This window comes from Sphingomonas sp. S1-29 (genome assembly GCF_026167545.1).
Taxonomy (GTDB): Bacteria; Pseudomonadota; Alphaproteobacteria; order Sphingomonadales; family Sphingomonadaceae; genus Sphingomonas.
This window is the reverse complement of sequence record NZ_CP110678.1, coordinates 1839097-2292286: the sequence shown is the minus strand read 5'-3', so window position 1 is coordinate 2292286 and position 453190 is coordinate 1839097. Positions and strand designations below refer to the sequence as shown.

At 67.1% G+C, this 453190-nt stretch carries 452 protein-coding genes, 3 tRNA genes, 1 pseudogene, 1 riboswitch and 1 other annotated feature (1 of these 458 cut by a window edge); of the genes and pseudogenes, 247 read left to right on the top strand and 209 right to left on the bottom strand.

Translation table 11 applies throughout. From position 1 onward, the window contains the following. Nucleotides 1-985, bottom strand: partial view of a metalloprotease TldD gene (gene tldD / locus OKW76_RS10905; RefSeq protein WP_265548919.1) — the 5' portion only. The gene continues 443 nt to the left of window position 1, outside the view; 985 of the gene's 1428 nt are visible here — the first part of the coding sequence; the start codon lies at nucleotides 983-985; its stop codon lies beyond the left edge, outside the window. An 18-nt stretch (nucleotides 986-1003) separates the two neighbouring features. After that, entirely contained in the window at nucleotides 1004-1231 is a 228-nt protein-coding gene (locus tag OKW76_RS10900; RefSeq protein ID WP_265548918.1) for a zinc-finger domain-containing protein, read from the bottom strand. Between the two features lie 176 nt (nucleotides 1232-1407). Between OKW76_RS10900 and OKW76_RS10895 the strand changes: the two genes are divergently transcribed. The 6 genes from OKW76_RS10895 (at nucleotide 1408) to OKW76_RS10870 (ending at nucleotide 11361) form a co-directional block, all read left to right on the top strand. After that, nucleotides 1408-2331 carry an ABC transporter ATP-binding protein gene (locus OKW76_RS10895; RefSeq protein WP_265548917.1) on the top strand — a complete coding sequence of 308 codons (924 nt, stop codon included), beginning with the start codon at nucleotides 1408-1410 and terminating at the stop codon, nucleotides 2329-2331. 152 nt (nucleotides 2332-2483) lie between these two features. Further along, nucleotides 2484-4079, top strand: coding sequence for an L-aspartate oxidase (gene nadB / locus OKW76_RS10890; RefSeq protein WP_265548915.1), 1596 nt, complete (start codon nucleotides 2484-2486; stop codon nucleotides 4077-4079). 159 nt (nucleotides 4080-4238) lie between these two features. Beyond that, nucleotides 4239-5342 carry a serine hydrolase gene (locus tag OKW76_RS10885; protein ID WP_265548914.1) on the top strand — a complete coding sequence of 368 codons (1104 nt, stop codon included), beginning with the start codon at nucleotides 4239-4241 and terminating at the stop codon, nucleotides 5340-5342. A gap of 193 nt (nucleotides 5343-5535) precedes the next feature. Next, a complete protein-coding gene (gene polA, locus OKW76_RS10880; protein ID WP_265548913.1) occupies nucleotides 5536-8292 on the top strand; it encodes a DNA polymerase I in 2757 nt (918 codons plus the stop codon). A gap of 284 nt (nucleotides 8293-8576) precedes the next feature. Further along, entirely contained in the window at nucleotides 8577-9842 is a 1266-nt protein-coding gene (locus OKW76_RS10875; protein ID WP_265548912.1) for a cation:proton antiporter, read from the top strand. Nucleotides 9843-9849: 7 nt separating this feature from the next. After that, nucleotides 9850-11361 (top strand): lipopolysaccharide biosynthesis protein, encoded by a 1512-nt coding sequence (locus tag OKW76_RS10870; RefSeq protein ID WP_265548911.1) that lies wholly within the window; start codon nucleotides 9850-9852, stop codon nucleotides 11359-11361. Nucleotides 11362-11535: 174 nt separating this feature from the next. Here the strand turns inward: OKW76_RS10870 and purH are convergent, their stop codons facing one another. The 5 genes and pseudogenes from purH to htpX all read right to left on the bottom strand — a co-directional run bounded on the left by purH (nucleotide 11536) and on the right by htpX (nucleotide 17906). Continuing rightward, nucleotides 11536-13101, bottom strand: coding sequence for a bifunctional phosphoribosylaminoimidazolecarboxamide formyltransferase/IMP cyclohydrolase (gene purH, locus OKW76_RS10865; protein ID WP_265548910.1), 1566 nt, complete (start codon nucleotides 13099-13101; stop codon nucleotides 11536-11538). A gap of 69 nt (nucleotides 13102-13170) precedes the next feature. After that, nucleotides 13171-14907, bottom strand: a complete 1737-nt coding sequence (locus OKW76_RS10860) for a heparinase II/III family protein (protein WP_265548909.1) — start codon at nucleotides 14905-14907, stop codon at nucleotides 13171-13173. Beyond that, nucleotides 14904-15566, bottom strand: coding sequence for a ribulose-phosphate 3-epimerase (rpe, locus tag OKW76_RS10855; RefSeq protein ID WP_265548908.1), 663 nt, complete (start codon nucleotides 15564-15566; stop codon nucleotides 14904-14906). The genes OKW76_RS10860 and rpe overlap by 4 nt, the downstream gene beginning before the upstream one ends. 46 nt (nucleotides 15567-15612) lie before the next feature. Further along, a complete protein-coding gene (locus tag OKW76_RS10850; RefSeq protein WP_265548907.1) occupies nucleotides 15613-16899 on the bottom strand; it encodes an RsmB/NOP family class I SAM-dependent RNA methyltransferase in 1287 nt (428 codons plus the stop codon). Nucleotides 16900-16980: 81 nt separating this feature from the next. Next, nucleotides 16981-17906 (bottom strand): annotated as a pseudogene (gene htpX, locus OKW76_RS10845) (zinc metalloprotease HtpX). 68 nt (nucleotides 17907-17974) lie between these two features. On the opposite strand from htpX, the gene OKW76_RS10840 reads away from it, so the two are divergent. Beyond that, nucleotides 17975-18136, top strand: a complete 162-nt coding sequence (locus OKW76_RS10840; protein WP_265548906.1) for a DUF1674 domain-containing protein — start codon at nucleotides 17975-17977, stop codon at nucleotides 18134-18136. Nucleotides 18137-18305: 169 nt separating this feature from the next. Here the strand turns inward: OKW76_RS10840 and OKW76_RS10835 are convergent, their stop codons facing one another. Next, nucleotides 18306-19280: an NAD(P)H-dependent glycerol-3-phosphate dehydrogenase gene (locus tag OKW76_RS10835; protein ID WP_265548905.1), complete on the bottom strand. Its 975-nt coding sequence runs from the start codon at nucleotides 19278-19280 to the stop codon at nucleotides 18306-18308. Next, a complete protein-coding gene (tsaD, locus tag OKW76_RS10830; protein ID WP_265548904.1) occupies nucleotides 19277-20344 on the bottom strand; it encodes a tRNA (adenosine(37)-N6)-threonylcarbamoyltransferase complex transferase subunit TsaD in 1068 nt (355 codons plus the stop codon). The genes OKW76_RS10835 and tsaD overlap by 4 nt, the downstream gene beginning before the upstream one ends. A gap of 40 nt (nucleotides 20345-20384) precedes the next feature. On the opposite strand from tsaD, the gene hemC reads away from it, so the two are divergent. From hemC to OKW76_RS10795, 7 genes are all read left to right on the top strand, one after another. Continuing rightward, a complete protein-coding gene (gene hemC / locus OKW76_RS10825; protein ID WP_265548903.1) occupies nucleotides 20385-21296 on the top strand; it encodes a hydroxymethylbilane synthase in 912 nt (303 codons plus the stop codon). Nucleotides 21297-21309: 13 nt separating this feature from the next. Continuing rightward, on the top strand, nucleotides 21310-21954 hold the full coding sequence (locus tag OKW76_RS10820) for a uroporphyrinogen-III synthase (RefSeq protein WP_265548902.1): 645 nt from the start codon (nucleotides 21310-21312) through the stop codon (nucleotides 21952-21954). Between the two features lie 32 nt (nucleotides 21955-21986). Further along, entirely contained in the window at nucleotides 21987-22895 is a 909-nt protein-coding gene (locus OKW76_RS10815) for a hypothetical protein (RefSeq protein ID WP_265548901.1), read from the top strand. A 13-nt stretch (nucleotides 22896-22908) separates the two neighbouring features. Further along, entirely contained in the window at nucleotides 22909-24096 is a 1188-nt protein-coding gene (locus OKW76_RS10810) for an acyl-CoA dehydrogenase (RefSeq protein ID WP_265548900.1), read from the top strand. A 109-nt stretch (nucleotides 24097-24205) separates the two neighbouring features. After that, on the top strand, nucleotides 24206-24715 hold the full coding sequence (locus OKW76_RS10805; RefSeq protein WP_265548899.1) for a GNAT family N-acetyltransferase: 510 nt from the start codon (nucleotides 24206-24208) through the stop codon (nucleotides 24713-24715). Continuing rightward, entirely contained in the window at nucleotides 24712-25830 is a 1119-nt protein-coding gene (locus tag OKW76_RS10800) for a CaiB/BaiF CoA transferase family protein (protein ID WP_265548898.1), read from the top strand. Before OKW76_RS10805 ends, OKW76_RS10800 begins: the two co-directional genes overlap by 4 nt. 128 nt (nucleotides 25831-25958) lie before the next feature. Further along, nucleotides 25959-26885: a hypothetical protein gene (locus OKW76_RS10795; protein WP_265548897.1), complete on the top strand. Its 927-nt coding sequence runs from the start codon at nucleotides 25959-25961 to the stop codon at nucleotides 26883-26885. Between the two features lie 58 nt (nucleotides 26886-26943). Here OKW76_RS10795 and glsA read toward each other — a convergent pair whose 3' ends face one another. From glsA to OKW76_RS10775, 4 genes are all read right to left on the bottom strand, one after another. Next, nucleotides 26944-27885, bottom strand: coding sequence for a glutaminase A (gene glsA / locus OKW76_RS10790; RefSeq protein ID WP_265548896.1), 942 nt, complete (start codon nucleotides 27883-27885; stop codon nucleotides 26944-26946). Between the two features lie 53 nt (nucleotides 27886-27938). Continuing rightward, nucleotides 27939-28742: a DUF72 domain-containing protein gene (locus OKW76_RS10785; protein ID WP_265548895.1), complete on the bottom strand. Its 804-nt coding sequence runs from the start codon at nucleotides 28740-28742 to the stop codon at nucleotides 27939-27941. Between the two features lie 55 nt (nucleotides 28743-28797). Then, a complete protein-coding gene (locus OKW76_RS10780) occupies nucleotides 28798-30030 on the bottom strand; it encodes an NAD(P)/FAD-dependent oxidoreductase (protein ID WP_265548894.1) in 1233 nt (410 codons plus the stop codon). A gap of 188 nt (nucleotides 30031-30218) precedes the next feature. Beyond that, a tRNA-Gly gene (locus OKW76_RS10775) sits at nucleotides 30219-30293 on the bottom strand. A 190-nt stretch (nucleotides 30294-30483) separates the two neighbouring features. On the opposite strand from OKW76_RS10775, the gene OKW76_RS10770 reads away from it, so the two are divergent. The 9 genes from OKW76_RS10770 to OKW76_RS10730 all read left to right on the top strand — a co-directional run bounded on the left by OKW76_RS10770 (nucleotide 30484) and on the right by OKW76_RS10730 (nucleotide 39944). After that, nucleotides 30484-31380 (top strand): tetratricopeptide repeat protein, encoded by an 897-nt coding sequence (locus tag OKW76_RS10770; protein WP_265552920.1) that lies wholly within the window; start codon nucleotides 30484-30486, stop codon nucleotides 31378-31380. Beyond that, entirely contained in the window at nucleotides 31377-31985 is a 609-nt protein-coding gene (locus OKW76_RS10765; RefSeq protein ID WP_265548893.1) for an LON peptidase substrate-binding domain-containing protein, read from the top strand. Before OKW76_RS10770 ends, OKW76_RS10765 begins: the two co-directional genes overlap by 4 nt. Continuing rightward, nucleotides 31960-32178, top strand: coding sequence for a Trm112 family protein (locus OKW76_RS10760; protein ID WP_265548892.1), 219 nt, complete (start codon nucleotides 31960-31962; stop codon nucleotides 32176-32178). The genes OKW76_RS10765 and OKW76_RS10760 overlap by 26 nt, the downstream gene beginning before the upstream one ends. Nucleotides 32179-32330: 152 nt before the next feature. Then, a complete protein-coding gene (locus OKW76_RS10755) occupies nucleotides 32331-33503 on the top strand; it encodes an NAD(P)/FAD-dependent oxidoreductase (RefSeq protein WP_265548891.1) in 1173 nt (390 codons plus the stop codon). A 55-nt stretch (nucleotides 33504-33558) separates the two neighbouring features. Continuing rightward, nucleotides 33559-35292 carry a DEAD/DEAH box helicase gene (locus OKW76_RS10750; protein WP_265548890.1) on the top strand — a complete coding sequence of 578 codons (1734 nt, stop codon included), beginning with the start codon at nucleotides 33559-33561 and terminating at the stop codon, nucleotides 35290-35292. A gap of 234 nt (nucleotides 35293-35526) precedes the next feature. Next, on the top strand, nucleotides 35527-36687 hold the full coding sequence (gene crtY / locus OKW76_RS10745) for a lycopene beta-cyclase CrtY (protein ID WP_265548889.1): 1161 nt from the start codon (nucleotides 35527-35529) through the stop codon (nucleotides 36685-36687). Further along, nucleotides 36687-38165, top strand: coding sequence for a phytoene desaturase (locus tag OKW76_RS10740; RefSeq protein ID WP_265548888.1), 1479 nt, complete (start codon nucleotides 36687-36689; stop codon nucleotides 38163-38165). The genes crtY and OKW76_RS10740 overlap by 1 nt, the downstream gene beginning before the upstream one ends. 130 nt (nucleotides 38166-38295) lie before the next feature. After that, complete coding sequence (locus OKW76_RS10735) at nucleotides 38296-38877, top strand: TIGR00730 family Rossman fold protein (protein ID WP_265548887.1); 582 nt, start codon at nucleotides 38296-38298, stop codon at nucleotides 38875-38877. A 122-nt stretch (nucleotides 38878-38999) separates the two neighbouring features. Then, nucleotides 39000-39944, top strand: a complete 945-nt coding sequence (locus OKW76_RS10730) for a phytoene/squalene synthase family protein (RefSeq protein ID WP_265548886.1) — start codon at nucleotides 39000-39002, stop codon at nucleotides 39942-39944. A 96-nt stretch (nucleotides 39945-40040) separates the two neighbouring features. Here OKW76_RS10730 and OKW76_RS10725 read toward each other — a convergent pair whose 3' ends face one another. The 3 genes from OKW76_RS10725 to OKW76_RS10715 all read right to left on the bottom strand — a co-directional run bounded on the left by OKW76_RS10725 (nucleotide 40041) and on the right by OKW76_RS10715 (nucleotide 44208). After that, nucleotides 40041-41531, bottom strand: a complete 1491-nt coding sequence (locus OKW76_RS10725) for a PH domain-containing protein (protein ID WP_265548885.1) — start codon at nucleotides 41529-41531, stop codon at nucleotides 40041-40043. 5 nt (nucleotides 41532-41536) lie between these two features. Continuing rightward, nucleotides 41537-42019: a PH domain-containing protein gene (locus OKW76_RS10720; protein ID WP_265548884.1), complete on the bottom strand. Its 483-nt coding sequence runs from the start codon at nucleotides 42017-42019 to the stop codon at nucleotides 41537-41539. Between the two features lie 611 nt (nucleotides 42020-42630). Next, nucleotides 42631-44208, bottom strand: a complete 1578-nt coding sequence (locus tag OKW76_RS10715; RefSeq protein ID WP_265548883.1) for a lysine--tRNA ligase — start codon at nucleotides 44206-44208, stop codon at nucleotides 42631-42633. Nucleotides 44209-44317: 109 nt separating this feature from the next. Between OKW76_RS10715 and OKW76_RS10710 the strand changes: the two genes are divergently transcribed. The 4 genes from OKW76_RS10710 to OKW76_RS10695 all read left to right on the top strand — a co-directional run bounded on the left by OKW76_RS10710 (nucleotide 44318) and on the right by OKW76_RS10695 (nucleotide 50064). Continuing rightward, nucleotides 44318-45208 carry a bestrophin family protein gene (locus OKW76_RS10710; protein ID WP_265548882.1) on the top strand — a complete coding sequence of 297 codons (891 nt, stop codon included), beginning with the start codon at nucleotides 44318-44320 and terminating at the stop codon, nucleotides 45206-45208. Nucleotides 45209-45368: 160 nt separating this feature from the next. Next, nucleotides 45369-48071: an ATP-dependent DNA helicase gene (locus OKW76_RS10705; RefSeq protein WP_265548881.1), complete on the top strand. Its 2703-nt coding sequence runs from the start codon at nucleotides 45369-45371 to the stop codon at nucleotides 48069-48071. Between the two features lie 11 nt (nucleotides 48072-48082). Then, nucleotides 48083-48622, top strand: a complete 540-nt coding sequence (locus OKW76_RS10700; protein WP_265548880.1) for a SixA phosphatase family protein — start codon at nucleotides 48083-48085, stop codon at nucleotides 48620-48622. A gap of 83 nt (nucleotides 48623-48705) precedes the next feature. Beyond that, nucleotides 48706-50064: an ABC1 kinase family protein gene (locus OKW76_RS10695; protein ID WP_265548879.1), complete on the top strand. Its 1359-nt coding sequence runs from the start codon at nucleotides 48706-48708 to the stop codon at nucleotides 50062-50064. On the opposite strand, the gene OKW76_RS10690 is transcribed toward OKW76_RS10695, so the two are convergent. From OKW76_RS10690 to rpmF, 5 genes are all read right to left on the bottom strand, one after another. Beyond that, on the bottom strand, nucleotides 50033-50383 hold the full coding sequence (locus OKW76_RS10690) for a MerR family transcriptional regulator (protein WP_265548878.1): 351 nt from the start codon (nucleotides 50381-50383) through the stop codon (nucleotides 50033-50035). The two genes, OKW76_RS10695 and OKW76_RS10690, sit on opposite strands and share 32 nt — an antisense overlap. 11 nt (nucleotides 50384-50394) lie before the next feature. Then, entirely contained in the window at nucleotides 50395-50694 is a 300-nt protein-coding gene (locus OKW76_RS10685) for an integration host factor subunit alpha (protein WP_265548877.1), read from the bottom strand. A 95-nt stretch (nucleotides 50695-50789) separates the two neighbouring features. Then, on the bottom strand, nucleotides 50790-51761 hold the full coding sequence (locus OKW76_RS10680; RefSeq protein ID WP_322740083.1) for a beta-ketoacyl-ACP synthase III: 972 nt from the start codon (nucleotides 51759-51761) through the stop codon (nucleotides 50790-50792). Continuing rightward, nucleotides 51758-52789, bottom strand: coding sequence for a phosphate acyltransferase PlsX (plsX, locus tag OKW76_RS10675; RefSeq protein ID WP_265548876.1), 1032 nt, complete (start codon nucleotides 52787-52789; stop codon nucleotides 51758-51760). The genes OKW76_RS10680 and plsX overlap by 4 nt, the downstream gene beginning before the upstream one ends. A 28-nt stretch (nucleotides 52790-52817) precedes the next feature. Continuing rightward, the gene (gene rpmF, locus OKW76_RS10670; protein ID WP_256508120.1) at nucleotides 52818-52997 is read right to left on the bottom strand and encodes a 50S ribosomal protein L32; all 180 of its coding nucleotides are present in this window, start codon (nucleotides 52995-52997) and stop codon (nucleotides 52818-52820) included. A gap of 214 nt (nucleotides 52998-53211) precedes the next feature. On the opposite strand from rpmF, the gene OKW76_RS10665 reads away from it, so the two are divergent. Then, entirely contained in the window at nucleotides 53212-53649 is a 438-nt protein-coding gene (locus tag OKW76_RS10665; protein WP_265548875.1) for an MAPEG family protein, read from the top strand. A 21-nt stretch (nucleotides 53650-53670) separates the two neighbouring features. Here OKW76_RS10665 and OKW76_RS10660 read toward each other — a convergent pair whose 3' ends face one another. Continuing rightward, nucleotides 53671-54333, bottom strand: a complete 663-nt coding sequence (locus OKW76_RS10660; RefSeq protein WP_265548874.1) for an MBL fold metallo-hydrolase — start codon at nucleotides 54331-54333, stop codon at nucleotides 53671-53673. A gap of 111 nt (nucleotides 54334-54444) precedes the next feature. Between OKW76_RS10660 and pabB the strand changes: the two genes are divergently transcribed. From pabB to OKW76_RS10635, 5 genes are all read left to right on the top strand, one after another. Further along, nucleotides 54445-56193: an aminodeoxychorismate synthase component I gene (pabB, locus tag OKW76_RS10655; RefSeq protein ID WP_265552916.1), complete on the top strand. Its 1749-nt coding sequence runs from the start codon at nucleotides 54445-54447 to the stop codon at nucleotides 56191-56193. A 35-nt stretch (nucleotides 56194-56228) separates the two neighbouring features. Continuing rightward, entirely contained in the window at nucleotides 56229-57431 is a 1203-nt protein-coding gene (locus tag OKW76_RS10650) for a pyridoxal phosphate-dependent aminotransferase (RefSeq protein WP_265548873.1), read from the top strand. Nucleotides 57432-57605: 174 nt separating this feature from the next. Further along, nucleotides 57606-57752, top strand: coding sequence for a hypothetical protein (locus OKW76_RS10645; protein ID WP_256505714.1), 147 nt, complete (start codon nucleotides 57606-57608; stop codon nucleotides 57750-57752). Between the two features lie 49 nt (nucleotides 57753-57801). Continuing rightward, nucleotides 57802-58461: a peptide-methionine (S)-S-oxide reductase MsrA gene (gene msrA / locus OKW76_RS10640; RefSeq protein ID WP_265548872.1), complete on the top strand. Its 660-nt coding sequence runs from the start codon at nucleotides 57802-57804 to the stop codon at nucleotides 58459-58461. A gap of 55 nt (nucleotides 58462-58516) precedes the next feature. Further along, nucleotides 58517-58789 carry a CsbD family protein gene (locus tag OKW76_RS10635; protein WP_265548871.1) on the top strand — a complete coding sequence of 91 codons (273 nt, stop codon included), beginning with the start codon at nucleotides 58517-58519 and terminating at the stop codon, nucleotides 58787-58789. 150 nt (nucleotides 58790-58939) lie between these two features. Here the strand turns inward: OKW76_RS10635 and dinB are convergent, their stop codons facing one another. From dinB to mgtE, 3 genes are read right to left on the bottom strand one after another with little or no spacing between them, the layout of a single operon-like run. After that, nucleotides 58940-60025 (bottom strand): DNA polymerase IV, encoded by a 1086-nt coding sequence (gene dinB, locus OKW76_RS10630; protein WP_265548870.1) that lies wholly within the window; start codon nucleotides 60023-60025, stop codon nucleotides 58940-58942. Next, on the bottom strand, nucleotides 60022-60426 hold the full coding sequence (locus OKW76_RS10625) for a DUF1489 family protein (RefSeq protein ID WP_256505711.1): 405 nt from the start codon (nucleotides 60424-60426) through the stop codon (nucleotides 60022-60024). Before OKW76_RS10625 ends, dinB begins: the two co-directional genes overlap by 4 nt. A gap of 31 nt (nucleotides 60427-60457) precedes the next feature. Beyond that, on the bottom strand, nucleotides 60458-61867 hold the full coding sequence (gene mgtE, locus OKW76_RS10620; RefSeq protein WP_265548869.1) for a magnesium transporter: 1410 nt from the start codon (nucleotides 61865-61867) through the stop codon (nucleotides 60458-60460). Nucleotides 61868-62000: 133 nt separating this feature from the next. Here mgtE and OKW76_RS10615 point away from each other — a divergent pair, with 133 nt between their 5' ends. Beyond that, nucleotides 62001-62456, top strand: a complete 456-nt coding sequence (locus OKW76_RS10615) for a peptidylprolyl isomerase (protein ID WP_256505709.1) — start codon at nucleotides 62001-62003, stop codon at nucleotides 62454-62456. A 55-nt stretch (nucleotides 62457-62511) separates the two neighbouring features. On the opposite strand, the gene OKW76_RS10610 is transcribed toward OKW76_RS10615, so the two are convergent. Beyond that, nucleotides 62512-63402, bottom strand: coding sequence for a LysR substrate-binding domain-containing protein (locus tag OKW76_RS10610; RefSeq protein WP_265548868.1), 891 nt, complete (start codon nucleotides 63400-63402; stop codon nucleotides 62512-62514). A 304-nt stretch (nucleotides 63403-63706) separates the two neighbouring features. Between OKW76_RS10610 and OKW76_RS10605 the strand changes: the two genes are divergently transcribed. After that, the gene (locus OKW76_RS10605) at nucleotides 63707-65998 is read left to right on the top strand and encodes a CDC48 family AAA ATPase (protein ID WP_265548867.1); all 2292 of its coding nucleotides are present in this window, start codon (nucleotides 63707-63709) and stop codon (nucleotides 65996-65998) included. A gap of 149 nt (nucleotides 65999-66147) precedes the next feature. Here the strand turns inward: OKW76_RS10605 and OKW76_RS10600 are convergent, their stop codons facing one another. Beyond that, a complete protein-coding gene (locus OKW76_RS10600; RefSeq protein WP_265552914.1) occupies nucleotides 66148-67386 on the bottom strand; it encodes an MFS transporter in 1239 nt (412 codons plus the stop codon). A gap of 172 nt (nucleotides 67387-67558) precedes the next feature. On the opposite strand from OKW76_RS10600, the gene OKW76_RS10595 reads away from it, so the two are divergent. The 6 genes from OKW76_RS10595 (at nucleotide 67559) to OKW76_RS10570 (ending at nucleotide 73795) form a co-directional block, all read left to right on the top strand. Further along, on the top strand, nucleotides 67559-68206 hold the full coding sequence (locus OKW76_RS10595; protein WP_265548866.1) for a class I SAM-dependent methyltransferase: 648 nt from the start codon (nucleotides 67559-67561) through the stop codon (nucleotides 68204-68206). Between the two features lie 74 nt (nucleotides 68207-68280). Beyond that, the gene (locus tag OKW76_RS10590; RefSeq protein ID WP_265548865.1) at nucleotides 68281-69354 is read left to right on the top strand and encodes a type III polyketide synthase; all 1074 of its coding nucleotides are present in this window, start codon (nucleotides 68281-68283) and stop codon (nucleotides 69352-69354) included. Then, entirely contained in the window at nucleotides 69351-70040 is a 690-nt protein-coding gene (locus tag OKW76_RS10585; protein ID WP_265548864.1) for a methyltransferase domain-containing protein, read from the top strand. Before OKW76_RS10590 ends, OKW76_RS10585 begins: the two co-directional genes overlap by 4 nt. After that, nucleotides 70025-71134 carry an NAD(P)/FAD-dependent oxidoreductase gene (locus OKW76_RS10580; protein WP_265548863.1) on the top strand — a complete coding sequence of 370 codons (1110 nt, stop codon included), beginning with the start codon at nucleotides 70025-70027 and terminating at the stop codon, nucleotides 71132-71134. The genes OKW76_RS10585 and OKW76_RS10580 overlap by 16 nt, the downstream gene beginning before the upstream one ends. Nucleotides 71135-71138: 4 nt before the next feature. Further along, entirely contained in the window at nucleotides 71139-71546 is a 408-nt protein-coding gene (gene msrB, locus OKW76_RS10575) for a peptide-methionine (R)-S-oxide reductase MsrB (protein ID WP_265548862.1), read from the top strand. A 59-nt stretch (nucleotides 71547-71605) separates the two neighbouring features. Next, nucleotides 71606-73795, top strand: a complete 2190-nt coding sequence (locus OKW76_RS10570) for a transglycosylase domain-containing protein (RefSeq protein WP_265548861.1) — start codon at nucleotides 71606-71608, stop codon at nucleotides 73793-73795. Here the strand turns inward: OKW76_RS10570 and OKW76_RS10565 are convergent. Genes OKW76_RS10565 through OKW76_RS10555 form a run of 3 tightly spaced genes read right to left on the bottom strand, consistent with a single transcriptional unit; the run spans nucleotide 73768 to nucleotide 75490 of the window. After that, the gene (locus tag OKW76_RS10565; RefSeq protein ID WP_265552912.1) at nucleotides 73768-74400 is read right to left on the bottom strand and encodes a M48 family metallopeptidase; all 633 of its coding nucleotides are present in this window, start codon (nucleotides 74398-74400) and stop codon (nucleotides 73768-73770) included. The genes OKW76_RS10570 and OKW76_RS10565 overlap by 28 nt on opposite strands. Nucleotides 74401-74447: 47 nt before the next feature. Beyond that, a complete protein-coding gene (locus OKW76_RS10560; protein WP_406697730.1) occupies nucleotides 74448-74897 on the bottom strand; it encodes a YcgN family cysteine cluster protein in 450 nt (149 codons plus the stop codon). Beyond that, nucleotides 74894-75490, bottom strand: a complete 597-nt coding sequence (locus tag OKW76_RS10555; protein WP_265548860.1) for an SCO family protein — start codon at nucleotides 75488-75490, stop codon at nucleotides 74894-74896. The genes OKW76_RS10560 and OKW76_RS10555 overlap by 4 nt, the downstream gene beginning before the upstream one ends. A gap of 84 nt (nucleotides 75491-75574) precedes the next feature. On the opposite strand from OKW76_RS10555, the gene OKW76_RS10550 reads away from it, so the two are divergent. Next, nucleotides 75575-76201, top strand: coding sequence for an ankyrin repeat domain-containing protein (locus tag OKW76_RS10550; protein WP_265548859.1), 627 nt, complete (start codon nucleotides 75575-75577; stop codon nucleotides 76199-76201). 147 nt (nucleotides 76202-76348) lie between these two features. Here the strand turns inward: OKW76_RS10550 and OKW76_RS10545 are convergent, their stop codons facing one another. The 11 genes from OKW76_RS10545 to OKW76_RS10495 all read right to left on the bottom strand — a co-directional run bounded on the left by OKW76_RS10545 (nucleotide 76349) and on the right by OKW76_RS10495 (nucleotide 83413). After that, entirely contained in the window at nucleotides 76349-76834 is a 486-nt protein-coding gene (locus OKW76_RS10545) for an MmcB family DNA repair protein (RefSeq protein ID WP_265548858.1), read from the bottom strand. 68 nt (nucleotides 76835-76902) lie between these two features. Next, the gene (locus OKW76_RS10540; protein ID WP_265548857.1) at nucleotides 76903-77592 is read right to left on the bottom strand and encodes a cell wall hydrolase; all 690 of its coding nucleotides are present in this window, start codon (nucleotides 77590-77592) and stop codon (nucleotides 76903-76905) included. Nucleotides 77593-77747: 155 nt separating this feature from the next. After that, nucleotides 77748-78083 carry a DUF1491 family protein gene (locus OKW76_RS10535; protein WP_265548856.1) on the bottom strand — a complete coding sequence of 112 codons (336 nt, stop codon included), beginning with the start codon at nucleotides 78081-78083 and terminating at the stop codon, nucleotides 77748-77750. After that, on the bottom strand, nucleotides 78080-78538 hold the full coding sequence (locus tag OKW76_RS10530; RefSeq protein WP_265548855.1) for a PaaI family thioesterase: 459 nt from the start codon (nucleotides 78536-78538) through the stop codon (nucleotides 78080-78082). Before OKW76_RS10530 ends, OKW76_RS10535 begins: the two co-directional genes overlap by 4 nt. Then, on the bottom strand, nucleotides 78528-79022 hold the full coding sequence (locus OKW76_RS10525) for a PTS sugar transporter subunit IIA (protein ID WP_265548854.1): 495 nt from the start codon (nucleotides 79020-79022) through the stop codon (nucleotides 78528-78530). The genes OKW76_RS10530 and OKW76_RS10525 overlap by 11 nt, the downstream gene beginning before the upstream one ends. Then, entirely contained in the window at nucleotides 79019-79621 is a 603-nt protein-coding gene (hpf, locus tag OKW76_RS10520; RefSeq protein WP_265548852.1) for a ribosome hibernation-promoting factor, HPF/YfiA family, read from the bottom strand. Before hpf ends, OKW76_RS10525 begins: the two co-directional genes overlap by 4 nt. A 51-nt stretch (nucleotides 79622-79672) precedes the next feature. Further along, on the bottom strand, nucleotides 79673-80353 hold the full coding sequence (gene dnaQ, locus OKW76_RS10515) for a DNA polymerase III subunit epsilon (protein WP_265548850.1): 681 nt from the start codon (nucleotides 80351-80353) through the stop codon (nucleotides 79673-79675). 6 nt (nucleotides 80354-80359) lie between these two features. Continuing rightward, entirely contained in the window at nucleotides 80360-80962 is a 603-nt protein-coding gene (gene coaE, locus OKW76_RS10510; protein WP_265548848.1) for a dephospho-CoA kinase, read from the bottom strand. A gap of 230 nt (nucleotides 80963-81192) precedes the next feature. Then, a complete protein-coding gene (locus tag OKW76_RS10505) occupies nucleotides 81193-82002 on the bottom strand; it encodes a shikimate dehydrogenase family protein (protein ID WP_265548847.1) in 810 nt (269 codons plus the stop codon). Continuing rightward, nucleotides 81999-82595: a Maf family protein gene (locus tag OKW76_RS10500; protein ID WP_265548845.1), complete on the bottom strand. Its 597-nt coding sequence runs from the start codon at nucleotides 82593-82595 to the stop codon at nucleotides 81999-82001. The genes OKW76_RS10505 and OKW76_RS10500 overlap by 4 nt, the downstream gene beginning before the upstream one ends. Further along, nucleotides 82592-83413 carry a pyruvate, water dikinase regulatory protein gene (locus OKW76_RS10495; RefSeq protein WP_416221860.1) on the bottom strand — a complete coding sequence of 274 codons (822 nt, stop codon included), beginning with the start codon at nucleotides 83411-83413 and terminating at the stop codon, nucleotides 82592-82594. Before OKW76_RS10495 ends, OKW76_RS10500 begins: the two co-directional genes overlap by 4 nt. Before the next feature lie 330 nt (nucleotides 83414-83743). On the opposite strand from OKW76_RS10495, the gene hemE reads away from it, so the two are divergent. The 4 genes from hemE to rho all read left to right on the top strand — a co-directional run bounded on the left by hemE (nucleotide 83744) and on the right by rho (nucleotide 87072). Further along, nucleotides 83744-84778 carry a uroporphyrinogen decarboxylase gene (gene hemE, locus OKW76_RS10490; RefSeq protein WP_265552909.1) on the top strand — a complete coding sequence of 345 codons (1035 nt, stop codon included), beginning with the start codon at nucleotides 83744-83746 and terminating at the stop codon, nucleotides 84776-84778. Next, entirely contained in the window at nucleotides 84775-85230 is a 456-nt protein-coding gene (locus tag OKW76_RS10485) for a CopD family protein (protein ID WP_265548843.1), read from the top strand. Before hemE ends, OKW76_RS10485 begins: the two co-directional genes overlap by 4 nt. A 12-nt stretch (nucleotides 85231-85242) precedes the next feature. Next, nucleotides 85243-85620: a hypothetical protein gene (locus OKW76_RS10480; protein WP_265548842.1), complete on the top strand. Its 378-nt coding sequence runs from the start codon at nucleotides 85243-85245 to the stop codon at nucleotides 85618-85620. 195 nt (nucleotides 85621-85815) lie between these two features. Continuing rightward, complete coding sequence (gene rho, locus OKW76_RS10475; RefSeq protein ID WP_256505681.1) at nucleotides 85816-87072, top strand: transcription termination factor Rho; 1257 nt, start codon at nucleotides 85816-85818, stop codon at nucleotides 87070-87072. A gap of 265 nt (nucleotides 87073-87337) precedes the next feature. Here rho and OKW76_RS10470 read toward each other — a convergent pair whose 3' ends face one another. Next, nucleotides 87338-88036 (bottom strand): dienelactone hydrolase family protein, encoded by a 699-nt coding sequence (locus OKW76_RS10470; RefSeq protein WP_265548841.1) that lies wholly within the window; start codon nucleotides 88034-88036, stop codon nucleotides 87338-87340. Between the two features lie 105 nt (nucleotides 88037-88141). Here OKW76_RS10470 and OKW76_RS10465 point away from each other — a divergent pair, with 105 nt between their 5' ends. From OKW76_RS10465 to OKW76_RS10440, 6 genes are read left to right on the top strand one after another with little or no spacing between them, the layout of a single operon-like run. Further along, nucleotides 88142-88375, top strand: coding sequence for a DUF6489 family protein (locus OKW76_RS10465; RefSeq protein WP_256505679.1), 234 nt, complete (start codon nucleotides 88142-88144; stop codon nucleotides 88373-88375). A 1-nt stretch (nucleotide 88376) separates the two neighbouring features. After that, nucleotides 88377-89672 carry a tRNA uridine-5-carboxymethylaminomethyl(34) synthesis GTPase MnmE gene (gene mnmE / locus OKW76_RS10460; RefSeq protein WP_265548840.1) on the top strand — a complete coding sequence of 432 codons (1296 nt, stop codon included), beginning with the start codon at nucleotides 88377-88379 and terminating at the stop codon, nucleotides 89670-89672. 54 nt (nucleotides 89673-89726) lie between these two features. Beyond that, nucleotides 89727-91565, top strand: a complete 1839-nt coding sequence (gene mnmG, locus OKW76_RS10455; RefSeq protein ID WP_265548839.1) for a tRNA uridine-5-carboxymethylaminomethyl(34) synthesis enzyme MnmG — start codon at nucleotides 89727-89729, stop codon at nucleotides 91563-91565. Further along, complete coding sequence (gene rsmG, locus OKW76_RS10450) at nucleotides 91562-92182, top strand: 16S rRNA (guanine(527)-N(7))-methyltransferase RsmG (RefSeq protein ID WP_265548837.1); 621 nt, start codon at nucleotides 91562-91564, stop codon at nucleotides 92180-92182. Before mnmG ends, rsmG begins: the two co-directional genes overlap by 4 nt. After that, the gene (locus OKW76_RS10445; protein WP_256505675.1) at nucleotides 92179-92961 is read left to right on the top strand and encodes a ParA family protein; all 783 of its coding nucleotides are present in this window, start codon (nucleotides 92179-92181) and stop codon (nucleotides 92959-92961) included. Before rsmG ends, OKW76_RS10445 begins: the two co-directional genes overlap by 4 nt. Further along, nucleotides 92958-93881, top strand: coding sequence for a ParB/RepB/Spo0J family partition protein (locus OKW76_RS10440; protein ID WP_265548836.1), 924 nt, complete (start codon nucleotides 92958-92960; stop codon nucleotides 93879-93881). The genes OKW76_RS10445 and OKW76_RS10440 overlap by 4 nt, the downstream gene beginning before the upstream one ends. Nucleotides 93882-94008: 127 nt before the next feature. Here OKW76_RS10440 and holA read toward each other — a convergent pair whose 3' ends face one another. The 4 genes from holA to OKW76_RS10420 form a co-directional block, all read right to left on the bottom strand. Then, nucleotides 94009-95025 (bottom strand): DNA polymerase III subunit delta, encoded by a 1017-nt coding sequence (holA, locus tag OKW76_RS10435; RefSeq protein WP_322740082.1) that lies wholly within the window; start codon nucleotides 95023-95025, stop codon nucleotides 94009-94011. Beyond that, nucleotides 95022-95522 carry an LPS assembly lipoprotein LptE gene (gene lptE / locus OKW76_RS10430; protein WP_265548835.1) on the bottom strand — a complete coding sequence of 167 codons (501 nt, stop codon included), beginning with the start codon at nucleotides 95520-95522 and terminating at the stop codon, nucleotides 95022-95024. The genes holA and lptE overlap by 4 nt, the downstream gene beginning before the upstream one ends. Continuing rightward, entirely contained in the window at nucleotides 95519-98122 is a 2604-nt protein-coding gene (gene leuS, locus OKW76_RS10425) for a leucine--tRNA ligase (protein ID WP_265548833.1), read from the bottom strand. The genes lptE and leuS overlap by 4 nt, the downstream gene beginning before the upstream one ends. A gap of 96 nt (nucleotides 98123-98218) precedes the next feature. Beyond that, a complete protein-coding gene (locus OKW76_RS10420) occupies nucleotides 98219-98656 on the bottom strand; it encodes a DUF3576 domain-containing protein (RefSeq protein ID WP_256505669.1) in 438 nt (145 codons plus the stop codon). A 187-nt stretch (nucleotides 98657-98843) separates the two neighbouring features. Between OKW76_RS10420 and OKW76_RS10415 the strand changes: the two genes are divergently transcribed. Together OKW76_RS10415 and OKW76_RS10410 are read left to right on the top strand one after the other, a co-directional pair. Further along, a complete protein-coding gene (locus OKW76_RS10415) occupies nucleotides 98844-99572 on the top strand; it encodes a hypothetical protein (protein WP_265548832.1) in 729 nt (242 codons plus the stop codon). A gap of 72 nt (nucleotides 99573-99644) precedes the next feature. Further along, nucleotides 99645-100475: a serine aminopeptidase domain-containing protein gene (locus OKW76_RS10410; RefSeq protein WP_265548831.1), complete on the top strand. Its 831-nt coding sequence runs from the start codon at nucleotides 99645-99647 to the stop codon at nucleotides 100473-100475. On the opposite strand, the gene OKW76_RS10405 is transcribed toward OKW76_RS10410, so the two are convergent. Further along, the gene (locus OKW76_RS10405; RefSeq protein WP_322740081.1) at nucleotides 100465-101070 is read right to left on the bottom strand and encodes a thiamine phosphate synthase; all 606 of its coding nucleotides are present in this window, start codon (nucleotides 101068-101070) and stop codon (nucleotides 100465-100467) included. The two genes, OKW76_RS10410 and OKW76_RS10405, sit on opposite strands and share 11 nt — an antisense overlap. Before the next feature lie 22 nt (nucleotides 101071-101092). Between OKW76_RS10405 and OKW76_RS10400 the strand changes: the two genes are divergently transcribed. Continuing rightward, the gene (locus tag OKW76_RS10400; RefSeq protein WP_265548830.1) at nucleotides 101093-101761 is read left to right on the top strand and encodes a YggS family pyridoxal phosphate-dependent enzyme; all 669 of its coding nucleotides are present in this window, start codon (nucleotides 101093-101095) and stop codon (nucleotides 101759-101761) included. Between the two features lie 70 nt (nucleotides 101762-101831). Next, nucleotides 101832-102494, top strand: coding sequence for an HAD family hydrolase (locus OKW76_RS10395; RefSeq protein ID WP_265548829.1), 663 nt, complete (start codon nucleotides 101832-101834; stop codon nucleotides 102492-102494). Between the two features lie 171 nt (nucleotides 102495-102665). Here the strand turns inward: OKW76_RS10395 and ribA are convergent, their stop codons facing one another. From ribA to OKW76_RS10365, 6 genes are all read right to left on the bottom strand, one after another. Continuing rightward, the gene (gene ribA / locus OKW76_RS10390) at nucleotides 102666-103682 is read right to left on the bottom strand and encodes a GTP cyclohydrolase II (protein ID WP_265552903.1); all 1017 of its coding nucleotides are present in this window, start codon (nucleotides 103680-103682) and stop codon (nucleotides 102666-102668) included. 35 nt (nucleotides 103683-103717) lie between these two features. Continuing rightward, the gene (locus tag OKW76_RS10385) at nucleotides 103718-104515 is read right to left on the bottom strand and encodes an exodeoxyribonuclease III (protein WP_265548828.1); all 798 of its coding nucleotides are present in this window, start codon (nucleotides 104513-104515) and stop codon (nucleotides 103718-103720) included. A 207-nt stretch (nucleotides 104516-104722) separates the two neighbouring features. Continuing rightward, complete coding sequence (locus OKW76_RS10380; protein WP_265548827.1) at nucleotides 104723-105346, bottom strand: LolA family protein; 624 nt, start codon at nucleotides 105344-105346, stop codon at nucleotides 104723-104725. A 60-nt stretch (nucleotides 105347-105406) separates the two neighbouring features. Next, nucleotides 105407-105841 carry an aspartyl protease family protein gene (locus OKW76_RS10375; protein WP_265548826.1) on the bottom strand — a complete coding sequence of 145 codons (435 nt, stop codon included), beginning with the start codon at nucleotides 105839-105841 and terminating at the stop codon, nucleotides 105407-105409. Then, entirely contained in the window at nucleotides 105813-106061 is a 249-nt protein-coding gene (locus OKW76_RS10370) for a hypothetical protein (RefSeq protein ID WP_265548825.1), read from the bottom strand. Before OKW76_RS10370 ends, OKW76_RS10375 begins: the two co-directional genes overlap by 29 nt. A gap of 55 nt (nucleotides 106062-106116) precedes the next feature. Continuing rightward, nucleotides 106117-108453, bottom strand: coding sequence for a DNA translocase FtsK (locus OKW76_RS10365; protein ID WP_265548824.1), 2337 nt, complete (start codon nucleotides 108451-108453; stop codon nucleotides 106117-106119). 187 nt (nucleotides 108454-108640) lie between these two features. Between OKW76_RS10365 and OKW76_RS10360 the strand changes: the two genes are divergently transcribed. The 3 genes from OKW76_RS10360 to OKW76_RS10350 all read left to right on the top strand — a co-directional run bounded on the left by OKW76_RS10360 (nucleotide 108641) and on the right by OKW76_RS10350 (nucleotide 111854). Beyond that, nucleotides 108641-109924, top strand: coding sequence for an Hsp70 family protein (locus OKW76_RS10360; protein WP_265548823.1), 1284 nt, complete (start codon nucleotides 108641-108643; stop codon nucleotides 109922-109924). 241 nt (nucleotides 109925-110165) lie between these two features. Further along, nucleotides 110166-111377, top strand: a complete 1212-nt coding sequence (locus OKW76_RS10355) for a UbiH/UbiF/VisC/COQ6 family ubiquinone biosynthesis hydroxylase (protein ID WP_265548822.1) — start codon at nucleotides 110166-110168, stop codon at nucleotides 111375-111377. A gap of 96 nt (nucleotides 111378-111473) precedes the next feature. Beyond that, nucleotides 111474-111854 (top strand): endonuclease domain-containing protein, encoded by a 381-nt coding sequence (locus OKW76_RS10350; RefSeq protein WP_265548820.1) that lies wholly within the window; start codon nucleotides 111474-111476, stop codon nucleotides 111852-111854. Here the strand turns inward: OKW76_RS10350 and OKW76_RS10345 are convergent, their stop codons facing one another. Together OKW76_RS10345 and OKW76_RS10340 are read right to left on the bottom strand one after the other, a co-directional pair. Continuing rightward, nucleotides 111855-112055 (bottom strand): YbdD/YjiX family protein, encoded by a 201-nt coding sequence (locus OKW76_RS10345; protein WP_265548819.1) that lies wholly within the window; start codon nucleotides 112053-112055, stop codon nucleotides 111855-111857. It abuts the gene before it with no gap. After that, nucleotides 112039-114120 (bottom strand): carbon starvation CstA family protein, encoded by a 2082-nt coding sequence (locus tag OKW76_RS10340; protein WP_265552901.1) that lies wholly within the window; start codon nucleotides 114118-114120, stop codon nucleotides 112039-112041. Before OKW76_RS10340 ends, OKW76_RS10345 begins: the two co-directional genes overlap by 17 nt. A 639-nt stretch (nucleotides 114121-114759) precedes the next feature. Then, nucleotides 114760-114814 (top strand) — a sequence feature (sul1 is cis-regulatory element that is thought to sense ions involved in sulfur or methionine metabolism; They are found in Alphaproteobacteria). A gap of 95 nt (nucleotides 114815-114909) precedes the next feature. Between OKW76_RS10340 and OKW76_RS10335 the strand changes: the two genes are divergently transcribed. The 7 genes from OKW76_RS10335 (at nucleotide 114910) to thiC (ending at nucleotide 122103) form a co-directional block, all read left to right on the top strand. After that, on the top strand, nucleotides 114910-116394 hold the full coding sequence (locus OKW76_RS10335) for a SulP family inorganic anion transporter (protein ID WP_265548818.1): 1485 nt from the start codon (nucleotides 114910-114912) through the stop codon (nucleotides 116392-116394). Between the two features lie 13 nt (nucleotides 116395-116407). Continuing rightward, entirely contained in the window at nucleotides 116408-117259 is an 852-nt protein-coding gene (locus tag OKW76_RS10330) for a universal stress protein (protein WP_265548817.1), read from the top strand. Nucleotides 117260-117575: 316 nt separating this feature from the next. Further along, nucleotides 117576-118379, top strand: coding sequence for a sterol desaturase family protein (locus OKW76_RS10325; RefSeq protein WP_265548816.1), 804 nt, complete (start codon nucleotides 117576-117578; stop codon nucleotides 118377-118379). Next, nucleotides 118282-118728: a DUF2141 domain-containing protein gene (locus tag OKW76_RS10320; RefSeq protein WP_322740080.1), complete on the top strand. Its 447-nt coding sequence runs from the start codon at nucleotides 118282-118284 to the stop codon at nucleotides 118726-118728. Before OKW76_RS10325 ends, OKW76_RS10320 begins: the two co-directional genes overlap by 98 nt. 78 nt (nucleotides 118729-118806) lie before the next feature. After that, entirely contained in the window at nucleotides 118807-119682 is an 876-nt protein-coding gene (locus OKW76_RS10315) for a MipA/OmpV family protein (protein ID WP_265548815.1), read from the top strand. Then, nucleotides 119666-120010 (top strand): hypothetical protein, encoded by a 345-nt coding sequence (locus tag OKW76_RS10310; RefSeq protein WP_265548814.1) that lies wholly within the window; start codon nucleotides 119666-119668, stop codon nucleotides 120008-120010. Before OKW76_RS10315 ends, OKW76_RS10310 begins: the two co-directional genes overlap by 17 nt. Nucleotides 120011-120016: 6 nt before the next feature. Next, nucleotides 120017-120126, top strand: a riboswitch (TPP riboswitch). A 36-nt stretch (nucleotides 120127-120162) separates the two neighbouring features. Then, complete coding sequence (gene thiC / locus OKW76_RS10305) at nucleotides 120163-122103, top strand: phosphomethylpyrimidine synthase ThiC (RefSeq protein ID WP_265548813.1); 1941 nt, start codon at nucleotides 120163-120165, stop codon at nucleotides 122101-122103. A 146-nt stretch (nucleotides 122104-122249) separates the two neighbouring features. Here the strand turns inward: thiC and OKW76_RS10300 are convergent, their stop codons facing one another. From OKW76_RS10300 to OKW76_RS10270, 7 genes are all read right to left on the bottom strand, one after another. Beyond that, nucleotides 122250-123179 carry a 5'-nucleotidase gene (locus OKW76_RS10300; RefSeq protein ID WP_265548812.1) on the bottom strand — a complete coding sequence of 310 codons (930 nt, stop codon included), beginning with the start codon at nucleotides 123177-123179 and terminating at the stop codon, nucleotides 122250-122252. A 75-nt stretch (nucleotides 123180-123254) separates the two neighbouring features. After that, nucleotides 123255-123521 (bottom strand): Txe/YoeB family addiction module toxin, encoded by a 267-nt coding sequence (locus OKW76_RS10295; RefSeq protein WP_265548811.1) that lies wholly within the window; start codon nucleotides 123519-123521, stop codon nucleotides 123255-123257. Next, nucleotides 123518-123790 carry a type II toxin-antitoxin system Phd/YefM family antitoxin gene (locus tag OKW76_RS10290; protein WP_265548810.1) on the bottom strand — a complete coding sequence of 91 codons (273 nt, stop codon included), beginning with the start codon at nucleotides 123788-123790 and terminating at the stop codon, nucleotides 123518-123520. Before OKW76_RS10290 ends, OKW76_RS10295 begins: the two co-directional genes overlap by 4 nt. A 72-nt stretch (nucleotides 123791-123862) precedes the next feature. Continuing rightward, a complete protein-coding gene (locus OKW76_RS10285; RefSeq protein WP_265548809.1) occupies nucleotides 123863-124129 on the bottom strand; it encodes a type II toxin-antitoxin system RelE family toxin in 267 nt (88 codons plus the stop codon). Next, the gene (locus OKW76_RS10280) at nucleotides 124113-124331 is read right to left on the bottom strand and encodes a TraY domain-containing protein (protein WP_256505633.1); all 219 of its coding nucleotides are present in this window, start codon (nucleotides 124329-124331) and stop codon (nucleotides 124113-124115) included. Before OKW76_RS10280 ends, OKW76_RS10285 begins: the two co-directional genes overlap by 17 nt. A gap of 56 nt (nucleotides 124332-124387) precedes the next feature. Beyond that, nucleotides 124388-124816, bottom strand: a complete 429-nt coding sequence (locus OKW76_RS10275; RefSeq protein WP_265548808.1) for a cupin domain-containing protein — start codon at nucleotides 124814-124816, stop codon at nucleotides 124388-124390. A gap of 249 nt (nucleotides 124817-125065) precedes the next feature. After that, nucleotides 125066-125614: a hypothetical protein gene (locus tag OKW76_RS10270; RefSeq protein WP_265548807.1), complete on the bottom strand. Its 549-nt coding sequence runs from the start codon at nucleotides 125612-125614 to the stop codon at nucleotides 125066-125068. A gap of 56 nt (nucleotides 125615-125670) precedes the next feature. Between OKW76_RS10270 and OKW76_RS10265 the strand changes: the two genes are divergently transcribed. Then, complete coding sequence (locus OKW76_RS10265) at nucleotides 125671-125877, top strand: hypothetical protein (RefSeq protein WP_265548806.1); 207 nt, start codon at nucleotides 125671-125673, stop codon at nucleotides 125875-125877. Between the two features lie 47 nt (nucleotides 125878-125924). Here the strand turns inward: OKW76_RS10265 and OKW76_RS10260 are convergent, their stop codons facing one another. The 4 genes from OKW76_RS10260 to OKW76_RS10245 form a co-directional block, all read right to left on the bottom strand. Then, complete coding sequence (locus tag OKW76_RS10260) at nucleotides 125925-126050, bottom strand: hypothetical protein (protein ID WP_265548805.1); 126 nt, start codon at nucleotides 126048-126050, stop codon at nucleotides 125925-125927. Nucleotides 126051-126115: 65 nt separating this feature from the next. Continuing rightward, nucleotides 126116-126415, bottom strand: a complete 300-nt coding sequence (locus tag OKW76_RS10255) for an alkylphosphonate utilization protein (protein ID WP_265548804.1) — start codon at nucleotides 126413-126415, stop codon at nucleotides 126116-126118. Beyond that, complete coding sequence (locus tag OKW76_RS10250; RefSeq protein ID WP_256508112.1) at nucleotides 126412-126696, bottom strand: DUF427 domain-containing protein; 285 nt, start codon at nucleotides 126694-126696, stop codon at nucleotides 126412-126414. Before OKW76_RS10250 ends, OKW76_RS10255 begins: the two co-directional genes overlap by 4 nt. Nucleotides 126697-126698: 2 nt before the next feature. Then, nucleotides 126699-127283: a hypothetical protein gene (locus tag OKW76_RS10245; RefSeq protein ID WP_265548803.1), complete on the bottom strand. Its 585-nt coding sequence runs from the start codon at nucleotides 127281-127283 to the stop codon at nucleotides 126699-126701. 48 nt (nucleotides 127284-127331) lie between these two features. On the opposite strand from OKW76_RS10245, the gene OKW76_RS10240 reads away from it, so the two are divergent. After that, nucleotides 127332-127703 (top strand): tRNA-binding protein, encoded by a 372-nt coding sequence (locus OKW76_RS10240; protein ID WP_265548802.1) that lies wholly within the window; start codon nucleotides 127332-127334, stop codon nucleotides 127701-127703. Here the strand turns inward: OKW76_RS10240 and ubiG are convergent, their stop codons facing one another. Then, entirely contained in the window at nucleotides 127704-128429 is a 726-nt protein-coding gene (ubiG, locus tag OKW76_RS10235; protein WP_265548801.1) for a bifunctional 2-polyprenyl-6-hydroxyphenol methylase/3-demethylubiquinol 3-O-methyltransferase UbiG, read from the bottom strand. A gap of 52 nt (nucleotides 128430-128481) precedes the next feature. Here ubiG and OKW76_RS10230 point away from each other — a divergent pair, with 52 nt between their 5' ends. The 9 genes from OKW76_RS10230 to OKW76_RS10190 all read left to right on the top strand — a co-directional run bounded on the left by OKW76_RS10230 (nucleotide 128482) and on the right by OKW76_RS10190 (nucleotide 139625). Then, entirely contained in the window at nucleotides 128482-129738 is a 1257-nt protein-coding gene (locus tag OKW76_RS10230) for an aspartate kinase (RefSeq protein WP_265548800.1), read from the top strand. A gap of 181 nt (nucleotides 129739-129919) precedes the next feature. Further along, the gene (locus OKW76_RS10225; protein WP_265548799.1) at nucleotides 129920-130915 is read left to right on the top strand and encodes an NAD(P)H-dependent flavin oxidoreductase; all 996 of its coding nucleotides are present in this window, start codon (nucleotides 129920-129922) and stop codon (nucleotides 130913-130915) included. A 269-nt stretch (nucleotides 130916-131184) separates the two neighbouring features. Continuing rightward, on the top strand, nucleotides 131185-131913 hold the full coding sequence (locus OKW76_RS10220; protein WP_265548798.1) for a hypothetical protein: 729 nt from the start codon (nucleotides 131185-131187) through the stop codon (nucleotides 131911-131913). Between the two features lie 65 nt (nucleotides 131914-131978). Continuing rightward, nucleotides 131979-134255, top strand: coding sequence for a phosphoenolpyruvate--protein phosphotransferase (gene ptsP / locus OKW76_RS10215; RefSeq protein WP_265548797.1), 2277 nt, complete (start codon nucleotides 131979-131981; stop codon nucleotides 134253-134255). Between the two features lie 108 nt (nucleotides 134256-134363). Continuing rightward, nucleotides 134364-135155: a helix-turn-helix domain-containing protein gene (locus OKW76_RS10210; RefSeq protein ID WP_265548796.1), complete on the top strand. Its 792-nt coding sequence runs from the start codon at nucleotides 134364-134366 to the stop codon at nucleotides 135153-135155. 63 nt (nucleotides 135156-135218) lie between these two features. After that, the gene (locus OKW76_RS10205; protein ID WP_265548795.1) at nucleotides 135219-136151 is read left to right on the top strand and encodes a tetratricopeptide repeat protein; all 933 of its coding nucleotides are present in this window, start codon (nucleotides 135219-135221) and stop codon (nucleotides 136149-136151) included. Continuing rightward, entirely contained in the window at nucleotides 136081-137127 is a 1047-nt protein-coding gene (gene tilS, locus OKW76_RS10200) for a tRNA lysidine(34) synthetase TilS (RefSeq protein ID WP_265548794.1), read from the top strand. Before OKW76_RS10205 ends, tilS begins: the two co-directional genes overlap by 71 nt. A 100-nt stretch (nucleotides 137128-137227) precedes the next feature. Further along, nucleotides 137228-139186, top strand: coding sequence for an ATP-dependent zinc metalloprotease FtsH (ftsH, locus tag OKW76_RS10195; protein ID WP_319937592.1), 1959 nt, complete (start codon nucleotides 137228-137230; stop codon nucleotides 139184-139186). Nucleotides 139187-139247: 61 nt separating this feature from the next. Further along, a complete protein-coding gene (locus OKW76_RS10190; protein ID WP_265548793.1) occupies nucleotides 139248-139625 on the top strand; it encodes a hypothetical protein in 378 nt (125 codons plus the stop codon). 1 nt (nucleotide 139626) lies between these two features. On the opposite strand, the gene OKW76_RS10185 is transcribed toward OKW76_RS10190, so the two are convergent. Then, entirely contained in the window at nucleotides 139627-140700 is a 1074-nt protein-coding gene (locus OKW76_RS10185) for a DUF3667 domain-containing protein (protein ID WP_265548792.1), read from the bottom strand. Between OKW76_RS10185 and OKW76_RS10180 the strand changes: the two genes are divergently transcribed. The 14 genes from OKW76_RS10180 (at nucleotide 140614) to OKW76_RS10115 (ending at nucleotide 151467) form a co-directional block, all read left to right on the top strand. After that, entirely contained in the window at nucleotides 140614-142035 is a 1422-nt protein-coding gene (locus OKW76_RS10180) for a glutamate-5-semialdehyde dehydrogenase (RefSeq protein WP_265548791.1), read from the top strand. The two genes, OKW76_RS10185 and OKW76_RS10180, sit on opposite strands and share 87 nt — an antisense overlap. A gap of 31 nt (nucleotides 142036-142066) precedes the next feature. Continuing rightward, complete coding sequence (locus tag OKW76_RS10175) at nucleotides 142067-142336, top strand: CopG family ribbon-helix-helix protein (protein ID WP_265548790.1); 270 nt, start codon at nucleotides 142067-142069, stop codon at nucleotides 142334-142336. Next, nucleotides 142324-142611, top strand: a complete 288-nt coding sequence (locus tag OKW76_RS10170; protein ID WP_265548789.1) for a type II toxin-antitoxin system RelE/ParE family toxin — start codon at nucleotides 142324-142326, stop codon at nucleotides 142609-142611. Before OKW76_RS10175 ends, OKW76_RS10170 begins: the two co-directional genes overlap by 13 nt. 14 nt (nucleotides 142612-142625) lie before the next feature. After that, nucleotides 142626-143234, top strand: coding sequence for a nicotinate-nucleotide adenylyltransferase (locus tag OKW76_RS10165; protein ID WP_265548788.1), 609 nt, complete (start codon nucleotides 142626-142628; stop codon nucleotides 143232-143234). 71 nt (nucleotides 143235-143305) lie between these two features. Next, a complete protein-coding gene (rsfS, locus tag OKW76_RS10160) occupies nucleotides 143306-143641 on the top strand; it encodes a ribosome silencing factor (protein WP_052134362.1) in 336 nt (111 codons plus the stop codon). 19 nt (nucleotides 143642-143660) lie between these two features. Then, nucleotides 143661-144083 carry a 23S rRNA (pseudouridine(1915)-N(3))-methyltransferase RlmH gene (locus OKW76_RS10155; RefSeq protein WP_265548787.1) on the top strand — a complete coding sequence of 141 codons (423 nt, stop codon included), beginning with the start codon at nucleotides 143661-143663 and terminating at the stop codon, nucleotides 144081-144083. Nucleotides 144084-144087: 4 nt separating this feature from the next. Next, complete coding sequence (locus tag OKW76_RS10150) at nucleotides 144088-145254, top strand: murein hydrolase activator EnvC family protein (RefSeq protein ID WP_265548786.1); 1167 nt, start codon at nucleotides 144088-144090, stop codon at nucleotides 145252-145254. A 121-nt stretch (nucleotides 145255-145375) separates the two neighbouring features. Further along, the gene (locus OKW76_RS10145; protein WP_265548785.1) at nucleotides 145376-146710 is read left to right on the top strand and encodes a S41 family peptidase; all 1335 of its coding nucleotides are present in this window, start codon (nucleotides 145376-145378) and stop codon (nucleotides 146708-146710) included. Between the two features lie 43 nt (nucleotides 146711-146753). Then, a complete protein-coding gene (locus tag OKW76_RS10140; protein ID WP_265548784.1) occupies nucleotides 146754-147224 on the top strand; it encodes a disulfide bond formation protein B in 471 nt (156 codons plus the stop codon). Next, nucleotides 147221-147766, top strand: a complete 546-nt coding sequence (locus OKW76_RS10135; RefSeq protein WP_265548783.1) for a demethoxyubiquinone hydroxylase family protein — start codon at nucleotides 147221-147223, stop codon at nucleotides 147764-147766. Before OKW76_RS10140 ends, OKW76_RS10135 begins: the two co-directional genes overlap by 4 nt. A gap of 49 nt (nucleotides 147767-147815) precedes the next feature. Then, the gene (locus OKW76_RS10130; RefSeq protein WP_265548782.1) at nucleotides 147816-148208 is read left to right on the top strand and encodes a hypothetical protein; all 393 of its coding nucleotides are present in this window, start codon (nucleotides 147816-147818) and stop codon (nucleotides 148206-148208) included. Between the two features lie 58 nt (nucleotides 148209-148266). Continuing rightward, nucleotides 148267-149517, top strand: coding sequence for a putative DNA modification/repair radical SAM protein (locus OKW76_RS10125; RefSeq protein ID WP_265548781.1), 1251 nt, complete (start codon nucleotides 148267-148269; stop codon nucleotides 149515-149517). A gap of 72 nt (nucleotides 149518-149589) precedes the next feature. After that, a complete protein-coding gene (locus OKW76_RS10120; RefSeq protein ID WP_265548780.1) occupies nucleotides 149590-150066 on the top strand; it encodes a hemerythrin domain-containing protein in 477 nt (158 codons plus the stop codon). Between the two features lie 9 nt (nucleotides 150067-150075). Next, the gene (locus OKW76_RS10115) at nucleotides 150076-151467 is read left to right on the top strand and encodes a UdgX family uracil-DNA binding protein (RefSeq protein WP_265548779.1); all 1392 of its coding nucleotides are present in this window, start codon (nucleotides 150076-150078) and stop codon (nucleotides 151465-151467) included. Between the two features lie 4 nt (nucleotides 151468-151471). Here the strand turns inward: OKW76_RS10115 and OKW76_RS10110 are convergent, their stop codons facing one another. Together OKW76_RS10110 and OKW76_RS10105 are read right to left on the bottom strand one after the other, a co-directional pair. After that, nucleotides 151472-152266: an aldo/keto reductase gene (locus tag OKW76_RS10110; protein ID WP_265548778.1), complete on the bottom strand. Its 795-nt coding sequence runs from the start codon at nucleotides 152264-152266 to the stop codon at nucleotides 151472-151474. A gap of 29 nt (nucleotides 152267-152295) precedes the next feature. Beyond that, nucleotides 152296-153003 carry a DJ-1/PfpI family protein gene (locus OKW76_RS10105; protein WP_265548777.1) on the bottom strand — a complete coding sequence of 236 codons (708 nt, stop codon included), beginning with the start codon at nucleotides 153001-153003 and terminating at the stop codon, nucleotides 152296-152298. 78 nt (nucleotides 153004-153081) lie between these two features. Between OKW76_RS10105 and OKW76_RS10100 the strand changes: the two genes are divergently transcribed. The 8 genes from OKW76_RS10100 (at nucleotide 153082) to speD (ending at nucleotide 160223) form a co-directional block, all read left to right on the top strand. After that, nucleotides 153082-154083: an SPFH domain-containing protein gene (locus OKW76_RS10100; protein WP_265548776.1), complete on the top strand. Its 1002-nt coding sequence runs from the start codon at nucleotides 153082-153084 to the stop codon at nucleotides 154081-154083. Nucleotides 154084-154297: 214 nt separating this feature from the next. Continuing rightward, entirely contained in the window at nucleotides 154298-154966 is a 669-nt protein-coding gene (locus OKW76_RS10095) for a DUF4178 domain-containing protein (RefSeq protein ID WP_265548775.1), read from the top strand. Next, nucleotides 154959-156332, top strand: a complete 1374-nt coding sequence (locus tag OKW76_RS10090; protein ID WP_265548774.1) for a DUF4178 domain-containing protein — start codon at nucleotides 154959-154961, stop codon at nucleotides 156330-156332. The genes OKW76_RS10095 and OKW76_RS10090 overlap by 8 nt, the downstream gene beginning before the upstream one ends. Continuing rightward, entirely contained in the window at nucleotides 156332-156499 is a 168-nt protein-coding gene (locus tag OKW76_RS10085; protein ID WP_265548773.1) for a hypothetical protein, read from the top strand. Before OKW76_RS10090 ends, OKW76_RS10085 begins: the two co-directional genes overlap by 1 nt. A 12-nt stretch (nucleotides 156500-156511) precedes the next feature. After that, nucleotides 156512-156724: a DUF350 domain-containing protein gene (locus OKW76_RS10080; protein ID WP_265548772.1), complete on the top strand. Its 213-nt coding sequence runs from the start codon at nucleotides 156512-156514 to the stop codon at nucleotides 156722-156724. After that, a complete protein-coding gene (locus OKW76_RS10075) occupies nucleotides 156717-158249 on the top strand; it encodes a polyamine aminopropyltransferase (RefSeq protein WP_265548771.1) in 1533 nt (510 codons plus the stop codon). Before OKW76_RS10080 ends, OKW76_RS10075 begins: the two co-directional genes overlap by 8 nt. Continuing rightward, nucleotides 158239-159849, top strand: a complete 1611-nt coding sequence (locus OKW76_RS10070) for an FAD-dependent oxidoreductase (protein WP_265548770.1) — start codon at nucleotides 158239-158241, stop codon at nucleotides 159847-159849. The genes OKW76_RS10075 and OKW76_RS10070 overlap by 11 nt, the downstream gene beginning before the upstream one ends. Next, on the top strand, nucleotides 159846-160223 hold the full coding sequence (gene speD / locus OKW76_RS10065; RefSeq protein WP_265548769.1) for an adenosylmethionine decarboxylase: 378 nt from the start codon (nucleotides 159846-159848) through the stop codon (nucleotides 160221-160223). Before OKW76_RS10070 ends, speD begins: the two co-directional genes overlap by 4 nt. Nucleotides 160224-160346: 123 nt before the next feature. On the opposite strand, the gene OKW76_RS10060 is transcribed toward speD, so the two are convergent. Next, complete coding sequence (locus OKW76_RS10060; RefSeq protein WP_416221807.1) at nucleotides 160347-162899, bottom strand: ATP-binding protein; 2553 nt, start codon at nucleotides 162897-162899, stop codon at nucleotides 160347-160349. A 51-nt stretch (nucleotides 162900-162950) separates the two neighbouring features. After that, a tRNA-Ser gene (locus OKW76_RS10055) sits at nucleotides 162951-163041 on the bottom strand. 112 nt (nucleotides 163042-163153) lie between these two features. On the opposite strand from OKW76_RS10055, the gene OKW76_RS10050 reads away from it, so the two are divergent. Then, complete coding sequence (locus OKW76_RS10050; RefSeq protein ID WP_265548768.1) at nucleotides 163154-163999, top strand: peptidylprolyl isomerase; 846 nt, start codon at nucleotides 163154-163156, stop codon at nucleotides 163997-163999. Nucleotides 164000-164115: 116 nt separating this feature from the next. On the opposite strand, the gene OKW76_RS10045 is transcribed toward OKW76_RS10050, so the two are convergent. Genes OKW76_RS10045 through OKW76_RS10030 form a run of 4 tightly spaced genes read right to left on the bottom strand, consistent with a single transcriptional unit; the run spans nucleotide 164116 to nucleotide 167637 of the window. Further along, a complete protein-coding gene (locus OKW76_RS10045; RefSeq protein WP_265548767.1) occupies nucleotides 164116-164697 on the bottom strand; it encodes an ABC-type transport auxiliary lipoprotein family protein in 582 nt (193 codons plus the stop codon). Between the two features lie 22 nt (nucleotides 164698-164719). Next, nucleotides 164720-165685, bottom strand: coding sequence for an MlaD family protein (locus OKW76_RS10040; RefSeq protein WP_265548766.1), 966 nt, complete (start codon nucleotides 165683-165685; stop codon nucleotides 164720-164722). A 3-nt stretch (nucleotides 165686-165688) separates the two neighbouring features. Continuing rightward, entirely contained in the window at nucleotides 165689-166534 is an 846-nt protein-coding gene (locus tag OKW76_RS10035) for an ABC transporter ATP-binding protein (protein WP_265548765.1), read from the bottom strand. Next, nucleotides 166531-167637, bottom strand: coding sequence for an ABC transporter permease (locus OKW76_RS10030; protein ID WP_265548764.1), 1107 nt, complete (start codon nucleotides 167635-167637; stop codon nucleotides 166531-166533). The genes OKW76_RS10035 and OKW76_RS10030 overlap by 4 nt, the downstream gene beginning before the upstream one ends. Before the next feature lie 50 nt (nucleotides 167638-167687). Between OKW76_RS10030 and OKW76_RS10025 the strand changes: the two genes are divergently transcribed. Next, entirely contained in the window at nucleotides 167688-168371 is a 684-nt protein-coding gene (locus OKW76_RS10025) for an HAD family hydrolase (protein ID WP_265548763.1), read from the top strand. Between the two features lie 26 nt (nucleotides 168372-168397). Here the strand turns inward: OKW76_RS10025 and OKW76_RS10020 are convergent, their stop codons facing one another. The 3 genes from OKW76_RS10020 to OKW76_RS10010 are packed head-to-tail and all read right to left on the bottom strand — an operon-like array spanning nucleotide 168398 to nucleotide 174117. Further along, nucleotides 168398-169669 carry a DUF445 domain-containing protein gene (locus OKW76_RS10020; protein ID WP_265548762.1) on the bottom strand — a complete coding sequence of 424 codons (1272 nt, stop codon included), beginning with the start codon at nucleotides 169667-169669 and terminating at the stop codon, nucleotides 168398-168400. 31 nt (nucleotides 169670-169700) lie between these two features. Further along, nucleotides 169701-172907, bottom strand: a complete 3207-nt coding sequence (locus OKW76_RS10015) for an efflux RND transporter permease subunit (RefSeq protein WP_265548761.1) — start codon at nucleotides 172905-172907, stop codon at nucleotides 169701-169703. A 13-nt stretch (nucleotides 172908-172920) separates the two neighbouring features. After that, nucleotides 172921-174117, bottom strand: a complete 1197-nt coding sequence (locus OKW76_RS10010; RefSeq protein ID WP_265548760.1) for an efflux RND transporter periplasmic adaptor subunit — start codon at nucleotides 174115-174117, stop codon at nucleotides 172921-172923. A gap of 280 nt (nucleotides 174118-174397) precedes the next feature. Between OKW76_RS10010 and OKW76_RS10005 the strand changes: the two genes are divergently transcribed. Then, nucleotides 174398-175111 carry an SIMPL domain-containing protein gene (locus tag OKW76_RS10005; protein WP_265548759.1) on the top strand — a complete coding sequence of 238 codons (714 nt, stop codon included), beginning with the start codon at nucleotides 174398-174400 and terminating at the stop codon, nucleotides 175109-175111. Nucleotides 175112-175210: 99 nt separating this feature from the next. Here the strand turns inward: OKW76_RS10005 and OKW76_RS10000 are convergent, their stop codons facing one another. The 3 genes from OKW76_RS10000 to OKW76_RS09990 form a co-directional block, all read right to left on the bottom strand. Next, nucleotides 175211-175465, bottom strand: coding sequence for a GlsB/YeaQ/YmgE family stress response membrane protein (locus OKW76_RS10000; RefSeq protein WP_265552890.1), 255 nt, complete (start codon nucleotides 175463-175465; stop codon nucleotides 175211-175213). A 121-nt stretch (nucleotides 175466-175586) separates the two neighbouring features. Continuing rightward, entirely contained in the window at nucleotides 175587-175886 is a 300-nt protein-coding gene (locus OKW76_RS09995; RefSeq protein WP_033920667.1) for a DUF1153 domain-containing protein, read from the bottom strand. Nucleotides 175887-175982: 96 nt separating this feature from the next. Beyond that, on the bottom strand, nucleotides 175983-176210 hold the full coding sequence (locus OKW76_RS09990) for a hypothetical protein (RefSeq protein WP_265548758.1): 228 nt from the start codon (nucleotides 176208-176210) through the stop codon (nucleotides 175983-175985). A gap of 100 nt (nucleotides 176211-176310) precedes the next feature. Between OKW76_RS09990 and mnmA the strand changes: the two genes are divergently transcribed. Beyond that, nucleotides 176311-177420, top strand: coding sequence for a tRNA 2-thiouridine(34) synthase MnmA (gene mnmA, locus OKW76_RS09985; protein WP_265548757.1), 1110 nt, complete (start codon nucleotides 176311-176313; stop codon nucleotides 177418-177420). A 67-nt stretch (nucleotides 177421-177487) separates the two neighbouring features. Here the strand turns inward: mnmA and OKW76_RS09980 are convergent, their stop codons facing one another. The 3 genes from OKW76_RS09980 to pdxH are packed head-to-tail and all read right to left on the bottom strand — an operon-like array spanning nucleotide 177488 to nucleotide 179804. Continuing rightward, nucleotides 177488-178285 (bottom strand): PhzF family phenazine biosynthesis protein, encoded by a 798-nt coding sequence (locus tag OKW76_RS09980; protein ID WP_265548756.1) that lies wholly within the window; start codon nucleotides 178283-178285, stop codon nucleotides 177488-177490. Then, nucleotides 178282-179229, bottom strand: coding sequence for a cation diffusion facilitator family transporter (locus OKW76_RS09975; RefSeq protein WP_265548755.1), 948 nt, complete (start codon nucleotides 179227-179229; stop codon nucleotides 178282-178284). The genes OKW76_RS09980 and OKW76_RS09975 overlap by 4 nt, the downstream gene beginning before the upstream one ends. Next, nucleotides 179226-179804, bottom strand: coding sequence for a pyridoxamine 5'-phosphate oxidase (gene pdxH, locus OKW76_RS09970; RefSeq protein ID WP_265548754.1), 579 nt, complete (start codon nucleotides 179802-179804; stop codon nucleotides 179226-179228). The genes OKW76_RS09975 and pdxH overlap by 4 nt, the downstream gene beginning before the upstream one ends. Before the next feature lie 264 nt (nucleotides 179805-180068). Here pdxH and OKW76_RS09965 point away from each other — a divergent pair, with 264 nt between their 5' ends. The 11 genes from OKW76_RS09965 (at nucleotide 180069) to OKW76_RS09915 (ending at nucleotide 192510) form a co-directional block, all read left to right on the top strand. Beyond that, nucleotides 180069-180986, top strand: a complete 918-nt coding sequence (locus OKW76_RS09965; RefSeq protein WP_265548753.1) for a Ku protein — start codon at nucleotides 180069-180071, stop codon at nucleotides 180984-180986. 102 nt (nucleotides 180987-181088) lie between these two features. Beyond that, nucleotides 181089-183566, top strand: coding sequence for a DNA ligase D (gene ligD, locus OKW76_RS09960; protein WP_265548752.1), 2478 nt, complete (start codon nucleotides 181089-181091; stop codon nucleotides 183564-183566). 204 nt (nucleotides 183567-183770) lie between these two features. Then, a complete protein-coding gene (locus OKW76_RS09955; RefSeq protein ID WP_265548751.1) occupies nucleotides 183771-186263 on the top strand; it encodes a circularly permuted type 2 ATP-grasp protein in 2493 nt (830 codons plus the stop codon). 316 nt (nucleotides 186264-186579) lie between these two features. Next, nucleotides 186580-187458, top strand: a complete 879-nt coding sequence (locus tag OKW76_RS09950) for a transglutaminase family protein (protein WP_265552888.1) — start codon at nucleotides 186580-186582, stop codon at nucleotides 187456-187458. A gap of 200 nt (nucleotides 187459-187658) precedes the next feature. Continuing rightward, nucleotides 187659-188588 (top strand): DnaJ C-terminal domain-containing protein, encoded by a 930-nt coding sequence (locus OKW76_RS09945; RefSeq protein WP_265548750.1) that lies wholly within the window; start codon nucleotides 187659-187661, stop codon nucleotides 188586-188588. 163 nt (nucleotides 188589-188751) lie between these two features. Beyond that, a complete protein-coding gene (locus OKW76_RS09940; RefSeq protein WP_265552887.1) occupies nucleotides 188752-189648 on the top strand; it encodes a YihY/virulence factor BrkB family protein in 897 nt (298 codons plus the stop codon). Beyond that, complete coding sequence (gene fabI / locus OKW76_RS09935) at nucleotides 189645-190448, top strand: enoyl-ACP reductase FabI (RefSeq protein ID WP_322740079.1); 804 nt, start codon at nucleotides 189645-189647, stop codon at nucleotides 190446-190448. Before OKW76_RS09940 ends, fabI begins: the two co-directional genes overlap by 4 nt. Nucleotides 190449-190451: 3 nt before the next feature. After that, nucleotides 190452-190691, top strand: a complete 240-nt coding sequence (locus tag OKW76_RS09930; protein WP_265548749.1) for a DUF4160 domain-containing protein — start codon at nucleotides 190452-190454, stop codon at nucleotides 190689-190691. Beyond that, complete coding sequence (locus tag OKW76_RS09925) at nucleotides 190684-191037, top strand: DUF2442 domain-containing protein (RefSeq protein ID WP_265548748.1); 354 nt, start codon at nucleotides 190684-190686, stop codon at nucleotides 191035-191037. Before OKW76_RS09930 ends, OKW76_RS09925 begins: the two co-directional genes overlap by 8 nt. After that, entirely contained in the window at nucleotides 191034-192101 is a 1068-nt protein-coding gene (aroC, locus tag OKW76_RS09920) for a chorismate synthase (RefSeq protein WP_265548747.1), read from the top strand. Before OKW76_RS09925 ends, aroC begins: the two co-directional genes overlap by 4 nt. Before the next feature lie 118 nt (nucleotides 192102-192219). Next, nucleotides 192220-192510: a hypothetical protein gene (locus OKW76_RS09915; RefSeq protein ID WP_265548746.1), complete on the top strand. Its 291-nt coding sequence runs from the start codon at nucleotides 192220-192222 to the stop codon at nucleotides 192508-192510. A gap of 67 nt (nucleotides 192511-192577) precedes the next feature. Here the strand turns inward: OKW76_RS09915 and OKW76_RS09910 are convergent, their stop codons facing one another. Together OKW76_RS09910 and OKW76_RS09905 are read right to left on the bottom strand one after the other, a co-directional pair. Next, nucleotides 192578-193867: an adenylosuccinate synthase gene (locus OKW76_RS09910; RefSeq protein WP_265548745.1), complete on the bottom strand. Its 1290-nt coding sequence runs from the start codon at nucleotides 193865-193867 to the stop codon at nucleotides 192578-192580. Nucleotides 193868-193958: 91 nt separating this feature from the next. Continuing rightward, nucleotides 193959-197330, bottom strand: coding sequence for a PAS domain-containing protein (locus OKW76_RS09905; RefSeq protein WP_265548744.1), 3372 nt, complete (start codon nucleotides 197328-197330; stop codon nucleotides 193959-193961). A 116-nt stretch (nucleotides 197331-197446) separates the two neighbouring features. Here OKW76_RS09905 and OKW76_RS09900 point away from each other — a divergent pair, with 116 nt between their 5' ends. From OKW76_RS09900 to OKW76_RS09890, 3 genes are all read left to right on the top strand, one after another. Next, entirely contained in the window at nucleotides 197447-198454 is a 1008-nt protein-coding gene (locus tag OKW76_RS09900) for a fumarylacetoacetate hydrolase family protein (protein ID WP_265548743.1), read from the top strand. Nucleotides 198455-198630: 176 nt separating this feature from the next. After that, nucleotides 198631-199419 (top strand): helix-turn-helix domain-containing protein, encoded by a 789-nt coding sequence (locus OKW76_RS09895; RefSeq protein ID WP_265548742.1) that lies wholly within the window; start codon nucleotides 198631-198633, stop codon nucleotides 199417-199419. Nucleotides 199420-199600: 181 nt separating this feature from the next. Then, nucleotides 199601-200029 (top strand): NIPSNAP family protein, encoded by a 429-nt coding sequence (locus OKW76_RS09890; RefSeq protein WP_265548741.1) that lies wholly within the window; start codon nucleotides 199601-199603, stop codon nucleotides 200027-200029. Nucleotides 200030-200077: 48 nt separating this feature from the next. Here the strand turns inward: OKW76_RS09890 and OKW76_RS09885 are convergent, their stop codons facing one another. From OKW76_RS09885 to OKW76_RS09870, 4 genes are all read right to left on the bottom strand, one after another. Continuing rightward, the gene (locus OKW76_RS09885; protein ID WP_265548740.1) at nucleotides 200078-201061 is read right to left on the bottom strand and encodes a sensor domain-containing diguanylate cyclase; all 984 of its coding nucleotides are present in this window, start codon (nucleotides 201059-201061) and stop codon (nucleotides 200078-200080) included. Beyond that, nucleotides 201058-201294, bottom strand: a complete 237-nt coding sequence (locus tag OKW76_RS09880) for a hypothetical protein (RefSeq protein WP_265548739.1) — start codon at nucleotides 201292-201294, stop codon at nucleotides 201058-201060. Before OKW76_RS09880 ends, OKW76_RS09885 begins: the two co-directional genes overlap by 4 nt. 69 nt (nucleotides 201295-201363) lie before the next feature. Next, nucleotides 201364-202137: a type I methionyl aminopeptidase gene (gene map / locus OKW76_RS09875; protein ID WP_265548738.1), complete on the bottom strand. Its 774-nt coding sequence runs from the start codon at nucleotides 202135-202137 to the stop codon at nucleotides 201364-201366. Nucleotide 202138: 1 nt separating this feature from the next. Further along, on the bottom strand, nucleotides 202139-202345 hold the full coding sequence (locus OKW76_RS09870; RefSeq protein WP_265548737.1) for a ParD-like family protein: 207 nt from the start codon (nucleotides 202343-202345) through the stop codon (nucleotides 202139-202141). Between the two features lie 178 nt (nucleotides 202346-202523). Here OKW76_RS09870 and OKW76_RS09865 point away from each other — a divergent pair, with 178 nt between their 5' ends. The 4 genes from OKW76_RS09865 (at nucleotide 202524) to OKW76_RS09850 (ending at nucleotide 207446) form a co-directional block, all read left to right on the top strand. Further along, nucleotides 202524-203807, top strand: a complete 1284-nt coding sequence (locus OKW76_RS09865) for a thiamine pyrophosphate-dependent enzyme (protein ID WP_265548736.1) — start codon at nucleotides 202524-202526, stop codon at nucleotides 203805-203807. 166 nt (nucleotides 203808-203973) lie between these two features. Next, nucleotides 203974-204978, top strand: a complete 1005-nt coding sequence (locus OKW76_RS09860; RefSeq protein WP_265552884.1) for an alpha-ketoacid dehydrogenase subunit beta — start codon at nucleotides 203974-203976, stop codon at nucleotides 204976-204978. A 105-nt stretch (nucleotides 204979-205083) separates the two neighbouring features. Beyond that, entirely contained in the window at nucleotides 205084-206451 is a 1368-nt protein-coding gene (locus tag OKW76_RS09855) for a dihydrolipoamide acetyltransferase family protein (protein WP_265548735.1), read from the top strand. Nucleotides 206452-206624: 173 nt separating this feature from the next. Next, entirely contained in the window at nucleotides 206625-207446 is an 822-nt protein-coding gene (locus OKW76_RS09850; protein ID WP_265548734.1) for a protein phosphatase 2C domain-containing protein, read from the top strand. Nucleotides 207447-207449: 3 nt separating this feature from the next. On the opposite strand, the gene smc is transcribed toward OKW76_RS09850, so the two are convergent. The 4 genes from smc to OKW76_RS09830 form a co-directional block, all read right to left on the bottom strand. Continuing rightward, on the bottom strand, nucleotides 207450-210857 hold the full coding sequence (smc, locus tag OKW76_RS09845) for a chromosome segregation protein SMC (protein WP_265548733.1): 3408 nt from the start codon (nucleotides 210855-210857) through the stop codon (nucleotides 207450-207452). A 130-nt stretch (nucleotides 210858-210987) separates the two neighbouring features. Continuing rightward, complete coding sequence (locus OKW76_RS09840; protein ID WP_265548732.1) at nucleotides 210988-211713, bottom strand: thioredoxin domain-containing protein; 726 nt, start codon at nucleotides 211711-211713, stop codon at nucleotides 210988-210990. Nucleotides 211714-211737: 24 nt separating this feature from the next. Further along, the gene (locus OKW76_RS09835) at nucleotides 211738-212415 is read right to left on the bottom strand and encodes a DsbA family protein (RefSeq protein ID WP_265548731.1); all 678 of its coding nucleotides are present in this window, start codon (nucleotides 212413-212415) and stop codon (nucleotides 211738-211740) included. Next, entirely contained in the window at nucleotides 212415-212954 is a 540-nt protein-coding gene (locus OKW76_RS09830) for a DUF721 domain-containing protein (RefSeq protein WP_265548730.1), read from the bottom strand. The genes OKW76_RS09835 and OKW76_RS09830 overlap by 1 nt, the downstream gene beginning before the upstream one ends. Nucleotides 212955-212981: 27 nt before the next feature. Between OKW76_RS09830 and mutY the strand changes: the two genes are divergently transcribed. Genes mutY through nudC form a run of 3 tightly spaced genes read left to right on the top strand, consistent with a single transcriptional unit; the run spans nucleotide 212982 to nucleotide 216303 of the window. Then, nucleotides 212982-214058: an A/G-specific adenine glycosylase gene (gene mutY, locus OKW76_RS09825; protein WP_265548729.1), complete on the top strand. Its 1077-nt coding sequence runs from the start codon at nucleotides 212982-212984 to the stop codon at nucleotides 214056-214058. Beyond that, nucleotides 214049-215398, top strand: a complete 1350-nt coding sequence (locus OKW76_RS09820; RefSeq protein ID WP_265548728.1) for a serine hydrolase domain-containing protein — start codon at nucleotides 214049-214051, stop codon at nucleotides 215396-215398. Before mutY ends, OKW76_RS09820 begins: the two co-directional genes overlap by 10 nt. Further along, on the top strand, nucleotides 215395-216303 hold the full coding sequence (gene nudC, locus OKW76_RS09815; protein ID WP_265548727.1) for an NAD(+) diphosphatase: 909 nt from the start codon (nucleotides 215395-215397) through the stop codon (nucleotides 216301-216303). Before OKW76_RS09820 ends, nudC begins: the two co-directional genes overlap by 4 nt. Before the next feature lie 169 nt (nucleotides 216304-216472). On the opposite strand, the gene OKW76_RS09810 is transcribed toward nudC, so the two are convergent. Beyond that, nucleotides 216473-217363, bottom strand: coding sequence for a prephenate dehydratase (locus OKW76_RS09810; protein WP_265548726.1), 891 nt, complete (start codon nucleotides 217361-217363; stop codon nucleotides 216473-216475). A 116-nt stretch (nucleotides 217364-217479) separates the two neighbouring features. Here OKW76_RS09810 and OKW76_RS09805 point away from each other — a divergent pair, with 116 nt between their 5' ends. Next, nucleotides 217480-218181 carry a c-type cytochrome gene (locus OKW76_RS09805; protein WP_265548725.1) on the top strand — a complete coding sequence of 234 codons (702 nt, stop codon included), beginning with the start codon at nucleotides 217480-217482 and terminating at the stop codon, nucleotides 218179-218181. Nucleotides 218182-218328: 147 nt separating this feature from the next. Here OKW76_RS09805 and OKW76_RS09800 read toward each other — a convergent pair whose 3' ends face one another. From OKW76_RS09800 to queF, 4 genes are all read right to left on the bottom strand, one after another. Next, nucleotides 218329-219201, bottom strand: coding sequence for an LOG family protein (locus tag OKW76_RS09800; protein ID WP_265548724.1), 873 nt, complete (start codon nucleotides 219199-219201; stop codon nucleotides 218329-218331). Between the two features lie 54 nt (nucleotides 219202-219255). After that, a complete protein-coding gene (locus OKW76_RS09795; protein WP_265548723.1) occupies nucleotides 219256-220536 on the bottom strand; it encodes a glycoside hydrolase family 130 protein in 1281 nt (426 codons plus the stop codon). A gap of 34 nt (nucleotides 220537-220570) precedes the next feature. Continuing rightward, nucleotides 220571-222847 carry a glycosyltransferase family 4 protein gene (locus OKW76_RS09790; protein WP_265548722.1) on the bottom strand — a complete coding sequence of 759 codons (2277 nt, stop codon included), beginning with the start codon at nucleotides 222845-222847 and terminating at the stop codon, nucleotides 220571-220573. Between the two features lie 132 nt (nucleotides 222848-222979). Continuing rightward, nucleotides 222980-223426, bottom strand: a complete 447-nt coding sequence (queF, locus tag OKW76_RS09785) for a preQ(1) synthase (protein ID WP_265548721.1) — start codon at nucleotides 223424-223426, stop codon at nucleotides 222980-222982. A 44-nt stretch (nucleotides 223427-223470) separates the two neighbouring features. Here queF and OKW76_RS09780 point away from each other — a divergent pair, with 44 nt between their 5' ends. The 5 genes from OKW76_RS09780 (at nucleotide 223471) to OKW76_RS09760 (ending at nucleotide 229733) form a co-directional block, all read left to right on the top strand. Continuing rightward, nucleotides 223471-224994, top strand: coding sequence for a cryptochrome/photolyase family protein (locus tag OKW76_RS09780; RefSeq protein ID WP_265548720.1), 1524 nt, complete (start codon nucleotides 223471-223473; stop codon nucleotides 224992-224994). 200 nt (nucleotides 224995-225194) lie between these two features. After that, nucleotides 225195-226037, top strand: a complete 843-nt coding sequence (gene sseA / locus OKW76_RS09775; protein WP_265548719.1) for a 3-mercaptopyruvate sulfurtransferase — start codon at nucleotides 225195-225197, stop codon at nucleotides 226035-226037. Beyond that, nucleotides 225992-227230: a cystathionine beta-lyase gene (metC, locus tag OKW76_RS09770; protein ID WP_265548717.1), complete on the top strand. Its 1239-nt coding sequence runs from the start codon at nucleotides 225992-225994 to the stop codon at nucleotides 227228-227230. The genes sseA and metC overlap by 46 nt, the downstream gene beginning before the upstream one ends. Beyond that, the gene (locus tag OKW76_RS09765; RefSeq protein WP_265548716.1) at nucleotides 227227-228519 is read left to right on the top strand and encodes a mechanosensitive ion channel family protein; all 1293 of its coding nucleotides are present in this window, start codon (nucleotides 227227-227229) and stop codon (nucleotides 228517-228519) included. The genes metC and OKW76_RS09765 overlap by 4 nt, the downstream gene beginning before the upstream one ends. 68 nt (nucleotides 228520-228587) lie before the next feature. Next, nucleotides 228588-229733 (top strand): GNAT family N-acetyltransferase, encoded by a 1146-nt coding sequence (locus tag OKW76_RS09760; protein WP_265548715.1) that lies wholly within the window; start codon nucleotides 228588-228590, stop codon nucleotides 229731-229733. Here the strand turns inward: OKW76_RS09760 and OKW76_RS09755 are convergent. Continuing rightward, a complete protein-coding gene (locus tag OKW76_RS09755) occupies nucleotides 229627-231330 on the bottom strand; it encodes a hypothetical protein (protein ID WP_265548714.1) in 1704 nt (567 codons plus the stop codon). The genes OKW76_RS09760 and OKW76_RS09755 overlap by 107 nt on opposite strands. Before the next feature lie 114 nt (nucleotides 231331-231444). On the opposite strand from OKW76_RS09755, the gene OKW76_RS09750 reads away from it, so the two are divergent. Then, nucleotides 231445-232638, top strand: a complete 1194-nt coding sequence (locus tag OKW76_RS09750) for a glycosyltransferase family 87 protein (RefSeq protein ID WP_265548713.1) — start codon at nucleotides 231445-231447, stop codon at nucleotides 232636-232638. Nucleotides 232639-232644: 6 nt separating this feature from the next. Here OKW76_RS09750 and OKW76_RS09745 read toward each other — a convergent pair whose 3' ends face one another. The 6 genes from OKW76_RS09745 to OKW76_RS09720 form a co-directional block, all read right to left on the bottom strand. Beyond that, nucleotides 232645-233862 carry an argininosuccinate synthase gene (locus tag OKW76_RS09745; RefSeq protein WP_265548712.1) on the bottom strand — a complete coding sequence of 406 codons (1218 nt, stop codon included), beginning with the start codon at nucleotides 233860-233862 and terminating at the stop codon, nucleotides 232645-232647. 217 nt (nucleotides 233863-234079) lie between these two features. Next, nucleotides 234080-234766: a 2,3-diphosphoglycerate-dependent phosphoglycerate mutase gene (gpmA, locus tag OKW76_RS09740; RefSeq protein ID WP_265548711.1), complete on the bottom strand. Its 687-nt coding sequence runs from the start codon at nucleotides 234764-234766 to the stop codon at nucleotides 234080-234082. A gap of 134 nt (nucleotides 234767-234900) precedes the next feature. Further along, nucleotides 234901-236061, bottom strand: coding sequence for an IS30 family transposase (locus OKW76_RS09735; RefSeq protein ID WP_265548710.1), 1161 nt, complete (start codon nucleotides 236059-236061; stop codon nucleotides 234901-234903). Nucleotides 236062-236201: 140 nt separating this feature from the next. Further along, the gene (locus OKW76_RS09730) at nucleotides 236202-236657 is read right to left on the bottom strand and encodes a GNAT family N-acetyltransferase (protein ID WP_265548709.1); all 456 of its coding nucleotides are present in this window, start codon (nucleotides 236655-236657) and stop codon (nucleotides 236202-236204) included. Beyond that, a complete protein-coding gene (locus OKW76_RS09725) occupies nucleotides 236657-237775 on the bottom strand; it encodes a M14-type cytosolic carboxypeptidase (protein ID WP_265548708.1) in 1119 nt (372 codons plus the stop codon). The genes OKW76_RS09730 and OKW76_RS09725 overlap by 1 nt, the downstream gene beginning before the upstream one ends. Further along, nucleotides 237772-238374 (bottom strand): hypothetical protein, encoded by a 603-nt coding sequence (locus OKW76_RS09720; protein ID WP_265548707.1) that lies wholly within the window; start codon nucleotides 238372-238374, stop codon nucleotides 237772-237774. Before OKW76_RS09720 ends, OKW76_RS09725 begins: the two co-directional genes overlap by 4 nt. 207 nt (nucleotides 238375-238581) lie before the next feature. Between OKW76_RS09720 and ykgO the strand changes: the two genes are divergently transcribed. Beyond that, on the top strand, nucleotides 238582-238707 hold the full coding sequence (gene ykgO, locus OKW76_RS09715; protein WP_033920696.1) for a type B 50S ribosomal protein L36: 126 nt from the start codon (nucleotides 238582-238584) through the stop codon (nucleotides 238705-238707). Nucleotides 238708-238746: 39 nt separating this feature from the next. Next, on the top strand, nucleotides 238747-239364 hold the full coding sequence (locus tag OKW76_RS09710) for an HAD family hydrolase (RefSeq protein WP_265548706.1): 618 nt from the start codon (nucleotides 238747-238749) through the stop codon (nucleotides 239362-239364). 136 nt (nucleotides 239365-239500) lie between these two features. On the opposite strand, the gene pyk is transcribed toward OKW76_RS09710, so the two are convergent. Beyond that, a complete protein-coding gene (pyk, locus tag OKW76_RS09705; protein WP_256505526.1) occupies nucleotides 239501-240964 on the bottom strand; it encodes a pyruvate kinase in 1464 nt (487 codons plus the stop codon). A 71-nt stretch (nucleotides 240965-241035) separates the two neighbouring features. On the opposite strand from pyk, the gene OKW76_RS09700 reads away from it, so the two are divergent. The 15 genes from OKW76_RS09700 (at nucleotide 241036) to pal (ending at nucleotide 253912) form a co-directional block, all read left to right on the top strand. Continuing rightward, entirely contained in the window at nucleotides 241036-241413 is a 378-nt protein-coding gene (locus OKW76_RS09700; protein WP_265548705.1) for a DUF1244 domain-containing protein, read from the top strand. A 93-nt stretch (nucleotides 241414-241506) separates the two neighbouring features. After that, nucleotides 241507-242859, top strand: a complete 1353-nt coding sequence (locus tag OKW76_RS09695; RefSeq protein WP_265548704.1) for a metal-dependent hydrolase family protein — start codon at nucleotides 241507-241509, stop codon at nucleotides 242857-242859. A gap of 100 nt (nucleotides 242860-242959) precedes the next feature. Beyond that, nucleotides 242960-243199, top strand: coding sequence for a DUF2312 domain-containing protein (locus tag OKW76_RS09690; RefSeq protein ID WP_256505522.1), 240 nt, complete (start codon nucleotides 242960-242962; stop codon nucleotides 243197-243199). Nucleotides 243200-243314: 115 nt separating this feature from the next. Next, a complete protein-coding gene (locus OKW76_RS09685) occupies nucleotides 243315-244058 on the top strand; it encodes a YebC/PmpR family DNA-binding transcriptional regulator (protein WP_033922253.1) in 744 nt (247 codons plus the stop codon). A gap of 199 nt (nucleotides 244059-244257) precedes the next feature. Beyond that, a complete protein-coding gene (gene ruvC, locus OKW76_RS09680; protein ID WP_265548703.1) occupies nucleotides 244258-244743 on the top strand; it encodes a crossover junction endodeoxyribonuclease RuvC in 486 nt (161 codons plus the stop codon). A 41-nt stretch (nucleotides 244744-244784) separates the two neighbouring features. Continuing rightward, nucleotides 244785-245582, top strand: coding sequence for a MipA/OmpV family protein (locus tag OKW76_RS09675; RefSeq protein WP_265548702.1), 798 nt, complete (start codon nucleotides 244785-244787; stop codon nucleotides 245580-245582). Nucleotides 245583-245683: 101 nt separating this feature from the next. Continuing rightward, nucleotides 245684-246286, top strand: coding sequence for a Holliday junction branch migration protein RuvA (gene ruvA / locus OKW76_RS09670; RefSeq protein ID WP_265548701.1), 603 nt, complete (start codon nucleotides 245684-245686; stop codon nucleotides 246284-246286). A gap of 133 nt (nucleotides 246287-246419) precedes the next feature. After that, complete coding sequence (locus tag OKW76_RS09665) at nucleotides 246420-247652, top strand: endo-1,4-beta-xylanase (RefSeq protein WP_265548700.1); 1233 nt, start codon at nucleotides 246420-246422, stop codon at nucleotides 247650-247652. A 79-nt stretch (nucleotides 247653-247731) separates the two neighbouring features. Further along, on the top strand, nucleotides 247732-248754 hold the full coding sequence (gene ruvB, locus OKW76_RS09660; RefSeq protein ID WP_265548699.1) for a Holliday junction branch migration DNA helicase RuvB: 1023 nt from the start codon (nucleotides 247732-247734) through the stop codon (nucleotides 248752-248754). A 312-nt stretch (nucleotides 248755-249066) separates the two neighbouring features. After that, nucleotides 249067-249522, top strand: coding sequence for a tol-pal system-associated acyl-CoA thioesterase (ybgC, locus tag OKW76_RS09655; RefSeq protein WP_265548698.1), 456 nt, complete (start codon nucleotides 249067-249069; stop codon nucleotides 249520-249522). Next, nucleotides 249523-250215 carry a protein TolQ gene (gene tolQ / locus OKW76_RS09650; protein WP_256505513.1) on the top strand — a complete coding sequence of 231 codons (693 nt, stop codon included), beginning with the start codon at nucleotides 249523-249525 and terminating at the stop codon, nucleotides 250213-250215. 155 nt (nucleotides 250216-250370) lie between these two features. Then, on the top strand, nucleotides 250371-250808 hold the full coding sequence (gene tolR / locus OKW76_RS09645; RefSeq protein ID WP_265548697.1) for a protein TolR: 438 nt from the start codon (nucleotides 250371-250373) through the stop codon (nucleotides 250806-250808). Nucleotides 250809-250824: 16 nt separating this feature from the next. Further along, nucleotides 250825-251811 (top strand): cell envelope biogenesis protein TolA, encoded by a 987-nt coding sequence (locus OKW76_RS09640; protein WP_265548695.1) that lies wholly within the window; start codon nucleotides 250825-250827, stop codon nucleotides 251809-251811. A 176-nt stretch (nucleotides 251812-251987) separates the two neighbouring features. Further along, nucleotides 251988-253334: a Tol-Pal system beta propeller repeat protein TolB gene (gene tolB / locus OKW76_RS09635; RefSeq protein ID WP_416221806.1), complete on the top strand. Its 1347-nt coding sequence runs from the start codon at nucleotides 251988-251990 to the stop codon at nucleotides 253332-253334. 53 nt (nucleotides 253335-253387) lie between these two features. Then, the gene (gene pal / locus OKW76_RS09630) at nucleotides 253388-253912 is read left to right on the top strand and encodes a peptidoglycan-associated lipoprotein Pal (RefSeq protein WP_265548694.1); all 525 of its coding nucleotides are present in this window, start codon (nucleotides 253388-253390) and stop codon (nucleotides 253910-253912) included. 97 nt (nucleotides 253913-254009) lie between these two features. On the opposite strand, the gene OKW76_RS09625 is transcribed toward pal, so the two are convergent. The 5 genes from OKW76_RS09625 to OKW76_RS09605 form a co-directional block, all read right to left on the bottom strand. Beyond that, nucleotides 254010-254891 (bottom strand): S1/P1 nuclease, encoded by an 882-nt coding sequence (locus OKW76_RS09625; RefSeq protein ID WP_265548693.1) that lies wholly within the window; start codon nucleotides 254889-254891, stop codon nucleotides 254010-254012. Between the two features lie 173 nt (nucleotides 254892-255064). After that, on the bottom strand, nucleotides 255065-256015 hold the full coding sequence (locus OKW76_RS09620) for an isoaspartyl peptidase/L-asparaginase family protein (RefSeq protein ID WP_265548692.1): 951 nt from the start codon (nucleotides 256013-256015) through the stop codon (nucleotides 255065-255067). 178 nt (nucleotides 256016-256193) lie between these two features. After that, complete coding sequence (locus tag OKW76_RS09615; RefSeq protein ID WP_265548691.1) at nucleotides 256194-257459, bottom strand: NupC/NupG family nucleoside CNT transporter; 1266 nt, start codon at nucleotides 257457-257459, stop codon at nucleotides 256194-256196. A 203-nt stretch (nucleotides 257460-257662) separates the two neighbouring features. Then, nucleotides 257663-258613, bottom strand: coding sequence for a phasin family protein (gene phaP, locus OKW76_RS09610; protein ID WP_265548690.1), 951 nt, complete (start codon nucleotides 258611-258613; stop codon nucleotides 257663-257665). Between the two features lie 116 nt (nucleotides 258614-258729). Then, a complete protein-coding gene (locus tag OKW76_RS09605; protein WP_265548689.1) occupies nucleotides 258730-260478 on the bottom strand; it encodes a PHA/PHB synthase family protein in 1749 nt (582 codons plus the stop codon). A 124-nt stretch (nucleotides 260479-260602) separates the two neighbouring features. On the opposite strand from OKW76_RS09605, the gene OKW76_RS09600 reads away from it, so the two are divergent. Further along, nucleotides 260603-261811, top strand: coding sequence for an LL-diaminopimelate aminotransferase (locus OKW76_RS09600; protein WP_265548688.1), 1209 nt, complete (start codon nucleotides 260603-260605; stop codon nucleotides 261809-261811). A 62-nt stretch (nucleotides 261812-261873) separates the two neighbouring features. Here OKW76_RS09600 and OKW76_RS09595 read toward each other — a convergent pair whose 3' ends face one another. Continuing rightward, nucleotides 261874-262371, bottom strand: coding sequence for a winged helix-turn-helix transcriptional regulator (locus OKW76_RS09595; RefSeq protein ID WP_265548687.1), 498 nt, complete (start codon nucleotides 262369-262371; stop codon nucleotides 261874-261876). A 135-nt stretch (nucleotides 262372-262506) separates the two neighbouring features. On the opposite strand from OKW76_RS09595, the gene OKW76_RS09590 reads away from it, so the two are divergent. The 5 genes from OKW76_RS09590 (at nucleotide 262507) to OKW76_RS09570 (ending at nucleotide 268811) form a co-directional block, all read left to right on the top strand. Next, the gene (locus tag OKW76_RS09590) at nucleotides 262507-262809 is read left to right on the top strand and encodes a CC_3452 family protein (protein WP_265548686.1); all 303 of its coding nucleotides are present in this window, start codon (nucleotides 262507-262509) and stop codon (nucleotides 262807-262809) included. 122 nt (nucleotides 262810-262931) lie between these two features. Beyond that, nucleotides 262932-265016, top strand: coding sequence for a RelA/SpoT family protein (locus OKW76_RS09585; RefSeq protein ID WP_265548685.1), 2085 nt, complete (start codon nucleotides 262932-262934; stop codon nucleotides 265014-265016). Between the two features lie 191 nt (nucleotides 265017-265207). Beyond that, nucleotides 265208-265588, top strand: a complete 381-nt coding sequence (locus OKW76_RS09580; RefSeq protein WP_416221805.1) for an acyl-CoA thioesterase — start codon at nucleotides 265208-265210, stop codon at nucleotides 265586-265588. A 189-nt stretch (nucleotides 265589-265777) separates the two neighbouring features. Continuing rightward, a complete protein-coding gene (locus OKW76_RS09575) occupies nucleotides 265778-267589 on the top strand; it encodes a DUF885 domain-containing protein (RefSeq protein ID WP_265548684.1) in 1812 nt (603 codons plus the stop codon). Between the two features lie 172 nt (nucleotides 267590-267761). After that, entirely contained in the window at nucleotides 267762-268811 is a 1050-nt protein-coding gene (locus tag OKW76_RS09570) for a glycosyltransferase family 2 protein (protein ID WP_265548683.1), read from the top strand. A gap of 90 nt (nucleotides 268812-268901) precedes the next feature. On the opposite strand, the gene OKW76_RS09565 is transcribed toward OKW76_RS09570, so the two are convergent. Together OKW76_RS09565 and OKW76_RS09560 are read right to left on the bottom strand one after the other, a co-directional pair. Then, complete coding sequence (locus OKW76_RS09565) at nucleotides 268902-269630, bottom strand: class I SAM-dependent methyltransferase (protein ID WP_265548682.1); 729 nt, start codon at nucleotides 269628-269630, stop codon at nucleotides 268902-268904. Between the two features lie 13 nt (nucleotides 269631-269643). Continuing rightward, nucleotides 269644-270039, bottom strand: coding sequence for a GtrA family protein (locus OKW76_RS09560; protein WP_265548681.1), 396 nt, complete (start codon nucleotides 270037-270039; stop codon nucleotides 269644-269646). A gap of 205 nt (nucleotides 270040-270244) precedes the next feature. On the opposite strand from OKW76_RS09560, the gene OKW76_RS09555 reads away from it, so the two are divergent. Beyond that, nucleotides 270245-272020 (top strand): AcrB/AcrD/AcrF family protein, encoded by a 1776-nt coding sequence (locus tag OKW76_RS09555; protein ID WP_265552878.1) that lies wholly within the window; start codon nucleotides 270245-270247, stop codon nucleotides 272018-272020. A 132-nt stretch (nucleotides 272021-272152) separates the two neighbouring features. Here the strand turns inward: OKW76_RS09555 and OKW76_RS09550 are convergent, their stop codons facing one another. The 7 genes from OKW76_RS09550 to OKW76_RS09520 all read right to left on the bottom strand — a co-directional run bounded on the left by OKW76_RS09550 (nucleotide 272153) and on the right by OKW76_RS09520 (nucleotide 277173). Beyond that, nucleotides 272153-272773, bottom strand: a complete 621-nt coding sequence (locus tag OKW76_RS09550) for a MarC family protein (protein ID WP_256505502.1) — start codon at nucleotides 272771-272773, stop codon at nucleotides 272153-272155. 1 nt (nucleotide 272774) lies between these two features. Then, nucleotides 272775-273650, bottom strand: a complete 876-nt coding sequence (gene folD, locus OKW76_RS09545; RefSeq protein ID WP_265548680.1) for a bifunctional methylenetetrahydrofolate dehydrogenase/methenyltetrahydrofolate cyclohydrolase FolD — start codon at nucleotides 273648-273650, stop codon at nucleotides 272775-272777. Between the two features lie 49 nt (nucleotides 273651-273699). After that, nucleotides 273700-274008 (bottom strand): YggT family protein, encoded by a 309-nt coding sequence (locus tag OKW76_RS09540; protein WP_265548679.1) that lies wholly within the window; start codon nucleotides 274006-274008, stop codon nucleotides 273700-273702. A gap of 209 nt (nucleotides 274009-274217) precedes the next feature. Beyond that, on the bottom strand, nucleotides 274218-275117 hold the full coding sequence (argB, locus tag OKW76_RS09535; RefSeq protein ID WP_265548677.1) for an acetylglutamate kinase: 900 nt from the start codon (nucleotides 275115-275117) through the stop codon (nucleotides 274218-274220). 96 nt (nucleotides 275118-275213) lie between these two features. Then, nucleotides 275214-275879, bottom strand: a complete 666-nt coding sequence (locus OKW76_RS09530; protein WP_265548676.1) for a queuosine precursor transporter — start codon at nucleotides 275877-275879, stop codon at nucleotides 275214-275216. A gap of 92 nt (nucleotides 275880-275971) precedes the next feature. Continuing rightward, nucleotides 275972-276715: a 16S rRNA (uracil(1498)-N(3))-methyltransferase gene (locus tag OKW76_RS09525; RefSeq protein WP_265548675.1), complete on the bottom strand. Its 744-nt coding sequence runs from the start codon at nucleotides 276713-276715 to the stop codon at nucleotides 275972-275974. A gap of 56 nt (nucleotides 276716-276771) precedes the next feature. Next, entirely contained in the window at nucleotides 276772-277173 is a 402-nt protein-coding gene (locus OKW76_RS09520) for a DUF2147 domain-containing protein (RefSeq protein WP_265548674.1), read from the bottom strand. 272 nt (nucleotides 277174-277445) lie between these two features. Here OKW76_RS09520 and ubiA point away from each other — a divergent pair, with 272 nt between their 5' ends. The 3 genes from ubiA to OKW76_RS09505 are packed head-to-tail and all read left to right on the top strand — an operon-like array spanning nucleotide 277446 to nucleotide 280492. Further along, on the top strand, nucleotides 277446-278360 hold the full coding sequence (gene ubiA / locus OKW76_RS09515) for a 4-hydroxybenzoate octaprenyltransferase (RefSeq protein ID WP_265548673.1): 915 nt from the start codon (nucleotides 277446-277448) through the stop codon (nucleotides 278358-278360). A 31-nt stretch (nucleotides 278361-278391) separates the two neighbouring features. Next, a complete protein-coding gene (locus tag OKW76_RS09510) occupies nucleotides 278392-279726 on the top strand; it encodes a TldD/PmbA family protein (RefSeq protein WP_265548672.1) in 1335 nt (444 codons plus the stop codon). Next, nucleotides 279719-280492: a 3'(2'),5'-bisphosphate nucleotidase CysQ gene (locus OKW76_RS09505; protein ID WP_416221804.1), complete on the top strand. Its 774-nt coding sequence runs from the start codon at nucleotides 279719-279721 to the stop codon at nucleotides 280490-280492. Before OKW76_RS09510 ends, OKW76_RS09505 begins: the two co-directional genes overlap by 8 nt. Before the next feature lie 152 nt (nucleotides 280493-280644). Here OKW76_RS09505 and OKW76_RS09500 read toward each other — a convergent pair whose 3' ends face one another. Further along, the gene (locus tag OKW76_RS09500; protein ID WP_265548671.1) at nucleotides 280645-281349 is read right to left on the bottom strand and encodes a hypothetical protein; all 705 of its coding nucleotides are present in this window, start codon (nucleotides 281347-281349) and stop codon (nucleotides 280645-280647) included. Nucleotides 281350-281461: 112 nt separating this feature from the next. Next, nucleotides 281462-282661, bottom strand: coding sequence for a toxic anion resistance protein (locus OKW76_RS09495; protein WP_265548670.1), 1200 nt, complete (start codon nucleotides 282659-282661; stop codon nucleotides 281462-281464). Nucleotides 282662-282860: 199 nt separating this feature from the next. On the opposite strand from OKW76_RS09495, the gene typA reads away from it, so the two are divergent. Beyond that, a complete protein-coding gene (gene typA, locus OKW76_RS09490; protein WP_265548669.1) occupies nucleotides 282861-284675 on the top strand; it encodes a translational GTPase TypA in 1815 nt (604 codons plus the stop codon). A 192-nt stretch (nucleotides 284676-284867) separates the two neighbouring features. Here the strand turns inward: typA and OKW76_RS09485 are convergent, their stop codons facing one another. Next, nucleotides 284868-285269, bottom strand: a complete 402-nt coding sequence (locus OKW76_RS09485; protein ID WP_265548668.1) for an EVE domain-containing protein — start codon at nucleotides 285267-285269, stop codon at nucleotides 284868-284870. 156 nt (nucleotides 285270-285425) lie between these two features. Between OKW76_RS09485 and OKW76_RS09480 the strand changes: the two genes are divergently transcribed. Next, the gene (locus OKW76_RS09480) at nucleotides 285426-285794 is read left to right on the top strand and encodes a hypothetical protein (protein ID WP_256505474.1); all 369 of its coding nucleotides are present in this window, start codon (nucleotides 285426-285428) and stop codon (nucleotides 285792-285794) included. A gap of 85 nt (nucleotides 285795-285879) precedes the next feature. Further along, a complete protein-coding gene (locus OKW76_RS09475) occupies nucleotides 285880-286206 on the top strand; it encodes a DUF3297 family protein (RefSeq protein WP_265548667.1) in 327 nt (108 codons plus the stop codon). Between the two features lie 4 nt (nucleotides 286207-286210). Here OKW76_RS09475 and OKW76_RS09470 read toward each other — a convergent pair whose 3' ends face one another. The 12 genes from OKW76_RS09470 to cobS form a co-directional block, all read right to left on the bottom strand. Next, on the bottom strand, nucleotides 286211-286516 hold the full coding sequence (locus OKW76_RS09470; protein WP_265548666.1) for a transcriptional regulator: 306 nt from the start codon (nucleotides 286514-286516) through the stop codon (nucleotides 286211-286213). Further along, nucleotides 286513-286956, bottom strand: a complete 444-nt coding sequence (locus OKW76_RS09465) for a hypothetical protein (protein ID WP_265548665.1) — start codon at nucleotides 286954-286956, stop codon at nucleotides 286513-286515. The genes OKW76_RS09470 and OKW76_RS09465 overlap by 4 nt, the downstream gene beginning before the upstream one ends. Nucleotides 286957-287031: 75 nt before the next feature. Beyond that, a complete protein-coding gene (gene aac(3) / locus OKW76_RS09460; RefSeq protein ID WP_265548664.1) occupies nucleotides 287032-287901 on the bottom strand; it encodes an aminoglycoside 3-N-acetyltransferase in 870 nt (289 codons plus the stop codon). Between the two features lie 55 nt (nucleotides 287902-287956). Then, a complete protein-coding gene (locus OKW76_RS09455) occupies nucleotides 287957-288763 on the bottom strand; it encodes a LytR/AlgR family response regulator transcription factor (protein WP_265548663.1) in 807 nt (268 codons plus the stop codon). After that, the gene (locus tag OKW76_RS09450) at nucleotides 288760-289857 is read right to left on the bottom strand and encodes a sensor histidine kinase (protein ID WP_265548662.1); all 1098 of its coding nucleotides are present in this window, start codon (nucleotides 289855-289857) and stop codon (nucleotides 288760-288762) included. Before OKW76_RS09450 ends, OKW76_RS09455 begins: the two co-directional genes overlap by 4 nt. A 164-nt stretch (nucleotides 289858-290021) precedes the next feature. Continuing rightward, on the bottom strand, nucleotides 290022-292610 hold the full coding sequence (locus OKW76_RS09445) for a TonB-dependent receptor (RefSeq protein ID WP_265548661.1): 2589 nt from the start codon (nucleotides 292608-292610) through the stop codon (nucleotides 290022-290024). Between the two features lie 161 nt (nucleotides 292611-292771). Beyond that, entirely contained in the window at nucleotides 292772-294856 is a 2085-nt protein-coding gene (ligA, locus tag OKW76_RS09440) for an NAD-dependent DNA ligase LigA (protein ID WP_265548660.1), read from the bottom strand. A gap of 175 nt (nucleotides 294857-295031) precedes the next feature. Further along, nucleotides 295032-295922, bottom strand: coding sequence for a glutathione-dependent disulfide-bond oxidoreductase (gene yghU / locus OKW76_RS09435; RefSeq protein WP_265548659.1), 891 nt, complete (start codon nucleotides 295920-295922; stop codon nucleotides 295032-295034). A gap of 90 nt (nucleotides 295923-296012) precedes the next feature. Then, nucleotides 296013-296774: a hypothetical protein gene (locus OKW76_RS09430; protein WP_265548658.1), complete on the bottom strand. Its 762-nt coding sequence runs from the start codon at nucleotides 296772-296774 to the stop codon at nucleotides 296013-296015. A 109-nt stretch (nucleotides 296775-296883) separates the two neighbouring features. Further along, on the bottom strand, nucleotides 296884-297165 hold the full coding sequence (locus OKW76_RS09425) for a ribbon-helix-helix domain-containing protein (RefSeq protein WP_265548657.1): 282 nt from the start codon (nucleotides 297163-297165) through the stop codon (nucleotides 296884-296886). Continuing rightward, nucleotides 297162-298991 carry a cobaltochelatase subunit CobT gene (gene cobT / locus OKW76_RS09420; protein WP_265548656.1) on the bottom strand — a complete coding sequence of 610 codons (1830 nt, stop codon included), beginning with the start codon at nucleotides 298989-298991 and terminating at the stop codon, nucleotides 297162-297164. Before cobT ends, OKW76_RS09425 begins: the two co-directional genes overlap by 4 nt. Before the next feature lie 251 nt (nucleotides 298992-299242). After that, entirely contained in the window at nucleotides 299243-300247 is a 1005-nt protein-coding gene (gene cobS / locus OKW76_RS09415; protein WP_265548655.1) for a cobaltochelatase subunit CobS, read from the bottom strand. Nucleotides 300248-300347: 100 nt separating this feature from the next. Between cobS and OKW76_RS09410 the strand changes: the two genes are divergently transcribed. Continuing rightward, nucleotides 300348-301121 (top strand): VOC family protein, encoded by a 774-nt coding sequence (locus tag OKW76_RS09410; RefSeq protein WP_265548654.1) that lies wholly within the window; start codon nucleotides 300348-300350, stop codon nucleotides 301119-301121. Between the two features lie 113 nt (nucleotides 301122-301234). On the opposite strand, the gene OKW76_RS09405 is transcribed toward OKW76_RS09410, so the two are convergent. Continuing rightward, complete coding sequence (locus OKW76_RS09405; RefSeq protein WP_265548653.1) at nucleotides 301235-301858, bottom strand: J domain-containing protein; 624 nt, start codon at nucleotides 301856-301858, stop codon at nucleotides 301235-301237. A 29-nt stretch (nucleotides 301859-301887) separates the two neighbouring features. On the opposite strand from OKW76_RS09405, the gene OKW76_RS09400 reads away from it, so the two are divergent. The 25 genes from OKW76_RS09400 (at nucleotide 301888) to OKW76_RS09280 (ending at nucleotide 326473) form a co-directional block, all read left to right on the top strand. Further along, a complete protein-coding gene (locus tag OKW76_RS09400) occupies nucleotides 301888-302175 on the top strand; it encodes a BolA family protein (protein ID WP_265548652.1) in 288 nt (95 codons plus the stop codon). Continuing rightward, on the top strand, nucleotides 302176-302883 hold the full coding sequence (locus OKW76_RS09395) for a glutathione S-transferase (RefSeq protein ID WP_265548651.1): 708 nt from the start codon (nucleotides 302176-302178) through the stop codon (nucleotides 302881-302883). It abuts the gene before it with no gap. After that, nucleotides 302880-303782: a pirin family protein gene (locus tag OKW76_RS09390; protein ID WP_265548650.1), complete on the top strand. Its 903-nt coding sequence runs from the start codon at nucleotides 302880-302882 to the stop codon at nucleotides 303780-303782. The genes OKW76_RS09395 and OKW76_RS09390 overlap by 4 nt, the downstream gene beginning before the upstream one ends. Before the next feature lie 271 nt (nucleotides 303783-304053). After that, nucleotides 304054-304932, top strand: coding sequence for an alpha/beta fold hydrolase (locus OKW76_RS09385; RefSeq protein ID WP_265548649.1), 879 nt, complete (start codon nucleotides 304054-304056; stop codon nucleotides 304930-304932). Nucleotides 304933-305010: 78 nt separating this feature from the next. After that, on the top strand, nucleotides 305011-305673 hold the full coding sequence (gene hisG / locus OKW76_RS09380; protein WP_265548647.1) for an ATP phosphoribosyltransferase: 663 nt from the start codon (nucleotides 305011-305013) through the stop codon (nucleotides 305671-305673). 133 nt (nucleotides 305674-305806) lie between these two features. Then, nucleotides 305807-307102, top strand: coding sequence for a histidinol dehydrogenase (gene hisD / locus OKW76_RS09375; RefSeq protein WP_265548646.1), 1296 nt, complete (start codon nucleotides 305807-305809; stop codon nucleotides 307100-307102). Nucleotides 307103-307199: 97 nt separating this feature from the next. After that, the gene (gene nusB, locus OKW76_RS09370) at nucleotides 307200-307661 is read left to right on the top strand and encodes a transcription antitermination factor NusB (RefSeq protein ID WP_265548645.1); all 462 of its coding nucleotides are present in this window, start codon (nucleotides 307200-307202) and stop codon (nucleotides 307659-307661) included. A 205-nt stretch (nucleotides 307662-307866) separates the two neighbouring features. Beyond that, nucleotides 307867-308760 carry a thiamine-phosphate kinase gene (gene thiL, locus OKW76_RS09365; protein WP_265548644.1) on the top strand — a complete coding sequence of 298 codons (894 nt, stop codon included), beginning with the start codon at nucleotides 307867-307869 and terminating at the stop codon, nucleotides 308758-308760. A gap of 122 nt (nucleotides 308761-308882) precedes the next feature. Continuing rightward, nucleotides 308883-311042, top strand: coding sequence for a sodium-translocating pyrophosphatase (locus OKW76_RS09360; protein WP_265548643.1), 2160 nt, complete (start codon nucleotides 308883-308885; stop codon nucleotides 311040-311042). A 352-nt stretch (nucleotides 311043-311394) separates the two neighbouring features. After that, nucleotides 311395-312600: a site-specific DNA-methyltransferase gene (locus OKW76_RS09355; protein ID WP_265548642.1), complete on the top strand. Its 1206-nt coding sequence runs from the start codon at nucleotides 311395-311397 to the stop codon at nucleotides 312598-312600. Beyond that, on the top strand, nucleotides 312597-312908 hold the full coding sequence (locus OKW76_RS09350; RefSeq protein WP_265548641.1) for a hypothetical protein: 312 nt from the start codon (nucleotides 312597-312599) through the stop codon (nucleotides 312906-312908). The genes OKW76_RS09355 and OKW76_RS09350 overlap by 4 nt, the downstream gene beginning before the upstream one ends. 248 nt (nucleotides 312909-313156) lie before the next feature. Beyond that, nucleotides 313157-313375 carry a translation initiation factor IF-1 gene (infA, locus tag OKW76_RS09345; RefSeq protein WP_033923152.1) on the top strand — a complete coding sequence of 73 codons (219 nt, stop codon included), beginning with the start codon at nucleotides 313157-313159 and terminating at the stop codon, nucleotides 313373-313375. A 170-nt stretch (nucleotides 313376-313545) separates the two neighbouring features. Beyond that, a complete protein-coding gene (locus OKW76_RS09340) occupies nucleotides 313546-314115 on the top strand; it encodes a Maf family protein (RefSeq protein WP_265548640.1) in 570 nt (189 codons plus the stop codon). Further along, on the top strand, nucleotides 314108-315067 hold the full coding sequence (locus OKW76_RS09335) for a ribonuclease (protein ID WP_265548639.1): 960 nt from the start codon (nucleotides 314108-314110) through the stop codon (nucleotides 315065-315067). The genes OKW76_RS09340 and OKW76_RS09335 overlap by 8 nt, the downstream gene beginning before the upstream one ends. Beyond that, nucleotides 315064-315264: a DNA gyrase inhibitor YacG gene (locus OKW76_RS09330; RefSeq protein WP_256505436.1), complete on the top strand. Its 201-nt coding sequence runs from the start codon at nucleotides 315064-315066 to the stop codon at nucleotides 315262-315264. The genes OKW76_RS09335 and OKW76_RS09330 overlap by 4 nt, the downstream gene beginning before the upstream one ends. A 31-nt stretch (nucleotides 315265-315295) precedes the next feature. Continuing rightward, a tRNA-Phe gene (locus tag OKW76_RS09325) sits at nucleotides 315296-315371 on the top strand. A 61-nt stretch (nucleotides 315372-315432) separates the two neighbouring features. Then, a complete protein-coding gene (locus OKW76_RS09320; protein WP_265548638.1) occupies nucleotides 315433-316605 on the top strand; it encodes a serine hydrolase domain-containing protein in 1173 nt (390 codons plus the stop codon). Continuing rightward, entirely contained in the window at nucleotides 316602-317483 is an 882-nt protein-coding gene (locus OKW76_RS09315) for a LysR family transcriptional regulator (RefSeq protein WP_265548637.1), read from the top strand. Before OKW76_RS09320 ends, OKW76_RS09315 begins: the two co-directional genes overlap by 4 nt. 68 nt (nucleotides 317484-317551) lie before the next feature. Next, nucleotides 317552-318589 (top strand): N-acetyltransferase DgcN, encoded by a 1038-nt coding sequence (gene dgcN, locus OKW76_RS09310; protein ID WP_265548636.1) that lies wholly within the window; start codon nucleotides 317552-317554, stop codon nucleotides 318587-318589. Beyond that, nucleotides 318547-319536: an N-acetyl-D-Glu racemase DgcA gene (dgcA, locus tag OKW76_RS09305; RefSeq protein WP_265548635.1), complete on the top strand. Its 990-nt coding sequence runs from the start codon at nucleotides 318547-318549 to the stop codon at nucleotides 319534-319536. The genes dgcN and dgcA overlap by 43 nt, the downstream gene beginning before the upstream one ends. A gap of 124 nt (nucleotides 319537-319660) precedes the next feature. Beyond that, nucleotides 319661-320917, top strand: a complete 1257-nt coding sequence (locus OKW76_RS09300; RefSeq protein ID WP_265548634.1) for a dicarboxylate/amino acid:cation symporter — start codon at nucleotides 319661-319663, stop codon at nucleotides 320915-320917. A gap of 9 nt (nucleotides 320918-320926) precedes the next feature. After that, complete coding sequence (dacB, locus tag OKW76_RS09295; RefSeq protein ID WP_265548633.1) at nucleotides 320927-322354, top strand: D-alanyl-D-alanine carboxypeptidase/D-alanyl-D-alanine-endopeptidase; 1428 nt, start codon at nucleotides 320927-320929, stop codon at nucleotides 322352-322354. 183 nt (nucleotides 322355-322537) lie between these two features. Then, nucleotides 322538-323968, top strand: coding sequence for a mannitol dehydrogenase family protein (locus OKW76_RS09290; protein ID WP_265548632.1), 1431 nt, complete (start codon nucleotides 322538-322540; stop codon nucleotides 323966-323968). A 58-nt stretch (nucleotides 323969-324026) separates the two neighbouring features. Then, nucleotides 324027-325475: a glucuronate isomerase gene (uxaC, locus tag OKW76_RS09285; RefSeq protein WP_265548631.1), complete on the top strand. Its 1449-nt coding sequence runs from the start codon at nucleotides 324027-324029 to the stop codon at nucleotides 325473-325475. Continuing rightward, nucleotides 325472-326473 carry a sugar kinase gene (locus OKW76_RS09280; RefSeq protein WP_265548630.1) on the top strand — a complete coding sequence of 334 codons (1002 nt, stop codon included), beginning with the start codon at nucleotides 325472-325474 and terminating at the stop codon, nucleotides 326471-326473. The genes uxaC and OKW76_RS09280 overlap by 4 nt, the downstream gene beginning before the upstream one ends. A 7-nt stretch (nucleotides 326474-326480) precedes the next feature. Here the strand turns inward: OKW76_RS09280 and OKW76_RS09275 are convergent, their stop codons facing one another. The 4 genes from OKW76_RS09275 to OKW76_RS09260 form a co-directional block, all read right to left on the bottom strand. Next, nucleotides 326481-327512, bottom strand: coding sequence for a LacI family DNA-binding transcriptional regulator (locus OKW76_RS09275; RefSeq protein ID WP_265548629.1), 1032 nt, complete (start codon nucleotides 327510-327512; stop codon nucleotides 326481-326483). A 65-nt stretch (nucleotides 327513-327577) separates the two neighbouring features. Further along, complete coding sequence (gene mobA / locus OKW76_RS09270) at nucleotides 327578-328093, bottom strand: molybdenum cofactor guanylyltransferase (RefSeq protein ID WP_265548628.1); 516 nt, start codon at nucleotides 328091-328093, stop codon at nucleotides 327578-327580. Then, entirely contained in the window at nucleotides 328090-328866 is a 777-nt protein-coding gene (fdhD, locus tag OKW76_RS09265) for a formate dehydrogenase accessory sulfurtransferase FdhD (RefSeq protein WP_416221803.1), read from the bottom strand. The genes mobA and fdhD overlap by 4 nt, the downstream gene beginning before the upstream one ends. Before the next feature lie 112 nt (nucleotides 328867-328978). Beyond that, nucleotides 328979-331267, bottom strand: coding sequence for an FdhF/YdeP family oxidoreductase (locus tag OKW76_RS09260; RefSeq protein WP_265548626.1), 2289 nt, complete (start codon nucleotides 331265-331267; stop codon nucleotides 328979-328981). Between the two features lie 122 nt (nucleotides 331268-331389). Here OKW76_RS09260 and OKW76_RS09255 point away from each other — a divergent pair, with 122 nt between their 5' ends. Next, nucleotides 331390-332343: a rhodanese-related sulfurtransferase gene (locus OKW76_RS09255; RefSeq protein WP_265548625.1), complete on the top strand. Its 954-nt coding sequence runs from the start codon at nucleotides 331390-331392 to the stop codon at nucleotides 332341-332343. A 168-nt stretch (nucleotides 332344-332511) separates the two neighbouring features. Here the strand turns inward: OKW76_RS09255 and OKW76_RS09250 are convergent, their stop codons facing one another. Beyond that, complete coding sequence (locus OKW76_RS09250; protein WP_265548624.1) at nucleotides 332512-332907, bottom strand: cupin domain-containing protein; 396 nt, start codon at nucleotides 332905-332907, stop codon at nucleotides 332512-332514. A 12-nt stretch (nucleotides 332908-332919) separates the two neighbouring features. Next, a complete protein-coding gene (locus OKW76_RS09245) occupies nucleotides 332920-333336 on the bottom strand; it encodes a hypothetical protein (protein WP_265548623.1) in 417 nt (138 codons plus the stop codon). Nucleotides 333337-333352: 16 nt separating this feature from the next. Here OKW76_RS09245 and OKW76_RS09240 point away from each other — a divergent pair, with 16 nt between their 5' ends. After that, nucleotides 333353-333628, top strand: a complete 276-nt coding sequence (locus OKW76_RS09240) for a BrnA antitoxin family protein (RefSeq protein WP_265548622.1) — start codon at nucleotides 333353-333355, stop codon at nucleotides 333626-333628. A 63-nt stretch (nucleotides 333629-333691) separates the two neighbouring features. Here the strand turns inward: OKW76_RS09240 and OKW76_RS09235 are convergent, their stop codons facing one another. Then, a complete protein-coding gene (locus OKW76_RS09235) occupies nucleotides 333692-335584 on the bottom strand; it encodes an AAA family ATPase (RefSeq protein WP_265548621.1) in 1893 nt (630 codons plus the stop codon). A gap of 154 nt (nucleotides 335585-335738) precedes the next feature. Beyond that, complete coding sequence (gene uvrA, locus OKW76_RS09230; protein WP_265548620.1) at nucleotides 335739-338750, bottom strand: excinuclease ABC subunit UvrA; 3012 nt, start codon at nucleotides 338748-338750, stop codon at nucleotides 335739-335741. A 212-nt stretch (nucleotides 338751-338962) separates the two neighbouring features. Between uvrA and OKW76_RS09225 the strand changes: the two genes are divergently transcribed. After that, nucleotides 338963-340522 carry an MFS transporter gene (locus OKW76_RS09225; RefSeq protein ID WP_265548619.1) on the top strand — a complete coding sequence of 520 codons (1560 nt, stop codon included), beginning with the start codon at nucleotides 338963-338965 and terminating at the stop codon, nucleotides 340520-340522. A gap of 76 nt (nucleotides 340523-340598) precedes the next feature. Here the strand turns inward: OKW76_RS09225 and purB are convergent, their stop codons facing one another. Then, entirely contained in the window at nucleotides 340599-341942 is a 1344-nt protein-coding gene (purB, locus tag OKW76_RS09220; protein WP_265548618.1) for an adenylosuccinate lyase, read from the bottom strand. 148 nt (nucleotides 341943-342090) lie between these two features. Here purB and OKW76_RS09215 point away from each other — a divergent pair, with 148 nt between their 5' ends. The 14 genes from OKW76_RS09215 to OKW76_RS09150 all read left to right on the top strand — a co-directional run bounded on the left by OKW76_RS09215 (nucleotide 342091) and on the right by OKW76_RS09150 (nucleotide 352706). Next, nucleotides 342091-342666: a NifU family protein gene (locus OKW76_RS09215; protein ID WP_265548617.1), complete on the top strand. Its 576-nt coding sequence runs from the start codon at nucleotides 342091-342093 to the stop codon at nucleotides 342664-342666. 31 nt (nucleotides 342667-342697) lie between these two features. Further along, complete coding sequence (locus OKW76_RS09210; protein WP_265548616.1) at nucleotides 342698-343291, top strand: malonic semialdehyde reductase; 594 nt, start codon at nucleotides 342698-342700, stop codon at nucleotides 343289-343291. Between the two features lie 19 nt (nucleotides 343292-343310). After that, nucleotides 343311-343949 carry a tRNA (adenosine(37)-N6)-threonylcarbamoyltransferase complex dimerization subunit type 1 TsaB gene (gene tsaB, locus OKW76_RS09205; protein ID WP_265548615.1) on the top strand — a complete coding sequence of 213 codons (639 nt, stop codon included), beginning with the start codon at nucleotides 343311-343313 and terminating at the stop codon, nucleotides 343947-343949. Continuing rightward, nucleotides 343946-344434 carry a GNAT family N-acetyltransferase gene (locus OKW76_RS09200; protein WP_265548614.1) on the top strand — a complete coding sequence of 163 codons (489 nt, stop codon included), beginning with the start codon at nucleotides 343946-343948 and terminating at the stop codon, nucleotides 344432-344434. The genes tsaB and OKW76_RS09200 overlap by 4 nt, the downstream gene beginning before the upstream one ends. A gap of 99 nt (nucleotides 344435-344533) precedes the next feature. Further along, the gene (locus OKW76_RS09195) at nucleotides 344534-344950 is read left to right on the top strand and encodes a MucR family transcriptional regulator (protein WP_256505403.1); all 417 of its coding nucleotides are present in this window, start codon (nucleotides 344534-344536) and stop codon (nucleotides 344948-344950) included. Nucleotides 344951-345074: 124 nt separating this feature from the next. Further along, nucleotides 345075-345497 carry a Fur family transcriptional regulator gene (locus tag OKW76_RS09190; RefSeq protein ID WP_256505402.1) on the top strand — a complete coding sequence of 141 codons (423 nt, stop codon included), beginning with the start codon at nucleotides 345075-345077 and terminating at the stop codon, nucleotides 345495-345497. A 2-nt stretch (nucleotides 345498-345499) separates the two neighbouring features. Further along, entirely contained in the window at nucleotides 345500-346339 is an 840-nt protein-coding gene (locus tag OKW76_RS09185) for a lysophospholipid acyltransferase family protein (RefSeq protein ID WP_265548613.1), read from the top strand. Between the two features lie 176 nt (nucleotides 346340-346515). After that, entirely contained in the window at nucleotides 346516-347835 is a 1320-nt protein-coding gene (gene miaB / locus OKW76_RS09180; protein ID WP_265548612.1) for a tRNA (N6-isopentenyl adenosine(37)-C2)-methylthiotransferase MiaB, read from the top strand. A 332-nt stretch (nucleotides 347836-348167) separates the two neighbouring features. Further along, nucleotides 348168-349166 (top strand): PhoH family protein, encoded by a 999-nt coding sequence (locus OKW76_RS09175; protein ID WP_265548611.1) that lies wholly within the window; start codon nucleotides 348168-348170, stop codon nucleotides 349164-349166. Nucleotides 349167-349216: 50 nt separating this feature from the next. Then, on the top strand, nucleotides 349217-349492 hold the full coding sequence (locus tag OKW76_RS09170; protein WP_265548610.1) for a type II toxin-antitoxin system VapB family antitoxin: 276 nt from the start codon (nucleotides 349217-349219) through the stop codon (nucleotides 349490-349492). Further along, the gene (locus OKW76_RS09165) at nucleotides 349476-349871 is read left to right on the top strand and encodes a type II toxin-antitoxin system VapC family toxin (RefSeq protein WP_265548609.1); all 396 of its coding nucleotides are present in this window, start codon (nucleotides 349476-349478) and stop codon (nucleotides 349869-349871) included. Before OKW76_RS09170 ends, OKW76_RS09165 begins: the two co-directional genes overlap by 17 nt. Continuing rightward, nucleotides 349871-350383 (top strand): rRNA maturation RNase YbeY, encoded by a 513-nt coding sequence (gene ybeY, locus OKW76_RS09160; RefSeq protein ID WP_265548608.1) that lies wholly within the window; start codon nucleotides 349871-349873, stop codon nucleotides 350381-350383. Before OKW76_RS09165 ends, ybeY begins: the two co-directional genes overlap by 1 nt. 9 nt (nucleotides 350384-350392) lie before the next feature. Continuing rightward, nucleotides 350393-351313 carry a hemolysin family protein gene (locus OKW76_RS09155; protein ID WP_265548607.1) on the top strand — a complete coding sequence of 307 codons (921 nt, stop codon included), beginning with the start codon at nucleotides 350393-350395 and terminating at the stop codon, nucleotides 351311-351313. Between the two features lie 52 nt (nucleotides 351314-351365). Then, the gene (locus tag OKW76_RS09150; protein WP_265548606.1) at nucleotides 351366-352706 is read left to right on the top strand and encodes a PQQ-dependent sugar dehydrogenase; all 1341 of its coding nucleotides are present in this window, start codon (nucleotides 351366-351368) and stop codon (nucleotides 352704-352706) included. On the opposite strand, the gene OKW76_RS09145 is transcribed toward OKW76_RS09150, so the two are convergent. From OKW76_RS09145 to OKW76_RS09125, 5 genes are all read right to left on the bottom strand, one after another. Next, complete coding sequence (locus OKW76_RS09145; protein WP_265548605.1) at nucleotides 352688-352936, bottom strand: hypothetical protein; 249 nt, start codon at nucleotides 352934-352936, stop codon at nucleotides 352688-352690. The genes OKW76_RS09150 and OKW76_RS09145 overlap by 19 nt on opposite strands. A 71-nt stretch (nucleotides 352937-353007) precedes the next feature. Next, nucleotides 353008-353313, bottom strand: a complete 306-nt coding sequence (locus OKW76_RS09140; RefSeq protein ID WP_265548604.1) for a polyhydroxyalkanoic acid system family protein — start codon at nucleotides 353311-353313, stop codon at nucleotides 353008-353010. Nucleotides 353314-353326: 13 nt separating this feature from the next. After that, on the bottom strand, nucleotides 353327-353749 hold the full coding sequence (locus OKW76_RS09135; protein ID WP_265548603.1) for a VOC family protein: 423 nt from the start codon (nucleotides 353747-353749) through the stop codon (nucleotides 353327-353329). Between the two features lie 235 nt (nucleotides 353750-353984). Next, entirely contained in the window at nucleotides 353985-355037 is a 1053-nt protein-coding gene (locus OKW76_RS09130) for a ribonucleotide-diphosphate reductase subunit beta (RefSeq protein ID WP_265548602.1), read from the bottom strand. A gap of 38 nt (nucleotides 355038-355075) precedes the next feature. Continuing rightward, complete coding sequence (locus OKW76_RS09125) at nucleotides 355076-355276, bottom strand: hypothetical protein (RefSeq protein WP_265548601.1); 201 nt, start codon at nucleotides 355274-355276, stop codon at nucleotides 355076-355078. 53 nt (nucleotides 355277-355329) lie between these two features. On the opposite strand from OKW76_RS09125, the gene OKW76_RS09120 reads away from it, so the two are divergent. After that, nucleotides 355330-355593 carry a DUF2171 domain-containing protein gene (locus OKW76_RS09120; protein ID WP_265548600.1) on the top strand — a complete coding sequence of 88 codons (264 nt, stop codon included), beginning with the start codon at nucleotides 355330-355332 and terminating at the stop codon, nucleotides 355591-355593. A 345-nt stretch (nucleotides 355594-355938) separates the two neighbouring features. On the opposite strand, the gene chrA is transcribed toward OKW76_RS09120, so the two are convergent. After that, nucleotides 355939-357132, bottom strand: coding sequence for a chromate efflux transporter (chrA, locus tag OKW76_RS09115; protein WP_265548599.1), 1194 nt, complete (start codon nucleotides 357130-357132; stop codon nucleotides 355939-355941). A 259-nt stretch (nucleotides 357133-357391) separates the two neighbouring features. On the opposite strand from chrA, the gene paoA reads away from it, so the two are divergent. From paoA to OKW76_RS09090, 5 genes are all read left to right on the top strand, one after another. Beyond that, nucleotides 357392-358030, top strand: a complete 639-nt coding sequence (gene paoA, locus OKW76_RS09110) for an aldehyde dehydrogenase iron-sulfur subunit PaoA (RefSeq protein ID WP_256505381.1) — start codon at nucleotides 357392-357394, stop codon at nucleotides 358028-358030. Continuing rightward, nucleotides 358027-358980 (top strand): FAD binding domain-containing protein, encoded by a 954-nt coding sequence (locus OKW76_RS09105; RefSeq protein WP_265548598.1) that lies wholly within the window; start codon nucleotides 358027-358029, stop codon nucleotides 358978-358980. The genes paoA and OKW76_RS09105 overlap by 4 nt, the downstream gene beginning before the upstream one ends. Then, the gene (locus OKW76_RS09100) at nucleotides 358977-361178 is read left to right on the top strand and encodes a xanthine dehydrogenase family protein molybdopterin-binding subunit (protein ID WP_265548597.1); all 2202 of its coding nucleotides are present in this window, start codon (nucleotides 358977-358979) and stop codon (nucleotides 361176-361178) included. The genes OKW76_RS09105 and OKW76_RS09100 overlap by 4 nt, the downstream gene beginning before the upstream one ends. A gap of 76 nt (nucleotides 361179-361254) precedes the next feature. After that, nucleotides 361255-361785, top strand: coding sequence for a superoxide dismutase family protein (locus tag OKW76_RS09095; RefSeq protein WP_265548596.1), 531 nt, complete (start codon nucleotides 361255-361257; stop codon nucleotides 361783-361785). Beyond that, on the top strand, nucleotides 361782-362282 hold the full coding sequence (locus OKW76_RS09090; protein ID WP_416221802.1) for a low molecular weight protein-tyrosine-phosphatase: 501 nt from the start codon (nucleotides 361782-361784) through the stop codon (nucleotides 362280-362282). Before OKW76_RS09095 ends, OKW76_RS09090 begins: the two co-directional genes overlap by 4 nt. A 43-nt stretch (nucleotides 362283-362325) precedes the next feature. Here OKW76_RS09090 and OKW76_RS09085 read toward each other — a convergent pair whose 3' ends face one another. From OKW76_RS09085 to OKW76_RS09040, 10 genes are all read right to left on the bottom strand, one after another. Beyond that, nucleotides 362326-362754, bottom strand: coding sequence for a hypothetical protein (locus OKW76_RS09085; RefSeq protein ID WP_265552872.1), 429 nt, complete (start codon nucleotides 362752-362754; stop codon nucleotides 362326-362328). 201 nt (nucleotides 362755-362955) lie between these two features. Beyond that, on the bottom strand, nucleotides 362956-363195 hold the full coding sequence (locus OKW76_RS09080; RefSeq protein ID WP_256505376.1) for a hypothetical protein: 240 nt from the start codon (nucleotides 363193-363195) through the stop codon (nucleotides 362956-362958). Nucleotides 363196-363284: 89 nt separating this feature from the next. After that, nucleotides 363285-363497 carry a cold-shock protein gene (locus tag OKW76_RS09075; protein WP_033922120.1) on the bottom strand — a complete coding sequence of 71 codons (213 nt, stop codon included), beginning with the start codon at nucleotides 363495-363497 and terminating at the stop codon, nucleotides 363285-363287. 387 nt (nucleotides 363498-363884) lie between these two features. Further along, nucleotides 363885-365420, bottom strand: a complete 1536-nt coding sequence (locus tag OKW76_RS09070; protein WP_265548595.1) for a CpaF family protein — start codon at nucleotides 365418-365420, stop codon at nucleotides 363885-363887. A gap of 215 nt (nucleotides 365421-365635) precedes the next feature. Beyond that, complete coding sequence (locus OKW76_RS09065) at nucleotides 365636-365890, bottom strand: ATP synthase F1 subunit epsilon (protein ID WP_256505372.1); 255 nt, start codon at nucleotides 365888-365890, stop codon at nucleotides 365636-365638. A 114-nt stretch (nucleotides 365891-366004) separates the two neighbouring features. Next, on the bottom strand, nucleotides 366005-367441 hold the full coding sequence (atpD, locus tag OKW76_RS09060) for a F0F1 ATP synthase subunit beta (RefSeq protein ID WP_322740125.1): 1437 nt from the start codon (nucleotides 367439-367441) through the stop codon (nucleotides 366005-366007). A 25-nt stretch (nucleotides 367442-367466) separates the two neighbouring features. Continuing rightward, nucleotides 367467-368081: a hypothetical protein gene (locus OKW76_RS09055; RefSeq protein ID WP_265548593.1), complete on the bottom strand. Its 615-nt coding sequence runs from the start codon at nucleotides 368079-368081 to the stop codon at nucleotides 367467-367469. Beyond that, nucleotides 368081-368965 (bottom strand): F0F1 ATP synthase subunit gamma, encoded by an 885-nt coding sequence (locus OKW76_RS09050; protein WP_265548592.1) that lies wholly within the window; start codon nucleotides 368963-368965, stop codon nucleotides 368081-368083. Before OKW76_RS09050 ends, OKW76_RS09055 begins: the two co-directional genes overlap by 1 nt. A gap of 121 nt (nucleotides 368966-369086) precedes the next feature. Then, nucleotides 369087-370616 carry a F0F1 ATP synthase subunit alpha gene (gene atpA, locus OKW76_RS09045; RefSeq protein WP_265548591.1) on the bottom strand — a complete coding sequence of 510 codons (1530 nt, stop codon included), beginning with the start codon at nucleotides 370614-370616 and terminating at the stop codon, nucleotides 369087-369089. A gap of 11 nt (nucleotides 370617-370627) precedes the next feature. Continuing rightward, on the bottom strand, nucleotides 370628-371194 hold the full coding sequence (locus OKW76_RS09040; RefSeq protein WP_265548590.1) for a F0F1 ATP synthase subunit delta: 567 nt from the start codon (nucleotides 371192-371194) through the stop codon (nucleotides 370628-370630). A gap of 244 nt (nucleotides 371195-371438) precedes the next feature. On the opposite strand from OKW76_RS09040, the gene OKW76_RS09035 reads away from it, so the two are divergent. Further along, on the top strand, nucleotides 371439-372401 hold the full coding sequence (locus OKW76_RS09035) for a hypothetical protein (RefSeq protein ID WP_265548589.1): 963 nt from the start codon (nucleotides 371439-371441) through the stop codon (nucleotides 372399-372401). Nucleotides 372402-372460: 59 nt separating this feature from the next. Further along, a complete protein-coding gene (ada, locus tag OKW76_RS09030; RefSeq protein WP_265548588.1) occupies nucleotides 372461-373519 on the top strand; it encodes a bifunctional DNA-binding transcriptional regulator/O6-methylguanine-DNA methyltransferase Ada in 1059 nt (352 codons plus the stop codon). A 317-nt stretch (nucleotides 373520-373836) separates the two neighbouring features. Here the strand turns inward: ada and OKW76_RS09025 are convergent, their stop codons facing one another. The 5 genes from OKW76_RS09025 to OKW76_RS09005 all read right to left on the bottom strand — a co-directional run bounded on the left by OKW76_RS09025 (nucleotide 373837) and on the right by OKW76_RS09005 (nucleotide 381621). Continuing rightward, on the bottom strand, nucleotides 373837-374700 hold the full coding sequence (locus OKW76_RS09025; RefSeq protein ID WP_265548587.1) for a hypothetical protein: 864 nt from the start codon (nucleotides 374698-374700) through the stop codon (nucleotides 373837-373839). A gap of 469 nt (nucleotides 374701-375169) precedes the next feature. Continuing rightward, nucleotides 375170-376702: a hypothetical protein gene (locus OKW76_RS09020; RefSeq protein ID WP_265548586.1), complete on the bottom strand. Its 1533-nt coding sequence runs from the start codon at nucleotides 376700-376702 to the stop codon at nucleotides 375170-375172. A gap of 59 nt (nucleotides 376703-376761) precedes the next feature. Continuing rightward, on the bottom strand, nucleotides 376762-378252 hold the full coding sequence (locus OKW76_RS09015; RefSeq protein ID WP_416221801.1) for a S1C family serine protease: 1491 nt from the start codon (nucleotides 378250-378252) through the stop codon (nucleotides 376762-376764). Nucleotides 378253-378562: 310 nt separating this feature from the next. After that, a complete protein-coding gene (locus tag OKW76_RS09010) occupies nucleotides 378563-380734 on the bottom strand; it encodes a primosomal protein N' (RefSeq protein WP_265548584.1) in 2172 nt (723 codons plus the stop codon). 221 nt (nucleotides 380735-380955) lie between these two features. Continuing rightward, nucleotides 380956-381621 carry a DUF2490 domain-containing protein gene (locus tag OKW76_RS09005; protein WP_265548583.1) on the bottom strand — a complete coding sequence of 222 codons (666 nt, stop codon included), beginning with the start codon at nucleotides 381619-381621 and terminating at the stop codon, nucleotides 380956-380958. Between the two features lie 111 nt (nucleotides 381622-381732). Between OKW76_RS09005 and fsa the strand changes: the two genes are divergently transcribed. Together fsa and OKW76_RS08995 are read left to right on the top strand one after the other, a co-directional pair. Continuing rightward, nucleotides 381733-382386 (top strand): fructose-6-phosphate aldolase, encoded by a 654-nt coding sequence (gene fsa / locus OKW76_RS09000; RefSeq protein WP_265548582.1) that lies wholly within the window; start codon nucleotides 381733-381735, stop codon nucleotides 382384-382386. A gap of 178 nt (nucleotides 382387-382564) precedes the next feature. Next, on the top strand, nucleotides 382565-383446 hold the full coding sequence (locus tag OKW76_RS08995) for a tyrosine recombinase XerC (RefSeq protein ID WP_265548581.1): 882 nt from the start codon (nucleotides 382565-382567) through the stop codon (nucleotides 383444-383446). A gap of 18 nt (nucleotides 383447-383464) precedes the next feature. On the opposite strand, the gene OKW76_RS08990 is transcribed toward OKW76_RS08995, so the two are convergent. The 4 genes from OKW76_RS08990 to rsmI form a co-directional block, all read right to left on the bottom strand. Continuing rightward, a complete protein-coding gene (locus OKW76_RS08990) occupies nucleotides 383465-384067 on the bottom strand; it encodes a DedA family protein (protein WP_265548580.1) in 603 nt (200 codons plus the stop codon). Next, nucleotides 384060-385016, bottom strand: a complete 957-nt coding sequence (gene gshB, locus OKW76_RS08985) for a glutathione synthase (protein ID WP_265548579.1) — start codon at nucleotides 385014-385016, stop codon at nucleotides 384060-384062. Before gshB ends, OKW76_RS08990 begins: the two co-directional genes overlap by 8 nt. 122 nt (nucleotides 385017-385138) lie before the next feature. Further along, nucleotides 385139-385489, bottom strand: a complete 351-nt coding sequence (locus OKW76_RS08980) for a YraN family protein (protein ID WP_265548578.1) — start codon at nucleotides 385487-385489, stop codon at nucleotides 385139-385141. A 40-nt stretch (nucleotides 385490-385529) separates the two neighbouring features. Beyond that, nucleotides 385530-386423 (bottom strand): 16S rRNA (cytidine(1402)-2'-O)-methyltransferase, encoded by an 894-nt coding sequence (gene rsmI, locus OKW76_RS08975; protein WP_265548577.1) that lies wholly within the window; start codon nucleotides 386421-386423, stop codon nucleotides 385530-385532. A 12-nt stretch (nucleotides 386424-386435) separates the two neighbouring features. Between rsmI and OKW76_RS08970 the strand changes: the two genes are divergently transcribed. Next, nucleotides 386436-387641 carry a penicillin-binding protein activator gene (locus OKW76_RS08970; protein ID WP_265548576.1) on the top strand — a complete coding sequence of 402 codons (1206 nt, stop codon included), beginning with the start codon at nucleotides 386436-386438 and terminating at the stop codon, nucleotides 387639-387641. A 137-nt stretch (nucleotides 387642-387778) separates the two neighbouring features. On the opposite strand, the gene hemW is transcribed toward OKW76_RS08970, so the two are convergent. The 3 genes from hemW to rph form a co-directional block, all read right to left on the bottom strand. Next, nucleotides 387779-388939: a radical SAM family heme chaperone HemW gene (gene hemW / locus OKW76_RS08965; protein WP_265548575.1), complete on the bottom strand. Its 1161-nt coding sequence runs from the start codon at nucleotides 388937-388939 to the stop codon at nucleotides 387779-387781. An 86-nt stretch (nucleotides 388940-389025) separates the two neighbouring features. Continuing rightward, complete coding sequence (rdgB, locus tag OKW76_RS08960) at nucleotides 389026-389655, bottom strand: RdgB/HAM1 family non-canonical purine NTP pyrophosphatase (protein ID WP_265548574.1); 630 nt, start codon at nucleotides 389653-389655, stop codon at nucleotides 389026-389028. Continuing rightward, a complete protein-coding gene (gene rph, locus OKW76_RS08955) occupies nucleotides 389652-390368 on the bottom strand; it encodes a ribonuclease PH (RefSeq protein WP_265548573.1) in 717 nt (238 codons plus the stop codon). The genes rdgB and rph overlap by 4 nt, the downstream gene beginning before the upstream one ends. A 247-nt stretch (nucleotides 390369-390615) precedes the next feature. On the opposite strand from rph, the gene hrcA reads away from it, so the two are divergent. From hrcA to OKW76_RS08930, 5 genes are all read left to right on the top strand, one after another. Then, nucleotides 390616-391653, top strand: coding sequence for a heat-inducible transcriptional repressor HrcA (gene hrcA, locus OKW76_RS08950; RefSeq protein WP_265548572.1), 1038 nt, complete (start codon nucleotides 390616-390618; stop codon nucleotides 391651-391653). Nucleotides 391654-391675: 22 nt separating this feature from the next. Continuing rightward, the gene (gene grpE, locus OKW76_RS08945; protein WP_265548571.1) at nucleotides 391676-392233 is read left to right on the top strand and encodes a nucleotide exchange factor GrpE; all 558 of its coding nucleotides are present in this window, start codon (nucleotides 391676-391678) and stop codon (nucleotides 392231-392233) included. Nucleotides 392234-392637: 404 nt separating this feature from the next. Beyond that, complete coding sequence (locus OKW76_RS08940; protein WP_265548570.1) at nucleotides 392638-395385, top strand: [protein-PII] uridylyltransferase; 2748 nt, start codon at nucleotides 392638-392640, stop codon at nucleotides 395383-395385. A 52-nt stretch (nucleotides 395386-395437) separates the two neighbouring features. Next, the gene (locus OKW76_RS08935; protein ID WP_265548569.1) at nucleotides 395438-395821 is read left to right on the top strand and encodes a VOC family protein; all 384 of its coding nucleotides are present in this window, start codon (nucleotides 395438-395440) and stop codon (nucleotides 395819-395821) included. After that, nucleotides 395818-396099, top strand: coding sequence for a hypothetical protein (locus OKW76_RS08930; protein WP_265548568.1), 282 nt, complete (start codon nucleotides 395818-395820; stop codon nucleotides 396097-396099). The genes OKW76_RS08935 and OKW76_RS08930 overlap by 4 nt, the downstream gene beginning before the upstream one ends. Before the next feature lie 154 nt (nucleotides 396100-396253). On the opposite strand, the gene OKW76_RS08925 is transcribed toward OKW76_RS08930, so the two are convergent. The 4 genes from OKW76_RS08925 to thrS form a co-directional block, all read right to left on the bottom strand. Continuing rightward, nucleotides 396254-396679, bottom strand: coding sequence for a DUF305 domain-containing protein (locus OKW76_RS08925; RefSeq protein WP_265552868.1), 426 nt, complete (start codon nucleotides 396677-396679; stop codon nucleotides 396254-396256). A gap of 2 nt (nucleotides 396680-396681) precedes the next feature. Further along, nucleotides 396682-397212, bottom strand: a complete 531-nt coding sequence (infC, locus tag OKW76_RS08920; protein ID WP_033920447.1) for a translation initiation factor IF-3 — start codon at nucleotides 397210-397212, stop codon at nucleotides 396682-396684. A gap of 101 nt (nucleotides 397213-397313) precedes the next feature. Next, complete coding sequence (locus OKW76_RS08915) at nucleotides 397314-397883, bottom strand: Uma2 family endonuclease (RefSeq protein ID WP_265548567.1); 570 nt, start codon at nucleotides 397881-397883, stop codon at nucleotides 397314-397316. A gap of 43 nt (nucleotides 397884-397926) precedes the next feature. Continuing rightward, complete coding sequence (gene thrS, locus OKW76_RS08910; RefSeq protein WP_265548566.1) at nucleotides 397927-399921, bottom strand: threonine--tRNA ligase; 1995 nt, start codon at nucleotides 399919-399921, stop codon at nucleotides 397927-397929. A gap of 140 nt (nucleotides 399922-400061) precedes the next feature. On the opposite strand from thrS, the gene OKW76_RS08905 reads away from it, so the two are divergent. After that, nucleotides 400062-401231, top strand: a complete 1170-nt coding sequence (locus tag OKW76_RS08905; protein ID WP_265548565.1) for an FAD-binding domain-containing protein — start codon at nucleotides 400062-400064, stop codon at nucleotides 401229-401231. A 139-nt stretch (nucleotides 401232-401370) separates the two neighbouring features. Here the strand turns inward: OKW76_RS08905 and OKW76_RS08900 are convergent, their stop codons facing one another. Next, nucleotides 401371-402192 carry an LD-carboxypeptidase gene (locus OKW76_RS08900; protein ID WP_265548564.1) on the bottom strand — a complete coding sequence of 274 codons (822 nt, stop codon included), beginning with the start codon at nucleotides 402190-402192 and terminating at the stop codon, nucleotides 401371-401373. A 204-nt stretch (nucleotides 402193-402396) separates the two neighbouring features. On the opposite strand from OKW76_RS08900, the gene OKW76_RS08895 reads away from it, so the two are divergent. Both OKW76_RS08895 and OKW76_RS08890 read left to right on the top strand, forming a co-directional pair. Continuing rightward, on the top strand, nucleotides 402397-403794 hold the full coding sequence (locus OKW76_RS08895; protein WP_265548563.1) for a glutamate ligase domain-containing protein: 1398 nt from the start codon (nucleotides 402397-402399) through the stop codon (nucleotides 403792-403794). Then, entirely contained in the window at nucleotides 403791-404495 is a 705-nt protein-coding gene (locus OKW76_RS08890; protein ID WP_265548562.1) for an alpha/beta fold hydrolase, read from the top strand. Before OKW76_RS08895 ends, OKW76_RS08890 begins: the two co-directional genes overlap by 4 nt. Nucleotides 404496-404645: 150 nt before the next feature. Here the strand turns inward: OKW76_RS08890 and OKW76_RS08885 are convergent, their stop codons facing one another. Beyond that, nucleotides 404646-405356: an SIMPL domain-containing protein gene (locus OKW76_RS08885; RefSeq protein ID WP_265548561.1), complete on the bottom strand. Its 711-nt coding sequence runs from the start codon at nucleotides 405354-405356 to the stop codon at nucleotides 404646-404648. Between the two features lie 63 nt (nucleotides 405357-405419). Here OKW76_RS08885 and OKW76_RS08880 point away from each other — a divergent pair, with 63 nt between their 5' ends. From OKW76_RS08880 to OKW76_RS08865, 4 genes are read left to right on the top strand one after another with little or no spacing between them, the layout of a single operon-like run. Then, entirely contained in the window at nucleotides 405420-405878 is a 459-nt protein-coding gene (locus tag OKW76_RS08880; protein ID WP_265552865.1) for a VOC family protein, read from the top strand. Beyond that, complete coding sequence (gene gloB / locus OKW76_RS08875) at nucleotides 405878-406612, top strand: hydroxyacylglutathione hydrolase (protein WP_265548560.1); 735 nt, start codon at nucleotides 405878-405880, stop codon at nucleotides 406610-406612. Before OKW76_RS08880 ends, gloB begins: the two co-directional genes overlap by 1 nt. Nucleotides 406613-406665: 53 nt before the next feature. After that, on the top strand, nucleotides 406666-407091 hold the full coding sequence (locus OKW76_RS08870) for a hypothetical protein (protein ID WP_265548559.1): 426 nt from the start codon (nucleotides 406666-406668) through the stop codon (nucleotides 407089-407091). Next, nucleotides 407091-407495, top strand: a complete 405-nt coding sequence (locus OKW76_RS08865) for a hypothetical protein (RefSeq protein WP_265548558.1) — start codon at nucleotides 407091-407093, stop codon at nucleotides 407493-407495. The genes OKW76_RS08870 and OKW76_RS08865 overlap by 1 nt, the downstream gene beginning before the upstream one ends. Here OKW76_RS08865 and hslU read toward each other — a convergent pair whose 3' ends face one another. The 12 genes from hslU to OKW76_RS08805 form a co-directional block, all read right to left on the bottom strand. Then, nucleotides 407496-408788: an ATP-dependent protease ATPase subunit HslU gene (gene hslU / locus OKW76_RS08860; RefSeq protein WP_265548557.1), complete on the bottom strand. Its 1293-nt coding sequence runs from the start codon at nucleotides 408786-408788 to the stop codon at nucleotides 407496-407498. 59 nt (nucleotides 408789-408847) lie between these two features. Further along, on the bottom strand, nucleotides 408848-409939 hold the full coding sequence (locus OKW76_RS08855; RefSeq protein WP_265548556.1) for an FAD-dependent oxidoreductase: 1092 nt from the start codon (nucleotides 409937-409939) through the stop codon (nucleotides 408848-408850). Between the two features lie 183 nt (nucleotides 409940-410122). Then, nucleotides 410123-410674, bottom strand: a complete 552-nt coding sequence (gene hslV, locus OKW76_RS08850) for an ATP-dependent protease subunit HslV (RefSeq protein WP_265548555.1) — start codon at nucleotides 410672-410674, stop codon at nucleotides 410123-410125. A gap of 194 nt (nucleotides 410675-410868) precedes the next feature. Beyond that, nucleotides 410869-411282 (bottom strand): holin family protein, encoded by a 414-nt coding sequence (locus OKW76_RS08845; protein WP_265548554.1) that lies wholly within the window; start codon nucleotides 411280-411282, stop codon nucleotides 410869-410871. 56 nt (nucleotides 411283-411338) lie between these two features. Further along, nucleotides 411339-411890 (bottom strand): glycoside hydrolase family 108 protein, encoded by a 552-nt coding sequence (locus OKW76_RS08840; RefSeq protein WP_265548553.1) that lies wholly within the window; start codon nucleotides 411888-411890, stop codon nucleotides 411339-411341. A 67-nt stretch (nucleotides 411891-411957) separates the two neighbouring features. Further along, nucleotides 411958-413352: a TolC family protein gene (locus OKW76_RS08835; protein WP_265548552.1), complete on the bottom strand. Its 1395-nt coding sequence runs from the start codon at nucleotides 413350-413352 to the stop codon at nucleotides 411958-411960. After that, nucleotides 413349-414401: an efflux RND transporter periplasmic adaptor subunit gene (locus OKW76_RS08830; protein ID WP_265548551.1), complete on the bottom strand. Its 1053-nt coding sequence runs from the start codon at nucleotides 414399-414401 to the stop codon at nucleotides 413349-413351. The genes OKW76_RS08835 and OKW76_RS08830 overlap by 4 nt, the downstream gene beginning before the upstream one ends. After that, on the bottom strand, nucleotides 414385-416076 hold the full coding sequence (locus OKW76_RS08825; RefSeq protein WP_265548550.1) for an ABC transporter transmembrane domain-containing protein: 1692 nt from the start codon (nucleotides 416074-416076) through the stop codon (nucleotides 414385-414387). Before OKW76_RS08825 ends, OKW76_RS08830 begins: the two co-directional genes overlap by 17 nt. 82 nt (nucleotides 416077-416158) lie before the next feature. Further along, complete coding sequence (locus tag OKW76_RS08820) at nucleotides 416159-417055, bottom strand: hydrogen peroxide-inducible genes activator (protein ID WP_265548549.1); 897 nt, start codon at nucleotides 417053-417055, stop codon at nucleotides 416159-416161. A gap of 43 nt (nucleotides 417056-417098) precedes the next feature. Then, nucleotides 417099-418226 (bottom strand): P1 family peptidase, encoded by a 1128-nt coding sequence (locus OKW76_RS08815; protein WP_416221800.1) that lies wholly within the window; start codon nucleotides 418224-418226, stop codon nucleotides 417099-417101. 130 nt (nucleotides 418227-418356) lie between these two features. Next, the gene (locus OKW76_RS08810; protein ID WP_265548548.1) at nucleotides 418357-418977 is read right to left on the bottom strand and encodes a sugar transferase; all 621 of its coding nucleotides are present in this window, start codon (nucleotides 418975-418977) and stop codon (nucleotides 418357-418359) included. Nucleotides 418978-419518: 541 nt separating this feature from the next. After that, nucleotides 419519-419845, bottom strand: coding sequence for a transposase (locus tag OKW76_RS08805; RefSeq protein WP_416221859.1), 327 nt, complete (start codon nucleotides 419843-419845; stop codon nucleotides 419519-419521). 635 nt (nucleotides 419846-420480) lie between these two features. On the opposite strand from OKW76_RS08805, the gene OKW76_RS08800 reads away from it, so the two are divergent. The 6 genes from OKW76_RS08800 (at nucleotide 420481) to OKW76_RS08775 (ending at nucleotide 427081) form a co-directional block, all read left to right on the top strand. Continuing rightward, nucleotides 420481-420954 (top strand): PilZ domain-containing protein, encoded by a 474-nt coding sequence (locus tag OKW76_RS08800; protein ID WP_265548547.1) that lies wholly within the window; start codon nucleotides 420481-420483, stop codon nucleotides 420952-420954. 164 nt (nucleotides 420955-421118) lie between these two features. Then, nucleotides 421119-422276 (top strand): phosphoserine transaminase, encoded by a 1158-nt coding sequence (locus OKW76_RS08795; protein WP_265548546.1) that lies wholly within the window; start codon nucleotides 421119-421121, stop codon nucleotides 422274-422276. 117 nt (nucleotides 422277-422393) lie between these two features. Then, nucleotides 422394-423971 carry a phosphoglycerate dehydrogenase gene (gene serA / locus OKW76_RS08790; RefSeq protein ID WP_265548545.1) on the top strand — a complete coding sequence of 526 codons (1578 nt, stop codon included), beginning with the start codon at nucleotides 422394-422396 and terminating at the stop codon, nucleotides 423969-423971. Nucleotides 423972-424155: 184 nt separating this feature from the next. Then, the gene (locus OKW76_RS08785) at nucleotides 424156-424545 is read left to right on the top strand and encodes an endonuclease domain-containing protein (RefSeq protein WP_265548544.1); all 390 of its coding nucleotides are present in this window, start codon (nucleotides 424156-424158) and stop codon (nucleotides 424543-424545) included. Beyond that, a complete protein-coding gene (locus OKW76_RS08780) occupies nucleotides 424542-425624 on the top strand; it encodes an ATP phosphoribosyltransferase regulatory subunit (protein ID WP_265548543.1) in 1083 nt (360 codons plus the stop codon). The genes OKW76_RS08785 and OKW76_RS08780 overlap by 4 nt, the downstream gene beginning before the upstream one ends. Further along, nucleotides 425621-427081, top strand: coding sequence for a phospholipase D-like domain-containing protein (locus tag OKW76_RS08775; protein ID WP_265548542.1), 1461 nt, complete (start codon nucleotides 425621-425623; stop codon nucleotides 427079-427081). Before OKW76_RS08780 ends, OKW76_RS08775 begins: the two co-directional genes overlap by 4 nt. 132 nt (nucleotides 427082-427213) lie before the next feature. Here the strand turns inward: OKW76_RS08775 and OKW76_RS08770 are convergent, their stop codons facing one another. Then, nucleotides 427214-428737, bottom strand: a complete 1524-nt coding sequence (locus tag OKW76_RS08770) for an ABC transporter permease/substrate-binding protein (protein ID WP_265548541.1) — start codon at nucleotides 428735-428737, stop codon at nucleotides 427214-427216. Continuing rightward, on the bottom strand, nucleotides 428734-429516 hold the full coding sequence (locus tag OKW76_RS08765) for an ATP-binding cassette domain-containing protein (RefSeq protein WP_265548540.1): 783 nt from the start codon (nucleotides 429514-429516) through the stop codon (nucleotides 428734-428736). The genes OKW76_RS08770 and OKW76_RS08765 overlap by 4 nt, the downstream gene beginning before the upstream one ends. Nucleotides 429517-429567: 51 nt before the next feature. Between OKW76_RS08765 and OKW76_RS08760 the strand changes: the two genes are divergently transcribed. Further along, nucleotides 429568-430356 (top strand): SDR family oxidoreductase, encoded by a 789-nt coding sequence (locus tag OKW76_RS08760; RefSeq protein WP_265548539.1) that lies wholly within the window; start codon nucleotides 429568-429570, stop codon nucleotides 430354-430356. 35 nt (nucleotides 430357-430391) lie between these two features. On the opposite strand, the gene OKW76_RS08755 is transcribed toward OKW76_RS08760, so the two are convergent. Further along, on the bottom strand, nucleotides 430392-430682 hold the full coding sequence (locus OKW76_RS08755) for a 4a-hydroxytetrahydrobiopterin dehydratase (protein WP_265548538.1): 291 nt from the start codon (nucleotides 430680-430682) through the stop codon (nucleotides 430392-430394). Nucleotides 430683-430706: 24 nt separating this feature from the next. On the opposite strand from OKW76_RS08755, the gene OKW76_RS08750 reads away from it, so the two are divergent. The 4 genes from OKW76_RS08750 (at nucleotide 430707) to OKW76_RS08735 (ending at nucleotide 432759) form a co-directional block, all read left to right on the top strand. Then, nucleotides 430707-431132 carry a metallopeptidase family protein gene (locus OKW76_RS08750; RefSeq protein ID WP_265548537.1) on the top strand — a complete coding sequence of 142 codons (426 nt, stop codon included), beginning with the start codon at nucleotides 430707-430709 and terminating at the stop codon, nucleotides 431130-431132. Beyond that, nucleotides 431129-431692 (top strand): heme ABC exporter ATP-binding protein CcmA, encoded by a 564-nt coding sequence (gene ccmA, locus OKW76_RS08745; RefSeq protein ID WP_265548536.1) that lies wholly within the window; start codon nucleotides 431129-431131, stop codon nucleotides 431690-431692. The genes OKW76_RS08750 and ccmA overlap by 4 nt, the downstream gene beginning before the upstream one ends. Continuing rightward, the gene (locus OKW76_RS08740; RefSeq protein ID WP_033920404.1) at nucleotides 431689-432324 is read left to right on the top strand and encodes a heme exporter protein CcmB; all 636 of its coding nucleotides are present in this window, start codon (nucleotides 431689-431691) and stop codon (nucleotides 432322-432324) included. Before ccmA ends, OKW76_RS08740 begins: the two co-directional genes overlap by 4 nt. 72 nt (nucleotides 432325-432396) lie before the next feature. Beyond that, nucleotides 432397-432759: a YciI family protein gene (locus OKW76_RS08735; protein ID WP_265548535.1), complete on the top strand. Its 363-nt coding sequence runs from the start codon at nucleotides 432397-432399 to the stop codon at nucleotides 432757-432759. Between the two features lie 223 nt (nucleotides 432760-432982). Here the strand turns inward: OKW76_RS08735 and OKW76_RS08730 are convergent, their stop codons facing one another. The 10 genes from OKW76_RS08730 to coxB all read right to left on the bottom strand — a co-directional run bounded on the left by OKW76_RS08730 (nucleotide 432983) and on the right by coxB (nucleotide 443185). Beyond that, nucleotides 432983-433855: a class I SAM-dependent methyltransferase gene (locus tag OKW76_RS08730; RefSeq protein ID WP_265548534.1), complete on the bottom strand. Its 873-nt coding sequence runs from the start codon at nucleotides 433853-433855 to the stop codon at nucleotides 432983-432985. Nucleotides 433856-433987: 132 nt separating this feature from the next. Then, nucleotides 433988-435382: a threonine synthase gene (gene thrC, locus OKW76_RS08725; protein WP_265548533.1), complete on the bottom strand. Its 1395-nt coding sequence runs from the start codon at nucleotides 435380-435382 to the stop codon at nucleotides 433988-433990. Nucleotides 435383-436620: 1238 nt separating this feature from the next. Beyond that, complete coding sequence (locus tag OKW76_RS08720) at nucleotides 436621-437256, bottom strand: SURF1 family protein (RefSeq protein ID WP_265548532.1); 636 nt, start codon at nucleotides 437254-437256, stop codon at nucleotides 436621-436623. Continuing rightward, nucleotides 437253-437675, bottom strand: coding sequence for a DUF983 domain-containing protein (locus OKW76_RS08715; protein WP_416221799.1), 423 nt, complete (start codon nucleotides 437673-437675; stop codon nucleotides 437253-437255). Before OKW76_RS08715 ends, OKW76_RS08720 begins: the two co-directional genes overlap by 4 nt. Then, the gene (locus OKW76_RS08710; RefSeq protein WP_256505287.1) at nucleotides 437672-438571 is read right to left on the bottom strand and encodes a cytochrome c oxidase subunit 3; all 900 of its coding nucleotides are present in this window, start codon (nucleotides 438569-438571) and stop codon (nucleotides 437672-437674) included. The genes OKW76_RS08715 and OKW76_RS08710 overlap by 4 nt, the downstream gene beginning before the upstream one ends. Nucleotides 438572-438605: 34 nt before the next feature. After that, entirely contained in the window at nucleotides 438606-439145 is a 540-nt protein-coding gene (locus tag OKW76_RS08705) for a cytochrome c oxidase assembly protein (protein WP_265548531.1), read from the bottom strand. Next, nucleotides 439142-439276 (bottom strand): hypothetical protein, encoded by a 135-nt coding sequence (locus OKW76_RS08700; protein WP_265548530.1) that lies wholly within the window; start codon nucleotides 439274-439276, stop codon nucleotides 439142-439144. The genes OKW76_RS08705 and OKW76_RS08700 overlap by 4 nt, the downstream gene beginning before the upstream one ends. Beyond that, nucleotides 439273-440178 carry a heme o synthase gene (locus OKW76_RS08695; protein WP_265548529.1) on the bottom strand — a complete coding sequence of 302 codons (906 nt, stop codon included), beginning with the start codon at nucleotides 440176-440178 and terminating at the stop codon, nucleotides 439273-439275. The genes OKW76_RS08700 and OKW76_RS08695 overlap by 4 nt, the downstream gene beginning before the upstream one ends. Before the next feature lie 145 nt (nucleotides 440179-440323). Beyond that, nucleotides 440324-441994, bottom strand: coding sequence for a cytochrome c oxidase subunit I (gene ctaD / locus OKW76_RS08690; RefSeq protein ID WP_265548528.1), 1671 nt, complete (start codon nucleotides 441992-441994; stop codon nucleotides 440324-440326). A gap of 3 nt (nucleotides 441995-441997) precedes the next feature. Then, nucleotides 441998-443185 (bottom strand): cytochrome c oxidase subunit II, encoded by a 1188-nt coding sequence (gene coxB / locus OKW76_RS08685; protein ID WP_265548527.1) that lies wholly within the window; start codon nucleotides 443183-443185, stop codon nucleotides 441998-442000. A gap of 193 nt (nucleotides 443186-443378) precedes the next feature. On the opposite strand from coxB, the gene pyrE reads away from it, so the two are divergent. From pyrE to maiA, 6 genes are all read left to right on the top strand, one after another. Then, on the top strand, nucleotides 443379-443963 hold the full coding sequence (gene pyrE, locus OKW76_RS08680) for an orotate phosphoribosyltransferase (protein WP_265548526.1): 585 nt from the start codon (nucleotides 443379-443381) through the stop codon (nucleotides 443961-443963). Further along, nucleotides 443960-445048, top strand: a complete 1089-nt coding sequence (locus OKW76_RS08675; protein ID WP_265548525.1) for a serine hydrolase domain-containing protein — start codon at nucleotides 443960-443962, stop codon at nucleotides 445046-445048. Before pyrE ends, OKW76_RS08675 begins: the two co-directional genes overlap by 4 nt. Further along, nucleotides 445045-445773, top strand: a complete 729-nt coding sequence (locus OKW76_RS08670) for a pyridoxine 5'-phosphate synthase (protein WP_265548524.1) — start codon at nucleotides 445045-445047, stop codon at nucleotides 445771-445773. Before OKW76_RS08675 ends, OKW76_RS08670 begins: the two co-directional genes overlap by 4 nt. A 157-nt stretch (nucleotides 445774-445930) precedes the next feature. Next, nucleotides 445931-446344, top strand: a complete 414-nt coding sequence (gene acpS, locus OKW76_RS08665; protein WP_265548523.1) for a holo-ACP synthase — start codon at nucleotides 445931-445933, stop codon at nucleotides 446342-446344. Further along, complete coding sequence (gene lepB, locus OKW76_RS08660; protein WP_265548522.1) at nucleotides 446344-447225, top strand: signal peptidase I; 882 nt, start codon at nucleotides 446344-446346, stop codon at nucleotides 447223-447225. The genes acpS and lepB overlap by 1 nt, the downstream gene beginning before the upstream one ends. Next, a complete protein-coding gene (gene maiA / locus OKW76_RS08655; protein WP_265548521.1) occupies nucleotides 447222-447875 on the top strand; it encodes a maleylacetoacetate isomerase in 654 nt (217 codons plus the stop codon). The genes lepB and maiA overlap by 4 nt, the downstream gene beginning before the upstream one ends. On the opposite strand, the gene OKW76_RS08650 is transcribed toward maiA, so the two are convergent. Continuing rightward, entirely contained in the window at nucleotides 447872-448942 is a 1071-nt protein-coding gene (locus OKW76_RS08650; protein WP_265548520.1) for a glycosyltransferase, read from the bottom strand. The two genes, maiA and OKW76_RS08650, sit on opposite strands and share 4 nt — an antisense overlap. 158 nt (nucleotides 448943-449100) lie before the next feature. On the opposite strand from OKW76_RS08650, the gene OKW76_RS08645 reads away from it, so the two are divergent. From OKW76_RS08645 to OKW76_RS08635, 3 genes are read left to right on the top strand one after another with little or no spacing between them, the layout of a single operon-like run. After that, nucleotides 449101-450063 carry a hypothetical protein gene (locus OKW76_RS08645; RefSeq protein WP_322740078.1) on the top strand — a complete coding sequence of 321 codons (963 nt, stop codon included), beginning with the start codon at nucleotides 449101-449103 and terminating at the stop codon, nucleotides 450061-450063. Further along, entirely contained in the window at nucleotides 450060-450584 is a 525-nt protein-coding gene (locus OKW76_RS08640; RefSeq protein ID WP_265548519.1) for a DUF2141 domain-containing protein, read from the top strand. Before OKW76_RS08645 ends, OKW76_RS08640 begins: the two co-directional genes overlap by 4 nt. A gap of 9 nt (nucleotides 450585-450593) precedes the next feature. Further along, entirely contained in the window at nucleotides 450594-451790 is a 1197-nt protein-coding gene (locus OKW76_RS08635; RefSeq protein ID WP_265548518.1) for a glycosyltransferase, read from the top strand. On the opposite strand, the gene OKW76_RS08630 is transcribed toward OKW76_RS08635, so the two are convergent. Continuing rightward, complete coding sequence (locus OKW76_RS08630; protein ID WP_265548517.1) at nucleotides 451736-453187, bottom strand: hypothetical protein; 1452 nt, start codon at nucleotides 453185-453187, stop codon at nucleotides 451736-451738. The two genes, OKW76_RS08635 and OKW76_RS08630, sit on opposite strands and share 55 nt — an antisense overlap. Nucleotides 453188-453190: the final 3 nt, after the last annotated feature.

The following is a 453190-nucleotide window of genomic DNA, read 5'->3' as shown; positions in this document are numbered from 1 at the left end:
GGTCGTGGATATAGCCCTTCAGGATGCCGTCCTCGATCAGGATATTCTCCTGCGTCGGCGTGCCCTCGTCATCGATCGACAGCGACCCTCGCCGTTCGCCCAGTGACCCGTCATCGACCACGGTCACGCCGGGCGCCGCGACGCGCTCGCCGATCCGCCCCGAAAACGCCGACGTACCCTTGCGGTTGAAATCGCCCTCGAGCCCGTGGCCGATCGCCTCGTGCAGCAGGATCCCGCACCAGCCCGGCCCCAGCAGCACCGGCATCTCGCCCGCCGGCGCGGCGATCGATTCGAGGTTCACCAGCGCCTGCGCCAGCGCGCTGTCGATCGCGCGGTTCCAGGTGTCGGGGTGCATCACCCGATCGTACAGCTCGCGCCCGCCGATGCCGAAGCTGCCGGTCTCGCGCCGGCCGTTCTTCTCGACCACCACCGAAATGTTGAGCCGCACCAGCGGCCGCACATCGGTCGCGACAAAGCCATCGGGGCGAACGATCTCGACCACGCTCCACGACCCCAGCAGACTGACCGATGCCTGGACGATTCGCGGATCACGCGCGCGCGCCGCGGCGTCGATCGCCTGGCACAACGCTACCTTGTCGGCAAAGGGCACCGCGTCGAGCGGATCGGCGGCGGTATAGAGGTGGCGGTTGTTGCCGCGCGGTGGCGGCGCCTTGGCCTGGGTGGCCGGATCGATCAGCGCCATCGTCTGCGCGGCGCGGCGGATCGCATCGACCGACAGGCTGTTGCCTTGCGCGAACGCGGTCGCCTCGCCCGCCACCGCGCGCAGCCCGAAGCCGCCATCGGTGCTGTACGACGCGGTCTTCAGCCGCCCGTCATCGAATCCGAACGCCTCGTTCTTGCGATATTGCAGATAGAGTTCGCCATCCTCGGCGGCGGACAATGCCTCGCGGGTCAGGGTGAGCGCCATGTCGGGGTCGAGCGCGTCGCCATACAGGAACGCGCGGGGATCGGTCATATCGGTCATGCGAACGATATAGGTGCCTCAGCGGCCCGCACCATCCCCGTGATCGCGAAGCTGGCTCTGGTCGGCGCCGTCGGCAGGCCCGCCGGTCAGGACGAAACGGCGGTCGCAATAGCCGCAATCGACATAACCGGTATCGTCGATCTGCAGCCACACGCGCGGGTGGCCAAGCGCGGACGCGATCTCGCCCGCGCCGTCGCAGGCGACGCGCGGGGTGGTGACGCGGATGATTTCGGGCGGCGGGATCATGGCTGCGCGGGTAGCAGGGGGCGAGAACGACTGCAATCGGCCAGATAACCTACCCCCCCGTTCGTTTCGAGCGAAGTCGAGAAACCAGCCCAGCGCACCCAGCCACCGTTTCTCGACTTCGCTCGAAACGAACGGTTCACCTTGCCGCCCCCCCGGCAGCCGCCTATCCCCGCGGCATGACCGAAGCCGCCATCGCGATCGAGCACCTCTCCAAAACCTATGCCGGGGGCAAGCAGGCGCTCGACGACGTCTCGTTCGTCGTGCCGCGCGGGCAGATTTTCGGGCTGCTCGGCCCCAATGGCGCGGGCAAGTCGACGCTGATCAACATCCTGGCTGGCCTCGTTAACAAGACCGCGGGTACCGCCTCAATCTGGGGCTTCGACATCGATGCGCATCCGCGCAACGCCAAGGCGTCGATCGGCATCGTCAATCAGGAGATCACCTTCGATCCCTTTTTCAGCCCTGCCGAAACGCTCGACATCGCCGCCGGCCTCTATGGCGTGAAGAAGGCCGATCGCCGGACGATGGAATTGCTGCGCGCGATGGCGCTCGAGGACAAGGCGAATGCCTATGCCCGCACGCTGTCAGGGGGCATGAAGCGGCGGCTGATGGTCGCCAAGGCGATGGTGCATTCGCCCCCCGTGCTGGTGCTCGACGAACCCACCGCGGGCGTCGATATCGAGCTTCGCCAACAGCTATGGGCCTATGTCCGCCACCTCAACGATCAGGGCGTCACCGTGGTGCTGACGACGCATTATCTCGAGGAAGCCGAACAGCTTTGCGACCGCATCGCGATCATCAACCACGGCCGGCTGATCGCCAACGAACCCACCCGCGCATTGGTCGGCATGGCGCAGGAGAAACAGGTGATCGTGACGGTCGACCGCGACGTCGCCGCTGCGCCGAGCGCCGCGTGCTTCCAGAAGATCGAGTTGATCGGCGACCGGGTGCTCGCGATCACCTATCGCAAGGATCAGGTGAATGCGGGCGAAGTGCTCGCCGCGATCGCGGGCAGTGGCCTCGGCGTGGTCGATGTCTCGACCAAGGAAGCCGATCTCGAGGACGTGTTCCTCAACCTCACTCGCGCCGCGAACGCCTGACGCCTGGCATCCCACGGCATCGGTACCGCCTGTATCCCCCCTGTCCTACCGCCGCCCTTTTGTGCCAGACGATCGCGCATGACCCTATCGCCGACCCATAACGACATGATGCCGCAACACGCCGTCCCCTTCGTCCAATGCCGAGCATAATCATGAGCAGCCACACCACCGACGTCCTCGTCATCGGCTCGGGCGCCGCGGGCCTCACCGCCGCGCTCAACCTGGCCGATCGCTTCCGCGTCACCGTGCTCGCCAAGGGCGGGCTCGACGAGGGATCGACCGCCTGGGCGCAGGGGGGCATCGCCGCGGTGCTCGAACCCGGCGACACCTTCGAAAACCATGTCGAGGACACGATGGTCGCAGGCGCCGGCCTCAACGACCGCGCCACCGTCGAATTCGTCGTCGAGCGCGCGCCCGCGGCGATCGCCCGGCTCGCCGAGCTCGGGGTGCCCTTCAACGTCGCGTCGGACGGCGCCGATGGCTGGCACCTGACGCGCGAGGGCGGGCACAGCCACCGCCGGATCGTCCATGTCGACGACGCCACCGGCTGGGCGGTGCAGGAAGCGCTGATCCGCGCCGCGCGCGCCAACCCCAATATCACCCTGCTGCCCGACATGGTCGCGGTCGACCTGGCGACCAGCCGGCACGAGGAACGCTATTCGGGCGCGGGCAATGTCTGGGGCGTCTATGCGATGAACCGCGCATCGGGCGCGGTCGAGCTCTACACCGCGCGCGCGACGATCCTCGCGACCGGCGGCGCGGGGCGAACCTACCAGTTCTCGACCGCGCCGCGCGGCGCGACCGGCGACGGTATCGCGATGGCGTGGCGCGCGGGCTGCCGCGTGTCGAACATGGAGTTCATGCAGTTCCACCCGACCTGCCTGTTCAACCTCGAGGTCAAGAATTTCCTGATCACCGAGGCGGTGCGCGGCGAGGGCGGGCATCTGATCAACCCGACGACGGGCAAGCGCTTCATGCCCTATTACGACGCCGAGCGGCTCGAACTGGCGCCGCGCGACATCGTCGCGCGCGCGATCGATGCCGAGATCAAGCGCTTCGGGCTCGATTATGTCCATCTCGACATCAGCCATCGCGGCGCCGATTTCGTGAAGGCGCATTTCCCGACGATCCACGCCAAGCTGCTGACGCTCGGCATCGACATGACCACGGGGCCGATCCCGGTGGTGCCCGCGCAGCATTATACCTGCGGCGGCGTGATCGTCGACCGCGACGGCCGCACCGATCTGCCCAACCTCTACGCCGCGGGCGAAGTCACCCAGTCGGGGCTGCACGGCGCCAACCGGCTCGCGTCGAACTCGCTGCTCGAATGCTTCGTCTATGGCGAGGCCGCCGCGCGCCACATCGCCGCGCATTGGGACGATCTCGCGCCGCCGCCCGCGATCCGCCCCTGGGACGAAAGCCGCGTCACCGACAGCGACGAAGAAGTCATCATCAAGCAGAACTGGACCGAGATCCGCCGCTTCATGTGGAATTATGTCGGCATCGTCCGCACCACCAAGCGGCTCGAGCGCGCGCAGCATCGCATCCGCATGCTGTCGGAGGAGGTGAACGACTATTACGGCCATTTCCGCGTCACCCCCGACCTGATCGAATTGCGCAACCTGCTCCAGTCGGCCGAGCTCATCGTCCGCAGCGCGCTGCACCGACAGGAAAGCCGCGGGCTGCACTTCACGCTCGATCATCCGCACACCGTCGAGCCGCCGCGCGATACGATCCTGCTTCCCTAGGAACGCGGCGGCCATAACGCCGCAGCAAGGCTATTGTTCGGCCGCTGTTCACCGTTCATCGCTATAGAGGAAGCGTTCATCGCAGGTGTTGACTGGCCGGCTTGCCCGCGCGGCTGCGCCGACGTCATGGTCATGCCAACAAGGGGCGCCAGAAGAACCATGCAATTCGCGTATTTTTCCATGTTCGAACGGGTGCTGACGCTTTCGGGGCTCGCCCCGCTGGCGCTGGTCGGCTGTGTCGGCGGCGCATCGCCCGAACTCGTCGCCAGCCTGCCCGCGCCGACCTACCGCATCGCCGCGCCAGTGCCACCGCCGCCCGCCCCGCCCCAGCGCGTCTTTGCCCCCACCCCACTGGTGACCGCGATCGATGCGATGGTCGAACGCTTCGGCGGCAAGGTCGGCGTCGCGGTCAAGAGCATCGACGACGACTGGATGATCTCGAAGAACGGCGACGTGCCGATGCCGCAGCAAAGCGTGAGCAAGCTCTGGGTCGCGATGACCGCGCTCGACCTGGTCGACCAGGGCAAATTGCGGCTCGACGAGCAGCTCACCATCACCCGCGCCGACCTGACGCTGTTCCACCAGCCGATCGCCGGACTGCTTAAGAACGGCAGCTACACCGCTACCGCGGGCGAGTTGATGCGCCGCGCGATGACGATGAGCGACAACACCGCCAACGACCGGCTGCTGCGCCGCGTCGGCGGTCCCGCCGCGGTCAACGCCTTCATCAAGCGCAAGGCATTGGGTGCGATCAAGTTCGGCCCCGGCGAGCGGCTGCTGCAGAGCCGCACCGCCGGTCTCAACTGGAAACAGGACATGGCGATGGGCCGCGCCTTCCAGGCGGCGCGCGCCAAGCTGCCCGAAGGCGTTCGCCGCGCGGCGTTCAACAATTATGTCGCCGATCCGATCGACGGCGCCGCCGCCGCCGCGATCGCCAACGCGCTGGCACGGCTCAAGCAGGGCGATCTTTTCTCGCGCGCCTCGACCAGCCATCTGGTCACGCTGATGGAAAGCTCGCGTACCGGCGCCGCCCGGCTGCGCGCCAAGGTGCCCGCTGGCTGGCGGCTCGGCCACAAGACCGGCACCGGCCAGGATTTCTCCGGGCGAACCGCGGGCTTCAACGATGTCGGCTTCCTCACCGCCCCCAATGGCCGCGCCTATACGATCGCGATCCTGATCGGCGACACCTCGCGCCCGGTGCGCGAACGCCAGCAGCTGATGCAGTCGGTGGTCGAAAGCGTGGTGGCGAACCACCGGGGGTAGCGCCTGGGCACTGCCCCCTCCCCGTTCGTCCTGAGCTTGTCGAAGGACCGCACTTCCTTCTTCGACCAGCACGCAACAGAAGAACGGTCGCTGGGCTGCGGTTGCCTTCGGCTCGGCAAGCTCAGCACGAACCGATGGTGTCGCGGCGATAAGCAGTCTCGCCCCAGCCCGCGCACGCTGCTATTCCGCCCCGATGCCCCATCTCTACCTCGTCGACGGCTCCGGCTATATCTTCCGCGCCTATCACCGGCTGCCGCCGCTCACCAATGTGCATGGCGAGCCGGTCGGCGCGGTCTATGGCTATACCACGATGCTGTGGAAGCTGGCCGACGAACTGCACAAGGCCGACGGGCCCACCCACATGGCGGTGATCCTCGACAAATCGTCGAAGACCTTCCGCAACGACCTGTACGACCAGTATAAGGCACAGCGCCCGCCGCCGCCTGAGGATTTGATCCCGCAATTCCCGATGATCCGCGACGCCACCCGCGCCTTTTCGCTGCCCTGCATCGAGGAGGAAGGCTGGGAGGCAGACGACCTGATCGCGAGCTATGCTAAGGCAGCACTCGCGCAGGGCTGGGAAGTCACGATCGTCAGCTCGGACAAGGATCTGATGCAGCTGATCGAGCCCGGGCTCGACCTGTACGACACGATGAACAATCGCCGCCTGTCCGACGAGCATGTCGTCGAGAAGTTCGGCGTGCCTCCCAAGCTACTCGGCGACGTGCTCGCGCTGATGGGTGATAGCGTCGACAACGTCCCCGGCGTCCCCGGCGTCGGCCCCAAGACCGCCGCCAAGCTGATCCACGAACATGGCTCGCTCGAAGCCGTGCTCGCCGCCGCGCCGGAGATGAAAAAGGGCAAGCTGCGCGACAATCTGATCGAACACGCCCCGATGGCGCGGCTCTCGCGCGAGCTGGTGCAGCTCGCCTGCGATGTGCCGCTGCCCGACCCGCTCGATTCGCTTGAGCTGCAGGGTATCCCCGACGCTCCGCTGCGCGCGTTTCTCGAACATCACGGCTTCCGCTCGCTGCTCAACAAGCTGTCGGCGGTCGCCGATGCCCCCGTCGCCGAAGCCACCGCCCCCGTCGCGGCGCAGGACGACCCGCCCTGCGACCATGACGGCTATGAAACCGTCGTCACCGAAGACGCGCTCGAACGTTGGATGATCGCCGCGCGCCACCAGGGCTGGGTCGCGATCGATACCGAGACAACAGGGCTCGACGCGATGACGGCCGATCTGGTCGGGGTCAGCCTGGCGCTGCACCCCAATCTCGCCTGCTATATCCCGATCGCGCATGGCGGCAGCGACATGTTCGCCGAAAAGCCGCTCCAGCTCGATCGCACATTGGTGATCGCACAGCTGAAGGCGCTGCTCGAGGACCCCAGCGTCCTCAAGATCGGCCACAACCTCAAATACGACATGATCATGCTTCAGCGCGCGGGCATCACGCTCGCGCCCTATGACGACACGATCGTGATGTCGTTCGATCTCGATGCCGGGCTGCACGGCCATGGCATGGACGAGCTCGCCGCGACGCATCTGGCGCACAGCTGCATCGCCTATAAGGACGTCGTCGGCACCGGCAAGAAGCAGCTCGGCTTCGGTGAGATCGACCTCAAGGCCGCCACCCGCTACGCCGCCGAAGATGCCGATGTCACGCTTCGCCTGTGGCGGCGGCTGAAGCCGCGGCTCGCCTATGAAGGCGCGACGCGGGTGTACGAAATGGTCGATCGCGCGCTGGTGCGCGTCATCGCCGACATGGAGATTGCCGGGGTCAAGGTCGACGCCGCCCGCCTCGCGCAGCTGTCGGAGGAGTTTTCAGGCCGTATCGCCGCGCTCGAAACCGAAATCCACGGCCTGGTCGGCACCAAATTCACGATCGGCAGCCCCAAGCAATTGGGCGACATCCTGTTCGAGCAATTGAAGATCAAGGGCGGGCGCAAGGGCAAGTCGGGGGTCTATTCGACCGACGTCAACGAGCTCGAGCGGATCGCCGCCGACAAGGATTCGCCCGGCGCCGCGATCGCCGCCAAGGTGCTCGACTGGCGCCAGCTCTCGAAGCTCAAATCGACCTATACCGACGCGCTCCAGGCGCAGATCAATCCCATAACGGGCCGCGTCCACACCAGCTATTCGCTCACCGGCGCGCAGACCGGGCGCTTGTCGTCGACCGACCCCAACCTCCAGAACATCCCGATCCGCACCGAAGTCGGCCGCCAGATCCGCGACGCCTTTGTCGCCGAGCCGGGCAATGTCATCCTCGCCGCCGATTATTCGCAGATCGAGCTGCGGCTGGCCGCCCACATCGCCGAAGTGCCGCAGCTGCGCGAGGCGTTCGAGCGCGGCGACGACATCCATTCGATGACCGCCAACGAATTGTTCGGCGAGGTCAATCGCGACACCCGCGGGCGGGCCAAGACGATCAACTTCGCGATCCTCTACGGCATCTCGCGATGGGGACTGGCGGGCCGGCTCGACGTCACCGCCGACGAGGCACAGGCGATGATCGACCGCTATTTCGAACGCTTCCCCGGCATCAACCGCTACATCGCCGAAACCACCGAAAGCGTGCGCGAGCGGGGCTTCACGACGACGCTGTTCGGCCGAAAGACGCATTTCCCGCGCATCCGCAGCAAGGTGCAGCACGAACGTCAGGGGGCCGAGCGCGCGGCGATCAACGCCCCGATCCAGGGCACCAGCGCCGACATCATCAAGCGCGCAATGGCGCGGATGGGGCTTGCACTGGCCGAGGCGGGGCTGCCGAACGTGCGGATGCTGATGCAGGTCCACGACGAACTCGTCTTCGAACTTCCCGAAGGCGATGTCGAAGCCGCACGCCCGGTGATCGAACACGTGATGGCGACCGCCGCCGAACCCGCGGTTCGCTTAAGCGTCCCGCTCGGCGTCGAGATCGGCGTCGGCAAGAGCTGGGGCGCCGCGCATTAGATTATCGCAGGGGGGAACCTATGCCGTACCGCAAACATATGCAGCTGTGGGTCCGAGAAGCATCGGCAACGCCGGGCGGTGAAGGATCGGCTATCGACGCCGCGCAATAGCTCGGGGCCGCCGATCGCACCGGTTGGCGCGATCATTTCCATCGATTGCAGTACGCCACGTGCCGGGTGGCGCAGCAGCTACGCCAGACAGGCCGGTCGGCCTTCGCAACCAGGGCTCGTAACGCATATGGCATATATCCAGACACCCGTTCGCTGCGGCCTCGCGCATTGACCGTGCCGCCGCCGCCCCCGGGGCTGCTCGATCTCTATGTGCCGATGCTGCTCGGCCTGGGCCTGCTCACCTTGCTCGTCGCCTGGGCGCCGCTGTTCATCAAAAGGGCGCCGCTGTCGCTGCCGATCCTGTGCGTCGGGATCGGCGCCGCGGTGTTTTCGTTCGACCGGATCGCTCCCTATGCGCTTCACCCGCTCGAAGGCCCCGAACTGGTCGAGCATGCCGCCGAACTGATCGTCATCGTCTCGCTGATGGGCGCCGGGCTGAAGATCGATCGCGCGCTGAAATGGCAAAACTGGGCGATCACCACCCGGCTGATGGTGATCGCGATGCCGCTGAGCATCGGTGCCTTCTGGTGGGCGGGGCTGTCGCTGCTCGGGCTTGGTGCAGCCACCGCGTTGCTGCTCGCGGCCTCGCTCGCACCGACCGATCCGGTGCTCGCCTCGGACGTCCAGATCGAGGATCCGCAATCGGCGCAGGATGACGAGGCACGGTTCGCGCTGACGTCGGAGGCGGGGCTCAACGACTCATTCGCCTTTCCCTTCGTCCACCTCGCGATCCTGGCCGCGGCGGGCGGATGGGGCGCGCAGATGTGGCAGGAATGGGCGCTCGATCCGGTGCTGACCCGCCTTTCGGTCGGCGCCGCGGCGGGGATCGCGGGCGGATGGCTGGTCGGCCACGTCATCTATGGGCTGCGCGACGAGAACCGGCTGGCGCGCACCGGCGACGGCTTCGTCGCTCTGGGGGTGACGCTCGCAATCTACGCGCTCACCGAATTGCTCCACGGCTATGGCTTCTTCGCGGTGTTCCTGGCGGGGCTGATGATCCGCCGCGCCGCGCGCGACCATGATTTCAACGACCGGATGCACAATTTCGCCGACGAGAGCGAACGCCTGCTGATGATGGTGCTGTTGTTCATGTTCGGCGGGATGCTGACCGCGGGCGGGCTGTTCACGCTGGTCGGCTGGCGCGAAGTGGCGTTCGCGGCGCTCGCAATCTTCGTCATCCGCCCGCTGGCGGGGTGGATCGCGCTGCTGGGTGTTGCCCGTCCGCCACTCGAACGCTTCGTCATTGCGTTCTTCGGCATTCGTGGGCTGGGGTCGATCTATTATCTGGCCTATGGACTCAATCATGCGCGGTTCGAAGAGCCCAACCGCGTTTGGGGGGCTGCCGGCTTGGTTATTCTCGTGTCGATCCTGTTGCACGGCGTGTCGGTCACGCCGCTGATGCGCCGGCTCGATCGCCAGCGCGGCGTTCCGCTGGCGTGACGCCGCGATGACCGACAATCTACTGCCCGCCGACGAGAATATCGCGGCGCTGGCGAAGGGCGGACGCACCAACATCCTGGGCTTCGTGCTTCGCCTCGCCGCGCGGCTGCCCTTCCTGTTCATCGCGGGCCGTGTCTATGGCCCCGAGATTGTCGGCCGCTTCGCGATCGCGGTGCTGGTGGTCGAGCTTGCCGCGTTGCTTGCGACCCTGGGGCTCAAGCGCGGCCTCGCCCAGGCCTTGTCGTCGACCGACCGACCGCACGCGCATGTCGTGTGGGACGCGCTGGTGGTGGCGTTCATCGCATCGATGATCGGATCGGCGGTGCTGATCGCCTTCCCGCAGGTGATGTACCCCAACAGCGCGGTGATCGGCTTCGAGCGGCTGTTGCCCTTCGTCGTCGTCGCGATCGCCTGGTCCGACGTGATGCTCGCGGCGCTTGCCTATCGCCACAACGTCAAGGCAGCGGTCACCGCGCGCGCGGTGATCGAACCCTGGACGATCAGCATCGCCGCCTGGGCCTTGTCCTACATCTCGTCGCGCGACGGGTTGATCCTTGCCTATGTGCTGTCGATGGTCGCGGCGCTTGCCGCATCGATGGTGCCGTTCGTCAAAACCTATGGCCTGCCGCAAGGCTGGCAGCCGCGATTGGGGCCGATGTTCGCGCTCGCGCGCCGCAACGCGCCGCTGGCGGGCGCCGACGCGATCGAATGGGGATCGCGCAACGTCGATCGCTTCATCCTCGGCCTGCTCTTCGCGCCGAGCATCGTCGGCATCTATTACATGGCGCAGCAGGTCGCCTCGCTGCCGCAGAAATTAAAGACCAGCTTCGACCCGATCCTGGGGCCGGTGATCACCCATTCGCTTGCGGTGGGCGACAAGGGCGCGGTGGCGCGGCAGATCCGCCAGGTCGGCTTCTGGATCATGGCGGCGCAAGCCGGGCTCGCGCTGGTCGGCAGCATCCCCGCCGAGGGGGTGATGGGCGTCGTCGGCCCCGAATTCGTCGCGGGCGCGGGAGCGCTGTGCTTCCTGCTCGTCGCCGAAGTGCTCGCGGCCAACGGATCGGTGTCCGAAGCCGGGCTCGTCTATATCGCGCGCCACCGCAACCTGATGATCTCGGGAGCGCTGTTGGGGTTCCAGGTGGCGCTGAGCTTCGCGCTGATCTTCGTCGCGCGCAATATGGGGCTGACCGAGGCCTATCAGGCCGCCGCGCCTGCACTGGCGCTGGCATTGTCGCTCGGGCTCGGCTCGATCGTGAAGTCGCGATTGCTCGCGCGGCTGCTCGGTGCGTCGGTATCGGCGTGGCGCTGGCCCTTCACCTGGGCGGTGCTAGCGACCGCGATCGTCGGCTGGGCCTTCGTCCAGCTGCCCGACCGGCTCGAATGGGCCGAGATGCTGATCGGCATTCCGGTGATGCTGCTGGTCTATTGCTTCGTCATCTGGCGCTGGGCGTTCGGCCCCGAAGACCGGACGCTGTTCCAAAAGGCACCGCCGCCGGCGGCGGCACCAGGCGCACTCTAGCCCGCCCAACCCGTTCGTCCTGAGTAGCCGCTGAGTAGCTGCGCAGCAGCGTATCGAAGCGGCGTATCGAAGGACCGTTGTCGCGCGGGGGGCGCTGCTTCGATACGCGCCCTCGATACGGCTTCGCCTACTCGGTCGCTACTCTGCACGAACGGCGCGTTGGGCCCCCCTGCCTCAGTGCCGGAAATGCCGCATCCCGGTAAACACCATCGCCAGCCCGGCCTCGTCCGCAGCGGCGATCACCTCGTCGTCGCGGATCGAGCCGCCCGGCTGGATCACCGCGGTCGCGCCAGCCTCGACCGCCGCCAGCAAGCCATCGGCAAACGGGAAGAACGCATCCGACGCCACCGCCGAGCCGATCGTCCGCGGCTGCGCCCAGCCCGCCTTCTCGGCGGCGTCGCGCGCCTTCCACGCGGCGATCCGCGCGCTCTCGAGCCGGTTCATCTGCCCCGCGCCGATCCCCGCGGTCGCGCCGCCGCTGGCATAGACGATGGCGTTCGACTTCACATGCTTGGCCACCGTCCAGGCAAAGCGGCAATCGGCGAGTTCCTGCGCCGTCGGCTGGCGCTTGGTCACCACCTTGAGCTCGCCCAGACGCCCACCATCGCGCGACTGCACCAGCAGCCCGCCCGCGATCGACTTGATCGCCAGCCCGGGGCGCGCCGGATCGGGCAGCTCGCCGGTCAGCAACAACCGCAGATTCTTCTTGGCGGCAAAGATCGCGCGCGCCTCGTCATCGGCATCGGGCGCGGCGACGACCTCGGTGAAGATCCCCGCAATCGCCCGCGCCGTCGCGCCGTCGAGCGGTCGGTTGACCGCAACGATCCCGCCGAACGCCGACACCGTGTCGCACGCGAACGCCGCTTCATAGGCTTCGAGCAGCGTGTCGGCGCTCGCCACCCCGCAAGGATTGGCGTGCTTGACGACCACCACCGTCGGCGGCCCGTCGCGGAATTCGCTCACCAGTTCGAGCGCGGCATCGGCGTCGTTATAGTTGTTGTAGCTCAGCGCCTTGCCCTGCAGCTGGCTCGCCTGCGCGATCCCGCGCGCCGCCGGCCCCTTGGGCAGATACAGTGCCGCCGACTGGTGGGGGTTCTCGCCATAGCGAAGTTCGTCGGCGCGGGTGAAGGCCAGCGGCAGCGTGGCCGGAAACGTCTCACCCTGATCGGCAAAGGCAAACCATTGCGCGATCGCCGAATCATAGGCGGCGGTCGCGGCGAAGGCCTTGGCCGCCAGCATCCGCCGTTGCTCGAGCGTCGTGCTGCCCTCGGCGAGCAGCGCGTAATCGGCGGGATCGGTGACGATCGCGACATGCGCGTGGTTCTTGGCTGCCGACCGCACCATGCTCGGCCCGCCAATGTCGATATTCTCGATCACCTCGTCGCGCCCGGCCCCCCGCGCGACGGTCGCCTCGAACGGATAGAGATTGACCACCACCAGGTCGATCGCGCCGATGCCATGCTCGGTCATCGCCGCGACATGCTCAGCGTCGTCGCGCACCGCGAGCAGGCCGCCATGCACCATCGGGTGCAGCGTCTTGACCCGACCGTTCATCATCTCGGGAAAGCCGGTCAGCTCGGACACGTCGCGCACCGCAAGCCCTGCGTCGCGCAGCGCCTTGGCGGTGCCGCCGGTCGAGACCAGTTCGACGCCGCGATCGGCGAGCGTGCGGGCGAGGTCGACGATGCCGGTCTTGTCGGACACCGACAGGAGGGCGCGGGTGATGGCGATGCTGTTCATGCGCGCGGCTATTTCAGCAGAATGCCGGCAGGCGCAACCTCATTCTCCCCTCCGGTTTGCAGGAGCGGACTAGCGCGCCTTGTGAAGCAGCCAGCTCACCGTCGCGCCGCCGGGGGCGGCCTCGCCCGACAGCACGATCTGTTCGGTCGATACCGGGCGGCCCTGCGGGTTCACCCAGACGCTGTCCTCGACGCTCAAGGCGGCGCCGCGCGCGCGGAACTGCCACATCGCGCCGCCGGGCAGCCGCAGGATCGCTGCCTGCCCGTCGCTGGTCGCGGCGATCTCGACATCGGGGGCAAGGTGGAAGCGCACCGCGAAGGGCGTCGCATCGCGCTGGCGGCGTTTTCCCGCGGGGAGCAACATATCCTCGCCGCGCAGGTCGCGCCCGTCGTTCGACAGCGCGAGCAGCCGGCGGTGGAGAAAGCCGAAGCGCCGCGCATAGCCGTCATGGCTCGCCTCGATCCGGCTGGCATTGTCGGCCTCGTGCCGGCTCAATTCGACCTCGGTCACGCCCTTGCCCAGCGTACCGTCGGCGAGGATCGCAGTCGAATTGCTGTCGTCGACCACCAAAGTCGAATGCGCAGCAGTGGTCCGCAACCCCTCGGCGAGCGCGGTCGGCACCGCCGCCATCGACGCGCGGGCGCCGCCGCAATTGACGATGATCCGGTTCGGCCCATCGGACATTTCGAACGCCAGCGTCGAAGCGCAGCCGCCCTCGGCGATCCGCGCGATCGGCGGCGGCGCGGCGTCGACGATCAGCACCGACGCCTGCGCGCTCATCCGCTGGTAGCCCCATTCGCGCGCCTGGCGCAGCGGACGCGTGCGCACCCCCGTCGCCTCGATCACCTGCGCCATCACATCGGGGTGCACCGGTGCGCCGCCCTGCCAGCTCGACAGCGCACGATCGCCATGGCTGACGCCTAACAGCGCGCTCACCATCCGCGGCAGCGCGGCGGTCGCGGCATCGGGCATCTCCATCCGCCGCGCGGCATAGGTCGAGCGCAGCATCGTCAGCAGCATGATCGCGTCGAGCAGCCCGAGCGGCGAGCGCCCGACAGTACCGCCGTCCCCGAACACCGACTGATCGAGCGCGCGGGTCAGCCCCGCCTCGCCGAACACTCGCCGCGGGTCGCCGCCGGGAATGATCAGCCCCGCCGCGAGGACACCGCACCACGCCGCGATCCGCGGCACCCCAAGCGGCACCCTGTCAGCGGTGCGATCGAGATGCCGCGCCCCGCGCGCCAAGGCGTGGAGCACGTTCGATCGATACACCAGATCGCCGCTCGACAGGATCAACGGCGCATGCGCGACCCAGAACAGCAGCCGCCGGCCCCACATATCGGCGCGCCAGGCGGGATCGGAGACGACGTCGCCATGCGCGGCGATCCATTCGCGCATCAACGCCTCGGCGATCGGCGCGCCCTTGGTACGCGTCGTCACCGTCGACAGGTCGCGCAGCCAAGCGAAGCTGTGCAGATATTCGCCGAACGGCTTCGAGAAGGTCGGCCGCGACAGCGCGAGCTCGTGCAGATTGCGCGTCTCGCCGCGAAACGCCAGCATCCCGTCGAGCAATGCCTGCCCGCGATCGGGATCACCCAGGAACGGATCGTCGGCAACGGTGAGCAGCTTGAGCGGATGCCGGCCCTTCAGCCGCATCGTGTGCAGCGGGGTGCGCCAAGTCAGCCGCGTCAGCTGCTCGGCGATCCGCTCGGACAGCGACAATCCCTTGTCGCTGTCCTGGCGGATCAGCCGCTTTCCCTGTTCGATCCCGTCGGCGCCGGGCTCGATCGGCGGCAGATCGCTCACCCGCCCCTCAAGGCGCGGATATTGTCGGCATAGGCGCTCGGCCCGCCCTTGAAGGTCGCAGTGCCCGCGACCAGCGCGTCGGCGCCCGCGGCGATCACCTCGCGGCAGTTCGACCGGTCGACCCCGCCATCGACCTGCAAATCAATCGACTTGCCCAATTTATCGATCGAATTGCGGATCGCGGCGATCTTGCGCAATTGGCTCGGAATGAAGCTCTGGCCGCCAAAGCCGGGGTTCACCCCCATCACCAGCACCAGATCGACCTCCTCGAGCACATAATCGAGCATCTTGGCGGGGGTCGCCGGGTTGAGCACCACGCCCGCGCGCAGCCCCAGCCCCTTGATCCGCTGGATCGTGCGATGCAGATGCGGCCCCGCCTCAGGGTGCACGGTGATCGTATCGGCACCCGCCTCGGCGAAGGCGTCGAGATAGGCGTCGATCGGCGAGATCATCAGATGAACGTCGAACGGCTTGGCGGTGTGCGGGCGCAGCGCCTTCACCACCGCGGGGCCGATCGTGATGTTGGGCACGAAATGCCCGTCCATCACATCGACATGGATCCAGTCGGCGCCCGCGGCGTCGATCGCGCGCACCTCTTCGCCCAGCCGTGCAAAGTCGGCGGAAAGGATCGATGGCGCGATACGGACAGGTTGCTGCATGGCGACCATGTAGCAGCAACGCCACCCCCGGCAAGCCGCCAAAAAGTCAAGCGGTTCGGATCATCCGCGCGATGAAGAAGCCGTCGAGCCCGCCTTGATCCGCGAGCATCCCCGGCAGCGTGCGTACAGTGCCGTCGGGATTGGGCGCGACGCCAGCGGGAAGCTCGGCCTGGCCCACCGGATCGATCGCGAAATGGCGATGCCGGCCGAGGAAATCGGCGACCTGCTCCTCGCCCTCGGAGCGTTCGAGCGAACACACCGCATAGACCAGCCGCCCGCCAACCCGCACCCATTCGGCGGCACGCCCCAGCAACTCACGCTGCAACGCTGCAGTCTCCGCGATCAGGCTGGGGCGAACGCGGTGCAGCACATCGGGGTGGCGGCGGAAGATTCCGGTCGCGCTGCATGGCGCGTCGAGCAGCACCGCATCGGCGGGCGCCGCCGGCTTCCATTCGCGCAGATCGGCGCAGACAATCTCGGCCTCCAGCCGCGTCCGACCCAGATTATCGCGAAGTCGCGCCAGACGACTTTCGCTCATATCGACCGCAATCGTGCGCCAACCCTGGCTCGCGAGCTGCAAGGTCTTGCCGCCGGGCGCGGCGCATAGATCGAGCGCATTGCCCTCGCCCTTCCCCAAAAGTCGTGCCGGAAGTGACGCCGCGAGATCCTGCACCCACCATGCGCCGGCATCGAACCCGGGCAGCGCGGTGATCTGCTTGCCCGCCGGCAGCCGAACATGGCCGGGAAACAGGCTGACGCCTTCCAGCTTGGCGACCCATTCGTCGGTCGCCGCGGGATCGGCGAGCGTCAGGTCGGTCGCCGGCGGCTGCGCGATCGCCGCCATCGCCGCCTCGACCATCGCGCTGCCATGCTGGGCTTCCCAGCGCAGCGCTGCGGGATCGGGCAAAGCGGGCGTCTCGGGCAGCGTAACCCCCTGCCGCATCAGCGCCCCGAACACACCATGCACCAGCTTGCGCGGCCCGCCGTCGACCAACGGCAACACCGTCGAGATCGCGGCATGCGGCGGGGTGCCCAGCCGAAGCACCTGTGCCAGCGCGATCCGCAGCGCGAACCGCGCCTTGGCATCGTCAGGGATACGGTTGCGCGTCGCAGAATCGATCAGCGCGTCGAGATCGGAGAGGAAGCGCAGCACTTCGGCGGCGATCGCATGCGCCAGTCCGCGGTCGTTGGCGGGCAGGTTCGCCGCCGCACGATCGAGCGCCGCCTCGAGCGCCTTGCCCTGCCGCAGCACCGCATCGAGCAGCTTGAGCGCAGCACGCCGTGCGGGGACGCCGGGGGCATCGGCGGGGAGTTCGAGTTGGGGACGCGCCATGTATTTCCAGTCGGATGGGGATGCGCACGCCTATAGGACAGAACCCCGCTTCGACAAGCGCACCCCGCCTTGCCGCCCGCCTTACCGTTTGTGCGGGTTCAGCGCACTCGTCCGCCCCCGTGCCCGGGTCGGCGGCACCGACGCCGCCCGGCGTGCAGCGGGCACTTCATAGGCCGGCGGCGGCGCAAACTCGCCCGCCATCGCCTGCAACGCGGCGATTCGCTTGCCGGTATCGGGATGCGTCGAGAACATCTCGCGCCGATCGGCGGCACGATGTAAAGCTGCGCCGCCGCGGGGTTCTGCTCGCTCACCCGGTTGCGCGTCCGCGCCGCGCCGCTCGCCAGCTTGGCCAGCGCCGAGGCGAGCGCCTGCGGATTGCCCGAAATCTCGGCCCCGCCGCGATCGGCGCCATATTCGCGCGTCCGGCTGATCGCCATCTGGACGATCATCGCGGCGAACGGCGCGACGATGACCGCCGCAATCGTCGCAATGAACGACGATCGCTGGTCGCCCGATCGGAAGAACAGCCCGAAATTGGCGAGCATCGAGATCGCCCCGGCGATCGTCGCGACCATCGTCATGATCAGCGTGTCGCGATTCTTCACATGCGCCAGCTCGTGCGCCATTACCCCGGCAATCTCGTCGCGGGTGAGCAGCGACAGCAGCCCGCTGGTCGCGGCGACCGCGGCATTGTCGGGATTGCGCCCGGTCGCGAAGGCATTGGGGTGTGGATCGTCGACGATATAGACGCGCGGCATCGGCAGTTGCGCACGCGTCGCCAGCTCGCGCACCAGCCCGACGAATTCGGGCGCGCTGCGATCATCGACTTCGCGCGCATTGTGCATCCGCAACACGATCTTGTCGGCGTTCCAATAGGCGAAGAAGTTCATCCCTGCGGCCACCAGCAGCGCGATCATCGCCCCGCCGCGCCCGCCGATCGCGAACCCCAGCCCCATGAACAAGGCGGTCAGCGCCGCCAGCAACATGCCCGTCTTCAGATGGTTCACTTGAACCGTCTCCTTTCGGGTACGATGTGGGGGATCGAGACCCCGCCTTCAATCATCGGAGACCCGCGATGGGCACCCGCCCCGCTCATGTGAAGCCCCCCGCCTATTTGTCGAAAAGCCCCCCCGTGCCGCAGCCCGAACCCGTCCCGCCGCCACAGGACGATCCGATGGGCAAGAACCCGGTGCGCTATGGCGACTGGGAACTCAAAGGCATCGCGATCGACTTTTAAGGCTACGGATTGGATCTAATTCCGGCCCTCCCCCAAACCCGTTCGTGCTGAGCTTGTCGAAGCACCGTTCTTGCTTCTTCGACAGGCGCGCAGGAGGACGGCAGTGCTTCGACAAGCTCAGCACGAACGGTTGAGGGGTGGGTTATGACCGTTTTATGCGCGGAGGGGCCTATCCCTCGACCTTCAACGGTCGCGCCAGCAGCCGCTCGACGATCGCCGTCACATGCGCGCCCTCGAGCAGCGCGCACACCGCGTCGGTCACCGGCATGTCGACCCCCGCCGCCGCCGCCGCCGCGCGCAGCACCGGCGCGGTGAAGGCGCCCTCGGCCACCGTCCGCCGGTCGGCGAGCAGGTCGGCGGCGCTTCGCCCCGATCCGATCCCCACGCCCAGCGAGAAATTGCGCGAATTGGTCGACGAGCAGGTCAGCACCAGATCGCCAAGGCCCGACAGCCCGGCAAGCGTCTCGGCGCGGCCACCGCGCGCCAGCCCAAACCGCGTCATCTCGGCAAAGCCGCGCGCGATCAGCGCCGCGCGGGCGTTGAGTCCCAGCCCCGCGCCCTCGACCACGCCGCACGCGATCGCCAGCACGTTCTTCACCGCGCCGCCGATCTCGGCGCCGACCACGTCGTCGGACAGATAGGGCCGAAGCGCGGGACCCGAGAGCCGATCGGCGAGCGCCTCGCGCAATGCCTTGTCGCCGCACGCCAGCGTCACCGCGGTCGGCTTTCCCGCCGCCACCTCGTGCGCGAAGGTCGGCCCCGACAGCACCGCGATCGGCGAATCGGGGCAGGCGTCGGCGGCGATCTCGCTGACGAGCCGCTGCGTCCCCGCCTCGATCCCCTTGGCGCACAGCACCAAGGGCCGCCCGGCAACCTCGATCTGCGCGAGCACGCCAGCGACATGCTGCGTCGGCACGACCACCAACAGAGCCTCGCATTCGGCGAGGTCGCCCAGATCCTCGGTCGCGCGGATCGCCGCCGACAGCCGCACGCGATCGAGGAACATCGCGTTCACCCGGTCGGCGTTGATGCTCGCCACCACCGGCGCCTCGCGCGCCCATAGCAGCACCGGCTCGCCGCCCTGCGCCGCGACCTGCGCCAGCGCGGTCCCCCACGCGCCCCCACCGATGACCCCGATCTTCATGCTTTCACCCCTGCGCCGCGGACCGGTTCGGCCAGCGGATCGAGCGGCCAGCGCGGGCGCGCGGCCACGTCCAATGGATCGGTCAGCCCTGCGGCGAAGCGCTCGGCCCCCGCCCAGGCGATCATCGCGGCATTGTCGGTGCACAGCCACAAGGGCGGCGCGACGAACCGCATGCCATGCTCGAGCGCCAATTGCTCGAGCGCCGAGCGCACCCCGCGATTCGCCGCGACCCCACCCGCGACCACCAAAGCCGCGGGGCGCACAATGTCCAAACTGTTCGTTTCGAAAGGAGGGGTGCTGGTCTGGATGGCCCGGCGGGTGCGGTCGATCAGGCAATCGATCACCGCCTGGCTGAACGATGCGGCAATGTCCTCGGCACGATATTGCCCCGAATCAGCCGCCCGCGCGACCGCGCTCTTCAATCCAGCGAACGAGAAATGCGGCTCGGCCGATCCCAGCAGCGGGCGCGGCAACGGCACCGCGCGCGCATCGCCCGAGGCCGCCGCGCGCTCGACTGCGGGGCCACCGGGAAAGCCCAGCCCGAGCAGCTTCGCGGTCTTGTCGAACGCCTCGCCCGCGGCATCGTCGATCGTGGTGGCCAGCCGCGCATAATCGCCGACGCCCTTGACCAGCAGCAACTGGCAATGCCCGCCCGACACCAGCAGCAGCAGATAGGGAAAGGCGAGATCGGCATCGACCAGCCGCGGGCTCAGCGCATGGCCTTCGAGGTGGTTGACCGCCACCAACGGCTTGCCCGCCGCCAGCGCCAGCGCCTTGCCCGTCACCAGCCCGACCATCACCCCGCCGATCAGCCCCGGCCCCGCGGTGGCGGCGATCGCATCGACGTCGCGCAGCGCCACCCCGGCTTCGGCCAGCGCCGCCTCGATCAGCGGCGGCAGCACATCGGCATGCGCGCGCGCGGCGATTTCGGGAACGACGCCGCCATAGGGCGCGTGCGCGGCCTCCTGCCCCGCCAATTTGTGCGAAAGGATCGTGCGGTCGCTCGACACCAGCGCAACCGCGGTCTCGTCGCAACTCGATTCGATGCCGAGGATGAGCGCCATGGCCTTTCCTCTAGCCACGCGGGCGGCTAGCACAAGCGACATGAAGACGCCCTTCCGCATCGGCACGCGCGGTTCGCCGCTGGCTCTCACCCAGGCGAACATGGTCCGCGCGCTGCTCGCCGCCGCGCACGACCGCGATCCGCTCGACTTCGAAATCGTCCCGATCCGCACCACCGGTGATCGCGTGCAGGACCGCCCGCTCGCCGAAATCGGCGGCAAGGCTTTGTGGACCAAGGAGCTCGATCGCGCGCTGCTCGATGGCGAGATCGATTGCGCGGTGCATTCGCTCAAGGATGTCGAGACGATCCGCCCCGATGCGATCGCGCTGCGCGCGATCCTGCCGCGCGCCGATGTCCGCGACCGGCTGGTGGGTGCCGCCTCGATCGACGACCTGCCGCAGGGCGCGCGGATCGGCACCAGCAGCCCGCGTCGCGCCGCGCAGATGCGCAAGCTCCGCCCCGACCTGGTGATCGTGCCGTTTCGCGGCAATGTCGACACGCGGATCGGCAAGCTCGCCGCCGACGAAGCCGATGCGACGCTGCTCGCTGCCGCCGGGCTCGAACGGCTCGGCCGCGACGATGTCGGGGTGGCGATCCCGCTCGACCAGATGCTGCCGGCCCCCAGCCAGGGCGCGATCGGCATTGAGGTGCGCGCCGCCGACGAAGACGCGATCGCGACCGTCGCGGCGATCGACGATGCCGACACCCATGCCTGCGTGATGGTCGAACGCGCGTTGCTCGCGGCGTTGCAGGCCGATTGCCACTCGCCGGTCGCCGCGCTCGCGCGGATCGAGGGCGGGCGAATCACGTTGTCGGCCGAGTTGCTGTCCGAAGATGGCGGCGCGCATGTCGCGGGCAGGATCGAGGGCACCGGCCCCGCCATCGCCGCCGATCTGGCGCGCGACCTGCTAGCGCGTGCGCCCGAACCCGTCCGCCAGCGCTTCGGCGGCTAGGCAGCGTCCGCCGGTGCGGATCGTCGTCCTGCGCCCCGAACCGGGCAATACCGCAACCTGCGCGCGGATCGCCGAAGCGGGCATGACGGCGGTGGCGATGCCGCTGTTCGCGGTAACCCCGCTAGCCTGGGAAGCACCCGATCCGGCGCGCTTCGATTCGCTGCTCCTCACCAGCGCCAACGCGGTACGCCACGCCGGCGCCGCGCTGCCGACGCTCGCGGCGCTGCCAACCGTCGTCGTCGGCGAAGCCACCGCCGAAGCCGCGCGGGCCGCGGGGCTGAACGTCGTCGCGGTCGGCGGCAGCGACGCCGATGCGGCGCGGCGCGAACTCGACCGCCTTGGCTTGGCGCGCGCGCTGCATATGTGCGGCCGCGATCACCTGCTCGACCCCGGCGGCCCGATCGCGGCGGTGATCCCGGTCTATGCCAGCGTCGAAACCACCGACCGGATCGACCTGTCGCCCGGCGACCTCGCGCTGGTCCACTCGCCCCGCGCCGCGCGCCGCCTTGCCGCGCTCGTCGCCGACCGCGCAGCGATAAGTGTCGTCGCGATCAGCCCCCGTGCCGCGCACGCCGCCGGCAACGGCTGGCGGCAGGTGTCGATCGCTGCCACCCCCGATGACCCGGCGCTCATCGCCGCCGCCCTCGCCGCGCATTGACCCTGGCAGCGGCGCACGGGATAAGGCGCGCCATGAACCATGACGAAGTGTCGTTCGACGCGCCGCCCCGCCGGCGCAGTCGCGTGCAATTGGTCGCGTTGATCGGGGTGCTGGCGTTCGTCGCGGGGATCGCCGCGACCTATTGGTATGTCGCGCCGATGCTCGATCGGCTCGGCTATCGCTCGGGCACCGCCGCGCCGCAGCCGATCGTCGTCCAGCCGCAAGTCGTCGCCAACCAGCCCGCGCCGCCGGGCACCGACCTCGCCTCGCTCTACGCGCGCGAGATCACGCTGGCGGGCCGGATCCAGGGCCTCGAAACGCGGCTCGCCAATATCGACAGCGATTCGCGCGTCGCCTCGTCGTTCGCGACGCGTGCCGAGGCGCTGCTCGTCGCCTTCGCCGCGCGCCGTGCGCTCGATCGCGGGCTGCCGCTCGGCTATCTCGAGGGCCAGCTGCGCCAGCGCTTCACCCCGTCCGAACCACGCGCGACCAATTACGTCATCGAAGCCGCCCGATCGCCGGTGACGCTCGAAGACCTGCGGCTCGCGCTCGACACGCTGGCGCCCGAGCTGGTGTCGGGCAGCGACGGCGCGAGCTGGTGGCAGAATTTCCGCCGCGAGATGGGCGGCCTCGTGGTGCTGCGCGAAGACGGCACCCCCAGTGGCCGCCCGACCGACCGGCTGATCCGCGCGCGCCGGATGCTCGATGCCGGCCATGTCGAAGGCGCGCTCGCCGAAATCGGGCGGATGCCCGGTGCGATGCAGGCCAGCAGTTGGATCGAGGCCGCGCGTCGCTATATCAATGCCAGGCGCGCGCTCGACATCATCGAGGCGGCAGCATTGCAGGGCGTAGAACCCCCCGCGCCGGCGCTCGGCGTCATCCCGACGCCGACACCGCCGCCGATGGTCGTGCCCGACGCCACGCCCGCCGAAACCACCTAGGAAGGACGACGCAATGGCCGAAATGGGCAGGTTCGATTGGCAGGACCCCTTCCAGCTCGAAGCACAGCTGACCGACGACGAACGCATGGTGCGCGACACCGCGCATGAATATTCGCGCGAAAAGCTGTTGCCCCGCGTCACCCGCGCTTTTCTCGACGAGCATTTCCACCGCGAGATCATGGACGAGATGGGCCAGCTCGGCTTGCTCGGGCCGACCATCCCCGAAACCTATGGCGGCGCGGGCCTCGGCTATGTCTCCTACGGGCTGGTCGCGCGCGAGGTCGAGGCAGTCGACAGCGGCTATCGCTCCGCGATGAGCGTCCAGTCGAGCCTCGTGATGCACCCGATCAACGCCTATGGGTCGGAGGCGCAGAAGCGCAAATATCTGCCCAAGCTGGCAAGCGGCGAATGGATCGGCTGTTTCGGCCTCACCGAACCCGATGCCGGGTCCGACCCCTCGGGCATGCGCACCCGCGCCGAGGCGATCGACGGCGGCGGCTATCGCCTGACCGGGTCGAAGATGTGGATCACCAATTCGCCGATCGCCGACGTCTTCGTCGTCTGGGCGAAATCGGACGCGCATGGCGGCGGGATCCGCGGCTTCGTCCTCGAAAAGGGGATGAAGGGACTGACCGCGCCCAAGATCGAAGGCAAGTTGAGCCTGCGCGCCTCGATCACCGGCGAGATCGTGATGGACAATGTCGAGGTCGGCGAAGACGCGCTGCTGCCCGACGTCCAGGGGCTGAAGGGGCCATTCGGCTGCCTCAACCGCGCGCGCTACGGCATCGCCTGGGGCACGATGGGCGCCGCCGAATTCTGCCTCGACGCCGCGCGGCAATACACGCTCGACCGCCAGCAATTCGGCCGCCCGCTCGCCGCGACGCAATTGGTGCAGATCAAGCTGGCCGACATGCTCACCGAGATTTCGCTGGGGCTCAACGCCTGCCTTCGCGCAGGCCGGATGTTCGACGCGCACGAGCTTGCCCCCGATGCGATTTCGATCCTCAAGCGCAACAATTGCGGCAAGGCACTCGCCATCGCCCGCGTCGCGCGCGACATGCACGGCGGCAACGGCATCTCCGCCGACTTCCACGTGATGCGCCACGCGATCAACCTCGAGACGGTCAACACCTACGAAGGCACGCACGACGTTCACGGGCTGATCCTCGGCCGCGCAATCACCGGGATCGCCGCGTTCTGACTCTCTTACTCCGTCACCCCAGCGAAAGCTGGGGTCTCCCTCCACCCAGCGCACGCTCGCGGCTCGAGACCCCAGCATTCGCTGGGGTGACGGTAGAGGGGCAACAACCATGAACCTCTCCCCCACCCTCACCGGCCCCAACATCGAGCTGCGCCCCACCACCGCCGCCGATTGGCCCGCGCTCTACGCCGTGGCCGCCGACCCCCAGCTCTGGGCGATCCACCCCGCGCATGATCGCTGGCAGGAACCCGTCTTCCGCGCCTATTTCGACGATGCGCTCGCCCAGCCCGGCGCGCTCACCGTCCGCGAACGCGCGACCGGCCGGGTCATCGGCGCCAGCCGCTTCCGCCCCGCCCCTGCGTATGCCGGCATCGAGATCGGCTGGACCTTCATCGCGCGCGATCATTGGGGCGGCACCACCAATGCCGAGATGAAGCGGCTGATGCTCGACCATTTGTTCGGCTTCGCCCCCCGCGCGGTCTTCATCGTCGGCGAAGGCAATCTGCGCTCGCGCCGCGCGCTCGAAAAGATCGGCGCGCGCGCCACCGGCGAGGTCGAGACGCGCCGCATGGCAGGTGCCGATGTCGTCCACCTGATCTATGCGATCGATCGCGCATGAAGCCGCTCGAAGGCATCCGCGTGATCGAGCTCGCGCGTATCCTCGCCGGCCCCTGGTGTGGCCAGTTGCTCGCCGATCTCGGCGCCGAGGTGATCAAGATCGAGCGCCCCGGCGCGGGCGACGACACCCGCCATTGGGGGCCGCCCTTTCTCCACGCGCCCGACGGCACCAATCTCGACGCCGCCTATTTCCACTCGACCAACCGCGGCAAGACGTCGCGCGCGATCGACATCGCGACGCCTGAGGGCCAGGCCGAGGTCCGCGCGCTGATCGCCGATGCCGATGTCGTGATCGAGAATTACAAGGTCGGCGGGCTGGTCAAATACGGCCTCGACCACGCCAGCTTGAGCGCCATCAACCCGCGCCTCATCACCTGTTCGATCACCGGCTTCGGCCAGACCGGCCCCTATGCGCCGCGCGCGGGCTATGACTTCGTGATCCAGGCGATGGGGGGCTTCATGTCGCTCACCGGCGAGCCCGACGGCCCGCCGCAAAAGGCCGGCATCGCCTATGCCGACATCTTCACCGGGGTCTATTCGGCGGTCGCGATCCTCGCCGCGCTACGCCAGCGCGACATGACCGGCAGGGGCGCGCAGATCGACATGGCGCTGCTCGACACCCAGGTCGCGGTGCTCGCGAACCAGGCGCTCAACTGGATGGCATCGGGCAAGGTGCCGCACCGGATGGGCAATGGCCACGCCAACCTGGCGCCCTATCAGGCGTTCGAGACGCAGGACGATCCGCTGGTGATCGCGGTCGGCAATGATGGCCAGTTCGCCAGGCTGTGCGCGGTCCTCGGCCTCGACATCGCCGCCGACCCACGCTTTGCGACCAACCCCGCGCGCGTCGCGAACCGCGCCGCGCTGATCCCGCTGATCGAATCCGGCACCCGCACCCGGCCACGCGACGAGCTCGCCGCCACGCTCGAAGCCGCCGGCGTCCCCGCCGGCCCGATCAACACGCTCGACCAGATCTTCGCCGACCCACAGGTGGTCGCCCGCGGGATGCGCATCGCCCCGGGCGGCGTGCCCGGCGTTGCGAGCCCGATCGTGATCGACGGCCAGCGCATGGTATCGGCTACCCCCAGCCCGAGGCGCGCGGCCAACGACGCCTGATTACCCGCTAGGTCGCGCCACTTAAGCATAAGGCCTCAATCGCGCTATACTCTGCCAATTCTCTCGCAATACGCGATTAGCCTGAATATCGATTTGCTCAGCCTCTCCGCTTTGGCTAACGAATATTGATGAGGTTCGCGCTCTGGCCTTTGCTGCTATTCGGCTCCGATCAAGTACCATTGACGGCGGCCCCCGAGCTGCTGCGCCCGTGGACGAAGGAGCTGAGAGATCGGCAGCCCGACGACGCCTTTGCGGTCGTCTATCAGGTTGGATCAAATCGCCTGGTTTTTGTTGCGGCGCAGCATGAGAACAGGCGCGACAGCCTGACGTTCCGAATGATTAATGCTGCCTACGCGATAACGACGTTCGACACCGTGATCGCGGAGGGGTTCCCCACATCGTGGGGGCCAAACCCGCCTCGCATTTTTGAGTATGTCACGAAGAACCCCGTGCGAAACGGCTTCACTGAGGGGGGTGAGACCGTACCAACGGCGCTGGGTGCCCGCCAGCAAGGTGCGATGCTCGTCGGCGGCGAAGCAGACGATGCCCAGATCGAGCGGCAAGTGATCGAAGCGGGAGCTTCCGGCGAAGATTTGCTCGGATTTTACACCTTGCGCGCTATCCCGCAGTGGATCGGTGAACGCAAAATCGCCGACGCGGGTGATCCGTCCCTCGCCGCGCTGGTGGAAAAGTCGCTTGATAGCAACCGTGCGGCGCTAGGGCTCCCGGCAGACACCCTTCCTCGCTACTTGGATTGGGCAGCTTGGTATGAAGCAAAAAACGGCAAGCCGATTGGCGCTGATTTTGTCACCGAGGAGGTTGGTCCTCTGTCAGACGGCGATTACAAAACAAATAGAATTGCAGTTTTGGTGGCGCGGGCGCGGGACGCATACTTGCATAACTTGATCATCAGTCACTTGAATAAGCAAGAAAACGTGTTGGTAGTATTTGGCGGCAGCCACCTTATGATTCATCGCCCGGCCCTTGATCGGGTGCTTGGACATCCTTGTTTTGCTGGCACGGACCTGCGTGAAGCGAATTCTTTGTGCCACTAGGGTCCAAGCGGCGTTTCGGTCACTCCGCGCTATTTCAGATATAGCACCCGGTCGCCCCCTACCCGATCGGCGGCCCGAACACCGACCATCCCGTCCGATACGCCAGCATCTCGAGCCCGCGCACCCCCAGCATCGAATTGCCATGCTGATCGAGGTTCGGCGACCACACCGCGACCGATGCGATCTCGGGCACCACCGCCAGTATCCCGCCGCCGACCCCGCTCTTGGCGGGCAGGCCGACGCGCAGCGCGAAGTCGCCCGATCCGTCATAATGGCCGCAGGTCATCATCAGCGCGAGCACCTTGCGCATCCGCTGTGCCTTGGCGTCGGCCTTCTCGTCGTCGGGCGAGCGACGGGTATGCGCCAGGAACCGCCCCGCGCGCGCCAGCCCCGCGCAATCAATCATGAACGCGCATTGCTTCACATAGGCTTCCATCACCTCGTCGATCGGCGAGTGGAAATTGCCGTGATGCCGCATGAAGCTCATGATCGCGCGGTTGAGGTCGCCACCCTCATGCTCCGATGCCATCACCTCGTCATTGAGTTCGACGCTATCGAGCCCCGCCTGGCGACGCACGAATTCGACGACGGCTTCGGACTGTTTCTTGGCCGAAAGCTCCTCGACCAGGATATCGACCACCGCCAGCGCGCCCGCGTTGACGAACGGATTGCGCGGCAGCCCCGAGGTCTTTTCGAGATCGATGATCGAATTGAACGGATCGCCCGAAGGTTCGCGCCCGACGCGCTCGAACACCTTGTCGCCCAGCGCGCACAGCGCCAGTTCGAGCGCGAACACCTTCGAGATGCTCTGCAGCGGGAACTGGGTCGCGGCCTCGCCCGCCGACACGACCTCGCCGTCGATCGTCGCCACTGCGATGCCGAACCCGCCCGGTGCCTCGCCTTCTACCTTGGCATCGGCGGCGCTTTCGATCTCGGCGGCCTTGTCGGCGATTTCCTCGGCGATTTCGGTTACGATCTGCTGCAGCCTAAGGATCTTCATTCTCCTGCTATTCGAAGCCGCGACAACCGGCGAGCCTGCCAAAGGGTCCGCGGTTAACCGTCGAGCCGCTCGAGCAATGCCATCGCCGCGGCGGGGGCGCGTTCCTTGGCGCCGTTGATCATGAAGACGAAGGTGTCGCGCGGCTGCTTCGGCGCCGCCACGTCGCTCGCATAAGGCAACCCCTCGGGCTGTCCGCCCGCCGCCCATTCGCGCGCCACCTCGGCCCAGCGATCGAGTGCGCTCGGCGCATAGCCCGCAACGAACCGTTCCTCGGCATTTTCGAGCCGCGCATAGACGAAATCGCCGGTCACATCGGCGATCGCCGGATACTCCGCCGAATCGGCATAGACGATCGCCACCCCCGCCGCGCGCGCCATCGCGACGAATTCGGCGACGTGGAAGCTCTCGTGCCGCACCTGCACCGCATGGCGCAGCGCCACCCCGTCGTGCGCGGCGGGCAGCAGCTTGAGGAACGCGCCAAAATCATCGGCATCGAACTTCTTGGTCGCCATGAACTGCCACAGGATCGGCCCCAGTCGGCCGCCTAGCTCGGTCAGCCCCTGCCCCAGAAATTTGCCGATCGATTCGCCCGCCTCGGCCAACACCTTTCGGTTGGTGGTGTAGCGCGACGCCTTCACCGCAAAGACGAAGCCGTCGGGCACCGCCTTGGCCCAGCCCGCGAACGACACCGGCTTGAAGCTCGAATAATAGGTGCCGTTGATCTCGATCGCGGTCAGCTTCGACGCGGCATATTCGAGCTCGCGTTTCTGGACGAGCCCCTCGGGATAGAACACCCCGCCGCGCCAGGGTTCATAGGTCCAGCCGCCGATGCCGGCGCGAATCAGGGCGTTGGTCATGGCGCAGGATTAGCACGGCATACGGGCGAAACGACCCGAAGATTGCGCCCGAAGCTTACGCGGCGAGCGACTTGAGCGGCACCGCGGCATCGGCGAGTTGCTCGCGCGGCGGACGCGCCTGCTCGACCACCAATTTGCGCCCCTGGACATAATCGCGCACCGCATTGACGCAATCGAGCGCGATCACCCGGCCTTCGCGCAGATACACGACCGAAAAGCTGCGGCTCGCGGGATCGCCGCGAAGGATCGCTTCGTCATGCCCCGCCGAGATGCCGACGGTCTGTAATTTCAGGTCATATTGGTTCGACCAGAACCACGGCACCGAATCATAGGCGGCGGGGATGCCCAAAATGGTCCGCGCGACCACCGTCGCCTGGTCGTTGGCGTTCTGCACCGATTCGAGCCGCACCTCGCCGCCGGCAAAGCCGTTGGGATGCAGCGCGCAATCGCCGAGCGCGAAGATGTCGGACAGCGAGGTCCGCCCTTGCGAATCGATCGCCACGCCATTGCCGCCCGCCGCGCCCGCCGCCAGCAGCGGCTCGACCGCGGGGACGATGCCGATGCCCACCACCACCAGATCGGCGGGCAGCACCTCGCCATCGGCTAGCCGCACCCCGGTGACGCGGTCCTCGCCGAGGATGCGGTCGACCGCGCTGCCCAGCCGGATGTCGACGCCATGCGCACGATGCTCGGCCTCGAAGAATCGCGACAGCGGCTCGCCCGCCACCCGCGCCAGCACGCGACCCAGCGCCTCGACCAGCACCACCTGCTTGCCCGCCTTGGCGAGCACCGCCGCCGCCTCGAGCCCGATATAGCCACCCCCGACGACAACCGCGCGCGCGACGTGCGGTAGCTCGGCCATCATCCGATCGGCATCGGCGCGCGTGCGGACGGTGTGCACGCCCGCCAGGTCGCCGCCCGCGCAGCTCAACCGCCGCGGCGCGCCGCCGGTCGCCCAGATCAGCTGGCGATAGCCGATCGTCTCGCCCGCCTGCGTCGTCAGCCGGTGCGCCGCGGCATCGACCGCAACGACCCGAGTCGACAAGCGAAACGCGATGTCGCGCTCGGCCCAGAACGCCGCCGGGCGAATCAGCAACCGCTCGAACGCGCGCTCGCCGCTCAGATAGTCCTTCGATAAGGGCGGGCGCTCATAGGGAAGCTCGGCCTCGTCGCCGACCATCAGGATCGATCCCGCGAACCCGCCCTGCCGCAGCGCGATCGCGCACGCCGCCCCACCATGCCCGGTCCCCACGATCACAATGTCCGCCGCGTCGCCTTCGAGTCGCATCGATCCTCCTGAACGGAGCGACGTCTAAAGGCGCGAAGACCGCAGCGATAGGGAGGGGCGAACCATTTTCCTCCCCCGCCAGGGGGAGGATTGGAAGAAGAAGCATTTCCCGAAAAACCCGCACGCCCCGGCGGCCACCGTCATCCCGACGGTCGGCAGCAACCCTATCGATGTATCGATCAAGTCGCTGGAGCGGGCGAAGGGATTCGAACCCTCGACCCCAACCTTGGCAAGGTTGTGCTCTACCCCTGAGCTACGCCCGCTCTGGCGCTTCGACCCGACAGCGGCGTCGCCACGTGTCTGGTCAAGGCGGCGGCCACTAGCATCACATTTCAAATGCGGCAACCCCCCGGCTGCGGCTTTTCGACGGGGGTTGGCCTGCCGCTGCAAAACGCCCACATGAGAGGTCGCCCCGAAACATCCGCAAGGAAGCCCGACTTGGCCACGCTTGGAATGACCGCCGCCGACAAGGAAGCCGTCGAAACCTTCCGCCGCGACGTCGTCGAACCCTCGATGAACGCGCTGGTGATCGTCTATTTCACCGCATCCTGGTGCGGGCCGTGCAAGGCGCTCGGCCCGGTGATCGACAAGGTGTCGACCGCCTATGCCGACAAGGGCGTGGTGCTCGCCAAGCTCGACATCGACGAGAACAAGTTCATCGCCGCGCAATTCCAGGTGCGATCGGTGCCCACCGTCTATGCGATGTTCCAGGGCCAGCCGATCGCCGACCTGACCCCGGCGCGCACCGAATCGCAGCTGAAGGCGATGCTCGACCAGCTGCTCGCGCAATTGCCGATCCAGAGCGAGGGGGCCGACCAGGCAGCCGAACTCGAGCCGCTGATCGCGATGGGCGAGGAAGCGCTGGCGGCAGGCGACGCCGACCGCGCGCTGTCGCTGTTCGACCAATTGGCGCAGATGGTCCCCGATCATCCCGCGGTCGCATCGGGCCAGGTCCGCGCGCTGGTCGCCGCGGGCCGCCATGACGAGGCCGAGGCGGCAATCGCCGCGCTGCCCGAAGAAGCCGCCAAGGCGCCTGCGATCGCGCGCGCCAGATCGGCGCTGGCGCTGGCGCGCGAGGCGACCCCGGTCGACGATCTTTCGGGGCTCGCGGCGCAGGTCGCGGCGAATCCCGACGATCACGCGCTGCGCTACGAACTGGCGGGCGGACAGATGGCGGCGGGCGAGCGCGACGCCGCCGCCGATCACCTGCTCCACATCGTCGCCGCCGATCGCGAATGGAACGACGGCGCCGCGCGCCAGCGGCTGCTCAAATTGTTCGAGGTCGTCGGGCTCGAGGACCCCTGGGTCTCGTCGCAGCGCCGCCGCCTGTCGGCGATCCTGTTCGGATGAGCAACCGCCTGTCGGTCTTCCCGCTCGGCGGGGCGCTGCTGTTTCCGCGGATGCATCTGCCGCTGCACATCTTCGAGCCGCGCTATCGCGCGATGATCAGCGATTCGCTCGCGCGCGACCGGCGGATCGGCATGGTCCAGCCGCGCGGCCCCGGCGATCCGCCGCCCTTGTTCGAGGTCGGCTGCGTCGGCCGGATCATCGATGTCGAAGCGCTCGAGGATGGGCGCTACGACGTGGTGCTCGAAGGCGTTGCTCGCTTCCGAATCATCCGCGAACTCGACGTTACCACCGCGTTCCGCCAGGTCGAGGCCGAGATCGAAACCGCGCGCGAGGGCGAGACGCTGTCGCTGGGCAGTCGCGCCTCGATCGAGATGGAGGCACGGCGATTCGCCGAGGTCCAGGGCTATGCGGTCGATTGGGAAGCGGTGAGCCGCCTCGACGACGAAAGCCTGGTCAACGGCATCGCCCAGATCGCGCCCTTCGACGTCGCCTCGAAACAGGCGTTGCTCGAAAGCGACCGATTGGACGACCGCGCCGAGTTGATCGTCCAGCTGATGCAATTCTTCGGCCGCGCCGGCGATGACGGTGCGGGCACGCTCCAGTGAGCTTCGGCCAGTGAGCTTGGACCCGTGGCTGCTGTCGGTGCTGGTATGCCCCGCGACGCGTACCCCGCTGCGCTATGACGAGGCGGCGGGGGAGTTGGTGTCCGAGGCGGCGGGACTAGCCTATCCGATCCGCGACGGCGTCCCGGTGATGCTCGTCGAAGCAGCGCGGGTGATCGCGCCGGCAAACCTATAAAACCCCGTTCGTTTCGAGCGAAGTCGAGAAACCGGGCACACGCTGTCCTAGGGGTTTCTCGACTACGCTCGAAACGAACGGAATGAAGGTACGCCCAAAGCAGCAAGCGGCAGCAATTCGCCAACCCCGCCGATTTCCGCTACCCGCCCCCCATGCCCTCCCATGACGCGATCATCCTCGGTGCCGGTGCCGCCGGCCTCATGTGCGCTGCCGTCGCCGGCCAGCGCGGCAAGCGCGTGCTGCTGGTCGATCACGCCGATCGCCCGGGCAAGAAAATCCTGATCTCGGGCGGTGGGCGCTGCAATTTCACCAATCTGCACACCGCGCCCGACCGCTTCCTGTCGGCCAACCCGCATTTCGCCAAGTCGGCGCTCGCGCGCTACGGCCCGCAGGATTTCCTTGGGCTGGTCGAGCGCCACGGCATCGGCTGGCATGAAAAGACGCTCGGCCAGCTCTTTTGCGATGGCTCGGCCAAGGCGATCGTCGAGATGCTGCTCGGCGAATGCGAGCGCGGCGGTGTCGCGCTGCACCTCGGCCATGCGGCGAGCGCGATCGACCATGCCGATGGCCGCTTCCGCGTGACGCTCGACGGCGTAGTCTACGACGCGCCCGCTTTGGTGATCGCCACCGGCGGGCCCTCGATCCCCAAGATGGGCGCGACCGGCTTCGCCTATGACCTCGCGCGCCGCTTCGGCCTCAAGGTCGTCGAGCCGCGCCCCGCCTTGGTCCCGCTGACGCTCGGCGGCGACGACGTGCTGTTCCGCGAACTCTCGGGCGTCGCCGCCGATGTCGTCGCGCGCACCGGCAAGACCGCGTTTCGCGAGGCGGCGCTATTCACCCATCGCGGCCTCTCCGGCCCCGCGATCCTGCAGATTTCGTCCTATTGGAAGCATGGCACCCCCGTCGGCATCGATTTCCTCCCCGGCCGCGCGCAGGGTTGGCTGCGCGAGGCCAAGCGCGCGCAACCGCGATCGACGCTTAGGCGGCAACTCGCCGAAGCCTTGCCCGAACGACTCGCGGTGACGCTCGCCGAACGCCTCGGCCATGCAGCCGAACTGTCGGCGCTCACCGACCGCCGCCTCGAAGAGGCCGAACGCGCGCTTTCGGCCTGGTCCTTCACCCCCAACGGCACCGAAGGCTATGCCAAGGCCGAGGTCACCGCGGGCGGAATCGCCACCGCCGAGCTGTCATCGCAAACAATGCAAGCCAAACGCGTCCAAGGTCTGTATGGGGTCGGTGAGGCCGTGGACGTCACCGGGTGGCTGGGCGGCTATAATTTTCAGTGGGCATGGGCCAGCGGCGTCGCTGCCGGCCAATCCCTCTGAGCCCCCAAACCATGGCTTGACGGGTGCATGATGCGCCCCAACATTCGGACATTGCATGACTTTCCAGAACATTCCGCCGCTTCTTGGTGAAGCGCTCGCAGCGCGTGGCTATACCGCGCTGACCCCCGTCCAGGCTTCGGTGATCGAGCCCGAAGCGCTCGGCCGCGACATGGTCGTCTCGGCGCAGACCGGCTCGGGCAAGACCGTCGCCTTCGGCCTCGCCATGGCCGACCAGCTGATGGAAGAGGGCCAATTGCCCCAGCCGCGCGCCCCATTGGCGCTGATCATCGCGCCGACCCGCGAGCTCGCGCTCCAGGTCAGCCGCGAGCTCGAATGGCTGTTCGCCGGCGCACATGCGCGGATCGCCACCTGCGTCGGCGGCATGGACGCATCGAAAGAGCGCCGCATGCTCAGCCACGGCACGCATATCGTCGTCGGCACCCCCGGCCGGTTGCGCGACCATCTCGAACGCGGCGCGCTCGACCTGTCGGCGCTTCGCGTCGCGGTGCTCGACGAAGCCGATGAGATGCTCGACATGGGCTTTCGCGAAGACCTCGAAGAGATTCTCGACGCCACCCCCAATGAGCGCCGCACATTGCTGTTCTCGGCGACGATGCCCAAGCCGATCGTCGCGCTCGCCAAGCGCTACCAGCGCGACGCGCTGCGCATCTCGACCGTCGGCGAGGATCGCGGTCATGGCGACATCGTCTATCAGGCGGTCGCGGTCGCGCCTGCCGATATCGAAGCGGTGGTGGTGAACCTGCTGCGGCTGCACGAGGCCGAAACCGCGATGCTGTTCTGCGCCACCCGCGACGCGGTGCGCCGGCTCCATGCCAGCCTGGTCGAGCGCGGCTTCGCGGCGGTCGCGCTGTCGGGCGAGCATAGCCAGAACGAGCGCAACCACGCGCTGCAGGCGCTGCGCGACCAGCGCGCGCGCGTCTGCGTCGCCACCGACGTCGCCGCGCGCGGCATCGATCTGCCCACGCTCAGCCTGGTCGTCCATGTCGAGCTGCCGCGCGATGCCGAAACGCTCCAGCATCGCTCGGGCCGCACCGGGCGCGCCGGGCGCAAGGGCACCGCGATCCTGATCGTCCCCTATCCGCGCCGCAAGCGCGTCGAGGGCGTATTGCGCGGTGCCAAGATCAACGCCGAATGGATCGAAGCGCCGACGCTCGAGGACATTCAGAAGCAGGACCGCGAACGCCTGTTGGTCGCGCTGACCGGTCCGATCGAGATCGACGAAGAGGATCGCGCATTGGGCGCACGGCTGCTCGAGCAATCGACGCCCGAGGACATCGCCGCACGGCTGGTGCGCGCGCATCGCGCGACGATGCCGCGGCCCGAGGAAATGCTCGACCAGAGCCAGGGCGGATCGAACGACCGCCAGGAGCGCGATCGCGGCCCCCGCGCCGGGTTTGAGGATACCGTCTGGTATCGCATGGACATCGGCCGCCGCCAGAACGCCGATCCGCGCTGGCTGCTGCCCTTGCTGTGCCGCCGCGGCCACATCACCAAGAACGAAGTCGGCGCGATCCGCATCGCCGATAACGAGACGCTGTTCGAAATTCCGCGCGCGATCGCGCAGAAGTTCAACGTCGCGGTCCAGCGCAGCGAGGCCGAGGATTCGAGCGGCATCGGCATCCAGGCGATCGACGGCCCGCCCTCGCCCGGCGGCCGCGAACGCGGCGGCCCCCCGCGCAACCGCCTGAGCGCGCGCCCGGTGACGCGCCACAAGGCAACCCCGCATCGCGGCAGCGGCGGCGGTGGCGGCCGCCCGCCGCGCGGGTAACCTAACGCCCCGAAGGAAGAGGGTAGGCGCCAACCTTCTCCCCTCCCTGAAAGGGAGGGGTTGGGGGTGGGTAGGCCAGTTGCCGGGCGCGCCGTTCGCCAACGAGCCGACCCACCCCCGGCCCCTCCCTTGACCAGGGAGGGGAGCAGAAGGAGGGAGGGGAGCTTTCCCCACCCCACCCCCACCACCTTTCGTCCCCTTTCGCCCCGCCACGATCCCGGCTAGGCCTAGTCCATGTCGTCGATCATCCGCTGCAACGTCGCCATTGTCGGGGCAGGTCTGGCTGGCGGCCTCATCGCGCTGGCGCTGCGCGAGCTGCGCCCGGGCTGCGACGTCCGGCTGATCGACGCCGCCGGCGTCATCGGCGGCAACCATGTCTGGTCGTTCTTCGCCTCCGACGTCGCCCCCGAGCACCGCTGGATCCTCAGCCCGCTGATCACCTATGGCTGGGACAGCTACGACATCGCCTTCCCCGCGCATGGCCGAACGATCCGCGAACCCTATTTCAGCATCGAGTCCGACCGGCTCGACAAGGTCGTGCGCGAAAAACTGCCGCCGCAGGCGCTGATGCTTCGCCGCAAGGTGGCCGAGGTCACCCCCACCGCCGTCGTGCTCGCCGATGGCGACCGGGTCGAGGCCGATGGCGTCATCGATTGCCGCGGCGCAGGCGACCTGTCGCACCTCGACATGGGCTGGCAGAAATTCGTCGGCGAGGAGCTCGAGCTCGCCGCCCCGCACGAAGCCCCGCGCCCGATGGTGATGGACGCGACGGTCGAGCAGGTCGACGGCTATCGCTTCGTCTATTGCCTGCCCTTCGGCCCCAAAAGGATGTTCGTCGAGGACACCTATTACAGCGACACCCCCGAGATCGCGGTGACCGACAACAAATCGCGAATCGCCGAATACGCCGCCGCGCGCGGCTGGCAGGTCGAGCGGATCGTCCGCCAGGAAAGCGGCGCCTTGCCGGTGGCGTTCGGCGGCGATTTCACAGGCTATTGGAATTCGGGCGGCAAGCAGGTGGCCAAGGCCGGCATGCGCGCTGGCCAATTCCACCCGCTCACCGGCTATTCGCTGCCCGATGCGGTCCGCACCGCCGCCGCCGTCGCGCGGCTGACCGATTATTCGGGCGCCGCGCTCCACGAAGCGCTGCACGGCATGGCCGCCTCGACCTGGGGCAGCCGCCGCTTCTACCGAATGCTCTCGGCGATGCTGTTCAAGGCCGCCGAACCCGAGGAACGCTATCGCGTCCTCGAACGCTTTTACCGCCTCGACGCGCGGCTGGTCAGCCGCTTCTATGCGGGCCATTCCACGGCATTCGACAAGCTGAGGGTATTAACCGGCAAGCCGCCGGTGCCCATCGGCCGCGCGATCGCCGCCATCCGGGAGACGAATTAGTGAAGACCGCAGCGGTGATCGGCGCAGGCTTTGGTGGCCTCGCTCTCGCCATCCGCCTCCAGGCGGCCGGCGTCCAGACGACGATTTTCGAAGGCCGCGACAAGCCCGGCGGCCGCGCTTATTATTGGGAGAAAGACGGCTTCGTCTTCGATGGCGGCCCCACCGTCATCACCGCCCCCGAAGCATTGCAGGAGCTGTGGGCGCTGTCGGGCCACGACATGGCCGACGATGTCACGCTCGCGCCGGTGCTGCCCTTCTATCGGCTCAACTGGGTCGACGGCACGAATTTCGATTACACCAACGACGATGCGGTGTTGAAGGCCGAGATCGCCAAGCTCGATCCCGCCGACATCGCGGGCTATGCCAAGTTCCTCGAATATTCGGCCGGCGTGTATGAGGAGGGCTATCTCAAGCTCGGCTCGACCGCGTTCCTCGACTTCGGCTCGATGCTCAAGGCCGCGCCCGCGCTCGCCAAATACCAGGCCTGGCGCTCGGTCTATTCGATCGTTTCGGGCTTCGTGAAGAACGAGAAACTCCGCCAGGCGCTGTCGTTCCACACCTTGCTCGTCGGCGGCGATCCGATGAAGACGTCGAGCATCTACGCGTTGATCCACAAGCTCGAGCGCGACGGCGGCGTCTGGTTCGCGATGGGCGGCACCAACAAGCTCGTCGCCGGCATGGTCCGCCATTTCGAACGGCTCGGCGGCGAAGTGCGCCTCGACGATCCGGTCGCCGCGATCGAAACGCTCGGCGACCGCGTCACCGGCGTGACGACGCAAAAGGGCTATCATCTCGACGTCGATGCCTGCGCGTCGAACGGCGACATCGTCCACAGCTATCGCGAACTGCTCAAGGGCTCGCGCAGCGCGCAGCGCACCGCGCAGAAGCTCGAGAAGAAGAAGTACTCGCCGTCGCTGTTCGTCGTCCATTTCGGCATCAAGGGCACCTGGCCCGGCATCCCGCACCACATGATCCTGTTCGGCCCGCGCTATAAGGAGCTGCTGGCCGACATCTACGATCACGGCGTGCTGTCGGAGGATTTCTCGCTCTATCTGCACCACCCGACCGTCACCGATCCGTCGATGGCGCCCGAGGGGCATTCGACCTTCTACGCGCTCGCCCCCGTCCCCCACCGCGGCAAATTCCCCGCCGACTGGGACGAGATCGCGCCGATCCTCGAAAAGCGCATCCTCGACGAGGTCGGCCGCCGGCTGATCCCCGACATCCACGAACGGATCGTCACCAAGTTCAGCTACACGCCCAAGGACTTCAGCGACGATCTCAACGCGCACCAGGGCAGCGCCTTCTCGCTCGAACCGTTGCTGACCCAGAGCGCCTATTTCCGCGCGCACAACCGCGACGACAATATCCCCAACATGTATTTCGTCGGCGCGGGCACGCATCCGGGCGCGGGCATCCCGGGGGTAGTGGGTAGCGCGAAGGCCACCGCCAAGCTGATGCTGGAGAGCGGACGATGACGTTAACGCAACGCGCCTCCCCTCCCTGGAAGGGAGGGGCCGGGGGTGGGTCGGCCGGTTGGCAGGCATACCGCTCCCCCGCACACCAACCCACCCCCAACCCCTCCCTTCCAGGGAGGGGAGCAACCGCATGAAACGGCTCGCAATCTATTGCGGCTCGGCGACCCCCGCCGACCCGGTCTATATCGCCTGCGCGCGCCATGTCGGCCACACCCTCGCCGAACGCGGCATCGGCGTCGTCTATGGCGGCGGACGGCTCGGCCTGATGGGCGCGGTCGCCGACGCCGCGCTCGAAGCCGGCGGCGAAGTCATCGGCGTGATCCCCGAAGCGCTCGTCAACGCCGAGGTCGCGCATCGCGGGCTCACGTCGCTCGAAACCGTGACGACGATGCACGAGCGCAAGGCGCGCTTCACCGAATTGGCCGACGGCTTCGTCACCATCCCCGGCGGCACCGGCACGATGGACGAATTATGGGAAGCGATGAGCTGGTCGCAACTCGGCTATCATTCGGACCCGGTCGGGCTGCTCAACGTCGCGGGCTATTACGACCATCTGATCGCCTTCGTCGACCAGATGGCCGCCACCGGCTTCCTGCGCCCGCAGCACCGCGACATCCTGATCGTCGAGGACGACCTCTCGCGGCTGCTGGGCAAGATGGCGGCGTACGAGCCCCACACCCCGATCTTCCGGATGTCGCGCGAAGAGCTTTGACGCGCATTTGATCCCTTACCCCCTCCCCGTTCGTGCTGAGCTTGTCGAAGCACCGTTCTTCTTTATCCCGGCAAAAGAAGTACGGCACTTCGACAAGCTCAGTGCGAACGGAATGTAAGCCAGTGACCCACCCCCTGCCCGCGCGCGCCGCGATCGTCGCCACCGCGCAGCAATCGATCGCGCGCGGATCGAAGAGCTTCGCCGCCGCCTCGCGGCTGTTCGATCGCGCCACCCGCGAGCGCGCCTGGCTGCTCTACGCCTGGTGCCGCGCGTGCGACGACCTCGCCGACGGCCAGGACCATGGCCATGGCATGCAGATCGTCGCCGATCCGCAAGCGCGAATCGCCGAAATCCGCGCCAAGACCGACGCCGCCTTTGCCGGCCAATGGGTCGGCGATCCCGCCTTCGACGCGCTGCGGATCGTCGCTGCCGAAACCCGCATGCCCAAGCGCTTCGCCGACGACGTCGTCGCGGGCTTCCAGCTCGACGCCGATGACTGGCGCCCGCGCAGCGAGGCCGATCTCTATCGCTATTGCTACCATGTCGCCGGCGTCGTCGGCTGCATGATGGCGGTGGTGATGGGGGTCGACCCCGCCGACGAAGCAACGCTCGACCGCGCCTGCGACCTCGGCCTCGCCTTCCAGCTCGCCAATATCGCGCGCGATATCGAAGAGGATGACCGGGTCGGTCGCTGCTACCTCCCCGTCGAATGGCTGGTCGAGATGGACATCCCGCCGGGCCAGCACATGAAGCCGCCCTTTCGCCAGCGGCTCGCGGTGCTCTCGCGGCGCCTCGCCGACCGCGCCGAACTGCATGAGGCAAGCGCACGCGTCGGCACCAAGCAGCTGGCGTTCCGCTCGGCCTGGGCGGTGCTGGCGGCGGCGGGAATCTATGGCGACATCGCGCGCCGCGTGGCGCAGCGCGGCGAACATGCGTGGGACCACCGCGTCACCACCTCGGGCGGCGAAAAGCTCGGCTGGATCGTGCGCAGCTTCGGCCAGGCGCGCGCGCGCGAAGGCTACGCGGACACCCCGCGCGATCCGTTGCTATGGACCCGCCCGCGTTAAATCTCTCCCCTCCCTGAAAGGGAGGGGTTGGGGGTGGGTAGGCCAGTTGGCGGGCGATCCGCTGCCGCACGAACCGACCCACCCCCAACCCCTCCCTTAACCAGGGAGGGGAACAGAAATGGGAACCTCGCCCACCCCCAGCCGCCGCTCGCGCAACGCCGCCGCGAGCGCCCACGCATCCCCCACCCGAATATCGCGCACCGACGCCCCGTCGAGCACCGCGCCGCCCGCAGTATCGGGGTGCAGCGTCGCCACCCCCAGCCGGCGCTGCAGCCAGCTGCGGCGGATCGTCACCACCTGGACATTGTGGACCGGGACGATCCACTGCTTGCGCGTCAGCACCCCGCGCTGGACGTAGAGCGCATTCCCCGGCAACGCCTCCCCCGCCAGCCCATAGCGATGATAGCGCCGCCGCAGCAGCGCCACCGCCAGCACCGGCAGCAGCAAGGGCAACGCGAACAGGATCGGCAGCGCAAAGAAGCTACCGATCACGATCGCGACCGCGGGCACCCCGACATGGCGCAGCACCGCGCGCCACACATGCCCGCTCGATACCCGCGTCAACGCTTCGGGATCGGCGCGCACCATCCTCAGCGGCGCGAGCAGCCGGTCGACCTCGTCGTCGCGCGCGAACGGCGCGACCTCGGGCGTCCCCGTCTCGCCTTCGCCCCCCATCGTCTGCAGCTTCAGCCGCGACCAGCCCAGCCGCCGCCGCACCCAGCCGGTATCGATCACCGCCAGTTGCACCCGGCGCAGCGCGATCACGACTTCGCTATGCGTCAGCAACCCACGCGATCGGCGATAGCGCCCGTCCTCGTCGCGCAGGGTAAAGCCGAAATCGCGCAGCACGGTGCGCACCAGCCCCGCGACCACTCCCAGCGACGCGATCGCGATTCCCGCCACCAGCCACGCCAGCACCGTCCAGTCGGTGGTTAGCTCGGTGCGTGCGAACAGCTGCCGCCAGAACGACCGCTTGGTGAAATCGAACCCCAGCCAATCCTCGAAATATTGCAGCGTCCCGAACAGCACGCCGAGCCATACCAGCGAGAAGTTGAACAACCCCCACAGCACGACGCGCGGCACCCCCATCGCGAACACGATCGGTGACGCCTCGGCGCTCGCAGCGGGTGCCGAATCGACCGCAACCCCGCGCCGCCGGATCACCTCGCGCAGCCGATACGCTTCGGTCAGCGACACGCTGTCGAGATCACCCTCGTCCTCGCCCGATCCGCCGGTTTCGAGCTTCACCTTCGCCAGCCCGAAGATCCGCGCGAGCAACTTGCGCTCGATATCGACGTCGAGCACGCGCTCGAACGGAATGATCCGCCGGTTGCGGCTGAGCAGCCCGCTTTCGATCACCACCGAATCGTCGGTCAGCGCATAGGTAAAACGTCGCCAATCCAGCCATTTGAACAGACCGGTGACCAGCGTCGCCACCAGCGCCAGCGCGATGACATAATACCAGGGGAATTCGGACGTCACCGCCAGGATCGCGGGCAGCCCGAGCAGCGTCGACGGCGCCTGGCGCAAAATGCCCAACAGCACCGTCCCCGGATGCAGCCGCCGCGGTGCGTCGAGGGTCGGCACCCCGCTCACCAGGGCTCGGCGCGGATATGCTCGCGGATCCGGTCGCGCAGGTCTTCGGCGGTGGCACGGGTGATCCCCGGCAGCACCACCGTCGCATGCGCGGTCCCCGCGGTATGCACGATCAGCCGCGCCACGCCGTTCGCGCGCTCGATCGGCCCCTGCGCGACGTCGAGATGCTGGACGCGGCTCAGCGGCACGATCGTATGCACCTGCGTCCACACCCCCCAGGCGACGTGCAATTCGTCTGCGGCAAGCGCCCATCCCCACGCCTCGAATCGCCGCTTCGGCGCGACCGCGACGATCCAATAGGCCAGCGGCAGCGCGAGCAGCGGCAGCACCCAGCCGGGCCAACCCAGTTGCACGAACAGCGCGGTGCCGATGCCGGCGCCGACGATCACCGGCACCAGCGCGGGGACGATGGCATGCAGGTGCATCACCCGGCGCTGGCCGGGTTCGAGCGGGGTCAGCGTGACGGGAGCAAGGTGCATTAGCCCACTATGCCACGCGCCGCGGCGCGCTCAACCGAAATCCCCCGCCCCTTATGGCCGTCGCCCTACCCTACTGCCGCCAATCCGCCCTACCGCCGTCACCTCACCCCACAACCGTCACCCCAGCGAAAGCTGGGGTCCAGTGCGGCAAGCGGCGGTCTCGCGGTCGCGAGAGACCCCAGCCTTCGCTGGGGTGACGGTGTTAGGCCGTCGACCCATAGACGCGGCCGGTCGGCTTCTGCCCAATTGCGGACGGGATTTCCCTAGTCACCCCGGACATGTTCCGGGGTCTGCCGTGCGGCAAGCAATGCCGCTGGTTGCATCGGGTTCGTCGTTCCCCACTACCGATAGCAAGTGGCGGCTCGGTGGACCCCGGACCAAGTCCGGGGTGACGATCGGGGAATGGCACGCTCCCCGCACGGCCAACCAAACCCCGCTGTCCTACAAGCCCCCGCTTTGGTACACACACCCCATGAACACGCTCCCCGCATCCCCCACCCGCATCGCGGCTTGTCGCGCGGAAAAGGCGAATCCGCGGGGGACGTAGTGTAGCTTTTGTAGCTTTCCGAGCGCCGCGAGGCACCAAACCCGGTCGTCTACGCGTTCACCCCCTACGCCGAACGCCCCAACGCCTCGCCAATCAACCCCCGCGTATTCGCCACCCCGTACAACGCAACGAAGCTCCCCATGCGCGGCCCCTGGCTCGTCCCCAGCAGCGTCTCGTACAGTGCCTTGAACCAGTCGCGCAGATTGTCGAAACCGCCGGTCTTGCCGATCTCATAGACGATGTTCTGGATGTCCTCCGCCGAAGCCCCCGCGGGCAACGCCGCCAGTTCGGCATCGAGCCGCTCGAGCGCCGCGACCTCGACGCCCTCGGGCGCGCGCCGCACCGGCTTCTCGGCCACGTCGCGCGTATACGCGATCGCATGGTCGATCAGCCGGTCGAGCGCAGGATAGCGCGCAGCCGATGCATCGGGGACATAGTTGGCGAGATACCCCCACACCTGGTCCTTGGTGGTCTCGCCCATCACCCCCACCAGGTTGAGCAGCAGCCCGAAAGTGACCGGCAGCGTCTCGGCGGGCGGCGGGCCGCCGTGGATGTGGTGCACCGGATTGCCCAGCCGCTGCTCGACCGGCTGGTCGGCATAGGCCGCACGGAACTGCCAATATTCGTCGATCGCACGCGGAATGACGCCCAGATGCAACTGCTTGGCCTTTTTCGGCTCGCGATAGGCGTAGAAGGCCAGGCTCTCGGGCGGGCCATAGGTCAGCCATTGCTCGAGGCTCAGGCCATTGCCCTTCGACTTCGAGATCTTCTGCCCCAGTTCGTCGAGGAACATCTCGTAGTTGAACCCCTCGGGCGGCCGCGCGCCGAGCACCCGCGCGATCTTCGAGCTTTGCACCACCGAATCGATCAGATCCTTGCCCGACATTTCGTAATCGACGCCAAGCGCGACCCAGCGCATCGCCCAATCGACCTTCCATTGCAGCTTGGCCCCGCCGCCCAGCACCGATTGCTCGATCCGCTGGCCTTCATCCTCGAACGCGACGATCCCTGCTTCGGCATCGACCACTTCGACCGGCACTTGCAGCACCACGCCGCTGGTCGGGCTGATCGGCAGGATCGGCGAATAGGTCGCGCGCCGCTCGGCCCCCAAGGTCGGCAGCATCACGTCCATGATCGCGGCATAATGGCGCAGCACCCCGCGCAGCGCGTCGTCGAACTGGCCGCCGCGATAATAGTCGGTCGACGAAGCGAACTCATATTCGAAGCCGAAGCCGTCGAGGAACGAGCGCAGCATCGCGTTGTTATGATGCGCGAAGCTTTCGAACTTCTCGAACGGGTCGGGCACCTGCGTCAGCGGCTTGCCCAGATGCTCGGTCAGCATCGCGCGGTTGGGCACATTGTCGGGCACCTTGCGAAGCCCGTCCATATCGTCGCTGAACGCCAGCAGCCGCGTCGGCTGGTCGCTGAGTTCGGCAAAGGCGCGCCGCACCATCGTCGTTCGCAGCACTTCGTTAAAGGTGCCGATATGCGGCAGCCCCGACGGGCCATAGCCGGTTTCGAACAGCACCGGCGCGCCGCCGGGCTTGCCGCTTGGATAGCGCTTCAGAAGCTTGCGCGCCTCTTCATACGGCCAGGCCTTGGAAACGAGAGCGGCGTCGCGGATGCTGATGATGTCGGTCATGCGGGCGATCTAGCGTCCGATAGCGTTCCCGACAAATGCGTTGACGGAACCATGCCGGCACGGGGTAATTGTTGCCGCGCACCATTCTGCCAAGCCTCGGATACCCACTATGATTTTGGACAGCACCCCGCGCTTCACGCGCATCGTTCGTGAAGTGTGGCGGCCGCTCACCTTGCTGTTCGTCTGGGACGTCGCGGTCACCTATTTCTACACCGAACTGCCCTACAACGCGCCGTCGCTGCCGCTGACGATCTTCGGCACCGTGCTCGCGCTGTTCCTGGGGTTTCGCGACAGCTCGGCCTATCAGCGTTGGTGGGAGGGCCGGATCCTCTGGGGCGCGATGATCAACGCCTCGCGCAACCTGGCGCGCGAGGCGGTTGCGTTCCTGCCCGACCAGCCGCAGCGCGCGATCGACCTCAAGCGATCCATCGTGCTTCGCCATGTCGCCTATGTCCACGCACTGCGCAGCCAGTTGCGGCGAACCGGCGATTGCCCCGAAATCTATGAACTGCTCTCAAAGGAGGAGGCGGACGAAGCGATGGCGCGCGCCAATCCCGCCAACGGCTTCCTCGACGGCACCGCCAAGCGGCTGGCGCAGGCGCAATCCGAAGGCTGGCTCGACACGATCCAGCAGACCCAGGTCGAGCGGATCATGGTCGATATCGCCAATGCCCAAGGGGGAATGGAGCGGATCAAGAACACCCCGCTGCCGATGCAATATCGCTTCTTCCCGCAATTCTTCGCCCGCGTCTTTTGCCTGTTGCTGCCGATCGGACTGGTCGAGACATTGGGCTGGGCGACGCCGGTGGGTTCAACGATCGCCGGGCTGATGTTCCTGGCCGCGCTCCAGATCGGCGACGACCTGACCGATCCGTTCAGCAACACCCTCCACGATGTGCCGCTGACCGCGATGTGCCGGACGATCGAGATCGACCTCAAGCAATCGATCGGCGACCCCGCCCCCGAACCGCTCAAGCCGGTCAAGGGCGTGCTGTGGTAGGCGTTTTCTTTCTGTTCCGCCTGGAGTAACGTTCGAAGGTGATCGACTACCCCGCATCCGTTCGTGCTGAGCTTGTCGAAGCACCGTCCTTCTTCACCGCCGCGGGGAAAGCAGGACGGTCCTTCGACAAGCTCAGGACGAACGGAGAGGGTAAGGCGCGATGACCCTCCCCTTCCCCGCACTCCACGCCAGCCACTCGGGCGTCTGGCTCGCCGATGCCGACGGGGTGCGCGAACTTTCGCGCGGCGCGGCGATCCGCGCCGCCGCCGACACCCCGGTAATCCTGCTCAACGCGCCCTTGGTCGGCCAGCGGCTCGGCCACCCCGAACTCTCGGGCCTCGACCTGCTCGAACTTTACGCCTTCCTCTTCCCCGCGCGCTTCATTGTGCCCACCCCCGCCGGCATCGCCCGCGCCTGCGCGCTGCCGGTGCCCGCGAGCGACGGCGAGATTGCCGCGATGCTGCGCGCCGCCGCGATCGCGCTGCTCGACATGGCGGGCGGCGACTGGCCCGAGCGCGAGGGGGCATGGACCGCCGGGCAATCGCTTGCCCGCGCGCGCTGGCCCTGGGCGCCGGTGGTCGGCCCGCGCCTGACCAAACCTGCCACCGCCGAACGCTGGCTGTTCTCCAAGCTGCCCGAATGGGACGAAGCCGCACCGCGCCCCGCCCCCCGCACCGTCCAGGTCGACGAGGACGCGGTGCTCACTCGCCTCCACGCGCTCACCGGCGCAGGGGCAGAAATCCGCGCCGGCCAGCGCAGCTTCGCCACCACCGTCGCGCAGGCCTTCGCCCCGCGCGCGATGCGCGACACCCCCAATATGGTGATGGCTGAGGCTGGCACCGGCATCGGCAAAACCCTGGGCTATCTCGCCCCCGCGTCGCTTTGGGCAGAGCGCGCGGGCGGCACAGTGTGGGTGTCGACCTTCACCAAGGCGCTGCAACGCCAATTGGGGCATGAAGGCGCGCGGCTGTTTCCCGACGCCGCCGAGCGAAAGGCGCGGATCGTCACCCGCAAGGGGCGCGAGAATTACGTCTGCCTGCTCAATCTGGAGGATGCGTTGCAGGGCGGGTTCGCCGGGCGCGCGGCGATATTGGCACAGCTTGTCGCCCGCTGGGCGGCCTATACCGCCGATGGCGACATGATCGGCGGCGATCTGCCCGGCTGGTTGCCGCAATTATTCCGCCGCAACGGATCGACCGCGCTGACCGATCGGCGGGGCGAATGCGTCTATGCCGGCTGCCCGCATTACCGCAAATGCTTCATCGAGCGCGCCGCCCGCGCCAGCGCCGACGCCGATATCGTGATCGCCAATCACGCCCTGGTGATGGTGAATGCCGCACGCGGGCGCGAAGCAACGACCCGCCCCACCCGCTATGTCTTTGACGAGGGGCACCATTTGTTCGAAGCCGCCGATTCGATGTTCGGCGTCGCGCTGTCGGGGGCCGAGACGATCGAGGTCCGCCGCTGGATCATGGGGCCCGAAGGATCGGGCCGTGGCCGCAGGCGAGGCCTCGCCGCGCGCCTGTCCGACGTCGCAAGCTATGACGAACAGGGCGGCATCGCGATCGGCGAGGCGGTCGAGGCGGCGCGCGCGCTGCCCGCCGATGGCTGGATCGGCCGCGTGCTCGAAGGCCAGCCCTTCGGCCCGATCGAGCATCTGCTCGCCGCCGTGCGCGGCCTGGTCTTCGCGCGCGACGAAAGCGGCGGGGTCGATGCCGGCTATGGCCTTGAGACCGAGCTGGCCGAGCCCGATCCTGCCTTGATCGAGGCCGCCGCCGCCGCCGCGGTCGCGCTCGACGCGCTGCTTCGCCCGCTGGTGGTGCTCGGTCGCCGGCTCGAAGCCGTGCTGTCCGACGCTCCCGATTGGCTCGATGGCCAGGCGCGCGCGCGGATCGAGGGCGCGGTGGCATCGCTTGGCTGGCGCGCCGACATGGTCGGGGCGTGGAGCGCCTTGGTCGCCCGCATCGGCGGCCCCGCCGACCCCGATTTCGTCGATTGGCTCGCGGTCGAACGCTATGAAGGCCGCGAATTCGACATCGGCATCCACCGCCGCTGGCTGGACCCCACCCGCCCCTTTGCCGATGCGGTGCTTAAACCCGCGCATGGCGTGCTGATTACGTCGGCGACGTTGCGCGCGGGCGGCGATTGGGACGTCGCCGATGCGCGGGTCGGCGCGCCGCATCTGATCCGCCCGCCGCTGCATTTCGAGGCGCAAAGCCCGTTCGACTATGCCGGCCAGGCGCAAGTGCTGATCGTCACCGACGTCAAGCGCGGCGACCTGCCCGCGCTCGCCAACGCCTATGCCCGGCTGATCGTCGCCTCGGGCGGCGGCGCGCTCGGGCTGTTCACCGCGATCCGGCGCTTGCGCGGTGTCCATGCCCGCATCGCCGATCGGCTGGCGCGCGAGGGTCTGACCCTGCTCGCGCAGCATGTCGATCCGATCGACACCGGCACGCTGGTCGACATCTTCCGCGACGATCCGGCAAGCTCGCTGATCGGCACCGACGCGCTGCGCGACGGCGTCGACGTGCCCGGGCGCTCGCTCAGGCTGGTGGTGATGGAGGGGGTGCCCTGGCCCAAGCCCAGCGTGCTCCACGCCGCGCGGCGACTGGCCAATGGCGGCAAGGATTATGACGACCGGCTGGTGCGCGCGCGGCTGGCGCAGGCGTTCGGTCGGCTGATCCGCCGCGCCGACGATCACGGCGCGTTCGTGCTGCTGTCCTCGGCCTGCCCGACGCGCCTGCTCACCGCTTTCCCCGCCGGCACGCCGATTCGCCGAGTCACGCTCGACGAAGCGGTCGAGATATCGCGCGGGCTGGCCATCGCCGCGACGCTCGGGCAAGAGAACCGCGAGACAGCCTGACGGAGACGACGATGCCCAGCCTGACGTTGCTTCGCCACGCCAAATCGAGCTGGACCGACCCCGTCACCCGCGATTTCGATCGCCCGCTCAACGCGCGCGGCAAACAGGCGGCGCAGACGATCGGTCGCTATCTCAAAGCCGAACAACTGGGGTTCGACCATGTCGTCGCCTCGCCCGCAATCCGCGTGATCGAAACGCTCGATCATTTCTACACCGGCTATGGCGAGAAGCTCGCCCCCGCCTGGGATCGCCGCATCTATCTGGCGTCGGCGGCGACCCTGCTCGACGTCGTCCACGATCTCCCCACGGGTTCACAACGCGCGCTGATGGTCGGGCATAATCCGGGGCTCGAGGATCTGGTGCTGCTGCTGGTCCCGCAATCGAAGCGCGACGCGCTGCGCGGCGAGGTCGAGCTGAAATATCCCACCGCCGCGGTCGCGGTGCTCGAATGGGAGGGCGGCTGGGCCGATGCGCGCGAGGGCGGCGCACGTCTCACCCGCTTCATTCGTCCGCGCGACCTCGACGCCGCGCTCGGCCCCGACGACGACTGAGCCGATACCGCCGATAGGTCAGCGTTGATCGCGCCGCCGCCGCCGCCATATCGCGGTGTCACCGTATCGCGAGGATTTGCTGCATGACCGACCCCCGCGACGCCCGCGGCCGCGCCGTCCCCGCCAGCCGGCTGGCGCGCTTCGGCGCCTTCGGCAAACTCGCGGGCGGGCTTGCCGGCGGGATGATGGCCGAGGGTGCACGCCGCCTCGCCGATGGCCAGCGTCCCAGCATGGGCGAGATGATGCTGACCCCGCGCAACATCGGCCGCGTCGCCGACCAGCTCGCGCACCTGCGCGGCGCGGCGATGAAGCTGGGGCAGATGATCTCGATGGACGCGGGCGACGTGCTTCCCGCCGAGCTCAGCGACATCATGGCGCGGCTACGCGAGCGCGCGCATCACATGCCCCCTGCGCAGCTGCAGGCGGTGCTGATCGCCGCCTGGGGCAAGGACTGGCGCAACCGCTTCAAGCATTTTGAAGCGCATCCAATGGCCGCCGCCTCGATCGGCCAGGTCCATCGCGCGACCTTGCCCGATGGCCGGCTGCTCGCGATCAAGGTGCAATATCCCGGCGTCGCCGCGAGCATCGATGCCGATGTCGACAATGTCGCGACCTTGCTGCGCGTGTCGGGGCTGATGCCCAAGACCCTCGACATCGCGCCCTTGCTCGCCGAGGCCAAGCGCCAGCTTCACGAGGAGGCAGACTACGTTCGCGAAGGCGAGCAGATCGAACGCTTCGGCGCGCTGCTCGCCGCCGATCCGCGCTACCAGGTGCCAGCGCTCGAACGCTCGCTCACCACGCCACAGGTGCTGGCGATGGAATATGTCCCCGGCGTTGCGATCGAAAGCATCGTCGATGCGCCGCAGGCCGAGCGCAACGCCGCGGCGCATGCGATGATCGAGCTGGTGCTGCGCGAATTGTTCGAATTCGGCTGGATGCAGACCGACCCCAATTTCGCCAATTACCGGATCCAGCGCGATACCGGGCGGATCGTCCTGCTCGATTTCGGCGCCGCGCGCCCGGTCACCGCCGAGACCCGCGACGGCTATCACGCGCTGTTGATGGCAGGGCTCGACGGGAATCGCGATCGTGCGCGCGATGCCGCGGTCGCCTCGGGTTTCCTTGGCGAAGCTGCTGTCCAGCGCCACCGCGCGCTTATCGACCGGATGATCGACGTGGTGATCGGCGAACTCGGCCGCCCCGGCGCGTTCGACTTCGCCGATCGCTCGTTCGTCGGCGTGCTGCGCGAACAGGCGATGACGATGGCGAACGATCGCGACACCTGGCACATCCCACCGGTCGAGACCTTGTTCGCGCAGCGCAAGATCAGCGGCACCGCGCTGCTCGCCGCGCGGCTTCAGGCCCAGGTCGACGTCCGCACGATGGTCGAACGCTATCGCACCCCGGCGTTCAGCTCCGATCGCGAACCAATGCCTGGCTGAGGCGGTCGCGCAGCTGCACCAAGGGCGATCGTCCCGCGCCGCCCGCCGCCGCGGGCTCGGGCTTCGCCGCGGCTTCGGAGGCCAGCAGCTTTTGCACCCCCAGGATCGTATAGCCCTCGCTATTCAACAGCCGGTGAATCCGCCGCACCAGCGCGACGTCCTCGGGCCGGTAATAGCGCCGTTGCCCGGCGCGCTGCAGCGGGCGCAGCTGTGGAAATCGTTGTTCCCAATAGCGCAGCCGGTGCTGCGGCAGCCCGGTTTCGATCGCCAGTTCGCCGATCGTGCGAAACGCAGTTGCCGCCTTGTCCGAACCCGCCATCTACTCGTCCGTCAGCTTCCCGCCACGATCCGCTCGCGCATCATCTGGCTGGCACGAAAGGTGAGCACGCGGCGCGGCGCGATCGGCACCTCGACCCCGGTCTTGGGGTTGCGCCCGACGCGCTCGCCCTTGTCGCGCAGGATGAAGCTGCCGAAGCCCGAAATCTTGACGTTCTCGCCCTTGGTCAGCGCGGTGCACATATGCGCGAGGATATCCTCGACCAGCTTCGAGGAATCGGTGCGCGAAAGACCCACCTCGCGATGCAGCGCATCGGCCAGATCGGCCCTCGTCAACGTGCCACCCGATTCCATTACGCTTATCCTTCAAACATCTCGATCGATGATGCTAGCATATAGACCGAATCGCGCAAATACAGTCGGGTGGCGCCAATACCGGTGTCAACGTACTAATAGCGGACGATCGCCGCGCCCCAGGTGAATCCGCCGCCCATCGCTTCGAGCACCAGCAGGTTGCCACGCTCGATCCGCCCGTCGCGTACCGCAACGTCGAGCGCGAGCGGCACCGAGGCCGCCGAGGTGTTGGCATGCTGGTCGACAGTCACGATCACGCGCTCGCGTGCCAGTCCCAGCTTGCGCGCGGTGGCATCGAGGATGCGTGCATTCGCCTGATGCGGCACGACCCAATCGACCTCGCTCGCATCGTGCCCCGACACCGCCAGCGTCTCGGTCATCACCGCCGCCAAATTGACGACCGCGTGGCGGAACACTTCGCGCCCCTTCATCCGGACCTTGCCGACGGTACCGGTGGTCGAGGGACCGCCGTCGACATAGAGCAGCTCGTTGTGGCGCCCGTCGGCGTGGAGCCGCATCGCCAGGATGCCGCGATCGGCCTCCCCCTCGGCCAATTCCTGCGCCTCGAGCACGATCGCCCCCGCGCCGTCGCCGAACAACACGCAGGTGGTGCGATCCTCCCAGTCGAGGATCCGCGAAAACGTCTCGGCGCCGATCACCAGCGCACGCCGCGCGGCACCCGATCGCAGCATCGAATCGGCGACCTGCAGCGCGTAAAGGAACCCCGAACACACCGCACCGACGTCGAACGCGACGCAATCGTCGATGCCGAGCGCGGCCTGCACCTTGGTCGCGGTGGCGGGGAAGGTCTGGTCGGGCGTGGCGGTCGCCAGCACGATCAGGTCGATCGCCGAAGCCTCGATCCCCGCGGCGGCAAGTGCGGCGCGACAGGCATCGGTCGCCAGCGTGCCGGTGGTCTCACCTTCGCCCGCGACATGGCGGAAACGGATACCGCTGCGCTCGACGATCCATTCATCCGAGGTATCGACGGTCTCGGCGAGTTCGGCGTTTGAGACGCGGCGCTTGGGCAGCGCCGATCCGGTGCCGGTAATGACCGAACGAATCACGCCGCTTTCGCCTCAAAATTACCCAGGTCCTCGGCGATCCGCCGTCCCAGATCATCGCGCACCATCTTGGCCGCCACCGCGATCGCATTCTCGATGCCGACCGCGTTGGCGCCGCCATGGCTCTTCACGACCAGGCCGTTGAGGCCCAGGAAGACCGCGCCATTGTGGTTGTTGGGATCGAGATGATCGCGCAGCAATTCGGTCGCGGGCTTCGAGATCAGGAAGCCGACCTTCGAGCGGATCGAGCTGCGGAAGGCGCGCTTGAGCAGGTCGGCGACGAACCGTGCGGTGCCCTCGGCGGTCTTGAGCGCGATATTCCCCGAAAAACCGTCGCATACGATCACGTCGACTTCGCCGCGCGACAGCCGGTCGCCTTCGATGAAACCAGCGAATTCCAGTGGCAGATGCGGCGCGGCGCGGATTTCGGCGGCGGCATCACGGATGATGTCGGTGCCCTTCTGGTCCTCGGTGCCGATGTTGAGCAATGCGACCCGCGGCCGCTCGAGGTCGAGCGCGGTGCGCGCATAAGCGGCGCCCATCACCGCGAACTGCACCAGGTTGCGCGCGTCGCACTCGGTATTGGCGCCGAGGTCGAGCATGACGGTGTCGGTTTCGCCGAGCGAGGGCATCAGCGCGGCAAGCGCGGGCCGGTCGATCCCCGGCATCGTGCGCAGCGACAGCTTGGCCATCGACATCAGCGCGCCGGTATTGCCCGCCGATACCGCCGCGGCGGCGCGCCCCGCCTTCACCTGCGCGATGGCGATTCCCATCGACGTGGTCTTGGCGCGGCGAATCGCCTGGCTCGGCTTGGCGTCGGACTTCACCACTTCGGGCGCATGCAGCACTTCGGATGCCGCGCTCAGATTGGGATGGGTGCGAAGCCCTTCGCGGATCGCACTCTCGTCGCCGACCAGCAGGAAGTGCATTTCGGGGAAGCGGGCACGAGCGCGCGCGACACCCGCGAGCATGACCGCCAAGCCACCATCGCCGCCCATCGCATCGACGGCGATCCGTGCACTCGACCCCATCTAGCTACTGCCTCTCGGGTGACGTGGCTTAAGCCTCGACCGCCACGATTTCACGACCGTTATAATGGCCGCACGAACCACACAGGATATGGGGACGCTTCAGTTCGCCGCAATTGGGGCATTCCTGAAACGACTCGACCGAAAGCGAATCGTGCGAACGGCGCATGCCGCGCTTCGACGGCGACGTTTTTCTTTTTGGAACGGCCATGTCGGCAAACCTTCTTCGATATTCTTCAAAACGTTCGGGGTCGCGATTCGCTGCACCGACGAGCGGAACAAGCGACACGGACAAGCCGGTCGCATGCTAGACCGACATCCGGGCAGGTCACGAAGCGAGCGTGCGCCTATACCGAATTCCCACGCCGTTGCAAGGGTAGGCCCGCCGTGCGACGCTGGTTGCGACACGATGGGGGGAAGAAGCGATGCACGGATTAATGCTGCCGATCACGCTGGCGACGATCGGCGTCGCCGCGCTCATCAATGTATGGCTCGGCATCCGCACGATCCGCGTGCGATTCAGCGATCGGGTGGCGCTGGGCGATGGCGGCAATAACAAGTTGCTCGCCCGGATGCGCGCGCAGGCCAATTTCATCGAATATACCCCGATCGTCCTGTTGCTGATCGGCGGCATCGAACTGGTGCGCGGCCCGTCGACGCTGCTGGGGGTTGCCGCGGTGGTGTTCCTCGTCGGCCGCTTGTTTCACCCCTTCGGCATGGAAGGGCGACTGTGGCCGCGCCAGGTGGGGATGATCACGACGCTGACGATCACCACGCTGCTCGCGGGCTATGCGATCCTGATCTCGCACAGCCCCGACCCGCGAGCGATCCAAGCACCCGCCCCCGCGGTGATGACCGGCTGACCGCAGCCGATCGACCGCGCCTCAACTCTGCGCCAGCACGCGATCGGCAACGAAGGGATTGTTCAACCGCTCGACCCCGAACTGGCTGGGCTCGCCATGTCCCGGCAGGAAGACGGTGTCGTCGCCCATCGGCCATAATTTGGTCACCACCGAATCGATCAGCGCCTGGGTGTCGCTCAGCGGGAAGTCGGTGCGGCCGACCGATCCCTTGAACAGCACGTCGCCGACCACCGCCAGCTTCGATTCGGGATGGTGGAATACGACATGCCCCGGCGTGTGGCCGGGGGTTTCATAGACGTCGAGCACCAGCTCGCCCACCGTCACCGTGTCGCCCTCGACCAGCCAGCGCGAAGGCTCGAACGGCACGCCATGAATACCGTAATTGCGCCCGTCCTCGTCGAGTCGCGCGATCCAGAAGCGATCGGCCTCGTGCGGTCCCTCGATCGGTACCCCGAGTTCGTCGGCGAGCGGCTTTGCCTCGCCGCAATGGTCGATATGGCCGTGGGTCAGCACGATCTTTTCGACCGTGACCTCCGCCTGCGCGATCGCGGCATGGATTCGTGCCAAATCGCCGCCGGGGTCGATCACCGCGGCACGCATCGTCTTGGTGCACCACAGCAGCGTGCAATTCTGCTGGAGCGGGGTGACGGGGATGATCGCGGCGCGGAGCGGATGGTCGGTCATGCGCACGGCATAGGCACCGCGCCGATCGACCACAACCGCCCCCGCCTTACAACTGCCCCCGCCTTACAACTGCCCTTGCCCCCGCGCGAACATGACGTCAGTGCTGGCGCGATGGCGCTTACTGCTCCTTTCGTCCTGCTCGACGACGCGCGTCCGGACGGCACCGCACGGCTCTATCGCGATCCGGTGCGCGTGCTGGCGACCTCGCGAGTGGCCGATATCGCGCCGATGCTCGCCGAGATACGCGCCGCGACCCGCGCCGGCCTCCACGCCGCGGGGTTCCTCGCTTATGGCGCGTCACCGGCGTTCGAGGCGAAGGCACCGCCCAGCAACCACGATCCACTGCTGTGGTTCGGCCTCTTCGAAGGTCACACGCCCTTCGACCCGGCCTCGCTGCCCGATCCGCGCGGCGCATGGGTAGGCGCAGCCAAGCCGTCGATCGACCGCGCCACCTATCAGCGCCAGGTTGCCGCGGTGCAGGCGCTGATCGCCGCGGGCGACATCTACCAGGCCAACCTCACCTTCCAGGCGAGCGTCAGCGTCGAGGGCGACCCGCTGGCCGCCTATGCCCGGCTGCGCGCGGCATCGCGCGCGGGCTGGGGCGCAGTCGTCGCGACCGGCGATGCGACCTATCTCTCGCTCTCGCCCGAACTCTTCTTCGCGCTCGACGCCGGCAAGTTGGTGGCGCGGCCGATGAAGGGCACCACCCCGCGCTTGTGTGACCCCGGATCCGACGACGCAGCCGCCGCCGCGCTGCAAGGCGACCCCAAGCAGCGCGCCGAAAATTTGATGATCGTCGATCTGATGCGCAACGACCTGTCGCGAATCGCGGTGCCCGGCAGCGTCGCCGTTCCCGAGCTATTCGCGGTCGAACGCTATCCGACGGTGCAGCAGATGGTGTCGACCGTCACCGCCGATCTCGCGCCGCGCCATGACGCCATCGACGTCGTATCGGCGCTTTTCCCATGCGGATCGATCACCGGCGCCCCCAAATTGCGCGCGATGCAGGCGATCGCCGATATCGAGGCCGCCCCCCGCGGGCTCTACACCGGCGCGATCGGTCGCTTCGACCCCAATGGCGATGCGCAGTTCAACGTCGCGATCCGCACGCTGACGCTGCGGGGCGACGAGGCGACATTGGGGCTCGGTTCAGGAATCGTCGCCGATTCGGTCGCCGCCGACGAATGGGACGAATGCCTCGCCAAGGGCGCATTCCTCACCGCCGCCCCGCGCACCTTCGACCTGATCGAGACGATGCGCTTCGACCCGCGCGAGGGGATCGCGCTGCTCGAACGCCATCTCGAACGGTTGAAGGCCAGCGCGCAGGCGTTCGGCTTCCCCTTCGATCGCCACGCCACCCGCAACGAGCTCCAGGCCGCGACCTTCCGGCTCGAATGCGCCGCCAAGGTGCGGCTGCTGCTCGCCCCCGGCGGCGCGGTGGCGATCGAGGTCGCACCGCTGCCGCCGACGCCCACAGCCCCGGTCGAAGTCGCATTGGTGCCGCACCGCGTCGCCGCCGCCGACTTCCGCCTGCGCCACAAGACCAGCGACCGCGCCTTCTACGACGAACCCCGCCGCGCCGCTGCCTGCTTCGAGGTCGCCTTCATCGACGCCGCAGGCTTCGTCACCGAAGGCAGCTTCACCAGCATCTTCGTCGAGCGGGACGGACTGTTCGTCACCCCGCCACTGTCGCGCGGCCTGCTTCCTGGCGTCCTGCGCGCCGAGCTGCTCGCCACCGGCCGCGCGATCGAGGGCGACCTCACCCCCGTCGACCTCGCGCACGGTTTCTGGATCGGCAACGCGGTCCGCGGACTGGTATCGGCTGTTACGGTTGCGAACCCATCGGGCGCGAGCGTATAGGCCGCGCGCGCCTCCTTCCTCGAAAGCCCACGCCCATGAAGCCCTCCGCCGCGCTCGACCGCATCAGCCCCTCGGCGACCCTCGCGATCACCTCGCGCGTGCTCGACCTGAAGCGCGCAGGCGTCGACGTGATCGGCCTCGGCGCGGGCGAACCCGATTTCGACACCCCCGATTTCGTCAAGGAAGCCGCGATCGCCGCGATCCGCGACGGCAAGACCAAATATACCAATGTCGACGGCACCGCCGAGCTGAAGGAAGCCATCGCCGCCAAATTCGCGCGCGACAACGGCCTCACCTATGCCGCCAACCAGATCACGGTGAATGTCGGCGGCAAGCACACTTTGTTCAACGCGCTGGTCGCGACGATCAACCCCGGCGACGAAGTCATCGTGCCCGCCCCCTATTGGGTCAGCTATCCCGACATCGTCGAGTTCGCCGGCGGCAAGCCGGTCTTCATCGCCGCGGGCGCCGACCAGCAATACAAGGTAACGCCCGAACAGATCGAGGCGGCGATCACCCAGAACACCAAATGGCTGATCCTCAATTCGCCCTCGAACCCCACCGGCGCGGCCTACACCGCCGACGAGCTGCGCGCGATCGGCCGCGTGCTCGAACGCCATCCGCATGTGTGGATCATGGCAGACGATATGTACGAGCATATCGTCTATGGCGATTTCGAATTCGCGACGATCGCACAGGTCTGCCCAACATTGTACGATCGCACGCTCACGGTGAACGGCTGCTCGAAGGCCTATGCGATGACCGGCTGGCGGATCGGCTTTGCCGGCGGCGCGCCCTGGCTGATCAAGGCGATGGCAAAGCTTCAATCGCAATCGACCTCGAACCCCTGTTCGATCGCGCAAGCCGCCGCCACCGCCGCGCTGAACGGCGACCAGTCGTTCCTGAAAGAGCGCAACGCCGCGTTCCAGGTCCGCCGTGACCTCGTCGTCGGGATGCTCAACGCGATCCCCGGCATCACCTGTCCAACCCCCGAGGGCGCCTTCTACGTCTATCCTGAATTCTCAGGCCTGATCGGCAGCCAGACGCCCGGCGGCACGGTGATCGACACCGACGAAGCGTTCGTCACCTATCTGCTCGACGAAGCCAAGGTCGCCTGCGTCCAGGGCGCAGCGTTCGGCGTCTCGCCCGCGATGCGGATCAGCTATGCCACTAGCGATGCTTTGCTGCGCGAGGCGTGCACGCGGATCGCCACCGCGGTCGACGCACTGAAACGCTGAGTTTCCGTAGCGGCGCATTGCTGCACCCGAACCCGAACCCTAGATGAACAACCACGCAAGCGGTCGTTCACCGCGCACCCTTATACAGTTGCTGGCGAGGCAAGGGGATGGTCCCCGCGCCCGGACCGATCGTCGCCGATGGCAGTGCCTTCGGCCCAGCAAGGAAGAAAGACGATGCTCAAGTTTCTGCGCGCCGGCTATTTCCGGCATTTCCTCAGCGGTTTCGCGATCGGTGCGATCGGCCTCGTCGCGGTGCAGACCGCGCAGCCCGAGAACCCGCCAATGTATTCGGCCAGTGCGGTAACCGATTCGGTCGGCTGAACGTATCTGGTGTAAAAGGGGCGCACCCGCCCCGTACCGGAGTCGCGTGATGCTCAAGCCGATCCTGATCGCCGCCGCGATCGCCACTACCGCCCTCGTGACGCTGCCCGTCGCCGGCCATGCCGAGCGCGCCGTCCCGATCCCCGCCCCCGCGATCGACGTTCCCGCCACCAAGGGCCAGGCGGTGGCGGTGTTCGCCGGCGGCTGCTTTTGGGGGCTCGAGGCGGTGTTCGAACAGATGAAAGGCGTGCGCCAGGTCGTCAACGGCTATGCCGGCGGCACCCGCGACACCGCGAACTATGCCGCGGTCAGCACCGAACGGACCGGTCACGCCGAAGCGGTGCGGATCGTGTACGACCCCGCCCAGGTGAGCTACGGCACCCTGCTGCGCGTCTATTTCTCGGTCGCGCACGATCCGACCCAGCTCAACCGCCAAGGACCCGACACCGGCCCCAGCTATCGCTCGGCGATCTTCCCCCAGACCCCGCAGCAGAAACTGGTGGCGCAGCGCTATGTCGCGCAGCTCGGCAAGACCAAGGCGTGGGGCAAGCCGATCGTGACGCGGATCGAAGGCGGCGGCTTCTTCCCCGCCGAGGCCTATCACCAGGATTTCTACCGCAAGAACCCCAACCATCCGTACATCGTGCGGTGGGACAAGCCCAAGGTCGCGGCATTCCGCGCCGGTTTCCCCCAGCTGGTGCGCAGCTGACGCAACCTTCGACCGCCAAGCGCGTACTAGCGCCGACTTTGCACAGGAGATTGCCATGAATGAGAACATCGTCGAAGGCACCGGCCGTGATATCGGCGGCTCGCTCAAGCAGGCAGCGGGCGACGTGCTCGGTCGCAACGATCTGAAGGCTGAGGGTTCGGCGGACAAGCTCGGCGGCAAGACGCAAAAGGCCGCCGGCCATGCCCAGGCCGCGGTCGAGGAACTCGCCGGCCCGGTGGTCGATTTCGTCCGCCGCCAGCCCTTGCTGTCACTCGGTATTGCCGGCGTGCTCGGCTATCTGCTGCTCTCGGGCGGCCGCCGCAACTGACGGCCCCTCCCACCCCCGTTCGTCCTGAGTAGCCGCTGAGCTTGTCGAAGCGGCGTATCGAAGGACCGCCCGCTTGGGGCATGTCCTTCGATACGGGTCTTCGCCTCCGCTCAGCCCCTACTCAGGACGAACGGTCTTTTGGGAACGTTGCTACCCAAGCGGCAACCCCGGCTGCACGTCCTCCCCACGCTCCTCCCCCAGCGCCGACAGCGTCAGCCCCAGCAACCGCACCGGCATCTCGACCGGATACAGCGCGCGCAGCAACAGATCGCCCGCCGCGCCGAACGCCGCGCGGTCGCCCACCCCCGCCGCCAGTGTCCGCGCCCGCGTGATCGTGCGGAAATCATTGTACCGAAGCTTCAGCGTTACCCGCCGCCCGCGCGCCTGGTGCCGCTCGATCCGCACCCATGCGGCATCGGCCACCCGCTCGAGCCCCGCTATCAGCGACTCCCAATCGGACAGGTCATGCTCGAAGGTCCGCTCGGCACCGATCGACTTCGATTCTCGATTCACCCGTACCGGGCGATGATCCTCGCCGCGCGCCGCCGCGTACAGATATTCGGCGAAGCTGCCGAAAGCGCGCCGCATCTCGTCGATCGTCAGCCCGGCCAGATCGGCACCGGTGAGGATCCCCATCCGCTCCATCTTCGCCGCGGTCACCGGCCCGACGCCATGGAAGCGCCGCACCGGCAGGCTGCCAACGAACGCCGCGCCATGCCCCGGCGGGATCACGCACAGCCCGTCGGGCTTGTTCTGGTCCGAGGCGAGCTTGGCGATGAACTTGTTGTACGACACCCCCGCCGACGCGGTCAGCCCGGTCTCGGCGGCGATCCGCGCGCGGATGGCGGCGGCGGTATCGCGCGCCGAGCCGATCCCCGCGAGGTCGGCGCTGACGTCGAGATACGCCTCGTCGAGCGACAGCGGTTCGATCAGCGGGGTGAACTCTGCAAAGATCGCGCGAATCTGCCGCGACACCGCGCTGTAGACGTCGAAGCGCGGCGAGACGAACACCAGATCGGGGCAGCGCTTGGCCGCGGTGACCGAGGGCATCGCCGATCGCACGCCGAATTTGCGCGCCTCGTAGCTCGCCGCCGCCACCACGCCGCGCGCGCGCGATCCCCCCACCGCCACCGGCTTGCCGCGCAATTCGGGAAAGTCGCGCTGCTCGACCGAGGCATAAAAGGCATCCATGTCGATATGGATGATCTTGCGCACGCCGGGCGCGGCGGCGGTCACAGCAAGGCTAAGGCGTGCAATTCGCCGATCATCGCCGACGGCATCGCCGCGATCGCCGCGCCGCCCTCGCCCAGGTCGCGCGGCGCGTCGGCATCCTCGAGATAGCGCCAGCCCTGGTGCGCGCGCTTGGGCCGCGCCTCGACCAGCACCAACGCGGGATCGATCAGGATCGCCACGCGCCCGCCCTCGGCCTCGCCAAAGCCCAGAATCGGCGATCGCGCGACCAATTGGTGCTTCAGGATCCAGAACAGCGACCCCTGCCCCGCCACCTCGGCATGCCGCTTGGGCAGATAGCGCGTGGTCAGGAACACCGGCCCCGCCTCGGCACGCACCGCTAGGCGCGCGCGCAGATGCTCGACGCTCTCGGCGGCGAAGGCGACCTTGGTCAGATGCAACGGCATCGCCCGCATTTGGGCGGGGATGCGCGTGCGATCAACCCATCGTCACCAAGCCGCTGAGAACGGCGAGTCCAAGAAACGCCAGGAACCCCATCGAATCGGTGACCATCGTCACGAAGACCGAGCTTGCCACCGCCGGATCCTGCTCGAGCCGTTCGAGCACCACCGGCACCAGCACGCCGGCCAGCCCCGCGACCAGGATGTTGAGCAGGATCGCCGACGCGATCACCATCCCCAGCATCGGGCTGGCGTACAGCAACGCCGCACCGGTCCCCAGCAGCACCGCGATCGTCAGCCCGTTCATCAGCGCGACCAAAATCTCGCGGCGGACGGTGCGCAGCGTGTTTGATTTGGTCAGCTGGTTGGTCGCCAGCGCGCGCACCGCGACCGCCATCGCCTGCGTACCCGCATTGCCGCCGATCGACGCGACGATCGGCATCAACACCGCCAAGGCCACCATCTGCTCGATAGCCCCGCCAAACGCCGCGATGATCCCCGACGCCAGCATTGCGGTGAACAAATTCGCGATCAGCCAGCGCACCCGCGCTTGATAACTGTCGCGGATCGGCTCGTTGATGTCGCCATCGCCCGCGCCCGACATCAGCAGCGCGTCCTCGCCCGCTTCCTGGCTGATGATGTGGACGATGTCGTCGACCGTCACCACCCCGACCAGCCGCCCGCTGGGATCGACGACCGCCGCCGAGATCAGCGCATATTTCTGGAAGCGGAGCGCGACCTCTTCCTGGTCCATGTCGACCGGGATCAGCGTCTGTTCGCGCTTCATGACGTCGGTCATCGACACAACGCGCGGGGTGCGCAGCACCCACGACAAATTGCAGGTGCCGACCGGCCGATGCGCGGGATCGACGACGAAGATTTCCCAGAAATCGGTGGTCAGCTGATCGTCGGCACGCAGATAATCGAGCACGTCGCCGACGGTCCAATGTTCGGGCACCGCGATCAGCTCGCGCTGCATCAGCCGGCCCGCCGATTCCTCGGGGTAGGACAGCGCCTCCTCGATCGCCGCGCGATCGTCGGGGTCGAGCGCGCGCAGCACCGCGCGCTGGTCTTCCTCGTCGAGGTCCTCGATGATCGCGACCGCGTCGTCGGTGTCGAGCTCGCCCGCGATGTCGGCGAGCTGGCGCGGGTTGAGCGCATCGACCAGCGCGTCGCGCACCCAGTCGTTCATCTCGGCGAGCACGTCGCCGTCGATTCGTTCCGAAATCGCCGCCGCCAGCGATGCACGCATGTCGGCGGGCGCGATCTCGATCAGATCGGCGATGTCGGCGGCGTGGAGCGGCTCGACCAGCGCGTTGGCGCCCTCGTTGTCGCCGGCTTCGACCGCGTCGAGGATCGCGCGGACGAATGCGGGCTTGAGCCGGTCGTCCTCGTCGAGCCCGGTCTCGCGTGCCTCGTCGATGTCGGGAAGCTCGGCCTCGCTCATATCGTGCCCTCCCGTTGCGCTGCACCAAAGCATGGCCTTAGCCCAGCCGATTCGGGCTGCCAATCCGCACACAGCGTTGCCAGCACCCGCGCGGCTCCCTAAGTGGCGCGCACCCTATCCGGAGAATGCTGCAATGTCCGATACCCCAGCCACGCTGACGCTGACCCTCGACGGCGGCGACGTCACGATCCGCCTTCGCCCCGATCTCGCGCCCAACCATGTCGAGCGCATCACCACGCTCGCCAAGCGCGGCTTCTATGACGGCGTCGTCTTTCACCGCGTGATCGACGGCTTCATGGCGCAGGGCGGCGATCCCACCGGCACCGGCACCAGCGGTTCGGACCTGCCCGACGTCGCCGCCGAATTCAGCCGCGAGCCGCACAAGCGCGGCGTATGCTCGATGGCGCGCACGATGAACCCGAACAGCGCGAACAGCCAGTTCTTCATCTGCCTCGACGACGCGACCTTCCTCGATGGCCAGTACACCGTCTGGGGCGAAGTGACCGAGGGCATGGAGCATGTCGACGCGCTGCCCAAGGGCGAGCCGCCGCGCGCACCCGGCAAGATCGTCAAGGCGACCGTCGCCTAACCTCCCGTTCGCGCCGGGCCTGTCGAACTGCTTCGACAGGCCCGGCACTTGCGTTTCAGATGCCGGGCTCGGGCCCCATCACCTCGACCAGCCAGTCGTGGAAGATCTTCACCGGGCGCGTCGTGAGCGCGCGCGGGCGGCACACGAACCAATAGCTGTAGTCGCTCGCCACCGGCTCGAACAACCGCACCAGTCGCGGATCGCGCGCGCCTTCGTAATGCATCTCGAGCATGAACGCGACGCCGAGCCCCTGCGCCGCCGCCTCGAGCATCAGCGGCCCCGAATCGAAATGGTCGACCGCGAGCGGCTCGAGCGCGGGCAATCCCGCCGATCGTCGCCATTCGACGAAGGTGTCGGGCATGTCGCGATGCACCAACGCCGTCAGCCCGCCGAGTTGCTCGGGCGTCGTGATCGGGTTCGCCCCCTCGACCAGCGCCTTGGCGCCGATCACATAGACGCGGTTGCGATCGAGTCGCCGTGCATACAGCGCCGGGTCGACTTCCTGCGCCAGGATGATCGCGGCATCGAGCGTATCGCCCAGCCGCGCCTCGCGCCGGCCGCCGGTATCGACGTCGATATGGAGTTGCGGATGCGCGCGGCGCAGCTCGCCCAGCCGCGGCATCAGCCGCTGCGACGCATAGAGCGGCAGCACCCCTAATCGCAGTCGCAGCAATTCGGCGCTGTGGCTCATCGATTCGACCGCGTCGCTCATCGCATCGAGCGCGGGCGCGATCTGCGCCAGCAGCCGCTCGCCCTCGGCATTGAGCAGGATCGCCTGGTGGCGGCGCTCGAACAACGGCTTGCCGATGAAGCGCTCGAGCGCCTGCACCCGCCGGCTCAGCGCGGGTGACGACAAGGCCAGCTCGACCGCGGCGGCCTTGATCGATCCCAGCCGCGCCACCTGGACGAACGCTTCGATGGCCGAAAGGGGGGGGAGGCGCCGCATGTCATTGATTGTGCACTGCACTAATGGGAAAATCCATCGCCTTGCGCATGTGCGCGGTGCAACCCGCTCAACGATTGCAGTTTATGCAATCATCATACAATTATTCGCACTTGCGAAGAATCATGCTGCACTGCACATAGAGCAGGCCTTTCAGGCATCCTCTCCTAAACCTTTCACGGCCGGTCCCCAGGGATCGGCCTTTTTTTTGGCCTTCTTTTTCAGGGTCGCGGCGGCTTTGCCCTCGCGTCGGCGGAACCCTGCCCCTATCTCGCCCGCTCTTGACCCGATGCGGGAGTAAAAGCTTATGGCCGACCAAGACGACAGCCCTGTGCGCAAGCTGCAAGTCGCGAGCGCGCGCGCCGAGGATAGCGGCCGCGGCGTCGCGCACCTGCCGCGCGCCTTCATGACTGCGCTGGCGCTGCAGGAAGGCGACGTGATCGAGATCGTCGGCAAGCGCACCACGCCCGCACGCGCGGTGCTGCCCTATGCCGAGGACGAAGGGCTCGAAATTCTGCGGCTAGACGGCCTGCAGCGCGCCAATGCCGGCGTCGGCTCGGGCGATTTCGTCGAGGTGCGCAAGGTCGAATCGAAGCCCGCGACTCGCGTCGTGCTGGCGCCTGCCTCGCAGCATCTGCGCCTCCAGGGGTCGGCGACCGCGCTCAAGCGCACTTTCCTCAACCGGCCGCTCTGCCAGGGCGACACCGTCTCGACCGTCGGCCAGCAGCGGGTCGCCAACATCCCGCCCAACGTCGCGCAGCATCTGCGCGCGCCCGCTTATGCGCTGCAGGAGATTCGCCTGGCGGTGATCTCGACCGTCCCGCGCGGCGTCGTCCATATCGCCGAGGGCACCGAGATCGAGCTCCGCACCGATTACGAAGAGCCCAAGGACGCGCGCCGCGCCGACGTCACCTATGACGATATCGGCGGGATGACCGCGACGATCGACCAATTGCGCGAGATGGTCGAATTGCCGCTGCGCTACCCTGAATTGTTCCAGCGGCTTGGCGTCGATCCGCCCAAGGGGGTGCTGCTGCACGGCCCCCCCGGCACCGGCAAGACCCGCCTTGCGCGTGCGGTCGCCAACGAATCCGACGCCGAATTCTTCCTGATCAACGGCCCCGAAATCATGGGCTCGGCCTATGGCGAGTCCGAAAAGCGGCTGCGCGAGGTGTTCGAGGAAGCGACTCGCTCGGCGCCCTCGATCGTCTTCATCGACGAGGTCGATTCGATCGCCCCGCGCCGCGACCGCGTCCAGGGCGAGGCCGAGAAGCGCCTCGTCGCGCAATTGCTGACGCTGATGGACGGGCTCGAGGCGCGCGCCAACCTGGTCGTCATCGCCGCCACCAACCGGCCCGAGGCGATCGACGAGGCGCTGCGGCGTCCCGGTCGCTTCGATCGCGAGATCATTGTCGGCGTCCCCGACGAGCGCGGCCGGCGCGAGATCCTGGGCATCCACACCCGCGGCATGCCGCTCGCCGAAGACGTCGATCTCGACGAGCTGTCACGCACCACCTACGGCTTCGTCGGTGCCGACCTCGCCGCGCTTACCCGCGAGGCGGCGATCGATGCGGTGCGGCGGATCATGCCGCAGCTCAACCTTGGCGATCAGACGATCCCCGCCGAGGTGCTCGACACGCTGTCGGTGAAGCGCAGCGACTTCATCGAGGCGCTCAAGCGCGTCCAGCCCTCGGCGATGCGCGAGGTGATGGTCCAGGTGCCGCAGGTCCGCTGGAGCGACATCGGCGGAATCGATGCCGCGCAAGAGCGGCTGCGCGAAGGCGTCGAGCTGCCGATGCGCGAACCCGCCGCCTTCCGCCGGATGGGCATCCGCGCCGCGCGCGGCTTCCTGCTCTATGGCCCGCCGGGGACCGGCAAGACGCTGCTCGCCAAGGCAGTGGCACGCGAATCGCAGGCCAATTTCATCGCCACCAAGTCGAGCGACCTGCTGAGCAAATGGTATGGCGAAAGCGAGCAGCAGATCACCAAGCTGTTCGCACGCGCACGCCAGGTCGCACCCTGCGTGATCTTCATCGACGAGCTCGATTCGCTGGTGCCCGCACGCGGCAGCGGCGCAGGCGAGCCGCAGGTGACCGAACGCGTGGTCAACACCATCCTCGCCGAGATGGACGGGCTCGAGGAGCTGCAATCGGTGGTGGTGATCGGCGCGACCAACCGCCCCAACCTGATCGACCCCGCGCTGTTGCGCCCCGGCCGGTTCGACGAACTGGTCTATGTCGCCGTCCCCAATGCCGCGGGGCGCAAGCGGATTCTCGAGATCCAGACCGAGAAGATGCCGCTGGCGGACGATGTCGACCTCGCATCGATCGCCGATCGCGCCGAGCGCTTCACCGGCGCCGACCTCGAGGACATCGTCCGCCGCGCCGGCCTGATGGCGCTACGCGAATCGCTCGCCAGCACGCAGGTGAGCATGCGCCATTTCGAAGCCGCGCTCGGCGAGTCGCGCGCCACCGTGACCCCCGAAATGGAGCAGGAATATGAGCAGATGGCCTCGCGGCTGAAGCAGGATTCGGTCGCGCTGCAACCGATCGGCTTCATCGCCCCCGGCATGGTCCAAGGCCGAGGACCCAAGGGCTAACCTCCCCAAAAAAAGCCCCCCTCCCTGGAAGGGAGGGGCTGGGGGTGGGTCGAGTGCTCATGGTACGGCACCGCTGCGCACGCGGCCCCCGTATCGCAAGCCTCCACCCACCCCCCGATCCCTCCCTTCCAGGGAAGGGGGATACGCTCTCATCCCCGCCGCAACGCCACCCAGGCATAGCCCAGCAACACCACTAGCGCCCCCGCCGCCACCAGATACGGCAGCGGGTGCCACAGCTCGTACAGCCCCACCCCGATCGACGGCCCCAGCACGAACGCCGCGCCGTTCACCGACGTCACCTTGCCCGCGACCGAGCCCTGCGCCGCCGGCCCCACCGCCAGCGACGCCCCCGCGGTGAATCCCGGCCGCAAAAACCCGAATCCCATCGACGCCAGCCCGAACCCCATCGCGATCCCGTACAGCGACACCGCGCTCCCCACCGCGACGCAGCCGAGCGCGGCGAAGATGCACCCCGCCAGGATCAGCGCCGCGGGCCGCAGCTTCAGCAGCGGGATGAACCCCCATTGCACCAGCAGCGACGCCCCCGCGCCGATCATCAGCACGATGCCGGTCGCGCCCAGCGCCTCGATCGGCGGCACCCCCAGCCGGTCGATCACCAGGAATCCGATCGCCTGCCCCGTCATCGCCTGCGCATGCCCCATCACCAGCCCGATGATCATCCAGGCGCGAATCCGCGGGTCGAAGAACCCCACCGGCTCGGCGCGCGATTGCGTCGCCGCGGTGATCGCCGCGCCCGAGGATTGCCCGCCGATCGAGGGATAGCTCTGCGCCGCGCCATGCGTGTCCGACGGCGATCGGTCGTCGGGCAGCAGCCGCCATACGATGATCGTCATCGCCAGCCCGAACAGCCCGAACAGATAGGCGGGTCCCGACAGCCCGACCTCGACCGCGCCGATGCTGCCCAGCACCAGATACGGCCCGATCGCCGGCCCCAGGATCGTCCCCAGCCCGAATGCCGACCCCAGCAGCGCCAGCGCCTTGGTCCGCTCCTCGCGCGTCGTCTGCCCCGCCACCATCGCCTGGACGGCGGGCGGTGCCGCCGCGCCCAGGCTGCCATAGATCATCCGCCCGCCGACGAACGCGGCGAAGGCGGCGGTCGGCGCGATCCACCCGTTGATCCCCGCCATCAGGAAGATCGCGCAAACGAACAGCGACAGCGTGAAGCCGAAGAGCCCCAACAGCACCATCGCCCGCCGCCCGCGTCGATCCGACCGGTTGGCCCAGAATGGGGCGGCGATCACCCACAGCAACGCCGACACCGAAAACGCCGCCGCCACCGCGCTGTCGGCGACCCCCAACGATCGACCGAGCGCGGGCAGCACCGATTGCAGCGCGGTATTCCCCGCTGCGATGGTGAGCATCACCATGAACAACAACGCAAAGGTGCGATCGAACCGGTCCACCGGTTCGGATTAGCCGCCCTGTCGAGCCAGGCAAGCCATGGCGCGGTGCAACTCGAACGCCTACAGGATCGTTACAACTTTACGACTCCGTCGTGACGCGGCATGGTCGCCGCACGTTTCCCAGCATGAGTTCGCGATGACCCCTGTAACGACGACGCCTTCCAGTCGCGCCGCCCGACGTTCGGATGCGACCCCCTCGCCCTGGGGCATGTTCCTGCGCGGTTTCATCAAGCACCCGGTGATGGTCGGTTCGATCATGCCGTCGTCGAAGCGGCTGATGGATCGCATGCTCGATCGCGTCGACTGGTCGGCGACCAAATTGTTCGTCGAATATGGCCCCGGGACCGGCAATTTCTGCCAGGCGGTGCTCGATCGGCTTGCCCCCGACGCAACCTTGCTGGCGATCGACACCAATATCGATTTCGTCCGCTATCTGCGCCAGACGATCCGCGATCCGCGCTTCGTCGTTGTCCATGGCTCAGCCGCCGACGTCCGCCAGATCATCGCCGATCACGGCCATGCGCACGCCGATTACGTGCTCTCGGGCCTGCCCTTCTCGACATTGCCGCCGGGCGTCGGCGACGCGATCGGGCTGGCGACGCGCGACGTGGTGCGGCCGGGCGGCGCTTTCCTGGTCTATCAATTCTCCACCAAGTGCCGCGATTTCTTCGATGCGCATTTCGGCCGTATCGACCACGAGATGGAATGGTGGAACGTACCGCCAGCCCAATTGTATTGGGCATGGGCCGACGATGCGCCGTGCGAGGTCGAACTCGCCGCATAATCGTCGCCCGGTAACCAAAGCCGCCTCACCGGGTAGCGAAGCCACGGCGTGAGTACGCCCGTCAGCGAGGGCAAGTGCAGCGAGTCGACGCCTGTTTGAATGCCGTCGCTACCGCGGTGCCGACCCACGATATCCATGCGGCCTTCATCGATTGGGCGCAGCGGCGGATGCCCGAGCGGCGCGATGCGATCCTGTTCCGCCGGATGGCCGACCGCGCAGGGATCCGCCATCGCTGGTCGGTGCTGCCCCCCACTGCCGCAGGCGGGTCGCCCGTCGCCTCGGACGGCTTCTATGGCGGCAGCCGCCTGCCCGGCACCGCCGAGCGGATGGAATCCTACGCCGAGACCGCACCGATCCTCGGCATCGCGGCGATCGAGGCGCTGCGCGAGCGCGCCGACCTGTCGGGGATCACCCATTTCGTCGTCGCCAGCTGCACCGGCTTCGTCGCGCCGGGGATCGACCAGATCATCGCGCGCGCGATCGGCCTGCCGCCCAGCACCGAACGCCTGCTGGTGGGGTTCATGGGCTGCTATGCCGCGGTCGCCGCGCTGCGCAGCGCACGACATATCGTCCGCTCGCAGCCCGAGGCGCGCGTGCTCGTCTTGTGCGTCGAACTCTCGACGCTGCACCTGTCCGACACCGTCGAGCTCGAACCGCTGCTCGCGATGCTCCAATTCGGCGATGGTGCCGCCGCGGCGTTGGTCAGCGCCGACCCGCAGGGCCTCGCGATCGATTCGCCCTTCGCCACCACCCTGCCCGACAGCGACCAACTGATCCGCTGGAACATCACCGATCAGGGCTTCGTGATGCATTTGTCGGGCGAAGTCCCCGGCCGGATCGCGGCGGGGCTCGCCGATCCCGATTTCGTCGCGACGCTCACCGGCGGGCGTGACCCGCAGGCGATCGATGCCTGGGCGGTGCATGCCGGCGGACGATCGATTCTCGATTCGGTCGAGCGCTCGCTTTCCCTGCCGCAGGGCGCGCTCGCCGACTCGCGCGACGTGCTCGAATCCTTCGGCAACATGTCGTCGGCGACCTTGATGTTCGTGCTCGAACGCACGCTCCAGCGCCGCGTCGAGCATGGCGTCGCGCTAGCCTTCGGCCCCGGCCTCGCCGCCGAGGGGTTCGCGTTCCGGAGCGTCGGATGACGCTCGCGCGGCGCGCCATCGCCGAGGAGCTGATGGACGCCGCCGATCTCGCGCCCGAAACCTATGCTGCGGTGCTGCGCGACCTGGCGCAGGTGAACGCGATGACGCTCGCGGCGCGGCCGACGCTGGCGTTCCTCGATCGCATCGCACGGCAATCGCGCAGCCTTCGCATCCTCGATGTCGGCTATGGCGATGGCGACATGCTGCGGCGGATCGCCGGCTGGGCGAAGCGCCGCGGTGTCGCGGTCGATCTGGTCGGGATCGATCTCAACCCGCGCAGCGAGCAGGTCGCGCGCGCCGATACGCCGCCCGAGCTGCCAATCACCTATCGCACCGGCGACTATGCCGATCTGGCGGGCGAGGGCTGGGACGTGATCCTCAGCAGCCTGGTCGCGCATCACATGACGCACGACCAGCTCGTCGCCTTCCTGCGCTTCATGGAGGCGCAGGCGCGGCAGGGCTGGCTGGTCAACGACCTCCACCGCCACGGCTTCGCCCATGCCGGCTATCCGTTGCTCGCGCGGGTGATGCGCTGGCACCCAATCGTCCGCCACGACGGCCGGCTGTCGATCGCGCGCTCCTATCGCCCCGGTGAATGGCCGCCGATCCTTGCCGAAGCCGGCATCGCCGATGCGCGGATCGCCCGCGCCTTCCCCTTCAGGCTGTGCGTATGCAAGCGCCGCTGATCGTCGGCGCCGGGCCCGCCGGCTGCGCCGCGGCGATCGCGCTCGCACGCGCGGGCGCTGCGCCGCTCGTGATCGAGCGCAACGCCGAGACCGGCGACGCGATATGCGGCGGGTTCCTTAGCTGGCGCACGCTCGACGCGCTCGAACGGCTCGGCATCGCGCGCGATACGCTTGGCGCTGCCGACGTCACCCGCGTCGGGCTGTTCGCGGGAAGCCACCGGACCGAAGCCGCGCTCCCCCACCCCGCCAAGGGCGTCTCGCGCCGCCACCTCGACACGCTGATGCAGGCGCATGCCGTGGCGGCGGGCGCAACGATCGACCGCGGCGTCGCGGTGCGCGGGTTCGATGAGGGCAGGCTCCGCCTCGCCGATGGCGGCGAACTCGCGCCGTCCACGCTGTTCCTCGCCACCGGCAAGCACGACCTTCGCGGCCTGGCGCGCGACACGCCGACGCTCGCCGACCCGACGATCGGCCTGCGCACGCGGATCCCCCCTGCCCCCGGCCTGACCCGGCTGGTGCGCGGTGCGATCGAGCTCCATCTGTTCGATCGCGGCTATGTCGGGCTGATGCTCCAGGAAGACGGCAGCGCCAATCTGTGCCTCGCGGTCCGCCGGTCGCGGATGCGCGCCGAGGGCGATCCCGAAGCCCTGCTCGCCGCGATCGGCCGCGAAGTGCCCGCGCTCGGCGATCGGCTCGCCTATGGCAGCGGCGCGATCGATGCGATCGCCAACGTCCCCTATGGCTGGCGCGCGCTCGCCGCCCCCTTCGCGGCGTGGCGGCTCGGCGACCAGGCGGCGGTGATCCCGAGCCTGGCGGGCGAGGGCATGGGGATCGCGATCGCCAGCGGGGTCGCCGCCGCACACGCTTGGGCCGCAGGCGCCACCGCCGACACCTACCAGCGCGCCTTCGCGCAGCGCTCCCGCGCGCCCGTCGCTCGCGCCCGCCTGTTGCGCGACCTTGCCGAACGCCCCGCCGGCGCCCGGCTGCTGCTCGCCGCCGCCGCCGCGATCCCCGGCGCGGCCGCGCTCGCCGCGCGGCTGACCCGCATCACCCACCTGCCCATTGACGCTCGCCCCCCGGCACAACACATTTGAGCCTATGGAAAAGCTCAACCTGTCCGAAGCCGAATGGCGCGATCGCCTGACCCCCACCCAATATCATGTGCTGCGCGAAGCCGGCACCGAACGCGCCTTTTCGGGCGAGCTCAACGCCAACAAGGCCGACGGCATCTATCACTGCGCCGCCTGCGAATTGCCGTTGTTCGACAGCGACGACAAATATGACTCAGGGTCGGGCTGGCCCAGCTTCACCCGGCCATTGAACGCCGAAGCCGTCGAGGATCGCCGCGACACCAGCCACGGCATGGTGCGCATCGAAAGCCTGTGCGGCCGCTGCGAAAGCCATCTCGGCCATGTCTTCCCCGATGGCCCGCCCCCCACCGGCCAGCGCTACTGCATGAATTCGGTTTCGCTCGACTTCCGCCCGCGCGACGCAGCGACCGACTGACCGCGCCTGCTCGCCGGGCCTTGTGAGAGGTCGGGCGAGCGCGTATCCAGCACCCACTCATGGCAACCGCGAAGAAAAAGACCCGCGCGCCGCGCTGGCGCCGCATCGCGGTTTGGACCCTAGGCACCGGCGTCGCGCTGGCGCTCGTCGCGCTCGTGGCGCTCGTCATCGCGGTTTACACCGCGCGCACCTCGCTGCCGTCGTACGACACGCTCAAATCCTCGCCCAACGGCCAGATGATCCGCGTCCATGCCGCCGACGGCACGGTGATCGTGTCGCTGGGGCCGAGCTATGGCGAATGGATCGAATATAGCGATATCCCCACGGTGATGCGCCAGGCGATGGTCGCGGTCGAGGATCGCCGCTTCCGCTCGCATTGGGGGATCGACCCGATCGGCATCGCGCGCTCGGTCAAGCTCGCCTATCAGCGGCGCGGCACCGATCGCCGGCTGCAGGGCGCATCGACGATCACCCAGCAGGTCGCACGCACCGTCTTCCTGTCGAACAAATATGATTTCGGCCGCAAGGTCCGCGAGGCGATCCTGGCGCTCGCGATCGAGCAGAAGTTCAGCAAGGACCAGATCCTCGAACTTTATCTGAACAAGGTCTATTTCGGCGGCGGCGCCTATGGCATCGACGCCGCCTCGCGCCGCTTCTTCGCGCACCCTGCGACCAATTTGTCGCTGTCCGAGGCCGCGGTGATCGCCGGCCTCGTCAAGGCGCCCTCGCGCTATTCGCCCACCGCCGATGCCGAGGCGGCGCGCGGCCGCGCCGGCGTCGTGCTCGACATCATGGTCGAAACCGGCGCGATCAGCCGCACCGAAGCCGATATGGCCGAACCCTCCGACGTGGAGCTCGCGCCCGAGCCCAAGCGCAACAGCGTGCGCTATTTCACCGATTGGGCGCTGCCCCAGCTCGAAATGCTGATCGACGAAACGCAGGCGCCGCTCGACGTGTGGACCACGCTCGACCTGCCGATGCAGGCCGCCGCCGAGCGCGCGATCCGCACCAACGCTCCCGCCGGGGTCCAGGGCGCCTTGGTGTCGCTTGACCGCGACGGCGCGGTGCGCGCGATGATCGGCGGCAAGGATTATGTCTCGTCGAACTATAACCGCGCGACGCAGGCAACGCGCCAGCCGGGATCGGCGTTCAAGCTGTTCGTCTATCTCGCCGCGCTCGAAGCCGGGATCAAGGCCGACGATGCCGTCGTCGACGCGCCGATCACGATCAACGGCTGGAGCCCGCGCAACAGCTCGGGCCGGTTCGCGGGCGCGATGGATATCCGCACCGCCTTTGCCTATTCGGTCAACACCGTCGCCGCGCGGCTGGGCCAGGAAGTCGGCTTTGCGACCGTCGCTGACATGGCGCGGCGCTTCGGCATCACCACCCCGATCGACACCCGCCCCGCGATGGTGCTCGGCACCAGCGACGTGCGGCTCATCGACATGACGCGCGCCTATGCCAGCGTCGCGCAAAAGGGCGTCGCGGTCGCGCCCTATGGCATTACCCGCGTCACCGCCAACGGATCGGTGATCTATGCGCACGAGGTCGATACCTCGCGCGTGCTGGTTGCGCCCTATGTCGCGGCGCAGATGACCGACCTGCTCCAGACCGCGGTCGCCACGGGTACCGGGCGCGCGGCGTCGATCGGTCGCCCCGTCGCGGGCAAGACCGGCACCACCACCTCGAACAAGGATGGCTGGTTCATGGGCTTTTCGAGCGGCCTCACCACCGGGGTGTGGATGGGCCGCGACGATGCGCGCGCGGTCGGCGGGCTGCAGGGCGGCACCGCACCCGCCAAGGCCTTTGCCAGCTTCATGCGCACCGCGGTCGCCAAGCGGCCGGTCGAGGAATTCGACACCAAGATCACGCTGCCCGAATGGCAGCTCGAGCCCGACGACGAATCCTATTTCGGCGAGCCCGACAATGGCGTGTTCGTCGATGAATATGGCCTGCCGGTCACCCGCGATCGCGAAGCCACTCCCGATGGCCAGGGGGTGTATGTGACCCCCGGCGAGGAAGAAGCCGCGCCGCCCCCCGAGGACGAGGCGCTCGACGCCGACTGGATCAACCGCGCGCTGGGGCGCAACCCGCCGCCGCGCCGCGAGCGCGAAGAGCGCGCGCCGCCGCCGCCAAACCGCGAGGTGCCGCGCGACCAACGCTATCGCGACGCGCCGCCCAGGGAACAACGCTATCGCGAAGCCCCGCCGCGCGAGCGCTATTACGAGGACGAACGCCCATACCAGTGAAGCCCCGCGCCATGGCGGCGTAGCCACGCCATCGACGGCGCCGGGTCTTCGCCGAGCAACCGCGCCACCGCTGCATGGAAAGCCGGGCTGTGGTCCATGTGCAGCCGGTGCGCCACCTCGTGCGCCACCACGCCGCGCCGGACGAACTCCGGCGCCAGCACCAGCCGCCAGCTATAGCGGATCGCCCCGGTCGCGGTGCAGCTGCCCCAGCGCGACCGCGGATCGCCGATCGCCACCCCGCTGATCGCGATACCGGCAGCCCCCGCGATCGCGCGCGTATCGGCATCGAGCAAGCGCAACGCCTCGCGCTTGAGCCAGCTTTCCACCCGCGCGCCGAGCCGATCGGCGGGGCCGCCCACCACGAGCGCCCGATCCTCGCGCACTGGGGTCCGCCGCGCCGCCTCGCGCCAGACGATCGTCAGCCGCTCGTCGCCGAAGGGGAGCTCGGCGCCATCGACGAAGGGGATCGCCGCGGGCAGCCGCGCGCGCTGCACCTCGATCCAGCCGCGCTTCTCCTCGGCCCAGGCGAGCGCTGCGCGCGCCGATCCGCGCTTGGGGATCGTCAGCCGTACCCGCCCGCTCGCGGGGTCGACCGACAGCCGCATGCCCCGGGCGCGGGGGTGGCGGACGACATCGATGTCGCCCGACGCGCTCACAATTCGCGGTCGATCAGATGATGTTCGAGGTCGCCTGCGTCATTCTCCGAAATCGTCCAGCCGCGCACCGACACGCCGGCGCGATGCACCGCGTCGCGGTCGCCACACACCAGATGATGCCATTCGGGCAACGGAAGGAAATCGGCGCGCAGCCGGTACGCGCAGGTCGATGGCAGCCAGTGGATCCGGTACACCGCCTTGGGCGTCAGCCGCACGCAATCGGGCACATAGGCGCGGCGGTTGCGATAATCGCTGCACTGCGCGGTGGCATTGTCGAGCAGCTTGCATGCGACATTGGTCGCCGCCAGCTCGCCGGTATCCTCGTCCTCGAACTTGTGGAGGCAGCATTTGCCGCAACCGTCGCACAAGGCTTCCCACTGGCCGCGGTCGAGCTTTTCGAGCGGAATATCGCCTTCCCAGAAGCGCCCGGTCGCGGGCGCGTTCAACGGACCCAGCGCTTGAGCATTTCGGTCACCGCTTCGGGGCTTTCATCGGCGGGGATCAGCGCGATCGGCTGCCCTTCAGGCCCCATCAGATAGGTGATCCGCGTGTGATCGACCAGATACGCGTCGGGATTGGGCGATTCGCGCTTGGTCGCCATCCCGGCATAGCCCTTGAGCGCTGCGGTGATCGCTTCCTGCGAGCCGGTGAGCCCCACCGTGCGCGGATGGAAATTCGCAACGAATTCGCCGACTACTGCGGGGGTATCGCGCGCGGGATCGACGGTGATGAAGATCGGCACCACCTTCGCGGCAAGCGCGGGATCGCTTGCCTCGAACTGCTTCAGCCCGGCACCGATATTCTGCATGTCGACCGGGCAGACATCGGGGCAGAAAGTGTAGCCGAAATAGACGATGCGATATTTGCCCGCGAAATCGGTGTCGCGCGCCGTCTTGCCCTGCGGGTCGGTCAGCGCGAACGGCCCGCCGATGCGCGCGCCGGCAAGCGGGGGTTCGCCCGCAGGCTCGGATGCCGGCTGACCGCAGGCGGCGAGCAGCAGGAACAACAGGGCGGCGACGCTGGTTTTGAACTCGTTCATGGCACCGCCAGCCATGATCTGATAGGCGAAGCGTTGCAAGTCGCAGACCTTGCAACGCCCGTTATCGATTGGGGATATCTGCCCGTGACCATTACCGCCCGCGCCGCCCGGATCGCGCTAGCCTTCTCGCTCCTGGCGCTGCCCGCGACCTTCGCCAGCCCGCTCGCCGCGCAGCAATTTTCGGCCAGCTACAAGTTCTTGAAGGCGGTCCGCGATGCCGATGGCAACGAGGTGAACAAGATCCTGGGCGAACCCGGCCAGTCGATCATCAACACCAAGGATCGCTCGACCGGCGAGGGCGCGGTCCACATCGTCACCAAGCGCGGCGACGCCACCTATCTGCGCTTCCTGCTGCAAAAGGGCGCCAACCCCAATCTGGCCGACGCGCGCGGCAACACGCCGATGATGCTCGCGGTCGAAAACGGCTTCAGCGAGGGGATCGAGGCGCTCAAGACCTACAAGGCCGATCCCAATCTGGCGAACAGCAGCGGCGAAACCCCGCTGATCCGCGCGGTGCAGATGCGCCGCTTCGAGCTGGTGCGCGACCTGCTCGCCGCAGGTGCCGATCCCGACCAGACCGACGTGATCGCCGGCCTCTCGGCGCGCCAATACGCCACCCGCGACGCGCGCTCGCCCGCGATCACCAAATTGCTCGCCGACGCTCCCAAGCGCGCGCGCGCACCGGCAGCTGCGGCGGGGCCGCGGCTGTAACGAGCTCCTCCGGTTCGGGCATCACCTCAACCGTTCGTTTCGAGCGAAGTCGAGAAACCGCACCCGAGCGCATCAACACCGTTTCTCGACTACGCTCGAAACGAACGGGGGAAGGTGCGCCGGAGAGGAACCGCGTGAGGACACCCCTCACAACCCAGCCGCAAGCCCCACCGTATCGGGATCGACCAGCCCCATCACCCGCCGCGCCGCGCGCCGGGCAAAAGCAAGCGTACATTTGCGCCGGGTAGCCGCCGCCAGCGGATGCGTCCGCGCCTCGCGCAGGATCGCCGCGTCGTAGCGATCGGCGACGATCACCCCCGCACGCTCGGGCAGGAACGCCTCGCGCTCGAGCGGCGCGGTGTCGAACCCCTCGGGCACCGCCCAGAAGAAGCGGTCGCAATGCTCCAGATAATCGGTCCATTTGCCGTCGCCGAGCAGGTCGGCGCGCGACACCTTGATCTCGACGATCACGATCCCGCCATTGGCATCGACCGCCATCAGGTCGGCGCGGCGGCCCCCCGCCAGCGGCACCTCGGCGATCGCGACGCAATCGTGGCGCAGCAGCATGCGCGACACCCCGCGCACGACATCGGCGGCGCAGGGCGACAGCGGCACGGCGGGGGCGAGCATCATCCCCGCGCTTTAGAACATTTCACGAACGATGAAAAGCCGGCCCGGCGAGGACCGGCTTCGTAAATCACTCAGCGATAGAAGATGTGGTTGCCCACCGACGCGACCTTCGCCAGCTTCCAGCGCGGCGACACATGGCGCGCGTGGAAGAACATCGCGTTCGACGCCTTGCTCTCCCACAATTCCTCGCGCGCGACCTTGGCGACCGCAACCGCGGTCTTCCACGCGGTTGATCCGGTCGCCACATTGGGCAGACGCCCACCGCGCACGAACGAGAATTGCCCGCGCTGCTTCAGCACCGAGCAGGCCGACGGCGGGAAACGCCCCGAGTCGGCGCGGTTGAGGATGACTTCGGCGACCGCGAGCTGGCCTGCGAGCGGTTCGCCCTTCGATTCATAATAGACGCCGATCGCCAGGCAGCGAAGCTCGTCGTCGGGCGAATCGGGGATGCCCTGCGCTGCAACCGCGTCGGAAAGCGAGGCATAGTCGGCGTCGGGGCGGGCGTCTGATTTGGTGCTGTCGGCCAGCGTCTGCGGGCCCTGGTCGCCTTCGCTGGTCCATTCGGCGGGCACGATCGGTGCCGGCGGGATGGGAACCTGGGCGGGGTATGCGACGTTCTTGGTCTGGATGTCGGGTCGATCGACGGCAAGGAACTCGGTATTGGCGAGTTCGACCGCGAGACCCGGGGTCGTGGCGCACACCATCGCGGCGGCGCAAAGAGTCACAACCACCGATCCGGCGGCACGTGCAAAGAACTTCATTTCTAGACTAAAAAATGCGGTGGATGCGCGATAGGCTGCTGTACTTCAGCGCCGATCGGGCGGGTCCCCCGACTGCGTAACCGATCGGGATCGCACCCCGTTCGACACAACGCGTCCAAACCGAGCGGCGCCTATCGTTGTGCAGCGCAATATTGTCAATCGTTAACGATTATTTCAGCGACCAGGCGTTGCGGCGCTGCGACGTCCACCTCGATCACCCAAAGATCGGGGTCGTTACGCCGCCGGCGTTGCCAATATTCGCCCGCGGTCTGCGAATCGGCGTCGGCCGGACCCGCCATGATCAGCGCGGGTACCCCGTCAGGACCATAGCCGCGCTCGCAAAAACCTGCCGGCGTGCCGCGATCGAGCATCTGCACCAGGATCGCGCCGCCCATCGCCTCGCCCTTGGCCAGCACCATCGCGCTGCCCCCGGCATCGTGCGTCCGGCGCAGCAACGCGCTCACCCGCACATGCGCCGCCAGCCGGCTCATCCCGCGCGATACCCCGGCAGCCCGGCGAGCGCGATGCGCGATCGCATGAAGGTGCCGGTGCCGCGCGCCGCTTCCTCGCCATCGCCCGCGATCAGCCGCGCATCGGCGACGAACACTCGCCGCTGGCCGCTGATCCAGCGCCCTTCGGCGATCACCGGCCCCTCGCGCAGCGGCGCGGTAAACAGCAGGTTGAACTGCGTCGTCAGCAGAAAACGATCGGTGACCAGGCTGTTAGCGGCATAGAAGGCTGCATCGTCGAGCATCTTGAAATAGCTCGTCCCGTGCGCCGCGCCCGCGGCGTGGAAATAACGCTGGTCGATCGTGAAATGGATCCGCGCCACGCCGGGCCCGCTGATCTCGAGCCGCGAATCGAACAATTGGTTGATCGGCGCGGCGGCATACAACGCCTCGAGTGCGCGATAATGCGCCTCGGCGCCCGAGGGTTCAGGCGGCATCGCGGTTTTCGACCCCGGTCAACAGCGCGAATAACGCATCGTTCGATCCCGCCCCGCGCAATTTGTCGGCGAGCGTGCGATCGCGCAGCAACCGCGACACCCGCGCAAGCGCCTTGAGATGATCGACGCCGGCATCGACTGGCGACAGCAGCATGAACACCAGATCGACGGGCAACGCATCGACCGCATCGAAATCGACCGGCTGGCTCAGCCGCACGAACATGCCGCGCACCCGGTCGAGCGACTCGATCCGCGCATGCGGGATCGCGATGCCGCCGCCAAACCCCGTCGATCCCAATTTCTCGCGCGCCGCCAGCCGCTGGCCGACCAGTTTGGCGCCCAGCCCCAGCCGCTCGGCGGCAAGCGCCGCGAGCTGCTGGAACAAGGCCTTCTTCGCGCCGACCGATACGCCCGACACCACGCAATCATGCGTCAGCAATTCGCCCAGATCGGACGCGCCCGGGCTGCCGGCGCGATCGTTCACGAAGCGCGGTTGGGCTCGACCCAGCCGATCGTGCCGTCGTTGCGGCGATACACCATGTTGAATGCGCCGGTGCCGCTGTTCTTGAACAGCATCGCGTTGGTGTGGCGCAGATCGAGCATCATCACGGCGTCCGACACGGTCGCGTCGGGCACGTCGACCCGCGTCTCGGCGATGATCAGCGGCGCGTCGGCCTCGACCTCCTCGACCTCCTCGGGGGTGCCGCCGAACACGGTGTAGCCGGCATTGTCGTGGCTATTGTCATAGCCCATGCTCTCGGCGACCGCGTTCGCCTGGCCGGCGTTGCGATCCTTGAGCCGGCGCATATAGCGGCGCAGCTGCTTTTCCACCTTGTCGGCGGCGCCGTCGAACGCGCCATGCGCGTCGTTGCCGGTGTTGGCGCTCTTGAGCACCAGCCCCTGCATCACATGCGCGACGATGTCGCAGGTGAAGCCGTGGTCGTGCGGGCCCTTGCCGAACACCACCTGCGCCGAGATCGCGCGCGAGAAATATTTGTCGGCAATCGCCTGAAGCCGGTCGGTGACCTGCTGCTGGAGTGCACCGCCCGTTTCGACCTGATGGCCCGAGACGCGAACTTCCATGACAATCTCCTAGTTACAAGAGGTCGGACCTAGGGTTGCGCGATACCGGCGTCAACCGGACGCCCAGAGCGGTTCCTTCAGCCCGGCAACGAACGCGGCATGCCGCGCGAGCTCCTCCGCCGACGCGGCGAACACCCGCGGCGGACGGATCGCAACGACGATCGGCTCGGCAAAGTCGATCGTCTCGGCGACGGTTTCTTCGAGCAGCCCCAGCCCGATCTGCCGCCCGCCCGACAATTCGACATAGACCTGCGCGAGCAACTGCGCGTCGAGCAACGCGCCGTGGAGCACGCGGCGGCTGCGATCGACCCCGAAGCGGCTGCACAGCGCGTCGAGCGTATGCTTGGCACCGGGCAGCTTCTGCCGCGCGATCTGCAGCGTATCGACCATCCGCGACATCGCGACGCTCGGCCGTCCACAGCGCTGCAACTCGCCGTTGAGAAAGGCGAAATCGAACCCCGCATTGTGCGCGACCATCGGCGAATCGCCGATGAAGTCGAGCAGCGCCTCGACCTGCTCGTGGAACAGCGGCTTGTCGCGCAGGAACGCGTCGGACAGGCCGTGCACCGCCTGCGCCTCGGGCGGCATCGGCCGCTGCGGGTTGAAATAGACGTGGAAGACCTCGCCGGTCTCGCACTGGTTCACCAGCTCGACACAGCCGATCTCGACCACCCGGTCGCCCGCGGCGAAGCTGAGGCCGGTGGTTTCGGTATCGAAGACGATTTCGCGCATCGGACCTTATTCTCCCGGCGGCGCGCCAACGCAAGCGATCACCCGCGCGACCGCCGCGCGGGTTTCGTCGAGCGGGCCGGCGGTGGAGATCACGAAATCGGCGCGCGCGCGTTTCTGCGCATCGGGCAATTGCCGCGCGAGGATCGCCTCGAAGCGCTCGGGCGTCATCCCCGGCCGCGCCAGCACCCGCGCGCGCTGGACCTCGGCGGGCGCCGACACCACCACGATCCTGTCGACCTGCGACCAGCCCTGCTTCTCGAACAACAAGGGAATATCGAGCAGCACCAGCGGCTTGTCGGCATGTGACGCCATGAATGCGGCACGCGCCTGCGCGACCATCGGATGCACGATCGCCTCGAGCCGCGCGAGCACCGCATCGTCACCGAACACCGCCGCCCCCAGCGCCGCGCGATCGACCCCCGCCGGGCCGGTCGTGCCGGGAAACGCCGCCTCGATTTCGGAAAGGGCCGCGCCGCCGGGGCCCTGCAAGCGATGCACCTCGGCATCGGCATCGAATACCGGCACCCCGGCATCGGCGAACATCGCCGCGACGGTCGACTTGCCCATCCCGATCGACCCGGTGAGACCGAGGACGAGGGGCTTACGCACGCTTTTTCCGTTCGTTTCGAGCGAAGTCGAGAAACCGGACCGCGCACTTCGCTGGAGTTTCTGGGCTGGCTACTCCTCTCCCTGAAAGGGAGGGGCTGGGGGTGGGTCGGGTCCGGGAGGCACGCTGCCCTGATCCGCGCGGAGGCCGTATCATGAGCACTCCGCCCACCCCCGACCCCTCCCTTTCAGGGAGGGGAGATTGCTCGAAACGAACGGCGGTTGCGGGAGCCTCACGCGGTCAGCAGCGCCCGCAGCTCGGCGTCCTTGCCCCGCGGCGCCTCGACCCCGAAGAACAATTCGAACGCCAGCGCCGCCTGGCCGATCAGCATCTCGAGCCCGTCGATCGTCGCCAGCTCGCGCGCACGCGCCGCCGCCAGCAACGGCGTTTCGAGCGGGGCATAGACGATGTCGTACACGATCGCGTGATCGGGCAGCGGATCGAGGTCGATCGCCAGCGCGGGCTGCCCCGCCATCCCCAGCACGCTGGCATTCACCAGCAGGTCGACCGGGGGCAGCGGCGAATCGAGCGGCACGATGTCGCCCTTCAACCCGAACGCCGCGAGCAGCCCCGCGCCCTTCAAGGGGTTGCGCGCCATCAGCGTCACATGCGCCGCGCCGATCCGCGACAGCGCGAACAGGATCGCGCGCGCCGCGCCCCCCGATCCGACCAGCGCGACATGCGCGCCGACCAGATCGGTCGCTCCCAACGGCGCATAAAAGCCCGCGGCATCGGTATTGGTCGCGACCAGCGCGCCATCGTCGCCGCGAAACACCGTGTTCACCGCGCCGATTGATTGGCGCAGCCCACCGGGATCGGGGACATGGTCGAGCGCTGCTTCCTTGTGCGGCAGCGTGACGTTGCACCCGCGCCATTCAGGATCAGCTGCGCGATCGGCGAAATAGCCGCCGAGCCCGCTCGCCTCTACGCGATGCCGCTCGTAGCGCGCATCGATCCCCAGCTCTTTCAGCCAGAAGCCGTGGATCAGCGGCGATTTCGAATGGTCGATCGGATCGCCGATCACCTCTGCATAGCGCGTCATGCCGTCAACACCCCTCGAACCCGCAGATAATCGACCAAGGGCAGCATCGGCAGCCCCAAAATCGTGAAATGGCTGCCCTCGATGCGCGAGAACAGCTGCACCCCCGGCCCCTCGATCCGATAGCAGCCGACACAGCCCGCGATCGCCGGCCATTCGGCATCGAGATACGCCTCGATAAACGCATCGGACAGCGGCCGCACGGTCAGCCGCGCGTGATCGACATGCCGCCACACCGGATGGCCGTTCTCGACGATCACCGCCGCCGAGTAGAGCTCGTGCGTCGCGCCCGCCATCCGCCGCAATTGCGCCGCGGCATCGGCGCGGTCGACCGGCTTGTCGATCAGGCTGCCATCGGCGAGCGCGACCACCGAGTCGCAGCCGAGCACCAGCCCCGCGCCCGCCAGCCGCGACACCTTGCTCGCCTTCAATTCGGCAAGCGCATCGGCGGTATCGCGCGCCGACAATCCTTGCGCGGCGAAGCTCGCCTTGGCGGCCTCCTCGTCGACCTGCGCCGCGACCGCCTCGTGCGGGACGCCCGCGGCGGTCAGCATCGCGCGCCGGCTCGCGCTCTTCGAAGCCAGGATCAGCGTCATGCGTCGCGCTGCGCGGCGGCGCGCTCGTTGCACAAGGTAATGATCGCCGCGGCGGTTTCCTCGATCGAGCGCCGCGTGACGTCGATCACCGGCCAGCCATTGTCGGCGAACATCCGCCGCGCGAACGCGACTTCGCGCGCCACCGCCTCCTGGTCGACATAGGCGGTCTCGGGCGCCTGGTTCAGCGACAGCAACCGGTTGCGCCGCACCTGGATCAGCCGGTCGGCGCTGGTGGTCAGCCCAACGATCAGCGGGTTTTTCAGGCTGAACAGCTCGCGCGGCGGCGGGCTCTCGATCACGATCGGGATGTTGGCGGTCTTGTAGCCGCGATTGGCGAGATAGATCGAGGTCGGGGTCTTCGATGAGCGCGAAACGCCCGCGAGCAGGATATCGGCCTCCTCCCAATCCTCGGCGGCGATCCCGTCGTCATGCGCGATCGTGAACTGGATCGCATCGACGCGCGCGAAATAGGCGGCGTCGAGGATATGCTGCCGCCCCGGCCGTGCCTTGGCTTCCTGCCCCAGCAACCCCGACAGCGCGTGGCTCACCCCGTCGAGCGGCGCGATCGCAGGAAGCCCCATCGCCCGGCAGCGCGCCTCGAGCGTCCGGCGCACTTCCTTGTTCACCAGCGTGAAGATCACGAGCCCCGGATTCTGTGCGATCTCCTGCAGGATCCGCTCGAGATGCGCTTCGCTTCGCACCATCGGCCAGAAATGGCGCAGTGTCTCGACATCGTCGAACTGCGCCAGCGCCGCCTTGGCGATATTCTCCAGCGTCTCCCCGGTCGAATCCGACAGCAGGTGGAGGTGCAGCTTCATCACCGATGGGGCCGATCTGTGGACAACATGGTGACAGTGGCTAGCGTAACCCGGCCCCGCGGCCAAGCCGTGCAAAACCGGGGGTTCGATCCCCATGCCGTCCACAATCCCTGCGCAGGGGTCCGATCTTATCCCCACCCTGTGGAAAACGTGGAAGCGCGTTCCGACTCATTGGCGCTCGGCCCGCGCCTTTGGGTCAAGCTGTTGGCAAAAACCGCACGACGCCTTAAGCCCCGACATCCACGCGCCATCTTCCATCAACATCCTTATTCAAGATTCTTCTTAAGTATGAAGGAAGGCAGACCGATCCCCGTGCAGACCCCCGGCTCGATCAAGAAACCCCTGCTCGCGACCTTGCTCGGCGAGAAGCAGCCCGTCGCTCCCGTCTGGCTGATGCGGCAGGCGGGGCGCTATCTCCCCGAATATCGTGCGCTTCGGGCCGAAAAGGGGGGCTTTCTCGCGCTGGCGATGGACCCGCCCTCGGCCGCCGAGATCACGATCCAGCCGATCCGTCGCTTCGGCTTCGACGGTGCGATCCTGTTTTCGGACATCCTGACCGTGCCGATGGCGCTGGGGCAGGACCTGTGGTTCGAAACCGGCGAGGGACCACGCCTCGCCCCCACCGCCGACGATCGCGCGGCGATCGAGGCGCTGGTGCCGCCGAGCGAAGACGTGCTCGCGCCGGTGTACGAGACGGTCCGCCAGGTCGCGGCGATGCTCCCGCCCGAAACTACCTTCCTGGGGTTCGCTGGAAGCCCGTGGACGGTCGCGACGTACATGATCGCAGGCCAAGGCTCGAAGGACCAGCACAAGGCCAGAAGGCTGGCGTACGGCGATCCTGCGGCAATGCAGCTGCTGGTCGACCGGATCATCGCGGTGACGATCGACTATCTCGCCAAGCAGCACGAAGCCGGGGTCGCCGCGGTCCAACTGTTCGACAGCTGGGCGGGTAGCTTGTCGCCGGCGCAATTCGAACGCTGGGTGATCGCCCCCAATGCCGCGATCGTCGCGGGGCTGCGGTCGCGCTGCCCCAACCTCATCATCATCGGCTTTCCCAAGGGGGCAGGGGGCAAGCTCGGCGCCTATGCGCGCGAAACCGGGGTCGATGCGATGGGGATCGACGAGACCGTCGACCCGGTCTGGGCGAACCGCGAACTGCCCGCCGACATGCCCGTCCAGGGCAATCTCGACCCACTCGCGCTGATCGCCGGCGGTCAGGCGCTCGACGCCGCGATCGACCACATCCTCGCCGCCTTCGCCGATCGCCCGCATGTGTTCAACCTGGGCCACGGCATCCTGCCCGACACCCCGATCGCGCATGTTGAGCAACTGCTAGCGCGCGTTCGCGGCAGCGCGCCGCGATGACCGGCTTTCTCGGCCAGGCCTATCCCTGGATGAAGGCCGCGCATCTGATCTTCGTGATCTTCTGGATGGCCGGGCTGTTCATCCTGCCGCGCTACCTGGTCCATCACCAGGAGGGGTTGTCGATCGCCGGCGAACCCGAACGCTGGATCGAGCGCGAGGCGAAGCTTCGCAAGATGATCCTCACCCCCTCGCTGATCGTCGTCTGGGTGCTCGGGCTTCTGCTCGCCGTCAATCTGGGGCTGTTCGAGGGCGAAACCGGGCTCGGCTGGTTGCACGCCAAATTGCTGCTGGTAGTGCTGCTGTCAGGCTATCACGGCTGGGCGGTCGGCTATGGCCGCAAGCTCGCTGCGGGACGGCCAACGCTCGCGGCGCGGCAATTGCGGTTGATCAACGAAGTCCCCGCGATCGCCGTGACGCTGATCGTCATCCTGGCGATCGTCAAACCCTTCTAAAAGGCGAACTCGATGCTGCTTCCCCTTCTCGCGCTCGCACTCGCCGCCCCCGCAACCGCCGCCGCGCAGGACAGCCAGGCCGCCGACGTCACCTGCGTCGCGGTGCTCGGCGCGATCGTCAACACCGTGCCCGAGGCGCAGCGCCCCGGCGTGCTCGCGGGCACGATGTATTATGTCGGGCGGATCGACGGGCGCGAGCCGGGGTTCGACCTGCAAAAGGCGATCCTCGCGACGTTGCCCTCGGACGAGGCCGGGCTGAACGCGTTCGTGAAGCAGCATACCCCCCGCTGCGGCAGCCAGCTGCAGGACAATGCCAAGCGGCTGGCCTCGGTCGGCAACGCGGTCCAGGCGCGCGCCAAGACCGGCGGCGCGGCGCCCAAGGGCCGCTGACGCCAGGCCGACCGCGCGCGCGCCGATCCGGCTTGACTTGATTTCGCCGCCTACCTAATCCGGCGGTCTGTGGTCGGCAGCGCATCCGCGTCTGCCGGCGACTGTCTCCCTCCAGCCTCGCCCGTGTGCCGAACCCTTCGCGTTCCACCGACCGACGCTATCCTTGCTTCCTGCCCAGACCGGACACCTCAGCGCATGCACCTCAAGGACCTCAAGAAGAAACCGCCCGCCGAACTGGTCGAAATGGCCGAAGGGCTCGGGATCGAAGGCGCCTCGACGATGCGCAAGCAGGACCTGATGTTCGCGATCCTCAAGGTCCAGGCCGAGCAGGGCGAGATGATCATGGGCGTCGGCACGATCGAAGTGCTGCCCGACGGTTTCGGCTTCCTGCGCAGCCCCGAGGCGAGCTATCTCGCCGGCCCCGACGACATCTATGTCTCGCCCAATCAGGTCCGCAAAATGGGCCTGCGTACCGGCGATACCGTCGAGGGCGAGATCCGCGGCCCCAAGGACGGCGAACGCTATTTCGCGCTCACGCGGCTGGTATCGGTCAATTTCGACGATCCCGACGTCGTGCGCCATCGCGTCAATTTCGACAATCTGACGCCGCTCTATCCCGATGAGAAGCTGACGCTCGATCCCGCTGACCCCACGGTCAAGGACAAGTCGGCGCGGGTGATCGACATTATCTCACCGCAGGGCAAGGGCCAGCGCGCACTGATCGTCGCCCCGCCGCGCGTCGGCAAGACCGTGCTGCTGCAGAACATCGCGCGCGCGATCACCGACAACCACCCCGAGGTGTTCCTGATCGTCCTGCTGATCGACGAGCGCCCCGAGGAAGTCACCGACATGCAGCGCAGCGTGAAGGGCGAGGTCATCAGCTCGACCTTCGACGAACCCGCGCAGCGCCACGTCCAAGTGTCTGAAATGGTGATCGAAAAGGCCAAGCGTCTGGTCGAGCACAAGAAGGACGTGGTGATCCTGCTCGATTCGATCACCCGCCTCGGCCGCGCCTACAACACCGTGGTGCCGTCATCGGGCAAGGTGCTGACCGGCGGTGTCGACGCCAACGCGCTCCAGCGCCCCAAGCGCTTCTTCGGCGCCGCGCGCAACATCGAGGAAGGTGGCTCGCTCTCGATCATCGCCACCGCACTGATCGACACCGGCAGCCGCATGGACGAAGTGATCTTTGAAGAGTTCAAGGGCACCGGCAACTCCGAAATCGTTCTCGACCGCAAGGTCGCCGACAAGCGCATCTTCCCCGCACTCGACGTCGGCAAGTCGGGCACGCGCAAGGAAGAGCTGCTGGTCGACAAGGGCAAGCTCAGCAAGATGTGGGTACTTCGCCGGATCCTCATGCAGATGGGCACCATCGATTCGATGGAGTTCCTGCTCGACAAGATGAAGGATTCGAAGACCAACGAAGACTTCTTCGACAGCATGAATCAGTGACGAGTGCGGCCTGAAATAGCGTCGCTATTTCAGGACTCGCACCGGCTCGGCCGGCGGTGCCGAAGGCAACCGACCGACGTCAGCACTTGACTCCCCTCCCTGAAAGGGAGGGGCTGGGGGTGGGTCGAGACCGGGGGTTACGGAAGCCAAGCTGGCGACGATAACCGTATCGCGAACACTCGACCCCTCCCTTTCAGGGAGGGGAGCAAAGCGCCCGCTCCCGCGCCGGCTTTCAAAGGGGAGGGCCGAAACCCGCCCCCTCAATTCACCCCAAATACTCCCCAAAAAACGCCATCGTCCGCGCATCGGCCAGCTCCGCCGCCTCGGGCGACCGCCGATTCCCGACCTCGGTAGCGAACCCATGGTCCTCGCCGGCATAATCATGCAGCGTCACCATCGGGTGATCGTCCAGCCCCTCGTGCATCTTGGCCTGCGTCTCCGCCCCGACGAAATGATCGTCCTTGGGAACGTGCAGCATCACCGGCTTGGCGATGGCGTCGGCCTCGCCCAGCAGCCCGTCGATCCCGACCGCATAATAGCCGACGCTCGCATCAGCATCGGTCCGCGCCGCGGTCATGAACGCCAGGCGGCCCCCCAGGCAATATCCGACCACGCCCACCTTGCCGCCCTCGGCCAGATGGCTGCGCGCCGCGGCGATCGTCGCTTCGATATCGGCAACGCCCTTGTCCTGATCGAACTTGCCCATCAACCCCAGCGCCTGCTGCATCTCGGCATCGACATCGGGGTCGAGCTCGATCCCGGGCTCGATCCGCCAGAACAGGTCGGGTGCGATTGCCAGATAGCCTGCGGCGGCGAGCTTGTCGCATTTCTGGCGGATCCCGCGGTTCACCCCGAAGATTTCCTGGATGACGACGATCGCCGCACGCGCGGCACCATCGGGCTCGGCGACATAGGCGTTGAAGCTGCCGCTATCGTCTAGGGCGGGTATCGAAATCTCGCGCATGCGAACTCCTGAAAATCATGGGGTGGAAGCGGCGATAGGCGGATGCCCGACTATCGCTTAGAACGGCCTTGCGACGCGGTCGCATGGAAGCTGGAGATTGTGCCGATGAAGATCAATGTCGAGGTCGATTGTACTCCTGAAGAGGCGCGCCGCGCGATGGGGCTGCCCGATTTCACCCCGGTGCACGAACGCTATGTCGCGATGATGGTCGATACCGTCGACAAGGGGGTGAGCCCCGAAGTGCTCGAATCGATGATGCGCAGCTGGGCGCCGATGGGCGAGGCGGGGATGAACTTCTGGCGCCAGATGTTCGACATGTCGGGCAAGCGACCCGAATAGCATGACCACGATCTATGCGGTGTCGAGCGGCCATCCGCCCGCCGCCATCGCGGTGCTGCGCGTCAGCGGCGCCGATGCCTTTGCGGTGGTAACCGCGCTGGCGGGCAGCTTGCCGCCGCCGCGAATGGCGCAGCTTCGGTCGCTCCGCGATCCGGCGCTCGGCGCGTTGCTCGACCAAGCGATTATCCTCGCCTTTCCCGGCCCGGCGACCGCGACCGGCGAGGATCTGGTCGAGCTCCATCTGCACGGGGGCAGGGCAGTGGTGCGCGCGGTAGAGGCGGCACTCGCCGCCGACCCGCGCACCCGCGCTGCCGAGGCGGGGGAATTCACCCGCCGCGCCTTGCTCAATGGCCGGATCGACATGACCGAGGCCGAGGGGCTCGCCGACCTGCTCACTGCCGAGACCGAATTGCAGCGCCGCGCCGCGATCCAGGCGAGCGGAGGCATGTTGCGCCGCACCATCGACACGCTGCTCGATGATATCCTGGCGGTGTCGGCGCGTGCCGAGGCGTTGCTCGACTTCTCCGACGAAGCCGATGTCGGCGACGACGATGCCGAGGTCGCGCTGTTGCGGACTGACATCGCCAAGGTGGCCGGAACGTTGGCCGACTTGGTCGCACGCCCCACCGTCGATCGCTTGCGCGACGGCTTTCGCGTCGTCCTTGCTGGCCCGCCCAACAGCGGCAAGTCGACGCTCATCAACGCGCTCGTCGATCGCGAGGTCGCGATCGTGTCCGACATCGCCGGCACCACCCGTGACCGGATCGAAGCGCATGTCGTCGTCGAAGGCTATCCGATCACACTGACCGATACCGCCGGGTTGGCAGAAGACAGCAGCGACCCGATCGAGCGCATCGGCATCGAACGCGCGCAGGATGCGATGGCGCAGGCCGATGTGCTGTTGTGGTTGGGTGACGAGGCGGTGCCCGGGGCGCATGCCGATCGTGTCATCGCGCTGCATCCCCGCGCCGACGAAGCGGGCAGGGGAGGCGCCCGCGAGGGCCGGCTGTCGATCTCCGCGCGCACCGGTGATGGGCTTGCCGACTTGTGGCAACGCGTCATCGCCGCGGTCGCCGACTTGACGCCTCCCGCCGACAGCGTGGCGATGAACCAGCGCCAGCATGCGCTGATGAGCGATGCGCGCGAGGCACTCGAAGCGGCATCGCGCGAGACCGATCTGCTGCTGATCGCCGAGCAGCTTCGCCGGGCACGCCTCGCCTTCGATCGCATCACCGGTCGTGCCGACGTCGAAGCGATGCTCGACGCCTTGTTCGGACGCTTCTGCATCGGCAAGTGATGTTCCACGTGGAACAGCTTTGACGGTCGCGCTCGGTGCTTCTAATCGTCGGCGATGACCTATGACGTGATCGTGATCGGCGGCGGCCACGCCGGCACCGAAGCTGCGGCTGCCGCAGCGCGGCGCGGTGCGCGCACCTTGCTGCTCAGCTTTTCGCGCGCGACGCTCGGGGCGATGTCGTGCAACCCCGCGATCGGCGGGCTCGGCAAGGGGCACCTCGTTCGCGAAGTCGACGCGCTCGACGGGCTGATCGCGCGCGCCGCCGATGCCGCAGCGATCCATTACCGCATGCTCAACCGCAGCAAGGGCAGCGCCGTCCAGGGCCCGCGCGTCCAGGCCGATCGCAAGCGCTACGCCGCAGCGATCCAGGTAATGCTCGCCGACCAGCGTGATCTGGAAATTGCAGAGGGCGAAGCGGTTGCGCTGATCCTCCACCCCGACGGTAGCGTCGGCGGCATCGAGCTATCCGATGGCACCCAAATCGAATCGCGCGCCGTGGTCCTCGCGACCGGCACCTTCCTCGGCGGCCGCATCTTCCGCGGCGAAGAGCGCGGCGAGGGTGGCCGGATCGAGGAGCGCGCCGCGACGAAGCTCGCCTCCCAGTTGCGCGACCAGGGCCTGCCGATGGCGCGGCTCAAGACCGGCACCCCGCCGCGCCTCGATGGCCGGACGATCGACTGGGCGCGACTGCCGCAGCAGGTCTCGGATGCCGAGCAATGGACGATGTCGTCGCTGCCGCAGCCGAGCCGACTGCCGCAATTATTCTGCGCGATCACCCGCACCAATGATCGGACCCACGATATCATCCGCGCCGCGCTCTCGCGCTCGCCGCTGTTCACCGGGGCGATCGATGCGCAGGGACCGCGTTATTGCCCCTCGATCGAGGACAAGATCCACCGCTTCGCCGACCGCGACGGCCACCAGATATTCCTCGAACCCGAAGGGCTCGACGACCCGACAATCTACCCCAACGGCATCTCGACCTCGCTCCCGACCGACGTCCAGGCGGCGATGATCGCCTCGATCGACGGCCTCGAGCGCGCGCGGATCACCGCCCCCGGCTATGCGGTCGAATACGACCATATCGATCCGCGCGCGCTCGCGCCCACGCTCGGGGTGCGCAGCGCGCCCGGGCTGTTTTGCGCGGGCCAAATCAACGGCACCACCGGCTATGAGGAAGCCGCGGGGCAGGGGCTCGTCGCCGGCCTAAATGCTGCGGCACATGCGCTCGGGCTCGCCCCCGCGATCTTCGATCGCGCGACCAGCTATCTCGGCGTGATAATCGATGACCTCGTGCTGCAGGGGGTGACCGAACCCTATCGCATGCTCACCGCGCGCGCCGAATATCGGCTTCGCCTGCGCGCCGACAATGCCGAGACCCGGCTGACCCCCGCCGGCATCGCGCTCGGCTGCATCGGCGAAACGCGCCGCGTGCATTTCGCGCAACGCCAGGAAGCGCGCGCCGCGATCGACGACGCGCTCGACCGGCAATGGCCGCCACAAGCGCTCCGGCTGCGCGGCGCCGATGTCGCGCTCGACGCCGGCCGCCGCAGCGGCGCCGACTGGCTCCGCTTCCCCGCGGTCCAGCCCGCCCATGTCCTCGACGCCGTCGATGCCTTCGACGCCGAGGTCCTCGCCGAGGCGGTTCAGGACGCGCATTACGCCCCTTATCTCGAACGCCAGGATGCCGATGTCGCCACGATGCGTGCCAATGATATGATCCCGATTCCCCCCCAGCTGGCGTTCGGCGACATCCCCGGTCTGTCGGTCGAGATGGCCGAACGCCTCTCGGCGGCGCGCCCCACCACGATCGGCGGCGCCGCGCGCGTGCGCGGCATCACCCCCGCGGCGATGACCGCGATCCTGCTTCACGCAAAGCGCCAGGCCGCATGACCGAAGACGATGCGCGCGCATGGATGGCCGAGCGCTGGCCTGCCGAGGCGATCGATCGCCTGAACGCCTATGAATCCCTGGTGCGCGAAGAGGCTGGCCAGCAGAATCTCGTCGCGCCCTCGACGCTCGAACATTTCTGGACGCGGCACATCGTCGATTCGGCGCAGCTCGTGGCGATCGCCGATGCGCGCGCGGGGCAGGGCAATTGGATCGACATCGGCAGCGGCGCCGGACTCCCCGGAATCGTCGCGGCGATCCTCCAGTCGCGCCCGGTCATGCTGGTCGAGCCCCGTCGTCGCCGCGCCGATTTCCTTTCCGCTGCAGTCGAACACTTAGGCCTTGCTGGCACCACGGTCGTGCAATCGCGGATCGAAACCTTCCGCGCATCGGGCAACGCGGTGCTGTCCGCTCGAGCGGTCGCCGCGCTCGATCCGCTCTTCGAATCCGCCTCACATCTCGCCGACAAACAGACGCTCTGGCTGCTACCAAAAGGCCGGTCGGCGCAATCCGAATTGGAATCGGCGCAGCATCGATGGCATGGACTGTTCCACGTGGAACAGAGCGTAACGGCTGCCGACTCGCAGATCGTGGTCGCAACAGGGGTGATGCTTCGATGATCGTCGTGACCGTCGCCAACCAGAAGGGCGGGGTGGGCAAGACCACTACCGCGATCAACGTCGGCACCGCGCTCGCCGCCACCGGGCTGCGCGTGCTGCTGATCGATCTCGATCCGCAGGGCAACGCTTCGACCGGACTCGGCATCGGCCGCAACGACCGCGAGCGCTCGAGCTACGATCTGCTCGTCGGCGACACCTCGCCCGAAGAAGCTGCGATCGCCACCCGCGTCCCCCGGCTCGATATCGTCCCCGCCACCGTCGACCTTTCGGGCGCCGAGATCGAGCTGATCGAATTCGAAGCGCGCACCCATCGTCTCGACCAGGCGATCGCGCGCGGCGCGCAGCATTGGGACGTCGTGCTGATCGATTGCCCGCCATCGCTGGGCTTGCTGACGATCAACGCGATGGTCGCCTCGCACGCGCTTCTGGTGCCGCTGCAATGCGAGTTCTTCGCGCTCGAGGGATTGAGCCAGCTCCTCACCACCGTCGAACGGATTCGCAGCCGCTTCAATCCCGGGCTCTCGATCCTCGGCGTGGTGCTGACGATGTACGATCGCCGCAACCGGCTGACCGACCAGGTCTCGGACGACGTTCGCACGGTGCTCGGCAAGGTCGTGTTCGAGACGGTGATCCCGCGCAACGTCCGGTTGTCCGAGGCACCGAGCCACGGCATGCCCGCTTTGATCTACGATTATAAATGCGCCGGCTCGCAGGCCTATATCGCGCTGGCCCGCGAAGTCATCGGCCGGCTCCCCAACCTCGCGAAGGCAGCAGCATGACCGATCCCGTCCCCACCCCGGCATCGCGCAAGCCGCGTCCCGGTCTCGGCCGTGGCCTCAGCGCCCTCCTCGGCGACGCGACGCCCGCACGTGACGCCCCCAACGAGGACGGCAGCATGCCGGTATCGTCCGGCCTGCGGATGCTGCCGGTCAGCTCGCTCACCCCGCATCCGGGGCAGCCGCGCCGCCATTTCGACGAGACCGCGCTCGAAGACCTGGCGCAATCGATCGCGCAGCGCGGGCTGATCCAGCCGATCGTCGTGCGCCCGCACGGCAAGGACTATCAGATCGTGGCGGGCGAGCGCCGCTGGCGCGCGGCGCAGCGCGCGCGGCTGCACGAGGTGCCGGTGATCGTCCGCGACCTCGACGACGCCGAAACGCTCGAAATCGCGCTGGTCGAGAATATCCAGCGCCAGGACCTCAACGCGATCGAAGAGGCCGACGCCTATCACAAATTGATCGAGGCGTTCGGCCACACCCAGGAAGCACTTGCCAAATTGGTCGGCAAATCGCGCAGCCACGTCGCCAACCTGCTGCGCCTGCTCGATTTGCCGGTGATGGTGCAGAAGCAGGTGATCGAAGGCGCGCTGAGCATGGGCCACGCCCGCGCGCTCATCAACGCCCCCGATCCCGAAACGCTCGCCGAACGCGTGATCGCCAAGGGGCTGTCGGTGCGCGACACCGAAAAGCTCGCGCGCGAGAAGCAGGGCGGCGGTCAGAAGCGCGTCGCGGTGCCGCAGGGCAATGGCGGTGGGGAGGGGGGTGCCGATATCGAAGCGCTCGAACGCCAGCTTGGCGATGTCCTGGGGCTGACAGTGCGCGTCGCGCATGCAGGGCAGGGGGGCACGCTGACGATCAGCTATTCGACGCTCGACCAGCTCGACATGGTCTGCCAGCGGCTGAGCGGGGACGTGATCTAGGACTCAGGTCACGCCCCGTTCGTGCTGAGCCTGTCGAAGCACCGTCCTTCTATTGCGGGCGGCCCTTTGAGAAAAAACAGTGCTGGGACAAGCTCAGCACGAACGGTCGTGGATAACCGTCCCTTGCTCAGCCGAACCGCGCCGCCGCCCGAGCGATCGCCAGGCATTCCCCCTCGGCCAAGATCGCTCCGGCATTCGATGGCGCGACGATCGCCCGCTCGGCGCCGCGGACCCGGTCAATCGCACGCGCCAGCTGCGGCGAAGACCATTTCCGTAACGCTTTGACAGTATTGGGCTTTTCCTTCCAGAATATCCGGTTGCGCTCCACCACCGCCTCAATCCCTTCGCCGCCATCGACCTCGCGCCGCATCTCGGCCAGCGTCATCAGCCGCCGCACCAACTGCCGCAGCATCGGGATATTGGCATTCTCCGCGCTCACCAGATGCAACGCCGCCGCGGCGCCGGGCGCATCGCCGCCGATCACCGCCTCGATCGCCGCGAACATCCCGCTTTCGTCGAGATCGGCCCCAATCGCTTCGAGCGCGTCGAGATCGGCATCGACCGGCCGGTCGGGCGCGGCATCGACGAACAACGCCAGCTTTTCGATCTCCTGCGCCAGGATCGCGCGGTCGCCCCCCGTCGCCGCCAGCAACCGCTCACCGACATGCGCACCCAGCCGCAGCCCATGGTCGCGCGCGATGCCCTGCACCATCCGCACCGCTTCCTGCCCCTCTGGCACGTAGAAGGCGCAGGCGGCGGCGGTCCGCGCGCCCTCGACCAGCTTCACGATCTTGCCCGATTTTTTGACCGTCGGCGCGATCGCTACCACCGGATTGCCTGCGCGCTCGGCCGCCAGCAGCAGCGTGAAGGCCTCGAGGCATTCCTCCCCCGCGCCGGTCACGCGGATGAAGCGCCGGTCGCCGAACAGCGACATCGACGCCGCCTCGTCGGCCAGCCGCCCGGGATTGTTCTTGAGGAAGCTTCCCTCGAAATCGACGCGCTCGGCGCCGTCACCCAGCGCCTTGGCCAGCCGGCCCGCCAGCTCGTTGGCGCTCGCCTCGTCGGGGCCGTGCAGCAGGTACAGCCGCGTATCGGCGTCGGGCGCCTCGAGGCGCGCGCGCATCGCCTGCGGCTTGAGGTTCACTCCACCCCGTCGGTGCGCTGCGCGTACAGCGCGATCCGCGCAACGATCTGGTCGGCAACGATCCCCGAGAGCCGCTCGAGCGCGGTCTGCTCGGCGGCGATCGTCGCATATTCCGAACCGACGACGTCGATCCCTGCGTCGGATCCCGCGGTGGCATCGACCAGCACCCCGCCATTGGCGAGGTCGACCAGCTGGTAGCGCGCGCGCAGCGTCCGTCGCTCGCGCGTGATCGTGTCGTTGCGCCGCACGCCGAGCCCGGTGATCTGGTCGTCGAGCACTACCTGCAGCCGATAGCGCGCGCTGGCGCCGTTGCTCGCCGCCAGCCGATCGCGCAGCGCGTTCGACATCAGCCAGCCCTGCTGTCCCTCGATCGGCGCGACCTCGACCGAGGCGAGCGTCTGGCGCACCGCGCCATTGGGCCCGCCGCCATAGAGCGGGCGCATCCCGCAACCGGGCAAGGCGGCGGCGAGCGCCAGCAGCGCGATCAGCCGCTTCATGCGACCAGGTTCACCAGACGGTCGGGCACGACGATCACCTTTCGCGGCGGTTTGCCGTCGAGCACGCGTAGCACATTGGGCGACGCCAGCGCAGCGGCTTCGACGTCCTCGCGCGCCATCCCGCGCGGGATCGTCAGCGTATCGCGAAGCTTGCCGTTGACCTGGATCGCGATCGTCACTTCGTCCTCGACCAGCAGCGCCGGATCGACTTCGGGCCATGGCGCATCGGCGATCAGCCCCTCGGCGCCCATCGCCGCCCAGGCCTCCTCGGCGATATGCGGCGTCATCGGCGCGACGATCCGCATTAACGCGCGGATCGCGGCGGTGCGCGATGCCGAAGGCGCCGCCTTCTCGATCGCGCTCACCAGCTCGTACAATTTGGCGACCGCCTTGTTGAACTGCAGCGCCTCGATATCGCCCGCAACGCCCGCGATCGTCTGGTGCAGCTTGCGATCGAGCGGCTTGTCCTGGCCTTCGGCGTCCGCAACCACATCGAACAGCCGCCACAGCCGCTGGACGAAGCGCCACGCCCCCTCGATCCCGCTTTCGGACCATTGCAGGTCGCGCTCGGGCGGGCTGTCCGACAGCATGAACCAGCGCACCGCGTCGGCGCCGTATTGGTCGACGATGCCGGTCGGATCGACGGTGTTCTTCTTCGACTTCGACATCTTCTCGATGCGGCCGAGCGTGATCGCCTCGCCGGTCGCGATCTCGGTGCCATCGCGCACTTCCTCGGGCGACAGCCACTTGCCGCTCGCCGATTTGTACGTCTCGTGCGTCACCATCCCTTGCGTGAACAGCCCCGCAAACGGCTCGGCGACATCGAGCTTGCCGATATGCCGCAGCGCGCGCGTCCAAAAGCGGGCGTAGAGCAGATGCAGGATCGCGTGCTCGACCCCGCCGATATATTGCGCCACCGGCAGCCAGCTTTCGGCCACTGCCTTGTCGAACGGCTTGTCCTGGGGCTGGCTGGCGAAGCGAATGAAATACCAGGAGGAATCGACGAAGGTATCGAGCGTGTCGGTCTCGCGCCGCGCGGGCTTGCCGCACGCCGGGCAAGCGACATGCTTCCAGGTCGGATGCCGGTCGAGCGGATTGCCCGGAATGTCGAAGCTCACATCTTCTGGCAGCACCACCGGCAATTGGTCGGCGGGCACCGCCACCGCGCCGCAATCGTCGCAATGGACGATCGGGATCGGCGTCCCCCAATAACGCTGCCGCGACACGCCCCAGTCGCGCAGCCGCCACACGGTGGTGCCATGCCCCCAGTCTTCGGCCTCGGCGCGCCCGATCACCGCGCGCTTGGCGGCATCGATGTCCATCCCGTCGAGGAAGCGCGAATTCACCAGCGCCCCCGGTCCGGTATAGGCTTCGTTCCCCTCAAACAGCGGATCGGTGCGGTCGCCATCACCGACGACTCGCGTCACCGGCAGGTCGTATTTGCGCGCGAAATCGAGATCGCGCTGGTCGTGCGCGGGCACGCCGAACACCGCGCCGGTGCCATAGTCCATCAGCACGAAATTGGCGATGTACACCGGCAGCTGCCAGCTCGGATCGAACGGGTGGGTCGCGGTGAGGCCGGTGTCGAACCCCAATTTTTCCTGCGTTTCGAGCTCGGCGGCGGTCGTGCCCCCCTGCTTGCACCGCGCGATGAACGCGGCAACTTCGGCGTTGTCGGCAAGCCCTTGCGCGATCGGATGATCGGCAGCGACCGCGACGAAACTCGCGCCGAAGATCGTGTCGGGGCGCGTGGTGAAGACTTCGACCAAATCCTCCCCGGCACGGGGAGGGGGACCATCCGCAGGATGGTGGAGGGGGGCTTCAACGGACGATACCGCCTGCGGTGATCCCCCTCCACCGGCTTCGCCGGTCCCCCTCCCCGTACCGGGGAGGATTGCGAACGAGAACTGCAACCCCACGCTCTTGCCGATCCAGTTCTCCTGCATCAGCCGAACCTTGTCGGGCCACTTGTCGAGCGACCCCAGCCCGTCGAGCAACTCGTCGGCGAAATCGGTGATCTTCAGGAACCACTGCGACAGCTTCCGCCGCTCGACCAGCGCCCCCGAACGCCAACCGCGCCCGTCGATCACCTGCTCGTTGGCGAGCACCGTCATGTCGACCGGGTCCCAATTGACCGCGCTCTCCTTGCGATACACCAGCCCGGCGGCATACAGATCGAGGAACAGCGCCTGCTCATGCCCGTAATAGGCGGGATCGCAGGTCGCGAGCTCGCGCGTCCAGTCGAGCGCGAAGCCCAGCCGCTTCAGCTGCGCGCGCATCGTCGCGATATTCTCGTAGGTCCAGCCGCCCGGATGGACGCCGCGCTCCATCGCCGCATTCTCGGCTGGCATCCCGAACGCGTCCCAGCCCATCGGGTGGAGGACTTCCATCCCCTGCATCCGCCGGAAGCGCGCCAGCACGTCGCCCATCGTGTAGTTGCGGACATGCCCCATATGGATCTTCCCCGATGGATAGGGAAACATCTCGAGCACATAGCTCTTGGGCTTGGGGCTGTCGTCGCGCGCGGCGAAGGTGGCGCGGTCTTCCCACACCTTCTGCCACGCCGCATCCGCCTTCAGCGCATTGAAGCGTGACGCCATGCTATGCTCAACTCCGTCGAGAGGCGGCACCGCCACGCGGCCCCGTCGGCAACGCCGGGCGGGGGAGCGGGCAGCACCGCACGGTAGATTCTATGCTCAGCCGGCGACCGCGGAGCGGCGCAGGTCGCGGGCGCGCGTCAGGATAACGTCTTCCAGCTTCTGCACCGTCGCCGCCTGGACCGGCGATGCAACCCACTGGCCGCCGCGATTGACTTCGCGCAGCGCCGCCACCCGCACCGCATCGGCGCGCAGGTCGGTATCGAGGATCGACACCGTCACCTTCATCCGCTCGGTCGGGGTGTTGGGGTTCACATACCAGTCGGTGACGATCACGCCGCCCGCCGAATCGGTCTGCAACAACGGCATGAAGCTCAGCGTATCGAGGCTGGCGCGCCACAAATAGCTGTTTACGCCGATCGTGGTGATCTGCGACGGCGCGAGCTCGCGCGGACGATCGCCGCCACCGCCGCAGCCGGCCAGCGCCAGAGCGAGGGCTGGGGCGAGCGGGAAAACAAAAGCCAGACGGCGATACATCGGCGGATTCCTCGACGGATAGGGACGCTACGAAAAGCCTCTATAGATACTGTAGCGAACCCCGCAAGCAGCGCCCGTGTCTCGTCCGCTGTGGGCGATCGGCAACAGGTCAGACAAAAAGCGTCGGGGCCATGGAACGGGCACGCCGAGTCATGGTAGTGCAACGTAGAGGAGACAGGGGATTTTCATGTCGGTTCGTCGGGCCATAGTTGCGGTTGCAGGGGGAGCGCTCGTCGCTGCCGGCATCGCGCTTGCGCCCGCGATCGGCGCTCCGGGCACCCAGGAAAGCCGCCAATTGCGCAAGACGCCGTCGTTCGCGCGCTCGGGGATCGGTTCGTTCACCCCGGCGTCGGCCGATCCGCGGCTCGCCGCGGCGATGGCGCGCACCGGGCTGTCGGCGACGGGTTTCCGCTTTACCCCTTCCGAATCGCGGCTGAAGCGCCAGGAGGTTACCGTTGCGGTGCGTGCGCGCAGCACGCGCGACGATGGCGGCCTGACGCGCACGCTGGCGGCACCGACCGTCGCTGCGGTCAGCATGCAGCCGATCGCCTATAATCTCGGCATGTCGGTCGGCTGGCGCCGCTTCGCGGTGTCGGGCGACGTGTCGCGGCTCGACCTTGCGGGGATGCCCGGCGGCCGCGAATCGGTCGATGTCGGCGTGAGCTATGCCGGCCGCCGCCTGAGCGGCCGAGTCGTCGCCAACGCCGCCAAGCCGACTTCGGGCCAGCCGCAGCTGGTCGCCGAGGCGCCGAGCTATTCGGTCGACGTCGGCACCTCCTATTCGCTGACGCGCAACCTCGATGTCACCGCCGGCGTGCGCTACCGCACCGAAACCGACCGGATGCGCCTGCAACAACTCCCCGACAACCGCCGCGACAGCCAGGCCGTCTATGTAGGCACCGCCTTCCGTTTCTGATTCGCGTGGTTGCACCGGGGTCGGTCGATTCGGCGCATATTGCGCGATCGGTTTTGCAAAGGAGGGCGGCACATGAGCTTGCGGTTGATGGCAGCGCTGGGTTTGGCAGCGTCCTTTGCCTGGTCTTCCCCATCGCGCGCCGATCCGACCGCGCAAGCGGCGCTTCGCGTATCGCCGCAGCGCGAAACCGTCCTGACCAGCTGGGTGCCCGAAAAGCCGCGGGGTGTCGTCCTGCTGTCGACGGGACACGGGTCATGGCCCGAAAAATATGACGCGATTGCTTCCGCGTGGAAAGCCGCAGGCTTCGCAGTCATCGCCCCGCTCCATGTCGATTCGATCCGCTATCCCGAGCGTGACAAGTTCACCGCACAGGCCAGTTTCGGCGAGCGGATCGCCGATCTGAAGGCGGCGAGCGGCTATGCAGCTGCCACTTGGCCCGCGCTACCCGTCATTGCCGCCGGGCACAGCTTCGGCACGCTGTCCGCGTTGTGCCTGGGCGGCGGCCTTTCCTATGTCGGCAACTTTCGTGACCCCAAGGTCAAGGCGGTGATCGGCTTCTCCTCGCCCGGCCGCGTGCCCGGCCTGGTCCAGCCGCAGGCCTATGCCAGCGATGATCTGCCGATCCTGCTTATCACCGGGGATCGTGATGTCGTTCCGGGCATCGTCACCAACTGGCAGGACCATCTCCTGCCCATCCAGACCTCGCCCGCGGGTGACAAATTCGCAATCACCTATGCTGGCGCTGGCCATGACCTCATCGGCGCCCCCGCCGACCCCAATTTCGCTCCCGCGGTCGCCGCAACCATCCGGTTCCTGCAAGCCTATGCGCTGGATGACGAACCGGCAAAAGCCTGGCTGCGCGCCGGCGACGATACTACGGCAGGCAGCTGGATCAGGCGCTGATCCGGGGGGCTTTTGCCACGGTCGGCGGGAGCAATGTTTTGCCGCCGCGATCCAGCCACGCGTCGATCCCCGCCCAGCCATGCACGCCCAACCCCCGCAACCGCCGGATCGTACCCGCGTCCATCCCCCCCATCGCCATCGCCGGCTGCGCGACGCCGCGCATCAACAACCCCAGTCGAACCACCCCCAGCCCCCGCGCCCCCGGATGCGAGCGGGTGGCGAATACCGGCGACACGAACACCGCATCCGCCCCCGCGCGCCGTGCCGCCACCGCCTCGGCGCGGTCATGCACCGCACGCGTGCGCAGGCCGCGCCCGCGGGCGTTATGCACCCCCATCTCGCCGCGCATAGCGACATCGCCCGCGCGCAGCAGCACCAGGCCGCGCCGCCGCGCCACCTTGCGCACCCGCGCGAACAGCGCCCGCCGCTCGGGCAACGGCGTCGCATAATGCCGAAACACCACCCCGCCGCCGCGCGGCAGCCGCTCGAGCGCGGCCCATAGCGCCTCGCCCATCCGCTCGTCGGTCATCAGCCACTGCTGGGGCAGGGCGCCGGTGCCCAAAGGCGGGCGGGGCAGGGGGTGGCGGCGCTGCATCGCGCTGCGTATAGCCGCGACCATGACCCCAGACGAAGCCCGTATCGCGCTCGCCGCCGTCCAGACGCGCATCGCCAAGGCCGCGCGCACCGCGACGCGCGAGCCCGCCGACGTCACGCTGATCGCGGTATCAAAAACGCACGACGCCGACGCGATCCGCCCGCTGATCGCCGCCGGCCAACGCGCCTTCGGCGAAAACCGCGTCCAGGAGGCGCAGGGCAAATGGCCCGCGCTCCAGGCCGAAACCCCCGGGATCACGCTCCACCTCGTCGGCCAGCTCCAGTCGAACAAGGCCGACGACGCGGTCGCGTTGTTCGACGCAATCCACTCGGTCGATCGCCCCTCGCTGGTGACCGCGCTGGCCAAGGCGATGGACAAGGCCGATCGCCGCCCCGCCTGCTTCGTCCAGGTCAATATCGGCGACGAAGAACAGAAAGGCGGCGTCGCGGTCGCCGATCTGCCCGCGCTGCTCGCCGCCGCGCGCGCCGCCGATCTGCCGCTTGCCGGGCTGATGGCGGTGCCGCCCTTCGATATCGAGGCGGCGCCCTTTTTCGCCCTGCTCGCCAAGCTCGCGCGCGATCACGGCCTCTCCGGGCTCAGCATGGGGATGTCGGGCGATTACGAAACCGCGGTCACGCTGGGGGCAACGCATGTCCGCGTCGGCAGCGCGCTGTTCGGCCAGCGCGGCTGAGCCAACACGAAGGTTGAGTGACGCGGCAGGCGTCCTACATCGCGTCCTCCCCATGACGAACGGAATTTCGATGCGTTTCGATGCGATAATCTTCGATTTCGACGGTGTGCTGCTAGAAAGCGAATATGCCGGCAACCGCCACCTCGCCGCCTATCTGACCGATCTCGGCCATCCGACCACCCCTGCCGACGCGATGGCCAATTTCATGGGGCTCGCGGGCAAGGATTTCCTCGACCGGGTCGAGGGCTATATAGGCCGCGACATTCCCGATGACTTCCACGCCGCGCGCGCCGAAGAAGACGCCCGTGTGTTGCGCGAAGGATTGGAGGAAGTCACCGGCGCGCGCGTCTTCCTGCGCTCGCTCCCCGCCGAGCTCCCCCGCGCGGTCGCGTCGTCGAGCTCGACCCACTGGATCCGCACCCATCTCGATCATCTCGGCGTCGCCGATGTGTTCGGCGACCACCTCTATTCGGGCCGCGAACACGTAACCCACGGCAAGCCCGCCCCCGATCTGTACCTCTTCGCTGCCGCGCAACTCGGCGTGCCGATCGACCGCTGCGTGATCCTCGAGGATTCCCCCGTCGGCGCGACCGGCGCGGTAGCCTCGGGCGCCCATGTCATCGGCATCCACGCCGGCGCGCATTGCCCCCCCGACCACGCCGAAACGCTACGCGCGATCGGCGTGCATGACGTCGCGGGCGATTTCGATGAGGTTGCGCGGCTAGTGGCCTGACGTCTCCCCTCCCTGAAAGGGAGGGGCCGGGGGTGGGTCGAACCGCATGCCGCCGCCGATAGGGTCCCCGGACCGCCCGAAATTAAGGTATGGGTGCGATCCCTCGCATCACATAAGTCTCGCGGGCGTCGACCCACCCCCGACCCCTCCCTTTCAGGGAGGGGGGTATACCTACAACTGGTGCCCGGTCCGATCGCGCTTGGTCGCCAGATACCGCGCATTATGCGCATTCGCCGGCAGCGCATGCGGCACGCGTTCGACCACTTCGACGCCTGCCGCCTCGAGTGCCGCCACCTTGGCCGGATTGTTGGTCAGCAACCGGATCCGGTCCTGCTTGAGCAGCGTCAGCATCCGCGCCGCCACCCCGAAATCGCGCGCATCGACGGCGAAGCCCAGCCGGGTATTGGCATCGACCGTGTCGAAGCCCTGGTCCTGCAACGCATAAGCGCGCAATTTGTTGACCAGCCCGATCCCGCGCCCTTCCTGCCGCAGATACAGCAGGATTCCCCAGCCATCGGCGACCATCGCCGCCAGCGCCGCATCCAATTGCGGCCCGCAATCGCATTTCAGGCTGCCCAGCACGTCGCCCGTCAGGCATTCGCTGTGCAGCCGCACCAGCGGCGGGCGGCCATCGGGCGCACCGATCAGCAGCGCGACATGCTCGCCCGCCGCCTCGGGGGTCCGGAACGCGACGATCTCGGCATCCTCGGCGTGCGCGATCGGCAGCCGCGCGCGCGTTGCGATTCCCAGCCGCCCGGCATCCTCATGCGCATCGACGTCGGCGATCGACAGCGCGTTGGCGCCCCCCTCGATCAGGAAGAAGGCGGGCAATATCCCCGCGATCCGCGCCAGCCGCAGCGCCGCCGCCGCGGCATCGGCCACCGGCACCGCGATCGCCCGAAACGGCCCCTTCATCGGCGTCGCCAGGTCGAATTGCGGATCGGCGAGCGCGGTCGCCGCGGCAAAGTCGAGCCAGGGCGCGCGCGCCACCAGCACCGGCGCGTCGGGTACCGCCGCCTCGCGCTGGTTCGCCAGCTTCAGCGTCGCCGCGCGCCCCGCCGACAGCAGCACCCCTGCGCCCGCCTCGGCATCGAACGACGCCAGCCGTACCGGATCGGCGCTCTCGATCGCCAGCAGCGTCAGCACCCCGTTCGCGCCCGCGATCGCCACCGGCCAGCCGCGCCGCATCGCGTCGATCGCGCGCGCCGTCGCCTGCGGGTCGCTCAAAACGCGAACTCGGTCAGGATCGGCACATGGTCCGATGGCTTGAGCCAGCCGCGGCAATCCTCGTGGACGCGGTGCGCCACTGCCTTGGCGGCGACGTCGCGTGAGGCCCACATATGGTCGAGCCGCCGCCCGCGATCCGACGCCGCCCAATCCTTGGCGCGATAGCTCCACCAAGTGAACAGCCGCGCGGGTGCGGGGACGAACTGCCGGCCCAGATCGACCCAGTCGTTCGCCGCTTGCAGCCGCGCGAGCGTCTCGACCTCGATCGGCGTATGGCTCACCACGTCGAGCAACTGCTTGTGGCTCCACACATCGCTTTCGAGCGGCGCGACGTTGAAGTCGCCCACCAGCAGCGTCGGTATCCCCGATAGGCCTTCAGACCAGCGAGTCATCCGCTCGAGGAAATCGAGTTTCTGCCCGAATTTGGGGTTCACCTCGCGATCGGGAACGTCGCCGCCCGCGGGCACATAGACATTCTCGATCCGCAGCCCGTTTTCCAGGCGCACCCCGACATGCCGCGCCTCGCCATTGGCCTGCCAGTCGAAGCGATCGTCCTCGACCAAAGGGATCTTGCTCAGGATCGCGACGCCGTGGTGCATCCGCTGGCCGTGGATGACGATGTGCTCGTACCCCAGCGCGCGCAGCGGATCGTGCGGGAAGTCGCCGTCGATCACCTTGGTTTCCTGCAGGCACAGGATATCGGGCGCGGCGTCGCGCAGGAACTGCTCGACGATGGCCATGCGAAACCGCACCGAATTGATGTTCCACGAAGCGATCTTGAGCGTGTCGGTCATGGCCAGCGATGTAGCGGCGCGGCGGCGCTACCGCCAGACATGGAAAGACCCCCGCTCCGGGGGCATGGAGCGAGGGCCAACCAGCGTTCGTCACGCAAGGCAAAGTCGAGGTCGAACCGGGCAACAGGGGGAAAAATCCCGATCAGCCCCCAAGCTCTGCACAGCCACTATTAAGGTTGAACGCCTTACCCCAGGATGAACAAAACGTCAGCTTCGGCGCGCGCCCTTCCGTGGGTCGTTGAAACGGAACGTTCCATCGGACACCGGCACGTTGAAGCGCTGGTTCGACAGGCGGATCGTCGTGCGGTTGTTCTGCGAATCAAGCGCGACCCAGCCTTGCAGCATCAGCCCCGACGGCGCCGATGCCTGGCGCGAGAAGATCAGCGTGATGCGGCCATATTCGGGGCGCTTGGGGTCATAGGCCTCGACGCTCAGCACCGACGGGTCGTTGCCCGGCACCACCTTGGCATATTTGGCGATGTCGCGGCTGGGGTCGATCAGCACGCCCAGCGGTGAATCGCCGATCGGCCAGCGCGATCGCTGCCCCACCGCATAATCGAGGAACCAGATCGCCTTGCCGTCGCCGACGATCAGGATCGGCACGCCCTTTTCATATTGGAAGCGGATCTTGCCGGGCTTTTTGAGCGTCAGCGTGCCGCCGAGCACCTTGCCGTTGCGATCGGTCTGGGTGAAGGCCGCGGTCATGCTCTCGGTCGCGCGCAGATGCGCCTGCACCGCGGCAAGATCGCGCGAAGGGGCCTGCTGCGCCACGACAGCGACAGGGGCGACGATCGCCGCGGCGAGCGCGGCATAGGGGGCGAGTGCGGTCATGGGGCTCCAAAGCATGCAAGCGGGATAGAGGTTCCGCGATGAAGGCGGGGTGAACTGGGTTCAGCCGAACCGCAAGGTACAGGCACCGCCACGCTGCAGGTGAAGATCGCACTGCATCAGGATATCCATGCCGACAATAACGTCAAATTGGGCTTCTCGCCGCCAGCTGAAACCGTCGATCCGATCAAACACAAAGGGCCAAGCGGGCACCACGTCGCCGTCACCACCATGCTGAAGTGCCAGCCGGAAGAGATAATAATCGACCATCTTCTCTTCGGTTGCCGAGCCCAGCGTTTTCTTTCCGTGGCTTCGCAGGCCCAGCTTCGCGATCGGTGCCGGACCTATCCCGCTCGACGTCGCCCCGGTATCGATCAGTGCGCGACCTCGAAAACCCTCGAACTGGACCGGATTGTCAGGACCCAGGACCAAGACGTCGCACAGCAGTCGCCGTCGATCGGCACGCAGCTCAATCTGCGGCAACGGACCAAAAACCAAGCTCGATTGGCTCGTCGGTAACTTCTTGGATCGAGAATATCCCGTCGCTGAAGCGGGCCATGCCCGCATCATATGCAGCGCCCGGATTGTCGAAATAATCGACGATCACCCGGTCGCGCATGAGTGCATATTGATCGCGATGATCGCGAATGATCGACTGCAGGCTGCGCTGGAAGGCGTCGTAATTGATGTCGACCTGCTGACGCTGGATATCAGGCATAGCGAACCTCCGGGATCGATTTATCACGACGGCGTGCCAGCGTGAATCCCCCGTCTCACCCCAGCGGCCGCCCCTCCTCGTCCATCTGCACTTCGCGACGGCCGACATGGTCGGGCTTCGACACCAGCCCGTCCTTCTCCATCCGCTCGATCAGCCGCGCCGCCGAATTATAGCCGACGCGCAATTGCCGCTGCAGCCACGAGGTCGACGCCTTCTGGCTCTGTGCGACCAAGGCGATCGCGTTGCGATACATCTGGTCCTCGGGGCTGTCGCCGCCCTCGGGCGCGCCGTCCATGCTGAAGCCGGCATCGTCTTCGGGCTCGTTGGTCACCGCGTCGATATAGTCGGGCTCGCCCTGCGCGCGCCAGAAATCGGCGACCGCCTGCACCTCGTCGTCGCTCACGAACGGCCCGTGGACTCGGCTGATCTGCTTGCCATAGGGCATGTAGAGCATGTCGCCCTTGCCCAGCAGCTGCTCGGCACCCTGTTCGCCCAAAATGGTGCGCGAATCGATTTTTGACGTCACGTGGAAGCTGATCCGCGTCGGCAGGTTCGCCTTGATGACGCCGGTGATGACGTCGACCGAGGGGCGCTGCGTCGCCATGATCAGATGAATGCCCGCCGCGCGCGCCTTTTGCGCCAGCCGCTGGATCAGGAATTCCACCTCCTTGCCGGCGGTCATCATCAGGTCGGCCAACTCGTCGACGATGATCACGATCTGCGGCAGCACCGACAGGTCGAGCGTCTCTTCCTCGTGCACCGGGCGGCCATTGTCGTCGTAGCCGACCTGCACCTTGCGGCCCAGTTTCTGCCCCTTGGCCTTGGCGCCGCGCACCTTCTCGTTGAAGCTCGCCAGGCTGCGCACGTTGACGCTCGCCATCATCCGATAGCGATCCTCCATCTGCTCGACCGCCCATTTGAGCGCGCGCACCGCCTTGGGCGGGTCGGTGACGACGTCGGCGAGCAGATGCGGGATGCCCTTGTACATGCTCAGTTCGAGCATCTTGGGATCGATCATGATCAGCCGGCACTGATCGGGGGTCAGCCGATACAGCAGCGACAGAATCATGCAGTTCAGGCCCACCGACTTGCCCGAGCCAGTGGTGCCCGCGACCAGCAGATGCGGCATCGGCGCGAGATCGGCGATCACCGCATCGCCCGAGATGTTCTTGCCGAGCACGATCGGCAGCGTCGCCGACTGGTCGGCAAAGCCCTGGCTGCCCACCAGCTCGTGCAAATTTACCGGCTCGCGCCGCGCATTGGGCAGCTCGATACCGATCACCGTCCGCCCCGGGATCGTCGCGACGCGCGCCGAAATCGCTGACATGTTGCGCGCGATGTCGTCGGCGAGCTGGATCACGCGGCTCGCCTTGATCCCCGCGGCGGGCTCTAGCTCGTACATCGTCACCACCGGCCCCGGCCGTACCCCGACGATCGCGCCCTTGACGTGGAAATCGTCGAGCACGCTTTCGAGCAGTCGCGCATTACGCTCGAGCGATGCCTTGTCGATCGTGTTCTTGGCCCCCACCGGCGCGGGGGTCAGCAAGTCGAGCGGCGGCAGCTTGTAATGGTCGCGCAGGTCGAGGCTGGTCTGCGGCTTGGGCTTGGCGGGCGGCGGGGCGAGACTCGGCTCGGCGATCACCGGCGCAGGGCGGTTGTCGGGCGTCACCGGCTTGCGCGGCGGCGATGGCATCCGCTTTTCGGTGAGTGCCTCGTGATCGGCGAGCACGAAGGGCGCGGCGTCACGCTCGTCGTCGTCGTCGTCGATCGCATCGCCGACCGGCTCGGCGCGCGCGCGGCGCGGCAGCCAGTTGCGATCGACCCACTGGATCGTCAACCCACGCCCCCACAGCACCGCGCCGGCGATCCCCGCGATCGCGCCGACGCCGCGCCCGGTCCATAATTCGGCGATCGGCTGGCCGATGAAATCGATTGCCCAGTTCGCCGCCGCGGCGATCCCCATCGCGAAGATGCCGCCATAGCCTGCGGGCAGCGCCAGCACCGATCCGCCCGCGACGAAGGCGAGCGCGGTCCCCATCAGCACCGCGCCGATCACGCAATTGCGCAGCATCGCCTTCCAGTCGCCCACCGGCCGGTCGCGCCACAGCCGCAGCGCGAGCACGACGCCCAGCGGCAACAGCATTACCGCGGGCACCCCGAACAGGCTCAGCAGCAGGTCGGCGGCATAGGCCCCCGGCGTCCCCAGCCAATTCTCGGCAGGCCCGCCCGCGGCGGTGTTGAACCCCGGGTCGCTCGGGCGATAGGTCGCCAGCGACACCGTCAGCGCGATCACCAGCAGCAGCAGCGCCGCCGCCCCCAGCATCGCGCCCGATCGCATCGCGCCGGCCCGCATGGTGTCGCGCCAGAGCCTGGGCTGCGCACGGCTCGCCATCGAAACTTCCCCTGATTCGGTTTCGGCGTCGATCACGGCCGGAACGTACCGGGAATCATCGCGCGAAAGCCGGGGTGGCGTCAAGGTTGGGGGCGGGCGGCAGATGTCGTCCGATCGCAAGCTGAAGCGCGACAATCGCCGGTTGGCCGTGTAGTGGCACCCGCCCTGCACAGCGTTTGGATGTTTCATGGCCGCCATCGGCATCGACTTCGGCACCACCAACAGCGTCGTCGCGATCGCGCGCGATACCCAGACCGCCGACCTGGTCGAACTCGAATCCCCCGCCGGCCACGACGCGGTGTTCCGCTCGGCGCTGTGCTTCTGGCAGGACGACGACGCCCCCGGCGGCGTCGCGGCGGAGGCCGGCCCCTGGGCGATCGCCGAATATCTCGAATACCCGCAGGACAGCCGCTTCCTGCAATCGTTCAAATCGGTCGCGGCCAGCACCAGCTTCGAACATGCCAGCGTCTTCGATCGCCGCTATCGCTTCGAGGAGCTTGGTCGCCTGTTCCTCGACCGCCTCGCCGCGCGCGCGAACGGCGCACTGGACGGCGGCAACCGCCGGATCGTCGTCGGCCGCCCGGTCGAATATGCCGGCGCCCGCCCCGACGAGGCGCTCGCGCGCACCCGCTACGCCGCGATGTTCGCCGCGCTCGGCACCGATCTGCACTATGTCTACGAACCCGTCGGCGCGGCGTTCAGCTATGCCGCGCGGATCGACGAGCCAGCCACGATCCTGGTCGCCGATTTCGGCGGCGGCACCAGCGACTTTTCGGTGGTGCGGATCGAGCGCCCCGGCGCCGCGCGCCGCTGCGTGCCCTTGGGCCATGCTGGCGTCGGCATCGCCGGCGACCGCTTCGACGCGCGGCTGATCGACCGGCTCGTCCTGCCGCTGCTCGGCAAGGGCGGCACCTATCGCTCGTTCGACAAGGTGCTCGACATCCCCGGCGGCTATTTCGCCGATTTCGCCGATTGGTCGCGGCTCGCGCTGATGCGCAACCGCCGCACGCTCGCCGAACTCGAAAAGCTGCAGCGCAACGCCACCGATCCCGCCGCGATCGGCCGGATGATCGCGGTGATCGAGGCCGAACAGGGCTATCGCCTCTACGACGCGGTGGGCCGCGCCAAGCGCGACCTGTCCGCAGCCGACACCGCGCGCTTCGCCTTCGAAGGCGGCGGGGTCGAAATCGAGACCGAGGTCACCCGCGAGCAGTTCGAGACCTGGATTGCGCCAGACATCGCGCGGATCGACGACGCCGTCACCCGCGCGCTCACCGCTTCGGCCACCGAAGCCGCCGCGATCGACCGGGTATTCCTCACCGGCGGCACCTCGCTCACCCCGCGCATCCGCCGCCTGTTCACCGATCGCTTCGGCGACGACCGTATCGCCACCGGCGGCGAACTAACCTCGATCGCGCACGGCCTGGCACTGATCGGCGCGCAGGACGACGTGGCGGCGTGGGCAGCCTGACGGCCCCACGCCCCTCCACGTCATCCCCGCGCCCCCTTCGTCATCCCCGCCCCCCTTCGTCATCCCCGCGAAGGCGGGGATCCAGAGCCGCACCTCCCACGGCCCCTGGATTCCCGCCTTCGCGGGAATGACGAAGAAATGGGCCCCTTCATTTCGAGCGAAGTCGAGAAACCGCCCCGTCCGCGCTGATACCCCCGCAAGGTCCGTTCCCAACCCGCCGCACATCGCCTACATCAGCGCCATGAGCGATGTCCTGATCCTCGGCGCGGGCCTTGTCGGCAGTGCGCTGGCTACCGCCCTCGGTTCGCATGGCGTCACCGCCACCGTGATCGACCCCGCCGACCCCGCTACCATCCTTGCCGCCGACTATGACGGGCGCGCCACCGCGGTCGCCAGCGCCAGCCACCGGATGCTCGACGCGATCGGCGTCGGCGCGCGGCTGGCGGGCAAGGGCTGCCCGATCGCCTCGATCCGCGTCAGCGACGGGCTCGAACCCGGCGCGCTCGATTTCGTCCCCGACGCAAACGACGGCGTGCTCGGCGTCATGTACGAGAACCGGCATCTGCGCGCCGCGCTCCACGGTGCCGCCGCCGAGACTCCGGGCGTCGATCTGCGGATGAACACCCGCGCGGTGCATGTCGAACGCCACGATGCCGGCGTCACCGCGACGCTCGACAATGGCAGCACGGTCACCGCGCAATTGCTGATCGCCGCCGAAGGGCGCAACTCGCCGACGCGCGAGGCCGCGGGCATCCGCATGGCCAAGTGGCGCTACCAGCATGTCGCGATGATCGCGACCTTCGGCCACGAACACCCCAACGACAATTGCGCCTATGAAATCTTCTACCCCGCCGGTCCCTTCGCGATCCTCCCGCTGGGCGACGACGAGCATGGCCATCGCTCGGCCCTGGTGTGGACCGTCCACGAAAACGACGCCCCCGGCATGCTCAAGCTTTCGGACCGCGCGTGGCTGCACGAGGCCGAAAAGGCGATGGGCGGGTTCCTCGGCAAGCTCGGCCCGCTGTCGAAGCGCACCAGCTACCCGCTGGGCTTCCACCACGCAGCGACGATCACCGCGAACCGCCTCGCGCTCGTCGGCGACGCGGCGCACGGCATCCACCCGATCGCCGGCCAGGGGCTGAACCTGGGCTTCCGCGACGTCGCGACGCTGGTCGAGGTGCTGGTCGAGGGCAAGCGCCTGGGCCTCGACCTCGGCGACGCCCAACTCCTCGCGCGCTACGAACGCTGGCGCGGGCTCGACACCTTCCTGGTCGCGCTCGCCACCGACGGGCTCACCCGCCTGTTCGGCATCCCCGGCAAAAGCGCCTCGGCGGTCCGCCGCTTCGGCATCTCGGCGGTCAACGCGATCCCCCCGCTGAAGAACCGCTTCATGGCCGAGGCGCGCGGAGAGAGCGGCGACCTGCCCAAGCTGTTGCAGGGCATGTCGGTTTAAAGGAAAGCACGGGTAGACGCTTTCTCCCCCCTCCCTGAAAGGGAGGGGCCGGGGGTGGGTCGACGCCCGCGAGCCAGCCGTTAAGCTCGCGCCACCATGCAGCGCATCCTACCCGAGCTAAAAACCAACGCCCGCTCGCTGCGCCGCGACCCCACCCCGGCCGAACGCGCCCTCTGGCAACAGCTACGAACCCACCACCCCCGCTTCACGCGGCAACTGGTCGTCGGCCACTACATCCTCGACTTCGCTTGCCGATCCGCCAAGATCGCGGTGGAACTAGACGGCGGCCAACACGCGCTCCAAGTCGAAGAAGACGCCACCCGCACCGCCTACCTCACCGCTAGCGGCTGGACCATCCTCCGCTTCTGGAACAACGACGTCCTCGAAAACATCGAAGGCGTGACCACCACGATCCAAACCACCGTCGCGCGGGCGTCGACCCACCCCCAACCCCTCCCTTTCAGGGAGGGGAGCTAGTTAACAACAGCGCGGCGTCGACCCCGGTCCCGTCCCGTACCGCCGGTCGATCCGATTGCGGTGGAACTCGGCCAGCGTCATCACCGGCTCGCCCGGATGCAGCGCCGCGCGGTGCGCGACATAGCCGTCATAATCGGGCACCCCAACCATCAGCCGCGCGGTCTTCGCCGCGACCCGCCAGCCCTTAAGCAACCGCGACATCGCCCACCTCCTGCACGCTCGGCCGCTCGCTCGCCAGCGCCCGTCGGCACGCGCCGACTCCATAGGCCACGATCGCCAGCACCGCGACCATGAACAGCGCGCACAAGCCGGCGTCGATCCGGTCGTTGAACACGATCCGCCCCATCTCGGCCATCGACTTGGCGGGTGCCAGCACCTCGCCGCGCGCCGCCGCGTCGGAAAAGATCTGTGCATGCGCCAGGAACCCGATGCGCGGATCGGCGTCGAACATCTTCTGCCACCCCGCGGTCAGCGTGCAGATCAGCAGCCAGCTCGTCGGTAGAATCGTGACCCAAGCAAAGCGCTGGCGCTTCATCTTGAACAGGATCACGCTCGCCAGCGTCAGCGCGATCGCCGCGAGCATCTGGTTGGAAATGCCGAACAGCGGCCACAGCGTGTTGATCCCCCCCAGCGGATCGGTCACCCCCTGATAGAGGAAATAACCCCAGGCGCTCACCGCCAGCGCGGTCGCCAGCAGGTTCGGCCCCAGCCGCTGCGTCTCCTTCATCGCCGGCACCACCGACCCCAGCAGATCCTGGATCATGAACCGCGCCACCCGCGTTCCCGCATCGACCGTGGTGAGGATGAACAGCGCTTCGAACAGGATCGCGAAGTGATACCAGAACGCCATCAGCGCCTGGCCGCCGATCACCTGGCTCAATATCTGCGCCATCCCCACCGCCAGTGTTGGCGCGCCGCCCGCGCGCGACAGGATCGTCCCTTCGCCCACATCGCGCGCGATCCCGTCGAGCGCTTGCGGCGTCACGACGAAGCCCCATTCGGCGATCGCGCGTGCCGCCTCGGCGCTGGTGGTGCCGATCAGCGCGGCGGGCGCGTTCATCGCGAAATACACCGCGGGGTCGAGCACGCACGCCGCGATCAGCGCCATCACCGCGACGAAGCTTTCGGTCAGCATCGCGCCGTATCCGATGAAGCGAAGGTCACCCTCGCTCTCGATCATCTTGGGCGTCGTCCCGCTCGAAATCAGCGCGTGGAACCCCGATACCGCGCCGCAGGCGATGGTGATGAACAGAAAGGGAAAGATCGTCCCCGCAAACGCCGGCCCGGTCCCGTCGACGAAGCGCGTCACCGCGGGCATCTGCAATTCGGGCCGGACGATCAATATGCCCAGCGCCAGCCCCGCGATCACACCGATCTTCAGGAAGGTCGACAGATAATCGCGCGGCGCCAGCAACAGCCACACCGGCACCACCGACGCGATGAAGCCATAGGCCATCAGCAACAGCGCCAAGGTCGGCCCGCTAAAGGTGAACCACGGCGCCAACGTCGCCGATCGCGCCACCGGCTCGCCGCCGACGATCGCCAGCATCAGCAGCACGAAGCCGATCGCCGACATCTCGCCGATCCGCCCCGGCCGCAAGAATCGGCCATAGATGCCCATCAACAGCGCGATCGGGATCGTCGCGAACACGGTGAAGGTGCCCCACGGGCTCCCCTCGAGCGCCTTGACCACCACTAGCGCCAGCACCGCGAGCAGGATCACCATGATCATCAGCACCGCGACCAATGCGATCGTGCCGGGCACGCGCCCCATCTCGGATCGCACCATGTCGCCGAGCGACCGCGCATCGCGCCGCGTCGAGAAGGTCAGGATCAGGAAATCCTGCACGGCGCCTGCAAACACCACGCCTGCGAGCAGCCACAGCGTGCCCGGCAGATACCCCATCTGCGCCGCCAGCACCGGCCCCACCAGCGGCCCCGCCCCCGCGATCGCCGCGAAATGATGCCCGAACAGCACGTTGCGGTTGGTGGGCACATAATCCAGCCCGTCGTTGCGCCGCACCGCCGGGGTCGATCGCGCAGGATCGATCCCCAGCACCTTGCGCTCGATGAACAGCCCATAGAATCGATACGCGATCGCGTAGGTGCACAGCGCGGCGACGACCAGCCACAGCGCATTGATCGGCTCGCCGCGCACCAGCGCCACGAACCCCAACGCCCCCGCGCCCGCAAGCGCCACCGCGACCCAACCGATCAACGCCGGCCCGCGCGGCAGGAAGGGGGGCGATGCGGCGGCAACGGCCATGGCGAAATCCTCCGGTTCGTCGGCGCGGCGCCGATCGCTTTGCGCGGTGATGCCATCCTCAACGCCCCAAAGCATCTCCTAAATCCTCCCCCGCCAGGGGGAGGGGGACCGCCGCGAAGCGGTGGTGGAGGGGGCGGACGCGGTAGGGGCGTTCGGGGCGACGCCCTGAAAATCCTCCCCCGCCCGGCGAGGGGGCCCTGCGCAGCATGGGGGGTGCTGGCCCCAGCGAACCGCGCGCTTGCGGCCGTCGACCTCGGCTGAAAAGCCCAGAGCCACACGGCTGCGTTACAAACTCCAGGCCATCGGATCAGGCCGCGCAGCGCCGGGAAACCGATGGTCCGCCAAAGCCGCCGCCGTTCGGTTTCTCGATGTCCACAAGTCGTTTCGGGCAAATCGATTGGCGAACAGGCTTTCGGAAGAACGATCTCCTCGACGCGTCGGAGAGACCGATCAGACAGCAGCCGTCCTGAAGCATGTTCCCCATCGACAAAGGCACGACCGCGATCGACCGCGGCAATATTCCCCTCTGTCCTGACCATGACGATATCGCAGGCGCGCCGTCGGTGACTTGCTTGATATAGCTCAGGATGGCTTTCGCACTTGCGAAATGGTCGCTACCCGCGTAAGCGCGCCGCATCCGCCGGACCTGGGGCTTACCAGGTGGCTCGGCCCGGCGCCTATCCCCGGGACAACCTGTTAGCACCACGGCCGTTTGCCCTCCGCCTTTGCAACCGCTTTTCGTCGAGCGTGCTTCCGGCCCGTGCTTCAAGTAAAATTCAAGGTACCTGAATGCCAACTCTAGCTTCGCTGCAACGCGAATGGCTGTCCAACCCGCGTGGCGACATCCTTGCGGGTATCGTCGTGGCGCTCGCGCTGATCCCCGAGGCGATCGGGTTCTCGATCATCGCGGGCGTCGATCCGCGTGTCGGGCTCTACGCCTCCTTCTCGATCGCGGTCATCATCTCGCTGGTCGGCGGGCGCCCGGGGATGATCTCGGCGGCAACCGCCGCGATCGCAGTCCTGATCCTGCCGCTGGTGCGCGATCACGGGGTCGAATATCTGTTCGCCGCGACGATCCTGATGGGGGTGATCCAGCTCATCGCGGGCTTCCTGCGGTTGCACCTGCTGATGCAATATGTGTCGCGGTCGGTGATTACCGGCTTCGTCAACGCGCTCGCGATCCTGATCTTCATGGCGCAGCTGCCCGAGCTGACCGGCGTCGCGCCGCTCACCTATGTGCTGGTCGCGGGCGGGCTGGCGATCATCTATCTCTTCCCGCGCATCACCAAGGCGGTGCCCTCGCCGCTGATCGCGATCGCGGTGCTGACGGTGCTCGTCTGGTATATGGGCTTCGACGTCCGCACCGTCGGCGACATGGGCGAGCTGCCTTCGTCGCTGCCCGCCTGGCTGATCCCCAACGTGCCGCTGACGCTCGAGACCTTCCAGATCATCCTGCCCTATTCGGCGACGATGGCCGCGGTCGGCCTGCTCGAATCGATGATGACTGCGCAGATCGTCGACGACCTGACCGATACCGGCTCGGACAAGCAGCGCGAGATGAAGGGGCAGGGAATCGCCAACTTCTTCACCGGCTTCCTCGGCGGCATGGGCGGCTGCGCGATGATCGGCCAGTCGGTGATCAACGTGAAGTCGGGCGGCCTGACCCGACTGTCGACGATGGTGTCGGGCGTTTTCCTGCTGTTCCTGTTGCTGGTGCTCGGCTCGGTCGTCGCGATCATCCCGATGGCGGCGCTGGTCGCGGTGATGATCATGGTGTCGATCGGCACCTTCAGCTGGCGTTCGATCACCGATGTGCGTCGCCATCCCTGGCAGTCATCGGCGGTGATGCTGGCGACCGTCGTCATTACCGTGTGGACGCATGATCTGGCGCAGGGCGTGCTGGCGGGCGTGATCCTGTCGGGGCTGTTCTTCGCGAGCAAGGTCAAGCGGCTGTTCGTCGTCGCATCCGAGCTGTCGGCCGACGCCACCACGCGCATCTACCGGATCGCGGGGCAGGTGTTCTTCGCCTCGTCCGACGCATTCGCCGAGGCATTCGACTTCAAGGAAGTGCTCGACCGCGTCGTGATCGACGTCACCGACGCACATTTCTGGGACATCTCGGCGATCGGAACGCTCGACAAGGCGATCCTGAAGTTCCGCCGCGAAGGCACCGACGTCGACGTGATCGGGCTGAACGATGCCAGCGCCTCGATGGTCCAGCGTTTTGCGGTTCACGACAAGCCGGGTGCGCAAGCGCAACTCGGCGGCCATTGATAGGAGAGTGACTATGCAGAAGATTCTCGCCTGCATCGACGCGTCGAACTACGCCAACAGCGTGTGCGACCTGGCCGCCTGGGCCGCCAAGCGGCTCGAAATGCCCGTCGAACTGCTCCACATCGTCCAGCGCAAGGATGCGGTCGCAGCACGCGGCGACCTTTCGGGCGCGATCGGCCTCGGCGCCAAGACCGACCTGATGGAGGAATTGGTGCGGCTCGAGGAGACCGACGCCCGGCTGCAGGTCGAGCGGGGCCGCGCGCTGCTCAAGGCCGGCGAAGCACGGCTGCGTGAAAGCGGTGTTGCCGACGTCGCTGTCCTTCACCGGCATGGCGGCATCGTCGAGACGATCCTCGAGCAGGAGGCCGATGCGCGCGTCGTCGTCATCGGCAAGCGCGGTGCGGGCCATGAGTTCGCGACCGACCATATCGGGTCGAAGATCGAGCGCGTCGTGCGCGCGAGCAGCAAGCCGATCCTGATCGCGAACCGCGCCGCACAAGCGCCAAGCAGCGTTGTATTCGCCTATGACGCGGGCCCGGCTGCTGATCGCGCGCTCGAGCGGCTGGTAAACTCGCCGCTATTTGTCGGGCTCCCGGTACATATCGTGATGGCCGACAGCGAAAATGACGGCCATCGCCGCGCACTGGAAGCCGCCGCCGAGCAATTGCGCGCGGGGCACGAGGTCACGACATCGCTGCGCAAGGGCAAGCCCGAACAGGTGATCGCCGAGATCGTTGAGCAGACGCCGGGCGCGATGCTGGTGATGGGGGCTTATGGTCATTCGCCGCTCCGTACGCTGATCGTCGGCAGCACCACGACGACGATGGTTCGTACCGTTCATGCACCGGTGCTGCTGGTGCGGTAACCAGGCTGCTGAACGGCGCGTATTCCCGCGACACGCCTGTCGCGCGTAGCGAGCTTGAGGCGCAGGAATCCCGATCGGCGGTCGGTCGGGCGCCGGTGGCGCTCGATCAAGTTCGTGCGCTACAGGTCCCGGCCTCACTCGCCGATTGTAACCTCGGCTTTTTGGAGGCGAGGTTTTGGCGGCGCTGCCAAAGCTTCCTGTAACATCATCGGCTGTGGGATATCCCCATGCGGGCGAACGACAGCCCATCGCTGCTCGACTCCCCACCCCACCCAATCCCCTAGCGTCCGCCCCCCCACTGCCCTACATCCCCCCCATGTCGATCGGTCTCGCCATCCTCCTCTCGGCGCTCGCGATGACGGTCATCGTCGGTGTCCGCTATCTCCTCGCCAGCGGCGCGTTCGCATTGCTCACCCGCGCGACGCGGCCCGGGCTCTATACCGGGCTCGACCAGCAGATCGGGCGCGAGATCAAATGGTCGATGATGTCGGCGGCGATCTACGGCATTCCCGCAGGAATCATCGCCTGGGGCTGGGACAATCACGGCTGGACGCGGATCTACAGCGACGTGAACGCCTATCCCTTATGGTATCTGCCGGTCTCGGTGCTGGCGTATCTCTTCCTGCACGATACGTGGTTCTATTGGACGCATCGCTGGATGCACATTCCCAAATGGTTTCGCATCGCGCACGCCGTCCACCATGCCAGCCGCCCGCCTACCGCCTGGGCGGCGATGGCGTTCCACCCGGTTGAAGCGCTCACCGGTGCCGTGATAATTCCGCTACTGGTGTTCGTGATTCCGATCCACACCGTCGGACTGTGCATTGTCCTTACCGTCATGACCGTTATGGGGGTCACCAACCACATGGGCTGGGAGGTTTTCCCTAGGTTCATCGTGCAGGGGCCATTGGGACGCTGGTTGATTACCGCCAGCCATCACCAGCGGCATCATGAACGATATGGGTGCAACTATGGGCTATATTTCCGCTTCTGGGACCACGTCTGCGGTACCGACAAGGGCCTTGGCGATTTCGCCCAGGCTGCGCGTCCGCGCGCTGGCGTTGCCGCTGGCGGCGATCGCGCTGGGCGGCGCGATGCCGGTGTCGCAGCTGAAGGTTGAGGTCGCCGAGCTGCGCAATGCGCGCGGCGTGCTCCAATTCTGCCTCACCGCCGATCCCGACAATTTCCCCAATTGCGTCGACGATGCCCGCGCGGTGAGCCGCGTGGTGCCCGCGGGCGACCGCGCGATGCGCTTCGATGCGCTGCCGCACGGCAATTACGCGATCGCGGTGTTCCACGACGAGAACGCCAACCGCAAGCTCGACACCTTCGCCGGCATCCCGCGCGAAGGCTTCGGCTTTTCGCGCAACCCGCGCATCGGCTTTGGTCCGCCGCGCTTTTCGGCGGCGCGCTTCGCCTTCGGCAATGATGCCCAAATACAACAGGTGAAGCTTCGTTACATGCTATGACGCACTGCGGCGGAACCAATAACTGAACGCTGGCGTTTCGCTGGCAATTCCTTCTGCCAGATTCCGGAGCGCGTTCCTTTGAAAACCAAGCTTTTCCTGCTCGCCGGTCTCGGCCTGTCGTTCCTGGCCGTCCCCGCGCTGGCGCAGGACGCCGCTCCCCAGCCTTCGGCCGTCCCCGACCCCGAAACCGCCGATCCGCGCGGCGACTTCGCGATCGTCGGCGCGGGCGCGGGCATCCTGCCCAATTACGAAGGCTCGGACGATTACGGCTTCTCGCCGGTCCCCGCCGCGATCGGCCAGCTCGAGGGCTTCCGCTTCACCTTCCTCGGCAATCGCCTCAGCGTCGACCTGATCCGCGACGGCTATGGCCCGACGGTCGATATCCAGGCCGGCCCGATCGGCGTCATCGGCTTCAACCGCACCAGCGCCGACGCGATCGACGATCCGCAGGTGGCGCTGCTCGAAGAGCGCAACACCGCGATCGAATTGGGCGGCTATGTCGGCATCGGCAAGACCGGGGTGCTCACCAGCGACTATGACCGGCTGTCGGCGACGATCAGCTATCGCTACGACGTCGCCGGCGCGCATGACAGCGGCATCCTCACCCCGACGCTCGCCTACACCACCCCGCTCAGCACCAAGGCGCTGGTCGGGCTGTTCCTCTCGGCCGAGCGTGTCGAAAATGGCTATGGCGACGCGTATTTCAGCGTCTCGGCCGCCGAATCGCTGCGCAGCGGGCTGCCGGTGTTCGATGCCGATGGCGGGTGGAAGAACTACACGATCGGTTTTGCCGGCGCGCATTCGCTCACCGGCGATCTGACCGGCGGGCTGCAGATGGTGGTCGGCGGCACCTATCGCCGCCTGCTGGGCGATTTCAGCGCCAGCCCGGTCACCGCGATCGCGGGTTCGCCGCACCAGTGGCTTGGCACCGTGGGCCTTGCCTATTCGTTCTGAGCCGCCGGTAACCCCCGACGGTCGCTACATCGTCGTGCGCGGCCGGCTCTGGCGGCGCGCCGACCCGTCGCTCCCCGAAGCCACCCGCGCCGCGCTCGTCCACGAACTGATGGACGCACGCCGTGCGGTGGGGGCGGCCAAGCGCGCCGCCGATCCGCAAGCGATGGCCAAGGCCCGCGCGCGCGTCGACGCTGCCAAGACGGCCCTGGGCGAACGCGGCCCGGTCTGGTGGACCGACGGCGCCCCCGACCTCAACCGCCACATGGCGCACACCACCCCCTATGCCGCGTGGCACGCCGCGCTTGCCGACGCCCCCGAACCCGCCTAGCGTGCTGCCATTCCCCGGGGGAGCGCTGCATGCGCGCTTGAGAGGGGGGCAGCAGCCCCCGACCCGCTGAACCTGATCCGGTTGATACCGGCGTAGGGAGGGAGCGGCGCTTCACCCGGAGCCCGTGCTCTCCCCAATATTTGGAGAGCATCATGGCCGACATTCCCGCGCGCACCGAATTGAAAGTCACCACCGGCCCGATCCGGGGCAGCCGCAAAATTCACGTCGGCCCGCTCGGCGTCGCGATGCGCGAGATCGTCCTCGATCCCAGCTGCGACGAGCCCCCGTTGCGCGTCTACGACCCCTCGGGCCCCTATACCGACGCCAATGCCCGCATCGACATCATGGCGGGCCTCCCCGAACTGCGCCGAGACTGGATCGTCGGCCGCGGCGATGTCGAGCAGGTCGCCCAGCGCGAAGTCCGCCCCGAGGATAACGGCCAGCTCGGCCCCGATCGCTCGGGCGGCGTCCAGCCCTTCCCCAATGTCCGCAAGCAGGTGCTGCGCGCCAAGCCCGGCGCCAATGTCAGCCAGATGCACTATGCCCGCCGCGGCATCATCACGCCTGAGATGGAATATGTCGCCACCCGCGAAAACCTGGGCCGCGAACAGCTCATCGGCCATATCCGCGACGGCCACGACTTCGGCGCGTCGATCCCCGACTATGTCACCCCCGAATTCGTCCGCGACGAGGTCGCCCGCGGCCGCGCGATCATCCCTAGCAACATCAACCACCCCGAATCCGAACCGATGGCGATCGGCCGCAACTTTCTGGTCAAGATCAACGCCAATATCGGCAACTCCGCCGTCGCGTCAGACGTCGCCAAGGAAGTCGACAAGCTCGTCTGGTCGATCCGCTGGGGTGCCGATACCGTGATGGACCTGTCGACCGGCCGCAACATCCACGACACTCGCGAATGGATCCTGCGCAACTCGCCCGTCCCGATCGGCACCGTCCCGATCTACCAGGCGCTCGAGAAAGTCGGCGGCATCGCCGAGGATCTCAACTGGGACATCTTCCGCGACACGCTGATCGAGCAGGCCGAACAGGGAGTCGACTATTTCACTATCCACGCCGGCGTCCGCCTGCCGTACATACCGATGACCGCCAAGCGCGTCACCGGCATCGTCAGCCGCGGCGGATCGATCATGGCCAAATGGTGCCTCGCGCATCACCAGGAGAGCTTCCTCTACACCCGCTTCGAGGAAATCTGCGAGATCATGAAGGCGTATGACGTCGCCTTCTCGCTGGGCGACGGCCTGCGCCCCGGCAGCATCGCCGACGCCAATGACGAAGCGCAGTTCGCCGAACTCCACACGCTGGGCGAACTCACCAAGATCGCCTGGAACCATGACATCCAGGTGATGATCGAAGGGCCGGGCCATGTGCCGATGCACAAGATCAAGGCCAATATGGACAAGCAGCTCGAGGCCTGCGGCGAAGCCCCCTTCTACACGCTGGGGCCGCTAACCACCGACATCGCGCCGGGGTACGACCATATCACCAGCGGCATCGGCGCGGCGATGATCGGCTGGTTCGGCTGCGCGATGCTGTGTTACGTCACCCCCAAGGAGCATCTGGGCCTGCCCGACCGCGACGACGTCAAGGTCGGCGTCGTCACCTACAAGCTGGCCGCCCACGCCGCCGATCTCGCCAAGGGCCACCCCGCCGCCAAGCTGCGCGACGATGCGCTGAGCCGCGCCCGCTTCGAATTCCGCTGGCGCGACCAGTTCAACCTGTCGCTCGACCCCGACACGGCGGAGCAATACCACGACCAGACGCTGCCGGCGGAAGGCGCCAAGACCGCGCATTTCTGCTCGATGTGCGGCCCCAAATTCTGCAGCATGAAGATCACCGCCGAAGTCCGCGAATTCGCCGCCAAGCAAAACCAAAGCGCCGACAGCTTCCTGGCCGCTTCGATCCTCCCCCATAGCGCAGCGGCGGGGGAGGTGGCATCGCGCAGCGATGACGGAGGGGGCTTCGCCCCAACCACCACCCCCGAAGCCGAAGCCGGCATGGCCGCGATGAGCGACATCTTCAAACAAACCGGCAGCGAACTCTACATCGGCGCTGCCAGGCGCGAGCGGGACTGAAGCCTAATCCTCCACTGAAAGGGGGAGGGCGACCATGCGCAGCATGGTGGAGGGGCTCAGCAGGTGCGTTGCGCCTCGCGGAGAAATCAAGATGCGCTCGATGCCGGATGTGTCGCACACCGTTTGAACTCCCAGCTTGGCTCTACTTAATTGTCGATGTTTCTCACGCCGAAAGGAATATGGACACAGGGCGTACTTCCGGAAGCCGGCTGCAAATGCCCGAGTTGGTCATCAAAAAAAATCTGCGGGCGCAAAACGTCAAGAATATTCTTCTTCTCAATGCCACCGGTCAGGAAAAGCTCGTCCACTTCGATGCCATGGTGCTTAAGAGTGGTCATCATTCTTTCATGAGCGGGCGCGTTACGCGCAGTTACAATCGCCACTCGGACTGCTTTGTCGGGATCATTGACATGTTGTGGGTGGTCTCGCTCAATCTGTTGAATATTAGATATCTTTTGAAGCAGCGGCATGAGAGGGCCATTCTTCAACGGTCGAGCGCTGTGCTGAATTTCGTGATGGCGAAACAGATCAAGCCCTCCCTTTGCATATTGCTGCTCTGCTTCGTCATCGACTAAAATTCCGTCAAAATCGAAGGCAATCCTCAGCTGAGTATCTAGTTCATCATCCAGTGCGGCGCATGGAAGAACATAACCCGCCGGATGACCCTCCGCGACAGCAGTTTTCACCTCTTCCTTGTTGGTGCTCAGATACAGGCAGGCATGAACAGACTTCATGTACGGGTAAGGGCTTGCTCCCGAGAGAAAGAAATATCGTGATATATCTAAATCATATCCAGGAATGGCGTCCGTGATCCTAGCCCCTGCCGCGGGGTCGTTTCTCGAAAGAATTACGACCTCAACGGGTGACTGCTCGGGAAACTTTCTATTTAGCCCCAAAAGCCGCTTTATGAATGGGAAAGCCGCCCCCGGTGCTGGCGGAATTTTTCGGTTCGCGATTTGGTATTTTTTAAAGGCCTCAAGGCCTTCACTCTGAAAAATCTCGTCCTCAGCCGTGAAATCGAATAGGGCTGACGATGTGATCCCAACAACAAGCTTGTTTTCTATTGGGTAGGCCATCGTACAAACATATCGTCGAGTTGGAACGTGTAAAGCTTACGTGCCTCTGATATGAGATTTGCTTGGTAGCATGCCTCAATAATGATACCGACACTGCGCCACTTCCAGCACCTGCCCCTCACCCTTACCCGTAACCCGATACACCAGCCGATCCTCGCGGGTGATCCGGCGCGACCACCAGCCGGCTAGATTGCCGCCCAGCGGCTCGGGCTTGCCGGTTCCGCGAAAGGGATCGCGCATGCATTCCTTGAGCAATGCGTTGATGCGCTCCAGCCCGCGCCGATCGTCGCCCTGCCATTCGAGATACTGGTCCCAGGCGCGCGACGAAAAGACCAGCTTCACGGCGCGATCAGGTCGCGCTCGCTACCCTTGCCGGCGTCCAGCTCGGCGATCGATTCGATCAGCGCGCGCGCGTTCGCCGGCGACTGCAGCAGGTACAATGTTTCCTCGATCGACGCCCATTCGCTCGCCGAGATCATCACCACGCCCTCGCCGCGCTGGCGGGTGATCGCCACCGGTGCCTTGTCGGCCACGACGCGATCGACCACCGCCTTCATATTGGCGCGCGCTTCGGAGATGCTCAGGCTTTCCATGTCGACAATGTACGCCATCGCGTACAAACAGCAATACGCGACGCGCCCGTAAAGCTAGGCGGCAATCGTCGCACCCGAACGCCGCCACCCTCACCGATACACCTCGCGCCGATGCGCCACTCGCACTACCAGGATCAGCACCCGGTCATCCTCGATGCGCGCCACCACGCGATAGTCGCCGATCCGCCAGCGCCAATAGCCCGCATGGTCGCCCGTCAGCGCGCTTCCCAGCGAACGTGGATCGTCCTGCACGGCGATCCGCGTCTCCAACGTCTTGATGATCCGCGCCGCTGCGGTGCGGTCGAGCTTGGCCAGTTCCTTCGCCGCCTCGGGCAGGAACTCAATCCGCCAGGCCAAGCTGCGCCTTCAGATCGGCAAGCGGGATCGCGTCGCCGTCGCGGAAATCGCGCAGTCGCTCCTCGGCCAGATAGAAATCCTCGAGATCGTCGAGATGCGCGACGATCGCCTCGCGTGCATAGAAGGTCTTGGTCCGCCCCGTCCGCGCGGCGAGCGCTTCGAGCCGCGCCTCGGTTTCGGTATCCAATCGCACTGCCAGCATCGCCGCCTCCTGTCGCTATACATGTATAGCAAGCGTGCATCCGCCGCAACGCGGGCTCAATCCCCCGGCGCCCACCCCGCCGCGGCCAGCTCGAACCCCGCGAACCCGAACCCCGGCGACACCACGCAGCTCACCAGCGCCCAGCCTTCGGTCGCCTCGGCCGCCTGCCACCACCCGGCGGGCACCAGCCCCTGCGGCACCTCGCCCGCCAGCACGTCGCCGCCCAGCCGCAGCGTCTCCACCGGCCCCGCGTCGCTCGCCGCGGTGCGCAGCGCGAGCGCGCTGCCCGCGTGCCACAGCCACAATTCGGCGGCATCCACCCGGTGCCAGTGCGATCGCTCGCCGGCATCGAGCAGGAACAGGATCGCGCTCGCACTCGCGCGCTCGCCCTCGGGGGCAGGCGCCCTCCACGTCTCGCGATACCACCCGCCCTCGGGATGCGGGGCCAGGTCCAGGCGGGCGATCAGGGCGGCGGCATCGGTCATCGCGCCAGCATAAGCCCAGCGCCACCATCCCCCAAACCGTTGATTTCCAGCCCCCCAACCGTCCGTTTCATGCCCCCCAAACCCTTCGGTTCGTGCCACCCAACCGTCCGTCTCGCCCCCCCCCGCCACCCGTTCGTTTCGAGCGAAGTCGAGAAACCCACGCCCCACCCCTGATGGATGCCAAACCGCCACACAAACCGCCATTTCGGTCCAACCCGAGCCCAAACGCGCTGTCCTACAACCCCCGATTCATGCTTGCCTCGCGCCATGCCAAGATCGCGCCGCCCCATCCCGCCCGCGCCGCCATCGCCGCCCGCCGACGATGCCGCGAACACCATGCCCGATTTCGATCCGGTCCCGTTGCGCGAACGAAGCGACGGCTGGACCCCCGATCGCCAGACCGAGTTCATCGAAGCGCTCGCCGCCACCGGCTGCGTCACCCAGGCCGCCGAATCGGTGGGGATGAACCGAGTCGCCGCCTATCGGCTGCGCGGCGATCCCAGGGCGGCCAGCTTTCGCGCGGCATGGCGCTGGGCGCTCGAACATGCCGTCGGGCAGCTTTCGGACGCGGTGACCTCGCGCGCGATCCACGGCGTCGCGCGCCCGGTCTTCTTCCAGGGGAAACAGGTCGGCGAGCGGCGCTATTATGACGAAAGGCTGGCGATGTTCCTGCTGCGCTATCGCGATCCGATGCGCTACGGCGCTTGGATCGACAAGGTGAAGTCCGCCAGCCAGCACCCCGAGGCAAACACCTTGGGGCTCTTCGATGCGATGATCGCGCTGTGCGACGATGCGCATCTCGCACAGATCCGCCCGCGCGCCGGCGTCCGATGTCGCCGGGCTCCCGTTGCGTCATGCCCGACACCCCCGAAGAGGCGCATGAGAAGCTGGTCGCCGAAAACGACCGGCTTCGCCAGGACCGGGGCAAGGAGGCCGAACGTGCCGACGATGCCGAATTCGACCTCGCCGAGCTGCGCGCGAGCATCGCCGCGGCCAGCCAGGCGGGGGCGGCGGCAGGTGGGTCGGCGGGCGGGGAAGGGGCGAATCCGGGGGGTACGTAGTGTAGCTTTTGTAGCTTTCCGCCACCGTGAGCCCCGCCCCCGAACCCTCAACCCTTGGCGTCGAGCCCCACCGGCTTGCCCTTGGTCGACGGGTTCGACGCGTTCTGCTTCGGCGGTTTCTCGGCCTTGGGCTTGCGCGTCTCGCGGCTGGTCTTTTTCTGGCCCTTGGCCATGATCGGTTCCTGAAGGGGCGGGAGGCCCCATGCCGATAATACGCCGGTTCGCGCCGCCCCGCCAGCTAGCGCTTGCGAACGAATTCGGCGCGCAGCACCAGCCCCTTGATGCCGTCGAACTTGCAGTCGATTTCCTGCGCGTCGCCGGTCAGCCGGATCGATTTGATCAGCGTCCCGCGCTTGAGCGTCTGCCCCGCGCCCTTGACGGTCAGGTCCTTGATCAAGGTCACCTGGTCGCCATCGGCCAGCACATTGCCCACCGAATCGCGCACCACGACAGCATCGTCGCCCGCAGCAGTCGCAACCGCCCCCGCCGCGACCCACTCGCCGCTCGCCTCGTCATAGACATAGTCGTCGCCGCTCACGCCTTGACCTCGACACCCTTCCAGAACGCCAGCCGCCCCTTGATCTGTGCGGCCTTGTCCTTGGGCTCGGGGTAATACCACACCGCGTCGCGGTTCTCGGCCCCGTCGACCACCAGCGTGTGATAATGCGCGGTGCCCTTCCACGGGCAGTTGCTCGTCGTGGCGCTGGCCTTCAGCAGCGCGGGATCGACCGAATCGGCAGGAAAATAATGATTGCCCTCGACCACCACGGTATCGTCGCTCGAAGCGATCACCTGTCCGTTCCAGCGTGCCTCTACCATCGTCATGCTCCTTGTTGCCCCCAGGGCGGCGGCGGCGCCGCGACGGGGCGGGTCAGGTCGAACGCCACCCGGAAATGCCGGTCGGCGCGCCGCAGCCCATAGGCGAAGATGGTGTCGGTGACTTCGACTTCCCACACATTGGTGTTCGATACGCTCCGCCCGGTCGCGGTGAACAAAGCGATCGATTCGGCATCGACCGGAAAGGCCCGCAGCGTCGCGGTGCCGGGGCCGGCAGTGTCGCCGCCATATTGGGTCACCGCATCCGCGCTGCCATCGGCATGACGATGGTCGTGCTTCAGCCGCAATCCGCCGGGCGTTCGACTGATCACCCAGGTCCGCGATCGGTCGTCGCCGACATGAAAGGGGATACGGATGGTGTCGGCCGAACAGTCACGAACGTGCATCACCAACGGCTTGCCTGCAAAACTGCTACCCGCGGGATCGGTAGTGGTCACGCGCCCAGCAAACGCCTTGCCGCACAACGCCTGCAACCGATCGAAGAACGCCGCCTGCGCGTCCGCCGCGGGCCGCGCCGCACATCCCCCCAGCAGTATCGCCGCCGCCACCCCGATTGCCAGTCTCCGCATCGCCCGACCCTATCGCCTTCGCCGCCCCAGGCAAGCTATGCTCGCCCGATGCACGCCACCCACGATTCCGCCGCGCCGCCCGCCCCGACGATTGGCTTCGACCAGTTCCTCGCCGTCGACATCCGCATCGGCACGATCGTGGCAGCCGAAATCTCCGCCAAGGCCCGCAAGCCCGCTTATGTCCTCACGATCGATTTCGGCCCGACGATCGGCACCAAGCGTTCCTCGGCGCAGATCACCGAACACTATACCCCGCAGGAGCTGGTCGGCACCCAGGTCGCGGCAGTCGTCAACTTCCCGCCGCGCCAGATCGGCCCGGTGATGTCCGAAGTGTTGACATTGGGCTTCCCCGACGCCGAAGGCCGCGTCGTGCTGGTCCGCCCCAGCGAGCCGGTTCCCAATGGCGGCCGCCTGTTTTGATCAGCCGCGCACCGCAGTCACCAGATAATCGAGCGACAGATCCTCGCCCAGCACGAACCCCCGCGCCGGGCTGAACGACAGGCCCCGGATGTCGGTCACGCGCAGCCCCGCTAGGCCAAGCAATGCGGTCAGCTCGTCGGGGGTCAGGAACTTGTCCCAGTCATGCGTCCCCCGCGGGATCATCCCGAACCCCTCGGCGACCGACACCATCGCCACCCGCGATAGCGCGGTACGGTTGGGGGTCGAGAGCACCAGCAGCCCGTCTTCAGCCAGCGCATCGGCCAGCCCGCGGACGAACCCCGCCGGATCGGCGACATGCTCGATCACCTCCATCGAACAGACAAGGTCGAACCGCTCGCCCGCCAGCAAATCGAGCTCACCCGCCAGATAGCGGATGTCGAGCCCCGCGCTGGCGGCATGCGCCGCCGCCGCGCCGACATTCTCGGGTGCCGCATCGACCCCGGTCACCTTCGCTCCCAATCGCGCCAGCGGCTCGGCGAGCAGCCCCGCACCGCAGCCGACGTCGAGCGCGCTGCGGCCGCGCAGCGGCTGATAGTCGTTGGGCTCGCACCCCCAATGCGCATCCGCCGCCTGCCGGATATGCCGTAACCGCACCGGGTTCAGCCGGTGGAGCATCGCAGAGCTGCCCTTGGGGTTCCACCAGTCGGCGGCCAGCGTGCCAAAATGCGCGGCTTCGGCGGGATCGATCGTGATTGCCTTTGTCATGCGGCTTTCCTAACAGTCCGCGCCATTGCTCCCAAGAGGGTCTGAAGGCGGCATGGCGCGCATCGTGATGAAATTCGGCGGCACCTCGATGGCGGGCATCGAGCGTATCCGCACCGTGGCTGCGCTCGTAAAGCGCGAATGGGATGCCGGGCACGAGATCGCGGTGGTGGTCTCGGCGATGGCGGGCGACACCGATCGGCTGGTGGGGTTCTGCCGCGAGGCATCCTCGCTCTACGATCCGCGCGAATATGACGTCGTCGTGTCGAGCGGCGAGCAGGTGACGTCGGGCTTGCTCGCGATCGCGCTCCAGGCCGCCGGCGTGCCGGCGCGCAGCTGGCTCGGCTGGCAATTGCCGATCCACACCTCGGACGCCCACGCCTCGGCGCGGATCGGCGAGATCGAAACCGAAGCGCTCAACGCCAGCCTCGCCGCGCGGATCGTCGCGGTGGTGCCGGGGTTCCAGGGTGTGTCCGACGCCAACCGCGTGACGACGCTCGGGCGCGGCGGGTCGGATACCTCGGCGGTGGCGATGGCGGCGGCGATGAAGGCCGATCGCTGCGACATCTACACCGACGTCGATGGCGTCTATACCACCGATCCGCGCATCGTGCCGCGTGCCCGCAAGCTGCAGAAGGTGACATACGAAGAAATGCTCGAACTCGCGAGCGTCGGGGCGAAAGTGCTCCAGACGCGCTCGGTCGGGCTGGCGATGAAGGAGGGCGTGCGCATCCAGGTGCTGTCGTCCTTCGTCGGCGAAGACGGGGCGCCCCGCCCCGGCACGATGATCGTGGGCGAAGAGGAGATCGACGATATGGAAAGCCAGCTCATCACCGGTATCGCGCACGACAAGAACGAGGCGAAGGTGACGCTCGCCGAAGTCCCCGATCGCCCCGGCGCGGTCGCGGCGATCTTCGGCCCGCTCGCCACCGCAGGCATCAACGTCGACATGATCGTCCAGAACGTCGCGCATTCGAGCGGCTCGACCGACGTGACCTTCACCGTGCCCAAGGCCGATCTGGCGCGCGCGCTCGACACGCTCGAAAAGGAACGCGCGACGATCGGCTTCGCCAAGCTGATCCACGATCCGCGCGTGGCCAAGATCTCGGTGGTCGGGGTCGGCATGCGCAGCCACGCCGGCGTCGCCGCGACGATGTTCGAAACGCTCGGTGCGCGCGGCATCAACATCCTCGCGATCGCTACCAGCGAGATCAAGGTGAGCGTGCTGGTCGAAGAGGATTACACCGAGCTGGCGGTTCGCGTCCTCCACACCGCCTATGGCCTCGACGCCCCCGAAGTGGTTGCAGCGTGATACTCTCCCTCTCCCGCCTGCGGGAGAGGGAAGGGGCCCGCGCCGCAAAGCGGCGTGGGAAGGGTGAGGGTCTGTCCTGCCAGATACAGCAAACCGAAAGCCGATTAGCATGACCGACACAAACCCTCACCCCGGCCCTCTCCCGCAAGCGGGAGAGGGAGCAGCGCGCCTAACCCGCCGCATGGCGCGCGGCGTCGAATTTCTCGGCTCCGAAGTCGCGATCATGTGCGGCGCGATGTCGTGGGTCAGCGAGCGCAACCTCGTCGCTGCGATATCGAACGCCGGCGGCTTCGGCGTGATTGCCTGCGGCGCGATGACCCCCGAATTGCTCGACCGTGAGATCGCCGCGACCGGCAACCTCACCGATAAGCCGTTCGGCGTAAACCTCATCACGATGCACCCGCAATTGTTCGAGCTGATCGACGTCTGCGCGCGCCACGGCGTCACGCATATCGTGCTCGCCGGCGGCCTGCCCCCCAAGGGCAGCCTCGAGGCGATCAAGGCGACCGGCGCCAAGGTCATCGCCTTCGCCCCCGCGCTCAGCCTCGCCAAGAAGCTCATCAAATCGGGGGTCGACGCGCTGGTGATCGAGGGGATGGAAGCCGGCGGCCATATCGGCCCGGTCTCGACCAGCGTGCTGGCGCAGGAAATGCTGCCCGAGATCGCCGATCAGGTGCCGGTGTTCGTCGCCGGTGGCATCGGCCGCGGCGAGGCGATTGCGGGCTATCTCGACATGGGCGCGGCGGGCGTCCAGCTCGGCACGCGTTTCGTTTGCGCCACCGAATCGATCGCGCACCCCAATTTCAAGAAGGCGTTCCTGCGGGCCTCGGCGCGCGACGCGGTCGCGACCGTCCAGGTCGATCCGCGACTGCCGGTGATCCCGGTGCGCGCGCTCAAAAATGCCGGCTCGGACCTGTTCACCGCCAAGCAGCGCGAAGTCGCCGCGACGCTCGACATGCTGTCGACCGACAAGGCCGCGATGCTCGAGGCGCAGTTGCAGATCGAACATTATTGGGCGGGCGCGCTTCGCCGCGCGGTCGTCGATGGCGATGTCGAGCATGGCAGTCTGATGGCGGGCCAGTCGGTGGGGATGGTCACGAAGGAAGAACCGGTTGCGGAAATCATCGAATCGCTGATGGCGCAAGCCGCGCAGGCGCTGGAAAAGCGGGCCGCCTAACGCTGTCCTACAAGCGAGGATAGTGGCAAGCCGCTCCTGAACGGGGCGGCGGCGCTAAACCCGCTCATTCCCATCGGCAAACCGGAAGCGCGACGGGCGATTACGAACCGCCGGTACTCCCCTGCACATGCGTTCGTCGCATTTGTCCCGCGCAGCCCGTGATCTGCGCCGAAGTGCGGATACCGTCCCGCATCCGTTAATATCTTCTTAGGCACATCCCTTCATCCTCTGGGTCAACGCGCTGGGGGGCGCGAAAAAGGGGAACGGCCATGTCGCGTACACGCTATCTGATGCTGCCAATGCTGGCGCTGCTTCCGGTCCTTGCCGGCTGCGCACGCACCCCGGTCGCGGTAGCGGTCGCGCCGCCTGCCGCGCCGGTCGTGGCAGCGCCGATGCCGCGCCCGCCGCTCAACGCCGCGCCGACGCTCGCGCTGCCGCAGCCCGCGGCCGACGGCAGTTTCGTCACCCCCAACCGGGGCCTGTCGCCCGCCGCGACGATCTGGCATTTGCGCGCCGCGCTCAATGTCGCGGTGCTGCAATGCGCCAAGCCGGGCGACCCCGCCGAAGCCGGCTACAACGCGTTTCTCGCCGCGCACAAGGCCGACCTGGCGGCGGCGTTCAAAACGCTCGAACGCGAATATCGCGGCCGCGCCGGCGCACAGTGGCAGGATGCGTTCGACGATTCGATGACCCGCCTCTATAATTTCTACGCCCAGCCCCCCGCGCGCGCCGCCTATTGCGCCGCCGCCGAACCGCTGATCGCGCAGGCTGCAGCCACCACCCCGGCGACACTTCCTGCCTTTGCCCCCGGCGCGCTGGCGGCGCTAGATCGCCCCTTCACCGATTTCTACGCCGCCTATCATGGCTATCGGATCGAGCTTGCACAGTGGAAGGCAGGGCAGGCGCCCGCAGTACCGCGGCTGACGGTCGACCCGCAAATCTTCGTCGCGGGCACCGACGTCACCGTACGCGGCCGGGTGATGTTCGCCGCGCGTTGACCGCTGCGAGCCCATTCGCCCCGAACGCCTTGGCGCTGGCTGGCGCAATCTGATAGCGATGGTGCATGTCCGTTTCGGCTGCTGCCTCCGCCCGCGAAATCCTCGTCCGCCTGCACGATGTGATGGCGGCGCGAACCGCTGCGCAGGCCAAGTTGAATGCGGTGGTCAACATCATCGGCGAGGCGCTCGATAGCGAGGTCTGCTCGATCTACCTGCTGCGCGAAGGCGTGCTCGAACTTTTCGCGACGCGCGGCCTCGCGCAGGAAGCGGTCCACGTCACCAAGCTTGCGCTCGGCGAAGGCCTGGTCGGCACGATCGCGGGCAATGTCGAGACGCTCAACCTCGACCAGGCCGCTGCCCACCCCGATTTCGCCTATCGTCCCGAAACCGGCGAGGAGAAATTCCACAGCTTTGCCGGCGTGCCGATCATCCGCCGCGAACGCGCGGTGGGGGTGCTGGCGGTGCAGCATGCCGATCCGCGCCGCTATGCCGATATCGAGATCGAGGCGCTGCAGACCGTCGCGATGGTGTTGTCCGAACTGATTGCCAATGCCGGGCTGATCGACCCTGCCGGCGGCACGACGCTTCGCCCGCAATCGACCGCGCCGGTGCGCGTGCCCGGCTTCAAGCTGGTCGACGGGATGGCGGCGGGTGCGGCGGTGTTCCACCAGCCACGGATCACGATCGAGCACACGGTGGCGGAGGATACCGAAGCCGAACGCCACCGCGTCTATGGCGCGTTCGACAAGATGCGCGACCAGATCGAGCGCATGTCCAACCAGGCCGATTTCGGCGTCGGCGGCGAGCATGACGAGGTGCTCGAGACCTATAAGATGTTTGCCTATGACGAGGGCTGGGCACGCCGGATCAACGAAGCGATCGACAGCGGCCTGACCGCCGAGGCGGCGATCGAGCGGGTGCAGCAACGCACGCGGATGCGGATGCGCGAAATCGGCGACCCGCTGCTGCGCGATCGGATGCACGACCTTGAGGATCTGTCGAACCGGCTGCTGCGGATCGTTTCGGGCCAGTTGGGGACGGCGGCGCAAATGGGGTTGCGGCAGGATTCGATCCTGATCGCGCGCAACCTTGGCCCTGCCGAACTGCTCGAATATGACCGCCGCCGCCTGAAGGGCGTGGTGCTCGAGGAAGGCTCGCTCACCGCGCATGTGACGATCGTCGCGCGCGCGATGGGGATCCCGGTGCTGGGGCGCGTCCGCGACGTTAAGCGGCTGATCGCCGAGGGCGACCGGCTGCTGCTCGACGTGCCTGCCGAAGCGCTGGTGGTGCGCCCGTCGCTGGCGATGGAAGAGGCGTTCGACGCCAAGCTGGCGATCAGCCAGAAGCGCCGCGCCGCCTTTACCGCGATGCGCGGCGAACCGCCGGTGACCAGGGACGGCCAGCGGATCACGCTGATGGTCAATGCCGGATTGCGCGACGACGCCGCCGCGCTCGACCTGACCGGCGCCGACGGCATCGGCCTGTTCCGCACCGAATTCCAGTTTCTGGTATCGGCGACCCTGCCACAGCGGGAGCGCCAGCAGCGGCTGTATCGCGACGTGCTCGACGTCGCTGGCGATCGTCCGGTGGTGTTCCGCACCGTCGATATCGGTGGCGACAAGGCGCTGCCCTATCTCGATCACGGCGACGGCTATGTCGAGGAGAACCCGGCGATGGGCTGGCGTGCGCTACGCCTCGCGCTCGAACGCGACGGGTTGATGAAGGCGCAGGCGCGCGCGCTGCTGGAAGCGGGCGCGGGCAAGACGCTCAACGTGATGTTTCCGATGGTGTCCGAACCCTGGGAGTTCGATGCCGCCAAGGCGATCTTCGAAAAGCAGCGCGACTGGCTGGTTGCGCGCGGGCGCAAGCTGCCAACCGACATCCGCTATGGCGCGATGCTCGAGGTGCCGGCGCTTGCCGAAGTGCTCGACCTGCTGCTGCCCAAGATCGACTTCCTGTCGATCGGCACCAACGACTTGACGCAGTTCCTGTTCGCCGCCGATCGCGCGCACCCGAAGCTGGCGCTTCGCTATGACTGGCTCAGCACCCCGATCCTGCGTTTCCTGCGCCGGGTGATCGAGCCGTGCCGGCTTGCTGGGGTACCGGTGGCGGTGTGCGGGGAGATGGGCGGGCGGCCGCTGGAGGCGATGGCGCTGCTCGGCATCGGCATCGAGCGGCTGTCGATCACGCCGGCGGCGGTGGGGCCGGTCAAGGCGATGATCCGCTCGCTCGATCTGAGTGCGCTGCGCGAAGTCATCGCGCCCGCGCTCGCTACCCCGCCCGCCGATCTGCGCGCGATGCTCGAGAAATGGGCGATGGCATCGGGAGTCGAACTCGCCTGAAATCATTCGAAAGATGCGCCTTCCCCCTCGTTGACAGCCAATCGCTCGTGCTAGAGACGCTGCAATGCGGAAGCCAACGGGGTCGCAACCCTTCCGCTGGAGAGATTGATGACCGACGAGGCCGAAGGCGCCAACCGCCCGCCGATCGCGACAAGGGTCGGCGACAGGCTGCGTATCGCGCGTGAAGCCCAGGGACTGGCGCTGGCCGACATCGCCCAGCGCACCCGTGTCCCGCAGCGCCACCTCGAAGCGATCGAGGCGTCGAACTATGTCTCGCTGCCTTCGATCACCTACGCGATGGGGTTCACCCGCGCCTATGCCCGCGCGATCGGCGCCGACGAGGTCGGCATCGCACGCGACCTGCGCGTCGAGATCGCCGACACCTGGGAAGCGGTGCCGCGCCACGAGCCCTATAACCTGCACGATCCGGCACGCGTGCCGCCGCGCGGGCTGGCGCTGGCCGGGGTCGCGGTTGCGGTGCTGCTGCTGATCGGCGTCGCCTTGTGGTACGGCACCGGGCTGTTCCGCGCCGAGGAAGCGCCCTCGGCCGAGGCGGTGGTTGCGACCACGCCGGTCCCCTCGGCAGCGCCGACGCCTGCCGCGACCCCCGCCGGCGCGGGCCAGGTGACGCTCACCGCGACCGACGAGGTGTGGGTGCGCGTCTATGATTCGAACGACCAGACATTGCTGCTCAAGACGATGCAGCCGGGCGAGCGTTACGACGTGCCGATGACCGCGACGGGGCCGATGATCAATGTCGGTCGCCCCGATCAGCTCGCGGTGACGATCGACGGCGGGACCGTTGCGCCGCTCGGCGACGGGCGCCGCGCGATCAAGGACGTAGCGATCGACGCCCAGGCGCTGCGCGCACGTCCTTCGGCCGCCACACCCGATGCTTAATGCTGGTGACAGGATGCGGCGTATAGCTATGCTGCTGCCGACCACGACACCGGGGGGTGAACGATGCGCCTGACGATTACGATGCTGCTTGCCGCCACGATGCTGGTCGCCGCGCCGCCGGTGCTGGCGCAGACCGCCGCGGGGGTCGAAGGCCGGGTCGGTCGGCTGGAGCGCGAAATGCGCGCGGTGCAGCGCAAGGTCTTCCCCGGCGGCGCCGGTCAGACACTCGAACCCCAGATCACCGCGCCGCAGACGCCACAGGCTGCGCCCGGTACCCCCGCAACCAGCGCGATCGCCGATCTCAACGCGCGGGTGAACGCGCTCGAATCGCAGCTCGCGACGATGACCGGGCAGATCGAGCAAGGCGAATATCGCCTGCGCCAGCTCGAACAGGCGGTCGAGGCGTATCGCAAGACCAACGACGCGCGGATCACCGCGATCGAAGGGCGCGGCACGCTTACCCCCTCGCCCGGCGCCGCCGCCGCGGGTGATACGCGTCCGGCCGGCGGTAGCCGTCCCGCCGCCGCCACCGAAACCGCGACCGCGCCGTCGCGCGACCCCGCGCGCGCTGAGCTGGTCGGCGCCGTCGCGCGACCCGACACCGGCGATGCCGCTGAGGACAGCTACACCTATGGTTTCCGGCTGTGGCAGGCCAAGCTCTATCCCGAAGCGCAGGCCGAGTTGAAGAAGATGGTCGCCGCCCATCCCAATCACCGCCGCGCCAGTTTCGCGCAGAATTTGCTCGGACGTGCCTATCTCGACGAGGGCAAGCCCAGCCTCGCCTCGATCGCCTTTTACGAAAACTACAAGAAGCTGCCCGATGGCGAGCGCGCGCCCGACAGCCTGTTCTACCTTGGGCAGGCACTGGTCCAGCTCAAGAAACCCGCCGATGCCTGCAAGGTCTATGGCGAACTGACCGACGTCTATGGTGATCGCATCGCCGCGAGCATGGCCGCCGACGTCGCAAGAGCACGTACCGCTGCCAAGTGCAGCTGACACGCTGATCCCCGATGCCGGGGCGGTCGCGCGGTTTCGCGGCGATCTCGCTCGGCTGGTCGATATCGAACGCGTACAGCTGCTGGTGGCGGTTTCGGGCGGGCCCGACAGCTTGGCGCTGTTGCTGCTGGCAAGCGCGGCGTTGGGCGACCGTTGTTCGGCGGCGACGGTCGATCACGGCATCCGTAGCGCCGCCGCTGACGAAGCCGCCTTCGTCGCGCGGCTGTGCGCCGATCGCGGCCTCCGCCACAGCGTGCTGACCGGTGATCTACCCCCGCGCGTCGGCCGCACCGCCAATTTGTCGACCCGCGCCCGGGCGCTGCGCTATGCGCTGCTCGAGACGCACATGGCTGATATCGGCGCCGATCGGCTGGCGACCGGCCACCATGCCGACGATCAGATCGAAACCGTCGTGATGCGGCTCAACCGCGGCGCCGGGGTTGCTGGGCTCGCGGGAATCCGTGCAGGCGGCGGCAGGGTCGTCCGCCCGCTGCTCGGCTGGCGGCGCAGCGACCTGGCGGCGATGGTCGCGGCTTGCGGCATCAGCGCGATCGACGACCCGAGCAATATCGACGATCGCTATGACCGCGCGCGGCTACGCAAGGCGCTGCGCGACAATCCGCTGCTCGACGCCGCCGGGGTGGTAGCCAGCGCCTCGGCGCTCGCCGACGCCGACGCCGCGCTCGGCTGGACCGCGCGGCAATTGTTCGACAGCGATTGCCGTCGCGCGGCGAACGGTATCGTCTTCGACGTCGGCGATATTCCCTTCGAGCTGCGCCGCCGTATCGTCGAGCGCTGCCTGCGCGCGATCGATCCGGCGATCGCCATGCGCGGCGAGGCGCTGGTGCGCTTCGTCCGTGCGCTCGATTCGGGCCGACCGGCGGTGCTCGGCGGCGTCAAGGGCGCTGTGGTGACCCGCCCAGACAACGGCACCGCCTGGCATTTCGCGCCGGCACCGCCGCGGCGCGCGGTTTGACCCTGTCCCTTGGTCCACATCAGCACACCGATTGGCGCTGTTCCATTGCCATTAACCCGCGTTCGCCTATCTTGATATCCAAGGAAAGGTATCTCGCCACATGAACGACAACGACAAGCAGCAGGGCCCGGAGAACGGCGGCGGCAATCCTTGGATGCGCAGCCTGATGATCTGGGTCGGCATCCTGCTCGCACTCGCGCTTTTCGTGACCATGTTCGACGGCCGCGGCAGCCAATCGGCCGGCAACACGATCGCCTATTCGGCGTTCCTCGACAAGGTCGAGGAAGGGTCGGTGCGCGAGGTCAATGTGGCGCCCAACGTCATCACCGGCACGCTCAGCAACGCCGAGCGCTTCCGCACCAACACCCCCAATGATCCGCAGCTGATCGAGCGCTTGCGCACCCGCGGCGTGACGATCAACGCGCGGCCCGAGGAAGGGCCGAACATCTGGATGGTGCTGCTGTATCAGTCGCTGCCGTTCCTGCTGTTCCTTGGCATCGCGTTCTTCGTGCTGCGCCAGATGCAAAAGAATTCGGGCGCGGGCGGCGCGATGGGCTTCGGCAAGTCGAAGGCCAAATTGCTGACGCAGAAGGAAGGCAAGGTCACCTTCGCCGACGTGGCGGGCATCGACGAAGCGCGCGAGGAGCTTGAGGAGATCGTCGAGTTTCTCAAGGACCCGACCAAGTTCGCGCGCCTCGGCGGCAAGATCCCCAAGGGCGCGCTGCTCGTGGGCTCGCCGGGTACCGGCAAGACGCTGCTCGCTCGCGCGATTGCGGGCGAGGCCGGCGTGCCGTTCTTCACCATTTCGGGTTCGGACTTTGTCGAGATGTTCGTCGGCGTCGGTGCGAGCCGCGTGCGCGACATGTTCGAGCAGGCCAAGAAGTCGGCACCGTGCATCGTCTTCATCGACGAAATCGACGCGGTCGGTCGTCATCGCGGTGCAGGCTTGGGCAACGGCAATGACGAGCGCGAGCAGACGCTCAACCAGCTGCTGGTCGAGATGGACGGCTTCGAGGCGAACGAAGGCATCATCATCATCGCCGCGACCAATCGTCCCGACGTGCTCGATCCCGCCTTGCTGCGGCCGGGTCGCTTCGATCGCCAGGTCGTCGTGCCGCGTCCCGACATCGATGGCCGCGTGAAGATCCTCGAAGTGCATATGAAGAAGGTGCCGTTGGCCCCCGATGTCGATGCACGGACGATCGCGCGTGGCACGCCGGGCTTCTCGGGTGCCGATCTCGCGAACCTGGTGAACGAGGCTGCGCTGACCGCCGCGCGCAAGGGCAAGCGGCTGGTGGCGATGCTTGAGTTCGAGGAAGCCAAGGACAAGGTGATGATGGGTGCCGAGCGGCGCTCGATGGTGATGACCGACGATGAAAAGCGGATGACCGCTTATCACGAGGCGGGCCATGCCGTCGTCGCGTTACACGAGGCTGCATCGGATCCGATCCACAAGGCGACGATCATCCCGCGCGGCCGTGCGCTGGGCATGGTGATGCGCCTCCCCGAGCGCGATTCGTACAGCTATCATCGCGACAAGATGTACGCCAACCTGTCGGTATCGATGGGCGGCCGCGTCGCCGAGGAGATCATCTTCGGCTATGACAAGGTCTCGTCGGGCGCATCGGGCGACATCCAGTACGCGACCAAGCTGGCACGCGATATGGTCACCAAATGGGGCATGTCGGACAAGATCGGGCCGCTGATGTATTCGGAAGGCGAGGAGGAAGTGTTCCTCGGCTATTCGCGCCAGAACAACGTCTCGATGTCGAACGAGACTGCGCAGCTGATCGACAAGGAAATCAAATCGATCGTCGAGGGCGGCTATGACAAGGCCAAGCAGCTGCTGACTGAGCATGTCGACCAGCTCCACCTCGTCGCGGGCGCATTGCTCGAATTCGAGACGCTGTCGGGCGACGAGATCAAGCGGATCATGGCGGGCGAGGATATCGACCGCGGCCAGCCCGGGGCGAAGAACACCCCCGTCGTCGCTGCCGGCACCTCGATCCCCAAGACACGCCGTCCCAAGGGCCCGTTCGGCACGCCGCAGCCGGCATAATTCATTTGGCATTCAGCCAATAAGCGACAATCCCCGTCGGGCAACCGGCGGGGATTTTCATATGCAGGCCATCAAACTCACTTTCGCGCTGGCGTTGGTAGCGCTGCCCGCGACGGCGCAGGCGATGAGCGTCGCCGAATTCCTCGCCAAGGCGAATGCGCTCAAGGCCAAAGGGATCATGGCGATCGGATCGCCCGATATCGGCTTGCTCAAGACTGAAATGGAGACGATCGGCGCTGCGTACCGCACCGATATCGAGGGCGCGCGCGCGGCGGGGCGCACGCCGCACAGCTGCCCGCCGCCCAAGGGCAGCACGAAGGCGAAACTGGGCGGCAAGGCGTTTCTTGCCGATCTGCAGGCGATCCCGCCGGCACAGGCTCGCACCACCAGCATGAAGGACGCCTTCTACGCGATCATGCGCAGACGCTTCCCCTGCTGAGTCAGCCGACCAGCCCGAGCCCCAATACCAGGGTGACGAAGAGGCTGAAGACGAGCTCGACAAAGATCAGCACCAGCAGGAGCATCCGGACCGCAGCGCCGGCGCGGCCGAGCCGATAGGCACCGCGCAGCTGGCGATAGATGTGCAACGGCGGCACCAGCATCGCGATCGGTCCCAATATCCCGATACCGACACCGAGCGCGCTGACGATGGTGAGCACGATGAACAGTAGCGACATGAAGGCGATCGAGTAGGTGACGAACACCGCGTGATCATAGGCGTGAAACTCGCGCTTCCAAGCGAACATCAGCCACACGAACGGCACCGACAAGGGGATCAGAAGCCAGGAGAATTTATAGCTATTGGCCTGCAGCTTATAGAGTAGCAGTCCTGGATTCTTCGATGCCTTTTCGAGCCCGTAGTCGAGGCGCTTCCAGCCGGTCTTCAGCTGCTTGAAGGCACCACCCAAGCCATCGGCATCGCCTAACGCCGGACGCGCTGCGTCGATCGCCCGGATTTCACGCTCGAGCTCGCCGATCGTCTTGGCTGCTGCGGCCTTGTCGGGCGCGTTGGCGCCTGGCGCATCTCGTTGGTCGATCGCCCGCTTGCGGGCGACCAGCATTTCCTGGCGCACTTCGACCATCCCCGCCGCGACCTGGCCGCGCGTGTCGCCGAGATCGGCGGGTGGGGCGATGCCGAGGATCGACATCACGGTGAACAGCGTAAAGACCGAGAACAGGAACGCGGCCATCGGCGACACGAAGCGCGCCCGCTCGCCATCGATATAGCGACGCGTCAGCTCGCCCGGCCGAAAGGCGAGCATCGGCAACGTGCGCCACAATTTGCCTTCGAAATGGACGACGCCGTGGAGTATCTCGTGCCAGATCGCGCCGAGCGAGCGGTGGACATGCCCCGCTTGGCCGCACGCATGGCAATAGGCACCGACCAGCGCAGTGCCACAATTCAGGCATAGATCGGGGGCGGCGGCATGCGCCTCCCCGCGAGTCGGCTCGACGGTGCGCGCCAGAAGCGCGCCGGTGGCGAAATCGCCGGCAGCCGAGAGGTCCCCACCCATCGACGGCGAGTGTATCAGCTGTATATTGCGCTTGCGAGCATTTGCTTTGCGACGGAGACGAAGATGGCGACGAGGCCCCGCACCACCGACTGGACCGCGCAGATGCGCGTGCTGGGGCAGCGCGCGCGCGCCGCCGCGCGCGTGCTCGCGGCGATGCCCGGGGCGACCCGCGCCGATGCGCTGCGATCTGCGGCCGCGTCGATCCGCACCGCTGCCGCGCTCATCCTCGATGCCAATGCGCGCGACATGGCACGCGCGCAGGCCTCGGGTCTCGCCCCTGCGTTGCTCGACCGGCTGAAGCTCGATGCCGCGCGGCTCGAAGCGACCGCCGCCGGCGTCGAATCGGTTGCCGCGCTCGACGATCCGGTAGGAACCTTGGTCGATCGCCGCGAGCGCCCCAATGGGCTGGTGCTCGAGCGGGTGCGCGTGCCGATCGGGGTGATCGGCATCATCTTCGAAAGCCGCCCTAATGTCACCGCCGATGCCGGCGCGCTGTGCGTGATGGCGGGCAATGCCGCGATCCTGCGCGGCGGGTCGGAGGCGATCGAGACCAATCGCGCGCTGCATGCCGCGTTCGTCGCCGGATTGGGGGCTGCGGGGGTGACGCCGCACGCGGTCCAGCTGATCGACGACACCGATCGCGCCGCGGTCGGCGCGATGCTCGCCGCCGACGGCTATATCGACCTGGTCATTCCCCGCGGCGGCAAGAGCCTGGTCGCACGCGTCCAGGCCGAGGCGCGGGTGCCCGTGCTCGCGCATCTCGACGGGATCAATCACACCTATATCGACGCCGCCGCCGATCCGGCGATGGCCAAGGCAATCGCGCTCAACGCCAAGATGCGGCGCACCGGCATCTGCGGCGCAACCGAGACGCTGTTGATCGACCGCGCCTTCGCGGCGCCCGGCCCGATCCTGGCAGCGCTTGCCGATGCCGGCTGCGAGCTGCGCGGCGACGCTGAGGCGAGCGCGATCGATCCCCGAGTCCTGTCCGCCGACGATGAGGATTGGGACACCGAATATCTCGACGCGATCCTGGCGGTGCGGATCGTCGACGGGGTCGACGCCGCGATCGCGCATATCGCCGCGCACGGATCGCACCATACCGACGCGATCGTCACCGCCGATACCGCCGTCGCCGAGCGTTTCCTGGCGCAGGTCGATTCGGCGATCGTGATGTGGAACGCCTCGACCCAGTTCGCTGATGGCGGCGAATTCGGGCTGGGTGCCGAGATCGGCATCGCCACTGGCCGGCTGCACGCCCGCGGCCCGGTCGCGCTCGAAGGGCTGACGACCTATAAATGGGTGGTGCGCGGCACCGGCCAGGTGCGTCCTTGATGCAGGGCAGCGGCAGGCGTAGGTTCTCGCCATGAACAAGCTTACGCGCATCACGGTGTCGGCTGAAATCGATGCCCGAACCCATGACCTGTTGCGACAGGTGACGATGGCGACCGGACGCAGCGAAGCCGAGTTCGTCGCCGAAGCCGTCCAGCGCGCGGCTGAGAGCGATGCCGACTACCTTGCGTTCATCCAGAAGGGTGTCGACAGCGCCGATCGCGGCGAATTGATCCCGCATGCGCAGGTGATGGCAGAGCTCGACACGATGATCGCCAAGCAACGGGCGCGATGCTCGACCTGAACTGGACGCCTGAGGCGCTGAAGGATTTACGCGCGATAGAGCGGTGGCTGATTGCGAACCGAACACCTCACGTTGCGATGCAGGCGTTGCTCGACATCCGCCTTCGTGCGCAATCGCTGGAGGAGTTTCCGCATGCAGGTCGCCCCGACCGCGATGGCATTCGCATCTTAGTCGTTTACGGATCAGGCTATCTGATCTTCTACCGTATCATCGAAGCGGGCGTACAAATCCTGCGCGTTCGCAACGAACGTGAAGACTCGCAGTTGGCAACCTGACCCGCATTGGGCTCATGGGCGGATCGTTCAATCCGGCGCATCGCGGGCATCGGCGGATCGCATTGCAGGCGATCCGGGCGCTTGCGCTCGACGAGCTCTGGTGGATCGTGTCGCCGGGCAATCCGCTCAAGGATGCCGCCACCGACATGGCGCCATTTTCGGCACGCGTCGCATCGGCGCGGGTGATGGCGCGGCATGCGCCGATCCGAGTCAGCACGATCGAACAGCGGCTCAAGACCCGGTACACCGTCGATCTGCTCGCCAAATTGCCGCGGATCCACCCCAAGAAACGCTTCATCTGGATCATGGGCGCCGACAATCTGGCGGGGTTCCACCAGTGGAAGGGGTGGCGCGATATCGCGCGCGAGGTTCCGATTGCGGTAATCGCGCGTCCGGGATATGAAGGGGACGCCCTCGCCAGTCCAGCGATGGGCTGGTTGCGGCGCTCGGTGCGGCCCGCACGCCAGGCGAAGCAATGGGACGAGTGGAGATTGCCGGCCTTGGTGCTGCTGCGCTTCCGCCCCGATCCAACTTCGGCGACCCGCATCCGCGCCGCTGACCCCGCCTGGCACCGCCGTTTCACCAACGAACGGCGACCCAGCCAATCCACTGCACGTCCCTAGGAGCTACATTGGCCACTTCCACCCCCGCGCTGCGATCATCGGACCCTAACGAAGCCGAAGCGCTGCACGCGATGATCCTTGCCTCGCTCGATGCCGATCAGGCCGAGGAGACGGTGTCGATCCCCCTGGCGGGCAAATCGAGCATCGCCGATTTCATGGTCATCGCCTCGGGCCGGTCGACCCGCCAGGTCGCGTCGATGGCGCAGAAGCTGGCCGAAAAGATCAAGGCCGAGTTCGGCTATCGCGCCCGCGTCGAAGGGCTTGCGACCGCCGATTGGGTGCTGATCGATGCCGGCGACGTCATCGTCCATCTGTTCCGCCCCGAAGTCCGCAGCTTCTACAATCTCGAGCGGATGTGGGCGTTCGGCGACGCGCCGCCGCTGCCGACGACCGACCAGGCCGCCTGAACCGCCGCCCGCGCGCCCGGTGCTGCTCCACATCGTCGCGCGCGGACGCATCGGCCGCAGTGCCGAGGCCGAACTGGTCGATCGCTATCTGAAGCGCGTGAACTGGCCGACGCGGATCACCGAACTTCCCGATCGCGGCGGCAAGCTGCCCGCGATCGAGCCCGGCACCCGGATCGTGATGCTCGATGAAAAGGGCGAACAGCCCGGCTCGGTCGATTTCGCCAACCGGCTGTCGGGGTGGCGCGATACCGGGGTGCGCGAGACGCGCTTCCTGATCGGTGCCGCCGACGGCTTCGATGATTCGATGCGCGCGCAGGCCGACTGGCTGATCGCCTTCGGGCGGATGACCTGGCCGCACCTGATCGCGCGCGCGATGCTCGCCGAGCAATTATGGCGCGCGACCAGCATCCTCGCCAACCACCCCTATCATCGCGAAGGCTGAAGGCGTGCGCGCGGCGGGCATCGCGATCGGCGCGGCACTGCTGCTGCTTCCCACGACGATGGCCGCGCAGCAGACCACGCTCGACGAACAGCGCGAGCGGCTGCGCGCCGCCAACGCCGCCTCGCGCGCTGCCGAGCGACGGTCGGGCGATCTCGAACGCCAGGCCGAGGCGGCGAACAACGCAGCATCGCGCGCCGCCGCCGATCGCGCTGCCGTCGCGGCGCGTGCGCAGGCCGCCGAAGCCGATATCGCCGCCGCACGCGCGCGGATCGCGATCATCGATCGGCTGGTCGCGGCGCAGCGGCGCCGGCTCGACGCCCGCCGCGCCCCCACGCTGCGGCTGGTCGCGGCAATCCAGTCGTTCGTGCGGCGCCCCGCGGCGCTGGGGCTGCTCCAGCCCGGATCGACCCGCGACGCGGTGCATGTCCGCGCGGTGCTGGCCACCGTCGTGCCGGTGGTGCGCGCGCGCAGCGCCGGGGTGCGCGCCGAGGTCGAGCGCGCCGCCGCGCTGCGCGATCGCGCGGCGCTGGCCGAACGCGGGCTGCGCGAGGGGCGCGCGCGGCTCGAAACCGAGCGACTGGCTTTGCTCGAGCTCGAGGCCGCTAGCCGCCTGCGCTCGCGCGACCTCGGGCGCAGCGCGCTGATCGAATCCGATCGCGCGCTGGCGATGGGCGAGGAGGCGCGCGACATCGTCGATCGGATGGCGAAGATCGATGCGGCCGGGGCGATCCGCGAGCGGCTGCTCGCGCTACCCGGTCCGTTGCCCCGCCCCGAGACCGAAGCGCTCGCCGCGGCGGCCTCGGGATTGCCCCCTTACCGGTTACCCGTGGCTGGCCGCGTGATCACCGGCTTGGGCGAGGTATCGCCCTCGGGGGTGCGTTCGCGCGGGGTGGCGCTGGCGACCGCGCGCGGCGCGGCGGTGGTTGCGCCGGCGCCGGGTCGGGTCGCCTTCGCCCGGCCCTTTCCGGGCTATGGCACCGTCGTGATCCTCGATCACGGCAATGGTTGGACCACCTTGGTGTCGGGGCTCGCCACCGCCGCGGTTCGGCGCGGCCAGCAACTGCCGCAAGGCGCCCGTCTGGGAAGCGCCCCCAGCAACGATCGGCCGGTGGTGACCGTCGAGCTGCGCCGCCGCGGTCGCCCGATCGACATGGTGCCGTTGCTCGACTGAGCCGTGTTTCAGCGCAGGTTCATCGGCCTGCGATCATCTGCCTTGGCCTTTGCTTGGCACGCGACTTGCGGCTATCCTGCCGCCCAAAGCAATCGCGCTTTCGAAAGGACAGCGTTTCTTCATGTCCCGTCCGATTCTTCAGGTCACCGCCGCGGTTTCGGCGCTGGCGCTCGTGCCGCTGGCCACCGGCGCGATGGCGCAGGTCGATACCAACAGCTATCGCGAGCTCGACGTCTTCATGGACGTCTATAACCAGGTGAAGTCGCAGTACGTCGACACCGTCGACAACAAGGTGCTGGTGAAGGGCGCGATCCAGGGGATGCTGGCGGCGCTCGACCCGCACAGCTCCTATGTCGACGAACTCGATTTCGAAAATCTGCGGATCCAGACCGAGGGCAATTACGGTGGCCTTGGCCTAACGGTGACTCAGGAAGACGGCGCGGTGAAGGTCATCGCGCCGACCGAGGACACCCCTGCCTTCCGCGCCGGGATCAAGGCGGGCGATTACATCACCCATATCAACGGCCAGCTGATCTTCGGCGAAGCGCTCGACGAGGCGATCGAGGGGATGCGCGGGCAGCCGGGCACCAAGGTCACGCTGACGATCGTCCGGCCCGGTCGCGACAAGCCGCTCGAGCTGACGATGGCGCGCGAAATCATCGTCCAGAAGCCGGTGAAGTGGGAGGTCAAGGACGGCATCGGCATCGTCAACATCAACACCTTCTCGGCCTCGACCGGCGCCGACACGCGCGCCGCAATCATGGCGATCGAGAAGTCGCTAGGGCGGCGCCCCACCGGCTATATCGTCGATCTGCGCTCGAACGGCGGCGGGCTGCTCAACCAGGCGATCGAGGTGTCCGATGCCTTCCTCGAGCGCGGCGAGATCGTGTCGCAGCGCGGCCGCGAGCGCAGCGATATCGAGCGTTATTACGCCCGCCCCGGCGACCTGACCAAGGGCGCACCTATTATCGTGCTGGTCGATGCCGGCACTGCCTCGGCTTCGGAGATCGTCGCCGGCGCGCTGCAGGACCATCACCGCGCGATCGTGATGGGCGTGCGCACCTTCGGCAAGGGATCGGTGCAGACGCTGCTGCAGCTGGGCGAATCGAACGCGCTTCGGCTGACCACCGCGCGCTATTTCACCCCCTCGGGCAAGTCGGTGCAGGAGGGCGGGATCGAACCCGACCTGATCGTGCCGCAGATCAGCGACCCCGATTACAAGAGCCGCCCGGTGTTCCGCGAGGCCGATCTTCGCCGCCACCTGATCAACGAGACGAAGGTCGACAACAAGGCGCTCGAAGAGGACGACAAGATCGATCCGCGCTTCGCCGCCACCGCGGAGGCGCTCGAGAAGCAGGGGGTCGAGGACTTCCAGCTCCAATATGCGCTCAAGACGATCGGTCGGCTGGCCCCTGCGCCGCAGGTGGCGCAGGCGCGGCCCGCGGGTAAGCGTTGATAGCCGCTAGCGAACGCGGCCTGGCCGGGGCGGAATTGAACCGATGAACGCATTCCGCCTTGCCCGCGCGCTCGCGCTCGCGCTGCCCGTCGCGCTCATGGCGGGCGCGCTCGGGTCGCAATATATCGCCGGGCTGTATCCGTGCGAGATGTGCCATTGGCAGCGTTGGCCGCATTATGCGGCGATCGTGCTGGCGGCGCTCGCCTTTGTCGTGCCCGGCATCGCGGCGAAGCGCACGCTGGTCGCGCTCGCCGCGCTCGGCATCGCCGTCAGCGGCGCGATCGGCGTCTTCCATGCCGGAGTCGAATATCATTGGTGGGAGGGGATCACCGCCTGCACCACGCGGGTCCAGCCCGGCGGCGGCGATTTCCTCGATGCGCTGCTCAAGGCGCCGATCATCCGCTGCGACGTCGCGCAATGGACGCTGGGCGGTATCTCGCTCGCTGGCTTTAATGCCATCTTTTCGCTGGGGGGGGCCGTCGCCATCTTGGCGCTGCTGACCAGGAGACGATGATGACGACCAAGCGGTGGCGCCCGGGTGACCGGCGCGAAAAGGTGCAGACGATGATCCGCGTCGACCAGGCGGGCGAATATGGCGCGACCCGCATCTATGCCGGGCAGCTGGCGATCATGGGCGACCACGTCCCCGCCGCGCGCGCGATCGCAGGGATGGCGGCGCAGGAAGACGAGCATTGCGCCTATTTCGACAAGCTGATCGTCGAACGCGGGGTGCGGCCCACCTTGCTCCAGCCCTTCTGGGACAGCGCGGGCTATGCGCTGGGTGTGGTGACCGCGGCGATCGGGCCCGAGGCGGCGATGGCGTGCACCGTCGCGGTCGAAACCGAGATCGACGAACATTATCGCCAACAGCTCGAGGAAATCGGGATCGACGACGCTGAATTGCGCGCCAAGGTCTCGCAATTCCGCGACGAAGAGATCGAGCATAAGGAAGCCGCACTCGCCGCGGGCGCCGAACTAGCGCCGGCCTATCCGTTGATGACCGCGGTGATCCGCGCCGGATGCCGGGTGGCGATCGCCGCGTCCAAGCGGATTTGAGGCGATTTCCGGGCGCTGCGCGTTATAAGGGGCAAAAGGAGCGAGAGTGATGGCACGTTGGATGATCCTGGCAGCAGCGGCTGTCCTCCCCGCGATTTCGGCCCCGGCGATGGCGCAGGTGCAAAATGGTACGTTGACGATCTTCGGCAATGACCGCTGCCCCACCAACGCCGATGGCGAGGAAATCGTCGTCTGCGTGCGCAAGGGCGAGGCCGAGCGCTTCCGCATTCCGCAGGAACTGCGCGAGCTCGAAATCACCCCCGAAAACAAATCTTGGGCGGTCCGCTCCGAAGACACGCTGCGCGCGGGTGATTCGGGGATCGGCAGCTGCTCGGCAGTTGGGGTCGGCGGGATGATCGGTTGCGGCGCGCAGGCGGCGGATACCAACCGCGCGATCCGCCGCGAACGTCGTCAGGCCGAACAGGGTATTCCGTTGCCCTGATCGCGAAGCGTACGCTTTGCCGCTCGACAGCGTCGATCGGCGAACATATACGGAACGGATGGCGCAACTCGACACCCGCGAAAAGCTCGCCATTCTTGCTGATGCGGCGAAATACGACGCATCCTGTTCGTCCTCGGGCACCAGCAAGCGCAAATCCTCGGGCGGCAAGGGGCTCGGCTCGACCGAGGGGTCGGGCATCTGCCATGCCTATGCGCCCGATGGTCGCTGCATCAGCCTGCTCAAGATCCTGTTGACCAACAGCTGCATCTTCGACTGCCATTATTGCATCAATCGCAAGAGCTCGAACGTTCGCCGCGCGCGCTTCACCGCGCAGGAAGTCGTCGCGCTGACATTGAGCTTCTATCGCCGCAACTATATCGAGGGGCTGTTCCTGTCGTCGGGCATCATTCGCTCGTCGAACTACACGATGGAGCAACTGGTCGAGGTCGCGCGATCGCTGCGCGAGGACCATGACTTCCGCGGTTATATCCACCTCAAGACGATCCCCGACGCCGATCCCGAGCTGGTGCACCAGGCGGGGCTGTATGCCGATCGCGTGTCGATCAACGTCGAACTGCCCACCGTCGGCGGGTTGACGCGGCTCGCCCCCGAGAAATCGGCGACGCGGATCGAGGATGCGATGGGCGAGATGAAGACCGCGATCATCGACACCGCCGATGCCAAGAAGCGCTATAAATCGGCGCCGCGCTTCGCGCCCGCGGGGCAATCGACGCAGATGATCGTGGGGGCGGATGCCGCGACCGATGGCGATATCGTCGGCAAGGCGGCGTCGCTCTACGGCCGGTTCGGCCTGCGCCGCGTCTATTATTCGGCGTTCAGCCCGATCCCCGATGCAAGTGCGGTGTTGCCGCTCCAGCGTCCGCCCTTGATGCGCGAGCATCGGCTGTACCAGTCCGACTGGCTGATGCGCTTCTACGATTACCGGCCCGACGAGGTCGCTGCCGCCACCGACGACGCGACAGGGATGCTGCCGCTCGACATCGATCCCAAGCTCGCTTGGGCGCTCAAATTCCGCGATCGCTTTCCGGTCGACGTCAACCGAGCGCCGCGCGAGGATTTGCTTCGCGTGCCGGGGCTGGGGGTAAAGGCGGTGCATTCGATCCTGTCGGCCAGGCGGTGGCGGCGGCTGAGCCTTGAGGATGTCGCGCGGCTGACGGTGTCGGTGGCGAAGGTGCGCCCGTTTCTCATCGCCGATGGCTGGCGGCCGATCGCGCTGGCCGACCGCGCCGATCTGCGGCCGCTCGTGGCGCCCAAGCGCGAGACCCAGCTCGAGCTGTTCGCGGCGTGATACCGACTCGCAGGTGAAACCAGCGCGGCTGCCACCGGTTGGGCTCGGGATATTCGATTTGGAGCTTACCCGATGACCGACGCCCGCATTTTCGAAGACCTGAAGGCCGATCACGATCGCCACCGCGAACTGCTGAAGGCGATCGCCGGCGCTGAAGGCGACAAGCGCGCAGCGCTGTTCGAGGATTTCCGCATCGAAGTCACCGCCCACGCCGCAGCCGAGGAAGAGTCGCTCTACGCGACGATGCTCGGCAAGCCCGAGCTGCGCGACGAGGCGCGCCATTCGGTGTCCGAACACAAGGAAATCGACGATTTCTTCGGTGAGATGCTCGAGCTCGAAACCGGCTCGCCCGAATGGCAGGCCAAGTTCGACGAGATGCGCCACCGCTACGAGCATCATATCGACGAGGAGGAGGAGGAGATGTTCCCCGCCGCCGCCGAGGCGCTGTCGGAGATCGAGCAGGCGAGGCTCGGCAACATCTTCGAGGACCGCAAGCCCAAGGAGCTCGAAGCCGCAGAGGATGCGCAGCCCGGTGACGACCGCGACTGAGCCGCGCTGATGCGCGTCGCGACGCTGGCGCAGCCCGATGATTTCGATGGCTGGCGCGACGCCGCGCGCGCGCTGGCGGCGGCGCAGGTGCCGGCGTCCGAAGTCGTATGGCAAGTTGGGTCGCAGCCGACCGATTTGTTCGGCGGCGATGCGGTGCCCGAGCCGCCTGCTACCGCGCCGGCCTTTCGCGTACCGCGCGCCTTTCTCGATCTGGCGCGCAGCGCCGCGCTGCACGCCGATCCCGAACGCTTTGCGCTGCTCTATACGATGCTGACGCGGCTGATCGAGCAGCCCGGGCTGATCGACGACCGCGCCGACCGCCTGCGCCGCCGGCTCGACGAAATGGCCAAGGCGGTGCGCCGCGACATCCACAAGATGCGCGCCTTCGTCCGCTTTCGCGAATTGCCCGACGACGACGGCACCGCGCGCTTCGTCGCGTGGTTCGAGCCCGAGCATCATATCGTGCGCCACAATGCGCGCTTCTTCGTCGATCGCTTCAACTCGATGCGGTGGTCGATCCTTACGCCTGAATTGTCGCTGCACTGGGATTGCGAAACGCTGACCGAGGGGCCGCCCGCGACCAAGGAGGATGCCCCCGATGGCGACCCGATCGAGGCGGTGTGGAAGACCTATTATGCGTCGATCTTTAATCCCGCGCGGCTCAAAGTGGGCGCGATGCTGCGCGAAATGCCGCGCAAATATTGGAAGAACATGCCCGAAACCGCGCTGGTGAGCGAGCTGGTCGCCGGGGCGCGCGCGCGCGAGAGCGGCATGATCGACACCGCACGCACCGCGACCGGCGGCAATATCGAGGGAGCCTGGGCGGCACTGCGCGACGAGGCGGCGGGCTGCACCCGCTGCCCGCTATACAAGCCGGCGACGCAGACAGTGTTCGGTGAGGGGCCGGTCGATGCCGAACTGATGTTCGTCGGCGAACAGCCCGGCGACCAGGAGGATCTGGCGGGCCGGCCGTTCGTCGGCCCTGCCGGGCAAGTGTTCGATCAGGCGCTTGCGCAAGCCGGGATCGATCGCGCGCGCGTTTACGTCACCAACGCGGTCAAGCATTTCAAGTTCGAGCCGCGCGGCAAGCGGCGGATCCATGCCAAGCCCGGGGTGGGCGAGATCGACGCCTGTCGGTGGTGGGTAGAGCAGGAACGGATGCTGGTGACGCCGCGCCTGACGGTGGCGCTGGGCGCGACCGCCGCCCGCTCGCTGCTAGGACGGACCGTCACGATCGGGCGCGAGCGCGGGCGGCCGATCGAGCTTGCGGACGGCGGCGAGGGGTGGATCACCGTCCACCCCAGCTATCTGCTGCGGATCACCGATCCCGCGCAGGCGGCGGAGGAATCGGCCCGCTTTGTCGAAGACCTGAAGGCCGCCGCCGCCCGCCTCGGCCAGTAAGGGCTTATCCCTGCGCCAGCGGATCAGGCCCCAACCGCCCATCGGCGCGGTCCATCGAATCGATCGCCGCCATGTCGTCGGCATCGAGCATCCCCTCGGTGGCGCCGAAATTGTCGCGCATATGCGCTTCGTCCGAAGCCTTGGGGATCACCGCTAGCCCGTGCTGGATATGCCAGCGCAGGATTATTTGGGCAGGACTGCGGCCGTGCTTCTGGGCAATCTTGGCGATCACAGGGCTGTTGATCGTCGTTCCCTGGCCAAGCGGGCTCCAGCTCTGCGTGACGATTCCGTGCTGCTCGTGGAACGCACGCGCCTCGCGCTGCTGGAAATCGGGGTGCAGCTCGATCTGGTTGACCGCAGGCATTACGCCGGTCGCGGCGAAGATCGCCTCGATATGCTCGGGCAGGAAGTTCGAAACGCCGATCGACTTTGCCTTGCCCGCGTCGCGCAGCCGCACAAGCCCCTTCCAGGCTTCGACGAACTTGCCCTGGCCGGGCGCCGGCCAGTGGATGAGGTACAGATCGACGCTGTCGCGGCCGAGCAGCGCCAGGCTTTGGTCGAGTGCGCCCTCGGCATCTTCGTGCATGTTCGCCCACAGCTTGGTGGTGACGAACACATCGTCGATGCTCGCGAGCGCCTCGCCGACGCCGCGTTCGTTCTCGTACAGCGCGGCGGTGTCGACCAGCTTGTAGCCGGTATCGATCGCCGATCGCACGACTTGCGCGGCGATCGCCTGCGGCACCTTGTAGGTGCCGAAGCCGAGTTGGGGAATGGCGCGGCCGTCGTTCAGCTCGAGCATGCAAAGCCTCATGATTTGGGAGTTGGCTGCTACAACCCGCGGCGTGCGGCTTGGTTTCGCGCGATGGCGGCGAAGCGTTCGGCGCGGTCGGGCGCGCGCTGCGCCACCATCGTGCGATAACGCGCGACGGTTTCAGAGGAAGCGCGCTCGGGCGAGCCCGAATCGAAGGGTGGGGCGGGGTCGTATTCGAGCGAAAGCTGGACGAAGCGGGCATGGTCCTCGCCGCGAATCGCCGCCATCAGCGCCAGGGCGAAATCAATGCCTGCGGTCACCCCGCCGCCGGTCACGCGATTGCCGTCGAACACCACCCGCTCGGCCACCGGAATCGCGCCGAACAGCGCCAGATGCTCGCGCGTCGCCCAGTGGCACGCGGCGCGGCGGCCATCGAGCAGCCCCGCTGCCCCGAGCAGCAGCGATCCGGTGCACACGCTGGTGACCCAGCTTGCTTCGGTACCGACGCTGCGCACCCAGTCGAGCGTCGCTGCATCCTCCATCGCCGCGGTGGTGCCGAACCCGCCGGGCACACACAAGATGTCGGCGCGGGGCACGTCGGCAAAAATGGCGGTGGGGTGCAGCGAAAAACCGCTATCGGTGGCCACCGGGTCGCGCGTCGCCGCGACCAGGTCGATCGTGGTGTTGCCCAGCCGCGAGAGCACTTGCGCAGGGCCGGTCAGGTCGAGCTGGGTGACGTCGTCGTACAGCAGGAAGGCGATGTGGATTGGGTTGCGTTCGGCCATCCGGTCCTCGGTCCGATTTCGGTTTAAAGTGTATCGTATAGGCGATACACTGCACGCAACTAGCGAAAGGTCTCGACCATGGGCATTCTCGATTTCCTCAAGAAGCAATTCGTCGACGTCATCGATTGGGTGGAGGAGCCCGGCGACCTGGCGATGCGCTATCCGATGGAGGATCGCGAGATCCAGAACGGTGCCGCGCTGACGGTGCGCGAGGGGCAGGTCGCGTTCTTCTATAACGAAGGGCAGATGGCCGATGCGTTCGGGCCGGGCATGCATACGATCGAAACGTCGAACCTGCCGCTGCTCACCGCGCTGCAAAATTGGGACAAAGGCTTCCAGTCGCCTTTCAAGGCCGACGTGCTGTTCTTCACGCAGAAGGAGCAGGCAGGGCATAAATGGGGGACGTCGCAGCCGGTAACGGTCCGCGACAAGGAGTTCGGCCCGCTGCGCATCCGCGCGTTCGGCGGCTACAGCTTCCGCATCGAACAGCCGCCGGTGTTCCAGGCCAAGCTGATGGGCACGCTCGAGCGCGTCCGCGTCGAGGATGTCGAGCAGCAACTGCGTAGCGCGATCGCGACGCAGCTTGCGACCTCGCTCGGCCGCAGCGAATTCGGTTTTGTCGACATGGCGGCCGACCAGGCGGCGATGTCCGATCGGCTCAAGGAAATGGTCCAGCCCGCCTTCACCCAATGGGGGCTGTCGTGCCAGACCTTCTTCGTCGAGAGCGTCTCGCTTCCCGAGGAAGTCCAGAAATATCTCGACAAGGCATCGTCGATGCGCGTCGTCGGCGACCTCGACCGGTTCGTGAAGTTCCAGAGCGGCGACGCGATCGAAAAAGCGGCGAACCAGGAAGGCGGGATCGCCGGTCTGGGCGTCGGCGCGGGCGCGGGCATGGCGATGGGCCAGGCGATGGCGGGCGCGCTCGGCGGCGGTGCCGGCGGTGGCGCCGCACCCGCCCCGGTGGCGAGCGAGGACGCCTATGGCCAGATCGAAAAGCTCCACAAGCTGCTGACGATCGGCGCGATCACCCAGGCCGATTTCGACGCCAAGAAGACCGAATTGCTGGGGCGGATCCGGTAGCTACACGCTTGCCGCCCGCGCCGCGCTCGAAGTTGCCGTTCGTCCTGAGTAGCCGTCGAGTAGCCCCGCAGGGGCGTATCGAGACGGCGTATCGAAGGAGGCTGGCGAGGGGCGGTGCTTCGATACGAGCCCTCGATACGCCGCTGTGCGGCTACTCGGTCTCTACTCAGCATGAACGGGTTGAGTGGCGGCCGGCGAGCCTATTGGAAAATCCATGCTGACCATCGATTGTCCCAATTGCGGCGCCCCGGTCACCTTCCGCTCGGCGGGGCTGCCCGATCGCGTGTGCGACCATTGCCGGTCGATGCTGGTGCGCAGCGATGCGGGCGTGGCGATCGTGGGGGTGCAGGCGGCGTTGCCGTTCGATGTCAGTCCGTTGCAGATCGGTACGCGCGGGCGCTTCGATGGCAAGCCGTTCGAGATCGTCGGTCGCGTGCGCTGGTCGTGGACCGACGGATCGTGGAACGAATGGCTGTGCCTGTTCGGCGACAGCGGCTTTGGCTGGCTGGGTGAGGCGATGGGGCAGTTCATGATGACCTTCGAACGGCCGATGCCCAGGGTCCAGTCGCCGGTGTTGATGGCGATCCAGCGCGGTGCCGACGCGCCGATCGGCGACCGGATAAAGCTCGACGACGACATGCTGACGGTCGCCGACGCGCGCGAGGTCGAATGCATCGCGGCCGAGGGCGAACTGCCCTTCACCGCGCCGCCGGGATGGCGGATCTATTCGGTCGATTTCCGCACGACTTCGGGACGCGTCGCCAACATGCAGCGCGATGGCGACGAGGCGCATTTCTATGACGGGCGCTACGTGACGCTCGCCGAGCTGCAGCCGGCGGGGTTGCGCGCGATCGATGGCTGGGCGATCCCGGCGAATGGCTGACGCCGCCCCGCCCGCCCCCGCCGCCAAGGCGCTGAGCTGTCCGTCGTGCGGCGGTACGCTCGCGGTGCGCGCCGCGGGCTATACCGTGACGATCGCGTGCCAATATTGTTCGAGCATCCTCGACGTGTCGCAGCCAGACGTGAAGCTGGTCACGCAATATCACGAGGCGGCGGCGCGGCTCGAGATACCGCTGGGCACGCGTGGCACGCTGCGCGGGGTCGAATGGGAGGCGATCGGCTATCTCGCGCGCAGCGAGCGCGGCCAATATGGCTGGGAGGAATATCTCCTCTTCAACCCCTATCACGGTTATCGCTGGCTGATCGCCAATCGCGGCGGCTGGAGCTTCGGCGAGCTGCTCACCGTGGTGCCCGGGCATGACGGCGGGATCACGCTCGACGGCAAGCGCTACAAGCCCTTCTTCGCCGACGGCACCGCGCAGGTCGATTATGTCGTCGGCGAATTTTATTGGCGGGTGAAGCGCGGCGAGACCGTCCGCACCGACGATTGGGTCCGGCCGGGCTTCATGCTGTCGCGTGAGGCCGACGACCGCGAAGTCAGCTGGTCGCTGTCCGAGCTGCTCGATCCCAAGGAAATGAAGGCGTTCGGGGTCACCGCCAACCCCAAGCCTTCGCCGCCGCTGCCGCACCAGCCTTCGCCGCATGTCGGCTGGCTCAAGCAAGGGCTGGTCGTCGCGCTGCTCGCCATCGCGGTGCTGCTGGGGGTGGCGATCTTCAGCGGCGGCGGGGGCACGGTATTCACCGGCACCGCGCCGATCGCCGCCGACGGCAGCGAGCAGGAAGCGACGCTCGGCCCCTTCACGCTGGCGCGCGCGCGCCAGGGGGTGAAGATCGAGACGCGGGTGCCCGCGCTGTCGAACGGCTGGGTCGATATCAACTACGCGTTGGTCAGCCGCGCCGACCAGAAGGCCTATACCGCGTCGAAAGCGGCCGAAGCCTATTCGGGGCGCGATACCGATGGCAGCTGGAGCGAGGGGTCGCGCAGCACCGGCGCCAGCTTCGCCGCGGTGCCCGCGGGCACCTATGACCTGATCGTGTCGTATCGCGGCAATGTCTGGGTCGATCCGACCGCGCCGCTCAATGGCGGATCGAACCCCGGTGATTTCTTCGGCGGCGGTGGTGCGGCGGCGCCGCAGCCGGCAGCGCCCGATTGGCGCCGCGACGGTGGCGAGCCGCCGCAACTGCAGATCGAGGTGCGAACCACCCGGTTCCAGGGCGGCGTGCTGGTCCTGGCGCTGTTCCTGATCGCGATCCCGCTGCTGATCGGCCTGATCCGCCACGCCGCGTTCGAATCGACACGCACCGGCGAAAGCGATTTCGCCCCCGTGCTTAGCGATGAGGAAGACTGATGCGCAGCGGTATCCTGTTCTATGGCCTGTGGTGCGCCGGAATCGCCGCCGCGTTCCTGTTCGCGACCAACTACGCCTGGTCGCCCTTTGCCGATGCCAGCCGCCCGGTGCAGGGGACGCGCACCGGCGGCGGTGGCGGCATCATCTTCATTCCCACGCATAAATAAGGGACACGACACATGGTCACGACACTCCCCGTCCTGCTCAACACCCTGCTCTATGCCGGCATCGGCATGATCGTCTTCGCGGTGGGCTTCTGGGTGCTCGACAAGCTGACCCCGGGCAAGTTGTGGAACGAGATCCACGACCAGCGCAACATCGGCGTCGCGATCGTCACCGCGGCGATGGCGCTGGGGCTCGCGCTGATCATTGCTGCGGCAATTCATGGCTGATTCGGACCCCGCCACGCCGCGCGCCAAGCTGACGGCACCGGCGGGGGCGTTATTGGTCTCGGCCTTCGTCGTTGCGACCTGCGGGCTGATCTACGAACTGCTCGCCAGCACGATCGCCAGCTATCTGCTGGGCGACAGCGTCACCCAATTCTCGACCGTCATCGGCAGCTATTTGTTCGCGATGGGGATCGGCAGCTGGTGCTCGCGCTATGTGAAGCACGGCGAGTTGCGGCTGTTCGTCCGCGTCGAATTGCTGATCGCGATCATCGGCGGCTGTTCGGCGGCGGCGTTGTTCCTGCTGTTCCCGCTGATCGATCATTTCCGCATCACCCTGTATGGCATCGTGCTCGCGATCGGCTTCCTGGTCGGGCTCGAAATCCCGCTGTTGATCCGCATCCTCAAGGATTTCGACTTTCGCGAAGTCGTCTCCAGCGTCCTCACCTTCGACTATGTCGGCGCGCTGTTCGCCTCGCTGCTCTTCCCCCTGGTCCTGATGCCGCATCTGGGGATGATCCGCACCGGCTTCCTGTTCGGCTTCGCCAATGCAGCGGTCGCGCTCGCGGTGCTGTTCGCGCTCCCGCGCGCCAGCGGACTGCGCGGCGAAAAGGTGGCGGCGGTGGTGATTCTGGCGGCGCTGGCGGCGGGGTTCTTCGCCTCCGATCGGTTGCAGCGGATGGGCGAGGTTGCGGGCTATGGCGAGCCGATCATCTACGCCAAGTCGAGCCGGTTCCAGCGGATCGTGCTCACCCGCCGCGACGATGATCTGCGGCTGTACCTCAACGGCAATCTGCAATTCTCGTCGCGCGACGAATATCGCTATCACGAGGCGCTGGTGCATCCCGCGCTCGGCCGCGTCAGCAATCCGCGCAACGTGCTGATCCTTGGCGGCGGCGATGGCCTGGCGGCGCGCGAAGTGTTTCGCTATCCCAGTGTCGAGAAGGTGACGTTGGTCGATCTCGACGGCGCGATGACCGGGCTGTTTCGCGACACCGGCACGCTCGCGCGGATGAACCAGGGGTCGCTGTCCGATCCGCGCATGACCGTGATCAACGACGACGGCTTTCGCTGGGTGCGCGAGGCGACCGATCGCTATGACGCGATCATCGTCGATTTCCCCGATCCGGTCGATTATTCGGTGGGCAAGCTCTATACCGAAAGCTTCTACAATCAGGTCCGCCGGCTGCTCGCTCCCGGCGCGATGATGGTGGTGCAGAGCACCTCGCCGTTGATCGCCCCCAACGCCTATTGGACCGTCGCGACGACGCTCGAGGCGGCAGGGTTCGTGACGCGCGGCTATCACGCCTATGTGCCGAGCTTTGGCGAATGGGGCTTCCTGCTCGCCGCCAACAGTCCGATCCCGATCGAAGCGCGTTTTCCGACCGGGCGGTTCCTGACGCCCGCGGTCGAGCGGCAGCTATACCAATTCCCGCCCGACATGGCGCGTCGCCCTACGCAAGTGAACCGGCTCGACAACCAGGTGCTGGTGCGCGAGTTTGATTCCGCGTGGAGCCGCTATGAAGGCTGACCGGCGCACCTTTCTGGGCGTGGGGGCGGGCGCGGTCGCCGCAGCGGGGGCGGGGGCTGCCTATGCGTTTCGCGAGGCACCCTTGCCGCAGGGGGCGCTGCTGGGGGCCGATCTCGAACGCGGGCATCGGTTGCGCAAAGGGGGTTTTCCCGCGCCCACGCGGTTCGACGAGGCAGGAATCGTCATCGCTGGCGGCGGGGTCGCCGGGCTGGCGGCGGGATGGGCGCTCAACGAGGCAGGCTATCGCGATTTCCGGCTGCTCGAGCTCGAGGACGTCGCGGGCGGCAATGCGCGGTCGGGGAGCAATCGGGTGTCGGCCTATCCTCTGGGCGCGCATTACCTGCCGATCGCCAATGCCGAGGCACGCGCACTGCGCAAGCTGCTGACCCGGCTGGGGATCATCACTGGCGAGCAGGACGGGTTGCCCGTCTATGACCCGCAGCAATTGTGCGCCGATCTGCAGGAGCGGCTGTTCTGGCGCGGGCGCTGGCATGAGGGGCTGGTGCCCACCACCGGACTGACGCCCGAAGATCAACGCCAGCTTGCGCGCTTCGGTGCCGAGATGGCCGCGTTTTCGGCGGCGACCGGCAGCGACGGACGGCCCGCCTTCGCGACCCCGATCGCCTATAGTTCGGGCGATGCGCAATGGCGCTCGCTCGACCGGATCGGCTTCGGTCAGTGGCTAGACGAGCGTGGCTATCGCTCGCCGGTGCTGCGCGCGCATGTCCGCTATGCAACGCGCGACGATTATGGGACCGAGCCCGAGCAGGTGTCGGCCTGGGCGGGCATCCATTATTTCGCGGGGCGGCGCGGTGCTGCGGCGGGCGATGTCGGGGACAATGTGCTGACCTGGCCGGGGGGCAATGGCCGCCTGACCCAGGCGATGGCGGCCGCGTTCCCTGCCAACATCGCGACCGGGCGGATCGTCCATGCGATCGAGCGGCAAGGCGATGGGTCTTTCCATGTCGATCATTTCGACGTCAGTGAAGGCGTCACCCACCGCACGCGGGCGGCAGCGGTGATCGCCGCGATGCCGTTGTTCGTTGCCAAACGAATTTGCGCCGGACTGCCCGATACGGCTGCGTGCAGCTATGCCCCGTGGCTCGTCGCCAACATCAGCGTGTCGCGGCTTCCTGGCGGCGCGGGGGTGCCGCTCGCCTGGGACAATGTGTCGACCACCAGCAATTCGCTGGGCTATGTCGTCGCCACCCACCAGTCGCGTGCGCTGGGCGCCGAGAGCGTGCTGACCTGGTATCTGCCGCTGTCGGACATGACGCCCGCCAATGGCCGCCGCCTGCTGCTCGAACGGCCCGCCGATGAATGGAAGCGGATCGTGCGCGACGATCTGCTGGCGATGCATCCCGACATGGCCGATGCGATCACCGGGATCGAATTATGGCGCTGGGGGCATGCGATGGCGCGTCCGGTGCCGGGCTATGTCTGGGGCGCGGCAAAGACGTTCGCGCCCGAGCCGCCGCTCTACCTTGCGCATAGCGACCTGTCGGGGCTGTCGATCTTCGAGGAAGCGCACTATCACGGCACCCGCGCTGCCGAGGCGGCGATGGCGCGGATCGGCTACGCGCATGAGGCCCTGACATGATCCCCCCCTATGACGGCCGCCATCTGATTGCAGACCTCCACGATTGCAGCGGGCTCGACGACTTGGCGCTGGTCGAGCGTGCCCTGCGCGACGGCGCCGCGGCGGCGGGGGCAACGGTGCTCGACGTTCGGCTCCACGCCTTCGGGCCGGGGCAGGGGGTGACCGGGGTGGCGCTGCTCGCCGAATCGCACATCTCGATCCATAGCTGGCCCGAACATCGCTATGCCGCGATCGACATCTTCCTGTGCGGGCGGCGCTGCGATCCGCAGGCGGCGCTTGCGGTGATCGTGGCGGCGTTTGGTGGGCACGTGGCGAGCGAGACGGTGATCGCGCGGGGGTTCGGGGTAATCCCAGCCCCCGTTCGTGCTGAGTAGCCGCTGAGCTTGTCGAAGCGGCGTATCGAAGCACCGGCCCGTTTGGGGCAGGTCCTTCGATACGGGCCTTCGCCTTCGCTCAGTCCCTACTCAGGACGAACGGAATTCAGGAGCATGCCTGCATCACCGCGCCGCCAGCGCAGCATTCGCCTCGCGCAACCGCGCGGCGGTGTAGGGCTTCTCGATGATCGCGACGCAGCGGTCGTCGGCGTAGCGTTCGACCAAAGCGGGGTCGGGGCCATCGGAGGCGACGAGGATCGCCAGGCAACGATGCTGCGCGCGCAGTTCGGCGACCAGCGCCTCGGCTAGCTCGGCATCGATGACGACAAAAGCATAGTCGCCGCGTGCCGCGCGCACCTTGCCGAGCGCTTCGCCCGCGGTCGCCGCGCCTTCGGACGGCACCCCCGAACTCGCCAGCGCCTCGACCGCTAGGCCGCGCACCTGGTCGTCGCCCTCGACCACCAGCACGCGCTCGCTGCGCCCCCGATCGAGCACGTTGCGCACCGTCCGCGCGAGCGTTTCGAAGCTGAACGGCTTGCCGATCATCTCGACACCGGGATCGAGCCGCCCGCCATGGACGATCGCGTTGCGGGTATAGCCCGAGGTATAGAGCACGCGCAGGTCGTGCTGGATTGCCTGCGCCGCCTCGGCGACTTCGCGCCCCGACATGCCGGGCATCACTACGTCGGTGAAGAGCAGGTCGACGGGCACGTCCTGGCGTTCGAGCAGCCGGATCGCCGAGGGGCCGTCATGCGCCTCGAGCACGCGATAGCCGAGCTCGCGCAGGCATTCGACGGTATAGGCGCGGACATCATCGTCGTCCTCGCACACCAGCACCGTCTCGCGCCGGACGCTCGGCTCGAGCCCCGTCGCGAGTACCGGCTCGGGCTCGATCGTCACGTCGCGCAGCAGCCGCGGCAAATACAGCTTGATCGTCGTGCCCTCGCCGACCTCCGAATAGATCTTCACATGGCCGCCCGATTGCTTGACGAAGCCATAGACCATCGACAGCCCCAGCCCGGTGCCCTTGCCGACTTCCTTGGTGGTGAAGAAGGGTTCGAACGCGCGCTGGACCTGGTCGGGGGTCATGCCGCAACCGGTGTCGGTGACGCACACCATCACATAGCTGCCAGGCGCTACCTCGGCATGGAGCGCGGTATAGGGTTCGTCGAGATTGGCGTTGGCGGTCTCGATCGTCAGCTTACCGCCATCGGGCATCGCGTCGCGCGCATTGACGGCGAGGTTGAGGATCGCGCTTTCGAGCTGGTGCGGATCGGCCTCGGTGCGCCACAGCCCGGGGGTCGTGACGGTTTCGAGGGCAACGGTCTCGCCGAGCGCGCGGTTGAGCAGGTCCGCCATCGACGTGATCAGCCGGTCGACATCGATCGGCTTGGGGGCAAGCGGCTGGCGCCGCGAAAAGGCGAGCAGGCGCTGGGTGAGCGCGGCGGCGCGCTCGGCACCCTTCATCGCCCCGTCGAGCGCACGGCTGGCGCGCGGATCATTGACCCCGGCGGCGGCGATAGCGCGCTGGGTGATGCCGATATTGCCGGTGACGATCGTCAGCAGATTGTTGAAGTCGTGCGCGATGCCGCCGGTCAGCTGGCCGACCGCTTCCATCTTCTGCGCCTGGCGCAGCGCTTCCTGCGCCAGCATCAGTTCCTCGGTACGCGCCTGGACGCGGGCTTCGAGCGTCTCGTTGAAGTCGCGCAATTGGTCGCGGGCGATCTTCAGCTCGTGAATGTCGGTGCAGGTGCCGAACCAGCGGGTGATGTTGCCGTCGCCGTCGCGCATGCACTGCGCGCGCCCGAGTACCCAGCGATAGTCGCCGCTATGGTGGCGCAGGCGATATTCGATTTCATAAGGATCGCCGGTAGCAAGGCTATGGCGCCAGCGCGTACCGGCTTGCTCCTGGTCGTCCGGATGGAAGATTGCCTGCCAGCCGTCCCCATCGGTCGATCCCGCGGGCACCCCGGTATATTCGTACCAGCGCGCATTGTAATAATCGTGGAAACCGTCGGGCAAGGTCGTCCAGATCATCTGGTCGATCGAATTGGCGATCGCCTCCATCCGCATTTCGCTGGCGGCGAGCGCGGCTTCGACCCGGCGGCGATCAGCGAGCTCGCGCTGCGCGGCTTCGAACAACCGGGCATTGTCGATCGCGATCGCTGCTTGCCCCGCAAGCCCGACGATCAGCCGCTCTTCATGCTCGCCGAAGCGGCCGGGTTCGGGATGGCCGAGCAGGATGCCGCCCAGCACCGCGCCCGAACGCCCGACCACCGGCACCGCGAGATAGCTGCGCACCGGCAGATGCCCCGCGGGCAGGCCGTGATGCGGAGCGTTATGGCCATAGCGCGGATCGGCGAGCACATCGTCGGCACGCACCACGCGATTGTCGAAGGTCGGCGCGAAGATCTGCGTCGCGCGCGGGTGGCCGAACCCTTCGAAATCTTCCGTGCGTGCGCCAGACAGGGTGTAGAGCGCCAGCCGCCCGCTACTTTCGTCGACCAGATTGTGGAAATAGGCGGCATAGCGCGCGCCGGTTAGCTCGCGGCTCGAATCGGTGACCTGCTGGACGATCCGCTCGCTGTCGAAATCGGCGAACAGCGCAGCGCCCGCGCGTCCGAGTATGTCGAGGATGGCAAGATTGTCGGTCGTGGGCTGGGGTGATTGTTGCAACAATAGATACTCTGCTCGCGCTTGCCGGCGCGGGGCCGGGGACAATCGGGGTGGCGGAGCGGGTGGGATTCGAACCCACGATGGGCTTTTGACCCATACTCACTTTCCAGGCGAGCGCCTTCGACCACTCGGCCACCGCTCCGCATACCCTTGGTGCAGAGGAGGCCGACTACGCTAACATTGCGGCAGTCGCAAGGTTCCCGCAACCATGTCGGCATTGCGTACCGATGCGCCGGCGTGCCACCTTGGCACCCATGCCGATTTACGCCTTCGCACTCGCTGCGCTCGCCCTGCAAACGCCACCCGCGCCGCTGCCCGGCGATGCGTTGCCCGCTGATTGGCGGCCGGTTCCGGCGGATGAATTGCTGGTGATGACGCTGGGAGACGGCCGTACCGTGGTGGTCCGGCTCGCGGCGCGGTTTGCACCGGCGCACGTCGCCAATATCCGCACGCTGGCGAAGGCCGGCTGGTGGGACGGCGAGAGCGTCTATCGCGTCCAGGAAAACTGGGTCGCGCAATGGGGCGATGCGACCGAGAAGAAGCCGTTGCCCGCCGGCGTGGCCGCATCGCCCGCCCCCGAGTTCGAGATTGCGGGGTTCGACGCCGCGCAGCGTATGGCGCGGTCCGATGGTTATTCGACCGCGTCGGGCTTCACCGCCGATGGCTGGCCGATCGCGACCGACGGCAAGGCGGCGTGGCTGACGCATTGCTACGGATCGGTCGGCGTCGCGCGTGATGCGCTGCCCAATACCGGCAGCGGCGCCGAGCTGTTCACGCCGATCGGCCAGTCGGCGCGGCGGCTCGACCGGAACTACACCGTGGTCGGGCGGATCGTCGAGGGGATGCAGCATCTGTCGTCGCTCAAGCGCAGCGACGCGCCGCTGGGCGTCTATGCCGATCCGGCCGAGCGGACGCCGATCGTGTCAGTCCGGCTGGCGAGCGACCTGCCCGAGGCAGCGCGGCCGAAGTTCGAATATCGCGCGGCGGATAATGTGCGCTTTGCGGCCTATGTCCGCTCGCGCGAGGTGCCCGCGTCACCGACGGTGGCGGTGGGGGCGGCGGTGTGCGACTTGCCGGTGCAGGTGCGGCGGGCGGGGTGAGGACACCTCCACCGTTCGTCCTGCGCTCGGTCCAAGAAGGACGGTGCTTCGACAAGCGCAGCCCGAACGGGGATAGGGTGGCGCGCTAACCCCTCGACTCGCCTGGCGCTAGCCGCTCAGCGCCCCACCCAGTCAGCCACTTCGGCGGCAACCTGGTTCGCCGCCTGGTTCAGCGCTACCCCGGCATTGGCGGCGTCGATCGCGGTCACCGGCACACGCGCCTCGAAGCGGCGCTTCTCGAAGGCGGTCGCGTCCTTGCGCAACAACGCGCCGTCATAGGTGACGACCGCTTCGCTGGTCGCCGCCTCGAAACCGAAGCTGCGCAATTCGCCCGACAGCAAGGCGCCCGGATCGACGTTCGACTGGCGGCCCGACAGCACGACGCGACCGGTGCGCGTGGTCATGGTGTCGGCCAGCAGCCGCGCGAACAGCCGCGCAGGGGGCTCGACCCATTGCGCGTCCTTCACATAGGCGATCGAGGTGTCGGTCGAGCGCACCGGCACCCGCGCTACCGACAATTCCTGCGGCGTCGAAGGCACGCTGATCGTGATCGTCTGGGCGGCACCCGAGCTTTGCGTCTGGCCGACCGGCACCGCCGCCGCGCTGGTAAGCGTCAGCAGCGAGGGCGGCGGTTCGGCGCCGAAGCTGATGCATGCCGACAGCGGCAGCGCGGCGAGGAGGATTGCGAGCGTCTTCATGGCCGGTGCCTCACGAAATGCATCACTTGGGTTCATAATCGGGCAGCTTGGGCGAGCCGACCAGCGAGCCCGCACCGCCGCGGTTCACCTTTTCGGCGACCTCGGAAAGCGCTTCGGTCATCTGGCGAAGGTCCGACACCAGCTGGCCGACTTCGGGAATGGTCTGCTTCGAAAATGCCTGCAGCCCCGGCCGCGCATCGCCGATCGCTGCGTCGAGCGATTCCGCGCTACGTTGCGCACTGAGGATCGTCTTGTTGAGGTTCGCCATCACTGGGCGGATATCCTCGGCGAGCACGGTATTGGTGGTCGCGGCGAGCTGGCCGATCTGTTCGGCGGCAACCCCGGCGCGGCGGATCGCCATCTGCGTCTCGGCAAGCGTCGCGGCGATCTCGGGGCCGCGATCGGCCAGCGCATCGGACAGGCGATTGGTGTTTTCGAGGATGCCCGCGATCGATTCCTGGTTGCGATCGGACAACAGCTCGGTCAGCCGCTCGGTCAGCGTCGAGATGCGCTCTAGAAGCAGCGGCGCGGTGTTCAGGATCGCGCCGAGCCCGCCGCGCTTGGTAGGGATCGTCGGCACGCCGAACGGGCAATCGGCCGAGGCTCCCTCGCTGGGGCACGCAAGCGGCGGTGCGCCCTTGACCGAACCATCGAGTGCGACTTGGCTGACGCCGGTGAAGCCGACGCCCTGGATCGTCGCGGTGGTGCCCTCGAGGATCGGCACGTCGCTGTTCACCCGGATGCGGACGCGCACGAACTGCGGATCGGGCACATATAGCGCGATGTCGGTGACCTGGCCCGAGGGAACGCCCGAAAAGGCGACCGGCGAACCCTTGTTCACGCCATCGACGGCCTGTTTGAAGAAGATGTCATACTCCTTCTCGTCTCCGCCGCTCAGTTGCGCGAGCCAAACGGTGAAGAGCGCCAGCATCAGCAGCAGGATCAGCACGACGGCGCCGACGAGGACGTGGTTCGATCGGGTTTCCATGCCTTACCTCATGCTCGCTTTGCGGTCGGCCCGCTCGGCGCTGTCGACCGCTGCGCGTCCGCGCGGCCCGTTGAAATATTCCTGAATCCAAGGGTGGTCCAGCGCCAGCAGCTCGGGGATCGTGCCCACGGCGATGACCTTCTTGTCGGCCAGCACCGCAACGCGGTCGCAGATCGCGTACAGCGTGTCGAGGTCATGGGTGATCAGGAATACGGTGAGCCCCAGGGTGCGCTGGAGCGATTTGGTGAGTTCGTCGAACGCCGCGGCGCCGATCGGGTCGAGCCCCGCGGTGGGCTCGTCGAGGAACAGCAATTCGGGATCGAGCGCGAGCGCGCGGGCAAGCCCTGCGCGCTTCTTCATGCCGCCCGACAGCTCGGAGGGATATTTGGGGCCGGCATCGGCCGACAGCCCGGTCATCACCACCTTGTACGATGCGATTTCGGCGAGCAGCGTGCGATCGATCCGAGGATAGAATTCCTTGATCGGCACCTGGACGTTTTCGGACACTGTGAGCGTCGAAAACAGCGCGCCGCCCTGGAACAGCACGCCCCAGCGCTTGCGAATCTCGACCGCCTCGGTCTCTTCGCGGTCGAGCGTGGTTTCGCCGAAGACTTCGATCTGGCCCTCGACCGGGTGCTGCAGCCCGATGATCGAACGCATCAGCACCGACTTGCCGGTGCCCGACCCGCCGACCACGCCGATGATCTCGCCGCGGCGCACGTCGAGGTCGAGATTTTCGTGGACGACCTGTTCGCCGAACGCGTTCTTGAGTCCGCGTACGCAGATGATGGGGTCGCCCTCGCGCGTGTCTGCAGCGCTGGCGGTCTGGTCGGAACGAAGCTCGTTCATATCCACCCGATCCAGGTGAAGAAGATCGCGAAGAACGCGTCGAGCACGATCACGAGGAAGATCGCCTGGACCACCGCCGAGGTGGTGCGCAGCCCGACCTGCTCGGCGTCGTTTTCGACCAACATGCCCTGGAAACAGCCCGACATCGCGATGATCGCGCCGAAGACCGGCGCCTTGACCAGCCCGACATAGAGATCGGTGATCGGCACGACTTCGCGGATGCGCTGGATGAAGGTGATCGGCGGGATGTCGAGCGTCGCCCAGCTGAGCAAACCGCCGCCGATGATCGCGACGATCGATGCGTAGAAGCCTAGCAGCGGCATCAGCAGGATCGCCGCAAGCACCCGCGGGACGACCAGCGCCTCCATCGGCGACACGCCGATCGTGCGCATCGCGTCGATCTCTTCGGTCAGCTTCATCGTGCCGATCTGCGCGGCGAAGGCCGAACCCGATCGGCCCGCGACCATGATCGCGGTCATCAGCACGCCGAGCTCGCGGAAGGTGAGCCGGCCAATCAGGTTGATCGTGAATACCTCGGCGCCGAACTGGCGCAGCTGCACCGCACCCTGCTGCGCGATGACGATGCCGATCAGGAAGCTCATCAAGCCGACGATGCCGAGCGCCGACACCCCGACGACTTCGAAGCGGTGAACGACCGCGTTGAAGCGGAACCGGCGCGGATGACGGATGACGTTGGCAAAGGCGATAACGGTGGCGCCCATGAATCCCAGCAGGCCGAGCATCGTGCGCCCCGCCTGCGCGGTAGCCGCGCCGATCTCGTCGAGAACGCGCAAGCCCGAGCGCATCGGCTTGCCGGAAACCGCCATCGGCTGATCGGCGGCTTGCACCTGCTCCATCAGCTTGCCGCTATCTTCGCCCAGCCCGACGATCTCGGCATTGCGATCGCGCGCGAACCGGTGGACGACCCAGGCGCCGACGGTGTCGATCCGATCGACGCCGCTAAGATCGATCCGGGTCACCCCGCTATCGACCTGCTCGAGCCGGTCGGGCAGGTCGCCCAGCTGCGCCAGCGACAGATCGCCCTGCATACGGATGGTGTCGCCATCGGCGCCGTCGCGGGCAAAGTCGGCCATTCGCTTCATCGCCTGCCTCCATCGTCGATTTGAGATGGATCGGCAAGGTTATAGGCGGCATGGCGCATCGGATGATGCGGCTTGCGATCTACGACATGGACAAGACGGTCACCCGGCGCGCGACCTGGACGCGCTTCCTGGTCGCGGGGGCGGCTAGTCATGCGCGCTGGCGGCTGGCGCTGTTGCCCGTCGCGGGGCTGTTGGCGCTGGGGCATCCGCTGAAGCTGATCGACCGATCGCGGCTCAAGCACGCAACGCAGCGGCTGATGCTGGGGCCGCGGCTGAGCGAGCAGGACCTTGCGCGGCTGACCGCGGCGTTCGCCGAGGCGATCGACCGCGACGAGGTGTTGGCGGCGGCGCGCGCGCAGATCGCCGCCGATCGCGCCGCGGGCTATCGGCTGGTGCTCGCGACCGCGTCGTATCGCTATTATGCCGAGGCGATCGCGGCCCGCCTTGGCTTCGACGCGGTGGTCGCGACCGAGGTCCGGCGCAATGCTGCGGGGGACGTGCTGAGCGGGGTGGCGGGGGACAATTGCTATGGCCCCGCCAAGCTGGCGATGATCGAGGCGTGGATGGCGCGCGAGGGGATCGCTCGCGCACAGGCACAGATACGGTTCTACAGCGATCACGTGTCCGACGCCCCCGCGCTGCGCTGGGCCGACGAAGCATTCGCGGTGAATGCCCATGCGCCGCTCACGGCACTGGCGGCGCGCGAGGGGTGGGAAGTACTCGACTGGCGGTAAAGGCGCTTGGTTCAAAGCGATCGGAATTACAGCCAGCCATCGATCGCGTGGATCGCGAGGCCGACGATGCCGCCCACCAGCGTGCCGTTGATCCGGATATATTGCAGGTCGCGGCCGACCGCGTTTTCGAGGCGCCCGGTGATCGTCGCTGCGTCCCAGCCGCGGACGGTGTCGCTCACCAGCCGGACGATCGCGTCGCCATAATCCGATGCCGCACCCACCACGGCGCGGCGCGCGAAGCGGTTGATCGTCGCGGCGAGCACCGGGTCGGATTGCAGCGTGGTGCCGAGCTGGCGCAGCGCCTCGCCCAGCCGGCCCGCCATCATCGCGTCGGGATCGCGCGCCATTCGCAGCAGGCCGGCGCGCATCGTTTCCCACACCCCCTGCCACCAATTGCCGAGCGCGGGGTTGTCGAGCATCTCGTCCTTGAACCGCGCGACCTTGGCCTGCGTCGCCGGATCATGCTGCAGGTCGTGGGCTAGCTGCGCCAGGCCTTCCTCGGCCTTGGCGCGCAAGGGGTGGTCGGGGTCGTCGGCCATCGCGTGGATCAGCTTTTCCAAGCCGTCGATGATCTTATTGGCCAGCGTCTCGTCGAGCCCGGTCCAGCGCAGCACCGCGCCCGCGCGTTCGTGCACCATCGCGCGGATCAGATGCTGGTTCGATTCGAGGATCCGCGCGGCCCAGCGGATCGTGCCGTCCATCAGCGGACCGTGCCGGCCATCGGCGATCGCCGCTTCCAGCGCCTGGCCGAGCAACGGCGCGACGTCGAGCCGGCGCAACTGCCCCGACAGCGCGCCGCGGACCATCCCGCCCAGCCGTTCCTGATCGAGCGATTCGAGGATGTTCGCCGCCAGCCGTGCGGCGCCATAGCGCATTCGCCCGCCCGCGGCGGTGGCGTTCCCCTCGGTCAGCCAGCGCCCCGCCGCGCCGGCGACATCGATGCCGCGCATCCGCTGCGCGACGACGCGGGGAATGAGGAAATTGTCCTTGAGGAACACCGCCAGCGTGTCGCCGATCCGGTCCTTGTTGCGCGGAACGATCGCAGTGTGCGGGATCGGCAGCCCCAGCGGGTGACGGAATAGCGCGGTGACCGCGAACCAGTCGGCCAGCCCGCCGACCATCGCCGCCTCGGCGAACGCCTGGACATACCCCCAGGCGGGGTGGCCGCCCGCATTGAAGCGCGCGACCAGGAACAGGCCCGCCATCGCCACCAGCAGCCCGGTCGCGACGCGGCGCATCCGCAGCAAAGCGGGCGGGGGAATATCGCCCAATCGGATGCCGGGTGTGCGCAAGCTCATTGCGCACATAATCCCCCAGCGGGGCGAAGGTTCACTCGGCGGGCTGGGTGCCCGGTCCGCCCTGGCCCGGCCGATAAGGAATCCGCCCGCCGGGGGTGTGGTCGAGCGCGGGGCCGACGGGATCGCCATCGCCGGGGCGATAGGTGAGCAGCCGCTTCGACAGCCGCGGCCCGATCCAGCGTTCGATACCGACCGCAAGGCTGAAGCTGGCAGGCACGATCACGAGCGTGAGGATCGTCGAGACGATCAGCCCGCCGATCACGGTGATTCCCATCGGCGCACGCCACGATCCGTCGCCAGACAGCGACAAGGCGGTGGGCACCATGCCCGCGACCATCGCGACGGTGGTCATCACGATCGGCTGGGCGCGCTTGTGCCCGGCGTCGACGATCGCGGTGAACTTGTCGACGCCATGCTCCATTTCCTCGAGCGCGAAATCGATCAGCAGGATCGAGTTCTTGGCGACGATCCCAAGCAGCATCAGCAGCCCGATATAGACCGGCATCGAGATCGGGTTGCCGGTAAGCCACAGTGCGAGCAGCCCGCCTAGCGGCGCGAGCAGCAGCGACCCCATGTTCACGAAGGGCGGCATGATCCGCTTGTAGAGCAGCACCAGCACCGCGAAGACCAGCAAGATCCCCGAAATGACCGCAACGATGAAGTTGTTGATCATCTCGCCCTGCCACTTGGCCTGGCCCAGCGTCAGCCGGTTCACGCCGATCGGCAGGTTCTGCATCGTCGGCAGCGCGTCGATTGCCTTCATCGCCTCGCCCGAGACGACGCCCGGCGCGAGATCGGCGCCGATCATCAGCCGGCGCTGCTGGTTGATCCGGTCGATCCGCGTCGGGCCCGCGCCGAAGCCGATATCGGCGACGACGCGCAAGGGAACCGACCCGCCGCTGTTGGTGGGTACCGGCAGATTTTCGATCGTCGACAATTTCTCGCGCGCGTCTTCGCTCAGTGCGACGCGGATCGGGATCTGGCGATCGTTGAGCGAGAAGCGTGCGCTGTTCTGGTCGATGTCGCCGAGCGTCGCGATCCGGATCGCGCTCGACAATGCCTGCGTCGTCACGCCGAGGCTCGCCGCCAGGTCGAGGCGCGGGCGGATCGTGATCTCGGGGCGCTGCATGTCGCCGGTCACGCGCGGCGCGACCACCATCGGCAGCGTCGCCATCTCGGCCATGATCTTGTTGCCGGTCTCGTTGAGCAGCACTGGGTCTTCGCCGCCCAGCGTGATCGACAGGTCGCGCCCGCTCGATCCCCAGCCCATTTGCGAGCGGAACGCGACGCGCGCGTCGGGGATTTTGTTGAGTTCGGGCGCAAGGCTGCGCTCGAACTCGACGCTCGTCATCTCCTTGTCTTCGGCCAGGATCGCGGTGACGCGGCCGTTGCCGACGAAGGCGCGGGCATAGGTGTCGGTGACCGCGGGCTGCGCCGCCAGCAGATCGCTGACGCGGTCGACTACCGCTTGCGTCTGCGCCAGCGTGGTGCCGGGGACCATTTCGATCGTCGCGGTCGAATTGTCCTGGTCCTGCGTCGGCTGGAACGTCTGCGGCAGCACCATCAGCAGCGCCGCGGTCGCCACCATCGCCAGCGCGCCGAGCCCCATCACCCACAAACGATGATCGAAGATCGGGGCGATGAAGCGGTTGAACCCACCCTTTGCCGCAACGCGCGCCGCCCGATCACGGTTGAGCGACCAGCGCAGCAGCCCGACATAGCGGTCCATCACCCAGCCTTCGCCATGGACGGCATGGCCCTTCGACTTCAGGAAATAGGCGGCGATCATCGGCGTGATGAGCCGTGCGACCGCAAGGCTGACGAGCACCGCGGCGACGACGGTGAGGCCGAAATTCTTGAAGAACTGCCCCGAGATGCCCGGCATCATGCCAACGGGCAGGAACACCGCGACGATCGCCATCGTCGTCGCCAGCACCGCCATGCCGATCTCGTCGGCGGCGTCGATCGATGCCTGATAGGCCGATTTGCCCATCCGCATGTGTCGCACGATGTTTTCGATCTCGACGATCGCATCATCGACCAGCACGCCCGCGACCAGGCTCAGCGCGAGCAGCGTCATCTGGTTCAGCGTGAACCCCATCAGGTCCATGAACCAGAAAGCGGGGATCGCCGAGAGCGGGATCGCCAGCGCCGAGATGATCGTCGCGCGCCAGTCGCGCAGGAAGAAGAAGACGACGATCACGGCCAGGATCGCGCCCTCGACCATCGCGGTGATCGCGGTTTCGTACTGCGCCTCGACATATTTGACGTTGTTGAACAGCAGCTCGAACCGCACCTTCGAATTGCGTTCGTTGAGTGCCTTCAGCTTTTCCTGCGCGCCATAGAAGACCGCGACGTCGGATTCGCCCTTGGCGCGCTTGATGTCGAACGCGACGACCTGCGCGTCGTTATATTCGGCGTTCGATCGGCGCTCGGCGATGCTGTCGCGCACCTGCGCGATGTCCGACAGGCGAACGGTGCGCCCCGCGACCGGAATCTGCGTCTGGCCCAGATCATAGGCGGTCTGGGCGTTGCCGATCACGCGCACCGATTGTTCGGAGCCAGCGATCTCGGCGCGCCCGCCTGCGGCGTTGAGGTTCACCTGGCGCAGCGCCTGATTCACCTGGCTGGCGGTCAGCCCCATCGATTGCAGCCGCGTGGGATCGAGGACGACGCGAATCTCGCGATTGACGCCGCCGATGCGATCGACCGCCGACAGGCCGGGCACCGACAGCAATTCCTTGGCGACGGTGTTGTCGACATACCAGCTGAGCTGTTCGATCGTCATATCGGGGGCGACCGCGGTGAAGCTCGCCAGGTCGTTGTCGGTGGTGTTGGCGCGGAACACCTGCGGCTCGAGAATACCTTCGGGCAGGTCGCCGCGAATCTGGTTCACCGCTTCGCGCACATCCTGCACCGCGCGATCGATCGGCGTGCCAATGTTGAGCTGGATGATCGTCTGCGACGTGCCTTCGGTGACGTTCGATTCGATCTGATCGATGCCCTGCAGGCTGCGTACCGCTGCCTCGACGCGCTGGGTGACCTGCGTTTCGAGCTCGGTCGGCGCGGCGCCCGGCTGGCTGATGACCACGATCGCGATCGGGAAATCGATGTCGGGGTCCTGGTTCACGTCCATCCGCATGAAACTGACGATCCCCGCCAGCGTCAACGCCACGAACAGGACGAGCGACGGAACCGGGTTGCGGATCGACCAGGCCGAGATGTTGCGGAAGTTCATGGCAGCTTTTCGCCTATTGCTTGAGCGTCGTCAGTTGCGGATTCACCTTTTGCCCCGGCGTCAGGAAGCCACCGGCGGTCAGCACCACGCGTTCATTGCCTTCGAGCCCGCTCATGATCGAGACCCCGCGATCGGACACTTCGCCCACGGTGACGCCGCGCCGAACAGCTTCCTGCTTGTCGTTGAGCACATACACGTAATTGCCCTGCGTGTCGCTCAAAACCGCCGATTCGGGCAGCAGCGGCGCCACCGCCGCCCCCGCAACGATACTCGCGCTCGCGAACCCACCGGGGCGAAGCGCGCGGTTGAAGGGCAGCGCGATTCGCGCGATTCCCTGGCGGGTCTGCGGGTCGATCACCGGCGAAACCTGCCAGACTTCGCCCTTCACCGTTACGTTGGTCCCGACCGGGGTCACCTCGGCGGGTACACCGACCGAAATCCGAGCAAGATCGTTTTCACTCATCTGCGCACGCATTTCCATCTGGCCGTTCATCGCGATGCGGAACAGCACCGCTTGGCCGCCGCTGACGATCTGGCCGGGTTCGACCGCGCGCGCCAGAACCAGCCCGGCGGCGGGCGCGCGGATGTCGAGCCGCTGGTTGCGGGCCCGCGCCTCGGCCAATTGCGCTTCGGCGACGCTGACGCGGGCGCGTGCGGCGTCGCGGGTGGCGGTGCGGCGCTCGACATCGGCCTTCGACACGAAGCCGCGCGCGACCAGCTGCGCTGCACGATCGAGCTCGGACTGCGCGATCCGCGCGTCGGCACGCGCGACCTCGACGCCCGCGGCGAGCGACTGCGCGGTCTGCGTCTGCACCGAGCGATCAACCGTGGCGAGCACTTGTCCCGCGCGCACCAGATCGCCGGGTTCGACCAGCACGCGGGTGACGACGCCGCCTTCGCCCACCACGCCGATCGGCATCTCGCGCCGCGCGGCGAGCGAGCCGGTGCCCGACAGGATCGTGCGGATCGTCTGGCGCCCGGGCACCGCGACGGTGACGGTGGGGATTTGTCCGCCCTTGTCGGCGGCTGCGCTGGCTGCGGTCTTGGCCGCCGCCGCATCGTCGCCGCGCGCCATGAAGAACCACGCCGCCGCCGCGACCAGGATCGCCACGACCACGGCAACGATGACCCAGCGCCGACGCTTGGGCTCGACGACCTCGCCGGGCAGCAGCCGCCCGTCACTCTCGATCGTCGAACTTTCGTAATTCATGCATCCACCCCTTGGCACGCTCGGCCGGCCGATCCCCCGCCGGGATCAACCTGTCGCAATCGCGCTGTATTACAGGAATAACTCACCGGCCTCAAGCCACCGATTTCTAGTCCGATGAAATGCCCGTTCCGCGGCGATACCGCAAGCGAATGCGCATGCCCTGCGGGCGGCTTTCGTGACGGGCGCGAATCGACTAGAGGCGGGAGGAATTCGTTCAGCCGAGGTTGCCGATCCTGTGGCACTGGAGGAGCGCGACTCACTTCGAGGCGGAGAAAATTCGATGCGATTCCTCACCCTTACTGCTGCTATCCTTGCCCAGGGCGCGCTTCCCGTCGCGGCACAGACCACCGCCGCGACTGCGGTACCTGCCGATGTGACCTTGCTCGATGTCGTGGCCGAGGGGCGCACGACGCGGGTGCCCGATCTGGCGACGATCGGCGCGGGGGTGGTCACCCAGGCGGCGACCGCAAGCGAGGCGATGACCACCAACGCGACCGCGATGGCGCGCGTCCTTGCGGCACTCAAGCGCGCCGGCGTTGCCGATCGGGACGTTCAGACCGCGTCGATCTCGCTCAGCCCGCAATATCGCTATGGCGAGAACCAGCCGCCGATCCTGACCGGCTATCAGGCGTCGAACCGGGTGAATGTCCGCTTCCGCGACATCGCCAGGAGCGGGACGATCCTCGACGCGCTGGTGAGCGCGGGGTCCAACCAGATCGACGGGCCCAATCTGACGCTGGCCGAGCCCGATGCGGCGATGGACGAAGCGCGCGCCGATGCCGTGAAGCGCGCGCGTACCCGCGCCGAATTATACGCTCGCGCGGCGGGGCTTCGCGTCGATCGGATCGTGTCGATCAGCGAAAGCGGGCAGATCGCCCAGCCGATGCCGGTGATGATGCAGAGTGCGCGGATGGAAGCCGATGTCCGCACCAAGATCGCCCCGGGCGAGCAGGAAGTGGAGATCACGCTCAACGTCCGCTTCGCGCTTCGCTGAGCGAACGCGGCGCCGACGCGCAATAAAAACCCGACGCGCAATAAAAAAGGGCCGCCCCGCTGGGACGGCCCTTTTCGGCTTGGCTTGGGTTCGCAGGAATTAGCGAACGCGGCCGCGACGTACCAGGTTGACGATCGCGAGCAGGATGATCGCGCCGACCAACGACGTCAGGAAGGTCGTGATTGTGATCGCCTGATTGATCGAACCACCGCCGAAGATCAGGCCGGCGATGAACGCGCCGACGATGCCGACGACGATGTTCAACAGCACGCCCTGCTGCGCGTCAGTGCGCATCACCATGCTTGCGAGCCAACCGACGACGCCGCCGACGATAAGCCATACGATAAGACCCACCATGTTATTCTTCCCTCTGTTAGCGCCCGGAATCAGCCGGGCGGTTCGGAAGGTAATGACTCGTGAAGCGGCGGAATGTTCCGGCAACGTTTTGAAACGAGTGCCCAAGACTTGCAAAAAGTCAGAATTTGGTCTGGCGCTCGTATAGCGACCGATAATGCTGGATCCGCGTCACCCGCAGCCCCGGCATCCCCGAGCGATCGATCGCACGCTGCCAGCTGGCGAATTCCTCGACCGTCAGATTATAGCGTTCGCACACTTCATCGACCGTCAGCAGCCCGCCATTGACCGCAGCGACGACTTCGGCCTTGCGGCGGACGACCCAGCGCGTGGTGCTGGGGGGCGGCAGCGTGTCGAGCGTGAGCGGCTCGCCGAGCGGCCCGATCACCTTGGCGGGGCGGATCTTCTGATTCTCAATCATGGGTAACCTCGATCGGGGCGGGGGCCCCCGTCAATTTCATCATGCTATACACCGTGCCTCTGAAGATCGGCTGAAATCCAAGGGTAAACATCGTCTTCATCCGCCAGTCCGTCGTGCCAGCGCCGCGGCCGTAGCGGCGTTGAATGCAGCGTCGCATCGCAGCGGCGCGGTTTCGGTCACCGGCTGCAACGCCAGCCGCGCCTGCAACCGAGCGGTGACGCTGCCCGCCTGCCGCCCGGCCGCTGCGGCCAGCAGCACCGCCAGCCCTCCGGGCACCGCGGTGACGATGGTACCACGGTCGAACCGGGCGAAACTCAGATCCACGACAGCAACTCGATCATGCAGCCGGGGTAGCGACCATAACTGAAGGGCTGGTAAAGACGCGTTTTGCATCGACGGACCGCGCGCCTTATGTGACGGACCGATGATCGAAGCCGATTTCCAGCTTGGCACGGGCCAAAATCGCACGCCGCGCATCGTCGTCGCCATGTCGGGCGGGGTCGACAGCTCGGTGGTGGCGGCGCTCGCCGCGCGCTCGGGCGCCGAGACGATCGGCGTCACGCTCCAGCTATACGACCATGGCGAGGCGGTGGGGCGCGCGGGCAGTTGCTGCGCGGGCCGCGACATTCGCGATGCCCGCGCGGTGTGCGACCGGCTGGGGATCGCGCATTATGTGTTCGACCATGAATCGTCGTTCCGCGAACAGGTGATCGACGATTTCGCCGACAGCTATCTTGCCGGACGCACCCCGATCCCCTGCGTGAAGTGCAACATGGGGCCCAAGTTCACCGATCTCTTCAAGATGGCGCGCGACTTGGGCGCCGATGCGCTGGCGACCGGCCACTACGTTCAGCGGGTGATCGGCGCGGACGGCCCCGAACTCCACCGCGCGGTCGATCCGGCGCGCGACCAGAGCTATTTCCTGTTCGCGACCACCAGCGCGCAGCTCGATTTCCTGCGCTTTCCGCTGGGCGGGCTGCCCAAGGCGGCGGTGCGCGAGATGGCCGCCGAGATGGGTCTGGGGGTGGCGGGCAAGCCCGACAGCCAGGACATCTGCTTCGTCCCCGATGGCGATTATGCCTCGCTGGTGCGCAAGCTGCGCCCGCAGGCGGCGGCGGTGGGCGAGATCGTCCATCTCGACGGGCGGGTGCTCGGGCAGCATCGCGGGCTGGTCAACTATACCGTCGGCCAGCGGCGCGGGCTCGAGATCGGCGGGTTGACCGAGCCGCTCTACGTCGTCCGGCTCGACCCCGCGACCAAGCGGGTGCTGGTGGGGCCGCGCGCTGCACTGGCGGTAGCGGCGGCGCGGATCGAGGCGATGAACTGGCTGGGCGGTGACCATCGCGGGGCCCTGACCGCCAAGGTGCGATCGATGGCCAAGCCCGTCGCCGCGCGGCTCGAGGGCGATCGGGTGGTGTTCGATGCCCCCGAATATGGGGTCGCACCGGGGCAGGCGGCGGTATTCTATGCCGGTGAGCGCGTGCTGGGCGGCGGGTGGATCGCCGAGACCGAGGCGGCGTTGCTCGCGGCTTAGGTCGGCGGATACTTCAACAAGAGAAAGAACGGCACTTCGACAGGCTCAGTGCGAACGGGGTTGCGGCTCAGACCTCGAAGCTTCCCTCGATCACCGTGACGCAGGCGCCGCGCAGGATGACGCGCGCGCCGTCGACTTCGCAGTCGAGATCGCCGCGGCGCTGGCTGGCCTGGAGCGCGGTGAAGCGGTTTCGCCCGAGCCGCTCGGCCCAATAGGGGGCGATCACCGCGTGCGCGCTGCCGGTGACGGGGTCTTCGTCGATCCCGGCGGCGGGGGCGAAGACGCGGCTGACCAGGTCGGTCGACTCGCCGGGTGCGGTGACGATGTTGAGCGTGTCGCCGATCGCGGCGAGCGCGGCGAAGTCGGGCGCGACCGCCAGCACCGCGGCTTCGTCGGCGAGCACTACGACGCCATAGCCATTGGGGTGCCACAGCGTATCGACCGGATCGGTGACGCCGAGCGCCGCGACCATCGGCGCGATGTCGGTGGTTTCGGGCGGATAGGCGGGGAGCGCCATTGCCAGCCCGTGATCGTCCTCGCGCACCTCGAGCACCCCCGCCTTGCGCGTCATGAAGCGCACCCATTCGCGGTGGAAATCGGTGTGGCGCAGCACATAATGCCCCGATGCGAGCGTCGCATGGCCGCACAGCGCGACCTCGACCGTCGGGGTGAACCAGCGCAGCAGATAATCGGCCTGCTCGTTGCGATCGGCCACCAGGAAGGCGGTTTCGCTGAGGTTGTTCTCGGCGGCGATCGCCTGGAGCACCGAATCGTCGAGCCATTCGTCGAGCAGGAGCACCGCCGCGGGATTGCCGGTGAAGGCACGCGTCGCGAAGGCGTCGATCTGGGCAAAGGGTAGTTTCACACGCGCTTCCCGAACCAATGGGGGGTGACGTCGGCCTCGACCAACGGATTGTCGGTATCGACATGCCCCTGCGGATCGAGATGGATCAGCACTTCGACCTTGGGGTGGCTGCGGCGTAGCGCGCGCTCGACATTCTCGACGATGTCATGCGCGGCGGCGACGGTGAGCGCGGGATCGACCTCCATGTGGAATTGCGCGAATTCATGCGCGCCCGATCGGCGGGTGCGGAAATCGTGAATCCCCTTGAGCCCGGGCTGGCGCGCGGCGACTTCGATGAAGGCGGCGCGCTGGGCTTCGGGCCATTCCTTGTCCATCAGCTGGTCGATCGCGTTCGACGATGCCTTGAACGCGCCCCAGCCGAGCCAGAGTGCGATCGCGATGCCGAACACCGGATCGGCCCAGGTGAGGCCGGCAAACTGATCGAGCGCGAGCGCGCCGATGACCGCGGCGTTGAGCAGCACGTCGGACTGGTAATGAACATTGTCGGCCATGATCGCGACCGATCCGGTGCGGTGGATCACGCGGCGCTGATACAGCAGCAGCGCCGCGGTGGCGCCGATCGCGATCACCGACACGCCGATGCCGAATTCGGCGTCGGCGGTGGGCTGGGGCGACTGGAAGGCGACGATCGCGCGCCAGCCGATCGCCAGTGCCGATGCGGTGATGAGCGCGACCTGGAACAAGGCCGCCAGCGCCTCGGCCTTGCCATGGCCGAAGCGATGATCGTGATCGGCGGGTTCGCCCGCAAGCTTGACGCCGTAGAGCGTGACCAGGCTGGCGAGCAGATCGAGCCCGGTATCGGCAAGGCTGCCGAGCATCGCGACCGAGCCGGTGTGCCAGGCGGCAAAGCCCTTCAGCGCAAGCAGGAACAGCGCCATGCCGACGCTCGCCAGTGCGGCGCGCATCGCCAGCGGAATGAAGCGGCGGCGTTCGTCGAGTGTCATGGGAACAACATGCCTTCGGTCCAGCGGTCAGCCGATCGTTCGAAGACCCGGCGTTCGTGCAGGCGGTGCGCGCGGTCGTTCCACAATTCGATCCGCGCGGGGACGATACGGTAGCCGCCCCAGAAGGGGGGGCGCGGCACGTCGGTGCCGTCGAAGCGCGCCTTCACTTCCTCGAAACGTGCTTCGAAGGTCGCGCGATCGGCGAGCGGCCGCGACTGGTCGCTCGCCCAGGCGCCGAGCTGCGAATCGCGGCCGCGGCTGGCGAAATAGGCGTCCGATTCGGCGTCGCTCACCCAGTCGACATGGCCCTCGACGCGGACCTGGCGGCGCAGGCTTTTCCAGTGGAAGAGCAGCGCGGCATGGGCGTTCTGTTCGAGCTCGCCGGCCTTTCGGCTGCCGCGGTTGGTGTAGAAGACGAAGCCGCGATCGTCATGCCCCTTGAGCAGCACCATCCGCACCGAGGGGCGGCCGGCGGCATCGGCGGTGGCGAGCGCCATCGCGGTGGGGTCGTTGGGTTCGCTGGCGCGCGCTTCGTCGAGCCAGGCGCTGAAGGTGGCGATCGGGTCGGTCGTCATGGGTGATTCGCGGTCGGAAGGCTACAAAAGCTACACCACGTCCCCCCCGGATTGCCCTTCTCCGCGCGGTGCGGATGCGGGGCGCGCGAGCAAAGCCGGGCGTCGGAAGTTGGATTACGCATGGGTCCCCTTAGCGCAATCGACCGCTTGTAGGACAGCCCCGCCCCGGGACGGTATCGCGGCGGTATCGTGGAGGTATCGGGTAGCGGCGGAACGACTCGTCGCGTCGCGAATTGAATCGCCTTCGCAACGAAGGAACCGGCGATGGCGGCACGTGCATATTGGCAAGGGCAGATCCGGCTGGCGCTGGTGTCGATCCCGGTCGAAATCTATTCGGCGACCAGGTCGGGCGCGTCGGTGTCGTTCCGCCAGATCCACGAGCCGACGGGCAAGCCGATCGCCTATGAGAAGGTGGTCGCGGGCGTCGGGCCGGTCGATGCCGAGGATATCCTGAAGGGCTATGAGATCGAGAAGGGATCGTATGTCCTGCTCGAACAGGACGAGATCGAGGCGGTGAAGCTCGAATCGAAGAAGACGCTCGAGCTGACGCAGTTCGTCGACGCCAACGAGATCGACGTGCTCTATTACGAGAAGCCCTATTTCGTGGTGCCCGCTGACGATTTGGCGGAGGAGGCGTTCATCGTGCTGCGCGAGGCGCTGAAGCGGACGAAGAAGGTGGGGCTCGGCCAATTGGCGCTGCGCGGGCGCGAATATGTCGTCAGCCTCAAGCCGTGCGGGCGCGGGATGGTGCTCGAGACGCTGCGCTATGCCGACGAGGTCCACAAGGCGCAGGGCTATTTCCGCGACATCCCCGATTCGAAGCCCGACGAGGATCTGCTCGAATTGGCCGAGACGCTGATCAGCAAGAAGAGCGCGAAGTTCGATCCGCAGATCTTCCACGATCGCTATGTCGATGCGCTCAAAGGGCTGATCGAGCGCAAGCGCAAGGCCAAGGGGGGCAAGATCATCGAGCAGGCCGACGAGGCTCCGGCGAAGCGCGGGTCGAACGTGGTCGATTTGATGGCGGCGCTGAAGAAGTCGCTCGAGAAGCCGGGGGCGACGACGGGGGCGGATGCGAAGAAGCCGGCGGCGGCGGCGAAGAAACCGGCGGCGAAGGCAGCGGCGAAGAAGGTGCCGACCGAGGCCGCGGCGAAGAAGGCGCCGGCGAGGAAGCGGGCGTGATGGGGCCACCGTTCGTTTCGAGCGAAGTCGAGAAACGGCAGCTAAGCACGCCATATCGGTTTCTCGACTTCGCTCGAAACGAACGGGGAGAAAGGGATCGCCGTGGCTAAAGCCCCTGATCCGCTCGCCAAATACAACGCCAAGCGCGATTTCTCGCGTACCGCCGAACCCGCCGGGACGCTTGAGAAGGGTAAGGGCAACCGCTTCATCGTGCAGAAACACGACGCCAGCCGGCTGCATTATGATTTCCGCATCGAGGTCGACGGGGTGCTCAAAAGCTGGGCGGTGACGCGCGGGCCGAGCCTCAACCCCGACGACAAGCGCTTAGCCGTGCGGACCGAGGACCATCCGCTTTCCTATGGCGATTTCGAAGGCGTCATCCCGGCCAAGGAATATGGCGGCGGGACCGTGATGCTGTGGGACGACGGAAGCTGGGCGCCGATCGCGGGCAAATCGGCGAAGGATATCGAGGCGGGGCATCTGCACTTCGTGCTCCAGGGCGAGCGGATGAAGGGCGAATGGATGATGATCCGCCTGAAACCGCGCGGCAAGGAACGCGGCGAGAATTGGCTGCTGCGCAAGGTGAACGATGCCTATGCGGGGGGATCCGACGCGCTGGTCGAGGGCGAACTCACCAGCGTGAAGACCGGGCGGACGATGGCCGAGATCGCCGAGGGGAAGGCGGCCCCTAAGATCCTCCCCCAGCGGGGGAGGGGGACCGCGCCCGCAGGGCGTGGTGGAGGGGGGGAGTCGCAGGCGGTGCGCTCGCGGAAAGCCCCCTCCACCGCTGGGGGAGGATTTAGGGCGCTGCAGCTGGCTACTTTGGTTGATTCGGTGCCCGGCGGGAATGGCTGGCTGCACGAGGTGAAGTATGACGGCTATCGCGCGCTGATCTCCACCGGGCCGGGGGCGAAGGTGTTCACGCGGTCGGGGCTCGACTGGTCGGACAAGTTTCCGGGGATCGTCGCGGTCGCCGAGACGATTGCGCCCGCGCTGATCGACGGCGAAATCGTCGCGTTCAAGGACGGCAAGCCCGATTTTTCGACGCTGCAGAATGCGATTTCGGGGGGCGGCGACGGGCTGACCTTGTTCGCGTTCGACCTGTTGGCCGAAGATGGTGAGGATCTCACCGCGCTGCCGCTGGTCCAGCGTAAGGAGCGGTTGCGGCCGCTGATCCCTGCCGATGACGATCGCATCCAGTTCGCCGAGCATGTCGTCGGCGCGGGCGAGGAGCTGTTCGAGGCGATGTGCCGCGAGGGCTATGAGGGGATCGTGTCGAAGAAGATCGACGCGCCCTATCGCGGCGCGCGCACCAAGGCGTGGCTGAAGGTGAAGTGCACGCGGCGGCAGGAATTCGTGATTATCGGCTGGCTGCCGTCGAAGGCCAAGGGGCGCGGCTTCGCGTCGTTGCTGGTGGGGCTGCACGGCGACGAGGGCCTGGTCTATGCGGGCAAGGTCGGGACGGGCTTCGATGCCGCGACGCAGGACGATCTGCTGGGGCGGCTCGAGAAGCTCGTGCGCAAGACCGCGCCGGTGGACGTGCCCAAGGCGGCGGCGCGCGGGGCGCAGTGGGTGACCCCCAAGCTGGTCGCCGAGGTGGCGTTCGCCGAGTTCACCGGGGAGGGGGTGCTGCGGCATGCGAGCTACCTCGGCCTGCGCGGCGACAAGGCGGCGAAGGACGTGGTGGCCGAGGTGCCGGTGGCGGTCGAACGCGCGGCGTCGAGCGTGAAGATCAGCAGCGCCGACCGCGTGATCTTTCCCGAGGACGCGATCACCAAGGGGCAGCTCGCCGATTATTACGCCGATGTCGCGGGTATCCTGCTGCCCTTCGCGGCGAACCGGCCGATCAGCCTGGTCCGCTGCCCGCAGGGGCGCGCGAAGCAATGCTTTTTCCAGAAGCACGACGCGGGCAGCTTCGGCAAACAGGTCCACCAGGTCGATATCCGCGAGAAGGACGGGTCGACCGAGCCCTATCTATATGTCGATGACGCCGACGGGTTGCTGGCGTGCGTGCAGATGGGGACGATCGAGTTTCACGGCTGGGGATCGCTGGTGGGCGATGTCGAAAAGCCCGACCGGCTGGTGTTCGACCTCGACCCCGACGAGGGGCTGGGCTTCGACGAGGTCAAGCGCGCGGCGATCGATATCAAGACGCAGCTCGCCGATCTGGGGCTGACGAGCTTCGCGATGCTGTCGGGGGGCAAGGGGGTGCATGTGGTGGTGCCGCTGACCCCGGTCGCCGAGTGGCCGGCGGTCAAGTCGTTCGCCGATCGCTTTTGCCGCGCCTTGGCGGCGAACGAGCCCGAACGTTATGTCGCGACGATGTCGAAGGCCAAGCGCAAGGGGCGGATCTTCCTCGACTGGCTGCGCAACCAGCGGGGGGCGACGGCGGTGCTGCCCTATGTCGCGCGCGCGCGGCCGGGGGCGCCGGTGGCGGCGCCGGTGTCGTGGACCGAGCTCAAGGATATCGACACCCCCGCGCGCTGGAGCGTGCGCGATGCCGCCGAACTGATCGAACGCGCGAACGGGCGCGGGCTGGCGGGCTGGGGCGCGGCGCGGCAGGTGCTGCCCGATTTGTGAATTGCTCCCCTCCCTGGAAGGGAGGGGTTGGGGGTGGGTGGCGTGCTCGTGGTACGGATGGGCTGGGTGCGCGGCGGCGCTATCGCCTGGCCTCGACCCACCCCCGGCCCCTCCCTTTCAGGGAGGGGAGTTATCCCGGTTGCACCGTGGCGGAACTTGTGGTCACGTTCGACCTTCGTTTCAGCAGGGCTTTGAAGAGTGAACATGGCGACGCGCGCGACCAGCTTGTTCGACGCCGGCGTCATCGCCGATCGCTGGATCACCGAGTATTGCGGCGCGCACCCACGCGGCGGCGACGTGCTGTGCAGCGCCAAGGGCGCCGCCGCCGAAGCATGGCGCACCGCGCTCGAGGAAATGGCCGGGGTGACCGGCGATTCGCTCGAATATGCGCGCGAGCGCGCGCAGCGCCAGGCCGACGATATCGGCACCGGCTTCCGCATCGCGGGCGAGAGCGAGGAGCGCGCCTGGCCGCTGTCGCCGATCCCGCTGATGATCGAAGCCGACGAATGGCGCGCGATCGAGGCCGGGGTGATCCAGCGCGCCGAATTGTTCGAGACGATCGTCGGCGACATCTATGGCCCCGGCCGGCTGGTATCGGGCGGGCTGCTGCCCGCGAGCGTGGTGACGGGCAGCCCGTGGTTCCTGCGGCCGATGATGGCGCTCGAGCCGCCGGGCGGACATCACCTGCATTTCGTCGCGGTCGACCTGTGCCGCGGGCCGACCGGCGAGTGGCGGGTGCTCGGCGACCAGCTGCGCGCGCCAGTGGGGGCGGGCTATGCGCTCGAGAACCGGCTGGCGATCAGCCGCACTTTGGGCGGGCTGCAGTCGCGGCTGCATGTCGAGCGTCACGCACCCTTCTTCGCGCAATTGCGCGAGGGGCTGGCCGAAGCATGCCACCGCGTCGAGCCGCGGATCGGGCTGCTCACCCCCGGGCGGCTCAACCAGAGCTATGCCGAGCAGGCGCATCTGGCGCGCTATCTGGGGTTCCTGCTGGTCGAGGGTGCCGACCTGGCGGTGATCGAGGACAAATTATACGTCCGCACGATCGCCGGGCTGAAGCGGATCGATGGCATCTGGCGGCGCACCGATCCGCGATTGCTCGACCCGCTGGCGTTCGATTCGACCTCGGCGATCGGGGTGCCGGGGCTTATCGATGCGATGGCGGCGGGCAATGTCGTGATCGCCAATGCGCCGGGCGCCGGCGTGCTCGAAGCCCCCGCGCTCGCGGCGTTCCTGCCCGCGCTCTGCACCCGGCTGACCGGCGACGCGCTCAAATTGCCCAATATCGCGACCTGGTGGTGCGGCCAGCCGCGCGAGGCCGCCCAAGTCGCCGACGAACTCGACAGCATGATCATCGCATCGGCATTCGGGGTGCCGACGCGGGTACTGCCCGATTGCAACGCGGTGGTGGGTGCCGACCTGAATGCCGCCGAGCGCGCGGCGCTGCTCGCCGACATGGCGCTTCGCCCGCAGGATTATGTCGGGCAGGAAGTCGTCCACCTGTCGACGATGCCGGTGGTGATCGACGATGCGCTGGCGGCGCGGCCCTTCGCGCTCAGGGTGTTCGCGGCGCGCAACGGCGAAGGCGGCTGGACGGTGCTGCCCGGCGGCTTCGCGCGGCTGGGGCGGCAAGGCGATGTCCGCGCGACCGCGATGGGCGAGGGGCTGTGGTCGGCCGACGTGGTGGTGCACGGCCCCGAGCCGGTCGCGCCTTCGTCGCTGCTGCCCGCGGTCGATTCGCAGCATCTTCGGCGCAATCCGGGGACGCTGCCCAGCCGGGTGGCGGACAATCTGTTCTGGCTGGGGCGCTATCTCGAGCGCGGCGAGGCGCTGCTCGGCGTCATCCGCGTGCTGCTGGGCAATTCGATCAGCGCCGATACCGGCGCGGCGCTCGCCGGGCCGACGGTCGAGCGGCTGGTGCGGCTGATCGTCGAGACTGGCGCCGCGCCGGCACCGCCGAGCCTCAAGCGGCAGGACCTGACCGCCTTCGCGCGCGCGGCGATGGAGGGGGTCGAGGAGGGCTGGTATTCGGTGCGCGCGACCAACCGCCAGGCGCGCGGGCTCGGCCGTGTGTCGCGCGACCGGCTGTCGGCCGACATGATCCGGCTGCTCGACGCGCCGCATCCGGTGCGCGGCGGCATCCTCGATCGCGCGGGCTCGCTGCAGCGGCGCTATGCCGCGCTCGCCGGGCTGTCGGCCGAGCATATGGGGCGCACCGATGCGTGGCGGTTCCACGATCTGGGGAGGCGGATCGAGCGCGCGGCCAAGGTGGTGCGCAACCTGGTGGCGTTCGGGATCGATGCCTCGACCGCCGATGACCTGTCGACGCTGCTCGACCTGGCCGACAGCCAGATCAGCTATCGCCAGCGCTATCTGACGGGGATCGCGCGGGTGCCGGCGATCGACCTGGTGGCGCTCGATCCGGGCAATCCGCGCGGGCTGGCGTTCCAGGTCGCGGCGATCGGCGAGCATCTGGCGGCGCTGCCGGTGCTGAGCGACGACGGGCTTGGCGAGCCGCAGCAGATGGCGGCGACGCGGCTGCGCGCAATGGTGTCGACGCAAGCCGCGGCGACGCTCGATGCCGCGACATTGGGGGCGGTCGAGGCGGAGCTGTATATCCTGGCCGAGGCGGTGGCGCGGCGCTATTTCCTGCAAGGGTCGGAACCGTTGCGCGGGGCGGGGCTTACGCTCGCGTGAGTTTTTCGGTTCCTTGCGGTGGCGATGTGCCTGTCGGGGCGTTGGCTCCCGTTTTCCGCGGGTCGCGTCCGTGGATGGTTCGCGGCGGCCCTTCGACAAGCTCAGGGCGAACGGGGGGTGAGGGGTGTCGACCCCAATCTCCGTTCGTGCTGAGCTTGTCGAAGCATCGGCCCGCATTTTCCGCTGGGCGCGTCCGTGGATGGTTCGGGCCGACCCTTCGACAAGCTCAGGGCGAACGGGGGGTTGGGGCGCGCGCACCTCACGCGAACGGGGATAGGGCGGTTCGTTTGTCGATGCGCGGAACCCCCGTCCGATGATGCGCTACGCCATCCGCCACGTGACGCGCTTCGATTATGACGAGCCCGTCGCCTTCGCGCGCTGCAACCTGCGGCTGGAGCCGATCGAATGGCCGGGACAGCGCGTCGAGCGCTATGCGCTGACGATCCTGCCCGGCGGGCGGACCAAGCCCGCGCGCGCGCAGGCGGGGCTCGCCAATGTCGTGCGGTTGGTGATCGAGAGCGCGGTCGAGGTGCTGACGATCGAGAGCGTCGCCGATGTCGTGGTCGAGCGGCTGATCCCGATGCCCGACCCGAGCGACCCGACGCTGCGCGAGATCGGCGAAATGGCGCGCGCGAGCCGCGATCTGTCGGCGCTGTCGCCCGCGGCGTATCTGTTTCCGAGCCCACGCATCCCGATCGACGACGGCATCGCCGATTGGTGCGCGCAGGAGCTCGATCCCGAGCGGGGCGGGCTCGAAGCGGCGATCGCGCTGGCGCAGCGGATCCAGCGCGAATTCGCCTTCGATCCGGCGGCGACGCTGGTCGATACACTGCCCGCCGAGGCCTTCGCCAACCGCCACGGGGTGTGCCAGGATTTCGCGCAGATCATGATCTGCGGCCTGCGCGCCGCGGGGCTGCCCGCCGCCTATGCCTCGGGCTATCTGCGCACGCTGCCGCCGCCGGGCGAGGAACGGCTGGTCGGCGCCGACGCGACGCATGCCTGGGTATTGCTGTGGTGCGGTCCGACGCGCGGCTGGATCGGGGTCGATCCGACCAACGGCATTTGGATGGCCGAGGACCATGTGATCGTCGCGATCGGCCGCGACTATGGCGACATCGCGCCGATCGACGGCGTGGTGCTCGGATCGGGGGCGCAGGCGATGGATGTGTCGGTCGATGTGGCGCCGGTGGGGTAACTTCTCCCCTCCCTCCTAGGGAGGGGTTGGGGGTGGGTAGCGTCCTGGGGATATGGTTGCTGTTGCGCGTGCGGCTTCCGTATCGCGAGCACTCGACCCACCCCCGGCCCCTCCCTTTCAGGGAGGGGAGAAGGGGAGGAAGATTGCGAAATCGTGGCCCTTCGCCCATCTAGAGCGGCGACCAACCAACGGGGAACTACGTGGCCGATCCTTATGCAGCTTTGGGCGTATCGCGCGGGGCGAGCGCCGACGAGATCAAGAAAGCGTATCGCACGCTCGCCAAGCAGCTGCACCCCGACCGCAACAAGGACAATCCCGCCGCCACCGAACGCTTCGGCAAGGTGACGCAGGCCTATGACCTGCTGACCGACAAGGACAAGCGCGCGCGCTTCGATCGCGGCGAGATCGATGGCGACGGCAATCCGACCTCGCCGTTCGGCGCGGGGCCGTTCGGGCAAGGGGGGCCGGGCGGGCCGGGCGGCTTCCGCCCCGACTATGGCGGTGGCAGCGACGGCGATATCGGCGACATTTTCGAGGGCCTGTTCGGCGGGCGCGCGGGCGGCGGCGGCTTTGCCGGCGGGTTCGGGCGCCGCCAGCCACCGGCCAAGGGCGCGAATGCGGCCTATCGGCTGGCGGTGCCCTTCATCGATGCAGCGACGCTCGCGCCGCAGCGGATCACGCTGGGCGACGGCAAGACGATCGACCTGAAACTGCCCGCGGGGGTCGAGAACGGCACCCAGATGCGGCTGGCGGGCAAGGGCCAGCCGGGGCCGGGGGGCGCGGGCGATGCGATCGTGACGATCGAGGTCCAGCCGCACCGCTTCTTCACCCGCGACGGCGACGATATCCGGCTCGACCTGCCGGTGAGCCTGGCCGAGGCGGTGCTCGGCGGCCCGGTGCGCGTGCCCACCCCCGATGGCGCGGTGATGCTGACGGTGCCCAAGGGGTCGAGCTCGGGCAAGACGCTGCGGATCAAGGGGCGCGGGTTTCACAAGAAGACCGGCGGGCGCGGCGACGAGCTGGTGACGCTGATGATCGAGCTGCCCGCCGACGATGCCGCGCTGGCGGCGTTCGTCGAGGGGTGGGCGGGCCGCGACCGGGGCGATCCGCGCGCGCGGTTCGGGGTTTGAAATTACTTGGACAGGCCCTCACCCTTCCGGCGCTGCGCGCCTCCCTCCCTCTCCCGCAGGCGGGAGAGGGAAGAGCGCCGAAGGCGCGATAGGGTGAGGGCCTGTATCCGTGACTGAAGCCTCGCCCCCCGAATATACCCCCGAGGCGCGCGCCAGGAGCGGGATGCGGCGGCGGTTGGCGTCGCTGGGGATCGGCGACCGGTTCATCGAGGTCGCCAGGCGGGTGGCGCTGGGAACCTATGACGACGGCTTCATGCACGCCGGCAACCTCGCCTATCTGTCGCTGCTGACACTGTTCCCCTTCTTTATCGTCGCGGCATCGATCGCGCAGATCTTTGGGCGGACCGGCGATGGGTTGCAGGCGCTGAACGCGTTCCTGCAGACGGTGCCGCCCGAGGTCGCGGTGCTGCTGCAACAGCCGATCACCGATGTGCTGGCGGCGCGCGCCGGATCGCTGGTGTGGTTCGGTGTGGTCGTCGGGCTGTGGACCACCGCGAGCTTCGTCGAGACGGTGCGGCTGATCCTGCGCCGCGCCTATGGCGTGACGATGTCGCGGCCGTTCTGGGAATATCGGCTGGGGTCGGTCGGGCTGATCCTTGCCTCGGTGATCCTGGTGATGGTGGCGTTCAGCTTCCAGGTGATCCTGACCGGCGCCGAGACCTTCATCACGCGGCTGTTGCCCTTCGCATCGGATGCCGCGCGGATCGTGTCGCTCAGCCGGATCGCGCCCGCGGTGGCGCTGTTCGGCGCGCTGTACATGCTGTTCTACACGCTCACCCCGTCGCGCTGGCGCTGGTCGAAATGTCCCAAATGGCCGGGGCCGTTGGTGGTGACGATCTGGTGGAACGCCACCACCGCGTTGCTGCCGCCGACCTTGGGGATGCTCGGCGGCTACGACCGCACTTATGGCAGCCTGGCGGGGGTGATGATCGCGCTCATCTTCTTCTTCATTATCGGGCTGGGGGTGGTGATCGGCGCCGAGTTGAACGCCGCACTGGCGGAAGTGCCCGAAAACGGGCTAGAGGACGCGCCCAATGACGAGAAGGCGGGTGCGGCGTGACGGGATTGATGCAGGGTAAGCGCGGGCTCATCATGGGGCTGGCCAACGAACGCTCGCTGGCGTGGGGGATCGCGCAGCAGCTCGCGGGCGCGGGCGCCGAGCTGGCGTTCAGCTATCAGGGCGAGGCGCTGGCCAAGCGCGTGCGACCGCTTGCCGCACAATTGGGCTCCGATTTCCTGTTCGATTGCGACGTGTCGGACATGGCGGCGCTCGACCGCGCGTTCGAAACGCTCAAGGAACGCTGGGAGACGATCGACTTCGTCGTCCACGCGATCGGCTTTTCGGACAAGAACGAGCTGCGCGGTGCCTATTACGACACCAGCCTCGACAATTTCCTGATGACGATGAACATCAGCGTCTATTCGTTCACCGCGATCGCGCAGCGCGCGCAGGCGATGATGCCCAATGGCGGATCGCTGGTGACATTGACCTATTACGGCTCGGAAAAGGTCGTGCCGCATTATAATGTCATGGGGGTGGCCAAGGCCGCGCTCGACATGTCGGTGAAGTACCTCGCGATGGACCTGGGGCCGCGCAACATCCGCGTGAACGCGATCTCGGCGGGGCCGATCCGCACGCTGGCGGCGAGCGGTATCGGCGATTTCCGCTATATCCTCAAATGGAACGAGCTGAACGCGCCGCTTCGCCGCAACGTGACGATCGAGGATGTCGGCGGCGCGGGGCTGTATCTGTGCAGCGACCTGGCAAGCGGGGTGACCGGTGAGATCCACCATGTCGATGCCGGCTACAACGTGATCGGGATGAAGGCCGAGGACGCACCGGATATCGCGCTGGCTTGAGGGATGGTGGTCGTGCATCGTGCGCACGGGCTGCGCTTCGTTATCTACGTCGATGATCATGAACCGGCGCATGTTCATGTTCGGGGCGACGGTGAAGCCAAGGTGCTGCTTGCCGGCGAGGACGGTTCCCCGCAGATCCTGCGCGTGAACGAGATGACGCGCGCCGACCAACGGCGTATGATGCGCGAAATCGCCAAGCAGCAAGCGATGCTGCTTGAGCGCTGGAAGGAAATCCATGGCTGACCCAACCGACGCTGAGTTCGCCGCCGCCGAAGAGCGCGGCCGAATCGCGATGGTGACCGAACCACGCGCGAAGACGGCACGCTACGACGCCGCGACCGACCGCGTCATTGTCGAACTCTTCAACGGCTGCACGTTCATGTTTCCGCCGCGGTTGGTGCAAGGGCTTGAGGATGCCAGCGAGGCCGAGATCGCCAAGGTCGAGACCACGCCAGTCGGCTTCGGGCTGCACTGGGAAGCGTCCGACGTCGACATCACCGTGGCCGGGTTGATGGCGGGTCGCTTCGGGACTGCGCGCTATATGGTCGAACGGTTCGGCCCTGGCTGGAACGCCGTGGCCGCCGAATGAGCTACAATAGTTTCGGCCGGGTATTCCGGTTCACCACCTGGGGCGAATCGCATGGCCCCGCGATCGGCGCGGTCGTTGATGGCTGCCCGCCGGGGATCGCGCTCAGCGAAGCCGATCTCCAGCCCTTCCTCGACAAGCGCCGGCCAGGCACGTCGCGCTTCACGACGCAGCGGCAGGAGCCCGATGCGGTGCGTATCCTGTCGGGGGTGTTCGAGGGGCGCAGCACCGGCACGCCGATCAGCCTGATGATCGAGAATGTCGACCAACGATCGAAGGATTATTCGGAGGTCGCCAAGGCGTATCGCCCCGGCCATGCCGATTATGCCTATGACGCCAAATACGGCTTTCGCGACCATCGTGGCGGCGGGCGGTCTTCCGCGCGCGAGACTGCGATGCGGGTGGCGGCGGGCGCGGTCGCGCGGCTGGTGATCCCAGAGGTGACGATCACCGCCTGGGTCGAGGCGATCGGCGGCGACGCGATCGATCCGGCGCGGTTCGACGCCGGCGAGATCGACCGTAACCCGTTCTTCTGCCCCGATGCCGAGGCGGCCAGGCGCTGGGAGCGGTTGGTCGACGAGGCGCGCAAGGCGGGATCGTCGCTGGGCGCGGTGATCGCGTGCGAGGCGACGGGCGTTCCCGCGGGCTGGGGCGCGCCGCTCTATGCCAAGCTCGACAGCGAATTGGCGAGCGGCATCATGTCGATCAACGCGGTGAAGGGGGTCGAGATCGGCGACGGCTTTGCCGCGGCGGCGCTGCGCGGCGAGGACAATGCCGATGCGATGCGGCCCGGTGCTGGCGCGCCGACCTTCCTGGCGAACCATGCCGGCGGGATTGCGGGCGGGATATCGACCGGACAGCCGATCCGCGTGCGCGCGGCGTTCAAGCCGACGAGTTCGATCCTCACCCCGGTCGAGACGATCGACCGCGAGGGCAATGCCGCCGAGATCGCAACGCGTGGTCGCCACGACCCGTGCGTCGGTATTCGCGGGGTGCCGGTAGTCGAGGCGATGGTCGCGTTAGTGCTCGCCGACCAGAAACTGCTGAATCGGGCTCAATGCGGCTGAAGCGAGGCTCGGGTCGCCGCAGAAGCGAGCTGTATCGAAGATGAACCGTTTTTCGGGGTGCGACCAAAGCTGCGCGCGACTGTTCTGCTCTCACTAGTTTCAATCACGGAGAGCAACAATGCGCACCAAGATCCTTGCAGGCATGCTGATTCTTTGCGGTTCGACCGCAGCCATCGCCCAGACTGCACCGACGCAGACGGCTCCTAAACAGACGATGCCCGCGCCGGGAACCCCGAGCACGCCGGTCGATGAAGCAATGGAAGGCCAGACCACGCCGACCGATCCGACGGTCCCCGATTCGATGACCGAGACCGCGCCGACCGACCCGACCGCCGATCCCGCGGGCACGCCCGAGACCGATGCCGAGGTGCCGGGCGAATCGTCGACGACGACCCCGCCGCAGGGCTAAGGTCGAACGACAAGAAAAAGGCCCGGTATTCGCCGGGCCTTTTTTTGTGCGTGTCGTCCGAGCGACCTCAGTCCGAGAAGGGATCGCGGACCAGGATCGTGTCCTCGCGCTCGGGGCTGGTCGATACCAATGCCACCGGGCAGCGGATCAGCTCCTCGATCCGGCGGATATACTTGATCGCCTGCGCCGGGAGTTCGGCCCAGCTTCGCGCGCCAGCGGTGGTTTCGGACCAGCCCTCCATCGTCTCATAGATCGGCACCACGCGCGCCTGATCGGCGGCATGCGCGGGGAAATGGTCGAGCGTGGCATCGCCCAGCCGATAGCCGGTGCAGATGTTGATCGTCTCGAACCCGTCGAGCACGTCGAGCTTGGTGAGCGCGATGCCGGTGATCCCCGATACCGCCGCCGATTGGCGTACCAGCACCGCGTCGAACCAGCCGCAGCGGCGCTTGCGCCCGGTGACGGTGCCGAATTCATGCCCGCGCACGCCGAGGCGCTCGCCGGTCTCGTCCTCGAGCTCGGTAGGGAAGGGGCCCGATCCGACGCGCGTGGTATAGGCCTTGGCGATGCCGAGCACGAAGCCGACCGCCGCCGGCCCCAGCCCCGAGCCGCCCGCCGCGGTGCCCGCGATCGTGTTCGACGAGGTGACGAACGGATAGGTGCCGTGATCGATGTCGAGCAGCACGCCCTGCGCGCCCTCGAACAGGATGCGGCGACCGCGCGAGCGCGCCTCGTTCAGCGAGCGCCAGACCGGCTGGGCATATTGCAGCACGAAATCGGCGATCTCGCGCAATTGCTCGATCAGTGCGGCGCGGTCGATCGGCGGTTCGCCAAAGCCGGCGCGCAGCGCGTCGTGATGCGCGGCGACGCGATCGAGCTGGGCATCGAGATCGTCGAGATGCGCCAGGTCGCAGACGCGAAGCGCGCGGCGACCGACCTTGTCTTCATAGGCGGGGCCGATGCCGCGCCGGGTGGTGCCGATCTTGCCCGCGCCTGAGGCATCCTCGCGCAGCCCGTCGAGGTCGCGGTGGAAGGGCAGGATCAGCGCGCAGGTGTCGGCGATCATCAGCGTGTCGGGCGAGACGGTGACCCCCTGGCCGCGCAGCCGCTCGACCTCGTCGCGGAGCGCCCAGGGGTCGAGCACGACGCCGTTGCCGATGACGCTGGGGGTACCGCGCACGATGCCCGACGGCAGCAGCGACAGCTTATAGACCTTGTCGCCGACGACCAAGGTGTGGCCGGCATTATGCCCGCCCTGGAAGCGCACGACGACGTCGGCGCGCTCGGCCAGCCAGTCGACGATCTTGCCCTTGCCCTCGTCGCCCCATTGCGCGCCGATTACTGCCACGTTCGCCAAAGCGCTTCGTCCTTCGTAGATGGTCGGGAATGCGGGCAAGCCCTATCGCGCGGCGGCGGCGGCGTCCACCGCCTGCGCGAAAGCCGCGAAGTCAGGCGTCGAGCACCTGGCGGACGCCGAGCGCGAGCTGCGACAGGTCGAACGGCTTGGGCAGCATCGGCGCGTCCAGCCCGTCGTCGCCCGCGGCGTCGCCGGTATAGCCGCTGGTGTAGAGCACGCGCAGCCCGGGCAGCCGGTCGCGCGCCAGCCGCGCGAGTTCGGGGCCGGTCATGCCGGGCATCACCACATCGGTGAACAGCAACGCGGGGCGGCGGCCGGCGTCGAGCATCGCGATCGCCTCGGCACCGCTACTCGCATGGGTGACGTCATAGCCGAGTTCGCGCAGCGCCTCGACCGAATGCGCACGCACGCGGTCTTCGTCCTCGACCACCAGCACCACCTCGGCGCCGCGCACCAGCGTCTTCGCGCGCGGCGGCAGGTCGGTCGCGGGGACCGCGCTGGCCGCGGGAAGATAGACGCAGACGGTGGTGCCGCTGCCCTGCTGGCTGTCGATCCGGACATGCCCCGCCGACTGGCGGACGAAGCCGAACACCTGGCTGAGCCCCAGCCCGGTACCCTTGCCCACCCCCTTGGTGGTGAAGAAGGGTTCGAACGCGCGCGCGGCGGTTTCGGGGGCCATCCCCTCGCCGGTGTCGGCGACCGCGATGGTGATATAGTCGCCGGGGCTGATGCCATAGCCAGCGGCGATGTCGGCCCCGATCTGCGCGCGGTCGGTTTCGATCGTCAGCGTGCCGCCGCGCGGCATCGCGTCGCGCGCGTTGACCGCCAAGTTGAGGATGACATTTTCGAGCTGGCTGGGATCGGCGATCGCGCTGCCGCTGAGCTCGCCCAGCTTGGTTTCGACGCGGATATCGTCGCCGATCGTGCGGATCAGCAGCTCGATCATCCCGCGCACCATCTGGTTGACGTCGATCGGCCGCGCCGCGAGCGGGCTTTGGCGCGCAAAGGCGAGCAATCGCTGGGTCAGCCCCGCGGCGCGCGTCGCACCGTCGCGCGCTGCCATCACATAGCGCGAAACGTCGGTCGATCCCTGCGCCAGCCGGCGTTCGAGCAGGTCGAGCGCGCCGATCACCACCGCGAGCATGTTGTTGAAGTCGTGCGCGATGCCGCCGGTGAGCTGGCCGACCGCCTCCATCTTCTGCGCCTGGCGCAACTGGTCCTCGGCGCTCATCAGCTGGCGGGTGCGCTCGTTCACCGCGCGCTCGAGCTCCTCGCGCGATCGCGACAGGATCTCGCGCGCATCGACGATGTCCTGGATGTCGGTGCAGGTGCCGAACCAGCGGGTGATCGCGCCGCCATCGTCGCGCACTGCGCTGGCGCGTGCGAGCACCCAGCGCCAGCCGTTCGAGGCGGCGTGGCGCATGCGATATTCGAGGTGATAGGGCTCGCCGGTTTCGAGCGCGTGGCGCCAGCGTTCGACCGCCTCGCCGCGCTCGTCGGGATGGACGACCTGCGACCAGGCGTCGCCGACCATCGCGCCATCGCTCGTGCCGGTGAAATCGTGCCAGCGCTGGTTGAGATAATCGATCCGCCCATTGGGGAGCGACGACCAGACCATATGGTCGATCGAATTGGCGATCGCGCGGAACTTGCCTTCGCTTTCCTTGAGCGCGGCGACCGCGCCGACGCGCTCGACCGCGTCCCAGGTGATTTCGGCGACGGCTTCGATGAAGGCGACTTCCTCGGCGGGCCATTCGCGCGGGCTGGCGCAATTGCCGTACATGCTCGCCACCCAGCGGCCGTGGCGCAGCAGCGGCACGCCGATCGCCGCCACCGTGGTCCGTGCGATCGCCGACCCGTTAAAGCTGGGATCGCGCGTCGTGTCGCTGACGATCAGCGTGCGCCCCGATTCATATTGTGCGCGCTGGACTGCGCCGAGCTCGTCTGCAGTGAGCGGGCCGCGCAGTTCGGGCATCGTGCCGTTGGTCCAGCCGGGACCCAGGTCGATATCGCCATTCTCGCCGACGCGGTAAAAGCCCGCGCGATCGAGCCCCAGCCGCTCGCCGAGCGCACTTGCGGTGAAGCGCATGATCGCCTCGGGAGTGTCGAGCGCGCGCTGGCGCTCGGCGAGCGCATAGAGAAACGCCTGCGCCTCGGTTGCGGCGCGCAATTCCTCGGCGGTCGAGCGCGCGGCTTCCTCGGCGGCCTTGCGGTTGGTGATGTCGAAGGTGATGCCGGGGAAGCGCGCCATGTCGCCGCCGTCGCTGCGCAGCGCGCGCCCTTGTGCTGCGACCCAGCGGATGCTGCCATCGGGCTGGACGAGGCGATATTCCTCGGAGAATGCCGCCCCGGTCAGCAGCGTCGAATCGACCGCGGTGCGGACGCGCTCGGCATCGTCGGGGTGGATCGCCGAGAAGAAATCGACCAGCGGGGCGCCGATCTGCGCGGTTTGCTCCTCGACGCCGTACAACCGCGCGAAGCCCGCATCGGCGGTCACCCGATCGTTGACGACGTCCCAGTCCCAGGTGCCGACGCCCTGCGAGACGTTGAGCGCCAATTGCAGCCGCGCCTGGCTTTCGCGCAGCGCGGCTTCGGCTTGGGCGCGATCGGTGATGTCGGTCGCCTGGATGAAGATATCGGTGACGGTGCCCGCGGCGTTGCGGATCGGCTGATAGACGAAATCGACGACGCGTTCCTCGAGCGCGCCATCGCCCGACCGCGCCAGCCGCACCGCCTCGCCCCAGGCGCGATAGGTCTTGCCGGTGGAAAAGACATTGTCGAGCAACGCGACGAAGCCCTGGTCGACCACCTCGGGCATCGCTTCGGCGACGCGCTTGCCCAGCAGGTCGCGGCGCCCGACGAGGCCGAGAAAGGCGTCGTTGGCCAGCTCGAAGCGGTGTTCGGGGCCGTGCAGCAGCGCGACCGCGCCGGGCGACTGGTGGAAGAGTTCGTGCAGCCGGCGCAATTCGGCGCGGCGCTCGCGCTCGGCGAGCACGAACCGCGTCGTCTCGTTGCCCTGGTTGAGCAGCCCCGCGACCTTGCCATATTCGTCGCGGACCGGGGTGCCGCTATAGTTCCAATAGGTTTCGCGGGGAACGCCATCGCGCTCCATCATCAGCAGCTGATCGTAGCTCGCGAACCCCACGCCTTCGTCGCGCGCGCGATCGAAATCGGGGCCGACGACGTCCCAGATATCGGCCCAGACCTCGGCGCCGGGGCGGCCGAGTGCCCAGGGGTGGCGATCGGCGGGGATCGCCGACCACGCGTCGTTGTAGAGCAAATGATAGTCGCGGCCCCAATAGATCGCCATCGGGAAGCTCGACGACAGCACCAGATCGAGGATGAATCGCAGCGCCTGCGGCCAGGTTTCGGGCGCACCCAGCGGGTGCCGCGACCAATCCTGTGCGCGGATTCGGCCGGCCATCTCGCCGGGGTGATCGAGGAAGCCAAGGCCGCGCTGCATCGCTCGTCGATGGGGAGCGAAAGGGGGACTGTCAACTGCCGCGAAGCGCTCGACTTCGCGGCGCCAGCGGCTATGCAGGTACGCGAAAACAGTGCTAAAAAATAGTGGAGAGCGCGATGAAGCTGGCAAGCCTGAAGCATGGTCGCGACGGACGGTTGGTGGTGGTGTCCGACGATCTGGCGTGGTGCGCCGACGCCGGGCATATCGCGCCGACGCTGCAGGCCGCGCTCGACGACTGGGATGCGGTCGAGGCGGCGCTGCGCAACCTGGCGACCGACCTCAACCACGAGGCGATCCCGATGATGCGCTTCCACGAGCGCCAGGCCGCGGCACCGCTGCCGCGCGCGTATCAATGGGCCGATGGATCGGCCTATGTGAACCATGTCGCGCTGGTGCGGCAGGCGCGCGGTGCCGAGATGCCCGAGACGTTCTGGCACGATCCGCTGATGTACCAGGGCGGGTCCGACGGGTTCCTGGGGCCGCGCGACGACATCCCGCTCGCCGACGAGGCCTGGGGCTGCGACCTCGAGGCCGAAGTGGTGGTGGTGACCGGCGACGTACCCGCAGGCGCGAGCCGCGATCAGGCGCTGGCGGCGGTGCGGCTGGTCGGGCTGACCAACGACGTCAGCTTGCGCAACCTGATCCCCGGCGAACTCGCCAAGGGGTTCGGCTTCTTCCAGTCGAAGCCCGCCAGCGCCTTTTCGCCGGTGTTCGTGACCCCCGATTCGCTCGGCGATGCCTGGGCCGACGGCAAGTTGCACCGCGCGCTCAACGTCGACCTCAACGGCCAGCCCTTCGGCCGCGCGCAGGCGGGCGAGGACATGACCTTCGATTTCGGCACGCTGATCGCGCACGCCGCCAAGACGCGCGCGCTGGGCGCGGGAACGATCATCGGATCGGGCACGGTCTCGAACCGCGACGCGAATGGCGGCCCGGGCAAGCCGGTGGCGGCGGGCGGCGTCGGCTATTCGTGCATCGCCGAGGTGCGGATGATCGAGACGATCGAAGGCGGCAAGCCGGTAACGCCGTTCCTGAAAGCCGGCGACACGGTGCGCATCTGGGCCGAAGACGAACGCCACCACGCGATCTTCGGGACGATCGAGCAGATCGTGGTCGCGGGGTGAGGGTGGGGGAGCCCCGTTAAGGCCGCACGCTGGGATCCATCGGACTAAGATCGGCTATGTCACGACTTCACGGCGTCTTGGGCCGATGCCAACATGATGATCGTTGCGAATCCTGTGCAGGGAGACGGACCCTTGTCATGGCTGGCACATAGAACGCCTGGCAGATCGCTTCGATAATGGCCGAAGGGGTACAAGCACTCACCGAACGCGAGAAGGAGACGCTTCGGCTTCTGCTTGGCGGCCACGACGCCAAATCGATTGCGCGTAGTCTGGACCTGTCGGTTCATACGGTGAACGAGCGGCTGCGCGATGCGCGGCGAAAACTGGCGGTTTCCAGCAGCCGCGAGGCAGCGCGGCTGCTGGATGAAGTCGAGCGCGACGATCCCAATTTGCTTGTGGACAAAGAATTGGGGGTCGCCCTGACGCCGGTCGATGGGGAAGATCGTCAGCATTCGGATGAACGCCGAACCGGGGGGCGTTCCCTGTTCTGGCTCAGTGGAGGAATGCTCATCATGTCGCTTCTCATTGCCGCAGCCGTGCTTTCGTTCGCATTTTTCGGAAACGGCGGCACGGAATCGCCGCAGGCCCCGAATGGCGATCGTGTCGAGACGGCGCCGAATGCCGTCCAATCGCCTGCCACGGTCGCTGCGGGTGCTTGGGTCTTGCTGCTCGACGACCAGCGTTGGGACGAAAGCTGGAATGCAGCAGGGGCATTGTTCAAATCCCAAATGCCGAAAGCGCGGTGGGCTTCAACCATTCAGCCTGTGCGACAGCCGTTCGGACCCATGTCTTCGCGGACGCTGCAAAGCGCGACCAAGGCGTCGTCGCTCCCCGGCGCACCTGCGGGCGAGTATGAAATTGTCGTGTTCAAAACGGATTTTGCGCAAAAGCCCGGCGCAATCGAAACCGTCGTGCTGGCCCGGGAAGGTGACGATTGGAAGGTGAACGGGTATTTTATGCGATAGGCAAGCAGCCGCTCCCTGCAACGGTTGCGCCTCGACGCAGTGTATGCGTTCCATCGCGGGTGATCGGTCACGGGCGCCGCCGGTCGTGCCTGAACGATAGGTGGCGATACCTTGGCGAACGCCTCCGCCGGCGCCTAGACAAGCTGCGTGCCCAACCCTTCACCACCCCCGGGAGTCCCCCATGCGCTCTGCCCTTGCCTGTCTTGCCCTTGTTGCCTGCGCGATCCCTGCTTCGGCGCAGGAGGCTGCGGTCGATCCGCAGGCGTTGTTCTATGAACTGCGCATCTATTACCCCGCGCCGGGCAAGCTTGCGGCGCTGAATGCGCGGTTCCGCGAGCATACGCTGGGGCTGTTCGCCAAGCACGGGATGCGCAACGTCGCCTATTGGAACGAGCAGCCGACACAGGCCGCGGCCGAGGGGCGGATCGTGTATGTGCTGGCTTATCCCAGCCGCGCGGCGCGCGAGGCGAGCTGGAAGGCGTTCGGCGCCGATCCCGAGTGGCGCGCGGTGGCGGCGGCGTCGGAGGCGAACGGCAAGCTGGTCGCCAAGGTCGACAGCGTCTTCATGACGATGGCCGATTATTCGCCGCCGCTGACGCTGCCGCGCTAACCGTCAGGGCGGCGGCGGAGGCTGGTCTGCCGTCCGCCGCCGCGGCTGCTAGGCAGCCATCCGCGTGCAATTCCGCCCGCCTGCCTTGGCGGCGTAGAGCATCGTGTCGGCGCGCTCGAGCCATTGCGCGAAGGATGTCATGTCGGGGCCGAGCGCCGCGACCCCCATGCTGGCGGTGACGTCGATCACGACATCGCCATCGAGCATGACCGGGTTTTGCGCGATCATGCCGCGCAGGCGGTCGGCGACGACCACCGCGTCGCTGGCCGCGGTTTCGGGCAGCAGGATCGCGAATTCCTCGCCCCCCAGCCGGCCGAACACGTCGCTGGGGCGAAGCGCGCCGCCAGCGATCCTGGCGACCTGGTTCAGCACCCGGTCGCCCGCGGGATGGCCATGGGTGTCGTTGACCGATTTGAAGTGATCGAGATCGAGCATCACCAGGCTGCTCGGGCGACCATAGCGGCGGGCGCGCGCGATCTCGCGCTCGGCCTGCGCGACGAAGCCGCGGCGGGTGAGCGCGCCGGTGAGGTGATCGACCTGCGCGATCAGCCGCAGCTCGAGCTCGTCGCACACGATGTTGGCGAAGTTCGACAGGATCGCGAGGTCGGCTGGGCTGAAATGGCGCGGCCGCGTATCCATCGCGCACAGCGCGCCGATGTTATAGCCCTCGGGCGTGCGCAGCGGGATGCCGGCATAGCTTTTGATATAAGGCGGGCCGGCGACCAGCGCGGTGCCGGCGAAACGCGGATCGAGATCGGCATTCTCGACGACGAACGGCGTGCGTTGCTGGATGGTGTGGGTGCAGAACGATATCGACCGCGGCGTCTGGTCGGCATCGACCCCGCGCTTGGCCTTGAACCACTGGCGGTCGCGATCGACCAAGGTCACGGTCGCGATCGGTACCGCGAGCACGGTACGCACCAGCGTGACGATCTTTTCGAACGGTTCCTCGACCGCGGTGTCGAGCACGCTCAGCCGGTGGAGCGCGGCGATCCGCGCCTCGTCGTCGTGCAACAGCATGTCGGTCGTCATGCCGCATCCCCCTTCATCATCTCGCGGATCGCGGCGGTAAGCTCGTCGGCATAGCTGTCGACCAGCGTACGCACGCTGCTCTCGATCGTGTCGTGTTCGACTCCGGCGGCGCGCATGCTGGCGATGAGTGCCGCCAGATGCGCCTGGTGGCGATGGACGCTTTCGAGCAGCTCGCTGGGTATTTCGAGCGGCTCGGCGGCGGTGGGGGTGGGGTCGAGTTGATCGATACGCATGGCCCGTCCTGGCTTATACTGGATCAAGTTTGACTAGGCGCCAAAGGTTAACCGAGTGGAAAAGCCGGGCTAGCGTTCGCTTCGTGGCGTTTCGTCCTGGCGCAGCGTCAGGACCTCGACCCCGGTGCGCGTGACCGCGACGGTATGCTCGAACTGCGCCGAAAGCCGACCGTCGGCGGTGACGACGGTCCAGCCGTCCTCGGCGGTCTCGGTCCGGCGCGTGCCCTGGTTGACCATCGGTTCGATCGTGAAGACCATCCCTTCGCGCAGCCGCATCCCGCTGCCGCGGCGGCCGAAGGCGAGCACCTGCGGCTCCTCGTGCATCTCGCGGCCGATGCCGTGGCCGCAATATTCGCGGACGATCGCATAGCCATGCTGCTTGGCGTGGCGCTCGATCGCAAAGCCGATATCGCCCAGATGCGCGCCGGGGCGGACCTGCGCGATCCCCTGCCACATCGCCGCCTGCGCCGCGCGCACCAGCCGCCACGCGGGCGCGGAGGCGTTGCCGACGATATAGGTCTTGCTCGAATCGGCGATGAAGCCGTTTTTTTCGAGCGTGATGTCGAAATTGACGATGTCGCCATCGGCGATGATCGCGGCGGCGTCGGGAACGCCGTGGCAGACGACCTGGTTGATCGAGCAGTTGAGGACATAGGCGAAGCCATATTGTCCCTTGCTCGCGGGGCGTGCGGCCAGGTCGTGCGTGATGTAGCGTTCGACCAGATCGTTGACCGCGAGCGTCGACATGCCGGCAAGGTCGAGCGTGTCGAGCATCTCGAACACCGACGCGAGCAGCCGGCCCGAGATCCGCATCAACGCAAGCTCGTCGGCGGTCTTGATCAAGTCAGGCAGCTTGTACCTCGTTCAGATGCGGCTGCGCGCGTTCGAGCTGGCGCTGGACGATGGCGTTGAACGACAGCGTCGGATTGGCCTCGGCGAGCATGCCGATCTTCATCCAGAATTCGGCCTGTGCGTTGATCGATCGGCACATGACATTGCTGGCGCGGCGCGCTTCCTCGTGCAGCTGGTCGTCGATCTTCACGATACCCATCGGCGATGGTCTCCAATTGGCGGCAATATGATTCGTATATGAAGCGTATCGCGCGTGGTCAATCGCCCGCCCTGGCCGATAGACGGGCTGGTAATATCATTTGAAACTTTATAACAAGGCGCCGAACCGGCTCTGGAGCGTTGTCCAAGCGACGTCCGAGGCGAATCTGGAGAGTGTCTTGACCGGCGAACCCCGCGCCAACCTGCCCCCGCTGTCGCTCCACGTGCCCGAGCCCAAATTCCGCCCGGGCGACCAGGCCGAATACAGCGACGTGATCGTGCCGCCTGCGGGCAGCGGCCGCCGCCCCGACCCCGCCGAGCCGGCGGCGCAGTTTCACGAGCTGGCCTATGGGCTGGTCCGCGTGCTCGACGATGAGGGCAATGCGGTGGGGCCATGGGCACCGCGGCTGACCCCCGACACGCTTCGGCGGATGCTGCGCTACATGGCGCTGGTGCGCGCGTTCGATGAGCGGATGTTCCGCGCGCAGCGGCAGGGCAAGACCAGCTTCTACATGAAATGCACCGGCGAAGAGGCGGTCGCGGTCGCCGCGACGATGGCGTTGCAGCGCGACGACATGACCTTTCCCAGCTATCGCCAGCAGGGCATCCTGATCGCGCGCGATTGGTCGCTGGTGGACATGATGAACCAGATTTATTCGAACAAGGGCGACCGGCTGCAGGGCAAGCAATTGCCGATCATGTATTCGACGCGCGAGGGGGCATTCTTCTCGATCTCGGGCAATCTGGCGACGCAATATCCGCAGGCGGTGGGCTGGGCGATGGCGAGCGCCGCCAAGGGCGACACGCGGATCGCCGCCACCTGGTGCGGCGAGGGATCGACCGCCGAGGGCGATTTCCATTCGGCCTGCACCTTCGCCAGCGTCTATCGCGCGCCGGTGATCCTGAACGTCGTCAACAACCAATGGGCGATTTCGAGCTTTTCGGGGTTTGCCGGTGCCGAATCGACGACTTTCGCCGCGCGCGCGCTGGGCTATGGCATTGCCGGCCTGCGCATCGACGGCAACGACGCGCTGGCGGTGTACGCCGCGACCGAATGGGCAGCCGAGCGCGCGCGGACCAACCAGGGTCCGACGCTGATCGAGCATTTCACCTATCGTGCCGAAGGGCATTCGACCTCGGACGATCCGTCGCAATATCGATCGGCCAATGAAGCCAGCGATTGGCCGCTGGGCGATCCGATCGCGCGGCTGAAGGGGCATTTGGTTCGGTTGGGAGAATGGGACGAAGAACGCCACGCGGCGCAGGATCTCGAGCTCGCCGAGCTGGTGAAGCGTTGCCAGAAAGAGGCCGAGGCCAACGGCATATTGGGGCACGGGTTGCACCAGCCGCTCGACACGCTGTTCGAAGGGGTGTTCGAGGAAATGCCCTGGCATCTGAAGGAACAGCGCGCGCAGATGCTCGCCGAGGAAGAAGCGAGCGGGCGGCCATGGGCGAGAAAGTGAAAATTCCAGTCGTCACCCCAGCGAAGGCTGGGGTCTCGTGCCGCAAGCGCGCGGACGGCTACGCAGAGACCCCAGCTTTCGCTGGGGTGACGGAGTGGATGTGGTGAGTGACGTGACCCAAGCAGACGCCGAAGCCGGCACTGAAGCCCCCGGCGAAACCACCCGCATGAACATGATCCAGGCGATTAATTCGGCGATGGACGTCGTGATGGCGCGCGATCCCGATGTCATCGTGATGGGCGAGGATGTCGGCTATTTCGGCGGCGTCTTCCGCGCGACCGCGGGATTGCAGGCGAAATATGGCAAGACGCGGGTGTTCGACACGCCGATCACCGAATGCGGCATCATCGGCGTCGCGGTGGGAATGGGTGCCTATGGCCTGCGCCCGGTGCCCGAAATCCAGTTCGCCGATTACATCTATCCTGCGCTCGACCAATTGGTCTCCGAAGCCGCGCGGCTGCGTTATCGTTCGGCGGGCGAGTTCATTTCGCCGATCACGGTGCGCTCGCCCTTTGGCGGCGGGATTTTCGGCGGGCAGACGCATTCGCAGTCGCCCGAGGGCATCTTCACCCATGTCTCGGGGATCAAGACCGTGATTCCGGCAACGCCCTATGATGCCAAGGGGCTGTTGATCTCGGCGATCGAGGATAATGATCCGGTGCTCTTCTTCGAGCCCAAGCGGATCTATAACGGCCCGTTCGACGGCTATTGGGACAAGCCCGCCAAGAACTGGTCGGCACATCCCGCGGGCGAAGTGCCGACGGGCTATTACAAGATCCCGCTGGGCAAGGCGGCGATCGCGCGGGCGGGCAACGACCTGACGATTCTGGCCTATGGCACGATGGTGCATGTCGCGATCGCGACGGTCGAGGAAGCCGGCGTCGACGCCGAGGTGATCGACCTTCGCACGCTGGTGCCGCTCGACATCGAGACGATCGAGGCATCAGTGAAGAAGACCGGGCGCTGCATGGTTGTCCACGAAGCGACGCGCACCGGCGGTTTCGGCGCCGAGCTGGCGGCATTGGTGCAGGAGCGCTGCTTCTACCACCTCGAAGCGCCGGTCGAGCGGGTGACGGGGTTCGACACGCCGTATCCGCACAGCCTGGAATGGGCGTATTTCCCGGGGCCGGTCCGCATCGGACAGGCGCTCAAGAAAATCATGAAGGACTGACGTGCGCGTCGGTCCCTTCCGTTCGTTTCGAGCGAAGTCGAGAAACGGAAGCGTGTGTATGACCCAAGGTGTCTCGACTTCGCTCGACACGAACGGAGTGTTTTAATGGCGCGTTTCTCTTTCCGCCTGCCCGATATCGGCGAAGGCATTGCCGAGGCCGAGATCGTCCAATGGCATATCGCGGTCGGCGACCGGGTCGAGGAAGACCAGCAGATCGCCGACATGATGACCGACAAGGCGACCGTCGAGATGGAATCGCCGGTGTCGGGGATCGTCGTCGAACTTGCGGGCGAGGTCGGCGACCATGTGGCGATCGGCGCAACCTTGGTGGTGATCGAAACCGAGGCGGTGACCGAGAGCGACACGATGGTCGCGGAGAATCCGGGGGTCGAGGAGGCGAGCGACGCGCAAGCGGTGTGTCCCACGCCCGAGGAAGATGCGCGGATTCGTGTTGAGGCGAAGGACGCGGGGCTCGGCGAGCCCGAAAAGCCCTCTCCCCTCCGGGGAGAGGGTTGGGAGAGGGGCAGTAATGGCACGCCAACCTCGCCTACTGCGCCAGCTGCCCCGACTGCCCCTCTCCCCGGCCCTCTCCCCGGGGGGGAGAGGGAGCAGCAGCAGGTGCTGGCTTCGCCGGCGGTGCGTGCGCGTGCCAAGGCGCTGGGCGTCGACCTCGCCTCGGTGAAATCCGATGGCAATCACGTCCGCCACGCCGATCTCGATGCGTATCTGCGCTATGGCGGCGGCGAGGGTTATCACGCGCCGGGGGCCAGCCGCGCGCGCGCCGATGTGCCGGTCAAGGTGATCGGGATGCGCCGGCGGATCGCCGAGAATATGGCGGCATCGAAGCGCGCGATCCCGCATTTCACCTATGTCGACGAGATCGACGTCACCGCGCTGGAAGAGATGCGCGCCGATCTCAACGCCAATCGCGGCGCGCGGCCCAAGCTGACGATGCTGCCACTGCTGATCGTCGCGATCTGTCGCTCGATTCCCGATTTCCCGATGCTCAACGCGCGTTATGACGACGAAGCCGGCGTCGTGACTCGGCATGGCAGCGTGCATCTGGGGATGGCGACGCAGACCGATGCCGGGCTGATGGTGCCGGTGATCCGCGACGCGCAGGACAAGAATGTCTGGCAATTGGCGAGCGAGATCGGCCGGCTGGCCGACGCCGCGCGCACCGGCAAGGCAAAGTCCGACGAGCTGTCGGGATCGACGCTGACGATCACCTCGCTCGGGCCGCTGGGTGGGATCGCGACGACGCCGGTCATCAACCGCCCCGAGGTGGCGATCATCGGGCCGAACAAGATCGTCGAGCGGCCGATGTTCCGCGGCGACGACCTGGTGCGCGCCAAGCTGATGAACCTGTCGATCAGCTGCGACCACCGCGTCGTCGATGGCTTCGACGCGGCAAGCTATGTCCAGGCGGTGAAGAAGCTGCTCGAGACTCCGGTGCTGCTGTTCGCTGAGTAAAAGCTCCCCTCCCTGAAAGGGAGGGGTTGGGGGTGGGTAGGGGCCTGGAGATGGCTCTCCTCGCACCTGTCGCCGCCGTAGCGCGAGCACTCGACCCACGCCCGGCCCCTCCCTTCCAGGGAGGGGAGAAGGGCGATACCGAACTGTCATGAAGCTAGGCTACGCCTGCCCCCATGCATTTCGACCTGCTCCAGTCGATCGGCCTGGCCGGCGACGCCGCCACCCCCAATGACGACCGTGCAGGCTGTGGCGACACGCTCGCCTGGGTGATCGACGGCGCGACCGATCTGGGGCCGCCGGGGCTGCTCGGCGAGCGCGGCGGCGCGGCGTGGCTGGCGAGCGTGACCGATGCGGCGTTCGCGGGTGTCGCGCCCGGATCGATCGCGCGGGTGTGCAGCGACGTGTTCGCGGTGATCGAGCGCCGCTATCGCAGCGAGCATCGGCGCGAGCCCGAAGCCGCGTGGGAATTGCCCAGCGGATCGATGCTGGCGGTGTCGATCGTCGGCGACCAGCTCGATTGCGGCTGGATCGGCGATTGCGCGGGGTTGCTCCGCCACGGCGATTCGGTCCGCTGGATCGGCGCGGCCCCCGACCGATCGGGCGAGCGCGCGCAGGCGGCGGCTTTGGGGGTTGGGATCGGCGCGGCCAAGAAGCGCGCGCCGTTGGTCACCGCCGATCGCCGCGCGGCGCGCGGACGGCCCGGCCGGCGGGTGCTGGGGGTGAATGCGGGGCGATCGCAGGCGGTGCTCACCACCGCGCGGGTGCCCGTCGCGCGCGGCGACATGCTGCTGCTGATGAGCGACGGGTTTTCGGCGCTGGTCGATGCCTATGGCGCCTATGACGGCGCGGGGCTGATCGCGGCGGTCGAGGCGCGCGGGCTGGCAGCGCTGGCGTGCGAATTGCGCGGCATCGAGGCCGAGGATGCGACGTGCGTGCGCTTTCCGCGCTTCAAGCGATGTGACGATGCCACCGCGCTTTGGGTACAGGTGGGCTGAGGCCTATTCCGCCGCGAGCAGCCCCTCGGCGCTGCCGAGATCGACCGATACCAGCCGCGATACCCCGCGTTCGACCATCGTGACGCCGAACAATCGGTGCATCCGGCTCATCGTCGCGGCGTTGTGCGTGACGATCAGATAGCGGGTCTCGGTTTCGCGAGTCATCACCTCGAGCAAGTCGCAGAAGCGATCGATATTGGCATCGTCGAGCGGGGCGTCGACTTCGTCGAGGACGCAGATCGGCGCGGGATTGGTGAGGAACAGCCCGAAGATCAGCGCGACCGCGGTGAGCGCCTGTTCGCCGCCCGACAGCAGCGTGAGCGATTGCAGCTTCTTGCCCGGCGGCTGCGCCATGATCTCGAGCCCGGCTTCGAGCGGATCGTCCGAATCGACGAGCTCCAGATGCGCCTCGCCGCCGTCGAACAGTGTCGCGAACAGCCGACGGAAATGGCCGTCGACCGCCTCGAACGCCGCGAGCAATCGCTGCCGCCCCTCGCGGTTGAGCGTGCCGATCGAGCCGCGCAGCCGCGCGACGGCTTCGCCAAGTTCGGCGCGCTGGCGGGCGTTGTTCGCGCTTTCGGTTTCGAGTTCGGCGAGTTCGCTGTCGGCGATCAGGTTCACCGCGCCGATCCGCTCGCGTTCGGCGACGAGCCGGTCGTGCGCCGCGGCTTCGTCGTCGGGCGCGCCGACGCTCGCCGAGGCGAAGCCCGCGCGTTCGGGCAGCAAGGGCGGCGGGCATTCGAAGCGCTCGCCCGAGACGCGGCCGAGCTCGAGGCGGCGTTGCTGCTGGTTTTCCGCACGCGCGGCCGCGCCCGCCCGGCGCTCGCGCGCTTCGCTCAAGGCTTCGGCGGCCTGGCGCGCGGTGTCTTCGGTAAGGCGGAGCGCGGCTTCGGCAGCGCGTTCGGCGGTGGCGAGGGTTTCGGCCTGCGCACGGGTGGCGGCGGCGGCGCTGGTGGCTTCGTCGATCGCCAGCGCCAGCGCGACGGGCTTGTCGGCGAGCGTCTGCGTTTCCTGGGCAAGGTCGGCGGCGCGCTTGTCGATGTCGGCGATCCGGCGTGCGGCCTCGCCGGCGCGGGCGCGCCAGCTCTTGGCCTCGGCGGTGGCGGCAGCGTGGCGTTCGCGGTCCTGCGCCAATGCGCGATCGAGCGTGGCGCGTTCGGCGCGCGCCTGCGCTGCGGCGGCGCGGCGCGATTCGGCTTCGCTCGACAGTTTGGCGACGGCTTCACGGGTCGCGGTGCCGTCGGGGAGCGCGGTGATCGCCTGCGCGGCGCGGGTCTCTTCGGCCTCTGCCTCGTGGAGATCGGCTTCGATCCGCTGGCCGCGGGCGTCGAGGTCGGCGCGCTGGGCGTCAAGGCGTTCGAGCTGGCCCGCGGCGCGATCCTCGGCGCGCGCCATTTCGCGTTCTGTCCGGTCGGACTGGTCGAGCACGCGGCGGGCATCGGCGGCGGCGCGGCGCGATTCGGCGATGACCGCCTCGATCCGCGCGAGTTCGCCATCGGCGCTGTCGACCGCGCGGATCGCGGCGGGGCGCAGCGCTTCGATCGCGCGCAGCCGGCTGATTCGTTCGAGCCGTTCGGCAGCCGCCGCGCCGCCGCTCTTGGCGACATAGCCGTCCCAGCGGCGAAGCACGCCGTTCAAGGTCACCAGCCGCTGGCCGACCGCGAGCGGCTGGCCGCTGTCGCTTTCGGCGACGAGGATCTGGGCGAGGCGGCGCGCCAGCGCGGGGGGTGCTTCAACATGGGCGGCGAGCGGCGTCGTGCCCTGCGGGGGCGGCGGATCGGCGGGGTCCACCTGCGCCCCGGCCCACCAGCGTTCGGCGCTGGCGTCGAGCCCGGCTTCGAGATCGTCTCCGAGCGCAGCGGCGAGCGCGCGCTCATAGCCCGGGGCGGGGACCACCGAATCGAGCAGCCGCACGCGCCCGGCGGGGCGGGTCGCCTTGGCGAGCGCGGCGGATTCGCTGTCGAGCGCGGCTAGTTCGGCGTGTGCTGCCGCGCGCGCCGATTGCGCGCGACCGCGCGTGTCGATCGCGCCGCGTTCCTCGGCATCGGCTTGCGCGAGCGCGGCGCGCGCGGTTTCGGCGTGGCGCGCGGCTTGCGCACGGGAATCGGCGGCGCGGGTGCGCTCGGCGTGGAGCGGGGCGGCGTCGCCGAGCGCCTGTGCCTCGGCGGCGATGCGCGCGCGGTCGCGGGTGGCGCGATCGAGCCGGGCGCGGGCGGCGGCGAGCGCGGCTTGCGCGACGCGGACCTCGGCGGCCTCTTGGGCTTGCGCGGCGAGCGCCTGGGCGAGCGCGACCTCGGCATCGCGCGCCTGGCGTTCGGCCTGTGCGAGCGTGGCGTCGAGCGTGGGGATTCGTTCGGCGGTCTCGGCAATCCGGGCGTCGAGCGTTTCGCGTTCGGTGGCGAGGCGTGCGATCGCTTCGGCGGCGTCGCTCGCTAGCGTGCCTTCGCGGGTGCGGTCGCCGGTCAGCCGCTGTGCGCTGGCGCGCAATTCGCCCAGCCGCTGGGTGATCGTCGCCTGTTCGGTGCGGAGCGTATCGAGCCGGTGGCCGGCCCCGGTGGCGGCATCGCGCGCGGTCTGCGCGGCGGTCCGGGCATCGCCGAGCGTCGCGGCGGCGGTGGTCTGATAGGCGGCGGCGGCACGCTGCGCCTCGGCGCGTTCGTTCACCAGCGTGTCGGACTCGGCAGCTTCGCGCTTGGCGAGATCGGCGGCGGCGGCGGCGTCACGCCAGCGCGCGAAGAGCATCCGTCCCTCGGCGGTGCGAATCTGCTCGGACAGCGCGCGATAGCGCTGCGCCTGGCGCGCCTGGCGCTTGAGTGCGGCGGCGCGCGCGTCCTGGTCGGCGATTAGTTCGTCGAGGCGGAGCAGGTTGGCCTCGGTCGCGCGCAGCTTCTGCTCGGCATCCTTGCGGCGGACGTGGAGCCCGGCGATGCCGGCGGCTTCCTCGAGCATCGCGCGGCGCTCGGCGGGGCGCGCGGCAATGATTGCGCCGATCCGCCCCTGGCTGACCAAGGCGGGCGAATGCGCACCGGTCGCCGAATCGGCGAACAGCAAGCCGACATCCTTGGCGCGGACGTCGCGGCCGTTGATGCGGTATGCCGAGCCCGCGCCGCGCTCGATCCGGCGGACGACTTCGACCTCGTCGTCCGCGCCCACCCCCTCGGCATGCAGTGCGACTTCGGCGAAGTCGCGCGCGGGGCGGGTGGCCGTTCCCGCGAAGATGACGTCCTCCATCCCCGCGCCGCGCAGCGACCGCGCCGAGCTTTCGCCCATCGCCCAGCGCAACGCCTCGAGCAGGTTCGACTTGCCGCAGCCATTGGGGCCGACGATGCCGGTGAGGCCGGGTTCGATCCGCAGGTCGGAGGGGTCGACGAAGCTCTTGAAGCCGGTCAGGCGGAGGCGGGTGATCCGCATGGCGACGCGAGCCCTATCGTCCGTTCGTCCTGAGCCTGTCGAAGGACCGTTCTTCTCTCCACCTGCGGAAGGAAGGACAGTGCTTCGACAAGCTCAGCACGAACGGGAGCGATGGTTCACCCAATCGCGATTACGCCCCCGCGTTCTTCAGCGCCGCCTCGACCTGCTGCCAGCTCACCGCGTTCTCGACCTTCTCGCCGTTGATGAAGAAGCTGGGGGTGCCCTGGACTTCGGTCGCCGATTCGGTGGTCTTCACCAATTTGTCGACCAAGGCGGTGTCGGCGAGGCAGGTCTTGGCCTGCGCGTCCGAAATGCCGCGCTGCTTGACGAAATCGACATAGCCCGCGGCTTGCGCGATCGCGGCGATCTGCTCCTGCGGCGGCAGCGACTGCAATTGCTGCTGCTGCGCCTGCGACAGGTTCTGCAACCGGTCGAGCGTCGCCGACTGGTCGGCATACATCTGTTCGAGCATCGGGAAGAAGGGCGCGGTGCCGCCGCAGCGGCCGAGCACTGCCGATGCGAGGTCGGGCGCACCGTGGATCAGGAAGTCGCGGAATTCGAACGAAACCTTGCCGCTTTCGACGAGCTTGGTCAGCGGATCGAAGCCGTCGCGCGCAAAGGCGGCGCAGGCGGGGCAGGTGCGCGAGCCATATTCGACCAGCTTCACCGCGGCATCGGGATTGCCCATGCGATAGCCGCCCTCGGGGGTTTCGCTGACGGTTTCGGTCCAGTTCTGGCCGGCGGGCGCGGGCGCCGCGGCGACCGGCGCGGCAGGCGCGCTGGTGTTCGAGCTGGTGTCGGCGCCGTTGCACGCGGCGAGCAGGGCCAGGGAGGCGAGAGCGAGGGTGGTACGCATGGAAGACGGGTCTCCTGGAGGGTGTCAGCGGGCGCCAGCGGCGAGCAGGCGCGGTTTGAGGCTTGCCCAGTCGTTGCCGGGCACGAGCGTGCCGTTGACTTCGAAGCTGGGGGTGCCCTGGATCTTGGCGAAGGCGGCCTCAGCCATCGCGACGAGCTTGGCGCGGTCGGCGGTGGCGGCGAGGCAGGCTTGGGGAGCGGTCTTGAGGCGCGGGCGGACCAGGGCGGTAACCCCGCTGGCATCGGCAAGCCCCGCTAGCTGCGCTGCCTGCGATGCGCCCTCGGCGGGGCGATAGGCCTGCGCCTTGGCGAGCATCGCTTCCTGGTTGGCGAACACCGCGTTGTGCGCGGCGACGAAATTGGCGGGGCCGGTGCAGCGCACCAGCATCGCCGCCGACAGATCGAGCCCGTCGCGCACCGCGTGCCGCACCTCGAGGCTGACGCTGCCGCGGCGGACCATGCCGTCGAGCAGTTCGGGCTTCGATTCGGCGACGAACGCCGCGCAATGCGGGCAGGTGTAGCTGAGATATTCGACCAGCTTCACCTTGGCGGCGGGGTTGCCGATGATGTGTGCGCCGGTGGGGGTCTGGCGGATCGCGGTGCGCCAGTCGCGCTGGGCTTGAGAGGGGGCCGTTTGGGCCTGGCTCGAGCCGGTGAGCAGCGCGCCGAACAGCAACGCGAGGACGATCAGATAAGGGCGCATCAGCGTATCTTTCCCAGGATGGGGATCGAGCGGGGTTCGGCGAGGCCCGATGCCAGCGCCTCGAGCACCGCCTTCAGTTCGGGATCGGCGATGTCGCGCAGCGAATCGCCGAGCTCGGCGGGAACCGGCGCGCGCGGCGGGCGCGCGACCGGGCGGGTGGGGCGGCGGATCTCGCCCTGGCGAAACACCAATTTGATGACGGCGGGATAGCCGAAGAAACGGTTCACCCGCTCGATGATCTCGGGCGCGATATGCTGCATCATCGTCGCGTGCGCGCCGCCGACGGTGAGCGTCAGCACCCCCTCGCCGCGCTTGCCGTGTGGGAAGCGGATCGATTCGGGGGCCGAGACGCGCGCATAGCGATCGCCGACGATCTCATGCCAGCGGCTGACCACCGCCGACTGGACGAAGCCGAATCGCTTGAACGCGGCGCCGCCGACCTGCGGCAGCAGATCGGCGACCGGCCGCGCGCGGTTCGAGCGCGGCGGCGGCTGGATCGGTTGCCTCGCGGTCGAGGTGGTACGCGGTGTCTTCGCCATCGCGAATGTCCATGCCATAGGCCGGGCGTGTCCGCCAAGGTTCCTTTGTCCCCGCCACTGTCGCCCAAGCCCGCGGTCGCGAGCGATCTGCTCGCTTGGTACGATGCCAATGCCCGGTCGCTGCCGTGGCGCGCGCCGCCGGGGACCGCTGCCCCCGACCCGTATCGCGTCTGGCTGTCCGAAGTGATGCTCCAGCAGACGCAGGTCGCGACGGTGCGGCCCTATTTCGAACGCTGGACCACGCGCTGGCCGACCTTTGCCGCGCTCGCGGCGGCAGATGATGCCGAGGTGATGGCTGCCTGGGCGGGGCTTGGCTATTATGCGCGGGCGCGCAATCTGCTCGCCGGGGCGCGGGTGATCGCTGCCGTGCATGGCGGCGAATTGCCCGATACCGAGGCGATGCTGCGGACGATACCCGGCATCGGCGACTATACCGCCGCCGCGATCGCCGCGATCGCGTTCGGCAGGCGTGCGGTGGTGGTCGATGCCAATGTCGAGCGCGTGGCCGCGCGGTTGTTTGCGATCCAAACCCCGCTGCCCACCGCCAAGCCGCTGATCCGCGCCGCCGCCGACCGCGTGACTCCCGGCGCGCGCGCGGGCGATTTCGCGCAGGCGATGATGGATCTGGGGTCGGGCATCTGCACCACGCGAAGTCCGCGCTGCCTGTTGTGCCCGATCCGCGCGCATTGCGATGGCTTTGCGCAGGGCGCGCCCGAGCGATTGCCCGTGAAGGCGGCCAAGCGCGCGCGCCCGGTGCGGCATGGGACGATGTTTTGGCTCGAATGCGATGGCCGCGTGCTGCTGCGACGCCGGCCCGCCAAGGGGCTGCTCGGCGGGATGCTCGCGCTGCCCACCGGGCCTTGGGCGGATACTGCGCCGCTGCTCGACAACGCCCCTGCCGACGTCGCCTGGCGGCTGCACGACGAAACCGTCGCGCACGGCTTCACCCATTTCGAGCTGGTGTGCGCGCTTGCCAGCGGTGGCTGGCGTCGTCATCCCGACACAATAGACGGCGAATGGTGGCCGATCGACGCACTCGATTCGGCGGGGTTGCCCACCGTCTTTCGGAAAGCGGCAGATGCGATGCGGAGGATATGCAGATGACGAAGGTGAAGCGCTGGATGCTGGGCTCGGCGGCAATGACGCTGGTGGCGTGCATCGGAGTCGATGGAGCCCCTCCGGTCCAGGCGCAGCGCCAGCCAGCGACCGCCGCCGCTTCGAGCGCGATGCCGACCATGGCGGCGCTCGCCACGCGCTACGTCGCCGAGAAGAAGGCACCGGGGATCGTGCTGGCGATCGGCCAGGGCGATCGGCCCACCAGCTTCACAGCCAAGGGCACGATCGCGATGGCGCCAGGCGCCGCGGCGACCAGCCGCGACACGCTGTGGCGCGTCTATTCGATGACCAAGCCGATCACCGGGATCGCCGCGATGATGCTGGTCGAGGAAGGCAAGTTGAAGCTCGACCAGCCGATCGGCGACTTCATTCCCGGCTTCAAGACGATGACGGTGCTCACCGATCCGGCAAACAGCCTGGCGAGCCGCCCCGCCAAGACGCCGATCACGGTGCGCCACCTGCTGACGCATACCGCCGGGCTTGGCTATTCGATCAGCACCAAGGGGCCGCTGCTCAAGGAATATGAGCGGTTGGGGCTCGTTCCCTTCGCCGCCAACCGCCAGATCGAGGCCGCGGTGAAGCCGGTGCGGCCCCCCAGCTTGCGCGAATTCGCCGATCGCACCGCGACGCTGCCGCTGATCGCCGAGCCGGGGACGGTGTGGAGCTATTCGATGAGCCTCGACGTGCTGGGCGCGGTGATCGAGGTGGCGTCGGGAATGCCCTTCGATCGCTTCGTCGCGACGCGGATCTTCCAGCCGCTGGCGATGAATTCGAGCTATTTCACCGTGCCCGGCAGCGAAGTCGGGCGGTTCGCCGACAATTATATCTGGGCGGGCGACAATCTGATCCCGGGTGATCCGGCAGCGCGCTCGACCTTCCTCGATCCGCCCTCGTTTCCCTATGGCGGGGCGGGGCTGGTGATGTCGGCGCGCGATTATGATCGCTTCCTGCACATGCTGCAGAATTATGGCGAGCTCGACGGTCGCCGGCTGATGAAGCGCGAAACCGCGATGCTGGCGATGTCGAACCTGCTGCCCAAGGGGGTGAGCTATGGCAGCGTCGCGGGCACCACCGGCGGCAGCGCGGGGCCGACGAGCGGCTATGGCGCGGGCGGATCGGTGACGCTGACCGACGCGCCCGGCGGTGGCCCGGGGGCGGGCACCTATGGCTGGGGCGGCGCGGCGGGCACGATCGCCTGGGTTGATCCCAAGAACCAGGTGCGCGGCACCGCGATGGTCAATTACTTCCCCGCCGACCGCTGGCCGCTGCGCGCCGACGTCGTGCGCGCCGCCTATACCGACCTGGCGACCAGCCGCCCGCGTCGGTGACTCCACCGGGCTTTACCGGCGCGACGATCGATCGCGCCGATCGATTGAGGGGAGATGCCGAGGCGCTGGCGGCAGCCACGCGCGATCCGCGCGCGCGGCTGCTGGTGCTCGACGGGCTGAATCCGGTGGTCGAACGCGACCGGCTGGTGTGGCGCACGCTCGCCGACGCACCGGCTGGAGGCGAGTTGCTGTTGCTCGGGCTGATCGACGGCACCCCGCATTTCGCCGCGCTCGCGCCCGATGCACCCGCCAGCGGCCCGCGCCCGCCCGAGCTGTTCGCGCTGCTGGGGGTGCTGCCGCGCGAGGAAATGGCGCTCTATGCCGCGGCGCGCAGCCTGGTCGACTGGCATGTCCGCCACCGCTGCTGCGCGGTGTGCGGCACCGGCACCGCGCCGATCAAGGGCGGCTGGGCACGGTCTTGCCCAGAATGCGGCGCACAGCATTTCCCGCGCACCGATCCGGTGGTGATCATGCTCACCGAATGCCGCGGGCGGGTGCTGCTGGCGCGCGGGCCCGGCTGGCCGGCGGGGCGCTATTCGGGGCTCGCGGGGTTCGTCGAGCCTGGCGAATCGATCGAGGAAGCGGTGGCGCGCGAGACGCTCGAGGAAGCAGGCGTGCGGGTGCGCGACGTCCGCTATGTCGCGAGCCAGCCCTGGCCGTTCCCCTCGTCGCTGATGATCGCGTGCACCGCGGTGGCGGACGATGATTCGCTGACGCTCGATCGCGCCGAGCTCGAGGATGCGTTCTGGGCGACGCGCGACGAGGTGGCTGCGGCGATGGCGGGGGTGGAGGGCGCGCGGTTTGTGGCGCCGCCGGCTTATGCGATCGCGCATACGTTGCTCGAGGCTTGGTTGGAGGGGGATCCGCGCAGAGGCGCAGAGGACGCTGAGGAAGTGCGGGCTTAGCCAGCCCGTCACCCCAGCGAAAGCTGGGGTCTCCCGTATGTGAGCGCGCGCCTTGCGGCTCTGGACCCCAGCTTTCGCTGGGGTGACGATATTGGGGGGCTGCCTTGTCTGTAGCTCGGCGTCCTCTGCGCCTCTGCGCGAACAATCCGGCCTCGCGCCTCGCCTCCGCCTACCCCCGCGACCGCGCCTGCGGATACGACCCCAGCACGCGTAGCCATTTCGAATGGAAGCCGAGCTCCTCGAGCGCGCGATCGACATTGGCGTCGCCCGGCCGCCCCTCGATATCGGCATAGAATTCGGTCGCGGCGAAGCTGCCGCCGCGCTGGTAGCTTTCTAGCTTGGTCATGTTGACCCCGTTGGTCGCGAACCCGCCCATCGCCTTGTAGAGCGCGGCGGGGACGTTCTTCACCTCGAAGATCAGCGTCGTCATGATCGCGCCGTCGGTGACGATCGGCTTCGATCCGCGCGCCAGCACGACGAAGCGGGTCATGTTGTGGTCGGCATCGGCGATGTCGTCGGCAAGGATCCGCAGCCCGTACAGCTCGGCCGCCGCCGCCGGCGCGAGCGCGGCGATGCGTGGGTCGCCGAGTTCGGCGACCATCGCTGCGGCACCCGCGGTATCGGGGTAGGATTTCTGCTGGATAGCGTGCGCGCGCAGCCAGTGGCGGCACTGGCCCAGCGCCTGCGGGTGGCTCATCGCCTCGCGGACCTCGTCGCGCGTCCCCAGCCCCATCAGCGTGTGGCGGATCGTCAGGAAATGCTCGCCGGTGATCACCAGCCCCGATTCGGGCAGCAGGAAATGGATGTCGGCGACGCGGCCGTGGAGCGAATTCTCGATCGGGATGATCGCGCAATCGGCGCGCGCCTCGCGCACCGCGTCGATCGCATCGGCGAAGTCGAAGCAGGGCAGCGGCAGGCCGTCGGGGAATGCCTCGCGCGCTGCGACATGGCTGTTGGCGCCGGGCGCGCCCTGGAACGCGACCGCGCGCGCAGGGTCGGCGGCGGCGGCGGCGGTCATCGCTTCGACCAGCGGGCGGGCGGGGGCGGCATAGCTTTCCATGGTGCGCTTGCGCCTATCGGGCGGTTCGCCGCCGGGCAAGCGCGGCTTGCCGTGCCGGGAAAGCCAATCTAAAGGGACCCCACCTTTCCCCTCGTTGAAGAGTTTTCGGCAGCGCAATGGATAATCGCACCAATACGATCGCCGGCTGGGCCCTGGCCGGTTGCACCGCAGCACTCGGGCTGACGATCGCAAGCGGCATGATCTTCCACGGCGGCCGCCCCGAAACGATGGGCTACCCGATCGAGGGCGTCGTCGAAGAAGGCGCGGCGGCTGCGGCAGCCGTGCCGATCGCCACGCTGCTCGCCAGCGCCGACGTCGCCGCGGGTGAGAAGTCGTTCTCGAAATGCGCCTCGTGCCACTCGATCAACCAGGGTGGCGCCGCCGGGATCGGCCCGAACCTGTATGGTGTCCTTGGCCAGCCGCACGGCGGCAAGCCCGGCTTCCCCTATTCGGACGTGCTGAAGGGCATTGCAGGCAATTGGACCTTCGACGCGATGAACGAATGGCTGCTCAGCCCGCGCAAATACGCGCCGGGTACCAAGATGAGCTTCGCGGGCCTGTCGAACGACCAGGAGCGCGCCAACGTGATCGCGTATCTGAACGCGCAAGGCTCGAACCTGCCGCTGCCGGCAGCGCCTGCCGCGGGCGCAGAGGCGGGTGCGAGCACCGACGAAGCCGCGACCGCGAACCAGACCGACGCCGCCGCCAACGTCGCGACCGAAGCGCCGACCGCCGACATGGCGAACCGCTCGACCCCCGCGCCCGGCGCACCGTCGCAGGATCCTGCCGCCGCCGAAGAGGCCGCGAAGGTCAAGTAAGCCTTTTTTAGCCCTCTCTCCGCCGGGGAGAGGGTGGCCGACCCCGGCGAATGCCGGGGGAAGGTCGGGAGAGGGGCAGAGGAGCGATGCGCTTCATGACAGCCCCTCTCCCAACCCTCTCCCCGGAGGGGAGAGGGCTTTTGAGGTTCAGCCCTCGGCGTCTTTCGCCGCCCAGAAATCCTGCACCACGCGCCAGCCCTCCTCCGCCGTCTCGACGAAGGTGATGAGGTCGAGGTCGCGCTCGGAGATCACGCCCTCCTCGCACAACGCCTCGAAGCTCACGACGCGCTCCCAGAATTCGCGGCCGTAGAACAGCACCGGCATCCGCTCGATCTTGCCGGTCTGGATCAGCGTCAGCAGCTCGAACGATTCGTCGAACGTCCCGAACCCGCCGGGGAACACCGCCACCGCGCGCGCGCGCAGCAGGAAGTGCATCTTGCGCAGCGCGAAATAGTGGAACTGCATCGACAGCGACGGGGTGACATAGGCGTTGGGCGCCTGTTCGTGCGGCAGCACGATGTTGAGCCCGACCGATTCGGCGCCGACATCGGCGGCGCCGCGATTGGCAGCCTCCATGATCGAAGGCCCGCCGCCCGAGCACACCACGAAATGGCGATTGCCGTCTTCATCGCGCGGGAAGGCGCTGGCGAGCCGCGCCAGCTCGCGCGCGACGTCGTAATATTTCGACTTGTCGACCAGCCGCTGCGCGATCGCGCGCGCCTTGTCGTCGGCGGCGAGCTCGAACAGCGCCTTGGCCTTTTCGGGCTCGGGGATCCGCGCCGAACCGTACATCACCAGCATCGAGGCGATCTTGGCCTCGTCGAGCAGCAGGGTCGGCTTGAGCAATTCGAGCTGGAAGCGGATCGGCCGCAGATCCTCGCGCAACAGGAAATCGAGGTCCTGGAACGCCAGCTGATAGGCGGGATGCTCGGTCTGCGGGGTGTGGCTGCCAGTGCGGGCGGTCTGCGCATCCTCGTCCGCCCGGCGGAACATGCGCGATGGTACTCGTGTATCGTTCATCGCGCGGCTCTAGGGTATCGGGCGGGGCGGGGGCAACCGATACCGGGCGCGGGGCTACATCACATCGAGCAACGACTGGATCGGCACCGAGGCGAACGCCACCGAGGAATCGGCGACGCCATAAGGAATGAACAGATTCTCGCCGTGCTTGAGCGCGCCGCACGAATAGACGACGTTGGGGACATAGCCTTCGCGATCCTGGTCGGCGGCCGCCAGGATCGGGCGCGACGTCCGGCCGATCACCATCGAGGGATCGTCCTTGTCGAGCAGCACCGCGCCGATCGAATATTTGCGCATCGCGCCGACTCCATGCGTCAGCAGCAGCCAGCCCTCGGCGATCTCGATCGGCGGGCCGCAATTGCCGATCTGGACGAACTCCCAGGGATATTGCGGCTTGAGCAGCAATTCGCCTTCGCCCCAATCGGTCAGCGTGTCGGACTTGATCAGGAACAGATTTTCGCCGTCCTGCCGGCCGATCATCATATATTCGCCGCCCACCTTGCGCGGGAACAGTCCCATGCCCTTGTTGCGCGCGGCGCTGCCCGTCATCGGCACCAGATCGAAGCTGCGGAAATCGCGGGTGCGCAGCAGTTCGGACTGGATGACCGAGCCGTTATACGCGGTGTAGGTGCCGATCCATTCGACGCTGCCGTCCTCATGCGTAAAATTGACCAGCCGCATGTCTTCCAGGCCGTTCGACTGCGCCTTGGTGATCGGGAAGATCACCGTTCCCGACAGCGTCGAATCGCGGTGGCGGAACACCGTCACCTCGCCCTCGGGCATCGCCTGTTCGTCGCCATGGGTGTCGGCGGCGGTGGCGAAAGGAGGTTCGGGGGCCAAGGTGAATTCACTGTCGGCGGTGATGATCCCCTCGCGGAACGCCACCGACGAGATATGGCCTTCGCCCACCGCGCGCAGCGACATCAGGATGCGGAGCGATCCCTCGGGCATGCCGGTCTGGTCGTAATGCGGCACCGCGCTGGGGTTCATCAGCGCGGCGGCGGCATAGCTATATTCGTGGCAGAAATAGGCGCCGATCAGCTGGCGCTTCTCGTCGGAGATATTGGCGCCGTCGAGCCCGAGCAGCGCCTCGATCTCCTCATAGCGGGTCATGAAGACGCGGCGCGTCTGCCAATGCCGCGCCTCGAAATCCTTGAGCACCGCGCGCAGTTGCGCACGCGCCTCCCCCGGCGACATGTCGAGCACTTCGCGCACCAGCCGCTCGGTGCGGCTGGGCGCCGAGCCGTTCGATTGCCAGGCGATATGAAACGGACGCACCACCACGCGCGAGGGATCGGCATGGAGCCGAAGCTCGTGGTTAAACAAATCGAGCAAGTCCCGCCCCCCTAAAGGCCGAACGCCGTTTACATCATGCTACGGCGCGCGGCGGGTCTGCCATGGATTCGGCTGCTTTTGAAAGGGAGGAAATTGCGCAATTGGCCAATTGGAGCGCCAAAATCGATTCGGCGCCCTGATTGCGGTTCAAACCATTGGGCTGGAGTCCATCGAAACAGCCGCCGTCCTGGCTGGTCGCCAGCGGCAGATCGAGGTCGTTGGCCCCCAGATACCAGCGATAGGCCTTGAGCCCCTCGGCGATCCATTTGCGATCACCCGTCGCCACGAACGCCGCCGAGCAAGCATCGACCGTCGCCTGCGCCTCGAGCGGCTGCTGGTCGAACGGCAGCGGATCGGCGAAGGGGCGGCCGAAGCTCTCGGTGCCCACCGCGCGAAAACGCCCGCTGGGCGAGGTCTGGCGCTCGACGATCCATTCGAGCGTCTCGATCCCGCATTGGACGAATTCGGGGCGACCAAGCGCATGCCCCGCGCGGATCAGCGCCTCGGGCATCCGCGCATTGTCATAGGCCAGCACGATCTCGAACCATTGCCATTCTGGGCGGCGGGTGATGTCGCACAGGGCGATCAGCTGCTCGCCGAAACGGTTGAGGATCGAGGTGGCGAGGCCATGCCCCGGATGCGCCTCGACCATCGCCGCTGCACCCAGCATCGCGAACGCCTGCGCGCGCGGGCTGCCAAGGTCGAAGGCGATGCTCGCGGTCTGGTCGAACAGCGCGCCCGCCCAGTCGCGATGCTTCTGCGCGCGCGCCTCGCTCGCGGTGACGCCCAGCGCCCAGAGCGCGCGACCGTTCGAATCCTCGGACCCCTGATCCTCGCACCACGTCCGGTCGAAGTTCATGAAGTTGCGGAAGCGCCGCGCGTCGGGGTTCCAGGCGAACTGGACGAACGAGCCATAGACCGCCGTCCATTTGTCGCGCTGTTCCTCGCTCAAGGGATCGATCCGGCACATCAGGATCAGCGCGCGGGCATTGTCGTCGATGCAATAGCCGTGGCGGCGATCGGGCATCGAATAGATCGAATGCTGGAGCATGCCGGTCGCATCGCTCATTCGCTCGACCGCCGACAGATCGGGGGCGAGCGCGACATATTCGACGGCCATGCCGGGCAGGCGGCGCGGGCGCGCAGCGATGACCGCCTCGAGCTCGACCATCGCCGCCTCGGCGAGTCGCGGCCAGATCATCGTGCGGCCGCGCGCATAGGCACGCTGCGATAAACGATTGCGGCGGCTCTGGTCGGTCAGCAGTTCGCCGATTTCGCGCGCGAAGGCTTCGGTATCGCGGAAATCGACCAGGATGCCGTGATGATCGGCGAGAATCTCGGTCGCGTGAACATAGGGCGTCGAAACCACCGGCTTGCCCACGCCGACCGCATAGGACAGCGCGCCCGAGGTGATCTGCGCGGGGTTGTGGTAGGGCGTCGCATAGATGTCGGCGGCCTGGAGATAATCGAGCAGCTCGTCCTGCTCGACGAAGGCGTCGACGAACTCGACATGGTCCTGCATGCCGAGCGCGCCGACCAAGGTCGCCAGGCTCTCGCGATAGCGCTCGCCCTCATGCGCCACCAGATTGGGGTGGGTCGCGCCGAGCACGACATAATGTGCCTTGGGGCAGCGCTCGACGATCGCGGGCATCGCCTCGATGACCGTCTCGATCCCCTTGTTGGGGGCAAGCAGGCCGAAGGTGAAGATGACCTCGCGCCCCTCCCAGCCGAAGCGGCCCTTCAGCGTATCGGGATCGACCAGCGGGCGATCGGGAACGCCATGCGGGATCATCGCGATCGCGCGCGGCTGCGCACCATAGACGCGCAGCAGAATCTCGCGACCGCGCTCGGCCATCACGATCACCTTGCTCGCGCGGCGAAGGATCGCCTCCATTACGCGGCGTTCGTCGGCGCTCGGGCGCTCGAGGATGGTGTGCAATGTGACGATGACCGGCAGCGAGATGCGATCGAGCAATGCGAGCAGATGGTCGCCCGCCGCGCCGCCATAGATGCCATATTCGTGCTGCACCCACAGCGCCTTGGCGCCGCTCGCCTCGATCGCGCGCGCGGTATCGATATAGGCGCTCAAATCCTGTTCGGGGATGCTGCTCGTGACCTCGGGGGGGTAGGCGTAGCGTCCGGGATGGTCGTCCATCGCATAGACGTCGACCTGGATGTCGGGAAACTGATCGACCAACGCCTGATAGGTGTGCGTCGTATACGTCGCCAGCCCGCACTTGCGCGGCAGGAAGTTGCCGATCAGCGCGAGATGATCGACCCGCGCAGCTGCCACGTCGATAGGGGCCGACATCCGTTTCCCTCCAGCAATGTTAAAGAGCGGCATCTCAGCCGGTTACGATCTCCCAACGTTTTATCCGCAATATGGTTGCAACAATTGTGCAACGCAACACCACTGTTGCGATGTTTGGCACCCGATGTTCAGTCAGCCGCGGCCGCGATAGCCCGGCACTTCCTGGTCGGGAATCCACACGTCCTGCGGCGGGGCGCCCGATTGCCAGAAGACGTCGATTGGAATGCCGCCGCGCGGATACCAATAGCCGCCGATCCGCAGCCATTTGGGCGCCATCTCGCGGAACAGCCGGTCGCCGATGCCGACGGTGCAATCCTCGTGGAACGCGGCATGGTTGCGGAAGCTGCCGAGGAACAGTTTGAGCGATTTCGATTCGACGATCGTGTCGCCTGGGACATAGTCGATCACCAGATGCGCGAAATCGGGCTGGCCGGTCACCGGGCAGAGCGAGGTGAATTCGGGGGATACGAAGCGTACGCAATAGGCAAGCCCCGCGCGCGGATTGGGAACATAGTCTAGCGTCGCTGCTTCGGGCGATGCGGGGAGGGCGGCGGTCTGGCCAAGGAATTTGGGGGTCATGCGCAGCGATGTAGGATGGAGCCGGCAGACATGGAAGCATACGCATGACGATCCTGATCCCGGTGCTGGGCGACCAGCTGTCGGACACACTCTCGTCGCTGCAAGACGTCGACCGCGCCGACGCGGTGGTGCTGATGATGGAGGTGGTCGACGAGGCGACGTATGTCCGGCATCACCAGCGCAAGATCGCGCTGCTTTTTGCGGCGATGCGGCATCATGCCGAGCGGCTGCGCGGCGCGGGGTGGCGCGTCGATTATGTGAAGCTCGACGACCCACAGAATGAGGGCGGCTTTTCGGCCGAAGTCGCGCGCGCGGTCGAGCGGTATTCGCCCGAACGGATCGTCGTCACCGAAGCCGGCGAATGGCGGGTGCGCGCGATGCTCGAGTCATGGGAGGATCGCTTCGATTGCGCGGTCGAAATCCGCGCCGACGATCGCTTCGTCGCCAGCCATGCCGATTTCGAGCAATGGGCGGCGGACAAGAAGCAGTTGCGGATGGAATTCTTCTATCGCGGCATGCGGCGCAAGACCGGGCTGCTGCTCGATGCCGAGGGCAAGCCCGAGGGCGGCGCGTGGAATTACGACGCCGAGAATCGCAAGCCCGCCAAGAAGGGCGCACGCCCGCCGCGGCCGCTGTCGTTCGCGCCCGACGCGATCACCCGCGAGGTGCTGGCGCTGGTGGCGGACCGATTCGGCGATCATATCGGCGATCTCGAGGGGTTCGATTTCGCGGTGACCCCCGAAGACGCGCTGGCGCAGCGCGAGCATTTCCTCACCCACGCGCTGGCGAGCTTCGGCGATTATCAGGACGCGATGGTCACCGGCGAGCCCTTCCTGTGGCACGCGGTGCTGTCGCCCTACATCAATTGCGGGCTGCTCGACCCGCTCGACCTGTGCCGCGAGGTCGAGAAAAGATACCGCGTGGGGGCCGTGCCGCTCAACGCCGCCGAGGGGTTCATCCGCCAGATCATCGGCTGGCGCGAATATGTCCGCGGCATCTATTGGCGCGAGGGGCCGGAATATACCGAGCGCAACTTCCTCAATGCGCGGCGCGACCTGCCGGGCTTCTACTGGACCGGCGACACCGACATGCACTGCATGGCGCAGGCGGTTCGCGAGACGATCGACCATGCCTATGCCCACCATATCCAGCGGCTGATGATCACGGGCAATTTCGCGCTGCTGATCGGCGCCGATCCCGCGCAGGTGCAGCGCTGGTATCTCGAAGTCTATGCCGACGCCTATGAATGGGTCGAGGCACCCAATGTGCTGGGGATGAGCCAGTTCGGCGATGGCGGGCTGCTGGCGTCGAAGCCCTATGCCTCGTCGGGCGCCTATATCAACCGGATGTCCGATTATTGCGGCCATTGCCGCTACGACGTGAAGCAGCGGCTGGGCGACGATGCCTGCCCGTTCAACGCGCTGTATTGGGATTTCCTGGCGCGCAACCGCGGCAAGCTTGGCGACAACCAGCGGCTGGGGATGCCGTATCGCAACTGGGACCGGATGGATGCCGAGACGCAGGATGCGCTCCGGGCGCAGGCGGCGGGGTTTCTGGCAAGGTTGTAGCCTTCTCCCCTCCCTAAAAGGGAGGGGTCGGGGGTGGGTACGGTCCGGGCGATACGGTTACCCGGAGCACCCGCGGTTCGGTGAACCCCCTACTCGACCCACCCCCAGCCCCTCCCTTTCAGGGAGGGGAGAAGTAGCGGGTGTTGCCCCCGATCCCGGATGCTCTAGAGTTGCGCCGACGACCCCGCAGGAGAGAAAATATGGAATCGCTGGTGACCACCGAATGGCTTGCAAACGAGCTCGGCGCGAGCGACCTGCGGGTGGTCGACGCCACCTGGTTCATGCCCGAACCCGGCGGACGCGACGCCGCCGCCGAGTATGAAAAGGGGCATATCCCCGGCGCGGTGTTCATGGACCTTGGCGAGCTGCGCGATTCGACCAGCAACCTGCCGATGATGATGCCCCCCGCCGAGAAATTCGCCAGCCGGATGCAGTCGCTGGGCTTGGGCGATGGCAGCCGGATCGTGCTGTACGACGATGCCCCGCTCAAGACCTCGGCGCGCGCGTGGTTCATGCTCAAGGCGTTCGGCGCGCACGACGTCGCGATCCTCGACGGCGGGCTCGCCAAGTGGAAGGCCGAGGAGCGCGAGCTTTCAAGCGGCAAGGAAACGCTGCGCCATCGCCACTTCACCGTGTGGGAAGACCGCAAGGATCTGCGCGACCTCGAGCAGATGAAGGCCAATGTCGACAGCGGCGCCGAACAGGTGGTCGATGCCCGCTCGGCAGCACGCTTTACCGGCGAGGAGCCCGATCCACGCCCCGCGACGCATGCCGGCCACATTCCCGGCAGCCGCAACCTGCCGATCTCGGCGATCCTCAACGAGGACGGCACCTACAAGGACGAGCAAGCGATCAAGGCAGCGTTCGAGGGCGCGGGCATCGACACCACCAAGCCGATCGTCACCACCTGCGGATCGGGGGTCACCGCCTCGGTGCTCGCCTTCGGGCTGCACCTGATCGGCAACAAGGCGGCCTTGTACGACGGCAGCTGGTCCGAATGGGGTGCCGACCGCACCACGCCAAAGGCGATGGGCGCGGCGTGAATCCAGACGGTAAAGGCGAAATCGACAATGAAACGCGCGTCGTCCAGGCCGGGCGGCGCGCCGAATGGACCCAGGGGATCGTCAATCCGCCGGTGTGGCGCGCATCGACGATCCTCTACGATTCGGTCGCCGATCTGCGCGCCCCGGGCAAGCGCGACACCCATCACCGGCTATTCTATGGCCGCCGCGGCACCCCGACCCAGTGGAGCCTGGCCGACGCGCTGACCGAGCTCGAGCCCGGCGCCAGCGGCACCCTGCTCTATCCCTCGGGGGTCGCGGCGATCGCCACCGCGTTGCTCGCGGTGCTGTCGCCCGGCGACGAATTGCTGCTGCCCGACAGCAGCTATGACCCGACCCGCGCGCTGGCGGGCGGGCTGCTCGCGCGGATGGGGATCACGACGCGCTTCTATGATCCGATGGTCGGCGCGGGGATCGCGCAGCTGATCGGCGAGCGCACCCGCGCGATCTTCATGGAAAGTCCGGGCAGCCTGACCTTCGAGGTGCAGGACGTCCCCGCGATCGTGGCGGCGGCGCGCGCGCATCGAATCGTGACGCTGCTCGACAATACCTGGGCGACGCCGTTGCTGTTCCCCGCGATCGCGCACGGGGTCGATTACACGATCCTCGCCTGCACCAAATATGTCGTCGGGCATTCGGACGTGATGCTCGGATCGGTGACCGCGGGGCATGGCTGCTACGACGCGCTGCGCACCGCAACCTATCAATTGGGGCAATGCGTCAGCCCCGACGATGCCTGGCTCGGCAGCCGCGGCCTGCGGACGATGGCGCTGCGGCTGAAGGCGCAAGGGAGCGCGGCGCTGCAGATCGCGCAATGGCTCAAGGTACAGCCCGATGTCGCGCGGGTGCTCCACCCGGCCTTGCCCGATTGCCCCGGCAACGACGTGTTCGTCCGCGATTTCAAGGGCGGCTCGGGGCTGTTCAGCTTCGTGCTCGATGGCGGCGACGAGGCGGCGCGCGCCGCGCTGATCGACGGGCTCGCGCATTTCGGCATCGGCTATAGCTGGGGCGGGTTCGAAAGCCTCGCGCTGCCGGTCGATCCGCAACATCATCGCAGCTGCACCAGCTGGGAGGCCGAGGGGCCGTTGGTGCGGTTGCAGATCGGAATCGAATCGGTCGACGACCTGATCGCCGATCTCGACGCGGGGCTTGCGCGCTTTCGCGCCGCGCGATGAACGTCGCTGCAACCTGGCTCGCGGCGAACGGCTTCACCGTGCCGACCCAGCCGCAATTGATCGAGGCCGCGATCGCCGGCGCGCTGACGATCGCTGCGCTGGCGATCGGCTGGTACACCTCGCGCACGGTCGGCCCGCGGCTGGCGCAGCTCGCCGCCGACCGCGCCGGGCTGAAGGACGGGCCGTTCCAGCCGCGAATCTGCGCAATCGTTCGTCATCTCAGCGCCGCGCTGCTGCTGGCGATCATCCTGGCGTCGCGCGGCTGGGCGGCGCTGGCGACGCTGCCGATCGGTTTCGCGCTCAGCGCCGCCGCGGCGCGCGCGACGGTCGCGCTGCTGCGCGGTGCCAACCTGTCGCGCTGGGTGTCGTGGGGGGTCGCCGGGTTCGTCTTCCTGTCGCTGTTCAGCTATTCGGTCGGCGGACTTACCCCGGTCACCACGGTACTCGGGCGGATCGGGGTCGAGGTCGGATCGAAGCGGATCACCTTGCTTTCGGTCGTCACGCTGATCATCGCGTCGGTGGCGATCTATGCGATTGCGCGGCTCGCCAACCGCGTGATCAACCATGCGATCGGCCAGGCGCGCGGCTTCGACCCCGCGCAGAAGCTGCTGTTCCAGAAGCTGGCGGGGATCATCGTGATCGTCGTCGCCTTCTTCGTCGGCGTCGACATGCTCGGCATCGACCTGACGACCTTCGCGATCTTCGGCGGTGCGTTCGGGCTGGCGATCGGCTTCGGCCTGCAAAAGACGATCGGTAACCTGATCGCCGGGATCATCCTGCTGATGGACCGGTCGATCAAGCCCGGCGATGTCATCGTGATCGGCGAGGCGGTGGGGCAGGTGAACAAGATCGGGGTCCGCGCGGTGAGCATCATCACGCGCGACGGCAAGGAGCATCTGATTCCCAACGAGAATCTGATGACGCAGGAGGTCGAGAACTGGTCCTTCTCCGATCGCAACGTGCGCGTGCGGATTCCGGTCGGCGTTTCATACCATTGCGACCTCAAGCTGGCGCAGGAGCTGATGCTGCGCGCCGCCAACGACAGCCCACGCGTGCTCAAAAGCCCCAAGCCCAATGTCTGGCTCGCGGCGTTCGGCGACAATGCGGTCGAGCACGAGATCCTCGCCTGGGTCAGCGATCCCGAAAGCGGCATCGGCAATGTCCGCTCCGACGTGCTCAACCGCCTGTGGTGGCTGTTCAAGGAACATGGCATCGAAATCCCGTTCCCGCAGCGCGACATCCATGTGCGCAACTGGCCCGCCGCGGCGCCGGCAGCGGTAACCGATTGAAAGCCGAAGGCGAGTTTGGGCCCGATGGCGGTGTTGCAGCCGCGCCGAACCGCTCTACATCTGCCGGGGTGAGCGACACCCCCATTCTCGCGCGGATCGCCAAGGGCGTCTCGGGCCTGCCCGCCGACCAGTGGGACGCCTGTGCCGGCTCGGGCAACCCCTTTGTCAGCCACGCCTTCCTGTCGATCCTCGAGGAATCGGGGTCGGTCGGCGGGCGCTCGGGGTGGCAGGCGGCGCCGATCGTGATCGACGGGCCCGATGGCCGGATCGCGGGCGCGGTGCCCGCTTATGCCAAGGCCGACAGCCAGGGCGAATATGTCTTTGATCAGGGCTGGGCCGATGCCTGGGATCGCGCCGGCGGCACTTATTACCCCAAGCTCCAGATCGCCGCGCCCTTCACCCCGGTGCCCGGCCCCCGACTGTTGCTGCGCGACGAGCGCCAAGCCCCCGCGCTGATCGCCGCGATCGAGGCGGTGACCGACCAGAACGAATTATCCTCGGCGCACGCGACCTTCGTCGACGAAGCCCAGATCGGCCATTTCGAGGCGGCGGGCTGGCTGATCCGCCAGGGAACCCAATTCCATTGGGCGAACGAGGGTTATGGCTGCTTCGACGATTTCCTCGGCGCGCTCGCCAGCCGCAAGCGCAAGGGGGTGCGCAAAGAACGCGCCGCCGCGGTCGAGGGGCTGACGATCCGCCACCTGACCGGCGCCGAGATCACCGAGGCGTATTGGGATGCCTTCTGGGTCTTCTACCAGGACACCGGCAGCCGCAAATGGGGCCGGCCCTATCTGACGCGCGCGTGCTTCTCGCTGCTCGGCGAGCGGATGCCCGATCGCGTGCTGATGATCGTCGCCGAACGCGACGGTCGCCCGATCGCCGCCGCGCTCAACCTGATCGGCGACGACGCGCTATATGGCCGTTATTGGGGCTGTACCGAGGACGTGCCCTTCCTCCATTTCGAGCTTTGCTATTACCAGGCGATCGACGTGGCGATCGCGCGCGGGCTGCAGCGCGTCGAAGCGGGAGCGCAGGGCGAGCACAAGCTGGCGCGCGGCTATGCGCCGATCACCACCTGGTCGGCGCATTACCTGCCCAACCCGGGCTTCAGGCGCGCGGTGGCCGACTTCCTGGCGCGCGAGCGCGAGGCGGTGGCGCAGGAACAGGTGTTCCTGGGCGAGATGACGCCTTTCCGAAAGCCCGGCGGCGGCTGATCGCCTCGAAATATTCGGGCCCATAGGGGCCAAGATCCTGCATCAGCAAGCGCGGCGGCCGCCGGTCCTCGACGCGGAACAACGCGCTGTTGCCGTCGCGCCATAATGGCGTGAGCCCGGCTTCGAGCCGGCGGTCATAGGCCGGCGGATCGACCATCCAGACATAGTCGAACGCATTGCGCGGGAAGCGCGTCAGCGCCACCGCGATCGGCCGCCAATATTGCCGCGGGCATTTGACGTCGGTGACGATCTGCGAGGGGTCATGGTTGAAGCCGCGCCCGGGATCGTATTTCACCGTCAGCATCTGCGCGCCCGCCATCGACCATTGATCGTTCGAAAAGGCGAGCTTGCGCGTCAGCGCCATCGCCGGGAGGTGCTCGAGCCGCGACATCGTCCATTCGTCGCGGCAGGTCTCGCCGATGAAGGTCAGCAGCCGCGCCCCGACGGGCAGCTTGTCGAGCGCGGCGAGCTGGCGGTCATAGCTCTGGTCATATTGCCAGAAGCTCACCGTCGTCGCCGCCACGCGCCCGACGAAGAACGCCATCCCGATCGCCGCGACCACCGACGCGCCGCGGATCGACAGCCCCGCCTTGGGGCGCAGCGCCAGCAAGGCGATGCCGAGCAGGAAGGGCGCGAGCCGCATATCGGCATAGGCCGAGCCGAAGACGATGCGCGGCAGCAGCAGATAGACCGCGAGCAGGAACAGTGCCGACAGGCTCAGATTGCGCGAATATTCGATCGCGGGATCGCGCACGCCCTTGAGCAGCAGCAGGAAGCACGCCGCCAGCGTCGCCATGTCGAGCAATTCCCAGCGGTCGCGAAAGATCATCAGCACCCAGCGCGCCTTGATCCGCCAGTTGAACCAGTCGGCGGTCTGCCCGGTGACGTCGCCGCCGGTGCGCCACACCAGCATCAGGATCGCGGGCGGCAGCAGCACGATGCAATGGAGCCCGGCGAAGAACGCGGCGATGAACCAGTTGCGCCCGCGATCATGCTGGCGGATCAGCTCGCCCGAAAAGGCGAGCACGCCGAGCAGTCCCCAGCCATAGGTGTGCGTGACCCACAGCACGAGGCCGAGCGGGACGAACAGGATCGCGCGCAGCCGGATATGCCCCAGCCTGGCGAGCCGCAGCCACAGCGCGAAGGCATTGAGCGCCAGCGCCATCGCCAGCGCGAAATTGACGAAGCCGAAATGGAAGGGGAAGCTGTAGACGATCGGCAGCGCGAACAGGGCGGTGGCGGGGATGCGCCCGTGCACCTCGCGCGCGATCCAGAGCAATCCTACCGCGGTGAGCACCGGAATCGCGATCACGATCAGCTTTACCGCGAGCTCGAGCCCCAGCAACGGCTCGAGCGGCACGACCAGCAGGTCGATCCCGAGATTGCCGATCAGCTGCCATTCGAAATTATACCAGTCGGCCAGCCAGGGCGCCTGGCCGATCGACTGCTGCACCCGCCAGCGCCCCAGATGGCCCGGCAGGTCGACCAACGGCGGCACGTCGGGCAGCAGCAGCGGGATCGCCGCGACGAACGCCATCGCCGCCACGAACCACCGCGTCTGCCACCAGTTCAGTCGTTCGTCGCCCACCGCCTGCATCGTGCCGCCTTAGCGAGCCGAGCGCCGCGCCGACAAGCGGCGATCGCTGCGGTCTGCCGCACAAGCGATAACGCCGCGGTAAGTCGCTGGTGGTAAGACGACCTGATGGGGGACATGATCGGTTCGCCGCGCGCAGCGCGGTCTGGCGGCGGCGAGCCGATGCGCGGCTGGGCATGGCTCGCCCCCTGGATCGTCGGCAATCTTGTCGTCTTCGGCCTGTTCGCGGTCGATCTGCGCCATCTCGACGCCGGAATGGTTTCGCCCGGCGCCTATTGGGGGCGCGATTTCGTCAATGTCTGGACCGCGGGGCGGCTGCTGATCGAGGGCCGGCTCGAGCTGCTATACGATCTGGCGGGCTATCATCGCTTCCAGCTCGAACAGTTCGGGCGGATCGGGCAGCATAATTATTCCTATCCGCCGCTCACCCTGCCGCTGGTGCTGCCATTCGGGCTGCTGCCCTATCCGGTCGCGTTGCTGGCGTGGCTGGTGGCAACGGGGTGGTTCTTCGTGCGCGCCGCGCGGCCATGGTGGGAACGTGCGACCGGGTTGCCGGCATGGCTGGTGCTGGCCACGCCCGCGGGGCTCATCAACATCTGGGCGGGGCATTACGGATTCCTGATCGGCGGGTTGCTGCTGTATGGCTGGCGCAACCTCGAGGCCCGCCCGGTGCTGGCGGGGATTTGCTTCGGGCTGCTGGCGATCAAGCCGCATATCGCGATCCTGGTGCCGCTGGTGCTGCTGGCGCGCGGCGAGTGGCGCGCGATCGGGGCGGCGGCGGTGACGGTGGTGCTGCTGGTCGCGGGCAGCGCGGCGCTGTTCGGGATCGATCGCTGGATCGAATATGTCACCGTCACGCTCGGCGTGCAGGCGGCGCTGATCGATGCGGGGAACAGTTTCTTCCGCTTCATGTCGACCTCGCTCGCCACCGGGCTACTGCATTGGTCGATGCCCCGCATGACCGCGTTCGCGATCCATTGGGCGCAGGCGGCGCTCGCGGCGGCGATGGTGGTGCATGCCGCGCGGCGCGGCAGTATCGAGCAAGTGGCGCTGCTCGCCGCCACCGCGACCTTCCTGGTGCTGCCCTATGCGTTCAACTACGACCTGACGGTGTCGGCGATGGCGGCGGGGATGCTGCTGTACGTGCCGCGACTGCAGGGCTGGGAGCGGCGGCTGGTGCTCGGCGGCTTCATGGCGGCGCAGCTGGGAATGGTGCTGGTCGCGGCGGGAATCCCCGGCATCGCGCTGCTGCTCTGGGGGTTGTTCGTGGTGCAATATCGCTCGACCGTGATTGCCACGGTCGAGCGATAGCGCCGCTTACTGGTCGCGGCGGCCCAGCAGGCGCAGGCGCAGTGCCTGTAGCTTGATGAAGCCCGCGGCGTCGCGCTGGTCATAGGCGCCGGCGTCGTCCTCGAAGGTCACGACCTTTTCCGAATAGAGCGAATCGGGCGATTGGCGGCCGATCACATGGACGCCGCCCTTGTAGAGCTTCAGCCGGACCATGCCGTTGACCTTCTTCTGGCTCAGGTCGATCGCCGCCTGGAGCATTTCGCGCTCGGGGCTGAACCAGAAGCCGTTGTAGATCAGCTCGGCATAGCGCGGCATCAGCTCGTCCTTGAGGTGCGCTGCGCCGCGATCGAGCGTCAATTGCTCGATCGCGCGGTGCGCGGCGTGCAGGATCGTGCCGCCGGGGGTCTCGTACATTCCGCGCGACTTCATGCCGACGAAGCGGTTCTCGACCAGGTCGAGCCGGCCGATGCCGTGCGTCCGGCCGAGATCGTTGAGCGCGGCGAGCAGCACCGCGGGCGTCATCGAAAGCCCGTCGATCGCGATCGGATCGCCATGTTCGAATTCGATCTCGATGACCTGTGGCTTGTCGGGCGCATCCTCGGGATCGACGGTGCGCGAGAAGACATAGCCTGGGACTTCGGCCCAGGGGTCTTCGAGCACCAGCCCCTCGGAAGAGGTGTGGAGCAGATTGGCGTCGGTCGAGAAGGGGGCCTCGCCGCGCTTGTCCTTGGGCACCGGGATCTGGTGCTGCTCGGCATAGGCGATCAGCGCGGTGCGGCTGGTCAGATCCCATTCGCGCCACGGCGCGATCACCTTGATGTCGGGCGCGAGCGCGTAATAGCCGAGTTCGAAGCGGACCTGGTCATTGCCCTTGCCGGTCGCGCCGTGGCTGACCGCATCGGCCTCGACCATCCGCGCGATCTCGATCTGGCGCTTGGCGATCAGCGGGCGCGCGATCGAGGTGCCGAGCAGGTACAGCCCCTCGTACAGCGCATTGGCGCGCATCATCGGGAAGACATAGTCGCCGACGAATTCCTCGCGCAGATCGTCGATGAAGATATGCTCGGGCTTGACCCCCATCATCTCGGCCTTGGCGCGCGCGGGCTCGAGCTCCTCGCCCTGGCCGAGATCGGCGGTGAAGGTGACGACCTCGCAATTATAGGTCTGCTGGAGCCATTTGAGGATGACGCTGGTGTCGAGCCCGCCCGAATAGGCGAGGACGACGCGATTGACGGGGTCGGTCATGGGCAGGCTCCGGGGATGGTGATGCGGGGGCGTTTAGGCGAATGGACGATGCGAAGGAATACCGTTCGTCCTGGGCTGCGCACTGCTCCCCTCCCTTTCAGGGAGGGGCTGGGGGTGGGTGGCGTGCTCGTGATACGGCAGGGGTCACGGACCAGCGCAGCCGTATTGCCCGGCCTCGACCCACCCCCGAACCCTCCCTTTCAGGGAGGGGAGAGTCTCACCGCTCGCTCAGATAATAACGGTCGGTCGCCGCCATCGCATCGTTCAATTCGTACACGATCGGCTGGCCGGTCGGGATCTCGAGGCTCGTGATCTCGTCGTCCGAAATCCCCGACAGATGCTTGACCAGCGCGCGCAGCGAATTGCCGTGCGCCGAGATCACGACGCGCTTGCCCGATTTCAGCTCGGGGACGATGCGCGATTCCCAATAGGGCAGCACGCGCGCGATCGTGTCCTTCAGGCTCTCGGTCGCGGGGATGGCGATGCCGGCATAGCGGCGGTCGGCCGACAGGTCATATTCGCTGCCGGGCTCGATCGGCGGCGGCGGCACGTCGAAGCTGCGCCGCCAGATATGGACCTGTTCGTCGCCGTGCTTCGCCGCGGTCTCGGCCTTGTTGAGTCCGGTCAGCCCGCCATAATGCCGCTCGTTGAGGTGCCAGTCCTTCTCGACCGGCAGCCAAAGCCGCCCCATCTGCTCGAGCGCCAGGTTGAGCGTGCGGATTGCGCGGCTCTGGACCGAGGTGAAGCACAGGTCGAAATCGAAGCCCTTCTCAGCAAGCAGCCGGCCCGCGGCCTTGGCCTCTTCGACCCCCTTGTCGGTCAGGTCGACGTCCCACCAGCCGGTGAAGCGGTTTTCGAGGTTCCAGGCCGACTGGCCGTGGCGGATCAGGACGAGCGTTGGCATGGGGGCGTCTCCGGACGGGGCGGGGGAAGGCGTCGCTCTAGCGGCTGGAGCGGGGGAGGCAAACCGCGCGTCTCCTCCCCTCCCTGAAAGGGAGGGGCTGGGGGTGGGTCGAGTGTCCGCAATACGGGGTGGGTTCAACCGATCGCCGCAACGCTCTCAGCGAACTTCTCAGCTGGCGTTTGGTACATCAAGGTTTTTCTCGGCCGCTCGTTGAGCTGTCTTGCGATGGTGCTGAGCTGGGCCTGGCTGAAGGTCGACAGATCGACGCCGTGGGGCAGATACTGGCGCAACAGGCGGTTGGTGTTTTCGTTGGTGCCGCGCTGCCATGGGCTCTGAGGATCGCAGAAGTAGACGGCAACGTCGGTTGTGAGAGTGAAGCGCCGATGGTCGGCAAGTTCCTTGCCGCGATCCCAGGTCAGCGATCGATAGAGTTCGTGGGGCAGTTTGCGCGCCTGCTTGATCAGCGCCGAGACGACGCTGGCAGTCTCCTTGTTCGCGACCTTGGCCAGGATCACGTAGCGCGACTGGCGCTCGACCAGCGTCACGACATGGCTGCCTCGCGCCCCCGAGATCAGATCGCCCTCCCAGTGCCCGGGCACGGCGCGATCCTCCACCGAAGCAGGCCGTTCGCTGATCGATATCGCATCCTTGATCTGGCCGAGCCCGTCGCGCTTCAAGCTGGCGTGGCGCGAGCGCCGGATCGTGCGCTTCGCCCGCAGATGCGCAAGCAGCTCTTTCTTGAGGACGCCACGCGCCTGAATATAAAGGCTCTTGTAGATCGTCTCGTGTGACACGCGATGCTGGTCTTCGTCCGGAAAGCTATGCTTGAGCCAGCCCGCAACCTGCTCTGGCGACCATTTGCGGCGCAACTTGCGTGATACTGTTCGTCGCAAGCCCGGGTGGCAAGCGAGCTTGCAGCGCTTCGGGCGCAGCGCGCGGTCCCATGCCGCCTGATCCGATAGCGTGGCACGATACCGATCGGCGCCACCGTTACGGCCGACCTCCCGGCTGATCGTTGACGGCGCGCGGTCGAGCTGGACTGCAATGGCGCGCAGTGAACGGCCGGCGACCAGACCTCTGGATATCTCTTCGCGTTCGGCCAGGCTGAGCGCGCGCCCGGATCGCTTCCGATCGGGTGGGCGGATCCCGCCCGACGGGGAGAGCACCGAGAAGATCGACGAGCTCTCCCGCTCAAAGCCGCGACCAATCGAACTCATCGACTCTCCGCGCTGCCACCGATCCCAGATCTCCGCCCGCTGAGCGGCCGAGTAATATATCCGACGACGCTGCTTCATCGCACCACTCCTCTCATCATGAGAATGATGCGTTGCGACCACCCGTTGAACCCACCGGCGGCATCGGGATGCCGGGTGACCGTAGCTCCAGGCCTCGACCCACCCCCGACCCCTCCCTTCCAGGGAGGGGAGAAGGGCGCCTAGATCGCCCTCGTCATGAAACGGTTGAACGGCGTCGCTTCATAGTCGCCGAAGGGTTCGCACCAGTCGAAGCCGTGGCGCAAATACAGCGCCACCGCCGCCGCGAAGGGCTCGCCCGATCCGGTCTCCAGGCTCAGCCGGGTCATCCCCTGCGCGCGCGCGGCCTCCACGATCGCAGTCAGCAAAGTCGCCGCCACCCCGCGGCGCAGCGCCTGATCGGCAGTGCGCATCGACTTCACTTCGCCATGCCCGGCATCGATCGCCTTGAGCGCGCCGCAGCCGAGCAACGTTTCGCCCTCCCACGCGGTCAGGAAGGTCGCCTCGGGCGCGGCGAGCCCCGACAGATCGAGGAAATGACACGCGCCGCGCGGCGAATGCGCGAGCATCGAATCGAAATGCTGCTGGAGCAGCGCCACGACCGCCGGATGCTTCAGCTCGCCCTGCGCGACCCGCATCACAGCGTGTCGATCACCTCGGCGAGCGTCACGAGACACGCATGCGCCAATTGCTTCGATCGATCGGGCGACCAGCCATACACCGGGTCGGGCGAGGGATCATGATCCTTGAACGGCATTTCGAGCGTCATCGACACCGCGCCGAAGCGCTCGGCGAGCTGGTTGGTCGACATCGACAGATTGGCGCGCCCCGGCGCCGATTTCTCATAGCCGCGCTCGGTCTGGAACAGCGGCGTGTTCGCCGCGAGCCGCCGGCCGTAATCGTAGAATTTGGCGCCATGCGCGTCGGTCCACGACGCGATGCCCTCGAACCCCGCGATGAAGTTCGCCGGAATCGCCTCGTCGCCATGGACGTCCATCGCATAGGTCACGCCGGTTACGTCCATCGCGTCGCGCACCGCGAGCACTTCGGGGCTGCGATCGGGGGTGGGCGCGTGCCATTCGCGGTTGAGGTTCACCCCCGCGGCATTGGTGCGCAGATGGCCGCGCGCCGATCCGTCGGGGTTCATGTTGGGGACGCAATGGAGCGTCGTCTTTTCGCGCAGCGCGCGCGCGATGGCATCGTCGGGATCGGTGAGCTTTTCGAGCAGCCCTTCCATGAACCATTCGGCCATCGATTCGCCCGGATGCTGGCGCGCATAGAACCAGACCTGCTTGGGGCCATCGCCGATCTGCAGGCAATCGATCGGCTGGCCGTCGAGCGAATTGCCGAGCGAGCGGTGCGAAACGCCGGGCATCGCGGCGATCCGCGCCACCGTCTCGCGGTGCCGCTCCATCGAATAGGGCGCGAAATAGGCGAACCACGCCGCGTCGCCCTCGAACCGGTGGGTGAAGCTCAGCACCCCATCGGCATAGGCCGTGTCGGTCATCGGCCATTCGACCTGATCGCTGCTCACCCGCGCGCGATAGCCCGGCCAGCCGAAGGCATAGGCCGCCTTGCCCGCGTTGAGGATGCGGAATGTCAGCGTCCGACCCGCCGCGCCCGACACGCGGAAGTGGAACCACTGGAAGAAATCCGAATGGGCGTCGCGGCGAATCTCGAGGTCGACTCGGTCGCCCTCGATCCCCACCAGTTCGATGTTGCCGCTGTCGAACGCGGCGCTGATCTCGATCGTCATGGGACGGTAGTAGTGATCCCCGACTGGCCCGGAAAGCCCTGGAACAGCGCATCGGCGAGGCGATCCGACTGTTTGGCGGCTTCGATCGCGTCGCGCGGCGCGGTGCCCACGGTGCGCGCGGCGCCTTCCCAGACCACTGTCGAATCGGTGCGGCGGCGAAGCTTGGCCGACAATTCGGTCTCGACGATGTCGCGTCCGCCGCCGAGCCCGGTGCTGAGACCACCCCCCAGCCCCACGCCGCCGCCGCGGCGACCGAAGCTGCCGCCGCCACCGCCGAGCCCGATCGATACCGGCGGCGGGGTGCGCTGCCCGGTCGCCTGGCGGTTGAACGCGATCTCGACCAGATACGCAGCCGGCTCGTTGCCGGTCACCCGGCGAAAGTTCAGCCCCTCGAGCGCGCGCGCGACCGAATCGGCCTGCGCCTGATATTCGCTGCTGATCGTCGGCGCGGTGCGCAGCGGCTCGATGCCGAAGGTGCCCGGCCCGACCGGGGTGCCCAGATTGTAGCGAATGACGTTGACTGGCCCGCTGCGGCCACCGCCCGCCGCGCAGGCGCTGGTGAGGGCGGCGAGAGAGAGTATGGCGATCCTGGCAAGCATGAGACGACGTCCTTGTGCACCGCCCCGGCAGGGGTGGCATATGGGCAACCGCGCCGCCCGGCGGGCAAGCGATATCAGGTTGTAACGCACGCGTTGCGATTTGGCTTCACTGGTTTGCGCGGCGGTGCTCGCCTTGACTTGGTGCGGGGCCACCGCTAACCGAGCGCCTCTTTCCGGCACATCCATTCAAATAGAAGCGAATCGGTCATGAAGATCGTCAACTCCCTCAAGTCGCTCAAGGGGCGGCACCGCGACAATCGCGTGATCCGTCGTCGCGGTCGCGTGTACGTCATCAACAAGACCAACCGTCGCTTCAAGGCGCGCCAGGGCTGATTCTGCCCGGACCGCGTCGCCGCTTTGCGATTGCATAGAGTGGCAACCGGTCCGACCGCCGTTATCTTCGATATCGGCAACGTCCTGTTCAGCTGGCATCCGCGGTTCTTGTACGAGCGCCTGATCGGTGACGATCGGGCGCTTTCGACGTTTGTCGAGCAGGTCGTGACCCCCGAATGGCATTTCCAGCACGACGAGGGCCGCCCCTTCGCCGAGACCTCGGCCGAGCTCGGCGCACGCTTCCCCGAGCACGCCGAGCTCATCGCGCTGTGGGGGCCGCGCTTCAACGACAGCGTCGGCGGGCCGATTCCGGGGATGTTCGAGATCGTCGAGGCGCTCGACGCCGCCGGTGTGCCGCTGTTCGCGATCACCAATTTCAGCGCCGAATTCTGGCCCGCGTTCCGCGCCGCCTGGCCGCAGCTGTTCGATCGCTTCCGCGACATCGTGGTGTCAGGTGCCGAGCGGCTGGTGAAGCCCGATCCCGCGATCTACGCGCTGGCGCTCGACCGATTCGGGTTGCGCGCGCACGACGCGGTGTTCGTCGACGACAATCCGGCGAATGTCGCGGCCGCGCGGGCGATGGGGATCGACAGCGTCGCGTTCACCGACGCCGCGGCGTTCCGCGCGCGGTTGGTGGAAGTGGGGCTGCTGGCTTAAGCTCCCCTCCCTGGAAGGGAGGGGCTGGGGGTGGGTCGCGTGTCCGCGATACGGCAGCGTCGAGGTGCCGGATTGCCGTAGCTCCAGGCCTCCACCCACCCCCGACCCCTCCCTGAAAGGGAGGGGGGAAGTCAGCTCACCGCTCGCCGGGGTAATTCTTCAGTTCGTCGCCGATGATCTGCGTCACGTGCAGCACGTTGGTCGACCCCGGCATCCCGAAAGGCACGCCGGCGCACACCACCACGCGGTCGCCGCCCTTGGCGATGTGGTTGCGCAGCGCCATCCGCTTGGCCTTGGCGACCATTTCCTCGAACGAGGCGACGTCGCGCGTCACCACCGCATGGACCCCCCACAACAGCCCCAGCCGCCGCGCGGTTTCCTTCTTGGGGGTCAGCACCAGGATCGGCACGCCGGGCCGCTCGCGCGCGATCCGCCGCGCGGTCGATCCCGACAGCGTGAAGCAGATGATCGCGCTCGCCGACGCGGTCACCGCGATGTTCTTGGCGGCCTCGGCCAGCGCATCGGCGGTGGTGGGGTCGGGCTTGAGCACGGTGAAATGCACGCGGTCGCCATGCATCGGATCGCGCTCGACCGCATTGGCGATCGCATCCATCATCGCGACCGATTCGACGGGCCAGTCGCCCGCCGCGCTTTCGGCCGAGAGCATGATCGCATCGGCGCCGTCATAGACCGCGGTCGCGACGTCGCTCACCTCGGCGCGGGTCGGCGTTGGCGCGGTGATCATCGATTCGAGCATCTGCGTCGCGACGATCACCGGGCGGCCGAGCCGGCGCGAGGTCTCGACGATCCGCTTCTGGAGCGGCGGCACCGATTGCGGCGGGAGTTCGACGCCCAGATCACCGCGCGCGACCATCACCCCGTCGCACGCCTCGACGATTTCCTCGAGCCGTGCGACCGCGCTCGGCTTCTCGATCTTGGCGAGCAAGGCGGTCTTGCCGCCGATCAGCTTGCGCGCCTCGGCGAGATCCTCGGGCCGCTGGACGAAGCTCAGTGCGATCCAGTCGACCTTTTGCTCGACCGCGAAGGCAAGGTCGCTCACATCCTTTTCGGTCAGCGCCGCCATCGGCAGCACGACATCGGGAACGTTCAGCCCCTTCGAATTCGACAGCCAGCCGCCGACCTCGACGACGGTGACGATCTGCTCATCGTCATGATCGGTGACGCGCAGCACCAGCTTGCCATCGTCGAGCAACAGCCGCGCATCGCGCGCGATCGCGACGAAAATCTCGCGGTGCGGCAGCTCGACGCGGTTGGCGTCGCCCGGCGTCGGGTCGCGATCGAGCACGAAGCGCTTGCCGACCTCGAGCAGCACCTTGCCCTCGGCGAAGCGGCCGACGCGAAGCTTGGGGCCCTGCAGATCGGCGAGGATCGTCGTCGGCCGGTCGTAGATCTTCTCCATCGCGCGGATCGCTTCGATCACCGGCACCTTCGATGCCTGGTCGCCATGGCTCATATTGATTCGGAACGCGTCGGCACCGGCCTCGAACAGCCGGCCGATCATCTCGGGCGTGTTGCTCGCGGGGCCCAGCGTGGCGAGAATGCGCACCTTGCGCGAACGGGGGGCGATTGCCTTGGTCATTGTAACGCTTCCTCGGCTTGTTCGCGGGTGGCTGTACCCAATATTGTACGTCGATCAACCTTGATGGGGACATGATGACCAATATCGACCAGCTCGACGACCACACCGCCGCCGCCGCCTTCCGCCGGCTGGTGCGCCATCTGCAGCATCGCACCGACGCGCAGAATGTCGATCTGATGGGGCTGGCGGGGTTCTGCCGCAATTGCCTCGGCGACTGGGTGGCCGAAGCCGGCGGGCTGTCGAAGGACGAAGCGCGAGGCGCGGTGTACGGCATGCCCTATGCGCAGTGGAAGGCCGAGCACCAGCAGCCCGCGAGCCCCGAGCAGCTCGCGCGGATGGAGGCGAGCGTGGCCCTGAACGCGCGCGTCGAGCAGGAAGCGGCGCTGGACGAGGCACTCGAGGATACGTTCCCTGCGAGCGATCCCCCCGCGATGACCGAACCGCGGTAACGCCTCCCCTCCCTTGCAGGGAGGGGAGCAAGGGGGCTTTCCTTCCGCGAGCGCTCGGCTACCTTCCCCGCCAAACAAGGGGGACCATCACCAATGCGAACGATCCTGACGGCAGCCGCGCTGCTCGCCACCACTGCCGCCACGACCGCCTTCGCGCAGACGCCGCCGGCACCCGCCCCGCGCGCCGCGCCCGTCGTCACCTACATTCACGCCGGCCAATTGCTCGACCGCCCCGGCCAGCGCGTGCGCGGGCAAAGCACGATCGTCGTGCGCGACGGCAAGATCGCCGAGATCCGCGACGGCTTCGCCGCGCCCGAGGCCGGCGCCAAGCTGGTCGACCTCAAGGACCAGTACGTCCTGCCCGGGCTGATCGACATGCACGTCCATCTCTATTCGACCGGCTATCCGCTCCAGGCGCGGCTCGACGAGACCACCAAGGATCTCGAAGACGGGCTGCTCACCGCGATGCAGAGCGCGCGCAAGACGCTCGATGCCGGCTTCACCACCGTCCGCGACCTGGGCGGCGAGCCGCGCGGCACCCGCGCGCTGCGCGACGCGATCGCGCGCGGCGATGTCGAGGGGCCGACGATCGTCAATGCCGGTCGCATGGTGTCGGTCACCGCGGGCCATGGCGACGCCAACGGGCTGCGCCGCGACTTCGCGCATGTCGAGCGCGAGGGTTCGCCCGAATTGTGCAACGGCGCCGATGACTGCCGCCGCGCGACGCGCGAGCAGATCTTCACCGGCGCCGAAGTCATCAAGTTCGCCGCCTCGGGCGGGGTCGGCAGCAACATCGCCGGCGGGCTCGAGGCGCAGATGACGCTCGAGGAGATGAAGGCGATCGTCGACACCGCGCACGCCTTTGGCCGCAAGGCGACCGCGCACGCGCATGGCAAGTCGGGAATCGACACCGCGCTTCGCGCCGGCGTCGATTCGATCGAACATGGCAGCTATATCGATGACGAAACGATCGCGCTGTTCAAGGCCAAGGGCGCGTATCTGGTGCCGACGATGCACGCCTTCGAAAGCGTGATCCGCCAGGGCCGCGCGGGCGAGCGCCCCGCCGCCAGCGTCGCCAAGGCCGAACAGGTCGCCACGGTCGTCAAGGAAAGCCACCGCCGCGCCTTCGCCAGCGGCATGAAGATCGCGTTCGGCACCGATTCGGGGGTCGGCCCGCACGGCACCAACGGGCTCGAATTCGGCTATATGACCGCGGTGGGCATGAAGCCGATCGACGCGATCCGCACCGCGACGGTCGAGGCGGCGACCCTGCTCGGCCGCGCCGATCGAATCGGCACGATCGAGGTGGGCAAGGACGCCGACATCATTGCGGTGGCGGGCGATCCGGTCGCCGACGTCGCGCGGCTGAACGATGTCGGCTTCGTCATGCGGCGCGGCGCGGTGCACAAGCTGGGCGGGCAGCGGCAGGGTTTTCCGGTCCAGTGAGGTTGCGTGGGCCATTGTGGTTGCGCCGGCCATTCGGGTTGCGCCGGCGCGCGCATGGTTTATGCCGCGCCGCCTGACCCCAATTCATCGCGAGAGAATCATGAGCGACAATATTTCCGCCGAGCAGCTGCGTCTTCTGATCGAGCGGATCGAACGGCTCGAAGAGGAAAAGCGCGGCATCGCCGACGACATCAAGGACGTGTATGGCGAGGCGAAATCGACCGGCTTCGACGTGAAGACGATGCGGACCATCGTGCGGCTGCGCAAGATGGAGAAGCACCACCGCGACGAGGCCGAAATGCTGCTCGAGACCTACAAGACCGCGCTCGGGCTGGTGTGATCATAGCCCTCTCCCCTTCAGGGGAGAGGGTTGGGAGAGGGGCAGTACGGGACGGCAGTACACTGCCCCTCTCCCCGGCCCTCTCCCCTGCAGGGGAGAGGGGGAAGGAAAAAAGATGGCAGGCCATTCCAAGTTCAAGAACATCATGCACCGCAAGGGTGCGCAGGATAAGAAGCGCTCGTCGCTGTTTTCCAAGCTCAGCCGCGAAATCACCGTCGCGGCCAAGGCGGGCACCCCCGATCCCGACATGAACCCGCGGCTTCGCGCCGCGGTCAACGCCGCCAAGGCGCAGTCGGTGCCCAAGGACAATATCCAGCGCGCGATCGAAAAGGCCTCGCGCAGCGATGCCGAGACCTATGAGGAAATCCGCTACGAGGGCTTCGGTCCCGGCGGCGTCAGCCTGATCATCGAGGCGCTGACCGACAATCGCAACCGCACGGCCACCAACGTGCGAACCGCGGTATCGAAGAATGGCGGCAATCTGGGTGCGGGCGGTTCGGTGAGCCACGGCTTCGACCGGATGGGCCTGATCAACTATCCCGCCAGCGCCGGCGATGCCGAGAAGGTGTTCGAAGCCGCGCTCGAAGCCGGCGCCGAGGACGTGACCTCGAGCGAGGACGGGCACGAGATCTGGACCGCGATGGATGCCCTGCACGAAGTCGCGCGCGCGTTGGAGCCGGTGCTCGGCGAACCCGAGGGGGCCAAGCTCGCCTGGCGCCCGCAGACGATGGTCGAGGTCGGCGAAGCTGATGCCGGCACGCTGATGAAGCTGATCGACGTGCTCGAAGAGGATGACGACGTCCAGACCGTGTGGGGCAATTACGAGGTCTCCGATGAGGTGATGGAGAAGCTGGGTTGAGGCTGCCGATCCTCCCCCGGCGGGGGAGGGGAACCGCCGCGGGCGGTTCGGCTGCGGTTGGGGACAGTGCTGCCTCGGCAATGCTCGTCACCCCAGCGAAAGCTGGGGTCTCCTGCGATCGAAGCGCGCGCTGGCGGCGCGAGACCCCAGCTTTCGCTGGGGTGACGGCAAGACGGAAGCGCCTTCTTCCCAACCCCCCATGCTGATCCTCGGCATCGACCCAGGCCTCGGCACCACCGGCTGGGGGCTGATCCGCGCCGAGGGCAACCGGCTGTCGCATGTTGCGAATGGGCGGTTGAAGACCGACACCGCCGCGCCGCTGCCGCGCCGGCTCGCGCATCTCGATGCGATGCTCGCCGCGCTCATGGCCGATCACGCGCCGCAGGCCGCCGCGTGCGAGGAGGTGTTCGTCAATTCGAACCCGCAATCGACGCTTAAGCTCGGCCAGGCGCGCGGCGTCGTGCTGTGCGCGCTCGCGCGTGGCGGGCTCGAAGTCGGCGAATATGCCGCGCGGCTGGTCAAGAAGGCGGTGGTCGGTATCGGCGCCGCCGAAAAGGCGCAGGTCCATGCGATGGTCGCGCGGCTGCTGCCGGGGGTGAAGATCGACGGTGCCGACGCCGCCGACGCGCTCGCGGTCGCGATCTGCCACGCGCACCATATGGCAAGCCGCCGCATCACCGGCTGAAGTCGCTCGCCAAGCTTGCAAAAAGCTGGTTTGTTCAGGCCATGAGAAACGCCCGCCCGCTCGCGCTCGCCCTGATCCTCGCCAGCGTCGGCATCGCCACCGCGCACGCGCAGGACGAAGATCCACGCGGCCCCCGCCGCACCCGCATCGCGCTCGGGCCGCAGCTGGTGCCGAGCTATCCCGGATCGGACAGCTACGACGTCCGCCCCTTCCTCGACGTCTCGCGCACCCGCGGTGACATTCCCTTCGCCTTCGAAGCGCCCGACGAAAGCGGCGGGCTGCCGTTGCTCACCAAGGGGCGGTTCCAGATCGGCCCGGCGTTCGGCTTCGAAGGCCGGCGCCGTGGCCGCGAGGTCGGCGGTGCGCTGCCCGATGTCGGTTTCACCGTCGAGCTCGGCGGCTTCGCGCAATATGCGGTGACCGATGCGGTGCGGGTTCGTGTCGAGGCGCGGCAGGGGATTGGCGGGCATAAGGGGCTGATCGCCAATATCAGCGGCGATTACGTGATGCGCGACGCCGATCGCTGGCTGTTCTCGATCGGGCCGCGGCTGACGCTGTCGAACAGCCGCTACAACCGCGCCTTTTTCGGCGTCGCCCCCGCCGATGCGGCGGCTTCGGGATTGCCCGCCTATACCGCCGATGGCGGGCTCCAGGCGGTGGGCGCGACCGCGGGGCTGCTGCGCCAGCTCACCCCGAGCTGGGGCGTCTATGGCTATACCAAATATGACCGGCTGGTCGGCGATCCCGGCGGCTCGCCGCTGGTCCGTGAGTTCGGCTCGCGCAACCAGCTGTCGGGCGGCCTGGCGCTGACCTACACCTTCGGCGCGGGCGTCCGCTGACAAAGCTTTCGCGTTCCTCGATCGCGCGGACCCTGATAGGTCGTGGCGATGACCCTGTCTGAACATCCCGCCGCGGCGCTTTTCCGCATCGTTGGCACCGCATGATCGCGCACCTCACCGGGCGGCTGGCGGCGACCGATATCGACCATGCGGTGATCGACGTCGGCGGCGTCGGCTATCTCGTCGGCTCGTCGGCCAAGACGCTCGCGGCGATCGGCCCGGTCGGCGGCACCGTGACGATCCACACCGAAATGCTGGTGTCGGAGGATTCGATCCGGCTGATGGGCTTCGCCGACGCCGACGAGCGCGACTGGTTCCGGCTGCTCACCGGGGTGCAGGGGGTCGGCGCGCGCGTCGCGCTGGCGATCCTGTCGGTGCTCGCGCCCGACGAATTGCGCGCGGCGGTGGCGCGGCAGGACAAGGCGATGGTCGCGCGCGCCAACGGGGTCGGGCCCAAGCTCGCCGAGCGGATCGTGCGCGAATTGAAGGACAAGGCGGGCGGGTTCGGCATCGGCGCCGCGGGCGTCGCGGGTGCTTCGCCCGCTGCCGGCGGGCAGGCGCAGGATGCGGTGTCGGCGCTGCTCAACCTGGGCTTTCGCGCGCCCGAGGCCAATGCCGCGGTGCGCGCCGCCGAGGATGCGATCGGCCCCGATGCGCCCTTCGACACGCTGGTGCGCGAGGCACTCAAGCGCGCCTCGCGCTAAGCGATACGGGATTTCGGTAAGGCTGCTCCCCCGATCTTGCGCAGTCGCATGATAGCGCTAGCATTTGTGCAACGACTCGGAATCGATAGCCGAGCGGGACCGCGATCCACCGGATCGCCAGGGGAGGAGAGCGATGATGAAGGCCTATTCGCGGCGCGAAACCCTCGTGCTTGCCGGCGCGCTCGGCGTCACTGCGTGCAGCGGCAGCGGCGGGGGCGACAACAGCAGCCCGCCGATCGCCACGCCCAGTCCGACCCCCACCCCCGCGCCGACCCCGACGCCCACACCAACGCCAACGCCGACCCCGACGCCCGCCATGACGCTCGCGGCGGCGGCAGCCACGCGCGGCATGCGCTTCGGCTCGACGCTGGCGTGGAGCGCCGCCGGGGCCGATGCCGGATCGTTCGCCAACCCCGCTTATGCCGCGCTGCTCGAGCGCGACTGCCAGCTGCTCGTCCCCGAAAACGAGATGAAGTGGGAATATCAGTCGAGCGCCGAGAATGTGTACGATTGGACGCGCGCCGATGCGATGCTCGCTTATGCCGAAAGCAAGCGGCTCGAGATGCGCGGCCATGTGATGCTGTGGTACATCCAGGAACGCTTCCCCGCCTGGCTGCGCAGCTATGATCTGGGCGTCAACCCGCGCGCGACCGCCGAACGGCTGATCCGCAGCCATGTCCAGAACGTCGCGCGGCATTTCGGCAACCGCATCAAGAGCTGGGACGTGCTCAACGAGGCGGTCGAGCCGAGCACCGGCGCGGTACGCCGCAACATGCTGGCCGACGCGGTGGGCGGCGACCCGAGCATCATGGACCTGGCCTTCCGCACCGCGCGCGAGGAACTCCCCACCGCCGAGCTGGTCTATAACGATTATATGGATTGGGGATCGGTCACGCACCGCAACGGCGTGCTCGCGCTGCTGCGCGGGTTTCGCGATCGCAACGTGCCGATCGACGCGCTGGGCATCCAGTCGCATATCGGCTTCTATTCCTCGGGCACCGCGCAATCGATCGCCGATGCGCAGATCCCCGGCATGCGCAGCTGGCTCGATCAGGTGACCGGGCTCGGCTACAAGCTCATCATCACCGAACTCGATGTCAGCGATCGCAACCGCACCGGCACCATCGCGCAGCGCGACGCTGATGTCGCGGTCTATGGCAAGGCATGGCTCGACCTGTTGTTCAGCTATCCGCAGCTCAAGGACGTGCTCGTCTGGGGGATGAACGACAAATATAGCTGGCTGCAGAATTTCTCGCCGCGGCCCGACGGGCAGCCGGTCAGGCCGTGTCCCTATGATGCCGAGGCGCGGGCGAAGCCGTTATACGATGCGATTCGCGCGGCCTTCCAGGCAACTACCGCGCGCTGATCGCCATCGCTCGCCAGGATGGGGGCGGGCGGTTCGATGTCCCGCTTTCGTTCCGCCGCGCGCGCGGCTAATGCAGGGTGTGACCGACACCGACCGCATCCTCACCCCGTTGCGCAAGCCCGACGATGTCGATGCCGCGCTGCGCCCCAAATCGCTCGACGATTTCGTCGGGCAGAAGGGTGCGCGTGAGAATCTGCGGATCTTTATCGAAGCGGCGCGGTCGCGCGGCGAGGCGCTCGATCATGTGTTGTTCTTCGGGCCGCCCGGGCTCGGCAAGACCACGCTGGCGCAGATCGTCGCGCGCGAAATGGGGGTGGGGTTCCGAGCTACCTCGGGGCCGGTGATCGCCAAGTCGGGCGACCTGGCGGCGCTGCTCACCAACCTTGAGGATGGCGACGTGCTGTTCATCGACGAGATTCACCGCCTCGCCCCCGCGGTCGAGGAAGTGCTCTACCCCGCGATGGAGGATCGCGCGCTCGACCTGATGATCGGCGAGGGGCCGTCGGCGCGCAGCGTGCGGATCGATCTGCCGCGCTTTACTCTGGTCGGCGCGACGACGCGGCAGGGGCTGCTCACCACCCCGTTGCGCGACCGCTTCGGCATTCCGATCCGGCTGCAATTCTACTCCGTCGACGAGCTCGAACGCGTGATCACCCGCGCCGCCGGGCTGCTCGACCTGGCGATCTCGCCCGATGGCGCGCGCGAGGTCGCCCGCCGCGCGCGCGGCACCCCGCGGATCGCCGGGCGGTTGCTGCGCCGGGTGCGCGACTTCGCCAATGTCGCGGGCGCGCCGATCGTCGATGCGCGCACCGCTGATGCCGCGCTCAACCGGCTCGAGGTCGATTCGCTCGGGCTCGACGCGATGGACCGCCGCTATCTGCTGATGATCGCCGACATTTATCGTGGCGGCCCGGTGGGGGTCGAGACGCTGGCGGCGGGGCTATCCGAGCCGCGCGACACCGTCGAGGAAGTGATCGAGCCGTATCTCATCCAGATCGGCATGATCGCCCGCACCGCGCGCGGGCGCTGCCTCAACGGCGCGGCGTGGAAACATCTGGGACTGCCGATGCCGACGGGCGCGCAGGACGGGTTGTTCGACTAGCTCTCCCCTCCCTGGAAGGGAGGGGCTGGGGGTGGGTAGGGTCCGGGAGCTACGGAACCCGCTCACCACACCCATCCGTATCGTGAGCACTCGACCCACCCCCGACCCAGTGTCGGGTGAACAGCGCCCCGCGCTGTCCGGGCCATGGCGGGGGCATGGCCGACCCGGCACTCTTCCAGGGAGGGGAGGAGCGCGACCAGCGGTTCGGGGAATGCGACGAGGCTCTCGCCGCCGCCACATTCGCGCTTCCCTCGCGCCCGCATCCACCGCACAAGCTTTGACCCGTCCTCAAGCCTTGGTTAATGCGCGCAAATGACGCCGGACACCCCGCAATCGGGCCGCTTCGTGGGCGGCGAGCATCGCTTCGCGGTGCGCGTCTATTTCGAGGATACCGACCTGTCGGGCGTCGTCTACCACGCCAATTATCTGCGCTACATGGAGCGTGCGCGCTCGGACATGCTGCGCGTCGCCGGCGTCGATCAGCGCGCCGCGCATGAGGCGGGCGAGGGCGCCTATGTCGTGCGCGATCTGCGAATCCGCTATGCCGCGCCCGCGCGGCTCGACGATGCGCTGGTGGTCGTCTCGACGATCACGCGAATTCGCGCCGCCTCGGTCGATATTCATCAACGAGTCATGCGCGACGGGGTCGTCTTGACCGATGCGCAGGTCGAAGTCGCGTTCGTCGCGCCTTCGGGTCGTGCGAGACGCCAGCCGGCAAAGTGGGTAGAGGCGTTCGACGCCGTGTCTGAAAAGGGAAAGCCGAGCTAGATGGAAGCAATCGTGAACGCCGACGCTGCGACCCTGTCCCCGCTGGCGCTGTTCCTCACCGCCGACTGGGTGGTGAAGGGCGTGATGCTCGGGCTGTTGCTGGCGAGTATCTGGACCTGGGCGATCATCGTCAGCTTCCGCCGCAAGATCGGCCGCGCGCGCAAGGCGATCGACCAGTTCGAGAACGACTATCGCCGCGCCGAGGATGTCGATGCGTTCCACCGCACCCATTCGGAAAGCGACATGGCGATCGCGCGGGTATTTTCGGCAGGCGTCGCCGAATGGCGGCGATCGACCGCGGGCAAGGCGATCGACCGCGAGGGCACGCGCGAGCGGCTGGGTACCGCGATGGGCGCCGCGGTCGCGAGCGAGATCGATCGGATGTCCGATCGGCTCAACGTGCTCGCAACGATCGGCTCGGTCGCGCCCTTCGTCGGGCTGTTCGGCACCGTCTGGGGGATCATGCGCAGCTTCACCGCGATCGCGCAGGCACAGAATTCATCGCTCGCGGTGGTCGCGCCGGGCATCGCCGAGGCGCTGTTCGCGACCGCGATCGGGCTGTTCGCGGCGATCCCCGCGGTGATCGCGTACAATCGCTTTAGTCACGGCATCAACAAGATCGAGGCGCGGCTGAACCGGTTTGCTGACGGCTTCCACGCGACGCTGAGCCGGCAGCTGGAGCTGGGGGCGTGAGGAGCCTTGCAATCCTCCCCGCGCGAAGCGGGGGGAGGGGGACCATGCGCAGCATGGTGGAGGGGGCCGCCGTGCAACGGCGGCTGCGCCGCCGCCCCTCCACCATCGCTTCGCGACGGTCCCCCTCCCCAAGCAAGCTTGGGGCGGATTGAGCGATGGCGATGAATCTCCCCTCCTCGCGCGGCAAGGGCCGGCGCGCGCCGATGGCCGACATCAACGTCACGCCACTGGTCGACGTCATGCTGGTGCTGCTGATCATCTTCATGGTCACCGCGCCGTTGCTCACCACCGGGGTGCCGGTGAACCTGCCCGAAAGCCGCGCCAAGGCGCTCGATGAAGAGCAGGAGCCGGTCCAGGTCGCGCTCGACGCCGGCGGCAAGATCTTCGTCAACGACAATGAAGTGAGCGCATCGATCCTGCCCGACGTGCTGGCCGAGATCGCCGCCGCGGGCGATGCCGAAAACCCGCGCCAGGTGTTCCTGCGCGCCGATCGCGCGCTCGATTATGGCGAAGTCATGCGCGTAATGGGCGAGCTCAACCGCGTCGGCCTCAACCGCGTCGCGCTGGTGACGGTGGGGTCCGAGGCGCGTTGAGCCGGGGCCGCGCCTGATGGATCGCGCCGAAAAGGTCGGACTCGGCGTCGCCGCGGCGGGTCATGTCGTGCTGTTCGGGCTGTTGTCGGTCGGCTTCCTGGCGACCCCCAATCCCGAAAGCCTGGTGTCGACCCCGGTCGAGGTGAGCCTGGTCGACGAGGTCGGGCTGGTCGCCGAATCGCCGACGCTCGAAGCGCCCTCGGCCTCGGTCGCGCCCGAGGAGGGGCCGCCCGAGGACGCGGCGCCGCCCGCCCCCGCCGAATCCGAGCCCGAACCGGCGCCCGAACTCGAACCCGCGCCTCCCGAGCCTGCCCCCGCACCGCGTCCGGCGGCGAAGCCCGCGCCGCGGCCCGTGACCAAAGCGGTGCCGCGCCCGGCGGCCAAGCCTGCGCCCAAGGCAGCGCCCAAGCGCCCAGCGCCTGCCGAAGCGCCGCCCGCCAAGGCCAAGGCAGCACCGCGCCCCGCCGCGAAAGCGCTTGCCAAGGCGGCCCCTAAGGCAGCTGCTGCAAAGGCCGCGCCGAAGTCCGCCGCCGCCAAGGGCAGCGGCACCGACGCCGCCGCCAAGAAGGCGCGCCCGCGCGGATCGCGGCTAGGCGACGATTTCCTCAAAGGCCTGAGCGCCGACGACACCCCGCGCAAGGCGAGCAACGCCGCGCCCGCGCAGCGTGTCGGCGCGTCGCAGCTCGCCAATATCGGTTCGGCAATCAGGCGTCAGGTGCAGCCTTGCGCGGATCGCCAGGTGACTCCTGGGCCTGGGGCCGAGCGGATTCGCGTGACGATCCGGTTGCAACTGGCCGAGGACGGCTCGCTGCGCTCGCGCCCGACGGTGGTCGGCCAGCCGCAGGGAGTCGATGACGGCAACCGCCGCTATGTCGATCGCGTCAACGATCTGGCGATCGCGACCTTCGTCGGCTGTTCCCCGCTTCGCGGCCTGCCCGCCGAGCTATATGATGCCCCCGGCGGCTGGCGGACGTTCACGTTGCGCTACAATCTGCCCGGTTGAGGAGAGAAGTGATGCGTTGGTTTGCACAGCCTGGCCAAATCCGTTCGTTTCGAGCCCTTCGACTGCCTGCCAAGGCAGGCGCTCAGGACAAGCTTCGGCCCAGCGGGCCGAAGTCGAGAAACGCTGACCGGACGGCTGGGGCGGTTTCTCGACTTCGCTCGAAACGAACGGGTGTGGTGGCGCTTTCCGTCCTCGCCATCGCCTTCCCCGCCGCGGCGCAGGAGATCGTTCCGCCGCCCGCCGCCGCCCCCGCCGAGCAGCAGGGCGAGGAACTCGTCGTCGACGTGACCGGTGGCATTTCAGCGCCGATGCCGATCGCGATCCCCTTCTTCCCCACCCCCGCGGTCACCAGCACCGCCGCGGGATCGACCGACGCGCTCGGGCGGCAGCTCGCCGAGATCATCGCCACCGACCTTCGCAATTCGGGCCTCTTCACCCCGATCGCGCCAGCCCAATTGCGCACCGTGTCGTTCCCCGAAGTCACCGCGCCCGCTTATGATTATTGGAGCGGCACCGGCGCGCAGGCGTTGGTGCAGGGGTTCATCCGCGCCAACAACGACGGCACGCTCACCGTCGGCTGCTATCTCTACGACGCGCTCAGCCGCGCCGAGCTGTCGCGCCAGGGCTTTGTCGTGCCGCCCGCCGATTGGCGCCGCGCCGCGCATAAATGCGCCGACACCGTCTATACAAGGCTGACCGGCGAGGGGCCGTATTTCGACACCCGCATCGTCTATGTCTCCGAAACCGGTCCCAAGAACCGGCGGATCAAGCGGCTGGCGATCATGGATCAGGACGGCGCGAACCACAAATTCCTTACCAACGGCCAGTCGATCGTGCTGACCCCGCGCTTCGCGCCCAACCAGCAGTCGATCGTTTATATGAGCTATGTCGACGACAAGCCGACCATCTATGTCTACGACATCGGCACCGGGCGTCAGCGCCGCGTCGTGTCGGGAGTCAGCCTCGCCTTTGCGCCGCGCTTCTCGCCCGACGGCCGCAGCATCCTGTTTTCGATGGCGCAGAACGGCAACACCGACCTGTACCGCGTCGCGGCCTCCGGCGGCAGCCCGCAGCGGCTGACCAATTCGCCCGGCATCGACACCGGCGGCAGCTATTCGCCCGACGGCAGCAAGATCGTCTTCGAAAGCGATCGCGGCGGCACCCAGCAGCTGTATGTGATGAACGCCGACGGATCGAACCAGCGCCGGATCAGCTTCGGCAGCGGCCGCTACGGCACCCCCGCCTGGAGCCCGCGCGGCGACCTGATCGCCTTCACGCGGATCGCCGGCGGGTTCAAGATCGGCATCATGAACCCCTCGGGCGGCGGCGAGAAGATCCTCACCGAAGCCTGGGGCGACGAGGGGCCGAGCTGGGCGCCCAATGGCCGCGTCATCACCTATCTGCGCTCGGGCCGCGGATCGGGGGCACAGGTCTGGTCGGTCGATCTGACCGGGGTCAACGCGCGCCGCATCCCCACCCCGCTCGACGGGTCGGACCCCAGCTGGGGCCCGGTCCGGCCCTGATACCGGAACCATCCAACCGCGTACCGATTTGAAGTTTCAGAGGAGACGACGACATGGCGACCAAGAAAACGACGGTGCTGATCCTGGGTGCAGCTTTGCTGGCCACCGCGGGCTGCGCCAAGAAGCGCCCCGAAGTGCTCCCGCCCGCACCCGGCGAGACCGGGACCGTGGCACCCGGCACGGGCATGAACGACGGCAATGTCGGCACCGGCAACGTCCCCGGATCGGCCGAGGACTTCCGCCGCTCGGTCCAGAGCGACACGGTGAATTTCGAGCTCGACAGCTACGACATCGATCCCACCGCGCGCGCGATCCTCGACGGGCAGGCGACGTGGCTGGCGCAATATCCCGCGACGCGGATCACGATCGAGGGCCATGCCGACGAGCGCGGTACGCGCGAATACAACCTCGCGCTGGGCGATCGCCGCGCCAATTCGGCGAAGAACTACCTCGTCGCGCGCGGCATCTCGGCCGATCGGATCACGACGATCAGCTATGGCAAGGAACGCCCGCTGGGCGGTTCGGGCGAAGCCGCCTGGGCGCAGGATCGCCGCGCGGTCACCGTGGTGGTGAGCTGAACTTGGCCCCCCTCCCGCTTGCGGGAGGGGATAGCCTACCCGCGCCAATCGTCACCCCAGTGAAAGCTGGGGTGACGGGCGTAGCGGCGGTCTCTCCCTACCGCCGCCGCTCGGGCTTGAACGCCTTTGCCGGATCGAGCGCCTCGTCGAGCAATCGCGCCAGCCGCAGTCCCGCGCGCTCGACCTGCAACCGCGCAGGCGCGATCGCCTGTTCGATCGCGGCGTTGGTGAGGGTCACCCGCTCAGAGGGCTTGGGGCCACACGGATCGCCGCCGAGTGCCAGTGCATAGGCGACGTCGTGGCTTACGGCCCAGGCTTCACGGCTCCAGTCCTCGGTCGTCCCGGCAGCGATTGCCGCGCGTTCCTGCGCTGAATAGACTCGTTCAAGCGAGGGCGGTGTCGTCAGCGCGCGTTCGGCCAATTGGCCGTCCCACACCGAATGCAGGTTGAGCCGTTCGCTGACATAGTCGCCATAGCTCGACTTCACATCATTGCCGCCGCGATCGCCGCGGTCGCCGGCATGGAGCGGCATGTGCAGGTCGCCGACGAAGTGGATCAGGAAAGCGAGCGCCGCCACCTTCTCGCTTTGCGGAACCGTGCTGTTCTGCAGGATCTTCACCTGCCGGTCGATCTGCGCCGACACGCAATTGCCGTCCTTGCACGCGCTTGCCGGGTCGAACGGCTTGCAGATGTCGATGTTCTGATAATGCCAGGGCGAGGTGTAGCTGAACCGCTCGCCCATTCCGCGGATGCAATCGGGCCAGACGCTGGCGTCTTCGGGGCTGGCGGCGCGGCAGCTGGGGGTCTGGAGCAGCGCGGTCTGCCGCAGCATCGCCGCCACCTTGGCGCGGGTCGCGGGGCTCGCGTTGGCGAGCGCGATCCGCGCGACCGCGCCGTGCGCGTAGCGGCCATAGGCTTGGGCGGGGGTGTGGAAGGCGAGTGCGAAAAGCGCGGCGAGCAGGGCGAGGGTACGAAGCATGTGCCTGCGCTAGCGGTGCTTTATGACGAAGCCAATACTTCCCCCCTCCCTGTAAGGGAGGGGTCGGGGGTGGGTAGGGTCCGGGCGATACGGAAACCACAACAACCAGGGCTACCGTACCACGGTCACTCGACCGACCCCCATCCCCTCCCTGTAAGGGAAGGGGAGAACCCTCACTCGTCCCCGTAAATCGCCACGCTCCGCTTGCCCGCGGCGCTCGCCATCCCGCGATACATCCCCGGCGTGTTGAAGCTGTACGCCATCTCGCCGCTCGGCCCCGTCACGATCACCCCGCCGGTGCCGCCCAGCGCCAGCGTTTCGGCCATCACCACGTCGGCGGCGGCCTTCAGCGTCTCGCCCTTGAAGCGCACCCGCGCGCAGATTTCATGCGCCACGCCCTCGCGGATGAAGAATTCGCCCGCGCCGGTGGCGGAGATCGCGCAGGCGCGATCGTCGGCATAGGTGCCCGCCCCGATCAGCGGCGAATCGCCGATCCGGCCCCAGCGCTTGCCGGTGACGCCGCCGGTCGAGGTTGCGGCGGCGACATGCCCCTTGGCATCGCGCGCGACCGCGCCGACGGTGCCGTATTTCATGTCGATGTCGTAGGCGTTGGCGCCCTGCGACTTCAGCTCGTCGAGCTGGCGGCGGCGCTCGTCGGTGGCGAACCATTCGGGGCCGGCCTGTTCGAGGCCCTGCTCGCGCGAGAAGCGGTTGGCGCCTTCGCCCGCGAGCATCACGTGCGGGCTGTTCTCCATCACCGCGCGCGCCAGGCCGATCGGGTTCTTGGTCGCGTTGATCCCCGCGACCGCACCCGCCTTGCGCGTGGTGCCCTCCATGATCGCGGCGTCGAGCTCGTTGGTGCCCTCATAGGTGAACACCGCGCCGCGCCCGGCATTGAAGCTGGGATCATCCTCGAGCACGCGCACCGCCGCCTCGACCGCGTCGAGCGCGCTGCCGCCCGCCGCCAGCACCTTGGTCCCGGCATCGATTGCGGCATTCAGCCCGGCGCGCGCCGCAGCCTCGCGATCGGGGGTCATCCGCGCCCGTTCGATCACGCCAGCGCCGCCGTGGATGACCAGGGTCCAGCCGGGATTGTCTTGCGCGGCGGCGGGGGTGGCAGTCATGGTCAGGGCTCCGATGGCGGTTAGGATGGTGCGTGCGAAGGGCATGGGAGGGTACCTTCTTTCCCCCTCCCGCTGCCGGGAGGGGTCGGGGGAGGGGCTGTCTTACGACGACAGTTCTCGCCGACATGCCCTCCCCTAGCCCCTCCCGCAAGCGGGAGGGGGACTCAAGCGGCAGGGTCTAAGGCAGGATCAACCCCGCCAGCGCCGCCGACATCAGGTTCGCCAGGCTGCCCGCGAGCAGTGCGCGGATGCCTAGCCGTGCGATCACCGGGCGCTGGTTGGGGGCGAGGCTGCCCGTCGCGGCCATCTGGATCGCGATCGAGCTGAAATTGGCGAAGCCGCACAGCGCGAAGGTGATGATCGCGGTGGTGCGGGTGCTCAATTCCCCGCCCATCCGGCCGAGATCGATGAACGCGACAAATTCGTTGAGCACCAGCTTGGTGCCGAACAGCCCACCCGCGCGGCCCGCCTCGTCCCAGGGGATGTTGAGCAGGAACATGATCGGCTTGAAAAAGCTGCCAATCACCGCCTGGAAGCTGAGCGTCGGATAGCCGAACCAGCCGCCGACCGCGCCGAGCAAGCCATTGGCCATCGCCACCAGCGCGACGAACGCCAGCACCATCGCGCCGACGGCGACCGCGATCTTGACGCCGATCTGCGCGCCCATCGCGGCGGCCATGATGACATTGGCGGCGCGTTCGTCCTCCTCGACCTTCTCGCCGACCGCGATCACCGCGTCGTCGGGCTCGCCCGTCAGCGGCAATTCGGGCTCGACCGGATCGTCTGGCATGATGATCTTGGCCATCAGCAGCCCGCCAGGCGCTGCCATGAAGCTGGCGGCGAGCAGATAGGGCAATGCTGCCGGCCCAAGGAACGAGGCATAGGCCGCCAGGATCGTGCCCGCGACGCCCGCCATGCCGACCGACATCACCGCGAACAACTGGCTTGGGGTGAGCGCGGCCAGATAGGGCTTGATGACCAGCGGCGATTCGCTCTGGCCGACGAAGATGTTCGCCGCCGAACACAGCGATTCGACCTTCGACACGCCGGTCACCTTCTCGATCGCGCCGCCGACATAGCGGATCACGAACTGCATGACGCGCAGGTGATACAGCACCGAGACGAGGCTGGCGAAGAAGATGATCACCGGCAGCGCCGAGATCGCGAAGCTCGCGCCGCCCATGTCGGGGCGCGCCAGTGGGCCGAAGATGAAGTCGGTGCCCGCCTGGGCATAGCCGAGCAAGGCGGTGACGCCCGCTGCCATCGTGCCGATCATCGCGCGTCCGGCGGGGACGTAGAGCACGAGGAAGGCGATCCCCGCCTGCAACGCAAACGCCGCCCCCACCACGCGAAGCCGGATCGCGCGGCGATTGGTCGACAGCAGGACGGCGAGCCCCAAGATGACCGCGATACCGGCCAGGCCGATCAGAAACCGTGTGAACAAAACCCTGTCGCTTCCCCAAGCGCGCCGCGCAACGCCGGCACAGGTGAAAGGTCGCAGGTGACACAGGACGCCGGGCGATGGAAGCGCGATGTTGTGGCCAAGGCCCTCAGCCAACCGTCTCCCACAGAGGGGAGGGGGTTAGAACGGAAAAGGGCGGCGCTCCTTTCGGAACGCCGCCCTTTCTACCGCAACACGGTCCGCGATTATGCGACCGGCTTTGCCTTTTCGGCGGCGATCGCCATCCGGTTCGACAGCGGCTGGGCAGCGTCGCCGGCCAGCTTCATCATGTGCTCGGTGGTCTTCGATGCTTCGGCTACATAGGCGTCGAAGGCGGCGCGCATGTAATCGCTCTGCAGCTTGAACAGCTCGGTCGGCGACTTCACCGCGGCCATGCTCTTCATCGCGGCGGTGGCCTGCTCGAACGACTTGCGGCCGAACTCGGCGGCTTCCTGCGTCAGCGCTTCCATGCCCTTGGCGGCGATTCGGCCCGATTCGGTAACCGCTTCGAGATTGCCCTTGGCCATCTCGTTCATTTCCTCGACCATCTTGGCGTTCTTTTCCATCATGCCCTTGGCGCGATCGTTCATCTCGCCCAGCATCGCCTGCGTCTGCTCGGTGGTCTTCTCGGCGGCGTTCTTCATTTCGGTCTGCATGGTTCGGGTATCCTTCTCGACGGTGCGCGCCGCGGCCTGGACGACCTTGGCGGTTTGGGTGGCAACGCTCTTTGCGGTGTTCGCGACCTTTTCGGTCGTCTTGGCGACCGGTGCGGCAAGGATTTTCGCTGCCGCTTGGGTCTTGGCGACGACGTCGGGCTTTGGCACCGGCGTCGTTGCGGGGTTGGTTTTGGGGCTCGAACTCGGCGCGGCGACCTTGGCGGGTGCCGGGTTGACGATCGCCGAGGCAATCTTGGGCTCGGGCGCGATCGAACGCTGGATCGCCTCAATCGCAGCGGCAGGCACTACGGGCTTGGCGATCTCAGGCGCGGGCGGCGTTGCGGCGACCGGCGCTGGCTTCGCTGGCATGGGCGCTGGCTTGGCTGCCACGGGCGCTGGCTTGGCGGCTGCCGGCGTCGGCTTTGCCGCTACCTGCACCGGCTTCGCCTTGGTCGTGCTGCCCGAGGTATTCGGACCGGTGGGCTGACCTTTGTTGGCCATGATGCCTCCTTCGGGTGAAATGCTGCGATGCAGTATCTACCGCGAATCCACCCAAAAGGCAAATTTTGTGTTGCGCCGCAACATAACCGTCATGCTGCGGCCTAACCTCCCCTAATTCAGCGGGTTTTTACATATTCCCCCGGTGCATCGGCCAACGCCTCGAGCTTACCCTTGCCGGGAATGCGCGCGCCGCGCGCGGCGACTCGCGTCGCATCGGCGGCTTCGATCCACTGCATCCAGTCGGGCCACCAGCTGCCCTTGGTTTCGGTCGCGCCGGCGACGAAATCGGCGAGCGACGATACCTTCGCCTCGTTGGTCCAATATTGATACTTATTGGCGCTCGGTGGGTTGACCACCCCCGCAATATGTCCCGATCCCGCGAGGACGAAGCGCAGCGGCCCGGCGAAATGATCGGTGATCTTCCAGACGCTGTGCGCAGGCGCGATATGGTCTTCGCGCCCCGCCTGGATGTAGCTGGGGGTCTTCACCGTCGACAGGTCGATCGGCGTGCCCGCGATCTGCATCGCGCCGGGCACCACCAGCTTGTTGTCGCGATACAGGTCGGTCAGATAGCTTTGATGCCATTTGGCGGGCAGGTTGGTGACGTCGGCATTCCAGTGGAGCAGGTCGAACGGCGCATAATCGGCGCCCAGCAGATAATTGTTGGTGACATAGTTCCAGATCAGGTCGCGGCCGCGCAGCAGGTTGAAGGTGGTCGCCATGTAGCGTCCGTCGAGATACCCGTCGCTCGAGAGCGAATCGATCATCTTGAGCTGTTCGTCGCCGACGAACAGGCTGAGCTCGCCCGCCTCGGCGAAATCGACCTGGGTGGTGAAGAAGGTCGCGGTCTTTACCTTGTCGGCCTCGCCGCGCGCGGTGAGCAGCGCCAGCGTCGCCGCAAGCGTGGTGCCCGCAACGCAATAGCCGATCGCATGCACGCTTTCGACGCCGAGCAGGTCGCGTACCGTATCGATCGCGTCGATCTGCCCGCGCTCGACATAATCGTCCCAGACGACGTCCTTCATCGACGCATCGGCCGAGCGCCACGACACGACGAACACGCTCAGACCCTGTTCGACCGCCCAGCGGATGAAGCTCTTCTCGGCGGTCAGGTCGAGGATGTAGAAACGGTTGATCCAGGGCGGGAAGATCACCAGCGGGGTTTCGAACACCTGCTTGGTCGCGGGCGCATATTGGATCAGCTCGTATAGCGGGGTGCGGCGCACCACCTTGCCCGGCGTCATCGCCAGGTTGCGCCCGAGCTCGAACGCCGAGGTGTCGCTCTGCGTCATCTGCCCCTTGGCGATGTCGGCGAGCATGTTCTGCAGCCCCTTGAGCAGATTCTCGCCGCGGGTTTCGACGATCTTCTCGATCACTTCGGGATTGGTGGCGGGGAAGTTGGTCGGGCTCATCGCGTCGATGAAGCCCTGGGTGGCGAATCGGATCTGCTCCTTCTGGCGCGGCTCGACGCCCTCGAGCGAATCGACGCCCTTCACCATGTGATCGGCAATCAGGAAATAGCTCTGCCGCAGAAAGTCGAAGACCGGGTCTTCGCGCCATTGCGGCGCCCTGAAGCGGCGGTCCTTGGCGTGTTCGGGGCTTTCCGCCGCCGGCACCGCGTGCGCGGGGTCGAGGAAGCGCTGCCACAGCTGCAGCGTGTCGGTCCAGAAGGCGGCGCCCGCGCGCATCGCCTGGGCGGGGTCGAACATCGCGGGGAAGGCTGGGGCGGCCTTGGCGGCGGGAAGCTGCGCCATCATGTCGATGCCCGCCTCCATCATCATCTGCTGCGCGCGGCCGAGCACCCCGGTCCAATGCTGCAGCTCTTGCAGGCTGGGTGCCGCGGGAGGAGCGGTGGGTTCGGCCATGCGGGAGATCCTCTTGCTGTTGCCGTTGCTCTACCCGCGCGAGCCTCTCGAAGAAACCCGCGCGGCGCCTGCTTTCGCTGGGCAGGCGATACGCGTAAGGGCGTAACGTCCGAAGGGAGCATCCATGTCCGACGAATTCTACCGCATCAAACGCTTGCCGCCTTATGTCATCGCCGAGGTCAACGCGATGCGGGCGCAGGCGCGCAGCGGTGGCGAGGACATTATCGACCTCGGCATGGGCAATCCCGACCTGCCGCCGCCGCAGCACGTGATCGACAAATTATGCGAAGTCGCGCGCAAGCCCGACGCGCATGGCTATTCGCAGTCGAAGGGGATTCCCGGCCTTCGCAAGGCGCAGGCCAATTATTACGGTCGCCGGTTCGGGGTCGAGCTCGATCCCGAGACCGAAGTCGTCGTGACGATGGGATCGAAGGAAGGGCTGTCGAGCCTCGCCACCGCGATCACCGGGCCGGGCGACGTCGTGCTGGCGCCCAACCCCTCCTACCCGATCCACACCTTCGGATTCATCATCGCGGGCGCTGCGATCCGCAGCGTACCGACGACCCCCGACGAGGAATATTTCCGCTCGCTAGAACGCGCGATGGCCTTCACCGTGCCGCGCCCCAGCGTGCTGGTGGTGGGCTATCCCTCGAACCCCACCGCCGAGACGGTCGATCTCGCCTTCTACGAGCGGCTGGTCGCCTGGGCGCGCGAGAACAAGGTGTGGGTGCTGAGCGACCTTGCCTATTCCGAGCTCTATTATGACGGCAACCCGACGCGATCGATCCTCGAGGTGCCCGGCGCCAAGGATGTCGCGGTCGAGTTCACCTCGCTGTCGAAGACCTATTCGATGGCGGGCTGGCGGATGGGGTTCGCGGTCGGCAACCAGAAGCTGATCGCGGCGCTGACGCGGGTGAAGTCGTATCTCGATTACGGTGCGTTCACGCCGATCCAGGCGGCCGCCTGCGCCGCGCTCAACGGTCCGCAGGACATCGTCGCGGCCAATCGCGCTTTGTACCACAAGCGCCGCGACGTGATGGTCGAATCGTTCGGCCGCGCGGGCTGGGACATCCCCGCGCCGCGCGCATCGATGTTCGCCTGGGCGCCGCTGCCACCCGCGCTGCGCGAGATGGGGAGCCTCGAATTCTCCAAGCAACTGCTGACCCACGCCAAGGTCGCAGTCGCGCCGGGGGTCGGCTATGGCGAGGACGGCGAAGGCTATGTCCGGATCGCGATGGTCGAGAACGAACAACGGCTGCGCCAGGCGGCGCGCAATGTGAAGAAATATCTTCAGTCGATGGGGGTGAATACCCCGACCACGAAGGTGGGGTAGGACCTAACCGTCACCCCGGCCCCGTGCCGGGGTGACGGGGGGCAGGTCGAACGGAGTGCCTTTTACCCAGCCGCCTTCAGCTTCGCGTCGGCGTCGCGCACATCCTCGGGCAGCGACCATTCCATGTCGCCCTTCTTGTTCAGCACGCGGCCGTCATGGCTCATCACCTGCACCGGCGCGATCGGCTTGCGGTCGCGGGTGTCGACCAGCACCGGCGAGGCGGGGGTACCCGTCTCCCAGCGCTCGCCCCATTGCCGCAGCGCCACCATCGTCGGCAGCAGCGCATAGCCTTTTTCAGTCAGCCGATATTCCACCTTGCGCCGATCATCGTCCATCGGCCGCCGCGCCAGTATGCCATGACCGACCAGCCGGCCCAGCCGGTTAGCTAGGATGTTGCGCGCGATCCCGAGCTCGGCCTGATATTCCTCGAAATGATGGAGCCCGTTGAAGCTGGCGCGCAGGATCATGAACGACCAGCGTTCGCCCATCGCCTCGAGCGCGGCGGGCAGGCTACAGGCAGTCGCCAGAGCGCGGAGCGGCTCGCGGATTTTCTCGTTCATCGTCGAAGACATAGCCCAAGGCACCGGGGTTGAAAACGCGGCAGATATATTGCCTCGCAGCATAGGTCCCATCTTGCAACTAATCGACGATCTGATAGGTTGTCATCTGCTACTGGTTCTTGGGGGGAATCGCCTATGCGCACCATCCTGTCGGCGTCTGCCGTCGTCATGCTTGCCCTCGCCGTTCCCGCCGCGGCGCAAGGCCAAGGCCATTACGCCGCGGTTCCCGCCACCGCTGCGGTCGGCAAGAAGCTGGTCACCCGCGACACGATCTGGCGCTGCGGCGACGGCGGCTGCAGCGCGCCCAAATCGGCGACGCGCCCGGCGATTTTGTGCGAGCTGCTGGTACGCGAAGTCGGCGCGCTGGAGTCGTTCAGCGTTGCGGGCACCGCCTTCGACCCCGATGCGCTCACCAAGTGCAACGCCCGCGCCGAATGACGCGCCCAAGGCCTCGAATCGCGTGATCGAAATGCCACCACCGCGACGAATGATCGGCGCGGCGGGGGCGATCGCGCAACAATCCGTTGCCAATCGCCACGCTGCGCCCCCATCTTGTGCGGGTGTTACGCCAATATGAACTCGTCGATCGGGTGCTCAGCTACGATCCCAACGCCAATGAGGCGCTGCTCAACCGCGCCTATGTCTTTTCGATGCATGCGCATGGCAGCCAGAAACGTGCCTCGGGCGATCCCTATTTCAGCCATCCGATCGAGGTGGCGGGGATCCTGACCGACCTGCATCTCGACGACGAGACGATCGCCACCGCGATCCTGCACGACACGATCGAGGATACGGTGGCAACGCCGGAGGAAATCCTCGCCAAATTCGGGCCTTCGGTGGCGCGGATGGTCGATGGCGTCACCAAATTGTCGAAGATCGAGGCGCAGACCGAGAGCCAGCGTGCGGCGGAAAACCTGCGCAAATTCCTGTTGGCGATGTCCGACGACATTCGCGTGCTGCTGGTGAAGCTAGCCGATCGGCTGCACAACATGCGCACGCTGCACCACATCGCCAAGCCCGAGAAGCGCCGCCGCATCGCCAAGGAGACGATGGACATCTATGCCCCGCTCGCCGAGCGGATCGGCATGTATGAGTTCATGAAGGAGATGCAGACGCTCGCCTTTCGCGAGCTCGAGCCCGAGGCGTATGAATCGATCACCCGGCGGCTGACCGCGCTCAAGGAAGGTGGCGACCGGATCGGCAAGATCGGCGCCGGGCTCGAACAATTGCTGTCGCGCGTGGGGATCGAGGCGGCGGTGTCGGGACGCGAGAAGCACCCCTATTCGATCTGGCGCAAAATGTCCGAGCGGCATGTCAGCCTAGACCAGCTGTCGGACATCATGGCGTTTCGCGCGATCGTCGCCACCGAGGAGGAATGCTACCGCGCGCTCGGCGCGATCCACCGCAAATGGCCGATGGTGCCGGGGCGGTTCAAGGATTACATTTCGACGCCCAAGCGCAACGGCTATCGATCGCTGCACACCAGCGTGTTCCATGCCGGCGACAACCGGATCGAGATCCAGATTCGAACGCAGGCGATGCACGCCCAGGCAGAACATGGGCTGGCGGCGCATTGGTCGTACAAGCAGAACGAGGTCCGCCCTGATACCCAGGTGCGCTGGATTCAGGATCTGGTCGAAATCCTCGAAAATGCCGAGAGCCCCGAGGAGCTGCTCGAACACACCAAGATGGCGATGTACCAGGATCGCATCTTTGCCTTCACCCCGCGCGGTGAGCTGATCCAGCTGCCCAAGGGCGCGACGCCGATCGATTTTGCCTATGCGGTCCATACCGATCTTGGCGACCAGGCGGTGGGGGCGAAGGTGAATGGCCGCGTGCTGCCGCTGCGCACCGAGATCGAGAATGGCGATCAGGTACAGATCCTGCGATCCAAGGCGCAGACGCCGCAGCCCAATTGGCTGAACTTCGCGATCACCGGCAAGGCGCGCGCGGCGATCCGCCGCCACATCCGCCACCGCGAGCGCGACGAGACCGTGGCGCTGGGGCATAAACTCTACGACGACATCGTCGCGCGGCTGCCGGTGCCGGTGGGCGCCGATGCGGTGCCCGACGCGCTCAAGCGCTTGAAGCTGCACGACGAAGGCGCGCTGATGGAGGCGATCGCGCGCCAGCAGGTGACCGATGCCGCGGTGATGGAAGCGCTGATGCCGGGTTCGGCCGAAGGCGCCGACACGATGATGCTGCCGCAGCTCCACGCGATCAGCATCAAGGGGCTGACCCCGGGCATGGCGTTCGACCTCGCCGAATGCTGCCGCCCGGTGCCCGGCGACCGGATCGTCGGGGTGCGGCGGCCGGGAATGCCGATCGAAGTCCATGGCATCACCTGCGCGCTGCTGGCCGAAGGCGAAGACGCCGACTGGGTCGATCTCGCCTGGGGCGACAAGGCCGAGGGCGGGACCGCGCGCGTGAACGTGACGCTCAAGAACGAGCCCGGCGCGCTCGGCGCGGTCGCGACGATCATCGGCGCGCACAAGGCGAATATCCTCGGCATCCGCATGGATAATCGCGACACGACGTTCCACACCAACACGATCGACCTCGAGGTGCGCGATGCGACGCACCTGATGAAGCTGCTGGCGTCGCTGCGTGCGGCCGATGCGGTGAGCGCGGCGGAGCGGGGGTGAACGATGGGGCGGGCGAGTGCGCCGCCAACCCTCCGTTCGCGCTGAGCTTGTCGAAGCGTCGGCCTTCGCTATCCACCTGCGCATCGGTTGAAGCTTCGGGTCGTCCTTCGACAAGCTGGGGGCGACCGGGATAGGCTGAGTCACTAGCGCATTTCATTGACATTAATGTCAATAAGGAGCATTCTGCGACGATGCACCATCATCGACTTTCGATCGCGCCGAGCGACATCGACCATATGGGGCACGTCAACAACGCGGTGTACCTCAACTGGGTGCAGGAAGCCGTGGTCGCTTATTGGGAGGCGGTCGCGCCCGCCGAGGCGGTGGCGCGGCACCTGTGGGTCGCGCTCAAGCACGAGATCACCTATCGCCGCCCCGCTTTTCTCGACGATACGTTGATCGCCACCGTCGTCGCCGAACGAGTCGAGGGCGCGCGCGCGTTCTTCACGACGCTGATCAAGCGCGGCGAGGATGTGCTGGCCGAAGTCGAAAGCAGCTGGTGCGCGCTCGATTCGGATACGCGCCGCCCGATCCGCGTCGCCAAGGATATCGCCGGACGGTTCCTGCGCTAACTTCCCCCCTCCCTGAAAGGGAGGGGTTGGGGGTGGGTCGAGTGTTCGCGATACTTCGCGCCACACGCCCGCGGCACCGTAGCTCCAAGCATCTACCCACCCCCGGCCCCTCCCTTTCAGGGAGGAATGGTTGAATCTCCCCCGTCGGACGCTAGGCTTGCGGTACACCGTTCAGCCAAGGCCCCTCCCATGCATCGCCGCGATTTCCTGAGTTCCACCGCCGCGATCGGTGCGATCGCCGCACTGCCCGGCTTCGCACGCGCGCAGGCGGCGGTCGGGTCGGGCGATGCCGCGCTTACCCAATTGTTCGACCAGGTGTTTCAGGCAGCGCTGCCGCGCTCGCCCGAACTCGCGACGCAATTGGGGTTCGACAAGGGCGCCAACGCCGCGCTCAAGCGCCGACTGTCCGATCGCAGCGCGCAGGCGCGCGCGCGCGACGTCAGCGAAGTGAAGAAGGCGATCGGCGCGATCGAGGATGTCGCCCCCGAAACGCTGTCGCCCGCCGCGCGGCTCGACCGCGAGGTGGTGCTGTATTCGCTGCGCAACCAGACCACCGCCTGGGACCGCTTCAAGCTCGGCTCGGTCATCCGCCCGTTCACGATCTTCCAGCAGGGCGGCGCCTATTTCTCGACCCCCGATTTCCTCAATTCGGCGCATACCGTCACGACCGTGGAGGATGCCGAGGCGTATCTGGCGCGGCTCGATGCCTTCGCGACCATCCTCGACCAGGAAAGCGCGGTGCAGGCCGAGGAGGCGGCGCGCGGCTATCTCGCGCCCGATTTCTCGCTCGACCTGACGCTCCGGCAGATGGCGGCGCTGCGCGCACCGGCCGCCGCCGAGAACAATTTGACGACATCGCTCGCGCGGCGCGCGGCGGCAGCCGGGATCGCCGGCGACTGGAGCGCGCGCGCCGCGGCGATCGTCGAGGACAAGGTCTATCCCGCGCTCGATCGCCAGCAGACGCTGATCGCCAAGCTGCGCGAGGGCGCGCGCAGTTCGGCTGGGATCTGGGAGGTGCCGCAGGGCGCCGAAATCTATGCCGCCGCGCTCGCGCAGGCGACCACCACCACGCTCACCCCCGCCGAAGTCCACCAGATGGGGATCGAACAGGTTGCCGAGATCGCCGGCGAGCTCGACACGATCCTGAAGGCGCAGGGGCTGGCCAGCGGCAGCGTCGCCGCGCGGTTGAACGCGCTCAACGCGCGCGCCGACCAGCTCTATCCCGACACTCCGGCGGGGCGCGAGGCGCTGATCGCCAGCCTCAACGTCGACAATGCGGCGATGCAGGCGAAGCTCGGCGCGATGTTCGACCTGCCGCCCGACGCACCGCTCGACATCCGCGCGGTACCGACCGAAATCCAGGACGGGGCCTCGAACGGCTATTATCGCCGCGCCGCGCTCGATGGCTCGCGCCCGGCGATCTATTTCATCAACCTCAAGAGCGTTGCTGACTGGCCCAAATATACGCTGCCGTCGCTGACCTATCACGAGGGGGTGCCGGGGCATCATCTGCAGATCAGCATCGCACAGGGGGCGACCGCGCCGCTGCTGCGCAAGATCGGGTTTTTCGGCGCGTATACCGAGGGCTGGGCGCTCTACGCCGAAAGCGTCGCCGACGAGCTTGGCGGCTATGCCACCCCGCTCGACCGCGCGGGGTTCCTGCAATCCTATCTCTTCCGCGCCGCGCGGCTGGTGATCGACACCGGCCTTCACCATCACCGCTGGACCCGCGAAAAGGCCACCGATTATCTGGTCGAGACCGTCGGCTTCGCCCGCCCGCGCTCGCTGCGCGAGGTCGAGCGCTACTGCACCCAGCCGGGCCAGGCGTGCAGCTACAAGATCGGCCACACCAGCTGGCTGCGCGCGCGTGCCAAGGCGCAGGCGATCATGGGCGAGCGCTTCGACGTGAAGGCGTTTCACGACATCCTGTCGTCGGGCGCGATGCCGCTGACGATCTTCGAACGGCTGGTTGAAGAGCGCGCGAAGGCGGCGATGGGGTAGTGCTCCCCTCCCTGGAAGGGAGGGGTCGGGGGTGGGTCGAGAGCTCGCGATACGGTCGTCGCTGTACATGATCTCTCCGTATCGCCCGGACCGAACCCACCCCCAGCCCCTCCCTTCCAGGGAGGGGAGCAAGGTGGTTTGCCCTCCCCATCGCATCGGCTAAAGCGCCTCCATGCCTCGTCCCGCCTTATCGATCGTCATCCCCTGCTATAACGAGGCCGCGTGCCTCGACGCGTTGCACGCGCGGGTATCGGCAGCCGCGCATGGCGCGGTGGGCGGCGATCACGAGATCGTGCTGGTCAACGACGGATCGCGCGACGAGAGCTGGTCGGTGATGCAGCGGCTTGCCGCCGCCGACCCTCGGCTGGTGGCGATCAACCTGTCGCGCAACCATGGCCATCAGCTGGCGCTGACCGCGGGGCTCGACCTGTGCTCGGGCGACCAGATCCTGATCCTCGACGCCGATCTGCAGGATCCGCCCGAATTGCTCAACGACATGCGCGGGGTGATGGCCGCCGAGGGCGCCGATGTCGTCTATGCGGTGCGGCGCCGGCGCGAGGGCGAGACCTTCTTCAAGAAGCTGACCGCCGCCGCCTTCTACCGCGTGCTCGACCGCGTGACCGACACCCCGATCCCGCTCGACACCGGCGATTTCCGGCTGATGAGCCGGCGCGCGCTCGACGCACTGCTGTCGATGCCCGAACAGGCGCGCTTCATCCGCGGGATGGTGGCGTGGGTGGGGTTCCGCCAGGTCCCGTTTGCCTATGACCGCGCCGAGCGCCACGCCGGCGAGACCAAATATCCGCTGTCGAAGATGCTGAGCTTCGCCTTCGACGCGGTGACCGGCTTCTCGACCGCGCCTTTGCGCTTCGCCAGCCATATCGGGCTGTGGCTGTTCGCGCTGTCGTTCCTGCTGATGATCTATATCGGCATCGGCTTCTTCACCGGCAGCGCGGTGCAGGGCTGGACCTCGACGATGCTGGTGACGGTGTTCCTAGGCGCGGTGCAGATGTTCGTGCTCGGGATGATCGGCGAATATCTGGGGCGGCTGTACGTCGAATCGAAGCGGCGGCCGCTCTATCTGGTCGCCGATGTCGCGGGGCCGGTGCGCGGGGTGGCGACGCTCGGCTATCGCGCGGGCGATGGGCAGATGGGCGAGGGGGATACCCCCCGTCCGGCTGAACGGCCGTCACCAGAAGGCCCCTCGTCACCCCGGAATTGATCCGGGGTCCAGGTGCGCCGTCCACGCCAAGCGATACGCCGCTGGAAAGCTCCCGCCTGGATGCCGGCTCAAGCCCGGCATGACGAATAACTAGGCTTTCCGCGCGATCGTGATCAGCGATAGCCCCGGCGGCATCGGCACGCGCCCGATCAAATGCCGCTCGAGCCCGAACACCGCCTGGAACAGCGCATTCAGCGGCTTGGGCGGGGGCGAATCGTCGCTGTCGTCCTTGCCGGTGAGCTTGCCGACCGCGCGCGCGCCCACCGCCAGCGGGAACAGCAGCGAATTGAAATAGCGAAGCCCGTTATGCGTCAGCCCCGCGCCCGAAAGCGCAGCGCCGAGCGTCGCCTTCGAATAGCGGCGATGATGGTGGTTCACCACGTCGTGCGCCGACCACATCCAGGGGTGTGCCGGCACGGTGATCAGCACGCGCCCGCCGGGCTTGAGCGTATCGGCGATCCCGCGCAGCGCGCCGACATCGTCCTCGATATGCTCGACCACGTCGAGCACCGCGACCATGTCGTAGCTGCCGCGCGCCACCCCCGTGAGCTGCGGCAGCGGCGCGGTGCCCACGGGCTTGCCGAGCCGTGCGCTCGCGAACTCTGCCGCCGCAGGATCGATCTCGATCGCGTCGACCTCGCCGAAGCGCGCGAGCATCGGCAAATTGTGCCCGGTGCCGCAACCGATCTCGAGGATCCGCGCATCGGCGGGCAACCCGCCCTCGCGCGCGACATAATCGGCCAGGATGTCGCGGCGCGCGCGATACCACCAATGGGTGGTGTCGTGCGCCGCCATCCGGTCATAGACGATACGATCCATCAGCTAGGTCCCATCAGCGAAAAACCCATTGGCGGTTGAGAAAGAAGGTGACGATCGGCACCAGGATGACGCCGGGGATCAGCGGCACCCAAGGCGGCTGGTTGAGCAGGTCGGTCGCGACCCAGGTGATCGCGGCGTGCATCGCCAGGCCGCTTGCCTGGACGCCGACGAACCTGGCCTGCTGCCCCGCGCCGGTGCGCTCGCCATGGCCGCGAAAGCTCCAGCGGCTGTGCAGCCAAAACCCTGCGGTCACCGCGACCAGAAACGCCGGCGGCACCGCGAACACCGCCTGATCGCGCGCGAATACCCAGGTGGCGAGCGGCAGATAGACCGCGGTGTACAGCGCGGTGGTGATGCCGCCTGCGAACAGGAAGCGCACCAGCTGGCCGACCACCGGGTGCCCGCGCATCGCCCGTATCTGTCGCATCACCGCCGCCACGCCATCCTTGCCCTTTGCGCCCGCTGAGATAGGGAATGCCCCGTCTCCGTTCGTGCCGCGCCTGTCAAAGCACTGTCCTTGCTTCGAAGCGAAGGACGGCCCTTCGACAAGCTCAGGGCGAACGGGGAATGAAGTGCCTAGTCCGCTCGCTACGCTGAGGGAAGCCGATTTGATCATGCCCAAGGGCTTCGACCTCGCCCGCGATCTCGACCGCCACTGGCTGCGCTGGACCCTGCTTGCGTGGGTCGCGGTGATGGCGTTCTATATCCACCAGCGCTGGGGCGGGATCTATTGGCTGTCGCTCGCCGACACCGACGACAATATGCGGCTGGCGCAGGTGCGCGCGTGGATGGGCGGCCAGGGCTGGTACGATCTGCGCCAATATCGGATGGACCCGCCGCGCGGGATCGACATCCATTGGAGCCGAATCGTCGACCTGCCGATCGCTGGGCTGATCTGGTTCTTCGGGTGGTTCACCACCCCCGCCTGGGCCGAGCGGCTGGCGGTGGGGTTCGCGCCGATGCTGCCGCTGTCGATCACGATGGCGAGCGTTGCGCTGGTGGCGCGGCGGCTGGTGGCGCCGCTCGCCTGGCCGCTGGCGATCGTCTTCCTGCTCGGCTGCGCGGTGACGATCCGGATGTTCTGGCCGCTGCGGATCGATCATCATGGCTGGCAGCTCGCGGCCTTGGCGGTGACGGTCGCAGGCCTGGCCGATCCGCGCCGCGCGCGCGGTGGTGCCGTGGTGGGCCTGGCGAGCGCGTTTTCGCTCAGCATCGGGCTCGAGATGCTGCCCTATTGCGCAAGCGCGGGCGCGGTGATCGCGCTGCGCTGGGTGTGGCATCGCGACGAAGCGCGGCGGATGGCGGCCTATGCCGCGACGCTGGGCGGCGGCTGCGCGCTCGGCTTCGCCGCCTTCGCCTCGAACGCCAATTACGCGATGCGCTGCGACGCGCTGACCCCGGTGTGGCTGTCGGTGATGGTGGTGGCGGGCGCGCTGTTGCTCGCGCTAGCGGCGGCGAACCCGGCGAACCGCACCTTGCGGCTGGCCGCGGCGGTGATCGCGGGCGCGGTGATCGCCGCGGGCTTCGCACTGCTGTTCCCGCAATGCCTCGGCCGGCCCGAGGGCGTATCGGAGGAACTGGCGCGCACCTGGCTGAGCAATGTGCGCGAGGCCAAGCCGATCTACCGCCATCCGTTCGACACCGCCTTCCCGATGGCGGTGCTGCCGGTGATCGGGCTGGTCGGCGCGATCGTCGCGAGCTGGCGCGCGCGTGGGACCGAGCGTTTCGTCGGTTGGGTCGCGGTGGCGCTGTTCGGCGCCTTCGCCTGCGCGATGCTGTTGTGGCAGGTGCGCGCGGCGCCCGCGGCGCAGCTGCTCGCGGTGCCCGGCGCGACCGCGCTCGGCTGGATCATCTTTCCCTGGCTGATGACGCGGACCTCGGTGCTGGTGCGCGTGCTCGGCAGCGTGGTCGCCTTCATGCTGGTGTCGGGGCTGTTCGCGGGGCTGGTGGTGCGCTGGATGCCGGTCGATCGGCCCGATCCACGCGGGAAGATGATCAGCCGCGCGGGCGCACGCTGCACCAGCCTGCCCGCGCTGGCGACGCTCAACCGCGTGCCAGCGGCGACCGTCTTCACCCATGTCGACCTCGCACCGCGGCTGATCGTCGGGTCGCATCACAGCGGCATTACCGGGCCGTATCACCGCAATGGCGACGCGATCCTCGACGTCCACCACGCCTTCCAGCGGACCCCTGCCGATTTCCGCCGGATCGCGCAGGCGCATGGCGCGCGCTATCTGCTGATCTGCCCCAACATGGCCGAGACGACCAATTACCGGTCGCGCTCGCCGGGCGGTTTCTATGCGCAGATCGTCCGCGGGCAGGTGCCGGGCTTCCTCGAACGCGTGCCGCTGCCGCGCAATTCGCCGTATCGGTTGTGGCGGATACGATAAAAGCCCGTTCGTCCTGAGTAGCCGCTGAGCTTGTCGAAGCGGCGTATCGAAGGACCGGCTCGCTGGTGGCACGTCCTTCGATACGAGCCTTCGCCTTCGCTCAGTCTCTACTCAGGACGAACGGGCGGTTGCCTACAACACCGTCGCGTCGAGCCCATCGAGCACGAACTGCGTCGCCAACGCCGCCAGCAGCACCCCGAGCAGCCGGGTGATCACCGCTTCGATCTTCACCCCCATCACCCGCATCAGCGGCCCCGCCGCGATCAGCGCGAGCATCGTCACCAGCAGCACCGACAAGAGCGCCGCCAGCACCGTCAGCGCCGACGGGAGCCCGCTATTCTGGCTCATCATCAGCATCACCGACGCGATCGAACCGGGGCCGGCGATCATCGGCATCGCCATCGGGAAGGCGGCAACGTCGTCGACCTCGGGGGTGTCCATGATCTGCTGCGCGCGGTCCTCGCGGCGCTGGGTGCGCTTTTCGAACACCATTTCGAGCGCGATCAGGAACAGCATGATGCCGCCCGCAATCTTGAACGCATCGAGGCTAATGTGGAGCACGCGGAGCAAATCTTCGCCGAACAGCGCGAAGCCGAACAGGATGCCGCCCGCGATCATCGTCGCGCGGATCGCCATCGATCGCCGCTGGATCGGCGACGCACCCGAGGTGAGCCCGGCATAGATCGGCGCGCAGCCCGGCGGATCGATGATCACGAAGAAGGTGATGAACGACGAGATGAAGAGTTCGAGCATGTCAGATCGCTTGCGCGTCGAGCACGATGCCGGTGCGGCGATGCGCGGCGACCAAAGTGTTGCGCAGCAGGCACGCGATCGTCATCGGGCCGACCCCGCCGGGGACGGGGGTGATCGCCGCCGCGACGCTGGCCGCGCCCTCGAAATCGACATCGCCGACCAGCCCGTCTTCGGTGCGGTTGATGCCGACGTCGATCACCGTCGCGCCGGGCTTGATCCATTCGCCCTTGACGAACTTCGCGCGCCCCACCGCGGCGACGACGATGTCGGCATGCGCCAGATGGGCGGCGAGGTTGCGCGTGCGTGAATGCGCGATCGTCACGGTGCAATCGGCGGCGGTGAGCAGCGCCGCCATCGGCTTGCCGACGATGTTCGACCGGCCGATCACCACCGCGTTGCGCCCACTGAGCTCGCCCAATTGGTCGCGCAGCAGCATCAAACAACCCAGCGGGGTGCACGGCACGAAGCCGTTGAGCCCGGTCGCCAGCCGCCCGGCATTGACCGGGTGAAAGCCGTCGACATCCTTTTCGGGGTCGATCCGCGTGAGCACCGCCTGCGCATCGAGCTGATCGGGCAGCGGCAGCTGGACGAGGATGCCGTCGACCTTGTCGTCGCGGTTGAGCGTATCGACCAGCGCGATCAGCTCGGCCTGCGACGTATCGGCGGGGAGGCGGTGTTCGAAGCTCGCCATGTTGGCGGCGAGCGTCGCCTTGCCCTTGTTGCGGACATAGACCGACGAGGCCGCATCCTCGCCCACCAGCACCACCGCGAGGCCGGGCTTGCGCCCTGAATCGGCAGTGAAGGCTTCGGCAAGCGCGCCGACACGGGCACGCAGGGCGGCGGCGGCGGCTTTGCCGTCGATGATCGTTGCAGTCATGGAACGGCGGCATACAGGCTAGTCGCCCGCGCCGCCAGCGACCGATCGCTTAAAGCGGCACCGCGCCGCCGGTCGCGATGTTGGCGGCGAGCCGGCTGACGATGATGTCGACGATCGACAGCCCGATCAGCACCACCATCGGCGCCAGGTCGAGCGAGCCGAAATCGGGCAACACCCGCCGGATCGGGCGATAGACCGGCTCGGTCAGCGCATCGAGCCCGTTCCAGATCGAACGGACGAAATCATTGCTGGTGTTGATGACGTTGAACGCGATGAGCAGCGACAGCACGATATGGATGATGATGACCCACCGCGCGATGGTGATCAGCATCTGGATGATTTCGAGCAGGATCAACAAGCTTGGCTCTCCGCGTTACGACCTATGCCGTCATATCGGGTTTCGCCGCGCCGGGGCAAGGTGTCCCCACCAATCCTCCCCCGCCAGGGGGAGGTGGCAGCCCGAAGGGCTGACGGAGGGGGCGGACCCGAGCGGTCGTTGGTAGTCCGCCCCCTCCACCACCGCTTCGCGGCGGTCCCCCTCCCCCTGGCGGGGGAGGAACTAGCGGATCACCGTCGCACCAACGTCCCCGCACCACCCCGCGTGAATATCTCGAGCAACATCGCGTGCGGCACCCGCCCGTCGAGGATCACCGCGGCGTCGACCCCCGCCGCGACCGCGTTCACGCAGGTCTCGACCTTGGGGATCATGCCCCCCGAGATCGTCCCGTCGGCGGTGAGTTCGGCGATCTGCTGCGGGTTGAGGTCGGTCAGCAGGTTGCGGTCCTTGTCCATCACCCCGGCGACGTCGGTCAGCAGAAAGAATCGCTTGGCCCCGATCGCGCCCGCGATCGCCCCCGCCATCGTGTCGGCGTTGATGTTGTAGGTCTCGCCATCGGCGCCCAAGGCCACCGGCGCGATCACCGGGATCACGTTCTGCGCCGCGAGCACCTGCAGGATCGACGGATCGACCGTCACCGGCTCGCCGACAAAGCCCAGGTCAACATGGCGCTCGATCCCCGAATTGCGGTCGGGTTCGGTACGCTTGACCTTCTCGGCGATCACCAGCCCGGCATCCTTGCCCGAAATCCCCACCGCGCGGCCGCCGGCGGCGGCGATCCAGCCGACGATTTCCTTGTTGATGCTGCCCGCCAGCACCATTTCGGCGATCTCGGCGGTCGCCTTGTCGGTGACGCGCAGGCCGTTGACGAAGCGCGATTCGACCCCCAGCCGCTTGAGCATCGCGCCGATCTGCGGGCCGCCGCCATGGACGACGATCGGGTTGATCCCCACCGCCTTGAGCAGCACCACATCCTCGGCGAAATCGCGCTGCAGCTCGGGATCGCCCATCGCGTGCCCGCCATATTTCACGACGAAGGTCGCGCCGGCATAGCGCTGCAGATAGGGCAGGGCTTCGGTGAGCGTCTCGGCCTTGGCGAGCATGGCGGGGTCGGGGGCGTGGTCGGTCATGGCAGTCAAACCCGTTCGTCCTGAGGTGCCGCTGAGCGGAGTTGAAGCGGCGTATCGAAGGCCCCTTCGATGTGGGTCTTCGACTTCGCTCAGCCCCTACTCAGGGCGAACGGCTGTGGAAAGAGTGCGATGCCCGTCCAGCCGCCGCCCCAGCCCGACGAACAGATAGATCAGCGGCGGCACCATCACGATCGACAGCACCACCTTGGTCAGCAATTGCCCCACCAGCAGTTCGCCGATCGGGAACAGGCCGTAAAAGGCGACCGAGATGAAGATCAGCGTATCGACGATCTGCGACAGCACGCTCGCCGCCGCGGCGCGCAGCCACAGCAATCCGCCCTTTCCGCGCCGCATCGCGTCGAACAAGGTGACGTTGAGCGTCTGCGACACGCCATAGGCGATGATCCCCGCGATCCAGATCCGCCAGGTCGCGCGCATCATCAGCTCGAACGCCGCGAGCCGCTCGGGCTCCATGCTCGCCGAGGCGGGCACCTGGAGCACCAACAGCACCAGCAGGATCGAGAAGATCAGCGGGATGAAGCCGAACCACACCAGATGCTTGGCGATGGTCGCGCCGTGCAGCTCGGCGATCGCGCTCGAGACGACGACCAGCAGCAGGAAGGCGAATATCCCCGCCTCGACCGCGAGCGGCCCCAGGGCCACCTGCTTGTTGCCGAGCACGCCCGCGATGCAGACCATGCCGCCATAGAAGATCGAGAAGAGAAATAGCGAGCGCGGGATCGCGGGGGAGGTGGGGTGCATCGCGACAGCGGTAGCTCAAAGCAGCCCGCGGCGGAATAGCCTAAGCTCCCTTGCAGGGAGGGGGTAAGAAGGGCGTTGTTCTCGCGGCGGACTTACCAATCCCCGGCTGCGGCCATCCACACCGCCAGCGCCGCCGCCGCCGCGGTTTCGGCGCGCAGGATCCTCGGCCCCAGCGTTATCCCCACCGCCTGCGGCAATGCGCGGATCGCCTCGCGTTCCTCGGGGGTGAAGCCGCCTTCGGGGCCGATCAGGATCGCCGCCTGCCCGGCATGCGCGCGCATCGCCGCGAACGCCGGTACGCCGCCGCTTTCGTCGGCGAAGAACAGTGCGCGCTCGGGCGGCCACTCGGCCAGCAGTGCCGCCAGCTTCACCGGCTCGACCAGGTCGGGGAGCGCGGTGCGACCGCATTGTTCGGCGGCTTCGATCATGTGCGCGCGCAGCCGATCGAGGTTGAGCCGGTCGACGATCGTTCGCCGCGTCAACACCGGCACCATCCGCGCCGCGCCGAGCTCGCACGCCTTTTCGGCGACCCAGTCGATCCGCCCCTTCTTGATCGGCGCGACGCACAGCCACAGGTCGGGCACCGGCTCGCGCGGGCGAAGATGCTGGGTGATCTCGATCGTCAGGTCGCGCTTGCGCACGTCGCGCGCCAGGCCGAGCCAATCGCCGCTGCTATCGTCGAACAACAGCACCGGGTCGTCGGGCTTGAGCCGCATGACCCCGGCGAGATAATGCGCCTGCGCGCCGTCGATGCGCAGATGCGCGCCGAGCTCGAGCGGTTGCTCGACATAGAGGCGCGGGGTGGAATCGGGCGGCCAGGCGGGGGTTGCGGGCATCGGCCCCTGCTAGAGGCGCTTCCCCGGCGCTGCAAATCGCCCAAGCATCCGGGCGATCACTTTACCCGCACCCAGCGTTGCTCGCGACAGCCGAAATTGCCGAACAGGCATCCGGTGCCGACCAAGGTGTTGCGGTCGGCAAGCTCGATGGTGCCTTCGAACGCCCGGCTAAGATCGGGGACGAAGACTTCGCCATACCAGACGCCTTCGTCATATTCGAAATCGCGGAACAACTGGGTGCCAACAAGCTCGTCGCCGCCGGCGCGGGCGACGTCGGCTTTTGCCTTTTCATTCGCCCAAATGACGGTGCCGCACATCGCGCGCCCGCATCGTTGCGCGCGGATATGGACGCTGTTGGCGGCGTTGCGCCACACCCCCGACCAATCGGGCGCACGCTGTGCCGCTGCCGGGGACGCGGCGAGCAGGAGCGCGGCGATGGCGCTCAAGCGTTTGAGCATGGGGGTTCCTTTGGTGGGGTTTGCATCGGTGATCGGTTCGAACGGGTGGGCGCGGGCAAGGGTTCCGCGTTGCCTGCTCCCCTCCCTGAAAGGGAGGGGCTGGGGGTGGGTCGAGTGTTCGCGATACGGCCGAGCCGGGAGTAACGGTGCCGTATCGCCAGGCCTCCACCCACCCCCGACCCCTCCCTTCCAGGGAGGGGAGAAGCAGTGCTCAGGCCGAAGCGATAGGACAGCAGTGGCTTGCACGCCCCAAACCGGGCAATAGACCCCGCGTGACCACGCATATCGTCCCCGACACCGAACATCGCGGCCTGATCGGCCTGTTGCCCGCCGCCGCGCGCCCCTTTGCGATGCTCGCGCGCTTCGATCGGCCGATCGGGTGGTGGCTGTTGTTCTGGCCCGGCGCCTGGGCGATCGCGCTCGCCGGCGGGGTGGTCGCGCGCTGGGATTTGCTCGCGTGGTTCCTGCTAGGCAGCATCGCGATGCGCGGCGCGGGGTGCGTCTATAACGATATCGTCGATCGCGACCTCGACGCGCAGGTCGAGCGCACGCGCAACCGTCCGCTCGCCTCGGGGGCGGTGTCGGCGAAGGCGGCATGGGCCTGGCTGCTCGCTTTGTGCGCGATCGGCCTGGTGGTGCTCCTGCAACTGCGATGGCAGGCGCAAGCCGTCGCGGTCGCCAGCCTCGCATTGGTCGCCGCCTATCCCTTCATGAAGCGGATCACCTGGTGGCCGCAGGCGTGGCTCGGCATGGTATTTTCCTGGGCGGCGCTGGTCGGCTGGGTCGAGATGGACACCGGCCAGCTCGCGCCGATGCTGCTGCTCTATGCCGGCAGCATCGCCTGGGTGATCGGCTACGACACCATCTATGCGCTGCAGGATGTCGAGGACGATGCGCTGGTGGGGGTGCGATCGTCGGCGCGGGCGCTGGGGGCGCGGGTGAAGCCCGGCGTTGCGGGCTTCTACGTCGCCGCGGTCGCATTATGGGGCGCGGCGTTCTGGCAGGTCTTCGCCGATCCGCTCGCGCTCGCGCTGCTGGTCCCGGTCGCGCTGCACTTGGGCTGGCAGGTCGCGACGCTGCGGCCCGCCGACGGTGCCAATGCGCTCGCACGCTTCCGGTCGAACCGCTTTGCCGGCTTCGCGATGTTCCTCGCCTGCGCGACGTTGGGATTCGCCGCCAATCTTTGACGTTCCCGATCTGCGTTCCTAAGTGCTTTCGATGTTGACCCCCGAACAAGCGCGCGATGCCGCGTGCCATGCCGTCGATCGCGCGCGCGCCGCCGGTGCCGACGCCGCCGATGCCACCGTTTCCGCCGATGCTTCGACCGCAGTGTCGATCCGCCTCGGCGCGGTCGAGGATGTCGATCGTTCGGAGGACGAGGGGCTGTCGCTGCGCGTCTTCGTCGGCAAGCGATCGGCGAGCGTGTCGTCGTCGCGCTTCAACCCCGACGAGATCGCGGCCTTGGCCGAACGCGCGGTGGCGATGGCGCGGCTCGCGCCCGAAGACCCCTGGGCGGGGCTTGCCCCCGAAGACCGGTTGCTGCGCGGCAACGCTCCCGATCTCGACCTGTGGGACGGCGGCGAATCGGACCCGCAGGCGCTGAAGGCACGCGCGCAGGCCGCCGAAGACGCCGCGCGCGCGGTCGCCGGGGTCACCAACAGCGAAGGCGGCAGCGCCTCGGCGCGCGAGGCGGTGACCGCGCTCGCCACCAGCCACGGCTTCGCCTCGGCCTATCGCACCACCAATTACGGCGTGTCGGCGAGCGTGATCGCGGGCGAAGGCGGCGCGATGCAGCGCGACTATGCCTATGATTCGCAGCGCTACCAATCGGCGCTCGAATCGCCCGAATCGGTGGGGACGCGCGCGGGCCAGCAGGCGGTGGCACGGCTCAACCCGATCAAGCTGCCCAGCGGTCCGCTGCCGATCGTGTTCGATCCGCGCGTCGGGTCGAGCCTGCTCGGCCATTTCATCGCCGCGATCGCGGGCGGCGCGATCACCCGCGGCACCAGCTTCCTCAAGGACATGCTCGGCAAGCAGGTCTTCGCGACCGGCGTCGATATCCATGATGATCCGCACCGCCCGCGCGGGCTGCGCTCGAGGCCGTTCGACGGCGAGGGGCTGCCGGTATCGCCGACGATCCTGGTCGAGGCGGGGATGTTAGAGACCTGGCTGCTCGACAGCGCTTCGGCGCGCCAGCTCGGGCTCGAGCCCACCGGCCATGCCTCGCGCGGCGGCGGGGTGTCGACCAGCAACCTCTATATGGCGGCGGGCAAGCTGCCGCGCGAGACGCTGCTCGGCGAGGTGAAGCGCGGGCTCTACGTCACTGAGCTGATCGGCCAGGGGATCAACCATGTCACCGGCGACTATAGCCGCGGCGCGGCGGGGTTCCTGATCGAGGATGGCGAGATCGTCCGCCCGGTCGCCGAGATCACGATCGCGGGCAACCTCAAGGACATGTTCGCCGCGATCACCCCGGCGAGCGACCTGGTGTTCCGCCATGGCATCAACGTGCCGACGCTGCGCGTCGACGGGATGACCGTCGCGGGTGATTGAGGGCCTGGCCCCCCGGATCGGCGAGATCGTGGCCGAGGCCGGCGCGCTGGCGATGGCGCGGTTCGGCACGCCGATGGACCAGTGGGAAAAATCTCCCGGCCAGTTGGTGTGCGAGCTCGACCTGGCGGTGAACAGCTTGCTGCGCGACCGGCTGATGGCGTTGCTGCCCGATGCCGGCTGGCTGTCGGAGGAGACCGCCGACAACGAGGATCGGCTGGGACGGCGGCGGCTATGGGTGGTCGATCCGATCGACGGCACGCGCGATTATCTGCGCGGGCGGCCCGGGTGGTGCGTATCGGTGGCGCTGGTCGAGGATGGCCAGCCGGTGGTTGGGGTGCTTGCGGCACCCGCGCGCGGCGAACATTGGCATGCGGCAGTAGGGCAGGGGGCGTTCCAAGGCACCGATCGACTGGCGGCCAGCGATCACGCAACGCTCAGCGGCGCGCGCGTGCCCGCCGATGTGCTCCCCAAGGCCGATCGCGACTTCGTGACGGTGGCCAAGCCCAATTCGATCGCGCTGCGGATGGCGATGGTCGCGGCGGGGCAGGCCGATCTGCTCGCGACGCTGCGCTGGGGCAATGAATGGGACATCGCCGCCGCGGTGTTGCTGGCGCGCGAGGCGGGGGCGGCGGTGACCGACGCGACCGGCGCCGCATTGTCGTTCAACACCCCCCGCGCGCGCGCCTTCGGGGTACTGACGACCGCGCCCGCGATCCACGCGGCGGCGGTGGCACGCTTACGCGAGCGGGCAGCTTCTTCTTCTTAGCCCTCTCCCGCTTGCGGGAGAGGGTTGGGTGAGGGCCTTCTTATTTCAAGCCCGCCCGCCAAACAGAAGACCCTCGCCGCTGCGACTAGGGGCCGCAAGTGCGACCCCAAGTCTCGCTCCCTCTCCCGCAAGCAGGCGAGGGTTGGGCCGGATCAAACCTCGCCGTCGCCCTGGTAGCGGATCTGCAGATACCGCCCGCGCGTCGCGAGCAGGTCGAGGTCGCCCTGCGCCAATTGCGCGGTCATCTGCGCGATCTCGTCGTCGATCACGCGCAACCCGTTCACGAGCTGTTGGTCGGGGGTGATGCCGTTGCGCTCGGTGCGGCGAAGCGGTTCGGGCACCCGGCCATAGCCGTTGAGCAGTTCGGGCAGCTGTTCGGCGACCAGCTTGCGGACTTCGGCGGCGGCGGGTTCGCGTTCGTCGAGGTTCGCCAATTGCGGACTCAACGTTTCGAGCTTCACCCCGATCGAATCGACCAGGGTCTGCGCGGGGGCGGGCAAAGCGCGGCGCTGGGTTTCCAGCCATTGCTCGGTCTGGAGCGGCAGCGCCTTGAGCGGGGTCTCGGCCAGCCGCTGCGGCGTCGGCGCGGCGGCGACGGGGAAGATCGCCAGCAACAAGGTCGCGGCGATCAGCAGCCCCATCACCAGCAGCGCACCGCCCACCCCGAGCGGCACGAAGGCGCTGAGGATCAGAGCGCCGATAATGATCGCGGCATCGGCGGCGGCGATCCGCCCAACGCGCTTGAGCACCTCGGCCTCGCGCTTGCGCTTGCCGCGCGCGCGCACCTGGCCATAGCGTTCGCGCGACCGGTCGAGCGCTTCGGACGCGCGCGCGATCTGGCGATCGACGTCGGTCATCGACCCAGCCTTTCCGTTCGTTTCGAGCGCAGTCGAGAAACCGAGGCTAGGCGCCATGTCGCCGTTTCTCGACTTCGCTCGAAACGAACGGAGTTACTGGCCAAAAGCATTATCACATCGCCTCCAGCTTGAACGCGCTGTCGGCCGCACCCGCATTTTGCGACGCACCCTCGGCGCGCGCGATATAGCCGCGCGAGCGCTCGACCTCGGTCGAGAGCGTGTCGACGGTGGTCTTCATGCTGCCCAGCGCCTTCAGCTTGAAGCTATCGATCGCGTCCATCGTGTCATAGATATTCTGGAACGCACGCTGGAGCGTCTCGACGGGAATCGTCGACGACGCCGCCTGTTCATGGATCGTCGCGGTCTGCGATTTGAGCAGGGTTCCGGTCGAATCGATGATGTTGGCGGTCGTCGTATTGAGCGCGGTGATCTGGTCGAGCACCAGTTTCTGATTGGTCAGCGCCTGCGCGACGGTCACCGCGGTACGCAGCGCCGAGACCGTGGTGGTGCTCGCGCGATCGACGCCCTTTACCAGCTCGACATTGTTCTTCTTGACCAGATCGAGCGCGAGATAACCCTGCACGCTCACCGCCATCTGCGTCAGCAAATCCTGCGTCCGCTGGCGCGCGTAGAACAAGGCACTTTCACGTAAAGCCTTGGCCTTGGCGGGATCGCTATGGTCGAGTTCGGCGGCCTTGGCCTCGAGCTTGGCGTCCATCACCTTCGACAGATGGATCATCTGTTCGAGCCGCCCCATCGCGCTCCACAGATTGGCGCGTTCGGTGTCGATCGCGGCATTGTCCATCAGCAGCTCGTCCTTGCCCGAGGCAAGCGACTTCAGGATCGACGAGATATGCGTCTGCGAGCTCTTATAGCTGTCGAAATAGTCGCGCATCTTGTTGCCGAAGGGCAGGATGCCGAACAGCTTCTTGGGCGCGGTGAGATTGCCCTGCTTGCCGGGATCGAGATCCTCGATCAGCCGGCGCAGCTGCGCCAGGTCGGCGCCGACGCCGCTTTCCTGGTCCATCGCGCGCACCGGGCGGTCGAGGAATCGGTTCGATTGCCCCGCCGCCTCGCGAATCTCGCGATTGCCCATCGCGCCGATCGCATCGACTCGCTTGCCGAATTCGGGCGAATTGACGTCCTGCGCGATCAGGTCGTCGATAAAGCCGTCGACCCGCGCCTCGAGCTCGGACTTTTTGGCATCGTCGACCGGCACCAGCCCCGCGGCCTTGGCGGCGGTCACCACCGGCACCGGCTCGGGAGGCGTCAGCGTCAGCGTCGGTTCGGCAGTCGCGGTTTGGGTCGCCATACTTCCTCCAGCGTGTTGCCCTCGAAGATGGCCGGGATCGCGCGGGCGTTCAAGTGTATCGTGGTAATAATACACCAGGTATTCGGTCGTGCCGCCCCTGAACTTCGGGCTGATCGCCAGCCTGGGGGTTCCCGCAACGCACCAAATACGCTAAGCGCGCGCCAAGCGCACCTTGCGCCAACAGTTTTCGGGAAATCACATGAACCTGCGCAACGTGGCGATCATCGCCCACGTCGATCACGGCAAAACCACGCTAGTCGATCAACTCTTCCGCCAGTCGGGCACGTTTCGAGACAATCAGCGCGTCGAGGAGCGCGCGATGGATTCGAACGACCTCGAAAAGGAGCGCGGGATCACCATTCTCGCCAAGTGCACCTCGGTCGAGTGGGAAGGCACGCGGATCAACATCGTCGACACCCCGGGCCACGCCGATTTCGGCGGCGAGGTCGAGCGGATCCTGTCGATGGTCGACGGCGTCATCCTGCTGGTCGATTCGTCCGAGGGCGCGATGCCGCAGACGAAGTTCGTGACCGGCAAGGCGCTGGCGCTCGGCCTCAAGCCGATCGTCGTCGTCAACAAGATCGATCGCGCCGACGAACGCACGCAGGAAGTGCTCGACGAGGTCTTCGACCTGTTCGTCAGCCTCGATGCCAATGACGACCAGCTCGATTTCCCGGTGTTGTTCGCCAGCGGCCGCAACGGCTATGCCAGCGACGATCCCTTGTCGCGCGAAGGCACGCTGACCCCGCTGTTCCAGAAGATCGTCGATCACGTGCCGCCGCCCTCGGCCGATCCCGACGGCCCGTTCAAGTTCCTGGTGACCTTGCTCGACCGCGACAATTTCCTTGGCCGCATCCTTACCGGCCTGGTCTTTTCGGGTTCGATCAAGACCAACATGGCGATCCACTCGCTCGACAACGACGGCACGATCGTCGAGACCGGGCGCGCGTCGAAGATCATGTCGTTCCGCGGGCTCGAGCGCGTGCCGGTCGACGAGGCTAATGCAGGCGACATCATCTCGATCGCCGGCCTGACCACCACGACGGTGTCGAACACGATCTGCGACCCTTCGGTCAGCGAACCGCTGCACGCGCAGCCGATCGATCCGCCGACGCTGTCGATGCGCTTTGCGGTCAACGATTCGCCGATGGCGGGTCGCGAGGGCACCAAGGTGACGTCGCGCATGATCCGCGACCGTCTGCTTCGCGAAGGCGAATCGAACGTCGCGATCAAGGTGACCGAAGCCGAGGACAAGGACAGCTTTGAAGTCGCCGGCCGCGGCGAGCTTCAGCTCGGCGTGTTGATCGAGACGATGCGCCGTGAGGGTTTCGAGCTGAGCATCAGCCGCCCGCGCGTGCTGTTCCAGGACGGCGACGCCGGCCTCGAAGAGCCATATGAGACTGTCATCATCGACGTCGATGATGAATATTCGGGCACGGTCGTCGAGAAGATGGCGATCCGCAAGGCCGAGATGACCGACATGCGCCCCTCGGGCGGCGGCAAGACCCGCATCACCTTCTCGGCGCCGAGCCGCGGGATGATCGGCTATCATGGCGAATTCCTGTCGGACACGCGCGGCACCGGGATCATGAACCGGCTGTTCGAGAAATATGGCCCGCACAAGGGCAAGATCGAAGGCCGCAAGAATGGCGTGCTGATCTCGAACGGCGCGGGCGAGGCGGTTGCCTATGCTTTGGGGCCGCTCGAAGAGCGCGGCATCCTGATGGTCTCGCCGGGCGAGCCGCTGTATGAAGGCATGATCATCGGCGAGAATGCCAAGCCCGACGATCTCGAAGTCAATCCGATGAAGTCGAAGGCGCTGACGAACTTCCGTTCGACCGGCAAGGACGACGCGATCCGGCTGACCCCGCCCAAGCGGCTGACGCTCGAGCAGGCGATCGCCTATATCGACGATGACGAGCTGGTCGAAGTGACGCCCAAGTCGATCCGGCTGCGCAAGCGCCACCTCGACCCCAATGAGCGCAAGCGCGCGAGCCGTTCGAAGGCTGCGTAAGGCTCTCAGGCTAGCGAAATGCGAAAGGTCGGTCCCGCGAGGGGCCGGCCATTTTCATTGGTGGTGGGGCAAAGACCTCGCCCCATTACCGTTCGTGCTGAGCTTGTCGAAGCACTGTCCTTCTTTTGCCGACCGAGCGAAGAAAGGACGATGCTTCGACAAGCTCAGCACGAACGGTGGGGAGGTTAGGCCCTAACCCTTCGCCATCTCCAGCACGACATCCCATTCCTCAGGGCTGACCTTGCCCACCGACAGCCGCGAATATTTGACCAGTTCCATCGCGGCGAGGCGCGGCTCGGCTTTCACCGCCTTGAGCGTCACCGGATTGGGCAGCGGCTCGACCGGCTTGACCTGCACCGACACCCAATTGCCCTCGTCGCCGTCCTTCTGCGCCTCGCGCGTCACTTCCATGATGCCGACGACCTGCAGCCCGATATTGCTGTGATAGAAGAACGCGCGGTCGCCGACCTTCATGTCGCGCAGGTTGCGCGCCGCGGTGTGGTTGCGCACCCCGTCCCATTCGCCGGTGCCGTCTTTCACCAGATCGTCCCATCCGAACACATCGGGTTCGGACTTCATCAGCCAATATGCCACGTCGTTTCTCCGTTCAGGTACCTAAACGCCGGGTGAATGCCCGGTTCGGCACGAGTTCAGGCGCGCTGGCATAAATTGCGACATATCGGCAAGTATATGCGCGTTTCCCTGCCACCTACGCGCGACCGGCGCCGAAATTTGAGGAGGTCCGACAAGATGAATATCTTTACCAAGGCAACCATCGGGCTGGTCGCGGGCGCGACCATGCTCACCGCAGCGGCACCCGCCGAGGCGCAGCGTTACTATCGCGACCGCGGACGCGGCGGCGATGTAGCGACCGGCGCGATCATCGGCGGCGTCGCGGGGCTCGCGCTCGGCGCTGCGCTCGCGAGCGGCAATCGCGGCTATGACCGGGGCTATTATGCGCCGCGCTATCGCGGCAATTTCTACGGCCCGGCTTATGGCCCGCGTTACGCCTATGGCCCGCGCTTCGCGCAGAACCAGCGGCGCGCCTATCGCCGCAACTGCATCGGCCGCGAGTTCGATCCGTATAGCGGCCGCAGCTTCCGCGTTCGCTATTGCTGAACCCGAATCGCGGCGAACGGGGGGAGGGCGGTGCCGATGGCATCGCCCTCTTTCGTTCGGCGCGGTGCGCGGCTATGCGGGCGCAATGACCGACACCCCGCCAGATCGCCTCTCGATCAACCCAAACAGCCCCTATTTCGACCAGCCGACGCTCGAGCGCGGCATCGGCATCCGCTTCAAGGGCGCCGAGCGCACCGACGTCGAGGAATATTCGATGTCCGAAGGCTGGATCCGCGTGGCGCTCGGCAAGAAGGTCGACCGCAAGGGCAACCCGCTGACGATCAAGCTGACCGGCGAGGTCGAGGCCTATTTCCAGACCCCGGCACCGGGTGGCGAAGACGAAGCCACCGAAACCGCCGCGGCCGAGGCCGACGCGCCCGAGCCAGAAGCCAAGCTCGCCGACCCGGCCTGAGGGCTCATTCGGCGGCCTCGGCGATCCCGGCCAGCCGGGAGAGCTCGCGAACATGCGCGGCGAACGCCTGGCGACCCTGCGTGGTCAGCGACAGCCAGGTGCGCTGCCGCGCGGCGAGCGTCGCCTTGCGGATGCGCAGATAGCCGGCCTCTTCCAGCTGCCGCGCATGTTTCGACAACACCGATTCGCTGACATCGACCTCGGCGCGGATCAGCGCATATTCGGCCTCGTCGACCGCCGACAGCAGCGCGCACATCTGCAACCGGACGGGGGCGTGCAGCACCGGATCGAACGCGATCCGACCGCTCACGCCAGATCGTCCTTCTCGGCGCGCCACACCCGGTCGAACACCGCGCTGGCATAGCCCGCGACGATCGCGGTCACCGCGCCGCACGCGACAGGGGCCCAGCCGATCCCGAACCGGAACCGCAGCACCACCGCGGCAGCCGCCAGCCCCAGCACGCAGACGAGCAGCGCGACCGTGATCGGCATCGTCCGGCCCCGGCGATAGCCGCTGACGTTCAACCCGGTTCGGCGCTGCCATATCGAATAGAGCACCAGCACGCCGAGCGTGCAGCCGGTGGCTCCCAACACGATCAGCCGCTCGGGCAGCGCAAAGCTCGCGACCATGCCCCCCATCCCCAGCCCGTATAGCGGCGCATACCAGGGCGGGCTTGCCGCGCGCTGCGCCATCCGGCGGCGGGCATCGGTGGCGAGGGCTAGGGCAGTTTGGGCTTCGATCGACATCATGGTCCTCCACTTGACGAAGTGGAAAGTGACATCGACTTTCCGGATCGTCAAGTGGCAAGTGCGGGTGCGGTACGATCAACCCGGCGGGCGTTGCGCCGCTACCGCGCGCTCGATCCAGCCGGCCGCAAACGCCACGATCGCCCGCGCATCGATCAGCAGCGCGTCGGCATCGCCGACCTTGCCGGCGCGCGCCTGCCCGGTCGCGACGAAATCGGCGAGGATGTCGTCGAAATAGTCGTCGGAGAACCCGGACACGATCGCGTCGCTCGATTCGTATTCCTCGTTCATCCGCCAAACCGTGCCCTCCGGCGTGGCGTAGGGGATTTCTTCGCGCAGGATGATCTTGCCGGGCACGTCAGCGAGATTCTCGGCGTGGTGGAGCAGCGTCATGCTGATTCCCCGCGCGCCGATCATCGCGACGCAGCCGCCGGCCTCGACCAATTTGGCCAGGGGCGATCCGGGGCCATAGCCATAATCGAGCGGCTGGTCGGCGATCAGCCATTCGGCGCGCGCGCCGATCGCAGCGACCGAGCAATTGGGATTGCGGCTGCGCACCGCGCCCGGCGTCGTCCGCACCCATTCGGCAAATACGCCGTTGTCGCGCATCGATCGCGACGTCGCGGGGTCGAAGGGCGGGATATGCTCGCGCCATTCGGCGGGCACCCGCCCCGAATCGTCGAGCAGATCGTCCTCGAGATAGGGCGCGTGCCAGTCGGTCGCGACCACCAGCGTGCCCTCACCCCCAATCGCCTCGCGGATTGCCGCGATCAGCGTGTCGGCGCCGTTGATGCACCGGCCCACCGACCGGAAGCCGACATGCGCCATGACGATGGTCCCAGGGTGGAGGCCGAGCGCGGTGAGATCGCGCGCCAAATCAGCGGCGGTCCAATAATCCCCCTCCCGCAAGCGGGAGGGGTTAGGGGAGGGGCTGTCCGCGAGCGCCATGCCCGAAACATGCCCTCCCCCGACCCCTCCCACAAGTGGGAGGGGGGAAGAAGCCTCAGTGGACGAACCGCGCCACCACGTCGCGATAGCTGCGCGACACCTTCACCTGCGCGCCCGAATCGAGCACCAAGAAGCATTCGCCATTGGTGTGCGGCTTCACCTGCTTGACCAGGTCGAGGTTGACGATCGTCGAGCGATGCACCCGCTGGAACCGCCGCGGATCGAGCCGCTTTTCCAGATCCTTCATCGTCTCGCGCAGGATCAGCGTGTTGTCGCCGGTATAGATGCACATGTAGTCGCCCGCCGCGTCGATCCGCTCGATCGTGTCGACATCGACGCGGAAAATCTGGCCGCGATCCTTGATGTTGATGAGCTTCTCGAAGCGGTTGGCGGCGTGCTGGTCGCCACCGGCGTCACCCGCCATCGTATCGACCGCATCGGGCGCGACTTCGGCGAGCACTTCCATCAGCCGGTCGACCTCGACCGCGCCGCGCTTCTCGGCCAGCCGCTGGCGTACGCGATCGAGCGTGTCGGCCAGCCGCGATTCCTCGACCGGCTTCATCAGGTAATCCATCGCCTGCGCCTCGAACGCGCGGATCGCATGGTCCGAATAGGCGGTGACGAACACGAACAGCGGCGGCTCGACCTCCATCAGCCCCTGCACCACCGAAAATCCGTCGAAGCCCGGCATCTGGATGTCGAGGAAGACGAGGTCGGGCTTGTGCGTCTTGATCGCGCGGATCGCCTCGCGCCCGTTCATGCACTTGTCGATGATCTCGACGTCCTCGTACGGCTGCAGCCGCAGCTCGAGGCCCTGGATCGCCAGCGGCTCATCGTCGACGAGAATGGTACGGATGGTCATGCTGCCTCGCGGTTGGGTTCCTCGACCTGGAACGGTATTTCGATCTCGACGCGGAAGCCGCCCCCCGGGTTTGCACCCGTTTCGAAGCGATGGTCGGCCCCGAAGGACTGCGCCAGCCGCTCACGAATGTTGGTAAGCCCCACGCCGGTTGAAAGGCTTGGCCGAGATTTGCGCTGCATCAACCCCGGCCCGGTATCTGTCACGGCTATCTGCACCCGATCTCCGGCGAGCCGTGCGGAAACTGCGATTTGCGCCCCCTCTTCCATCGGCGTCACCGCATATTTGATCGCGTTCTCGACCAAAGGCTGCAGCAGCAGCGAGGGCAGCCTCGCCTTCTCGACCCGCGCGTCGATGTCGAACGAGGTTTGCAGCCGTTGCTCGAATCGCATCTTCTCGATCTCGAGATACAGCTTGAGCGTCTCGACCTCCTGCGCCAGCGTGACATGCGCGGTAGGTTCGTTGGCCAGCGTATAACGCAGGAACGACGACAGCCGGCTGAGCATCACATTGGCGCGCTCGGTCTGTTTCAGCAGCACCAGCGTCGAGATCGAATTGAGCGTGTTGAACAGGAAATGCGGGTTGAGCTGGTAGCGCAGCATCGCCAGTTGCGCCGACGATGCCTGCGTCGCCAGCGCCTGCATCTGGTCCATTTGCTCCTCGACGATCAGATACCAGTTGATGCCGAAATACAGCGCGGTCCACCCCGCCAGCACGGTGAAGGTGAAGACGGTGTAGCCGAGCACGCGGCTAAGGCTGACCGTCCGGTCGCTCTGGATGGTGGCGGAGAAGATGAAGGCGTCGAGCACCGCATAGATTGCGGTGGCGACGATCAGCGTGGCGATCACCGCCAGGATGCCCGCGATCCGTGGCAATCGCCGGTAATAGCCGTACAGCGTCGAGAGCAGCAAGGTCAGGCAATAGCCGACGATCGCGTCGATGATGATCGGGATCACCGTTTCGAGCGTCGGGTCGTTCGACACCCCCGACACCAGCCGCAGGATCAGAAAGCCCGACCACCCCGCTGCCTGGAGCATCCAGAAGGCGCGGCTCTTGTCCTCGAAGAACGGACGGGAAAGGATCGCGGGTCTGGCCATGGTCGCTCGTGTGATGGCCGTAGGGGGCCGGTTGCGCCCGTCTTATAGGGCGCGGGGGCGGGTGGCAAAGGCGGGGGGGCTGGGACACCGACAGCCCAAAACGAAACCGCCGCCTCCCGATAAGGGAGACGGCGGTTCGTCAGGTCAGTCGATTAGCGCGGCGATTAGAAGCCGACGACGATCGACCCGCTGATGGCGCGCGGGACGCCGATCTGAACGAAGGGGATCGACGTGTCGTTGGTCTGGCCGCTGACCGATCCGATAAAGAACTGGTCGAACAGGTTCGACACGTTCAGCTGGAAGTAGGTCTTTTCGAGGCCATAGTCGGCCAGCGAGAAGCGCACATCGATATCGACGATGTTGTATCCGTCGGTCTTCGCGCCGAACAGCTCGGTGGTCGCGCCGGTCGTCGAGCGCGTCACGAGCGGCAGGTTCACGTCATTGATGAAGCGCGGGCCGGTGTACTTATACTGTACGCCTGCCTGGATCGGACCCAAACTTCCCTGAAGCCGAGCACCGACCATGTATTCGGAGATACCCGATTCCTGCTTCCCGCCGGTCGGGAAGAAATATTGCGACCCTGTCGTCGTGCAGCCCGAGAAACCCTGAAGAACCTGTGCCGCGGTGCAATTGCCGCCCAGCAGATCGTCGCGGATTTCCGACTTCAGGTACGAACCGAAGACATAGGCCGAGAATTCGGGGACCGGCTGATAGGCGATGCTACCGTCGACGCCATAGCGCTTCACCGAACCGATGTTGCGCGAGACGCTCTCGCCGATCTCGGCATCGAACGCAGTCGCGATCCGATTGTCGAACGCGATGTAGAAGCCGCTGATCGACGCGTTGATCGTGCGCGACGTGTAACGCAGGCCGAGATCGAAGCTGTCCGAAGTTTCGGGAGCAGGCTCCGCGCCCTCGGTGCCGGGGGCGAAGAAGATCGCGTTGTACAGCACGTCGGTGCCGGGTGCCGAAATGCCCTTGGCATAGCTCGCAAACACGCTTGCCGCCGGCGTGAAGTTGTAGGTGAAGCCAACGTTCGGCAGCACCTTGTCGTATTTGTAGGTGCGCTGCTCCGGGGCACGCGACCCTGCGTTGCCGGCCGCATAGGCCACGGCCGAGTCCGCAGGAACGCAATCGACGAAGCCACCGGCTGAAGTGGTGAAGCAATTCTGGGTCAGGTCACGCTCGAAGAACGGTACGCGCACGCCGAGGTTCAGGACCAGATTGTCGTCGAGGAATTCGCCGCGATATTCACCCGAAACCTGGTTGAGCAGAGCAATCGAATCGCGGTCGCGCTTCTGGATGATGTTGCCGCGACCATCGAGCACGGGGTTGTTCGACGGGAAGACGTCGAAAGGCGTGCCCTCGAACTGCAGGAAGCCGACTTCGCCGGTCTGACGATGCTCGGCGCGATCGTAGGTATAGGCAAGGCGGACGCGGTTGTTGTCGTTGATATCGTACAACAGGTTGGCGATGACGATGTAGCGATCGGTGCGTGTCTGGCTGGGCGACAGCAGGTTGACGCCCTGGAAGTTGTTGCTCGCGCAGGCGGCGCCCACGGTGCTGCAGGTGTCGAGCGCGTCGCCGTCTCCGTTCAGGTCACGTCCGAAATAATATTGGTTGCCAATGTAGCCAGTCAGGTTGGTGCCATTGACCGTGCGGAAGCCTTCGCGACCCAGGATCGTGCCGCCGCCATTCGCCTTCACATATTGGTAGCTCGGATCGATCGTCAGCAGCAGGCCTTCGGCCAGCGTGAAGCGCGAGTTGCCGCGGATGTTGCCGGTGTTCGAGGGATTGAAACGACGATCGAACTGCGTGCCGCAGGTCGTCGATACATCGACGACGCCGGCCTGGGCCACATCGGCGTTGCAAGGATAGTCGACCTTATACGTGGCTTCGTCGAAATTCCGCGGGAAGCGATTGCCGCTGCCGGTGCCTGGAGCGCGGCTATCTTCGTCACGCAGCGGCGCCGAGCCGAAGAAATTGTTGCGATTCTCGTTCCACTGGCCAGCGATCGAAACGAAATCGCCGTTCGATCCGATGTCCTGATAGATACGTGCATTGTACTGCTGCTTGCGAATCTTGCCGTAGTTATTGAACGGATTGTCGTAAGTGGTCCACGATGCCGAGGCGAATGCTTTGGTGCCGAAGCCGGTGATGTCGCCGGTGTCGAGCATACCGAACACGCGGTTGTAATCGAAGCTGCCGTACGAGCCCGAGAACAGTGCGCCCAGCTCATCGCCAGGAACGCGCGTGCGGATATTGACGGTGCCGCCGACCGCCGATGCGGTGGGGCTGTCGACGTCTGTCGCGCCCAGGTTGACGGTTACCGATTCAAGCGTCTCGGGGTCCTGCTGCTGGTTCGTGTAGAGCGCGTAGTTGCCCGAATCGTTCAGCGGAATGCCGTCGAGCGTCTGCGAGATACGCGACGAGTCGAAGCCGCGGATACGGAAGTTGCCACCGCCCGAGCCATAGGGGTCGTTCGACTGGTTGCTGACGCCAGGCACCAGGTTGATGATCTCGTTGACCGACTGGCCAGGACGCTGACGCTGGATCAGTTCGGCGTCGAGCTGAACCTTCGCCTTGGGCTGGTTGGGGATCGTCACGCCGCCGATCGAATCGTCGATGCTCGAACCCGTAACGACGATGTCGCTCGATTCATCGAACTCGGTCGACGCGGTCGACTGCGCGAAGGCGGTGCCAGGAATCGCGAGCGCGGCAACGGCCGCCCCGATAAGCAGGTGATAGCGCATGATTTTCCCCAGTGGTGCGGAACAAAAGCCGTCAAGCGGCGATGTTCGCCGTCGCAGGCCCTTTGGGGCCGCATTATTTCGCTTCTGTGACACTTCGCCGCCGCAGCAAAGACTCCTTCGCTGCGTTGCAAAATAGCATCACATCGCGTTCGCCGAACGGCTCACCCCGCGGCGGCGACGATCGCCAGCCAGCCCGCTTCGTCGACCACGCGCACCCCGGCCTCCTCGGCCTTTTTGCGCTTCGATCCCGCCGCCGCGCCCGCCACCAGCAGGTCGGTCTTGGCCGATACCGATCCCGATACGCGCGCGCCCAATGCTTCGGCCTGCGCCTTGGCCTCGTCGCGCGACAGTGTTTCGAGCGTGCCGGTGAACACCACCGTCTTGCCGCTGACTTCGGAGGTGCGCTGGACCTGAACGAAGGGCTCGGGCGCCACTTCGCTGAGTAGGTCGTCCCACGCCTCGCGATTATGCGCCTCGGCGAAGAAGGCGATCAGCGCCTGGGTCACGATCGGGCCGATCCCCTCGACCGCTTCGATTTCCGCGCGCGCCGCCGCGTCGTCATGCGCGCGAGTCGCGACCTGCGCGATCGCCTGGACCGTGCCGAATGCCTTGAGCAACTCGCGCGCGGTGATGCTGCCGACATGGCGGATGCCGAGGCCAAACAGGAAGCGCACCGGATCGGGCGCGCGCTTGGCCTCGATCGCGCGCAGCAGGTTCGCCGCCCAGACCTTGCCGTCCTTCTTGCGCGGCAGCAATTGCGCCTGCGTCAGGCGGAAGATGTCGGCGGGGGTGTGGAGCAGGCCGTCGCGGACAAAATCCTCGATCTGTTGGGCACCCAGCCCCTCGATATCGAGCGCGCCGCGGCTGGCGAAATGCTTCAGCCGCTCGGTGCGCTGCGCGGGACACACCAGCCCGCCCGAACAGCGGATATCGACCTCGCCCTCCTCGCGCACCGCGTCAGATCCGCATTCGGGGCAATGCGTCGGGAAGCCCCAGGGCTCGCGGGTTTCGTCGCGCGAGAGGTTCTCGACGATCTGCGGGATCACGTCGCCCGCGCGCTGGATCACCACGCGGTCGCCGGGATGCACCCCCAGCCGCGCGATCTCGTCGGCATTGTGCAAGGTCGCGTTGGTAACGACGACGCCGCCGACGGTGACGGGCTCGAGCCGCGCGACGGGGGTGAGCTTGCCCGTCCGCCCGACCTGGATGTCGATCGCGTTGAGCGTGGTCTGCGCGCGTTCGGCGGGGAATTTGTGTGCGAGCGCCCAGCGCGGCGCGCGCCCGACAAAGCCCAATCGCGCCTGCCAGTCGAGCCGGTCGATCTTGTACACCACGCCGTCGATGTCGAAGGGGAGGTCGGCGCGTTCGGCTTCGATCGCGCGATAGCGGTCGAGCGCGGCCTGCGCGTCGTCGAACCGCGCGAAGGCTTCGGCGATCGGGAAGCCCCACGCGCGCAGCTTGGCGACGACCTCGGCCTGCGTCGCGCCCGGCAGATCGCTGGTCTCGCCCCAGCCATGCGCCAGGAAGCGCAGCGGGCGCTGCGCGGTAACCCCCGCGTCCTTCTGGCGGAGCGATCCGGCGGCGGCGTTGCGCGGGTTGGCGAAGCGCCGCGCCTTGGCGGCGTCGCCCGCGGCCTCGGCCTGCGCCAGCAGCCGCGCGTTCAGCTCGGCGAAGGCCTGTTTTTCCATATATACCTCGCCGCGCACCTCGAAGATATCGGGTGCATCGGCGGGGAGCGCCTGCGGAATGTCGGCGATCGTTGCGACGTTGGCGGTCACGTCCTCGCCGGTGGTGCCGTCGCCGCGGGTGAGCGCGCGCACCAGCCGCCGGCCCTCGTAGCGAAGCGAGCAGGACAGCCCGTCGATCTTGGGCTCGGCGGTCAGCGCCACCGCTTCGTCGTCGGCCAGGCTCAGGAAGCGGCGGATGCGCTGGACGAACTCGGCAACCTCCTCGTCAGAAAAGGCGTTGTCGAGGCTGAGCATCGGCCGCGCATGCGCCACCTTGGTCAGGTGCGTCGCGGGCGCCGCCCCCACCTGCGCCGAGGGCGAATCGCTGCGCGCGAGCTGCGGAAACGCCGCCTCGATCGCGAGATTGCGGCGCACCAGCGCGTCATAGGCGGCGTCGCTGATCTCGGGCGCGTCATCGGTGTGATAGGCGCGGTTGTGGTGCGCGATCTCGGCGGCAAGGCGCGCGAGTTCGGCGGCGGCTTCCTCGTCGGTTTGCGGGAGGGCGGGGTCGGTGGCCATGCCCGCCTCATGCCGTGGGCCGGGGCAGGGTGGCAAGAGCGTCCTCCCCTCCCTGAAAGGGAGGGGCCGGGGGTGGGTCGGGGGCTCGCGATACCGATCCGCAGGGGTTTGGGGTGGCCGTATCACCAGGCATCCACCCACCCCCAACCCCTCCCTGAAAGGGAGGGGGGACAAATCACCCCAGCTTATCCGCCGTCCGTGTCTCGAAATCACCCGCGTCATGCCGCTCGTGCAACTGCCCCTCGAGCGGCCCCGTGGTCCGGTTCACCATCGCCCCGCGCTGCACCGCCGCGCGCGCGGCAAGCTGGTCGGTCCAGCGGCGGACATTGCTATATTCCTCGACCGCCAGAAACGCCTGCGCCTTGTAACCGTCGCCCAGCAGCCCGCCACCATACCAGGGCCAGATCGCCATGTCGGCGATCGTATAGTCGTCGCCCGCGACGAATTCGTGCCGGCCCAATTGGGTGTCGAGTACGTGCAATTGACGCTTCACCTCCATCGCATAGCGATCGATCGCGTACTGGATCTTGATCGGCGCATAGGCATAGAAATGCCCGAAGCCGCCGCCGACGAACGGCCCCGCGCCCATCTGCCACATCAGCCAGCTCATCGTCGCCGCGCGCTTGGCCGGATCGGTCGGCAGGAACGCGCCGAACTTTTCGGCGAGGTAGAACAGGATCGCGCCGCTTTCGAACACGCGGATTTCGGGGTCGGCGGATTTGTCGATCAGCGCGGGGATCTTCGAATTGGGGTTCGCCTCGACAAAGCCGCTGCCGAACTGGTCGCCATCGCCGATACGGATCAGCCAGGCGTCATATTCGGCATCGTGGTGCCCGGCGGCGAGCAGCTCCTCGAGCAGGATCGTCACCTTTTGCCCGTTGGGCGTCCCCATCGAATGGAGTTGCAGCGGATGCCTGCCCACCGGCAGCACCTTGTCATGCGTCGCGCCCGAGACGGGGCGGTTGATGCTGGCAAACTGCCCACCATTGCCCGGCTCCCATTGCCAGACCGCAGGCGGGACGTAGCCGGTGGGCAGATTGTTTGCGGGATCGGGTGCATCGGCCATGCGCGGCTCCTGTGGGGGAAGGGGTGCGCGCGATATAGGGGCACTCCCGACTGCGTCATATGCTCAATTGAAACCTGTTACTTTGATAGCCTAAACCTGAATGGCCTTTGTAATCTCACACCGGGAGCTTGCTGCCTGCGACGCGATCAACCCCATATTGATTTCTGAAATTCGCTTTGATGCGTTGGCTGGCACAAGTTCATAAACAATCCGGACGTTGCTATCCATGTCAGTACCAGATGGGCCCTGATGGTTGCACGTAAGTTCGAAATCCTTAATCGCGAAGGGCGCGTTGTTTTTAACAGTTAGCCGTACAAGCTGCACGCTTCCAAATCCCCCCTTTTCCCAGTCAAATTTGGTGATCTCGAGAGCTTTTGCAGGTTCGGCTATATACGTCTTGGCCAGTGCCGCGCGCGCCTGATACTCGTCACGCTTTTTTGCAAATTCAGGGTTTGCTGGAGCGAGAGAAAGTAATGCCTGATAGGCGTTCAGATTCGCTTCAACGTCTGACGAGGGCAGTGCCTTCGCCTTTGCTAAATCAGTCTTGATCTTAGCGGCATTTTTTATTTCTAGGGCTTTGGCGTCGGCTACGGATAAAGAGGGAACCGTTGCCATAGCATCGTTCCCCCCAGCATCAGTGGTTTTATCGCCTTTGGAACACGTGCCGATCACAAGTAGCAGTCCGACTAATACGAGGCATCCGGCAGCGCCTCGTTGGCCTGCCTTGGCATCCGCAGCTTTACCCTCTGCTATTTCGGTGAGCGAAAACTCTGCGCCGCAGTGCTTACAAATCAAGGCGTCCTTTTTGATGACTTCCGCACATCGAGCACACTTTTTTTCGTTTCCCCGCACAAGCCCCCCTGTCGGCAACCATGTAATTTCGTTCGACGATATCGATGTTGACGCGCGATGGGCCAATCCGCAAGGAGCAGTTCCCTACCGGCAGTCAAATCTTACACCCTCAGATTTCGCGAAAGCAGATTTGCTCCGTCCGCTGTACTAGCAGCCAGCTCCGGATAGCACTCGCCAAATTCGGCGGCGTGTCGCCGGCGATCCGTGCCACGTCGATCTGCGCCACCAGCGCGCTAAGCGGCAGGCCATGCGCTACCGCTGCCGATTCCAGCGCTTCCCAGAACACCGGCTCGAGGCTGATCGAGGTCGGGTGGCCGGCGATTGTGATTGATCGTTTTACTGGTCCGGCAAAGCCCCCCGGCGGCGCGGCGACCGCCCCTGCCGGGGTCATTCGTCGTCGAACAGGCTGGCGAGTTGTTCGATCATCGTGCCCGCCAGTTGATCGACGTCCATGATCGTCACCGCGCGCGCATAATAACGCGTCACGTCGTGGCCGATGCCGATCGCCACCAGCCCGACCGGCGACTTGTTCTCGATCCAGCCGATCACCTGGCGCAAATGGCGTTCGAGATAGCTTCCCGAATTCACCGACAGCGTCGAATCGTCGACCGGCGCGCCGTCCGAAATCACCATCAGGATCTTGCGATCCTCGGGCCGCGCGATCAGTCGTTCGTGCGCCCACAGCAAGGCCTCGCCGTCGATATTTTCCTTCAGCAGCCCCTCGCGCATCATCAGCCCGAGCGACTTTTTCGCGCGCCGCCACGGCTCGTCGGCCTGTTTGTAGACGATGTGGCGCACGTCGTTCAGCCGCCCTGGCTGCGGCGGGCGACCCGCGGCGAGCCAGGCGTCGCGCGCCTGTCCGCCCTTCCACGCGCGTGTGGTGAAGCCCAGGATTTCGGTCTTCACCCCGCAGCGCTCAAGCGTGCGCGCCAGAATGTCGGCGCTGATCGCCGCGATCGAGATCGGCCGCCCGCGCATCGATCCCGAATTGTCGATCAACAGCGTGACCACGGTGTCGCGGAAATCGGTATCGCGCTCGCTCTTGTACGACAGCGACTGCATCGGGTTGACCACCACGCGCGCCAGTCGCGCGGCATCGAGCATCCCTTCTTCCTGGTCGAAATCCCAACTGCGCGATTGCTGCGCCATCAGCCGCCGCTGCAGCCGGTTGGCGAGCTTGGTCACGACGCTTTGCAGGGTCACGAGCTGCTGGTCGAGATACGAACGCAGCCGCTCCAATTCTTCGGCATCGCATAATTCGGTCGCGGCGATCACTTCGTCATGCGCGCGAGTGAAGGCTTTATATTCGAACTGCGGCGGCATATCGCCCCAGGGTCGGTTGGGGCGAACGGGCATCATCCCGTCCTCGCCATCGTCGCCGGGGTCGCCGTCGATGTCGTCCATCGCGTCGGAGGGGGCTTCCTCCTCGCCCTGGCCTTGTTCGCTGTCGCTGTCGCGCTGTTCGCCGCGCGCCTCGACCTGGCCTTCGCCGCTGCCCTGGTCGCCTTCTTCTTCGCCTTCTTCCTGCTCGCTGTCTTCGGAGCCCTCGTCCTCGGCACCGCCTTCATCGGCGTCGTCGGGCGTCATGTCGCCCTCGGTCAGTTCGAGGTCTTGCAGCAAATTGGCGACCAGCGCGGCGAAGGCGTCCTGGTCGTCGATCGCCAGCGCCAGCGCGTCGAGATCGGCCCCGCCCTTCTCCTCGATCCAGTCAGCGACGAGGCCCAGGCCAAGCGCCGCGCTGGCCGGGGCCGCCCGGCCCGTGAGCCGCTCGCGCACCATCAACTGAATCGCGGTCGACAGCGGCACTTCCTGAGCATTGCGTGCGCGCGCGATCGGATCGGACTTCATCCGCAGCGTCAGGCTGTGCTCCAGATTGTCGGCGATGCCGGCAAAGCCCTTCGACCCCAAAGCCTCGATCCGCGCGGTTTCGACCGCGTCGAACACCGCGCGCGCCACCGGCTCCTTGGGCGCGGCGCGCGCGTGCTTCATCACGTCGTGATGCTTGAGCCGCAGCGCAAAGCCATCGGCAAAGCCGCGCGCCTCGGCCACCTGATCGGCGGGCAACGCGCGCGCGGGCATCGGCACCTTGATGCTCCGCCCCGCCTGGCTCGGCGCATCGGCGGTGAAGGCCAATTCGACCTCGGCATCATTGGCGATCGCCCGCGATGCGCCGCCAAGCACGTCGCGGAACCGGTCGAGGGGGGTGTCGGTGGCCATCAGCGCGTGGTGCGATCGCTAGAACGAATGCTCGTCAGTTTTGCGTAAGCGATGCCGTTCCGCATGATCACCACGTCCCTGCCTATGAAAGCCTTATGGATCAGGCTCCCGGCAAATCGCTTAGCAACCATCTCGTCAACCAGGATGGGAGAGCGTTTCATCAAAAATCCCTCCAAAGATAGCTGCACCGATAATGTTTTCATCTGCACCCGCGACGCCACCTGTGGAACCAGGCCCACCCTCGCCGATATTCAACCCTTCTTCACCACGCTTTCGGGCAGGTCCTTGCCGAATACCCGCTGATAATATTCCGCCACCAGCGCGCGCTCGGCCTCGTCGCATTTGTTCAGGAACGACAGGCGGAAGGCGAAGCCGACATCGCCGAAGATCAGCGCATTCTGTGCCCAGGTGATGACGGTACGCGGGCTCATCACCGTCGAAATATCGCCGTTGATGAAGCCGCGCCGCGTCAGTTCGGCGACGCGCACCATGTTCTCGACCGCTTCCTTGCCGCCGGGCTTGTCGTACTCGCCCGACTTCGCCAGCACGATCTGCGCCTCGACCTTGGCGGGCAGATAGTTGAGCGTGACGACGATGTTCCAGCGGTCCATCTGGCCCTGGTTGATCTGCTGCGTGCCGTGATACAGCCCGCTGGTATCGCCAAGACCGACGGTATTGGCGGTGGCGAACAGCCGGAACCAGGGATTGGGGCGGATCACCCGGTTCTGGTCGAGCAAGGTCAGCTTGCCCTCGGTTTCGAGCACGCGCTGGATCACGAACATCACGTCGGGGCGGCCCGCGTCATATTCGTCGAATACCAATGCGGTCGGGGTCTGCAGCGCCCAGGGCAGCAGCCCTTCGCGGAATTCGGTGACCTGCTGGCCGTCCTTGAGCACGATCGCGTCGCGACCGATCAGGTCGATCCGGCTGATATGCGCGTCGAGGTTGATGCGGATGCACGGCCAGTTCAGCCGCGCCGCGACCTGTTCGATATGCGTCGATTTGCCGGTGCCGTGGAACCCCTGCACCATCACCCGGCGGTTGTGCGCGAAGCCCGCCAGGATCGCCAGCGTCGTGTCGGCATCGAACACATAGGCGGGATCGAGATCGGGCACGCGCTCGTCGGCCTCGCTGAACGCGGGCACCTTCATGTCGATGTCTAGGCCGAACACCTCGCGCACGTCGACGGTCTTGTCGGGCGCGTCGAGGATCGTTGTTTCGCGGCTATCGGGCTGGGTATTGGGAATGCTGGACATCGAAAAACCATGGCGATTGTGCAATACGCTGCACTTAAGGCGGCAGGGACGACAGGCAAGGGTAAACTAAGGGAAGCGCCGCTGCGAGGAGGAGGGAATCATGGCCGACACCGCTGCAAAACCCGTCTGGTACGAATTGCTCACCACCGACATCGAAGCCGCACAAATCTTCTACGCCGATGTGCTCGACTGGACGATCGCACGCGCGCCCTATGAAGGCATCGACTATCGCATCGCGGCCGCACCCGACGATGCATCGATCGCCGGGTTGATGACGATGCCGCAGCCCGGCGCGCCGCCGTCGTGGCTGATGTATGTCGGCGTCGAGGATGTCGATGCCAGCGTCGCGCGCGTCACCGCGGCGGGGGGCGCGGTGCACATGCCCGCGATGACGATGGCGGGGGTCGGCCGGATGGCGATGCTCGCCGATCCGCACGGAGCGCCCTTCTATGTCATGCGCGGCGAAAGCGACGAGCCAAGCAACGCCTTCGCGCCGGGTGAGGCCGCCACCCCCGGCCACGCGGTGTGGAACGAACTCACCACCCCCGACCCGGCGGCATCGATCGCCTTTTACGCGGCGCAATTCGGCTGGCGGCAGGACGGCGCGATGCCGATGGGCGAGCTTGGCGACTATCAGTTCCTCTATGCCGGCGCCGAGGGCATCGGCGCGGTGATGGGGCCGATTCCAGGCGGGCGCGAAGGCTGGCAGCCCTATTTCCTGGTCGAGGACATCGACGCCGCGGTCGAGCGGCTGATCGTCGGCGGCGGCAGCGTGATCCAGGGGCCCGACGCAATTCCGGGGGACATGTATTCGGTAGTTGCCGAGGATCCGCAGGGGGTGCGGTTCGGGCTGGTGGGGTCGCGGGTTAGCTGAGCGGAAAGGCCCTCACCCTATCGCGCCTTCGGCGCTCTTCCCTCTCCCGCCTGCGGGAGAGGGAGGGAGGCGCGCAGCGCCGGAAGGGTGAGGGCCCGTCAGCCGCGCCCCCCTCAAGCAAACGCCGGCGCGGCGCGCAGATGCTGATACGCCGCGATCACTTCCTGCAGCCGCTGCTCGTAGCTGCGGTCGCCGCCGTTGCGGTCGGGGTGGAAGCGCCGCACCAGATCGGCGTAGCGTTGGCGCAGCGCACGGCGATCGGCGTCGGTGCCGAGCCCCAGTACCGATAGCGCGTCGCGATCGCTGCCCGACAGCGGGCGCCCGTCCTCGCGAGGCTGCTGCGCGCGCATCCGCTCGCGGAACCGCGCGCCGATCGCATCCATCGGATCGTGGAAATCGGCCCAGCGCGGCGGCCGGTCGGCGCCGTTGGTCGCAAAGGCGCGGGTTTCGCTTTCCCACCCGGCATAGGGTTTCTGCGCGTCGTAGATTTCGTCCGAGCTCATCCCCTGGAAGAAATTATACCGCGAATTGAACGCGCGCACATGTTCGAGGCACATCCAGCGATAGGGCGCGGGGCCGTCGCCCGATCGCCGCGCGCCCTCTTCGGCAGGCGCGCGAAACTCGCCGGGTTCGTCGCAGCCGGGGGTCGCGCATACCCGTCCATTGGCCTCCACACGCCCGTGAAACCTGCCTGTCGATCCGTTCTTGCTGTCGGTCCGCGCCACGCGGCTCCCCATCTTGTCACAAAACGGACTATATAGGCCCGATGAACCAGCCCGCCACCGCATCCGTCGAGGCAGCGATCACCGCGCGCCTGCACGACGCCCTCGCCCCGACGCATCTGATCGTCGAGAATGAAAGCCACCTCCACGCCGGCCATCTCGGCGATGACGGCAGCGGCGAATCGCATTTCGCGGTCGAGGTCGAAAGCGCCGCCTTCGCCGGCCTCAACCGTGTCGCGCGCCAGCGGCTGGTGAACCAGGCGCTCGCCGACTTGTTGGCCACCCGGATCCACGCGCTGCGTATGAAGGTGCGCGCGCCGGGAGAAAGCTGAGTGGCGTATAAATTATGGTATTGGTTGGCGGTGCAGGGGCGCGGCGAGTTCGTCCGGCTCGCGCTTGAGGCCGGCGGCATCAGCTACACCGATTGCGCACGCGAACAGGGCGATGAGGCGCTGCTCGCCGACCTGAACGACCGCACCGGCCGCACGCCCTTCGCGCCGCCCTATCTCGAGGTCGACGAGCTGGTGATCGCGCAGGTCGCCAACATCCTGCAATATCTGGGCGAGCGGCATCACCTCGCACCTTCGGGCATGGCCGACCGGCTGTGGCTCAACCAGTTGCAGCTGACGATCGCCGATTGCGTCGCCGAGGTGCATAATGTCCATCACCCGGTCGGCAGCGGTGCCTATTATGACGAGCAGCGCCCCGAAGCCGCGCGCGCCGCCGAACAATTTCGCGCCGAACGACTGCCCAAGTTCCTCGGCCATTTCGAGGATGCCGCCACCGCCAATGATGGCGAATGGCTGATCGATCATCGCTGGACCTATGCCGATACCTCGCTGTTCCAGCTGGTCGCGGGGCTGCGCTACATGTTCCCCAAGCGCATGGCGACGCTTGCTCCGGAGTATCCGGGATTGATGCGGATCCACGCGATGGTCGCCGAGCTGGCGGGGGTGCGCGCCTATCTTGCGAGCGAGCGGCGCATCCGCTTCAACCAGGACGGCATCTTCCGCCATTATCCCGAACTGGACGCCGCATGACCAATGACGACCTTGTCCTGCAAACGATCCTGCCGGTCAGCCACGATCTGGGCGGGTTCAAGGTCCACCGCACATTGCCCAATCGCGAACGCACGATGGTCGGGCCGTTCATCTTCTTCGACCAGATGGGGCCGGCGCTGATGGCGGCGGGGCAGGGGATCGACGTCCGCCCGCATCCGCATATCAACCTGGCGACGGTCACCTATCTGTTCGCGGGCGCGATCGGCCATCGCGATTCGGTGGGCAGCGACATCGTGATCGAACCGGGCGCGGTGAATTTGATGACCGCCGGCAGCGGCATCGTCCATTCGGAACGCTCGCCGGGCGAGGAGCGCGCCAAGGGGCCGGCATTGTTCGGCATCCAGACCTGGCTCGCGCTGCCCGAGGCCGACGAGGAAATCGATCCGGCGTTCGAGCATGTCGAGCGCGACGATCTGCCGGTGATCGAGGGCGCGGGCGCGCGGTCGCGAATCATCATGGGATCGCTCTGGGGCGCCACCGCGCCGACCACGACGCATGCGCAGACGATCTATGCCGATATCGCGCTCGATCCCGGCGGCAGCGTCCCGATCGACGATTCGGCCGACGAACGCGCGATCTATCTGGTCGAGGGCGATGCGACGCTCGATGGGATGAAGCTCGAACCGACGACGCTCTATGTGCTGCGCCCCGGCATCCGCGCGACGCTGCGCTCGGGCAGCGGCGCGCGCGCGATGCTGTGCGGCGGCGAAGCCTTCGCCACCCCGCGCCATGTCTGGTGGAACTTCGTCTCGTCGAGCCGCGACCGGATCAACCAGGCGAAGCACGACTGGAAGGCGGGCCTTTTCCCCAAGGTGCCCGGCGACGAGGACGAATGGATCCCGATCCCCGAAGCACCCAAGACGGTAAGCTATCCGTGACCTAAAATCCTCCCCCGCAGGGGGAGGGGGACCATGCGAAGCATGGTGGAGGGGGCGGGTACGGGCGACGCCGCTTGTGGCAAATCCCCCTCCCGCTTGCGGGAGGGGCTAGGGGAGGGCATGTCCTCAACCACAACGGGCGGCGGTGACCACAAGCCCTCCCCCGACCCAGTTTCAGGTGAACGATGCCCCGCATCGTTCAGGTCAGGCCGGGGGCCTGACCGACCTGAAACTCGCAAGCGGGAGGGGGGAAGAAAGCGGAGGCGAATCCATGCAGCACATCGCACTATCCACCGGCATCAGCCTCGACGTCGTCACCGCGGGCGATCCTGCGCATCCCGCGATGATCTTCCTCCACGGCTTCCCCGAATCGCACCGCACCTGGCGCCACCAGCTCCCCGAATTCGCGCGCGATCATTTCTGCATCGCGCCCGACCAGCGCGGCTTCGCACGGTCGGACAAGCCGAAAGGCGTCGACCAATACACCCCCGACAAGCCGGTCGCCGACCTGATCGCGCTCGCCGACCATTTCGGCATCGATCGCTTTACGCTGGTCGCGCACGACTGGGGCGGGGCGATCGCGTGGATGGCGGCGCTGCAGCAGCCCGGGCGGATCGAACGGCTGGTGATCCTCAACGCACCGCATCCGCTGATCTTCCAGCGCAGCGTCATCGACGATCCGGCGCAGCGCGCCGCCAGCCAATATATCCGCGCCTTCCGCAACCCCGAGCTCGAAAGCCATATCGACCGGATCGGGCTCGAGGCGTTCTTCGACACCAGCTTCGCCAAGCATGTCGATCCCGCGCTGATCGCGCCCGAAAAAGCCGCCTATCTCGACCAATGGTCGCAGCCGGGCGCGATCACCGCGATGCTCAATTGGTATCGCGCCAGCGCGATCCAGGTGCCCGAAATGGACGAGGTTATCTCGCGCCCCGCGTTCCTCGACGCGCGCTTCCCGCCGGTGACGATGCCGACCCTGGTGATCTGGGGGATGCAGGACCGCGCGTTGTTGCCGTGCCAGTTAGAGGGGCTGGACGCGCTGGTACCCAACCTCACCGTGGTCCGCATCGAAGACGCCGGCCATTTCGTACCCTGGGAAAAGCCCGAAGCGGTAAACGCCGCGATCCGCGATTGGCTGGCGGCGAACTAAAAGACCCAATGGGGGGCAGTATACCGTCCCCCGCCCTTGTTGCGCTCGCCCCACCCCCCACGTAAAGCGCCGCATCCCATGACCGATCGCATCATCATCGCCGTGCCCAAGGGCCGGATCCTCGCCGAGGCGCTGCCGTTGCTGGCGGCCGCCGGCGTCGTGCCCGAACCCGCCTTTTCCGACGAGAACAGCCGCGCGCTGCGCTTTTCGACCAATGTCGCGCATATCGACCTGATCCGCGTCCGCGCGTTCGACGTCGCCACCTTTGTCGCGCATGGCGCGGCACAGCTCGGCATCGTCGGGTCGGACGTGTTGATGGAATTCGCGTATTCGGAACTCTATGCGCCGGTCGACCTCGGCATCGGCCATTGCCGGCTGTCGGTCGCCGAACCCGCAGACCTGGCGGCACAGGACGACCCGCGCGGCTGGAGCCATGTCCGCATCGCCACCAAATATCCCGGCGTCACCCGCCGCCACTTCGCCGCGCGCGGGGTGCAGGCCGAATGCGTCAAGCTGAACGGCGCGATGGAGCTGGCGCCGATATTGGGGCTGGCACCGCGGATCGTCGATCTGGTGTCGTCGGGGCGTACGCTCAAGGAAAACGGATTGGTCGAGGTCGAGGTGATCGCCGAAGTCTCTTCGCGGCTGGTGGTCAACCGCGCGGCGTTCAAGACCAAGCCGGCAGTGGTGCCGCTGGTCGATGCGTTCCGGCGGGCGGTAGCAATGGCGGAGGCGGCATGATGGCGCGCGTTGCCACCACGAGCCCGCGCCCCCTCCGTTCGTTTCGAGCGAAGTCGAGAAACGCTGACCGGGCGATCCGCGGCGGTTTCTCGACTGCGCTCGAAACGAACGGGCTCTTTGAGGTACCCGCCGCATGATCCGCCTCGATTCCACCACACCGCGCTTCGCTGCCGACTTCACCGCGCTCGTCAACGCCCGGCGCGAAGCCGATAGCGATGTTTCGCGCGATGTCGCGATGATCGTGGGCAGCGTGCGCGAACAGGGCGATGCCGCGCTCCACGCTTTCACCAGCAAGTTCGACCGCCACGACCTCAACACCACCGGCTGGCGGATCGAGCGTTCGGCGACCAAGGCGGCGCTCGACGCGCTCGACCCCGATCTTCGCGCCGCGCTCGAACTCGCGCGCGACCGGATCACCACCTATCACGAGAAGCAGCGCCCCGCCGACAGCGACACCACCGACGCGCACGGTGTCCGCACCGGCGCGCGCTGGAACGCGGTCGATGCCGCCGGGCTGTATGTTCCGGGCGGGCGCGCAGCCTATCCGTCGTCGCTGCTGATGAACGTCATCCCCGCGCAGGTCGCAGGGGTCGAGCGGATCGTGATGGTCACGCCGACCCCCGATGGCGAGGTCAATCCGCTCGTCCTCGCCGCCGCTGAACTTGCGGGCATCACCGAAATCTGGCGCGTCGGCGGCGCGCAGGCGATTGCCGCGCTTGCCTATGGCACCGATCGGATCGCCCCGGTCGACGTCATCTGCGGCCCGGGCAACGCCTGGGTGGCAGAGGCCAAGCGCCAGCTCTACGGCGTCGTCGGCATCGACATGGTCGCGGGCCCTTCTGAAATCGTCGTCGTCGCCGATGGTCGCAACGATCCCGAATGGATCGCCGCCGATTTGCTCAGCCAGTCCGAGCACGACCCGACCAGCCAGTCGATCCTGCTCACCGACGATGCGGCGTTCGCCGATGCCGTAGCCGAGGCGGTCGACCGGCAGATCGGCGAGCTATCGACCGCCGAGGTCGCGCGCCGCGCCTGGGATGCCAATGGCGCGATCATCGTCGTGCCCAGCCTCGACGACACGATACCGCTGGTGAACCGCCTCGCGCCCGAGCATCTCGAGCTGGCGGTCGACGACCCGCAAGCCTTGTTCGCGCAGGTCCGCCATGCCGGATCGGTGTTCCTCGGCCGCCACACCCCCGAGGCGGTCGGCGATTATGTCGCCGGGCCGAACCACGTCCTGCCCACCGGCAGGCGGGCGCGCTTCGCCAGCGGCTTGTCGGTGCTCGATTTCATGAAGCGCACCAGCTTTCTCGCGCTCGACCCCGCCGGCCTCGCCGCGATCGGCCCCGCTGCCGTGGCACTCGCCACTGCGGAGGGCCTGCCCGCGCACGCCAAGTCGGTGTCGATCCGGCTCCCCACTTCCCCCTGATCCGTTCGTTTCGAGCGGAGTCGAGAAACCTGCCCGCGCCCGCCGCCGCGGCTTCTCGACTTCGCTCGAAGCCAGCGGTGGTGCTATGGACCCCATCATGACCAGCCCCAATACCCGTTCGCGCACCCAGGCGCGCGCCGCCGCCCGTCTCGCCGCCGTCCAGGCGCTGTACCAGCATGAGATGGAGGGCACCGCTGTCACCGCGTTGCTCCACGAATTCCACCAGCACCGGCTGGGCGCGACGATCGAGGACGCCGAATATATCGACGCCGACGTGCTGTTCTTCGACGACATCGTGAAGGGCACGACCGCGCGGGGGGCCGAGATCGACGGTATCGTCGCCGCCAAGCTCGCCACCGGGTGGACGCTCGACCGCCTCGACAAGCCGATGCGCCAGATCCTGCGCGCCGGCACCTACGAGCTGCTGGCGCGCGCCGATGTGCCGACCGGCGCGGTGATCAGCGAATATCTCGACGTGACGCACGCCTTCTACGACAAGCGCGAGGCGGGGTTCGTCAACGGCTTGCTCGACGCGGTGGCCAAGGAAGTGCGCGCGTGATCCTTCCCTCTCCCGCAAGCGGGAGAGGGTTGCGCAGACTTGGTTCGCGTTCTTCACGCGGACCTAGTCGAAGCTGGGTGAGGGTGCCGCGCTTGCCCTCGCAAGCGCGCGAGCCGAAGGCTCGCACCACCCTCATCCAAGCTGCGCTAGGTCGCTTCGCGACCAAGCTACGCTATCCTTCTCCCGCCAGCGGGAGAAGGTTCGGGTGAATGAATCCACCTTCCTCACCGCGCTACGCAGCCTCCCGCTGCACGCAGGCGCACGCGACCTCGCCGATGACACCGCCCTTCTCGGCGACCTCGTCCTCACCAAGGATTTGGTGGTCGAGGGAATCCATTTCCTACCCACCGATCCCGCCGCAGACATCGCCTGGAAGCTGGTCGCGGTGAATCTCTCCGATCTTGCCGCCAAGGGCGCGGTGCCGATCGGCATTCTGCTCGGCTATCCGCTCGCTGGCGATGACGGCTGGGACCGTGGCTTCCTCGAAGGGCTGCGCGAGATATGCCAAACCTTTGCCTGCCCGATCCTCGGCGGCGACACCGTCACCGCCAACGGCCCGCGCACGCTGTCGCTCACCGCGATCGGCCGCGCCACCGATCCCCCAGCACGCAGCGGCGCGCGCATAGGCGATGCGCTTTGGGTCACCGGCACGATCGGCGATGCCGCCGCCGGCCTTGCGATCGCGATAGGGGAACAGGGGCCGTCCGCGCTGCTCGCCGCCTACCGCCGCCCGCAACCCCGCCTTGCCGAGGGGCGCGCGCTCGCCCCCCAAGCCAGCGCGATGATGGACGTCTCCGACGGCCTGTTGATCGACGCCGCACGGATGGCGCAGGCAAGCCGCTGTGCGGTGATGATCGACCTTGCGGCGGTCCCGCTATCGCCTGCCTATGCCGCGCATATCGGCACCAATCGCGAAGCGCGCCTCGCCGCAGCCACCGGCGGCGACGATTATCAACTCCTCTTCGCACTCCCGCCCGACGCAACTCCGCCGGTCCCGGCCACCCGCGTCGGCAGCTTTGCGCAAGGCACCGGCCTGACCCTCACTCAAGCCGGCCACCCCGTCCCGCTGCCGCCGCGCATCGGCTATCAGCACGGTTGAGCCACCGCGCAATCGGGCAAAGCCTTGCGCGCCCCCCGCTTTTGGGTCTCTATTCGCGCCAGCGTGACCGAATGCGGCACCAGACCGCGGCGGCACCTTCAGGAAGAGGGACCATCAGCGATATGACGATCGTCTATTTCGCCATGCTCTGCGGTGTCGTCGCGGTGCTCTATGGCTTCGTGACCGCGCAAGCAGTCATCCGCGCCCCCGCCGGCAACGAAAAGATGCAGGACATCGCCGCCGCGATCCAGGAAGGGGCCAAGGCGTATCTCGGCCGGCAATATACCGCGATCGGCATCGTCGGCGCGATCGTCGCGGTGATCCTGCTCCCAACGCTCGGCATCTATTCGACGATCGGTTTCCTCATCGGTGCGGTGCTGTCGGGGGTTGCTGGCTATGTCGGCATGAACATTTCGGTGCGCGCCAATGTCCGCACTGCAGAGGCTGCGCGCACCTCGCTTCAGGGCGGCCTGACGCTCGCCTTTCGATCGGGTGCGATCACCGGCATGCTGGTGGCGGGGCTGGGGCTGCTCTCGATCGCGGGGATCTTCTGGTATTTGGTCGCGGTTGCGGGCGATGCCCCCAATGGCCGCCGGGTAATCGACACGCTCACCGCCTTGGCGTTTGGCGCATCGCTGATCTCGATCTTCGCGCGGCTGGGCGGCGGCATCTTTACCAAGGCCGCCGATGTCGGCGCTGACCTAGTCGGCAAGGTCGAGGCGGGAATCCCCGAGGACGACCCGCGCAACCCCGCCGTGATTGCCGATAATGTCGGCGACAATGTCGGCGATTGCGCCGGTATGGCCGCCGACCTTTTTGAAACCTATGTCGTCACGCTCGGGCTGACGATGGTGTCGATCGCCTTGCTGGTGCGCGCGCCGACCGAACAATTGCTGGCATTGATGGCGCTGCCGCTGCTCGTCGGCGGAGTGTGCATCCTCACCTCGATCATCGGCACCTATATGGTGCGGCTGGGCAGCAGCCAGTCGATCATGGGCGCGCTGTACAAGGGGTTCTGGACGACGATCCTGCTCTCGGTCCCCGCAATCTATGGCGCGACCGCTTATGTGCTGGGCGATATGCGCGCTGTGATCGGCGGGGCCGGCTTCCTCGATCCGGCAACCGATGGCCTCACCACCGAAGCCACGCTCGGGGCCGAGGCGATCGGCGGGATGGCGTTCACCGGCATGGACCTGTTCTGGTGCATGATGATCGGGCTGGCGGTCACCGGATTGCTGGTGTGGATCACCGAATATTATACCGGCACCAACCATCGCCCGGTCCGCTCGATCGCCAAGGCATCCGAAACCGGCCACGGCACCAATGTGATTCAGGGCCTCGCGATCAGCCTCGAATCGACCGCGTTGCCGACGCTGGTGATCGTCGTCGCGGTGGTCGCGGCGTATCAGTTCGCAGGTATCATCGGCGTCGCCTTTGCCGCTACTTCTTTGCTCGCGGTCGCCGGCATGGTGGTCGCGCTCGATGCCTATGGGCCGGTCACCGACAATGCCGGCGGCATCGCCGAAATGGCGGGGCTGCCCGATGATGTCCGCCAGCGCACCGACGCGCTCGACGCGGTGGGCAACACCACCAAGGCGGTGACCAAGGGCTATGCGATCGGCTCGGCAGCGCTCGCCGCATTGGTGCTGTTCGGGGCGTACACCACCGATTTGCGCGAGTTCTTCCCCGAGCTCACCGTCGATTTCAGCCTGTCGAACCCCTATGTCATCGTCGGGCTGCTGCTGGGGGCGCTGCTCCCCTATCTGTTCGGCGCGTTCGGCATGACCGCCGTCGGCCGCGCGGCGGGCGCGGTGGTGAAGGACGTGCGCGAGCAATTCGCCTCGAACCCCGGCATCATGCTCGGCACCTCGCGCCCCGATTATGCGCGCACCGTCGATATCGTCACCAAGGCTGCGATCCGCGAGATGATCGTGCCCTCGCTGCTGCCGGTGCTGTCGCCGGTCGCGGTGTATTTCATCGTCACCGCCGTCGCCGGCCAGGAACAGGGCTTTGCCGCTTTGGGTGCGATGCTGCTCGGGGTGATCGTCTCGGGGCTGTTCGTCGCGATTTCGATGACCAGCGGTGGCGGCGCGTGGGACAATGCCAAGAAATATATCGAGGACGGCAATCACGGCGGCAAGGGCAGTGAGGCGCATAAGGCAGCGGTAACCGGCGACACCGTCGGCGATCCGTACAAGGACACCGCCGGCCCTGCGGTGAACCCGATGATCAAGATCACCAACATCGTCGCGCTGCTGCTGCTGGCGGCGCTGGCGGGGTAGGGAGCCGCATTCGTCACCCCGGCCTCGTGCCGGGGTCCACGGCGCCCCGGCCACCACGCCTTAGCGTGCGCGGAACGGTGGACCCCGGCACGGAGGCCGGGGTGACGGTTAGGGGTTGCGCCAACGCTCAATCGTTTGATCCGAAACGGCAATAACCCACCGTCGACCACCACCGATCGACTCCATTGCGGAGCCACCCGCTGGACGGCACCCGCGACCCGCGCATCCTCCGCCCATGCGCAACCAGCTCTATTACGGCGACAATCTCGACGTGCTTCGGCGTCAGGTCGCCGATGCCAGCGTCGACCTCGTCTATCTCGATCCGCCGTTCAATTCGAATGCGGGCTATAACGTGTTGTTCAAATCGGCGAACGGCGCGGGCACCGACGCGAGTATCGAGGCGTTCGACGATACCTGGACCTGGGGCGACAGCGCCAAGGAAGCACTTATGGACATCGCCGCAGGCACCAATCGCCCGCTGACGGTGATGATGCAGGCGATGCACTCGGCGGTCGGCGAAAACCCGCTGATGGCGTATCTGTCGATGATGGCGGTGCGGCTGGTCGAGCTCCACCGCGTGCTCAAGCCCACCGGCTCGCTCTACCTCCACTGCGACCCCACCGCGAGCCACTACCTCAAGCTGGTGCTCGACGCTGTGTTCGGGGCGGAGAATTTCCGGAACGAGATTGTTTGGCAGCGGTCGACTGGGAAGGCGCTGATGACGCGCCGGCTACCGACGAACCATGATACGATTTTGGCCTATGGTAGAAGCGACGAGTCCGTTTGGAACCTCGAAGCTGTTTTCCAACGCTACGATCAACGCAACCTGCCTGAAAAGACCCGAACAAAATATTGCCATCGGGATGAACAGGGTAGGGTCTATCGGCTCGACAGCCTGATCAATCCAAACCCCAACCGGCCTAATCTAACCTATGAATTCTTGGGCGTTACCCGAGTCTGGCGGTGGACCAGGGTTCGAATGGAGCAAGCGCACGCAGACGGGTTGGTCATCCAAACCAGTCCGGGCCGGGTTCCCCAACTCAAGCGGTATCTCGACGAGCAACGGGGCGTCGCATTGGGCGATGTTTGGACCGACATTCCGCCGCTAAACTCCCAGGCCCAGGAACGCCTTGGCTACCCCACCCAAAAGCCCCGCGCGCTGCTCGAGCGGATCATCGCCGCCTCGTCCGATTCCGGCGATGTCGTGCTCGATCCCTTTTGCGGTTGCGGCACCGCGGTCGATGCCGCGCAGAAATTGGGCCGGCGCTGGATCGGCATCGACGTCACCCATATCGCGATCGGCATGATCGAGAACGGCTGCGCGAGGGCTATCCCGGCATCGATTTCGAAACGATCGGCGTGCCGCGCGATCTTGCCAGCGCCGAACGCCTTGCCGCCGACGATCCGCACCAGTTCCAGCAATGGGTGTGTTGGCAGGTCGGCGGCTATCCGCGCGACAAGAAGGGCGGCGACAAGGGGGTCGATGGCTGGTTCAACTATCTTGCGGGCACCCACGCTAGGGGTGGCGGGCGGATCGAAACCGGCGTCATCAGCGTGAAAGCGGGCGACAATGTCAGCCCCCATATGGTGCGCGATCTGGGCCGGGTGATGGAGCGCGACAAGCATCGCTTCGGGCTGTTCGTGATGAAGGCGATGCCGACGCGCGGCATGGTGCAGGAGGCCGCCTCGCAGCCGCTGATCGAAACCGAATGGGGCAAGTTCCCCGCGCTGCAGTTCGTCACCCTCGCCGAACTGATGATGGGGCTGAAGCCCAAGCTGCCGCCGACGATCAGCCCGGTGAAGAAGGCCACCCGAGTCGAAATCCGCCCGAGCCATCAACCCGGCGCGCAGCCTAGCCTGCTGTGATCCTTCTTCTGCCCCTCTCCCGCCTGCGGGAGAGGCCGGGTGAGGGCCTTCTAGTTTCACTCGCCCCCGTCGTTCCGCCAGCGCTGATGCCGACCGCGCCTGGCACCGTGGACCCCGGCACAAGGCCGGGGTGACGAAGAGGGGCTACGCTTCTACTCCATCCACTTCGTCATATGCGGCGAACACTTCCCTTTTCACGCTATACCGCGTATGGCGCACGCCACTTTGCGAACCCACGAGGACTATTTTTGGCTAAAGAAGAACTGCTTGAGATGCGCGGTCGCGTGGTGGAATTGCTCCCCAACGCGATGTTCCGGGTCAAGCTTGAAAACGATCACGAGATTCTGGGCCACACCGCGGGCAAGATGCGCAAGAACCGCATCCGCGTGCTGGTCGGCGACGAAGTGCTCGTCGAACTCACCCCCTATGATCTCACCAAGGGCCGGATCACCTATCGCTTCAAATAGCGGTTGGTGATGCTCGGGCGGTGCCCTTGCACCCTCGGTACCCAGCATAGCCACCCCGTTCGTTTCGAGCGTAGTCGAGAAACCGCCCCACGCGCCCGGATTGCCGTTTCTCGACTTCGCTCGAAACGAACGGCAATGTCGCGCCGGAACCCGCGGGACCTAGGAACCGCATGAACCTTGTCCTCGCCTCATCTTCCCCGCGCCGCTGCGACCTGCTTGCCCGCATCGGTGCGGTGCCCGTGCGCGTCGTCTCGCCCGATATCGATGAAAGCCCGCTGAAGGACGAAGCGCCGCGCGCCTATGCGCTGCGGCTTGCCATCGCCAAGGCGCGGGCGGTCCCCCGCGCCGACGACGAGATCGTGCTGGCGGGCGATACCACGATCGCGCTGGGACGGCGCATCCTGCCGCCCGCCGACACGCTCGATATCCAGCGCGACCTGCTGGGCAAGCTTTCGGGCCGCCGCCATCATTGCCTGTCGGCGATCTGCGTGATCGGTCCCGACGGCAAGCCGCGCACCCGGGTCGCCGACACCGTCGTCGCGTTCAAGCGGCTGACCCCGCAGGAGATCGAGCGCTATCTCGATTGCGGCGAAGGGCTGGGCAAGGCCGGCGGCTATGCGATCCAGGGCCGCGCCGAGGCATTCGTCCGCTTCCTGTCGGGCAGCCATTCGGGCGTGGTCGGCCTGCCGCTGTTCGAGACGCGCGCATTGCTCGAAAGCGCCGGGATCGTCCTTGGCTGAGTGGCTGTACGAAGCCGGCATCGGCGAAGCCCGCGCCATTTTGGTTTCGCGCGGCGAAATCTGGAAGGCGCGGATCGAGGTGGCAGCCGATGCCCCGCGAATCGGCGGCATCCACCGCGCACGGCTGAATGAGATCACCGGCCCGCGCACCGCCAAGGTGACACTCGACGGCGGCGGCGATGCGTTGCTCGAACCCTTTCCTGCGGGGACGACGCAGGGCGCTGCGCTGACGGTGCGGATCGTCCGCGAAGGCATTTACGAGCGCGGCAAGCTGCGGCTTCCAAAGGCGGTGCCCGGCGAGGGCGCGCCGCAGCCCGGCCCCGACCTGCTCGCGCGAATCACCGCCACCGGCCTGCCGGTCCGCCTCTGCCGCGCGCACGAGGCCGACGCGTTCGAGGAAGCCGGCTGGTCCGAAATGCTCGACGAGGCGGTCAGCGGCGACATCGCCTTTCCCGGCGGCTGGCTGCGCATGGCGGTGACCCCGGCGATGACCTTGTTCGACGTCGATGGCGCGCCGCCGCACGGCCCGCTGTCGATCGCCGCCGCGCACGCCGTCGCGCGCGCGGTCGAGCGCCACGGCATCGGCGGGTCGATCGGCATCGACTTTCCCACGCTCGCCAACAAGGCCGAGCGCCAAGCGGTTGCCGACGCGATCGACGCCGCGCTGCCGCAGCCGTTCGAGCGCACCGCGATGAACGGCTTCGGCTTCCTCCAAATCGTCCGCCGCCGCGAGCGCGCGTCGCTGCCCGAAGCGATCGCCGCCGATCGCGCGGGCTATGAGGCACGCGCGTTGCTGCGCCGGATCGAGCGTATTCCCCCGCCGCCACCGGCTTCCCATATCGTGCCCGAGGCGATCGCCCGCCGGCTGGCACGCCAGCCCGATTGGCTCGCCGAACTCGCCCGCCGCACCGGCGGCGAGGCGCGTTTCGAGACACGACAGGAGAACCGATGATGGCCCGGCGTTCCGGCTGCCCCGTATGCGGCCAACCCACGCTTGCCGAGCACAAGCCCTTCTGCTCGCGCGGGTGCAAGGACCGCGATCTGCTGCAATGGCTGGGCGAGGGCTATCGCATTCCCGGCGAGCATGTCGATCCCGACGATGCCGAAGGCGCACAAAGCAGGCTGGACACGTCCGGCGAGCGCGACTAAGACCCGCGCTCCCCGACGTCCCATCGGGTGCGCCCGAGTAGCTCAGTTGGTAGAGCATGCGACTGAAAATCGCAGTGTCGGCGGTTCGAATCCGTCCTCGGGCACCATTTCCCCACCGAAGAAATCCCACAGGTTGTTTCGCCCCGCGGCCATGCTAGCGTCGCGGCGATGTCGATCCTCCTGTCGCTGCTTGCCGTCCAAGCCCTTGCCGGCCAGGCCGTTGCCGCCGAGCCGCTAGCCGGCGCGCGCGTCGCTTTCGACCGCGATGGCGTGGCGCCGGCGCAGGCCGCTGGCTATGCCGACATCGCCGCCGCGCGCCGGCTGACCGCCGACGATCCGGTGCGCGTCGCGTCGATCTCGAAGCTGGCGGTGGCGATCGTGGTGCTGCGGCTGGTCGAGGCGGGAATGCTCGATCTCGATGCCGATGTGTCCGACCGGCTGGGGTGGCGCCTTCGCAATCCGGCGTATCCGCAGGTGCCGATCACGCTCCGGCTGCTGCTCTCGCACCGTTCGAGCCTGACCGATGCGGTCGATTACGTGCTGCCGCTCGATGCCGAATTGCGAAAGGTGGTCGCCGATCCGAAGGCATGGGACACCGCGAACGCGCCGGCGACCTATTTCCGTTACACCAACATGAACTATCCGGTGGTCGCCGCGATCATCGAGCGCGCCACCGGGCAGCGCTTCGACCGGGTGATGCAAGCGCAACTGTTCGGGCCGCTGGGGATCCAGGCGTGCTTCAACTGGGAAAGCTGCAGCGCGGCGACCGCGGCGCGCGCGGTGGTGCTGTACGAGCCCGACGGCACCGCGCTTCGCGACGACAATCGCGGTGCCAAGCCCGCCTGTTCGGTGACCCCCGCAACCGATGGCGCCTGCGACCTGTCGCGCTGGGTGGCGGGGCGCAACGGCGCGATCTTCTCGCCGCAGGGGGGGATGCGGATTTCGGCCAAAGGCCTTGCGCGGATCGGGCGATTGCTCGCTGGCGAAGGCGTGGTCGATGGCGTGCGGTTATTGTCGCCTGAGTCGTTCGCGGCGCTGGCGACCCCGCTCTGGACCTATGACGGCAGCAATGGCGAGACCGAGGGCGGTTTTTACTGCAGCTATGGGCTGGGCGTCACCTTCACCGCGACGCGGGTAGCGGGGTGCGCCGACGATCCGTTCGGCGACGGGCGGGTGCGGATCGGCCATGCCGGCGACGCCTATCGGCTACGATCGGGGTTGTGGGTCGATCGCGCGGGCGGCAGCGGCGTTGCCTATTACGCGACCGGGGTGGCGAGCGACGCGCCCAGGGGCAGTTCGGCGTTCACCGCGATCGAGGAACGATTGGCGCGCGGCCGATGAACCTTCGCCATGTCGAGATCTTCCACGCGGTCTATGTCCACGGATCGGTGAGCAACGCTGCGCGCGCGCTGAACGTGTCGCAGCCTTCGGTCACCAAGATGCTGCGCCATGCCGAGAGCCTGCTGGGGTTCGACCTGTTCACCCGCACCAAGGGGCGGCTGGTGCCGACCGAGGACGCGCATCAGCTGTTCACCGAGGCGAGCGCGATCCAGGAGCGGGTGCAGTCGCTGCGCGATACCAGCCGCAACCTGCGGCGTGGCGCTGGCACGCTGCGGATCTCGGCGCTGCCCTCGCTGGCGCTGGGGGTGTTGCCGAGCGCGGTGGCACGGGTGCTCAAGCGGACCCCGGGGGTGTCGTTCGACCTTCAGACCGTCCATCACGACGATCTGCTGCGCAAACTGTACGAGCGCGAATGCGATGTCGCGATCGCCTATGAAGTGCCGCCGGCAGCGCCGGTCGCGGCGCACGCGCTGGGCGAGGGCGAGCTGGTGGTACTGTACCGCGAGAGCGACCTGCCCGACGCCCCCGCGCGGCTCGACCTGGCGGCGCTGACCGATCGCCCGTTCATCAGCCTGGCGCGCAGCGGGCCGCTGGGGCAGATGTTCTCCGCCGAATGCGACCGGCTGGGAGTGGCGTTCGACGAAGTGGTATCGACGCGCACCTTCTACATCGCCGCCGCGCTGGTGCGCGCCGGAGTGGGGATCGCGGTGGTCGACAGCTTCACCGCGGCGGCGTCGCTGTCGGCGGGGCTGGCGTTTCGGCCATTGCGGCCGGCGATCACCTTCGACGTCCATGCGATGTTCCTCGAGAACCGCCCGCCCTCGACGCTGGCGCTGTCGTTCCTCGATGAACTCCGTGCCTCGATCGACGTCCTATAACCCGGCGTTATGACCCAGCCCCTGCGTCGCTATTCGCAGCCGGGCCGCCGCCGCTCTAGGGTTTGCGCATGATCCCGACCCCCTATCTCCTGTATCTTGGCCACAGCGATGATCCGCTGGGCATCAAGACCTCGCGCGGGCTCGCGCATTTCGTGCCCGAGCATTGCGTCGGCGAATTTCGCCACGACGATTGCCCGCTGACCTTGGGGATCGAGCGGCTGACGATCGAGGAGGCGCGCGCGCGCGGGGCCAACACGTTGGTGCTGGGGATCGCCAATCCGGGCGGCAGCATGGGGCAGGCGCTGGTAGAGGACGCGCTGGTGGCGATCGCATTGGGGATGCACGTTGCCGCGGGGCTGCACCATCGGCTGCGCGACGTGCCCGCCTTGGTCGAAGCGGCGCGCGCGGCGGGGGTGACGTTGTTCGACGTGCGCGATGCGCCCGCGGATTTGCCGGTGGGAAGCGGCCGCAAGCGCGCGGGGCGGCGACTGCTGACGGTGGGGACCGATTGTTCGGTGGGCAAGATGTACACCAGCATCGCGCTTCAACGGGCGATGCAGGCGGCTGGTCTCGCCGCCGATTTCCGCGCGACCGGACAAACCGGCATCCTGATCGCGGGGCGCGGAATCGCGGTCGATGCGGTGGTCGCCGATTTCATCTCGGGCGCGGTCGAGGTGCTTTCACCCGCGCGGAGCGACGATGGCTGGGACGTGATCGAGGGGCAGGGATCGCTGTTCCACCCGTCGTTCGCCGGCGTCTCGACGGGACTGCTCCACGGCGCCCAGCCCGATGCGCTGGTGCTGTGCCACGAGGCGGGGCGCCCGCACATGCGCGGGCTACCGCATTTCGCGGTGCCCGAGCTTGCCGAATGTCTCGAGGCGAACCTGCGCACCGCGCGGCTGACCAACCCTCAGGTGCAGGCGGTGGGGGTGTGCATCAACACCTCGCGTCTGGGCGAGGCCGAGGCGCTGGCATTCTGCGCCGATGCCGGGCAGCGATTTTCGCTGCCGTGCACCGATCCGGTCCGCTTTGGCGTTGCCCCCATCATCGAGGAGATCGCGCGTTGCTTCGCACCGTCGCCGCTCGCCACGACCGTTTCGGGCTGAAATCGCCCTTCCGCATCGCGCGCGGGGTGAAGACCGACGCCGATGTGGTCACCGTCGAGATCGCGGTCGCCGGCCTGACCGGGCGCGGCGAGGGGGTGCCCTATCCGCGCTATGGCGAGACGATCGAGGCGGCGCTGGCGGATATCGCCGCGGTCACCCCGGCGCTGGCGCAGGGCGCGGGACGCGAGGAGCTGCTGGTGCTGATGCCCGCGGGGGCGGCGCGCAACGCGGTCGATGGCGCGTTGTGGGACCTCGATGCGCAGCTCGCGCGAACGACGGTGGGAATGCTGCTGGGCCAACCGCCGCTGGTGCCGGTCGAGACCGCGGTGACAATCGGCATCGACACCCCCGAGGCGATGCACCGCGCGGCGATTGCGTTGGGTTCGGTGCCGCTGGTCAAGGTGAAGGTCGACGACCAGCTGGTGGCCGAGCGGATCGCTGCGGTACGTTCGGCATTGCCCGATGCGCGGATGATCGTCGATCCCAACGAAAGCTGGTCGATGGACCTGGTCGAGGCGATCCAGCCGGTGCTCGCCGATGCGCAAGTGGGGCTGCTCGAACAGCCGCTGCCCGCCGATGCCGATGCGGCGCTCGCCGGCTTCGTGCCGCTGGTGCCGATCTGCGCCGACGAAAGCGCGCACGGCATCGCCGATCTCGATCGGCTGCAGGGGCGCTACGCCTATGTGAACATCAAGCTCGACAAGACCGGCGGGCTGACCGCCGCGCTCGCCTTTGCCGATGCCGCGCAAGCTGCGGGGTTCGAGCTGATGCTCGGCTGCATGGTGTGTTCGTCGTTGGGGATCGCGCCGGCACTGGCGCTTGCCAGCCGGGCGGGGTTCGTCGATTGCGATGGACCATGGTGGTTGGCGCAGGATCGGGGCGGGGGGGTACGGATCGAAGGCGGGATGCTGCACCCGCCGGCGCCGGGCTTCTGGGGCGGGGTTTGATTAGCGGGACGGCACCGTCCCCCTCCCGCTTGCGGGAGGCGTTAGGGGTGGGGCTATCAACGTCCGGAGCACTGCTGGATGACCCCACCCCCGGCCCCTCCCGCAAGCGGGAGGGGGGCGACAGATGATGCGCGCCTGGTTCGCGATACCGCTGTGGCAGCGGGTGCTGGGCGGGTTGGTGCTCGGCGTGCTGCTGGGGCTGTTCTGGCCTGACGCCGCGCCTTCGGTCGCGTTTCTGGGGGATGTTTTCGTCCGGCTGATCCGCATGCTCGTCGCGCCGATCGTGCTGGTGACGATCGCCTCGGGTATCGCCTCGATGGCCGATCCCAAGCGCCTCGGGCCGCTTGGCGGCAAGACCGTCGGGCTGTTCGCCGCGACCACCTTGATCGCGGTCGCGCTTGGCATGGCGGTGGCGGTGGTGGTGCAGCCGGGGGTGGGGGCGGCGCTGGGGAGCGCGCAGGCGCAGGCTTTGGGCGAGCCAAGGACGCTGTATGATACGCTCGTCGGCATCGTGCCGCTGAACATCGTCGATGCGCTGGCCAAGGGCGACATGCTCGCGCTGATCTTCACCGCGATCCTCATCGGCGCTGGCACCGTGGTGGCGGGCGAGGCGGGGGCGCCGTTCGCGCGATTCCTGGCGTCGGCATCGAGCGTGCTGCTGACGATCGTTCGGCTGGTGATGGAGGTCACCCCGTTCGGCGTGTTCGCGCTGATCGCGGGCGCGGTCGCGGCCAATGGCGTTGCGGTGTTCGCCAATGTCGGCTGGCTGGCCTTGTGCGTCGTCATCGGATCGGTGTTGCAGATCGTGATCGTCCATGCCGCGATGCTCAAGCTGCTGGCGCGGGTGCCCATCGGGCGATTCTATCGCGGCATCGTCGATGCGCTGGCGATCGCGTTTTCGACCGCGTCGAGCTCGGCGGTGCTGCCGGTGGCGATCCGATGTGCGCAGGACAATCTGGGGGTGGCCAAGCCCGTTGCCTCGACCGTGCTGCCGCTGGGCGCGAGCATCGGCAAGGACGGCACCGCGATGTATGTCGGGTTGCTGAGCGTCTTCAGCCTGCAGGCCCTGAGCCATCCGATGGCGACCGCCGACTGGTTCGTGGTGCTGGTGACCGGCGCGCTGGCGGCGTTCGGCACCGCGCCGGTGCCGTCGGCATCGCTGTTCATGCTGGCGGCGGTGCTCGCGGCGGTGGGGGTGTCGCCCGAACAGACCGCGCTGATCGTCGGATTCGTGCTGCCGTTCGACCGGCTGCTCGACATGACGCGCACGGTGCCGAGCGCTTCGGCGAACCTGACGGTGGCGACGACGGTCGCGCGCTGGGAGGGGGCGCTTGACGATCGGTTGGCGGGGGTGCGCGCTGAGGGGCGCGAAGCAGGATAGGAGCGGGCGATGGGGGCAGGAACGAGCAAGGCGATGATGCTGGCGCTGCTGGCGCTGGCGGGGTGCGCGGCGCCTGGCCGCGTGCCGCTCGACCGCGCGGCTTCGCTCGACGAGCGCGTGCGCGCGGTGCTGTACGATCCTTCGGTCGCGGGGACGCGGTGGGGGTTGCTGGTAGTCGATGAGGCGGGGCGCGAGGTGGTGGCGATCGCGCCCGACGATCGCTTCCTGCCCGCGTCGAACACCAAGCTCGTCACGATCGCTGCGCTGCATGCCGAGCCGGGGCTGATGGCGACGCCGATCGAGGGGACTGCGGTCGCGATCGAGCCGGCGGTCGGCGCTAGCGATGTCGTGCTGGTCGGCAGCGGCGACCCGTTGCTGCGCGATACCGCCGATTGCATCGCCAATTGCCTCGCCACGCTCGCCGATGCGGTGGCGGCCCGGACCAAGGCGGTGCGCGGGGTGATCGGCGACGATCGCGCCTATCCCGACGAACGCTGGGGGCAGGGCTGGAGCTGGGACGATCTGCAGGGGCGCTATGGCACCGCAGTGTCGGCGCTGACGCTCAACGACAATGTCACCAGCGTTACCGTCACCGCGGGGGCGGTGCCGTTGGTCGTGAGCGAGGATGGCTGGTTCGCGATCGACAATCGGGTGGCGGCGGGGACGACCACAGCGCTTGATGTCGAGCGGCTGCCGGGCAGCCGGACGGTGCGGGTGTTCGGGACGATCGCCGCCGATGCACCGGTGCAGACGATCCGGCTGGGGGTCGATGATCCCGCCGAATGGGCGGCGTATCGCTTCGCGCGGTTGCTGCGCGCGCGCGGCGTGACGGTGGCCGAGGCGGCGAAGGGGCGGCATCGCGCGCCGGGGGACCCCCGGCCGGCGGTGACGGGAGTCGTCGCACGGCTCGATCCGCCGCCTTATGCCGAGGCGGTACGCGAGACGATGAAGGTCAGCCAGAATCTGTACGCCGAAATGCTGCTGCGGCGAGTGGCGGCGCGGCGGGGCGATCGCGGAACCGCCGATGGCTTTGCCGCGATCGACGCGATGTTCGCGCAGGCCGGCGTCGCGCGCGCGGAGTGGGACCTGTTCGACGGTTCCGGGATGTCGGTCTATAACCGGCTGTCGCCGCGCGCGGTGGTCGGGCTGTTGCGCTGGTCGCAGGCGCAGCCCTGGGGCGCCGACTATCGCGATACGATGCCGGTCGGCGGGGTCGACGGCACGCTCACCAATCGGTTCAAGGACACGCCGCTTGCCGGGCGGGTGTTCGCCAAGACCGGATCGCTCAAGGGGACCGCGGCGCTATCGGGGTTCCTGACTACCGCGAGCGGGCGGACGCTGACCTTTTCGTCGTTCGCCAATGACCGCCCCTCGGGCGGCGGCGCGACGACCCTGGCGGCCGAACGCGCGCTCAACCTGATCGCTGCCGAGTATTGACCACGCATCGCTAGGCGACGCGTCACAAACCCGCTTTACCGCCGCTGCCAAATCCATATGATACCGGTGACAACGCGGAATACCGCGGTACAGGGGACGGATGAATCGATGGCATTTCCGAATGACTGCGCCCTGGCGCTCGGCGCAGGGCCTGCGCGTGGCTGACCAGCAAATGGTGGGCGCGTGACCCGTTTATCGCGAGCGACGCTCGACCATCTGCCCACGAATGTCGGGCGGCCGGGCAATACCGGTGCGGACGTGCAGATCGGTATCGTCCATTTCGGCCCCGGTGCGTTCCACCGGGCGCACCAGGCGGCGTATTTCGATTCGCTGCTCGCCACCGACCCGCGCTGGGGGATCGCCGCGGTTTCGTTGCGTACCCCCGAGTTGGTCGAGGCGCTGGCAGCGCAGGACGGGCTCTATAGCCTGACGATCCTCGATTCCGCGGTCGAGACGCGGGTGATCGGCGCGCATCGCGCCTGGGTCGGGCCCGGCGAGGGCGCGCGGGTGCATGCGCTGCTCGCCGATCCGGCGGTGCGGCTGGTGACCAGCACGGTCACCGAGAAGGGCTATTGCCTGCGCAGCGACGGGACGCTCGATACCGCGCATCGCGATATCGTCCATGACGCTGCCAATCCCGACGACCCCCATAGCCTGATCGGCTGGATCGTCGCCGGGCTCGCCGCGCGGCGCGCCGCGGGCACCGAGCCGTTCGCAGTGCTGTGCTGCGACAACATGACGGGCAACGGGCGCAAGCTTCGTGCAGCGGTAATCGCGCTGGCCGAGATGCGCGATCCGGCGCTTGCTGCCTGGATCGGCGAGACGGTGGTGTTTCCCGATTCGATGGTCGATTCGATCACCCCCGCCACCGACGACGCACACCTCGCGCGCGCCGCCGGGGCGCTGGGGGTGGCCGACCTGGCCGCGGTACAGCGCGAGGCGTTCACGCAGTGGGTGCTCGAGGACGTCGCGCTGCCCGGCGATCCCGATCTGGCGAGCGTCGGGGTGATCCGCACCGGCGACGTCGCGGCCTATGAGCGCGCCAAGCTGCGTATCCTGAACGGCGCGCATTCGACGCTTGCCTATGTCGGGCTGGCGCGCGGCCATGCGAGTGTCGGCGAGGCGATGGCCGATGCACCGCTGGCGGCGTTCGTCGAGGCGATGGTCCGCGAGGACATCGTGCCTTCGCTTGGCGCGATCGCCGGCTTCGATGTCCAGGCCTATGCCGGTGCGGTGCTCGATCGCTTCCGCAACCCCGAAATCCGCCATCTGCTCTCGCAGATCGCCGGCGACGGGTCGCAGAAGCTGCCCTATCGCATCCTCGATACCGTTACCGAGGCGCGCGCGGCGGGACGCCCGATCGCGCGGCTGGCGGTGCCGATCGCGGCATGGATCGCCTTCCTGCGCGACCGCGCTGAACGCGGCGAGGCGATCGCCGATCCGCTCGCCGACCAGCTGGCGGCAGCGGTGATGGCGCAACCAGAGGGCGACGCGATCGTTGGGGAGATGCTGGCGATCGACGCGATATTCCCGGTATCGCTGGCGAACGACGCCGATTTCCGCGCCGCGGTGGCAAAGGCTTATCGCGACGTGACGGCGGGGGGCCTAGGTTGACCCGCAGCACCCCCGACCACGCACCAGCCCAGACGAGCATGACGATGGAGTTTTTGCGATGACCCGCCCGCTGAGGCTCGATCCCGATCGGCTGTTTCCCGCCGATCCGCACACCCGCGACATCGCGCGCGCGCTCTATGCCGAGGTCGCATCGCTGCCGATCGTCAGCCCGCATGGCCATACCGATCCGCGCTGGTTCGCGACCAATGCGAACTGGACCAACGCGACCGAATTGCTGCTGGCGCCCGATCATTATCTGTACCGCATGCTGTATTCGCAGGGGATCGCGCTCGCCGACCTCGGCGTGCCCGATCGCGACGGCGCGCCCGCGACCGATCCGCGCGCGGCGTGGCGCTTGTTCGCCGCCAACCAGCATCTGTTCCGCGGGACGCCGTCGCGGCTGTGGCTCGATCATGTATTCGCCGAAGTGTTCGGGTTCGAACAGGCGCTCGATGCCGGCACCGCCGACTTCTATTTCGACGCGATCGGCGAAGCATTGGCGAGCGATGCGTTCCGCCCGCGCGCGCTGTTCGAGCGCTTCGACATCGCGTTCCTAGGCACCACCGAGGGCGCCGACGATCCGCTGGCGCACCACGCCGCGATCCGCGCCTCGGGCTGGCAGGGGCGCGTCGCGACCACCTATCGTCCCGACGCCGTGATCGATGTCGAGCATGAGGGCTTTGCGACATCGATGGCGCGCTTTGCCGAACTGACCGGCGAGGACGTGTATTCGTGGCGCGGCTATCTTGCCGCGCACGCCAAGCGCCGCGCCGATTTCCGCGCGGCGGGGGCGACCGCGACTGATCATGGCCACGCCACCGCGCGCACCGCGAACCTGTCGTCTACCGAAAGCGAGGCGCTGTTCGCGCGCGTCACCGGCAGCGACTGGACCGCCGCCGATGCCGAGCTCTTCCGCGCGCAGATGCTGACCGAAATGGCCAAGCTGTCGTGCGACGACGGGATGGTGATGCAGATCCATCCCGGCAGCTTCCGCAACCACAACCACGGGCTGTTCGCGAGCCATGGCCGCGACAAGGGTGCCGACATCCCGATGCGCACCGACTATGTCGCCGCGTTGAAACCGATGCTCGACGTCGTCGGCACGCGCACCGATCTGACCATCATCCTCTTCACGCTCGACGAGACGACCTATTCGCGCGAGCTCGCGCCGCTGGCGGGGCATTATCCGTGCCTGAAGCTGGGGCCGGCATGGTGGTTCCACGACAGCCCCGAGGGGATGCGCCGGTTCCGCGAGCAGACGACCGAAACCGCGGGCTTCTACAACACCGTCGGCTTCAACGACGATACCCGCGCTTTCCTGTCGATCCCTGCGCGGCACGATGTCGCGCGACGAGTCGATTGCGGCTTCCTGGCGCGGCTGGTCGCCGAGGGGCGGCTGTACGAGGACGAAGCACACGATGTCGCCCGCGCGCTGACGGTCGGGCTGGTACGGCAGGCCTACAAGCTCGACGCGGACGGCGCCGCGCCGATCGCCGCGGCGGCATGACCACCGCCTTCTTCGGCGAGCTGCTGCTCCGCCTGTCGCCGCCGGGGCGCGAATTGCTGTTCCAACGCCCCAGCCTCGACGTCCATGTCGGCGGGGCCGAGGCGAATGTCGCGATCGGGCTGGCGAGCCTTGGCCATTCGGTGCGGATGCTGAGCGTGGTGCCCGACCACAAGATCGGCGAGACCGCGCGCGGCGAGTTGCGGCGGCACGGAGTCGACGTTCGCCATGTCGAGGCGGCGCCGGGGCGGCTGGGGCTGTATTTCCTCACCCCCGGCGCGGGGCTTCGCGCGTCGGAGGTGATCTATGATCGCGCGCATTCGGCGTTCGCGTTGCGCGGCGCCGAGGATTGGGACTGGGACCGGCTGCTCGAGGGCTGCGACGCACTGCACCTGTCGGGGATCACCCCGGCGCTGGGGCCCAATACCGCCGCCGCCGCGCTAGCCGCCGCGCGCGCGGCCAAGGCGCGCGGGATGCGGTTGTCGTTCGACGGCAATTATCGCGCGCGGCTGTGGGAAGCGTGGGACAGCGATCCGCGCGGCGTGCTGACCGAACTGGTGGCGCACGCCGACATCCTGTTCGGCAACCATCGCGATGTCGCGCTGCTGCTGGACAAGCCCTTTTCGGGCGACGGTACCGAGCGGCGGCGCGAGGCGGCGCTGGCGGCGTTCGAGGCTTTTCCGAACCTAGGCGTGATCGCCTCGACCGCGCGCGACGTGATCGATGCCGATCACCACCGGCTGTCGGCGCGGGTCGAGACGCGCGAGGCGGTGTGCCAGACCGACGAGGTCTCGATCGCGGGGATCGTCGACCGGATCGGCGCGGGCGATGCTTTCGCCGCAGGCGTGCTGCACGGGCTGGCGCAGGGCGGGCCCGACCAGGCGGCGCGCGACGGGCTGGCGCTGACGTGCCTCAAGCACTCGCTACCGGGGGATGCTAGCCTGTTCACCGTGCGTGACCTGGCGGCGTTTCACGACGAGGGGCTCGACGTCAGGCGCTAGCCTTGGCTTAGCCGGCGCGGGGTGGCGCCACCGAATCGCGATGCACCAGTTGCGATTCGTACAGCCACGAATCGTCCTCGGGGTCCGATTCGTCGAAGGTATCGGCGATCAGCTTTCGCGCGCCGAGCCGGGCGAGCATGATGCCCGGCCAATGCACCGTGGTGAGCGGCGGCCACAGATGCGCGGCGAGGCCGGTGTCGTCGAAGCCGATCAGCGACAGGTCTTCGGGAACGCTCATGCCGCGGCGCCGCGCGGCGTGGAGCGCGCCCGCCGCCATCTCGTCATTGCCCGCGAAGATCGCGGTCGGCGGCTCTTCGAGATCGAGCAGCAGATCGGCGGCGGCGATCCCCGATTCGAAGGTATAGCCGCCCTCGGCGACGAAGCCCGGTGGCAGTGTGATCCCCGCCTTGGCGAGCGCGGCATCGAAGCCCTTGCGGCGTTCGGCGGCCGACAGGAAGCCGTCGGGCCCCGCGATCATCGCGATCCGCCGATGCCCCTGATCGACCAGGTGCGCGACCGCGAGCCCGACGACTTCGCTGTCGTTCGATGCGACCATCCGATCGGGCGTATCGAGCGCGGCCGAACCCATCCGCACATAGCGGCAGCCAACGTCGCGGCAGAGCTCGGCGAGTGCCGGATTCTCGGCGATCGGCGGCATCAGCAGCACGCCGTGCGGTCGCTGGCGTTCGAGGAAGCGGCGGACGTCACCCAGCATCTGTGGGCTGTGGCGGTTGATCGGGCGGACGATCAGTTCGAACTCGGTATCGCGCAGCCCCTCGAGCATCCCCTGCTGGACGTTGAGCACGGTCTGCGCATTGGGGTTGTCGTGGATCAGCCCGATCAGGAAATTGCGCCGCAACGCCAGTGCGCGCGCCTGCGGGTTGGGGACGAACCCCATTTCGGCGATCACGTGTTCGACGCGCGCGCGGGTGTCGACATGGAGCAGCGGCGAGCGGTTGATGACCCGGCTGACGGTTTTCTTGGAAACGCCGGCGATACGCGCGACGTCGTTGATCGTTGGTTTGCCGCTGGCCATCATCGTGACGCTATAGAAGTGCGGCGCCGGGTGGCAATACTGGTCGAAAGTTGTTCATGGCGCGCGCGTTACGACTTGTCTGCAAAGCCCAGCGCCGAAAGGTCTGCCGGGGTATTGATGTTGGCGATCGGCGGCGCAGTGCGTGGCGACGCGCCGGTCGCGCGGCCCCAGCAGCGTAGCGATCGGTCGTCGCCGCGCAGATGCGCGTCGAGCCGATCGGCGAGCGCTGCCGGCCAGATGCCGATCACCGGCTGGTCGGCGATGAAGGCGGGGCCGTCGCCGAGGATCGCACGCAGGTCGCTCGGCAGATAGGGGGCGTCGCAGGGGACGCTCAGCACCGCATCGAAGCCGTGGGTGCGGGCGTGGTGGAGCGCGGCGTTCAGCCCGGCGAGCGGGCCGAGCCCGCCGGCGGGGCGATCGGGCAGACCGGGCGCGCGGCCGCAGAGGATCACCGCGTCGACCTGCGAGCCAAGCGCGGCGACCACCCGGTCGATCAGGCGCTCGCCATCGAGCAGCGCCTCGGCCTTGTCCGATCCGAACCGCCGCGACAGTCCGCCCGCGAGCACCGCGCCGAGCAGTCTCATCGCGGTGCCAGCAGCGCATCGCGCCGCGCGAGGACGCGCAGCGCCAGCCCGGCTTGCGCGGCGCGGGCGATCGCGAGCGTGGTGGGGGCCGAGATCGTCGCGAGCAGCGGGCAGCCCGCGAGCACCGCCTTCTCGACGAGTTCGTAGGAGCAGCGCGAGGTCAGCAGCGCGAAGCCGCCGTCCCAATCGGCGCCGGCGCGCAGCATCGCGCCGATCAGCTTGTCAAAGGCGTTGTGCCGCCCGACATCCTCGCGCACCAGCCAGGGCTCTCCATCGGCGGTGCAGGCGGCGGCGGCGTGGACCGCGCCGGTCTGGCGGTGCAGCGGCTGGTGCTGGTCGAGCTGCGCCAGCGCGGCGAAGATCGCGGCATCGTCGATGTCGGCGGGTTCGACGCGCGGCAGGGGGCGCAGCGCCTGTTCGAGATTTTCGATCCCGCACAGCCCGCACGCCGATTCGGATACGCGATGCCGCACGCGATCGACGATCCGCATCGCCACGCGCTCGGCGAGGGTAACGCGCAGGACGATGCCGGCGTCGGTGGCGTGCTCGTTGACATCGATTACGTCGTCGGCGCGGTCGATCAGCCGCTCGGCCAAGGCAAAGCCATAAGCGAGGTCCGGCAGATCGGCGGGGGTCGCCATCAGCACCGCATAGCCGATGCCGTTGCACTCGATCGCGATCGGGGTTTCCTCGGCGATTGCGCGGTCGATTGGCGTTGACTCACCGTCCGCCGATATCCGCGCGAATGGCACCTGGGATGCGCTCACGGGCACCTTGCCGCCCTCCGTTCGTTTCGAGCGAAGTCGAGAAACCGAAGCGTTGCGCTGGGCCCCGTTTCTCGACTTCGCTCGAAACGAACGGGGAGGGTGGTCATATGCGCGCCGCTCAAGCGACGATCCGGACTGGCACCGATTTCGCCGCGGGCACATGGCTTTCCTCGGCATGATGCTCGAGCGGCATCAGGACATTGGCCTCAGGATAATAGGCCCCCAGGCACCCCGCGGGAATGTCGTACGGCGTTACAATTAGCCCCTCTAGCCGGCGCGTCTGGCCATCCTTGGCATCACTTTCGAGCGCGACGATCTGGTCGCGCTTCACCCCTGCCGCCGCCATGTCATGGATGTTCATGAACAGCACGTCGCGCGTGCCCTTCACCCCGCGAAACCGGTCGTGATAGCCATAGATGGTGGTGTTGAACTGGTCGTTCGACCGCAGCGTCATCAGCCGGTAACGGCCGGGCGCGTCGGCAAAGCCGGTTGCCGAAAGGCCGGTGGGAGCGAGGAATTCGGCCTTGCCGCTCTGCGTCTGCCAGATCCGCTCGGCGGCCTTGTTGCCGCGCCAGAAGCCGCCGGGGGTGAACAGCCTTGCGTTATAGTCGGCGAACTTGTCGGGGTAGGTCGCCTCGATCGCGTCGCGGATCAGTGCGTAATCGCCGACCCATGCATCCCAATCGATCGCGGGATTGGGCGGCAGGATACGCTTGGCGATCGCGCCGACGATTGCGGGTTCGGACATCAGATGCTTGCTCGCGGGATCTGCCTTGCCGCGCGAGCCGTGGATGCAGCTGGTCGAATCCTCGACCGACACCACCTGCGCGCCGGTTGCCTGCATGTCGCGCTCGATCCGGCCGAGGCAGGGGAGCAGGTAAGTCACGTCGCCAGCGAACAGATGGTTGCGATTGAGCTTGGTCGCGATTTGCACCGACAGGCGCAGATTGGGCCATGCCGCCTCCATCGGCCCGGTTTCGGGCACTGCGCGCAGGAAATTGCCGCCGAGACCGATCAGCGCCTTGACCGATCCGTCGATGATCCCGCGACAAGCTTCGACGGTGTCCAATCCCTTTTCGGTGGGCGGATCGAAATGATAGAGTTCGCGCAGCTTGTCGACCGGGGCGAGCTCGGTCTTTTCGGTCATGCCGACGGTGCGCTGGCCCTGGACGTTCGAATGGCCGCGCACCGGGGTGGGGCCGGCGCCGGGCTTGCCGATATTGCCGCGCAGCAGCAGCAGGTTGACCAGCATGCGGACATTCTCGACGCCCTTCACATGCTGGGTCAGCCCCATGCCGTAGATGCCGAGCACCGCCTTGGCATCGGCATAGACGCGCGCGGCACGCTCGAGATCGGTCTTCGAAATGCCCGCTTCGGCAACGATCGCTTCCCAGGAGGCGGCACGCACCGACGCCAGGAAGTCGTCCACACCATGCGTGTGCTGGTCGATGAACGCCTGGTCGAGCACGCGTGGTTCGCCGCTGGCCTTGGCCGCGTCGTCCCATTTGACCAGGAACTTGGCCATCCCCATCATCACCGCGATGTCGCCGCCGGCCTTCACCTGGTGATATTGGGTCGAGATCCGCGTCTCGCCGAGCGTCGCCATCTGCACCGGGTTCTGCGGGTCGGTGAAGCGTTCGAGCCCGCGTTCGCGCAAAGGGTTGAACGTAACGATCGGCACGCCGCGGTCGCGCGCCGACTTGAGATCGTGCAGCATCCGCGGCGCATTCGATCCGACATTCTGGCCGAAGAAGAAGATCGCGTCGCAATGCTCGAAATCGTGCAGCCGGGTGGTGCCGGTAGCTTCGCCGATCGATGCCTTGAGCCCGACCGAGGTCGATTCATGGCACATGTTCGAACTGTCGGGCAGGTTCTGGTTGCCGTACATCCGCGCCATCAGCGCGTACATGTACGTCGCCTCGAGACTGGCGCGGCCCGAGGCGTAGAACACCACCGATTTGGGATCGAGCGCGCGCAGTTCGGCGGCGATCGCGTCGAACGCCTCGTGCCACGCCACCGCGACATATTTGTCGGTCGCGGCGTCGTAGCGCAAGGGCTGGGTCAGCCGGCCATGTTGCTCGAGGTCGTAATCGGTCCAGCCGCGCAGTTCGCTGAGCGTGTGTTCGGCGAAGAAGGCGGGGGTGGTGCGGTGCGCGGTCAGCTCCCACGCGGTCGCCTTGGCCCCTTCCTCGCAAAATTCGGCGGGGAGCGGGTTGGCCGACTTGGCCCAGGCGCAGCTGACGCACGCAAAGCCTTCGGGCTTGTTCTGGCGCGCCAGCTCGGCGACCGCGGCGGGGCTCAGCCGTTCGCGCGGGAGGATGTCGGCGAGCGAGCGGACCGATCCCCAGCCGCCCGCGGGGCCCTTGAAGCGTTCGATCTGCGGCTTGTCCGAATGCTGCTTGCTCATCGATTCCTCGCTGCTGTGTCGCCGTTCCTACCCGAACGGGTGCCCGCGCAAATGGTTCAGCCATGTTCATTCGCGACGCCGGGTCTGCTAGAGAGCGCGGCTCACCACCATTAGGGATCGCCGTGCCGCCAGTCCAACCGCCGATACGCATCATCGCGCTGTATCGGTTCGCCACCTTTGCCGATTGCGCCGCGCTGCAGCCGCCGCTCGCCGCCTTGTGCGCCGCGCACGGCGTCAAGGGCACGCTGCTGCTGGCGCGCGAAGGGATCAACGGGACGATCGCGGGGAGCGATGCGGGGATCGAGGCGGTGCTGGAGCATATCCGGGCGCTGCCGGGGTGCGCCGATATCGAGGTGAAGGAATCGCGGGCGGCAGAGATGCCGTTCCACCGGATGAAGGTGCGGCTGAAGCGCGAGATCGTGACGATGGGCGAGCCCGACATCGATCCGCTTGCCGGCGTCGGCCATTATGTGCCCCCCGCCGACTGGAACGCGCTGATCGAGCAGCCCGATACGGTCGTCATCGACACCCGCAACGATTACGAGGTGGCGCTCGGCAGCTTCGACCGGGCGATCGATCCGGCGACGCGGACCTTCCGCGACTTTCCCGATTGGTTCCGCGCCAATCGCGAGCGGGTAACCAGCGGCGCGACCAAGGTGGCGATGTTCTGCACCGGCGGCATCCGCTGCGAGAAGGCGACCGCGTTCCTTAAAGCCGAGGGGATCGACGACGTCTATCATTTGCAGGGGGGCATCCTCGCCTATCTCGAAACCGTGCCGCCCGAGCAGAGCCGGTGGCAGGGCGAGTGCTTCGTGTTCGACGAGCGGGTGTCGGTGGGGCATGGGCTCCAGCCCGGCGACAACGCGCTGTGCCGCGCGTGCCGGATGCCGGTGACGCCGCAGCAGCGCGCCTCGCCGCTATATGTCGAGGGGGTGAGCTGCCCCGCCTGCCATGCCGAGCGCACCGATGAGCAGCGCGCGGGCTATGCCGAGCGGCACCGGCAGGAGCGGCTGGCCGAAGCGCGCGGGGTGGCACATGTCGGCGCGGTGCTGGGGGCGGGCGAGGGCGAGGAATGACGTTCCCACCGTAGCCCCAGCCCCCCATCGTCACCCCGGCCCCTCACCGTCACCCCGGCCTTGAGCCGGGGCCCAGGGCCGCGAGCGATGCGGCAAGAGGCGCGAACGTCGCGCCCGCCGCCCTGGGCCCCGGCTCAAGGCCGGGGTGACGGGAGAGCGCACGCCCCCTTACCGCGGGCGGTGCGCGGTACCTTCACCAGGGGTGATGAAGATCGCGGTGCAACTGTTGCCGGGCGCAATGTCGGCGGTGTGCCACACGCCCGGCGGATTGATCGCATAGTCGCCGGGGCCGAGCGTTAGCGTGGCGGTGGTGCCGTCGGGATGTTCCTGGTGCAGCGTCATGCGGCCCGCGGTGCAGATCACCAGCTCGGCACCGTGCGGGTGGACCTCCCATGCAGCCCAGCTCTCGGTGAAGTCATATTGCGAGACAAGCCGGCCTTCGATGCCGTCGGCGGCGTGGCGCTCGGCATAGGCGGCGTACCAGCTTTCGTCGGTGATCGCGGGTTCGACGCTGGCGGTTGCGCCAAGGCCGAGATGGGCGGGGTTGGTGGGGAGATGGGGCATGGCGCGCGAATGCTAGGATTTAGCGACAGCTAAATCCAGCACGGTGCGAAGGCACCGGCAAGCCCGGCCGGCGGGTGGCGAAGCCAGCCCGACCGACGACGCGGCTTTGCCGCGGCGGGGCCTTTGGGAGCAAGGCAGAAGCACCACCAGCAACCCCGCATCGACCGCACGCATATCGTAGTTACATAATCGATACGTCGAGATCAGCCTCAATCCGGCCAAGCGTGACGCGACGCTGCGCGAGCGGGGACTGGATTTTGCCGATGCCGGATCGGTGTTCGATGGCCGCGTGAAGACGCTGGTCGACGACCGGTCGATTACGGCGAGACCCGGTACGTCAGCTATGGCTGGATCGAGCAGGTTGCCGTCGCCGTCGTGTGGACCGAGCGCGAGGGTGCCCGCCGCGTGATTTCGGTGCAGCGCTTGCACCAATGGGAGATCAAGCATGTCGGACTGGACTGACCCGGACGATGCCCCCGAGCTGACGGCGGTAATGGCCGAGGTCGCCGAGATCGCGATCGGCGGCAAGGTGATCCGCCCGGCGACGGGCTATCTGGGGCGCAGCGGCGTCGCGAAGGGCCGCCCGCCGCTGCGCGGCGCGGCGAAGCGCCAGGTGACGCTGCGGCTCGATCCCGACGTGATCGAGAAGTTTCGCGAAGGCGGGCCGGGGTGGCAGGCGCGGATGAACGAGGCGCTACGGAAGGCGGCGGGGTTGGGTTGAAGGGTGCAACTCATTCTACCAGCCACAAGCAAGGACTGTTCAAGCTTGCGTAAGCGCTGGCTATCAAAGAGATTCGATTTTCCCATTAAGTCCAAGAAGAACAGCGCCGGCCCGCTGCTCGAACCCAGAGCCTAAAGAGAAAATATCACGTTTGGCAAGTTGTTCTTGGAAAAAGCGCATTATGGTCTTCTTAGACAACCTTTCTACTTTAAGATAAGTAGAGATTAATTCACGTGACTGGGTGTCCAACAATGATTCGATATCAGAGAGGCTATCATCGAAATCCCTCAAGCAGCAGATTGCCTCGGCTCGAGCCCCATGGTCGAGTGCGTATCTAGCTCGCTCTTTGATCCCGGCATTGTCACTGTCGAGTAGGAAAACGAACTTGGTACCCCAGGCTGCTCCTAACCCAATAAGCGCGGAGAACGTCCCCGATCCTGTTGCAGGAATAAGGCGTACATTTTTACAATCTAGAAGTATAGATGCGTAACGCAGTAAGTAATAGTCCGATTTTCCTTCCAGAACGACACTTGGCAATGATGCATCAAATCTACTAGGCCGTACTTCGAGGCGATCCATTATAGGCTGGAAGTAACTAGTCTCAGACGGATGGGCATTTGCAAAATCGCGATATCGCTGGGCTTTTATGTCCAAAAACTCGTCATCTATGATGGCAGAGTCCACCATGCTGACCCCAGGTGCATCAGCTGCATTGGTTACGATGAAGGTCTGCTCTAGCCAATCTGGACTTATCATGTAGTGAGAATGAGTAGTGTATAATAGCATGTTATTGCCGGTCGCAATTTCCGGAAAACTCTCTATCAAGCGTTCTTGCGCAGCCGAATGTAAATTGGCAGCAGGCTCATCAAACAAAAACAGCACTGGACGGAATTCACTTCTTTTCGTTCTAAACTGCGTAAAGAGCAAAAAGGCGAAAAACCATCTAAAGCCCAATGACCTATCCTGGATCGGAAAGCGCCTTGTTCCTTGCTTTATCTGTAGAGAAATATAAAGGTCGTGGTTGTCGCATGCTAAATATGACTTTGAGGACTTATCTAAAACCCGCCCTTCCTCTACGCCAAACTCGACGGATATTTCTTTATCTCCAACATCTTCTCCAAAAATCTTGTTCCACTTGCCAAAAACAGATTCCGTAATCGTATTTGACGCTTGGTCAATTATTTGTTGAACGCGAGATTTTTCATCTTCCTCGCTCCATGCAATGAAAAACTCTAACCAGGATCGCTTATAGTGGTCATTCTGTATGCGTCGGACGATATCGTCGAGTTTATATTTTACCTTGCCTGCTGCTAGAACGTCTTCGAACATTTTACGGTATACCCAGCTCCCCGCGCCTGGACGGTTGGTGAGGTATATCCTTTTGGGGAAATCAAATATGAAGCTGTCGTAGTAGGCTATGTCCGGCGTCGCGCCCCAAAGGCAATCATACACTGCGTTATAATCGTCTCCCGATATAACCTTGCGTTTGCGATCGCCTTGACGCTTTCCTTTCAATTCGAATCCGAACCGCCTTGTTGTGTCAACATAGTCCCCGCGTTCAAATACATCAGAGCGACACAACGTAAAGGTATCTGGTAAATCGTCCTTCAATATAAATATGCCGGTCTCACCCCTAATGTCATCGGCAATATCCGACTTTTCCTTCTCGGATATTTCTACGGTCGCTTCGACGATAATGGATCCCGTAAACCGTGCGAGTAAATGTCGAGGAAGGCGGTCTTTGGCAGAGTCAGCAGCAGTTTTCGACTTGGTCTTTCTGAGGCTATTTGTTAAATAGTCCGGTGAGAAGCTATGGATAGCTTCAAGGATTGTGGTTTTTCCACTTTCATTCAGTCCGACTAACGAAAAAACGTTCGCTCCGGTCATAGAGCGAAGGTCAATATTAGCTTCCTTGATACCCTTAAAGTTGAGAATGCGGAATTTCAGGTATCTCATCTCGATCCACTTTCGCCGTTAACGGCAAAGTGAGTTTTACCGGCAACCAAGTAAAGTGGTTTTTTCGGTCCCCGCAATCGGTAAGATAGCCAATCCGAACAAGGTCGAAATACGAATCTGGCCGGCCCCATCCTCTCCCCCGATTAGAAAGGGCTTATTGGCCTGTCGCCGACTGTTTCGCCGCCTTCCGCTCCAGCAACGGCGCAAGATACTTCCCCGTAAAACTCCGCGGTTCCTTCGCCACCACTTCGGGCGTGCCCTGCGCGACGATCTCGCCGCCCTTCACGCCGCCCTCTGGCCCCAGATCGAGCACCCAGTCGGCGGTCTTGATGACGTCGAGGTTGTGCTCGATCACCACCACGGTGTTGCCCTGGTCGACCAGCGCGTGGAGGACTTCGAGCAATTTGCGGACATCCTCGAAATGCAGGCCGGTGGTCGGCTCGTCGAGGATGTAGAGCGTCTGGCCGGTGGCGCGGCGGGCGAGTTCCTTGGCGAGCTTCACGCGCTGCGCCTCGCCGCCCGACAAGGTCGTCGCCTGCTGGCCGACCTTGACATAGCCCAGGCCCACTTCGGCGAGCATCGCCATGCGATCGCGGATCGGCGGGACCGCCTTGAAGAACTCGACCGCATCCTCGACGGTCATGTCGAGCACGTCGGCGATGCTCATCCCCTTGAACTTCACCTCGAGCGTTTCGCGATTGTAGCGCGCGCCGTGGCAGACGTCGCAGGTGACATAGACGTCGGGGAGGAAGTGCATCTCGATCTTGAGCAGCCCGTCGCCGGTGCACGCCTCGCAGCGGCCGCCCTTGACGTTGAAGCTGAAGCGGCCGGGCTTGTAGCCGCGCGCGAGGCTTTCGGGGAGGCCGGCGAACCAGTCGCGGATGTTGGTGAAGGCGCCGGTATAGGTGGCGGGGTTGCTGCGCGGGGTGCGGCCGATCGGCGACTGATCGATGTCGATCACCTTGTCGAGATGTTCGAGCCCGGTGACCTTGTCGTGCTTGCCCGCGAGCACGCGCGCGCCGTTGAGCTGGCGCGCGGCGGCGGCGTAGAGCGTGTCGATCGTGAAGCTCGACTTGCCCGATCCCGAGACGCCGGTGACGCAGGTGAAGGTGCCGAGCGGAATGCTCGCGGTGACTCCGGTGAGGTTGTTGGCGGTGGCATTGTGGACGGTGAGCTTCTTGCCATTGCCCTTGCGCCGCTTGGCCGGGAGCGGGACCGATCGGGTGCCGTTGAGATAATCGGCGGTGATGCTGCCCTTGGTCTTGAGCACCTGCTTGAGCGTGCCCTTGGCGACGACCTCGCCGCCGCGCACGCCCGCGCCCGGCCCCATGTCGATCACGTAATCGGCGGTGCGGATCGCGTCCTCGTCATGCTCGACGACGAGGACGGTGTTGCCGAGATCGCGCAGGCGGCGCAGCGTCTTGAGCAGCATGTCGTTGTCGCGCTGGTGGAGGCCGATGCTGGGCTCGTCGAGGACGTAGAGCACGCCCGAGAGGCCGCTGCCGATCTGTGACGCCAAGCGGATGCGCTGCGATTCGCCGCCCGAGAGCGTGCCGCTGGTGCGGTTGAGGTTGAGATAGTCGAGCCCGACATTGTTGAGGAAGCCGAGGCGTTCGAGGATTTCCTTGAGGATGCGTTCGGCAATCGCGCGCTGCTGGCCGGTCATGGCGTCGGGCAGCCGCTCGAAGAAGCCGAGCGCGTCGACGACCGAGAGGTGGGTGGCGTGGGCGATGTCCTGCCCGTCGATCTTGACCGCCAGCGCCTCGGGCTTGAGGCGCGCGCCGTGGCAGGTCTCGCAGGGGCGCGAGGCCTGGTATTTCGACAGCTCCTCGCGCATCCACGCGCTCTCGGTCTGGAGCAGGCGGCGGTTCATGTTGCCGATGACGCCCTCGAACGGCTTCTTCACGTCGTATGACTTGCGGCCGTCGACGAAGGTGAGGGTGACGGGCTTGCCCTTGGTGCCGTGGAGGATCGTGTCCTGGTGTTCGGGGGCGAGGTCCTTCCAGGGGGTGTCGAGCTTGAAGTCGAATTCGCGCGCGAGGCTGCCCAATACCTGCATGTAATAGGGGCTGGGCGGGTTCGACTTGGCCCAGGGCACGACCGCGCCCTTCTTGATGCTGAGGTCGTGATTGGGGACGACGAGGTCGGCGTCGAATTCGAGCCGCTCGCCAAGGCCGTCGCACGCGGGGCAGGCACCCTGCGGGGCGTTGAAGCTGAAGAGCCGCGGCTCGATCTCGGCGATGGTGAAGCCCGAGACGGGGCAGGCGAATTTTTCGCTGAAGACGATGCGGTTGGCGGGGATGCCGGCACCCTTCATCTTGCGATCCGTCACCCCAGCGGAAGCTGGGGTCTCTTGCGGCTCCTGTCCCGCGCCATCCGCGGAGACCCCAGCTTTCGCTGGGGTGACGGGGGGGGTGACGGGGTTGGCGAGCGCGTCGACCGTCGTGTCGACCAGATCGACATAGGCCAGCCCATCGGCGAGCTTCAGCGCGGCTTCGAAGCTGTCGGCCAGGCGCGTAGAGATGTCGCCGCCCACCACCAACCGATCGACCACCACCTCGATGTCGTGCTTGAACTTCTTGTCGAGCGCAGGCGCGTCTTCGATCAGATAGGTTTCGCCGTCGATGCGGACGCGCTGGAAGCCCGCGCGCTGCCACTCGGCGAGCTCCTTGCGATATTCACCCTTGCGGCCGCGAACGACCGGGGCGAGCAGCAGCAGGCGGGTGCCCTCAGGGAGCGCGAGCACGCGATCGACCATCTGGCTGACGGTCTGCGCGCTGATCGGAAGACCAGTGGCGGGCGAATAGGGGATGCCGACCCGCGCCCAGAGCAGGCGCATATAATCATAGATCTCGGTCACCGTCGCGACGGTCGAGCGCGGATTGCGGCTGGTGGTCTTCTGCTCGATCGAGATCGCGGGGGACAGGCCCTCGATATGGTCGACATCGGGCTTCTGCATCAGTTCGAGGAACTGGCGCGCATAGGCGCTGAGCGATTCGACGTAGCGGCGCTGGCCCTCGGCATAGATGGTGTCGAAGGCGAGACTCGACTTGCCCGACCCCGACAGCCCGGTGATCACCGTGAGGGTGTCGCGCGGGATGTCGATATCGACGCCCTTGAGATTGTGCTCGCGCGCGCCGCGCACGGAAATGTGAGTCAATGCCATGCGGTGCGTTCTATCTTCGTTCTGGAGCTAGGGCTAGGGCCAAGGCCGGGGCACGAGATAGGGGCGCGATCACGGGGCTGGTAGGGGGGTGGTGGTGCGGCTTTCGCGCGCCGTGACTGCCGTGGGGGTGAGCCGATAAACCGCGCTGCGCCCCAAGTGGCAAGTTGGCGCGCTGCGCTTGGCAGGCTAGGAGCGCCCCGTCGGGGAGCACAATGACACGAAGCAACCACGCGGTGCGTCGCGCATCGGTAATCGGCGAACGCTGGCCCATCTTCTGGGCGGGCTGCGCGGCGATCAGTGTCGGCGTGGCTCTGCACCTGCCGATGCTCGCAATGGCGCACCAGATGGGCAATCATCTGGCCGGCATGCCGATGGACGGCTGGATGTACGCGGGCATGGCGCTGATCCTTTTCGGCGTGCCGGCGGCAATCTTCGGGGCGCTTCCAAAGCGACGCGTTACGCATGATGCACATGCCGCAACGATGTTCGAGGCCCCGGACGAGACACCGTTTGGCCGTTGGCACGCTACGGTGCTTCTGGTCCTGACGCTGGGCCTGATCATCGACACGATGAAACCCGCGACGCTGGGTTTCGTGCTGCCCGGCATGCGCGACGAGTACGGCATCGCTGCGGCGTCCGCGGCCATGCTGCCGTTCGTCGCCCTCCTTGGTACCACCATTGGATCGTTTGTCTGGGGTTGGCTGGCGGACATCTATGGCCGCCGCGTGTCCATTCTGCTGTCGACCATCCTGTTCGTCTCCACATCCATCTGCGGGGCGATGCCCTCGTTCGAGTGGAACCTGCTGATGTGCTTCCTGATGGGTTGTTCGGCCGGGGGCATGCTGCCGGTCGTCTACACCTTGCTGGCCGAAGTGATGCCACCGCGGCATCGCAGCTGGGTGCTGGTGCTCGTGGGCGGGACCGGTCTGGTCGGCGGCTACCTTGCCGCTAGCGGGGCCGCTCACCTGTTCGAGCCGGCGTTTGGTTGGCGAAGCTTGTGGCTCCAGGGTTTTCCGACCGGCCTGCTGCTGCTCGCGCTGGCAAGGTGGATCCCAGAATCCCCGCGCTTTCTACTGGAGCAGGGGCGAGAGGCGGAGTTGGCGCAAATGGCTGACCGGTTCGGTATTGTGCGGCGTCAGGCGGCACCAACGCCCCCCAATGCTGCCTTCGCAGCTCAGCATCACCGACAACTGACGGCAGCGCTGGTGATCTCCGCCTTGTCGTGGAGCTTTGTTACTTTCGGACTGCTGCTCTGGCTGCCATCCGATCTTCGCGATCGCGGCTTCAGCGCGGAGCTTGCCAGCGGGATCATCGCTAGCTCGGCGCTGGTCGCACTACCAACGATCATGGTTGCAGCCCTGCTCTACAGCCGCTGGAGCAGCAAATGGACGCTGGTCGGAACCATCATGCTGACGCTGATGGGACTGGGCGGAGCACTGCTTCCCGCCACCGCACTTTCTTCCCCCCCGGTGCTGATCGCGGTTATCGCGCTGCTGGTCGTTGGCAGCAACGGCATGATCGCGGTGTTGCTGCCGTACGCGGCGGAGAACTACCCGCTTGGTGTGCGCGGCCGCGCAACCGGCTTGATCGCTGCCAGCAGCAAGTTTGGTGGCGTGGCGGCGCAGGGCTTCGCTCTGGTCGGCCTTATTCCAACGCTAGGGGGGGCCGCCCTCGCCTTGTTGGTGCCCATGACCGCATCGGCAGGGCTGGTCGGCTATGCTGGTCGTGAAACGCGGGGTCGCAGCTTGCGGGAGCTGGAAGCCGAAATCTAGCGAGGAGCCGAGACGAGCACGGCTCTCGCCCAGCTAGCTATCGCGTGCCGACCGACCGCGTTGACGACCCTCCAGCCTAGCCCCCCGTGCCAAACACCCGCGCGAAGATCGTGTCGACGTGCTTGAAATGATAGCCGAGGTCGAACTTCGCCTCGATCTCCTCGACCGGCAGCGCGGCGGTGACTTCGGGGTCGGCCTTTAGCAGTTCGAGCAGCGACAATTCGCCGTCGCTTTCCCACACTTTCATCGCGTTGCGCTGGACGAGGCGGTAGGAATCCTCGCGGCTGACGCCCGCCTGGGTGAGCGCGAGCAGGACGCGCTGCGAATGGACGAGGCCGCCCATGCGATCGAGATTCTTCTGCATCCGCACCGGGTATACGACCAGCTTTTCGATCACCCCGGTGAGGCGGGCGAGCGCGAAATCGAGGGTGATCGTAGCATCGGGGCCGATATAGCGCTCGACCGACGAATGGCTGATGTCGCGCTCGTGCCACAAAGCGACATTCTCGAGCGCGGGGGTGACATAGCCGCGGACCATGCGGGCCAGGCCGGTTAGGTTTTCGGTCAATACTGGGTTGCGCTTATGCGGCATCGCCGACGAGCCCTTTTGGCCGGGCGAGAAATGTTCCTCGGCCTCCAAGACTTCGGTGCGCTGGAGGTGGCGGACTTCGGTGGCGAGGCGCTCGATCGAGCTGGCGATCACGCCGAGCGTGGCAAAGAACATCGCGTGGCGATCGCGCGGGATGACCTGGGTCGACACCGGCTCGACGCTGAGGCCCATCTTGGCGGCGACATGCGCTTCGACCGCGGGGTCGATATTGGCGAAGGTGCCGACCGCGCCCGAAATCGCGCAGGTGGCGATGTCGGCGCGCGCGGCGACCAGCCGTTCGCGATTACGCGCGAATTCGGCATAGGCCTGGGCGAGCTTGAGGCCGAAGGTGACGGGTTCGGCATGGATGCCGTGGCTGCGGCCGATCGTCGGGGTGAGCTTGTGTTCGAACGCGCGGGTCTTGATCGCCGCCAGCAGCGCGTCGAGATCGGCGATCAGCAGATCGGCGGCGCGCGCGAGCTGGACCGCGAGGCAGGTGTCGAGCACGTCGGACGAGGTCATGCCCTGGTGCATGAAACGCGCCTGCGGGCCGACCTGCTCGGAAACCCAGGTGAGGAAGGCGATGACGTCATGCTTGGTCACCGCCTCGATCGCGTCGATCGCGGCGACGTCGATCGGTGCCTCGCCATCGGCAGAGGCCGCGCGCGCGGCGTTCCACCAGTCCCACAACGCCTGCGCGGCCTCGCGCGGCACGACGCCGAGGTCGGCGAGCGCGTCGGTCGCGTGCGCTTCGATCTCGAACCAGATGCGGAAGCGCGCCTCGGGCGTCCAGAGGTCGGTCATGGCAGCGCGGGCGTAGCGAGGAACCAAGATATGTCCTTTCGAATGGCGAATCCGGGCATCGAGCGGAGCGGCGCGCGGTGCCGCGAGCGCTAGCAAAGGGGCGACGGCGGCGCAAACCGGGCTGCGGCTGCGTTTCGGGGTTGATCGCGCCCCTGCTGGCCGCCACATGCCAGTGATGCTGATCGAAACCGAAACCACCCCCAACCCCGCCACGCTGAAGTTCATGCCGGGCCGCACGGTGATGCCGTCGGGCACGCGCGACTTCGCCGATCCCGAGGATGCCGAGGCATCGCCGCTGGCACAGGCGTTGTTCGACTTAGGCGACGTGACCGGGGTGTTCTTCGGATCGGACTTCGTGTCGGTCACCGCGGCGCCGGGTGTCGAATGGGTCGGGTTGAAGCCCGACGTGCTGGCGATCCTGCTCGATCATTTTGCGGGTGACATGCCACTGTTCCGCCCCGGCAGCGCGGGCGGCATTTCGGTGCCCGCCGAGAGCGGTGATTTCGGCGACAATCCCGAGGATGCCGATATCGTCGCGCAGATCCGCGACCTGATCGAGACTCGCGTCCGTCCCGCGGTCGCCAACGACGGCGGCGACATCGTCTATCGCGGGTTCAACGAGGGCAAGGTGTATCTGCAGATGCAGGGGGCGTGCGCGGGATGCCCGTCGTCTTCGGCAACGCTGAAGAACGGGATCGAGCAATTGCTCAAATATTATGTTCCCGAAGTGACCGAAGTTCGCGCGGTCTGACACCCTATCCGAACGATCCGAAGGAATGACGATGGCCCAACCCCTCGACGCAGCGGCGCTCGATACGATCTTCCGCGCCGCGCGCACCTATAACGGCTTCACCGACGCGCCGTTCACGCAAGCCGATGCGCGCGCGATCTACGACCTGCTCAAGATGGGGCCTACCTCGGCGAACCAGCAGCCGTCGCGCTTCGTGTGGTGCCTCGACCAGGCATCGCGCGATACGCTGGCGGCGTGCGCGAGCGACAGCAACGCCGACAAGATCCGCAAAGCGCCCGCCGCGGTGGTCATCGGGATGGACGAGGAATTCCACGAACAGCTCCCCTGGCTGTTCCCGCATACCGACGCCAAGGCGTGGTTCGAGGGCGATCCCGAAGGCCGCAAGCTGAGCGCGCTGCGCAACGGTTCGCTTCAGGGTGCGTATCTGATCATCGCCGCACGCGCGCTCGGCTGGGACGTCGGGCCGATGTCGGGCTTCGATGCCGACAAGGTAAATGCCGCGTTCTTCGCCGACCAGCCGGCGGTGAAGGTCAACTTCATCGCGACTTTGGGCAAGGGCGATCCTTCGTCGATCTTCGACCGCAGCCCGCGGCCCGAATTCGACCAGTTCAACCGCGTCGCCTGACGCGCAGCAGGACCGGCGGTTGCGCATCCTCGTCATCGAAACCGCCACCGCCGCCTGTTCGGTCGCGCTGCTTGAGGATGGCGAGGTGGCGTCGTCGCTGCACGAAGTCGTCGGGCGCGGCCATGCCGAGCGGCTGGTGCCGATGATCGGCGAAGTGGTGGGCGACACCGCGATCGATGCGGTCCTGGTCGATTGCGGGCCGGGCAGCTTTACCGGGATCCGCGTCGGCATCGCCGCAGCGCGCGGGCTCGGCCTTGGCTGGGGCGTCCCGGTCAGCGGGTATAGCGCGCCCGCGGTGGTCGCAGCTGCCGCCTTCGCCGCTGAAGCTTCGCGCGAAACGGTGGCGGTGGTGATGGAGGGCGGGCATGGCGAGGTCTTCGTCCAGCGCTTCGCCGCGCGCCCCTTCGCCGCGCTCGAGCCCTTCGCATCGCTCGCCCCCGATGTCGCGCTGGCGGCGGTGGGCGATGCCCATGTGGTTGGCGACGGCGCGCGCCGGCTGCTCGCGCTGGCGCCTGAGCTTCCCCACACGCTTGCGCTGCCCGATGCCGCGGCGGCACGGCTGCTGCCGGGCGCATTCACCGCGCTGGCGGCGACCCCGATCTATGGCCGCGGGCCCGACGCGCTGTCGATCGCCGAGCGCGCGGCGCGCGCGCGATGAGCTCGGTGTTCGCCGCGATCGACCTTCGCCCCGGCGGACCTGCCGATATGGCGGTAGTGACCACGCTGATGGCCGAGGCGTTCGACCCTGCCTATGGCGAAGCATGGACCGCTGGGCAGTGCCTGGGGATCCTGTCGCTCTCGGGTGTCTGGCTGACGCTGGCGAGTATCGATGGCGCCCCGGCAGGCTTCGCGCTGGCACGCAGCACGCTCGACGAAGCCGAATTACTGTTGCTGGCAACTTCGCCACGATGGCGCCGACGCGGGGTGGGTGGCCAATTACTACGATCGGTGATGCGCGATGCTGGCGACCGCGGCGCGCGCAAGCTCCATCTCGAAGTACGCGCGGGCAATGCGGCGATAGGTCTTTATCAACGCGAAGGTTTTTCCAAGACTGGTGAGCGACGTAACTATTATCGCGGTGGCAGCGGTGGCGCATTCGATGCGCATAGCTTCATGCGCTTACTCGACAACTTTGAACGCTGATGTTGATAGTGCTTGCGGTTTGCGAAGCGAAGTACGATAGAGTCATATTAGGTAAACCAAGCCCAATAGGGCCATAATTCTTGGGTCAGAAGGACGATCATGGATACGCAGATGGAATTGCAGGAAACTCTCATCACTTTGACTGCGGATATTGTCGCAGCGCACGTCAGCAACAACAGCGTGGCTGTATCGGACCTGCCGGTGCTGATTTCGAACGTGCATGGCGCGCTGACGGGATTGGGCGATCCGGTGATCGAGCCCGAAGTGAAGCAGGAGCCAGCGGTTTCGGTGCGCTCGTCGATCAAGCCCGACTACATCGTCTGCCTTGAAGACGGCAAGAAGCTGAAGATGCTCAAGCGCCACCTGATGACGCATTATCAGATGACCCCCGAGCAGTATCGCGCCAAGTGGAACCTGCCCGCCGACTACCCGATGGTCGCGCCGAACTATGCCGAGCAGCGTCGCACGCTCGCCAAGAAGATCGGTCTGGGTACCAAGCGCCGCAAGCGCGTCTGAGCCTTCGCGCTTACCGCCAAGCCGACAGGGCCCGGAGCATCGCGCTTCCGGGCCCTTTCGTTTGCGAGTCGTTCGCGGCGCCGCTGCCCTTCCCTCGCGCGCCGGTTGCGATTACATCGCGCAAATGCCCCGCAAGATTGATCTAGAAGCCCTGTGCCACGAAAAGGGCCTGCGCATCACCGAGCAGCGCCGCGTGATCGCCCGGGTGCTGTCCGAAGCCGAAGACCACCCCGATGTCGAGAAGGTGTATTTCCGCGCCTCAGCGATCGACCCCGGCATCTCGATCGCCACCGTGTATCGCACGGTGCGGTTGTTCGAAGAGGCGGGGATCCTTGACCGGCATGACTTCGGCGATGGCCGCGCGCGCTACGAGCCCGCGCCCGAGGCGCATCACGACCATCTGATCGACGTCGAAAGCGGCCGCGTGATCGAATTCGTCGATCCCGAGCTCGAGCTGCTGCAAAAGCAGATCGCCGAGCGATTGGGCTTCCGGCTGGTCGACCACCGGATGGAATTGTACGGGGTCTCGCTCGAGCGCAACGGCTAGGCGTGGCTGAGCCGATCGACGCGCGGCGCGAGGCAGCGGCGGGGCGTCCGCCGCGCATCGGCGCGATCGGATGGGTACGGCTGTGGTCGCGCGTGGCGATGATGGCGCTGGCGGCGCTGGTAACGGTGCCGCTGCATTATCTGTGGCGGCTCTTCCGCTTGCATTCGCCCTGGCCGCGCATTTTCCTTGGCAGTGTCGGGCGGATCAGCGGCGCGCGGGTGTCGCGCGTCGGCACCCCGCTCAAGCGCAACGTGTTCTATGTCGCCAATCATCTGTCGTGGATCGACATATTGGCGATCGGCGGCACCAGCGGATCGGCGTTCGTCGCCAAGCGCGAGATCGGCGCGTCGCCGATCGTCGGCTGGCTCTCGACGCTCAACCGCACGGTGTTCGTCAGCCGCGAGGACCGGCTGGGGGTGGCCGACCAGATCAACCAATTGCGCGACGCGATCGCCGAGAATTGGGCGATCACGGTGTTCCCCGAGGGGACGACCACCGACGGCCGGTCGCTGCTGCCGTTCAAGACGCCGATGCTCAAGGTGCTCGAACCGCCGCCGGAGGGCGTGCGGGTACAGCCGGTGCTGATGGATTTCGGCGCGGTCGGCGAGGAGATTGCGTGGATCGGCGCCGAAAGTGGGCGCGACAATGCGATCCGGGTGCTGAGCCGCGCGGGGAGCTTCCCGGTGCGGGTGCATTATCTCGAGCCCTTCTGCCCGAGCGCGATTTCGGGGCGCAAGGCGATCGCGGCAGAGAGCCGGCGGCGGCTGACCGAGGCGCTCGAGGGGGTGCTGGGCGAACCGCTGCGGCCGTTCGTGGGGCATGAGGTGTTGGCGGCGGGGTGAACCCTCTCCCCTCCCTTCGTTAATCTCCCCTCCCTGGAAGGGAGGGGCGGGGGTGGGTTGGCCGGTAATCGGACGTTGCGCCTGCCAACGGGCCTACCCACCCCCAGCCCCTCCCTTTCAGGGAGGGGAGAAGGACGGCCCTCCCGTTTCTGCTCGCTAGGTGATAGAGGCCCGCCATGAACTCCCCGCGCACCTTCCACGTCAAATCCTTCGGCTGCCAGATGAACGTCTATGACGGCGAACGAATGGGCGAGCTGATGACCGCGCAGGGGATGACCGCGACTGATGATGCGAGCTCCGCCGATCTGGTGGTGCTCAACACCTGCCACATCCGCGAAAAGGCGACCGACCGGGTCTATTCGGACATCGGCCGGCTGCGAAAGGATGCGCGCGCGCTGGGGCGCGAGCCGATGATCGCGGTGGCGGGATGCGTCGCGCAGGCAGAGGGCGCCGAGATTGTTCGTCGCGCCAAGGTCGACGTGGTGGTCGGGCCGCAGGCGTATCATAACCTGCCGGCGTTGGTGGCCCAGGCGGCGGCGGGGACGCCCGCGCTCGACACCGACATGCCGATCGCGAGCAAGTTCGGCGCGCTGCCGGCGCGGCGGCGGGTGGGGCCGAGCGCGTTCCTGACGGTGCAGGAAGGCTGCGACAAATTCTGCACCTATTGCGTGGTGCCCTATACCCGCGGGGCCGAGGTGAGCCGGCCGTTCGCGGCGATCGTCGAGGAGGCGCGGGCGCTGGTCGATGCCGGCGCGCGTGAAATCACCTTGCTGGGGCAGAACGTCAATGGCTGGCGCGATGCGGATGGGCGGGGCCTTGAACTGCTGATCGCCGCGCTCGATGCGCTGCCGGGGCTCGCGCGGATCCGCTACATGACCAGCCACCCCAATGACATGACGCAGGGGCTGATCGACGCGCATCGCGATATCGAGAAACTGATGCCGTTCCTGCATTTGCCGGTGCAGGCCGGCAGCGACCGGGTGCTCAAGGCGATGAACCGCGCGCACACCGCCGATGGTTATTTGCGGCTGCTCGACAAGGTGCGCGCAAGCCGTCCCGACATTGCGCTGTCGGGCGATTTCATCGTTGGCTTTCCCGGCGAGACCGAGGCGGAGTTTTCCGAGACGCTGAAGCTGGTCGAGGCGGTGGGCTATGCCCAGGCGTTCAGCTTCAAATATTCGCCGCGTCCCGGCACCCCTGCTGCCGACATGGCGGGCGCGGTGCCGGCGGAGGTAATGGACGAGCGGTTGCAACGGCTGCAGGCGGCAATCAACCGCGACCAGGCGGCGTTCAATGCCGCGACGCTCGGGCGCCGGTGCAGCGTGCTGATCGATCGCAAGGGCAAGTTGGCCGGCCAGATGCTGGGCAAGTCGCCCTGGCTGCAATCGGTGCATTTGATCACCGACGCCGCGGTGGGCGATCTGGTCGAGGTGGATATCGTCCGCGCCGATCCCAATTCGCTCGCCGGGCAGGAGCGGGTGCGGGTGGCGGCTTAGCTTATCCGGGGTTGGTGAGGGGCATCCCCGTCCGTTCGTTTCGAGCGAAGTCGAGAAACGTGGCTTGGCGCTACATGGCGGTTTCTCGACTTCGCTCGAAACGAACGGGGTGGGGGGAGCGGGCAACGGACGGGTGCAGGGTAGGACACCGGCGCTTGCGGGAAACTTTCCCTGTCCTACATTCGCTTGGTCTGCCACAATCGAGGTGCGATGCAGCCCGTCCTACCCGCCGCCCCCGCGCCGCTTTGCCCGAACGTGCGGCAGGCCGGCGGCATCGGTACCTCCTTCGCACCCCGTCACCTTGCCCCCTTTGGCACCCCCGAAAGGATTGCATGAGCCGTAAGCCAGTCCCCGCCCGCGCGGGCGACAAGTCGCGTATCGAGCTGACGTTCGACCGGCCCGAATTGCTGCCGCAATTGTTCGGCGAATATGACACCAATCTGGTGGCGCTCGAAAACCGGCTGGGGGTGTATATCACCGCGCGCGGCGATCGCGTGGTGCTCGAGGGGAGTGCCGAGGCGGTGGCGCTGGCGCGCGATGCGCTGCAGGCGCTGCACGCGCGGTTGCTGCAGGGGCAGGCGGTCGATCCCGGGCTGGTCGACGCGGTGATCGCGATGGCGAGCGAGCCGACGCTCGACGGCATCATCCGCCGCGATCCCTCGGCGCCGCCGCCGATCATGATCCGGACGCGCAAGAAGACGATCGTGCCGCGATCGGCCGCGCAGACCTATTATATGAGCCAGCTCGTCTCGAACGACATCATCTTCGCGCTGGGGCCGGCGGGGACGGGCAAGACCTATATCGCCGTCGCGCAGGCGGTGGCGCAGCTCATCACCGGCAATGTCCAGCGGCTGATCCTGTCGCGCCCCGCGGTCGAGGCGGGCGAGAAACTCGGGTTCCTGCCCGGCGACATGAAGGACAAGGTCGATCCGTATCTGCGGCCGCTCTACGACGCGCTCAACGACTGTCTGCCCGCCGAACAGGTCGAGCGGCGGATCGCGAGCGGCGAGATCGAGATCGCGCCGATCGCCTTCATGCGCGGGCGCACGCTGGCCGATGCCTTCGTAATCCTCGACGAGGCGCAGAACACCACGCCGGCGCAGATGAAGATGTTCCTCACGCGCTTCGGCCAGAACAGCCGGATGGTGGTGTGCGGCGATCCGCGCCAGACCGATCTCCCCGGCGGCATGAACGCATCGGGGCTGAACGACGCGGTAGAACGGCTCGAAGGCGTCGACGGGCTGTCGATCGTCCGCTTCACCAGCGCCGACGTGGTGCGCCACCCGATCGTCGGGCGGATCGTCGATGCCTATGAGGGGCAGGAAGCTTGATGGTGGGGATATCCTAAACTATATTTGGGATATCCCAGGAGCCGCATCGCATGGCAGCATTGTATATCAAGGATAGCCGGGTTGCCGAACGCGCCGCGCAGTTTGCGCATCGGCTGGGCACCACCAAGACCGAGGCGATCAGTCGCGCGCTCGACGCGCTCGAGGTAGATTTGGCCAAGGGCGAAGACGCGCCGCCAAGTTTTGCCGAGCGGATCGCGCGCTGGCGACTCGAACATCCGCCGCTGCCGCCGACGGGGCTCGCCGCCGACAAGGACTATGCCGACTGGCTTTCGGGCGAGGAAGACGTGGTTGATCCTTTTCGTTGATGCATCGGCGCTGGTTGCCGTCCTGGCACCCGAGTCCGACCACGAAGCGTTCGAAGCGCAACTCGGGCAGGCGTCGCGGCTGTTGTTATCGCCGGTAGTGGCCTGGGAGAGCTTGGTGACGCTGCGGCGCGGCCACGCGGTCTCCGAGCTGGTTGCGCGCGCACGGCTCGACAGCTTTTTGCAGACCTTCGGTTTCGAGATGGTGAGCATCGGCGAGCGCGAAAGCCGGATCGCGCTCGATGCCTATAGCCGTTATGGTAAGGGCCAGCATCCCGCCCGCCTCAACATGGGTGACTGTTTCGCCTATGCCTGTGTCAAGACCAATAATGCGCGCCTGCTCTACAAGGGGAATGACTTTGCCCAGACCGATCTCGCCTGATGCTTGACGTCGCCGTCCATGCCGAGCCCGATTGGGGCAGCGATACCGATTGGCAGGCGCTGGCCGAGCGCGCGGTTGCCGCCGCACTCGAGCGGACGCCGCAGGCCGAATGGGCGACCGCGTCGGTGGTGATCGAGGTGGCGATCCGGCTGACCTCGGACGACGAAGTCCACACGCTCAACCGCCAATATCGCCAGAAGGACAAGTCGACCAACGTCCTGTCCTTCCCGATGATCCAGCCCGATCTGCTCGACACCGTCACGCAGAACAGCGACGATGGCGAGGTGCTGCTTGGCGATATCGTCCTGGCGCACGGGGTGTGCGCCGCCGAGGCGCAGGAACGAAATATCAGCGTCGCGGATCATGCGACGCATCTGATTGTTCATGGGTGCCTGCATTTGCTAGGCTATGACCATCAGGGCGATGCCGAGGCGGACGGGATGGAGGCGATCGAACGCCTCGCGCTCGACCAACTCGGCCTGCACGACCCCTATCCCGTGACGGAGGATTGAAGACCGACCATGCAAGAAGGTTCCAGTAGCAGCGCCGCGACCGGCGACGGTCGTGGCGACGCAAGCGGGATTTGGCGCGGACTGCGCGCCTTTCTGTTCGGCGACGAGAATCACGAGACGCTGCGCGAGCGGATCGAGGAAGTCATTACCGCGCACGAGGACGAGGCCGAAAAGCCGATCTCGGGCGATCTGTCGCCGGTCGAGCGGCAGATGGTGCGCAATCTGCTGCATTTCGGCGAGCGCGATGCGGGCGATTGCGGGGTGCCGCGCGCCGACATCGTCGCGGTCGAGGAAAAGATCGCCTTTGCCGACCTGGTCCAGTGTTTCGCGAGTGAGGGGCATAGCCGGCTGCTGGTGTATCGCGAGCATCTCGATCAGGTGATCGGGATGGTCCACATCAAGGACGTGTTCAACATCCTGGCGACCGGCGCCGCCCCGCCCGAGACGCTCACCGAATTGCTGCGCCAGCCCTTGTTCGTGCCGCAATCGATGGATGCGATCGACCTGTTGCTGCAGATGCAGTCGAGCCGCACCCATTTGGCGGTGGTGCTCGACGAATATTCGGGCACCGAGGGGCTGATCACGATCGAGGATCTGATCGAGGAGATCGTCGGCGAGATCGAGGACGAGCATGACGACGCACCGCACGCGCTGCTCGAACCGATCGATGGCGGCGCATGGGAAGCCGATGCCCGCGCCGAACTCGAGGAGGTCGCCAAGCTGATCGATCCGCGGCTGGGCGAGGTCGAGGAGGATATCGAGACGCTCGGCGGGCTCGCCTTCGTGCTGGCGGGGCATGTGCCCGCGGCGGGCGAGATGCTGGCGCATGAAAGCGGCTGGACGCTCGAGATTGTCGAGGCCGATTCGCGGCGGGTGAGCAAGCTGCGGCTGCATCCGCCCGCGCGCGCGGTGATCGACGACGACGCATAGGCCTTCGGCTTTTCGCCTTGGCGCTTCCCCGCCGCCGGCCTATCTGGACGCCATGCGCAAAAAACTGCTGATCGCCCTTGGGGTGCTCGTCGTCCTCGCCTTGGCCGTGTGGTTCCTGTTCCTGCGGCCCGACGTGGCGCAATTGCCCAACGACGCGGTGATGGGCACCGCGCCGCAGATCAGCGAACCGCGCGAGCAGACCTTCCCGACGATCGGCATCGCCAAGCCGGTGGGCTGGGAGGGCGGCAAGCCCGTCGCGGCGGCGGGGATGCAGGTCAACGCCTTTGCCGGCGATCTTGATCATCCGCGCTGGATGTACCGGCTCGACAATGGCGACGTGCTGGTGGCCGAGACCAATTCGCCGCCGCGCGAGGGCGGCGGGATCACCGCGAAGATCATGAGCTTCCTGATGGCGCGTGCGGGCGCCGGCGTGCCCTCGGCCAACCGGATCACCCTGCTGCGCGATGCGAACCGCGATGGCGTCGCCGAGCAACGATCGGTGCTGCTGACCGGGCTCAATTCGCCCTTCGGCATGGTCGTGCAGGGTGACTGGCTCTATGTCGCCAACACCGATGCGCTGGTGCGCTTCCCCTTCCGCATGGGGCAGACCAAGATCGATGCGCCGGCCGAGAAGATCGTCGACCTTCCCGGCGGCGGCAATCATTGGGCGCGCAACGTCATTGCCAGCCCCGATGGCGAGAAGTTGTTCGTCTCGGTGGGGTCGGCGAGCAACATCGCCGAGAACGGGCTGGCGGTGGAGAAGAACCGCGCGACGATCCTCGAGGTCGATCCCGCGGCGAAGCGGTTCCGCATCTATGCGGCCGGCCTGCGCAATCCGGTGGGGATGGCGATCAACCCGGTGACGCAGGCGCTGTGGACCGTCGTCAACGAGCGCGACATGCTGGGATCGGACCTGCCGCCCGATTATCTGACGCAGGTCGAGTTCGGCGGCTTCTATGGTTGGCCGTACAGCTATTGGGGCGGCTATACCGACACCCGCGTGTCGCCCGGCCGGCCTGATCTGCGCGAATATACGCGGCGGCCCGATTATGCGCTGGGCGCGCATACCGCGTCGCTGGGGCTGACCTTTGCCGATGAAGTGCAACTGGGGCAGCGCTTCTCGCGCGGCGCGTTCATCGGCCAGCACGGATCGTGGAATCGCGAGCCGCCCGCGGGGTACAAGGTCGTGTTCGTGCCGTTCGGTGCCAACGGCTATCCGGTGGCGGGCAGCAAGCCGATCGACGTGCTGACGGGCTTCCTCAACGCCGACGACCAGGCGCGCGGGCGGCCGGTGGGGGTGATCGGCGATCGCACCGGCGCGCTGCTGGTAGCCGACGATGTCGGCAACGTGATCTGGCGCGTCAGCCCGGCGGGTCAGTCGGCGAAGCGCTGAGCCGCGGTCATATAGCGATCCTCGGGGATGAAGGCTTCGTCGGCGGGCTGGAGCGCGTCGGCGGCGCTCGCCGATTGCAGCTCGGCACCGGCGTCGGGGGGCAGATAGCCCTCCATGTAGCCGGTGGTGGGCTCGCCGGCGGCGAAGCTGCCCAGCGCGACGCCTGCGGGAATGCCGATCGCGAACGCCGGCAGCGTGAGCAGCGCAAGCCAGCGTAACGATTGCAGCATCGGAATTCCCCTTTTTCGCTGCCGCTTGTATCGTCTGGAACGCCGATCGGTTCCCTTGGGAGGTATCGTGGCTATTTCAGCAACCCCGGGCCGTCCTTGGCGAGCTTCGAGCGCAGCTTGTCGGCGAACAGCGCAAGCATCGGCGGCAGGTCGATCGTCGCCCGGACGCGGCCTTCGAGCAGCTCGACGCGGCTCGCCACGCGCTGGCCCAGCGCCGAGACGGTGAAGGTCATCGTGCTGTCGTCCTCCCAGCGATGATCGACCACCGATCCGCCGGGAAACATCCCCGCCAGCTTGGTGATGCCGCCGTCCATCTTGGCGCGGACATCGGCCTGGGTGAGCGAATGGGGGATGTCGACGGTAACGGGTTCGGTCATGAATCTGGGCCTTTCAGCTGGCGAACAACATCGCGTCATCGGCGAACGCCTTGAACTCCAATGCGTTGCCGCTGGGGTCGCGAAAGAACATCGTCGCCTGCTCGCCGGGCTGCCCCTGGAAGCGGATGTGCGGCGCGATGCCGAAGGCGATGCCCGCCGCGGCGACGCGATCGGCGAGCGCCTGCCAATCGTCCATCGTCAGCACGATGCCGAAATGCGGGACGGGCACGGCATGGCCGTCGACGGCATTGGTGACTTCGGCGGCGCGGGCATCGGGCGAGAGATGCGCGACGATCTGGTGGCCGGCAAAGTCGAAGTCGATCCAGTGATCGCTCGAGCGCCCCTCGGCACAGCCGAGCACGTCACGATAGAAAGCGCGCGCGGCGGCGAGGTCGTGGACGGGGAAGGCGAGATGGAAAGGGCGAAGCGTGGTCATGCGCGCGACGATGCCACAGCCCGACGCCCTGCGGCAGCCCGAATCGGCCCGGCTCCACACGAAAGCGGCGTCGCCCCGGGGGAAGGCGACGCCGATAACAGTGACGAACCGAGCATTCCGTAGCGCCCCGGTTCGGGGATGGTCGATCCGTAGCAAGGGAAACTATGATCGTTGGGGAATGAACCAACCGACCCGCGCGGTGTTCCCCGCCCTCATGCAAAAAGTTAACCGATCGTTACTCCGCCGCCACCCCGGCATTCGCGAACATGTCGCTGGCTTCGTCCTCGTTGGCGACGATGCTGCCCTTCTTGGCCGACTGGCGCTTGTCGAAGCTGCCCCACACGTCGTTCCAATTGCCCTTGGTCGCGCCCTTCGAATATTCGGTCGAGCGCGTCTCGAAGAAATTGGCATGCTCGACGCCGTTGAGCAGCGGGGCGAGCCACGGCAGCGGATGTTCGTCGATCATGTAGATCGGCTTGAGCCCGAGCTGATTCATCCGCCAATCGGCGATGAAGCGGATATACTTCTTGATCTCCTTGGCGGTCATGCCGTTGACCGGGCCCATTTCGAAGGCGAGGTCGATGAACGCATCCTCGAGCCGGATCGTGGTCTGGCAGACATCGGCGATGTCGTCCTTGACCGCGCGCGTCAGGCAGCCGCGCTCCTGGGTGAAGGCGTGGAACAGCTTGATGATGCCTTCGCAATGCAGCGATTCATCGCGGATCGACCAGGTGACGATCTGGCCCATGCCCTTCATCTTGTTGAAGCGCGGGAAGTTCATCAGCATCGCGAACGACGCGAACAGCTGGACGCCCTCGGTGAAGCCGCCGAACATCGCCAGCGTGCGCGCGATATCCTCGTCGTTGGCCACGCCGAACTGCTGCATGAAGTCGTGCTTGTCCTTCATCTCGGCATAATCGAGGAAGGCGCCATATTCGCTCTCGGGCATGCCGATGGTGTCGAGCAGATGGCTGTAGGCCGCGATGTGGACCGTCTCCATGTTGCTGAACGCGGTCAGCATCATCTTGATCTCGGTCGGCTTGAACACGCTGCCATATTTCTCGTGGTAGCAATCCTGCACCTCGACATCGGCCTGGGTGAAGAAGCGGAAGATCTGCGTTAGCAGGTTGCGCTCGTGATCCGACAGCTTCTGCGCCCAATCGCGGCAATCCTCGCCCAGGGGCACTTCCTCGGGCAGCCAGTGAAGCTGCTGCTGGCGCTTCCAGAAATCGAACGCCCAAGGGTATTCGAAGGGCTTGTACTGCTTGCGGGCTTCGGTGAGCGACATGGGGGCGGTCCTTCAGGCGGTGATCGGTGAAAAAGGGTTCAAGCGGGTTGTTCGGTTCGCCACAGCGCGGTTGCCGACATCGTCAGGACGACGCCAAGCGCGAGCGCCATGATGCCGCACATTCGGAAAACATAGACGCGCGCCGGGCCCGAGGGACGGCGAAGCGCGAGCAGCAGCCATAGCCCGGTGATTGCCGCGATCGCGGCGACACCATACATGATCGCGATCGACAGGCTCATGCAGCGGAACCCCTGCACGCGCGTTTGGCGATCGTCACTACAGGAGAACGACCATGGCCGATCTGAGCAACATTCGCGAGCATATGGAAGTCATCGGCGCCGACGGCGTCCATGTCGGCACCGTCGACAAGGTCGAGGGCGACCGCATCAAGCTGACCAAGGCCGATTCGGGCGAAGGCGCGCATGAAGGGCATCACCATTATCTGTCGGGCGGCCTCGTTGCCGAGGTCGAGGGCGACACGGTCCGGCTGAGCGCGACCGCGGCGAACGCGCTGCAGTTCGAGGAAGAGGAAAGCGGCGACGCCGCCGACGACTGATTCCGAGCGCCGCGCCTGCCGCCACCTGGCGGGCGCGGCATCCGGCCTGCGGGCGAATCGGGTAGCTGCTACTGGCATCGACACCCCCTTCGCCCTGCATGAGAACCGTACCGGCGAGCGCCGTGGGCGGGGTGCCCAACGGCCTCGCGGCGAGTCACCATGGGTAAACGAGATGGCCGCCGATCGCCACTGGAAACTTTGCCCGGCAGACGATTTTGATGGGGGATGCCACTACTGGTTGTGGGTAGGTGCCGTCACCGGCACAACTGGTGGCCTGTCGACGTAGCGAGCCCACAAGTGCGACAGCGCGCGCTTCGGTTCGGAACCGCACCGAATTTCGCTATGTCAGGACAGCAGCGCCCATCCAGCTATAGCGCCCCCTGCGACGATCGCCGGGGTAACCCATCCGCCCTTGAGCCGCCATGCGAGCGCCAGCGCGATCGTGAACAACAGGATGCCCAGGGGCACCTGCGGCAGGCGCGCGACGGTGGCCGCCGACAGCTGCACGAAGGTGCCTGCGATGATCCCGACCACTGCAGCGGCGACCCCGGCGAGCACGCGGTGCAGCGCGGGCGCTTCGACCACCGCCTCGAGCCGTTCGAACCAGATCATCGAGAAGGCGAAGGCGGGGAGGAACATGCCCGCGGTGATCGCCAGCGCGCCACCCAGCCCGCCGCTGATATAGCCGACAAAGGTCGCGAAGATCACCAGCGGCGCGGGCAACACCCCGGCGATCGCCACCCCGTCGAGGAACGCGGCGTCGCTGATCCAGCCGCGACCGACGGTGTCGGCGCGGACATAGGGGATCGCGGTATAGGCGCCGCCGAAGGTCAGCAGCCCGCCCTTCAGCCCCGCCACGAACAGCGCGCCGATCGTCAGCGCCTGCGCACTCGCCACCGGCGGGGCGCTGGTATTGCCGCCGCCAAGAAGGAGCGCAGCGGTTACCGCGCCGACCAGCACCAGCGCGATCAGCGCGCGCCTCCCTGCTGCGGCATAGACCAGCCCAGCGGCGACCAGAGGAATCCAGAATGCGACACCGAGCAGCGTGGCGATCAGGCTGGCGGCGGCGATTGCGGCGAGCGAGCGGTCTTCGATCGCATGCTGCCCGATCCGCACCACCGCGCGCAGGATGATCGCCAGCACCGCGATCTGGACGCCTAGGAGCGCGCCGGTCCATGCCGCCACCCCTGCGACCTGCGAGACATAGAACCAGCCCGCGACCAGCATCAGCGCGAAGCCGGGCAGCATGAAACCCAGCCCCGCCAGCAGCCCGCCGATCCGGCCGCGCGCAAGCATGCCAAGGTGTACGCAAAGCTCGTGCGCTTCGGGCCCCGGCAGAATCTGCAGCACCGCGAGCAGGCGATTGAAGCGCGCGCGATCGATCCAGCGTTCGTCCTCGACCAGCGCCTCGCGGATCATCGCGATCTGCGCGACGGGGCCGCCGAACGCCAGTAACCCGAAGCGCAGGAATTTGAGGAACAGCGCGACGAGGCCGATCTGCGGTGGGCGGGCAAGGTTGGCGGCGGTCGTGGCATCCATGGTCAAGCGCTCCCGAGCCGCACAGCCGGCTGATGGAGCGGACTTGGACGATCGCCGTCTGGACGGGCGCCGCACTGCCCGGGAAGCGGAATATTTGCCAAAAGCCGCGACGCTGTCAACGCGGTCGGCGGGTTGCGCGGGGATCGGGCATGCGCCGGGGAATGCTCGCGATTATCGCCGAAATGTGCGAACACCTCGCAAGCGGAGCCTATCGGGCTCGCCTGCGTACTAGCTTGTCGAATGCGGAACGGGGAATGCAATGCAAAGTGATCGCGAAACGGGCGGCGTCACGCGCCGCGGCGTGCTGGCGGGGGGTGCCGCTGGCGCCGCAGTGATGGGAGCGGGACCGTTGGTGGCACAGGATACGCCGGCCAAGGCTGCACCGATCACCCCGGTGGCGACGATGCTGACGGTGAACGGCCGCAAGCAGCGGCTGACGCTCGATCCGCGCACCACGCTGCTCGACGCGCTGCGCGAGCATATGCAGCTGACCGGCACCAAGAAGGGCTGCGATCACGGCCAATGCGGCGCCTGCACCGTGCTGGTCGACGGGCAGCGGATCAACAGCTGCCTGACGCTCGCGGTGATGCACGACGGCGACGAAGTGACGACGATCGAGGGCCTCGGCACCCCCGACAAGCTCCACCCGATGCAGGCGGCGTTCGTCGCCCATGACGGTTTCCAGTGCGGCTATTGCACCCCCGGGCAGATCTGCTCGGCGGTGGGCATGCTCGAGGAGATCAAGGACGGTATTCCGAGCCATGTGACCGCCGACCTCGACGACGTGGCGTTCAGCGATACCGAGGTGCGCGAACGGATGAGCGGCAACATCTGCCGCTGCGCCGCCTATCCCAACATCGTCGCGGCGATCCGCGATGTGCAGGGGCAGCGGGCATGAGGGCGTTCAGCTACACCCGCGCGACCGCGCCCAAACAGGCAGCGGCGGGCGCGACCGGCGCCGGCGTGAAGTTCATCGCGGGCGGTACCAATCTGCTCGACCTGATGAAGCTCGACATCGAGCGGCCATCGACGCTGATCGACATCAACCGGCTGAAGCTCGACCGGATCGAGCGGACTGACGAGGGCGGCGTGCGGATCGGCGCGCTGGTGCGCAACACCGCGCTTGCCGCCGATGCGCGGATCCGCAGCGACTATGCGGTGCTGTCGCGCGCGCTGCTGTCGGGCGCATCGCCGCAGCTTCGCAACAAGGCGACGACCGCGGGCAATCTGCTCCAGCGTTCGCGCTGCCCCTATTTCTACGACACCAGCAAGCCGTGCAACAAGCGCGTGCCGGGATCGGGCTGTGCCGCGATCGGCGGGTTCAGCCGCAATCTGGCGGTGATGGGGGTGAGCGATGCGTGCATCGCGCAGCATCCCTCCGACATGGCGGTGGCGATGCGCGCGCTCGACGCGGTGGTCGAGACGCTGGGCCCCGACGGGACCGAGCGATCGATACCGATCGCCGATTTCCACACGCTGCCGGGCGACACCCCGCATATCGAAACGACGCTGAAAGCCGGCGAGCTGATCACCGCAGTGACCTTGCCCAAGCCGCTGGGTGGGCGGCATTTGTACCGCAAGGTGCGCGATCGTGCGTCCTATGCGTTCGCATTGGTATCGGTTGCCTTGGTCGAAACCGCCAATGGCCGCCGGATCGCGTTCGGCGGGATCGGCGCCAAGCCGTGGCGCGTCGAGGCTGCCGAGGCGCTCGACACTCCGCGCGCCATCGCTGCCGCCGCCTTTGCCGGCGCCAAGACCACGTCCCAGAATGCCTTCAAGCTGCCGCTGGCCGAGCGCACGCTCGCCGCAGCGCTTGCCGAGGCCAGCGCGCAGGAGCGTCAGGCATGAAGTTCGATACCCCCGCCGGGATCAACCCGATCGACCAGGAACGGGTGGTCGGCCAGCCGCATACCCGTGTCGAAGGACCGCTGAAAGTCACCGGGCGCGCGACCTATGCCTATGAATATCACGATGTCGGGCCGAACGTCGCCTATGGCGTGATGCGCGGGGCGGGCATCGCCAAGGGGCGGATCACGTCGATCGACGTGCGCGAGGCCGAGGCTGCGCCGGGCGTGCTGCTGGTGCTGACCTATCAGAACGTGCCGAAACAGGCGACCAGCGGGCGCGGCGCGGTGCCGCAATTGCAGGGGCCCGAGATCAAGCATTTCGACCAGTCGGTCGCATTCGTCGTCGCCGAAACCTTCGAACAGGCGCGCGCGGCAGCCAATCTGGTGCGGATCGACTATGCCCAGGCCAAGGGCGCGTTCGAGCTGGCCCAGGTGAAGGATCAGGGCAAGCCGGTTGCCGATGCGCCCGACGTTCGCAAGGGCGACTTCGCCGGCGCCTTTGCCAAGGCCGAGTTCAAGGTCGACGAAACCTATACCACCCCCGATGAATCGCATGCGATGATGGAACCGCAGGCGTCGATCGCGCTGTGGGAGGGGGACCGGCTGACGGTGCGGACGTCGCATCAGATCGTCCATTGGGCCACGCGCGGCATTGCCGCCACGCTGCAAATCCCCGAGGCCAATGTGCGGGTGCTCACCCCCTATGTCGGCGGCGGTTTCGGGTCGAAGCTGTTTTTGTACAGCGATCCGATCCTGGCGGCGCTGGCGGCGCGTGAATTGGGACGGCCAGTGAAGGTGGCGCTGACCCGGCCGCAGATTTTCAACCACACCAGCCATCGCCCCGCGACGATCCAGCGCGTGCGGCTGGCAGCGAACGGCGACGGCAAGCTCACCGCGGTGGGACACATGACCTGGTCGGGCAATCTGCCCGACGCGGGATCGGAGAACGCGTCCGAACAGACCAAGCTGATGTATGGCGGCGAGAACCGCTTGATCGAGACTCGGCTGTCGGTGCTCGACCTGCCCAGGGGTGCCGCGATGCGCGCGCCGGGCGAGGCGGTGGGGCTGCTCGCGCTTGAAAGCGCGATCGATGAACTGGCCGAGAAGATCGGGATGGACCCGGTGGCGTTCCGGATCGCCAACGACGTGCAATATGACCCCTCGGTCGGGCCGTCGCGGCCGTTTTCGACGCGGATGCTGGTCGAATGCCTGCGCACCGGGGCCGAGAAGTTCGGTTGGGACCGGCGCAATCCCAAGCCCGCGCAGGTCCGCGACGGCGACTGGCTGGTCGGGATCGGCGTCGCGTCGGCACTGCGAAACAATCTGATGATGCCATCGGGCGCGCGGGTGCGGATGGGGAGCGACGGCATCCTGATCGTCGAGACGCAGATGACCGATATCGGCACCGGCAGCTATACCGTGCTCGCCGCAGTCGGCGCCGAGATGCTTGGGCTGCCGATCGAGCGCGTCCAGGTGCGGCTGGGCGACAGCGACTTTCCGCGGTCAGCGGGGTCGGGCGGATCATGGGGCGCCAATTCGGCATCGGCGGGACTCTATTATGCCTGCGAGAATCTCCGCGCGGCGCTGGCGCAGAAGGCGGGCTTCAACACCGCCGAGGTGACCTTCGAAGGCGGCAACATCGTCGCCGGCGGGCGCAGCGTGCCGCTGGGCGAGGCCGCTGGCCCCGACGGCGTGGTGGCCGAGGGCGACGTGACCTTCGGCGATCTCGACAAGAAATATGCGCAGGCAGGCTTCGGCGCGCACTTCATCGAGGCGGGGGTGAACATCCACACCGGCGAGGTGCGCGTGCGGCGCGCGCTGTCGGTATGCGCGGCGGGGCGGATCATCAACCCGATCGCCGCACGCAGCCAGTGCCTGGGCGGGGTGACGATGGGAATCGGCGCCGCGCTGATGGAGGAATGCGTCGTCGACAAGCGCTTCGGCTATTTCGTCAACCACGATCTGGCCGAATATCATGTGCCGGTACACGCCGACATTCCCGATATCGACGTGATCTTCCTCGACGAGCTCGACGACAAATCGTCGCCGATCAAGGCCAAGGGCGTCGGCGAGCTCGGCATTTGCGGGGTCGGCGGCGCGGTGGCGAACGCGGTGTACAATGCCTGCGGCGTGCGGGTGCGCGAGTTCCCGATCACGCTCGACAAGATCCTGCCGGGACTGCCGCGCTACGACGCGTGACCGCGATGGGGGTGCGGGGGAACCTGCACCCCTGCCCAACCATTCGGCTATCGAGATTCATACAGGGAGACGCGCGATGACCAAGTTCATGATGATGACGGCGATGGGCGCGCTGGCGCTGGGCGGTTGTGCGATGACCGACACCGCGGGCGGCGCAGCCGGCGAAGGCGCGGTTGCGACCGCGCAGCTGATCACCGCCAACGGCCAGTCGGTCGGCACCGTGACCGCGACCGAGATGGTCGATGGGCTGCAATTGGTGGTCGAGGGCAATGCGATGCCGCCGGGGCCGCATGGCGCGCATATCCACACCGTCGGTCGCTGCGACGCACCGACCTTCGAGAGCGCGGGCGGGCATTGGAACCCTACCACCAAGCAGCATGGCATGCAGAACCCCGCCGGGCCGCATGTCGGCGATGCGCCCAACCTCGACGTCGGCAGCGATGGCAGCGGGTCGCTGACCTATACGCTGGGCGGCGCGACGATCTCGGGGCTGCTCGACGCCGATGGCGCGGCGATGATGATCCATGCCGGCCCCGACGACATGAAGACCGATCCGTCGGGCAATAGCGGCAGCCGGATCGCCTGCGGCGTGTTCCGCGCGGCATGACGCGTGCGGCGGCACCGGCGGCGATGCCGTCGGTGCTGTTCGTGTGCCTGGGCAATATTTGCCGATCGCCGCTGGCCGAGGCTGCGCTTCGGCAGGTGGCGCAGGCCAGGGGCCTTCCGGTGCGGGTCGATTCGGCGGGCACTGGCGACTGGCATGTCGGCGGCGCGCCCGATCCGCGCGCGCAGGCTGAAGCGCGGCGACGGGGTACCGATATTTCGAAATATTGCGCGCGGCAGGTTAGCGCGGCCGATTTTCACGAATTTGATCATGTGATCGCGCTCGACGCGCGAAACCTGTCGGACCTTGCCGCAATCCGCCCGGCCGATGCCAGCGCGCGGCTGTCGCTGCTGCTGGATCATGTGCCCGGGTTCGAAGGGCAGGGGGTGATCGACCCCTATTTCGGCGACGAACACGGCTTTGCTGCGACCTGGGACGAGGTCCACTCGGGTGCCGAGGGGATCGTCGCCTTGCTGATGGCAGCGCCCACCAAGGCTTAAAAATACCGGGCGGCGCGAACGCCGCCCGGTATTGTTTACCGCTTTAGCGGCATTCGACCTGGTTGTTGCCGTTGCGATCGAGCGCCTGGCCGCCTGCTGCGCCCGCTGCGCCGCCGAGCAATGCTCCGAGCAACGACGAGCCGCCGGGTGCAAGGATGCTGCCCAGCGTGCCGCCTGCCAGACCGCCGACGATCAGGCCGGTGGTGCCGTCGTTGCGGCGGCAATAATAGCGATTGTCGCGACCGCGATAGACGCGGTCATTGGCGCTCAGGCGGCGCGGCTGGATGCGCGGATTTTCGCGATAATAGCGATCGGCTTCGTAACCGCCGTATGACGGGTCGGGACGGTTATAGTCATAGCCACTGCTGGCACCAAGGCCACCACCGAAGCCGCCAAGCCCGCCGCCCATGCCGCCGGCGCAACCCGCGACCATTGTCGCCGCTGCGACCGTCGCCAATGTCAGTCCACGCATCATCCGCTCCTTCATCATACCGTTGAACCGCAACAATGCGGGAAGCGGGTGGAAGGTTGCGGTGGCGTATTAATTCATCCGAGCACTTCGATCGCGGCGGCGTGCGCAACGGCACATCGGCGGCGTAATGCGGTGGCGTGGATGATGGCCGGGGAAGGGATCGACCGGCAGTTGGAAGCAGCGGTAGAAAAGCGAAAAAATTCAGTCGGTATGCGGTTCAATTAAGGATTCCTGGGGGTAGGGAGCGCCGGGGGCGTTCGAGCCGCTGGCGGCTTCGCGCGCGGCGCGCATGACCGCGACTTTTTCCTGTCGCTCGGCCATTTGATTGAATGCCTGTGCTGATCGCATATGGCGATCGCGGACATTGTCGAGCATCGCACCATCGGCTTCGGCTTCTGCAAGCGCGGCCTGGGCACGGTAATAGCTGGGTTCGCTTGCCATTGGATATATTCCTTCAAGTAAGCGGGTAGGTTTGCAGCATGTGCAGCGGGCGGCTGCAGCCCGAAGGCCGCGCCACCCGCTGCGACAGTTCAGCTCGCTGCTTCGAGATTCACTGCGCTCGACTTGCCGCTCTTGCCGGCTTCGAGCTCATAGCTGACGCGCTGGTTTTCACGCAGGGTCGAAAAACCCGCACGCTCGACTGCGCTGATGTGGACGAATGCGTCCTGGCCACCGCCATCGGGGGTGATGAAGCCATAGCCCTTGTCGGCGTTGAAAAACTTTACGGTTCCGGTGATGCTCATAAGTGCATCCTTTCTTTCTTGTAGGGCGACCCGACTGCCGGGACGTCCGGCGCTTAAGGGGCAGGGAAAGAAGGAAACAGGAGCCGCAAAGCACCATTCACCGTCAATTTGCGACTGTAGCTTGCCCTATGTAGCGCAGCGTACCCGATTTGGCAATGGCGGGGCGGGGGCGGTGGGCGAGAAGAGGGAAAAGAAGCACCCTCACCCAACCCTCTCCCGCCTGCGGGAGAGGGCTTAAGGAAGAAGAAGGGCGCAATCCCCCCTCCCTGAAAGGGAGGGGTCGGGGGTGGGTAGGGGGCTCGTGGTACGGCTCCGCCGCCACGCTCGGCGGCCGTATCGCGAGCACTCGACCACCCCAGCCCCCTCCCTTTCAGGGAGGGGGGGTAATTACAGGCACGCCTCGAGCATCGCGTGGTCGAAGCCGAACATCTTGGCCTTCTCCAGCGTGTAGGGCCGCAGCCCCATCGAGCGATATTCGCCGATGATCTTCCCATCGGCGCTCTCGTCGAGATATTCGAACTTGAAGAGCTCCTGGGTGACGATCACCGGGCCTTCCATGCCGATCACCTCGGTGATGTTGGTCACGCGGCGCGAACCGTCGCGCAGGCGCTTCACCTGGATGATCAGGTCGACCGAATCGGCGATCTGGCGGCTGATCGCCTCCTTTGGCACCTTGATGTCGGACATCATCACCATGTTCTCCATGCGCGCGAGGCATTCGCGCGGCGAGTTCGAGTGAAGCGTCGCCATCGATCCGTCATGGCCGGTGTTCATCGCCGCGAGCAGGTCGAAACATTCCGAGCCACGGATTTCGCCCAGGATGATCCGGTCGGGCCGCATACGCAGCGCGTTCTTGACGAGGTCGCGGATCGTGATCTCACCCTGCCCCTCGAGGTTGGGCGGACGGGTCTCGAGCGGCAGCCAGTGCGGCTGCTGCAGCCGAAGCTCGGCGGCATCCTCGATCGTCAGCACGCGTTCGCCAGGGTCGATCATCTTCGACAGCGCGTTGAGCATCGTCGTCTTGCCCGAGCCGGTACCCCCCGAAATCACGACGTTGAAGCGGCAGGCCCCGGCGATCTTGAGCGCGGTCGCCATCTTCTGGCTCATCGACCCGCCATTGGCCATCATGTCGAGCGTGATCGGCTTGGCCGAGAATTTACGAATCGAGATCGCGGTGCCGCGCAAGCTGAGCGGGGGCACGATGACGTTGACGCGGCTGCCGTCCTTGAGGCGGGCGTCGGCGAGCGGGGTGGTCTGGTCGACGCGGCGGCCGACCGAGTTGCAGATTCGCTGCGCGATCTGGAACAGATGCTCCTCGTCGCGGAACTGGATGTTGGCGAGCTCGAGCTTGCCCTTGCGCTCGATGAAGGTCTGTTCGGGACCGTTGACCATGATGTCGGTGATCGCCGGATCGGCGAGCAATTCCTCGAGCGGTCCCAGGCCGAGCAATTCGTCGACCAGCACCTTTTCGAGCGCGAACTGCTCGCGGCGGTTGAGCGTCAGCTTCAGCTCGGCGAGGACCTCGCCGATGATCGGGCGGAATTCCTCGGCGAGCTCGTCCTTGCTGAGCGTCGCGGCGGCTTCGGGATCGACGCGTTCGAGCAGGCGCGGCAGCACCTGTTCCTTGATACGGTGGATCGATGATTCGAAGCCTTCGACGCGGCTGTTGCCCTGGTCGCCCGAGGTCGCCTGGCGATCGGCGAGGCGCTGCATCGCATCGCCGTTGAGCAGGTTCGACGACAGATCGTCGTCGAGCAGGCTGCCGGGAAGCGGGATCGAATCGAGCGGCGGGAATTGATCACCGCCGCCATCAGCTTCGCGCTGGGGGCCGCCCGGCCCCTGCATCGGGCGCGCAACGCCGAATGCCGGCCTGCCGCCGCCCGCGCCGCCGCTGATGCCGTTACGTCGGCCGAATGCACTCATGCCACTTCCCTTGCCCGTTCGGGTTTATCCGGTCGGGTTAACGCGCAAGGTTTGACAATTGCCTAACCATTCGAGGCGGGGGCAGATGCCCTCCCCACTCTGGAAGGGGCCGGGCGGGCGGTGTCCAGCCGGTACGGCCAGCGGAGCGGGCGGACGCGGTAGCGCGAGCACTCGACCGACCCCGACCCAGCACGCATTCAGCGAAGAGAGAAGGGTTACGCCGCCTTTTCGGCGAGGATCGTCAGGCCGCGGGTGGTGACTTCGGCGAGGCCGCCTTCAACGCGGATCGTCTCGGCGGCGCCATTGGCGGTCTTCTGGACCAGCAGGTCGCCGTCGCGGATCGTCGACATGAAGGGCGCGTGGCCTTCGAGCACGCCGAAATCGCCCTCGGTGCCGGGGACGGTGACCATATGGACTTCCTCGTTACGGACGAGGCGATCGGGGGTGACGAGTTCGAAGTGCAGGGGCATTTCTGGATCTCCCCCCTCCCGCTTGCGGGAGGGGTCGGGGGAGGGGGTGTATCTGGGGGCGGACGGAAACAGGCCCTCCCCTAGCCCCTCCCGCAAGCGGGAGGGGGATTTAGCTTACGCTTCCTCAGCCATCTTGGCGGCCTTGGCGATCGCGTCGTCGATCCCGCCGACCATGTAGAAGGCGCTCTCGGGCAAATGGTCATATTCGCCGTTCACGACCGCCTTGAAGCTGCGGACGGTATCTTCGATCTGCACGAACTTGCCGGGGATGCCGGTGAAGACCTCGGCGACGTGGAACGGCTGGCTGAGGAAGCGCTGGATTTTCCGAGCGCGGCTAACGGTGAGCTTATCTTCTTCCGACAGCTCGTCCATGCCGAGGATCGCGATGATGTCCTGCAGCGACTTGTACTTCTGCAGCGTCACCTGGACCGCGCGGGCGGTGTCGTAATGCTCCTGCCCCACGATGCGCGGCTCGAGCACGCGGCTGACCGAATCGAGCGGATCGACCGCGGGGTAGATGCCCAGCTCCGAAATCGCGCGGTTGAGGTTGGTCGTGGCATCGAGATGCGCGAACGACGTGGCAGGCGCGGGATCGGTGAGATCGTCGGCGGGCACGTAGATCGCCTGGACCGAGGTGATCGACCCCTTGTTGGTCGAGGTGATCCGCTCCTGCAGCGCGCCCATGTCGGTCGACAGCGTCGGCTGATAGCCCACCGCCGAAGGAATGCGGCCGAGCAGTGCCGACACTTCCGAGCCCGCCTGGGTGAAGCGGAAGATGTTGTCGACGAAGAACAGCACGTCCTGGCCTTCGACGTCGCGGAAATATTCGGCCATCGTCAGGCCCGACAGCGCGACGCGGGCGCGCGCGCCGGGAGGCTCGTTCATCTGGCCGTATACCAGCGCGACCTTCGAACCCTCGGACTGCGGGTTGCCGTCGGCATCCTTGGCGATGACGCCCGCGTCGAGGAATTCATGGTACAGATCGTTCCCCTCGCGGGTGCGCTCGCCGACGCCGGCGAACACCGACACGCCGCCATGGCCTTTGGCGATGTTGTTGATCAGTTCCTGGATCAGCACGGTCTTGCCGACGCCGGCGCCGCCGAACAGCCCGATCTTGCCGCCGCGCGCATAGGGCGCGAGCAAATCGATGACCTTGATGCCGGTGACCAGGATCGCGGCTTCGGTCGACTGGTCGACGAAGTCGGGAGCCTTGGCGTGGATCGGCGCGGTCATTTCGTGACCGACCGGGCCGCGCTCGTCGATCGGCTCGCCGATGACGTTCATGATGCGGCCGAGCGTCTTGGGGCCGACGGGGACGCGGATCTGTGCGCCGGTATCGACGACGCGCTGGCCGCGGGTCAGACCCTCGGTCGCGTCCATCGCGATCGTGCGGACGGTGTTCTCGCCCAGATGCTGCGCGACTTCGAGCACCAGCCGGTTGCCGTTATTATCGGTTTCGAGCGCCGACAGGATCGAAGGCAGCTGATCCTCGAACGTCACGTCGACGACCGCGCCGATCACCTGGCTGATGCGGCCGACATTGTTGGTCATGCCCTCGGTCGTGGGGCGAATCATTTCAGGCGCGGTTGCCATCTGCTTGTCCTTGGGCTGGCTGAATGTCCGGCGTGATAGTCGCCGGGCGAGTAAAAGTCACGGTGATGGTACGGGTGTCGCCGTCGCCCTTGGCGACCGCGATCGAGCTCGGCTGCCCCGCGACGGTGGCGTCGGAGGCGGTTTCGCTAGCGATCGCCGCGAGGGCTTCGTCGTCCTGCAGGTCATATTGCGACAGGAACGCCTTGATCATGTCGGTGAAGCGCTGCTTGGCGGTATCGGCATTCGCGGGATCGGTGATGCGAAGCGTGAAGGCGACGCGCTCGATCGCCTGTGCAGTCGTGCCCGCTGCCTCGAACGTGCCGGTGTTGGGCTTGTCCGCGTCCGATTGCGACAGCGTGATCGGCGCGCCTTCGGACAGGAAGGTCGGGCCGTCGGCGGCATAAGCGGGCGCGCGAAAGCCGAACTGGTTGGCGCGGCCGATCGTCTCGGTCGGCACGTTGAACACCCGGTCCCAGCCGCGCATCGTCGCGGCGGTGGCGGCAATCTGCGCTTCGTTCTCGAGCACGGTCGGTTCGGGCGGCTGGCTGTTGCAGCCCGCCAGCACCGCTGCGCACAACAGGACGATCCCCGACCGCATCAAAGCGCCTCGGCGCCCGAGATGATCTCGACCAGCTCGGTCGTGATCGCCGCCTGGCGCGCGCGGTTATATTCGATCGACAGCCGCTTGATGAGATCGCCCGCGTTGCGCGTGGCATTGTCCATCGCGGTCATCTTGCTGCCCTGCTCCGACGCGGCATTCTCGCGGATCGCGCGATAGAGCTGGATCGCGATCGCGCGCGGCAGCAGATCGGCGAGGATCGATTCCTCGTCGGGTTCATATTCCATCACCGCGCCGCCGTCATTGTCGGCGGCAGCCTTGGCAGCGGGGATCGCGACGGGGAGCAGCTGGAGCTCGGTCGGCTCCTGCGTCAGCACGGTCTTGAAGGTGGCGTAGAACAGATGCGCGACGTCGAACTCGCCCGCCTGGAAGCGCGCGATCAGATCATCGGCATAACCGCGCGCATCATCGAACTTGAGCTTGCCCAGGTCGCCCGGCTCGATGCCATGCACCATCTGCTCGCGGAACATGCGGTTGAGCACCGCGCGACCCTTGCGGCCGATGGTGTAGAACTTCACCGTCTTGCCCTGCGCGATCAGCTCCTGCGCGCGGCGACGCGCCATGCGCGCGATGTTGCTGTTGAACGCGCCGGCGAGCCCCTTGTCGCTGGTTGCGACGACGAACAGATGGACATCGTCCTTACCGGTGCCCGACAGCAGCAGCGGCGCATTGTCGCTGCCCGCAACCTTGGCGGCGAGGCGCGCGACGACGGCTTCGAGCCGCTCGGCATAGGGGCGACCGGCTTCGGCCGCTTCCTGCGCACGGCGCAGCTTCGCGGCGGCGACCATCTTCATCGCCTTGGTGATCTTCTGGGTCGACTTGACCGACCCGATCCGCAGTTTCAGCGCCTTGAGAGAGGCCATCTTCGTGTCCTTCTCCCTCTCCCCTTCAGGGGAGAGGGCCGGGGAGAGGGGCAGTACGAGAGGGGGTCCATACCTGCCCCTCTCCCAACCCTCTCCCCTGAAGGGGAGAGGGCTCTTTAGTTCAAGCGAACGTCTTGGCGAACGCGGCGAGCGCGTCCTTCAGGCGGTCGCGGACATCGTCCTTCAGATCCTTGCTGTCGCGGATCGCGGCGAGCACGTCGCTGTGGCTCGAACGCATCTCGGTCAGCATCGCCTGTTCGTAGCGAACGACGTCGGTCGCGGGGATCGCATCGAGATACCCTTGCGTGCCCGCAAAGATCGACACGACCTGCTCCTCGAACGGCATCGGCTGGAACTGCGGCTGCTTGAGCAGCTCGGTCAGCCGTGCGCCGCGGTTGAGCAACTTTTGCGTCGAGGCATCGAGGTCCGAACCGAACTGCGCGAACGCCGCCATTTCGCGATACTGCGCGAGCTCGAGCTTGATGCTGCCTGCGACCTTCTTCATCGCCTTGGTCTGTGCGGCCGAGCCGACGCGGCTGACCGACAGGCCGACGTTGATCGCAGGCCGGATGCCCGCGAAGAACAGGTCGGTTTCGAGGAAGATCTGGCCGTCGGTGATCGAGATCACGTTGGTCGGGATGTACGCCGAAACGTCGCCCGCCTGCGTCTCGATGATCGGCAGTGCGGTCAGCGAACCGCCGCCATTGGCGTCGTTCATCTTGGCCGCGCGCTCGAGCAGGCGGCTGTGGAGATAGAACACGTCGCCCGGATAGGCTTCGCGGCCTGGCGGACGACGAAGCAGCAGCGACATCTGACGATAGGCGACCGCCTGCTTCGACAGATCGTCGAACACGATCAGTGCGTGCATGCCGTTGTCACGGAAATACTCGCCCATCGCGGTGCCGGTATAGGGCGCGAGGAACTGCAGCGGCGCGGGGTCCGACGCGGTCGCGGCGACCACGATCGAATATTCCATCGCGCCGTTCTCTTCGAGCGTGCGAACGAGTTGTGCCACGGTCGAGCGCTTCTGGCCGACCGCGACATAGACGCAGTACAGCTTCTTCTTTTCGTCGTCGCCGGCGTTTGCCGCCTTCTGGTTGATGAAGGTGTCGATCGCGACCGCTGACTTGCCGGTCTGGCGATCGCCGATGATCAGCTCGCGCTGGCCGCGGCCGACGGGGACGAGCGCGTCGATCGCCTTGAGCCCCGACTGCATCGGCTCATGCACCGAGGTGCGCGGGATGATGCCGGGTGCCTTGACCTCGACGCGGCTGCGCTGGTCCGAAACGATCGGCCCCTTGCCGTCGATCGGATTGCCCAGGCCATCGACGACGCGGCCAAGCAGGCCCTTGCCGATCGGCACGTCGACGATCGTGCCGGTGCGCTTGACGACGTCACCTTCCTTGATCTCCGAGTCCGACCCGAAGATCACGACGCCGACATTATCGGCCTCGAGGTTGAGCGCCATGCCCTGCACGCCATTGGCGAATTCGACCATCTCGCCCGCCTGGACGTTGTCGAGCCCATGGATGCGCGCGATGCCGTCGCCGACGCTGAGCACCTGGCCGGTTTCGCTGACCTCTGCTTCGGTGCCGAAGCTGGCGATCTGGTCCTTGATGACCTTCGAGATTTCTGCGGCGCGGATATCCATTGTCTTAGCCTTCAGCCTTTCATCGCGTGCGCGAGGGTGTTCAGACGGGTCTTGATCGAGCTGTCGATACGCTGGCTGCCGATGCGGACCACCAGGCCCCCGAGCAGCGAGCGGTCGACCGAGAGGTCAACCGCGACGTCACGGCCAACGCGGGCACGAAGCTGTTGCTTCAGCGCGTCGACCTGGTCGTCGGTAAGCGGGTGGGCCGAGACGACCTGTGCGGTCGTTTCGCCGCGATGCTGTGCAGCCAGCTCGCGAAAGGTGGCGATGATCGCGGGCAGCGCGCCGAGCCGGCGGTTCTGCGCGAGCACGCCGAGAAACTTGGTGGTGGTCGGATCGAGCCCGAGCACCGGCGCGACCGCGGCGATGGCGTTGCCCGCCTCGATCCGGCCGAGCAGCGGGCTGGTGGTCAGCCGCTTGAAGTCGGCCGATTCGGTCAGCGCCTTGGCGATGGTGGCGAGGCTCGCCTCGACCTGCTGGATCGCGCTGGCATCGCGCGCCAGCGAAAACAGCGCGGTCGCATAGCGTCCGCTCAGGCTGGCCTGGATGCTGGCTGAAGTACCGCTGGAAGTCTCCACGCGATCGGGTTCCTCTTGGGAGCTAGAATTGGCCCCATACGCAAAAGGGGCCGCAAGCTGTGCGGCCCTGATGGGTTGGCGGGCTGCTAGCATCGGGTGGCGGGTTTCGCAAGCGGTGCGGCAGCGTGGCCCTGGCGGGGCGTGGACGGGGGGCCTGCGGCGAAGGCGTTGCCGTCGATCGTTACGCCCCCGTTGTCTATCGCCGATCTTTGCGCGACAAGTCGTTCAGCAATCGGGGGAATGCATGATGGATCGGATGACGGTGGCGGGGGTGTTGGGCGCGAAATGCTTCGCGATCGGACTGGCGGCGAGCATGGTTTCGGGCGCCGCGGCGGAAAGCGTCGGCTTTGTCGCCGAGACCCCAGCGGGCAATCGTGCGGTGGCGATGCTCGATTCGCTCGCGATCGGCCGGCTCGGCGGCGGGGACGGAATGCGGCTGGCGATGGCGATCGAGCGCGCGCTGGCGCAGCCGGGCCCCGACGGGCAGCCGCATTTCGACCTGATGGCGGGGCGGCGCGGCGGCGGGGCCGATGCCGATGGCGTGCTCGACGGCGCGGTCATTTCCGAGGTGCAGGAAAACCGGGTGAAGCTCGAGCGCAACCGCTGCATCGAGGGGAGCGACAAGGACTGCAAGAAGCGCGGCAATGTCGAGCTCGATTGCCGGCGACGGGTGTTGAGCGTGCGCGCCGACCTTCGCGTGGTGGGCAATGCCGATGGCCGGATCCTCTATGCCGAGCAGCATCCCAGGCGTGAGGAAGTCAGCTGGTGTCCCGGCGACACCAGTCCGGTCGGGGTCGAGGACCGGGTGTCGGCAATGATCGACACGATCGCCGCCGAGGTGCGCGACGACCTCACGCCGCGCGCCGAGCGGGTGAACATCCGCTTTCGCGAGGGGCGCAAGGGCATGGACAAGGCGGCCGGCGAACGCTTCAAGCAGGCGATCCGGCTGACCCAGCGCGACTTGCGCGCAGCGTGCGGCGAATTCGATGCGATCGAAGCGGCGATGCCCGGCCATCCATCGGTGGTGTTCAACCGCGCGCTATGCGCCGAGGCAGCCGATTCGCTCGAGCAAGCGCGTACGATCTATGCCGCAGCCAGCGCGATCGAGCCGCGCGCGAGCGACATTCGCGAGGCGCTGTCGCGGGTGGAGGCGACGATGACCGCGCGCGCCGATGCCGCCGAGCGCCGGGCGGCGCGCGGCGGCTGATCGCTTTGGCGGCAAGCCGCGGGATGCATCGGCGCGCGCATAGGCCTATCGAGGCGCCCATGAGCAACACCCGGTTCCACATCACCGACGATCATGCCTGGGCGGCGTTCGATTCGCGCGACCGGGCGTTTGACGGGCGGGTGATCGTCGCGGTCACGACGACGCGGATCTATTGCAAGCCGAGCTGCCCCGCACGGCGGCCGCTGCGCGCGCATGTGCAATTCTATCGCGATCCCGCCGATGCGCGCGACGCGGGGTTCCGCGCGTGCCTTCGCTGCAAGCCCGACGAAGTGGGGCGCGACCGGCTGGCGGTGGCGCGCGCCGTCGCGCTGCTCGGCGGCGAGGACGCGCCCGCGGGGCTCGACGAGCTCGCGGCGGCGGTCGGCTATGCGCCGCATCACTTCCACCGGCTGTTCAAGCGCGCCACCGGGGTGACGCCTGCCGCCTATGCGCGCGGGCTCAAGGCGACGCGCGCGGTGGCGGCATTGCAGCAGGAGGAACGCGTGACCGATGCGATCTACGAAGCGGGCTATTCGGCGCCGAGCCGATTCTACGAAACCGCGGGCGACCGGCTGGGGATGACGCCGAGCGCCTGGAAGCGCGGCGGCGAAGGCGTGACGATCCGCTGGACGCTCGCCGAGACGAGCCTGGGGCCGATGCTGGTCGCCGCGACCGACAAGGGGCTGTGCCGGGTATCGTTCGACGAGGATGCCGAATCGCTACGCGTGCGCTTCCCGCACGCGCAGATCGTCGAGGGCGATGGCGCGCTGGCGCGGCTGGCGGCCGATGTGGTCGCCGAGGTCGAAACGCCGGGGCTCGATCGCGACCTGCCGATCGACGTGCAGGGGACCGCGTTCCAGGAGGCGGTGTGGCAGGCGCTGCGCGCGATCCCGCCGGGCGAGACGCGAAGCTATGCCCAGCTCGCCGCCGCCGCGGGCAATCCCGGCGCGGTGCGCGCGGCGGGAACCGCGTGCGGCGCGAACCAGGTCGCGATCGTCATTCCCTGCCACCGCGCGCAACGCAGCGACGGGACGCTGGGCGGCTATGCCTATGGCCTAGATCGCAAGCTGGCGCTCCGCCGACGCGAGGGGGTGCGCGAAGCGAAGCGGGGGGATTGAAGCGGGGGCTGTTGTCATTATCCCGACCCGTGCTGCGCATGTCGCGGCGCCGGTTATTGGGTGCACGCCGGATGCGAAGCAAGGGCGGTGCTTCGACAAGCCTAGCACGGGCGGACACGGGCCGCTGCTTGCTGGACCGCAAACTCATAACAAGCAGCCTGTCTGCAACGCCCAGTTCCCTACGTTTCGCTCGCCTCGCGCCGTGTCCGAAAGCAGACGCTCGGTCATACTCCGATAGAACAGGATGCATTGTCTGATGCCGGCTCTTCGGCGGGTTTGCCGCAGCCTCGGAAATGCAGAATGAATAGAGTTGAATTTCAGCCCTTTGGTATAAGTGTATCAACACCCTTGGCCGCCACCGCCCAACGATAAACGGCGTCGGCGATGTAGAAACGGAACTGGGTAGCATCGAAGTACACGCGTTTCGCTCCACCGATGCATACTCGTCCCTTGTTAACGAGCGCCGCCTCTAGCGCGTCGATCCGACTGATACCGCCTTCCGCCCTGACCAGTTCGACTGCGATTTCAGGGTTCAGGCGAACGAGGCAAACCGCCATTTCGAAGAAGCTGCGGTCGATAGGGTCGCGCATTCTCGCCAGCGGCACTTCCCGCGCATCGAACCGGGCGTGCACCGTTGTGTCCGTGGTTTGCTCTTTCGTCAGACGTAGGTCAGGCGCAAAGCTGTTAAGCGCTTCGATAAACAATGCTCCGCGATCATAGTAGAACGTGTTGTAATTTCTTGAGATGCTGGCGCCGGTTTCCGATTGCAGAACCATCGAGGGATTTTGCGAACAGGCTACATAGGCTTGAACCAGCCGCCTCTGCGCATATCGATGCGTAGCACTGTTGATTTGTCCGTCCAGCACTCGGCGCACAAGGCTAAGGCCCTTGGGCGAACGCTTCATAGCGCAACGGGCAAACCGACGAGAAAATGCGAAAACGGACCGGCTTACGGTGGGGCCGGCCCCAGTTTTGCCGCTGCCCAAGGTCTTGCGGGTGACTGCTGAATCAGGATCATCGAGATCATCGAGATCGCGTTGGCCGGTCACAACGACATCTTCCCGCTGGGGTGCCTGCTTTTCGGCTTGAAGCGCGCGTTGCCCCTCTTGAGCCATCAATTGAGGGCTTGCGACGAGGTTTGCGACCATCAACAATGCGGGGAGAGGTGGCATGAGCCTCATGCTTTGTTTCCGAAATGGCCATTGAACCTGTGGTCCTTCGGTCGACGGAAGTACATCGGGCGGCTCTCAAATGGTTCGAGGGGGGCATTTACGTTGCCTTGCAGCGGGGATGAAGCCCGCAGGAAGCGGTTCTATACCTTCGAGGTAAATACAGCGGTATTTTCTAATCTGCTTTTGCCGATGCGGCACTAACGGTTATTCACATTGGTACTTTCTTTGGGCAGATTCAGCTACCGCTCGCGATAGCGCAAGGTCCGCTTTCCACCACTTCCCGCAATCTTCCCAACCAACCCCGCTGTCCTACAAGCCCCCGCTTTGTTACGCATGCCGCATGACCACGCGTCCCTCATCCTCCCCCGCATCGCGTTGTGTCGCGGAAAGAGCGAATCCGGGGGGGACGTAGTGTAGCTTTTGTAGCTTTCCGAGGTTCGGAGCCCCGCCGACTCGCGCTTGTGCGCAAGGCGGTCCTTTATGGGTTCGCGGCCTGGCCGGCGCCCGCTTTGGGGGTGTCGGCCGCCCCTGCCGTCGCGTCGGCGGCGTTGGTGCCATAAGCGTCGATCAGTGCGAGCAGCGCGGTGGCGGCCTCCTGGCGGCCCGCATGGGCATCATACACCAACGGCGCCACCAGCGCGCGGGCGCGCGACACCTTGCCGGCGCGGAGATATTCGCTCGCGGCGGTCAGGCGCAGGCCGTGATCCTCGGGGGCCATGCTGTGCGCATATTGGATCGCGCCGACGACGCTTGGCCCGGGCGTGTCGCCGAACGCGCGGTAATGCTCGTAGATCAGCAGCATCGGGCGGGGATCGTCGGGGTCGAGCCGGTTGGCGGCGAGCAACGGCGCACGCGTGGCGCGCTTGGTCTGCGGGCTGCGATCGCCCGCGGCGAGCGCAAGCTGGGTCATCGCCATCGACTGGTACAACAGCCCGTTGCGCGATTTGGGATCCGCGGCGACCGAGCGATCGGCCGCCGCCTTGGCCTCGTCGAGATTCCCCGCGTCGAATTCGGCCTCGGCGAGCACCGCCTGGACGAAGGAATGGTCCGGATAGGGCTGCGCCGCCTTGCGGACCTTGGGCAGCAATTTGCGTGCCTGCTCGCGATCGACCCCGCTGGTCGAGACGATATGGACGTCCATCACCGCTTCCTCGGGCGGGGTCAGGCGGCGGACGCTGACGGGCGCGGGCTTGAGCGCGGTCGCGGGGATGCGCACCGCGGTCAGCCGTTTGCCGGTATAGGCGTTCAGGTCGCGGTTGAGCTTTTTGAGATCGCCGAACGCGATCCGGGCGGCGTCGAGGCTGGGCTTTCCCTCGGCCATCGCGCGCAGATAGGCAGCGAGCTGCTTGCCGCGTGGCTTGTCGAAGGTGAGATAGTGCAGCAGCAGCCACCCGCGGCCGTAGAGATTGTCGATGGCTTGCGGGTTCAGGCGGGCGCCGCTGGGATCGAGCAGCCGCTCGATCGGCAATTGCACCGGCGTGAACAGCCCGCGCGCACGATAGAGCGGCGGCGCGCCGATCTGGACGCTGCCGTCGTCGTCGAAGGTGGCGGTGGCGTGGAATTCGGCAAAGCCTTCGGTCAGCCAGGCGGGATAGGCTGCGGTGTAGTTCCGGAACATGAAATGATGGGTGTATTCGTGCAGCAGGACCGCCTCCTCGCTGAGCGCCAGCGTGTCGCGGCTGTCGGCACGGCGCGGCACGAAGGCGACCGACCCACCGGCGCGCGGCACATAGAAGCCGGCGACGTTCGAGCCCCGGTTGAGCCGATCGACCTGCGCGAAACTGTCGACGACATAGATGGTGAGCCGGCCGGCGGGGCCGTCGTCGCGATCGGGGGTTTGGCGCAGGTAGCGCAGCGCGGCGTCGAAGCGCTCGATCTGGTCGGCGATTTTGCGCGCGTCGGCTTCCTTGCCTTCGGCGAGCACGCGGACATGCGGCGTCGTCGCTTCATACCATTCGGCGTGCGCGGTGGCGGGCAGCAGGAGCGCGAGGATTGCCAATAGCCGCTTCATCGATGCACTCCGCTGGTCTTTCGGGAAGGCTAACGCCTTATGCGCGGCGGGGAAACCGGCTAGATCTTGGGCGTGCAGCGATAGACCAATCGCTCATTGGGGAGCGGCGGCAGCGTCGCGCGGATCGCGGCCTGCTGTGTCGCGAGGTTGGCGCGCGGCGCGCCTTCGGGAGCGCAGGTCTTGAGTCCAACCTCGGCGCGCAGCCGGCGCGCGCCCGCCATCTGGCTGGCTGACAGCAGATAGCGGCTGTTGGTGTAGGTGCGCGTCGCGGGGTTGAAGGCGAGCACCGATACCGTCTGTTCGCTCGCGGGCACCAGGATGCGCTCCCAGCCGTCACCCGCCTCGGCATATTGGGTGCGCTCGTTCATGCAGCCATCGGCGCCCCAGTCGATCTGCACATCGTCGGTAGCTGACACCGTCACGCGGCTGCGATCGGGCAGGATCGTGCAGGTCATCGGCCCGAGTGCGGCCTCCTCGACCGGCGCCGGCGGCGATACACCCGCCTCGGCGCGTTCGGGATCGAAGGCGGGGCGGAGCAGGAAGACCAGCACCGCGCCGAGCATCAGCGCGATCCCGGCGATGCCCAGCCCGATCGCCCAGCGGCGCTGGCCGCGGGTTTCGAGCAGGCCTGCCGCGCCGACCAGCAGCGCACCGAGTACCAGCAGCACCGCGGCGATCGCGATGAAATTCTCGCGCGCCAGCTCGGCCGCTTCGCGCGCGGCGACGATCCGCGCGGCGCGCGCGGCTTCGGCGCGTTCGGCGGCTTGCTCGGCACGCGCCGCCTCGGCGGCGTCGGCCTGGCGATCGGTGGCGAGGCGTTCCTCCATGCCGATGCAGCCGCCGCCGACGGTCTGCACCTTCTGCCCCGCCTCGCGCAGGAAGGCGGCGAGCTCGGCATTGGCGATTGCGAAGGCGAACCCCGAATCGCCGTCATCGGCGCGGGTGATCGCCGAATTGACCCCGATCACCCGCCCGCAGCGATCGAGCAGCGGGCCGCCCGAATTGCCGCGCGCGATGCCGGCGGTGTGGAGCAGCACCTGCGTCCCCGCCAGGCTGCGCAGGCCGGCGAAATTGCCCTGCGAGCGTACCGGCGACAACGGAGTGATGAAGTCGGCCGAGCTTTGCGCGGTCGCGAGATCGACATTGCCCGGATAGCCGAGCGACACCAGCAGCTCCCCATCGGTGACCGGGCCGGTATAGAGCGCGAGCGGCGGCAGGCCCGCGCCGCTGAATTCGATCAGCGCGAGGTCGCGATTGGGATCGACCGCGATCAGCCGCCCCTGGAACGAGCGATCGCCTTCGGAGGGGACGACGCCGATCACGACATTGCCCGGATAGCGCGCGGCCAGCTCGACGACATGCGCGTTGGTGACGATCCGGTTCGGCCCCACCGCGAAGCCCGATCCGTGGCCGAAACCGACGACTTCATCCTCGACCACCGCGATCGTGACGATCCGCACCACCCCGCGCCCGGCGGCGGAAATGTCGTCGGCGCGGGCGGGGGTGGCGGCGCACAGGAATAGCGCGATGGCACAGAGCAGCCTCAACACGAAGCGGTATCCGCCGGGTTTCGGGCAGGTTCGATGCGGGGACAGGAAGCCATTATATATACCGTTCGTGCTGAGTAGCGACCGAGTAGGCGAGGCCGTATCGAGGGCGCGTATCGAAGCAGCGCTCCACGCGCCACCCTGTCCTTCGATAGGCCGCCTCGATACGCGGCTGCGCCGCTACTCGGTGGCTACTCAGGACGAACGAGGGAGAGGGCTGCGACCTTGTGCGTACACGGTTCGGAAACGCTTCACGAAGAAGTTGCATACCGGCCCCCCATGTTGCCTGCGCTTTGCTACAGCGCCGATAGCCCTACAAGAAATTATACGGATCGACGTCGACCACTACGCGGACTTTAGCCGACCAATCGACCCCGCCCAGCCAGGCACGGATCGCGTCCTGTACGTCGAAGGCGCGCCTGGCGTGGACCAGCAGGCGGAAGCGGTGGCGGCCGCGGAGCATCGCCAGCGGCGCGGGGGCAGGGCCGAACACTTCCATGCCGTCGATCCGCGGCGCGGCGCGGCCCAGCGCGCGGGCGGTGTCGAGCGCTGCGTCCTTGTCCTCGCTAGACACCACGATCGCGGCGAAGCGGCCAAAGGGCGGGGTGTCCGAATCGCGGCGCGCTTCGGTTTCGGCGGCGTAGAAGCTCTCGGCGTCGCCCGACACCAATGCCTCCATCACCGGCGCGGTCGGCTCGTGGGTCTGGATATAGACATGGCCCGGCTTTTCGCCGCGCCCCGCGCGTCCGGCGACCTGCATGATCTGCTGGAAGGTCCGCTCGGCGGCGCGCAGATCGCCGCCCGCCAGGCCGAGATCGGCGTCGATCACGCCGACCAACGTCAAATTGGGGAAGTGATAGCCCTTGGTCACCAATTGCGTGCCGACGACGATGTCGATCTCGCGCGCCTCCATCCTATGCACGAATTCGGCGGCCTTGGCGGGCGACCAGATCGTGTCCGAGGTGACCACCGCGACCTTGGCATTGGGCCACAATGCCATCGCTTCGTCGGCGATGCGTTCGACGCCGGGGCCGCAGGCGACCAGGCTTTCCTCTTCGCCGCATTCGGGGCAGGCGCGCGGAGTCGGGATGACATGGCCGCAATGGTGGCAGGCGAGGCGGCGGATCAGCCGGTGTTCGACCATCCAGGCGGTGCAATTGGGGCATTGGAAGCGGTGGCCGCAGGTGCGGCAGAGCGTCAGCGGGGCATAGCCGCGGCGGTTGAGGAACAGCAAAGCCTGTTCGCCGCGCTCGAGCGTCTCGTCGATCGCCTTGATCAGGCGCGGTGCGATCCAGCGACCGCGATCGGGGGGCTCGCGCAGCAGGTCGATCGCCTCGATCGCGGGCATTTGCGCGACGCCATAGCGACCGGGCAGCTTGAGTTCGGTATAACGCCCAAGCGCGACCTGCTGGCGAGTCTCGATCGCGGGGGTGGCGGTGGCGAGGATCACCGGGCACCCCTCGAACTTGCCGCGCATCACCGCGACGTCGCGGGCGTGATAATGGACGCCCTCTTCCTGCTTGAAGCTGGTTTCGTGCGCTTCGTCGACCACGATCAGGCCCAGATTGGGATAGGGCAGGAACAGCGCCGAACGCGCGCCGACGGTGACCAGCGCCTGGCCGCTGGCGATCGCGCGCCAGGCGCGGCGGCGCTGCGATTGGCGAAGGTCCGAATGCCACGCCACCGGCTCGCAGCCGAAGCGCGCGTGGAAGCGCTTGAGAAAGGGTTCGGTCAGCGCGATTTCGGGGAGCAGCACCAAGGTCTGCCGACCGGCGGCGATCGCGGCGGCGACCGCTTCGAAATATACCTCGGTCTTGCCCGAGCCGGTGACGCCGTCGAGCAGGAACGGCTGGAACGCGCGCGCATCGACCGCGCGGCAGGCGGTGGCGGCGACCGCTTGCTGGTCGGGCGAGAGATCGGGCGCGCCGAAGCCCGGATCAGGGAGCGGATAGGGATGGTCGATATCGACCTCGATCCCCTCGAGCGCGCCCGCCTTTACCAGTCCGCGCACTACCGCGTCGGAGACATCGGCGATCGTCGCCAGTTCGCGGATAATTCCCTGGCGGTCGCCGATCCGCTCCAGCGCCTGGGTGCGCTGCGGGGTGAGGCGATCGGGGACGTGGCCGGTGGCGCGATATTCGATCGCGAGCTTTGCCCCTTCGAGTGCCGACGTAGAGGCGAGCGCCATCCGCAGTACGCTCGCCATCGGGGCAAGGTAATAATCGGCGGTCCATTCGATCAACCGGCGCAGATTGGCCGGGATCGGCGGCGCGTCGGCGACGCCGAGCAGGTTGCGCAGGCGGCTGTCGCCGATTTCCTCGGTCGGCAGCCGATCGGCTTCCCAGGCGACGCCGAGCAACTGGCGCGGGCCGAGCGGGGCGATAACGATCGACCCGGGCGCGACGTCCATCCCGTGCGGCACGCGATAGTCGAGCGGGCCGAGCGCGGAATTCATGACGATGACGCGAGCGCGGGAGGAGGACATTACCGGGGTATATCGGGGATTGCACGGCGCGGGGGAAGGGTAGGGTTGGGTGAGGGGGCTCTGCTCGCTGGAAGAGAGGGGCTGGCGTTGCTTCTCCCCTCCCTGGAAGGGAGGGGCTGGGGGTGGGTAGAGGCCTGGGGTTACGGCTAGATCTCGAAAGAGGCTGCCGTATCGCGAGCACTCGACCCACCCCCGACCCCTCCCTTCCAGGGAGGGGGAAGTTAGTCGGGCGTCCAGAGCAATTGGACGAACGCTATGTGGTCGATTGCGGCGCGGCGACCGTCGATCGGGGCGTCATACTGGTTCAGATACGCCAGCTCGAGCCGGAGCGACTTCGCCACGGGTACCCGCATCCCCGCCTGGTTGCGCATCCGCGCCCAGCCGCGCTGGCGGCTCCAGTCGGCGTGGGTGGCGAGGAAGCTTTCGTGGCTGATCGCAAGCTGCGGCGCGTCGGTATCGCCGAGCGGGATGCGCAGGCTCAGCCGCGGGCGGGCGCGATACTGGATATCGCCGCCGTCGTTGCGGAAGCGCTGTTCGGTCTGGAGCTGGAAGCGAAGCTCGCTGCGGCCGATCGCGGCGATCGGCATCGCTATCCGTTGGCGTAGCCGGTTCTCCAAGGTCTTTGGCGCATCGGTTTCGGATTCGTTGCGCTGATAGCCCCAGGACAGCGCGACGTCGCCGGGCAGCGTGTGGGTAACATAGAGTGCCTGCAGCGATTCGTAGAAGCCGCCATCGGCATCCGAAAAGCGCACGGTCGTGTCGATCTCGAGCTTGAGATCGTCCTCGATCGGCAGCTGGGCCGAGGTCATGATCCACAGTTGCGCGTCCTGTTCCTGCGCCGCGGCGGGCGCCGCAACCAGTAGCAAGGGAACGATCAGGCTTCGCATCGCGTTGGGTTTCCAGGGTGTACGCTCCTCGTCCCAGGCGATATGAGCGCGTTGCCGGTCGCCTAAAGCGGCCACCCCCATCGCTCAATCGAAATCGGGAATGCTGCAGCCATGAAATTCTTCGCCGACACCGCCGACGTGAACGACATCCGCGACCTGGCCGAAGCCGGGCTGCTCGACGGCGTGACCACCAACCCGTCGCTGATCCACAAGGCGGGGCGCGACTTCATCGAGGTCGTCACCGAAATCTGCAGCATCGTCGACGGCCCGGTATCGGCCGAAGTCGTCGCGCTCGATTATGCCGGGATGATGCGCGAGGCCGAAATCCTGCGCAAGATCGCGGGCAATGTCGCGGTCAAGGTGCCGCTGACGATCGACGGGCTGAAGACCTGCAAGTCGCTGACCGACGACGGTACGATGGTGAATGTGACGCTATGCTTTTCGGCGAATCAGGCGCTGCTGGCGGCAAAGGCGGGGGCGACCTTTATTTCGCCGTTCGTCGGCCGGCATGACGATAACGGCTTCGACGGCATGCAGTTGATCGGCGACATCCGGCTGATCTACGACAATTACGCCTTCGACACCGAAATCCTGGTCGCCAGCGTTCGCCACCCGATCCATGTGCTTGAAAGCGCGCGGATCGGCGCCGATGTGATGACGGCGCCGCCTTCGGTGATCCGCCAGCTGGTCAAGCATCCGCTGACCGACAAGGGGATTGAGGGATTCCTGGCCGATTGGGCGAAGACCGGGCAGAAGATCGGCTGAACCTAGAGGCCTGCCCGGCACCCCGGCCTTGTGCCGGGGGCCACCGGGGGGCTGCCGATGACGACACGGGCGTTCTTTCCCTGACGGCATACCCCGTTGGGCTCTGGGCCCCGGCTCAAGGCCGGGGTGACGGGTTGGGGGAGCGACACCGGCCTTCTGGTCTAGTACCACATCCGCCATGTCCATCCCGCTCCCCCTGGCTTTTGCCCAGCATCTTGCCCGCGATCGGCGACGATCGGTGCACACGGTGCGGGCTTATGAAGCGACGGCGGTTCGGCTGGTCGCGTTCCTGCAGTCGCATTGGGGCGAGGCGATCGATGCCGCCGCGCTTGGCCGGATCAGCACCGCCGATCTGCGCGCGTTCCTGGCGATGCGGCGCGGCGAGGGGCTGACCAACGCCTCGACCGCGCGCGAATTATCGGCGGTGCGCGCTTTTCTGGACTTCGCCGGAGTCGCCGAGCCCCGGATCAAAGGGCCGCGCGTCAAGAAGGGCGTGCCGCGCCCGATCGCCCCCGACGAAGCCGTCGCGCTGGCCGAAGAGGTTGAGGAGGACGCGAGCGAACCGTGGATCGGCGCGCGCGATTTCGCGGTGCTGATGCTGCTCTATGGCGCAGGCCTGCGGATCGGCGAGGCGATGGGGCTGACCGGCGCGGTGCTGCCGCTGGGCGATACGCTGGTCGTGACGGGCAAGCGCGCCAAGACACGGATGGTGCCGCTGTTGCCGCAGGTGCGCGATGCGATCACCGCCTATGTCGCTGCCTGCCCCTATGCCACGGCGCGCGGGCTGCCGCTGTTTCGCGGGGCTAAAGGGGGGGCGCTGTCGCCCGGTATGATCCGGGTTGCGGTGCGCAAGGCGCGGGTGCGGCTGGGGCTGTCCGACCGGACGACGCCGCATGCGTTGCGGCACAGCTTCGCGACGCATCTGCTGGGGCGCGGGGCCGATCTTCGCTCGCTACAGGAGCTGCTCGGCCATGCGAGCCTCAGTTCGACGCAGGTCTATACTGCGGTCGATGCGGCGCATCTGATGGACGTGTACCGCAATGCCCATCCGCGCGCCTAACCACGGCGGGGCGTCGGTTCAGCGCGGCTTGGGCTTCCAGGTCAGCACGCGGATGACGTACCACAGCAGCAGCACGACGATCACGCCGGTCGAGACCGGCCCAAGATAACGATCGACGTCCTCGTAATTGCTGCCAAGAATATAGCCGGCTGTCGCTAGGCCCGCAGTCCAGCCGAAGGTGCCAAGCGTCGACCAGAACAAGAACGGCTTCCACGGCATCTCGAACAGTCCGGCGGGAATCGACACCAGCGATCGCACTGTTGGTAGCATTCGGCCGAGAAACACGAACCATTTGTCGTAACGGTCGAAAAAGGCATCCGCGCGTTTGAGCTCGCGCCAGTCGAGCGTCAGCCAGCGGCCATACCGATCGATCAGCGGCTGGAACCGATCATAGCCGAGCCAGCGCGCAAACGCATACCAGGCGATGTTCCCCGCCATCGCGCCGATCGTGCCGGCGACGATCGCGCCCCACAACGTCATCGTGCCGCGCGCCGCCTGCAACCCGGCCAGCGACATGATGATCTCCGACGGAATCGGCGGGAATACCGTTTCGAGGAACATCAGCAACATGACCCCGAGATACGAGGATTGTTCGATCAGTTCGCGTACCCAATCAGCCACGTTGCGCTACCTTTGCTTCGATGACGTCGAAAATCGCACCCGCGGTGTCGGTGCCGTTGAACCGGTCGATCGCGACGATGCCGGTGGGGCTGGTGACGTTGATTTCGGTCAGCCATTCGCCGCCGATCACGTCGATGCCGACGAAGATCAGCCCGCGCCGCTTGAGTTCGGGGCCTAGCTCGGCGCAGATCTCGCGCTCGCGCTGGGTGAGTTCGGTGGCTTCAGCCGAGCCGCCGACCGCCAAGTTCGATCGGATTTCGCCTTCGCCGGGCAAACGGTTGATCGCGCCGGCGATCTCGCCATCGACCAGCACGATCCGCTTGTCGCCCTTGGCAACGTCGGGAAGGAACGCCTGGACCATATGCGGCTCGGGCCAGGTCATGTTGAACACCTCGATCAGCGCCGACAGGTTCTGGCCATCGGCGTCGACCTTGAAGATCGCCTTGCCGCCATTGCCGTGGAGCGGCTTGATGACGACCGAACCGTGCTTGGCGAGGAAGGCGCGCGCCTCGTCGAGGCTGCGGGTGACGAGCGTCGGCGGCATGAAATGCGCGTAATCGAGGACGAACACCTTTTCGGGCGCGTTGCGGACCTGCGCGGGATCGTTGACCACCAACGTCCGGTCGGTGATCCGCTCGAGCAAATGGGTTGCGGTGATATAGCCGAGGTCGAAGGGCGGATCCTGTCGCATCAGCACGACATCGGCTTCTTCGCCCAGATCAAGCGACACCGGGTCGCCGGCGGTGAAGTGGTTGCCCGGCTCGGGGCGCACCGTGACCGGATGCGCCTTGGCCCAGACGCGGCCATCGGCATAGTTCAGCGCATCGGCGGTGTAGTGGAACAGCCGGTGGCCGCGCGCCTGTGCGGTCAGCATCAGCGCGAAGGTCGAATCGCCGGCGATGTTGATGCCGGCCAGGGGGTCCATCTGGACTGCGACGGTAAGCGACATTGCGGCCTCCTTGCCCCTTGACCGTCACCCCAGCGAAAGCTGGGGTCTCGAGCCGCGGGAGACCCCAGCCTTCGCTGGGGTGACGGTGTTGGATGCGCATCTAGAAGCGGATCGCGGCAAAGTCACCCGATCCAGGCATTCTCGATATGGCGGGGCGGATGGCCGGGGGCGAGCAGCAGCACATCGACGCGCATATCGTCGCCGGGCTTGAGGTAGCAGGGGGCGAGCATCTCGGCGGCAGCGGCGACGCGCGCGAGGCGGCGTTCATCGATCGCGAAGTCCAGCCCGCCGGCGGTGGCGCGGGTTTTCACCTCGACGAAGGCGACGAGTTTCTTACGGCGGACGATGAGGTCGACTTCGCCGGCGGGGGTGCGGATTCGGGTGTCGAGGATCGTCCAGCCCTGGGCGGCGAGGTAGGCGGCAGCTTCGGCCTCGCCATCGCGGCCGCGTTGATCGGCGGCGCGGCGAAGCACACTCCCCTCCCGCGTGCGGGAGGGGGCGGGGGAGGGCTTGTCAGTTATGCGCCTCGGCATCGTCGGACAGGCCCTCCCCTAGCCCCTCCCGCGGGCGGGAGGGGGACTTTAGTGCCATTGCCCTGGCGTAGAGCATCTTGCGGTCGAGCCCCAGGCGCTTGGCGACCTCGCCCGCGGCCTTCGAGGCGGGCAGGCGTGTGAGCGCTTCGGTCAGCGCGGCGTCGCCGTCTTCGTCGCTGGCGGGTTCGGGCGCGCCGGGCGGGGCGACGATGACGACGATCTCGCCCTTGGGCGGCGCATCGGCATAGCGCGCGGCAAGCTCGGTCAGCGTGCCGGTGACGCATTCCTCGAACTTCTTGGTGATCTCGCGCGCTACCCCTGCCTCGCGGTCGCCCAGGCCCTCGGCGAGCGCGGTCAGGCAGGCGGCGAGGCGCGGCCCCGATTCGTAGAGCACCAGCGTCGCGCGGATGCCGGCCACCTCGGCGATCGCCTCGGCGCGAGCCTGTTGTTTCGAAGGCAAGAAGCCGACGAACAGGAAGCGATCGGTGGGTAGTCCCGCCAGCGTCAGTGCTGCCACCGCCGCGCAAGGACCGGGGACGGTCGCCACCAGATGCCCCGCGGCGCGCGCATCGCGCACCAGCTTGTAGCCCGGATCCGAGATCAGCGGCGTGCCCGCGTCGGACACCAATGCCACGACTTCACTGCCCATGCGCGCGATCAACCCTGGGCGCACCGCGTCGGCATTGTGATCATGATAGGGGGTCATTGGGCGCTTCACGCCGATATGGCGGAGCAACCCCGCGGTCACGCGGCTGTCTTCCACCGCGATGATCGCGGCGTTGCTCAGCACCTGCGCGGCGCGCGGCGACAAGTCACCGAGATTGCCGATCGGGGTGGCGACGATATAGAGACCGGGCAATAGTTCGGCGTGCATCAGGGGACTCACATGGCAGACGGCGTTACCATCCGGCAACGGGGAATGGGGTTTTTCCGCGTTGCGACGATCGCGACCGCAATGCTGGTGAGTGCTTGCGCCGGCGTCGTCCCGCGCGGCGCCCCCCCGGGGCGGCAGCCGCCCCCGGTCGATCGTCCCGTGCCCACCCGCCCTGCGCCGGTCACCCCGGGGCTGCCGCAGGACGATAGCCGCCACCGCGTCGCGTTGCTGGTGCCACTGACCGGCACCAATGCGCGCGTCGGCCAGAGCCTGGCCAATGCCACCCAGCTCGCCTTGCTCGACACCAAGAGCGAAGCGGTGCGGATCACCAATTATGATACCGCGCGCGGCGCGGCGGCGGCGGCGCAGGCGGCGATCCGCGACGGCAACCGGCTGATCCTGGGGCCGCTGCTCGCCGAGGACGTCCGCGCGGTCGCGCCGATCGCGCGCGCGGCGCGGGTGCCGGTATTGAGCTTCTCGAACGATACCGATGTCGCGGGCGATGGCGCGTTCGTGATGGGCTATACCCCCGCGCAGTCGATCGACCGCGTCGTAGAACATGCGCGGCGTTCGGGGGTGACCCAGTTCGCCGGGCTGATCCCGACCGGCTTGTATGGGCAGCGTGCATCGACCAGCTTCTTGCGCGCGGTCGAGGATGCCGGCGGGCAGGTGGTGTCGCTCCAGACCTTCGATCGCAATCCGCGCTCGATCTCGGCGGCGATTACCAAGCTGTCGGCGACCTCGCCCTATCAGGCGGTGCTGATCGCCGATGGCGTCCAGACCGCCGCGGGCGCGGTGCCGGTGCTTCGCCGCAGCGAAGGCGGGCGTACCGCGCGCGTGCTCGGCACCGAATTATGGAACGCCGATTCGGGGGTCGGCGGCAACGCCGCGCTCAACGGCGCCTGGTATGCGAGCGTGTCGAACGACCTGTACCGCCAATATGCGGGTAAATATCGCGCGCGCTTCGGCAGCGCGCCGTATCGGCTGTCGAGCATGGGCTATGATGCGGTGCTGCTGACGGTGCGGATCGCGCGCGACTGGCGTGTGGGCAGCGTGTTCCCGATGAGCCGGCTGACCGACAATGACGGGTTCGCCGGGTTGGACGGCCCGTTCCGCTTCGGTCGCGACGGGATCGCCGAGCGCGCGCTCGAGGTGAACGAGGTGCGCGGTGGCAGCACGGTGACGGTGTCGGAAGCACCGAAAGCGTTCGGGCGGTAGCTTGTGCTCCCCTCCCTGAAAGGGAGGGGCTGGGGGTGGGTCGAGTATTTGTGGTACGGCCGGTCCGGAGGCTGCGGCGACCGTATCGCCCGGACCAGACCCACCCCCGACCCCTCCCTTTCAGGGAGGGGGGCAGTCTAGTTCGTGACGATCTCGCGCAGGATCGCTTCGAGCACGGGCATGCCGGTTTCGGTGATGCGCAGCCGTTCGTCTTCAAGCGTCGCCAGCCCCTGCACCTGCAGCAACCACAACGCCTTGCGGTCGACCGGCGCTTCGCCGCTTGCCAGCGCCGCCACGCGCGCCAGATCGACCCCCTCGGCCATGCGAAGCCCCATCACCAGCGCTTCGGTCGCCGATTCATGCGGGGTGAGCGCGTCCTCCGTCGACAGGCCATGTGCGTTGCGATCGACTGCCGTCAGCCAGTTTTCGGGCTTCTTGTGGCGCACGGTCGCCAGCCCACCGCGGCGGCCGTGCGCGCCGGGGCCGATGCCGGCATAGTCGCGATAGCGCCAATAGGTCAGGTTGTGCCGGCTCTCGGCGCCCGGTCGCGCGTGGTTCGAAATCTCGTAGGCGGGCAGGCCCGCGGCGGCGGTGAGGGTGCGCGTCAGTTCGAACAGGTCGGCGGCGTCGTCTTCGCCCGGGATGACGAGGTCGCCCTTGGCGGCCAGCGTGGCGAAGCGCGTGCCGGGTTCGATCGTCAACTGGTACAGCGACAGATGCTCGGTGCCGAAGCCGATCGCGCGGGCGAGTTCGGCCTCCCATGCCGTAAGCGACTGGCCGGGGCGCGCATAGATCAGGTCGAACGATACCCGCGCGAACGCAGCCTGCGCGGTTGCCAGCGCCGCCAGCCCTTCATCGACCGAATGCGCGCGGCCGAGAAACGCCAGCGCCTGGTCGTCGAGCGCCTGCAGCCCGAGCGATACGCGATTGACCCCGGCGCGTGCGATATCGGCGAAGCGCGCCGCCTCGACCGAGGAGGGATTGGCCTCGAGCGTGATCTCGCATTCGGGCTCGAGCCCCCAATGCCGGTCGGCCGCCTCGATCAGCGCTGCGACGGTGGCGGGGGGCATCAGCGAGGGCGTGCCGCCGCCGAAGAAGATCGACCCTACCTTGCGTCCGGGGAGCAGTGCAGCCTCATGCGCCATGTCGGCGAGCAACGCCGCGCGCCAGCGATCCTGGTCGACGCTGTCGCGGACATGGCTGTTGAAGTCGCAATAGGGGCATTTCGAGATGCAGAACGGCCAGTGGATGTAGAGCGCGAGGGGATCGGGTGCCGTTGCGCCGACAAGCCCCGTCACCCCAGCGAAAGCTGGGGTCTCTCCGTTGGCGAGAGACCCCAGCTTTCGCTGGGGTGACGGGATGTCGGCGGGAGTGCCCCTGTCGGTCAGAATACTGCCTTCACCAATTGGCCGAAGGCATCGGCGCGGTGGCTCATCGCGTGTTTCTTGGCCGGGTCCATTTCGCCAAAGGTTTCGGTTTCGCCATTGGCGAGGAACATTGCGTCATAGCCAAAGCCCTGATCCCCGCGGGGCGGCCATACCAGCACACCGTCGACGCGGCCTTCGAACCATTCGACATGGCCGTCGGGCCAGGCAAGCGCCAACGCGCAGATGAAATGCGCGTCGCGTCCTGGCGCGGGTTCGATCGCCGCCAGCTTGTTCTCGACCAGCCGCATCGCGACGTCGAAATCCTTCGACGGTCCCGCCCAGCGCGCCGAGAAAATGCCCGGATCGCCGCCCAGCGCCTCGACGCACAGCCCCGAATCATCGGCGAGCGCGGGCAGGCCCGACAGGTCGGCGGCCTGCATCGCCTTCAGTTCGGCATTGGCGACGAAGGTGGTGCCGGTCTCCTCGGGCTCGGGCAGGTCGAGCTCGGCGGCGGACACCGGCTCGATCCCCAGCGGCCCCAGCAGCGCGCGGATTTCGCGCACCTTGCCCGGATTGTGGCTGGCGATGACCAGCCGGCCCGGCGTCAGCTTGCGGATCGCCTGGGGAACCGGGCCTTCCCCGCTCACCGGCCGATGGCCTTACGCTGCGCGGCGAAGATTTCGGTACAACCGATCCGCGCGAGGCGAAGGAGGCGAAGCAGGCCTTCCTCGTCATAGGTCGCGCCCTCGGCGGTCGCCTGCGCCTCGGCGATCGAGCCATTGTCGAGGAGCACGAAATTGGCGTCGGCATCGGCGCCCGAATCCTCAGGATAGTCGAGGTCGAGCACCGGGGTGCCCTGATAGATGCCGCAGCTCACCGCCGCCACCTGATGCACGATCGGATCGGTCGTCAGCTTGCCCTCGGCCAGCAACTTGTCGACCGCGATCCGCAGCGCCACCCAAGCGCCCGAGATCGAGGCGGTGCGGGTGCCGCCATCGGCCTGGATCACGTCGCAATCGAGCGTGATCTGGCGCTCGCCCAGTGCCTTCATGTCGGTGACCGCGCGCAAGCTGCGGCCGATCAGCCGCTGGATTTCCTGGGTGCGGCCCGATTGCTTGCCCTTGGCGGCCTCGCGGTTGCTGCGGGTGTGGGTCGAGCGTGGCAGCATGCCATATTCGGCGGTGACCCAGCCTTCGCCCTTGCCGCGCAGGAACGGCGGGACGCGCTCTTCGATGCTGGCGGTGACCAGCACCTTGGTGTCGCCGAAGCCGATCAGCACCGAACCTTCGGCGTGGCGGGTGAAATTGGGCTCGATCGTGAGCGGGCGCATCTGATCGGGGGCGCGGCCGGATGGGCGCATGGGGGAGTCTCCTTGGGGTTTGGCTGGGGGATAGTGTGAGCGCGGTGTGAGCGCCAGCCCTTCTCCCCTCCCCGGAAGGGAGGGGCCGGGGGTGGGTGGGGTGCTCGTGGTACGGATGGGTGGAGACTGAGGGTGCCATCGCTCCTGGACCCGACCCACCCCCAACCCCTCCCTTTCAGGGAGGGGAGTAAGAAGCGCTCCCTTCGCTGGGGTGACGGATGGGGTGCGACGCGCCTACATACTAGTCATGACCCCGATCACCGAAATGACCGACCGCGCGCGCGACGTGTTCCGTATCGTGGTCGAATCCTATCTCGAAACCGGGCTGCCCGTGGGTTCGCGGACCTTGTCGAAGATTTCGGGGCTCAGCCTGTCGCCCGCCTCGATCCGCAACGTCATGCAGGATCTCGAGGAGCTCGGCCTGCTCGCCGCGCCGCATGCGAGCGCGGGGCGGATGCCGACTCATAGCGGCTTGCGGCTGTTCGTCGACGGCATGATGCAGAGCCACGAACCCTCGCCCGAGGAGCGCGCGGCGATCGAGGGGCGCGCGGGCGAGCGCGGCCCGGTCGAGGAGGCGCTGGCCAACACCACCGCGGTCCTCTCGGGGCTGTCGGCGTGCGCTGGGCTGGTGCTGGTGCCCAAGCGCGAACCGGTGCTCAAGCAGTTCGGCTTCGTGCCGCTGAGCCATGACAAGGCGCTCGCGGTGTTGGTGGGCGACGACGGATCGGTCGAGAATCGCGTCGTCGAATTGCCCCCGGGCATGGGGCCGGGCGCGCTCGAGGAGGCCGCCAATTATATGTCGGCGACGCTTGCGGGGCTGACGCTGGCCGAGGCGCGCGCACGCATCGACCGCCAGATCACGCAGGAGCGCGCCGAACTCGACGCGACCGCGCGGACGTTGGTCGAGCGCGGGCTGGCGGTGTGGAGCGAGGATGGCGATCGCCGCCCGGTGCTGATCGTGCGCGGCCAGGCGCGGCTGATCGACAATTCGGCGGCCGAGGATCTCGACCGCGTGCGCCAGCTGCTCGACGAGCTCGAGGGCAAGCAGGAAATCGCGCGGCTGCTCGACAGCGCGCGTGAGGGCGATGCCGCGCGGATATTCATCGGATCGGAGAATAAATTGTTCGCGCTGTCGGGCTCGTCGGTGATCGCCAAACCGGTGCGCGCGATGGACGGAAGGGTGGTCGGCGTCGTCGGCGTGATCGGCCCTACTCGGTTGAACTACGCGCGCGTCGTGCCCATGGTGGACTTCACGGCCGCGACGATCGCGCGGCTACTTGGCTGAACCAGGCACGAAACAGGAAATCATGGAAGACAACAAGGATAGCGGCCTCGCCGCCGAAGCCGAGGCAATCCGCGAAGCGACCGCCGAGGCTGCCCCCGAACTCGCCGAGCATGATCGAGTCGCCGAGCTCGAGGCCGAGCTCGAGGAAGCACGCAAGGCGGTGCTGTACGCGCAGGCCGACACGCAGAATGTCCGCCGCCGCGCCGAGAAGGAAGCCGCCGACGCGCGCGCTTATGCCGCGACGGCGTTCGCACGCGACATCCTGTCGGTTGCCGACAATCTGGCGCGCGCGCTTGCCGCCATCCCCGCCGAGCTTCGCGACGACGAGAAGTTCAAGGGACTGGTCGTCGGCCTCGACGCCACCGGCCGCGAGGTCGAGAGCGTATTTTCGCGGCATGGCATCACCCGGATGACGCCGATGGGCGAAAGCCTGGACCCCAATCGCCACCAGGCGATGTTCGAGGTGCCCTCGGCCGAGGCGGCGCCGGGGACGATCGTGCAGGAAGTCCAGGCGGGCTACATGATCCGCGACCGGCTGTTGCGGCCGGCGCTGGTGGGCGTAGCGAAAGCGGCGGAATAACTTCGTCTAATCCTCCCCCTTCAGGGGGAGGTGGCAGCCCGCAGGGCTGACGGAGGGGGGTGCCCCAAGCGGAACGCTCGTGCCCGCGCCCTCCACCGCTGCGCGGTCCCCCTCCCCCTGGCGGGGGAGGAATTGAAGAAGGTGGCGGCGTCCTAGGCGCGGGAAACGACTCGATCCTCCCCCTTCAGGGGGAGGTGGCAGCCTGCAAGGCTGACGGAGGGGGTGAGCCCCAAGCGGGCAGCTCGCGTCCGCCCCCTCCACCATGCTTTGTATGGTCCCCAGCATCGGGTTGACCATGCCCCGCATGGTCAAGGATCGTCCGGGGGACGATCCGACCCGATGCTCCCTGGCGGGGGAGGATTAGGTAGAAGACAACGCCGCGCCCGCCCCCTATCTAGCCTTCCATGCCTCCCCGTTTTGCAACGCTTCCCAATCGCCGTGCGATCATCGACCGGCGGATCCTCGCCGACCGGTTGGCGATCGTCGAGGCGGGCGATCCGGTCGCGCTTCGTCAGGCGGCTAGCGCGATCCTAAAAGAGGCGCTCGACGCCGGGCGCGCCGAGGTCGAGCGGCGCTTTGCCGAGCATCCCACGCGCGGGCTCGAGGCCGCCGCCGCGCAGGGCTTCCTGGTCGACCAGCTGCTGCGGCTGTTGTGGGATTTCACGCTGCGGCGGCTTTATCGCAATCCCAATCCCACCGCCGCCGAGCGGATGACGCTGATCGCGGTCGGCGGCTATGGGCGCGGTGAGATGGCACCGCATTCGGACGTTGACCTCGGCTTCCTTACCCCGATCCGCCGCACCGCATGGTGCGAGCAGGTGATCGAAACGATGCTGTACGCCCTGTGGGACATGGGGCTGAAGGTTGGCCATTCGTCGCGGTCGCTCGACGAGATGGTGAAGATGGCCAAATCGGATGTCACGGTGCGCACCGCGTTGCTCGAGGCGCGCTATGTCTGGGGCGACACCGCGCTGTATGACGAAGCGGCGCGGCGCTTCAAGGCCGAGGTGCAGACCGATACGCGCGGCTTCGTCGCGCAAAAGCTGGCCGAGCGCGACGTTCGCCACAAGAAGATGGGCGACAGCCGCTATGTCGTCGAACCCAATGTGAAGGAGGGCAAGGGCGGCTTGCGCGACCTCCACACGCTCTTCTGGATCGGCAAGGATGCGTACGGCGTCCAGCGCGCCGCCGAGCTCGTCGAAAAGGGCGTGCTGACACGGCAGGAATATCGCCGCTTCAACCGCGCCGAGAATTTCCTGTGGGCGGTGCGATGCCACCTGCACCTGATCACCGGGCGCGCCGAGGAGCGGCTGACCTTCGACGTCCAGCGCGAGATCGCCGAGCGAATGCGCTATGCGGAGCGGCCGGGGAAATCGGCGGTCGAGCGCTTCATGCAATTCTATTTCCTGCAGGCCAAGATCGTCGGCGACTTGACCGGCGTGTTCCTGGCGCATCTCGACGAGACGCTGGCGGGGCGCGGGCGGCGCTTCGGGCTGCCGGTGATCCGGCGAAGCCCGCGCAAGCTCCAGGGGTTCGTGCTCGATCGCGGGCGGCTGGCGCTGCCCAATGACCATTTCCTGCGCGACGATCCGGTGCGGCTGATCGAGCTGTTCGCGCTTGCCGACGCACACGACCTCGAGGTTCATCCGCAGGCGATGCGGCTGGCGGCGCGCGACGCCAAGCTGGTCGACGACTATCGTGACGATCCCCGCGCCAATGCGCTGTTTCTCGACGTGCTGACGTCGCCGCGCGAACCCGAACAGGTGCTGCGCTGGATGAACGAGGCCGGCGTGATGGGCCGCTTCGTGCCCGATTTCGGCCGCGTCGTCGCGCAGATGCAGTTCGACATGTACCATCACTACACCGTCGACGAGCATACGATCCGTGCGGTCGGGCTGCTGGCGCAGATCGAGAACGGCCGGCTGGTCGAGGATCATCCGCTGGCGACGGTGTTGTTCGAACAGATCGTTTCACGCCGCGCGCTCTATGTCGCGGTGCTGCTGCACGACATCGCCAAGGGGCGCGGCGGCGATCATTCGGTGCTGGGGGCCGAAGTCGCCGAGCGGCTGTGCCCGCGCTTCGGGCTGACGCCAGCCGAAACCGAGACGGTCGTGTGGCTGGTGCGCTGGCATTTGCTGGCGTCGGCAACCGCGTTCAAGCGCGACCTGTCGGACTTCAAGACGATCCTCGATTTCGCGGCGATCGTTGCCAGCCCGCAGCGGCTGATGATGCTGCTGGTGCTGACCGTGGTAGACATCCGCGCGGTGGGGCCGGGGACGTGGAACGGGTGGAAGCGCCAGTTGCTGACCGACCTGTACCAATCGGCCGAGGAAGTGCTGCGGCTGGGCCACAAGCAACGCGGGCGCGGCGAGCGGGTGGCCGCCAAGCAGGAACGGCTGCACGCGGCGCTTGGCTGGGCCGAGCGCGATTTCGCGCGACTGGTCCAGCGCCTGCCCGAAGCCTATTGGGTCGCCGAGCCGATCGACGTGCTCGAACGCAATGCGCGGATGATGGCCGCGGCGGGCGAGACGCAATTGTCGATCGATGCGCAGCCCGATGCCGAGCGCGGCGCGACGCTGGTGTCGATCTACGCCGCCGATCATCCGGGCATCTTCTATCGTATCGCCGGCGCGATCCATGCCGCGGGGGGCAACATCATCGACGCGCGGATCCACACCACGCGCGACGGCATGGCGCTCGACAATTTCCTGGTCCAGGATCCGCTCGGGCGGCCGTTCGACGACGAGGCGCAATTGGCGCGGCTCAAGACCACGATCGCCGACGCGCTCGCCAATCGCGCGCGGCTGACCGAGCGGTTGCAGGGCAAGCCGTTGCCGCGCCCGCGCGCCGACGCCTTCTCGATCGAGCCCGCGGTGCTGATCGACAACAAGGCGTCGAACCGTTTCACCGTGATCGAAGTCAATGCGCGCGACCGCCCGGCCTTGCTTTTCGACCTCGCCAACGCGCTGTTCCAGTCGAAGGTGACGATCCATTCGGCGCATGTCGCGACCTATGGCGAGCGCGCGGTCGATACTTTCTATGTGACCGATCTGCTCTGCGACAAGATCGATTCGACCTCGCGGCTCAAGGCGGTCGAGCGGCGGCTGATCGAGGCTGCGGCGGGCAGCGACGCTGCGGCGCAGGCGGCATAGTCCGGGCGGCGCATCCGCGGTATAAGCCGGATATCACCAGCGGAGACGCGACATGCCAGTACTTGGAATCGGCGGTTTCTTCTTTCGGGCAGGCGATCCCGACGCCTTGGGCGAATGGTATCGCGAACATCTAGGGGTGGGGCCGGGCTGCGCCGCCGAGGGCGAGGGCGAACCCGCCGAATGGTGCTGGAAACCGCAAGCCGGGCCGCTGATCTTCCAGCCGTTCAAGGCCGACACCCGCTATTTCGCCGCCGACAAGCCGTTCATGCTCAACCTGCGCGTCGCCGACCTCGAAGGGATGCTCGAACAACTCAACGCTGCTGGCATCGCGATCGAGACCCGCGACGAATGGGATTCGCCCGAAACCGGCCGCTTCGCGCGGATCCACGATCCCGAAGGCAATCCGATCGAATTATGGGAGCCCCCAGCAACATGACCCGCATCCCGATCGCACTGCTGGCGCTGGCGACCACCGCCGCGACTTCACCCGACCCGCTGCCGACCAGCACGCTGGTGCTGCTCGCGCTGGCGATCGCTGTCGTAATATTGCTGCGGGGCGTGATGCTGCGGCGGCAAGTGCGCAAGCGCAGCGGGCGGCGGGGCGATGACAGCGCCACGGTGGCAGGCGGCGATGCGGGCGGACGATCAGACCGCGACCGCGGTAGCGACGATTGGGGCGATGCCGATGGCGGCGGCGATGGGGGCGGGGATTGAGGGCTGGCGTAGCATGGTTTGTCCCGAAACAGGCCCTCACCCTATCGGCGCTGCGCGCCTTTTCCCTCTCCCGCAGGCGGGAGAGGGAGGGAGCGGCGTAGCCGCGGAAGGGTGAGGGGCTGTGCTTTCAGTTCACCGCAACCGTCAAAGCAGTTTACGGCTTGCCAGCCCGCACCGGCTCGCCGCGCTTTTCGAGCCATGTGGTCATTTGTGCGATCTCGCGCTCCTGCGCCGCGACCACCTCGTCGGCCAGCTTGCGGACTTCGGGGTCTTTGGCGTGGCGCTGCGCGATGCGGGCCATTTCGACCGCGCCTTCATGGTGCGGGATCATCATCCGCATGAAGTCGACATCGACGTCGCCGGTGGCGCGGCCCATGTCGGCGTGCATCTTGTCCATCGCGCGGTCGAATTCTCCCGCCGGGCCGGTTGCCGTCGCCGGTGCCATGCCGTTCATTGCCATCGCGCCGTCGTGCATCGCATGACCGGCTTGGTTGGCCGTTGTAGCGGCATTGTCAGCGGGCGGTACCGCCGCGCCGCCGCACGCGGCGAGCGCGAGCGGGGCGGCGGCCAGCAGCAGCATCCTCACTTGGGAGACAGCACCATCAGCATCTGGCGGCCTTCCATGCGCGGATAGCTCTCTACCTTGGCATCTTCGGCGCAATCGGCCTGGACGCGCTGTAGGAGCGCCATGCCGAGCTGGCCGTGGCTGAGTTCGCGGCCACGGAAGCGCAGGGTGATCTTCACCTTGTCGCCCTCGCCGATGAACTTGTGGATCGAGCGCATCTTCACGTCGTAATCGTGATCGTCGATATTCGGACGCATTTTGATCTCCTTGATCTCCTGCGTCTTTTGCGACTTGCGTGCGATATTGGCCTTTTTCTGGGCCTCGTACTTATACTTGCCGACGTCGAGGAACTTGGCCACGGGCGGATCGGCGTTGGGCGACACCTCGACCAGGTCGAGGCCGACGCTCTGCGCCTGCTCCATCGCCTCGCGGGTATACATCACGCCGAGATTCTCGCCGTCCTGGTCGATCACGCGAACCTTGGGCGACTGAATAAACTCGTTGAAGCGCGGACCGTTCATCGGTGGCGCCACTGGGCGCCGGATCATGGGAGGACGTATGTGGTTAGCTCCTGGACTGTTAAACCGCCAATATAGGGAAGATTGGCCGCCGCGGGAAGCCGGTGGCGACAGGAAATCGCGCAATTGATTTAGTCGAGCGAATCCAGTCGGACGCTGATCCCGGGCAGCAACGATGCGGTGACGGGGTCATGTGCTTCATATTCGGCGACGTCGGTGTAGCTGCCGCCCGCCGGTGCGCGATGGACGCGGATCGTCTGGCGGACCGCATCGACGACCCAATATTCGCGCACGCCATGTGCCCCGTAGAGCGGGGCTTTGACGCGCAGGTCATATCCGATCGACGAAGCGGCGATTTCGACGACCAACAGCAGCTCGGGACCGCGAACGTCCTCCGAATCCCGGTGCGCGGGCCATAGCGCGATGTCGGGCTCGGTCAGCGTCGATCCGTCGAGCGTCACCGACGATTCGATGAACACGCCGATGTCGCGCGCCACGCTCAAGTTGAATGCCCGGACGAGCCGCGATTTCATCCGCTCGTGATGGCTATATTTCGCCGCTGCCATCGGCACGATCTCCCCGTCGATCAGCTCGAACCGCTCGCCTTCGCGCAATACCCCCGATTCGGTGAGCGCATAGACCTCCTCGACGGTCAGCCGCGCCGGGATCAGCCCGCGCTGAATGTTCTGAAAGACGGTCATCGCGGCAAACATAGCATCATCGCGCGCCCGCGTCAGCCGCCGGCTAGCCGGCCGGCGCGCGCAGATCGGGGGCGAGGGCTTCGCGGGTCAGCATCGCGATCGCGTCGTCGAGCGACAGCATCTGCTGGCCCTGGCTGCCCAAAGTGCGGATCGCGACGGTCGATTCATCGGCCTCGCGCTTGCCCACCACCAGCAGATACGGGACCTTCGCCAGCGAATGCTCGCGCACCTTGTAGTTGATCTTCTCGTTGCGAAGATCGCTTTCGACGCGGATGCCCGCCGCCTTCAACTTGGCGACCACTTCGTGGGCATAGTCGTCGGCATCGGAAACGATCGTCGCCACCACCGCCTGCACCGGCGCGAGCCACATCGGGAAGCGCCCGGCGTGATGCTCGATCAGGATGCCGATGAAACGCTCGAACGAGCCTAGGATCGCGCGGTGGAGCATGATCGGGCGATGGCGCGCGCCATCCTCGCCGACATAGCTGGCGTCGAGCCGTTCGGGCAGTACGGTATCGGTCTGGATCGTGCCGACCTGCCAGGTCCGCCCGATCGCGTCGGTCAGGTGGAATTCGAGCTTGGGGGCATAGAACGCGCCTTCGCCGGGGAGTTCCTCCCAGCCATATGCCTCGGTCGCACGGCCCGTCGCAGCGACCGCATCGCGCATCGATTGTTCGGCCCAGTCCCACATCGCATCGGTGCCGAAGCGCTTGTCGGGGCGAAGCGCGAGCTTGATCGAATATTTCTCGAAGCCGAGGTCGCGATACACCACGTCGAGCAGGTCGCAGAACAACCCGACTTCCTCAACGATCTGGTCTTCGCGGCAGAAGATATGCGCGTCGTCCTGCGTGAACTGGCGGACGCGCATCAGCCCGTGCAGCGCGCCATGCGGTTCGTTGCGGTGGCAGCAACCATATTCGGACATGCGGATCGGCAGGTCGCGATAGGATTTGATCCCCTGGCGGAAGATGAGGACGTGCGCGGGGCAGTTCATCGGCTTGAGTGCCATCAGGTCGGCCTTGCCTGACAGCACCGGGCCTTCGTCCTCGCCGCTGGGGATCTCGTCGGGCACCACGAACATGTTCTCGCGATATTTGCCCCAATGCCCCGACTGCTCCCATTGGCGCGCGTCCATCAGCTGCGGCGTCTTGACCTCGCGATAGCCGCCCGCATCGAGCCGGCGGCGGAGATACGCCTCGAGCTGCCGCCAGATCATATAGCCCTTGGGGTGCCAGAAGACGCTGCCCTGCGCCTCGGACTGGAGGTGGAACAGGTCCATCTCGACCGCCAGCTTGCGATGGTCGCGCTTGGCCGCTTCCTCGAGCCGCATCAGATGCGCGTCGAGCTGCTTCTTGTTGAGCCAGCCGGTGCCGTAGATCCGGCTGAGCATCGCCTTGCTCTGGTCGCCGCGCCAATAGGCACCCGACACGCGCGTAAGCTTGAACGCCTGCGGGTCGAGCTTGCCGGTCGATGCCATGTGCGGGCCGCGGCACATGTCGAGCCATTCGCCCTGGCGATAGATCGTCAGTTCCTCGCCCTCGGGCAGTTCGGCGGCCCATTCGGCCTTGAAGCTCTCGCCCTGCTGGGTCCAGCGATCGATCAGCCGCTGGCGGGTCCAGACCTCGCGCACAAAGGGTTCGTTGCGCGCGATGATCGCGCGCATTTCTTCCTCGATTGCCGGCAGGTCTTCCTCGGTAAACGGGCGGTCCTTGGGGGCGAAGTCGTAATAGAAGCCGTCTTCGGTCGCGGGGCCGAAGGTGATTTCGGTGCCTGGGAACAGCGTCTGCACCGCTTCGGCCATCACATGCGCGAGATCGTGGCGGACGAGCTCGAGCGCGTCCTTTTCATCGCGCGCGGTGACCAGCGCCAATTGCGCGTCGCCGGTGAAGGGCCGCGAGAGATCGCGCATCTCGCCATCGACTCGCGCCGCCAGCGCCGCCTTGGCGAGGCCCGGACCGATCGCTGCGGCGACATCCGCCGGGGTGGTTCCGGGGGCGACCTCGCGGACGGAACCGTCGGGCAGCGAGATACGGAACATGGCGGACACGATAAGGGCCTTTCGTCGGGATTGCAGCGCGCCGCATATGGCCCGCGCGGGCGGGCGAGGCAAATGAAAGGGCGCGCGAGGTGGCAAAGGGCGGCATTGGTGGCGGCGTCGATGCGGCCTAGGCCACACGCATGACGCTGCCACACCCCACTCGCGCCGCCGGCCTTGCCCGGCTGGCCGCCTTCACCCCCTCGATGGGCCGCGCCTATGCCGATCGCCGCAACGCCGATCCCGGACCCGAAGCCGAGCGCGATGGCTGGCCCGAGCATGTGTCGAAACTATCGCCGTACTTGCGCTACCGGCTGGTCGACGAGCAGGAAGTGCTCGCGGCGGCGCTGGGCGCGCATGGGCCGGACAAGGCCGAGAAGTTCGTGAGCGAAGTGCTTTGGCGCGGCTATTTTCGCGGCTGGCTTGAGCAGCGGCCGGGGACGTGGCCGGCCTATGTCGCGGGGCGCGATGCGGCGCTGGCGCTGGTCGATGCCAATGGCGGGGTGGCGCGCGATTATCGCGCGGCGTGCGAAGGGCGGACGGGGATCGACTGTTTCGACGCCTGGGCGGCCGAGCTGACGACGCGCAACTGGCTGCACAATCACGCGCGGATGTGGTTCGCCAGCGTCTGGATCTTCACGTTGCGGCTGCCGTGGGAATTGGGCGCGGACTATTTTCTGCGCCATTTGATCGACGGCGATTCGGCGTCGAACACCTTGTCGTGGCGCTGGGTGGCGGGGTTGCATACGCGCGGCAAGGCCTATGCCGCGCGGGCCGACAATATCGCACGCTACACCGGCGGACGGTTTGCGCCGACCGGGCTGGTCGAGGAAGTCGAGCCGCTGGTCGAGGTGGGGGAAGTGCCGCGCGTGGCGTTCGCGCCGCCGCCGGTGCCGCAGCCGGCGGGGGATTGGGCGCTGGTGTTGCACGAGGGGGATATGGGCATTGCCGCGCCGATCGACCGCGCGCCGTCGCGGGTGATCGGGCTGGTATCACCCGATCCGCGCGCGGCCCCGGCGGTGCGCGCCTTTGCCGAGGGGGCGCTGGCCGACGCGGTCGCGCGGGCTGGCGAGATCTATAGGTGTCCGGGCGTGGTCGTGCAGGATGCTGCCGCGATTGCCGATGCGGCGGCTGGGGCGGTGCCGGTTGCGCCTTATGTGCCGGTGGGGGCGCTTGGCGATCGGGGTGGTTTGCCGGTGGCGACGTCCGTGCGGGAATATGATGCGGCGATCTGGCCGCTGGGGACTGCTGGGTTCTTCAAGGTCAAGACCGGCGCACCCGCGCGGCTTCGTGCGCTTGGGCTGCCGGCGTGATGACTTAAGGAACCTGCCCCTCAACCGTTCGTGCTGAGCTTGTCGAAGCACCGCCCTTCGTTTGCGAGCCGGGCGAAGAAGAAAGAACGGTGCTTCGACAAGCTCAGCACGAACGGACTAGGGGCAAGGAGAAGCGCGCTCAGGCCACCCCAAACGGGACCACCGTATTGGTCGCGTCATGCCCAACCGCCGCGCGCCCCAGATACGGTACGTTCATCGAACGGCACCAGCGCAGCATGATCCGTTCGAGCGTGTCGCCGAACTCGGCCTCGCCCGCGCCTTCGGGGATCGCGGTGACGCTGCCCAGCCGGATGCCGGCGATGCCGCGTAGCTGAGTCGCGTCGGCGATTTGCCACATCATGCGGTCGATCCGGTACACCGCCTCGCCGACTTCTTCTAGGATCAGGACATGATCGGTCAGGTCGGGCATCCAGGGGGTGCCGAGCATCGCGGTAAGGATCGCCATGTTGAACGCCGCCGCCGGTCGGCCATGCAGCCCCGGCTCCAGCGCGGCGCGGTTTTGTTCGACCAGCCAGGCGAGCGCGCGGCCCGCCGGGGCACCCTTGTTGCGTTCGGTCGCCTCGGTCGCCATCGGCCCGTGTACGGGTTTGCCGATCCCGCGTGCATAGAGCGCGCCAAGCACGAACCCCATGTCCGAATAGCCCATATAGGTCTTGGCGCGCGCCGCGGCGCCCAGGCCGGGCATCACGACATCGAGGATCCGGTTCGATCCATAGCCGCCGCGCGCGAACCAGATCGCCGCGAAGCCGGGGTCGTTGGCGTATTTCAGGAAGGTTTCGGCGCGCAGCGCGTCGTTGCCCGCGAAGTGGCCGCCATCGGCAAAGCATTGCGGGTCATAGGTCAGCTCGACCTGCGGATAGAGCAAGGCCGCAAACCCCTGCGCGCGCGCGGCGGCTTCGGGGGTGATCGAGCGGGCGGGGGCGACGACGGCGATCTTCATGGGGTGGGTTGTAGGGGGCGGGGATCGGGGATGAGAAGGGGGATTCGTCTGCTTCGTCACCCCGGCCCTGTGCCGGGGTCCACGTCGCCGTTCAACGCAGCGCTGGTGTTCGGGGACGGGTGGACTCCGGCACGAGGCCGGGGTGACGGGAGTTTTGCGTTCGACCCTTGCCCCCTGCGATCGATCCGCCGATAGCGCGGCGCGATGAACCAGAGCTATTTCTTCGTCGGGATCGGCGGGTCGGGCATGATGCCGCTGGCGATGATCCTCGCCGGGCGCGGCGGGACGATCGCTGGGTCCGACCGCGCGCTCGATCAGGGCACGGTGCCCGCCAAGTTCGCCGCGCTCGAGCGGCTGGGCGTCGCGCTGTTCCCGCAGGACGGCAGCGGCATCACCTCGCCCGACCAGATCGTCGTCGCCTCGGCGGCGATCGAGCCGAATGTTGCCGACATTGTTGCCGCCGATCGTGTCGGAGCGCAGCGGCTGTCGCGCGCCGAATTGCTCAGCCGTTTGTTCAACGACAGCGCGATGGCGATCGGGGTGGCGGGCACGTCGGGCAAGTCGACCGTCACCGGCATGATCGGCTGGATCCTCCACGGATGCGACCGCGAGCCGACGATCATGAACGGCGCGGTGATGAAGAATTTCGCGCGCCCCGAAGCGTCCTTCGCCAGCGCGCTGGTGGGCGAGGGCGAAGTCTTTGTCAGCGAAGTCGACGAAAGCGACGGGTCGATCGCGCTGTACGACCCGCGAATCGCGGTGCTGAACAATGTCAGCCTCGATCACAAGCCGCTGCCCGAACTGCGCGCGCTGTTCGGCGATTTCGCGAGAAAGGCGCAGACGGTGGTGGTCAATGTCGGCGATCCTGAAGCCGCCGCGCTGGCCGCGACCTTGGGGGCCAAGCGCCGCAGCTTCGCGATCGAGGGCAAGGCCGATCTGGTCGCGAGCAACCTTGCGCCGCAACGCTATGGCATCGGGTTCGACCTCACCGCCGATGGCGTTACCGATCGCGTGACGCTGGCGGTGCCCGGGCGGCATAATGTCGAGAATGCGCTGGCGGCATTGGGCGCGGCGATCGCGGCGGGGGTGCCGCGCGCCGATGCGGTGGCGGCGATTGCGGGCTTTCGGGGGCTGAAGCGCCGTTTCGAGCTGGTGGGTGAGGGCGATGGCGTCGCGGTGATCGACGATTTCGGCCACAACCCCGAAAAGATCGCGGCGACGCTCGATACGCTGCACGCCTTTCCCGGCCGGCTGCTATTACTGTTCCAGCCGCATGGTTTCGGCCCATTGAAGGTGATGCGGCGCGAACTGGTGACGATGTTCGCCCAACGGCTGCGCGGCGACGACCTGCTGGTGCTGCCCGATCCGGTCTATCACGGCGGCACCACATCGCGCGAAGTCACCAGCGCCGACATCGTCGCCGATCTTGCGATGCAGGGCGCCCCCGCGCGCCACATCGCCGATCGCGCCGCCGCCGCCGCGCATCTGGTCGCGCAGGCCAGGCCCGGCGACCGGATCGTGCTGATGGGTGCGCGCGACGACACCTTAAGCCTGCTCGCCGCCGACATGGTCGCGCAGCTACAACAACGGAGCCCTGCATGACCGACGCCCGCATCGCCTTTCGCGTGACCGAAGGCACCGGCCCGACGATCCTGTTCCTGCCGGGCTATGCCAGCGACATGAGCGGGACCAAGGCGATGGCGCTCGAGGCCTGGGCCAAGGAGCATGGCCGCGGCTTCGTTCGCTTCGACTATCGCGGCTGCGGCGAGAGCGATGGCGCGTTCGAGGATTTCACGCTGGCCGACTGGCGCGACGATGCGCTGCTGGTGCTCGATGGCGCGACCAAGGGGCCGGTGGTGCTGGTGGGATCGTCGATGGGCGGCTGGCTCGCGCTGCTGGTCGCGCGCGCGCGGCCCGATCGGATCGTCGGGCTGGTCGGGGTCGCGGCGGCGCCCGACTTCACCGATTGGGGCTTCACCCCCGAGCAGAAGATGACACTGCTGAGCGAGGGGCGGCTCGAAAAGCCTTCGCCCTATGGCGACGCGCCGATGGTGACGACCCGCGCCTTCTGGCAATCGGGCGAGGCCAATCGGCTGATGTTCGGGCCGATCCCGGTATCGGTGCCGGTGCGGCTGATCCACGGCACCCATGACGCCGAAGTGCCGAACGCGCGGGCGATCCGGCTGATGGAATTGCTGGCGGGCGACGATGTGTCGCTGACCTTGCTGAAGAACGGCGACCACCGGTTATCGCGCGAGCAGGACATCGCGGCGATCATTCGGGTGGTCGAGGGGTTTGCGTAAGGGCCAGGCGGCAGATCCTCCCCGATACGGGGAGGTGGCAGCCCGCAGGGCTGACGGAGGGGGCTATCCACCGGCGATGCGTTCGCGGCACGCCCCCTCCACCACCGCTTCGCGGCGGTCCCCCTCCCCGTGCCGGGGAGGACTTGTGTATTACTTCAAATAGAAATCCACCGTCGTCACCACGCGCACTTTTTTGAACGGGGTGTCGTTGCCGCCCTCGGCGCCGTCGCGTGCTTCGATCGAGAAATAGCCCTGAGTCGCGCTCTTGATGCCGCCGACCGCGGTGTCGCTGTCCTTGGCGAATTGCTCGGCGGAGGCGCGCGCGTCGCGGGTCGCGGCGGCGACCATCGGCGGCTTGATGTCGTTGAGCTTGGTGAAGCTGTACGAAATCCCCGACCCTTCCTGCAGCAGCACGCCCTGGCTCACCAGGTCGAACTGGCGCGCGACCGCGGCCTGCGCGCGCTTGATGTCGGTGGTGCGCAGCTGCATCCGCTGGTTGATCGTCACCGTCATCACGCCGTTGTTGCTATATTGGCTGACCCCGGTGCCCGCGGGCGCGAGCGCCTCGGCAGGGAAGCCAAGGCTCGCGAAGAACGCGCGGATGCGCGCAGTGTCGGCGGCGATTTCGGCGCGTACCGTATCGGTGTCGGTGCCGACCTTCTGATAGTTGAGCGTCCACACCGCGAGGTCGGCATTGACGTCGCGCTCGGCGAGGCCGCGCACCGTGACCGATCGATCGGCCAATCGCGCGCGCACCAGGCCATTGCCCAGCAGATAGCCGCCGACGATCATGCCGATCGCGAGCACCACCGCCGCCGCCAGCAGCCATATCGACCGATTCGTCGTCACCCGCTCTTCCATCGCCCACCCCCCGGACCGATATCCGCCGTCAATCGAAGCTATAACGAACGGAGCATGCCCGCCATGACGAAATATCTCCACACGATGATCCGCGTCAGCGATCCCGACGCGACGATCGCGTTCTTCGAATTGCTGGGGCTGAAGGAAGTGCGCCGGATGGAGAACAAGGCGGGGCGATTCACGCTGATCTTCCTCGCCACCCCCGATGCGATGCGCGGCCCAGGCGAGCGCGCCGATGCCGAGGTCGAGTTGACCTATAACTGGCCCGCCGAGGACGGTACGCCGCCCGAGGCCTATACCGGCGGGCGCAATTTCGGGCATCTGGCCTATTATGTCGACGACATCTACGCGACCTGCCAGCGCTTCGCCGATGCCGGGGTGGTGATCAATCGCCCGCCGCGCGACGGCAATATGGCGTTCGTGCGCACCCCCGACGGCATTTCGATCGAACTGCTCCAGGACGGCCCGGCGCTTACTCCTGCCGAGCCTTGGCAGTCGGCGCCCAATATCGGTGAATGGTGATGGCGGCGCTCGAGATCATCCGGATTCCTGCCCTATCGGACAATTATGTCTGGCTGGTGCATGATGCGGGATCTGGGGAGACGATGGTCGTCGACCCCGCCGAGGCGGCGCCGGTATTGGCGCAAGCCGATTCGCGCGGCTGGCGGATCGGGGCGATCTGGAACACGCATTGGCATCCCGACCACACCGGCGGCAACGCCGCGATCAAGGCGGCGCATGGCGCGGTGGTGATCGCGCCTGCGGACGAGGCGGCGAGGATCCCCACCGCCGACCGGCTGGTCGGTGAGGGCGATAGCGTGAAGCTGGGCGATCATGTCGCGACGGTGATCGAAACACCGGGGCATACCGCCGGGCATATCGCCTTCCACTTCGCCGAGGATGCGAGCGTCTTCGTCGGCGACACCTTGTTCGCGATGGGCTGCGGGCGGTTGTTCGAGGGCGATGCCGAGCAGATGTTCGGCAACATGCAGCGGCTCGCGGCCTTGCCGCCTGAGACGGTGGTCTATTGCGCGCACGAATATACGCTCTCGAACGGGCGCTATGCGCGTGTTGCCGAGCCCGACAATGCGGCGATCGCCGAGCGGCTCGAGACTGTCGAGCGCCAGCGCGCGGCGGGCGAGCCAACGGTGCCGACGACGATCGCGCTCGAACTTGCGACCAATCCGTTCCTGCGCGCTGGAACGGCGGGGCAACTCGCCGAGCGGCGTGCAGCCAAAGACGCGTTCAGGGGTTAGTCATTTTGCAGCGCGCACCTTCGGTGCGATTCGCGAGGCCTGGGAGACGAAAGATGCGAGCAATTGCCTTTCCGTTATTGTCCGCGATCGCGCTGGCGGGCTGCGCCGCTACCCCCGAGGAAATGGCGCGAAGCGATGCCGCCGATGCGCGACAGATGGCGCGCATCGAAAAGAAGCTGGCGGGCTATGTGCCGGGTGAGCCGCAGTCTTGCGTCAACCAGAGCCTGCTGCGCAGCAGCGACCAATATGGCCAGACGATCCTGTATCAGCAGGGCACGAGCACCTATTATCGCAACGATGCCAGCCCCGGGTGCCGGCTCGGGCAGGACGACATCCTGGTCACCCAGACCCCGACCGGCCAATTGTGCCGCGGCGACATCGTCCGCACCGTCGACCGAACCGCGGGATTCATGACCGGCTCGTGCTCGCTTGGCGAGTTCGTGCCCTATCGTCGCGCCTCGCGCTCGGGAGGCAACTGATGCGGACCCTCATCGCGGGCCTCGCGCTCACCCTGTGCGGTTGCGCCGCGACCCCCGAACAGCTCGCCGCCGACGAAGCGAAGTCGGCGGCCGAATTCGCCGAGGCGACCAAGGGGTTGGTCGCAGGTGAACCCCAGCGCTGCCTGTCGAGCATCGGCCAGCCGAACCCGCAGATCATCGGCGACGACATGATCGCCTACCGCCATACCGGCACCCGGCTGCTGATCAGCAAGATCGAGGGCTGCCCGTCGCTCGCGGGCGACCCGATCATCATCACCGAAGTCTATGGCGGGCAGACCTGCAGCAACGACCGGTTCCGCACCGTCTCGCGCGGCGGCGGGGCGATCCCCTCGGCCTATTGCCGGTTCGGGATGTTCACCCCGTACGACAAGCCCGCCGACTGATCACAACACGTAGCGGCTGAGATCGGTGTTGCGCGCGATCTCCTTGAGCTGCGCATCGACATAGGCGCCGTCGACCTCGACCACCGATCCCTGGCGGTCCTCGGCCTCGAAGCTGACTTCCTCGAGCAGCTTTTCCATCACCGTCTGCAACCGGCGCGCGCCGATATTCTCGATCTCACCATTCACTTCGGCGGCGATCCGCGCGATCGCCGCGATGCCGCTCGGGGTGAAGTTCACCTCGACGCCTTCGGTCGCGATCAGCGCCTTGTACTGCAGCGGCAGCGACGCCTTGGTGTCCGACAGGATCGCGACGAAATCGGCTTCGGTGAGCCCCTTCAGTTCGACGCGGATCGGCAGCCGGCCCTGGAGCTCGGGCAGCAGGTCCGATGGCTTGGCGACGTGGAACGCGCCGCTGGCGATGAACAGGATATGGTCGGTCTTCATCGGCCCGTATTTGGTCGCGACCGTCGTTCCCTCGATCAGCGGCAGCAGGTCGCGCTGGACCCCCTCGCGGCTGACCGATCCGCCGCGCACGTCGCTGACCGCGATCTTGTCGATTTCGTCGAGGAAGACGATGCCATTGGCTTCGGCGTCGGCGAGCGCGGTGCGGCTGACCTCGTCTTGGTCGAGCCGCTTCTCGGCCTCTTCCTCGACCAGTTTCTCCCAGGCGGCGTGGACGTTCATCTTGCGGCGCTTGAGCTGCGGGCCGCTCAGGCCCTTCATCATCTCGCCCAGATTGATCATCTGCGGCATACCGCCGGGCACCTCGAAGGGCATCGAGGGGGCGGCCTCGAGCTCGATCTCGATCTCGGTCGAATCGAGATGGCCCTCGTTGAGGCGCAGGCGGAACGCTTCGCGCGTTGCCTGCGACGAATCCTTGCCCGTCAGCGCATCGAGCAGCCGGGTCATCGCCGCCGCCTCGGCCTTGTCCTTCACCGCGACGCGGCGGCGTTCCTTTTCGAGCCGGATCGCTTCCTCGACCAGGTCGCGCGCGATCTGTTCGACGTCGCGGCCGACATAGCCGACCTCGGTGAACTTGGTCGCCTCGACCTTCACGAAGGGCGCGTCGGCCAGCTTGGCGAGCCGGCGGCTGATCTCGGTCTTGCCGCAGCCGGTGGGCCCGATCATCAGGATGTTCTTGGGGGTGACTTCGTCGCGCAGGTCGCTGCCGAGCTGCTGACGGCGCCAGCGGTTGCGCATCGCGACCGCGACCGCGCGCTTGGCGTCGTTCTGGCCGATGATGTGCTGGTCGAGCGCCGCGACGATCTGCTTGGGGGTGAGGTTGTCTTGCATGGTGGCCGCTAGATGGCCCTGCCGCGCGCCGGTTCAAGCATCTTGTTCGGGCCAAGTGCTCAGGCGGGGCAGCGCCAGCCCGCGGCGGTGCGGGCGTGGCCGGCGATGATGTCGGCGATGTCGGAGGGCTGCGCCGTCGCGTCCCATACCCCGCGCTCGAAGGTGCCGCCCAGCACGATGCCGTCGGGGCGCGGGAACATATAACCGTCGCGCCCGGCATAGGCATAGTCGATCTCGGGCTGCGGCAGCAGGATCGCGAGCTGGCCACGCACCGGCATCAGGCCGGCGTCGCCGAACAGTTCGTGGCTGCCAAGGCCGGTGCAGTTGAAGACCAAGGCTTCGGGCAGTGTGGCTAGATCGGCGGGGGTGGTGAAACCGCGCACCACGATCTTGCCGCCCGCGGCGCGGAAATCGGCGAGCATCCGTTCGAGATAGCGACCGGTTTCGACATACATCGTGTCGAAGCGAATCATCGCGCCGTCGCCGAAGGGATGCTGGCCCGATGCGAAGCGCGCTAGCGCGGGGTTGTACGCCGCCATCCAGTCGCCATCGTCATGCTCGGCGCTCGCGGGCAGCCAGGTGGGGACCCAGCGGATCGAGTAATCGTCGCCGACCATGATCTGGAAGCGGCGCCAGCTATAGTCCATCGCGGCGCGATATTGGGTGCGCCATTCGGGGGTGACCATGCCTTCGGTGAAGTGGCTGGCGGGGACGATCTGGCCGCCGGCAATGTTCGAGGTCGTCTCGGGCGGCAGCGCCTTGGCATAGAGGGTGACGGCATAGCCCGCCTCCTGCGCCAGCCGCGCGGTGGCGAGACCGACCGCGCCCGCGCCGACCACCGCGACCGCGCCAGCATGCCCCGGCAGCCCGAGACTGGTCGCGAGGCGGCCGGTGCCCCAGCTCAGCGTGATGCCCGCACCGCCATGGCCGTAGTTATGGACCAGGCGCTTGGTGCCGAGCTGCTCGGCGCGAACTACGAAGCCGGCGGGGCGATAGGGGCGAAGGCCGGCGACGGTGCGGATGACGCGGCCCGCTTCGGCGCGGACGGGGGGCGGGCAGGTGATGCTGCCGGTGCGCAGGCGTGGGCTGGTGGCGGTGCAGGCGGGAAGCGCCAGCGTGGCCGAGGCGAGCAGGGTGCGGCGGGTCAGCATTGCGCTGCAGCGTAGCGCGCGGGTGGGGGCAGGGCGAGGGGTTTTCGGCTCCGGGGCTCCCCTCCCTGGAAGGGAGGGGCTGGGGGTGGGTGGAGTAGCGGGGGTACGGCACCGATAGCGCTTCGGGGGCCGTAGCTCCCGGACCCGACCCACCCCCGACCCCTCCCTTTCAGGGAGGGGGGATCAGGTGTCGCTATCCAGGATTTCCACGGTCAGGCGGTCGTTGGTGTACACGCACAATTCGCCCGCGATGCCCATCGCCTTGCGCGCGAGCACCTCGGCATCGGCTTCGTAATCGACCAGCGCGCGCGCCGCGGCGAGCGCGAAATTGCCGCCCGATCCGATCGCGGCGATGCCGGCTTCGGGTTCGAGCACGTCGCCATTGCCGGTCACCACCAAGGTCACGTCCTTGTCGGCGACGATCAGCATCGCCTCGAGGTTGCGCAGGAACTTGTCGGTGCGCCAGTCCTTGGCGAGCTCGACCGCGGCGCGCAGCAATTGGCCCTGGTGGCGTTCGAGCTTGGCCTCGAGCCGCTCGAACAGCGTGAAGGCGTCGGCGGTCGCGCCGGCGAACCCGGCGATCACCTTGCCGTCACCCAGCGGGCGGACCTTGCGGGCATTGGGCTTCATCACCGTCTGCCCCTGGGTGACTTGGCCGTCGCCGGCGATGACGACCTTGCCGCCGCGGCGGACCGAAAGGATGGTGGTGCCGTGCCATGTGATATTCTTGCTCATGGCGCGCGATATGGGGGAGGGGGTGTTGGGGTGCAATCCGGGGGGGCGTCGCCGGCGACCCCCACCTTTTCGCGTCGCCCCAGCGAAAGCCGGGGCCTTCCCGTTTTTCGGGCGTCGCGTGCCAAACCGGGAGATCCCAGCTTTCGCTGGGATGACGTTCGGGGCGTGGGTGACGTTTGCGGAGGGTAATCTTCCTAGCGATCGACCCCCTTCGCCTTCCCCCATTGTCGCGCGGCGGTGTAGCCGAGATAGCCGGTGCCGAAGAGCGCGTAGAGTTCCTCGGGCAGGCCGCGTAGATACGCGGTCATGCCGTTCGAGATGCTGAGCGCCATTTGCGGCGACAGCGCCGACAGCAACCCCATCGGGATCGCGAACAGGAACAGCGCGTACATGACGTAGAGGAAGCTCGGGCGCGCGCGGCTGGTCCAGGGATCGGTCGATTGCGCTTCGGCGACGATCGCCGAGAGGCGCGCGCGCATCGCCTCGATCTCCTGGCTGCCTTCGAGCCGCAACAGTTCGAGCTTGGCGGCGTCGCGCGCCTTGGGGTCGGGGATGATCTTGTCGATCAGGCCGGCAAGCGGGCCAATCAGGCCGTCGAGGATGCTCATGGCGATGCTCCGTTGCAGATTGCGAAGTGGGCGAAGTAGGCGCATGTGCGTGGTTCTTAGCCACCCGGTTCACCGATACGGTTCGCTAGCCAGCCGTACAGAAAGGCCTCGTTGGCCGGGCGGCGTTCGGCCAGATCGACATAGCGCGCGCCTTGCAGCGCCTCGATCGCCTTGAGCAGTACGGTTTCGCCGCGGTCGCCGCGGATGCGCAGGAACGCCGAAAGCGCCGCCGAAGTTTGCGCCCCCAGCATGCCATCGACTGCGATGTCAGGATAATCGCGCGCGTTGCGGTTGAGCGCGTTGAGCGCGCGCTGGAGGAAGGTCGTGGCGACCTTGGGCCCCATATTCACCCCGGTATCGAACAATTCGGCGGCAATGCGCGGCGCGGCCTTCGCCACGCTATCGAAGCGCGGACGCGACCAATAACGCTGGGCATAGAGCGCGGCTGCGCGCTCGCGCGGAAAGTCGCGCATGTCGCCGGCATAGCCGTCGGCGCGCGCAACCGCCTGGGTGATCCCCCAGCGGGTGGGGCCGCCGCGATCGGCGGGGTGGTTGCTATAGCCGCCTTCGCGCGAAATGACGTCGTCGATCAATTCGTCGATATCCATGTCGTCCTCCTGTTGGAGGAGAAAGCTAACCCATATGGATTGTTGTAGGACAGGACAAAAAGGTGGGCTACAGCCCCAGTTGCGCGCGATCGACCGTCGCCGCGACCAGCTCGGCGCGCGAGGCCGAGCGGCGATATTCGGCGTCGAGCTGGCGCAGCCGCGCGTCGGCCGCCGATTCCTCGCGCAGGTTCACGACCAGAAAGTCGCTCGCGCCGAGCTGAAAGCGCCGCCGTTCGGCCTCGGCCATGCGGTTCGCCAGCGCGGCTTCGTCGCCCGCCAGCGCGACCAGCCGTTCGGCGGCACCGACCTGGATCGCCAAGTCGTTCACCTCGACGAGAATTTGATCCTCGATCAACTTGCGGCGAAGCCGAAGGCCATCGGCTTCGGCAACCGCCTCGGCGACGCGCCCGCGCGCCTGCCGGCGTTCGAGCGGAAGCGAGAAGCGCACCCCGACGATCGCCTCGGCAGGGGTCCGGTTCGGGCCGCCGAGCCCGATCGGGCCGATATCCTTGGCGGCTTCGGCGCGCAGGTCGAGTCGCGGTTGCAGGTCGTTCTCGGCCAGCTGCCGGCGCGCCGCGGCCTGGTCGAGCCGGACGAGGATGGTTTCGAGATCGGGCCGGTCGATCCGCCGCGCGAGATCACCGCCGAGCGGGGGCAGCCGTAGCTCGGGGAAGGCGCCGGGCAGCCGTTCGGGGCCGGGGGTCATCGGGTCGCCATCGGCGTCGCGCAGATAGAAGGACAGCGCATTGGCGGCGCTTGCCAGTTCCTGTTCGGCGCGAATCAGCAAGGTCTGGCGGCGAACGATGTTCTGGCGGTTCTCGGTGCCGAGGATTTCGGGGCGCGCGCCGAGCGTGATTTGGCGCTCGATCGATTTCTGGCGCTCGCTCGCCAGCGCCAGCAGGTCGCGATAGACGCCGACGCGCATCCCCGCGACTACCCAGAGCTGGTAGGCGCCGACCGCACGGCGCTGGACGCCGATCGCCACCATTTCGCGATCGAGCCGAGCGAGTTCGATGTCGCGGCTGGCAAGCCCGAGCTTGGTGCGGCGTTCGTCGACCAGCCGATCGCGCATCAGCGAGAAGACCGCGCCGACCTTCACCTCACCCAGCCGATTGGTGAACGCCTTGTCCTCATAGACGGGAAATTCGCCGCGCGAGGCGCGATAGCCGGCATAGAGCCCGCCGCCATTGTTGACGAACGGGCGGCTCGCGCGCGCCTCGACCACGGTGCCGTCATAATAGCCCAGCAGCCGCGACTGCGCATCGCCTTCGAACAAGGTGTCGAACGCGCCCTCGGCCGACAGTCGGCGGCCGTCGGCCTGGCGCTCGCGGGTGATCGCCTCGAGGATCGCGGGGGCGTTGGTCGCCGAGGAGCGCAGCACTTCGTCGAGTGTCAGCACTTGCGCGCGCGCCGCGGCGGGGAGCGCCGCCAGCAGGAAGACCGCCAGCGCCAGGCGTATCACTTCGCCTTCTCCTGCGCCTTGGCAGCGGCTTCGGCTTCGATCGCGGGGCGGCGGAATTCGAGCGGGAAGTCGTTGAGCTGGCGCCAGAGTTCATAGCCGACGCTGACGGTCTCCATCTGGATCCAGCCGCGCACCTTGGCACCCAGCCGGACATAATCGTCGTCGGGCCAGCGCGGGCGGCCGGGCATCGGCTCAACCAGCACGCGGAACAGCCCCGTAGCCTGCGCCGAGGGATCGATCGAGCGGACGCGCCCGTCGAACATCCCCTCGGCGATCGAGGGCCAGCCGCTGAACTGGATCGCGGGCCAGCCCTCGAACGCCAGCCGCACCGGGCGGCCGGGATAGATCAGCGCAACGTCGCGGCCGTCGACCAACAGTTCGACGACGCGCACCGGCGCCTCGGGGGCGAGCGTCGCCAGGATATCGCCGGGGTTGACCAACGTCGCGCCGGCGCCCGCGTCGATCGTCTGGATGCGCCCGTCGCGCGGCGCGCGGACGGTCTGCGCCGACTGGCGGTTGAGCCCGACATCGACGCGGCTGAGCTTGGCGCGCGCTTCGGCGAGCTTGGCGCGATGATCGGCCACGCGAATCTGCGATGCCTCGTAATCGCGGCGCGCGATCAGCCCTTCGGCGAGCAACTGGCCCGAGCGGCCGACGTCGAGCTGCGCGACCGCCATCGCTTGCTGCGCGGCGGCGATCTCGGCGGCGACCTGCGCACGCTCGGCGCGCAGCCGCGCGAGCAGGTCGGGGTCGTTGTCGATCAGCCGCGCGATCGGATCGCCCGCCTTCACCTGGTCGCCATCGTTGACGTACCAGCGCTCGACCCGGCCCTGCACCAGCGCGGTGACCGACTGGACGCGATCGTCGGGATTGAGCGCCACCACCTGGCCGGTGCCCGCCGAGGTCTGGAGCCAGGGCACGCCGAACAGGATCGCAGTGACCAGCCCGATGCCGATCATCAGCATCCAGGCGATGACCTGGGTGACGCGCGGCGGGCGAATCGAGACCAAGGTGGGGAAATGCGCGAGATGGTCAGGCTGGAAGAGCATCGGTGTCTCCTTCGTCGCGCGCGAGCGCGATCAGCTCGGCCTCGCTGACGCAGCGCTGCTGCGCCTGGCTGCCGACCCACAGCCGACCGTCGCGCGTCAGCCCCTGCGGACGACGGGTGAATTGCAGCACGGTGGTGCCGCTCTCGCGCAAGCTGGCGAGCGCAACATCGACGCGCGCGGTGGGCAGCAGGTCGTAGAGCGGCGAGAGTACCAGCACGCGCGGGCGTGCAAGCAACGCGGCGGCGAGCTTGAGCGCCATCATCTCGCCCACCGAAAAAGGCCAGCCGGTGTTCGACACGATGGTATCAAGCCCGTCGTCGAGCGCGCCGACGCGCGTCGCCAGCCCGACCGCCTCGACCACGTCCATCACCCGCGTCGCATCGCCCGAAGCGGCGAGCGTCAGATAGTCGCGCACCGACATTTCAACGAAGCTCGGGCGGTCGAGCACCATGATGTCGGCGCGCAGCCGGTACATGTCGAACCCCGCAATATCGCTGCCGCCGACCAGCACCAGCCCGCGCGCGGGCTGTTCGTGCCGCTTGAGCAACAGGCCCAGCGTGCGCTCGACCCCCGGCGCCGCGACGATCGCGAGCTGCTCGCCGCTGTCGATCTCGAAGTCAAAGACATGGCCGCCATGCTGCACCCCGCGCAGCCGGATCGTGCCATTAGCGGGGCCTTGCGCGCTGCCGGTGCGCGGTTCTTCCTGCGGAATGTCCCAGAACAGCGACAATTCCTCGAGTCCTGCCGCGAGGTCGTACAGCGTGTCGAGATAGGTGCCGAACTGCGCGATGCCGTAGAACACTCCCGACAGGATCAGCTCGGCGGCGACAAGCTGGCCGATCGACAGCTCACCCTGGATGATCAGCCAGCCGCCGAGCGCGAGCAGCGCGGCGCTCGCCAGCGCATAGGTGAGCAACAGGCAAAGTGTCTGTGCGAAGGTGTAGCGAAAATGGCGGCGGTGCTGCGCGATATAATCGGCGGTCATCGCCTCTGACCGGTCCATCGCGAAATTGAGGTGGCGGCTCGATTTGTAGAAGCCGTTCGACCCCCCGACGCTTTCTAACCAGTGCGCGGTGGCGTGCTTGGCGTGGCTCTTGGCGACCGCGCTGCGCACCGCGCCCGACGCCCAGACCTGCCAGATCACGAACAAGGTGAAGACCAGCACGCCGTTGAACGCCAGGAAAAACGGGTGGTAGAAACTGGTGACGACCAGGCCGACTGCTCCCTGGAGCACGATCGTGAAGCCGCCGATCAACAGGCTCGGCAGCGCCTTTTGCACCGTGATGAGGTCGAAATAGCGGTTGAACAGGTCGCCGCGGCGCGCATCGGCGAAGAACGGGTTCTGGGCATGGACCGATCGCAGCGTGATCTCGGCAACGAGCCGCGCGAACAGCCGGCGTTCGAACAGCGCCATCAGGTGGATACGCAGCGCGCTGAGCACCCCGGCGATCGCGAGCAACAGGAACAGGATGCCCGCGAGCGTGAACAACGGCGCGGGCATCGCGGTGTTGGCGACCGAGTTGATCAGTAGCTGAACCGAAATCGGTGTCGCCAGCGACAATAGCGAAATCGCGATGCCATAAACGATTGCGAGCCGGACGAACGCCGCATCGGGCGCCAATACCAGCGCGATCCAGCCACCGAATGCCCGCAACCCTGCGCGCTGCGCCGCCATTACCGTCTCCCTGTGCGAGAAGACCAGAATGCGGCGTTCGGCTTATCGGGCCAACGGGACTGCGGCTATAATTGCCATAGAATTATCCTATTACAGCCACTTCGCGCAACAGCGCGGCGAGCTTTTCGAACGCGGGGGCGCGCCCGGCGCCGGCGCGCCAAACCAGCCCGATCTCGCGATAATGGCGCCCGCCGGCAAAGGGCCGCGCGATCACTTCGTCACCGGGGCGGATTTCCTGGCGGACATAGAGCTGCGGCAGGAAGGCGAGCCCCATCCCCATGCCCGCCATCTGGCGGATCGCATCGAGGCTGGTGCCTTCGTAATCGCGCAGCACATGCGCCCCCGCCGCTTCGGCCAGCGCGGTCACCTGGTCGCTCATGCGATATTGCGCCTGCAGCGTCAGCAAGCCGCGGCCGGCAAGGTCGGCGGTGGTGATTTCGGCGCGGTCGCGCAGCGGGTCGTCGGCCGCCATCGCCAGGTAGAGCGGGTCGCGGAACAGCCGTTCGACATGGCGGCCGGCCTGGTCGACGGGCAATTGCAGCAACACGACGTCGTGCGCGCCATCGCTGAGCATCTCGAGCAGCAGACTGGGCATGCCTTCGCGCACATGAACCCGCAGCGTCGGGCTGGTGGCGTGGAGCCGTGCCACGAGCTGGGGAAGAATATAGGGACCAAGCGTTGGGGAAACGCCGAGGCGAATCGTGCCCGACAACGCGTCGACGCGGCGATCGGCGAGCGCGACAAACCCATCGACCTCGACCAGCACGCGCCGCGCCGCCGCCACCGCATCGCGCCCCAAGGGCGTCAGGATCGTCCGCCCGCCGCGCTCGACGACGCGGCCCTGGAGCATCGTCTCGAGCAGCTGGATCTGTTGCGAAAAGCTGGGTTGCGTGACGTCGACCGCGGCGGCACCGCGGGTGAAGCTACCCTGTTCGGCAAGCGCCACGAGGTAGCGAAGCTGGCGGATCGTCGGCTGCACGCAGGCAGGCATAGGCGCGGCGCGCGCGGTTAGGAAGCGCCGGCTAGCGCGATCGGGGCTTGGCGAGCAGCGGCAGCACGCGATCGAGCGGCAGCGCCTCGACCGTGCCGTGATGACCGACGGTGGTCCGCGCCGAGAGCATCGCGTTCAATACCGCCTCCTCGGTCGCCTCGGCAGCCGCCTGAAAGGCGGGGCTCATTGCGCCATTGGGAAGGTCGGCTAGCATCGGGATCGCCGTGCCGGCCTTGCGCCGCACCGATGCGGCGGTCGAGAAGGCGACAGCATAGTCGCCCGATCCGTTCGAGAAGGACGATCCGGTGCGCGCGATCCCGGCAAAGGCGCGCGCGGCGAGGCGGCGCAAATTGCGATCGGACAGCGGCGCATCGGTGGCCACGACGACGATCACCGACCCGTCGGCGCGGCGCTCTTCGATCTCGCGCTGGAAATCATAGCGACCAAGCGCCGGCCCAACCGCAGTGCCGTCGATCGTGAGCACGCCGCCATAATTGGCCTGGACCAGCACCCCTACCGTCCAGCCACCGAGCGAGGCGGGCAGGCGGCGCGAGGCCGATCCGATCCCGCCCTTCCAGCCGAACGCGACGGTGCCGGTGCCAGCGCCGACATTGCCCTCGGCAACCGCGCCGGCGGCGGCGGTCTCGATCGCGCGGCGTGCATCGGCGATCCTTACATGGCGGCCGCGAATGTCGTTGAGCATCCCGTCATTGGTCTCGCCGACGACGGCGTTGACCGATCGGACATCCTCGTTCCCCGGTTGCGCCAGCGTCCATTCGACCGATGCGGCCATCGCCTCGGCAACCGACAGCGTGTTGGTGAGCAGAATCGGGGCTTCGATCTCGCCCAGTTCCTCGATCTGGGTCGATCCGGCGAACTTGCCGAAGCCGTTGGCAACGACGATCGCGGCGGGGACTTTCTCGCGGAACAGGTTGCCGCCGTGCGGAAGGACCGCGGTGACGCCGGTATGCACGTCCTTGCCGCGCTCGATCGTGACATGGCCCACGCGGACGCCTGGGACGTCAGTGATTGCGTTGAGTGGGCCGGGGGACAAGATGCCGATGACGATCCCCGATCGGCGCGCGACGTCGCTCGCGCCGGCAAGCCCCGCCGCCAGCGCGATCGGTAGCGCGGCAATTGCCATGATCTTCTTGGACATCGGTTGCTTTGCCTCCCGATCCTTCGATCGGCGCATCAAAGCATAGGCGCGGTGCGGGGGCAATTTCGCGCTCAGCCCGGTCTATCTCCGGAACGCATCGCCCCCGCCGTCGGGTGCTAGCAACTCTGCTTCAGAAGCTGCCGCGCGCCGCGAGCACGGCGGGGATCGTGCGCCCGACGATGTACGCGTTCATCCCCAGCGAGCGCCGCCGCGCATACATCACATCCATTGCCACGCGGCGGCGATAGCTCACGTCGCTGCGCCCGCTGACCTGCCACAGGCCGGTGATCCCCGGGCGGGTCGATTGGTATTCGGTGAAGTAGCGACCGTAATGGCGAACCTCAGCCTCGACGATCGGACGCGGGCCGACCAGGCTCATGTCGCCGCGCAGCACGTTGAACAGCTGGGGCAGCTCGTCCAGGCTGCTCTTGCGAAGGAAACGCCCGAGCGCGGTGATCCGCGGATCGTTCTTGAGCTTGTGGTTCACCGCCCATTCGAAGCGGGCATCGGCGTCCGACGCCAACAGGTCGGCGAGGCGCTGGTCTGAATCGACCACCATCGAGCGAAATTTGAGACAGTGGAACGACCGCCCGCCCTTGCCGATGCGGCGATGGCGGAACAGGATCGGGCCCGGATCGCGCGCATAGATCAACATTGCGACGATCAGCATCAGCGGCGCGACTGCCACGATGCCGATCAATGTGAGCGTGATATCGGCCGCTCGGATTGCCAGGTCACGCATCATGGTCATGGCCGAGCGGCGCTCGCCCCCGGGGGCGTAGTCGACATCGAAGGTCGATACGTGAGGATGGAACACCTATTCTCCGGGAATTGCTGCACATGCGAGGTGCAGTTTTCTGGCATGATTCGCTGGGCAACGCAAATACCCCGCAAGTGTAACCAAAGGTAGTCTCGTTCCGGGACATACTGCCCAAGCATATGTTCATTAATTCAAGCTCGACCCGGTTCAGGCTGTAAATTACAGGGAAAAAAGGGGTTCGCAGCGGGGCGGGCTCTGGTTCAGTATTGATTTTTGGGAAGCGGAAGCGGCTGTGGGTAGCGGGGATTTGCTCGGATACGAAACGGAACGTGATCAGGCCAATGCTTCCGCGCGAGTGCAGTTTTTTAGGGCTCAGACTCATTCATAGCTAGAAGGCGACGGCTGTTGCGAGTGTGAAAGCAGACAGGAAATTCGCCGCGAGCTTGTCGTACCGAGTGGCGACGCGGCGGAAGTCCTTCGGACGACAAAAGGCGTTATCGACGAGGTGACGACCGCGGTACCGCTGTTGGTCTTAGCGGATGGTTCGCCTTCTAATGCGACGTCCGGGATGACGGGGTGGTACCTGCTTCATGAAGCGAACGGCGCAGGCTGTCGGCATCGTAGCCCCCGTCGACAAGCTCAGAACAGGTTTATCGCCGAGCAGGTAACGCATGCGACCGGCGCGTTTGAGAAGGGAGGGCGCTGCTCTGATGTCGCTGACGTTGGCCGGTGTCAGCATCATCGCATAGGGGCGACCGACGACGTCGGTGAGTGCATGGATCTTAGTGGTCCAGCCACCCCGCGACCGCCTGATCGCTGGTGCCGAGGGCCCCCTTCTGCGTCGAATGCGGCGCGCCAAAAGGAAGCCCTGAATCAACCACCAAGTCTTGCGTCAAACAATTTGTCCGCCGCCTAGCTCGCAAGAGGGCACGATCGCGCCTTCATACTGGAGGATTTGAGCGTGCTAACGTCGAAGGTCGGCCATCACCGGCGAGTTGAGGACACCCGGCACGCTATCAATTTTGAAACGCGCGATCTGCCAGCGCGCTGGCTAGCGGCGCCTCCTTCGCTGCTGGCTGCGCCCTGGCCTTCAGGAGCTGGCCGACCTGCTGATCGGTAATCGTGCTGCTACCGACTCCTTCGACTTGCCGGCTTGCAACTGATATTTTAAAATGCGGGTCGCGACCGTCCGAACTTGCCCGTCGAGCCGCTCAAGCTGGCGGCGGACCGTCGCTTATATAGTAGTTTTAGTGGCGGACAGCGATTCGACACTCGGCCAATGCGCGGTTGTGCAAGCCGCATCCTGCTCAATCCTGCCGCGGTTCGGGTCGCCATCATGTCACCGCGCATCGCTTGAACGCTGGGTGCGGCCAAGCTACGCAAGCCGTGACTCCAACACATCCAATCTGACGGCAACTCGCATTTGGGTTGTTTCGCTAAAGGTTTAGTAACCGAAAAAGCGGATTTGAGGAGTCAACCTCGATTGGACACGTCATGCAATTCGCCGCCACGCTGTATCTTGAAGCCGACGAGGGCAGCCGCGTCGCCGCGCGCCGCCCCGTCGATCATGAATCGACGCTTCGCGACCATAGCGGGACGCCGCATTCGGTGAAGGTCACGAACCTCTCTGTAAGCGGCTGTTTCGTTGAGACATCGCTCGCGCTCGAGATCGGGCAGCCGATTCGTATCGGTATCGCCGGCGTCGGCGCAATCCCTTCGCATGTTGTTCGCCGCCAGGGTTCGGGCTTTGGCTGCGAATTCGACACCCCGCTCAGCGACGCGCAGGTCGAGCACGCCTTTACCGAATCGACCGTCGTTCAACACCCGGCGGTCGGCGTCGGGCCGTTACCCGCGGGCAATGACGGCGAGGATATCGAAATCGGCCGCTGGCCCGGCGCGGTCCGTGTCGGCCTGCTCGTCGGACTCGCTACCGCGGCCTGGGGGCTGGTGCTCGCGTTCACGATCTAGGCACCGCGCGCCAATTTTGAGCACCGAGCGCGCTGCCGGAATCGCGGGTTCGTTTCGTCCCGGTCGACCCTATCTTTGCTTGACACCCCGCCCGGCATCTCTAGGGCCAGCGGCGGGCCACGCGGTCCCAACGCCGCGCGTGCTCTCTGTGAGGAGAGACTGACATGACTGATCTACACGTTGCCGACGCCACATTTGCGTCCATCAAACCCGCCACCAAGCCGGCGCGTCCCCATTTTTCCAGCGGCCCCTGCGCCAAGCCTCCGGGCTGGTCGGCAGACAAGCTCGACACTTTGGTGCTCGGCCGCTCGCATCGCTCAAAGCTGGGCAAGGCGCGGTTGCAGCGCGCGATCGACCTGACGCGCGAAGTGCTCCAGGTTCCTGATACCCACCGCATCGCGATCGTCCCCGCATCGGATACCGGCGCGATCGAAATGGCGATGTGGTCGATGCTCGGTGCGCGCCCGGTGACGGTGATGGCGTGGGAAAGCTTCGGCGAAGGCTGGGTGACCGATGCGGTCAAGCAGCTCAAGATCGACCCGCAGGTGATGACCGCGCCCTATGGCGAGATCGTTGACCTGACGCGGGTGCCGCACGACCATGATGTCGTCTTCACCTGGAACGGCACCACCAGCGGCGTGCGCGTCCCCAATGGCGACTGGATTTCCGACGATCGCGAAGGGCTGACCTTCAACGACGCGACCAGCGCGGTGTTCGCGATGGACATGCCATGGGACAAGCTCGATGTGACCACCTTCTCTTGGCAGAAGGTGATGGGCGGCGAGGGCGGCCACGGCGTGCTGATCCTGGGGCCGCGCGCGGTCGAGCGGCTCGAAAGCTATAGCCCGGCCTGGCCGATGCCCAAGATTTTCCGCATGACCAAAGGCGGCAAGCTGATCGAGGGCCTGTTCAAGGGCGAGACGATCAACACCCCGTCGATGCTGGCGGTCGAGGATTATATCTTTGCGCTCGAATGGGGGCAGTCGATCGGCGGGCTCAACGCGCTGATCGGGCGATCGGCGGCGAATGCGGCGGCGCTCGACCGGATCGTGCAGGCGCGCGATTGGCTGGGCTATCTCGCGGTCGATCCGGCGACTCGGTCGAACACCAGCGTGTGTTTGACTGTCGAAGGTGCCGATGAGGCGCTGATCAAGAAGATGGCGTCGCTGCTCGAGGCCGAACATGCGGCCTATGACATCGCGGGCTATCGCGATGCGCCGGCGGGGCTTCGCATCTGGTGCGGCGCGACGGTCGACACCGCCGATGTCGAGGCGCTCGGCCCGTGGCTCGACTGGGCCTACGCAACCGCGCGCACTTCTTAATCGTCATCCCGGCGTCTTAATCGTCATCCCGGCGAAAGCCGGGAGCCAGCGCCATACGCGACATCCTTTGTAACCCTGGGTTCCGGCTTTCGCCGGAATGACGGGTGGAGAAATCAAATGCCCAAAGTCCTTATTTCCGACAAAATGGATCCCAAAGCCGCCGAGATTTTCCGCCAGCGCGGGGTCGAGGTCGATGAAATCACCGGCAAGACGCCAGCCGAGCTGATCGCGATGATCGGCGAGTATGACGGGCTGGCGATCCGCAGCTCGACCAAGGTGACCAAGGAAATCCTCGAAGCCGCGACCAACCTCAAGGTCGTCGGGCGCGCTGGGATCGGTGTCGACAATGTCGATATTCCCGCCGCCAGCGCCAAGGGCGTGGTGGTGATGAACACCCCGTTCGGCAATTCGATCACCACCGCCGAACACGCGATCGCGCTGATGTTCGCGCTCGCGCGCCAATTGCCCGAGGCCGATGCCTCGACCCAGGCGGGCAAGTGGGAGAAGAACCGCTTCATGGGCGTCGAGCTGACGTCGAAGACGCTGGGACTGATCGGCGCGGGCAATATCGGATCGATCGTCGCCGATCGTGCGCTGGGGCTGAAGATGAAGGTCGTCGCCTTCGATCCGTTCCTCAGCCCCGAGCGCGCGATCGAGATCGGCGTCGAGAAGGTCGAGCTCACCGAATTGCTGGCGCGCGCCGATTTCATCACGCTGCACACCCCGCTGACCGACCAGACGCGCAACATCCTGAGCGCCGAAAATCTCGCCAAGACCAAGAAGGGCGTCCGCATCATCAACTGCGCGCGCGGCGGGCTGATCGACGAGGCGGCGCTGAAGGAAGGGCTCGATTCGGGGCATATCGGCGGCGCGGCGCTCGACGTGTTCGTCGAGGAGCCGGCCAAGGCATCGCCCTTGTTCGGTACGCCCAATTTCGTGTCGACTCCGCATCTCGGCGCATCGACCAGCGAAGCGCAGGTCAATGTCGCGATCCAAGTCGCCGAGCAGATGGCCGATTTCCTGGTATCGGGCGGCGTTACCAATGCGCTCAACATGCCGAGCCTGTCGGCCGAGGAAGCGCCGCGGCTGAAGCCCTATATGGCGCTCGCCGAAAAGCTGGGCTCGCTGGTGGGGCAGCTGACGCATGGCGCGATCGGGCGGATTTCGATCCACAGCGAGGGCGCGGCGGCCGAATTGAACCAGAAGCCGATCGTCTCGGCAGTGCTCGCGGGCTTCCTGCGGACGCAGACCGACACGGTCAACATGGTCAACGCGCCGGTGCTCGCCAAGGAGCGCGGCATGGAAGTGCGCGAGGTGCGGACCGAGCGCGAGGGCGATTACCACACGCTGCTGCGCGTATCGGTGAAGACCGACGCGGGCGAGCGTTCGGTGGCGGGCACGCTGTTCGGCGATCAGGCCCCGCGCCTGGTCGAGCTGTTCGGGATCAAGGTCGAGGCAGATCTGGCGGGGCATATGCTGTATGTCGTCAACGACGATGCCCCGGGCTTCATTGGCCGGATCGGCACGACGCTGGGCGAGGCGGGAGTGAATATCGGCACGTTCCACCTCGGCCGCCGCGATGCCGGTGGCGAGGCGGTGCTGCTGCTGTCGGTCGACGAACCGGTCACCGCCGAGCTGATTGCGAACGTCCGCGCACTGCCGGGCGTGCGAACGGTAATGGCGTTGCGGTTTTAGGTGCATGGCCCTCTCCCCTTCGGGGAGAGGGCAGGCGAGCGCAGCGAAGCCGGGAGAGGGGCAGGGCCGATGCACTTCGTTACAGCCCCTCTCCCCGGCCCTCTCCCCGGAGCGGAGAGGGAGTGATGGTTTCGGCGACCGGATTTCTATAGCCTGCGGGTCCTCAGGGAGAGGGAGTCTGCATGTGCCCAAAACTGACGATGTCCTGCTTCAACGCGCCCGCCAGATGCGCACCCAGCAGACTCCGATCGAACAAAAAATCTGGCTCTACCTGCGCGGCAAACGCTTCGCCGGGGTGAAGTTCAGCCGGCAGGTGGTCATCGGCCCCTACATCGCCGATTTCGTCGCGCGTTCGCAAAAACTGGTGATCGAGGTTGACGGCGACAGCCACGCGACCGACACGCGTCGCGACGAGAAGCGGACGGCGTTTCTGCAGGCACAGGGGTATCGGGTGGTCCGGTTCGACAATCGCGCGGTAGGCAAGAATTTGGCAGGGGTGCTTCAGGCAATTGCCGAGGCGCTTGATGGACAGCCCCTCTCCCAACCCTCTCCCCGGGGGGGAGAGGGCTTTTGACCGGTCTGCTTCCCGAAGGTTTCCACGATCGCCTGCCCCCCGTCGCCGATGCGGCGTCGCGGCTCGAGCGGCGGGTGCTCGATACCGCTTATGGCTATGGCTATGAGCAGGTCGATCCGCCGCTTGCCGAGTTCGAGGCGGCGCTTGGTGCGCGGCTCAAGGCTGCGCGCGCGAGCGATGCGGTGCGTTTCGTCGATCCGGTGAGCCAGGCGACGCTGGCGATCAGGCCCGACATCACCGCACAGGTGGGGCGCATTGCCGCCACCCGGATGGCGCATCACCCGCGCCCTGTTCGCCTCTCCTATGCCGGCGCGATCCTGAAGCTTCGCGCCTCGCAGCTTCGGCCTGAGCGGACGATGCGCCAGATCGGCTGCGAGCTGATCGGGCTCGACAGTGTCGCGGCGGCGCGTGAGATCGTCAGCGTCGCGGTCGAGGCGCTGACCGCTGCGGGCATCACCGGCCTGTCGATCGATTTTACCTTGCCCGATCTGGTCGAGACGCTGGGCGATCTGCCGCCCGAGCAGCTCGAGCCACTGCGGATCGCGCTCGACGGCAAGGACGCCGCCGGCGTGGCCGCGATCGCGCCCGCCTATCTGCCGCTGATCGAGGCGGCGGGACCGTTTGACCAGGCGCTGGCCAAGCTGCGCGGCAGCGCGCATGGGGCGGCGCTAGCCACCAGGCTCGACGGGCTGGCGGCGATTGCCGAGGCGTTGCCGGCGAACGTCGCGCTGACGCTCGACCCCACCGAACGGCATGGCTTTGAATATCAAAGCTGGCTCGGCTTTTCGATCTTTGCCACCGGAATCCCGGTCGAAATCGGGCGCGGCGGCACCTATACCGTGATGCATGACGGCGGCACCGAAGAGGCGGCCGTCGGGTTTTCGCTCTATGCCGACCCGGTGCTCGAAGCCGGCTGCATCGCGGTCGAGCGGCGGCGGCTGTTCGTGCCCGAAGGAGCCGATGCTGCGACATGGCGCGCGCAGGGCTGGGTCACGGTCGCGGCCCTGACGCCAGAAGACAGTGCGGCGGCGCAATTATGTACCCATGTGCTTGGGGCCAACGGACCGGAGGCGATTTGAAGCTGAACGAACTGGGTTGGCGGACCGAACATGCCAATCGCGCCGCGCTGGTGGTCGATGCCGCCGATTATTACGCCTATGCGCGCAAGGCGATGATGGGCGCGACCGACCAGATCATCCTGGTCGGCTGGGACTTCGACAGCCGGATCATCCTCGACCGCAGCCGTCCCGATGACGGCGCGCCGACCGAACTGGGGCCGTTTCTGAGCTGGCTGGCCGATAATCGACCCGGCTTGCAGATCAATATCCTGGCGTGGAGCCTGGTGACGATGAAGCTGTTGGGGCGCGGCACCACGGTGCTGCGGCTGGCGCGGTGGATGAAGCACAAGCAGATCACCTTCAAGACCGACGGCGCGCATCCCTTCGGCGCAAGCCATCACCAAAAGATCATCGTGATCGACAATTGCATGGCGTTTTGCGGCGGGATCGACATGACCGCGTCGCGATGGGACACGCGCCAGCATCTCGACAATGACGAGCGGCGGCGGCGGCCTTTCACCGAGCGGCGGTATATGCCCTGGCACGACGCATCGATGGCACTTGAAGGGCCGGTGGCGGGGGCGCTGGGCGATCTGGCTCGCGCCCGCTGGGAGATTGCGGGCGGCGATCCGCTGCCGGTGCCGCAGGTGGCGTGCAACGCCTGGCCCGACGCGCTTCGCCCGCAATTCGAAGATATCGAAGTCACGATCGGCCGCACGCGCGGTCTGAACGGTGAGATCGAGGAAATCCGCGAGATCGAGGCGTTGTTCGTCGCGATGATCGAGCGGGTCGAGCGTTACGCCTATATCGAAACGCAATATTTCGCCTCGCGGGTGATCGCCGAGGCGATTACCAAGCGGCTCGACGAGGAAAACGGACCCGAGTTCGTGATCGTCAATCCCAAGGTAGCCGATGGCTGGCTCGAGGAAGAAGTGATGGGCGCGGCGCGCGCCGAATTGATCGACGCGATGCGCGAACATCCCAACCACCACCGCGCACAAATCTATACCCCGGTGACGCATCGCGAGGCCGACATCTATGTCCATGCCAAGGTGATGATCGCCGATGACCGCGTGCTGCGCGTGGGGTCGGCCAATATGAACAACCGCTCGATGGGGCTCGACAGCGAATGCGACGTCGTCATCGAAGCGACCGACGACGCGATGATCGCGACCATCGCGGGCCTGCGCGCCGGGCTGATGGCCGAGCATCTGGGGGTCGAGCCTGAGGTGGTCGAGCAGACGCTGGCCAAGACCGGTTCGCTGATCGAGACGGTCGAGCGGCTGCGCGGCAGCGGGCGTTCGCTGGTGCCGTTCGATCCGCCTGAAAAGGCCGAATGGCAGCGGGTGATGGCCAATGCCCAGGCGCTCGACCCCGAACATCCCGAAGCCGCGTTCGAACCTTCGCGACGCGGGCTGACGACCCGGGTGCGCGATCGCGCGCGGCGGGTGCGGGGACGGTTGCGGCGGCGGATCTGACTCGCTCCCCTCCCTGAAAGGGAGGGGCTGGGGGTGGGTCGAGTGTTCGCGATACGGTTGCCGTAGCCTGACGCGCGGCCGTCGCTCCCGGACCCTACCCACCCCCGACCCCTCCCTTTCAGGGAGGGGGGATCAGAGGCCTAACCGCTGCGTCAACCACGCCGCCGCTTCGGTGGGGGTGTCCTTGTCGGTGTCACGATCGACGCGGTAATTTGCTTCGCGCATTGCTTCGACATCTACCCGGCCTACCAGCGGCGCCAGCGCGGCGAGGAAGCGGTCGTCCTGCGCGCGCGCAGGGGCGACCAGCAGTAGCGCGTCATAGCCGGGAATGGCGTGGCGGGGGTCGGTCAACACCATTAGCCGGTCGGCGGCGATCCGGCCGTCGGAGGAGAAGGCGGGGATGACGTCGGCGGCACCGCTGGCCAGTGCGCGGTACATGAAGGTTGGGTGATAGGCGTTCTGGCTCGCGAAGCGCAGGCCATAGCGGTCGCGGACGTTGCGCCATTCGGGGCGTTCGAGGAACTCGACATCGGTGCCGAAGCGAAGCCGTGGCGCAACGCGCGCCAGATCGGAGAGCGAGGTGACCCCCAGCCGCTTCGCATCGGCCCCCCGCATGGCAAAGGCATAGGCGTTTTCAAACCCCAACGGCCCGACCAGCCGAACGCCATGCACCTCGCGCGCCCAATCGCCGACCCCGCGCACGATGGCCTCGCGCGGTGGAATGTCGTCGCGGCGCATTTCGTTCGCCCAGATCGTGCCCGAATAATCGACATAGACGTCGATATCGCCGCTTGCGAGCGCGCCGAACGCCACCGCCGATCCCAACCCTTCACGATAGCGCACCGCATAGCCGGCGTCGGTCAGCCGGTCGCCGATCAGCCGGGCGAGGATATATTGCTCGGAAAAGCCTTTCGCGCCGACGGTGACGGTCTTCGCACCGCTGGGCACAGCGGGGGCGAGCGCGGCGAGCAGGCCGAACAGCAGCGCGCCGAGGCTGGCATAGACCTGCAATCGCCGGCGGGCGCGGATGCCGTGTTCGGCAAGTGCCAGCAGCAGATCGACGGTGAGCGCGAGGCCGGCGGCACCGATGCAACCGGCGAGGACGAGGCTCCAATTCTGCGTCTGGAGCCCGGCGAAGATCAGGTCGCCAAGGCTGGGCTGGCCCACGGTGGTGGCGAGCGTCGCCGCGCCGATCGTCCAAACGGCGGCGGTGCGGATGCCCGCCATCAGCACCGGCGCGACCAATGGTGCCTCGACGATCCGCAGCTTTTGCCACGCGGTCATGCCGACGCCATCGGCTGCCTCCAGGATCGCGGGGTCGAGCGTGGTGAGGCCGGTGACGCCGTTACGCAGGATCGGCAGCAGCGCGTAGAGCGTCAGCGCTAGCAACGCGGGCAGGAAGCCGAGCGCGGGGACGCCGCCGCCGACCAGGGCCGAAAGCCACAACAAGGCGGGATAGAACAGCGCCAGCAGCGCGAGCGCGGGGACGGTCTGCACCAGGCTGGCGAACCCAAGCGCCACGCGCGCGACGGCGGGGCGGCGCGCCGACCACACCGCCAGCGGCAATGCGATCGCGAGGCCGAGCAGCAGTGCGCTGAACGCCAGCAGGACATGCTGCGCCAGCAGATCGGGTACGCGGACGAAGGCATCGCTCATGCGCCGCGCTCGAGCGCCGCCAGCGCATGCGCCTGTTCGCGCGGCACCGCGACCAACGCGTCGGCGGCAGGCCCTGCGCGCCCCGCCATCAGATCGGCGGGGGAGGCATCGGCGGCGATCGCGCCATCGGCCATCACCAGCACGCGATCGGCGAGCAGCATCGCCTCGGCCATGTCGTGGGTAACCAGGATCGTGGTGAGGCGTAGCCGATCGTGCAGCGCGCGGATCGCCTTGCCCAGCTCGCTGCGGGTGACCGGATCGAGCGCGCCGAACGGCTCGTCCATCAGCAGCAATTTGGGCTGGGTGGCGAGCGCGCGCGCGACGCCGACCCGCTGGCGCTGGCCGCCCGACAGCGCATCGGGCGTGCGGCGGGCGATGTCGGCGGGAAGATCGACGAGGCTGAGGAGTTCGGTGATGCGCGCATCGGTTTTCGGGAAGGGGGTATCGCCGATCCGCAAGCCGATCGCGATATTCTCCGCCACGCTCAGATGCGGGAACAGCCCGACATTCTGGAAGACATAGCCGATCCGGCGGCGCAGCGCGTGGGCGGGGCCGGTGGCGACCGGCGCGCTGTCGATCGTTACGCGGCCGCTGCTGGGATCGACCAGCCGGTTGACGGTCTTGAGCAAGGTCGACTTGCCCGATCCCGAGGTGCCGACCAGCGCGACGAAGCTGCCGCCGGCGATCGCCAGGTCGACCCCGCGCACCGCGACCACGCCGCCTGGATAGGTCTTGGTCACGCCTTCGAAGGCGACCGCGGGGCCCGAAACATCTGGCATTGCGCCAAGCCATGCGGAAGGATGGCGGCAAGGTCAAAAGAAAGGGCGAGGATGGGCGAGGACAGGCATCGCAAGCGGCTGTTCGTCACCGGCGGCGGATCGGGGATCGGGCGCGCGGTGGCGCGGTTGTTCGCCGAGCGCGGCTGGCAGGTGGGGCTGGCCGATATCGACGACGCGGCGATGCAGGCGGTGCAGCGCGAACTGCCGGCGGGGCGCGCGAGCTGCCATAGCATGGACGTGCGCGATCGGGCGCAATGGGAGCGCGCGCTCGCCGATTTCGCGCCCGATGGACGGATCGATGTCGTCTTCAACAATGCTGGGATCGCGGTGGGCGGGGCGTTTGCCGATGCCGATCCGGGCGCGCTCGAACGTTGCATCGCGATCAACTTCACCGGGGTGGTGCACGGCGCGCATACCGCGCATCGCTATCTCAAGGCGACGCCGGGATCGTGCCTGCTCAACACCGCGTCGGCGGCGGGGATCTATGGCACCTCGGGCGCGGCGATCTACAGCGCGACCAAGTTCGCGGTGCGCGGGCTGACCGAGGCACTGGACGGCGAATGGCGCGCCGACGGGATCAAGGTGCGCTCGTTGATGCCCAGCTTCATCGATACGCCGCTGCTCGATGCGATGGTGGCAGGCACCAACGTGAACGTCCGCGAGCGGGTGGCGGCGGCGGGGCTCGAATTCACCCCGGTCGAGCGTGTCGCCGAGGCGGCATGGGCGGCGGTGCATGGCGATTCGGTGCACACCGTGGTGGGCAAGACCGCGCAGCGGATGCGGTTCGCCGCGCGCTGGATGCCGGGGCGGTTGCGCCAGCAGATGCGGCGGGGGGTCTAAAAGCCTTCTCCAACTTGCGGGAGAAGGCTTTCTGGTTAGTCCACCAGCGCGTCGATCGCCTGCGCCATGTCGATATCGCGCGCCGACAGCCCGCCGGCGTCGTGGGTCGTCAACAGGATTTCCACACGGTTATACACATTCGACCATTCGGGGTGATGGTCGGCCTTTTCCGCCAGCAGTGCGACGCGCGTCATGAAGCCGAATGCTTCGACGAAATCGGCAAAGCCAAAGCTGCGGGTGATCGCGTCGCGGGCTTCGTTATGATCCCATTCGGGCAGGCCTTCGAGCGCCTCGACTCGCTCGGCTTCGCTCAGTTGCTCGATCATCTTGTGTCTCCTATGCCCGGCGTCATGGCCGAAACCACTGCCGCTTGCCAAGCCGCTCCCGACGCCGCCGCGATCGAGGCGATGGCGCGCGCCGCGCTGGCGCGAATCCCGTCGCCCTTCGCCGAGCATCTGGCCGACGTCGTGCTGCTGATCGAGGATTATGCCGATGACGAGACGCTGGCTGCGCTCGGCATCGACGAACCGATCGAACTGACCGGCATCTATCACGGCCGCCCGATCGGCGAGAAATCGAGCTTCGAAAGCGGCGCGCTGCCCGATCGCATCCATCTGTACCGTCTGCCGATCCTGTGGGAGTGGATCGAGACCGGCGTCGCGCTCGACGCGCTGGTGCATCATGTCGTGGTGCACGAGGTGGGGCATCATTTCGGGCTGTCCGACGACGACATGCACGCGCTGGAAGACGCCGCCGGGGAGGAAACTGCCGGGTGAGCCTGGCCTTCCACGACGTAAGCTGCACGCGCGGCGGGCGGGTGCTGTTCGCCGGGCTGTCGTTCGCGATTCCGCCGGGCGAGGCGCTGGCGGTACGCGGGCCGAATGGCGTGGGCAAGTCGAGCCTGGTGCGGCTGGCGGCGGGGCTGGTGCCGCCGAGCGCGGGGCGGATCGAGCGGCCCGAGCGGGTGGCGCTGATGCATGAAGGGATGGCGCTCGATCACGAACTCCCGCTGGGACAGGCGCTGGGCTATTGGGCGGCGATCGACGGGCGCGCTGACCGGGTCGAGGCGGCGCTCGATGCGGTGGCGATGGCCGACCTGGCCGAAGTGCCGGTGCGGTTCCTGTCGACCGGGCAGCGACGGCGCGCGGCGCTGGCGCGGGTGATCGCGAGCGATTCGGCATTGTGGCTGCTCGACGAGCCGGCAAACGGCCTCGACGTCGCGGCGGTGGCGCGGCTGGGGGAGGCGATTGCGGCGCACCGTGCCGGCGGCGGCGCGGTGCTGGTGGCGACGCATGTGCTGGTGGCGTTGCCCGACGCGCGCGAGATCCTGTTGTGAGCGCGTTCGCCGCGATTGCCTGGCGGGAGGTGCGGCGCGCCTGGACCAGCGGCGGGGTGCTGTTGCCGGTGGCGTTCTTCCTGTTGGTGACGATCCTGTTCCCCTTTGCGGTGGGACCGGATGGCGCGCTGCTGGGGCGGATCGCTGGCGGTGTGGTGTGGTCGGCGGCGTTGCTGGCGGCGTTGCTGCCGGTGGAACGGCTGGTGGGGCCGGACCTCGAGGCCGGGGTGATTGACCAATGGGTGGTGCGCGGGATCGGCGATCCGCTGATCGCGCTTGCCAAGATCGCGGGGCATTGGCTTGGTTTCGGGCCGCCGCTGATCGCCGCGACGGTGATCGCGGCGGGGCTGCTCGGCATGTCGGGCGAGCAATTGGGCCGCACTGCGCTGGCGCTGGCGATCGGAACGCCGGGGCTGGCGGCGCTGGCGGTGGCGACCAGCGCGCTGACCGCGGGCTTGCGCGGGGCGGGGGCGATTGCCGGGCTGGTGATGCTGCCGCTGGCGCTGCCGCTGCTGATCTTCGGCGCTGGCGAGGGGCCAGGGGCGGTGAAACTGCTCGGCGCGGTCAGCCTGTTGCTGCTGGCGGGCGCGCCGTTTGTCGCCGGCGCTGCGATGAAGGTGGGACGCGAGTAGCGGCGGGGGCCGGATGACAGCCGGTGCGCGCTGTGGCAAAATAGCCGTCTTGGCAAGAGAGGGAGCCGGGCGATGCGCGTGATGGTGCTGGTAAAGGCGACGACCGACAGCGAGGCGGGGCTGATGCCTTCGCCCGAATTGCTGGCGGCGATGGGGCGGTTCAACGACGAGTTGGTCGCGGCGGGGATATTGCAGGCGGGCGAGGGGCTCAAGCCGTCTTCCGCCGGCAAACGGGTGGCGTTCGATGGCGATGGCCGGGAGGTAAGCGACGGCCCATTCACGCAGACGCGCGAGCTGGTCGCGGGATTTTGGCTGTGGAACGTCGCCGACCTTGATGAGGCGGTGGCGTGGGTGAAGCGCTGTCCCAACCCGATGCCCGGGCCGAGCGAGATCGAAATCCGGCCGCTATATGAGGAGGCGGATTTCGCGGCGTAGGGGGCCGCTCTCGTCCCACACTCTTCACCCCGGCCTTGTGCCTGGGCCCACGGTGCGGTGGATCCAGTTGCTTGGTAGCAGTCGTCTACTTCCCCCCTCCCTGAAAGGGAGGGGTCGGGGGTGGGTGGCCACCGCAGGGTACGGGCGCCGCGGGGTTGGGGCGACCGTATCGCGAGCACTCGACCCACCCCCAGCCCCTCCCTTCCAGGGAGGGGAGTTTCGGTTAGTCCCGCGACCACCGCGCGAAGATTGCCGTCGGTAGTTCGAGCCCGCGCGCTTCCTCGCGCACCGCCAGCTCGCCTGCCTCGACCGTCCCGCCTAGATCGGCGAACGCCTGCCGCACCAGCTCGCCGATCGCGAGCGCCGACATGCGGACCGCGTACACCGTCAGGAACAGGAAGCGCGACTCGGCGTCGAGCAGCCGGCGGCAGTCGGCGACCAGCGGGGCGAGATTCTCCTCGAGCTTCCACACCTCGCCCGCCGGGCCGCGGCCCCATTTGGGGGGATCGAGGATGATGCCGTCATAGCGGCGGCCGCGGCGGACTTCGCGCGCGGCGAACTTGCCCGCATCCTCGACCAGCCAGCGGATCGGCGCGTCGGTCATGCCCGACAGCGCCGCATTGGCCTTGGCCGCCTCGACCGATTTCTTCGACGCATCGACATGCACCATCCGTGCCCCCGCCGCCGCCAGCGCGAGCGTGCCGACGCCGGTATAGCCGAACAGGTTCAGCGCCTCGGGATCGGGCACGGCCTCGAGCCGGTCGCGCATCCAGTCCCATACCGGGGCCATATCGGGGAAGAAGCCGAGATGGCGGAACGGGGTGTTCTGCGCGGTGAAGGCGACTTCGCGCCAAGCCAGCGGCCAGCCGTCGCGCGGGACCGGACCGTTATAATGCCAGCGCCCGCCGCCTTCGTCGTCCGACGCGGGGATGAACTCGCCATCGGCCTCCCATACCGGATCGGAGGGCGCCCACATCGCCTGCGGCTCGGGGCGGATGAAGCGATAGTCGCCATAGCGCTCGAGCTTGCGACCATTGCCCGAATCGATCAGGCCGTAATCGGCCCACGCCTCGCCGGTGAGGGTGACGAGCGTCATGCGACCATTCCGTTCGACTCGAGCGCAGTCAAGAAACGGGGGCGGCGGGGGGCTTGGCGGTTTCTCGACTTCGCTCGAAACGAACGGGGGGCTCGAAACGAACGGGGGGCCCGAAACGAACGGGGGGCAGGTTCAACCACGCGGCGTCGCCCGCTGGGCGATATACGCGGTCACCGCGTCGAAGGTCGCGTCGATCGTGTCGTAGCGTTCCTCGCGGTCGAACAAATCGCCCATCCGCGCGGGCAGGCCCGGCCGCACCCCGGTCGAGCGTTCGACCGCGTCGCGGAACTTGGCGGGATGCGCGGTCGCCAGCGTCACCATCGGGGTGTCGCCCAAATCGGCGCGCGCGGCGGCGAGGCCGATCGCGGTGTGCGGGTCGATCACTTGCCCGGCACGTTCGTGCGCCCAGCGCAGCGCTTGGGCCATGCCGTCGGCGTCGATCGATGCCGAGGTGAACAGCCCCGCCGCGCCCTCGCGCTGGCGGTTGGTGAGCATCATCGCGCGGCTCGATTCGAACCCCGCCATCTGCTCGGCGAGCGCCGCGCCGCTGCGGTCGCCCAGTTCGAACAACAGCCGCTCGAAGTTCGAGCTGACCTGGATGTCCATCGACGGCGTCGCGGTCGGGGTGACGATACCGCTCGAATAATCGCCGGTGCTGAGCGCACGGTGGAGGATGTCGTTGACGTTCGTGGCTACGATCAGCCGCTCGATCGGCAGCCCCATCCGCGCCGCGACATAGCCCGCGAACACGTCGCCGAAATTGCCGGTGGGGACCGAGAAGGCGACCGGGCGCTCGGGACCGCCCAGGCGGACCGCGGCGTAGAAATAATAGACCACCTGCGCCATCAACCGCGCCCAGTTGATCGAATTGACCGCCGACAGCGCATAGCGGGTCGAGAAAGCCGGATCGCGGAACATCGCCTTCACCAGCGCCTGCGCGGTATCGAAATCGCCGCGGATCGCGATGTTGTGGACGTTGGGGGCGATCACCGTCGTCATCTGGCGGCGCTGGACGTCGCTCACGCGGCCCTCGGGATGGAGCATGAAGATGTCGACCCCGACGCGTCCCGCCAGCGCATCGATCGCCGCCGATCCGGTATCGCCCGAGGTGGCGCCGATCACCGTCAGCTGGCCCTCGCGCCCCGTCAGGAAGCGCTCGAACAGCAGGCCGACGAGCTGGAGCGCGACGTCCTTGAACGCCAGCGTCGGGCCGTGGAACAGCTCGAGCAGCCAGTGGCGCTCGTCGAGCTGGACCAGCGGGGTGACCGCGGCGTGCGCGAAGCGGCTATAGGCGGTGGTGCAGAGGTCGCGCAGCTCGTCCTCGGTCAGGCTGCCCGCAACGAAGGGCGCCATCACCCGCACCGCGGTCTCGACATAGGACAGCCCCTGCATCGCCGCGATCTCGTCGCGGCTGAAGCTCGGCCATGTCTCGGGCACGTACAGCCCGCCATCGGCTGCAAGTCCCGCCAGCGTCACGCCCTCGAAATCGAGGACGGGCGCGTTCCCCCTGGTGCTGATGTAGCGCATGGGGGCAGCGATTAGGCGGTTCGGCGGGCGGGGGCAATCCAAGCGCTGGTTGGGCGGGGTGATGGGAATGTTGGCGGGTGCTGTCGGTGGCGGGCGCCGCGATGGGCCCCGATTCGGCGCGTGCGATGCTCGGAAAGCTACAAAAGCTACACTACGTACCCCCCGAATCGGCTTCCGCCGGGGATCGAAACGCGATGCCGGGGTGGGGTGGGAGTGGCTGTGCATGTGGCGAGCGTATCAAACGGGGTAGTTGTAGGACAGCTGGGCGGGGAGCGGGGGCGGGGAAGGGGTGACGTCCACGCCAGTGTTGCGCGTCCGCCCCCTCCGTCAGCCTGCGGCTGCCACCTCCCCCTGGCGGGGGAGGATTGGGGGGTGTCTTTCCTCCCCCGCCAGGGGGAGGTGGCGGGCGCGTAGCGGCCGACGGAGGGGGAGGAAAGGGGGACGCTGGTTTGGGGGGCGTCGCGTTCGTTTGGAATTTCGAGTGGGCGGGGCCAACGCTGGTGTTGCGTGTCCGCCCCCTCCGTCAGCCTGCGGCTGCCACCTCCCCCTGGCGGGGGAGGATTGAGGGGGGGCTTTCCTCCCCCGCCAGGGGGAGGTGGCGGGCGCGTAGCGGCCGACGGAGGGGGAGGTTAGGGGGACGCTGGTTTTGGGGCGTCGCGATCCCTCGAAAAAATGTCAGGCGGTGGGGGCCAATTCCGGCGTTGCGGGTCCGCCCCCTCCGTCAGCCTGCGGCTGCCACCTCCCCCTGGCGGGGGAGGATCGGGGAGTGTCTTTCCTCCCCCGCCAGGGGGAGGTGGCGGCCGCGCAGCGGCCGGCGGAGGGGGAGGTCAGGGGGACGCTGGTTTTGGGGGCGTCGCGTTCGTTTGGAAAATGTCGGGTGGGCGCGGCCAACTCCGGCATCGCGCATCCGCCCCCTCCGTCAGCCTGCGGCTGCCACCTCCCCCTGGCGGGGGAGGATCGGGGGGTGGCTTTCCTCCCCCGCCAGGGGGAGGTGGCGGTCGCGTAGCGGCCGGCGGAGGGGGAGGTTGGGGGGACGCTGGTTTGGGGGGCGTCGCGATCGCCTGGAAAATGTCGGGTCGGCGCGGCCAATGCCGGCGTCGCGCGTCCGCCCCCTCCGTCAGCCTGCGGCTGCCACCTCCCCCTGGCGGGGGAGGATTGGGGGTGGCTTTCCTCCCCCGCCAGGGGGAGGTGGCGGTCGCGTAGCGGCCGGCGGAGGGGGCGGGCAGGGGGCGCTAGCGTTACGAGCGTTGCGCTCCTGGCCCCCGCATCCGGCGCCGCACCGCCAGCGCGTAAATCACCAGCGCGATTCCCGCGAAGGCGAACCATTGCACCGCATAGGCCAGATGATTGTTCGGCACCCCCGAGGGATCGGGCGCGCGGCTGGGCAGCAGGCCCGCGACCGGCGGGTTCGTCGCCACCAGCATCAGCCGGTCGGGCGCTGCGCCACCGAACCAGCGCTGGAGCAAGGGCGCGCTGTTGGGGGCGTAGGTCATCTGGCCGGTCACGCTGCCGCCGCGCCAGACCGGCATGAAGCCAGGATCGGCGGCGACGCCCATCTCGACCTTGTACTTGCTCCCCGTTTCCGAAGTGCAGTCGGCGAGGTAGCGATAGCCGCTGACGCCATCGACCGAGCGGCCCGCGGCGCGGGTGATGTCGGCGACGCTTGCGCACTGCGCCGTCGCGCGGCGGAAGAGATAGCGTTCGCCGACCGGTGGGTCGGGGAAGGCGATGACGGGCAGGTCGGCGTTGCGCGCGAAGCTGGCGAGCAACGCTTCCTTGCCGTCGCGGCGCTGGAGCTGCCAGACGCCGAGCGCGATCATCGTCACCACCGCGAGCAGCACGACGATCGTCGAGACGATCGGCACCCGCTTCATGGGCGGTCGATCCGCTGGCGCCCCTCGCGCGCCGAATTGCGATATTCGAGCACCAGCAGCGTCACCTTGGCGATCCGCAGCGAGCCGATCACCGCGATGATCGTCAGCGGCAGCCATAGTACGACATGCACCCACCATTCGGGCTCGTACGCCAACTCGACGATGATCGCGAGGATCGTGATGATCGTGCCGACGCCGAAGGTGAGGAAGGCCGCGGGGCCGTCATCGACGTTGAACTGGGTGAAATCGAGCCCGCAGTTCGAGCATTTGGGGGCGAAGCTGAGCATGCCTGCGAACAAGGTCGGCGCGGCGCAGCGCGGGCAGCCGCCGGTGATCGACAGCCGATACAGCGAGGCCGGCGACGCCGGGAGCTCTGCCCCCGGCGCGCCGGCCTCTTGCTGTGGTTCGGTTGGGGTCAACCTGCGTGGATCGGTGCGTTCCACCCGCCCCAGACATAGATGACGACGAACAGGAACAGCCACACGACGTCGACGAAATGCCAGTACCAGGCAGCCGCCTCGAAGCCGAAATGCTGGCGCGGGGTGAAGTGACCGCGATAGGCGCGGAACAGGTTCACGATCAGGAAGATCGTGCCGACCAGCACGTGGAAGCCGTGGAAGCCGGTCGCCATGTAGAAGGCCGAGCTGTAGTTCGACTGCCCGAACGCGAACGGCGCGTGCATATATTCATATGCCTGGATGCAGCTGAAGATCAGGCCGAGCACGACGGTGAGCCACAGCCCCTTGAGCACGCCGTCGTCCTCGCCGACGCCCAGCATGCCCCAGAAGCCCTTCTTGGCCCCGCCGCGCTGGTTGTGGATCAATGCATGGTGCGACCAGGTGATGGTGGTGCCCGACAGCAGCAGAATGAAGGTGTTGAGCAGCGGGAATTCGAACGCGCTGATCACCTCAAGGCCACGCGGCGGCCATTGCGCGATCGCATCAGCGGCAACCGCGACGACGCCGTCGGTATATTCGACGGGGACGGGGAAGAACGAGAAATCGAACCACGCCCAGAACCAGCCGACGAAGAACATCACTTCCGACGCGATGAACAGGATCATGCCGTAGCGCAGGTGAAGCTGGACGACGGGGGTATGGTCGCCGGCATTCGCCTCACGCACCACATCGACCCACCAGCTGCCCATCATGAACAGCGTCGCAGCGAGCCCTGCCAGCAGGACGAAACCGCCACCGGCAGCCTCGTGCATGTACATGATGCCGCCTGCAGCGAGCAGCAGCACCGCCATCGAGCAGGCCATCGGCCAGATGCTCGGCGGGAGAATATGATAGTCGTGGTTCTTGGCGCCGGCCATATCTTCGTCCTGTCAGGCTATTCTTGCGATCGCTCTAGCTTGCGGCCTTCGCGGAATCCACCGGGTAAAATGTGTAGGAGAGCGTGATTTCCTGCACCGAGCGGGCATCGGGGTCGGTGGCGATCGCCGGATCGACGAAATACACCACCGGCATCCGAATTTCCTCGCCGGGCTGGAGCGTCTGCTCGGTGAAGCAGAAACACTGGATCTTGCTGAAATATTTGCCTGCCTGCGCGGGCGTGACGTTGAACGTCGCGGTACCGGTGACGGGCTTGTCCGAATTGTTCTTGGCGGTGAAGAACGCCATTTCGCGCTCGCCCAGCGACACCTTCATGCTGCGCTGGTCGGGCGAGAAGCGCCACGGCAGCGCGTTGCTGGTGTTGCTGTCGAACGCCACGGTCATCTGCTGGCCGGTCGTCGCGCCCGGCGCGGCGTCGGCGCGCTGCGTCGTGCCGCCGAAGCCGGTCGCCTGGCAGAACATGCGATAGAGGGGGACGCTCGCGAAGCCGACGCCGGTCATGCTGACGACGCCCGCGGTGGCGATCAAGGCGGTGCGAAGGTTGCGGTCGATCATGAGGTCGTATTCCCCATCTTGATGATGCTGATCGCGTACATCAGCACGACGAATCCGCCGAGCAACAGCGCGAGAACGAGCGCGCGCGAACGCTGGCGCTTGCGGATCAGCTTTTCGTCGTCGGGGGTCATGCCAATACCTGTGCATCGACGACCAGCGCGCCGAAAAGGATGAAGAGATAGAGGATCGAGAATTTGAAGAGCTGCTTCTCAGGCTTCATGCCGTCGCCGGGCTGGCTGGTGCGCATCGTCACGATCAGCGCCAGCACGGCGAAGATCGCGGTCGTCGCCACTGCGACGGTGCCATAGATCCAGTCGGTGAAGCCGAGCGGCCAGGGCGCGATCGCGACCGCCGCCATCGGGATGGTGTAGAGCCCGACATGCTGGCGCGTCACGCGCTCACCCGCGACCACGGGGAGCATCGGCACCCCGGCATTGGCGTAATCGGTCTCGACGAACAGCGCGAGCGCCCAGAAATGCGGCGGGGTCCACAGGAAGATGATCGCGAACAACAGGATCGGCATCAGCGTGACGTCGCCGGTGGCGGCGGCCCAGCCGATCATCGGTGGGAAGGCGCCGGCGGCGCCGCCGATGACGATGTTCTGCGGCGTGCGGCGCTTGAGCCACACGGTGTAGACCAAGACGTAGAAGAGGATCGAGACGGCGAGGATCGCGGCGGCGACGAGGTTCACCGCCAGCCCCATCAGCAGCACCGAGAAGATCGACAGTCCGACGCCGAATTGCAGCGCGGTGTCGCGGTCCATCCGGCCGGCGGGAAGCGGGCGCTTGGCGGTGCGCTTCATCCGCGAATCGAGATCGACCTCATACCATTGGTTAAGCGTGCCCGCGGCACCCGCGGCGAGCGCGATGCACAGGATCGCGGTGAAGCCGATGACGGGGTGGATCGTGGTGGGCGCCGCCAGCAAACCGCAAAGCCCGGTATAGACGACCAGGCTCAGCACGCGCGGCTTGGTGAGCGCGAGGAAGTCGCGCCAGTCGGCGGCGATCGGGGTCGTTGCGGTTGCGGCGGTCATGTTCTTCTTCCCCCCTCCCGCTCGCGGGAGGGGTAGGGGGAGGGTATGTGGGAAGCCGCCTCGAACAGGCCCTCCCCTAACCCCTCCCGGTTGCGGGAGGGGGAATTCTAGGTCCCCCTCCCGCAACCGGGAGGGGGATGGATCGTCAGTCGATCTTGGGCAGCGTCTCGAACTGATGGAACGGCGGCGGGCTCGAAAGGGTCCATTCGAGCGTCGTTGCGCCTTCGCCCCATGGATTCCCTTCGGCCTTCTTGCCCGCGAACAGCGACCAGAAGATGTTCACGAAGAAGATCACCATGCCGACCGCCATGATCAGATAGCCGAAGCTGGCGATCTGGTTCCAATAGGCATAGGCGTCGGGGTAATCCGGGTAGCGGCGCGGCATGCCCTGCAGCCCCAGGAAGTGCATCGGGAAGAACATGATGTTCACGCCCGCGAAGAACACCCAGAAGTGCAGCTGGCCGAGGAGTTCGCTGTACATCTTGCCCGACATTTTCGGGAACCAGTAATAGAAGCCAGCGAACAGGCCGAACACCGCACCCAGCGACAGCACATAGTGGAAATGTGCGACCACATAATAGGTGTCGTGCATGTAATCGTCGACGCCGCCATTGGCGAGCACGACGCCGGTCACGCCACCGACGGTGAACATGAAGATGAAGCCGATCGCCCACAGCATCGGGGTCTTGAACGTCATCGAGCCGCCCCACATCGTCGCGATCCACGAGAAGATCTTGATGCCGGTGGGCACCGCGATGACCATCGTCGCGGCGGTGAAGTACATCTTGGTGTTCACCGACAGGCCGGTGGTGAACATGTGGTGCGCCCAGACGACGAAGCCGACGACGCCGATCGCGACCATGGCATAGGCCATGCCGAGATAACCGAACACGGGCTTGCGGCTGAAGGTCGCGACGATCTGGCTGACGATGCCGAAGCCCGGCAGGATCATGATGTACACTTCGGGGTGGCCGAAGAACCAGAACAGATGCTGGTACAGCACCGGATCGCCGCCGCCGGCGGGATCGTAGAAGGTGGTGCCGAAGTTACGGTCGGTCAGCAGCATCGTGATCGCGGCAGCGAGCACCGGCAGCGCGAGCAGCAGCAGGAAGGCGGTGACCAGCACCGACCACACGAACAGCGGCATCTTGTGCAGCGTCATGCCCGGCGCGCGCATGTTGAAGATGGTGGTGATGAAGTTGATCGCGCCCAGGATCGACGAGGCGCCGGCGATGTGCAGCGACAGGATCGCCATGTCGACCGCGGGGCCCTGATGGCCATAGGTCGACAGCGGTGCGTAGACCGTCCAGCCGGTTCCTGCGCCCGACCCGAAGAAGGGCGATGCGAGCAGCAACGCGAAGGCGGGGATCAGCAGCCAGAACGACACGTTGTTCATGCGCGGGAACGCCATGTCGGGCGCACCGATCATGATCGGCACGAACCAGTTGCCGAAGCCGCCGATCATCGCGGGCATGACCATGAAGAACACCATGATCAGGCCGTGCGCGGTGATGAGCACGTTCCACAGGTTGAGCGACTGGTCGAAGCTCTGGACGTCGCCGCCCGCGAGCATCGTCGCCCACATCGGCAGATACTGGATGCCGGGTTCGGCGAGTTCCATCCGCATCAGCCCCGAAATCGCGCCACCGATCAGGCCGGCGACGATCGCGAAGATCAGATAGAGGGTGCCGATGTCCTTGTGGTTGGTCGACATGAACCAACGCGCGAAGAAGCCGGGATGATCATGCGCATCGCTGTGATGCGCGTGATCGTGATGCGCCTGGAAGGCGCTTGGGTTGAGGGCGGTGTCGGTCATGGCTTACTGATCCACATTGCCGAGGCCGCCGGCGTTGCCGCTCGCAGCCTGGGTCGTCGTCGGGGCCTGGGTGGTCGCGTCCACCGTCGGGCCGGTTGCATTGTCGGGAGCCGTGGTATCGTCGCCGGCGTCGGCACCGGGCTCGGTCGGGATCGAACCCGCCGAACCGGTCGGCACCTGCGCTGCGGGAGCAGCGCCCTGGCCGGGCATCGCGCCGCCCTTGGCGCGGATCCACTGCGCGAACACTTCGGGCGAAACCGCTTCGACCGCGATCGGCATATAGGCGTGGCGCGAACCGCACAGCTCGGAGCACTGGCCGAAATACAGGCCGGGCTCGCGGATGGTGAAGCTCGTCTCGTTCAGCCGGCCGGGGATCGCGTCCATCTTGATCCAGAAGGCGGGCATCGCCCAGCTGTGGATCACGTCGTTGGCGGTGGTGATCAGCCGGATCGGCACGCCGACGGGCAGGACGATGCGGTTGTCTGTCGCCAGCAGGCGCGGGCCGTCGGCATCGGTGCGGAAGCGCTGGCCGGCCTCGACCTCGCTCTGCTCCTTGAGCATGTTCGCGGTGATCGAAATCCCGCCATGGTCAGGATATTCGTAGCTCCAATACCATTGGTTGCCGATCGCCTTCAGCGTGATCGCATTGGCGGGCGCGGGCTCATATTGTGCGGCAAGCAGGCGGATCGATGGGATCGCGATCAGCGCCAGGATGATGACCGGTGCCGCGGTCCACACGATTTCGATCATCGTGTTGTGCGACGTCTTCGACGGCACCGGGTTGGCGGCGCGACGATAGCGGATCATCACCCACACCAACAGCGCCAGCACGAACAGGCAGATGACCGTGATCACCGGCACCAGGATGACGTTGTGGAACCACTTGGCGTCGTCGCCAAGGTCGGTCGCCTGCGGCTGGATGCCGATCGAGCGATCGACCGGCTGGCCGATCCCGTCGGTGGGGGTCAGCCGGGGCGAACCATCGGCGTTGAGCGTGGGGTCGGCGGGCGAGGCTGCCTCGGCGGCAGTCGCGGTGGCGGCCGATTCGCTATCGGGGCCGGTGGTGGCGGGGGTGCCGGGTTGCGCCGCAACAGGCGCGCTTACCGGAGCGGCGGGCGCCGCTTCCTGTGCGATGGCGGTACCGGCAAATGCCAGCCCCGCCGCAACCAAAATCGTTTTGAACCCGTTCATCCGCATTGTCTCAGGTCATCCTAGCCGAGCCGCGCCCAATCGCGCGCTTGCAACCACCCGTCGGTCGTTTGCGGCTGGCCTATACGCATGGATGCCGCTTGTCTCAAGCTTGTCACACCCGGTTTTTGGCCCATGGTTGCGATGCAGCGCGCCGAAGCCTATTCTGTGCGCCTCCAAACAGACCGGGAAGCGCATGACCGAAGACGAGATTCTGGGTGAGTTCCGCGCTGCCGAGGCGCTGCTCGAGGGGCATTTCATTCTCTCCTCGGGGCTTCGTTCGTCCCGCTATCTACAATGCGCGCGCGTGCTAATGGATCCCGCGCGTGGCGCACGGTTGGCCGAGGCGCTGGTGCGCGTGCTTCCCGACGACGTTCGCCGGCGAATCGAAGTGGTGGTGTCGCCCGCGATGGGCGGGGTGATCGCCGGCCATGAAATGGGCCGCGCGCTGGGGGTCGAGGCGATGTTTCTCGAACGGCCCGAGGGGGTGTTCGAACTCCGCCGCGGCTTTCGCCTAGTTCCCGGGCAGTGCGTGCTGATGATGGAGGACGTCGTCACCACCGGGCTGTCGTCGCGCGAGGCGATCGCGGCGATCGGCCGCGCGGGCGGCGCGGTGATCGCCGCTGCCTCGCTCGTCGATCGGTCGAACGGCGCCGCCGATCTGGGGGTGCCCTTCTTCCCGCTGATCCGGCTCGACGTGCCGAGCTACGACCCCGCTGACCTTCCCCCCGAACTCGCGGCGATTCCCGCGATCAAGCCGGGTAGCCGGGCGGCGCCATGACCGCGCTGGCGGCGCTGGCCGCGATGGTGGCGCTTGCGGCCCCTGCGCAGACGCAGGCGCTGTTGGTGCCGCCAGAGGCACGCGCGATCGCTTCGGCGTTGAAGGCCGGGCGGTTTTCGGGCTTTGCGATGGTTGCGACCAGCGACCGGATATTGTGGCAGACCGCGCGCGCGCGCTGCGTGCCGCCCAGTGCGGGGAGGGTCACCCCGATCTGCCACCAGCGATCGACCGAATATCAGCGCTGGCCGTGGGCGTCGGTGACCAAGCAGGTGCTGGCTATCCTCACGATGCAGCAGCTCGACGCCGGCCGGATCGCGCTCGACACGCCAGCCAACGCCTATCTGTCTGCGTTGAAGGCGGCGGGGGTCGCGCCCACCATCCGCGAACTGCTCCAGCACCGCTCGGGGCTGCGCAACCCGGACGATTCGCCGATCGATGCCTCGGGCAATCCGGGCTTTTATTCGACCGGCCCGACCGGGGCGGCCTGGTGTCTGGTCGATCGGGGTGCGCCGGCAGGGCCGTGGATCTATAATAATTGCGACACCATCGTGCTGGGTGCGGTGCTCGAAGGCGCGACCGGCAAGACGCTGGCGGCATTGTTCGAGGAGGGGCTGGCCAAGCCGCTGCGGCTCGAAGGCACGCGCTTCGTCGGGCCGGGTGACGATTGGATGCCCGATTATGCCAAGCCGCTGGCACGCGGCTATGCACTGCCGTTCGAGCGCTATGGCGCAGCGGGCGGGCTGGCGGGCACCGGCGCCGACCTGCTCGCGATCGACCGCGGGCTGCTGGCGGGCACGCTGATGTCGCCACAAGCGCTGGCGACGATGTGGCAAGGCGATCCTTCGCTCGGCTATATGGCGCTGGGGCAATGGGTGTTCGATGCGCCGCTGCGGGGATGCGCCGCGCGCGTGCGCGTCGTCGAGCGGCGCGGCAATATCGGCCGCTACCAGGTGCGAAACATCATCCTTCCCGATTTGGATCGGATCATCATCATGTTCAGCGACGACCAACGGCTCGACTTCGGCGAAATCTGGGCGGGCAGGGGGCTTACCCACAATCTGCTCGCAGCAGCGGTGTGCGGATGACCCACGCGCTTCGCCTTGGCGTAAATATCGACCATGTCGCGACGGTGCGCAACGCGCGCGGCAGCGGCTATCCCGATCCGGTGCGCGCCGCGCTGCTGGCGGCGCAAGCGGGGGCCGACGGCATCACCGCGCATCTGCGCGAGGACCGGCGACACATCACCGACGACGATATCGCGCGGCTGGTCGCCGAGCTGACGGTGCCGCTGAACCTGGAAATGGCGGCGACCGACGAGATGCTGGCGATCGCGCTGCGCCATCGCCCGCACGCGGTGTGCATCGTCCCCGAAAAGCGCGAGGAGCGCACCACCGAGGGCGGGCTCGACGCGGCGGGCCGGTTCGACCTGCTCGCGCCGATGGTCGAGTCCCTCGCTGCCAACGGATCGCGCGTGTCGCTGTTCATCGAGCCCGAGGCGCGGCAGATCGACGCCGCGGTCCGGCTGCGCGCGCCGGTGGTCGAGCTCCATACCGGCTTGTATTGCGAGCTGGCGGGCGAAGCGCAGGTGGCCGAGCTGCGGCGGATCGCCGATGCCTCCGCGCTGGCGGCGAAGAACGGGATCGAGGTGCATGCGGGGCATGGGCTGACCTTCGACAACGTCACCCCGATCGCCGCGATCCCGCAGGTGCGCGAGCTCAACATCGGGCATTTCCTGATCGGAGAGGCGATCTTCGATGGCTTGGGCGCGGTGGTGCAGCGGATGCGCGCGCTGATGGACGAGGCGCGGTGATGGGGGCGGCAAATCCTCTCCGAGCTCGCTCGGGGAGGGGGACCAAGCGCAGCATGGTGGAGGGGAACGCCGCGGGCGCACCGCTCGTGGCTTTGCCCCTCCACCACGCCCTGCGGGCGCGGTCCCCCTCCCCGAGCGAGCTCGGGGAGGATTGGTTGTGATCCTCGGGCTCGGGTCAGACCTTTGCAATATCGAGCGGATCGAGGCGTCGGTGGCACGCTTCGGCCAGCGTTTCCTCGATCGTGTGTTCACGCAGGCCGAACAGGCCAAGGCGGCGCGGCGGCCGCTGACGCGCGCGGGCACGCTCGCCAAGCGCTTCGCCGCCAAGGAGGCCTTTTCCAAGGCGGTGGGCACGGGATTCAAGCGCGGGGTGTTCATGCGCGACATCGGCGTGGTGAATGCTCCCTCGGGCGCGCCGACGCTGGTGCTGACCGGCGGTGCCCGGGCGAGACTTGACGCCATCACCCCGGCGGGCCACGTCGCGGCGGTGCATTTGACGCTTACCGACGACCACCCCTGGGCACAGGCCTTTGTGGTACTCGAAGCAGTGCCCGTGGAGACGATGATCTGATGGCGGCGGAAGACTTGGCGCTGGACCCCAAGAGCGAGCCGGTGGCCGCTCCCGACAAGCGCAGCACCAGCGGCACCGATTGGTGGGGCGAGGTGAAGGGCATCTTCTGGCTGATCCTGGCGGTGCTGGGGTTCCACAGCCTGATCGCCAAGCCCTTCTACATCCCGTCGGAATCGATGATGCCCGGCTTGCTGGTGGGCGACCGGCTGGTGGTGACCAAATATCCCTATGGCTATTCGTTCATCTCGCCCACCTTCCATCTGCTGCCCTTCATTTCGGGGCGGCTGTTCGGATCGATGCCCGAGCGCGGCGACGTCGTGATCGTCTCGCCGCCGGGATCGCGCACCGATTATATCAAGCGCGTGATCGGCCTGCCCGGCGACGTGCTCGAAGTACGCGGCGGCACCATCTTCCTCAACGATGTCGCGGTCGAGCGCCAAGCCGCAGGCAACCGGCTGATCCCGGTGGATGCCAATACGCGCTGCGACGCGATGCATTATCCCGACGCGCTGGTGAGCGGCGAGGGCGGCGCGCATTATTGTCGCGTCGCGATCTTCCGCGAAAAGCTGCCCAATAGCGCAAGCTACGACACGATCGACATGGGCTATACCCGCGGCGACAATTTCGCGCCGGTCGAGATCCCCGACGGCCATGTCTTCCTGATGGGCGACAATCGCGACAACAGCGCCGACAGCCGTTTCGGGGTCGAAGAGAATGGCTTGGGCGGGCCAGTGCCGTGGGAGAATATCGGCGGGCGCGCCGAATTCGTCACCTTCTCGCTCGACGGCAGCGCGACGCTCAACCCGCTGACCTGGTGGCAGTCGCTTCGCCCGAGCCGCACCGGCGCTTCGCTCCATCCCGACAGGGCCGACGCCGAATGACCGGCGCGGCGGCTTCGGGCTATGTGCTCCACGATTATTTTCGGTCGTCGGCGAGCTATCGCGTTCGCATCGCGCTGAACCTGAAAGGCGTCGCCTATCGCCGGCACGACGTGTCGCTGGTCAAGGGCGACCAGCGCAGCCCCGAGCATCTGGCGCGCAATGCGCAGGGCTTCGTCCCCGCGCTCGAACTGCCCGACGGGCGGATGCTGGGGCAGAGCCTGGCGATCATCGAGTGGATCGAAAGCGCGCATCCTGAGCCCGCGCTGTATCCCGCCGATCCGTTCGCGCGCGCACGGGCGATGGAGCGCGCGCTGCTGATCGCGTGCGACATCCACCCACTCAACAATCTGCGCGTGCTGCGCTATCTAAGCATCGCTCTGGGCGCCGAGCAGGCGGCGCGCGACGACTGGTATCGCCACTGGGTAGCCGAGGGGTTCGCGGCGCTCGAGCAGATGGCGGGCGATGCGCGCTTTCTGGGGGGCGAGGCGCCGGGCATCGCCGATGTCTGCCTGGTGCCGCAGATGTTCAACGCGCGGCGGCTCGAGCTGGATGTCACGCCCTATCCGCGACTGGTGGCGATCGATTCGGCGATGGCGGCGCTAGACGCGGTGGCGGCGGCGCATCCCGACCGGGTGCAGCCGGCGGTTTAAGCGCGCGCTGCGACGAGCCGGCCAAACAGCGCCAGATAGTCGCCGATCGGATCGTCATCGCCCGCCGCGCTCGGCTTCGGGCGAATCGCCAGCGGCGACAGCCACGCATCGAGCGCCGCCACCAGCGCAGCTTCGTCGTCGCGCGCGACGATCGTCCCCAGCGCGGGCGAGGTGACCAGCTCGGGGATCGCCACGCTCGAATCGGTCGAGACCACCGGAGTGCCCTGCGCGATCGCCTCGCGCAGCACGCCCGGCACGCCTTCATGCTCCGAGGTCAGCGCGACCACCGCCGCGCGCGCCATGGCGGGCAACGGGTCGGCGGCGTGGCCGGGCAGATGGACGCGGTGGGCGACGCCGAGCCGCGCCGCCTGGTCGGCAAGTGCGGGTCGCATCGGGCCTTCGCCTAGGATCACCAGCGCGACATCGTGATCGGCGAGGCGGGGGAGCGCGGCGATCAGCCGGTCCCAGCGCTTTTGCGGCGCAAGGCGCCCGACTCCGAGCACGAAGCGCCCGGCAGGAAGCGATACCGGCTTCGCGTTGCCCCGAGCGCGCGCGGGCGGGTTGGCGATCACCGAGATACGTTCGGGGGGCATTCGCATCGCGCGCTCCGCCTCTGCCGCCATCGCTGGGGTCATCGCCACCAGATGATCGATGAAGCGCGGCTGCAGCCGCAGCCAGGCGGCGTTCCCCCACGCGATCGGCGGGCGATGGATCCCCGAAAGCGCGTTCGACAGCTTGCTGACGATCGGCGCGCGAGTCCCGCTGCGGGATGCGAGCGCGATCGCGGTATAATGATTGCCCGGGCAGAAGACGATGTCGGCGCCCAGCGCGCCGATGCCGCGCGCGGCGCGCATCAGGTCGCGATAGCCCGCCCCTCGCGCCGCCACCGTCTCAACCTTTTCAGGTAGTTCCTGGCGCAGCGGCCCGGTCAGATCGCCTGCGATCAGCGTCACGCGGTGGCCGCGCGCGGTCCAGCCATCGGCCATTCGCAGCAAGGCGCGCTCGACGCCGCCGCCGGCGAGAGTCTGGACGAACGAGGCGATATGCAGGGCGGGCGGAGTGGGCATGGGTTGCGTCCTGCCTTGAGACTGCCCAAATCGTCCATCAAGAAACCGCAATGTGCGGCGTAAAAGCCGCCTTGACGACCAGTTTGCTTGCGTATCCGCCGACCTGCTACGGGGCCAGCGGCATTGGACTTCCTTTTGAGCCGCGGATCATCCTCGACGTGAAGCATTCAGATTACCGCGCCTCTTCGTCCTACGCAGCGGCCGCGCCCGCGGTCGAACCGCCGTTGATTTCGGTCCCCGAACTCGATTCGCTCCAGCCGATCGAGACGATCAAGCGCCGCTGGCCGCGGATCCTCGGCGCTGCGCTCAGCCTGGCGATGATCGTCGGGCTGGGTTTCGAATTGTTCGGCGAGGGGCTGGCGGCGCTGCAGCAGGCGGTGCCGACGCATCCTGGCTTCTACATCGCATTCCTGATCCTCTACCTGTCGCCCCCCACCTTTGATTATGTGATCTTCCGCCGTTTGTGGGGGATTCCACTCGAAGGGATGATGGCGCTCCACAAGAAGCGGATCGCGAACGAAGTGGTGATCGGCTATTCGGGCGAGGCGTATTTCTATGCCTGGGCGCGTGCGCGGATGAAGATGGTCGCGGCGCCCTTCGGCGCGGTCAAGGACGTAACGATCCTGTCGGCGATCGCGGGTAACGGCATCACCTTGCTGATGATCGGGCTGGCGCTGCCGTTCGGCGCGACCTTGCTGACCGAGAACCAGTTCGAGACGTTGCTCGGGTCGGCGGCGGTCATCGTTGCGACCTCGCTGCCGTTCCTGCTCTTCTCGCGCCGCGTGTTTTCGCTGCCGCGGCCGACCCTGTGGTGGGTGTTCGGCATCCACTGCCTGCGGCTGCTGGTGGGCTCGACGATGATCGGGCTGGCCTGGCATTTCGCGATGCCCGACGTTTCGGTGGGGATGTGGCTGTTCCTGGCCGCGGGGCGGTTGCTGGTGTCGCGCCTGCCGCTGGTGCCCAACAAGGACCTTCTTTTCGCCAACTTCGCGATTATTTTAATAGGGCAGGGCGAAGCACTGTCCGAACTGATCGCCGTCACCGCAGCGATGGTATTGCTGCTGCACGGCGTGTTGATCGGGCTCTTCGGCATTCATGCTTTGATTAGGAACCCGCGATGATCGCGAAGACTTTATTGGCGACGGCAATCGCCGTCGCGGCGGTGAACCCCGCTTTTGCGCAAGCCGAAATCCTTGGCAGCGACCGGCAGGCTTGTGTCGGCGACGGCGGCCCGGCGATCCGCGTCAACGTAACGGGCTTGAAGGACCGCACCGGGCGGCTCAAGCTCGAGCTATATCCCGCAAACGAAGCCGATTTCCTGAAGGACGACCGCGACCTGCTCGCCGAGGGCAAGGTGTTTCGACGCGTCTGGGCCGATACCCCCGCCAATGGCGCGGTCAGCCTGTGCATCCGCACCCCGCGCGCGGGGCGCTATGCGATCCTGTTCACCCATGATCGCGACGGCAAGAACAAGTTCAATTTCTGGAAGGACGGCGCAGGCTTTCCCAGCAACAAGCGGCTGGGGCGGAGTCGTCCCAAGGTTACCCAGGCGGTGATCGACGTCGGCAACGGGGTGACCGCGACCAACATCCGCGCGCAATATCTGCGCGGCCTCGGCGGCTTCGCCCCCAGCGACAGCTGAGCCAGCCCGATGCGCGTCGTCGACGTCAACGAATTCTACTCGCCCACCGGCGGCGGGGTGCGCACCTATCTCGATCGCAAGATGGGGATCATGGCCGATCTGGGGCATGAGCTGATCGTCATCGCGCCGACCGCGCAGGACGATTGGGTCGAGGAGCGCCCCGGTGGCGGGCGGATCTTCTGGGTCAAGGCGCTGCCTTTGCTGCTCGACCGCAATTATTGCATGTTCCGCGACGGCGAGGGGGTGATCCCCCTGCTCGACCAGCTGAAACCCGACGTGGTCGAGACCAGCTCGCCCTGGCGCCCGGCGTTCTTCGTCGGCGAATGGCAGGGCGATGCGGTGAAGGTCTTCTTCGCGCACAATGACAATATGGCGGCCTATCCGCTGCGCTGGTTCGAGGGGATGGCGAGCCCCGAGCGGATCGAGCGCGCCTTCACCTGGTATACCAACCGGTACGAGCGCTTCCTGCGGCTGTACGACGCCTTCGTCACCAACGGCCCCGCGCTCGCCAAGCGCAACCGCGCGCGCGGGCTGCGCGTCGACGCGTCGATGCCGCTGGGGATCCAGCGCGGATCGTTCTCGCCCAGCCTGCGCGACGAGACGCTGCGCGCGGCGCTGCTCGCGCAATGCGGCTTGCCGCCCGAGGGGCATTTGCTGATCGGGTTGGGGCGGCATCATCCCGAAAAGCGCTGGCCGCTGGTGATCGACGCGGTCGAGCGCGCGGGCGCCGACCTGCCCGTCGGCCTGATCCTGCTGGGCAATGGCCCCGAGCGCAACGCGCTGGCCAAGCGGGTCGCCGACAGCCCGCATATCCGGCTGTTCCGCCCGATGTACGATCGCGATCGCTTCACCCGCGTGCTCGCGAGCTGCGACGCGCTGATCCATGGTTCGGATATGGAGCCGTTCGGGCTGGTCGCTGCCGAGGCGCTGGCGTCGGGGCTGCCGATGATCGTCCCCGACGAGGGCGGTTGCTTCGAGATCGCCGAGCCTGCGTTCGCCGAAACCTATCGCGCGCGCGATACCAAGTCGGCGACCGAGGCGATCCACCTGATGTTCGCGCGCGACCAGCAAGTGCTTCGCGCCGCGGCGGTCGCGGCGGCCGATCATGTCCGCACCGATGTCGACCATGCGCGCGACCTGATGGCCTATTATCAGGAGCTGGTCGACCGGCGCCGGGCAAGGTCGGCGCTGCCCGCCGGGGCGTAGACGATCAGCGTCTTGCTCCCCAGCGCGAAGGCACCGAGCGCCGCGTAATCGCGCCCGAGCGCGGCATGCAATTGGCGACGGATCGCGGGGCGTTCGCCGCGATAGCCGGTATCGGCGACGATCCGTTCGGGGCGTGTGGCGAGCGCCGCCGCCAAGGCCGCGGCTTGATCGACCCCGACCGCACCACGCTCGCGGCTGCGGCTGAAATGGCTCGGGAAGACCAGGTGACTCGTCCGGCAGCGCCCGGTGGCGGGATAGAGCATCGTCGGCCCCGAATAGACCAGCAGGCAGCCCGGGCCGGTGCCCACCGCGTCGGCGATCGCCGCGAACTGCGCGGCGGACCCGCGCTCGTGCCGTTTGAACAGCAGGATTCCCTGGCCGCCGATGAACAACGCCACCAGGAAGATCGCGGTGGCGCGCGGCGTCCGCCGATCGCCGGCGAAGAACCCCGCGGCGCAGGCGCAGGCGGCGGCGATCACCGGCAGCGCATAATGATCGTACCAGCCGCCGAACGCGAACAATCCGCCGAGCGCTGCCAGCAGCCACAGGTGGAGCAGCCCCGCCACCGCGCTGCCGCCGCGTCGCCCGAGCCAGGCGAGCACCAGCAACGGCGCCAGGATGACCGCGACGAACGCGAAATTGCCCGCCTGTTCGGCGATCGGATCGCGGCTGCGCGCCAGGATCGACAGGAAATTGGCGTAGAGGAACGCCTCCGACTGCCCCGCCCGCGCGTACCACAGCCATGCGGCCGCGGTCGGCGCGAGCGCGAGCGCGATCATCGCCGCTGCCAGGCCGGCGACCGCCAGCGCACCATCGCGGCGGCGCTGCCACAGCACCCAGCATCCCAGCGCCGCGCCTTCGAAGACGACGCTGTATTTGATCTGGATCGCCAATCCGAGCAGCAGCATCGCCGCAAGCGCGCGCGGGCGGGTGGCGCCGCCCGCGAGCATTGCGACCGCGCCGACCACCGGCAAATTATAGAAGACCGGCGACTGGCCGCCCTGACCCTCGGCGAAGTTGAGCCACAGGATATAGAGGATCGCCGCCGCGAGCGCGCCGCGTCGCCAACCGGCACGCTCGGCCAGGACCGATATCAGGAACGCGGTCCCTACCGCCGCCGCCAGCGCGAAGATTTGATAGACGATAATGCCATCGGGCCAGCCCAGCGCGGCAGCGGGCAGATAGAGCAGGAACAGCCCGATCGGCTTGCGATCCCAGATATCGACATAAGGCAGCGCGCCGCCGTGCATCGCGTGCGCGGTGACGAAGTAGAATTGCTCGTCGACCTGGAGGATCGGGTTGCCGAGCGTCACTGCCCGCGCGACCAAGGCCACCAGCAACAGCACCGCCCAGCGCGGCAGGCGCGACTGGCTCCGGGATCGGGGGATGCTCGCCATCCG

Coding starts and splice junctions, on each gene's coding strand:
- OKW76_RS10900 (WP_265548918.1), bottom strand. CDS start 1,231: ATGATCCCGCCGCCCGAAATCATCCGCGTCACCACCCCGCGCGTCGCC.
- OKW76_RS10895 (WP_265548917.1), top strand. CDS start 1,408: ATGACCGAAGCCGCCATCGCGATCGAGCACCTCTCCAAAACCTATGCC.
- nadB (WP_265548915.1), top strand. CDS start 2,484: ATGAGCAGCCACACCACCGACGTCCTCGTCATCGGCTCGGGCGCCGCG.
- OKW76_RS10885 (WP_265548914.1), top strand. CDS start 4,239: ATGCAATTCGCGTATTTTTCCATGTTCGAACGGGTGCTGACGCTTTCG.
- polA (WP_265548913.1), top strand. CDS start 5,536: ATGCCCCATCTCTACCTCGTCGACGGCTCCGGCTATATCTTCCGCGCC.
- OKW76_RS10870 (WP_265548911.1), top strand. CDS start 9,850: ATGACCGACAATCTACTGCCCGCCGACGAGAATATCGCGGCGCTGGCG.
- purH (WP_265548910.1), bottom strand. CDS start 13,101: ATGAACAGCATCGCCATCACCCGCGCCCTCCTGTCGGTGTCCGACAAG.
- rpe (WP_265548908.1), bottom strand. CDS start 15,566: ATGCAGCAACCTGTCCGTATCGCGCCATCGATCCTTTCCGCCGACTTT.
- OKW76_RS10850 (WP_265548907.1), bottom strand. CDS start 16,899: ATGGCGCGTCCCCAACTCGAACTCCCCGCCGATGCCCCCGGCGTCCCC.
- OKW76_RS10840 (WP_265548906.1), top strand. CDS start 17,975: ATGGGCACCCGCCCCGCTCATGTGAAGCCCCCCGCCTATTTGTCGAAA.
- OKW76_RS10835 (WP_265548905.1), bottom strand. CDS start 19,280: ATGAAGATCGGGGTCATCGGTGGGGGCGCGTGGGGGACCGCGCTGGCG.
- tsaD (WP_265548904.1), bottom strand. CDS start 20,344: ATGGCGCTCATCCTCGGCATCGAATCGAGTTGCGACGAGACCGCGGTT.
- hemC (WP_265548903.1), top strand. CDS start 20,385: ATGAAGACGCCCTTCCGCATCGGCACGCGCGGTTCGCCGCTGGCTCTC.
- OKW76_RS10815 (WP_265548901.1), top strand. CDS start 21,987: ATGAACCATGACGAAGTGTCGTTCGACGCGCCGCCCCGCCGGCGCAGT.
- OKW76_RS10810 (WP_265548900.1), top strand. CDS start 22,909: ATGGCCGAAATGGGCAGGTTCGATTGGCAGGACCCCTTCCAGCTCGAA.
- OKW76_RS10805 (WP_265548899.1), top strand. CDS start 24,206: ATGAACCTCTCCCCCACCCTCACCGGCCCCAACATCGAGCTGCGCCCC.
- OKW76_RS10800 (WP_265548898.1), top strand. CDS start 24,712: ATGAAGCCGCTCGAAGGCATCCGCGTGATCGAGCTCGCGCGTATCCTC.
- OKW76_RS10795 (WP_265548897.1), top strand. CDS start 25,959: ATGAGGTTCGCGCTCTGGCCTTTGCTGCTATTCGGCTCCGATCAAGTA.
- glsA (WP_265548896.1), bottom strand. CDS start 27,885: ATGAAGATCCTTAGGCTGCAGCAGATCGTAACCGAAATCGCCGAGGAA.
- OKW76_RS10785 (WP_265548895.1), bottom strand. CDS start 28,742: ATGACCAACGCCCTGATTCGCGCCGGCATCGGCGGCTGGACCTATGAA.
- OKW76_RS10780 (WP_265548894.1), bottom strand. CDS start 30,030: ATGCGACTCGAAGGCGACGCGGCGGACATTGTGATCGTGGGGACCGGG.
- OKW76_RS10770 (WP_265552920.1), top strand. CDS start 30,484: ATGACCGCCGCCGACAAGGAAGCCGTCGAAACCTTCCGCCGCGACGTC.
- OKW76_RS10765 (WP_265548893.1), top strand. CDS start 31,377: ATGAGCAACCGCCTGTCGGTCTTCCCGCTCGGCGGGGCGCTGCTGTTT.
- OKW76_RS10760 (WP_265548892.1), top strand. CDS start 31,960: ATGACGGTGCGGGCACGCTCCAGTGAGCTTCGGCCAGTGAGCTTGGAC.
- OKW76_RS10755 (WP_265548891.1), top strand. CDS start 32,331: ATGCCCTCCCATGACGCGATCATCCTCGGTGCCGGTGCCGCCGGCCTC.
- OKW76_RS10750 (WP_265548890.1), top strand. CDS start 33,559: ATGACTTTCCAGAACATTCCGCCGCTTCTTGGTGAAGCGCTCGCAGCG.
- crtY (WP_265548889.1), top strand. CDS start 35,527: ATGTCGTCGATCATCCGCTGCAACGTCGCCATTGTCGGGGCAGGTCTG.
- OKW76_RS10735 (WP_265548887.1), top strand. CDS start 38,296: ATGAAACGGCTCGCAATCTATTGCGGCTCGGCGACCCCCGCCGACCCG.
- OKW76_RS10720 (WP_265548884.1), bottom strand. CDS start 42,019: ATGCACCTTGCTCCCGTCACGCTGACCCCGCTCGAACCCGGCCAGCGC.
- OKW76_RS10715 (WP_265548883.1), bottom strand. CDS start 44,208: ATGACCGACATCATCAGCATCCGCGACGCCGCTCTCGTTTCCAAGGCC.
- OKW76_RS10710 (WP_265548882.1), top strand. CDS start 44,318: ATGATTTTGGACAGCACCCCGCGCTTCACGCGCATCGTTCGTGAAGTG.
- OKW76_RS10705 (WP_265548881.1), top strand. CDS start 45,369: ATGACCCTCCCCTTCCCCGCACTCCACGCCAGCCACTCGGGCGTCTGG.
- OKW76_RS10700 (WP_265548880.1), top strand. CDS start 48,083: ATGCCCAGCCTGACGTTGCTTCGCCACGCCAAATCGAGCTGGACCGAC.
- OKW76_RS10695 (WP_265548879.1), top strand. CDS start 48,706: ATGACCGACCCCCGCGACGCCCGCGGCCGCGCCGTCCCCGCCAGCCGG.
- OKW76_RS10690 (WP_265548878.1), bottom strand. CDS start 50,383: ATGGCGGGTTCGGACAAGGCGGCAACTGCGTTTCGCACGATCGGCGAA.
- OKW76_RS10685 (WP_265548877.1), bottom strand. CDS start 50,694: ATGGAATCGGGTGGCACGTTGACGAGGGCCGATCTGGCCGATGCGCTG.
- plsX (WP_265548876.1), bottom strand. CDS start 52,789: ATGGGGTCGAGTGCACGGATCGCCGTCGATGCGATGGGCGGCGATGGT.
- rpmF (WP_256508120.1), bottom strand. CDS start 52,997: ATGGCCGTTCCAAAAAGAAAAACGTCGCCGTCGAAGCGCGGCATGCGC.
- OKW76_RS10665 (WP_265548875.1), top strand. CDS start 53,212: ATGCACGGATTAATGCTGCCGATCACGCTGGCGACGATCGGCGTCGCC.
- OKW76_RS10660 (WP_265548874.1), bottom strand. CDS start 54,333: ATGACCGACCATCCGCTCCGCGCCGCGATCATCCCCGTCACCCCGCTC.
- pabB (WP_265552916.1), top strand. CDS start 54,445: ATGGCGCTTACTGCTCCTTTCGTCCTGCTCGACGACGCGCGTCCGGAC.
- OKW76_RS10650 (WP_265548873.1), top strand. CDS start 56,229: ATGAAGCCCTCCGCCGCGCTCGACCGCATCAGCCCCTCGGCGACCCTC.
- OKW76_RS10645 (WP_256505714.1), top strand. CDS start 57,606: ATGCTCAAGTTTCTGCGCGCCGGCTATTTCCGGCATTTCCTCAGCGGT.
- msrA (WP_265548872.1), top strand. CDS start 57,802: ATGCTCAAGCCGATCCTGATCGCCGCCGCGATCGCCACTACCGCCCTC.
- OKW76_RS10635 (WP_265548871.1), top strand. CDS start 58,517: ATGAATGAGAACATCGTCGAAGGCACCGGCCGTGATATCGGCGGCTCG.
- OKW76_RS10625 (WP_256505711.1), bottom strand. CDS start 60,426: ATGCCGTTGCATCTGACCAAGGTCGCCTTCGCCGCCGAGAGCGTCGAG.
- mgtE (WP_265548869.1), bottom strand. CDS start 61,867: ATGAGCGAGGCCGAGCTTCCCGACATCGACGAGGCACGCGAGACCGGG.
- OKW76_RS10615 (WP_256505709.1), top strand. CDS start 62,001: ATGTCCGATACCCCAGCCACGCTGACGCTGACCCTCGACGGCGGCGAC.
- OKW76_RS10610 (WP_265548868.1), bottom strand. CDS start 63,402: ATGCGGCGCCTCCCCCCCCTTTCGGCCATCGAAGCGTTCGTCCAGGTG.
- OKW76_RS10605 (WP_265548867.1), top strand. CDS start 63,707: ATGGCCGACCAAGACGACAGCCCTGTGCGCAAGCTGCAAGTCGCGAGC.
- OKW76_RS10600 (WP_265552914.1), bottom strand. CDS start 67,386: ATGGTGATGCTCACCATCGCAGCGGGGAATACCGCGCTGCAATCGGTG.
- OKW76_RS10595 (WP_265548866.1), top strand. CDS start 67,559: ATGACCCCTGTAACGACGACGCCTTCCAGTCGCGCCGCCCGACGTTCG.
- OKW76_RS10585 (WP_265548864.1), top strand. CDS start 69,351: ATGACGCTCGCGCGGCGCGCCATCGCCGAGGAGCTGATGGACGCCGCC.
- OKW76_RS10580 (WP_265548863.1), top strand. CDS start 70,025: ATGCAAGCGCCGCTGATCGTCGGCGCCGGGCCCGCCGGCTGCGCCGCG.
- msrB (WP_265548862.1), top strand. CDS start 71,139: ATGGAAAAGCTCAACCTGTCCGAAGCCGAATGGCGCGATCGCCTGACC.
- OKW76_RS10570 (WP_265548861.1), top strand. CDS start 71,606: ATGGCAACCGCGAAGAAAAAGACCCGCGCGCCGCGCTGGCGCCGCATC.
- OKW76_RS10565 (WP_265552912.1), bottom strand. CDS start 74,400: ATGCGGCTGTCGGTCGACCCCGCGAGCGGGCGGGTACGGCTGACGATC.
- OKW76_RS10555 (WP_265548860.1), bottom strand. CDS start 75,490: ATGAACGAGTTCAAAACCAGCGTCGCCGCCCTGTTGTTCCTGCTGCTC.
- OKW76_RS10545 (WP_265548858.1), bottom strand. CDS start 76,834: ATGATGCTCGCCCCCGCCGTGCCGCTGTCGCCCTGCGCCGCCGATGTC.
- OKW76_RS10540 (WP_265548857.1), bottom strand. CDS start 77,592: ATGAAGTTCTTTGCACGTGCCGCCGGATCGGTGGTTGTGACTCTTTGC.
- OKW76_RS10535 (WP_265548856.1), bottom strand. CDS start 78,083: ATGAGCCGGCTGGCGGCGCATGTGCGGGTGAGCGCGTTGCTGCGCCGG.
- OKW76_RS10530 (WP_265548855.1), bottom strand. CDS start 78,538: ATGCCGCCTGAACCCTCGGGCGCCGAGGCGCATTATCGCGCACTCGAG.
- hpf (WP_265548852.1), bottom strand. CDS start 79,621: ATGGAAGTTCGCGTCTCGGGCCATCAGGTCGAAACGGGCGGTGCACTC.
- dnaQ (WP_265548850.1), bottom strand. CDS start 80,353: ATGCGCGAAATCGTCTTCGATACCGAAACCACCGGCCTCAGCTTCGCC.
- OKW76_RS10505 (WP_265548847.1), bottom strand. CDS start 82,002: ATGACGCGCTATGCAGAGGTGATCGGCGATCCGATCGACCATTCGAAA.
- OKW76_RS10500 (WP_265548845.1), bottom strand. CDS start 82,595: ATGACGCTGATCCTGGCTTCGAAGAGCGCGAGCCGGCGCGCGATGCTG.
- OKW76_RS10495 (WP_416221860.1), bottom strand. CDS start 83,413: ATGAAGCTGCACCTCCACCTGCTGTCGGATTCGACCGGGGAGACGCTG.
- OKW76_RS10485 (WP_265548843.1), top strand. CDS start 84,775: ATGACCGGCTTTCTCGGCCAGGCCTATCCCTGGATGAAGGCCGCGCAT.
- OKW76_RS10480 (WP_265548842.1), top strand. CDS start 85,243: ATGCTGCTTCCCCTTCTCGCGCTCGCACTCGCCGCCCCCGCAACCGCC.
- rho (WP_256505681.1), top strand. CDS start 85,816: ATGCACCTCAAGGACCTCAAGAAGAAACCGCCCGCCGAACTGGTCGAA.
- OKW76_RS10470 (WP_265548841.1), bottom strand. CDS start 88,036: ATGCGCGAGATTTCGATACCCGCCCTAGACGATAGCGGCAGCTTCAAC.
- OKW76_RS10465 (WP_256505679.1), top strand. CDS start 88,142: ATGAAGATCAATGTCGAGGTCGATTGTACTCCTGAAGAGGCGCGCCGC.
- mnmE (WP_265548840.1), top strand. CDS start 88,377: ATGACCACGATCTATGCGGTGTCGAGCGGCCATCCGCCCGCCGCCATC.
- mnmG (WP_265548839.1), top strand. CDS start 89,727: ATGACCTATGACGTGATCGTGATCGGCGGCGGCCACGCCGGCACCGAA.
- rsmG (WP_265548837.1), top strand. CDS start 91,562: ATGACCGAAGACGATGCGCGCGCATGGATGGCCGAGCGCTGGCCTGCC.
- OKW76_RS10445 (WP_256505675.1), top strand. CDS start 92,179: ATGATCGTCGTGACCGTCGCCAACCAGAAGGGCGGGGTGGGCAAGACC.
- OKW76_RS10440 (WP_265548836.1), top strand. CDS start 92,958: ATGACCGATCCCGTCCCCACCCCGGCATCGCGCAAGCCGCGTCCCGGT.
- lptE (WP_265548835.1), bottom strand. CDS start 95,522: ATGAAGCGGCTGATCGCGCTGCTGGCGCTCGCCGCCGCCTTGCCCGGT.
- leuS (WP_265548833.1), bottom strand. CDS start 98,122: ATGGCGTCACGCTTCAATGCGCTGAAGGCGGATGCGGCGTGGCAGAAG.
- OKW76_RS10420 (WP_256505669.1), bottom strand. CDS start 98,656: ATGTATCGCCGTCTGGCTTTTGTTTTCCCGCTCGCCCCAGCCCTCGCT.
- OKW76_RS10415 (WP_265548832.1), top strand. CDS start 98,844: ATGTCGGTTCGTCGGGCCATAGTTGCGGTTGCAGGGGGAGCGCTCGTC.
- OKW76_RS10410 (WP_265548831.1), top strand. CDS start 99,645: ATGAGCTTGCGGTTGATGGCAGCGCTGGGTTTGGCAGCGTCCTTTGCC.
- OKW76_RS10405 (WP_322740081.1), bottom strand. CDS start 101,070: ATGCAGCGCCGCCACCCCCTGCCCCGCCCGCCTTTGGGCACCGGCGCC.
- OKW76_RS10400 (WP_265548830.1), top strand. CDS start 101,093: ATGACCCCAGACGAAGCCCGTATCGCGCTCGCCGCCGTCCAGACGCGC.
- OKW76_RS10395 (WP_265548829.1), top strand. CDS start 101,832: ATGCGTTTCGATGCGATAATCTTCGATTTCGACGGTGTGCTGCTAGAA.
- ribA (WP_265552903.1), bottom strand. CDS start 103,682: ATGCGGCGCGGCTGGCCGGTGGCGATCGCGGGCGCGAACGGGGTGCTG.
- OKW76_RS10385 (WP_265548828.1), bottom strand. CDS start 104,515: ATGACCGACACGCTCAAGATCGCTTCGTGGAACATCAATTCGGTGCGG.
- OKW76_RS10380 (WP_265548827.1), bottom strand. CDS start 105,346: ATGACCGCACTCGCCCCCTATGCCGCGCTCGCCGCGGCGATCGTCGCC.
- OKW76_RS10370 (WP_265548825.1), bottom strand. CDS start 106,061: ATGCCTGATATCCAGCGTCAGCAGGTCGACATCAATTACGACGCCTTC.
- OKW76_RS10365 (WP_265548824.1), bottom strand. CDS start 108,453: ATGGCGAGCCGTGCGCAGCCCAGGCTCTGGCGCGACACCATGCGGGCC.
- OKW76_RS10360 (WP_265548823.1), top strand. CDS start 108,641: ATGGCCGCCATCGGCATCGACTTCGGCACCACCAACAGCGTCGTCGCG.
- OKW76_RS10355 (WP_265548822.1), top strand. CDS start 110,166: ATGAGCGATGTCCTGATCCTCGGCGCGGGCCTTGTCGGCAGTGCGCTG.
- OKW76_RS10350 (WP_265548820.1), top strand. CDS start 111,474: ATGCAGCGCATCCTACCCGAGCTAAAAACCAACGCCCGCTCGCTGCGC.
- OKW76_RS10345 (WP_265548819.1), bottom strand. CDS start 112,055: ATGTCGCGGTTGCTTAAGGGCTGGCGGGTCGCGGCGAAGACCGCGCGG.
- OKW76_RS10340 (WP_265552901.1), bottom strand. CDS start 114,120: ATGGCCGTTGCCGCCGCATCGCCCCCCTTCCTGCCGCGCGGGCCGGCG.
- OKW76_RS10335 (WP_265548818.1), top strand. CDS start 114,910: ATGCCAACTCTAGCTTCGCTGCAACGCGAATGGCTGTCCAACCCGCGT.
- OKW76_RS10330 (WP_265548817.1), top strand. CDS start 116,408: ATGCAGAAGATTCTCGCCTGCATCGACGCGTCGAACTACGCCAACAGC.
- OKW76_RS10325 (WP_265548816.1), top strand. CDS start 117,576: ATGTCGATCGGTCTCGCCATCCTCCTCTCGGCGCTCGCGATGACGGTC.
- thiC (WP_265548813.1), top strand. CDS start 120,163: ATGGCCGACATTCCCGCGCGCACCGAATTGAAAGTCACCACCGGCCCG.
- OKW76_RS10300 (WP_265548812.1), bottom strand. CDS start 123,179: ATGGCCTACCCAATAGAAAACAAGCTTGTTGTTGGGATCACATCGTCA.
- OKW76_RS10290 (WP_265548810.1), bottom strand. CDS start 123,790: ATGGCGTACATTGTCGACATGGAAAGCCTGAGCATCTCCGAAGCGCGC.
- OKW76_RS10280 (WP_256505633.1), bottom strand. CDS start 124,331: ATGCTGGCAGTGCGATTGGATACCGAAACCGAGGCGCGGCTCGAAGCG.
- OKW76_RS10275 (WP_265548808.1), bottom strand. CDS start 124,816: ATGACCGATGCCGCCGCCCTGATCGCCCGCCTGGACCTGGCCCCGCAT.
- OKW76_RS10270 (WP_265548807.1), bottom strand. CDS start 125,614: ATGCGCATCGTCGCACAGCGCGATCATCGCATCGAAGAGCCCCAAGGT.
- OKW76_RS10265 (WP_265548806.1), top strand. CDS start 125,671: ATGCCCGACACCCCCGAAGAGGCGCATGAGAAGCTGGTCGCCGAAAAC.
- OKW76_RS10260 (WP_265548805.1), bottom strand. CDS start 126,050: ATGGCCAAGGGCCAGAAAAAGACCAGCCGCGAGACGCGCAAGCCCAAG.
- OKW76_RS10250 (WP_256508112.1), bottom strand. CDS start 126,696: ATGGTAGAGGCACGCTGGAACGGACAGGTGATCGCTTCGAGCGACGAT.
- OKW76_RS10245 (WP_265548803.1), bottom strand. CDS start 127,283: ATGCGGAGACTGGCAATCGGGGTGGCGGCGGCGATACTGCTGGGGGGA.
- OKW76_RS10240 (WP_265548802.1), top strand. CDS start 127,332: ATGCACGCCACCCACGATTCCGCCGCGCCGCCCGCCCCGACGATTGGC.
- ubiG (WP_265548801.1), bottom strand. CDS start 128,429: ATGACAAAGGCAATCACGATCGATCCCGCCGAAGCCGCGCATTTTGGC.
- OKW76_RS10230 (WP_265548800.1), top strand. CDS start 128,482: ATGGCGCGCATCGTGATGAAATTCGGCGGCACCTCGATGGCGGGCATC.
- OKW76_RS10225 (WP_265548799.1), top strand. CDS start 129,920: ATGGCGCGCGGCGTCGAATTTCTCGGCTCCGAAGTCGCGATCATGTGC.
- OKW76_RS10220 (WP_265548798.1), top strand. CDS start 131,185: ATGTCGCGTACACGCTATCTGATGCTGCCAATGCTGGCGCTGCTTCCG.
- ptsP (WP_265548797.1), top strand. CDS start 131,979: ATGTCCGTTTCGGCTGCTGCCTCCGCCCGCGAAATCCTCGTCCGCCTG.
- OKW76_RS10210 (WP_265548796.1), top strand. CDS start 134,364: ATGACCGACGAGGCCGAAGGCGCCAACCGCCCGCCGATCGCGACAAGG.
- OKW76_RS10205 (WP_265548795.1), top strand. CDS start 135,219: ATGCGCCTGACGATTACGATGCTGCTTGCCGCCACGATGCTGGTCGCC.
- tilS (WP_265548794.1), top strand. CDS start 136,081: ATGGTGATCGCATCGCCGCGAGCATGGCCGCCGACGTCGCAAGAGCAC.
- ftsH (WP_319937592.1), top strand. CDS start 137,228: ATGAACGACAACGACAAGCAGCAGGGCCCGGAGAACGGCGGCGGCAAT.
- OKW76_RS10190 (WP_265548793.1), top strand. CDS start 139,248: ATGCAGGCCATCAAACTCACTTTCGCGCTGGCGTTGGTAGCGCTGCCC.
- OKW76_RS10180 (WP_265548791.1), top strand. CDS start 140,614: ATGCGCCTCCCCGCGAGTCGGCTCGACGGTGCGCGCCAGAAGCGCGCC.
- OKW76_RS10185 (WP_265548792.1), bottom strand. CDS start 140,700: ATGGGTGGGGACCTCTCGGCTGCCGGCGATTTCGCCACCGGCGCGCTT.
- OKW76_RS10175 (WP_265548790.1), top strand. CDS start 142,067: ATGAACAAGCTTACGCGCATCACGGTGTCGGCTGAAATCGATGCCCGA.
- OKW76_RS10170 (WP_265548789.1), top strand. CDS start 142,324: ATGCTCGACCTGAACTGGACGCCTGAGGCGCTGAAGGATTTACGCGCG.
- OKW76_RS10165 (WP_265548788.1), top strand. CDS start 142,626: ATGGGCGGATCGTTCAATCCGGCGCATCGCGGGCATCGGCGGATCGCA.
- rsfS (WP_052134362.1), top strand. CDS start 143,306: ATGATCCTTGCCTCGCTCGATGCCGATCAGGCCGAGGAGACGGTGTCG.
- OKW76_RS10145 (WP_265548785.1), top strand. CDS start 145,376: ATGTCCCGTCCGATTCTTCAGGTCACCGCCGCGGTTTCGGCGCTGGCG.
- OKW76_RS10140 (WP_265548784.1), top strand. CDS start 146,754: ATGAACGCATTCCGCCTTGCCCGCGCGCTCGCGCTCGCGCTGCCCGTC.
- OKW76_RS10135 (WP_265548783.1), top strand. CDS start 147,221: ATGATGACGACCAAGCGGTGGCGCCCGGGTGACCGGCGCGAAAAGGTG.
- OKW76_RS10130 (WP_265548782.1), top strand. CDS start 147,816: ATGGCACGTTGGATGATCCTGGCAGCAGCGGCTGTCCTCCCCGCGATT.
- OKW76_RS10125 (WP_265548781.1), top strand. CDS start 148,267: ATGGCGCAACTCGACACCCGCGAAAAGCTCGCCATTCTTGCTGATGCG.
- OKW76_RS10120 (WP_265548780.1), top strand. CDS start 149,590: ATGACCGACGCCCGCATTTTCGAAGACCTGAAGGCCGATCACGATCGC.
- OKW76_RS10115 (WP_265548779.1), top strand. CDS start 150,076: ATGCGCGTCGCGACGCTGGCGCAGCCCGATGATTTCGATGGCTGGCGC.
- OKW76_RS10110 (WP_265548778.1), bottom strand. CDS start 152,266: ATGCTCGAGCTGAACGACGGCCGCGCCATTCCCCAACTCGGCTTCGGC.
- OKW76_RS10105 (WP_265548777.1), bottom strand. CDS start 153,003: ATGGCCGAACGCAACCCAATCCACATCGCCTTCCTGCTGTACGACGAC.
- OKW76_RS10100 (WP_265548776.1), top strand. CDS start 153,082: ATGGGCATTCTCGATTTCCTCAAGAAGCAATTCGTCGACGTCATCGAT.
- OKW76_RS10095 (WP_265548775.1), top strand. CDS start 154,298: ATGCTGACCATCGATTGTCCCAATTGCGGCGCCCCGGTCACCTTCCGC.
- OKW76_RS10090 (WP_265548774.1), top strand. CDS start 154,959: ATGGCTGACGCCGCCCCGCCCGCCCCCGCCGCCAAGGCGCTGAGCTGT.
- OKW76_RS10085 (WP_265548773.1), top strand. CDS start 156,332: ATGCGCAGCGGTATCCTGTTCTATGGCCTGTGGTGCGCCGGAATCGCC.
- OKW76_RS10080 (WP_265548772.1), top strand. CDS start 156,512: ATGGTCACGACACTCCCCGTCCTGCTCAACACCCTGCTCTATGCCGGC.
- OKW76_RS10075 (WP_265548771.1), top strand. CDS start 156,717: ATGGCTGATTCGGACCCCGCCACGCCGCGCGCCAAGCTGACGGCACCG.
- OKW76_RS10070 (WP_265548770.1), top strand. CDS start 158,239: ATGAAGGCTGACCGGCGCACCTTTCTGGGCGTGGGGGCGGGCGCGGTC.
- speD (WP_265548769.1), top strand. CDS start 159,846: ATGATCCCCCCCTATGACGGCCGCCATCTGATTGCAGACCTCCACGAT.
- OKW76_RS10050 (WP_265548768.1), top strand. CDS start 163,154: ATGCCGATTTACGCCTTCGCACTCGCTGCGCTCGCCCTGCAAACGCCA.
- OKW76_RS10045 (WP_265548767.1), bottom strand. CDS start 164,697: ATGAAGACGCTCGCAATCCTCCTCGCCGCGCTGCCGCTGTCGGCATGC.
- OKW76_RS10040 (WP_265548766.1), bottom strand. CDS start 165,685: ATGGAAACCCGATCGAACCACGTCCTCGTCGGCGCCGTCGTGCTGATC.
- OKW76_RS10035 (WP_265548765.1), bottom strand. CDS start 166,534: ATGAACGAGCTTCGTTCCGACCAGACCGCCAGCGCTGCAGACACGCGC.
- OKW76_RS10030 (WP_265548764.1), bottom strand. CDS start 167,637: ATGAAGCGAATGGCCGACTTTGCCCGCGACGGCGCCGATGGCGACACC.
- OKW76_RS10025 (WP_265548763.1), top strand. CDS start 167,688: ATGGCGCATCGGATGATGCGGCTTGCGATCTACGACATGGACAAGACG.
- OKW76_RS10020 (WP_265548762.1), bottom strand. CDS start 169,669: ATGAGCTTGCGCACACCCGGCATCCGATTGGGCGATATTCCCCCGCCC.
- OKW76_RS10015 (WP_265548761.1), bottom strand. CDS start 172,907: ATGAACTTCCGCAACATCTCGGCCTGGTCGATCCGCAACCCGGTTCCG.
- OKW76_RS10010 (WP_265548760.1), bottom strand. CDS start 174,117: ATGAATTACGAAAGTTCGACGATCGAGAGTGACGGGCGGCTGCTGCCC.
- OKW76_RS10005 (WP_265548759.1), top strand. CDS start 174,398: ATGCGATTCCTCACCCTTACTGCTGCTATCCTTGCCCAGGGCGCGCTT.
- OKW76_RS09995 (WP_033920667.1), bottom strand. CDS start 175,886: ATGATTGAGAATCAGAAGATCCGCCCCGCCAAGGTGATCGGGCCGCTC.
- mnmA (WP_265548757.1), top strand. CDS start 176,311: ATGATCGAAGCCGATTTCCAGCTTGGCACGGGCCAAAATCGCACGCCG.
- OKW76_RS09975 (WP_265548755.1), bottom strand. CDS start 179,229: ATGACACTCGACGAACGCCGCCGCTTCATTCCGCTGGCGATGCGCGCC.
- pdxH (WP_265548754.1), bottom strand. CDS start 179,804: ATGACGACCGACCCGATCGCCACCTTCAGCGCCTGGCTCGACGAAGCG.
- OKW76_RS09965 (WP_265548753.1), top strand. CDS start 180,069: ATGGCGGCACGTGCATATTGGCAAGGGCAGATCCGGCTGGCGCTGGTG.
- OKW76_RS09955 (WP_265548751.1), top strand. CDS start 183,771: ATGGCGACGCGCGCGACCAGCTTGTTCGACGCCGGCGTCATCGCCGAT.
- OKW76_RS09950 (WP_265552888.1), top strand. CDS start 186,580: ATGCGCTACGCCATCCGCCACGTGACGCGCTTCGATTATGACGAGCCC.
- OKW76_RS09940 (WP_265552887.1), top strand. CDS start 188,752: ATGCGGCGGCGGTTGGCGTCGCTGGGGATCGGCGACCGGTTCATCGAG.
- OKW76_RS09930 (WP_265548749.1), top strand. CDS start 190,452: ATGGTGGTCGTGCATCGTGCGCACGGGCTGCGCTTCGTTATCTACGTC.
- OKW76_RS09925 (WP_265548748.1), top strand. CDS start 190,684: ATGGCTGACCCAACCGACGCTGAGTTCGCCGCCGCCGAAGAGCGCGGC.
- aroC (WP_265548747.1), top strand. CDS start 191,034: ATGAGCTACAATAGTTTCGGCCGGGTATTCCGGTTCACCACCTGGGGC.
- OKW76_RS09915 (WP_265548746.1), top strand. CDS start 192,220: ATGCGCACCAAGATCCTTGCAGGCATGCTGATTCTTTGCGGTTCGACC.
- OKW76_RS09905 (WP_265548744.1), bottom strand. CDS start 197,330: ATGCAGCGCGGCCTTGGCTTCCTCGATCACCCCGGCGAGATGGCCGGC.
- OKW76_RS09900 (WP_265548743.1), top strand. CDS start 197,447: ATGAAGCTGGCAAGCCTGAAGCATGGTCGCGACGGACGGTTGGTGGTG.
- OKW76_RS09895 (WP_265548742.1), top strand. CDS start 198,631: ATGGCCGAAGGGGTACAAGCACTCACCGAACGCGAGAAGGAGACGCTT.
- OKW76_RS09890 (WP_265548741.1), top strand. CDS start 199,601: ATGCGCTCTGCCCTTGCCTGTCTTGCCCTTGTTGCCTGCGCGATCCCT.
- OKW76_RS09885 (WP_265548740.1), bottom strand. CDS start 201,061: ATGACGACCGACATGCTGTTGCACGACGACGAGGCGCGGATCGCCGCG.
- OKW76_RS09880 (WP_265548739.1), bottom strand. CDS start 201,294: ATGCGTATCGATCAACTCGACCCCACCCCCACCGCCGCCGAGCCGCTC.
- OKW76_RS09870 (WP_265548737.1), bottom strand. CDS start 202,345: ATGGGTATCGTGAAGATCGACGACCAGCTGCACGAGGAAGCGCGCCGC.
- OKW76_RS09860 (WP_265552884.1), top strand. CDS start 203,974: ATGAACATGATCCAGGCGATTAATTCGGCGATGGACGTCGTGATGGCG.
- OKW76_RS09855 (WP_265548735.1), top strand. CDS start 205,084: ATGGCGCGTTTCTCTTTCCGCCTGCCCGATATCGGCGAAGGCATTGCC.
- OKW76_RS09850 (WP_265548734.1), top strand. CDS start 206,625: ATGCATTTCGACCTGCTCCAGTCGATCGGCCTGGCCGGCGACGCCGCC.
- smc (WP_265548733.1), bottom strand. CDS start 210,857: ATGCGGATCACCCGCCTCCGCCTGACCGGCTTCAAGAGCTTCGTCGAC.
- OKW76_RS09840 (WP_265548732.1), bottom strand. CDS start 211,713: ATGCGTACCACCCTCGCTCTCGCCTCCCTGGCCCTGCTCGCCGCGTGC.
- OKW76_RS09835 (WP_265548731.1), bottom strand. CDS start 212,415: ATGCGCCCTTATCTGATCGTCCTCGCGTTGCTGTTCGGCGCGCTGCTC.
- OKW76_RS09830 (WP_265548730.1), bottom strand. CDS start 212,954: ATGGCGAAGACACCGCGTACCACCTCGACCGCGAGGCAACCGATCCAG.
- OKW76_RS09820 (WP_265548728.1), top strand. CDS start 214,049: ATGCAGATGACGAAGGTGAAGCGCTGGATGCTGGGCTCGGCGGCAATG.
- OKW76_RS09810 (WP_265548726.1), bottom strand. CDS start 217,363: ATGGAAAGCTATGCCGCCCCCGCCCGCCCGCTGGTCGAAGCGATGACC.
- OKW76_RS09805 (WP_265548725.1), top strand. CDS start 217,480: ATGGATAATCGCACCAATACGATCGCCGGCTGGGCCCTGGCCGGTTGC.
- OKW76_RS09800 (WP_265548724.1), bottom strand. CDS start 219,201: ATGAACGATACACGAGTACCATCGCGCATGTTCCGCCGGGCGGACGAG.
- OKW76_RS09790 (WP_265548722.1), bottom strand. CDS start 222,847: ATGTCGGCCCCTATCGACGTGGCAGCTGCGCGGGTCGATCATCTCGCG.
- queF (WP_265548721.1), bottom strand. CDS start 223,426: ATGACCCCCAAATTCCTTGGCCAGACCGCCGCCCTCCCCGCATCGCCC.
- OKW76_RS09780 (WP_265548720.1), top strand. CDS start 223,471: ATGACGATCCTGATCCCGGTGCTGGGCGACCAGCTGTCGGACACACTC.
- sseA (WP_265548719.1), top strand. CDS start 225,195: ATGGAATCGCTGGTGACCACCGAATGGCTTGCAAACGAGCTCGGCGCG.
- metC (WP_265548717.1), top strand. CDS start 225,992: ATGGGGTGCCGACCGCACCACGCCAAAGGCGATGGGCGCGGCGTGAAT.
- OKW76_RS09765 (WP_265548716.1), top strand. CDS start 227,227: ATGAACGTCGCTGCAACCTGGCTCGCGGCGAACGGCTTCACCGTGCCG.
- OKW76_RS09755 (WP_265548714.1), bottom strand. CDS start 231,330: ATGCAGGCGGTGGGCGACGAACGACTGAACTGGTGGCAGACGCGGTGG.
- OKW76_RS09750 (WP_265548713.1), top strand. CDS start 231,445: ATGATCGGTTCGCCGCGCGCAGCGCGGTCTGGCGGCGGCGAGCCGATG.
- OKW76_RS09745 (WP_265548712.1), bottom strand. CDS start 233,862: ATGACCGACCCCGTCAATCGCGTCGTCCTCGCCTATTCGGGCGGGCTC.
- gpmA (WP_265548711.1), bottom strand. CDS start 234,766: ATGCCAACGCTCGTCCTGATCCGCCACGGCCAGTCGGCCTGGAACCTC.
- OKW76_RS09735 (WP_265548710.1), bottom strand. CDS start 236,061: ATGAAGCAGCGTCGTCGGATATATTACTCGGCCGCTCAGCGGGCGGAG.
- OKW76_RS09730 (WP_265548709.1), bottom strand. CDS start 236,657: ATGCGGGTCGCGCAGGGCGAGCTGAAGCATCCGGCGGTCGTGGCGCTG.
- OKW76_RS09725 (WP_265548708.1), bottom strand. CDS start 237,775: ATGACGATCGAGATCAGCGCCGCGTTCGACAGCGGCAACATCGAACTG.
- OKW76_RS09720 (WP_265548707.1), bottom strand. CDS start 238,374: ATGCTTGCCAGGATCGCCATACTCTCTCTCGCCGCCCTCACCAGCGCC.
- ykgO (WP_033920696.1), top strand. CDS start 238,582: ATGAAGATCGTCAACTCCCTCAAGTCGCTCAAGGGGCGGCACCGCGAC.
- pyk (WP_256505526.1), bottom strand. CDS start 240,964: ATGACCAAGGCAATCGCCCCCCGTTCGCGCAAGGTGCGCATTCTCGCC.
- OKW76_RS09700 (WP_265548705.1), top strand. CDS start 241,036: ATGATGACCAATATCGACCAGCTCGACGACCACACCGCCGCCGCCGCC.
- OKW76_RS09695 (WP_265548704.1), top strand. CDS start 241,507: ATGCGAACGATCCTGACGGCAGCCGCGCTGCTCGCCACCACTGCCGCC.
- OKW76_RS09690 (WP_256505522.1), top strand. CDS start 242,960: ATGAGCGACAATATTTCCGCCGAGCAGCTGCGTCTTCTGATCGAGCGG.
- OKW76_RS09685 (WP_033922253.1), top strand. CDS start 243,315: ATGGCAGGCCATTCCAAGTTCAAGAACATCATGCACCGCAAGGGTGCG.
- ruvC (WP_265548703.1), top strand. CDS start 244,258: ATGCTGATCCTCGGCATCGACCCAGGCCTCGGCACCACCGGCTGGGGG.
- OKW76_RS09675 (WP_265548702.1), top strand. CDS start 244,785: ATGAGAAACGCCCGCCCGCTCGCGCTCGCCCTGATCCTCGCCAGCGTC.
- ruvA (WP_265548701.1), top strand. CDS start 245,684: ATGATCGCGCACCTCACCGGGCGGCTGGCGGCGACCGATATCGACCAT.
- OKW76_RS09665 (WP_265548700.1), top strand. CDS start 246,420: ATGATGAAGGCCTATTCGCGGCGCGAAACCCTCGTGCTTGCCGGCGCG.
- ybgC (WP_265548698.1), top strand. CDS start 249,067: ATGACGCCGGACACCCCGCAATCGGGCCGCTTCGTGGGCGGCGAGCAT.
- tolQ (WP_256505513.1), top strand. CDS start 249,523: ATGGAAGCAATCGTGAACGCCGACGCTGCGACCCTGTCCCCGCTGGCG.
- tolR (WP_265548697.1), top strand. CDS start 250,371: ATGGCGATGAATCTCCCCTCCTCGCGCGGCAAGGGCCGGCGCGCGCCG.
- OKW76_RS09640 (WP_265548695.1), top strand. CDS start 250,825: ATGGATCGCGCCGAAAAGGTCGGACTCGGCGTCGCCGCGGCGGGTCAT.
- pal (WP_265548694.1), top strand. CDS start 253,388: ATGGCGACCAAGAAAACGACGGTGCTGATCCTGGGTGCAGCTTTGCTG.
- OKW76_RS09625 (WP_265548693.1), bottom strand. CDS start 254,891: ATGCTTCGTACCCTCGCCCTGCTCGCCGCGCTTTTCGCACTCGCCTTC.
- OKW76_RS09620 (WP_265548692.1), bottom strand. CDS start 256,015: ATGACTGCCACCCCCGCCGCCGCGCAAGACAATCCCGGCTGGACCCTG.
- phaP (WP_265548690.1), bottom strand. CDS start 258,613: ATGGCCAACAAAGGTCAGCCCACCGGTCCGAATACCTCGGGCAGCACG.
- OKW76_RS09605 (WP_265548689.1), bottom strand. CDS start 260,478: ATGGCCGAACCCACCGCTCCTCCCGCGGCACCCAGCCTGCAAGAGCTG.
- OKW76_RS09600 (WP_265548688.1), top strand. CDS start 260,603: ATGTCCGACGAATTCTACCGCATCAAACGCTTGCCGCCTTATGTCATC.
- OKW76_RS09595 (WP_265548687.1), bottom strand. CDS start 262,371: ATGAACGAGAAAATCCGCGAGCCGCTCCGCGCTCTGGCGACTGCCTGT.
- OKW76_RS09590 (WP_265548686.1), top strand. CDS start 262,507: ATGCGCACCATCCTGTCGGCGTCTGCCGTCGTCATGCTTGCCCTCGCC.
- OKW76_RS09580 (WP_416221805.1), top strand. CDS start 265,208: ATGCACCATCATCGACTTTCGATCGCGCCGAGCGACATCGACCATATG.
- OKW76_RS09575 (WP_265548684.1), top strand. CDS start 265,778: ATGCATCGCCGCGATTTCCTGAGTTCCACCGCCGCGATCGGTGCGATC.
- OKW76_RS09570 (WP_265548683.1), top strand. CDS start 267,762: ATGCCTCGTCCCGCCTTATCGATCGTCATCCCCTGCTATAACGAGGCC.
- OKW76_RS09565 (WP_265548682.1), bottom strand. CDS start 269,630: ATGGATCGTATCGTCTATGACCGGATGGCGGCGCACGACACCACCCAT.
- OKW76_RS09560 (WP_265548681.1), bottom strand. CDS start 270,039: ATGCGCGGGCACCCGGTGGTCGGCCAGCTGGTGCGCTTCCTGTTCGCA.
- OKW76_RS09555 (WP_265552878.1), top strand. CDS start 270,245: ATGCCCAAGGGCTTCGACCTCGCCCGCGATCTCGACCGCCACTGGCTG.
- OKW76_RS09550 (WP_256505502.1), bottom strand. CDS start 272,773: ATGCTCGAACTCTTCATCTCGTCGTTCATCACCTTCTTCGTGATCATC.
- folD (WP_265548680.1), bottom strand. CDS start 273,650: ATGACTGCAACGATCATCGACGGCAAAGCCGCCGCCGCCGCCCTGCGT.
- argB (WP_265548677.1), bottom strand. CDS start 275,117: ATGACCGACCACGCCCCCGACCCCGCCATGCTCGCCAAGGCCGAGACG.
- OKW76_RS09530 (WP_265548676.1), bottom strand. CDS start 275,879: ATGCACCCCACCTCCCCCGCGATCCCGCGCTCGCTATTTCTCTTCTCG.
- OKW76_RS09525 (WP_265548675.1), bottom strand. CDS start 276,715: ATGCCCGCAACCCCCGCCTGGCCGCCCGATTCCACCCCGCGCCTCTAT.
- OKW76_RS09520 (WP_265548674.1), bottom strand. CDS start 277,173: ATGCTCAAACGCTTGAGCGCCATCGCCGCGCTCCTGCTCGCCGCGTCC.
- OKW76_RS09510 (WP_265548672.1), top strand. CDS start 278,392: ATGTTGACCCCCGAACAAGCGCGCGATGCCGCGTGCCATGCCGTCGAT.
- OKW76_RS09500 (WP_265548671.1), bottom strand. CDS start 281,349: ATGACCGACGTCGATCGCCAGATCGCGCGCGCGTCCGAAGCGCTCGAC.
- OKW76_RS09495 (WP_265548670.1), bottom strand. CDS start 282,661: ATGGCGACCCAAACCGCGACTGCCGAACCGACGCTGACGCTGACGCCT.
- typA (WP_265548669.1), top strand. CDS start 282,861: ATGAACCTGCGCAACGTGGCGATCATCGCCCACGTCGATCACGGCAAA.
- OKW76_RS09480 (WP_256505474.1), top strand. CDS start 285,426: ATGAATATCTTTACCAAGGCAACCATCGGGCTGGTCGCGGGCGCGACC.
- OKW76_RS09475 (WP_265548667.1), top strand. CDS start 285,880: ATGACCGACACCCCGCCAGATCGCCTCTCGATCAACCCAAACAGCCCC.
- OKW76_RS09465 (WP_265548665.1), bottom strand. CDS start 286,956: ATGATGTCGATCGAAGCCCAAACTGCCCTAGCCCTCGCCACCGATGCC.
- OKW76_RS09455 (WP_265548663.1), bottom strand. CDS start 288,763: ATGACCATCCGTACCATTCTCGTCGACGATGAGCCGCTGGCGATCCAG.
- OKW76_RS09450 (WP_265548662.1), bottom strand. CDS start 289,857: ATGGCCAGACCCGCGATCCTTTCCCGTCCGTTCTTCGAGGACAAGAGC.
- OKW76_RS09445 (WP_265548661.1), bottom strand. CDS start 292,610: ATGCGCTATCACCTGCTTATCGGGGCGGCCGTTGCCGCGCTCGCGATT.
- ligA (WP_265548660.1), bottom strand. CDS start 294,856: ATGGCCACCGACCCCGCCCTCCCGCAAACCGACGAGGAAGCCGCCGCC.
- yghU (WP_265548659.1), bottom strand. CDS start 295,922: ATGGCCGATGCACCCGATCCCGCAAACAATCTGCCCACCGGCTACGTC.
- OKW76_RS09425 (WP_265548657.1), bottom strand. CDS start 297,165: ATGACCCCGGCAGGGGCGGTCGCCGCGCCGCCGGGGGGCTTTGCCGGA.
- cobT (WP_265548656.1), bottom strand. CDS start 298,991: ATGGCCACCGACACCCCCCTCGACCGGTTCCGCGACGTGCTTGGCGGC.
- cobS (WP_265548655.1), bottom strand. CDS start 300,247: ATGTCCAGCATTCCCAATACCCAGCCCGATAGCCGCGAAACAACGATC.
- OKW76_RS09410 (WP_265548654.1), top strand. CDS start 300,348: ATGGCCGACACCGCTGCAAAACCCGTCTGGTACGAATTGCTCACCACC.
- OKW76_RS09405 (WP_265548653.1), bottom strand. CDS start 301,858: ATGGGGAGCCGCGTGGCGCGGACCGACAGCAAGAACGGATCGACAGGC.
- OKW76_RS09400 (WP_265548652.1), top strand. CDS start 301,888: ATGAACCAGCCCGCCACCGCATCCGTCGAGGCAGCGATCACCGCGCGC.
- OKW76_RS09390 (WP_265548650.1), top strand. CDS start 302,880: ATGACCAATGACGACCTTGTCCTGCAAACGATCCTGCCGGTCAGCCAC.
- OKW76_RS09385 (WP_265548649.1), top strand. CDS start 304,054: ATGCAGCACATCGCACTATCCACCGGCATCAGCCTCGACGTCGTCACC.
- hisG (WP_265548647.1), top strand. CDS start 305,011: ATGACCGATCGCATCATCATCGCCGTGCCCAAGGGCCGGATCCTCGCC.
- hisD (WP_265548646.1), top strand. CDS start 305,807: ATGATCCGCCTCGATTCCACCACACCGCGCTTCGCTGCCGACTTCACC.
- nusB (WP_265548645.1), top strand. CDS start 307,200: ATGACCAGCCCCAATACCCGTTCGCGCACCCAGGCGCGCGCCGCCGCC.
- OKW76_RS09360 (WP_265548643.1), top strand. CDS start 308,883: ATGACGATCGTCTATTTCGCCATGCTCTGCGGTGTCGTCGCGGTGCTC.
- OKW76_RS09340 (WP_265548640.1), top strand. CDS start 313,546: ATGAACCTTGTCCTCGCCTCATCTTCCCCGCGCCGCTGCGACCTGCTT.
- OKW76_RS09330 (WP_256505436.1), top strand. CDS start 315,064: ATGATGGCCCGGCGTTCCGGCTGCCCCGTATGCGGCCAACCCACGCTT.
- OKW76_RS09320 (WP_265548638.1), top strand. CDS start 315,433: ATGTCGATCCTCCTGTCGCTGCTTGCCGTCCAAGCCCTTGCCGGCCAG.
- OKW76_RS09315 (WP_265548637.1), top strand. CDS start 316,602: ATGAACCTTCGCCATGTCGAGATCTTCCACGCGGTCTATGTCCACGGA.
- dgcN (WP_265548636.1), top strand. CDS start 317,552: ATGATCCCGACCCCCTATCTCCTGTATCTTGGCCACAGCGATGATCCG.
- OKW76_RS09300 (WP_265548634.1), top strand. CDS start 319,661: ATGATGCGCGCCTGGTTCGCGATACCGCTGTGGCAGCGGGTGCTGGGC.
- dacB (WP_265548633.1), top strand. CDS start 320,927: ATGGGGGCAGGAACGAGCAAGGCGATGATGCTGGCGCTGCTGGCGCTG.
- uxaC (WP_265548631.1), top strand. CDS start 324,027: ATGACCCGCCCGCTGAGGCTCGATCCCGATCGGCTGTTTCCCGCCGAT.
- OKW76_RS09280 (WP_265548630.1), top strand. CDS start 325,472: ATGACCACCGCCTTCTTCGGCGAGCTGCTGCTCCGCCTGTCGCCGCCG.
- OKW76_RS09275 (WP_265548629.1), bottom strand. CDS start 327,512: ATGATGGCCAGCGGCAAACCAACGATCAACGACGTCGCGCGTATCGCC.
- mobA (WP_265548628.1), bottom strand. CDS start 328,093: ATGAGACTGCTCGGCGCGGTGCTCGCGGGCGGACTGTCGCGGCGGTTC.
- OKW76_RS09260 (WP_265548626.1), bottom strand. CDS start 331,267: ATGAGCAAGCAGCATTCGGACAAGCCGCAGATCGAACGCTTCAAGGGC.
- OKW76_RS09250 (WP_265548624.1), bottom strand. CDS start 332,907: ATGCCCCATCTCCCCACCAACCCCGCCCATCTCGGCCTTGGCGCAACC.
- OKW76_RS09240 (WP_265548622.1), top strand. CDS start 333,353: ATGTCGGACTGGACTGACCCGGACGATGCCCCCGAGCTGACGGCGGTA.
- OKW76_RS09235 (WP_265548621.1), bottom strand. CDS start 335,584: ATGAGATACCTGAAATTCCGCATTCTCAACTTTAAGGGTATCAAGGAA.
- uvrA (WP_265548620.1), bottom strand. CDS start 338,750: ATGGCATTGACTCACATTTCCGTGCGCGGCGCGCGCGAGCACAATCTC.
- OKW76_RS09225 (WP_265548619.1), top strand. CDS start 338,963: ATGACACGAAGCAACCACGCGGTGCGTCGCGCATCGGTAATCGGCGAA.
- OKW76_RS09215 (WP_265548617.1), top strand. CDS start 342,091: ATGCTGATCGAAACCGAAACCACCCCCAACCCCGCCACGCTGAAGTTC.
- OKW76_RS09210 (WP_265548616.1), top strand. CDS start 342,698: ATGGCCCAACCCCTCGACGCAGCGGCGCTCGATACGATCTTCCGCGCC.
- OKW76_RS09200 (WP_265548614.1), top strand. CDS start 343,946: ATGAGCTCGGTGTTCGCCGCGATCGACCTTCGCCCCGGCGGACCTGCC.
- OKW76_RS09195 (WP_256505403.1), top strand. CDS start 344,534: ATGGATACGCAGATGGAATTGCAGGAAACTCTCATCACTTTGACTGCG.
- OKW76_RS09190 (WP_256505402.1), top strand. CDS start 345,075: ATGCCCCGCAAGATTGATCTAGAAGCCCTGTGCCACGAAAAGGGCCTG.
- miaB (WP_265548612.1), top strand. CDS start 346,516: ATGAACTCCCCGCGCACCTTCCACGTCAAATCCTTCGGCTGCCAGATG.
- OKW76_RS09175 (WP_265548611.1), top strand. CDS start 348,168: ATGAGCCGTAAGCCAGTCCCCGCCCGCGCGGGCGACAAGTCGCGTATC.
- OKW76_RS09170 (WP_265548610.1), top strand. CDS start 349,217: ATGGCAGCATTGTATATCAAGGATAGCCGGGTTGCCGAACGCGCCGCG.
- ybeY (WP_265548608.1), top strand. CDS start 349,871: ATGCTTGACGTCGCCGTCCATGCCGAGCCCGATTGGGGCAGCGATACC.
- OKW76_RS09155 (WP_265548607.1), top strand. CDS start 350,393: ATGCAAGAAGGTTCCAGTAGCAGCGCCGCGACCGGCGACGGTCGTGGC.
- OKW76_RS09150 (WP_265548606.1), top strand. CDS start 351,366: ATGCGCAAAAAACTGCTGATCGCCCTTGGGGTGCTCGTCGTCCTCGCC.
- OKW76_RS09145 (WP_265548605.1), bottom strand. CDS start 352,936: ATGCTGCAATCGTTACGCTGGCTTGCGCTGCTCACGCTGCCGGCGTTC.
- OKW76_RS09140 (WP_265548604.1), bottom strand. CDS start 353,313: ATGACCGAACCCGTTACCGTCGACATCCCCCATTCGCTCACCCAGGCC.
- OKW76_RS09135 (WP_265548603.1), bottom strand. CDS start 353,749: ATGACCACGCTTCGCCCTTTCCATCTCGCCTTCCCCGTCCACGACCTC.
- OKW76_RS09130 (WP_265548602.1), bottom strand. CDS start 355,037: ATGTCGCTCACCGAAGCCCGCAAGCAGTACAAGCCCTTCGAATACCCT.
- OKW76_RS09125 (WP_265548601.1), bottom strand. CDS start 355,276: ATGAGCCTGTCGATCGCGATCATGTATGGTGTCGCCGCGATCGCGGCA.
- OKW76_RS09120 (WP_265548600.1), top strand. CDS start 355,330: ATGGCCGATCTGAGCAACATTCGCGAGCATATGGAAGTCATCGGCGCC.
- chrA (WP_265548599.1), bottom strand. CDS start 357,132: ATGGATGCCACGACCGCCGCCAACCTTGCCCGCCCACCGCAGATCGGC.
- paoA (WP_256505381.1), top strand. CDS start 357,392: ATGCAAAGTGATCGCGAAACGGGCGGCGTCACGCGCCGCGGCGTGCTG.
- OKW76_RS09105 (WP_265548598.1), top strand. CDS start 358,027: ATGAGGGCGTTCAGCTACACCCGCGCGACCGCGCCCAAACAGGCAGCG.
- OKW76_RS09100 (WP_265548597.1), top strand. CDS start 358,977: ATGAAGTTCGATACCCCCGCCGGGATCAACCCGATCGACCAGGAACGG.
- OKW76_RS09095 (WP_265548596.1), top strand. CDS start 361,255: ATGACCAAGTTCATGATGATGACGGCGATGGGCGCGCTGGCGCTGGGC.
- OKW76_RS09090 (WP_416221802.1), top strand. CDS start 361,782: ATGACGCGTGCGGCGGCACCGGCGGCGATGCCGTCGGTGCTGTTCGTG.
- OKW76_RS09085 (WP_265552872.1), bottom strand. CDS start 362,754: ATGCGTGGACTGACATTGGCGACGGTCGCAGCGGCGACAATGGTCGCG.
- OKW76_RS09080 (WP_256505376.1), bottom strand. CDS start 363,195: ATGGCAAGCGAACCCAGCTATTACCGTGCCCAGGCCGCGCTTGCAGAA.
- OKW76_RS09075 (WP_033922120.1), bottom strand. CDS start 363,497: ATGAGCATCACCGGAACCGTAAAGTTTTTCAACGCCGACAAGGGCTAT.
- OKW76_RS09070 (WP_265548595.1), bottom strand. CDS start 365,420: ATGAGTGCATTCGGCCGACGTAACGGCATCAGCGGCGGCGCGGGCGGC.
- OKW76_RS09065 (WP_256505372.1), bottom strand. CDS start 365,890: ATGCCCCTGCACTTCGAACTCGTCACCCCCGATCGCCTCGTCCGTAAC.
- atpD (WP_322740125.1), bottom strand. CDS start 367,441: ATGACCAACAATGTCGGCCGCATCAGCCAGGTGATCGGCGCGGTCGTC.
- OKW76_RS09055 (WP_265548593.1), bottom strand. CDS start 368,081: ATGCGGTCGGGGATCGTCCTGTTGTGCGCAGCGGTGCTGGCGGGCTGC.
- OKW76_RS09050 (WP_265548592.1), bottom strand. CDS start 368,965: ATGGCCTCTCTCAAGGCGCTGAAACTGCGGATCGGGTCGGTCAAGTCG.
- atpA (WP_265548591.1), bottom strand. CDS start 370,616: ATGGATATCCGCGCCGCAGAAATCTCGAAGGTCATCAAGGACCAGATC.
- OKW76_RS09035 (WP_265548589.1), top strand. CDS start 371,439: ATGATGGATCGGATGACGGTGGCGGGGGTGTTGGGCGCGAAATGCTTC.
- ada (WP_265548588.1), top strand. CDS start 372,461: ATGAGCAACACCCGGTTCCACATCACCGACGATCATGCCTGGGCGGCG.
- OKW76_RS09025 (WP_265548587.1), bottom strand. CDS start 374,700: ATGAGGCTCATGCCACCTCTCCCCGCATTGTTGATGGTCGCAAACCTC.
- OKW76_RS09020 (WP_265548586.1), bottom strand. CDS start 376,702: ATGAAGCGGCTATTGGCAATCCTCGCGCTCCTGCTGCCCGCCACCGCG.
- OKW76_RS09010 (WP_265548584.1), bottom strand. CDS start 380,734: ATGTCCTCCTCCCGCGCTCGCGTCATCGTCATGAATTCCGCGCTCGGC.
- OKW76_RS09005 (WP_265548583.1), bottom strand. CDS start 381,621: ATGCGAAGCCTGATCGTTCCCTTGCTACTGGTTGCGGCGCCCGCCGCG.
- fsa (WP_265548582.1), top strand. CDS start 381,733: ATGAAATTCTTCGCCGACACCGCCGACGTGAACGACATCCGCGACCTG.
- OKW76_RS08995 (WP_265548581.1), top strand. CDS start 382,565: ATGTCCATCCCGCTCCCCCTGGCTTTTGCCCAGCATCTTGCCCGCGAT.
- gshB (WP_265548579.1), bottom strand. CDS start 385,016: ATGTCGCTTACCGTCGCAGTCCAGATGGACCCCCTGGCCGGCATCAAC.
- rsmI (WP_265548577.1), bottom strand. CDS start 386,423: ATGCACGCCGAACTATTGCCCGGTCTCTATATCGTCGCCACCCCGATC.
- OKW76_RS08970 (WP_265548576.1), top strand. CDS start 386,436: ATGGCAGACGGCGTTACCATCCGGCAACGGGGAATGGGGTTTTTCCGC.
- rph (WP_265548573.1), bottom strand. CDS start 390,368: ATGCGCCCATCCGGCCGCGCCCCCGATCAGATGCGCCCGCTCACGATC.
- hrcA (WP_265548572.1), top strand. CDS start 390,616: ATGACCCCGATCACCGAAATGACCGACCGCGCGCGCGACGTGTTCCGT.
- grpE (WP_265548571.1), top strand. CDS start 391,676: ATGGAAGACAACAAGGATAGCGGCCTCGCCGCCGAAGCCGAGGCAATC.
- OKW76_RS08940 (WP_265548570.1), top strand. CDS start 392,638: ATGCCTCCCCGTTTTGCAACGCTTCCCAATCGCCGTGCGATCATCGAC.
- OKW76_RS08935 (WP_265548569.1), top strand. CDS start 395,438: ATGCCAGTACTTGGAATCGGCGGTTTCTTCTTTCGGGCAGGCGATCCC.
- OKW76_RS08930 (WP_265548568.1), top strand. CDS start 395,818: ATGACCCGCATCCCGATCGCACTGCTGGCGCTGGCGACCACCGCCGCG.
- OKW76_RS08925 (WP_265552868.1), bottom strand. CDS start 396,679: ATGCTGCTGCTGGCCGCCGCCCCGCTCGCGCTCGCCGCGTGCGGCGGC.
- infC (WP_033920447.1), bottom strand. CDS start 397,212: ATGATCCGGCGCCCAGTGGCGCCACCGATGAACGGTCCGCGCTTCAAC.
- OKW76_RS08915 (WP_265548567.1), bottom strand. CDS start 397,883: ATGACCGTCTTTCAGAACATTCAGCGCGGGCTGATCCCGGCGCGGCTG.
- thrS (WP_265548566.1), bottom strand. CDS start 399,921: ATGTTCCGTATCTCGCTGCCCGACGGTTCCGTCCGCGAGGTCGCCCCC.
- OKW76_RS08905 (WP_265548565.1), top strand. CDS start 400,062: ATGACGCTGCCACACCCCACTCGCGCCGCCGGCCTTGCCCGGCTGGCC.
- OKW76_RS08900 (WP_265548564.1), bottom strand. CDS start 402,192: ATGAAGATCGCCGTCGTCGCCCCCGCCCGCTCGATCACCCCCGAAGCC.
- OKW76_RS08895 (WP_265548563.1), top strand. CDS start 402,397: ATGAACCAGAGCTATTTCTTCGTCGGGATCGGCGGGTCGGGCATGATG.
- OKW76_RS08890 (WP_265548562.1), top strand. CDS start 403,791: ATGACCGACGCCCGCATCGCCTTTCGCGTGACCGAAGGCACCGGCCCG.
- OKW76_RS08885 (WP_265548561.1), bottom strand. CDS start 405,356: ATGGAAGAGCGGGTGACGACGAATCGGTCGATATGGCTGCTGGCGGCG.
- OKW76_RS08880 (WP_265552865.1), top strand. CDS start 405,420: ATGACGAAATATCTCCACACGATGATCCGCGTCAGCGATCCCGACGCG.
- gloB (WP_265548560.1), top strand. CDS start 405,878: ATGGCGGCGCTCGAGATCATCCGGATTCCTGCCCTATCGGACAATTAT.
- OKW76_RS08870 (WP_265548559.1), top strand. CDS start 406,666: ATGCGAGCAATTGCCTTTCCGTTATTGTCCGCGATCGCGCTGGCGGGC.
- OKW76_RS08865 (WP_265548558.1), top strand. CDS start 407,091: ATGCGGACCCTCATCGCGGGCCTCGCGCTCACCCTGTGCGGTTGCGCC.
- hslU (WP_265548557.1), bottom strand. CDS start 408,788: ATGCAAGACAACCTCACCCCCAAGCAGATCGTCGCGGCGCTCGACCAG.
- OKW76_RS08855 (WP_265548556.1), bottom strand. CDS start 409,939: ATGCTGACCCGCCGCACCCTGCTCGCCTCGGCCACGCTGGCGCTTCCC.
- hslV (WP_265548555.1), bottom strand. CDS start 410,674: ATGAGCAAGAATATCACATGGCACGGCACCACCATCCTTTCGGTCCGC.
- OKW76_RS08845 (WP_265548554.1), bottom strand. CDS start 411,282: ATGAGCATCCTCGACGGCCTGATTGGCCCGCTTGCCGGCCTGATCGAC.
- OKW76_RS08840 (WP_265548553.1), bottom strand. CDS start 411,890: ATGGATATCGACGAATTGATCGACGACGTCATTTCGCGCGAAGGCGGC.
- OKW76_RS08830 (WP_265548551.1), bottom strand. CDS start 414,401: ATGCTCTTCCAGCCTGACCATCTCGCGCATTTCCCCACCTTGGTCTCG.
- OKW76_RS08825 (WP_265548550.1), bottom strand. CDS start 416,076: ATGGCGGCGCAGCGCGCAGGGTTGCGGGCATTCGGTGGCTGGATCGCG.
- OKW76_RS08815 (WP_416221800.1), bottom strand. CDS start 418,226: ATGTCCAAGAAGATCATGGCAATTGCCGCGCTACCGATCGCGCTGGCG.
- OKW76_RS08810 (WP_265548548.1), bottom strand. CDS start 418,977: ATGACCATGATGCGTGACCTGGCAATCCGAGCGGCCGATATCACGCTC.
- OKW76_RS08800 (WP_265548547.1), top strand. CDS start 420,481: ATGCAATTCGCCGCCACGCTGTATCTTGAAGCCGACGAGGGCAGCCGC.
- OKW76_RS08795 (WP_265548546.1), top strand. CDS start 421,119: ATGACTGATCTACACGTTGCCGACGCCACATTTGCGTCCATCAAACCC.
- serA (WP_265548545.1), top strand. CDS start 422,394: ATGCCCAAAGTCCTTATTTCCGACAAAATGGATCCCAAAGCCGCCGAG.
- OKW76_RS08770 (WP_265548541.1), bottom strand. CDS start 428,737: ATGAGCGATGCCTTCGTCCGCGTACCCGATCTGCTGGCGCAGCATGTC.
- OKW76_RS08765 (WP_265548540.1), bottom strand. CDS start 429,516: ATGCCAGATGTTTCGGGCCCCGCGGTCGCCTTCGAAGGCGTGACCAAG.
- OKW76_RS08760 (WP_265548539.1), top strand. CDS start 429,568: ATGGGCGAGGACAGGCATCGCAAGCGGCTGTTCGTCACCGGCGGCGGA.
- OKW76_RS08755 (WP_265548538.1), bottom strand. CDS start 430,682: ATGATCGAGCAACTGAGCGAAGCCGAGCGAGTCGAGGCGCTCGAAGGC.
- OKW76_RS08750 (WP_265548537.1), top strand. CDS start 430,707: ATGGCCGAAACCACTGCCGCTTGCCAAGCCGCTCCCGACGCCGCCGCG.
- OKW76_RS08735 (WP_265548535.1), top strand. CDS start 432,397: ATGCGCGTGATGGTGCTGGTAAAGGCGACGACCGACAGCGAGGCGGGG.
- OKW76_RS08730 (WP_265548534.1), bottom strand. CDS start 433,855: ATGACGCTCGTCACCCTCACCGGCGAGGCGTGGGCCGATTACGGCCTG.
- thrC (WP_265548533.1), bottom strand. CDS start 435,382: ATGCGCTACATCAGCACCAGGGGGAACGCGCCCGTCCTCGATTTCGAG.
- OKW76_RS08720 (WP_265548532.1), bottom strand. CDS start 437,256: ATGAAGCGGGTGCCGATCGTCTCGACGATCGTCGTGCTGCTCGCGGTG.
- OKW76_RS08710 (WP_256505287.1), bottom strand. CDS start 438,571: ATGGCCGGCGCCAAGAACCACGACTATCATATTCTCCCGCCGAGCATC.
- OKW76_RS08705 (WP_265548531.1), bottom strand. CDS start 439,145: ATGATCGACCGCAACCTTCGCACCGCCTTGATCGCCACCGCGGGCGTC.
- OKW76_RS08700 (WP_265548530.1), bottom strand. CDS start 439,276: ATGACCCCCGACGACGAAAAGCTGATCCGCAAGCGCCAGCGTTCGCGC.
- OKW76_RS08695 (WP_265548529.1), bottom strand. CDS start 440,178: ATGACCGCCGCAACCGCAACGACCCCGATCGCCGCCGACTGGCGCGAC.
- ctaD (WP_265548528.1), bottom strand. CDS start 441,994: ATGACCGACACCGCCCTCAACCCAAGCGCCTTCCAGGCGCATCACGAT.
- coxB (WP_265548527.1), bottom strand. CDS start 443,185: ATGAACGGGTTCAAAACGATTTTGGTTGCGGCGGGGCTGGCATTTGCC.
- pyrE (WP_265548526.1), top strand. CDS start 443,379: ATGACCGAAGACGAGATTCTGGGTGAGTTCCGCGCTGCCGAGGCGCTG.
- OKW76_RS08675 (WP_265548525.1), top strand. CDS start 443,960: ATGACCGCGCTGGCGGCGCTGGCCGCGATGGTGGCGCTTGCGGCCCCT.
- OKW76_RS08670 (WP_265548524.1), top strand. CDS start 445,045: ATGACCCACGCGCTTCGCCTTGGCGTAAATATCGACCATGTCGCGACG.
- lepB (WP_265548522.1), top strand. CDS start 446,344: ATGGCGGCGGAAGACTTGGCGCTGGACCCCAAGAGCGAGCCGGTGGCC.
- maiA (WP_265548521.1), top strand. CDS start 447,222: ATGACCGGCGCGGCGGCTTCGGGCTATGTGCTCCACGATTATTTTCGG.
- OKW76_RS08650 (WP_265548520.1), bottom strand. CDS start 448,942: ATGCCCACTCCGCCCGCCCTGCATATCGCCTCGTTCGTCCAGACTCTC.
- OKW76_RS08640 (WP_265548519.1), top strand. CDS start 450,060: ATGATCGCGAAGACTTTATTGGCGACGGCAATCGCCGTCGCGGCGGTG.
- OKW76_RS08635 (WP_265548518.1), top strand. CDS start 450,594: ATGCGCGTCGTCGACGTCAACGAATTCTACTCGCCCACCGGCGGCGGG.
- OKW76_RS08630 (WP_265548517.1), bottom strand. CDS start 453,187: ATGGCGAGCATCCCCCGATCCCGGAGCCAGTCGCGCCTGCCGCGCTGG.